Here is a 453,523-nt window from a genome sequence, read left to right on the forward strand (position 1 = left end):
CGACGGTCACCCGGATCTCGGCCTCCCGGCCGAGGACGGTCGCGACGACGCCCTGGGTGCGCAGCTCGTCGGGCACCGGGTAGCGGGGCAGCCAGGTCGCGGCCAGCCCCAGCAGGATCTGGGTCACGTCGCCCAGCAGTGTCGCCACGCCCGGGACCGCGCGGGCCCGGCGCGCGGCGACCCGGGCGACCGCCAGGTCCGAGACGTGGACGCGGACGGTGCTCACCGGCGTGCCACCTCTGGCTCCTCCCACACGTCCTCCACATGGATGTCGACGCCGGCGATCGGCACGCCGAGCGTCCGTTCTCCGGCCGAGATGATCATCTGCCGGACCCGCGCGGTGACCGAGGCGAGGTCGACACCGAACCGCGCGGACACCGTCATCCGGACCCAGACCGGCTCGGCCGGGCCGGGGCCGCGGGCCTGCTCGATCCGGCAGCGCCGGGCCCGCAGGCCGCCCATCGAGTCGACGACGTGCCGCAGCGCGGCCTCCGCGGCCGGGCGTCCCAGCCAGGCGTCCGGCCCGATCTCCAGCAGCTCGTGCGGACGCAGGTCCGCCACGACCGCGCCCATCACCTGCTCCAGGACCGACGGCGGCGGCCGCAGCGGCTCGGCCGCCATCCGGGCGACGAGCCCGCCGAGCCGGTCGTGGTCGGCCCGCGCCGCGACGCAGTGCGGACAGGACACCTCGTGCTCGTCGAGGGTGCCGCCCTCGGCGTGCTCCCAGACGTCGGCGGCGTCGCGCCCGCAGGCCAGCGGCTCCACCTGCTCTACCGCCATGCCCGCATCCTCTCCGCCAGGGCCGTCCGTGCCCGGTGGATCCTCCCGCGTACCGCCGTCTCGGAGACACCGGTGATGTGGGAGATGTCGGCGTACCCGAGCCCCTCCAGCTCGCGCAGCACCCAGCAGGTGCGCTGCTCGCCGGGCAGCTCGGCCACGGCCCGGGACAGCGCGGCCATCTCGGCGTCGACCTCGGCGGCCCGCTCCGGGGAGCCGGATCCGGTCACCAGGACGGAGGACCCGGCGCCGTCCTCCGCGGGCAGCGGCTCGGTCCGCCGGTTCCGGCGCATGAGCGCGGTGCAGCGGTGCGTGACGATGCGGTACATCCAGGTCGAGAACGCGGCCTCGCCGCGGAAGGTGCCGATCCGGCGCCACGCGTCGATCAGCGCCTCCTGCAGCGCGTCCTCGGCGTCCGCCCGCTGGCCGAGCACCCGCACCGCGACCCGGAACAGGGCGTCCTGGTGCCGGCGGGCCAGCTCCTCGAAGGCGTGCACGTCACCGTCCTGCGCCCGTGCGACGAGGGTCGGCTCGTCGAGCGCGGCGCGCGGCGTCGCCGCACCCTGCGCCTCGGGCGGTGCGGCACCGTCCACCGGTGCGCCCCCGACCGGCGTCGCGGTCGGCGACCCGTCCTGGGTCGTCCGGTGGGTGACCTGCACGTCCGTCCGTCCCGATCGGTGTGGGCGATGGTCCCGCGTCCGAGATGTCCGTCTCTCCCGCGGTTGAGACGTGATCGACGGGGTACCCGGCGCGTGTCAGCGACGGTAGCGACCGGCTCGTGCCGTCGCGCGTCGGACACGCAGAGGAAGCGGGTGAGCCCCATGGGTCTCGGAGACAAGATCGACAACAAGACCGAGGAGCTGGGCGGGAAGGCCAAGGAGGCCGTGGGCCGTGCGGCCGACGACCAGGACCTCGAGGCCGAGGGCAAGAAGGACCAGGTCACCGGGAACCTCAAGCAGGCCGGCGAGAAGCTGAAGGACACCTTCAAGAGCTCGAAGGACTGATCCACCCCCTCCGACGACGGCGGCGCCCACGACCGGGCGCCGCCGTCGTCGTGTGCGGGGCCGGGGACCGCCGGCGGGGCTAGGGTGCCCGCGTGGACGAGCACACGGGCCCCGGGCCGCAGGACGTGGCGACGGCCGTGCTGGCGCACCCGTCGGTGCTGCGGCTCGACGGCGGGCCGTTCGGCTCCATCGCCTCCTACCTCCCCGGCCACCGGGTGTGGGGCGTCCGCCTCGGCGACCCCGTGGAGATCGCCGTCGTCGTCGGCCTCGGCGTCCCGTTCGCCGAGATCGCCGACGGGATCGCGGCCCGCGTCCGTGCCGTCCTCGGCGACGACACCGTGGACGTGGAGGTCACGGTGGCCGACGTGGGCGGGGTCGATCCCGTCCCGTCGCGCTGAGGCACGCCCGGCCCGACACGCCGTGACGAGCCTCGCCTAGACTCGCGCGGGCCCCCGCCGTAGCCGGGCACGTCCGACGTGCCCGCGCCCGGCCGGGAGGGACGCCCGGGTCAGCCCGGGATCGTCCACCGACACCCGGAGGGCGGGGGAGAGACACCGACCGGGGCCGCGCGCGGCGCGGCCCGTTGCACCAGCCCGTACCGGCAAGGAGTTCCACCGTGAAGAGCACCGTCGAGCACCTCAGCCCGACGCGCGTCCGGATCAACGTCGAGGTGCCGTTCGACGAGCTCAAGCCCGACTTCGACCGCGCGTACAAGAAGATCGCCCAGCAGGTCCGGATCCCGGGCTTCCGCCCGGGCAAGGCCCCGGCCCGCATCCTCGAGGCGCGGATCGGCCGGGCCCCGGTGCTCGACGAGGTCGTGAACAACGCGATCCCGACGAAGTACCAGGAGGCCGTCGTCTCGGCCGAGGACGTCACCCCGATCGGCCGTCCGGACATCGAGGTCACCGAGATCGCCGACGGCGAGCGCATCGCGTTCACCGCCGAGGTCGACGTCCGCCCCGAGATCGCGCTGCCGGACCTCGACGGCCTGGCCGTCGAGGTCGACGAGACCGAGGTCGACGAGGAGCAGGTCACCGAGCAGCTGGACCAGCTGCGCGCCCGCTTCGGCACCCTGGCCGGTGTCGAGCGTCCCGCGACCTCGGGCGACTACGTCCAGATCGACCTCTCCGCCGCCGTCGACGGCAAGGAGATCGAGGAGGCCACCACCACCGGGTTCTCCTACGAGATCGGTCAGGGCGGCCTCATCGAGGGCATCGACGAGGCCCTCGAGGGCATGTCGGCCGACGAGGAGAAGACCTTCACCTCGAAGCTGGTCGCCGGCGAGCACGCCGACGCCGACGCCGAGATCACGGTCAAGGTGACCACCGTCAAGGAGCGTCACCTCCCCGACGCCGACGACGAGTTCGCCCAGCTCGCCTCCGAGTTCGACACGCTCGACGAGCTGACCGAGAACCTGCGCGAGCGCCTCGGCCAGTCGAAGCGGATGGAGCAGGCCGCCCAGGCCCGCGACCGCCTGCTCGACAAGCTGGTCGAGGGCACCGAGGTCCCGCTGCCGGAGAGCGTCGTCCAGGCCGAGGTCGACAACCGCCTGCACGACGCGGTGCACGCCTTCGACCACGACGAGGAGCGCTTCGCGGAGTTCCTGTCCTCCCAGGACAAGACCCGGGAGCAGTTCGACGCCGAGTCGCGCGAGGAGGCCGAGAAGGCCGTCCGCTACCGCCTCGTGCTCGACGCGCTGGCGGACTCCGAGGAGGTCTCGGTCAACGACCAGGAGATCACCGAGCGAATCCTCTACCAGGCCCAGCAGTACGGCATGGCGCCCGAGCAGTTCGTCCAGCAGATCCAGCAGGCCGGCCAGATCGGCGCGATCTACCAGGACGTCCGCCGCTCCAAGGCGCTGATCACCGCCGTGCGTGCCGCCTCGGTGACGCTGCCGAACGGTGAGGCGGTCGACCTGTCCGACCTCCTGGGCGACGACGAGGCCACCGACGAGGCCGCCGACGAGGCCGCCGAGGGGACCGTCGAGGGGACCGTGGTCGAGGGCTCGGAGGACACCACCTCCGAGGCCGCCGACGCGGCGGACGAGGCCTCCGGCGAGAAGGCGGACGCCAAGGCCTGACCTGGCCGTCCACCCGTCCGGAACGGCACGTGGTGCGCTCTCGGCGAACATCGGGCGTCGCTCCCCGCGCGGGCACCGGTGTCCGCGTAGGGTCGGCCTCGAACCGGTCCCCACGAGGGACCGTGGACGGGTTCGCAAGACCCGAATACCGGAGAACCGAGAGCGATCCAGAGGAAGACTTTCGGGACCTGGGCGGGCACGACCGACGTCGTGCCCGCCCGGCCCGACTTCGGAAAGCAGGGTGAAGTGAGCCAGCAGGACATCGGCCCGCTCGCGGGCCTCGGTAGCGGGCCGCAGATGCGGGCCGCGACCCACAGCATGTCGCTGTCCGACTCGGTGTACGAGCGGCTGCTCCAGCAGCGGATCATCGTCCTCGGCCAGCAGGTCGACGCGGAGATCTCGAACCGGATCGCCGCGCAGATGCTGCTCCTCGCAGCCGAGGACCCCGAGAAGGACATCGAGCTCTACATCAACTCGCCGGGTGGTTCGGTGACCGACGGCATGGCCGTCTTCGACACCATGAACCTCATCCCGTGCGACGTGTCGACCACGGCGATGGGCATGGCCGCCTCGATGGGCCAGTTCCTGCTCTCCGCAGGGACGCCGGGCAAGCGCTTCGCGCTGCCGCACGCGCGGATCATGATGCACCAGCCGTCCGGCGGGATCGGCGGCACCGAAGCCGACATCACCATCCTCGCCGAGCAGATGCGCAAGACGAAGCGGGAGATGGCCGAGCTGATCGCGCAGCACACCGGCCAGTCGCTCGAGACCATCGAGCGGGACTCGGACCGTGACCGCTGGTTCACCGCCGAGGAGGCCAAGGACTACGGCTTCGTCGACCACGTCGTGACCCACGCCGGCCGCGCGTCGGGTTCGCAGAACGGGAGCGCCTGATGAGCACCTTCGATCCGCGCCACCCCGAGTCCGTGGCGGACCTGCGCGGGCCCGGTGGCTACGCGCCGGACCCGATCCGGTCCCGTTACGTGCTGCCCTCCTACGTCGAGCGCACCAGCTACGGGGTCAAGGAGTCGAACCCGTACAACAAGCTCTTCGAGGAGCGCATCATCTTCCTCGGTGAGCAGATCAACGACACCTCGGCGAACGACACGATGGCCCAGCTGCTGGTGCTCGAGTCGCTCGACCCGGACCGCGAGATCTCGCTGTACATCAACTCGCCGGGCGGGTCCTTCACCTCGCTGATGGCGATCTACGACACGATGCAGTTCATCCGGCCCGACATCCAGACCGTCTGCCTCGGGCAGGCGGCGTCGGCCGCGGCGGTGCTGCTGTGCGCGGGCACCCCGGGCCGCCGGATGGCGGTCGAGAACGCCCGCATCCTGATCCACCAGCCGGCCACCGAGGGTGTCTACGGCCAGGCCTCCGACCTGGAGATCCAGGCCACCGAGATCTCCCGCATCCGCAAGCGGATGGAGGAGGTCATCGCCCGGCACTCGAACCGCACCGCCGAGCAGGTGCGCGACGACATCGACCGGGACAAGATCCTGACGGCCGAGGAGGCCAAGGAGTACGGCCTGGTCGACGAGATCGTCCAGAGCCGGAAGCTGTCCGCCACCGGCGGCCGCTGACGACATCCCGGGTCACCGGGGCCGGGCACGGCCCCGGTGACCGCCCGCCGACCCGCCGCGGAATCGGACTCTTCTTCCGGTCCCGGCGGCGGGTCCGGGCAGGTACCGTCGTCCCCGGAGGCCACGCGGTCCCGGAGGACCGGTCTCTCCGGAGACGACGGGCACGACGCGAGAACGCCGGACCAGGACTGGGGATCGACACCTATGGCACGCATCGGCGACGGCGGGGACCTGCTCAAGTGCTCCTTCTGCGGGAAGAGCCAGAAGCAGGTCAAGAAGCTCATCGCCGGCCCCGGCGTCTACATCTGCGACGAGTGCATCGATCTCTGCAACGAGATCATCGAGGAGGAGCTGGCCGAGGCCGGTGAGGTCAAGCTCGACGAGCTGCCGAAGCCCGCCGAGATCCACGACTTCCTCGACCAGTACGTCGTCGGTCAGCCCGACACCAAGCGGACGCTGTCCGTGGCCGTCTACAACCACTACAAGCGCATCCAGGCCGGCGAGCGCCTCCGCGCCAGCGGCAACGGCGACGGCGACGGCATCGAGATCGCCAAGTCGAACATCCTGATGCTCGGCCCGACCGGGTGCGGCAAGACCTACCTCGCGCAGACCCTCGCGAAGCTGCTGAACGTGCCGTTCGCCATCGCCGACGCGACCGCGCTGACGGAGGCCGGCTACGTCGGCGAGGACGTCGAGAACATCCTGCTGAAGCTGATCCAGGCCGCCGACTACGACGTGAAGCGTGCCGAGACCGGCATCATCTACATCGACGAGGTCGACAAGATCGCCCGCAAGTCGGAGAACCCGTCGATCACCCGGGACGTCTCCGGCGAGGGTGTCCAGCAGGCGCTGCTGAAGATCCTCGAGGGCACCACCGCGAGCGTGCCGCCGCAGGGCGGGCGCAAGCACCCGCACCAGGAGTTCATCCAGATCGACACGACGAACGTGCTGTTCATCGTGGCCGGCGCCTTCGCCGGGCTGGAGCGGATCATCGGGGAGCGGGTCGGCAAGTCGGGGATCGGCTTCGGCGCGGACATCCGCTCGAAGAAGGACATGGACCCGGCGGAGAGCTTCGCCGAGACCCTCCCCGAGGACCTCATCAAGTTCGGCCTCATCCCCGAGTTCATCGGCCGGCTGCCGATCGTGGCGTCGGTGACCTCGCTGGACAAGGACGCCCTGGTCAAGATCCTCACCGAGCCGCGCAACGCCCTGGTGAAGCAGTACCGCAAGCTGTTCGAGATGGACGGCGTGGAGCTCGACTTCGCCGAGGAGGCGCTGGAGGCCGTCGCCGATCTCGCGATCCTGCGCGGCACCGGCGCCCGTGGCCTGCGGGCGATCATGGAGGAGGTGCTCCTCCCGGTCATGTACGACATCCCGAGCCGCGACGACGTGGCGAAGGTCGTCGTCACCGCGCAGACGGTCAAGGAGAACGTCAACCCGACGATCGTCCCGCGGCAGCCCCCGCGCCGGGAGCGCCGCGACCGCTCGGCCTGAGCCCGGTCACCCGCCGCGACGCCGGTCCCGCCCACAGGGTGGGGCCGGCGTTGCCGCGTCGAGTGCACTACTCCGGTTGCCGTACCGTTCGTCGTTACTTAGCGTTGCGCCCGCAACGGACGACGGAGGGGCACGATGGCCGGTTTTCTGACGAGGGAGCGGATCGTCGCTCCACCCGGGTGGAGCAGGTGGCTCGTGCCACCGGCGGCGCTCTCGATCCACCTGGCGGTCGGCCAGGCGTACGCGTGGAGCGCGTTCAAGGCCCCGCTGGAGAACGGGCTCGACATCTCCGGTGTCGCGAGCGCGCTGCCCTTCACCCTGGCCATCATCATGCTGGGGCTGTCGTCGGCACTGTTCGGCACGAAGGTCGACGCCAACGGGCCCCGGTGGGCGATGGTCGTCGCCACGGCGTGCTTCGTCTCCGGCTTCCTGATCTCCGGCCTCGGCCTGCATCTCGGCTGGTTCTGGCTGGTCGTGCTCGGGTACGGCTTCGTCGGCGGCATCGGGCTGGGCGTCGGGTACATCTCGCCGGTGTCCACCCTGATCAAGTGGTTCCCGGACCGGCCGGGCCTGGCCACCGGCCTCGCGATCATGGGTTTCGGTGGCGGCGCGCTGATCGCGTCCCCGCTGACGGCGTCGCTGCTGTCGACCTTCGGTGCGAGCGGTGACTCGCCCTCGGTGCCGGGCATCGGCAACACCTTTCTCGCCATGGGGGCCATCTACCTGGTCTTCATGTCGCTGGGCTGGCTGCTGATCCGGGTCCCGGCCGAGGGCTGGGCGCCGGCAGGCTGGTCGCCCGCCGCGGCGAAGAAGTCCGGGATGATCTCGACCGGCCAGGTGTCGGCACGCAACGCGATCAGGACCCCGCAGTTCTGGCTGCTGTGGGTGGTCCTGTGCTTCAACGTCACCGCGGGCATCGGGATCCTGGAACGGGCCAACCCGATCTTCAAGGACTTCTTCGCGGACTCCTCGCCCGCGGAGACGCTGGCGGCCGCCGCGGTCGGCTTCGTCTCGATCCTCTCGCTCGCGAACTCCGCGGGCCGGATCGCCTGGTCGTCCCTGTCGGACGTGCTGGGCCGCAAGAACATGTACCGGATCTACCTGGGTGTCGGCGCGCTGCTCTACCTGCTGATCACGCTGATCCCGAACTCGAACCGGGCACTGTTCATCGTGGCCGCGGTGCTGATCCTCTCGTTCTACGGCGCTGGTTTCGCCACCGTCCCCGCCTACCTCCGGGACCTGTTCGGCACCTACCAGGTCGGCGCGATCCACGGCCGGCTGCTGACCGCCTGGTCCACCGCGGGCGTGCTCGGGCCGCTGATCGTCAACGCGATCGCCGACGCCCGCATCGAGGCCGGCGTGCAGGGCCCGGCCCGGTACACCACCGCCTTCTCGATCATGATCGGGCTGCTGGTGATCGCGTTCGTGTGCAACGAGCTGATCCGGCCGGTCGACGCGAAGCACCACGAACCCGAGCCGGAGGACACCGCCACCGGCCCGGAGACCGAGACCGCCGAGGCGAAGGGGGCACAGTCGTGAGCACGTCCGAGGTGGCGGGATCCGCCACGTGGAGCCCGCTGCAGTGGCTCGGGGCGGTCCTGGCCTGGATCTGGGTCGGGGTGCCGTTCGCCTACGGCCTCTACGAGCTGGTCCTGAAGATCCCCGCCCTGTTCGGCTGAGAGATCACCCACGGCCGGTTCACCGGCCGTTCACCCGGATGGTCCGGTTGTTGTTCACCCGTCCGGATTAGAACGGCGTCGTGGTCCTGTCACGACGTTCCCTGTTCCGCACCGCGGCCGCCGGCGGCCTCGCCGCCGGCGCCGCGCTGTCCCTTCCCACCACCGCGTCCGCGGCACCGGCACTGGTCCGCTCCGGACGCCCCGTCCTCACCCACGGCGTCCAGGCCGGGGACGTCCGCGGCGGCTCCGGTCTGGTCTGGACGCGGGCCGACCGGCCGTCCCGGATGGTCGTCGAGGTCGCGGACTCGCCGGACTTCCGGCGGGCCCTGCGCGTCCCCGGCCCGCTGCTGACCCCCGACGGCGACTTCACCGGCCGGCTGCGGGTGCCCGCCCGTCGTGGCCGGGTGCACTACCGCGTCGTCGCGGAGGCGCTCGACGGCGGCGGTGCGAGCGAGCCGCTCACCGGCAGCTTCCGGGCCGAGCCCGGACGCGGGGAGCCGGTCCGGATCCAGTGGTCCGGCGACGTCGTCGGGCAGGGCTGGGGCATCGACCGGGCGCACGGCGGGATGCGGATCTTCTCCGCGATGGCGGACCGCGAGCCGGACCTGTTCCTGCACTCCGGGGACACCGTCTACGCCGACGGCCCGCTGGAGGAGACGGTCACGCTGCCCGACGGCCGGGTCTGGCGCAACGAGATGACCGACGAGAAGGCGAAGGTCGCGGAGACGCTGGCCGAGTTCCGCGGCCAGTTCGCCTACAACCTGCGCGACGACAACATGCGCCGGTTCGCCGCGTCGGTGGGCCAGATCGTCCAGTGGGACGACCACGAGGTCACCAACAACTGGTACCCCGGCGAGATCCTGACCGGCGAGGTCGGGGAGAAGTACACCGAGAAGCGGGTCGACGTGCTCGCCGCCCGCGGGTTCCGGGCGTTCCACGAGTGGCAGCCGCTGGACCCGCGTACCGCCGTCGACGGGCGGGTGTACCGGCGGCTGACGTTCGGCCCGCAGGTCGAGGTGTTCGTGCTCGACATGCGCACCTACCGGACCCCGAACTCGGCCAACACCGCTACCGGCGAGCGGATCCTCGGTGAGGCCCAGGCGCGCTGGCTGGTGGAGTCGCTCGCCGACTCCCGGGCCACCTGGAAGATCATCCAGTCGGACATGCCGATCGGGGTGCAGGTGCCGGACGGTGACACCGCATGGGAGGCCGTCGCCAACGGGGTGCCGGGTCCGCCGAGCGGGCGCGAGTCCGAGATCGCCGGGGTGCTGGCGGGCATCCGCCGCCGCGGGATCCGCAACGTCGTCTGGGTGACCGCGGACGTGCACTACACCGCCGCCCACCACTACTCGCCCGAGCGGGCCGCGTTCGACGGGTTCGACCCGTTCTGGGAGTTCGTCTCCGGGCCGCTGCACGCCGGAGCGTTCGGGCCGAACGAGCTCGACCCGACCTTCGGGCCGAAGGTGGAGTTCGTACGCGGGCCGTCCCGCCAGGAGGCGTCGCCGTTGGAGGGGTTCCAGCACTTCGGGGAGCTCGACGTCGCGCCCGACGGGTCGACGCTGGACGTGCACCTGCGCGACCAGGACGGCGCCTCGCTCTGGAGCACGACGCTGCAGCGGGCCTGATCCCGGACCGCTCCGGGCGGGTCAGGGGACCGGGCGCGGTGCGGGACCGGCGTGCGTCGGGGTGACCCGCCCGAACCGGCCCTCGGAGGTGATCGGCAGCCGGTCCAGGGTCACCTCGCGGTGCGTCCCGTCGCCGCCGGGGATCGCGAAGCGGTGGTAGGCGTAGTACCACTCGTCGGTCCCCGGGATCCGCAGCGGCGATCCGTGCCCCGGCCCGCGGACGCCCGCGGCCTCGTCCTTCGCGAGGATCACGCCGTGGTCGGTGAAGGGCCCCGCCGGGCCGGGCCCCGTCGCGTAGCCGACCCGGTAGTCCTCGGAGCGGTAGTCGCCGATCGACCAGGTGACGTGCCAGGTCCCGGCGCGACGGTCGACGTGGATCCCCTCACCGAAGCCGTCCAGCCCGGACAGCACCCGGATCTTCTTCGGATCGAACGACACCATGTCCGGGTTCAGCGGCACCATCTGCGCCTGGCCGTTGCCCCAGTACAGGTAGCGGGTGCCGTCGGGCCCGGCGACGACGGCGGGGTCGATCGCCGCGCCCCGCCCGCCCGGGTTCGTCGTGACCAGCGGGCGGCCGCTGTCGCGGAACGGTCCCGTCGGGGAGTCGGCGACGGCGACGCCGATCTTCTCCTCGGCGGTGAAGTAGAGGTACCAGCGGCCGTCCTTCTCGGCGACCTCCGGCGCCCAGGCGAGCTTCTCCGCCCACCGGACGTCGGTGCCGAGCCGCAGGATCTCGCCCCGCGGCCGCCAGTTCACCAGGTCCGTCGACGACCAGGCGGTGAAGGACGCGTCGCTCGATCCCTCGCCGTCGGTGGTCGGGTACAGGTAGTACGTCCCGTCCGAGACGGTGATCGCGGGATCGGCGTAGTAGCCGTCGAGGGCGCGGCCGCCGACCGGGTGCGCGGGTGCCCCGGCCGCGGCCGGCGCCGGTGCGGGGTACAGGGCGACGGCGGCCAGCGCGAGGGCGGCGGCGAGCACGGCCGTGAGCGGCAGGCTGGTTCGCGACACCCCCGCACCGTGGGGGAGGGCACCGCGCCGCGGTGGGACGGCACGCCCGGGGCACCCCGGATCCACCCGTGCGTGCGACCGCCCCGCCCCGCCCGCCCGCCCGGCCACCCGGCCGCGCCGCCCGCCCCGGGCCGCGCACGCTGCGGCCCCCGTGCCGGTGCGCGGCACCCCGTCTCGGTGCGCGGCACCCCGTCACCGTGCGCCGCACCCCGCCAGCGTCCGCGGCACCCGGTCGCCATGCGCCGCACCCGTTGCGTGGGGTGCGTCGGCCCGTGACGGGGTGCCGCGCGAGGTCGTGGGGCGGGGCGGCGGGCTGGTCAGGGCTTCTGGCTGTCGTGTGGGGCAGGGGGTCCTGTGAGGTCCGCGCCGGGCGCTACCGCTGCGGGGGTCCGGGCCGCCAGGACGGGGCCTGCGGGCATCACGTCCTCGGGATCGGCGGGGGGCCGGTCGTCGGCGGGGGCCGCGAGGTAGGCGGCGGAGAGCCGCCGGTACGGGCGCGAGGCCAGGGCGGCCAGGGTGGCCACGAGTCCGAGCAACCCCGTCACCACGAAGACGAGCGCGATCGCCCGGTCGGTCCCGGTGCCGAACCAGCCGCCGATCGCCCGGGCACCGGCGCCGCCGTCGCTCATGAACGGCACCACCACCAGCTCGGTGACGGGCGCGAGCAGGAACGCCGTCAGCGGCGAGGCGGCCTGTTCCACGCTCTGCGCGAACCCGAAGACCCGCCCCTGCCTGCCGTAGGGCACCACCCGCTGCAGGACGGTCTGCTCCGCGGCCTCGGCGTAGGGCATGAGCAGCATGAACACCGTCATCCCGATCGTCAGCAGGACGATCGAGGCCTGCAGCGGGAACAGCATCGTCGCCGTCCACAGTGTCGCGTTCACCAGCAGCAGGGTCCGGACCGGTCGCGATCCGAGGCCGGTCCGCGCGACCAGCAGCCCGCCCACGATCACGCCGGTGGACAGCGCGCCCCACAGCAGACCCCACGCCTGCACCGAGATCATGGACAGGCCGTACGGGTCCATCAGCGCCATGAACACCCCGCCGAGCAGGTTGTTCACGCAGGTGAAGACGATCAGGGCCGGGAGGCCGGGCACCGAGCCGACCACCCGCAGCGTCCCGCGCAGGTCGACCCCGCCGCGGTCGTCCCCGCCCCCGGCGGCGGCGTCCACCGGCGCGGACGGCACCCGCACCCGGGACAGGTGGAGCAGCGACGCGCCCAGCACGACGAGCGCGAGCAGCAGCACCGACCGCATGCCGTCGTACGCGACGAGCAGGCCCGACAGCACCGACGTCACCAGGAACGAGACCCCGGTCGCCGTGCCGACGAGCCCGTTCGCGCGGTCCCGGACCCCGGCCGGGACCAGCAGCGTCACGAGCGTCGGCAGCGCGATCGTGCGCAGGTTGCCGGTGATCACGCCGAGCATCAGTGCGACGACGAACCCCCACAGCAGCGGGCTGGACGCGTCGCGGAAGACCTCCGCCGGCGTCGTCAGGTAGACGACCAGGCAGCCCGCGTAGATCGCCAGCGACACCGCGGCGGAGCCCTGCATCACCGCGCGCTTGCCGAACCCGTCGACGAGGCTGCCGAACCAGATCCCGGTCGACGACGTCGCCGCCAGGAAGATCCCCGCGATGATGCCGGTCGCCATCACCGACCGGGTCTCGACGAACACCCAGAACGTCACGGCGAACCACACCGTGAAGTTGACGACCGACACGGTCAGGGTGCTCGCCAGCAGGTGCGCGAAGGTCCGCTGCGTGCCGTGCCGCAGGTCCAGGCGCGTGGGGTCCATGGTCCACCGTCCTCTCGGAAGCTGGGACCGGCGGGACCGCCGGAACTCATCGGCTCCGGGACGGACGGTGCGGGACGGACCCGGGTTCGGGTCGAGCGATCAGGCGGTCATGTCCAGCGAGGCGACGACCTTCGTCGGCCGGATCCGGACGACGAGCTCGCCCGGCACCCCGTTGCGGCGCCCGAACTCCTCGGCCCGGTCCTCGCCCATGTACCGGCGGCCGAGCGCGGTGGCGGTGCGCAGCAGCTCGTCCGGGTCCTCGCTGGTCTCGGCGATCCCCTGGACCTGCACGAACGCGTACGGCGGTTCCGGCAGGTCGGCGGTCAGCACGACCCGCGGGTCGCGGACGATCGCGCGGCCCTTCGCGGTGCCGGCCCCGGTGTTGAAGACGATCGCGTCGTCCTCGGCCAGGAACCAGACGGGGGCGACGAGTGGGCGGCCGTCCCGCGCGGTCCAGCCGAGCATCCCGGTGCGGGTGCCGTGGTTCAGGAACCCGGCGACCTCGGGTGTGAGAGCGGTCATGCCGCGCAGCGTAGGGCGGGAATCCGGATGACCGCGCGGCCGTCACCGTGTTGGGCTCCCTGCGATGTCCCACGCGACCGAGACCGGAGTGGACGTACGGCAGCCCGTGCCGCGCGTCGTCACGGTGCTGGCCCTGAGCATCTTCGTGCTCGGCACCAGCGAGTTCGTGATCACCGGGCTGCTGCCCGACATGGCCGCCGACCTGGGCGTGACGATCTCCCAGGTCGGCTACCTGATCTCCGGGTTCGCCGTCGGGATGGTCGTCGGCGCGCCGCTGATGGCGGTCGCGACGCTGCGGCTGCCGCGGCACACCACGCTGGTGGCGATGCTGGTGGCCGTCGCCGCGCTGCACGTGCTCGGCGCGCTCACCTCCAGCTACCCGCTGCTGTTGGCGATCCGGGTGCTGACCGCGGTCGCGACCGGCGGGTTCTGGGCGGTCGCCGCCGTCGTCACGGTGTCGTCGGTGGGACCGCGCGACCGGGCCCGGGCGCTGTCCCGGCTGCTCGCCGGGCTGACCGTGTCCAACGTGGCCGGCATCCCGCTCGGCACGGTGATCGGGCAGCAGTTCGGCTGGCGGGCGACGTTCTGGATCATCGCGGCGCTGGCGCTCGCCGGACTGGCGGGGGTGCTCACGCTGGTCCCCCGTACCTGGGGCGCCGGTCAGGAACGACGGCTGTCGGCCGAGCTGGCGGTGTTCCGGCGTGCCCGGTTGTGGCTCGCGCTGACCACGACGGCGCTCTACCAAGCCGGCATGATCGCGATGCTGGCGTACCTGGCGCCGCTGCTGATCGAGGTCGCCGGGCTCGCCCCGGGCTGGGTGCCCGCCGTGCAGTTCGGCGCGGGCGTCGGCTCGCTGGCCGGGATCGTGCTGGGCGGCCGGTTCGCCGACCGGCACCCGTGGCGGACGCTGTTCGCCGCACTGGTCGGCGCCGGCGTCCTGCTCGGGCTGCTCGCCGGGACGGCGGCGCTCCCCGGCGCGGCCCCGGCGGTCGCCGTCGGGCTCGGGTTCGTCGCGTTCGTCGCCGCCGCTCCGCTGAACGCCCGCGTGTTCGCCCTCGCCGGGACCGCTCCGACGCTGGCCAGCGCGACGAACACCTCGGCGTTCAACGTCGGGAACTCGCTGGGCCCGGCGCTGGGTGGGCTCGCGATCGCCGCCGGCTGGGGGCTGACCGCGCCGCCGCTGATCGGGGTGCTCCTGATGGCGTGTGCACTCGTGCCGGCCTGCGCCTCGGTGCTCCTGGACCGGCGGTGGGGCGCCCCGGGGACGACCGGGGCGTGACACCGGCGTCGCAGGCCAGCAGGATCACCGTCGTGGGCGGGAGCGGGGGTCCGGAGGTCGGCAGTGTGCTCGGGCGGCAGGTCGACGGCGTCACCTGCGGGCCGTCGGTGCTGGTGATGACGGCCGCGCTCACCGGTTCCGGATGGCCGGGCCCGGCGGCGGAGCGGTTCGGCGCCGCGCAGCGGGCTGCCCACCGCCAGGCGAACCGGTTCTGGCCGCGCGCGCTCGGGACGACGCCCTGGGGGATGCGGGCGTGGCTGCACCGGCACGCGCCCGCCGCGGGCCGGTTCCGGGTCCGGCCCGCCACGGCGCGCGAGCTCGCCGCGGTCGCGTCCGCGCGTCGGCCGGTCCCGCTCCTGGTCGGGACGCGCCGGCTGCCCCGGCACTGGGTGCTGGTCCTGGGCGCCCGCGCCGACGGCACCTGGCGGGTCTACGAGCCGGGCTCCGGCACGGTCCGGGCGTTCCACCCGGCGGCCTTCGCCGACGGCACCGCCGCCCGGACCCTGGGCATGCCCCGCCCCTGGTGCGTGCTGCGCCCCGTCCCGTGAGCCGGTCGATCAGCACGTCGTGGCCCCGGCGACGGCCGGAACGTGCTGACCGGTCCGGGCCGGCGGTGCGGCGCGGTGCGGCGGGGGTGGCGGCGGCGGGGGTCCGGAGAGCTGTCGGTGCCGACTCGTAGACTTGACATGTGACCGAGACCCTGGGAGCGCGTACCGCCGACCTGCCCGCCAAGTGGAACCCGGGCGAGGTAGAGGGCGACATGTACCGCCGCTGGGTCGACCGCGGGTACTTCGAGGCCGACCCGGCGTCCGGCAGGCCGGCGTTCAGCATCGTGATCCCGCCGCCGAACGTCACCGGCAGCCTGCACCTGGGCCACGCGATGGACCACACCCTGATCGACGTCCTGACCCGGCGCCGCCGGATGCAGGGCTACGACGCGCTGTGGCTGCCCGGCATGGACCACGCCGGCATCGCGACCCAGTCGGTCGTCGAGCGGCGGATGGCCGCGGCCGGCGAGCCCGACCGGCACACGATCGGCCGCGAGCGGTTCGTCGAGAAGGTCTGGGAGTGGAAGGCCGAGTCCGGCGGCTCGATCCTTGGGCAGATGGAGCGCCTCGGCGACGGCGTCGACTGGTCCCGCGAGCGCTTCACCCTCGACGAGGGGCTGTCCCGCGCCGTCGCCACCGTCTTCAAGCGGATGTTCGACGACGGGCTGATCTACCGGGCCGAGCGCCTGGTCAACTGGTCCCCGGCGCTGCGCTCGGCGATCTCCGACATCGAGGTCGACCACATCGAGACCGAGGGCGAGCTCGTCTCCATGCGCTACGGCGACGGCGACGCCTCGGTCGTCGTCGCGACCACCCGGGTCGAGACGATGCTGGGGGACACCGCCGTCGCGGTCCACCCCGACGACGAGCGCTACGCCGCGCTGGTCGGCACCGAGATCGAGATGCCGATCACCGGCCGGCGGATCCCGGTCATCGCCGACACCTACGTCGACCCGGAGTTCGGCTCCGGCGCCGTCAAGATCACCCCAGCACACGACCCGAACGACTTCGAGGTCGGGAAGCGGCACGACCTGCCGATGCCGACGATCATGGACGAGACCGGCACGATCGCCGGGTCCGGCACCCGGTTCGACGGGATGGACCGGTTCGCCGCGCGCGAGGCGATCCGCGAGGAGCTGCGCGCCGAGGGCCGGATCGTCGCCGAGAAGCGGCCCTACGTGCACTCGGTCGGGCACTGCTCGCGGACCCAGGTCCCGATCGAGCCGCGCCTGAGCCTGCAGTGGTTCGTCAGCACCGGGCCCCTCGCCAGGGCGGCGGGCGACGCGGTCCGCGAGGGCCGCACCGTGCTGCACCCGAAGGAGCAGGAGAAGCGCTTCTTCGACTGGGTCGACAACATGCACGACTGGACGATCAGCCGTCAGCTGTGGTGGGGGCACCGGATCCCGGTCTGGTACGGCCCCGCCGGCGAGGTCGTCTGCGTCGGGCCGGACGAGGAGCCGCCGACCGGCGAGGGCTGGCGGCAGGACTCCGACGTCCTCGACACCTGGTTCTCCTCCGGGCTGTGGCCGTTCTCCACGCTCGGCTGGCCCGACGAGACGCCGGACCTCGAGCACTACTACCCGAACTCGGTGCTGGTCACCGGCTACGACATCCTCTTCTTCTGGGTCGTCCGGATGATGATGTTCGGGACCTACGCGATGGGGGAGACCCCGTTCCGCGACGTCTACCTGCACGGGCTCATCCGCGACGAGCACGGCAAGAAGATGTCGAAGTCCAAGGGCAACGTCATCGACCCGCTGGACCTGATGGAGGACTACGGCGCCGACGCGCTGCGGTTCACCATCGCCCGCGGCTCCAACCCGGGCACCGACATGTCGCTGTCGCCGGAGTGGGTCGCCGCGTCCCGGAACTTCACCACGAAGCTCTGGAACATCACCCGGTTCGCGCTCTCGAAGGGCGCCGACCCGCACCTGCCGCTGCCCGCCGAGGCGGACCGCACCGACGCCGACCGCTGGATCCTGGGCCGGCTCGCCGAGGTCCGCGGCCAGACCGACGAGCTGCTCGACGGCTACCAGTTCGCGAAGGCGACCGAGGGCCTCTACCACTTCGCGTGGGACGAGCTGGCCGACTGGTACGTCGAGCTGTGCAAGACCCAGCTCGACGACCCGGCCACCGCGCCCGGCACCCGTGCGCTGCTCGGGCACGTCCTCGACGCGCTGCTGCGGATGCTGCACCCGATCGCGCCGTTCGTCACCGAGGCGTTGTGGACCGCGCTGACCGGTCGCGAGACCGTCGTGACGGCCGCCTGGCCGACCGCGGCCGACACCGGCGCGCCCGTCGACGCCGCCGCGGCCGCCCGGGTCACCGACGCGCAGAAGGTGATCACCGAGGTCCGCCGGTTCCGCACCGAGCAGGGCCTGCCGGACCGCAAGTCCGTCGCGGCCCGCCTGGCCGGGCTCACCGACGCGGGCCTGGCCGGCCACGAGACCGCCCTGCGGTTCCTCAACCGGCTCGACGCGGCGGGCGACGACTTCGCCGCCACCGCCACCTTCGAGGTCACGACCTCCGGGGGGCCGGTCACCGTCGAGCTGGACACCTCGGGGGCGATCGACGTCGCGGCCGAGCGCGCCCGGCTCGGCAAGGACCTGGCCGCCGCCGAGAAGGAACGCGACCAGGCGGACAAGAAGCTGAACAACCCGAAGTTCACCGAGAAGGCACCGGCCGACGTCGTCGACGGCATCCGCTCCCGGCACGCCGCCGCGCTGGCGGACATCGAGCGGATCACCGCGCGGCTGGCCGCGCTGCCGGAGGCCTGAGGCACGTGGCACCACGCGACGATCGACACGGCTACGACCAGTTCGACGAGGAGGACTCGCCGACCTACGGCGGGGACCGCTGGGCCGAGGGCGGGTTCGGCGACGACGAGGAGCCGGAGGCCGGCACCGAGCGGTCCGAGGACTCCGAGCGGTCCGAGCAGTCCGAGGAGGACGGCTCCGACGAGGACCGCTCGGACACCGCGGCCGCCGACGAGGCGGCGGAGACCCCCGAGAAGGACGCCCAGGAGGCCGTGATCGCGGCCGTGCTCGACGAGATCCGCGGTGGCGACACCCCGGACGTCGTGCCGGCCCAGTCGACGGTCACCGGGTACGCCGAGTTCCTCGCGGTCGACGCCGCGCTGGACCGCCGCTGGCCCGAGTCGGTCATGGAACCGTCGCTGGAGCGGATGCAGACGCTGTGCGACGCGCTCGGCGAACCGCAGCGCGGCTACCCGGTCGTGCACCTGACCGGGACCAACGGCAAGACGTCGACCTCCCGGATGATCGACGCCCTGCTCACCGAGGTGGGCCTGCGCACCGGCCGCTACACCAGCCCGCACCTGCAGCGGGCCACCGAGCGGATCAACCTGGACAACCGCCCCGTCACCCCGGAGCACTACGTCGCGACCTACCGGGAGGTCGAGCCCGTCGTCGAGCTGGTCGACGCGAAGCGGGGCGACGCCCCGGCGCTGTCGAAGTTCGAGGTGCTCACCGCGATGGCCTTCGCGTCGTTCTCCGACGCCCCGGTCGAGGCCGCGGTGATCGAGGTCGGGCTCGGCGGCCGGTGGGACGCGACCAACGTCGCCGACGCCGACGTCGCCGTCATCCTGCCGATCGGCGTCGACCACGCCGAGTACCTCGGGAACGACGTCCTCGACATCGCCCGCGAGAAGGCCGGGATCATCAAGGAGGGCTCGGTCGCCGTCCTCGCCGCGCAGGACAAGAAGGTGGCCGAGGTCCTCATCGAGCGCTGCGCCGAGGTCGGCGCGCAGGTCGCCCGGGAGGGCGCCGAGTTCGGCGTCCGGGAGCGGGAGCTCGCGGTCGGCGGGCAGCGCCTCGAGCTGCAGGGGCTGTCCGGCCGCTACGACGAGATCTTCCTGCCGCTGCACGGCGAGCACCAGGCGTCGAACGCGGCGGTGGCACTGGCCGCCGCCGAGGCGCTGGTCGGGGCCGGCACCGCGCAGCCCCTCGACCCGGAGGCCGTCCGGGCCGCGTTCGCGTCCGTCCGCTCGCCCGGCCGGCTGGAGCCGGTGCAGGGCGGGCCGGACACCCCCACGGTGCTGCTCGACGCCGCGCACAACCCGGCCGGGGCGACGGCGCTCGCCACGGCGCTGACCGGCGAGTTCCGGTTCACCCGCCTGGTCGGCGTGCTCGCGGTGCTCCAGGGCAAGGACGCGCGCGGGATCCTCGAGGGCCTCGAACCGGTGCTGCACGAGGTCGTGGTGACCACCAACTCCTCGCCCCGGGCGATGGACGCCGACGAGCTGGGCGCGCTCGCCGCCGAGGTCTTCGGCTCCGACCGGGTCAGCGTCGAGCCGTCGCTGCAGGCCGCCGTCGAGCAGGCGGGGGAGATCGCCGAGGAGGCCGGCGGGTCCGGCGTCGGCGTGGTCGTGACCGGGTCGGTGGTGACGGCCGGCGAGGTCCGGTCGCTGTTCGGCAGGGAGCCGGAGTGAGCGGGACGGACCGGATCGACGGGGTCCCGGAGGGCGTCCGCCCGCCGCCGACCGACCCGATGAAGGGCGCCCGCGGCGTGTTCGCCGCGACGCTGATCCTCGAGGCGATCGTGGTGCTGCTCGCGCTGCTGGTGCTGCCACGCTTCGGCAGCGGCTCCACCGCACTCGGCGCCGGGGTGATCACCGCCCTGGCCGTGGCGATGATCCTGCTGTCCGGGCTGCAGCGGCGTTCCTGGGGCCTGGGCGCGACGCTCGCGCTGCAGGTGCTCCTCATCGTCGCGTCGTTCGTGTTCGTGCCCTCGCTGGCGATCGTCGCGTTCGCGTTCGTGGTGGTCTTCGCGATCCTGCTGTGGATGCGGCGCGAGGTCGCGCGGCGGATGGCGGCGGGGACGCTGCCGTCGCAGCAGGAGGAATGAGAGGCATCGCGGTATCACCGCAGGTATCATCGCTGCCGTGGCGATGACCCTGCGGCTCACCGAGTCCGAGACCGAAGCCCTGCGCGCCCGCGCCGAGACCGAGGGGCGGTCGATGCAGGAGGTCGCCCGGGCCGCGGTCAGGGAGTACGTCGACCGGCACGACCACGACGCCGAGGTCGACCGCGCCGCCGCCTGGGTCACGGAGAACTTCAGGGACACTCTCGACCGGCTCGGCCGGACCTGACGACCCGGTGACCCGGTACCTGAGCCTGTCCGATCTTCTGCGTTTCGCCGCGACCGCGCTCGGCGAGGAGCCCGTCGTCCGCGACTTCGGCCTGCTGGAGTCCGCCCTGGCCCGGCCCGCCACGACCCTGTTCGGCCAGGACGCCTACCCGACCGTCCACCTCAAGGCCGCAGCACTGTTGCAGAGCCTCTGCGGCAACGACGCGCTGGTCGACGGGAACAAGCGGCTCGCGTGGGCGGCGACCGCCGTGTTCCTCGTGCTGAACGGGCACCCGCCGCGGATCGACCAGGACGCCGCGTTCGATCTCGTCGTCGCGGTCTCGGAGGGGACCCTGCGCGATCTCGAGCAGATCGCCGCGGCGCTGGCCGATCTCACGACGGTCCCTGGTGACGGGTGACGGTGGCCCGTGCGGGCTCGTCACACACCGTCGCTACCCTGGCCCGCGTGACTGAACGCACTCTCGTCCTGGTCAAGCCCGACGGCGTCGCGCGCAAGCTCGTCGGCGAGGTCGTCTCGCGGATCGAGCGCAAGGGCCTCGACCTCGTCGCCCTCGACCTGCGCACCGTCGACCGTGAGCTGGCCACCCAGCACTACGCCGAGCACGACGGCAAGCCCTTCTTCGAGGAGCTGATCTCCTTCATCACCTCCGGCCCGGTCCTGGCCGCGGTCGTCGAGGGCCCGCGGGCCATCGCCGCCTGGCGTCAGGTCGCCGGCGGGACCGACCCGGTGGAGAAGGCCACCCCCGGCAGCATCCGCGGGGACCTCGCCCTGGAGACGGGGTCCAACCTGGTCCACGGCTCGGACTCCCCGGAGTCGGCCGACCGCGAGATCAAGCTCTGGTTCCCGAACCTGTGAGTGTCGACGCCCCGGCCGTCCACCGGGTCGTCGATCCACCCCCCGGCGCCGCCGCCGCACTCGGCGATCTCTGGATCGCCGTGACCGAGGCCGGCGGCGCCGTCGACTTCGTGCCCGGCTGGGACCCCGGTGAGATCCGTGACCTCGCCGCGGCGACGATCGACGGCGTCCGCTCCGGCGACGCCTGGATGATCGTCGCCGGGGACGGGGCCGAGCCCGACGGCACCGTCTTCCTGGCCCGCGGGGGCGGTATCGCGGCGCACCGCGCCGACGTCCAGCGCCTGATGGTCCGCCCGGACCTGCAGGGCCGTGGGGTCGGGACGGCGCTCCTCGCCGCCGCCGTCGCGCACGGCCGGGAGATGGGCGTCGAGATGCTCACGCTCGGGGCGCGCGGCGGGACGCCGCTGCCGGCGTTCTACGCCGCCCGCGGGTTCGCCGAGTACGGAAGGCTCCCCGCCGGGGTGCGGCTCGCGCCCGGCGACGCGCGCGACGTGCACCTGTTCGTGTACCCCCTCTGACCGGCCGATCGATCAGGTCGCCCGTCGGCCGGATGGCAGGGACGGGCGTTGCGCGCCACCATGAGCGGATGACGGTGCTCACCCCGCGCCCGACCACCGCGGATCTCGTCCGGAGCGTGGTCGTGGCGGTCCTGGCGATCCTGCAGGTGCTGGTCTCCACGCTGGGCGGATCCGGGGTCGGGGAGGTGGCCCGGTCCTACGACACGCCGCTGCTCGCGGCCGGGTGGGCGTTCTCGATCTGGGGCCTGATCTACCTGGGGTTCGTCGTCTACGCGGCCTACGCGCTGCTGCCCGCGCAGCGCGGGCGCGGGATCCACCGCCGGGTCGGCTGGTGGCTCGCGGCCTCGGCGGCGCTGAACCCGCTGTGGATCCTGGCGTTCTCGAACCGCTGGGTCGTCACCGCCGAGGTGGTGCTGATCGGGCTGGTCGCCGTCCTCGCGGTCGCGTACTCGCGGCTGGCGCGCGACGCCGCCGACGGCTGGGTCGAGCGGCTGGCGTTCCGGCTGCCTGTCGCCCTCTACCTGGGCTGGTCGTCGGCGGCGCTGGTGCTCGGCCTGATGGCCGCCGGTGTCGCGGTCGGCCTGCCCGCCGACGGCGCGCTGCCCCAGACCGCGGCGATCCTGCTGCTGGTGATGCTGACCGCCGCCGTGCTGTCGGTGATCGGGTCGACCGCGGGTTTCGCGGGCTTCGCCGCGGCCGTCGTCTGGGCGCTTGCCGGGGTGGCCGCGAACGACCGTCCGATCGCGGTCACCGCCGTCGCCGTCGTCGCCGCGGTGCTGGTCGCGGTGCAGGCCGGACGCCGGATCGGCCGGTCGGTCCAGCCGGCCCGGCTCGCGCTGGGCTGAGTGCCACGAACCCGGTGGCGTCGTCGGGGTCGCTTGCTACCGTCGTGCCGGCACAGCAGCGGTACCAGGGAGGACCGGAATGATCACCGGGAGCATCGTCGCGATCGTGACCCCGATGCACGACGACGGCGAGGTCGACCACAAGGCCCTCGGCGAGCTCGTCGAGCGCCAGATCGACGCGGGCACCTCCGCGATCGTCTCGGTCGGCACCACCGGTGAGTCGTCGACGCTGTCGGTCCTCGAGCACACCGAGGTCATGCGCCGCACCATCGAGGTCGCGAACGGGCGGGTCCCCGTCATCGCCGGCACCGGTGCCAACTCCACCGACGAGGCCGTGCACCTCACCCGGGCCGCCCGCGCCGCCGGTGCCGACGGCGCCCTGCTGGTCACGCCGTACTACAACAAGCCCCCGCAGGAGGGGCTGTACCAGCACTTCAAGCGGATCGCGGAGACCGTCGCCATCCCGCAGTACCTCTACAACGTGCCGGGGCGCACCGCCTGCGACCTGCTTCCGACGACGGTCGCGCGGCTGGCCGAGATCCCGAACATCGTCGGGCTCAAGGAGGCCAAGGGCGATCTCGACCGCGTCCGCGAGCTGGTCGCCCTCGGCCTCGACGACTTCGCGCTCTACTCCGGCGACGACGGCACCGCCCGCGCGTCGATGCTCGCCGGGTTCCACGGCGACATCTCGGTCACGGCCAACGTCGCCCCCGAGCCGATGGCCCGGATGTGCAAGGCCGCCGTCGCCGGCGACGCCGAGACCGCCGCCGCGCTGGACGCCGACCTCGCGGGCCTGCACGCCGCCCTGTTCTCGGAGCCGAACCCGATCCCGGTGAAGTGGGCGCTGGCCGAGCTGGGCCTCATGCCCGGCGGGATCCGGCTGCCGCTGGTGCCGCTCGACGAGTGGCACCACGAGGACGTCCGCGCCGCGCTGCGCGCCGCCGAGCTGCTCGCCTGACCCGCGGCCCCGGCTCAGTCCGGGGGATCGGCGATGCCGGCCAGGCACAGGTACATGTCCGAGACCTCGCCGGCGAGCGCGTCGAGCCTGTCCGGCTCCGCAGCGGCCAGACGTGCGAACCGGGCGATCAGGCCGGTGATCGCCACCGAGATCCGGTCCGGGGGCACCACGGGCCGGGCGACGCCGTCGTCGGCGAGCCGTTCGAGGAAGCGGGTGTTGCGGCGCTCCGCGCGGGCGAACACCTCGTCGTGCACCTCGCGCAGCGCCGGGTCGGCGAGCGCCTGGTGGGCGAGGATCGTCAGCAGCCCGTCGTGACGGGTGTAGGCGCGCAGGTAGCCGGCGACGATCTCGCGGACCATCGTCGCCGGTGACCCGCTCGGCGTGCGCTCCTGGAGGCGCAGGAACTCCGCCCGGACGCGGTCGACCAGCGCCCGGAACACGGCGTCCTTCGAGTCGAAGTAGGAGTACACCGTCGGCCGGGTCACCCCCGCCGCCGACGCCAGCGCCGCGACCGTCGTCGCCTCGTACCCGAGCCGCCGGAACACGCCCTCGGCGGTGTCGAGCAGCAGGGCGCGCCGGTCCTCCGCCGGGACGGCCCGGCCACCGAGCCCCGCGGCCTGCGACATGGGGCCACTCTCGCACGCGGCCGGCTCACTTGACACCCATGTAAAGTCAGCGTCGTCCACGCCGCCCGACGAGGGGTGCCGATGTGAGCCTTCCGCCGATCGCCGAGCGCACGCTGCGCGCCGCCTACGACCGTGCCCTCGCGGAGTCCCCGGACGCCGTCGCGCAGGTGGGGCCGGACGGCCGGTACACCGTCGCCGGGAGCCACGAGCGCTCGCTGCGCGTCGCGGCCGGGCTCTCGGCACTCGGCGCGGCCCGGCAGGACACCGTGGCGCTGCTGCTGGACAACTCGCTCGACGCCGTCCACACCTGGTCGGGGGCCGGACTCGGCGGGTTCGTCGAGGTCCCGGTCAACACCGCGTACACGGGCTCGTTCCTCACCCACGTCCTCGAGGACTCGGCCGCCGGGATCCTGGTCTGCGAGGACACCCACGTCGAACGGGTCGCCCGGGTCGCCGGCGACCTGACGGCGCTGCGGACGCTCGTCGTCCGGGGTGACCCCGCGGCCGCGGACGGCCTGCGGGACCGGTTCCGCGTCGTCGGCTTCGACGAGCTGCTCGCCCACGGGCCTGCCACACCCGTCACGCTCGATCCCGGCGAGCTCATGGCGCTGATGTACACCTCGGGCACCACCGGAAGGTCCAAGGGCGTCCGGATCCCGCACGCGCACGCCTACACGTACGCCTCCCGCGAGGACCAGGCGCGCCCGGTCCCGGGCGACCGGATCCTCGTCACGCTGCCGCTGTTCCACCTCGCGGGGCAGTGGTTCGGCGTCTACCAGGCCCTGATCCACCGGGCGCTGTGCGTGATCGAGCCCGGTTTCTCGGTCAGCCGGTTCTGGCCGACGGTCCGCGAGCACGGCATCACGGTCACCGTGATGCTCGGTGCGATGGCCGAGCTGCTCCAGCAGGCGCAGCGTCGCCCCGACGACGCGGACAACCCCCTGGAGCTGGCCGTCATGGCGCCGCTGGCCAGCGACGTCGACGGGTTCCGTGCGCGGTTCGGGATCGACCTCGCTGCCGTCTACGGCATGAGCGAGATCGGCTGTGTCCTCAACGGGCCCCCGGAGACCGTGGTCGGCGGCGAGTGCGGCTTCCCGCGGCCCGGCTACGAGCTCCGCCTCGTCGACTCCGCGGGTCACGACGTGCCGTCCGGGTCCGTCGGAGAGCTGTGGGTCCGGCCCGAGGAGCCGCTGACCGTGATGCAGGGCTACCACGGCCTGCCGGAGAAGACCGCCGAGACGCTCGTCGACGGCTGGGTGCACACCGGCGACGCCTTCCGGGCCGACTCCGAGGGCCGGTTCTTCTTCGCCGACCGGATGAAGGACGCGCTGCGCAGGCGTGGCGAGAACATCTCCAGCTTCGAGGTGGAGCGCGTGATCAACGAGCATCCCGACGTGTACGAGAGCGCCGTCGTCGCGGTGCCCTCCGAGCTGACCGAGGACGAGATCAAGGCCGTCGTCGTTCCGCGGGAGGGCCGCACCGTCGATCCCGTCGAGCTGACCCGGTTCCTGATCGAGCGGCTGCCGTACTTCATGGTGCCCCGCTACGTCGCGTTCGCCGACGAGCTGCCCAAGACCCCGACCCAGAAGGTGCACAAGCACGTGCTGCGCGAGTCCGGCGCCGGGACCGGCGTGTGGGACCGCGAGGCCGCCGGGATCGTCGTGCGGAGGCCGGGCCGGTGAGCGGGACGCTGCTGGTCGCGAACCGGGCCGAGATCGCCGTCCGGATCATGGACACGGCGTCGGCGCTCGGGATCGGGACGGTCGCCGTGCACCCCGCCGACGACGCCGCGTGCCTGCACGTCGTGCGCGCGGACCGGGCCGTCGAGCTCCCCGGCACCGGGGCCGCGGCCTACCTGGACGTCGACCGGATCGTGCGCGCGGCCGTCGACACCGGAGCCGACGCCCTGCACCCCGGCTACGGGTTCCTGTCCGAGAACCCGGCGCTCGCCCGGGCCTGTGCCGCCCACGGCGTCACCTTCGTCGGCCCGGCGCCGGAGGCGCTGGAGCTGTTCGGGGACAAGGCTTCCGCGCGCGAGCGGGCCGCCGCGCTGGGCGTCCCGGTGCTGGAGGCGGTCGCCCCCGACGACGGCGCGGCGCTGCTGTCCCGGCTCGGCCCCGGCGGCGCGGTCATGGTCAAGGCCCGCTCCGGCGGTGGCGGACGCGGGATGCGGCCGGTCACCGACGCCGCCCACCTCGACGACGCCGTCCGCCGGTGCGCCTCCGAGGCCAGGACCTCGTTCGGCGACGGCGAGGTGCTCGTCGAGCGGCTCCTCCCGCGCGCCCGGCACGTCGAGGTCCAGCTCCTCGGGGACGGGACCGACGTCGTCGTCCTCGGCGACCGGGACTGCTCGGCCCAGCGGCACCGGCAGAAGCTGGTCGAGATCGGCCCCGCGCCGGCCCTGCCCGGCGACGTCCGGGCCCGTCTGCACGACGCCGCGCTGCGCCTGCTCGCCGGGTACTCCGGCCTCGCGACCGCGGAGTTCCTGGTCGCGGGTGCCGAGATCGCGTTCCTGGAGGTCAACCCGCGGATCCAGGTCGAGCACACGGTCACCGAGGAGACGACCGGACTGGACCTGGTCGAGCTCGGCCTGCGGGTCGCCCGCGGCGCGCGGCTCGCCGACCTCGGGCTCACCGCGCCACCCGTCCCGCGCGGTACCGCGGTGCAGGCCCGGGTGAACGCCGAGGCCGTCGGACCGGACGGGTCCCGTGCCCCGGCGGCCGGGACGCTGACCCGGTTCCAGCCGCCCGCCGGGCGCGGGATCCGCGTCGACACCCACGGCTACGCCGGCTACCCGGTCGGGCCCCGGTACGACCCGTTGCTGGCCAAGGTCGTCACCCGCGGCGCGGACGCCGCCACGGCCGCCGCCGCGGCCCGGCGGGCGCTGGCCGGGTTCGACGTGGCCGGGGTCGAGGTGAACATCGGGCTGCTGCAGGCGCTGCTGGCGCTGCCGGAACTGGTCGACGGGACGCTGGACACGTCCTATGTGGACCGGAACGTCGGCGGCCTGGCGGGCGCGGAGCGCGAGTCGGTGCTGCCCCCGGCCGGGCCGGCTGACCCGTCGGGGACCGGGGCAGGCCCGGTCGCGTCCGCCGGACGGACCGCGGTGCCGGAGGACCGGACCGCCGTCCGTGCGGCGCGGCCGGGCGTCGTCGTCGCGCTCCCCGCGGGTGTCGGGGACGTGGTCGGTGCCCGCGGCGAGGTCGTCGTCCTCGAGGCGATGAAGATGGAGCACCCGGTCACCGCGGGCACGCCGGGCCGGGTCGAGTCGCTCGCCGTCGCCGTCGGTGACGCCGTCGAGGCGGGTGACCTGCTCGCCGTCCTCGCCGACGCCGAGGCGGCCGAGGACGCCGAGTGCGCCGGGGCGGACGACCCGGACCGGATCCGGCCCGATCTCGCCGAGGTGCGGGACCGTCGGCGCACCGGGCTCGACGAGGGCAGGGCCGCCGCCGTCGCCCGGCGCCGTGACGCCGGGCGGCGCACCGCCCGGGAGAACATCGCGGACCTCCTCGACCCGGACAGCTTCGTCGAGTACGGCGCGCTCACCCTCGCGGCGCAGCGCGCCCGGCGCAGCGTCGACGAGCTCGTCGCGAAGACCCCGGCGGACGGCCTGGTCACCGGGACCGGGACGGTCGGCGGGCGACCGGTCGCCGTGATGTCCTACGACTACACCGTCCTGGCCGGCACCCAGGGCGTGCACAACCACCACAAGACGGACCGGCTCTTCCGGCTGGCCGGGCGCGAGCACCTGCCGGTCGTCGTGTTCGCCGAGGGCGGCGGCGGGCGCCCGGGGGACACCGACACCTCGGCGGTCGCCCAGCTCGACGTCCCGACGTTCCGGCTGTTCGCCCGGCTCCGCGGGCGGGTGCCGACGGTCGCCGTCGTCGCCGGGTACTGCTTCGCGGGCAACGCCGCGCTCGCCGGCGCCTGCGACCTGATCGTCGCGACCGAGGGGAGCAGCCTCGGGATGGGCGGGCCCGCAATGATCTCCGGTGGTGGGCTCGGCGTCGTCGCCCCGTCCGACGTCGGGCCGATGCCGATGCAGTGGGCCAACGGCGTCGTCGACCTGCTCGTGCCGGACGAGGCCGCCGCGGTCGCCGAGGCCCGCCGCTACCTGCTGCACGTCGGCGGCGACCCGGTCCCCGGCGAGCACGCCGACCAGCGGGCGCTGCGCCACGCGGTCCCGGAGAACCGGGTCCGGGCCTACGACGTCCGGCGCGTCCTCGACGTCCTGTTCGACACCGGCAGTGTCGTGGAGCTGCGCGGCGGGTTCGGGGCCGGGATCGTCACGGCGTTCGCCCGGCTCGACGGCCTCGCCGTCGGCGTCCTCGCGAACGACCCGGAGCATCTCGGTGGGGCGATCGACGGCGACGCCGCCGACAAGGCCACCGCGTTCCTGCAGCTCTGCGAGGCCCGCGGGCTGCCCGTGGTGTCGTTGTGCGACACCCCCGGGTTCATGGTCGGTCCGGACGCCGAGCGGACGGCGACCGTGCGCCGGTTCGGCGCGATGTTCGTCGCCGGGGCGCAGCTCACGGTGCCGCTGGTGGCGGTCGTGCTGCGCAAGGGCTACGGACTCGGGGCGATGGCGATGGCCGGCGGCGACCTGCACGCCCCCGTGCTCACCGTGGCCTGGCCGACCGGCGAGTTCGGCGGGATGGGCCTGGAGGGGGCGGTCCGTCTCGGCTACCGCGACGAGCTGGCCGCGATCGACGACGCCGACGCCCGGCAGGTCCGCTACGACGAGCTGGTCGCGGGCTACTACGAGCGCGGCAAGGCGCTGAGCGTCGCGACGGTCTTCGAGATCGACGACGTGATCGACCCGGCCGACACCCGCACCCTGCTGACCCGGGCCCTGGGGAACCGGGGGCGCTGAGCTCGTCGACCGGCCGCCATGCCCTCGTCATCTGCGGGCAGGTCACCCGACAGCGGCGATTCCTAGGGTCGCGCCGTGCGACTCCGACGCCCCCTGCCCGTGCCCCTGCTCGTCGTGCTCGCGGCCGCGGCACTGCTCGCGACGACGGCTGCGGCCCCCGCCCCGCCGGACGACGACCGGGTGGTCGACCTGCAGGCGCACCGCGGCGGATCGGTGCTGTCGGTGGAGAGCTCGCTGCAGTCGTTCGGCACGGCCCTCGATCTGGGGGTGCACACCCTGGAGCTGGACGTCCAGATCACGGCCGACGGGCACGCCGTCGTCACCCACGACCGCCGGACCAGCGACGAGGTCTGCACGGACACAGCGCCGGTGGCCCCGGGCGACCCGCAGTTCCCGTACGTCGGGAAGTACGTGAAGGACCTGACCCTCGACCGGATCCGGACCATGGACTGCGGCTCGGTGCGCCGGCCCGCGTACCCCGCGCAGACCCTGTCGCCGGGCGCCCGGATGCTCGAGCTGCACGAGGTGTTCGCTCTCGCGCGGGACCGCGGGGCCGACGACGTCCGGTTCAACGTCGAGACCAAGGTCGAGGCCGCGGCCCCGGCGGAGACCGCGCCGCGGGAGCAGTTCGTGCAGGTCGTCGCGGACGAGGTGCGCCGCGCCGGAGTCGTGGAACGCACGTCGGTCCAGAGCTTCGACCTCGCCGCGCTGGACCGGATGCGGGAGGTCGCTCCCGAGCTGGACCGGGTCCTGCTGATGAACGAGAGCTTCCTGGAGCTCGGGCAGCCGGGCCGGTCGCCGTGGCTGAACGGCCTCGACGCCGACGACCTCGGTGCCGATCCGGCCACCGCCCTGGTCGCCGCGGCACGCACGGTCGACGCGTCGGCGGTCTCCCCGGTGCACGGCACGCCGCAGTCGGCGGGGACCACCGCGCCCGGCTACACGCCCTTCACCACGGCCGCGACGGTACGGGCCGCGCACGACGCCGGGCTCGCGGTGATCCCGTGGACGGTGAACGACGTCCCCACGATGGACGCGCTGCTCGACCTCGGGGTCGACGGGATCATCACCGACGCCCCGGACCGGGCGCGCTGGGTGTTCGAGCGCCGCGGGCTGCCCCTCCCGTCCCCGCGCCCGGCAGGCTGACGGCACGACCTCGCCCGGCCGCCGCGCACACCGGACCGCGTCGTGCGAACGGAGCCTGTGGGTTCGCTGGGTTCGCACGAGGTCGTGTCGTTCGCACGGGGTCCGATCCCGTGCGAGGCGCGCAATCCCGTGCGAACCCTCGGGACCTGGACCTCGTCGTGGGTTGCGGGGGGGAGCGAGGGGGCGAGGGGAGTACCGGAGCCGGGCAGGGTGCCGAGGGACTCCGGGGCGCGCTCGCCGGGCGGTGGTCGGCGGGTCCGGTGAGGAGGTTCTGCGGAATCGCTTCCTCAGGCAGCGATCTCAGCGCAGGTACGTGCCCCGTGTGTGGGAGCACTGGTCCGTGCCCCGTGCCCCGTGCCCCGTGCCCCGTGCCCCGTGCCCCGTGCCCCGTGCCCCGTGCCCCGTGCCCCGTGCCCCGTGCCCCGTGCCCCGTGCCCCGTGCCCCGTGCCCTGTGCTCCGTGGCCCGTGGCCCGTGGCCCGTGGCGTGGCTCGTGGCCGGTGGCTGTGGCCGGTGGCTCCGTGGCCCCGTGGCTGCAGGGCTGACGGTGGGTCGGATCCCGGTCCTGCGGCGACCCGGTCCGGCCGAGGACCGGGCGGCCGGCGAGAATCGCGGACACGGAGCCCTGCACGCCCCGCAGCGGGCCGGGCCGGCGAGCGCCTCGACCCGGAACGCGTTCGCACGGGTTCGCCTCGCTCGCACGGGGTCCGATCGCGTGCGAGGAACCCGATTGCGTGCGAGGAACCCGATCTCCTGCGGATCGGGCACGGACCCGACCGGGATGCGCGACACTCCGGCCGAACCCGGCCGGTGCCGATGATGAGTGGGCGCAGGGCCCGTGCGGGTCGGGCGTCCTAGGAGGTCGTGGCGGGATCCTCGGTGCCCGAGGACTCCTCGGTGCCCGAGGACTCCGCGGAGTCCGAGGGATCCGCGGAGTCCGCCGGGTCCGCGGTGCTGTCCGTGGGGCCGGTGCCGTCGGAGGAGTCGGTGCCGTCGGTGGACTCCGCCGCGGCGGTCGGGCCCGCGCTGGTGGTACGGACGTTGCGGACGATGTCCCGGCCGAAGGTGACGTCGACGCGCTCGGCGACGGCCAGCTCCAGGACCGCGATCATGACCTCGCCGGAGATCCGGCGCATCCGCTCGATCGTCTCGTAGACGCGCGGCCACTGGTCGTCGGGACGGCCGGAGGCGTCGAACGGCTGCCAGATCTCGCCGAGGAAGAGATCGACGTAGAGCTTGGCGACGGCGTCGGCGTGCTTGCGGAGCTGCTCGACGACGTCGAGGGAGCGGGTGATCGGGATGCCGAGGCCGGTCAGCTCGGCCGCGGCGTTCATCAGCCGCGGGCTGATCTCCTCGTAGGTGTCGTCGCCCAGCTCGCGCAGCAGGCCCATCTTCACGCCGCGCTTGGCCACGCCGACGTCGGTCGTCTCGTACCGCTCGGCCAGCTCGCCGAGGTGCACGATCTGCCGGTCCTCGGGTGCGAACAGCTCGCGCACGGTCCGGATGAACTGCACGACCTGCTCGGTGGAGCCGCCGGTGGTGTCGAGCAGCTTCTTGATGGTGTCGAGCTTGACGCCCTCGTCCTGCAGGTCCTGGATCAGTTCCAGGCGTGCCGAGTGACCGGGCCCGTAGTACCCGGTCCGGGCCCTGACCTGCGGCGGGGGCAACAGCCCCCGTGCCTGGTACGCGCGGATGTTGCGCACGGTGACACCGCTGGCGCGGGCCAGCTCGTCGATCGTGCGCCATCCCTCGAGGTCGGAGCCGTCGTCGGTACCGTCGACCATGACACGAACGCTATCAGGCGCTCATGTGACACAGTGAACCCTCGGACTCCACTTGCTATGTGACATCAAGTTGTGCAGAGTTGATGTCATGTTCCGATCCGCCGTCGCGGCGCCGACACTGCCCCGGCGCCTGCTGTCCGCCGCGGGAGCGCTGACCACGCCGCTGCTGCCCGAGGACTTCCTGACCCTGTTCGACCCGCTGTGGTCGACCTCGACCCTGCGCGGCCGGGTCGTCGCCCGTCGCCGGGAGACCGGACGCGCCGTCTCGGTCACCATCGAGCCGGGCCGCGGCTGGGCCGGGCACCGGGCCGGGCAGTACGTCGGCGTCGGGATCGACGTCGACGGCGTCCGGTACCGGCGGAGCTACTCGCTGACCTCGCCCGAGGACGCGGACCACCTGACGATCACCGTCCAGGAGGTCCCGGACGGCGTCGTCTCCACCCGGCTCGTCCGCGACCTGCCGATCGGCACGATCGTCGAGCTGGAGCAGGCGACCGGCGACTTCACCCTGCCCGCCGAGGCGTCCGGCCCGCTGCTGTTCGTCACCGCGGGCAGCGGCATCACCCCGGTGATGGGCATGCTCCGCAGCCTCGACCGGGCGGGGGACATGCCCGACGTCGTCCTCGTGCACAGCGCGCGGAGCCCGGAGGACACGATCTTCGGCGCCGAGCTGGCCGCCCTCGCCGCGCGGCACCCGTCGTTGCGGGTGGTGCTGCGGCACAGCGGCGTCACCGGCCGGCTCGACCCGGGGACCGTCGACGCCGCCGTCCCCGACCGGGCCGCGCGCACCGTCTACGCGTGCGGGCCCGCCGGTCTGCTCGACGCGGTCGAGGAGGCCTGGGACGGCGTCCGCGCCGAGCGCTTCACCCCGCCCGCCCGAGCGGCCGAGGGCACCGGCGGCACCGTCGACCTCGGTGGCGCCGACGTCGAGGTGGAGCCCGGCCAGAGCCTGCTGGAGGCCGGCGAGGCGGCCGGGAGGCTCATGCCGAGCGGTTGCCGGATGGGCATCTGCTTCGGCTGCGTGCTCCCGCTGCGCGAGGGCCGGGTCCGGGACCTGCGAACCGGCGAGGCGCACGGCGAGCCCGGTGACCTCGTCCAGACCTGCATCAACTCCGCGTGCGGCCCGGCCCGGATCGATCTTCCCTGAGCCGGCCACGCACCCGACCACGCACCCGGCCGACATCCGAATCCCGGGGCCGTACGGCCCCGTCCGACCCGAGGAGGTCCGCGTGACCGCAGTCGCCGACAACCCCGCCGTCAGCACCGTGACCGAACCCGGCCCCGAGGAGACCAGCCGGCTGCAGCAGCCGCAGCGCCCGCTGCTCGAGCTCGTCCCGTCGTCCCGCCGTGAGGACGTGCAGGCCACGACCGACCTGACCGCCGAGCAGATCGAGGAGCTCGGCCGACGGCTCGACGCCATCCGCGACCGGGTGCTCGCCGAGCGCGGCGCGTCGGACGCCGAGTACATCCGCGGCGTCATCCGCAAGCAGCGGGCCCTGGAGATCGGCGGCCGCGCGCTGCTGTTCGCGGGCGTCCTGCCGCCGGCCTGGATCGCCGGCACCGCCATGCTCTCGATCGCCAAGATCCTCGAGAACATGGAGATCGGGCACAACGTCATGCACGGCCAGTGGGACTGGATGCGTGACCCCAAGATCCACTCGTCGACCTGGGAGTGGGACAACGTCTCGTCCTCGGCGGAGTGGAAGCACTCGCACAACTACATGCACCACACCTACACCAACGTCGTCGGCAAGGACCGCGACGTGGGCTACGGGATCCTGCGCCTGTCCGAGGAGCAGAAGTGGAACCCGTACTACCTCGGCAACCCGCTCTACAACGCGTTGCTGAGCCTGTTCTTCGAGTACGGCGTCGCGCTGCACGACCTCGAGGTCGAGAAGCTCGTCGCCGGGCAGAAGCCCTGGTCGCGGGTGTGGCAGCAGATCAAGTCGATCGGGCGCAAGACCGGGCGGCAGGTCCTCAAGGACTACGTCGCGTTCCCGGCGCTGGCCGGCCCGTTCTTCCTGCCGGTGCTCGCCGGGAACGTCACCGCGAACCTCGTGCGCAACGTCTGGTCGCACGCGGTGATCTTCTGCGGGCACTTCCCGACCGGGGCGGTCCAGTTCTCCGAGGAGCAGCTGGAGGACGAGAGCCGCGGCGAGTGGTACGTCCGCCAGCTGCTCGGCTCCGCCAACCTCGACGGCGGCCGGTACTTCCACCTGATGACCGGTCAGCTGAGCTTCCAGATCGAGCACCACCTGTTCCCGGACCTGCCCAGCAACCGCTACGCGGAGGTCGCGCCCGAGGTCCGCGCGCTCTGCGAGGAGTACGGGCTGGAGTACACCTCCGGGCCGCTGTGGACGCAGTACCTGCAGGTCCTGCGCACGATCAATCGACTGGCCCTCCCGAACGGCAAGCGCTGATATGTTCCCTCCGACCGGTACGTCCGATTCGACGGGCGGCCGGTCGGGGGGAAGGAGCCGGCATGCGGCATCTGCAGGGTGTGGTGATCGGGCTGGTCGGCACGGTGCTGGCGCTGGCCGTCGCCGGGCGCGGGATGGGGACCGCGTTCGAGGCCTCGATGCGCATGCAGCTGGACGCGGTCCCCGCGGGCGCGGCGCTCCTGCTGCTCGGCGGGGTGCTGCTGGGCGGGGTCGCGCTCGCCGTGCGGGTCTCGCCCGCCGCGCCCCTGACCGGGGCCGTGCTGCTGATCCTGCTCTCGGCGTACTCCTGGTTCGACCCGCAGGCGCTGTTCGGTCTCGGCCGCGGGCTCGGCTACCTGCTCGGCCTGCAGTACGGCGCGCTCCTCGCCGGGATGCTCGCGGTGGTGGCGTTCCTGCGGCCGCGACGCACCCGCCCGGCCGGACCGGCGATCCCGGCCCCGGGATCGTCCGGCCCGGTCGTGCACTGACCGGTCCGGCTCAGGCCGCGGGGACGGCGTCGAGGAAGCCGTGCACCGCGGCGATGCGGCCGTCCCCGGCGACCACGACGACGTCGAACCCGATCACCGGCGGTTCCGCGCCGGCCGCCCACACCTCGGGCGGCGCGGCGGCCCAGCGGAACCGGGCCCGGTCGTGGTGGGCGTCGACGTCGCCGTAGCGGCGGAACTCGCAGCCCGCCAGCTTCTGCCGGGCCGCGTCCAGGAAGCCGGCGACGCCGTCGTGCCCGGCCACGTCGGCGAGCGGGTCGGTGTAGGTGCAGTCCGCGGTGAACAGTTCGGCGACCAGGCCCGTGCGGGTGGCCGGGTCGGATTCGTTGAAGGCGCCGACGTAGCGCTCGGCGAGGGCGGTGAAATCGGTCATCGCTGCGGTCCTCCGGATCTCGGTGTCGCTGACGGGACCGAGCGTGCGCCGCCGCGGCGGGCGGCGCGATGACCCGTGAGGTAACGCCGTCCCGTTACCTCCGGGGTAGTCGTCGCCGTTCCCGCCCGTCGCTAGCGTGGGCCCGGTGAGCAGCGCACACGCCCGTCCGTCCCGGAACGCGGGCCCGGGGGAGATGCTCCGGTTCTGGCGGGCCCGGCGGCGGCGCAGCCAGCTCGACCTCGCCCTGGCCGCGGGCGTCTCGACCCGGCACCTGAGCTTCGTCGAGACCGGACGGTCCGGAGCCAGCCGCGAGCTGCTGGGCGCGCTGGCCGAGGAGCTGGAGATCCCGCTGCGTGAGCGGAACGCGCTGCTGCTCGCCGCCGGCTACGCCCCGGCGTACACCGAGCGCCCGCTCGACGACCCGGACCTCGCTCCCGTCCGGTCCGCGCTGGAGGCGCTGGTCGCCGCGCACGACCCGTACCCGGCGCTCGTGGTGGACCGCTGGGGCGACGTGCAGCTCGCCGGGGCGGCGGTCGCACCGCTGCTGGCCGGGCTGGACCCGGCGGCGTCCGGCCCGCCGGTGAACGTCTACCGGGTCTGCCTGCACCCGGGCGGGCTCGCGCCGCGGATCCGCAACCTCGCCCAGTGGCGCGAGCACCTGCTGCACCGGCTGGAGCGCCAGGTCCGGGTCACCGGGGACCCGCGGCTGGCGGAGCTGCTCGCCGAGTGCCGCGGCTACCCGGCGCCGGCCGAGACCGCGCTGCCGTCGCCGGGGTCCGACGTGCTCCTGCCGCTGCTGCTCGACACCCCGGACGGCCCGCTGGCGTTCCACTCGACGATGACGACGTTCGGCGCCCCGCACGACGTCACCCTCGCCGAGCTGGCGCTGGAGACGTTCCTGCCCGCCGACGACGCGACCCGCTCGGCGCTGGCCGCGGGCTGAACCACCCGTCAGCCGGAGACGCCCGAGGACAACGACAGCACCGGCACCGTCCCGTTGAGCGCGTGGTCACCGATCACCTGCTGCTTGTAGACGATCGGGTTGTGCACGGCCAGCGTCCGGGCGTTGCGCCAGTGCCGGTCGAGCGCGCGGTCGACGTCGACCGTGGAGGCCCCACCCACCTCGAACAGGTCCGACGTCGCGTCCAGCACGAGCTGCGGAACGGTCGACTGAGCCCGGTAGACGTCGAGCTCGGCGGTGTCGGCGTGCTCCGGTTCGGTGAGCGCCCGGTCCAGCGAGGCGGCGGCGGCGTCGACGGTCGCGGCCACCGTGAAGGCGACCGCGTCGACCTTCCCGACGACCTGCTGCACCAGCGGGTCGTCCTTGGGCAGGTCGGCGTTGCCGTAGGGCCAGTTCCGCTTCCGGTCCCGGACGTAGGCGGCGACGTCGTCGGCCGCCCGCCGCGCGATCCCGGCGAGCGCCGCCAGCTGCACGAGCTGCAGGAACGCCTGCCGGACCGGCACGTGCCGGTCGACCGGGGCCGGGCGGACCTGGGCCGGGTCGACCTCGACACCGGTGAACCGGGTGGTGCCGCTGGCGGTGAGCTTCTGCCCGAACCCGCGCCAGTCGTCGATCCGCTCGACGCCGGGCGCGGTGGTCTCGACGAGCACGGTGACCCGGTTCCCGTCCGGGTCGAGCGCGACGACGTCGACGAGGTCGGCGTAGAGGGTCCCGGTGCAGTAGAACTTCTCGCCGTCGAGCAGCAGCCGGTCGCCGTCGCGACGCAGCACCGTGGTGGAGGAGTCGCGGACCACCCCGCCGCGCTCGGAGATCGCGTTGCCGACCAGCCTCCCGGACGCGATCTGCTCCAGCCGGCCGCGCAGCACCGCGTCGTCCGGGTCCGCCTGCCACAGCTCGGCGAACGCCAGGTGGGTGCGCAGCGCCTGCGGGATGTTCGAGTCCGCGGCCGCCAGCTCGACGAGCAGCGCGAACAGCTGCCGCAGCGTGACGCCCGAGCCACCCCGGTCGGCCGGCACGCGCAGCGCGCCGAACCCCGCGTCGCGGAGCGCGGCGATCTCCTTCTCCGGCAGGCGGCGGTGCAGCTCGCGCTCGACCGCACCGGCGGCGATCTCGTCGAACAGCGGACGGAACCGGGCGTGCAGCTCGGCGTCGGACACGGGCACGGGGGTCTCCTCGACTCGGGCGGTGGTCGGGCGGGTCACGCCGGGACGGTCCGGCGGACGTGCGCCGCGGCGGGGTGGTCGGCGAGCGCGTGGGCGTGACCCTCGCCGTAGAGGTGCTCGCGCAGCGTGGCGCCCTCCGGGCGCTCGGCGAGCATCCCCCGCCGGCGCAGCTCGGGCACCACGTGCTCGACGACGTCGGCGAAGGTCCCCGGGGTGGTGGCGTAGGCGAGGTTGAACCCGTCGACGTCGGCGACGTCGACCCAGCGGGCCATCTCGTCGGCGACCGTCTCCGGCCCGCCGACGACGACCGCGCCCATCCCGCCGATGCCGATGTGCTCGGCGATGTCGCGCGGGGTCCACTCCCGGTCCGGGTCGGCGGTGGTGAACTGCTCGACGGCGCTGCGCAGCGCCTCGGTCTCGGCGTAGCGCAGCGGCTCGTCCGGGTCCATCGTCGACAGGTCCAGGCCGGACCAGCCGCCGTAGAGGGTGAGCGCCCCCTCCAGCGAGACGTACCGGCGCAGGTCCTCGTACTTCTCCTGCGCCTCGGCGTCGGTGGCGCCGGTGACGACCGTGAGCAGCGAGAAGTACTTCAGCGACCGCGGGTCCCGGCCGAGCTCGGTGGCGGTGCGGCGGGTCGCGGCGATCCGCGGCGCCAGGGTCTCCGGGGTGGCCGCGGTGACGAAGACACCCTCGGCGTGCCGGGCGGCGAAGGCGCTGCCGCGCGGTGAGGCGCCGGCCTGGAAGATCGTCGGCGTGCGCTGCGGCGACGGCTCGGTCAGGCCGATCCCGGGGACGTCGAAGAACTCACCGTGGTGGCCGATCGGGTGGACCTTCTCCGGGTCGGTGTAGATCCCGTTCTCCCGGTCGAGCCGCACGGCGTCGGCGTCCCAGGAGGCCTCCCACAGCTGGTAGACGACGTCCATGAACTCGTCGGCGACGTCGTAGCGGCGGTCGTGCGGGACCTGCACCTCCAGCCCGAGGTTGCGTGCCGCCGAGTCCAGGTACGACGTGACGACGTTCCAGGCGACCCGGCCGCGCGTGTAGTGGTCGAGCGTGGCGAGGCGGCGGGCGAACGCGTAGGGCTTCTCGTAGGTCAGCGACACGGTGATGCCGAACCCGAGCCGCTCGGTGACCGCGGCCATGGCGGAGACGGCCAGCGTGGGGTCGCCGACCGGGACCTGGATGCCGTCGCGGATCGCCGGCTCCGGCCCGCCGCGGTAGACGTCGTAGAGCCCGAGGACGTCGGCGACGAACAGGCTGGTGAACCCGCCGCGCTCCAGCAGTTGCGCGAGGTCGGTCCAGTAGGTCAGGTCGTGGAACCGGTGCGACTCGTCGTCGGGGTGGCGCCACAGGCCGGGGGACTGGTGCCCGGCGCAGGTCATGTCGAACGCGTTCAGGTGGATCCGGCGGGTGGTCACGGGCGCTCCGGGGCTCGGCGTGCGACCGCCGCGCGGCCACGGACCGGGACGGTCCGGCGCGGGCGGTGGTGCGGGTACGGGGTGCGGGTCCTCAGGGGGCCGGACAGCCGGCGGACCCGGTGCGGCACAGGTCGACGTGCCGCCGGGACACGAGCAGCGGCGACGTCGGTCCGCGCCTGGTGCCCATCGTGTCCCTCCGTGATCGCCGGTCGGGGCCAGGGTAGGCGAGGACGCCCGCCGCGTGCCGTGAGCCGTGCCTCAGCCGGCCGCCGACCCGCCGGTCCGCCCGCGCCGGACGGGGCTACCCTGGTGCAGCGTGGCACCCACCTCCGTCTTCCCTGTCCTGGAGTCGATCCTGCCCCGGGTCTCCAAGCCGGTGCAGTACGTCGGCGGTGAGGGGAACTCGCAGATCAAGCCGTGGGAGTCCGCGACCGTCCGCTGGGCCCTGCTGTACCCCGACGCCTACGAGGTCGGGCTGCCCAACCAGGGCGTGCAGATCCTCTACGAGGTCCTCAACGAGCGCACGGACGCCCTCGCCGAACGCTGCTACTCGGTCTGGCCCGACCTCGAGGAGCTGATGCGCTCCGCGGGCGTCCCGGCCTTCACCGTCGACGCCCACCACCCGGTCGGCGCCTTCGACGTGCTCGGCGTGTCGTTCTCCACCGAGCTCGGCTACACGAACCTGCTCACCACCCTCGACCTCGCCGGCGTCCCGCTGCACGCGACGGACCGCGACGAGAGCCACCCGGTCGTCGTCGCGGGCGGGCACGCGGCGTTCAACCCGGAGCCGGTCGCCGACTTCGTCGACGTCGCCGCCCTCGGTGACGGCGAGGAGGTCGTCGGCGACATCACCGACGTCGTGAAGGGCTGGAAGGACGAGGGCCGCCCCGGCGGCCGGCACGAGCTGCTGGTCCGGCTCGCCGGCACCCCCGGCTGCTACGTCCCCTCGCTCTACGACGTGACCTACGGCGACGACGGCGCGATCACCGCCGTCGCGCCCGCCGAGGACCGGGTCCCCACGACCGTCCAGAAGCGGACGACGGTCGAGCTGGACGAGTGGCCCTACCCGAAGAAGCCGCTGGTCCCGCTGGCCGAGACGGTGCACGAGCGGGCGTCGGTGGAGATCTTCCGCGGCTGCACCCGCGGCTGCCGGTTCTGCCAGGCCGGGATGATCACCCGTCCGGTGCGGGAGCGGTCGCTGCAGGGCATCGGCGAGATGGTCGACGCCGCCGTCCGGTCGTCCGGGTTCGACGAGGTCGGCCTGCTGTCGCTGTCGAGCGCCGACCACTCCGAGATCGCCGAGGTCACCAAGGGGCTCGCCGACCGCTACGAGGGCACCAACACCTCGCTGTCGCTGCCGAGCACCCGGGTCGACGCGTTCAACATCGACCTCGCCAACGAGATCTCCCGCAACGGGCGCCGCTCCGGGCTGACGTTCGCCCCGGAGGGCGGTTCCGAGCGGATCCGCCGCGTGATCAACAAGATGGTGTCCGAGGACGACCTCATCCGGACCTGCGCGGAGGCGTTCTCGCAGGGCTGGCGGCAGGTGAAGCTGTACTTCATGTGCGGCCTCCCGACCGAGACCGACGAGGACGTCCTGGAGATCGCCGGGATGGCCTACCGGGTGATCCAGGCGGGCCGGAAGGCGTCCGGCCGCAACGACGTCCGCTGCACCATCTCGATCGGCGGGTTCGTGCCGAAGCCGCACACCCCGTTCCAGTGGGCCTCGCAGTGCCACCCGGAGGTCGTCGACTCCCGGCTGCGCAAGCTGCGCGAGGCCGTGAACGCCGACCGCAAGATCGGCCGCAACATCGGCATGCGCTACCACGACGGCGAGCCCTCGCTGATCGAGGGACTGCTCGCCCGCGGCGACCGCCGGGTCGGCGCCGTGATCGAGCGGGTCTGGCGCGACGGCGGCCGGTTCGACGGCTGGTCCGAGCACTTCTCCTACGCCCGCTGGGTCGACTCCGCCGCCGCGGTGCTGGAGCCGATGGGCGTCGACCTGGACTGGTTCACCACCCGCGAGCGGTACGAGGACGAGATCCTCCCGTGGGACCACCTCGACTCCGGTCTGGAGAAGGACTGGCTGTGGGAGGACTGGCAGGAGGCGCTGTCCGGGCGCGAGCAGGACGACTGCCGCTGGACCCCGTGCTTCGACTGCGGCGTCTGCCCCTCCACCGGCACCGACATCGAGGTCGGCCCCAGTGGCACCACGCTGCTGCCGCTCACGGTGGTCAACCCGACGGCGTCCGGTGCCGGGTCGCTCCCGGCGCGACCGGCGGACGCGACGGGGCAGGAGCCGGGGTCGGGTGGCTGAGAACGGACTGTCCTCGATCCCCGATCCCGCCGTCGACGACGCCACCGGCGGGTCCTGGGAGCACGGCGGCCGTCGGCTGCGGGTGCGCGTCGCCGACGAGCGCGACGTCGCCGCGCTGGCCCGGCTGCGCCGCCAGTGGATGGAGGAGCGGGCGGGCCGCGCGGTCGGCGACCCGTCGTTCGACGAGGCGTTCGCCGCCTGGTGGCGGGTGGAGCAGCCACGCCGGGCGTTCTGGATCGCCGAGGCCGGCAGCGACCGCGCCGGCTGGACGCCGGTCGGCTCGATCAACGCGCTGGAGACGGTGCAGATGCCCCGTCCCGGCGGGCGCGGCGCCCGCACCGGGCAGGTCGGGAACGCGTTCGTACTGGCGGCCTTCGCCGAGGCCGGGGTGCCGAGGGTGCTGCTGTCGGCGGTCGTCGCGCACGCCAGGGCCCGCGGGTACCGGCGGCTGATGCTCGCCCCCACCGCGGGCAGCGCCGCCTTCTACCGGCGGGCCGGGTTCCTGCCCGCCGGTGACGCGCTGCTCGTGCTGGAGCCGTAGCGGGCGGCCGGTGGGTGGCTCCCGGCCGTCGTCCCCGGGGCGTGGTCCGCAATGACCGCGCAGCGGGCGTCGCGCGGGTGCAGCTCGATCGGGCAGCACACGTCGGTGTCGGCGACCAGCGTCGCGCAGGCCCGGCGCAGCGTCTCCGCCGCGCCCCCCGGGTCGCCGAGCCGGGCCCGGGCCGCGGCCACGCCGCGGGTGGTGAGCGGGACCCGGCGGGCGTCGTCGAGGGCATCGGCGAGGGTGAGCGCGTCGGCCAGCACCTCCTCGGCGACCCGGACCAGCTCCCGGACCGCCCCAAGTCCGGCGGGTGCGCACGGCAGGTCCCGGCGGGCCTGCTGCATCCGCAGCCCGGAGCGGGCCAGCTCGAGCCGCCTGCCGTGCAGCCAGGCCGCGTACTCCGGGACGTCGGGTTCGGCGCCCTCCAGCAGCGGCAGCGTCGCCTCCACCACCGGCCACCGGTCCGGCGGGCGACCGGCGAGGACGTCCAGCACGTCCACCGCGACGCCGTCGGCGGGCTCGGCCCGCAGCGGGTCGCCGCCGATCCGTACCGCGCCGCCGGTGGCCCGCCGGGCCCGGCTGAGCGTCCAGCGCAGCGCCGCCGCGGGATCGTCGGTGTCCGGGAAGAGCAGCTCGACCGCCCGGCACCGCGGCACCGGGCCGGTCGAGCACAGCAGCAGGGCGAGCAGCGCCCAGGGCTTGCGGCCCCGGACGGCCGGCACACCCGAGGCCCGGGGCGGGCCGAGCAGCCGGACGACGGTCATCGTCGCGCTCCTGGGACACGCCGGTGGAGGACGTCCAGGATGGCAGCACGAGCACCTCGTACGGCGCCCGCCGTTCGGCCGCCGGGGCTCAGGTCCGCACGGCCGTGACCACCAGGTACTCGGCGTCCCAGTGGTCGCCGGTCCGGGTGCGCTCCAGATGGTCGAGGAACGCCGCGTCGAGCTCCGCGGTCCGGTCGGCGTCACCGGCGAGCCCGGCGTAGGCGGCGATGACGGGCCCGTAGTTGCGCTTCCACCAGGCCCGGAACTCCTCGGGTGAGTCGGTCACCGCCAGCCGCGCGATGCCGGTCGAGGCCTGCACGTCCCGGACGCCGTCGCCGAGCAGGCCGCGCACGTGCGCCTCGTCGCCCCAGCGCGGGCCGGGCGTGGCACCGGGCGGCGGGGCCGGTACGAACGGCCGCAGGGTCGTGAACATCCCGCCGATGAATCCGGTCGGGGTCCAGTTCAGCAGGCCGATCCGCCCGCCGGGCCGGCAGACCCGCAGCAGCTCGGCGGCGGCCCGCTCGTGGAACGGGGCGAACATCACGCCCACGCAGGAGAGCACGACGTCGAACATCGCGTCCTCGAAGGGGAGGGCGTGCGCGTCGGCCTCGACCCACTCCAGCCCGATCCCGCGGGCGTCGGCGATCCGCGCGCCCTCGGCCAGCAGCTCGGGGGTGAGGTCGGACGCGACCACCTCGGCACCGGCCAGCGCGGCCGGGATGGCGGCGTTGCCGGTGCCCGCGGCGATGTCGAGCACCTGCTCGCCGGGGCCGACGCCGGTGGCCTCGACCAGGACGGTCCCGAGCCCGGGGATGAGGTCGGCGGCGACCGTGCCGTAGTCGCCCGAGCTCCACACGGAGCGGTGCTTCGCGCCGATCGCGGACAGGTCCGGGGTGGCGGTCATGGAGGTCTCCTCGCTCTCGGCGGCAGCGTCGGTGCTGATGCGGGCTGCTGATGCGGACTGTTGCTGCGGGCGAGGTTCCGCGCGAGGCGTGTGCCGGACCGTGTGCGCGCCCCTCCTAGACTCCGGGGCATGGCACGTGTGAAGGCGGGAGCGGCGGCGAACCCGGCACCACCGACGGTGCAGCGGGTGCGGCTGCGCTTCGCCAAGCGCGGCCGGCTGCGCTTCCTGTCCCACCGTGACGTGGCCCGGAGCTTCGAGCGTGCGGTGCGCCGGGCCGGCGTCCCGGTGTCGCACTCGCACGGGTTCAGCCCGCACCCGCGGCTGTCCTGGGTCGGTGCCGCGCCGACCGGCGCGGCCAGCGAGGCCGAGTACGTCGAGATAGGCCTCACCCGCGAGCTCGATCCGGCGGTGGTGTGCGAGGCGATGGACCGCGCGCTCCCGGACGGTCTCGACGTCCTGGAGGCCGTCGTCGCCGAGCCGCCGGCGCTCGCCGAGCGGATCGACGCCGGCCGGTGGCGCCTGGAGGTGCGGGGTGTACCGCACGCCGACGTCGAGGCGGCCGTCGCGACGCTCCTGGAGCGGGAGTCGGTGGTGGTGATCCGTGTCACTCCGTCGGGCCGCAAGGAGATCGACGTGCGTGCCGCACTGGTCTCGCTGTCGGTCGATCCCCAGGTGAGTGACGACGTCCCGGACCCGGCGGCGGGTTCCCCGGGTCCGGCTACCGGCTGTGCGATACTGACGGCGGTCGTTCGGCAGACGACACCGACCGTTCGACCCGACGACGTACTGGGTGCGCTCGGTGTTGTCGCAGACCTGGCGCCACCGGTACCGGTGACGGCCACCCGATTGGCGCAGGGTCTGCTCGACGACGGGGGCGACCTGGTGGACCCGCTCGGTGCGGTACCGGCGACCCGGGGCCGACCGGTCGGATCCTGATCCGGACGGCACTCACGCCGCCGGCGGCGCCGTCGAGGCAGGACCCCCGGAGATCCGGGACAGCGACACCAGATGTGCCGCACCGCGCAACCCGCGCGAGCTGCGGAACGAGTACGCGCAAGGTCCCTGCGCGGCCGCCTCCCGAACGAGGCGCCCGGGGGCGAAGGAGCTGAATGTCCGTGAACGACGCGCCCGCCGGTGGTACCGGCGGGCCCTCCGGTGAGCCCGTCCCGACCCCGGACCTGCCGGAGAAGATGCGGGTGCACGCACTGGCCAAGCTGCTCGGCCGGGCCAGCAAGGACGTCCTCGGAGCGCTGACGACGCTCGGCCACGAGGTCCGCAGCGTCCAGTCCAACATCACCCGCGCGACGGCCGAGCAGGTCCTCGCGGCACTGGCCCCGGTGGCCGGGGAGGGTGACACCGAGCCGTCGGCCGCCGAGCCGTCCCCCACCGAGCCGTCCCTGGCTGAGTCGTCCGCCGCCGAGCCTTCCGTCGCCGAGCCGGTCGAGCCGGCCGCCGCGGACCTCGGGCAGGACGCCCCGGCGCCCGAGCGGACCGGGCGGCGGACCGGCCCGCGGGCGGCCGCACACAACCCGTTCGGACCGGCCGACTCCGGGCCGGCCGCGACCCGGGCCTCCGCACCCGCGGAGCCGGCCGCCTTCGCGCCCGCCTTCGCCGCCCCGATGTTCCAGGCCCCGACCGCGCCGGCCGCCCCCGCGGCGCCGCCCGCCTCCGCGCCGGCCGGCACGGAGGACGGCGAGGGCACCGGCGGTGGCAGGAAGGGCCGCAAGGGCCGGAAGAAGCAGCGCGACGCCGAGGCCGTGGCCGAGGACGAGCAGACCACCACCCTGGCGGGCGACACCACCGCCGAGGACCCCGCCGACTCCGAAGCCGACTCCGGTGGGACGGACTCCGCCGATACCGACGCCGACCGGTCGGAGGACGACGCCGACGGCGACGCCCGCCGGCGCCGCCGTCGTGGTCGTCGTGGCCGTGGCCGGGGCAAGGGCGGCGACGAGCAGGGCGAGAACGACCAGGACGCCGACGACTCCGACTCCGACTCCGACGACGGGTCCGCCGAGGGCTCCGGTGAGGAGACCCCGGCCGGGTCGGCGGACTCCGGTGACGGCGACGGGGACGAGCAGTCGTCGGGCGGCTCCCGCCGCCGGCGCCGCCGCCGTCGCAAGGGCGGGTCCGACGTCGAGGACCGCTCCGAGGACGACCCGCCGAACACCGTCACCAAGGTCCGTGAGGCCCGCTCCGACTCCGGCTCGTCGTCCTCCGACGACCAGGTGCAGGGCGTGCGTGGCTCGACCCGGCTCGAGGCGAAGCGCCAGCGCCGCCGCGACGGCCGGGACGCCGGCCGTCGCCGCCCGCCGATCCTGTCCGAGTCCGAGTTCCTGGCCCGCCGGGAGTCCGTCGACCGGCAGATGGTGATCCGCCAGCTGGCCGACCGCACCGAGATCGGCGTGCTGGAGGACTCGGTCCTCGTCGAGCACTTCATCACCGGTGGCGGTTCCGGCTCCTCCATGGTGGGCAACATCTACCTCGGCCGGGTGCAGAACGTGCTGCCGTCGATGGAGGCGGCCTTCGTCGACATCGGGCGCGGCCGCAACGCCGTGCTCTACGCCGGTGAGGTCAACTGGGACGCCGCCGGTCTCAACGGCAAGGCCCGCAAGATCGAGCAGGCGCTGTCGTCCGGCGACCAGGTGCTGGTGCAGGTCACCAAGGACCCGGTCGGGCACAAGGGCGCCCGGCTGACCACCCAGATCTCGCTGGCCGGCCGGTTCCTGGTCTACGTGCCCTCCGGCGGTGCCGCGGGCATCTCCCGCAAGCTGCCCGACACCGAGCGCAAGCGGCTCAAGGAGATGCTCAAGGAGATCGTCCCGTCCGAGGCCGGGGTGATCATCCGGACGGCGTCCGAGGGCGTCTCGCACGACGCCCTGGAGCGTGACGTCCGCCGGCTGCAGGCGCAGTGGGAGGTCGTCAAGGAGAAGTCCGAGAAGACCGGCCCCGGCGCACCGAAGGCCCCGACGCTCCTCTACGAGGAGCCGGACATGCTGGTCAAGGTCGTCCGGGACCAGTTCAACGAGGACTTCTCGAAGCTGATCGTGTCCGGGGCGGACGCCTGGGACACCGTCTCGGGCTACGTCGAGCACGTGGCCTCCGAGCTGACCGAGCGGATGCACCGGCACACCGGCCCGTCCGACGTCTTCACCGAGTACCGGATCGACGAGCAGCTGCTCAAGGCGCTGGACCGGAAGGTCTGGCTGCCGTCGGGCGGCACGCTGGTGATCGACCGGACCGAGGCGATGACCGTCGTCGACGTCAACACCGGCAAGTTCACCGGCTCCGGCGGCAACCTCGAGGAGACCGTCACCCGGAACAACCTGGAGGCGGCCGAGGAGGTCGTCCGCCAGCTCCGGCTCCGCGACATCGGCGGGATCATCGTCGTCGACTTCATCGACATGGTGCTGGAGGCGAACCGCGACCTCGTGCTGCGCCGCCTCACCGAGTGCCTGGCCCGCGACCGCACCCGGCACCAGGTGGCCGAGGTGACCTCGCTCGGCCTGGTGCAGATGACCCGCAAGCGGGTCGGCGGGGGGCTGCTGGAGCACTTCTCGACGCCGTGCGAGCACTGCCGTGGCCGTGGCGTGGTGATCTCCACCGATCCGGCGGAGCAGCACCAGCACCAGCACAACGGGAACGGCAACGGCAACGGCCGGGGCGGCAACGACAACGGCAACAACAACGGCAACAACGGCGGCGGCAACGGTGACGGCGGTGGCCGTCGGCGGCGTCGTCGCGGTGGCGGGGACTCCGGCAACGGGGCCCCGTCCGGCCAGTCGAACGGCTCCGACCAGGGCTCGGACGGCAACGGCTCGGACCGCAACGGCTCGGACCGCAACGGTTCCGACCACGGTTCCGACCGGAACGGCAACGGCTCGGCCGAGCGCTCCGTGGACACCACCACCGCCGTGGCCGGCGTGGCCGCGGTCGCCGCGGCCGCACAGGGCGGCGAGGGTGCGTCGGCCGGCACCACGGTCCCCGACACCCCGGAGTCCGGCACCGAGCCGGCACGGTCCACGCCGACCGGGTCCGCGCCTGCCGAGGACGCGCCGGCCGGCACCGGGCCCGCCCCGGCGGACACCACGGTCACCGACGCCGCGCCCGCCCCGCCCGTCGACCCGGACGCCGGTCCGGCCGTCGCCGAGCCGGTCGGCGAGCTGACCGGCTCCGCCGTCCCGTCCGCCGGCGCCGAGCCCGCCGGGCGGGCGCGCAAGACCGAGCCCGCCGAGCCCGTCGAGGAGGCGGTGCCGGAGGCACCCGCTCCGCGCCGTCGCAAGGTCAGCCGCTCGGCCGGGGCCCCGGTCGCGGCCGGTGAGCCGGTCGTCATCACCACCTCGTCCCCGTCCGGTGAGTCCGGCGCGGGGGAGACGGGGACGGGGGAGGCCGCCACCGGCGACGCCCCCGCCACCCCGGACCACCCGGAGGCGGCCGAGGCCGTCTCCCGGCCCCGCCGCCGTCGTCGTACGGCGTCCCGCCCCGCGGGCCCGCCCCAGGACGGGGGGTGAGTGCGACCCCGTCAGCGGGGTCGCGTACCCTTGACCGACAGAAGCCACGCCTCTGTGCTCAGCAAACGGGGGACGTGGCGTGCGCGCCGGGATCGGCGCGAGCTGTGAGAGACCCGTGCGCGCTCCAGTAGCGCCCCCGATTTTCAGGAGTCGTGCGTCAGCGATGTACGCGATCGTCAAGACCGGCGGCAAGCAGTACAAGGTGGCCGTCGACGACGTGGTCACCGTCGAGAAGATCGACGGTGAGCCCGGCGCCGAGATCAGCCTTCCCGCCGTGCTGCTCGTCGACGGCGACCAGGTGACCACCGATGCCAGCGGCCTCACCTCCGCGGTGTCCGCCACCGTCGTCGAGCACACGAAGGGTCCGAAGATCCGGATCCACAAGTTCAAGAACAAGACCGGGTACCACAAGCGTCAGGGCCACCGCCAGCCCCTGACGAAGGTCCAGGTCACCGCGATCGGCAAGTAAGGAGCCTGCGTCATGGCACACAAGAAGGGTGCATCCAGCTCCCGCAACGGTCGCGACTCCAACGCCCAGTACCTGGGCGTGAAGCGGTTCGGCGGCCAGGTCGTCAAGGCCGGCGAGATCCTCATCCGTCAGCGCGGCACCGCCACCCACCCGGGTGTCAACGTCGGGCGCGGCAAGGACGACACGCTGTTCGCCCTCGCCGCCGGTACCGTCGAGTTCGGTTCCAAGCGCGGCCGCAAGACCGTCAACATCGTGCCGGCCGAGGTCTGAGCGACCCGCCAGCACAGCGACGCCGACGGCGGGTCACCCCGGTAGCGGGGGGCCCGCCGTTCGTCGTGTCACCACCGTCGTCACAGAGGAGCACCATCATGTCCCGGTTCGTGGACCGCGTCGTGCTGCACGCGACCGCGGGTGCCGGGGGCAACGGCTGCGCCTCGGTGCACCGCGAGAAGTTCAAGCCGCTCGGCGGCCCCGACGGCGGCAACGGCGGCCGGGGCGGGTCGATCGTCCTGGTCGTCGACCCGGGCGTGCACACGCTGCTCGACTACCACCACCGCCCGCACGCCGCGGCGCGCAGCGGAACGCAGGGGCAGGGCGCGTTCAAGAACGGCGCCAACTCCCCGGACACCGAGCTGCGCGTCCCGGACGGCACCGTCGTGCTCGACGAGGACGGCGAGGTCGTGGCCGATCTCGTCGGCCCCGGCACCCGGTTCGTGGCCGCCCGTGGCGGCCGCGGCGGGCTCGGCAACGCGGCGCTCGCGAGCGCCGCGCGCAAGGCGCCCGGCTTCGCGCTGCTCGGCGAGCCCGGCGACGACGTCCACTTCACCCTGGAGCTGCGCTCGCTGGCCGACGTCGGCCTGGTCGGCTTCCCCAGCGCGGGCAAGTCCTCGCTGGTCGCGTCGCTGTCCGCGGCCCGGCCGAAGATCGCCGACTATCCCTTCACCACGCTCGTCCCGCAGCTCGGTGTGGTCAGCGCCGGCGACGAGACCTTCACCGTCGCCGACGTCCCGGGGCTCATCCCGGGCGCCGCCGACGGCCGCGGGCTGGGCCTGGAGTTCCTGCGGCACGTCGAGCGCTGCTCGGTGCTGGTGCACGTCGTCGACTGCGCGACCTTCGAGACCGAGCGCGACCCGGTGTCCGACATCGAGGCCCTGGAGACCGAGCTGGCGCACTACGCCGACCAGCTGGGCACCAGCGCCCTCGGGGAGCGGATCGACGAGCGGCCGCGGCTGATCGCACTCAACAAGATCGACGTCCCGGACGCTGCGGATCTCGTCGACATGGTCCGCGAGGACCTGACCGAGCGGTTCGGCTGGCCGGTGTTCGCGATCTCCACCGCGTCCCGGGCCGGGCTGCGGGAGCTGACCTTCGCGATGGCCGAGCGGGTCGCGGCGGCCCGGGCCGCCCGTCCGGAGGTCGAGCCGACCCGGATCGTGCTCCGCCCGAAGGCGGTCGACGACTCCGGGTTCACCATCGAGCCGGACACCGAGATCGAGGGTGGGTTCGTCGTGCGCGGCGAGCGGCCCGAGCGCTGGATCCGGCAGACCAACTTCGACAACGACGAGGCCGTCGGCTACCTCGCGGACCGGCTCGCCCGGCTCGGCGTCGAGGAGGGGCTGGCCAAGGCCGGTGCCGTGCCCGGCTGCCCGGTCACCGTCGGCGACGTCACGTTCGACTGGGAGCCGTCCACCCCGGCCGGGGTGGCGGCGCTGCTCACCGGCCGCGGCACCGACATCCGGCTGGAGAGCCACGACCGGGTCGGCTCGGCCGAGCGCAAGCAGGCCCGGGCGGCGCGGCGGGCACACCTGTCCGACGCCGAGCTCGCGGCGGGGGCGCACTACGCCTCCGACCGCGAGATCGAGGAGTGACCACCCGCGCGGCGCTCGGGGCCGCCCGCCGGGTCGTCGTCAAGGTCGGGTCGTCGTCGCTGACCAGCCTCACCGGCGGTCTCGACCCGGCGCGGCTCGACGCGCTCGTCGACGCACTGATGGCCCGCCGCGACACCGGCAGCCAGGTGGTGCTCGTGTCGTCCGGTGCGATCGCCGCGGGGCTGGCGCCGCTGCAGCTGCGCAGGCGTCCGCGTGACCTCGCCACCCAGCAGGCCGCGGCGTCGGTCGGGCAGCTGCTGCTGGCGCACGCGTACTCGGCGTCGTTCGCCCGGTACGGACAGGGCATCGGGCAGGTGCTGCTCACCGCCGACGACATGATCCGCCGCTCGAACTACCGCAACGCCCAGCGGACGCTGGAGCGGCTGCTGCAGCTCGGCTCGCTCCCGGTGGTCAACGAGAACGACACCGTCGCCACCGCCGAGATCCGGGTCGGCGACAACGACCGGCTCGCCGCGCTGGTGGCCCACATCGTCGGCGCGGACGCGCTCGTGCTGCTCTCCGACGTCGACGGCCTCTACGACGGGGATCCCCGCGACCCGGGTGCGGCGCTGGTCGGCGAGGTGGAGACCCCGTCCGAGCTCGCCGGGATCAGCGTCACCCGTCCCGGGTCCGGCCTGGGTACCGGCGGGATGGCGACGAAGGTGACGGCCGCGGCGATGGCGTCGGCGGCCGGGATCCCGGTGCTGCTGACCTCGGCCGACGAGGCGGCTCCCGCACTCGCCGCCGGCCCGGACGGCCCCAAGGTCGGGACCGCCTTCCGGGCGGCGGGCACCCGGATGAGCGCCCGCCGGTTCTGGCTGCGGCACGCGGCCGACGTCCGCGGCGCGCTGGACCTCGACGACGGTGCCGTCGAGGCGGTCCGCGCCCGGCGCCGGTCACTGCTCGCCGCCGGGGTGCACGGGGTCTCCGGGGACTTCGTGGCGGGCGACGTCGTCGAGCTGCTGGCCCCGCACGGCCGGGCGATCGCCCGCGGCGTCGTGTCCTACGACGCGACGGAGCTGCCCTCGATGATCGGGCGCCGCACCCGTGAGCTGCCCCCCGAGCAGCGCCGGGAGCTCGTGCACGCCGACGACCTGGTCACGATGTGACCCGTGAGTGGTTTTGTCGGTCCCGGCCGCGATAACCACTCACGAGGCAGAATGCCCCCCATGCCGACGCCGGAGGACGCCCGGGCCGGGCTGGTCGCCGACCTTGTCCGTGACGGCAGGCTGCGCAGCCCGCGGATCCGTGCGGCCATGGAGTCCGTCCCCCGGCACCTGTTCCTGCCCGGGCTCGCCCCGGACGCCGCGTACGCCGACGAGGCCGTGCCGATCAAGAGCGACGGCGGGGTCACGGTCAGCTCGGTCTCGCAGCCGTCCATGGTGGCGATCATGCTCGAGCAGCTCGACGTCGCCCCGGGGCACCGTGTGCTCGAGATCGGCGCCGGCGCGGGGTGGAACGCGGGCCTGCTCGCGCACGTCGTCGGCCCCGGTGGGGCGGTCACCACGGTCGACATCGACGACGACCTCGTCGCAGACACCCGCGCCCACCTCGCCGCGGCCGGACTCGACCGGGTGGAGGCCGTCACCGCCGACGGGGCGGGCGGCTACCCGCCGTCGGCGCCCTACGACCGGATCGAGCTGACGGTCGGCTCCACCGGTGTCCGCCCGGAGTGGGTCGCGCAGCTGGCCCCGGAGGGCCGTCTGCTGCTCCCGCTGACGGTGCGCGGCAGCCAGCTGTCGGTCGCGTTCGCGCACACCGGGCCCGGCCGGCTGGTCTCCACCTCGGTGCGGAGCTGCGCGTTCGTGCGGCTGCGCGGCGCCGGCGCGGACCCGGGCGCCGACGCCGAGCTGTCCGGCGGCGGCTGGACGGTCCAGCCCTCCTGCCGCTCCGGCGACGGCGCCGCCGACCCGCGGGTGCTGGAACGGGTCCTGGACGAGCCGGGGGAGGACCGACCGGCTCCCGTCCGGTGCACGGTCTCGGACCTGTGGGACGGCCTCGGGCTGTGGTGCGCGCTCGCCGACACCGCGGTCGTCCGGCTGCTGGGCCCGCCCGGTGACGGGCTCGCGTCCGCACTGTTCGGTGTGGCGGGGGCCCGGGTGGCGCTCGGGCTCGCGAGTGCGGACGGGTGCGCGCTGCTGCTCGCCGATCCGCGGGCGACGGTCCGGTCGTTCGGCCCCGGCGGGGAGGCCGCCGCCGACCGGCTCGTCGCCCTCGCCGACGGCTGGCTCCGTGCGGGCCGGCCGCACGCGGCGGACCTGCGGATCGACGCCGTCGTCCCGGAGCTCGTGCCGGCCCCCGGCGCGGGCCCACCGGGAGACGCCGAGATCGTGGACGGTGCGGGGACCCGGCTGCGCGTCGCCTGGGGGATCGGCCCCGGCTGATCCCGGCGCCGTTCGGGTCCGTCAGGCGGGTTCGAGATGCACCAGCGGGATCTCCCGCTCGGTGCTGCGCTGGTAGCCGGCGTAGTTCCGGTACCGGTCGGCGATCCGCGGCCACAGCTCCGCCCGCTCCGCGGGCTCGGCGACCCGCGCCCGCATCGGGACCCTCGGGCCACCCTGGACGGCGACCTGCACCTGCGGGTCCGCACGCAGGTTGTGGAACCAGGCCGGGTGCCGGTCGTCGCCACCTCGGGAGGCGACGACGACGTAACTCCCGTCGCCGTGCAGCGGGGCGGTCAGCAGCACCGTCCGCGGCTCGCCGGAGCGGCGCCCGGTCGTGGTCAGCTCGACGACGGGCATCCCCATCGCGGAGTGGCCGACCCGGCCACCGGACAGCCTGATCAGCAGCCGGTGGCCGGCGTTCATCGCCTTGAGCGCGAAGTCGGGTGGGTTCACGGGGCCGACCTTACCCGCGAGTAGGGTCATTGTCGCCGGTCAGCCGGTCGCCGCGACCTTCTCCAGGGCGGGGCGCAGCTGGTCGACCAGCCAGCCGGCGGAGACGACGTTCGGTGCCTGCAGCGCGACCGCCTGGTCCAGGGTCAGCGGCACGTAGGTGCCCTGCTGCACCGCCCGGACCCGTTGGACGAGCTCGTCCCCCTCGAACGTGGCGCGGTCACCCTCGCCCGCGAAGGTCATCAGCAGCAGGTCGGCCTCGGACAGCCGGCCCACCTCCTCGTAGGAGATGCCGACGGTGCCCGGTGCGAGGGCGTCCGAGGCGGGTGCGGACGCGAACGACTCCGGCACCGCCAGGCCGAGCGAGCGCATGAACGCGGTCGACTGGTTCTGCTCGCCGACGACCATCGGCAGGATCTCGCCGCGGGCCTGGCCGTAGAGGTACGTCCGCCCGGCGAGGCCGGGCAGCTCGTCGCCGACGGCGGCGATCCGGGCGTCCGCCGCCGCGATCAGCTCGTCGACCCTCTGCTCCTCGCCGAGCGCCCGGCCCACCTGGCGGGCGTCGTCCTGCATCGACGCCGAGTACAGCCCCTCGGCGGCGACGACGGTCGGCGCGATCGTGCTGAGCCGGTCGTAGGTCGCGCGGTCGGTGACCTGGAACGCGGACACGGCCAGGATCAGGTCCGGGGCGAACGCCGCGATCTGCTCGGGGGACAGCGGCGCGTTCGGGTCGATCGCCAGCACCTCGGGCGGCAGCGGGTCGAGGTAGGGCAGCACCGGACCGGAGTCGGCGACGTTCCGCGTCGCGCCGACGACCGGAGCCCCGACGGTCTGCGCGACGGCGAGGTCGTTCAGCCCCAGCGCCACCACCCGCTGCGGCTTCGCCGGGACCGTCGTCCCGCCGAACGCGTGCGGGATCGTCACCGGGAAGGCGCCGCCGGCCTCCGCCGCGGGAGTCGGTTCCGGCGCTGCCGGAGCCCCGCCGCACCCGCTGAGCAGCGAGATCGCCGCGAGCACGGCGACGAGGGCGGGGAACCGGGGGACATGAGCACGCATGGACACTCCTCGGAGTCAGGTGAGGCAAACCTAACCGTCGAGGAGTGGGACGGGAAGATCAGCCCGCGACCGCCAGCGTGAGGGGCAGCACCTCCGGTGCCCCGGCCTGCCGCAGGGCGCGCGCGGCGACCGTCATCGTCCAGCCGGAGTCGACGAGGTCGTCGACGAGCAGCACCGGGCCCCCGGCGCCCGAGAGGTCCGGCAGCGCCGCCGCGTCCAGCCCCGCCCACACCGCGGCCAGCCGCTGGGCGGAGTTCTCCCGCGCCTCCGGGTGGTCGCCGGCCGGCGGCAGCGTGCCGAGCAGCGGCAGCCGCCCGATCTCGGCGATCCGGCGGGCGAGGTGGTCGAGCTGGTGCGGGCGGGTGCGCGAGCCGATCCCGACCACACCGACGGGGCGCCGCTCCCAGCCCCACCCCGCGAGCACCCGGACGACGGCGTCGAGCACGTCCGACGGCACCGGGTCGTCGCCGCCGGAGAGCAGCTCGCGCAGCCGGGTGCCCCAGCCGATGTCGGAGAGCCGCCCGATCGCCCGGCCGGTCGCCGCCTGCTCCCCGGGCGGGATCCGCCCGGACAGCGGCACGTCCAGGTCCGCCATCCCGGACGGCCACATCTTCCGCGGCGCGAGCTCGATCCCGGGCCGGGACAGTCGCTCCTGCGCGGCCTGCTCGCCGTCGGCCGCGACGTCGTCGGACCAGACGGTGCCGGTGCAGGTGTCGCAGCGGCCGCACGGGGTCGGGTCCGGGTCGTCGAGCTGGCGGCGCAGGAACACCAGCCGGCACTCGGTGGTGGCGATGTAGTCGAGCATCGCCTGCTGCTCGGCGCGCCGCGCCTCGTTCACCCGCGCGTGCCGCTCGGTGTCGTAGACCCACTCCTCCCCGGTGGCGGTCCAGCCGCCCTTGACGCGCTTCGCCGCGCCGTCGGCGTCGAGCACCTTGAGCAGCATCTCCAGCCGGGTGCGGGACAGATCCACCTGGGTCTCGATCGACGCCGTCGACCGCGGGTGCTCCGACAGCACGCCGAGGGTCTGGCGGACCAGCGGCTCCGGCGGGAACGCGAGCGAGGCGAAGTAGGCCCAGATGTCGCGGTCCTCGCGGCCGGGCAGCAGCACCACCTCGGCCCGCTCCAGCGCGCGCCCGGCACGGCCGATCTGCTGGTAGTAGGCCACCGGCGAGGCGGGGGCGCCGAGGTGCACGACGAAGCCCAGGTCGGGCTTGTCGAAGCCCATGCCCAGCGCCGACGTCGCCACCAGGGCCTTCACCCGGTTCTCCTGCAGGTCCGACTCGGCGGCGAGCCGCTGCTCCGGATCGGTCTTCCCGGAGTAGGAGCGCACCGCGAACCCGCGCTCGCGCAGGAACTCGGCCACCTCGTCGGCGGCCTGCACGGTGAGGGTGTAGACGATCCCGGCGCCGGGCAGCTCGTCGAGCTTCGCGGCCAGCCAGGCCAGTCGCCGGGCGGGGGTCGGCAGCTGCACCACGGCCAGCCGCAGCGACTCCCGGTCCAGCGAGCCGCGCAGCACCAGCGTGTCCTGCTGGTCCCGGCCCATGCCGAGCTGCTCCGAGACGTCGGTGACGACCCGGTCGTTCGCGGTCGCGGTCGTCGCCAGCACCGGGATGCCGGACGGCAGCTCGGCGATCAGCGTGCGCAGCCTGCGGTAGTCGGGCCGGAAGTCGTGCCCCCAGTCGGACACGCAGTGCGCCTCGTCGACCACGAGCATCCCGGCGCTCGCGGCGAGCTTCGGCAGCACCCGGTCCCGGAAGTCGGGGTTGTTGAGCCGCTCCGGCGACACGAGCAGCACGTCGACGTCGCCGTTCTCGATGTCGGCGTACACCGCGTCCCACTCGTCGGCGTTGGCCGAGTTGACCGTGACCGCCACGATCCCGGAGCGGATCGCCGCGTCGATCTGGTTGCGCATCAGCGCCAGCAGCGGGGAGACGATCACCGTGGGGCCGGCGCCCTGCTCGCGGAGCAGCGCCGTCGCCACGAAGTAGACCGCCGACTTGCCCCAGCCGGTGCGCTGCACGACGAGCGCGCGGCGGTGCTGCGCGACCAGGGCCTCGATCGCGGTCCACTGGTCCTCGCGCAGCCGGGCGCCGTCGCCGGCGAGCTGGGCGAGCACCGCCTCGGCGCGCTCGCGCAGGTCGGCGCTACCCGGCAGGTCGGTCTCCGATGCGGTCGTCACGGGACCCATGGTGGCGCGGACCCCCGACAGTCCCGTCGCCGGGCGGCCGCGGGGGCGGTCCGGCGGAGCGGGCCCGCACGTACGCCTCGACGCCGTCGAGCACGAGCCCGAGCCCGAGGTCGATCTCCGCGTCCGGGTCGCGCGCACCGGTGAGGACGGGCGCCGGCATGTCGGCGAGGGCCGCCTTCAGGTGCGGGTAGTCGCCCGGGGCGGCGAGATCGTGCAGGACGGTCTCGAAGTCGTGCATCGGGTTCGCCGCGGTCACCTCGGCCGGGTCGAGCTCGCTCAGCGGGGTGTCCGCGGGCAGGCCGCGGCGGCGTCGCACGTCGTCCGCCGCGGCGAGCGTCGTCTCCAGCTGCACCCGCGCCTCGGCGAGCACGTGCTGGGCGAGCAGCCCGACGACGGCGAGCTTCTCGTCCCCCCGCAGGTCCACCTCGGCCAGTACCGCGAACGCCTCCTCCATCCAGCGCACCCGGTTCGGACCGATCCGGGCCGCGGCCAGCGGGAGCTCCAGGAACCACGGCCGGGCGAGCGCGGCGTCGATCTGGGCGCGGGTCCACGCCTCCAGCCCGGACCGCCAGTCGCCGGCGTGCTCGGGCATCGTGAGCGGCTCGGCGATGTGGTCGGCCAGCAGGGCCAGCAGCTCGTCCTTGCTCTCGACGTGCCGGTAGAGCGCCATCGCGGTGCAGCCCAGCACGTCCGCCACCCGCGCCATCGACACGGCGCCGAGTCCCTCGGCGTCGGCCAGGTCGGCGGCGGTCCGCACGATCCGGTCGGTGCTCAGCGCCGGTTTTGGCCCGCGGCGCGGCCGGCCGGCACGCCCCCACAGCCTGCGCAGGGTCGCGGGGACCTCCTCGTCGTCCATGCGTCCATCCTCTCCCGCCCGCGCGGCCGCAGGAAAACGGTGTCCGCCGTAAGCAGTTGATGCTATAAACAGTTTGTACTGTAAGCAGATGAGGGGAGTGGTCGTGGCGGAACCCGTGGTGCGGGCGGTCGGCCTGCGCAAGAGCTTCGGAGGGAGGCGCCGTCCGGTGCGGGTGCTGGACGGCGTGGACCTCCGGCTGGACGCGGGGGAGGTGCTCGCGCTGCTCGGTCCGAACGGCGCGGGCAAGACCACCACCGTGCGGGTGCTGAGCACCCTGACCAGGCCGGACGGCGGTACCGCCACCGTGGCGGGACACGACGTCGTGACCGGCGCGCGCCGGGTCCGCGAGGTCATCGGTCTCACCGGCCAGTACGCCGCCGTCGACGAGAAGCTCACCGGCCGCGAGAACCTGACGACGATGGCCCGGCTCGCCCACCTGCCGCGCCGGGCGGTCCGGACCCGGGTCGACGAGCTCCTCGAGGCGTTCGGCCTGGCGGACGCGGCCGGGCGGCAGTTGCGGACCTACTCCGGCGGGATGCGCCGCCGGCTCGATCTCGCCGCCGGCCTGGTGCTGCGCCCGACGGTGCTGTTCCTCGACGAGCCGACGAGCGGGCTGGACCCGCGCAGCAGGCGCGGGATGTGGGAGGTCATCACCCGCGTCGTCGCCGACGGCACCAGCCTGCTGCTCACGACCCAGTACCTGGAGGAGGCCGACGAGCTCGCCGACCGGGTCGCCATGATCGACGGCGGCCGGGTGGTCGCGGAGGGCACGCCCGCCCAGCTCAAGCGGGCGGTCGGGGACGCCGCCGTCGAGCTGGCCTTCGCCTCCGCCACCGACGCGGCCCGGGTCGCCGGCGCGATCGGCGGCCTCGTGCCCACCGGTCCGGTCCTCCGGGTGCCCACCGACGGTTCGGTCCGGCACGTCCGCGACCTGCTCACGATCGTCGAGGCGGCCGGTCCGCCGCCGGAGCACTGGGCGGTGCGCGCGCCCAGCCTCGACGACGCGTTCCTCGCGCTCACCGGGCACTCCACCCGGCACGCGGACGCCGCCGAGCCGGCGGGGGTGGCGGCATGACGGCCCCGGCAGCACCTGCCCGGTGGCTCCGGGCCGTCCCGGACACCGCGACGATGACCGGCCGCGCACTGCGGCTGGCCCGCCGCGACCCGGACGAGCTGCTCGTCTCGCTCCTGCTCCCGACGATGATCATGCTGATGTTCGTCTTCGTGTTCGGCGGGGCGATCGAGACCGGCACCGACTACATCACCTACGCCACGCCGGGCGTGATCCTGCTGTGCGCCGGCTACGGGGCCTCGAACACCGCGATCGCGCTGGTGCAGGACACCGGGACGGGGATCATGGACCGGTTCCGGTCCATGCCGGTCCCCGGTGCGGCGGTGCTCGCCGGGCACGTGGTGGCGAGCGTGCTCAAGAACCTCCTGACGACGGCGATCGTGCTGGCCGTCGCCGCGGCCATCGGCTTCCGTCCCGGCGCGGGCCCGCTCGAGTGGCTGGGCGCGCTCGGCGTCGTCACCTCCTACGTGCTGGCGATCACCTGCGTGGCGACGTTCGTCGGCGTCGTCGCGCGCACACCCGCGTCGGCCGGTGGGCTGGGCTTCGTCATGCTGTTCCTGCCGTACGTGTCCAGCGCGTTCGTCCCGCCCGGTTCGATGCCGGGCTGGCTGCGCGGCTTCGCCGAGGCCCAGCCGGTCACCCCGGTGATCGAGTCGGTCCGGGGGCTGCTGGTCGGGCTCGGGTCGGACGGGACGCCGGTCGTCGCACTCGGTGCGACGGCGGCGCTCGCCCTCGCCTGGTGTGCGGGCATCGCCGGGGTGTCGCTCGTCGCCGCGACCTGGGTGTTCGCCCGCCGGGGGCGCTGAGCGGCGCTCCCGTCCCGCGGGTGATCCGGCTCACCCGCAGGGCGGGGGTGTGCGGCACCGGCCCGTGGTGCAGTGCAGGATGACCGCCGTGAGCACAGCCCACCAGCCCGTGTTCGGCTCCGTCGCCGACGTCACCGACCGGCTCGGTGAGACCGGGTACCTCGCGTCCACCGCCGTGGCGACCACGGTGTTCCTCGCCGACCGGCTCGGGAAGCCGCTGCTGGTGGAGGGGCCCGCCGGCGTCGGCAAGACCGAGCTGGCGAAGGCCGTCGCCCAGGCCACCGGCTCCGGTCTGGTGCGGTTGCAGTGCTACGAGGGCATCGACGAGGCCCGCGCGCTCTACGAGTGGAACCACGCCAAGCAGCTGCTGCGGATCACCGCGGGCCGGGACTCCGAGGACTGGGACGCGACCCGCGACGACGTCTTCTCCGAGGAGTTCCTGCTCCCGCGCCCGCTGCTCACCGCGATCCGCCGCACCGACCCGACCGTCCTGCTGATCGACGAGATCGACAAGGCCGACGTCGAGGTGGAGGGTCTGCTGCTCGAGGTCCTGTCGGACTTCCAGGTCTCGATCCCCGAGCTGGGCACCGTCACCGCGGCCCGGCGCCCGTTCTCGCTGCTGACGTCGAACTCGACCCGCGAGCTGTCCGAGGCGCTCAAGCGGCGGTGCCTGTTCCTGCACCTGGATTTTCCGGACGCCGAGATGGAACGGCGGATCGTCGGCGTCCGCGTCCCCAAGCTCACCGAGCAGCTCACCGACGCGCTGGTCCGGACCGTCCGTGTGCTGCGGGCGATGGAGCTGCGCAAGGTGCCCAGCGTCGCCGAGACGATCGACTGGGGCCGCACGCTGCTCGCGCTCGGCCTGGACACCCTCGACGACGACGCCGTCCGCGCCACCCTCGGCGTCGTCCTCAAGCATCGCTCGGATGCCGAGAAGGCGGCCGCCGAGCTCCGGCTCAACTGAACGGCGGGTGACACGGGGCCGTCCGGCGGTATCGCCGGGCACCCCGATGGAGTGAAGATCGGGCCGCTGTCGGCACCTGCCGTAACCGCGGCGCTCGTGGCGAGTTGAGCCCGGTGACCGCTCCCCAGCGCACCCCGGAGGCCCGACGCCGATGACCGCCGTCCCGGAGAACCTTCGCCCCACCCCGCAGTCGTCCGTCCGGCGCCGGCTCGCCCGGGCCGGCCTCGCCGGCGCCGCCGTCGTCGCGCTCGCCCTCGCCGCGGCCGGGACGGCCGCCGCCCAGGACGGCCCGGGCTTCGCCGGCCCCGACGACGCCACGGTGACCCCCGGGGTCATGACCCGCACCGGCCCCGAGGGCGCCCAGTGCACGGCGAACTTCGTGTTCACCGACGGCGCCGAGGTCTACCTCGGGCAGGCCGCACACTGCGCGGGCACCGGTGGCTCGACCGAGGTCGACGGCTGCACCGCGGAGTCGCTCCCGCTCGGTACGCCGGTGGAGATCGAGGGCGCGGAGCGCCCGGGGGCCCTCGCGTACTCGTCGTGGCTGAGCATGCAGGAGGCCGGCGGGGCCGATCCGGACACCTGCCGCTTCAACGACTTCGCGCTCGTCCGCATCGACCCGGCCGACGTCGCACGGACCAACCCGACGATGCCGTTCTACGGCGGACCGACCGGAGTCGACACCGACGGCACCCGCGCCGGTGAGATCGTCTTCGGCTACGGGAACTCCGAGCTCCGCCAGGGCGTCGCGGCGCTGCGGCCGAAGACCGGGACCTCGCTCGGCACCACCGGCGGCGGCCGCTCGCACACCGTCACCACCGTGCTGCCCGGCATCCCGGGCGACTCCGGATCGGGCTACCTGTCCGCCGACGGCGCCGCGCTCGGCGTGCTGTCCACGCTGAACCTGGCACCCGCGCCCGGCACCAACGGTGTCTCGGACCTGCGCTCGGCGATCGATTACGCCGACGGGCCCGGCGGGTTCGGCGGGTCGCTGCGGCTCGTGGCGGGGGAGAAGCCGTTCGACCCGAACGTCGTGCCGGTCGACCTGGGCGGCTGAGAAGACCTCCGCGGTGTGGGACCGCGGTGATCGGCGACGTCCCGGCCGCAGCTCGGCGGCACGGCCGGGACGTCGCACAAACCGGGTGCGTCACGCATGATGGGCCGGTGAGCACCCTGCCCGCGTCCGCCGTCCCGGAGCACGGTCTACCGGGACACCTGGTCGACTTCGTGGCCGCGCTGCGGCGTCACCACGTCGCCGTCGGGCCGGGGGAGACGGTCGACGCCGCCCGCGTCGTCGGGGTGCTGGACCTGCTGCGGCGCGACGAGCTGCGGGAGGGTCTGGCCGCGGCGCTGCTGCGCCGCTCCGGGCAGCGGGCCACCTTCGACGCCCTGTTCGACCTCTGGTTCCCGCCGGCGCTGGGTGCCGGTGCGTCCGAGGTGGACGTCCCCCGGGTCGACGACGGCGAGCACGGCACCGGCGAGGGCCCGGTCGACGTCGACGCGCTCCGCGACGTCCTCGCCGACCTCCTGCGCGACGGCGACACCGAGACCCTGCGCGAGCTGGCGCGGGCCGCGGTCGACGCGATCGGCAACGCCGGCGCCGCCGGGCAGGGCGTGCGCGGGCAGGCCGCGCAACCCAACTGGTCCGCCTACCAGGCGCTGAACGCGCTGTCCCCGGACACGCTGCTGGCCCGGATCCTCGACGGGCTGGCGCAGGAGGGCGACACCGACTTCGTCTCCGAGGTCCGCCGCCGCGAGATCCGCGACCGGATCGCCCGGTTCCGGGACATGGTCCGCGACGAGGTCCGCCGCCGCACCGCCGAGCAGCGGGGCCGCGAGCAGGTCTCCCGGTCCACGACGCCGTCGCAGCCGGACCGCGTGGACTTCCTGACCGCGAACGCCGTCCAGCTCGCGGAGCTGCGCCGGACCGTGCAGCCCCTCGCGCGGCGGCTGGCCTCACGGTTGTCGGCGAAGCGCCGCCGCGCGCACCGCGGGCGGCTGGACCTGCGCCGGACGCTGCGCCGCTCGCTGTCCACCGGCGGTGTGCCGATGGAGCCGGCCTACCGGACCCGGCGCCCGGGGCGCCCCGAGCTCGTGATCCTCTGCGACGTCTCCGGGTCGGTCGCCGGCTTCAGCCACTTCACGTTGCTGCTGGTCCAGGCGCTGCGCGAGCAGTTCTCCAAGGTGCGGGTGTTCGCCTTCGTCGAGCGCACCGACGAGGTGACGCACCTGTTCACCCCGGGCGCGGAGCTGTCCGGGGTGATGCAGCGGGTGCTGCGCGAGGCCCGGCTGACGGCGTTCGACGGGCACTCCGACTACGGCAGCGCGTTCGGCGACTTCCTCGAGCAGTACGCCGACGCCGTCACCTCGAAGACGTCGCTGCTGGTGCTCGGCGACGGCCGCACCAACTACCGGGACCCGAACCTGCGGGCGCTCGGGCTCCTGGCCGACCGGGCCCGGCACGCGCACTGGCTCAACCCGGAACCGCAGCGCATGTGGGGTACCGGCGACTCCGACGCCCGCCGCTACGGCGAGGTGCTGCCGATGCACGAGTGCCGGACGGCGGCGCAGCTCGCCGACGTCGTGGAAGGCCTCCTGCCGGTCTGAGCGGAGCATGCCCGGTCGTGTGATCCATGTCGGCCGGTGCTGCGGTGCAACGTTTCCCGGCGAGAGGGTGTCCGCATGAGGATCATGCGCGCTCCGCTCGCGGCCGGTCTCCTCGCGGCCGGTCTCCTGCTCGCCGGCTGCGGCGGGGAGTCGTGGCCGACGGCCGCCGGCCCGGTGTCCGAGGCCCCGGCCACGCCGACCCCCGCCCCGACGTCACCGGCCACGGAGTCGGCACCCCCCACCTCACCGGCGACCGGCGACGAGGACGGCGGGAACGACGGCGGCGGGGACGGTGGCGGAGGGAACGGCGGGGGGAACGGCGGCGGGAACGGTGCCGCCGGCCGCTGCACCGGCGCCGACCTCGGTGCGAGCGTCGGCCGCACGACCGGCGAGGCCGGACAGCGGCACACCACGATCGTCTGGACCAACACCTCGGGCGAGCCGTGCACGATGACCGGGTTCGGCGGCGTCGACCTGCGCGGGCCGGACGACCCGAAGCACGGATCCAGCTACTCGCTGCCACGCGCGGAGAAGCAGGCGTCCACGGTCCGGCTGGCTCCGGGCGGCGCCGCGCACACCGTGATCACCTGGCTGCCGGGTGACTGGAAGCCGGCACAGCTCGTCGTCACCCCGCCGGACGAGCGGGCGTCGAAGACGCTGCCGTGGCCGGGCGGCGGGGTGTCCCGGCAGGACGGTGCCACGCGTCCCGGCACCTACATCGGCCCGGTCGCCCCAGGCGGGAGCGCCTGACCCGCACCGCCGCCCCGGCGCCGCCCCGCGCCCTCGTCGAGATGCAGTCCAGCGTTCCTCCGGAGGCCCCGGAGCGCGCTGATCTGCATCTCGGCGGGGATGGTCCGGACACGGGCGGCCCATGAGGAGATGGTCTTGACCGGCCGGCCAATCAAGCGTAAACCGGAGGTATCCCCACAGGGACTCGCAGAGAAGAAGGTGTATCGCGATGGCAGGGACCACTCGGCGGTCGTGGCAGCGCTGGCAGGACTGGGCAGCGCTGGTGATCGGTGTGCTCACGGCTCTCTCGCCCCTCGTGACGGCGACGAACGTCGCCGCCGCATGGACGCTGGTCGTGCTGGGCGTGGTGCTCGCCGCCACGTCGCTCTGGTCGCTCGCCGTGCCCGGCTCGGTGACGAGCGAATGGGTGCACGGCGTGCTCGGCGTCCTGCTGTTCGTGGCGCCGTGGGCCATGGGCTACAGCGCCCTGACCGGGGCGTCCTGGACGTCGTGGGTCGCCGGGGTGCTGACGGTCGCGGTGGCCGCGTCGGCGCTCCCCGCGGCGACGGCGGAGCACCGCGGGATCGTGGCCCACTGACCGGCCACGACGCACCGGACGTCGTTCCGGGACGGGGGCCGCGACCCGACGGGTCGCGGCCCCCGTCGCGTACCGGGCAGGATCGGGGCGTGCCGCCCACAACGACCCCGGAGGACGCCCCCGCCCGGGAGCGGATCCTCGACGCCGCCGAGGACCTGTTCGCCGCGCACGGCTTCGACGCGACGCCCACCTCGCGGGTCGCCGAGCGGGCCGGGGTCCCGAAGGGGCTCGTGCACTACTACTTCCGCCGCAAGCCGGACCTGCTCGAGGCCCTGGTCGACCGGCTACCGCATCCCGTACGCGGCCGGGACGTGCTCGTCCCGGGGGATCTGGCGGCCGGGTTGCGTGCGCTGGTCACGGAGCTGGACCGGGTGCTGGAGTCGTCGGCGCTGCTGTCACACCTGCTCTGGCGCGAGGCCGACACCCACCCCGCGGTGCGCGAGGCGCTGCAGCGGCGCACCACCGAACTGGAGGACGCCGTGCACGAGGTGCTCGTCCCGGCCGCCGCGGACCCGGAGCGCGTCCGCGGGGCCGCCCGGCTGCTGGCCGCCGCGATCGGGCACCGGCACGCGACGGCGCGGCACACCGGGGACCAGGACGGGATGGAGGCCGAGCTGGCCTTCGTCGCCGGCGCGCTCGGCTGATCAGGGCCAGGGCCGCCAGGGCGCGCCGGTCTCCTCGAACCGCGGCACGGTGTGCTTGCCGTCCGCGGCGCGGTGCAGCGCGTACGCCGACCAGGTCCGCAGGCCCAGGACGAGCAGCAACAGCACGGTCAGGCCAGCCGTCACCGGGCCCAGCCACGGCAGCGGCCCGCTCGCGTTCGCGACGGCGACGACGAGCGGCCCGAGGAACCCGGCCGTCGCCCCGGTGACCAGTGGGAGCTTCGCATCGGCCAGCACCTCGACGGCGATCAGGCGGCGCTGCTCGCCGTCCGGGTCGCCGCCGGAGCGCAGCAACGTGCGCGCCGCCGCCCGGTCGCGGGCGAGCCCCATCTCCGGGCCGCGGCGGGGCGCGACCCGCGCGGGCGTGCGCGCCGCGTACACCCAGAGCAGGGTGCTGCCGAGCACGCACAGGACCGCGCCGACGACGACCCCCGTGAGCAGGTACGGCGCACGGGACAGGACGTCGGTGGCGACGGTGTAGACCGCGCCGAACCACACGAGCGCGACGACGGCCGCCACCCGGGTCACGACGACGGCGCGGGTCGACGGCGGGCGCACGGTCGGCCAGGGGCCGGCCGGGGTCGTGTGCGGGGCGCGGTCCGCGCCGGGGCCGGAGGTGCCGGGCGCAGGCGTCCCGGGAGCGCCGGGGCCGGGTGTACCGGGCACCGAAGTCCCGGTCGCGCCGGGCGGGGACCACGGCCCGGGCCCGGCACCGGGGTGGACCGGGAGATCGGGGGAGCGGGGACCGGACGGGTGGGGAGCCCGGTCGCCGGTGTCCGGAGCACGCATACCGGCGACGCTACCCGCGGGTCAGGACGGCTCGGACGTGGTACGCGCCGTGGCGCGCCGGGTGCGGCTCCGGGGCCGCCGAGCGGCGGCAGTGGACCGGGCGAACGGGCCCTCAGGGCCCGGAACGGACCTCGGGCAGCGCCCCGGCGGCGCGGGCGGCGCGCCGCAGCGACAGCCCCCTGAGCAGCGTGACGACCGTCACGCCGACCACGAGCACCGTCACGACCACCACGCCGTCCAGGAAACGCCCGGAGTCCGGCCGGGTCGCCTGCAGCACCAGCTGGTAGCCGATGATCCCGCAGAGCACCGGGAGCTGGAGGACGTTCGCCGACCAGGTCGCGACCGAGGCGGCGACGTGGCGGCGCGCGTCGTCGTCGAGCGGGCGGCCGGCGACCAGGTCGCGCCGGGCGGCCCAGCGGTCGCGCCACCGGCTGGACCACACGGTGGAGGGGTTCGCGACCCGGCCGGGCCAGGAGCCCGCCAGCGGCCACACGACGGCGACGGCCAGCACCAGCACCAGCAGGCCGGCGCCGGCGAGCGCCGTCCGTCCGGGGCCGAGGCCCGGGGGCGCGACCACGATCCCGATCAGGCCGACGATCGTCAGCGCGACCAGGACGAGCCGCTGCAGCCATCGCGCCGTGCGCCCCGCCGGGGTCAGGACGGGCCAGTCCTTCCGGGCATCCGCGGTTGTGTCCACGGCCACGACCGTAGACGAATCGGACGTACCGCGCCCGGAGGAAGGTTAGGGTCGCCTTCCCTGTCGTTCCGTGGAGGGAGCTCCCCGTGCCCGTCGTCGTTCCGCCGTCCGCCCGTGCCGTGAGTCGCCGTGGGGTGCTCGCCGGCGCCGCCGGCCTGTTCCTGCTCGCCGGCTGCGGCGGGGGCGAGCAGACGTCCGGTGGGGGAGCCGCGCCGGCGGCCGAGGGCTTCCCGGTGACGGTCCGGCACGCGCTCGGCGAGACGGTGGTCCCGGACCGGCCGCGGCGGGTCGTCACGCTCAGCGCGGCCAACGCCGACGTCGCGCTGGCGATGGGGGTCGTGCCGGTCGCGATCCCGCGGACGGTCTACGGCGGCGACGCGGAGGGCGTCCTGCCCTGGGTGCGCGAGGCGATCGGGACGAGCGGAGCCGAGTTCCCGCAGGTCATCGGGTCCGACGATCTCGCGGTCGTCCCGTTCGAGGAGATCGCGGCCGTCCAGCCCGACCTGGTGCTGGCGACCTACTCCGGGCTGACCCCGCAGGAGTACCAGCAGCTCTCCGCGATCGCGCCGACGATCGCCTACCCGGACGCCGCGTACTCCACCGGCTGGCAGGACCAGACCCGGATCGCCGGCCAGGTGTTCGGTGACCCGGCGCGGGCGCAGCAGCTGATCGACGACACGACGGCGCAGCTCACCGGCGCGACGGGACGGTTCCCGCAGCTCGCCGGGAAGACGTTCCTGTACACCGGCGGGATGGATGGCGGCGCGCTCGGCGTGTTCCGGGCCGGCGACGTCCGGGTCCAGCTGGTGACGGACATGGGCCTGGAGCTCGCCCCGTACGTCGAGCAGAACGCCCCCGGCGGCGACGAGGTCTACTACACGATCAGCACCGAGCTGCTGTCCGGCGTCGACGCGGACCTGCTGATCGGGTTCTTCGGGTCGCCCGAGGAGGTGCAGGCGTTCCGTGCGACGCCGGGCGTCGAGCTGCTTCCCGCGATGGCGCGTGGTGCCTTCGCCCCGGTCGTCGGAGCGGACCGGGTCGTGGCCAGCTCGGCGCCGTCGGTGCTCTCGATCCCGTGGGTGCTCGACTCCTACCTCCCGATCCTGGGCGACGCCGCCACACGCGCCGGAGCCTGACGTAGCTCCGCCGTTCCACCCGGTCCCCTGCGTGGCGTAGCGGACCGGTCACTGCTGGTGAGAGCCGCTGGTCAGCGCGATCGGGTGAATGGTCGTTGCGTGCCGATGTGTTCCTCGTTACCCCGACAAGACCGCAAGCGACGGTCTGTCGAACAACGAGGAGGTTGTGAGATGCGGAAGTCCGTTCGCGGCGCGCTCGTCGGCGCGACCCTGCTGCCCCTGGCCGTCGCGGCCCCGGGCATGGCCTTCGCCGGTTCCACCGGCTACGACGAGGCTCCGAAGAAGGAGCACTCGAAGGACAAGGGCGACGATCACCACAAGCACAAGAAGCACCACAAGCACGACCACAAGAAGTGGGAGCACAAGGAGGAGAAGGAGAAGCCGAAGGGCCCGCTCCCCGAGCTCCCCGCGACCCCGCTCGACCCGATCCTGGACATGATCCCGGCTCCGGAGGCCCCGGCGGCGCCGGACTCCTCGATCAACTGATCGTCGGTCGTCACGACGGGCCGGTCCGGGCGCGAGGGGGTCCCGGACCGGCCCCGCCGTGTGTGCGGGGCCGGTCAGACCGCGGGCGCCGGGTCCGTCGACGGCGGGTCCCGCAGCACCGTGTCGCCCTTCACGAACCACGCGACGCCGAACGCCAGGATCGCGAGCGCCTCCAGCCAGAACAGCGTGTGGAAGCGCTCCGCGACCGCGTCCGGCACCAGCACGGCGTCCAGGAGTGCCAGCGCCAGGCACGCGACGATCGTCCACCCGCAGGTCCGGTAGACGACGTTGCGTGCCGCCCGCCGCCGGTTGCGGACCTCGCCGCGGGTGAACAGCGCGAGGCAGAACCAGGCCAGTCCCGCGAAGAACACCCCTGCCGCGACGAGGTGCAGCCACCCGACGGCGGTCCCGACCGGCGTCGCCCCGTCCTCCGGGCGCGTCGGGAGCAGCGCGACGGCGATCGCCGCCGACCCGGTGAGGTTGGCCAGCCGGTTGTCCGGCCGCTCGTAGCGGTAGCAGAACAGGAAGACCCCGACGGCGCAGAGGCTGCCGACGAAGACGTCGCGCATGGGTGAGTAGTAGTAACGGCTGATCGAGTCGCGCAGCCCGTCCCCGCCGAGCAGCAGGTCGCCGGCGACCAGGACGAAGGGCAGCAGGATGCCGATGATCCCGACCGCGCGCCGCAGGCCGAGGTAGGACAGCACGGCACCCTCGGCACGCGAACTCATGATCGAGATCGTCGCAGGGGTGCGTGCCCGCGCGGGCACCGGCCGTCTGCGGCGCCGCCGCCGAGGAGGCAGCATGTCCGCGATGACTCGTACCGCTACGTGGGCCGACCACGCGATCTGGTGGCAGCTGCAGCCGCTCGGCTTCACCGGGGCCGAGCGGGACGCGCTCCCGGCGGACGCCCCGGCCGTGCACCGGCTGGACCGGATCCTGCCCTGGCTGGACTACCTGCTCGAACTCGGCTGCAACGGGCTCGCGCTCGGCCCTGTGTTCGCCTCGCGCACCCACGGCTACGACACCACCGACCACTTCCGGATCGACTCCCGCCTGGGCGACGAGCAGGACTTCGACCGGCTCGTCGAGGCGTGCCGGGCGCGCGGGATCCGGCTGCTGCTCGACGGCGTGTTCAACCACGTCGGACGGGACTTCGACGCGTTCCGGCGGGCCGAACAGGGCGACCCCGACGCCCGCCGCTGGTTCCGCTGGGACGGCGAGCACCCGGTGACCTTCGAGGGGCACGACCGGCTGGTCGCGTTCGACCACGACGAGCCCGCCGTCGCGGACCACGTCGTCGCCGTCATGACGCACTGGCTCGACCGTGGTGCCGACGGCTGGCGGCTCGACGCGGCCTACCAGGTGCCGGACGCGTTCTGGCGCCGGGTGCTGCCGCAGGTCAGGGAGGCGCACCCCGAGGCGTGGATCGCCGGGGAGGTCATCCACGGCGACTACGCGGCCGTCGTCGCCGGGTCCGGGATGGACACCGTCACCCAGTACGAGCTCTGGAAGGCCGTCTGGAGCGCGCTCAACGACCGCAACCTCCACGAGCTCGCGCACGCCGTGGGCAGGCACTCGGCGATGCTGGACACGTTCGCCCCGCTGACCTTCGTCGGGAACCACGACGTCACCCGCCTGGCCAGCACGCTGGACCGGGCCGACCACCTCGGGCACGCGATCGCGGTGCTGATGACGCTCGGCGGGGTGCCGAGCGTCTACGCCGGCGACGAGCAGGCCTTCACCGGGGTCAAGGAGGAGCGCGAGTTCGGCGACGACGCCGTCCGCCCGGCGTTCCCCGACGACCCGTCGGGCCTCGCCCCCTTCGGGGCCCCGGTGTTCGAGCTGCACCAGCGACTGATCGCGCTGCGCCGCCGGCACCCGTGGCTCACACGGGCGCACACGACCGTCGAGCACCTGACCGACACCGCGATCGCCCTGCGCAGCACCGGCCCCGGGCAGAGCCTGGTGACGCTCCTGTCTGTCGACGACGGACCGCAGCGGTTCCCCGACGGCCTCCGCGGCGCCACGGTCACCGACTCCGAGGGCGGGGCCCCCGACGATCCGCTGCTGCTCGCCCCGCACGCCTGGCGCATCCTCGAGGGCTGAGTCCCGGTTCACGGGTGCCGGCCCGACAGCACGCAGAACTCGTTCCCCTCGGGATCGGTGAGGACGACCCAGCTCTGGTCGCCCTGGCCGACGTCGGCGCGGTGGGCGCCCAGGCCGAGCAGGCGGCCGACCTCGTCGTCCTGCCGGTCGGGGCCGGGGTCGAGATCGATGTGGAGCCGGTTCTTGACGGCCTTCGCCTCGGGGACGTGGGCGAACGTCAGCACCGGGGGCACCGGACCGGTGTGCGTACCGCCTCCCGCCGGTGGTGGGGGCCCGATCGTGACGATCCCGTCGTCCTGGTCCCGCACGTCGTAGCCGAGGACCGCGCACCAGAAGCGGGCGAGCCGGCCGGGATCGGCGCAGTCGATCGCGAGTTCGGTGAACGTGCTCGTCATCTCGGCCTCCTGGTCACGGGGTGCGTTCCGGGGCCGGACGCTAGCCGCGGGGACCGACAGTTCCGCCGACGGGGTCGAACTTCTGTTCGAACCGGGGTACCGTCTGCCGGGTGGACGCCTGCTGGCAGGGATCGCTGTTCGCCGCCACCGGCGGCGGGCTCTCCGTAGCCTTTCGGCACGAGCTGGCGCACGGTGCCTGGGTCGACGTCGTACCCGGCTGGGTCCCCGACCCCGACCCGCTGTTCGACCGGCTGCGTCGCACCGTCCCGTTCACCGGGCACCGCCGCCGGATGTACGACCGCATGGTCGAGGAGCCGCGGCTGACCCACCGCTGGCTGCTGCCGGATCCCCGTGTGCCGGACCGTCTGCTCGACATGGGGGCGGAGCTGGGGGAGCGGTACGGCGAGGACTTCACCCAGGTCGGCGTCAACCTCTACCGCGACGGAACCGACGGCGTCGCCTGGCACGGGGACCGGGTCGCGCGGGAGCGGCCCGAAGCCGTCGTCGCGCTGGTGTCGCTCGGGGCGACCCGGCCGCTCCGGCTGCGGCCGACCGGTGGCGGCGCGTCGGTGTCGTTCCCGCTCGCCTCGGGCGACCTGCTGGTGATGGGCGGCAGCTGCCAGCGGACCTGGCAGCACAGCGTGCCGAAGGTCGCCGCGTCCGGTCCGCGCATCAGCGTCCAGTTCCGGCACCTCTACCCCGGGTCACCGGGGATGCCGCGGGGCGGGGGAGACGCATAGTCTGCGGCGATGCAGCGCAAGATCGGCGTGATGGGCGGGACGTTCGATCCCGTCCACCACGGCCACCTGGTCGCGGCCAGCGAGGTGGCCGACCGGTTCGCCCTCGACGAAGTGATCTTCGTGCCGACCGGTGAGCCCTGGCAGAAGACCGGGCGCGACGTCTCGCCCGCCGAGGACCGCTACCTGATGACGGTCGTCGCGACGGCGTCGAACCCGCGGTTCTCGGTCAGCCGGGTCGACATCGACCGGACGGGACCGACCTACACCGCGGACACCCTCGCCGACCTGCACGAGGCGATGCCCGAGGCGCAGCTGTTCTTCATCACCGGCGCCGACGCGCTTCAGCAGATCCTGTCCTGGCGCAAGGTCGACGAGCTGTTCCGCTACGCCCACTTCGTCGGTGTGACCCGGCCCGGGTACGAACTCGCCGACGGGCACCTGCCCGAGGGTTCCGTCACGACGGTCGAGGTGCCGGCGATGGCGATCTCGTCCAGTGACTGCCGGACGCGCGTCGCCGCGGGGCGGCCGGTCTGGTACCTCGTGCCGGACGGGGTCGTCCAGTACATCTCCAAGCGCAGTCTGTACGTGAATCCAGACCGCTGACCTGCGGTTACTCGGAGCAGGTCCCCCACGGGTACAAATCCGGTACAAGATCACCTGACTCGGATCGTCAGCGCAGACCCGCGCCGAGCGCGGTGTCGACGAGCGTCCGGATGCGGTCCAGGGCGTCCGGCCATTCGTGCGCGCAGGTGTCCAGCGTGATCATCGGCGAGCTGTGCCCCAGCGACGATGTCCGGCAGCTCGACCGTGTAGCGGCTCGACCGTGACTCAGCTCGCCCAGGTAGGCCGGAAACTGACCATCCGTTTCATCTGACGGACGATGCGGATCTCTCCCGCGTCGAGGTCGACGTCCTCCAACTCCAAGCCGAAGGTCTCGCCGCCCCGCAGGCCGCACCCCGCCGCGACGTAGGGGACCGCGCGTTAGCGCTCCGCGATCAACGAGGCCAGGGCGTGGACCTTCTCCGGCCCGGGGATGAAGTAATCGCGTTTGTCGATCTTCGGCAGCCGGGCCCCGGAGCACGGCGACGTGGCGATGACCCGGTCGGACACCGCGGCCCCGAACAACGACCGCAGGTAGCTGAACACGAGGTGCACCGTCGACGGCGCGAGGACGGGTCGAGGTCTCCTCGACCCACGCCCGCAGATGACTGGGCTGCACGTCTGCCATTGCGTAGTGCCCGGGCACCGGCAGGATGTGCAGCCGAGGAGCTCGTTCGACCAGATCCGCGGTCGAGTCGCGGTGGAGCTGCGTCGTCTGCCAGGTCTCGGTGTACTCGCCGATGGTGACCCGACCGGCGCGCGGGCGATGTACTGGCCGCGGGAGATGCCGGCGTGCATGTTGACGTCGTGCCGGTCGGCATCGGCCTTGCGCTCGAACAGCTCGGTGCGGGGCTCCGCGGTCTGCGGGTCCACCCAGCGAACTCGCCGGCGCTCTCCGCGCCCGTGGCGCTTCGAGGGTCGTCGTTGCCCCGTCGCCGGGTCCTTCCCGCGGAGGTACAGAGGTCGTCGACGGGCATCAGGCTGCCCGCCGGTCCAGAGAATCTAGCCAGCGCTCGACGTCGGCAGATCGGAAGCGAACGTGCTTGCCGACCGTGACCCCGTTCGCGGCGCCGTGGCCGGCTACCCGGCCCCGGGCCCCCGGGAGCGCAGCGGTTGATCCTCAGACCGGTTCGACAGCGAACTCCAGCGCGATACGGCCGTCGGCGACTGAGACAGCGCCGCCTGGCTTCAGGCCGACGTCGGCGGCGAGTCGGTTCAGGTCGTCGATGCTTCGCTCTCGGCCGCCGAAGCACAGCAGCATGAACAGGTCGATCCCGGTACTGGCTCCATGTCCTTGTACTGGCTCGATCAGCACGACTGCGGCGTCGCTCCCGTCGGCGGCATCTCTACAGCGGGTGAGGATCTGACGGGCATGGTCGTCGTCCCAGTCGTGGACGATGTCCGAGAGGAGGTAGACGTCGGCGTCGGTGGGGAGCGGGTCGAAAAAGCTGCCCGAGACGGCGTGGGCGCGGCCTTCGAGTCCGGTCGTTGTGAATCTCTTCGAGGCGGCTTCAACGGTCGGCCCGAGGTCCAGCACGGTGCCTTGCACGTCGGGATGTGCTCGAAGGATTTCCTCGAGTAGTAGGCCGTCGCCGCCGCCCACATCGAGAACCTTGGGGAAGCGGCTCCAATCGAAGCGCTCGGCGATCTGCGGTGCCTGCGTCCGGTACCGCCAGTTCATCTGGGAGTCGAACGTGCGTCGTAGGTGGGGATGAGCATCGAGGTCGGCCCAGAACTCGCGGCCGTATCGGTTGACATAGCCGGAGGCGCCTGAGGTGATGGTGTCGAGGAGCTCAACGAAGGCCAGTTCGCCGCGTCCGCCAGCAGTATTGATGTCGAGCAGGATCTTGAAGCCTTCCGGTGAGTCCTCTCGTAGTTGGGCACCGAGGCTCGTGGTCCGGTAGTGGCCGGTTCCACGGTCGCGCTGGAATACCCCAGCTGTCACCAGGTGATCTAACAGCCGAGCGAGTGCAGGTAGGTACGAGCCAGTCGCGTCCGCGAGTTCCTCGGGCGTTGCCCCCTCATCGTCTGCCAACTCCGCCAGGCCCAACGTCGCGGCTACCCGTATCGACATCGGCGTGGCCAGATCAGCTAACGCCATGATCGACTGCATCGCTGGCTGCTGAGTCACTTGTGCTCCTCGGTCGCGCCCGATGCCCTGGGGAGTCGGGGAGTATGGCTGTCTGCCAATCGTGGCTTGTCACCCCTCGGCCGGAGATCATCCACGCCGCGGCGCCGGCCGCAAGGGCGCCTACGGCGTCGCTCCGCGATGGCTGCGCCACCCTTACCCGTCACCACGACGAGGAGATCGACCAGTCCGAGGGGACGGGGAGGAGCGGGCACGACCCCTGCGGTGCGGCTCACGGACGATACGCCGACGCAGACGGGTAGTCCGTGGCTGCGCCGCAGGTCAAGGCCAGTTTGGCAGCTCTCTGTAGATCCGTCGGTCGGTCCCCGAGTTCGGCGGGTCGCTCTCCCGAAACACGAGGACTACTCCGGGTGCAGAACGAAGTCGGAGGGTCCACGGAAGTCGGCTGGGATGGCGTCCTGGTGCCAGTGGGGATAGATCAGCGGCGGGCGGCTCTCCGCATCCAGGCGTGCCAGGTCCTCCACGTCGAGCACAGTGTCGGCAGCCGCGAGGTTGGTGGCCAGTTGCTCGTCGGTTCGCGCTCCGATCACCAGGCTGGACACGGCAGGACGAGTCAGCAGCCACGCCAGCGCGACCTGCGCTGGTGAGACCCCGCGCCGCTGGGCGACGTCCACGAGGACCTCGATGGTCGAGTACAGAGTGTCGACGTTCCGGACCGGTGGCTCGTTCTCGTTCCATTCCGTCAGGTGCCGCCCCTGCCCCGGACCCTTGTCACGCCGATACTTCCCCGTGAGCAGCCCCCGGACCAGCGGACTCCACACCATTACGCCGAGTCCCCGATCGACCGACAGCGGCAGCAGTTCGTACTCGGCGTCCCGACTCTCCAACGAGTAGTAGATCTGGTTCCCCGCGAAGCGCTCCCAACCGTGGGCGTCGGACAGGACCAGGGCCTTCATGACCTGCCAGCCGGAATAGTTGGACACCGCCAGGTAGCGAACCTTGCCGTCCCGAACGAGGTCATCCAGGGCACGCAAGGTCTCTTCCAGCCGAACCTGCCCGTCCCACTCGTGGACGGTGTAGATGTCGATGTGGTCAGTCCGCAGCCGGCGCAGGCTCGCCTCCACGGCCCGCTGATTCCCAACCTGACGACGTCCGGGTGACTGAGCCGAGTGGCAACCGAGCCGGACGGTGGCCGACCACCGCGGACACTGACGAACCGCCTACCTGCACAGATTCGAGTCGTAGAGGTCGGTCGACCGATGCTTGCGACTTCCTCGCAGTCACAAGATCGACTGCATGCCCTCGCCGGGCGGCCTGATCTCCGGGATCGTGGCACCGTGCCATCCCGCCGACCTCTCTCCGGGCTCCCGCGCGGTCAGCTTGCAGCAGGTCGACGGGATCGCACTGGCCGGGGATGGGGGAGTCGGCCGCTCCGGGTTGGATCTGGGCACATCCGCTCCGGAACGCACCGATACCCGCTGACACGACGTGGCAGCGGACGAGTAGGTCATCGAGGGCTCCGAGCCGGATGGGCAGGCAGCCGACGGGCCTGGTTCGCGTCAGGAGAGCCTGGCTCGACGGTCGCGGAAGGGTGCGCGTAGCTCGTGCCGGTAGCGCATGTCTCGGATCTCAACCCCGGACATCAGGTCGTACTTGCTTCGGCCATCAGGAGTCCAGCCGGTGACCCCGTAGAAGGCCCGGGCTCGTGCGTTGGTCTCCAGGACCCACAGTGTGCCGATCCGATACCGGCTACTCAGCTCTACGAGCGCGCTGTGCATGAGGTGTCGGCCCAAGCCCTGTCCCCATGAGGCGGGGTCGATGTAGAACGACGCAATCTCACCGGCCGAATCCGGGTCGTCGTCGCGATCTCGGCTCGCCACGAGGTGGGCGAAGCCTGCGACCTGGGCGTCGTGGTCCTCGATGAGCAGTGTGCCGAGGCCCGGCCATTCTGCCGTATCGATCGCAGCCTCCCACCGAGGAATGCGGTCCGCCGCGTTCAGTGAATCCAGGAGTTCGTCGGGAAGCTGGCCGCGGTACCCGGCCTGCCAGGATCGGACGTGGACCCTCGCGATGGCTCCTGCGTCCATCGGCTCAGCGCGTCTCACAACCACCCTCGACACGCTAGCTCGCCGCCGCGGTCGATGGCGGGCAATGGCGCCAGCGCTATGTGGGTACAAATCCGGTACAAACCAGCCCGACCAGCATTGCCCAACGACGATCCTCCCGATCAACGAATCGGCTGGTCGGACGTCAAATAGCGGGTGTTTATAGTGGTCGGCGTCTCCCTAGTGGCAGTACATCTCCAAGCTGAGTCTCTGCGTCGATCCGGGTCGCTGAACGTGGGATTCCAGTTCTTTTGGGGCGGCACCGCTGGTGACAGTGTCGCATCGGCCGAAGGGACCGCATGTCTCCTGTCGTAGCGTCGCTGTTCGGCGGGGTGCGTCACGGTCGGGCGCGGCTGTGGTGGTGGGTGTGCGCTGTTGCCGAGTTCACGATCGTGCCTTCGCGATGAGGCCTGCGAGCAGGAGCTCCGTGCTGAATCCGAACTGTGTGGTCCAGTCGCCGGTGCGGGGCGAGAGTTCCGCCATGGCAGGGTAGCTCTGCGCGTTGGCTCGCAGATGTTCATGGACTGCTTGCCGTGCAGCGGGTTCGCCGTCGTGCTGCCAGGATGCCTCGGCGGCCACGGAACCGATCACCAGGTTGGTCACGGACGCGGCAGCGGCGGCGAGCTCGTCGTCGGTGAAGCCCGCCCGGGTGAGCGCCGCGTAGACGTACTCCGATCGCGCCAATGCCTCAGGCCCTATGAGTGGTCGGCTGCTGGCAAGGACTCCCGACCAGGGGTGGGCAAGCAGGGCTTCGCGCAGGTTGTGCATGAACGCACGGATCTCGTCGGTCCAGTCGTCGGCGGGTCGGTCCGGCAACGGCAACTCTCCGAACACGGCGTCGACGGCCAGGTCGAGGAGATCGTCGCGTACCGCCACATGCCAGTACAGCGTGGTGGCGTGTACGTCGAGAGCGGCGGCGAGCGCGCGCAGATTCAGGCCCTCTAGCCCGACCCTGTCGAGTTGAGACACCACCTCCGCGGCGATCCGCTCGCGAGTCAGTCCGTGTTGCCCGCGCCGTGGCGGCCGCTCGCGTAGCCACACGGCTCCGGGCATGGCAGGTCCGGTGTCGGCCTTCTTGGGGCTCATGGTCCTACATCGTAGGTGCCTCGCTTGCGGTCAATGGCCGTAGTCCTGCAAAGTAGGACTAAGGCGCTCGCGATCTGTGGGTGCCAGGCCGGATGCGGTGAGAGCAGCCGCCCCTGTGGCTGGTCGTCCGTCGCGGGCGCCCTGTCCGGTCCAGGGGCGGATGAAGGAGTGGGTCTGCAGTCATGCCGAAGCTGATCGCGTTCGACGAGGAGGCCCGTCGGGGCATGGAGCGGGGGATGAACACTCTCGCCGACGCGGTGAAGGTGACGTTGGGGCCGCGCGGCCGCAACGTCGTGTTGGACCGGAAGTGGGGCGCGCCGACGATCACCAATGATGGTGTGTCGATCGCCCGGGAGATCGAGCTCGACGATCCGTGGGAGCGGATCGGCGCCGAGTTGGTGAAGGAGGTCGCCAAGAAGACCGATGACGTCGCCGGTGACGGCACCACCACGGCCACCGTGCTGGCTCAGGCGCTGGTCCGCGAAGGGCTCCGCAACGTGGTCGCCGGAGCCAATCCGATGGCGCTGAAGCGGGGCATCGAGAAGGCTGCTGCCGCGGTGGGGAACCAGTTGGTCAAGACAGCACAGCCGGTGGTGACCCGAGGCCAGATCGCGGCGTCGGCGTCGATCTCGGCGGGTGAGCGCGAGATCGGCGAGCTGATCGCCGAGGCGATGGACAAGGTCGGCAAGGAAGGCGTCATCACGGTCGAGGAGTCGCAGACCTTCGGGCTCGAGCTCGAGCTCACCGAGGGCATGCGCTTCGACAAGGGCTACATCTCGCCCTACTTCGTGACCGACGCCGAGCGGATGGAGGTCGAGCTCGAGGACCCGTACATCCTCCTCGTCTCGTCCAAGATCTCCACGGTCAAGGACCTGCTGCCGCTGCTCGAGAAGATCATGCAGTCGGGCAAGCCGCTGGCGATCATCTCGGAGGACGTCGAGGGCGAGGCCCTGGCCACCCTGGTCGTCAACAAGATCCGTGGCACCTTCAAGTCCGTCGCCGTCAAGGCCCCGGGCTTCGGTGACCGTCGTGAGGCCATGCTCGCCGACATGGCGATCCTGACCGGCGGCGAGGTCATCTCGGAGAAGGTCGGCCTCAAGCTCGACAACGCCGACGTCTCCCTGCTGGGCACCGCCCGCAAGGTCGTCGTCACCAAGGACGAGACCACCATCGTCGACGGTGCCGGTGACAACGAGCAGATCGCCGGCCGGGTCAACCAGATCCGCGCCGAGATCGAGCGCACCGACTCCGACTACGACCGCGAGAAGCTCCAGGAGCGTCTCGCCAAGCTGGCCGGCGGCGTCGCCGTCATCAAGGCCGGCGCGGCGACCGAGGTCGAGCTCAAGGAGCGCAAGCACCGCATCGAGGACGCCGTCCGCAACGCGAAGGCGGCCGTCGAGGAGGGCATCGTCGCCGGCGGTGGTGTCGCTCTCGTCCAGGCGGGAGTGTGGGACGCGATCGAAGGGCTCGGCTCAGACGATCCCGACGAGGAGACCGGTGCTGCGATCGTGCGGATCGCGCTCGAAGCACCTCTCAAGCAGATCGCGGTGAACGCCGGTCTCGAAGCCGGCGTGGTCGTCAACACCGTGCGCAATCTGCCGGCCGGTGAAGGTCTCGACGCCGCCACCGGCGAGTACAAGGACCTGGTCGCCGCGGGAATCATCGACCCGGCGAAGGTGACCCGCTCGGCGCTGCAGAACGCGGCCTCGATCGCGGCCCTGTTCCTCACCACCGAGGCGGTCATCGCCGACAAGCCGGGAGACAACGTGACTACGTCGGCTGACCCGAGCGCGGCAATGGGCGGGATGGGATTCTGACGATCGTGCCCAGCCGGTGCCTCAGGGAGTCCTGGTTCCGTGCCGGCTGGGCAGGATCGTCTACCTTGCATCTCCAGGCGGGGTCGGATCCACGAAACACGAGGGGCGGCGCCGGCCGATGGTCGGACCGCTGGGCAAGCCCAGGTGTACGAGCGACGGGGCACGGCACTGCAAGAGATCGGCCACTGGCCGACGGTGGCGTTATGGGCCGCGAGCCGACGGATCCGAATCGCCGAGGAGTCGGACCACGCAGCAGCTCTGCCGAAGGCGGGGCGTGGATGCGGTCTGCGCTACCCAGTCGTCAGGGGGTGCGCGGGCGCGAACGCACTAGCGGCTCGAACATATGTTCGGATACGGTGGGTCCATGACCGCGGTCCAGGAACCTCCACGCACCGGCATGCCTGCCGGGGATCCGGGGTTCCCTCAGGTCGACCTGGCGCTGGTGCAGCTGGCGGTGGAGCAGGCCGCGCTCGACGACCTGTCCGGTGTCTCCGAGGCGGAGTTGATCGATCAGATCCAGCAGCTGGAGTCGGTGCAGCACTCCCTCGCGGCGCTCCAGGCCACTCGGGTGCGGGCGTTCGCCCGGCTCCACGTGGAGAACGGCATCACCGCCGGACAGACCGACCCGGATCGGCTGCAACGTGGGGTGGTCGCGCAGGTCGGATTGGCCTGCCGGGTCTCGCCGACCGAGGCCCGCCGTCGGGTGAGTACGGCCCGGGACCTGCACGACGGTCTCGATCACGTCCGTGGGCTGTTCGCCGCCGGGGAGCTGTCGGCGCTGAAGGTGACGGCGGTGGTGAGCGCCTGCTCGGATCTCGACCGCGCCGAACGCGCCGCGGTGGACGCGCGCCTGGCCGCCCACGACCTGACCCGGCTCGGGATCCGGCGATTACAGGACCTCGCACGCAAGTTCGCCGCCGAGGTGGCGCCGGAGAAGTTCCGCGCCCGCGCCGAGTCCGCCCGCGCCGAGCGGCGCGTGACCCTGCGCCCGGCACCGGACGCGATGACCTTCCTGACCGCGTATCTGCCGGTGGAGCAGGGTGTGGCATGTCTGGCCGCCCTGAACAAGGCCTTCACCCAGGTGTCGGTGAACCCGGCACCCCTGACCCGGACCCGCGGTCAGGTCATGGCCGACACCCTCGTCGAGCGCCTCACCGGACAAGCCATGGCGACCGATGTGGGCGTCGAGGTCCAGGTCGTCGTCCCGATCGAGGCGCTGCTCGATCCGGGTTCGCCGTTGCCGGCGGAGATCCCCGGCCACGGCCCGGTCCCGGTCGAACTCCTGGCCACGAGCGAGGGGAGGAAGACCCTGCGTCGCCTGGTCACCTCCGACGGTGTCGTGATCGGCGGGGACTCCCGTCAGCGCACCTTCACCGGCCTGCTCGCCCGGCTGGTGCGGGCGCGCGCGGGGAATCGGTGTACCGAGCCGTACTGCGATGCCCCGGTCCGGCACATCGACCACATCCACCGGGATGCCGAGGGCGGGGCGACCGAACTCGACAACGGGCGCGGGGTGTGCGAGTTCCACAACCATGTCCGCGAGCAGGCGGGGTGGCGGGTGGCCCGCGGGCCGGACGGCAGGGTGCGGACCACGACACCGACCGGGCACACCTACCTGGCGCCCGGATGACCGATACCTGCCGTCCGCTGCACGGTGCTGTCCTGTCCGGACCTCGCCGGGGCGGGGCGCGCCGTCATGGCGACGTACTCGGGGAGTCACCCGCGACTCCAGGGACCGGCGAGCCGTCGAGGCGTCAGAAGGTGGCGATCGGGTTGACCGGGCTCCCCGACGTCCCCGCGAAGCGGACCGGCGCGACGGCGAGCTGGAAGTCCCACTGGCCGAGCTCGGCGGCCGTCGTCGCACACGTCTCGAGGTCGCAGTTGTCGAGCAGCCACAGTCCCATCGCGACGAGACCCACGGCGTGCACCGGCATCAGCACGTCGTCGTACCCCGACGGCTGGACGTCCTGGGGCGTGTCGGCCCCGATCAGGGCGACCTCCCGTTCGTGCAGCCACGGCAGGCAGGACGCGTGCCAGCCGGCCTGCGTGACACCGCCGGCCTCGCCGCCGTCGTGCCGGACGCGGCCACGGCCGGTCCGCAGGAGTACTGCGTCGCCGCGTCGCACCCGCACACCCTGGCGGTGCTCGGCCTTCTCGAGATCGTCGGGGACCACACCCTCGCCCGGTTCCAGCCACGGGACGCCGCGAGCGCCCGCGACGTCCAGCAGGACGCCCCGCGTGACGATCCCGTTCGCCGCCGCTGTGACCGCCGCCCACGCCGATCCCGTCGTGGGATCGACGAGCGAGTGGGGCCGCCCGTTGTACATGGCGCCGTCCCAGAACAGGTGGCACGGCGAGTCGACGTGGGTGACGGTGTTGCCGTGGAAGCCGATGGCGAGCCGCTCGGAGGAGAAGCCCCAGCGCCGGTCGGTGTGGAACGCGGCCGGCATCCCCTCGGCGCCCGGCATGTCGGCGGCGCACGGGCACGTCGTCGTCGACCGCTCCATCTCGCCGGGTACGGCGACCTCCCAGGCACACGAGACGCTCCTGCCGTGCCGCACGGCGCGCGCCGCCGCCAGGCGGACGTCGTCGGTGACGTGGTTCAGGGTGCCGAGCTCGTCGTCGTCACCCCACCGTCCCCAGTTCGAGAGCGTCTCGAAGTACCCGAGCACGTCGTCCTGCGTGGGCATGCGCGGGAGGGTAGCGCCGCCGCCCTCAGTCGTCCCGCGGGTCCGCGGCGTCCGCGGGCGGGCACGCGACGACGCTGCAGCCGGGCGGGGCGTACGGGCCGACACCGAGTCCGTTCCCGAGGACGGCGGGATCGAGGTAGTTGTCGGGGGAGAGGTCCGTGCTGGGCGTGTCGGGCCGATACGGGCCGGGGTCGGGGACGTCCTGGTCCTCGACGCCGCGCATGAGGATCCGGAAGAAGTTGTAGTAGAGGTCGGCGGGGCTGGCGCTGAGGAGCGCCTGCGGATCGGGCGACTTGTCGCCGAGCACGCCGTTCCAGGTGATCGTCATGTCCAGGCTGGGGACGATGAAGTTGTTCTGGTGCAGCGCCCCGACCATCGCGTACATGTCCCGGGGCGCGCTCTGCGTGCTCTCGTGGTCCAGGACCCGGCTCGCCGGGAGGTCGGGTGTCGTGCAGGTGTCGCCGCGGTTGGTCCAGAACAGCAGCCCGTAGCAGGGGTTCGGGACCGACGGTTCGCTCACCTGCCGGACGTAGTCGGCCGGGACGACCTGACGGCCGTTCCAGGCGCCGCCGTTCTGCATCAGCAGGCCGAGGCGGGCGAACTGCTCGCTGGGCATGAACAGGTGGGCGTAGCCGTAGGTGTTGCCGGAACGGTCGCGCAGCCAGACGTAGCTGTCGCGGTCGATGCCGATCGGGTCGAACAGGGTGTCCTGGACGAAGTCCTGGAAGTCCTGCCCGACGGCGCGGGCGACGACGAAGGCGAGCAGGTCCGGGGTGCGCTGGCTGTAGGCGAAGTTCGTGCCCGGTTCGTGGGTGATCGGCAGGGCGAGCGCCTGGCGGGCGACGTGGGGGTCGTTGCCGACCGTGGCCGCCTCGGAGAGGATCGCCTCGTCGAGGCCACCCGCCTCCTGCAGGAGGTTGCGGACGGTGATCGCCCGGTGGGCGTCGTCGCCCCAGCCCGGGCCGTCGGGAAGATACGCGCCGATCGGGTCGTCGAGCCCGAGCCTGCCCTGGCCGTAGGCGATGCCGGTCGCCATCGAGACGACGCTCTTGGTCGAGCTCCACACGTTCATCGGCACGTTCTCGGTCACCGGGTCCAACGGACCCGTGCCGACCAGGCAGTTGTGCCGATGGATCCGCACCGACAGGCGCATGTTCGTCTGCGCGTAGGCGATGGCGTCACGGACCGCCGCCGGGTCGAGCTGCTGGGCCTCCGGCGTCGAACGCTCGGGCCCGCCGGAACCCGAGGGGAGCGCGCAGGGTTCCGCCGCCGGCCCGGCCGGGGCGGCCGCGGCCTGCCCGACGACGACCGTCCCCACCAGCGCGGCGCACGCGGCAGCCGTCGCGACGGCTCTGGTCAGCGCTGTTCCCATGCCTCGTCCTCCTCGACCGGCTCCGACCCTCACCGGGAGAACGATCATGAGGACGTGTGGTCACTCCGTGCCGAGCGTGCCCTGCGCCGCTGCCCGTCCGGAGCGGCCGCCGCCGCGTCCCCGCAGGACGTACGCGAACCCGACGGCGACGACCGCGCCGGCCGCGGGCCCGACGAGGTAGGCCCACCACGCCGTCCAGTCGCCGAGCACGAGGGCCGGTCCGAGGGAGCGGGCCGGGTTCATCGACGCGCCGCTGACCGGCGCCCCCCACAATCCGGCCAGTGTGATGTAGCCGCCGACGCCGATCGCGGCCAGCGGCCCGATCTGCTGGGCCCCCGACGCGGTTCCCAGGATCACGCTGACCAGGCCGGTGGTGAGGACGAGCTCCCAGAGCGTCGCCGTCGTGGTCGGGATGCCTGCCCCGGGGAGGGGCAGGCCCGCGTCGCCCTGCCTGCCGATCAGCACCCAGAGCAGCAACGTCGCCAGGACGGAACCGACGAGCTGGGCCACGACGTAGGCCGGCACGCGCCGCCACGGGAAGTCCCCGCGGAGCGCGAACGCCACGCTGACCACGGGATTGAGGTGAGCGCCCGACACGGTGCCTCAGCGCCGGGGCCACCACCTGCGCCGCGGGCGGGACCGCGTCCCCGCCGAACCGGGCGTTCACCATCCCGCCGCCGACGGCGACCAGCACCAGGAAGAAGGTGCCCAGCAGCTCCGAGAACAGCCGACGCCCCTCGTAGCGGTCGTCCCAGAAGTCGAACTCGTCCGCGACCGAGTTCGGCAGGTCCTCACCCGGGGGGTCGGGCTCGGCGGGTCGATCGGTCATGGCGTAGCGCGGCCGCGTCGCAGCCGAGCTCACCCGCGGTGGGTGAGACGTGGGACGGCTACCCGGCGGCTTCGAGGGGCAGGTCGCTGCCCCGCCAGGTCGCCGCCAGCTCCTGCACCGGCAGGTCGAGGGCCTCGGCGAGGCAGATGATCGTCCCGAAGCCGGGGGAGGGCAGCCGCCCGGTCTCGATCTTGCGGAGGGTCTCCGGCGAGACCCCGGCCGCCTGCGCGACGTCCGCCAGGTCGCGGCCGGCCCGCGCGTGCCGCAGCAGTGCGCCGAGACGCCTGCCGGCTTCGATCTGCTCGGGTGTGAGCGGTTGGCGGACCATGCCCCGAGGCTACGGTTGGTATTACTGTACCGGCAAGTGCTACGGTCGCGGTATAACTATACCGGCACCCGTGACGAGGTACTCGTGATCGAACTGAAGACGCCTGCGGAGATCGACCGCATGCACGTGACCGGGCGTTTCGTCGCCGAGGCGCTCACCGAGATCGGCCGGCTCGCCGACGTCGGCGTCAACCTGATGGACCTGGAGCACCACGTGCGCGGCATGATCGAGCGCCGCGGCGCGGAGTCCTGTTACTGGGACTACGCCCCGTCCTTCGGGCGCGGCCCGTTCCGCAACGTGACCTGCCTGGCCGTCAACGACGCCGTCCTGCACGGCCTGCCCCACGACTACACCCTGCGCGACGGCGACGTCCTCACCGCGGACCTCGCGGTCGGCATCGACGGCTGGGTCGCCGACTCGGCGCGCACGGTTGTCGTCGGGACGGCCGCCGAGGAGGACCTCCGGATCGTCCGCGCCACCGAGGAGGCGCTGGAGGCGGCGATCGGCGCCGCGCAGCCCGGCAACCGGCTCGGGGACATCTCGGCGGCCATCGAGGCGGTCGCCCGTGATCACGGCTACCCGGTCAACGACGAGTTCGGCGGACACGGCCTCGGTCGCACCATGCACGAGGACCCGCACGTCTCCAACAGGGGCCGGGCGGGCCGTGGCCTGACGCTGCGGCCGGGCCTCACCCTCGCCCTCGAACCCTGGTTCGCGCGGACCACCGACCGCATCGTCTACGACCCCGACGGCTGGACCATCCGGTCGGCGGACGGCTCGCGCACGGCGCACTCCGAGCACACGGTCGCCATCACCGAGGACGGGCCGCTGGTGCTCACCCGCCGCGCGTCGGAGGGTGTCGTGACGAGCGGAGCGGGCGCGTCGGTGCGTGGTGCGGAGGGGAGGAGCTGAACCGGGGTGCCCCGGCCGGTACGGTCCGCCGTCATGACGGTCCGGTCGGAGGGGCGCGGCGTCGCGGGTCAGGCGGGCCGGTTCGTCGCCGTCGGGATCCTCGGCGCGCTGGTCGACTCGGGTGTCTACGCCCTCGCACTGCACCTCGGTGTGTGGGTGCATGCGGCCCGCGCGCTGAGCTTCGTCTGCGGCACCACCGTCGCGTACGTCCTGAACCGGCGGTGGGCCTTCCGGGTCTCCGGCGGCGCACGCCGTGCGACCGGCTACGCGGTGCTCTACGGGACGATGTTCTTCGTGATCCTCGGGGTGAACGCGCTCGCGCTCGCCCTGCTGCCCGCCGCGTGGTGGGCGGTCCCGGTCGCGTGGGTGCTGTCCCAGGGTGTCGGGACGACCTGTAACTTCGTGCTGCTCCGGACGGTCGTGTTCCGCGACCGCTGAGCCTGCTCAGTCGAGCCCGTTGGACAGTGTGATGGTCTCTCCGGACCGGCACCGCACCCGGCCCGAGACGAGTGCCAGCACGGCGTCGGCGACGTCATCGGGCTCCAGCAGGCCCGGCCGCGGCCGCCCGCGCGCGAACATCTCCTCGACGTCGGCGCGGCCGGGGTCGGCCAGGTCCGGCCGGATCATCCGGTACGTCGCCGGGTTGTGGATCATCGTGGTGTTCACACCGGCGGGCAGGACCGCGTGCGCGAGGATCCCGTCCGCGGCGACCTCGTGGGCCACCGACCGCACGAGCGCGACCACCCCGGCCTTCGCCGCCGCGTAGTGCGCGGAGTGCGACGCCCCGGTCGTCGCGACCACCGACGACGTCGCGACCAGGTGGCCCGAGCGGCGCTCGACCATGTGCGGCAGCACGGCCCGGAACGTCGTGAAGACCCCGGTGAGGTTGACGTCGATCATCGTCCGCCACTGCCGGTCGGTCATCGTCGCGACCGGGCCCCCGGTCGCGATGCCGGCGTTCGCGACCGCGACGTCGATCCGCCCGAACCGCTCGACCGCGGCGTCCACGACCTTCTCGACGGCGGCGAGGTCGCGGACGTCGGCGACCAGCCCGAGGCAACTCCGCCCGGTGGCCTCGACCAGCCGCACGGTCTCGTCGAGGTCCTCCGGCGTCGCGGGCGGATAGTCGACACCGTCGACCGGTGCGGCCAGGTCGCAGACGACGACGTCGGCGCCCTCCCGGGCCAGCGTCGTCGCGTGCGCGCGGCCCTGCCCGCGTGCCCCACCGGTGACCAGGGCGACCGTCCCGTCCAGCGTTCCCATGTCCGTCCTCCGCAGCCCCGGGCGCGGTGCCCGGTCCCGAGGTGTCGACCGCGCCCGGCGCCGCGACTCATCGGTCCGCCCGCGGGGCACCCGGATCGATCACGCTGCGTGCGATCGGCTCCGCCCGTGTGGGCCGTGAGGGTGGTGCATCTCCTTGATCGGACCACGATCGGCGACATCGATCTTGCGCAGGGACACGAGAGGCTGGACCGCAGTCGCTCCGCGGTTTCCGGCGCGTTATCCGGATATGAACGTCGACGCCGAGGGACTGACCGCCCCGATCCTCGACCGCAACCAGATCGCGGAGCTGCGGAGGGCCGACAGCGGCCGGCACGGTCACCGTGCCGAGCCGGAACCCGTCACGCCGCCGCCGGCCGGGGCCTGGCTCGCCCTCGTCGTGCTCGGCAACGTCCTCGTGCTGGCGATGCTGGTGCTCGTCGTGCTCCTGAGCTGACCCTCAGGCCAGGTAGAACTCGAGGGTCCGCCCGGCGGCCTCCTTCGCGGTCGCCGCGCCGGCGCCCGACGCCTCGTGCGCGGCCGCCCACTCGCCGGCGGCCCATCGCGTGAGGTCGTTGCCGAGCTCGGTGCCCTCCAGGACCTCGGCCGGGACGCGCGGGTCGCCCGCGAGGTGCATCGCGAGCGGGAGCAGGGAGAAGTCCCAGCCGATCCCGCCCGCGGCCGGGCCGAACCGGGCCCAGTGCTCGTCGTCGGGCACCTCGTGGCGCAGCTCGAGCTCCGTCTCGTCCCCGGCCGGGGTCAGGGTGAGCTCGACCGCGCTGATGCTGCCCTCGTACTCCCACGTCACCCGCAGTGCGCGGGGCCGCGCGCAGCGCTCGACGGTGCCGACCGTCCCGCTGTCCTCGAGCCGGTAGCGGCCGCCCTCGTGCAGATCGCCGGACACCGGCTCGAACCAGCGCGCCAGCCGCTCGGGATCGGTCCACGCGCTCCAGACCTCCTCGGGGGAGGCCGGGTAGAGCCGGTTCAGGACGATCGTGTGGGTGCGCCCCTCTCCGCCGACCGTGCGGTGCGCCTTCCGGATCTCCGCGGTCAGGTCCATCGAGCGTCTCCATTCGTCGTCACTTATATCAAGTGGGAACGATAGAGCATGCACCACGACCGCAGGAACCTTCGGCGGGGGCCCGCGGTGATCCTTGTGTGCCGGGTCACAACGGGGCAGAGTCGCCTGAGCGGCCCGCGTCGAGGAGGCACCGAGAGTCCATGGCGATCGAGAACAGCTACTACACCCACGAGTTCCACGGCGACTACGACCTGATCGGCCTCGGGGAGTTCGCGCTCGAGGAGGGCGGGGTGATCCCCGACCTGCAGCTCGCCGTCGCCACGTTCGGCACGCTGAACGCGGCGAAGGACAACGCGATCCTCGTGACCACCTGGTACTCCGGCACCCACCAGATCTTCCGGGACGTCTACATCGGTCCCGAGCACGCGCTGAACCCCGAGAAGTACTTCATCGTCGTCGTCAACCAGATCGGCAACGGCCTCTCGACGAGCCCGCACAACGCGGCCGGCCCCAACGCCTCGATCGCGATGTCGCGGTTCCCGCACGTCCGGATCGCCGACGACGTCCGCGCCCAGGAGCAGCTGCTGCGCGAGCACTACGGCATCGAGACCCTGCAGCTCGTCGTCGGTGGCTCGATGGGCGCCCAGCAGACCTACGAGTGGATGGTGCGTTTCCCCGGGCGGGTGAAGCGGGCCGCCCCGATCGCGGGCACCGCCCAGAACACCCCGCACGACTTCCTCTTCACCAAGGCGCTGGTCGAGGCGATCACCTCCGATCCCGGCTTCAAGGACGGCGAGTACTCCTCGAACGCCGACGTCGTCGACGGGCTCAAGCGGCACGCCGGCATCTGGGCGGTGATGGGTTTCTCCACCGAGTTCTGGAAGCAGGAGGTCTGGCGCGCCCTGGAGTTCGACTCCAAGGAGGCGTTCATGGAGGGGTTCCTCGAGCCCTACTTCACCGCGATGGACCCGAACGACCTGCTCTGCATGGCGTGGAAGTGGCAGCGCGGCGACGTCGCCCGGCACACCGGCGGCGATCTCGCCGAGGCCCTGGGCCGCAACGAGGCGGTCACCCGGATCGTCCCGATCAACGAGGACATGTTCTTCCCGGTCCGCGACCACGAGTACGAGCTGGAGCTGACCCCGCACGCGACGATCCGGGTGATCGACGACCTGCTCGGGCACCTGGCGCTGTTCGGTGTCGCCCCGACCTACATCGGCCAGGTCGACCGCTACCTGCAGGAGCTGCTGGGCGAGGACGCCTGACGGCCGGCCGGCTGCCCGCCGGTGCGGAGCGCCTCCGCCAGCAGCTCGCGGTGCGCGGCGAGCGCCTCGGCGGTGGCGCCCTCCGCGGCGCCCGCGGCGACCTCGTCGGTGACGACCCGGAATGCGGCGTTGACCGTGGCGGCCAGCAGCCGGACCTGGGCGGAGTCCGGGGCGAGCCCGGCCCGCGGGGCGAGCACGGCGGCGAGCGTCGGTTCGGCCTGCTCCTGCAGCACAAGCCAGACCGCGCGCAGCGCCGGCGTGTCCCGGGTCATCCGCACGACCGCGAGCACCTCCTCGGTCTCGCCGTCCGGGCCGCCGGTCGCGAAGGTGTAGGCCCCGCGCAGGTGTGCGGTCAGCTCCGTCCCCTCCGGCCAGGACCGCAGGACGTCGCGGAAGCCCTCGATGGACACCGAGAGCAGCGGCTCGACGAGGCTCTCCTTGGTCCGGAACAGTCGCCAGAGGGTCCGCTCCGACACGCCGGCCGCCCGCGCGACGTCGGCGCCGGAGGTCGCGGCCATTCCGTGCTCCCGGAAGAGCCGCACGGCGGCCCGGGAGACGGCCAGGCGCTGCGCGCGCCGGCCCTGCTCGCTCATCGGCGGCCGTCCACGGCGGGCCGTGCCCTGTTCTCCGGTCACGGCGGCCTCCCCCGGTCCGGGTGTTCGTGACGTCGCCACCGTAAACGGTCATGTTTGTGGCAGAAACTGCCATCAAATCGTAGGGTGAGGGCACCACCACCCGAGGAGGACGCCCGATGACCCTCGCCGCCGAACGCCCGCAGCTCCCGTTCGCCCGCCCCAACATCCTCGACCTGGCCCCGTTCTACGAGGTGCTCCGCCGGGAGGCGCCGGTCGCCCCGGTGACCACCCCCGCCGGTGACCCCGCCTGGCTGGTGACCCGGTTCTCCGAGGTCCGTGACCTGCTGGGGGACAAGCGGTTCGGCCGGTCCCACCCGGAGCCGGAGAAGGCGTCCCGGATCAGCACCGCGGCCGTGCAGGACGGGCCGACCGGCGACTACGCCTCCGAGGCCGACGAGCACGCCCGGATGCGCCGCCTCCTCACCCCGGCGTTCTCCGCGAAGCGGATGCGACGGCTGTCCGGGCACGTCCAGGAGCTGGTCGACGGTTACGTCGACGCCCTGCTCGCCGACCACGACACGGCTGCGGACGGCGTCGTCGACCTGCACGCGCACCTCGCCTTCCCGCTGCCGGTCGCGGTGATCTGCACCCTGCTCGGCGTCCCCGAGTCCGACGGTGAGTACTTCCGCGCGCTCTCGGACCGGATGGCCACCTTCTCCGGCCAGGACGCGCACGACGCCCGGACCGAGTTCGGCCGCTACATGGCGGGTCTCGCCGAGGGCAAGCGCGCCGCACCGGCCGAGGACGTCATCAGCGACCTCGTGCAGGCGCAGGCCGACGACGAGACGTTCGGCTACCCGGAGATGGTGCGGCTCTGCGTCGGGCTGCTGTTCGCCGGCCACGAGACGACGGTGAACCGGATCGGCCTCGGCCTGCTGTTCCTCATGAACAACCGCGACCAGTGGGACGCCCTGGTCGCCGACCCGGACGGCCGGATCGACGCCGTCATCGAGGAGATCATGCGCCTCGGGGCGCCGGGCGACCTCGGCCTGCTCCGCTACGCGCACACCGACGTCGAGATCGGCGGCGTGACCATCGAGCGCGGCGACGCGCTGATCCTGTCGATCAACGCGGCGAACCGGGACACGGGCGTCTTCGCCGACGCCGAGACCTTCGACCCGGACCGCGGCGAGCGCGGGCACATCGGGTTCGGCCACGGCCCGCATTTCTGCATCGGCGCGAGCCTCGCCCGTACCGAGCTGCGCGCCGTGTTCGTCACGCTCGCCCGCCGGGTCCCGGAGCTGCGCCTGGCGATCGGGATGGACGAGCTCGACATCCGCACCGACCACCTCACCGGCGGCGTCCGCAGCCTGCCGGTGCAGTGGTGAGAGGAGGGGCACCGATGAAGGTCGAGGTCGACCAGGACTCCTGCGTGGGGTCCGGGCAGTGCCTGCTCACCGCACCGGACGTGTTCGACCAGCGTGACTCGGACGCGATCGTCGAGCTGCTCGACGCCGAGCCGCCGGAGGGCGAGCACCAGGCGGTGCGGCACGCCGCCTCCGGCTGCCCGGCCGCGGCGATCACCGTCCACGAGGGCTGATCGCTCCCCGGGCGACGAGTCCGGACCGATGAGTCCGGGCCGCCTCCACGGTCGACCCTCGTGGACGACACAGGACGACCGTGGAGGCACACCCGTGCGCACCCTCGCCATCACCCAGAACATCACCCTCGACGGAGCCGTGGAGATGCTCGGCTCCTGGTTCGACCCGACGGCCGACGCCGGGGACCAGCAGGCCGAGATGCACCGGCAGGACGCGAGCTGTGACGCCGTCCTGCTCGGGAGGCGGACCTTCACCGACTTCCGCGGGTTCTGGCCCGAGCAGACCGACGACACCACCGGCGTCACCGCGTACCTCGACAAGGTCCAGAAGTACGTCGTGTCCTCGACCCTGACCGATCCGGAGTGGGTGAACTCGACGATCCTCGCCGGTGACCCGGTCGCCGAGGTGACGGCGCTCAAGGAGGCGTCCGGCCAGGACATCGTCGTCACCGGCAGCATCGATCTCTGCCACACGCTGATCGCGGCCGGGCTGGTCGACGAGCTGCGCCTGTTCCACTACCCGGTCGTGCAGGGCCGCGGCCGCGGCCTGTTCCCGGACGGCTGGTCGCGGGAGGGGCTGCGGCTCATCGACGCGAAGAGCTTCAGCGGCGGGGTGACCTACACCTGCCACAGCCTGCGCTGACGGCGGCCCGGGTCACGCGTCGTCGGCCGCGGCGGCGCGCTCGACCCGGTTCCGCACCGCCCGCGACACCAGCACCCCCGCGACGACGGCGACCACCAGCCCGACCCAGGAGAACCGCTTCAGCCAGGTCTCGGCGACCAGCCCCAGCAGGTAGATCGCGGTGACGGTGCCGCCGGCCCACAGGATCGCGCCGGTCGCGTTCGCGGCGAGGAAGGCCGGGTAGCGCATGCGCATGGTCCCGGCGAGCGGTCCGGCGAGGATCCGCAGGATCGCGACGAACCGTCCGAACAGGACGGCCCACACGCCGTGCCGGTCGAAGATCCGCTGCGCGACGGTGACGTGCCGCGGTCCGAGGTGCCGCGGGAACCGCCGGCCGAGCCGGTCCAGCAGCCCGGTGCCGTAGCGGCGGCCGACCGAGTAGCCGATCGAGTCGCCGACGATCGCCCCCGCCGCGGCGAACCCGGCGACCATCACCGGGTCGACGTGCGACCCCGGCCGCGCGGCCAGCAGCGCGGCCGCGACCAGCACGATCTCGCCGGGCAGCGGGATGCCGATGCTCTCGACACCGACCACGGCCGCGCAGAGCAGGTAGATCGCGAGCGGGGGGATCGCCATCAGGAGCATGTCGACGTGCACCGGTCCATCATGCCTGCGACCGGGGGCTGCGCCGGAGGCCCGGGGGAGGCATCATCCGGGTACGTGAGCACATCGCTGGAGCGGGTCTTCCTCGCCGCCCACGACGACCTCCCCCGCGAGGCACCGGGATCGGAGGAGACCACCGCGCTGCTGCTGCAGCTGGCGGGGGAGCTCCCGGACCGGCCCCGGATCGTCGACATCGGCTGCGGGACCGGGCCCGCCACCCTGCCGCTGGCCGCCGCGACCGGCGGGGACGTCGTCGCCGTCGACCTGCACGAGCCGTACCTGCGGCGGTTGCAGGCCCGCGCCGCGGTCTCCGGGCTCGGCGAGCGGGTCCGGCCCCTGGTCGCGCCGATGGACGACCTCCCGCTGCCGGACGGCGAGGCCGACCTGGTGTGGTCGGAGGGCGCCGCCTACGTCATGGGGTTCGACGCCGCACTGGCGTCCTGGCGGCGGCTGCTCGCCCCGGACGGGGTGCTGGTGCTGACCGAGGCGGAGTGGACGACGCCCGCGCCGTCACCGGGCGCCCGGGAGTTCTGGGACGCCGGCTACCCGGCGATGCGGACGACCGCGGACAACGTGGCCGCCGCGCAGCGCGCCGGGTACACGGTCCGGGCCGCCTACCTGCTGCCGGACTCCGACTGGGACGCCTACTACCGACCGCTGGCCGCGCGGATCGAGCTGCTGCGCGCCGACGGGGTGGACCCGGCAGCGCTCGACGAGGTCGGCCACGAGATCGACGTCCGCGACCGGTACGGCACCGAGTACGGCTACACCGCCTACGTGCTGCGGCCCCGCGGAGCCGGCTCAGCGGGGCAGTGACGCCCCGGCGCAGACGGTGAGCGTCTGACCGGTGATGGCTCCGCCGTCCGGGCCGACCAGCAGCTCGACCAGGGCGGCGACCTCCTCCGGTCGCACGCGGCGACCGAGCGGCGGCAACAGCGGCGGGGTGCCGGACCGGCCGGGGTCGGCCAGCATCGGCGTCTCGGTCGGGCCGGGGGCGACGACGTTCACCGTGATCCGGCGGGCGGCGAGCTCGGCCGCCCAGGAGCGGGCCATCGCCTCCAGCGCGGCCTTGGTCGCCGCGTACTGGCTCTTCCCGGGCGAGCCGCCCGCGGTGCGGCTGCCGACCAGGACGATCCGGCCGCCGTCGGGGATCCGGTCGAGCAGCGCCCCGGCGAGCTCCGCGGCCGCGGCCACGTGCACCCGCCACATGAGGTCCCCGGCCTCGGCGTCGAGCGCACCGAGCGGGGCGGTGCGCTGGAGCCCCGCCGCGTGCACGACGGCGTCGACCGGACCGGTCCCGGCGACCGCACCGGCGACCGCGGCCGGCCCGGCCAGGTCGGCGGCGACCCAGGCGAGCCCGTCGCGCGGTGCGGGGGCGCTGCGGGACAGCCCGGTGACCCTCCAGCCGGCGTCGAGCAGCCTGGCGGTGACGGCCGCCCCGATCCCGGAGCTGACCCCGGTGACGACGGCGTGCGGCGCGGTCTCAGCCACCCGTCGCCGCCGGGGTCAGGTGCACGTGCCGGATCGCCTGCCGGTAGACGGTGTAGGCGATCTCCAGGCCGCCGTCGGCCGCGGCCCGGATCGTCGGGTACGAGAACTCCCGGTTCCGCTTGCCGCGCGAGTCGTTGACGAGGCAGAACCCGTCGCCGGTCTCCAGGTCGCGGCGGACCGGCCAGGTCCGGCCGCCGTCGTCGGAGATCGCGAGGGTCATCGGGGCGCGTGAGGCTCCCCAGAACGCGCCCTCCCGGAGCGCGTCGGCAGCCGCGGCCCCGCCCGCGGTGCCGACGTCGCCGCTGTCGGAGATCTCGTCGTAGAGCGACGCCCGCCGCGCGGTCGCGTCGGCCCGGCTGCTGGGGTTCCCGACGAGTGCGAGCCGGCCGTCGGCGAGCCCGACGACCTGGACCGACGAGTTGTTGTTCGGCAGCTCGACGGGTTCGGGCGCCGACCAGGTGCCGCCGTCGTCGGTGGAGACCGAGCGGTGCACGGCGTCGGCGCGGCGGCTGCGGTAGAGCGCGACGAGCGATCCGTCCGGCCGGGCGACGACGTTCATGTGGACCTGCCCGGTGCTGTCGGGGACGGCGGTCTCGCGCCAGGTGGCGCCGTCGTCGTCGGAGACCATCACGGCGGACGTGTCGAGGTCACCGACCCAGCGGCCCTCGGGCGGGGTCACGCAGTGCCAGACCGGCAGCAGCCACCGGCCGCTCCGGGTGACGACGACCGGCTGCCGCACGAACACCCCGCCGCCGGGCCCGGCCGGGAACAGCGTGCGCCGCGCGTCCCAGGTGCGGCCGCCGTCGCCGGAGGTGCGTACGCGGACCTCGGCGGTGTCCTGGTTGCCCGCGACCTGCGCGGTCCACAGCAGCCACACCGTGCCGGACGGGGCGACGAACAGGAGCGGGTTCTGCTCGGAACGCTCCGGGTCGTCCGACAGGGCGACCGGCCCGGTCCAGCGGTCGGAGCCCGGTTCGAGGCGGGAGTACCGCACCCCGATGTCGGGCACGCCCTCCTGGGTGCCGCCGAACCACACGCACCCCAGCGCGCCGCCGGGCAGCTCCATCAGGTTCGCGGCGTGGTTCTGGACGTCCGGCGCCGGCAGCAGCGCGTCGCGCCGGTCCGGTTCGCCGGCGTGCGGGCGGAGCAGGCCGTCGGCGGGGCCGGGCAGCTCGGCCGGTGCGGTCTCGGTGACGGTCACGGGCGGGTACCTCCGGACGGTGCGGGGACGGCCCCGGCCAGCGCGGAACGCGGCTTCCGGCCCCGGACGGCCGCCGGGTCCAGCGACGCGGCCCGCAGCCGCCGGGTGACCTCGTGGGTGGGGGAGCCGAGCACCTCGGCGGTCCGGCCGGACTCGACGACCCGGCCGTGCGAGAGGACGACGACGTTCTCGGTGATCTCCCGGACGACGCCCAGGTTGTGGGCGATCACCACGAAGGTCAGGCCGGACTCGCGCTGCAGCTCCCGCAGCAGGTCGAGGACCTGGGCCTGCACCGAGACGTCGAGCGCCGAGGTGGCCTCGTCGCAGACCAGCAGCTCGGGGTCGCTGGCCAGCGCGCGGGCGATCCCGATCCGCTGGCGCTGGCCACCGGAGAACTCCGAGGGCCGCCGGGCGGCCGCGGACGCGGGCATACCGACCCGGTCGAGCAGCGCGACCGCGCGCCGCTCGCGCTCGGCCCGGCCGCGGATCCCGCGCAGGGCCAGCGGTTCCGCGACGATCCGGCCCGCGGTGAGGTGCGGGTCGAGCGAGCCGTACGGGTCCTGGAAGATCATCTGGACCTTCCGGCGGTGGGCCCGCAGCTTCCGCTCGGGCAGCGTCGCCACGTCGACGCCGTCCAGCTCGATCGCCCCCGCCGTCGGCCGGATCAGCCGCACCAGGCAGCGCGCGATCGTCGACTTGCCGCAGCCCGACCCGCCGACCACGGCCAGGGAGCCGCCGCGGTCCACGGACAGGTCGACGCCGTCGACGGCGCGGAAGTCGTCGAACGCGACGGTCAGGCCGCGGACGGCCAGGTGCGGGGTCATGACGGGGTCCCTTCGAGGGTGGGGACGGCGGCGATCAGGCGACGCGTGTACTCCTCGCGCGGGGCCCCCACGACCTGCTCCACCTCGCCGGACTCGACGAACGCCCCGGACCGCATCACGTGGATCCGGTCGGAGACGAGCCGGGCGACGCCCAGGTCGTGGGTGATCAGCAGCATCCCGACGCCGGTGCGTTCCTGCAGCTCCAGCAGCAGGTCGAGGATCCCGGCCTGCACGGTGACGTCGAGGGCCGAGGTCGGCTCGTCGGCGACGATCAGCCGCGGCTCGCCGGCCAGCGCGATCGCGATCAGGACGCGCTGCAGCATCCCGCCGGAGAGCTGGTGCGGGTAGGAGCGCCACTGCGTCTCCGGGCGGGCGACGTGCACCTGGTCGAGCAGCGCGATCCCGCGCTCGCGGACCGTGCTCCGCGACAGCTCCGGATGACGCAGCCGCAGGGCGTGCCCGAGCTGGGCCCCGATCGTGTGCACCGGGGACAGCGCCGTCATCGGGTCCTGCGGGACGAGGGACACCCCGCGGCCGCGGACCGCGGCCGGGGCGCGCGGATCGGTGAGCACGTCGACGGGGGCGGCGTCCGGGTCGAGCGCGTAGCGCACCACCCCGCTCACCACGGCGGTCCCGGCGGGCAGCAGGCCGAGCACGGCCATCGCCGTCGTCGACTTGCCCGAGCCGGACTCGCCGATGAGGGTGACGGTCTCGCCGGCGCCGACGTGCAGGTCGACGCCGTCGACCGCGCGGACCACACCGCGCTCGGTCACCAGCTCCACCTGCAGGTCCGCGACCTCCAGCAGCGGGGTCATCGGGTCGCCTCCTTCCGGCCCAGGCCGAGGAACCGGGGCCGGCCGACGCCGCCCGGCCGGTCGCGCAGACCGTCGCCGAGCAGGTTCACGCCGACCACGAGCAGCACGATGACCAGGCCCGGGAGGGTGGCGATCCACCACGACGTCGTCACGTAGTCCTGGCCGTCGGAGACGATCCGGCCCCAGGTCGCGAACGGCCGCTCCGGACCGGCCCCCAGGTACGACAGCGCGCTCTCCAGCAGCACCGCCTGGGCGAGCAGCAGGAGCACCACGAGCGACGCCGGCTTCACCACGTTCGGCACCACGTGCCGGACCAGGATCGCCGGGCGGCCGAGCCCGAGGGTGCGGGCCGCGTCGATGTAGGGCTTCCCCCGCTCGACGAGCACCAGCGACCGGGTCAGCCGGAACACCTCCGGCCACTGCGCCACCGCGATCACCGCGGTGATCACCGGGATCGACGAGCCGAACAGCGCGACGACGAGCAGCAGCATCATCAGCAGCGGCAGCGCCATCTGCGCCTCGGCGAGCCGGGACGCGACGGCGTCGGTCCACCCGCCGAGGAAGCCGGCCAGCGAGCCGAGCGTGAGCCCGATCAGCCCGGACACCAGCACGGCGAGGATCCCGACGGTCAGCGACACCTGGCCGCCCGAGAGCACCCGGGCGAGGAGGTCGCGGCCGAGCTGGTCGGTGCCGAACAGGTGGCCGTCGGTCAGCGGGGGCAGGCGGCGGGCCGAGAGCTCCTGGGCGTCCGGGTCGGGCAGCGGCAGCACCGTCGCCAGCAGCACCGGCAGCACGACCAGCGCCGTGCAGACCGTGCCGATCCAGATCTTGACCCGCGAGGCGCGGGCCCGGCGGTGTGCCGGGGACGCCGCGGCGAGCTCCGGCGTGACGGCGGAGGGGCGGCCGGTGGGTGCCGCCGTCCGCTCCGGGACGGTCGTGCTCATCGCGCGGACTCCTTTCCGAGCCGGACCCGCGGGTCGAGCAGCGGGTACGCGAGGTCGATCAGCAGCTGGACGCCGATCGCCAGCGCGGCGGTGACCAGCACCGTCGCCTGGATCAGCGGGTAGTCGCGGGTCTCCAGGGCGCGGACGACGAGCGAGCCGACGCCGGGCCAGGAGAACACCACCTCGACGACCACGACGCCGTTGAGCATCGCGGCGAACCGGGTGCCGAGCGCGGTGAGGACGGGGATGGCGGAGTTCGCCATCGCGAAGCGCCAGACGAGCGTGCGCTCACTCGCCCCGCGGGCCCGGGCGACCGTCAGGTACGGCGAGGTCAGCGCCCCCGTCATCTCCCGGCGGACCAGCCGGGAGATCAGCGCGATCTGCAGGATCGCCACCGTGAGCGTCGGCAGCACCAGCCCCGACCAGGTCGCGAACCCGGACGCCGGCAGCACCGGGACCAGCACCGAGAACAGCGTGAGCAGCATGACGCCGCTCCAGAAGTCGGGCATCGACTGCCCGGCGACCGTGACGACGTTGGCCCCGAGCTCGCGGCCGGTGTCGGCGCGCCGGGCCATCCAGATGCCCAGCGGCACGGCGACGAGCGTCGTCACCAGCACGGCGGAGACCGCGAGGGTGATCGTGTACGGCACCCGGCCGAGGACGACGTCGAGTGCGGGGGCCTGGAACGAGTAGCTGGTCCCGAGGTCACCGGACAGCAGGTTCCGCAGGAACGTCAGGTACTGGGTGAGCACCGGCTCGTCCAGGCCGAGCTGGGCGCGGATCCGCTCGAGGTCCTCGGGCGAGGCGTTCGGACCGGCGTAGGCGGCGGCCGGGTCGCCCGGGGCGAGCCGCACCAGCACGAACACGGTCGAGATCGTCAGGAAGATCGTGAGCAGGCCCTGCCCGACCCTGACCACGGCGTAGCGGGCGAGCCCGGCGGCCCGCGACGGCGCGCGGCGCGCGGCGGGAGCGGGCGCGGTCGTGACGGTCATGCCGAGGCCCCCAGCGCGACGGAGGAGAGGTCGTAGGAGTTGGTGGGCAGCAGCTCGATGCCGGAGACCCGCTGCCGGCGGGCCTGCACGACGTCGGGCACGAACGCCCAGAGGCACGGCCAGGTGTCCCAGATCTTCTTCTGGGCGCCGGCGAGGGCGGCCTCCCGGCGGGCCGGGTCGGTCTCGGCCGCCGCGGCGTCCAGCGTGCGGGCGACCTCGGGCACGACGTAGCCCTGGTAGGTGTCGCGGGTCCGCTCCTTGGCCGGGGTGCCGCCGTACATGCCCTGCAGCACGGTCGCGGCCTCGCCGGTGGGCCCGGCGAACCCGTTGCCGAGCACGTCCCAGTCCCCGCCGCGGCCCTGCCGCCAGGCGGTGATGTCCCCGCCGGGCTGGAACTGCTGCAGCCGGGTGCGGACGCCGACCCGGCCGAGCATCCCGGCGACCGACTCCATCACCGAGGTGTCGGCGGGGAACTCGCCCGACTCCCAGATGATCGTCAGCTCCAGGTCGCGCACGCCGGCCGCGTCGAGCATCTGCCGGCAGCGGGCCGGGTCGTAGCGGTAGCCGCCGGTGTCGGCGGCGCCGCTCAGCGCCGAGGCGACGACGCCGCGGGCGGGTTGCACCGAGCCGACCAGGACGTCGCGGGCCAGTGCCTCGCCGTCGACGGCGTAGGTCAGCGCCTCGCGCACCCGCGGATCGGCCAGCGGGTGCCCCGGGGGCTTGCGGAAGTTGTAGAAGAGCTGGTTGGTGCGGGTGCTGGGGGAGCGGTCCAGGATCACCGACGGCAGCCCGGCGAGCTGCTCGGCGGAGTCGGGGGTGATGCTGTCGATGACGTCGAGCTCGCCCGAGCGCATCGCGACGACCCGGCTGGACTCCTCGGGCACGAACCGGACCTGCACCGACTCCAGGTGCGCCGCGGCACCCCAGTAGTTCTCGTTGCGGACCAGCGTGTAGTCGCCGGTGCCGGTGTTCGCCTCGGCGACCCGGAAGGGGCCGGAGCCGATGCCGTCGGTGAGCTGCTCGGGGCGGTTGGCCGCGGCCGGGGTGACGAGGACGTTCGCCATCAGCAGGTCCATCACCGGCACCGGGTCCGAGGTCACCAGCCGGAAGGTGCGGTCGTCGACCGGGCGCACCGTCGGGATCTCGGGGAACAGGCTGGCGATGAACCCGCCGTTGACCTCGCCGTAGCACCGCAGTGCCACGTCGACATCGGTCACGGTGACGGGGCTGCCGTCGGAGTAGCGGACGCCGTCGCGCAGCCGGACCGTCCACTCGGTGGGCCCGGTCCGATCGAAGCGGTCGGCGAGCACCGGCTGCGCGGTCTGGCCGGGGCCGACCCGGGTCAGGGCCTGCCGGACGGCGCGCTGGACGGTGACGGCGCCGTCGAACTGGTTGAGCTTGTTGTCCAGGCTGGCGAGGGAGCGGTTGAGCCCGAGGACGATCGTCCCGGGGCCGGGTGCGCCGGTCGGGCCGGCGCAGCCGGCGAGCGGGACGGCCGCGGTCCCGGCGACGGCCAGTGCGGTCCACCGCAGGAACGCCCGGCGGTCGAGTCGCGGGCCGGCCTGTCGGTCAAGGGTCATCGTCGACCTCCGGAGGCGGGGGAGGGGCGCGGTGGGAGACCACCGGGCCCAGCAGGTCCTACGCTCGCACTGTGTGCGCGATGTGCGCAAGACCGGATTTGGAACGCGCATTGCGCGCACATGTGGGCACGCCAGGTGAGCGTGGGTGAGAGTGATCGATCGGTTCGCGCGAAACGCGCAGCAGGTCAGGCGACGCCGTCGGTCGTGTCGGCGACCGTCACCGTCACCCCGGAGCCGCGCAGCGCGGCCAGCTGGGCCGTGTCGGCGGCCGGGTCGGTGATCAGCGTCCAGCCCGGTTCGAGCCGGGCCCAGGCGTGGAACGGCCTGCGCCCCAGCTTGTCCGCGTGGGCGAGCACGTAGACCGCCGAGGCACGGCGCGCCATCAGCTCCTTGAGCCGGGTCTGGGCGAGCTCGGCTTCGCAGAGCCCGCCGTCGGTGGTCACGCCGTCGGCCCCGAGGAACGCCCGGTCGAAGCTCAGGTGCTCCAGTGCGGCCTCGGCGAGCGGGCCGACGAAGCCCTGGCTCACCGGGCGCAGCGTGCCGCCGAGACAGTGCACGGTGACGCCCTCGGCGTCGGACAGCTCCCCGAGCGCGGTCAGCCCGGTGGTCACCACGGTGATCCCGGGTACCGCACGCAGCTCGTGGGCGAGCGCCCCGACGGTGGAACCGGCGTCGAGCAGCACGGTCTCGCCGGGCCGCACCAGCGCCGCCGCCGACCGTGCGATCGCGCGCTTGGCGCCGAACGCCTCCCCGATCCGCTGCCGCAGCGACGTCTCGGGGTGCGCGGACAGCGCCATCGCGCCGCCGTAGGTGCGGGCCAGCCGGCCCTCGGCGGTCAGCTGGGCGAGGTCGCGCCGGATCGTGGACGCGGTGACGTCGAAGGCGTGCGAGAGCTCCTCGACGCTGGCGAGGCCACTCGTCGTCGCGAGCCGGACGATCTCGTCCCGGCGGGCACGTGATCCGCGGGGCGGCATGGCGTCACGCTACCGGTCGGGCGGCGAGCTCCACGGCCTGCCGCAGTGCCTCGACCATCGACCCGGCGTCGGCCTTCCCGGTGCCGGCGATGTCGAACGCGGTCCCGTGGTCGACCGAGGTCCGGATGACCGGCAGCCCGACGGTCAGGTTGACGCCGTTCTCGATGCCGAGCACCTTGACCGGGCCGTGGCCCTGGTCGTGGTACATCGCGACGATCAGGTCGTAGTCGCCCCGCCCGGCCAGGAAGAACGCGGTGTCGGCCGGCAGCGGGCCGCGGGCGTCGATCCCGTCGGCGCGCAGCACCTCCAGCGCGGGGACGATCTTCTCGGCCTCCTCGCCGTAGCCGAACAGGCCGTTCTCCCCGGCGTGCGGGTTGATCCCGCAGACGCCGATCCGGGGGGCCTCCACACCGGACCGCACCAGCGCCTCGTGTCCACGCCGGACGGTGCGCTCGACCAGGCCGGGCTCGATCCGCGCGACGGCGTCGATCAGTCCGATGTGCGTGGTCACGTGCACGACCTTCACCGTCGGCGTCGACAGCATCATCGACACCTCCTCGGTGCCGGTCAGGTGCGCGAGCAGCTCGGTGTGACCGGGGAAGCGGTGGCCGGCGGCGTGCAGCGCCTCCTTGTTCAGCGGCGCGGTGCAGATCGCCTGCACCCGCCCGGCGACGGCGAGCGCGGCCGCGGCCTCGACGTAGCGGTAGGCGCCCTCACCGGCGGCCGCGGAGACGGTGCCCCACGGCAGGTCCGCGGGCAGCTCGCCGACCTGCAGCACGCAGACCCGGTCCGGTCCGGGCGCGGCGCTCTCCACGTCGTCGACGGCGACGATCTCGGCCGGGTGGCCCAGGACGGTCGCGGCCCGGCGCAGCCGGTCCGCGTCGCCGATCACGACGGGACGGCAGCGGCCGAGGACGTCCGGGTGCACGAGGGCCGGGACGATCACCTCGGGGCCGATCCCGGCGGCGTCGCCCATGGTGACGGCGACGGTCGGGAGTGGTGCGCCGGCCCCGGCGGGGACCTGCGGGGAGACGGTGGCGGTCATGCGGCTGCCTTCCGATCGTTCGGTGCGGTGCGGAGGGTCCTGGGTCGGACCGGTGGGTGGGGCGACGGCGGTGGCCATCGCGGCCAGCGAGTCGTCGTCGCCGAAGCTGCCGGGCCGGGTGACGACCTGCCGCCCGCCCGCGGCGGCGCTGCGGACCGCGCCGTGCGCGACCTGGCCGAGCGGGACGAGCCGGTCGGTGCCCAGCGCGTCGAGCACCCGGCGGGCGGTCTCGCCGCCGGTGAGGACGAGGTGCGGGCCGTCCGGCCCGCCGGCCAGCGCCGTCGCGGCCCGCGACAGCGCGCCGGCGACGGTGGCGGGGTCGCCGCGCAGGTCCGGGTCCGGCCGCAGCACGGTGACGCCCGGTCCCGCGGGGCCGTCCGGCACCGGGTCACCGGGGCGCAGCCGGATCTCGACGGCGCCGTCGTCGAGCAGGCGGGCGACCTGCCGGGCGGCGACCGGCTCCGCCGACCCGACGACGGCCAGCACCGGCCGCGGCGCGCCGTCCGGGGCGTCCCCGGTGCCGAGCCCGGGACACCCGGTGGCACGGCCGAGTGCCGCGGCGAATCCGCCGGAGCCCGCGGTCGCGACCCCGGCCGCCGCGGCCGCGGCGGCGACGAGGTCCAGGTCGTCGTCGGTATCGGCGTCGCAGAGCACGACCGGGCCGCGCGCGAGGGCCGCCGCCAGTGCGGCGTGCGGGTCGCGGCGCAGCTCGGCGACGCCCAGCACGACGGCGTCCGGCCGGCCGGTGGCGACGTGCAGGTCGTCCGGCGCGGGGTGCGGTTCCATCCGCCAGGCGTCGGTGCGGTGCAGCGGGACCCCGTCGAGGTGGACGACCCCGCCCGAGACCGTGCGCCCGGCGCCCGGCAGGGCCGCGGCGACGACGACCGGTCCCCGCCCGGCGAGCGCCCCGATCCCCGCGGCGACGTTCCCCCGCAGCAGCGAGTCGATCTTCAGGAAGGTCCGCGTGCCGGCCGGCGCGGCGTCGAGGACGCGGCGCGTGCGGTCGGCGGCGACGGCGGGTGCGGCGGTGCGGCAGTGCAGGTCGACGACGGTCAGCCCGGTCGCGGGCAGGTCGGCGCCCGGGGCGAGCAGGATCGTGGCCGGCTCGCCGGGCACGGCGAGCACGGCGGCCGTCTCGGCGGCGCCGGAGAGGTCGTCGGCGAGCACGAGCACGGGCGTGGCGGTCATCGAGCACCTCCCTCGGGCGTCGTCGTCGCGGGGACCGGCGGTGCGCCGGTCGTGCACATCATGCAGCAAACGCGCGTTCTGCGCGAGCACTTCTGCGCAGAACAAGCAGAGATTCGCGATATGGACCGACAGTATTGCGCGAAGCGCGCAGGATGTGTCATGTTCTGCCCGGCGCAGTCGCGCCGACCGATCACCCCGGCGGCCGGTTCCCCGGCCTCACCACGGACCAGAACGGGATGTCGATGACGACGACCGACGACACGGCGGGTCGCGCCGCACGGACCGGCTCGCCCGACCCGTACGCGCTGGACCCGGCCGACGTCCGCCCCCCGCCGACCACGTTCGGCGGCCGCCTGCGCCACCTCGGCCCCGGACTGATCCTGTCCGCCGCGGTCGTCGGGTCCGGTGAGCTCATCACCACCACCGCGCTCGGCGCGAAGGCCGGGTTCGTCCTGCTGTGGCTGGTCGTCGCCAGCACCGCGGTCAAGGTCTGGGTGCAGATGGAGCTCGCCCGCTGGGCGATCCTCTCCGGCAAGCCCGCCCTGGAGGGCTACGCGCAGGTCCCGCCGCGGATCGGCCGGATCAGCTGGATCAACGTGCTGTGGATCCTGATGGACGGCGCGAAGATCCTCCAGCGCGGCGGGATCATCGGCGGCGCCGTCGCGGCGCTGAGCATCCTCTGGCCGATCGTCGGCGAGCCGCTGTCGTTCCCGTCGCTGCTCACCTGGACCGTGATCACCGTCGCGAGCGTGCTGTTCCTGCTCCGCACCAACCGCTACGGCGTGGTCGAGAAGGTCTGCTTCGTCGCGGTCCTGCTGTTCACCGTCGCCACCGTCGGGCTGGCGCTGGGCCTGCCGCTCACCCCGTTCGGGTACGGCGGCGACGACCTCGCACTCGGCTTCGAGTTCCTCATCCCGGCCGGCACGCTCGGCTTCGCGATCGCGATGTTCGGCATCACCGGCGTCGGCGCCGACGAGATGACCACCTACTCGTACTGGTGCATCGAGAAGGGCTACGCCCGCTGGACCGGCCCGGAGGACGGCACCGAGGAGCGCGCCCGCCGCGCCGAGGGCTGGCTCAAGGTCATGCGGCTCGACGTGTTCGTGTCCTGGCTGGTGTGCACGGTCTGCACGCTGTCGTTCTACCTGATCGGCGCGTCCGTGCTGCACCCCCAGGGGCTCGTCCCGTCCGGCAACGAGATGATCACGACGCTCTCCCGGATGTACACCGACACGCTCGGCGAGTGGGCGATGTACGCCTTCCTGGTCGGCGCCGTCGCGGTGCTGTTCTCGACGTTCGTCGCCTCCACCGCCAGCGTCCCGCGGCTCTGGACGCACACCCTGTCGCTGCTCGGTGTGCTGGACTGGCGGGACCGGGCCGCCCGCGAGAAGTGGATCCGCATCCTCACGATGACCATGCCCCCGGTCTGGGCGCTGGGTTACCTCGCGGTGCAGTCGCCGGTGCTGATGGTCCAGATCGGCGGGGTGGCCGGCGGGGTGTTCCTGCTCGCGGTCGTCGTCGCCGTCTGGTACCTGCGTACGACCGAGGTCGACCGGCGGTTCCGGTCGAACCCGCTGCTCACCGTCGCGCTGGCGCTGTCCAGCCTCGCGGTGACGGCGCTGGCCGTGTACTCCCTGCTCGACACGTTCGGCGTGGACTTCGGAGGATGACCGCAGTGAACCCCCGGCCCCGTGTGCTGATCACGACCCCGAGCTTCGGCGCGCGCTCCGACGCTCCCTGGACGGCGCTGAAGGACGCCGGGCTGGAGCCGGTCGTCCGCACCGACCGGCACCCGCTGCCCGCCGCCGAGCTGGCCGCGCTGATGCCCGGCGTCGACGCCGCGATCGTCGGCCTCGACGAGGTGACCGCCGAGGTGCTCGACGCCGCGGACGGGCTGCGCGTGCTGGCCAAGCACGGCGTCGGCGTCGACAACCTCGACGTCGCGGCCGCCGCCGCCCGGGGCGTGACCGTCGTCAACACCCCGGGTGCGAACACCGGGGCGGTCGCCGACCTCGCGTTCGCGCTGCTGCTCTCGCTCGCCCGCCGGATCCCGCAGGCGCACGCCTCGACCGCGGCCGGCCGCTGGGAGCGCTTCTTCGGCCCGGAGCTCGCCGGCCGCACCCTCGCGGTGGTCGGGTTCGGCCGGATCGGACGGGCGGTGGCCCGGCGCGCCTCCGGGTTCGACATGGAGGTCGTCGCGCACGACCCCTTCCTGCCCGGCACCGAGGCCGACGGCGTCCCGCTGCTCGGCCTCACCGAGTGCCTGGCCCGCGCCGACGCCGTCACCCTGCACCTGCCCGGCGGCTCCGGCACCCCGCTCATCGGTGCCCCCGAGCTCGCCGCCATGCGGCCCGGCTCCTACCTCGTCAACACCGCCCGCGGCGACCTGGTCGACGAGGCCGCCCTCGCCGCGGCCCTGCACGACGGCCACCTGGCCGGGGCGGGCGTGGACGCGTTCGCCGTCGAACCGCCGGCCGGGAGCCCCCTGCTCACCGCGCCGAACGTCGTCCTCACCCCGCACGTGGGGGCCGCGAGCGACGACGCCAACGCCGCGATGGGCTCGATGGTCGTCGCGGACATCACCCGGGTGCTCCGCGGCGAGCGGCCCGCCCACCCCGTCGGCTGAGGAGACCGAACACATGCAGACGACCGAGGTACCCGGCACCGGCCTGGCGGTGTCCCGCCTGGTGCTGGGCACGATGAACATCGGCGACACCGTCGACCGGGACGGCGCCGCCGCGATGCTGGACGCGGCCGCCGAGGCCGGCATCACCATGATCGACACGGCGAACGGCTACGCCGGGTCCCGCTGCGAGCCGATCCTCGGCGAGCTGCTGCGGTCCCGGCCCGGCCGGTTCGACGTCGCGAGCAAGGTCGGTATCCCGCACCCCGACGCCGGTGGGGCGCCGCCGCTGTCGCGCAAGGCGATCCACGCCTGCGTCGAGGGCTCGCTCACCCGGCTCGGCGTCGAGAAGCTCGACGTCTACTACCTGCACCAGCCCGACCGCGCGACGCCGATCGCGGAGACCCTGGAGACCGTCGCCGAGCTCGCCGACGCCGGCACGATCGGCGCGCTCGGCGTCTCCAACTTCGCGGCCTGGCAGATCGCCGAGCTGCGGCACGCCGCGATCGCGGCGGGTGCCCCGCAGCCGGTGTTCTCCCAGCCGCTCTACAACCTGCTCGCCCGCCGGATCGACGAGGAGTACGTCGAGTTCTCCCGGACCGCGGGCTTGTTCGACATCGTCTACAACCCGCTGGGCGGCGGCCTGCTGTCCGGGCGGCACTCGTTCGACGCGCCGCCGTCGGACGGCCGGTTCGGCTCGTCCGGGCTGGCGACGATGTACCGCGACCGCTACTGGAACGAGGGCCTGTTCCGGGCCGTCGAGGCGCTGTCCCGGGTCGCCGCCGACGCCGGTCTTCCCCTGCCCGAGCTGGCGCTGCGCTGGCTGGTCGGCCGGGAGAGCGTCGGCGCGATCCTGGTCGGCGCGTCGAAGGTCGAGCAGCTGCACGCCAACGTGGCCGCCGCCGAGCGCGGCCCGCTCCCGGACGACGTCGTCACGGCCTGCGACGCCGTCTGGGCCGACCTGCGCGGGCCGGTGCCCGCCTACAACCGCTGAGGGGACCTGTCATGACCAACGGTTTCGCCGCCCGGCTGCGCTCCGGGGAGAAGACCATCGGCTACTGGGTGGTGCTGGACAACCCGGTCGGCACCGAGCGGATCGCCCGCACCGGCTACGACTACGTCTGCATCGACGCCCAGCACGGGCTCGTCGACTCGCGCGCCGTGCTGTCGACGATCACCGCCGTCGACACGTTCGGCGTCGCGAGCATGGTGCGGGTGCAGGCCAACGACGCGTTCTGGATCGGGCAGGCGCTCGACACCGGTGCCCGCGGTGTGATCGTCCCGATGGTCGACACCGTCGCCGACGCCGAGTCCGCCGTCGCCGCCACCCGGTACCCGCCGGTCGGGCGGCGCAGCTACGGCCCGATGCGGGCGCAGCTGCGGGTCGGCCCGACGCCCGCCGTCGCCGACGACGAGGTCGCCTGCCTGGTGATGATCGAGACCCCGGACGGCCTGGCGAACGTCAAGGACATCGCCGCCGTCCCCGGGGTCGACGGGCTCTACGTCGGGCCGTCGGACCTGCGGCTCGCGCTCGGCGGGAAGACCTCCACCGACCCGGACCTGGACGAGCGGTTCGAGGAGGCCCTGACTGCGATCCTGGCCGCCGCGAACGCGGCCGGCATCGCCTGCGGCATCCACTGCCCGGACGGCGCCACCGCCGCCCGGCGGCTGGCCCAGGGCTTCTCCTACGCCAGCGTCGCCTGCGACGTGGTGCACCTCGAGCAGGCCGCGAAGGCGCACCTCGACGCGGCCCGCAACGGCGGGGGCGCCGCGTGAAGATCGAGCGGATCCGCATCGACAAGGCGAAGTTCGACATGGTCGACTTCGCCAAGCACCCGACCGGGTTCTCGCTGGTCTACGAGCCGGGCAGCCGCAAGCCCACCAGCGCCTACGCGATCCGGATCTACACCGACGACGGCGTCGTCGGCGGCTACGTCGGCGGCAACTCGGTCGCCGTCGCGCAGGTCGCGATGTTCGGCGACTACCTGATCGGCAAGGACCCGCTGCAGCGCGAGCTCATCTACAACGACGTGAAGCGTCAGCTCCGCAAGTTCGACAAGATGGGCATGGGCTTCGTCGACATCGCGCTGTGGGACCTCGCGGGCCGGGCGCACGGCGCGTCGATCCGCACGCTGCTCGGTGGCTGGAAGACCCGCGTCCCCGCGTACGCCTCGACCGCCGCCGGTGACCGCAACGGCGGCCTCGACTCGCCCGCCGCCTACGCGGACTTCGCCGTGCAGTGCAAGGAGCTGGGCTACAAGGCCTACAAGCTGCACGTCTGGGACGTCTACGAGGTCTCCGAGGTCGTCGAGACGATCGCGCGTGTGCGCGAGGCCGTCGGGCCGGACATGGACCTCATGCTCGACCCGGGCTGCAAGCTGGAGACGTTCGCGCACGCCGTCCAGGTCGGCCGGGCCTGCGACGAGGCGAACTTCCTCTGGCTCGAGGACCCGTACAAGGACACCGGGATCTCGATCTTCGGGCACAAGCGGCTGCGGGAGCTGATCCGGACGCCGCTGCTGCAGACCGAGCACGTGCGCGGGCTGGAGCAGCACGTCGACTTCGTCGTCGGCGGCGGCACCGACTTCGTGCGCGCCGACGCCGAGTACGACGGCGGCATCACCGGAGCGCTGAAGATCGCGCACGCCACCGAGGGGCTCGGCCTGGACGTCGAGCTGCACACCCCCGGGCCCGCCCAGCGCCAGCTCATGGCGTCGTTGCGGAACACGAACTACTACGAGATGTCGTTCGTGCACCCGAAGTCGAGCGAGATCGGCCGCAGCCAGCTGGTCTACGCCGACGACTACCGCGACGGCCTCGCCGCGGTCGACGCCGACGGCTGCGTCCCGGTGCCGGAGGGACACGGCCTGGGTGTCACCTACGACTGGGAGCGCATCGAGGCCCACACCGTGGAGACCGTCGAGTACCGCTGAGGCCGGAGATCAGGGGCGGGTGGCCCGCACCAGCCACGCGGCCGACCGGAAGGCGACGCCCCCGGGGCCCGCGTGCTCGGCGAGCACCCCCCGCAGCGCGTCCTCCGCGTCCTGCCGGTCGGTCGCGGCGCGTGCGGCGAGCGCGTCGGCCACCCGTCCCAGGTGGAACGCCGCGGCCTGCTCGACGTCGGCGCCGAACCACATCGGGGCCCGGACGTCGTCGAGCCGGACGCCGGTGAAGCCGGCTCCGGTCAGCAGGTCACGGCACCGGTCCGGGTCGCCGAGGGAGAGCGGGCTCGCTCCGTCCGGCGGCGGATCGGGCAGCCGCAGGGCGCCGTGCACCGCCCACAACCACTCCTGCTCGGCGAGCGGCTGCCACACCTGCAGCACGATCCGCCCGCCCGGGGCCAGCGCGCGGTGCAGGTTCGCGAAGGCGGCCTCCGGGTCGCCGAAGAACATGACGCCGTTGCGGCTGACCACGACGTCGAACGCGCCGTCGCCGAGCTCCTCGGTCTGGGCGTCGGCGACGGCGAAGGTCGCCGGCAGCCCGGACGCGGCGGCGCGGTCGCGGGCGATCGCCAGCATCGCCGCGGACATGTCGACACCGTGCGCGTGCCCGTCCGGGTCGGCGGCCGCCGCGGCGTCGAGGGTCGTGGTCCCGGCGCCGCAGCCGACGTCGAGCACCCGCTCGCCGGGCCGGACCGCGGTCGCGGACCGGAACGCGTCCCGGTAACCGGCGACGCCCGCCTCGAACAGGTCGGCGTGGGCGGCCCAGAAGTCCCCGCCGCTGCCGCTCCAGGCCCGCCACTGCTCCGCGTTCGGTTCCGGTGCCGTCACGCGCCGGGACGCTACCGCCCCGCGGACACGCATCCTTCACTCTGCGCCGAACAGGTGATCGCAGAGGGCGACGATGCACCGTCGGTCACGCCGAACTGGGCTGATCGGGCTACCGTGGAGCCGTGATCGACGTCCCGACCCCGGCGCTCGCCGGGCTGCTGCTGCGGGCGGTCCCGCAGCCGGTCCGCCGGGACGCGCACGTCGCGATGCACGCACTCGCCCCGTGGGGCGCGGTGTCCGCGCAGCTCGTGCAGGACACCGGCGGTGGTGTCGCCGACCACGACGTGCACGTCGACGGCGACCCGGTCCAGATCCCGTACCGGGTGTCCTTCCCGTGGCCCCCGCCCGGCTTCGTCGCCCGGTTCAGCCCGCGCCGGCAGGCCGTCGTCGCGGCCTGGATGTCGCGCAGCGAGAACGCGGGCGTCCGGCAGCGCGCCGTGCGGGAGCTGTTCTGCGTGCACGAGCCGTGGGTGGTGCCGTTCGTGGTGCAGCTGTGCGGGGAGTACGTGCACGAGATCGCCGCCGACGTCGACCGCTTCGTCCGTACCGAGCTCCCGCACCACGACGAGCTGCGCCACGCCTACGGCCGGTTCGTCCGCGACAACCCGCGCTACCTCGCGACGACCCGGCACCGGGCCGTCGCGTTCCGGGAGCTCGACCACCGGTGGCCGCACCGCGGCGACCCGGACCGCCGCTACCCGCAGCTCGCGGCACTCGACGCGCTCGCCGAGCTCGCCTACCGCGGCGGGAGCGACTACCCGGGCGACCCGGCGCCGGCGCGGATCGCCGCCGTCGCCTCCTGAGCCCGGATCAGCCGGTGAGCTCGGCCGACCCGCGGTCGAGCACCACCTCGCCGTCGACGGCGGTCCGGAACACCGGCCCGGCGGCCGTGCTCCAGACGGAGACCGTCAGCACCTGGCCGGGCAGCACGGGCCTGGTGAACCGCGCGTCCATGGCGGCGAGCCGGGTCGCGTCGCCGTCGCAGGCGGTCTCGACGAGCGCCCGCGCGGTGAAGCCGTACGTGCACATGCCGTGCAGGATCGGCCGGTCGAAGCCGCCCCGGGCGGCGAAGGCCGGATCGGAGTGCAGCGGGTTGCGGTCCCCGGTCAGCCGGTAGAGCAGCGCCTGGCCGGGCGAGGTCCGGTAGGTCACCCGGTGGTCGGGTGCCCGGTCCGGAATCGGGGACGGCGCGGCCGCCGCGCCGCGGGACCCGCCGAACCCGCCCTCGCCCCCGACGAACACCGACTTCACGGCCGACGCGAGCGGAGCCCCGGTCTCGGCGTCGACCGCGTCGGCGCGGGTGCGGACGAGCGCACCCGACCCCTTGTCGAGGACCTCGGTGACCGTCGCGGTGACCCGGGCCCGGCCCTCGACGGGCAGCGGGGCGGCCAGCCGGAACGTCTGCTCGGCGTGCACGAGACGGGAGTGGTCGATACCCCCGAGATCGACGACGGCGTTGCGGGTGAGGGTCTCGGCGAACGACGGCAGCACCACGGTGCGCACACCGTCGGTGTTCTCCGTGGTCAGCGACAGCTCGGCCAGCGGCTGCTCGGCGCCGGCGCCCACGGCGAGCGCGTAGAGGAGCACGTCGTCACGCGCCCACGCGACGTTGACCGGCTCGCACTGCGTGCCCTCGAGATCGGGGGCCAGGGCCATGGGGAGTCTCCTTCGACTTCTCCACCGTGATCACCGCAACCTATCCCGTGAGGTGCCCGGCGCCCAACCCCCGCGGGACCGGCTGACACACTGGGGGACCGTCGGACGAGTCCGTCCGCGACACGAACACCCGGGAGACGTGAGGCGCAGTGACGGCATCACCGGAGGCGATCGAGCTGACGAAGGTGGCGGCGGCCGCCGCGGCGGACAAGAAGGCCGTCGACATCGTCGCCCTCGACGTGTCCGACCAGCTGGTGATCACCGACTGCTTCGTGCTGGCGTCGGCGCAGAACGAGCGTCAGGTCCAGGCGATCGTGGAGGCGGTCGAGGAGAAGCTGCGGGAGCGCGGCAGCAAGCCCACCCGCCGCGAGGGCGACGCCGACAACGGCTGGATCCTCCTCGACTTCACCGACATCGTCGTGCACGTGATGCACAACGAGCAGCGCGGCTTCTACGGCCTGGACCGGCTGTGGAAGGACTGCCCGACGATCGAGGTGCCGCACGCGGTGCCGTCGGACGCGAGCAGCGGGACCGACGAGGACGGCGCCGGATGACGCTGCGCCGGATCACCCTGCTCCGGCACGGCCAGACCGAGTACAACGCCGGTGGCCGCATGCAGGGTCATCTCGACACCCGGCTCACCGACGAGGGCCGTGCCCAGGCCGCCGCGGCCGCGCCGCTGCTGGCCGGGATCCCGTTCGACCGGATCGTGACCTCGGACCTGAGCCGCGCGCACGACACCGCGACCGCCGTCGCCGGGGCGACCGGGCTGCCGCTGTCGGTGGACAAGCGGCTCCGTGAGACGCACCTGGGCGACTGGCAGGGCCGGACCGTCGCCGAGATCGAGGCCGACGACCCGGGCGCGATCGCCGCGTGGCGGTCCGATCCGCGGTGGACACCGCCCGGCGGCGAGTCCCGCGTCGACGTCGTCAACCGCTCGCTGCCGGTCGTCGCCGAGCTCGACGCCGCGTACGCCGACGACCCCGAGGAGCGGTCCGTCCTGCTCGTCGCGCACGGCGGCATGATCGCCGGGATGGTCTGCGGCCTGCTGGACCTGCCCGAGTCGGCGTGGCCGGTGATCGGCGGGATGGGCAACGCGAAGTGGTCCGTCGTCGCCCGCCGCGCCGACCACCCGCGCTGGCGGCTCTCGGGGTACAACATCGGTGCCTGACCTGCTGGTCGTCGCGGACTCGCTGGCCTTCCACGGTCCCGAGCGGCCCTACCCGGCGGACGAGCCGCGGTTGTGGCCCAACCTCGCCGCGACCCGCCTCGGCGGGCGCGCGGAGCTCGTCGCCCGTGCCGGGTGGACGGCCCGGCACGCGTGGTCGGCGGTCAGCGGCGACCCGCGGGTGTGGGCGGTGCTGCCGCACGTGGACGCCGTCGTGCTGGGGGTGTCCGGGATGGACTCGCTGCCCTCGCCACTGCCGACGGCGCTGCGGGAGCTGATCCCGGCCCTGCGCCCGGCACCGCTCCGCCGCGTGGTCCGGGACGGCTACCGGCGGGCGCAGCCGGTGCTGGCGCCGCTCCTCGCGGAGCTCCCCGGTGGCGGTCCCGCCACGCTCCCGGCCCGGCTGACCGCGTCCTACCTGGAGCGGTGCCGCTCCGCGGTGCACGCGCTGCGGCCGGGGCTGCCGGTGGTCGCGCTGCTCCCGTCGGTGCACCGCGCCGCCGACTACGGCCGGGTCCACCCGCACCGCGCCGCCACCGAGACGGCGATGCGGGCGTGGGCGGCCCGCGCACCCGGCGTCACCCTGCTGGACACGGCAGCGCTCGTCGGCGGGCACGTCCTCGGCGGGCACGGCAACCCCGACGGCATGCACTGGGGCTGGGCCGGGCACCGGGCGGTCGGTACGGCGCTGGCCGACGAGCTGGGACGACGTCTGCCGGTCCGGTCCGAGCAGCCGTGACGCTGCTCGGGATCGACCTCGGCACGACGTCGGTCAAGGCCGCGGTGTTCACCGCGGACGGTGTCCGGGTCGCCGCCGCGAGCCGTCGGCACGTCACCCGCCGCCCCGCCCCCGGGCACGCCGAGCAGGATCCGGCGGACTGGTGGGACGGCCTGACCGGTGCCGTCGCCGACCTCCGGGCGGCCGGCGCGCTGCGGGACCTCACCGCCGTCGGGCTCTGCGCGCAGGTCAACACGCACCTGTTCACCGGTGCCGACGGCATCCCCGTGCACCCGGCGATCACCTGGCAGGACGGCCGGTGCGCCGCCGTCGCCGCGGCCCTCGGCGACCGGCTCGACCCCGAGGAGCGAGCCCGGGTGCGCGGTGGCCTGGGCACCGTCGACGCCTCGCACCCCGCCGCCCGCGCGGCCTGGCTCGCCGGGCACCGCCCGGACGTGTGGTCCCGCGCCGAGCGGCTGCTGGCCCCGAAGGACTGGCTGCTGCTCCGGCTCACCGGCGCCGCGGTCGCCGACCCGCTGTCGTCGATCGGCGCGGTCGGGCCGGACGGCACCTACCCGGACCGGCTGGACCTCCTCGTCCCCGGGCTGACGGGGATGCTGCCGCCGCTCGCGGACCCGGCGTCGGTCGCCGGGGAGACCACCGGCGCCGGTGGCCTGCCGGCCGGGCTGCCCGTCGCCGTCGGGACGATGGACGCCTGGTCCGCGCTGCTCGGCGGCGGTGTCGCCGAGCCGGGTGACGCCGTCGACGTCGCGGGGACCTCCGAGGTGCTCGCGATGGCCGCGCGGCCCGGTGGCGGCGCGCCCGGCATCGTCACCTTCCCCACCTGGCGCGGGCTCCACGTGCACGCCGGACCGACGCAGGCCGGCGGCGACGCGCTGACCTGGGCGTCCGCCGCTCTCGGCACCGGGGTCCCGGAGACGCTGGAGCTCGCGGGGCAGGCGGGTCCGGGGAGCGGCGGGGTGCTGTTCCTGCCGCAGCTCGCCGGCGAGCGCGCCCCCCTGTGGGACCCGGAGCTGCGCGGCCACTGGCTCGGCGCGACCTTCGGCACCGGACGCGCCGAGCTGGCCCGCGCGGTGCTGGAGGGGGTCGCGCACGCCGCACGGCACGTCCTCGCCCCGCTGGAGGCGGCCGCCGGGCGGCCCGCCACGACGCTCGCCGCCTGCGGTGGCGGCGCCGGCAGCGACCTCTGGTGCCAGGTCAAGGCCGACGTCCTGGACCGCCCGCTGCGCCGCACCGCCGAGCGCGACGCCGGCGTCCTCGGCGCCGCGATGCTGGCGGGGCTGGCCGTCGGTGCGGCGGGGTCGGTGGGGGAGCTGGCCGGGCGGATGGTGCGCGTGGACCGCGAGTTCGTCCCCGATCCGCGCGTGCGGGGCCGGCTCGACGACGCGCACGGGCGCTACCTCGCGGCACAGGAGGCGCTGGCCCCGCTGTTCCGGTGATCAGGACCGGCCGGCCACCGGTAGGGTCCGGCCGTGCCCAGCTCCCCGGTCGCCGTGGTCACTGACTCCACCGCCTACCTGCCGCCCGGGGCGGCCGACCGGCGCGGGGTGCACGTCGTGCCGCTCGAGGTGCGGATGGGGGAGCGGACCGCGCGCGACGGCGTCGACGTCACCCCGGCCGAGCTGATCACCGCACTCGCCGACCGGAACCTCACGGTGCAGACCTCACGGCCCGCACCGGCCGCGTTCGCCGAGCTCTACCGGGAGCTCCTCGACGCCGGGGCCCGCGAGATCGTGTCGGTGCACCTGTCCCGCGAGCTGTCCGGCACCTGGGACGCCGCCCGGGTCGCGGCCGACGAGGTCGCCCCGGACCGGATCCGGGTCGTCGACTCCCGGGCGATCGCGATGGGCCTCGGGTTCGCCGTGCTCGCCGCCGCCGACGCCGCCTGCGCCGGTGCCGACGGGATCGCGGCCGAGGCCGCCGCGACGGCCGTGAGCGCCCGCTGCCGGGTGCTGTTCGGGGTGCAGGACCTCGAGCGGCTGCGCCGTGGCGGGCGGATCGGTGCGGCGTCCGCGCTGCTCGGGGCGGCACTGTCGGTCAAGCCGCTGCTGCACCTCGCCGAGGGCCGGATCGCCCCGCTGGAGAAGGTCCGGACGACGTCGCGGGCCACCGACCGGCTGGTCGCGCTCGCCGTCGGGGCGTCCGGCGGGCCCGGGGCCCGGCTGGCCGTGCACCACCTGGGCGCCGAGGAGCGGGCCGAGGACATCGCCGACCGGCTGCGCGAGCAACTGCCCGACGCGGCGGAGTTCCACGTGTCCGAGGTCGGTGCGGTGATCGGGGCGCACGCCGGTCCCGGTCTGGTCGGGGTCGTGGTGGTCCCCGCGGAGTCCTAGCACACAGCACCGACGGTCACGGCCCGCCGGGCGCCGTGCGAGCCCGGTCGTCCCCAACCGGGCCGGCCGTCCACAGCCCCGCGGATCGTGGGTGCGGCGGGTCGATCCGCTCCTAGCGTCGGAGGCGTGACCACGACGAACGCCTCCCGTGACGCATCCCGGCGGCTCGCCGGGCTGGGCGGTCGTCCGCGCGCGGTGGGACCGGTCACCGGGCGGCACCCGCTCGATCCGCCGACGGTGCCGCTGCCGCCCCCGCCCGACCCGGGCACGGGGAACCCGCCACCGGGGTGGTGGCCCGGTGAGCCGCGCGGGCTCCACCCGGATCCGCAGCGGACCGACGGCGACGGGGACCATCCGCTCGCCCGGTTCCCGGCGGGTCCCGCTGCCACCGGCCCCACCACGGAGGACGGCCCACCACACGGTGGCCGACCGTCCTGGTGGCGCCGGACGGCGCAGCGGTGGCTGCCGTCCTCGCTGGCCGGAGCCCGGGTCGATCCCGGCAGGCCCGGTGCGCTCGCCCTCCTCGCGGTCGTGCTCGTCGGAGCCGTCGTGGCCGGGATCGGCGTGTGGTCGAACCGGCCCACCGCGCAGCCGGTCACCGGGCTCCCCGAGGTGGCCGGGCCACCGGCGACAGCTGCGCCACCTGCGGCACCGGGGGACCCGGTCGCCGCCGCACCGGTGACCGCAGGGCCGCTGGTGGTCAGCGTCGTCGGGAAGGTGCTGCGCCCGGGCCTGGTCCGGGTCCCGGACGGCGCCCGTGTCGCCGACGCCGTCGACGCCGCCGGGGGAGCGCTGCCCGGCACCGATCTCGCCGCCCTGAACCTGGCCCGCCGGGTCGGCGACGGCGAGCAGATCGCGATCGGCGTCCCGCCCGCCGCCGACGGCGCCCCGGTGCTCCCCGAACCCGGCGGGGAGCCCGCCTCCGGCGGCGAGCCCGGTGGCGATCCCGGGAGCCGCACGGTGGACCTCAACACTGCCACCGCCGCCGATCTCGACGCGCTGCCCGGCGTCGGCCCGGTCACCGCGAAGAAGATCATCGACTGGCGGTCGGCGAACGGGCGGTTCAGCCGGATCGAGCAGCTCCGCGAGGTCGACGGCATCGGCGAGCGCCGGTTCTCGCAGCTCCAGGCGCTGGTGACGGTGTGAGGACCGCAGCGGACCGTTCCGCCGCCACCCACGACGACTCGGGGGAGCGTCCCGCGCCCCCGGACCTCCGGCTCGTCCCGGCGGCGCTCGCCACCTGGGGCGCCGTGCTGGCCGGTCTGCTCGGAGGCCCACCGGGCGGGATCATGGCCGCCCTCCTGGCCGCCGCCGCGGTGCTCACGGCACTCCTCCGCTCCCGGATCAGCGCCCGCGCCGCGGCGCCCGGGTCGACGGTCGTGGCGGCCGGTGGGTGCGCGCTCGTCGCCGCGGTGCTGGTGACCGGGCACGCCTCGGCCCTCGCTGCTCATCCACTGCGTGCGCACGCCGACCGGGGCGCCGCCGCGGAGGTGCGGGTCCGCCTCACCGACGATCCGCGCGTCCTGCGCAGCACCGTCGGCGGCGACGAGGCAGGGTCCGCCCGTGCCACCGCGCTGGTACCGGCCGAGCTGCTGTCCGCCACCGCGGGGGACGACACCTGGGACACCGGCGGCCGGATCCTGCTGCTGGCACCGGCCGACACCTGGAGCGACCTCCTGCCCGGGCAGGAGGCCTCCGCCGCCGGGCTGCTGGCTCCGGCACAGCGCCCCGACCTGACGACGGCGGTGCTGCGGGTGCGCGGATCGCCGGGCGACGTCACGGCTCCGCCGTGGTGGCAGACGGCGGCCGGATCGCTGCGCGACGGACTGCGCGACGCCGCAGGCCGGGCGCTGCCCGAGGCACCGGCCGGGCTCCTGCCGGGCCTGGCGGTCGGGGACGTCCGCGCCCAGCTGCCCGAGACGGAGCAGGACTTCCGCACCGCCGGTCTCGCCCACCTCACGGCGGTCTCCGGTGCGAACGTCGCGATCGTCACCGGGGCCGTGCTGCTCCTGCTGCGCCTGTTCCGGGCCGATCCCCGGTTCGCCGCGGCGGCCGCCCTGCTCGCACTCGTCGGCTTCGTGGTGCTGGCCCGGCCCTCCCCGTCGGTGCAGCGGGCGGCCGTGATGGGCGCCGTGGTCCTGGCGGCCCTCGCCACCGGTCGCGCGCGGTCGGCGGTGCCCGCCCTGGCGTCGGCCGTGCTCGGCCTGCTGCTGTACGACCCGGCGCTCGCCGTGGACGCCGGGTTCGCGCTGTCGGTGGTCGCGACCGGAGCCCTGGTACTCCTCGGCCCCGGCTGGACGGCGGCGCTGACGGCGCGCGGCCTGCCGTCCGGACCGGCCGAGGCGCTCGTCGTGCCGGTGGCGGCGGCCGTCGCCACCGCCCCGCTGATCGCCGGGCTGAACGGGCACGTCGGGCTGGTCACGATCGTCGCGAACCTGCTCGCCGCGCCCGCCGTGGCACCGGCGACGGTGCTCGGGGTGCTCGGCGCGGTGGTCTCCGCGGTCAGTCCCGGGGCGGCCTGGCTCTGTGCCTGGCTCGCCGGGCCGTTCGTGCACTGGCTGGTGCTGGTCGGGGACCGGGCCGCGGCCGTACCCGGCGCGACGGTGCCCTGGCCCGCCGGGACCGGCGGGGCGTTGCTCCTGGGCGCGCTGCTGCTGGGCCTGCTCGCGATGGGCCGGGTGCCACGGCTGCGGGCGCTGCTGGTGGCGCTGCTCGTCGGGCTGCTGATCGTGCTGGTCCCGACCCGGTTCGTCCCGCCGGGCTGGCCGCCGCCGGGCTGGCGGGTGGTCGCCTGCGACGTCGGTCAGGGCGACGCGCTCGTGCTCGCCACCGGTCCGCCCGGGCACGCGGTCCTGGTCGACACCGGTCCCACCGACGACGCGATCGGTTCCTGCCTGGACCGGCTCGGCGTCCGGGTCCTCGAGCTCGTCGTGATCACCCACCTGCACTCCGACCACGACGGCGGCCTCGCCGGGGCGCTGCGCGGCCGCGCAGCCGGCGGGATCGCCGTCGGCCCCGTCCGGGAACCGGCCTCCGGGCTGCGACAGCTCACCGCGGTCGCCGGACGCGCCGCCGTCCCGGTCGTCGAGCTGTCCCGGGGCGTGGCGCTGGGCTGGCCGGGCCTGCGGCTCGACGTGCTCGGGCCGGTGCACCCGATCGCGTCGGTCGACGGCGAGGACGGCACCGCGGTCAACGACGGCTCGCTCGTGATGCGGGCGAGCACCCCGGCCGGGTCGGTGCTGCTCACCGGTGACATCGAGCTCGCCGCGCAGGACGACCTGCTCGCCTCCGGCAGCGACCTGCGGGCCGACGTGCTCAAGCTCCCGCACCACGGCTCCCGCAAGGTCGTGCCGCGGTGGCTGGACACGGTCCGGCCACGGGCCGCGCTGATCAGCGTCGGCAACGGCAACACCTACCGGCACCCGAGCCCGGAGCTGGTGGACCGGCTCGAGCGCTCGGGGGTGTCCGTCGCGCGCACCGACCGTGCCGGTGACGTCGCGATCACCGGCGAGGACCCGGGCGGGCTGACGCTGGTGGCACGCGGCGCCCCGCGCCCCGCGCCGGGCCGGCGCGGCCGTGGCTCCCGGCCCGGCCCGGTGCGGAGGGGCTCAGGAGCGGTGCGCCAGCGCCTCGCGCACGGCGGCGCTGGTCGAGGGCACGGTGGCCGTCGGACCGACCTGGCCGGACACCGCGTCGAGCGTCTTGAGGCCGTCACCGGTGATCATCAGGACGGTCTCGGCGTCCGGGTCGAGCGCGCCTGCCTCGAGCAGCTTCTTCGTCGTGGCGACCGTGACACCGCCCGCGGTCTCGGCGAACACGCCCTCGGTCTCGGCCAGGAGCCGGATGCCGGCGACGACCTCGTCGTCGGAGACGTGGGCGACCGAGCCACCGGTGCGGCGCACCGAGTCCAGGACGTACGGACCGTCGGCCGGGTTGCCGATCGCCAGCGAGCGGGCGATCGTGTCCGGCTTCTGCGGCTGGATCCAGTCGTGGCCGGCCTCGAAGGCCGACGCGACCGGGGAGCAGCCGGTGGCCTGCGCGCCGAACACCGTGTACGGCGTCGGCTCGACCAGGCCCAGCTTGCCCAGCTCGGTGAAGCCCTTGTCGATCTTCGTGAGCTGCGAGCCGGACGCGACCGGGACGACGACCTGCTGCGGCAGCCGCCAGCCGAGCTGCTCGGCGACCTCGAAGCCCAGGGTCTTGGAGCCCTCGGCGTAGTAGGGGCGGACGTTGACGTTCACGAACGCCCAGTCCTCGTGCTCGGCGGCCAGCTCGGTGGCGAGCCGGTTGACGTCGTCGTAGTTGCCGTCGACCGCGAGCAGGGTGCCCCCGTACACCGCGGTGGTGACGATCTTCGGCTGCTCCAGCGAGGAGGGGATGAGCACGACCGAGTCCCAGCCGGCGCGCGCGGCGGCGGCCGCGACGGCGTTGGCCAGGTTGCCGGTCGAGGGGCAGCAGAGCACCGAGAAGCCGAGCTCGCGGGCGGCGGCCAGCGCCACCGCGACCACGCGGTCCTTGAAGGAGTGCGTGGGGTTGCCGGTGTCGTCCTTCACCCAGAGCTTGCGCACCCCGAGCGCCCTGGCCAGGTTGTCGGCCTCGATGAGCCGGGTCAGCCCGGGCTCGGTGTTGCGGTGCTGCTCGACGGTCGACGGGACCGGGAGGAGGTCCTTGTAGCGCCAGATCGACTTCGGGCCGGCCTCGATCGACGCGCGGGTCACCGCGGGGAAGTCGTAGGCCACCTCGAGGGGCCCGAAACACTGGGGACAGGCGAACTCCGCGGCCAGCGGCACCTCGTGCCCGCACTCCCGGCAGGAGAGGGCACGGGCGGGGCCCAGGTCGTAGGACGTCGTTTCGGGCACAGCAGTGAGAGTCACGAGATCTCCTCATCTGTCCCGCCGGGGGTGGCGGGTCGGAATTGGCACCGTGTTCGTCGACGTCCTGGCTGCGCGAGGTGCGCAGGGTCGGGCGGATCGTCGTGCGACGCCGGTTGCCGGGGCTTCTACGGGCCGTTCCCTCTGCCCCTCTGGATGAGCCATATGCGGTTGTGTCGCCCGGAGCAGGTCCGGAGCGGGGCTGACGTTACGCGAACCGGTGCCGGACCGGCCAGCCGATCCACCCGGATCGGGACGCGACTCACCGGTCGGTGGAGGCGTGGGCCACCATGGAGGGCGTGAGCCGGACCCGTGACACCGCGCCGCCCGATCCGCTGCAGCTCGTGGTCGGCGACGAGGAGTTCCTGGCGGAACGGGCCGTGTCGGACCTGGTCCGCCGCGTCCGGCAGCAGGATGCGGAGGCCGAGCTTCGCCGGTTCCGGACCTCCGAGGTGGCTCCCGGCGAGCTGGCCGGTCACCTGAGTCCCTCGCTCTTCGCCGAGGCCCGGGTGATCGTGCTCACCCACGGCCAGGACGCGACCAAGGACATGGTCGCGGCGATCGCCGACTACGTGCGGGACCCGGCCGAGGGCATCGTCCTGGTCGTCCAGCACGCGGGTGGCGCCAAGGGGAAGGCGGTGCTCGACCTCCTCCGCAAGGCCGGAGCGCACGTCACGACCTGCAACCGGATCACCCGGGCCGACGAACGCTCCGACTTCGTGCACGCCGAGGTCCGCCGCAACGGCGGGAGCATCACCAACGGTGCGCTCGCGGTACTCGTCGAGGCGGTCGGCTCGGACCTGCGCGAACTCGCGGCGGCGGCCGGTCAGCTCGTGTCCGACACCGGCGGGACGATCGACGAGGCCGGGGTGCGCCGCTACCACCGTGGCCGGGCGGAGTCCTCCGGCTTCGCGGTCGCCGACGCGGCGGTGGCCGGTGACCGCCGGGGCGCCCTGGAGGCCCTGCGGTGGGCGCTGGTGCTCGGCGTCCCGCACGTGCTGATCGCCGACGCGCTCGCCGACTCCGTGCGGACGCTGGCCAAGGTCGGGTCGGCCGGTCGTGGCGACCCGAACCGGATGGCGGGTGAGCTCGGCATGCCGCCGTGGAAGATCCGCAAGGCGCAGGGCCTGGTCCGGCAGTGGCACCCCGAGCAGCTCGCCGTCGCGATCGCGGCGACCGCCGAGGTGAACGCCGACGTCAAGGGCGTCGCGGCCGATCCCGGGTACGCCCTGGAACGGGCCGTCCTCGCCGTCGTGGATGCCCGCGGCGCCCGCTGAGCACCACCCCGACACACGACGACGGCGCCACCCCGGTGCGGGATGACGCCGTCGTGCGGTGGAACAGGAGGCTCAGGCGCCGACCTTGTTCAGGCGCTTGGCCATGGCCGACTTGCGGTTCGCGGCCTGGTTCTTGTGGATGACGCCCTTGCCGGCCGCCTTGTCCAGGGCCTTGGCCGCCTTGCGCTGCAGCTCGGCGGTGTTCTCGCTGCCCTGGTCGGCCGCCTCGCGGAAGTTGCGGATGGCGGTCTTGACCGTGGACTTCACCGACTTGTTGCGCTGACGGCGCTTCTCGTTGGTCTTGACACGCTTGATCTGCGACTTGATGTTGGCCACGTCTGCCTCTGGTCTTCCTGCCTGCTGGATTCGGCTGGTCTGCTTGCTCTGCGTCCGGTCCGCTTCGGCGGCACCGAACGGCAACGCTGGAGAGAGGGTCCAGGCCGTTCCGGGCGAGCACGCCGAGCGCTCGAAGAACAAGGTTACCAGCGGGGTCCGCCACCCCCGCCGCGGGTCACCACGCGCTCCGCGCCGGAACCCGCCCGGGCCGCCGCGAGGGCCCGGCGGCCCGGTACCACCCGCCTCTCCCGTGCGACATGGGACGATGGGGTGCGAGTGCCAGTGCCCCGACGCGACTGCGAAAGCCGAGTACAGCCGAGTGACGACGTACGCCGACCGCACGTTCACCCCGCCGGAGCGCATCCGGAACTTCTGCATCATCGCCCACATCGACCACGGCAAGTCCACCCTGGCCGACCGGATGCTGCAGGTGACGGGTGTGCTCGGGGATCGCGACTACCGGGCCCAGTACCTGGACCGGATGGACATCGAGCGCGAGCGCGGCATCACGATCAAGGCGCAGAACGTGCGTCTGCCCTGGACGGCGAAGAACGCCGACGGCGAGCCGACCGAGCACGTCCTGCACCTCATCGACACCCCCGGACACGTGGACTTCACCTACGAGGTGTCCCGCGCGCTGGAGGCGTGTGAGGGCGCGATCCTGCTGGTCGACGCCGCACAGGGGATCGAGGCGCAGACCCTGGCCAACCTCTACCTGGCCATGGAGAAGGACCTCCACATCATCCCGGTCCTCAACAAGATCGACCTGCCGGCTGCCGACCCCGAGAAGTACGCCGCGGAGATCGCGCACATCACCGGCTGCGACCCGGAGGACGTGCTGCGCTGCTCGGCGAAGACCGGGGAGGGCGTCGAGGCGGTGCTGGACGCCGTCGTCGCGCAGGTCCCGCACCCCGTCGGCGACGCGGACGGCCCGGCCCGGGCGATGATCTTCGACTCGGTCTACGACACCTACCGCGGCGTGGTGACCTACGTCCGCGTCGTGGACGGGAAGCTCTCGCCGCGCGAGCGGATCAAGATGATGTCCACCGGCGCCGAGCACGAGCTGCTGGAGATCGGCATCGTCTCCCCGGAGCCCAAGCCGTCGGACGGCCTCGGCATCGGCGAGGTCGGCTACCTCATCACCGGTGTGAAGGACGTCCGCCAGTCCAAGGTCGGCGACACCGTCACCTCCAAGCGCCGCGGCGCCGAGACGCCGCTGACCGGGTACCGCGAGCCGAAGCCGATGGTCTACTCCGGGCTCTACCCGATCGACGGCTCGCAGTACCCCGACCTGCGCGAGGCGCTGGACAAGCTGCAGCTCAACGACGCCGCGCTCACCTACGAGCCGGAGACGTCGGCGGCGCTGGGCTTCGGGTTCCGCTGCGGGTTCCTGGGCCTGCTCCACCTGGAGATCACCCGTGACCGGCTGGAGCGCGAGTACGGCCTCGACCTGATCTCGACGGCCCCGAACGTCGTCTACGACGTGACCACCGACGACGGCGTCGAGATGGAGGTCACCAACCCCAGCGACTGGCCGGTCGGCAAGGTCGCCGAGGTCCGCGAGCCGATCACCAAGATCACCATCTTGGTGCCGTCGGAGTTCGTCGGCACCGTCATGGAACTCTGCCAGAGCCGTCGCGGCCAGCTCGGCGGGATGGACTACCTGTCCGAGTCCCGCGTCGAGCTGCGCTACACGATGCCCCTCGGCGAGATCATCTTCGACTTCTTCGACGCCCTGAAGTCCCGCACCCGTGGCTACGCCAGCCTCGACTACGAGGAGGCCGGCGACCAGGTGGCCGACCTGGTGAAGGTCGACATCCTGCTGCAGGGCGAGGCGGTCGACGCGTTCTCGGCGATCGTGCACAAGGAGTCGGCGTACTCCTACGGCACCTCGATGGCGACGAAGCTGCGCGAGCTCATCCCGCGCCAGCAGTACGAGATCCCGATCCAGGCCGCCGTCGGCTCGCGGATCATCGCCCGCGAGACGATCCGCGCGATCCGCAAGGACGTCCTCGCCAAGTGCTACGGCGGTGACATCAGCCGGAAGCGCAAGCTGCTGGAGAAGCAGAAGGAGGGCAAGAAGCGGATGAAGACGATCGGCCGGGTCGACGTCCCGCAGGAGGCCTTCGTGGCGGCGCTGTCCACCGGTGGCGGCCAGGCGACCGCCGCCGAGAAGCCGAAGAAGTAGCACCGGGACGCAGGACGGGCCCGGATCCCCGAGGGGGTCCGGGCCCGTGGTGTACGTGGTGGGGGCGCGGGGAGCAGGGAGCTCTACATGACCGAGCCTGCGCGCGGGCCGGGGATCGTGCTGTCGCACGGGGCGGGGCGGGCGGGGGAGCGTCGCGGGGAGAGGATGCGCTGCACGCGCTGGCACACCGACTCGACGACGGTGCGCCCCTCCGCCGACAGGTGCACCAGCACGCGGCGCCGGTCGAGCGGGTCGGCCGACCGGTAGGCCAGCTTCTTCTCGACCAGGCGGTCCACGATGCGGGTGGCCGTCGGGGCGGGCAGCGCGGTGTGTCCGGCGACCTCGCCCATGCTGCGGCCGGTGCCGCGGGCGAGCATCAACAGGACGCGCCAGCCGTCACGGCTGACGTCGGTCGCAGAGGGGTTGGTGGACAGGGCTGTGGCCACGGCGTGGTCGACCCGGTCCAGGAACTCGACGACACCCGCGGCTCCAGGCGTCGGGGCCGCCATGGTGGCAGTCCCCGACGCCCGTCGACTGAAAGGCTCGGTCACGATGACGGACTGTACTTGCCGTTCGCCCGAAATCCGACACTGTGCTGGGAAAACCGTTCACGAGCGCCGGGCGGTCGTCACACTGCGGTGACGGACCGCCGTTCGACCAGGGGAGATTCATACCGCGCGCCGGGGTCCGTACGGATTACGAATGGATCACACCCGCATCTCGTAACGGTTCGGAGCCGCGGCGCGATGACCCCTGCCGATCAGCGCGTGAGGACGATCTTTCCGGCCGTCTGCCCGGCCGACATCGCCTCGAACGCCTTCCGCGCGTCGTCCATCGGCAGCTCGGTCCCGATCTCCGGGGCGATGCCGGCCGTCGCGACGAACTCCATGAGGTCGGCGAGCTCCTGCCGGGTCCCCATCGTCGAGCCGACGACCTCGAGCTGCAGGAAGAACAGCCGCTGCAGGTCCGCCGGCGGGTTCGGTCCCGAGGTCGAGCCGCAGATGACGATCCGCCCACCGGGGCGCAGCGCCCGCATCGAGTGCTTCCAGGTGGCCTCGCCGACCGACTCCATGACGGCGTCGACCTTGCCGGGCAGCTTGGCCCCGGACTCGAACGTGGCGTGCGCGCCGAGCCGCTCGGCCAGCGCGCGCTTCTCCTCGTCCCGGCCGGTGACCCACACCTGGAACCCGGCCGCCCGGCCGAGCTGGACCAGCGCCGTCGAGACGCCGCCGGACGCGCCCTGCACGAGCACGGTCTGCCCCGGCTTCAGGCCGGACTTGGTGAACAGCATCCGGTACGCGGTCAGCCAGGCGGTTCCGAGCACGGCGCCCTGCGAGGGGGTGAGCCCCGTCGGGGCGGGGACGGCGTTGCGCGCCGGGACGATCACCTTGTCGGCCATCGTTCCCTGGTGGCGCTCGGTGAGCAGGGTCCGCTTGGGGTCGAGGGTCTCGTCGCCGCGCCAGTCCGGGTCGCCGATGATGGGGTAGAGGACGACCTCGGTGCCGTCGTCGAGGGTCCCGGCGCCGTCGCAGCCGAGGATCATCGGGAACTGGTCGGGCTTGATGCCGACCCCGCGCAGGGTCCACAGGTCGTGCATGTTGAGGCTGGCGGCGGAGACGTTCACGGACACCCAGCCGTCCGGGACCTGGGGGTCGGGCCGCTCGCCCACGACGAGGGAGTCGAGCGGAGCGTCGGCGTTGGGCTCACTGGCGTACACGGCGAACATGGGTCCGAACCTAACGCGTGCGGGCACGTACTACCGTGTGGAGTGTGCGCACGATCATCGACGCCTGGGACGCGTTCGAGCTGTGGCTGACCCAGCTGCCGTTCGTGTTCCAGACCGTGTTCGTGACCGTCGTGGTCCTGCCGCTCTGCGCGCTCGTCGCGATCGGGATCGACCGGGCCACCCGCCGCTTCGACCGGGCGCCGGACCAGGAGTCCTGAGGGCTCTCAGACCGGCTGCGCGGCCAGGGCGCCCAGGGTCTCCGAGCAGCCCGCGTCGACCCGCAGGTCGGCGAGCTCGTCCCCGCGGGTGATCCCGCGGTTCACGATCACGACCGGCACCCCGGCCCGCCGGCACGCGCGGACGAAGCGCAGCCCGGACATCACCTGCAGCGAGGACCCGGCGACGAGCAGCGCGCCGTCGTCCGGGGTGAGCGAGCCGACCAGCGCGTAGCAGCGGGCCACCCGGTCCTTCGGGACGTTCTCGCCGAAGAACACGACGTGCGGCTTCAGCACCCCGCCGCAGGCCGCGCACGGTGCGATCCGGAACCCGTCGGTGATCTCGACGGCCGCGTCGCCGTCCGGTGCGGTCTCGACCTCCGCGCTGTGCGCCTCGGTGAACCCCGGGTTCAGCGCCGTCAGCCGCGCCTGCAGGACGTCGCGCGGGGTGATCCGGCGGCAGTCCAGGCAGACGACCTCGTCGATCCGGCCGTGCAGGTCGATGACGCCGCGGTGCCCGGCCACGCCGTGCAGCCCGTCGACGTTCTGCGTGATCAGCCCGTCGACGATCCCGGCGGCCTCCAGCGCGGCGAGCGCGACGTGCCCGGGGTTCGGGTCGGCGCGGCGCATCCGGCCCCAGCCGACGTGGCTGCGCGCCCAGTACCGGCGCTGCGCGGCCTCGCCGGAGACGAACTCCGAGTACGTCATCGGGTTCCGCGGTCGTGATCCCGGCCCCCGGTAGTCGGGGATGCCGGAGTCGGTGGACAGTCCCGCGCCGGTGAGGGCGACGAGCCGGCGTCCGGCCAGCAGGTCCAGGGCCGCATCCGGGTCGGTGGTGACGACGGGCGCCGGGACGGTCATGGTCCCAGGGTAGACACCGACCGGCGGAGAGACCCGGGTCAGTCCTCCACCCAGGACGGCGAGCGCTTCTCCCCGAAGGCCCGGATGCCCTCCTGACCCTCCTCGGAGGCGAAGTACGACGCCGACAGCGCGTTCATCGCCGCGAAGTCCTCCGCCATCGCGGGCCGCTCCCGGCGCAGCATCGCCTTCGCCCCGGCGAGGGCGCCGGGGGCACCGAGCCGGAGCATGCCGGTGTAGCGCCCGACCTCGGCGTCGAGGTCGTCGTCCGGCACCGCGCTGTTGATCAGGCCGATGCCGGCGGCGCGGCGGGCGTCGAACGTCTCGCCGGTGAGGAAGAGCTCGTGTGCGGCGCGTGCGGAGAGTCGCGGCAGCACGGTCACCGAGATCACCGCGGGGACGACGCCGATCCGGACCTCGGAGAACGCGAACGTCGCCCGCTCGGCGGCCACCGCGACGTCGCACGCCGCCACGATGCCGACGCCCCCCGCGCGGGCCGGTCCGGCGAGCCGGGCGACCACGGGCTTGGGGGAGTCCCAGAGCGTCGTCAGGATCCGCGGGACCTCGGTGACGCCCTGCTGCTCGGCGCCCGCGCCCCGGGACTCCTTCAGGTCCATCCCTGCACAGAACACGGTGCCGCTGTGCGTCAGGACGAGCACGCGGACGGCGTCGTCGGCGATCGCCGCGTCGAGGTGGGCGATCAGCTCCCGGCGCAGCTGCGCGGACAGCGCGTTGCGGTTGTGCGGGGAGTCCAGGGTGATCGTCGCGACCCCGTCGGCGACGTCGAGGTGGACCAGTTCTGCGGCGTCTTCTGCGGCGTCGGTGCCGGGTGCGTCACTCACACCCGGCACCGTAGCGCCGTCAGGCCCTGGTCCAGTTGCTGGTGATCGTCACACCGGCCAGTGCGAAGAGCTGGGACACCGGGCAGCGCCGCTCGGTCTCCTCGGCCAGCCGCTGCAGCTGGTCGTCGGTCGCGTCGGAGGCGATCCGGGCGTCGACCCGGAGGTTCTGGAAGGTGGTCTCGCCGTCGCGGTGCGTGCCGGTGGTCATCGTCGTCGGGTTGAAGTCGGCCGCGACGTCGAACCGGACGTGCTCGATCGTGATGCCGAGCTCCTGGGCGACGATCGCGCTGGTGACCTGGTTGCACGACGACAGCGACGCCAGCGTGTAGGCGAGCGGGCTGGGGTGCTCGTCCTTGCCGCCGAAGGCGGGGTAGGCGTCGGTCTCGATGGTGTAGTCGGCGCCGTCGACCGCGACGGTCTGCGCGACGCCGGTGCCCTGGCCGCTGACGGCGAAGGTGACGAGGGGCATGGGGATCTCCTGTGCTCGGGACTGCGGGGGGACGGGGCGGGTCAGGAGGCCCGACAGGTCGCGCCCTGGGTCCGTGCCAGGTCGAGGTGCAGCCGTCGCACGAGATCGGTCACCCGGCCAGTCAACCGCAGCCGATCGGTCGTGCGCGACATGAGCGACGCGACGCCCGCGACGCCGAACCGGTGAGGGGGTCCCGTACGAAGCCGGCTGGCGGCGCACACCCGGACGGGTCTACGCTTCAAACGGAGAGTCCTCCGTTTATGGGATGAGGAGTGCACGTGAAGATCGGACTGCACATCGCGGACTTCACCTGGCCGTCCGGCCCCACCGGACTCGCCGACGATCTCACACGGATCGCCGTCGCGGCCGAGGAGCAGGGCTTCGCGCGGGTGAGCGTGATGGACCACGTCTGGCAGATCCGCCCGGTCGGGCCGATCGAGAACGACATGCTCGAGGCGTACACGACGCTGGGCTACCTGGCGGCACGGACCGAGAAGGTCGATCTGCTGACCTGGGTCACCGGCGTGACCTACCGGGACCCCGGCCTGCTGGTGAAGTGCGTGACCACGCTCGACGTGCTGAGCAAGGGGCGGGCCTGGCTGGGCATCGGCGCCGCCTGGAACGACGAGGAGGCCGCCGGGCTCGGCCTGTTCTTCCCGCCCACCGCCGAGCGGTTCGAGCGGCTGGAGGAGACGCTGCGGATCGCGCTGCAGATGTGGAGCGACGACGACGGCCCCTTCGACGGCGAGCACTACACGCTGACCCGGACGATGAACGTCCCGCAGCCGGTGCGACGCCCGCGCCCCCCGATCCTGATCGGCGGCGGGGGCGAGAAGAAGACGCTGCGGATGGTCGCCCGGTACGCCGACGCCTGCAACCTGTTCGGCGGCCCCGACCTGGAGCACAAGCTGGACGTCCTGCGCACCCGCTGCGAGGAGGTCGGACGCGACTACGACGAGATCGAGAAGACGGTGATGGCACGGCTCGACCCGGCCGACCCGAAGGCCACGGTCGAGGAGCTCCGCGGTTACGCGGCGCTCGGCGTGCAGCACGTGCACACCATGGTGCCCGGTGTCTCGGAGATCGAGCCGCTGCGGGTGTTCGGCTCGGAGGTCATCCCGGCGGCCGCCGAGATGTGAGGCCGGTCAGCGGTGGTGCTGGCGCGGCACGGTGCGCAGGACGGCGATCTGCTGGTCGAGCTCGGCGGCGATGAGCTCGGCGTGCAGGTCGGCGGAGGCGCCGTCGTGGGTGGCGAGCGCGCGGTGCCGGCGGACCAGGTCGTCGAGCGAGTCCAGCAGACGGTCCACGCGCGTGCGCTCCTGCGGCGGCTCGGCGGGCTCGGGGCCGGCCGCCGGTACTGCGTCGACGGGGCGGGTCAGCTCTGCGGTCATGCGACGTTCTCCGTTGAACGTGTCGGGGAAGGGTCGGGTCGTGGGTTTCGCGATCGATCCAGTGTCTCGACTCCGTTGTACCCGTGTCAGCCGAGTTTTACGTCCCGTAGAACACGGGTGCGACGCAGGACACGGTGACCGGGTGCCACAAGTCGGTGACCGGTCGTGATCATCGCCGGTCCTGGGCCCGGATCAGCGCCCGGCGGGCGAGCGGCAGGTCGATACCGGGGCGAATGCGGAAACGCCACGTGACCGGTCGATGGCGGTTCGTCGCGAGATCTGTACCGGAACGGGTGACCGTCCTAGCGTCCGGAACATGATCGTCACCCCGTCGGCGCGCGGTCCGCGCGCCCTGGTCGTCGTCCTCCTGGCGGCGCTGCTCGGTGCGTTGGGCCTCGCCCTCCCCGCCGCCGCGTCGGCGGCCCCCGCCGTCCCCGCTGGGGTCTCGGCCGTCGCCCCTGCCGCCGTGCCGGGCGAGGAGTCGGGCCTGCCGGTGCGCGGGCTGTCGTCCCTGCCGGCCGAGGCCCGCGACACCTACGACCTGATCCGGCAGGGCGGGCCGTTCCCGTACTCGCAGGACGGGACGACCTTCCAGAACCGGGAGGGCATCCTGCCGCCGGAGTCCTCGGGCCACTACTCCGAGTACACCGTCGAGACGCCGGGCCTGAGCCATCGCGGCGCGCGCCGGATCGTCACCGGATCGGACGGCGAGTACTACTACACGTCCGACCACTACGCGTCGTTCGTCGTGGTAGACGTCTCGGCGTGACGACGCTGCCTCGTGAGCCCGCCGGAACCACCCCCGCCGTCGAGACGGCGAGGGGACGGGCGGGCCTGGTCGCCGTCGTCGACGGGGCCGCGGACCGGACCACCACCCTGTCGGCGTTCGGCCGGGCCCTGAGCTTCCCCGCCTACTACGGCCACAACCTCGACGCCCTCGAGGAGTGCGTGCGCGACCTGTCCTGGCTGCCCGCCGGGCCCGTCGAGCTCGTCTGGGAGGACGGGCCGCTGCGGGCCGCCGACCCCGGGACGCACGAGGTCGTCACCGCGATCCTCGCCGACGCGGTCGTGGCCGCCGGCGGCACCGACCGGCCGCTGCACGTCACCCTGGCCGGCCCGGCGGCCTGACCGGCGCGGTGGTGCGGAATCCACCGCCCCCCGGTGGTGTTGTCCGAGGGAGACGACAGCCGGCCGGGAGGGGAGGTGTGACCTACCGTGACAGGTGTGGACCTCCGCCTGGTGAAGCGCAGGCACCTGGACCTCTGCCGGCTGCGCCCCGGTGTGTGACGACGCGGCACCCGCCCGTCGGCCCACACCAGGAGCGTCCATGTCCCGTCCGGAGAACGAGCACCGCGCACCCGCGGTCGTCGTCGTCGGCGCCGGCCCGCGCGGCGCCGGTGTCCTCGAGCGGATGGTCGCCGGTGCCCCCGGGCTCTGCGGCGACGCGCTCGGCGGGCCCGGGCTCGACGTCCATCTCGTCGATCCCTACCCGGCCGGGGCCGGCCGGATCTGGCGGCACGCCCAGTCCCCGCTGCTGGCGATGAACTCGATGGCCGCCGACGTCACGATGTGGACCGACGACTCGGTGGTCTGCGACGGGCCGATCGCGCCCGGCCCGTCTTTCTGGGAGTGGGCCCAGGAGCTGCGCGGACACGGCGACCCGGAGACCGAGCTCGGCGCCGAGGCGGCGGCCGAGCTCGCGACGGTGACGGCGTCGACGTTCCCCACCCGCCGGCTGCAGAGCCACTACCTGTCCGCGGTGCTGCGCGAGGTGATCGCCCGCGCCCCCGCCGGGATGCGGATCCACCTCCACCGCACCACCGCCGAGTCCCTCACCGAGGACGGCGACGACCAGCTCGTCGGACTGGCGGACGGCCGCACGCTGCGGGCCGACGCCGTCGTCCTCGCCTCCGGGCACCTCGACGCCACGCCGACGGGCGAGGAGTGCGCGCTCCGCGACCGGGCCGGGGAGCTGGGGCTGCGCTACCTGCCCCCGGAACAGACGTCGGACTCGGACCTGTCGGTGATCGCGCCGGGGGAGACCGTGCTGGCCCGCGGGCTGGGGCTGGCGTTCGTCGACCTCGCGGCGCTCCTGTTCGAGGGCCGCGGCGGACGCTTCGTGCCCGACGCCGACGATCCCGACCAGCTCCGCTACGTCCCGTCCGGCCGGGAGCCGGTGCTGGTCGCCGGGTCCCCGCGCGGCGCGACCTACCACTCCAAGACGCACTACCAGCTGCGCGGCGGGCGCCCGACGGTGCCGCACTTCCTCACCCCTGAGGTCACCGACCGCCTGATCGACGGCGGCGGGCCCGTGGACATGCGCGAGCAGGTGTGGCCGCTGATGGCCAAGGAGATCGGCCGGGGCTGGTACCACGAGCTGTTCCACGGCCACCCGGACCGCGTCCGCACCGGCTGGGACGAGTTCGCCGCGCGGTTCGACGAGGTCCCGCACGGGTCGCCGGAGGAGGCCGGGCTCATCGCGACGACCGTCCCCGACCCGCTGGACCGGCTCGACCTGACCGCGCTCGACCGGCCCCTCGACGGGGTGCGGGCGCCGGATCTCGACACGCTGCAGCCACTGGTGCGCGAGCGGATCGCCGAGGACCTGCGGCAGCACGTCGACGACCGGCACACCCCGCACCTGGGTGCGTTCGTCGCGATGCTGTCGGTCTACACCGAGACGACCCGGCTCGCCGGGTCCGGCGTGCTCTCGCCGCGGTCACGCGCGCGGGACCTGCCCTGGTGGCAGAGCTTCTTCAACTCGGTCGCCTCCGGCCCGCCCGGTTTCCGGGTCCGCGAGCTGCTCGCGCTGTCCCGCGGCGGGCACCTGAAGTTCCTCGGCGCCGGAATGGACGTCACCCTCGACGACACCGGGTTCCACGCGACCAGCTCCACCCTCGACGGAGCGGAGCCGGTGACGGCGCCGGTGCTGGTCGACGCGCGGCTGCCGGACCCGAGCCTGTCCCGGACGTCCGACCCGCTGCTGGCCGGGCTGCTGGCGGCCGGCCAGGCGGTCGAGGAGGTCCTGCACGACGACGACGGCACCCCGCTGCGCAACACCGGCCTGCTGTCGGTGCGCCCGGCCGACGGCGCCCTGCACACCGCGTCCGGTGCGGTGCACGAGCGGCGGTTCGCGGTCGGGCCGCACACCACGGTCAAGGTGGCGGGCGCCTTCACGCGTCCCGGGATGAACGCGCAGAGCCTGCGCTACAACGACGCCGTCGCCCGCGCCGTCCTGGGTGCCCTGCCGGGAGCGGCCGCGCGCGCGACCCCCGCGGCCTGACCGCCGCACGCAGGCCCGAGGGGTCGCGCGCGGCGCTCCGGCGACGGGCGGAACGGCCCCGGTGCCGGGTCAGTCCCGCGAGGCGACCGGCTCGGCCTCGGCCGGCAGCGCCGCGCCCTCCTCGCGGCTGCGCCGGAGCTTCGTCACGGCCACCGAGACCGCGGTGATCCAGGCCGCGACGACCACGACGTAGGTCGCGACGGTCGTCACCGTGCCGACGTCGAGCGCCTTCAGGATGGTGCGGGCGTTGGTGAGGATGATGATCCCGCCGACCGCGGTTCCCAGCACCGGTGCCGGGATCTTCGTGACGAGCCAGGCGGCCAGCGGCGCGGCGAGGATGCCGCCGATCAGCAGCCCGCCGATGGTGTAGGGGTCGAGGACCTCGTGGCCGATGCCGATCAGGAAGCCGAGGCTCGCGGCCACCGCGACCATGAACTCCGAGGTGTCCACCGACCCGACGACGGTGCGCGGCGCGGTCTTGCCGGCGCCCAGCAGCGCGGGGGTCGAGACCGGGCCCCAGCCGCCGCCACCGGAGGCGTCGACGAACCCGGCGACCAGGCCGAGCGGCGACAGGAACTTCGCCCCGTGCGGCGACCGGCGTGCGGTGGCGACCTTCGGCGGCCGCACCGAGAACCGCAGCAGGATGTAGACGCCCAGCGCGAGCAGGATGCCGGACATGTACGGCGCCGCGTTCTCGGTGGACAGCGCCGACAGGGCCGTCGCGCCGAGGAAGGCGCCGACCGCGCCGGGCACGCCCAGCTTCAGGACGAGCTTCCAGTCCACGTTGCCGAAGCGCCAGTGCGCGGCGCCGGACGCCAGCGTCGTCCCCACCTCGGCGAGGTGGACCGAGGCACTCGCGGTGGCCGGGTTGATGCCGGCCACGAGCAGGAGGCTGGTGGAGGTGACGCCGTAGGCCATGCCCAGGGCGCCGTCGACGAGCTGGGCGAGCAGTCCGACGACGGCGAACACGATGAGGGTGCGCATGATGATGCGTGGTCTCTCTCGGGTGGTGGTGCGGGACGGAGCGGGACGGGTGCGCAGTCGCGCCGGACACGCCCGGTCGACGGCAGGTCAGGGCCTGCGGGACGGGCGGTGGTGTCCGGACAGCGGCGTGGTCAGCAGCCGCGACAGAACTCGTCGAAGGCGTCCAGTCGACGGGACGGCCAGAACCGCTCCAGGTGTGCGACGAGGTGCCGCGACGCCGCGGGGTGCGAGGCCGACGCGGGGGTCGGGTCTGCGCGGCGCTCGGTCACCCCACCATCGTGAAACGCCGACCCGGTCGGGACAACCGGTCGTCCGCGCTGCGGGACGGCGTCGAACCTGTACGGACACCTCGTGTCGCACGCCTCTGACCAGCGACGACGCGGTCGTCGGTCGGCGTGGGCCTCCCACCCGGCGGGCCGGGGTGGTCCATCCCACTCGCCCGGTGCCCCGGGCGCCCACGACGACGGCCCCCGCACCGCGAGGTACGGGGGCCGTGGACGGTCGGCGGGCGTCAGCCCGTCGCGGCGGGGACCGAGGCGAGCGGGTCCCCGACCAGGCCGGCGGCGAGCGTGTTGCCGGTCGGCGGGTCGATCAGGACGAAGCCACCGGTCGTCCGGATCCGGGCGTAGGGATCGACCGGCAGCGGGTCGGCGACCCGCAGGCTCACCCGGCCGATGTCGTTGATCTCCAGCTGTTCCGGGGCGCCGGTGTAGGACACCGTCTCGGTGTCCAGCCGGGACACCAGCCCACCGACGATCACCTGCGTGGTGCGGGTCCCGTGCTTGAGCAGCAGCCGCGCCCCCGGGACCAGCGGCTTCTCGGCGAGCCAGCACAGCGTCGCGTCGACCTCGGAGGTGACCTCCGGGGCGTCGTACGCCGCCGCGATCAGCGCGCCGCGCGGGGCGTCGATGTCGTCGGTGAGCAGGACCGTGACCGAGAGGCCGGCGCCGGCGGCGTCGAGCGGGCCGTCGGCGGTGCGCACCTCGGCGACCGTGGTGCGGTGCCCCTCCGGCAGGACGACGACGTCGTCGCCGGCCCGCACCGTGCCCGAGGCGACCTGGCCGGCGTAGCCCCGGTAGTCGTGCAGGTCGTCCGTCCGGGGACGGATCACGTACTGCACCGGCAGCCGGAACGGGGCGTCGGCGTCGGGCCCGTCGACGGGGACCGACTCCAGGTGCTCCAGCAGCGTCGGGCCCTCGTACCAGGGGGTGTTCGCGCTGTGGGAGGCGACGTTGTCACCGACCAGCGCCGAGACCGGGATGACCTCGACGGTGCTCTCGTCGAAGCCCAGCGAGCGGGTGAGCTCGGTGAACTCGGTCGCGATGTCGCGGATCTTGGCCTCGTCGTAGTCGATGAGGTCGATCTTGTTGATCGCGAGGACGAGACGCGGCACCCGCAGCAGCGACAGCACCGCGGCGTGCCGGCGGGTCTGGGAGACGACGCCGTTGCGGGCGTCGACCAGCAGCACCGCCAGCTCCGCGGTCGACGCACCGGTGACGGTGTTGCGGGTGTACTGCACGTGGCCCGGGGTGTCGGCGAGCACGAACTCCCGGGTCGGGGTGCCGAAGTACCGGTACGCGACGTCGATCGTGATGCCCTGCTCGCGCTCCGCGCGCAGGCCGTCGACGAGCAGCGACAGGTCCGGTGTGGTCATGCCCTTGTCGACCGAGGCGCGCTCGACGGCCTCGATCTGGTCGGCGAGCACCGACTTCGTGTCGTAGAGCAGGCGTCCGACGAGAGTGGACTTGCCGTCGTCGACGGAGCCCGCCGTGGCGAAGCGCAGGAGGTCCCGCGGGTTGGCCGAGTCGACCATCAGAAGTAGCCCTCCTTCTTGCGGTCCTCCATGGCGGCCTCGGAGAGCCGGTCGTCGGCCCGGGTGGCGCCGCGCTCGGTGAGTCGCGACGCGGTGACCTCGGCGATCACCTCGTCCAGGGTGGTCGCCGTCGACTCGACGGCGCCGGTGCAGGAGCCGTCACCGACGGTCCGGTAGCGGACCGTGCGCGACTCCAGGGACTCGCCGTCGCGCGGGCCGCCCCACGGCCCCTCGGCGAGCCACATGCCGTCGCGCCGGAAGACCTCGCGGTCGTGGGCGTAGTAGATCGACGGCAGCTCGATGCCCTCGCGCCGGATGTAGCGCCAGACGTCGAGCTCGGTCCAGTTCGAGATCGGGAAGACGCGGACGTGCTCGCCGGGGGCGTGCCGTCCGTTGTAGAGGTTCCACAGCTCCGGGCGCTGCTTGCGCGGGTCCCAGCGGCCGAACGCGTCGCGCAGCGACATGATCCGCTCCTTGGCGCGGGCGCGTTCCTCGTCCCGGCGGCCACCGCCGAACACGGCGTCGAAGCGGTGTTCGGTGATCGCGTCGAGCAGCGGCTGGGTCTGCAGCGGGTTGCGGGTCCCGTCGGCGCGCTCGACCAGCCGGCCGTCCGCCAGGTAGTCCTCGACCCGGGCCACCTCGAGCCGCAGGTTCAGCTGCGCGGCGATCCGGTCCCGGAACTCGATGACCTCCGGGTAGTTGTGCCCGGTGTCGACGTGCAGCAGCGGGAACGGGACGGGCGCCGGCGCGAACGCCTTCGCCGCCAGGTGCACCAGCAGCGTCGAGTCCTTGCCACCGGAGAACAGGATCACCGGCCGGTCGAACTCGCCGGCGACCTCGCGGAAGACGTGGATCGCCTCCGACTCGAGCGCGTCGAGCGCGTCCAGCTTCGGTGTCGTGACAGCGGCGGTCACGTCAGCTCCCTCGTAGAAGTGGGGGTGGTCATGCGTGCAGGCCGCACTCGGTCTTGGTCCGGCCCGCCCAGCGGCCGGAACGCGGGTCCTCGCCCGGCTTCGGCTTCACCGTGCAGGGCGCGCAGCCGATGCTCGGGTACCCGGCGTCGACCAGCGGGTTGACCAGGACGCCGTGCTCGGCCACGTAGCGGTCCATGTCCTCGTCGCTCCAGGCCGCGATCGGGTTGATCTTGACCAGGCCGAACTTGTCGTCGTAGGTGATCAGCGGGGTGTTCGCCCGGGTGGGCGCCTCCACCCGCCGGACGCCGGTGACCCACGCGTCGTACCCGGCCAGGGTGTCCTGCAGCGGGGCGACCTTGCGCATCGCACAGCAGCGGTCCGGCTCGCGGGCGAACAGGTCCTTGCCGAACTCGGCGTCCTGCTCGGCGACGGACCGCTCGGCCTGCGCGTTCACGATCGTCAGCTCCGGGTAGACGGAGTCGACGGCGTCGCGGGTGCCGATGGTCTCGGCGAAGTGGTAACCCGTCTCCAGGAAGAGGATCCGCACGTCGGGCTTGGCCCGGTACGCCAGGTCGACGAGCGTCGCGTCCTGCATGTTGGACGCGACGATCAGCCGGTCACCGAAGGTCTCCGCGGCCCACGTGAGCAGCTGCTGCGCGGTCGCGTCCGGGCCCAGCTCCTCGGCTCCGCGTTCCGCGGTCGCGCGCAGGTCGGTCTCCAGAGCAACACTCATGACTCCGCTCCTGAGGTCTCGGGCACGCCGATGCCGACGAACGTCACGACGAACGTGCGCAGGCATCCGGCACACCACCAGGCGGCACCGGGGACCTTCTCCGACCGCTCGGCCGGCCGGAGGTCCTCCTCGCCGCAGTACGGGCAGTAGAACGTGGCGGCACGCTCGGATCCGCTCACTTCAGATCAGCCTCCTCGGCCCGCAGCACCCACTGCGCGAACCGCTCGTCGCCGTCGCGCTGCGCGGCGAAGTTCCGGACGATCCGCTCGACGTAGGGGCCCAGCTCGGCGCTCGTCACCTTGAGGCCGCGGAGCTTCCGGCCGAACCCGGCGTCGAGGCCCAGCCCGCCGCCCAGGTGCACCTGGAAGCCCTCGACCTGGTTGCCGTCGGCGTCGGTGACGATCTGGCCCTTGAGCCCGATGTCGGCGACCTGGGTCCGGGCGCACGCGTTCGGGCAGCCGTTGAGGTGCAGCGAGATCGGGACGTCCGGGACGACGTCGGCGAGCCGCTTCTCCAGGTCCTCGACCAGCCGGATCGCACGCTCCTTGGTCTCGACGATCGCGAGCTTGCAGAACTCGATGCCGGTGCAGGCCATCGTGGCGCGGCGCCAGGTCGACGGCCGCGCGGGCAGCCCGAGGTGGTTGAGGTCGGCGATCAGGCCGTCGAGCTTGTCGTCGGCCACGTCCAGCACGACGATCTTCTGGTACGGCGTGAACCGGATCCGGTCCGACCCGGCCCGCTCGGCCGCCTCGGCGACCGCGACCAGCGTGGTGCCGGAGACCCGCCCGGACGGCGGGGCGACGCCGACGTAGTTGCGGCCGTCCTTCTGCTTGTACACGCCGACGTGGTCGATCGGGCGCTCCGGGATCGCCGGCGCCGGGCCGTCGGAGAGCTTCTTCCCCAGGTACTCGTCCTCCAGCACCTGGCGGAACTTCTCCGGGCCCCAGTCGGCGATGAGGAACTTGATCCGGGCGCGGTGCCGCAGCCGGCGGTAGCCGTAGTCCCGGAAGACCTGGACGACGCCGTGCCACACGTCGGGCACGTCGGCGAGCGGCACCCAGACCCCGAGCCGCTGCGCGATCTTCGGGTTGGTCGACAGTCCGCCGCCGACCCACAGGTCGAAGCCGGGTCCGTGCTCGGGGTGCTCGACGCCGACGAAGGAGATGTCGTTGACCTCGTGCGCGACGTCCTGCTGCCAGGAGATCGCGGTCTTGAACTTGCGCGGCAGGTTCGACAGCTCGCGGTCGCCGATGAAGCGCTCGACGATCTCGTCGATCGCCGGGGTCGGGTCGACCACCTCGTCGGCGGAGACACCGGCCACCGGCGACCCGAGCACGACGCGCGGGCAGTCGCCGCAGGCCTCGGTGGTCTGCATGCCGAGCGGCTCGATCGTGTTCCAGATCGCGGGGACGTCCTCGACCCGGATCCAGTGGTACTGGATGTTCTCCCGGTCGGTGACGTCGGCGGTGTCACGGCCGTAGTCCCGCGAGACCTCGCCGAGCGCACGGAGCTGCGCGACCGACACGGAACCACCGTCGAGGCGGACCCGCATCATGAAGTACTCGTCGTCCAGCTCCTCGGGCTCCAGGGCCGCGGTCCGGCCACCGTCGATGCCCGGCTTGCGCTGGGTGTAGAGACCCATCCAGCGGAAGCGGCCGCGCAGGTCGGCCGGGTCGATCGAGTCGAAGCCGCGCTTGGCGTAGATGTTCTCGATCCGGGAGCGGACGTTGAGCGGGTTGTCGTCGCGCTTGCTCCGCTCGTTGGGGTTGAGCGGCTCGCGGTGGCCGAGCTTCCACTGGCCCTGACCGCGTGCGCGGCCGGGTGCGGACGTCGTGGGCGCCATGTGGTGGGTGCTCCGGTGGTGTCGGGACCGGGCGCACTCCGGCCCGGGACAGGGCGGAACGCGGCCCGGGGAGAGAGGTGGCAGGCCGTCAGGAGGGACGGCGACAGAGCGCGCTGCGGGTCCGGTTCAGGTCCACGTGGCGGCGGGCCACGAGGCGGAGACGGAGCGCGTGCACGTCGACCAGCATCGCACGGTGTCCGGACCGCGGCCAACGACGCGTCCGCATCCTGGGAGTGGGGTCACACCCGGGGCCGGGCGGGAACGGGTGGCACACTCGTCGGACGTGACCGCCGCGCCGCCCTTCGGGATCTACGTCCACGTGCCCTTCTGCGCGACCCGCTGCGGCTACTGCGACTTCAACACCTACACCGCCTCCGAGCTGGCGGGTGACGCGTCGTCGCCGGAGGGCTGGCTGGAGGCGGCCCGGCGGGAGATCGCACTGGCCGCCCGGACCGTCGGCGACCGCACGGTGGAGACGGTGTTCGTCGGCGGCGGCACGCCCTCGCTGCTCGGCGCGGACCGGTTGTCCGCGGTCATGGCGGCGATCCGGTCGGAGTTCCGGGTGGCACCGGGCTGCGAGGTCACCACCGAGTCGAACCCCGAGTCGACGTCGCCGGAGTTCTTCGCCGGGATCCGCGACGGCGGCTACACCCGCGTCTCGCTGGGGATGCAGTCGGCGGCCCGGCACGTGCTCGCCGTCCTGGACCGCACGCACACCCCCGGCCGTGCCGTCGACGCGGCACGGGAGGCCCGGGCCGCGGGGTTCGGGCACGTCAACCTGGACCTGATCTACGCGACCCCCGGCGAGACGGACGACGACCTGCGACGCTCGGCCGACGCCGTCCTCGAGGCGGGCGTCGACCACGTCTCGGCCTACGCGCTGATCGTCGAGGACGGCACCGCGCTCGCCCGCCGGGTCCGCCGCGGCGAGCTGCCCGCCCCGGACGACGACGTCGCCGCCACCCGCTACGAGCTGCTCGACGCGCGGCTGCGGGACGCGGGCCTGCGGTGGTACGAGGTGTCGAACTGGTCACTGCCCGGCGCCGAGTGCCGGCACAACCTGGGCTACTGGCGCGACGGCGACTGGTGGGGCGTCGGCCCCGGCGCGCACTCGCACCTGGCCGGGACCCGCTGGTGGAACGTCAAGCACCCGGCACGCTGGGCCGGGCTGCTCGCCGACGGCGCGGTCCCGGAGGCCGGCCGCGAGGAGCTGACCCCTGCCGAGCGGCACACCGAGAGCGTCATGCTGCGGCTGCGGCTGGCCGAGGGCATGCCGCTCGGCCTGCTCGACGACGGCGGACGGGCCGCCGCGTCCCGCGCCGCCGGTGAGGGGCTGCTGGAACCGGCCGCGCACGACGCCGGACGGGCCGTCCTCACCGACCGGGGACGCCTGCTGGCCGACCGGGTCGTGACCGACCTGCTGCTCGCCGAGGAGGGCCCGGTCCGGGTCTGAGACCGCCCCGGCCGGTCGCGGGTCCGGCCGGGGCGTCGTGGCGGCGCCTAGACTGGACGAGGTACACCGGGTGAGCGGGATGCGCCGGGGGAGGTGCGAGGAGATGAACGCCGACGAGCGGCGGTTCGCCGTGTTGCGGGCCATCGTCGCCGACTACGTGTCGACGCAGGAACCGGTCGGTTCCAAGGCGATCGTCGACCGGCACAACCTCGGTGTGTCGAGCGCCACCGTGCGCAACGACATGGCCGTCCTCGAGGAGGACGGGCTGATCGCGCAGCCGCACACGAGCGCCGGGCGGATCCCGACGGACAAGGGCTACCGCCAGTTCGTGGACCGCATCTCGCAGGTCAAGCCGCTGTCGACGGCCGAGCGGCGGGCCGTGCAGACGTTCCTGGACGGGGCCGTCGACCTCGACGACGTCCTGCGCCGGTCGGTCCGGCTGCTCGCGCAGCTGACCCGGCAGGTCGCCGTCGTCCAGTACCCGACGCTCACCCGGTCGACGGTGCGGCACCTCGAGGTCGTCCAGCTCACCCCGGCCCGCCTGATGCTGGTGCTGATCACCGACACCGGGCGGGTCGACCAGCGGGTGGTCGACCTCGGCGACGTGCTCGCCGAGGCCGACGTCGCCCGGCTGCGGGAGATCCTGGGCAACGCGCTGGGCGGGCGGAAGCTCGCCGAGGCCTCGGCCGCCGTCGCCGAGCTGCCCGACACGGGCCCGGACGACCTGCGCATGACACTCACCCAGGTGGCGACGGTGCTCATCGAGACCCTGGTCGAGCACCCCGAGGAGCGCATGGTGCTCGGGGGAACCGCGAACCTCACCCGCAGCAACGCCGACTTCCCCGGATCGCTGCGCCAGGTGCTGGAGGCGCTGGAGGAGCAGGTCGTGGTCATGCGGCTGCTCGCTGCCTCGCAGGACTCCGGCCTGGTCACGGTGCGGATCGGCGAGGAGAACGAGGCCGAGGACCTCCGCACGGCGTCGGTCGTCACCGTCGGGTACGGGGCGGGGACACCGCTGGGGGGCATGGGCGTCGTCGGGCCGACCCGGATGGACTACCCCGGCACCATCTCGGCGGTGCATGCGGTCGCGCGGTACGTGGGTGACATCCTGACGGGGCGCTGAAGAGCTGCGCCCGCAATGACCATCGGCACCACGGCAGTGGTGCGTCGAAGAAACCCAGAGGACGAGACACCAGGTGGCACGCGACTACTACGGGATCCTGGGCGTCGAGCACGGCGCCGACGCCTCGGAGATCAAGCGGGCGTACCGGAAGCTCGCCCGCGAGCTGCACCCCGACGTCAACCCGGACGCGGCGGCGCAGGAGCGGTTCCGGGAGGTCAGCACGGCCTACGAGGTCCTGACCGACCCGGAGAAGCGACGGATCGTCGACCTCGGCGGTGACCCGCTCGACCCACGCGGTGGCGCCGGTGGCGGTGCGGGCGGGGGCGACCCGTTCGCCGGATTCGGCGGCTTCAGCGACATCATGGACGCGTTCTTCGGCGGTTCGGCCGCCGGCGGACGCGGGCGGGGACCGCGCAGCCGGGTGCAGCCCGGCGCCGACGCCCTGATCCGGATGGAGCTGACGCTCGAGGACTGCGCCGCGGGCATCCAGCGCGACCTGACCGTCGACACCGCGGTCCTGTGCACCCTGTGCCAGGGCTCCGGCTGCGCGGAGGGCACCCACCCGACCGCCTGCGACACCTGCGGCGGGTCCGGTGAGATCCAGAGCGTCCAGCGGTCGTTCCTGGGGCAGGTCGTCACGGCGCGGCCGTGCCCGACCTGCCGCGGGTTCGGCGAGGTGATCCCGGACCCCTGCCGGCAGTGCTCCGGCGACGGCCGGGTCCGCTCGCGGCGCACCGTGGCGGTCAAGATCCCGGCGGGCGTCGCCGAGGGCATGCGGGTCCGGCTCGCGGGCCAGGGCGAGATCGGTGCCGGTGGCGGCCCGGCCGGTGACCTCTACGTCGAGGTGGAGGAGGCGCCGCACGAGATCTTCACCCGCGACGGTTCGGACCTCCACTGCACGCTGCCGCTGCCGATGACGGCCGCCGCGCTCGGCACGACGCTGCCGCTGACCCTGCTCGACGGCGTCGTGCAGGAGCTCGACATCGAGGCGGGCACCCAGCACGGCACGATCCGCACGCTCCGCGGCAAGGGGATGCCCCGGCTGCGGTCCACCGGACGGGTCGACGGCCACGGCGACCTGCTCGTGCACGTCGAGGTCGCGGTCCCGGCCCGCCTGGACAAGGAGCAGACCGACCTCCTCCGCCAGCTCGCGAAGCTGCGCGGCGAGGAGCAGCCCGACCTCGTCGGGGGCGCCCGCAACGGGCACGGGCTCTTCTCCCGGCTCCGCGACACCTGGGGACGCTGACGGTGCGGGCCGGCGACCGGTGACCACGGCGCCGCTGTTCCTGGTCGACGACGTCGGCGCCCTCCCCGGCCCCGGCGGCAGGACGCTGCTGGACGGGCCGGAGGGCCGGCACGCCGCGACGGTGCGCCGGCTCCGCCCCGGCGAGGCACTGGTGCTGTCCGACGGCCGCGGGGGCCTCGCGCACGCCGAGGTCGTCGCCCCCGAGGGGAAGGACGCGCTCTCGCTGCGCGTCCTGGAGACGCTGCGGACCCCGCCGCCCGCGGTCCGGGTCGTCGTCGCGCAGGCGCTCGTGAAGGGCGACCGCGGCGAGCTGGCCGTCGAGACCGCGACCGAGGCCGGCGCCGACGGGATCCTGCCGTGGACGGCGTCGCGCTGCGTCGCACGCTGGGACGACGGCCCGCGCGGCGCGAAGGCACTGGCACGCTGGCGGTCGACGGTGCGGGAGGCCGCCAAACAGGCCCGGCGGCCCTGGCAGCCCGAGGTGGGCGACCCCGTCACGACCCGGCAGCTGGCCCGGCGGGTCGCCGACGCCGACGTGGCGCTGGTGCTGCACGAGTCCGCCGGCACCGGCCTCGCCGACGTCCCCCTGCCCGACGCGGGGGAGGTCCTGCTGGCCGTCGGCCCCGAGGGCGGGGTGGACGACCACGAGCTCGCCCTGCTCGCCGACGCCGGCGCCGTCCCGGTCCGGATGGGCCCCGAGGTGCTGCGCGCCTCGACCGCCGCCTGCGTCGCGCTAGGTGCACTGGCGGTCCGGACCGGGCGCTGGAGCGGCTGAGCGGGTGTCACCGCTCGGGGCTCCGCCGAGGGGCTCCCGGCGAGGCCCCGGGGGAGGACTTCTGCGAGATCGCTTCCCTGGGAAGCGATCTCGGAGTCCGGCTTCGGTCCTCGGGCCGTGCTCTGGGCGGTGGCGTGGGTCGAGTCCCGGGGCCGGTGTCCCGACGGGATCGGGGTGGTCCTCCCGCGAGATCGCTTCCTCAGGCAGCGATTCCGGAGAAGGGCACGGCGTTGCTCGGCGCCTCGTCGCCTGCGCTCCTGCCGACGGCTGCGCTCCTACGCCCGCCCGAGCCGCTACGCCCGGCCGAGCAGCTACGCCCGCCGTTCCACTCGTCCTCGTCCCGATCACCTGCCATGATCCGCACCGTGCGTGATGCGGACCACAGCCGACGGATCGGTCGTCGTGACTTCGGGCTCCTCGTCGGTGGCGCCCTCGCGTCCCCGCTGCTCGCCGCGTGCGGTGGTGACAGCGGCGACGGTGGCGACGGCGGGGACCGTGGCGGGGGCGGCTCCGCCGCGCCGACGACCGCCGCGCCCGCGCCCGAGCGGATCGCCTACGGCGGGCAGCCGGACCAGTTCGGGGAGCTCACCTTCCCGCGGACCCGCGGGTTGCCACGGGCGACCGTCGTCGTCGTGCACGGCGGTTTCTGGCGCACCGGGACCGACCTCTCGCTGATGCGGCCGATCGCGTCGGCGCTGGTCGCGGCCGGGTTCGTCACCTGGAACATCGAGTACCGGCGGGTCGGTGGCGGCGGTGGGTGGCCCTCCACGTTCGACGACGTCGCGCTCGCCACGGACCGGCTCGCGGAGGTCGGGAGCACCCGGATCGACCTGCGGCGGGTGTTCGTCCTGGGGCACTCCGCCGGTGGTCATCTCGCGGCCTGGCTGGCGATGCGGGCCCGGCTGGCACCGGGGGAACCGGGCGCGGCACCCGTCGTCCGGCCGGCCGGCGTGATCTCCCAGGCCGGGGTGCTGGACCTGGCGACGGCCCGGCGGAGCGGGGCCGACGGCGGCGCCGTCGCCGATCTCGTGGCGGCCACCCCGGCGAGCGACCCGGCGCGGTACCGGGCCACGAGCCCGGCGGAGGCGTTGCCGCTGGGGGTGCCGACGGTCTGCGTGCACGGCACCGCCGACGAGGTGGTGCCGATCGCGCAGAGCGAACGGTTCGTCGAGGCGGCGACGGCGGCGGGGGACCGGGCCGAGCTCGTGCGGGTCGACGGGGCCGACCACCTGCAGCTCATCGACGTCGCGCACCCGGCATGGACGGCCGCGCTGCGGGCGCTGGAGGGCCTGGCCGGATAGCCGGAATCCGCGGGTGACGGACGGTGCCCGGCGGGTACCATCGGCGGGCGCTCAGGCACACCGACTCCCGAGGCAGGCGATCGCACTCTTGACCGGCACCGAACCCGGCCCCGCATCCCGGACCGACCTGCGGTCCGACACCGATCAGGGCGGGACCGTCCGGTCGAGGATGGCCGTGCCGGACACCGCCCTGCTCGCACTCCTCGGTTCCCGCGACGAGAGCCTGCGTGCCGCGGAGGAGGAGCTGGTCGCCGACGTCCACGTGCGCGGCAACGAGCTGACCCTCTCCGGGGAACCGGCCGACGTCGCGTTCGCCGAGCGGGTCTTCGCCGAGCTCATCACGCTCGCCGAGCGTGGCCAGCTGGTCGGCGCCGACACCGTGCGGCGCACCGTGTCGATGCTGTCCGACGCGGAGGCCCCCACGCGCGACCGGATCGGCGAGTCCCCGGCCGAGGTCCTCAGTCTCGACATCCTGTCCCGGCGCGGGAAGACGATCCGGCCGAAGACGCTCAACCAGAAGCGCTACGTCGACGCCATCGACTCGCACACGATCGTCTTCGGGATCGGCCCGGCCGGTACCGGCAAGACGTACCTCGCGATGGCGAAGGCCGTCCAGGCGCTGCAGGCCAAGCAGGTCAACCGGATCATCCTGACCCGGCCGGCCGTCGAGGCGGGGGAGCGGCTCGGCTACCTGCCCGGCACGCTGTTCGAGAAGATCGACCCCTATCTGCGGCCGCTCTACGACGCGCTGCACGACATGATCGACCCGGAGTCCATCCCGAAGCTGATGGCCGCCGGGACGATCGAGGTCGCGCCGCTGGCCTACATGCGCGGCCGCACCCTGAACGACGCGTTCATCATCCTCGACGAGGCGCAGAACACGACGCCCGAGCAGATGAAGATGTTCCTCACCCGGCTCGGCTTCGGCTCGAAGATCGTGGTGACCGGCGACATCACCCAGGTCGACCTGCCCGGCAGCTCCCGCTCCGGGCTCGCCGTCGTGCAGGACATCCTCGACGGCGTCGACGACGTGCACTTCTCGCACCTCGACAGCGCCGACGTCGTCCGGCACCGGCTCGTGTCCGACATCGTCGACGCCTACGCGCGGTTCGACGCCGTCTCCGAGCGCCGGGCCGCCGTCGGCGGCGGGAACGGGGCGCCCCGCAACGGCCCGCCGACCCGGCACGGCGGCCGCCGCCGGTGACGCACGGCGACCGTCGTGTCGACGCGCGGTGGTCGCTCCGGGCCCGGTGAGCGGGCCCCGCCGGGCCCGTTCGTGCGCCCGACTACGCTGGTCGCGACCAGACGGAACGAGACAGGTGGGTTGAGGCGGCGCCGGCGTGAGCATCGAGGTCGTCAACGAGTCCGGGATCGCGATCGACGAGGCACAGATCGTGTCGGTCGCCCGGTACGCGCTGGACGCGATGAAGGTGAACCCGGCCGCTGAGCTGGCGATCACCGCAGTCGCTCTGGACGCGATGGAGGAACTGCACGTCCGCTGGATGGACGAGCCGGGCCCGACGGACGTCATGGCGTTCCCGATGGACTCGCTCGCCGACGACGGCCGCCGCCCGGACGCCCCCGATCTCGGGCCCGCGCTGCTGGGCGACGTCGTCCTCTGCCCGGCGTTCGCCCGCGACCAGGCCCGCAAGGCCGGGCACACCCTGGCCGACGAGCTGCACCTGCTCACCGTGCACGGGATCCTGCACCTGCTCGGCTACGACCACCTCGAGCCGGACGACGAGCGCGAGATGTTCGCGCTGCAGAACCGGTTGCTGGTCCGCTGGAACGACGACCGGGCGAAGGTCCGGGCCCGTGACGCCCAGCGCCGCAGCGACGACCGCCTGATGGGCGCCGCCGGCTTCGAGGACGAACAGGGCCGGTGATCCGGCCCCTCATGACGCCGCACCCCGATCACGCCGCTCCGGAGGAGAAGTGACCACCGTCTGGCTGATCGTCACGACGATCCTGCTCGTACTGCTGGCCGGGGTGTTCGCCGCCGCGGACTCGGCCCTGATGTCGATCTCGCGGGCCCGGGTGGACGCGGTCGTCCGGGCGGGGCGTGCCGGTGGCCGGGCGCTCGCCGCCGTCGTCGCCGACCGTCCGCGGCACGTCAACCTGCTGATGCTGCTGCGGGTGACCTGCGAGACGGTCGCCGTCGTCCTGCTGGCGGTCGCGCTGGCCCCGCTGTTCTCCGCGCCGTGGATCGGCCTGGTGCTCACCGGCGTGATCATGGTGCTGGCCAGCTACGTCCTGATCGGCGTGGGCCCGCGGACGCTCGGGCGCCAGCACCCGTACCGGATCGGGCTGCTGCTCGCCGCCCCGATCCGCGCGCTCGGCACGGTGCTCTCGCCGCTGGCGTCGCTGCTGATCCTCATCGGCAACGCGATCACGCCGGGCCCCGGCTTCCGGGAGGGCCCGTTCTCGACCGAGGTCGAGCTGCGCGAGCTGGTCGACATGGCCAGCAACCGCGGCGTCGTCGACGAGGGCGAGCGCAAGATGATCCACTCGGTGTTCGAGCTGGGGGAGACCCCGGTCCGGGAGATCATGGTGCCGCGCCCGGACGTGATCTGGACCGAGCGCGACACCCCGGTCGACAAGGTGCTGCGGCTCGCGCTGAAGAGCGGCTACTCCCGCATCCCGGTGCTCGGCGAGGGCATCGACGACGTCATCGGCGTCGCCTACCTCAAGGACCTGGTCCGGGCCCGCGACGACGCGCAGTTCCGCGGCGCCCCGCAGAAGTCGCTGGTCGAGATCATTCGACCGGCCGCGTTCGTGCCGGACTCCAAGCGCAGCGACGAGCTGATGCGCGAGATGCAGCGCACCCGCAACCACATGGCCGTCGTCGTCGACGAGTACGGCGGCACGGCCGGTGTCGTCACGATCGAGGACATCCTCGAGGAGATCGTCGGCGAGATCACCGACGAGTACGACACCGAGGAGGTCCCGGAGGTCTCGGAGCTCCCCGAGGGGGCGTTCCGGGTCGCCGCCCGGGTGCCGGTCGAGGACCTCGAGGAGCTCTTCTCCGGCCGGTTCCGCGGCACCCCGCGGGAGGACGAGCTGCGTGAGGCGCTGGAGGCGGCCGACGTCGACACGGTCGGTGGCCTGCTCGCCCAGCGGCTCGGCAAGGTCCCCCTGCCGGGGGCGACCGCCGAGGTGGAGGGCCTGCTGCGGCTGGAGGGCGAGGGCGGCAAGGACGCGCGCGGCCGCATCCGGATCACCTCGGTGCTGGTCAGCCCGCTGGTCCCGGCCGAGGACGACGACGCCGACGACACGGGTGGATCCGGCACCGGCGGTCCCGACGGCGACGTCCCCGACCCGGTCGCCGGCGACCCGACCGAGCACACCGGCGACGCCGCACGCCGCGCATGACACCGCTCCCCGCGCCGGGAGCACGACGAGCTGGAGACGGACCCGCGACCCGCGGGCCGGAGGAGGAACCGATGGCTGCACGCACGTCCGCCCCGACCGTGGAGCGTGCCGCGTGACGGGGCTGCCCGCGACGCCGTCGCACGACCTGGTGGTCGTCGGCGGGGGGATCGTCGGGCTGGCCACCGCCTACGCCGCGACGCGGTCCGGGCTGTCGGTCGCCGTCGTCGAGCGGGAGTCCCGCCTCGCGAACCACCAGACCGGCAACAACTCCAACGTCATCCACTCCGGGCTCTACTACGCGCCCGGCGGGTACAAGGCACGCCTCGCCGTCGCCGGGTGTGCCGAGACGGTCGCGTTCTGCCGTGAGCACGACCTGCCGCACCAGGTGTGCGGGAAGCTCGTCGTCGCCACCGAGCCCGAGGAGCTGCCGCGGCTCGACGAGCTCGCCCGCCGCGGCGCGGCCAACGGCGTCGAGAACCACCGCCTCGACGAGAACGGGATCCGGGACTACGAGCCCGACGTCCGCGGGCTCGCCGCGCTGTGGGTGCCCTCCACCGGCATCTGCGACTACCGCTCGGTCGCCGAGAAGCTCGGCGAGCTGATCGAGAAGAACGGCGGCGAGGTGCACCTGGGCCGCACGGTGACGGGGTTCGCGCGCCGGCCGTCCGACGTCGTCGTCCGCACCGACCGCGGCGACCTGCTCGGCTCCCGGGTCGTGGTCTGCGGCGGGCTGCGCTGCGACGAGCTCGCGACGCTGGCCGGGGCCGACCCGGGCGTGCGGATCGTGCCGTTCCGCGGGGAGTACTCGGGCTTCTCCGAGCAGGCGGCCTCGCTGGTCCGCGGCCTGATCTACCCGGTTCCGGACCCGGCGTTCCCGTTCCTCGGGGTGCACGCGACCCGCGGCATCGACGGCCACGTGCACGCCGGCCCGAACGCCGTGCTGGCCATGGCCCGCGAGGGCTACTCCTGGGGCACGGTCAAGCCGAAGGAGCTGCTCGGCACGCTCACCTACCCGGGCATGATCAAGGTCGCGCAGAAGCACTGGCGGTACGGGATCGGCGAGGTCCGGCGCTCGCTCTCGAAGGAGGCGATGGTCCGCCAGATCCAGCGGATGCTGCCCGACGTGCGGGCCGAGGACCTGCATCCCGCCGGCGCCGGTGTCCGCGCGCAGGCGGTGAAGGCCGACGGCACCCTGGTCGACGACTTCCTGTTCCTCGACCAGCCGGGCCCGGCCGGCACCGGCGGTGCGGGCTCGATCCTGCACGTGCTGAACGCGCCGTCCCCGGCGGCGACGGCGGCCCTGCCGATCGGGCGCGAGATCCTGGACAGGCTGGGCGCGTCATGACCGTCCCCCAGCCCGCCGGGACCTTCCGCTCCGGCTTCGCCTGCTTCGTGGGCCGGCCCAACGCCGGCAAGTCCACGCTGACCAACGCGCTGGTCGGCCAGAAGGTCGCGATCACCTCGTCGCGGCCACAGACCACCCGGCACACGATCCGCGGGATCGTGCACCGCCCGGACGCCCAGATCGTCCTGGTCGACACCCCCGGCCTGCACCGGCCGCGCACGCTGCTCGGGTCCCGGCTGAACGACCTGGTGCGCGAGACCTGGGCCGAGGTCGACGTCGTCGGGTTCTGCGTCCCGGCGAACGAGAAGGTCGGCAAGGGCGACCGGTTCATCGCCGAGGAGCTGCGGAAGATCGCGACGCACACGCCGGTGGTCGCGGTCGTCACCAAGACCGACCTGGCCCGCCCGGAGCAGGTCGCGGAGCGGCTCACCGAGGTCTCCGGGCTGATGGACTTCGCCGAGATCGTCCCGACCAGCGCGCAGTCCGGCTACCAGGTGCAGCTGCTGGCGGACCTGCTGGTCGCGCGGCTGCCGGAGGGCCCGCAGCTCTACCCGGACGGCGACCTGACCGACGAGCCGGAGGACGTGCTCGTCGCCGAGCTCGTGCGGGAGGCCGCGCTGGAGGGCGTGCGGGACGAGCTCCCGCACTCGATCGCCGTCGTCGTCGAGGAGACGATCGCGAAGAAGGACCTCCTGGAGATCTACGCGATCATCTACGTGGAGCGGTCCAGCCAGAAGGGCATCGTGATCGGCCGCGGCGGCGCCCGGCTCAAGCAGGTCGGCACCGACGCCCGCCGGCAGATCGAGAAGCTGCTGGGCACCCGGGTGCACCTGGACCTGCACGTGAAGATCGCGGAGGACTGGCAGCGGGATCCCAAGCAGCTGCGCAAGCTGGGCTTCTGAACACGCTCTAGGCTGGGTGCATGGCCCAGCTCTACCGCGACACCGGTGTGGTGCTGCGCGTGCAGAAGCTCGGCGAGGCCGACCGGATCGTCACCATGCTGACGAAGCAGCGGGGCAAGATCCGGGTCGTCGCGAAGGGCGTCCGGCGCACCCGGTCCCGGTGGGGGGCGCGGCTGGAGCCGTTCAACCACGTCGACGTGCAGTGCTACACCGGCCGCACCCTCGACGTCGTCACCCAGGCGCAGACCGTCGACGCGTTCGCGCCCGCCGTCGTCGCGGACTGGTCGGCGTACTCGTGCGGCTGCGCGATCCTGGAGACCGCGGACCGGCTGGTGTCCGAGGAGGGCGAGCCGGCGCTGCGGGTGTACCTGCTGCTGCTCGGGGCGACGCGGGCGCTGGCCGACGGCGTCCGGGAACCCGCGCTGGTGCTCGACGCGTTCCTGCTGCGCGCGATGAGCCACGCCGGATGGGCGCCGTCGCTGTCGGAGTGCGCCCGGTGCGCGACGCCCGGGCCGCACCGGGCCTTCACCGTCGCCGGGGGCGGAATGGTGTGCCCGCGCTGCCGCCCGCCCGGCTCGGTCACCCCGGCGACGGAGACCGTGTCCCTGCTCGAGGCCCTGCTGCACGGTGACTGGGCGACCGCCGACGCCTCGGCGACGCCGAACCGGCGGGAGGCGAGCGGGCTGGTGGCCGCGCACCTGCAGTGGCACCTGGAACGGCAGCTGCGATCCCTGCCGCTGGTCGACCGCCGGGCCCGTACGCGGGAGCCGGAACCGGCCGTCCCCGCCGGTCCGGAGACCCCGGATGCCGCCAGCGACTGACCCGGCAGGCGGTACGTCGTGCGTCCGTCCGGTCGGATGCGTTGTGCGGCAGGGCCGCCGAAAGGCCGGACCGGGCCGACGAACGGTCCCACCCGCCTGCACCGGTGTCCCAGTACCACCGCCGGTCGCGTTGCGTGTCGCACCCGCCGACTCCACCGGGTGAATCCCGTCGTGGGTAGGCGACCGGGCGCCGATCTCGTTACGATCCTGTGATCGACGGGACCCCAGCCCGTCGACGGAGAGGTAGTCGTGACCCGACCCCACACCCCGCGGGACGGCGACGGACGAGCCGAGAGCACGACCCGCCGGCTCCCCGCGACGACCCAGCGGATCCCCGTCCCGCCGACCCAGCAGATCCCGGTGCGCACCGAGGTGCTGCCGGAGTCCCCGCAGGACGGTCCCACCCGCGCGATGCGCCAGGTCCGCACCCGCACCGACGACGGCGCCTGGCCCGCGATCCCGATGCTGCCGGTGATCCGGCCCGACGAGTCCGACCCGCTGTCCGAGTCCGACCGCGTCCGCGGGCACCGCGGGATGCGGGACCTGCGCGAGACGGTGGAGCGCCTGGAGGACTCGGAGGTCCCCGCCTGGCCCGAGCGCGAGGAGCCCGACGAGCAGTTCCGGATCTGAGCGGCCCGGGGCCTGCCGGGCGGTCCGGCCGGGCGGCGGACGTAGGGTGAGGTCGTGCCGTTCCAGCCCCCACCGCCGCACCCGTCCGGTGCACGGCCCCCGGCGATCCCACCGGAGCTGGTGCCGCGCCACGTCGCCCTCGTGATGGACGGCAACGGCCGCTGGGCCAACGCCCGCGGCCTGCCCCGCACGGAGGGGCACAAGCGTGGCGAGGCGTCCCTGATGGACGTCGCCCGCGGCTGCATCGACATCGGGGTGACGTGGCTGTCGGCCTACGCCTTCTCCACCGAGAACTGGCGCCGCAGCCCCGACGAGGTCCGGTTCCTGATGGGGTTCAACCGCGACGTCATCCGCCGCCGGGTCGACGAGATGCACGAGATGGGTGTGCGGGTCCGCTGGGCGGGCCGCCGCCCGCGGCTCTGGCGCTCGGTCATCAAGGAGCTCGAGGTCGCGGAGGAGCGGACGAAGCACAACGACGTCCTCAACCTCACGATGTGTGTGAACTACGGCGGCCGCGCCGAGATCGTCGACTCGGTCCGGCACCTCGCGCGGCTCGCGGCCGAGGGGAAGATCAAACCGGACAAGATCGACGAGCGGATGCTCGCGCGACACCTCGACGAGCCGGACATGCCCGACGTCGACCTGTTCGTGCGGTCGTCGGGGGAACAGCGGACGTCGAACTTCCTGCTCTGGCAGTCCGCCTACGCCGAGATGGTCTTCCTGGACACGCCGTTCCCGGACTTCGACCGCAGGCACATCTGGGAGGCGATCGAGATCTACGCGCGCAGGGACCGCCGCTTCGGCGGCGCCGTCGACAGTGCGGGGGCGTCATGACCGACACCGTGATCGAGGGCATGCTCGCGACCGCCCGCGCGGCGCTGGAGCGGTTCCACGACGTCCAGGTGGACGACGACGGCGCCCTCACCTTCGCGCACGGCGGGGTGCTGTGCGTGGTCCAGGGCACCGAGCTGGAGGAGGGCCTGCCGGTCCTCAACATCACCTGTGTCGTCGCCTGGGACCTGGCCGACGACGACGTGCCCCGCCGGGTCGGGACGGGTGTCGGCGAGGGGCTCTTCGGGACCCCGCGGGTGGTGCAGGGCGAGCACGGCTGGGACGTGACCCTGCGCTACGCGTTCCCGGCCGTCGGACTCGAGGAACAGCCGATGGGGACGCTGCTGATGCTCGTCGTGTCGTCGGCGTCGAGCATGCGCGCCGAGCTCGTGGAGTCCTGAGCCGCCGCCCGGGACCGGGAGGTCACCGGACGGCGGCGTACCGGGCACTCACTTCTTGCGGTTGGTGCCCAGCTCCTCCTCGATCGGGTTGACCGGGTCGACGTCCTTGGTGGCCTCGGACAGGCCGCCGTGGGTGTGCTCGGTCCGCCGCTGCTTGCGGAGCTGCTCGGTCTCCTCCTCGGACTCGTCGGCGGTGTCGACCGCGGCGACGACGTCGGCGGCGGACCGGTAGTCCTCGGCCGGCACGGCGCGGATCGCCTCGGTCGTGCGGGCGTCGGCGCCGTTGCGCTCGGCGCCGGCGGCCAGCTCGTCCTTGCCTGCCGGGAACGTCACCCCGTCCAGGGCGGCGTGGACGGCGTCGGGGGTGGTCGTGCGGGCGGTCATCCGGTCGTTCCTCCTCGGACGGTTCGTGCGTGTCCTGAGGGGTGTTGCCGCTGCGCGCCGTTCCATGCACGTCCGGGCCGGTGGATCACCTCACCCGGCGCCGGTCCCGCCGTCCCCGTCCCCGTCGTCCCCGCCGGACAGGTGCATGATCGGGAGTGCCGAGAGCTGCGCGGGGGACATGTCCCGCGCGACGCCGAGGACGTCGTTCTGCGATCTGGTCATCCGGGCGTCGACCAGCGCGGACAGTCCGTAGGCGACCCGGCCGAGCAGCCGAACCGTCGTCTCGTCGACCTGCGGGCGGGGCGTCGAGACGATCGCGACGCCGCGCGGGCTGCCGTCGTTCGACTGGGCCACGCCGATCGTGTACGACTCGCGCGGGTTCACGTGCCGCGACGCGTAGTGGTCCCGCAGGGTGAGCACCATGTCGTGGAAGGCCGTGACGTCGCCGTCCAGCTCCAGCTCACCCAGGTCGTCCTTCGTCAGGGTCCTGGTCCGCCCGGAGAAGCACCGCACGTAGCCGGTGACGGCGCCGGTCCACAACGCCTCGACGAGTGCGGGATCGGACTCCACCCGCACCGGGCCGGACTCCGGGCCGCCGAGCGTGGTGACCAGGTGCTCGCAGCACCGCAGGACGTACTGCAGGTCGTCGAGGACGCCCGCCAGCTGGGCCAGCTCACCCGACTCCGGGACGTCGATCCGGCGTACCGATGTCGGCGCCGCGGGCGCACCGTCCTGCTGCGTGTCGGTCATCGTCGACCCACCTCCGAACGTCCGAAGCTCCGAATGCCCGACGCTAGCCGCGCGGGCGGGGGCACGGTGTCGCGTTATGAGACGTCCGGTGACGTGGCACGCACCGCGACCGGGTCCGGACGGCCCGCGTGCTAGCGTCTCGGCCCGAAGGTCACGAGTGCCAGCGCGAAGCCCCGGCTTGCTGGCCGGCAACCCTCCTCCGCGGCGGGGTGCCCCGGGTGATGACCGGGCCGTCGCGACACCCGCGCCGGCAAGCGCGGATCCGAGCTCGCCGTACCGGGCTCCGGGTCCCCGAGATCCGGAGGCCGGATCATGACTGCTGCCCTGCTGCGCGACACCGTCGCCACCACCCGTACTACGCCCGCCGGCGCGCTGCCGCGCGTCGTCGGCGCCGACCTGACCGTCCCGCTGGTCGACGGCACCCACGTCCGCTACTGCGACCTCGACTCCGCCGCGTCGGCGCCCGCGCTCGAGGCGGTCGCCGCACACGTCGCCGAGGTGCTGCCCCGCTACGGCAGCGTGCACCGCGGCGCGGGCTGGACCTCGCGGATCTGCACCTCGCTGGTGGAGCGGGCCCGCACCGACGTCGCGCGGTTCGTCCGGGCCCGCCCCGACGACGTCGTCGTGTTCACCCGGAACACCACCGACGCGCTCGGCCTGCTCGCCCGCGCCGTCCCCGGCCCGGTCGTGACCCTCGATCTCGAGCACCACGCGACGCTGCTGGCCTGGCGGCACTCCGAGCACCGCGTCGTCCGCGCCGGGCGGACCGTCGCCGCCACCCTGGACGCGCTGCGCGCCGAGCTCACCGCGCGGCCGGACGCGGCGCTGGTCGCCGTGACCGGCGCGTCCAACGTGACCGGTGAGCTGCTGCCGGTCGCCGACATCGCCGCGATCGCGCACGCGGCGGGCGCCCGGGTCTGCGTCGACGCCGCCCAGCTCGCCCCGCACCGGCGGGTCGATCTCGCGGGCTGGGGCGCGGACTACGTCGCGCTGTCCGGGCACAAGCTCTACGCCCCCTACGGCGCCGGTGTCCTGGTCGGACGCCGGGACTGGCTCGACGCCGCCGAACCGCACCTGGCCGGGGGCGGCGCGGTCCGCTCGGTCGCGGTCGACGGCGACACCACCCGTACGGAGTGGCTGCCCGCGCCGCAGCGGCACGAGGGCGGCACGCCGAACGTGCTGGGTGCGGCGGCGCTGGGCGCGGCCTGCCGGGAGCTCGAGCCGCTGATCGACGACGTCGTCCCGGCGCACGAGCGGGCGCTCGCGCAGCGGCTGCGGGCCGGTCTCGCCACGGTGCCGGGTCTGCGGACCCTGTCCGCGTTCGACGACGCCGGCGACCGGACCGCCACCGTCTCCTTCACCCTGGGCGACCTGCCGGCCGGGCTGGTCGCGGCGGCGCTCTCGGCGGAGCACGGGATCGGCGTGCGCGACGGCCGGTTCTGCGCGCACCCGCTGCTGGACAGGCTCACCGGGGGCGACGCGGTCCGCGCCTCGCTCGGGCTGCGCACGACCGCGGACGACGTCGACCGGCTGGTCGGGGCGCTGGACCGGCTGGCGCGGCGGGGGCCGTCCTGGACCTACGCGATCGTCGACGGCCGGTGGGCGCCGACGCCGGACCCGCGCCCGGAAATCCCCTGCTGAGGGACTCCTCGTGGCGGGTCAGGACTCGCGTGCGGCGGTGCAGCGCCCGCACAGCCCGAAGATCTCCAGGGTGTGCGACACCTCGGTGAAGCCGTGCTGCTCGGCGACGGACTGGGTCCAGGACTCTACGGCGGGGCCCTCGATCTCGACGGCGGCGCCGCACCGGCGGCACACCAGGTGATGGTGGTGGTGCTCGGTCTCGCACCGGCGGTAGACGGCCTCGCCGGACGCGGTCCGCAGCACGTCGACCTCGCCGCCCTCGGCGAGCGTCTGCAGGGTCCGGTAGACCGTGGTCAGGCCGATGCCCTCGCCGGTGCGGCGGAGCTCCTCGTGGATCTCCTGGGCGGACCGGAAGTCCTCGATCCGGTCGAGCAGCGCCGTCACCGCGGCGCGCTGCCGGGTCGCCCGGATGCCGCGCGGACCGGCTGTCGACCGCGTCGGCCCGTCCTGCACCGCCTGGTCCGTCACGGGCCCTCCTCCACGTGTGCCACCGCGTCCACCACGATGTGCGCGAGATGATCGTCCACCAGCGAGTAGAGCACCTCGCGTCCCTTGCGCTCACCCTCGACCACGCCCGCCGACTTGAGCACCCGCAGGTGCTGGCTGATCAGCGGCTGGGCGACACCCAGCGCGTCGACCAGGTCGTGGACGCAGCGCGAGTGTTCCAGGAGCTGCAGGACGATCGCGATCCGGACCGGCGCGGCCAGCGCGCGCAGCAGGTCGCCCGCGGCGGCCAGGGTGCGTTGGTCACGGACGGGGCCCGGCTCGGGCGCGGGGTGGTGGTCCCCGGAGTGGTCGTCGGGGGCCCGGGTCGCCTCCGTCGCGGCTGACATCAGATGACCGTCCCGTCCCCGGGGGCGGCGGTCACACCCCCGGCACCGAAAGAGCAGTGCCGACCGCACCCGACATGGTAGGCGTGTTCGTTATCGTCGCGGGGTGCTGCTGGTCTGCCGGTTCTCCGTGTCGCCCGCCGGTGCCGCCGGCTTCACCGCCCGCGCCGCCAGGGCCCTCGAGCTGCTGGCCGCCCAGCGGGGGTACCGCGGCGGTGAGGTGGGCCGGGCGATCGAGGACCCGGAACAGTGGGTGCTGACCGTCCGGTTCGACTCGGTCGACGCCTACCGCCGCGCCCTGGGCCCGTTCGCGGTCCGGGAACACGTGCACCCGCTGCTGGCCGAGGCGGACACGACCACCGAGGCGACCTACGAGACCCGCATCTCGGCACCCCCCGGCACGACGGTCACCCACCACCCGAGCCTCCTGACCGACTGACGCGCCCCTCGCCGCCCCGGCTCCGGCTCCGGCTCCGCTCCCGCCCTGGCCCCAGCCCCGGCGCCGGCCCGTTCCCGGCGCGCCGCTCCGTCGAACCCGCCTCGGCAAGTGACGGATCCCGGCACTGACGGATCCCGGCACTGACGGATCCCGGCACTGACGGATCCCGGCACTGACGGATCCCGGCACTGACGGATCCCGGCACTGACGGATCCCGGCACTGACGGATCCCGGCGCTCACGGATCCCGGCGCTCACGGATCCCGGCGCTCACGGATCCCGGCGCTCACGGATCCCGGCGCCACCGAGGGCCCCGGCGCCCACGGATCCTGGCACCCACCGATCCCGGCGCCTCCGAGGGCCCCGTTGCCGCCCAGGGACTCCAGAGCCCCGGCAACGCTCACGGGTTCCGGTGCCGCTCGCGCGATCGGGTGAGCGTCGGCGTATCTGGTGAGCGTGTGCGGATGCGGTGGATGGTGCGGCGCGCGGGATCTGGCGTCGCTCGCGGGTTCGGGCACCCTTCGCGGGTGTGGGCACCGCCCGCGGGGGTGGGCGGCGCTCACGGGTTCGGGCGGCGCTCACTTGATCGGGCGGCGCTCGCGCGATCGGGTAAGCGTCGGCGGATCTGGTGAGCGTCAGCGGATCTGGTGGGCAGTGCGCCTCGCGAGTTCTGGCAACGCTCACGGGTTCTGGCGGCGCTCACGCGATCCGAGGCCGCTCACGCGATCCGGCGGCGCTCGCGGATTCCGGCGGCGCTCGCGGGTGCGGGGGCGCTCGCGGAATGCGGGGGCGCTCACGCGATCCGGTGAGCGGCGGCGTAGTCGGTGAGCGTCTGCGGATCCGGTGAGCAGCGCGGCTCGCGGATTCTGGCGGCGCTCACGCGATCCGGTGAGCATCGGCGGAACCGGCGAGCGTGTGCGGAGACGGTGGGCCCACGGATCCGTTCCGCACCCACGGATCTGCTGAAGCCCCACGGATCCGGCGAGCACAGACGGTCCGGTGAGCACAGACGGTCCGGTGAGCGCCGGCGGGTCGGTCAGGGTCGGCCCGACCGGTGGGCGCCCGGACCCGCCGGGACCGCTGGGGGTGGTGGCGGTTGTCCACAAGTCGGTGCCGTGTCCACAGGTTCGCAGGTCGTCGGTACAGGGGCGTGTCGCGGCGGCAGGGTCGTGGCATGGGCGAACTGCACCTGAGACGCAGGCTCCTCGCGGAGGGCCGCACCGACGAGGAGGTCCGCTCCGCGATCGGGCGCGGAACGCTGTGGCGGGTACGCCCCGGCGCCTACCTCGACGCCGACGACCCTCGCCGACGCAGCGCGGTGGAGTGCCACCGGCTGCTCGTCGAGGCGACGCTGCCCCTGCTCGGGCCGGGCGCCGTCGTCAGCGGTCTGTCCGCGGCGGTCCTGCAGGACCTGCCGGTGTGGGGCGTGCCGCTGCGCCGGGTCCACGTCACCCGTGACCGTTCCGGGGGTGGCCGGAGCACGGCTCGTGTGTGCCTGAGCGCGGCCCCGCTCCCGGACGGGGACGTCACCACGGTCGGCGGGGTCCCGGTGACCTCCGCCGCGCGCACGGTCGTCGACGTGGCGCGGACCGCACCGTTCGAGACGTCGGTGCCGATCGCCGACGCCGCACTGTTCCGGGGGCTCTGCACGGAGGCCGAGGTCGCCGACGCCGTCGGGCGGGCCGCCGGCCGCCGGGGTGCGGGCCCGGCACGGGCGGTCGCCGCGTTCGCCGACGGGCGCGCCGACGGCCCGGGGGAGTCGCGGAGCAGGGTCCGCATGCAGGTACAGGGCGTGCCGGCGCCCCGCCTGCAGCACGTCGTGCGGGACCGGTGCGGGGGCTTCGTCGGGCAGGTCGATTTCTGGTGGCCGGAGCACGGCGTCGTCGGCGAGTTCGACGGCATGGAGAAGTACGGCAGGTCGCTGCGTCCGGGGGAGACCGTGGCCGACGCGGTCCTGCGGGAGAAGCGGCGGGAGGACGCGCTGCGGGCACAGCCGGCCGTCCGGACCGTGGTCCGCTGGACCTGGCACGACATCGACCACTTCGACGAGGTGACCACGAGGCTGCGCTCCCTGCTGGAGCCGCAGACGCTCACGAGTTCCGCCAACGCTCGCCCGATCGCGTGAGCGGCGGCGGAACCAGTGAGCGTCCGGCGGACGAGGGCGAGCCGGGCGCGGGCCGCGGCGCGAGCTGCGCGCGGGCCGGGCGCGAGGTGCGTGGCCGGGCGGGAGAGATGCGGTGACGGCGGGTCGGTAATCTGGGACGCCCCTCTGGCCGCCCTGCCGGTGGGAGAGTCCGAACCACGTTCCTGGAGTACCGCTGTGGCCAGCAAGCCGACCTCCGCCAAGATCGAGACCATTGTCGCGCTGACCAAGCGGCGCGGATTCGTCTTCGCCTCCGGCGAGATCTACGGCGGTACGCGGTCGGCGTGGGACTACGGACCCCTCGGCGTCGAGCTGAAGGACAACATCAAGCGCCAGTGGTGGAAGACCGTGGTGACCGGCCGCGACGACGTCGTCGGCCTGGACTCGTCGGTCATCCTGCCGCGCCAGACCTGGGTCGCGTCCGGCCATGTCGGCACGTTCTCCGACCCGCTGGTCGAGTGCGAGTCCTGCCACAAGCGCTACCGCGCCGACCAGCTCGCCGAGGAGTTCGCCGAGCGCAAGGGCCGCGACCCGGAGCAGGCCGACCAGAACGACCTCTCCGAGGTCCCCTGCCCGAACTGCGGCACCCGCGGGCAGTTCACCGCGCCCCGCGAGTTCAACATGATGCTGAAGACCTTCCTCGGCCCGGTGGAGTCCGAGGAGGGGCTGCACTACCTGCGCCCGGAGACCGCGCAGGGCATCTTCGTGAACTTCCTGAACGTGCAGACGACCTCGCGCAAGAAGCCGCCGTTCGGCATCGGCCAGATCGGCAAGAGCTTCCGCAACGAGATCACCCCGGGCAACTTCATCTTCCGCACCCGCGAGTTCGAGCAGATGGAGATGGAGTACTTCGTCGAGCCGGGCAGCGACGAGGAGCTGCACCAGTACTGGATCGACGAGCGCACCCGCTGGTACACCGACCTGGGCATCTCCCCGGACAACCTGCGGCACTACGAGCACGCCAAGGAGAAGCTCTCCCACTACTCGAAGCGCACCGTCGACATCGAGTACCGGTTCAACTTCACCGGCCAGGAGTGGGGCGAGCTCGAGGGCATCGCGAACCGCACGGACTTCGACCTGACGGCGCACTCGAACCACTCCGGCGTCGACCTGTCGTTCTACGACCAGGCCACCGACACCCGGTACAAGCCGTACGTGATCGAGCCGGCGGCCGGTGTCGGCCGGTCGATGATGGCCTTCCTCATCGAGGCCTACACCGAGGACGAGGCGCCCAACGCGAAGGGTGGCGTCGACAAGCGGGTCGTGCTGAAGCTCGACCGCCGGCTCGCCCCGGTCAAGGCCGCGGTGCTGCCCCTGTCGCGCAACGCCGACCTGTCGCCCAAGGCGAAGGACCTGGCCGCGCAGCTGCGGAAGAACTGGAACGTCGACTTCGACGACGCCGGCGCCATCGGCCGCCGCTACCGTCGTCAGGACGAGATCGGCACCCCGTTCTGCATCACGGTCGACTTCGACACCCTCACCGACCAGGCCGTCACCATCCGCGAGCGGGACTCGATGGCCCAGGAGCGCGTCGCGCTCGACCAGGTCGAGACCTGGCTGGCGACCCGCCTGCTCGGCTGCTGAGCACCCGCGCACGAGAACGCCCCGCCCGGATCCCGGGCGGGGCGTTCTCGTGTCGGGGGCCGGTCAGGCCCGGTAGGCCAGCAGCTGCACGCCGAGCTCGTTCTCGGTCCGGCGGACCTCGGCGAGGTCGTCCTCGCTGAGCGCCGCGTACGGCGACTCCGGACGGTAGGCCACCAGCGGCCCGCCGATCCGGTCCTCGAGCTGCTTCAGCCGGGTGAGCGCTGCGTCGTCCAGCTCGGCCGGACGGAGCGACGGTGCGGTCATCGGTGGGACCTCCCACGGGAAGTGGCGACGGAAGGCGGCCCAGAGTAGGACGGTCCCGTACCGGGCGCAGCGCCGGTACCCGGTCCGGGGGACGTCCTACACCGGTTCGGGTAGCAGCCGTTCCACCAGGTCGGACAGGGTGACGATGCCGACCTGCCTGCCGTCGGACTCCACCAGCGCCAGATGCGCACGCTGGTCGCGCATCGTGTTCACCGCCGTGTGGTAGAGCGTGTCACCCGGCAGGGTGAGCACCGGGCGCATCAGGTCGCGGGCCCGGGTGCCGGGATCGCGGGTCAGCGTGTCCCGGACGTGGACGTAGCCGACGGGTGTCTCGCCGTCGCGGACGATCAGCCGCAGGTGCCCGGTGCGCCGGGCGGTGTCCTGGACGGTGCTGACGTCGTCGTCGGCCGACACCCCGGACGGCTCGTGCGCCAGATCCCGCAGCGGGGTGCGCTCCAGCTCCAGCGCGGTGACCAGCTGGTCACGGTGCTCCTGGTCGAGCGCGCCGGTCTTCGCCGAGTGGTCGACGAGCTCACGCAGGTCGTCGGCGTTGCGGCCGGACGCCATCTCGTCGACCGGCTCGACACCGACGGCACGCAGGCAGCGGTTCGCCGCGCCGTTGAGCAGCAGGAGCAGCGGCCGGGCGACGACCATGAACGCCCGCATCGGGATCGCCAGCATGATCGCCGAGCGCTCCGGGTGCGAGATCGCCCAGGACTTCGGCGCCATCTCACCGACGACGAGGTGCAGGAACGTCACGACGATCAGGGAGATCACGAACGACACGACGCCCGCGACGCCGCCGGGCAGCCCCCAGCCCTCCAGGACCGGGCGCAGCGCGTAGTCGACGGCCGGCTTGGTGACCGCACCCAGACCCAGCACGCACAGCGTGATGCCGAGCTGGGACCCGGCCAGCAGCAGCGAGATGTCCTTCGCGCTGCGCAGGGCGGCACGCGCCGACGCCGAGGTCTGCGCGGCCTCCTCCAGGCGGTAGTTGCGCGCGGCGACGAGTGCGAACTCGACCGCCACGAAGAACGCGCTCGCCGCGATGAGCGCGACGGAGACGACGATCTCGACGGTGCTCATGCGCGCACCTCCTGCTCGTCGTCGGAACTGGTGGCCGGTTCGGTCCAGACCAGGTGGACCGCGGCGGGGACGCGGCGGTCCACCTCCTGCACCGTCAGGCGCAGGGCGCGGTCGTCGTCGTCCGGGTTGTCGGCGGGGATGACGACGGTGACCTCGTCACCGGTCTCCGGCAGCCTCTGCAGCTCGGCCATCACCAGGCCGCCGACGGTCTGGTAGTCGCCGTCGGGCAGCTCGGCGTCGATCAGCCTGCCGACCTCGTCGACGTGCCGGTCGCCGGGCACGACCCAGCCGTCGCCGGCCGCGGTGGCCTGGTCGGTGCCCGCCTGGTCGTGCTCGTCGGTGATCTCGCCGACGAGCTCCTCGGCCACGTCCTCGACGGTGATCACACCGGCCAGGCCGCCGTACTCGTCGAGCACGCAGGCGAGCTCCTCGTCCTCCTCGCGCAGCCGGGCCAGCACCTGCGGCAGCGGCAGCGACGAGGGCACCAGCACCGGCACCCGCATGAGCTCGGAGACCCGGACCTCGGCGAAGCTGCGCCCACCGAGGCGCTCGGACAGCGCCAGCACGTCCTTGAGGCAGACGACGCCGACGAGCTCCATCGCGTTCTCCGGATCGGCGGCGTCCGGCGGGGTGCCGAGCACCGGGTAGCGGGAGTGCTGCACCGCCATCTGCCCGATCAGGCTCTCCACCGTGGCGTCGTCGCGGACCCAGGACACCCGCGGCCGCGGGATCATCGCCGCGCGCGCCGTGCGGTCGCTGAAGTCGACCGCGCGGTCCAGCAGCGTCGCGAGCTCCGGGTCGATGTCACCGGAGTCCTTCGAGTCGTCGATGATCGCCTCGAGGTCACGCCGGGTGGCGGAGTGCTCGACGTCGTGCACCGGCTCGATCCGCAGTGCCCTGAGCAGCACGTTGGACGCGGCGTCGAAGATCTTGATGATCCAGCCGAAGATCGCCAGGTAGGTCTTGGTGGACAGCGCGAGCGCGCGGGCCACCGGCTCCGGGCGGGCGATCGCCAGGTTCTTCGGGAACAGCTCGCCGAAGACCATCTGGACGACGGTCGAGAGCAGCAGCGCGAACGCGATGCCGATCGCGGCGCCGACGCCGGCCGGCACGTTCACCACGCCGAGCAGCTCGCCGATGCCGTCGCCGATCAGCGGCTCGGCGACGTAACCGACGAGCAGACCGGTGACGGTGATGCCCAGCTGGGCGCCGGACAGCATGAACGACGTCCGGCGGGTGATGTCGAGGGCACGGGCGGCGCCGGCGTCGCCCTCGGCGGCCCTGGCCTTGAGCCGGGACCGGTCGACGGCCATGTAGCCGAACTCCTGGGCCACGAAGTAGCCGGTCAACGCGGTGATCGCGAGGACGACGAGGATGCCGAGCAGGATGCCGAGGATCGTGCCGATCACCGGAGCGTCACCACCCGGTCATCGGGGCGGGCGGGCCGGAGGGCCGTGCGCGCGGGGACGAGGGCGGTGCGGGGTCGCCGTCCGGGTGTGGGGCGGACGGCGCCGGGACTGTCGCTGGGGTCCATGACTCCTGACTCGAAATCGGATGGGCGTACGACGCGTACAACGCGTGCCGGAATCGTACGGTTCCGGGGCGGCTCCGTCGTCCCGGTCACCTCTCTCTCGCCCGAACGGCGGTACCGGACATCCGCTCACCTGCGGGAACGCCGTCCACTGCTGGATCCGACACGCTCGGCGGCGCCGCGGACGCAGCTCTCAGCGTCCTGTCAGACCCCGTCGTTACCCTGACGGCGTGACCACTCCCACGACGCAGGCCACGGCGGATCCGCGGCGCGCGCTCGGTGCCGCGCTGCTCCGCTGGGCGTCCGGGGGCGCCGGCGGGATCGGCGTCGTCCGGGTGCTCGACCGGCACGGCTTCGGCTCCGTCGAGTCCGGCCAGCTGATCGCGGGCACCCCGGCCGGCGAGGTGTCCGGCAGCCTCTACCTGGGGGCGCTCGACGACTCGGCGCACCCGCTGGCGGCCGAGGCCGCCGGGGGAGCTGCGACCGTCCGGGAGGCGCAGGTCGCCGAGGCGTCCGCGGTGGCCGCAGGGCTCGCCTGTGCGGGCGGGGCGACGCTGCTCGGCCACCCGCTGCCGCACGGTCCGGCGGCCGCGCTCGGCGAGGCGCTGGAGAACGGCCGCCCGGCAGCACTGCTGTCACGGTCCGACGGCGCCGCCGCGCTCGTGCTGACCGGCCCGGAGCTGACCGAGGAGCACGGCGACCTGGGCGCCGTCACCGCCGCCGCGGCCGGTGAGGCCCGCACCCTGCTCCGGCGCGGGGCCACGACCACCGAGCGGGTCACCGCCGACGGCGTCGACGTGCTGATCGACCTGTGGGTGCCGGTGCCGTCGATGCTGGTCGTCGGCGAGGGCGCGCTCGGTGCCGCGTTGCAGGCCCAGTCCGGGCTGCTCGGCTGGTCCGCGCGGACCGTGACCACCCTCGACGACGCCCGCGCCGCCGTCGCCGCCTTCTCCGACGCCGACGTGCTGGTCCTGCTCGACCACGACCCGGCGTTCGACGCGATCCTGCAGGACGGGCTCGCCCACGGGCGCGGCTTCCTCGGTGCGCTCGGCTCCCGCCGCACCCAGGCCGCACGCCGCGAGCGGCTGCTCGCCGCCGGTGCCGACGCCGACGCGCTCGCCGCGATCCACGGGCCGGTCGGGCTGGACCTCGGTGCCCGCACCCCGGCCGAGACGGCGGTGTCGATCGTCGCCGAGGTGATCGCGCTGCGGGCCGGGCGCTCGGCGTCCGTGCTGGCCGGGACGACGGGGCGGATCGGCGGATGAGCGCGCCCTCCTCCCGTCGCGGCCTCGGCGGGTCGCCGCCCGCCGGCCGCCCGTCCGCGCGGCCGTCCGCACCGCCGCCCGGTCCGGTCCGCACCGGGATGACCTGGGGCGCCCGGCTGGTGGTCGGCGGTCTCGTGATGCTGATCGCCGTGGTCGGCGTGACCGCGCTGCGGGTGTGGCAGGTCGCCCGGATCGACGACCAGCGCCCGGTCGACGCCGTGATCGTGCTCGGGGCGGCGCAGTACAACGGTGAGCCGAGCGCGGTGCTCGCGGCCCGGCTGCGACACGCGGAGGACCTCTACCGCGACGGTGTGGCCCCGCGGATCGTCACGGTCGGCGGCGGGCAGTCCGGTGACCGCTACACCGAGGCCGAGGCCAGTCGGGAGTGGCTCATCGAGCAGGGCCTGCCGAGCACCGCGGTCGAGGCGGTGCCGGAGGGCGTCGACACGCTCGGCAGCCTGCAGGCCGTCGCCGGGACCGCGCGCGAGCAGGGCTGGGAGTCGGCGCTGCTCGTGTCGGACCCGTGGCACAGCCTGCGCGCCCGCACGATGGCCCGCGACGCCGGGCTGGAGGCGTGGACGTCGCCGACCCGCAGCGGGCCGATGGTCCAGACCCGGGAGACCCAGTTCCACTACATCTACCGTGAGACCGGGGCGCTGCTGTTCTACGAGCTGACCCACGCCTCGGTCGACACTGCGAGCAGCGGCCAGGGATGACCTCGTCCGTGGACCCGGGCTACACCCCGGCCGACGCCGAGCGCAGGCACCCCGAGCCGCCCAAGGGGTCCGGGCTCGGTGAGCGCGGCCGGGTGGAGCGGCGCAGCCCGTTCTCCCGTGACCGGGCGCGGGTGCTGCACTCCGCGGCCCTGCGCCGGCTGGCCGGCAAGACCCAGGTCGTCGGGCCGGGGGAGGGCGCCGAGGTCACCGGCATCCCGCGGACTCGGTTGACGCACTCGCTGGAGGTCGCCCAGATCGGGCGCGGGATCGCCGAGGAGCTGGGTCTGGACCCGGACGTCGTGGACGCCGCGGGGCTCGCGCACGACATCGGTCATCCGCCGTTCGGGCACAACGGTGAACGTGCTCTCGACGAGGCCGGAGCGGCGTGCGGCGGGTTCGAGGGCAACGCGCAGACGTTGCGGATCCTGACCCGGCTGGAGCCGAAGTCCCGCTCGGTCGACGGCCGCGTGCCCGGCGGGCTCAACCTCACCCGCGCCACCCTCGACGCGTCCACCAAGTACCCGTGGCCGCGCCGCGGCGCGGAGCGGAAGTTCGGCGCCTACGCCGACGACGCCGCCGCGCTGGAATGGGTGCGGCTGGGTGCCCGCCCGGGCGTACGGAGCACGGAGGCCCAGGTCATGGACTGGGCCGACGACGTCGCGTACTCCGTGCACGACGTCGAGGACGCGGTGCTGGCCGGCCGGATGGATCTCGCCGTGCTGTCGTCGCGGGCCGAGCGGGAGGCGCTCGCGGCCGAGGCCGCGGCCGGGTTCGGGGCGGACGCGGCCGCCTGCACCGAGGCCGCGGCCCGGCTCGACGCGCTGCCGGTGGTCCGGGCCGTCCGCGGGTTCGACGTGCGCACCGCGGCCGGTGACGACCTGGTCGCCATGAAGCGGATGACGTCCGAGCTGGTCGGGCGGTTCGCGCTGGCCGCCACCGACGCGACCCTCGACGCCCACGGCGACGCACCGCTGGCCCGGCACCGTGCCGGGCTGGTCGTCCCGGCGCGGGCCGAGGCCGAGGTCGTGCTGCTCAAGGCGCTCGCGACCCGCTACGTGATGAGCGATCCGCAGCGGCTGGCGATGCAGTCCCGCCAGCGGGAGCTGCTCCACGAGCTGGTCGCGACCCTGGCCGGGCGGGGTCCGGCCGGCCTGGACCCGGTCCGGGCCGAGGACTGGGCGGCCGCCCCCGACGACCGGGCCCGCCTGCGGGTCGTCGTCGACCAGGTCGCGCTGCTCACCGACCCGCAGGCGATCGCGTGGCACCGCGAGCTGTGCGGTCGCGACCGGGGCGGGCGCGCGGTCAGCGCAGGCTGACCGCCGGCTTCGCCGCATCGGCCTCGGTCGGGACCGACCGGTCGGGGCAGGTCCGCAGCACCCGGTCGATCGCGTCCCGCTCCGCGGCGGTGACCCAGAGCCGGTACTTGGTCTTCACCGCGACCTGGCGGGCGACGTAGGCGCACCGGTACCCGCGGTCCGGCGGGAGCCAGGTGGCGGCGTCGCCGTCGCCCTTGCGGCCGTTGGTCGGGCCGTCGACGGCGACGAGGTTGAGCGGGTCGTTCCCGATCCGCTCGCGGGTGGCCTCGTCGAGCTGCTGGGCGCCCTTCTGCCAGGCGTCCGACAGGGCGACGACGTGGTCGATCTGGACCTTGTCGCTCGTGCCCTGGCCGCGGGTGAAGGAGATCGTCGTCGCGGTGTAGGAGTCGCGCAGGGAGCCGGTCAGCACGACGCAGTCGCGGGTGCCCGCCTTGAACGTCTCACGGTCCATGTCGCGGGCGAGGACCTGGTTGCGCTGGTCGCAGCCGTCTCGGTCGATGTCGGCCCAGCGGCGCCCGAACTCGTCGCGGGCGTACCCGGTCTTCGGGGCCCGGCCCTTGACCTGCAGGCCCGCGAGCGCCGCCGACGCGTTCCCCGCGGCGGGCGCCGCGGCGTGGCCGTCCGGCGACGACGGCGCCGCCACCCCCGCCTCGACCACGTCCGTCTCGACCACCCCGGTGCCGGCGGCCGCCAGGTCCGCGAAGGACCCCGGCGCTCCGCAGCCCGCCACCACCAGCACCGCCGCCAGCACCCCTGCGGCTCTCACCCGACGACCCCGATGACCCTGACGACCACGACGATCACGCACGGAGCGATGTTCACCGACGCGATCGGCGGCGGGCGGCGGACACGCCGCGCGGGTCGTCACTCTGTGTGAAAGCTCGCTCGGGGTGGTCCGGGTCGTGCTACGGCGCCACCGGTGAGGTCCCGCCCACCTCCGCTTGCCGGCATCTTTAGCAATGCGTTGAAGTGATGGGGTGACCTTCCCGCGTTGGCTCGTTCCCGTGCTGGCCGTGCTCTTCGTCCCGCTCTGGGCGTCCGGCTTCATCGCGGGCAAGATCGCGACCGGGTACATGGAGGTCCCCACGGTCCTGCTCTGGCGGTTCGTGATCGCGCTGGCGGTGATGCTCGCCGCCGCCCTGGTGCTGCGGCCCGGGCTCCCGCGCGGCCGTGCCTGGATGCACCTCGGCGTCACCGCGCTGCTGCTGCAGGTCGGGCAGTTCTCGTTCGTCTACACCGGATTGTCGTCGGGCGTGCCCGCCGGGCTGTCCAGCCTGATCCTGGGCATGGCGCCGCTGCTGGTCGGGCTGCTGACGCCGCTGCTGCTCGCGACCCGGCTCGGCGTCGCGCCGGTCCTCGGGCTGCTGATCGGCGCGGTGGGCGTCTACGTCGTGCTCGCCGACGACCTGGGCGGCGGCATCGGCGGCGACGTCGTCTTCCCCGTCCTCGGGATGCTCTCGCTGACCGCCGGCACGCTCTACCAGAAGCGGTTCAACGACCGGACGCCCGTCGTGACGAGCGTCGTCGTCCAGATGGGGACGTCGCTGGTGGCCACCCTGGTCGCCTGGCCGTTCCTCGGGGCGGGATGGCTGCCGTCGTCGGCCGGGGGGTGGCTGGCCGTCGGCTGGCTCGGGATCTTCAACTCGGCCGGGGCCTTCGTACTGATGTTCCTGCTGCTGCGCTGGCGCTCGACGGTCTTCGTGTCGTCGCTGCTCAACCTGGTCCCGGCGACGACGGCGCTGTGCGCGGTCCCGATCCTCGGCGAGCCGCTCACGGTGCAGGCCGTGCTGGGTCTGTGCATCGCGCTCGTCGGGATGTTCGTCGGTCTCGGCAGGCTCCCGGGCGCCCGCAGGCGGGCCGTCGAGGCCGCCGATCCGGCGCCGGTCGGGACCGCGCCCCGGAGCTGAACCGGCGGGCCTAGAATCGGAGCCGTGGCAGGACGGATCCGGGACGCTGACATCACCGAGGTCCGGAACCGTGTCCGGGTCGAGGAGATCGTCGAGGAGTACGTCGCGCTCCGCCGCGCCGGTGCCGGCTCGCTGAAGGGGCTCTGCCCCTTCCACGACGAGAAGACCCCTTCGTTCAACGTCCGCCCCTCGCACGGCACGTTCCACTGCTTCGGCTGCGGCGAGCACGGCAGCGTGATCGACTTCGTGATGAAGATGGAGGTCATCGGCTTCCCGGAGGCGGTCGAGCGGCTCGCCGACCGGTGCGGGGTCCGGCTGACCTACGAGGGCGGCGGGTCGTCGGTCCAGCGGGACCGCGGTACCCGCTCCCGGCTGCTGGAGATCAACCGCAAGGCCGCCGAGTTCTACGCCGAACAGCTGCGCACCCCGGCCGGCCGGGCCGCGATGCAGTTCCTGTCCGAGCGCGGGTTCGACCAGGCCGCCGCCGAGAAATTCGGGTGCGGCTACGCGCCCGCCGGCTGGGACACCGTCACCAAGCACCTGCTCGGGCAGGGCTACCAGCTCGACGAGCTGATCAAGTCCGGGATCGCGAAGGAGGGCCGCCGCGGCGCGATCGACCGGTTCCACCGGCGGCTGCTGTGGCCGATCCGCGACCTCGCCGGCGACGTCGTCGGGTTCGGTGCCCGCCGCCTGTTCGACGACGACGGCATCGAGGCCAAGTACCTCAACACCTCCGAGACGCCGGTCTACCGCAAGACGCACGTGCTGTTCGGGCTCGACCAGGCCAAGCGGGAGATCGCGAAGTCGCGCCAGGTCGTCGTCGTCGAGGGCTACACCGACGTCATGGCGATGCACCTGGCCGGGGTGCCGACGGCCGTCGCGTCCTGCGGCACGGCGTTCGGTTCCGAGCACATCTCGGTCATCCGCAGGCTGATCGGCGACGACTCGTTCGACCGCGGCGAGGTGATCTTCACCTTCGACGGCGACGACGCCGGCCAGAAGGCCGCGCAGAAGGCGTTCGAGGGCGACCAGAGCTTCGCGACGCAGACCTACGTCGCGATCGCCGCCGACGGCCAGGACCCCTGCGAGCTGCGGCACAACCACGGCGACGCCGCGGTGAAGGACCTCGTCGCCCGCCGGGAGCCGCTGTTCGAGTTCGCGATCCGCACCGAGCTGCGCAACCACCGGCTGGAGACCGCCGAGGGCCGGGTCGCGGCGCTGCAGCAGACCGTCCCGATCGTCGCCAAGATCAAGCGGGAGGACCTGCGCGACGAGTACGCCCGCCGGCTGGCCGGCTGGGTCGGGTGGGACGACATCGCCGTCGTCGTGCGGCGGGTGCGCGAGACGGCAGGGGGCCCGGCCGAGGGCCGGTCGCGCCGCCGCGCGCCGCTCCCCGCCCCGAAGCGCGACGACACGCAGCTGCACCTGCAGCGCGAGGCGCTCAAGGCCGCCCTGCAGATCCCCGGTGTCGTCGGGCCCGGGTTCGACGAGCTCCCCGAGGCCGGCTTCACCCACCCGCAGTTCGCCGCGGTGCAGCGGGCGATCCTCGGAGCGGGTGGGGTGGGAGCCGGGCTGGAGGGGCCGGAATGGCTCGACGCCGTCGTCGCCGAGATCGCGACCGACGACGTGAAACGGCTGGTCAGCGAGCTCGCCGTCGAGGGACTGGAACTCCCCAAGCGGAACACCGACGAGCTCCGCTACGTCAACGGCGTCCTCGCCGGGGTACGGCTCGGCCTGGTCGAGCGCGAGATCGCCGATCTCAAGTCGCAGCTGCAGCGGACCAACTCCGAGACCGACCACGACGAGTACATGGACCTGTTCGGCGTGCTCGTCCCGCTGGAGCAGTACAAGATCCAGCTGCGCGAGCAGGCCGCCGGGGTCGCGTCGTGAGCGGGTTCTGGGGCCGGCTGTTCGGCCGGGACCCGGTTCCCGCCGCCGTCGCCGACCGGCTGGGGAGCGAGGAGGCGGTCGTCGCCGTGGCGACGGTCGCGGGTGGCGGGACGCTCGTCGTCACGTCCTGGGGGGTCTGGCCGCCCGCGGGGGAGCGGATCGGCTGGCACGAGATCGCGAAGGCGACGTGGGACAGGACGGCGCTGGTGGTGACGCCGACGACCGCCGAGGAGATCGCCCCCGGCACGGAGCTGCTGTCCGACGCCGTGCCGCAGCGGTTCCGACTCCCGGAGCCCGGGAAGGTGCCCCAGGCGGTCCGGGACCGGGTCGACCAGTCGATCCGGTCCCGCAACCGGCGCGAGCTCCCCGGCGGCGGGGCGTGGGTGCTCCAGCGCAGGATCCCGGGACGGGACGGGCTGATCGTCCAGGTCCGGCCGGACACCGGCACCGACCCGGTGGCCGTCCGGCGGCTCGCCGAGGGCATCGCGGACCGGCTGCCCGGAGGCGACGCCGGGTGAGGGCGCCGAGGTGACGGCCGCGAGCTGGGACCCCGAGCTCTACCGGGCGTTCGACGACCACCGCTCCCGCCCGTTCGTCGACCTCCTCGCGCGGGTCGGCGCGGTCGATCCCGGGCTGCCGCGGGTCGTGGACGCGGGTTGCGGGCCGGGCCACCTCACCGGCCTGTTGTCCCGGCGCTGGCCGGACGCGACGGTCGACGCGTTCGACTCGTCGCCGGACATGGTCGAGGCCGCGCGGTCGGCGGGCGTCGACGCGGCACTGACCGACGTCCGGGACTGGACCCCGCCACGGGACACCGGCGTGCTCGTCAGCAACGCGGTGCTGCAGTGGGTGCCCGAGCACGCCGACGTCCTGCGCCGGTGGATCGCCGCGTTGGCTCCTGGGGCGTGGCTCGCGATGCAGGTGCCCGGCAACTTCGGCGCGCCCTCGCACGTCCTCACCCGCGAGGTGGCGGCGCGGCCCCGCTGGCGCGCACGGATCCTGCTGCGCGGCGACGAGACCGTCCTGGACCCGCTCGGCTACGCGGACCTGCTCGCGCACTCCGGGGCCGTGGTCGACGCGTGGGAGACGACCTACCTGCAGCGACTCGAGGGCGACGACCCGGTCCTGCGCTGGATCTCCGGCACGGCGCTGCGGCCCGTGCGCGACGCCCTCGACGACGACGCCTACGCCGCCTTCGTCGACGAGCTCGCCCCGCGGTTGCGCGCGGCCTACCCGCCGAGCGCCGACGGCAGCACCTGGTTCCCGTTCCGCCGTGTCTTCGCGGTGGCCCGGAAACACTGACCGCCCGCCGCGAGGTGCCTCAGGAGTGCCCGTCGCCGTCGGCGCGCTCGCCACGCACCTTGCCGATCGCGCCCTCCACGCCCGCCTGCGCGACTCCCGCCGCGCCCTGCACCACGGGATGGTCCACGGCCCGGTGGTAGGCACGCACCAACTGCTCGTACCGCTCGTGCCCGGCTCTGGTGCCGAGGACGTACCCGACCGCGACTCCCACGAGGAACCTGACCATTCCCCTCACCTCCGACCGCGACCGTACCCGGGTGCCGCGGGACACCGGGGTGGCACCCGGATCGGGGCCCGACCTGCGACAACAGCGGCCGAACGGGGGGTTGCGAGACGGGTCCGGAGGGTGTTGTAGAGTTTGATCCGTCGCCGGGACGAGTGTTCAGGGCGGCGACAAGCGGTCCTCCGTAGCTCAATGGCAGAGCACCCGACTGTTAATCGGGCGGTTACTGGTTCGAGTCCAGTCGGAGGAGCACATTCCCCAGTTCAGAAGCTCACAGAACAGCTTCGGCTGCGATCGGCCCCCAGTGAACCCCCACTCCTCGGGTTCCGAGGGTCGATGTGTCTCCGCGACACCCTGCCCGCCTTCTCGAGGTCGCACGCCGTCGTGGATCCGATGATCCGTCGAAAGTCGGACCACCCCCGTCCCCGGATGCGCGACCCTGGGGCGATGAGATCGTCCTCGACCGGTCGCGGATCCGGCCCGCCGGCGACTCGCGGAGGTAGCCGTGTGCGCCTCGGGCTCGTGCTGCTCGCGTCGCAGATGCTCTACCTGCCGCTGGAACTGCTCGTGGTCCGCACGGTGAGAGCGCCGTACGACCTGGTGGGAAGCACGATCAGCGAGCTGGGTGCGGTCACCTGCGCCGAGTACCCCGGTCCCGCCGCTGTGGTGGCGGTCTGCTCGCCGTGGCACGCGGTGATGAACACCGCGTTCGTCGTCTTCGGGGCACTCATGGCCGTCGGAGCGGTGCTCGCCCGACCTGCGTTCCGCCCCGGCCGGCTCGGCACCGTCGCGGCCGGGGCGTGGGTGGTCACCGGGCTGGGCTCGATCGGTACCGGGCTGGTGCCGGTCGACGTGTCGGTGGATCTCCATCTGCTCGTGTCGAATCCCGTCGCCGTCGCGCAGCCGTGCGCGCTGCTCCTCACCGCACGGGTGTTGCCGCGGCCGAGTCCGCTTCTCGCCGCGACCGGTACCGCACTCGGTCTCGTCGCGGCGGCCGCCACCGTGGTGTTCCTGGGAGCGGGTCCGCCGGAGCTGGGTGGGCTCCTGGAGCGGCTGGTCGTCTGGCCGGCCACGGCGTGGCTCGGCGCTGTCGCCGTGCGCCTCCTGCTCCGCGACGAGGAGCCATCACGCGTCCGGTAGTGCGGCCCGGCCGTCGTCGGGCTCGATCTCCCGCACGGGCGAGGTGGCCGGGCGGAGCTGATCCACGCCAGGTGGGGGTGGCGACTCCGGTCCGGTCACGGGTCGCGCGGACCGAGAACTCCGTCGACGGCGGTGTACAGGGTGTCCGTCTCGGTCTGCAGCAGTGACTCCTCGGCGGGCAGCGCCCGCTCCAGGCCGAGCCCGTTGACGACGGTGAGCAGGAACTTCGCCCGTCGTGCGGTGTCGTCGGCAGCGACGGCGCCCTCGTTCGCCAGCACGGTCAGCCAGTACTCGACCCGTCGCTGCATCTCCCGCTCCATGGCGAGGTAGGCGGCCCGGTTGTCCTCGGTCGGCTCGGGTTCGACCCACTCCCGGACGACCTTGAGCGTCGCGGCTCGGGCCTGTTCGCCCACACCGGTGCCGACGAGCACCTGGCGGAGGCAGTCGACCAGCCGGTCCCGGGCGGGCGTCGTGGTGTCGTGGATGGTGTCGTCGGAGACGACGAGGTCGTAGATGCGGGTGAGCACCTCGTCCTGCAGTTCGCGCTGGGTCGGGAAGTGGTAGCGGAGCGATCCCGTGCTCACCCCGGCCCGGGCCGCGACGGCCCGCACGGTCAGCCTCGTCCCGGGGTCATCCCCGAACATCTGCATGGCGGCGCGGAGGACCTTGTCCCGGCTGCTCGGCTCACCGTCGTCACGCTCCATCGTGCACCTCCACTCGCATCGTACTAGCACAACGTGTTAGTTTCTCGATGCAGCGGCTAACACAGTGTGTTAGCCAGGTCGGGCGAGCGTCGGGGGACGACATGTTCAAGCAGTGGCGACGGGACCGTGCCGTCCGGCGGGTGAAGCCGGGGGACGGGCGTCCGTTGAAGCGCTTCCGCTGGTGGCAGATGCTCACCGGCCGGGCACTTCTCCACCTGCGGCTGGCGGGCGACGACGGCCGTCCGGTCGAGTACAGCGTCGACGTGCGGCACAACGGCGACAAGGAGGACGGCGTCGTGCGGGCCCAGCTCTACCGCGACGGCCGCCACCACGCCGAGTCGAAGGTCCCCGCCGTCTTCCCCGTCGAGGGCGGCGCGATCGAGGTGGCGACGACGAGCTTCGGCGTCAAGCGGTGCCACTACGTGACGACGGCCGGTGCGGAGTACCAGCTCACCCCGGACCCGAGGTCGGCCGAGGGACGCCGGGCCCGGTTCGAGCGGGAGAGCCCCGGGCTGAGCCGCGTGCTCGGGTTCGTCTCGGTGATCGTCGTCGTGATCGGTCTGGGGCTCAACATCCTGCAGATCCTCGAACCGATCTCCCGGATCCCCCCGATCGCCGAGAACATCGGCGTCTTCGTGTCGCCGATCCACCTGCCGATCTGGCTCAACATCACGCTCGCCGTCGCGGCCGCGCTGGGGAGCACGGAACGGGCCCTGCGGCTCCGCTACCACTGGCTGCTCGACGCCGGTGGGAACTGACCCCGCGTCACGTCGTACACGCACCCCGGTGGGGCGTGACGCAGCGCGAGACCGCCCGGTCGTGAGACCTTCCCGGTCGGACCGCCCAGCGGCAGGGCCCGCCGGGTGACGGCTCACCCGGCGGGGGACGGAGGTCGGGATGGGCCGACGGCGCGCGATCGCCGGCGCGGTGCTGCTCGATCTCGCCGTGAGCCCCCTGTTCGCGTGGGACGTGTTCACCGCGTCGGCGCAGCGTGAGCTTGGGGCCGGGACCACCGCGCTGGCCGGCGTCTTCTCCGTCGGTCTCGCGGCGTTCACGGCCGGGGTCCTCGCAGGCGGCCGGATCGCCGACTCGGTCGCTCCCCGCCGTCTCGCACTGGTGACGGCGGCCGGCAGTGTCGCCGGTCTGCTCGGGAGCGCCGCGGCGACGTCGGTCGTCGTCCTGGTGATCGCGTTCGGCGTGGTGCTCGGTGCCACCGCCGGACTCGGCTACGCGACCGCGGTGCGGGTGGCCGGGACCGTGCGGTCCGGCCGGGGGCTCGCGCTCGGGCTGGTGGTGGCCTCCTACGCGGTCGGGACCGCGGTCCTCGCCCCGGTCGCGGCGGTCCTGCTGGTGGTGGCCGGGCGCGGCGGGACCTTCGTCGTGCTGGCCGCGGTCCTCGGCGCCGTCCTCCTCGCCGCCGCGGTGCTGCTGCCGGGCGCCGCCCCGGAAGCCCCGGAAGCCCCGGACGCCCCGGAAGCCCCGGACGCCCCGGCTGCGCCGTCCGGCACCGACGGCGGACGGGTGCCACGCCGCCCGGTCGTCGCCCTGTGGCTGGGGTTCGGTCTCGGCAGCGCACCGGCCCTGGCCGCCTTCGCACTCGCCGGCCGGCTCGCCGGACCGGCCGCGGCCGTGGCGTCGGCGGTGGTGCTGCTCAACCTCGGCAACGTCGTCGGGCGGCTGGTCGCCGGACCGGTCTCGGACCGGGTGGGCCGCCGCGCGACCCTGCACGCGAACTCGGCGCTGCTCGTGGTCGTGTGCGTCGCGCTCGCCGCCGGGGCGGGCGGCCCCCTGGCGCTGACGGCGCTGTTCCTGCTCGGGACCCAGTACGGCGCGCTGTCGACCCTCGTCCCGGCCGCGGTCTCCGACGTCGTCCCCGGTGGGCGGTTCGGCGCGACCTACGGCCGTGTCTTCACCGGCTGGGGCGTCGCCGGTCTCGTCGCCCCGGTCGCCGCGTCGGCGGGTGCGCTCGCCGCCGGGTACGGGGTCGTCTACTCCGTGTTCGTCGTCGTCGCGGTCCTCTCGTGGGTCTGCGTGGCGGTCCACGGCGGAGGATCGGGGACGGCGCCCGGGCTCACCGGCGGGCGTCCCGGTAGTCCGCGACGGTCGCGATGATCCGGCGCCTGGCATTGGGGTGCGAGTAGCCGAGATGACCGAAGGAGAAGTGGTGGAAGCGCGCCGCGGGATTGCGGTCCGCGAGCACGAGTGCGAACGGGGCCTGCGCGTCGTGGGCGCCGCAGAAGATGTCGAGTGGCACGGGGATCGAGTAGTGGTCGAATCCCCACCTCGCGCTCGCCCACCGCATCTCGGCCAGCAGTGCCTGCCGGCCGGCGCGCTCCGTCAGGACGCGCCGGTGGAACTCGCCGACGTCGTGCTCGATCCCGGGAGGCGGACCGGCCGGATCCACGCGGGGTCCCGGGCCGTCCGCGTCCGGGGCGGACGTCGACCGGCGGGTACGCGCCGGCGAGTACCGCTCCAGCGCGGCGGCGAGCCGGGGCGCGTACCGGATCAGGCGATACCCGGTCGCCGCCGACCGTGAGGACACCTGCCGCGCCACCGGATCGAACCACGGGAGCGTCGGGTTGACGGGCACGGCGCCGATGATCCGCTCCGGGATCGTGGCGGCGACCGCCATCGTGACCAGGCCCCCGTTCGACTCACCGACACACGCGAGGGTCCCGACGGCGAGGCCGTCCAGCAGCTCGGTCACGTCGTCCGAGTAGGCCCCGACGGGCCGCCCGGGGCAGAGGCTCGAGCCGGCCGCGCCGGGCCGGTTCGGCGCGATCAGACGGATCCCGTTCCGGACGGCCTCCCGGTGGAAGATGCCGCCCTCCAGGCCGGTGCTCCCGCCACCGTGGAAGTACAGGACGGGCTCGCCGTCCGGCACGCCGAACTCCTGCCAGGTCAGTCGCCTGCCGTCGGCCAGCGTCGTCGACCGCCGTGGCGGATCGATCAGGGGGACGCTCCCGGGGTACCGGCGTGTCACGTCGTCCCTGGGCCGTCCGGCGAGCCGGGCAGGCGCGTCCAGTCCAGCCCGTCGACGTCGGTCCCGAAGGCGTCGAGCGTCATGGTCGTCGCGTCCCGCCCGGCCCGGATCCGCCGGACGTGCGTGTCCAGCCACACCTCCACCGGCTCGGGCGAACCGTCCGTCGTCGCGGTGACGTGCCGGAGGCCGTCGTCGGGCCCCCGGTCCTCCACCGCCGTGACCGTCGCGAGCCTGTCGAACAGCCGGAGCGGGGTGACGAGCTCCGGGGCCGTGCCGGACGGGAGCGAGTCGAGCGTGCGTCCGGGGCGTCCGGACCACACCCGGTCCCCGAGCTGCACCGCGGCCATGTGGCCCTGGTCGAACATGGCCCGCCGGCCGGCGACGTCGAGGACCCCCTCGGCGTCGAGCTCGCGGGGGAGACGCCGGACGACCGCGCGGGCGAGTGCCGGCAGGATCCCGCGGCGCCGCGGCCCCTCCTCGACGGCCTCCCGGTTCCGGGAGAAGTCCATGTGCAGGGTGATCCGTGCGGGGCCCGCGGCGACGGTCCGGCCGACCGTCTCGTGGAACTCCGCAGGTGTGAGGGCGTCGGGCATCGTGCGGTCCTCCCGTCCAGGTGTCCGGCCACCACGAGACACCCGGACGCTGCGGCACACTCAACCCCTGGCCGGCCCAAGATCACCGATCGGGAAGCACGGCGGCCGGATGTGGCCGGGTCCCTTCCCGACTCGTGACCACCGGGCTCACTGCGGCGGGACGACGGCGCGGATCCGCGGGACGAGCTCGTCGAGCGCGTAGTCGAGGCTGAGGATCGTTCCCCAGCTGAACGCCCCGGAGACGACCGGGTCCTCGATCCACAGCACCCTGCCCTGCTGCACGACCGGCAGCGCCGCGTGGAGCGGGCTGTTCTCGATCTCCGGCCGGACCTCGGGGGACGCGCCGATGTTCCACACGAGGAGGTCCTCGGACAGCTCGGACATGAGTTCGTCGGAGACGTCGATCTCGCCGTACTCGTCGGGCGCGATCCCGCCGATCTCGCCCGGCACGGTGAAGCCGAGCCCGCCGAAGAACCGGGCGCGCACGTCGTTGCCGGACCGCACGACGCTGGCGCCGGGCTCGAACCGCTCCGCGACGACGGCGGTCCTCCCCGCGAACTGCGGGTTCTGCGCGGCGGCCTCCGCGAACCGGCCCTCGACGCGCTGCACCAGGCCGACCGCCTCCTGCTCGCGGCCGAGTGCCTCGCCGGTGGCGCGGGTGGCCTCCTGCCAGGTGATGGTGAAGTTCGTGAACTGCTGGTCGGGGACGACGGTCGGGGCGATCCGCGACAGCTGGTCGTACTGCTCCCGGGTGGTCCCGTTGTAGAGGCTGAGGATCAGGTCCGGCTGCAGGGAGGCGATCTCCTCCAGCGGGGGAGCCTCCTCGTTGCGGACGCCGCCGTTCAGTACGACCGGCGTCGCACCTCCGAGCTCGTCCTGCGCCCACGGCCAGGTCGCGCTCGGGTAGTCGCCGTACCACTGGCTCACCGCGACCGGCGTCACGCCGAGGGCCAGCAGCGGGTCCTGGTCGGACAGGCCGAGCGCGATCACCCGCGTCGGCTCGGCCGGGATCTCGGTGGTGCCGTAGGCGTGGTCGATCCGCACGGGGAACGTGCCGCCACCGTCGGTCGCCGGCCCGGGGGCAGCGGGCTCCCCGGACGACGTGCAGCCGGCCACCAGGAGGGCGGTGGCGAGGGGCAGGAGTACCGCGGTGCGCAGGCGACGCCGCAGGGCGGGGCGGAGGTACACGAGTCGACCCGTTCGTCCGAGGAGATGAGTGTCGCCTAACCTAATCCGCGCGGGACCGGATGACCATGCCGCGATCGCCGTCCGGCGGCCGGCACCGCGCGGGCGACCGCGTCCCGCGCCGCCTCCGGTGGGACGCCGAGGGTGAGGAGGTGCCCGAGCGCGACGTCGGTCTCGTCGCCGTCCCACCGCCCGCTCTCCGCCGCCCGCAGGTAGGTCGCCGAGCCGTTCTCCAGCACCTCGCCGAGGATCGCTGCGTCGACGTGACGTGCGAACACCCCGGACTGCTGGCCGTGTGCGATCAACCGGGCCATGACGGCGTGGAACGGCGTCATGGCGGCCCGCACCTCGGCGTCCATCGTCTGCCGGGCGAGGGTGATCAGGGGGCCGTTGCGCCGGGCGGTGCTCCAGGTCCGGACGACGACGGCGGCCAGCTCCGTGGCGGGGTCCGCCGCGGCGGTGTCGACCTCCCCGACCTGCTCGACGAAGTCGGCAGCCGCGGCGTGCACCAGCGCGACCAGCAGGGCCTGCCGGTTGGCGAAGTGCCCGTAGACCGTCCGCCGGACGACGCCGGCCCGGGCGGCGACGTCGTCGAGCGTCGCCTCCGGGTCCTGCCGCAGCACCTCGCTGGCGGCGTCCAGGATCGACCGCCGGTTGCGCTCGCGGGCGGAGGACCTCTTCATCACGAGTGCATTTTTGCACAAGCTGTGCAAGTCTAGAAGGGACCGAACCGCGCACCCGGACGGAGCGGACGATGACCACCACGCAGGGCACCGAGCCGCTCCGGCTCGGGGCGGACTTCTTCGACGACCCGGACGCGCTGTACCGGGAGCTGCGGGTGGACCGGCCCGTGGTGCGGGCCGTCGCGCCCAACGGCCTGACGTTCTGGATGATCACCCGTTACGACGACGCCCGGGCCGCCCTCAACGACGCCCGGCTCGCCAAGGACGCCGCGCGCATCCCGGAGATCCTCGCCCGCGAGGAGGAGGCCCCGTCGGCCCGGGCGCTCGCCGAGTCCCTGGTCCAGCACATGCTCAACGCGGACCCGCCCGACCACACCCGGCTGCGCAAGCTCGTCGGCCGGGCCTTCACGATGCGCGCGATCGCCCGGCTGCGGCCGCGGATCGAGGAGATCGCGAACGAGCTGGCCGACGCGATGGAGGCCGCCGGGCCCGACGTCGACCTGCTCGACGAGTTCGCCTTCCCGCTGCCGATGACGGTCATCTGCGAGATTCTCGGCGTCCCGCAGGGCCGCCGCGACGACTTCCGCGAGTGGTCGAACACGCTCCTCTCCGGCGCGGGCGACGACGAGCGCGGGGCGGCCGCCGGCGCCATGGCGCAGTTCCTCGCCGAGCTGGTCGCCGACAAGTCCGCGAACCCGGGCGACGACATGCTCTCCGAGATCGTGCGGGCCTCGGAGGACGGTGACTCGCTCAGCCACGCCGAGACGACGGCGATGGCGTTCCTGCTGCTCGTCGCCGGGCACGAGACGACGGTCAACCTGATCGGCAACGGGATGCTCGCGCTGCTGCGCGACCCCGCGCAGCGGGACCTGCTCCGGCGCGAGCCGGAGCGCGTGCCGAACGCCGTCGAGGAGTTCCTGCGCTACGACGGCCCGGTCAACCTCGCGACCTTCCGGTTCACCGCCGAGCCGGTCGAGTACTCCGGCACGACGATCCCCGCCGACCAGTTCGTCCTCGTCTCACTGATCGGGGCGAACCGCGACCCCGAGCGCTACGCCGACGCCGACCGGCTCGACGTCACCCGGGACACCTCGGGCCACCTGGCCTTCGGCTACGGCATCCACCACTGCGTCGGCGCGCCGCTGGCCCGGCTGGAGGGCGAGGTCGCCTTCCGCACCCTGCTCGAACGGTTCCCGGACCTGACGCTCGGCGGTGAGCCCGGCCCGCACCGGGAGAGCACGCTGATCCACGGGCTCACGAGCCTGCCGGTGCGGACCGGTCCCCGCTGAACTGCTGGCTGCCGATCACCCCGAGGAGCTCGAACCGCCGCTCGGTCTCGCTGCGCGGTGCCGCGGTGAGCACGAGCAGCGCCTGCGACCGGTCCTCGGTGAACAGCACCTGGCAGTCGACCTCCAGCGGGCCGACCTCGGGGTGCAGCAGCGTCTTGTGGTCGGCGAACCGGCGGCCGACCTCCTGGAGCTCCCAGAGGCCGTCGAACTCGGGGCTGCGGTCGCGCAGTACCCGGACCAGCTCGCCGGCCCGGGACTCCGGCCCCAGGAGTCCGAGGGCCGCGCGCAGGGTCGCGACCTGTGCGCGGCTCTGCCGGTCCCGGTCGTCGGAGGGGTAGCGCTCGCGCTCGGCGGGATCGGTGAACCAGCGGTAGACCTCGCTGCGGGCGTGCCCGGTGTGCCGGGCGTGGTCACCGAACAACGCCCGGGCCATGTCGTTCTGCACGAGCGTCTCGCCGAGCACGGACAGGACCATGGCCGGGGTGTCCTGCAGCCGGTCCAGTACACGGAGCAGTGCCGGGGCGACGTGGCCGGACAGCGGCGCCGTCGCGGGTGCGTTGCGCCCCGCGCACCGGAACAGGTAGTCGCGTTCCTCGGAGCCGAGGCGCAGCGCCCGGGCCAGCGAGGCGAGCATCTGCTCGCTCGGCTGCGGGCCGCGCTGCTGCTCCAGCCGCGTGTAGTAGTCGGTCGACATGACCGCCAGCGACGCGACCTCCTCGCGACGCAGGCCCGGTGCCCGCCGGCGCGGCCCGTCGGGCAGGCCGACGTCGGAGGGGCGCAGGTCCTCCCGGCGCCGGCGCAGGAAGTCGGCGAGTGCGGCGCGGTCCATGCCGCCGAGTATCGGCTCCCGTCCGGCCGTCGGACCAGGGACCGGTGATCCCCCGATGACGGGTCTCTGCCGGAGGCGCCGTCCCCCCGGCGACGGTGGTGCCCATGCAGATCACCGGACGCACCGTCTTCATCCCCGGCTCGACGAGCGGGATCGGCCTGGCACTGGCGCTCGCCCTGCGCGAGCGCGGGAACACCGTGATCCTCGGTGGCCGCCGCCGCGCACTGCTCGACGAGCTCACCGCGGCGCACCCCGGCCTGGACGCCGTCGAGATCGACACGGCCGACCCGGCGAGCATCCGCACGGCCGTCGCGGAGGTCCTCGACCGGCACCCGGACCTCGACGTCCTCGTCGCGATGGCCGGGATCATGCGCGTCGAGGACTGGCACACCCCCCACGGGTTCGTGGCCTCCGCCGAGGAGGTCGTGACCACGAACGTGCTCGGCCCGGTCCGGCTGATCGGCGAGCTGGTCGAGCACTTCCGGACCCGCCCCGCCGCGACGATCGTGACCGTCTCCTCCGGGCTCGCGTTCGTCCCGCTCGGCGCGACACCCAGCTACAACGCCTCCAAGGCCGCCGTGCACATGCTGACCGAGTCGCTCCGCCTCCAGCTCGCGGACACGACCGTGGAGCTGCACGAGATCGTGCCGCCGTCGGTCGCCACCGACCTGCTCCCGACCCAGCGGGAGAGCCCGATCGCGATGCCGCTGGACGAGTTCGTCGCCGAGGTGGTGCAGATCCTCGACACCCGGCCGGACGACGGCGAGGTGCTCGTCGAGCGGGTCGGGTTCCTGCGGCACGCCGAGGCCCGCGGCGACTACGACGACGTCGTCCGCAGGCTCAACGCCTCGGACCCGCACCGCGGGCACGTAGCCTGACCGACGATTCCGACGGGGGAGGGCACGTGACGGCACCGGGGCGGGCGCGGCAGGAACGGATCTACCGCGAGGGGGTCTCCGGCGCGCGTCCGCGGGTCCCCACCGGCCCCGCCGAGCTGGAGCGGCGCGCCCGGCGTGCGATGAGCCGCCGCGCCGACGCCTACGTCACCGGCGGCGCCGGTGCGGAGACGACGATGCGCGCCAACCGGGAGGCCTTCGCCCGCCGGGAGGTCGTGCCGCGGATCCTGCGCGACGTCGGCGAGCGGGACCTCTCGGTGGAGCTGTTCGGCCGCAGGCTGCCCGCTCCGCTGCTGCTCGCCCCGGTCGGCGCGCTCGATCTCGTGCGCCGCGGTGCCGACACCGCCGTCGCCCGCGGTGCCGCCGCGGCCGGCGTCCCGATGGTGATCTCGAACCAGGCCGGTGCACCGACGGAGGAGATCGTCCGGGCCGGTGGGCCCACCTGGTTCCAGCTCTACTGGTCCACCTCCGACGAGCTGGTCGACAGCTTCCTCGCCCGCGCCGAGGCCGCCGGGTGCGAGGCCGTCGTCGTCACCCTGGACACGACGATGCTCGGCTGGCGTCCGCGCGACCTCGACCTGGGGCACCTGCCGTTCGCCCGGGGCATCGGCATCGCGCAGTACACCTCCGACCCGGTCTTCCGGCGGCTGGTCGAGGAGACCCTGGCCGCGCCCCGGACCGGGCCCCCGCCGAAGGTCACCCCGCAGGCGGTGCGGACCCTCGTCGAGATCTCCCGGAACGCACCCGGCGGGTTCCTGGAGAATCTGTGCTCGCCGGTCCCGCGTGCCGCGGTGGAGACGTTCCTGCGGGTCTACTCCCGGCCGCAGCTGTCCTGGGACGATCTCGCCGGGCTCCGCGAGCGGACCCGGCTGCCGATCGTCGTCAAGGGCGTCCTGCACCCCGACGACGCCCGCCGGGCCGCCGACGCCGGGGCGGACGGCGTCGTCGTCTCCAACCACGGCGGACGGCAGGTCGACCACTCCGTCGCGTCGCTCGACGCGCTGCCCGGTGTGGCCGCGGCGGTGGGGGACCGGCTGGCGGTGCTGCTCGACAGCGGTGTCCGGACCGGCGCCGACGTGGCGACGGCCGTGCGTCTCGGTGCGCGGGCCGTGCTGCTCGGGCGGCCGTTCGTGCACGGCCTCGCGCTCGACGGCGCGCGCGGCGTCGCGCAGGTCGTGCAGAACGTCGTCGCGGAACTCGATCTCGCGTGCGGCCTGGCCGGTGCGACGACGCCCGCGGGCATCGAGCTCCGCGACCGTCCCTGACCGGCACGGACGGGCCCGCGCACGGGGCCCGGGCGCTCCGGATCCCCGGAAAGATCAGGACGAAACGGACACCTCCTCGCGACGCGCCGCACATTGTTGGGGGCGCGGCGCCCCTCTCGGGGCGAAGGAGGGCTAGGGTCCCCTCTGAAGGTACCGGCAATACGCGAGGAGACATCCGGATGCCACAGGGAACCGTGAAGTGGTTCAACGCCGAGAAGGGTTACGGGTTCATCACGCCGGACGGAGGCGGGCAGGACCTGTTCGTCCACTTCAGCGCGATCCAGAGCTCCGGATACCGCAGCCTGGACGAGGGTCAGGCCGTGACCTTCGAGGTCACCCAGGGCCAGAAGGGCCCGCAGGCGGACCAGGTCGTGCCCTCCTGACCGGCTGACGTCCGACAGACGAGAGACGCCCGGGGTGCTCAGCACCCCGGGCGTCTCCGTGTGTCGGGCCGGTCGTCGGCGGGCGCTCAGCCCGCGAGGCGGGTCTCCAGGCCGGCGACCAGCAGCTCGACCCGGCGGAGCGTCCACGCGCGGGGCGGGTCGTCGACCTGGTCGCGGTACACCGCGCAGACCTCCGGTGCGAACGGCTGCTCGGACTCGAGCACCTGGTCACGCCGTGGGACGTCGCCCACGCTGCCGCCGACGGCGCTCAGCCACGGCTGCACGCCCAGGTTCATGGCCGTCCCGGCGCCGAGGACCGCGTCGTCGGCCGGGAAGCCGGCCGCGATCAGCTGGTCGGTGCACCGCCGGAACGCCGCCAGCATCGCCTCCGGCGCGTTCGGCAGCCGCACCATCGCGGGTGCGAGACCGGGGTGCTGGGCCATCACGTCGAAGGTCGCCCCGGTGAAGGCGAGGAGCTGGTCCTGCCAGCGGCCCCCGGTGTCGGGGAACGCGTCGTCGGTGACGACGTCGTCGACGAGCGCCGCCACGAGGGACTCCAGGCTGGGGAAGTGCCGATAGAACGTCGAGTACTTGACCCCGACCCGGGCCGTCACGGCGCCGACCGTCAGGTCGGAGAAGCCGAGGTCGCGGGCAGCCGCGAGCAACGTCGCCCGGTCGGTCAGCGGCGGGCGTCCGGTACGCCTCGCCGGTTTACTCTCGGTCTCGGTCACGCCCGCATGCTACTGCTCCTGCCCGAACCGGTGGGAGGGTAGTCGCTGATCGACTGACGACTATCTGTGACCTGCATCATCGCTGGTTCTTCGAGCCGTCGGCGGTGCCGCCGGATGGCCGGACGGGCACCTCGCAAAGCGGTCTGACCGTCACTCAGGGTCATGATTCGCCCGCGCGCCCCGAAACGATCTTCCCCAAGGCGGTGAGGCTCGGCGAACCCGGGTCCCAGTACGCGCTGTGTGCGGAGGCGGGCGCGGACTCGTCGGTCGGGGTCGCGGGGTCGTCGCGCCGCGGCAGCGCCGCGCCGGGGGCGGACTCGACGATCCGGGCGCCGAACCCGGGCGCCGCCGGGTTCGCCCCGTGCGCGAGCCCGTTCGGCCCGAGACCCCGCGAGGTGGCGAACAGTTCGCCGCCGGGCACCCGCGAGATCGGGTCGTGCTGCGCCGTCGTCGCCCACACCCGGTCGGACAGGACGCCGAGCTCCCCGGCGTGGCGGACGCCGGCGCCGGGGCTGCCGACGAACACGACGTCGTCCACGGCGAACCCCGGGGCGGCGGCCCGCCCCGCGACCGTCGAGCCGTACGAGTGGCCGACGACGGTCAGGTGCACCGGCCCGTGGTGCCCGCCACGCAGCCCGTCCTGGAACCGCCGCAGGTCCCCGGCGGCGGAGCGGGCCGGCTCGTCGTAGGCGGCCGCCGCGAGGTGGGCGGGAGCGTCGTAGCCGGTCCAGAGCACGGCGGCGACGTCGGTCCCGGCCGCGGTCCGGGTCGCCTCCACGCGCCGCAGGTCCTCGGGCACCGACGCCCAGCCCGCCCCGGTGCCCGGCACGTGGGTGAGGACGTGCGCGGCGCGCTCCGGATCGCCCACGGCGAGCACCACCCGCCCCGGCCCCGCGCCGGCGCCCACGTCGAGCAGCGCCGCGTCGCCGCGGGCGAGCCGCTGCGCGACGGCGTCGAGCCCCGCCAGCGCGGCCCCTGTGCGGGCGGCGGCCGCCGGGTCTCCCGCCTGCCGCTGCCGGGCCGCGAGCGAGCGCAGCCGTGCGCGTTCGGCATCGAGGCGGATCCGGTTGGCGCGGTCCCGGTCGGCCACCGGCACCCCGTCGGTGCCACCGACCAGGTCGGGACGGGTGCGCGTCAGCCGGTCCCGCTCGTCGCCGGACAGCCCCGCCCACCAGGCGCGGGCCGCGCCTGGCCCGGCCGGGACCGCCGCGGGCGACGCCACGACCGGCCCGTCGCCGCCGGCCGACGCGGCCCGCAGCGCGGCGGTCGCCGCCGCGTCGGACCGGGCGGCGTCGGAGACGGCCTCGTGGACCGCCCTGCTCCACCGGAGGAGGTCCAGCGCGAGCCTGCCGCCGGTCAGCGCCATCGCCGGCACCTGCAGGACCTGCGGGAACCCGACGGCCCCCGGTGCGAGCCGCACCCCGCCGGTGACCAGGTCGACCTCCAGCACCGGGTGCACGTCGAGCGCGGCCAGCACCACGCGGCGCTGGGCGGCGAGCACCTCGCCGGCGTGCCTGCCGAGCACCCCGGCGGCGTGCCCGGCGGTGCCGGCACCGGCGCGCAGCCGGCGGCAGAGCGCGTCGCGGGCGGCGCGGGCCCGGTCGGCGTCGGCGCCGCTCCAGTCGGCCGGCGGGGCCGCGGACCCGGGACGGTCGAGGTCGTCGGCCTCCGCCGCCAGCGTCGCCGCCAGCCGGTCCCAGGCCCCGGCCCGGCGCAGCCAGGACCCGGGATCGGCGGCGAGGAGCTCCGCGAGCGACGGCACGGTGCTCTCACCCGCCGAGGGAGGTCGCGGCGGCGTCGTCCGCGTAACGCCAGGCCGTCGCCGTCGCCCGCAGTGCCCCGGCGGTCCGGGCGGCGCGACCGGCGTCCGCTCGGACCGCGGCGACCAGGCCGGCGTCCAGCGCCGCCGCCGCGCCGGCGGAGGCGAACCCGGCGTCGGGCACCGTCACCGGGACGGCCGCGGCGGCCGCGGTCAGCGTCGCGGCGAGCGCGTCGTACCGCGCGGCGGCCGCGACCAGCCGCTCCGGTTCGACCCGGGCGGTCCCCGTCCCGTCGGCGTCGTGCACCCGGCACTCCTCCCGTCCACCGGCGGGTGCTCGGCACGCCCCGCCGGAGAGCCGGAGTCTGCGCCGGGCGGCACGGGCGGCGCGGCGGAACGCCGGAAGCCGATCGCGGTCGCGATCAGCGGTCACAACCCGGCGTCGCTCTCGATCTTGCTCGGGCGGCGTGAGACCATCTCCGCCGACCGGGTCGGGGTGAGAGGAGCGTCGTGGTCGGCGTCCAGCGGGTGATGACGGTGTCCACCCCTCCCGAGACCGTTCTCGGCTACCTGGCCGACTTCGGGCACAGCGAGGTCTGGGACCCGGGCACGAAGTCGTGCACGCGGTCCGACGACGGCGGCCCGATCGGGGTCGGTGCGACCTGGCACACCGTGTCGGTGTTCAACGGCAGGGAGACCGAGCTCGACGTGACGCTGGTCGACGCCGCCGGTGCGCGGCTGGTCTTCGTCGGGGAGAGCGCGACCGTCACGGCGACCGACGACCTCGTCGTCGAGCCGACCGACGACGGCGGGAGCACCGTGACCTACCGCGCCGACCTGCGGTTCAAGGGCCTGCTCAAGCTCGCCGCCCCGTTCCTGCGGCGCGAGTTCGAGCGGATCGGCGACGAGGTCGAGCGCACCCTCCCGCCGGTGCTGGAACGCCTCTGACGCAAGCCGTCAGTCGTGCTGCCAGAACCCCATCCGGTGGCTGATCTCCCGGCCCGCCGCGACGACGTCGGTGGTGATCTCCTCGATGCGCTCGGCAGGCAGCCGGTAGGCGGGCCCGGACACCGACAGCGCCGCGACGACGGTGCCGGAGTGGTCCCGCACCGGGGAGGCGACGGCGTTGAGCCCGGTCTCGAACTCCTCGATCGACCACGCGTAGCCGAGCTCGTGGACCCGTGAGAGCTCGGTCGTGAGCTTCTTGCGGCCGCGGGCCGGCACGTCGTCCGGCATCGCGTCGGGATCCTCGGTCAGGGCTGCGGCCAGCAGGACCTTCCCGCTGGAGGTGTTGTGCATCGGGGTGATGCGTCCGAGCCAGTTGTAGGTGGTGACCATCGCGGGGCCGCGGGCCTGGTCGACGTTCACCGCGTAGCCACGGTCGGGGATGGCGATGTTGACGGTCTCGCCGAGCCGGGACGCCAGCTCCTCGCAGACCGGACGCCCCTGGGTCGTGACCTCGAGGCGTTCGGCGACCCGGCCGGCCAGCGGGATCAGCCCGAAGCCGAGCCGGTACTTGCCGCGGTCGCCGATCTGTTCCACGAGCCCGTGCTCCTCGAGCGCGCCGAGCAGCCGGAACGCCGTCGACTTGTGCACGTCGAGCGCCGCGGCCAGCTCGCTCACCCCCGCCTCGCCCCGGAGCGCCATGAGTTCCAGGAGCGTGATGGCGCGGTCGACCGACTGCACCCCGGACTCACGGGTACGCACCGGGTTGCCCATGGCGCAACCGTACCCCCGGGCCCGCCGGAGCGTGCGGTGCCCGCCCGCGCGTGAGCATGATCATCCGGCGCGACACCGGGTTGCGCTCTTCCCGCCGCAGGTGAACGCTGCCCCGGTGCCGAGCCTCTACATCGACGGAACCTGGACCACCGGCTCCGCGGGAACCGCGCCGGTGATCAACCCCTACGACGCCTCCACCGTCACCGAGGTGGACCAGGCCGGGCCCGACGACGTCGACCGGGCGGTGGCCGCCGCCCGTCGCGCGTTCGACGACGGGCCGTGGCGGGCCACCTCCGCCGGGGAGCGCGGGGCGCTCCTCGGGCGGATCGCGGACCTGCTGGTGCGTGACCGGGAGCAGATCGCCCGTTCGGAGACCCTGGACACGGGCAAGACGATCGCGGAGGGACGGCAGGACGTCGACGACGTCACCGCGGTCTTCCGCTACTACGCCGGTCTCGCCGACAAGGACGCGGGCCGGATCGTCGACACCGGCAGCGACACCGTCGTCTCGCGGATCGTGCACGAGCCGGTCGGGGTCTGCGCCCTCATCACGCCGTGGAACTACCCGCTCCTGCAGCTGTCCTGGAAGGTCGCCCCGGCGATCGCCGCGGGCAACACCATGGTGATCAAGCCGAGCGAGGTCACGCCGCTGACGTCGATCGCGCTGGTCGAGCTGTGCGAGGAGGTCGGGATCCCGGCGGGCGTCGTCAACATCGTGCTCGGGGACGGGCCGTCGGTCGGTGCGCCGCTGACCGAGCACGCGGACGTCGACATGGTGTCCTTCACCGGCGGGCTCAGCACCGGTCAGAAGATCATCAGGGCCTCCGCGGAGACCGTGAAGCGCACCGCCGTCGAGCTCGGCGGGAAGAACCCGAACATCGTCTTCGCCGACACCGACGTCGAGCTCGCGGTGGACTACGCGATGCTCGCGGTGTTCCTGCACTCCGGGCAGGTCTGCTCGGCCGGCGCCCGGCTGATCATCGAGGACTCGGTCGCGGACACCGTCGTCGACGAGATCGTGCGGCGCGCGCAGCTGATCCGGCTGGGCGACGGCCTGGCCGACGGCGTCGAGGTCGGCCCGCTGGTCTCGGCCGCGCACCTCGCGAAGATCGAGGACTTCGTGGCCGCGGCGCGCGCGGAGGGCGCGACGATCCGCTGCGGCGGCGCCCGTCCGGACGCCCCCGAGCTGAAGAACGGCTACTTCTACCTGCCGACGGTCATCACCGACCTGGCGCCGGGCTCGCGGCTGATCAAGGAGGAGACGTTCGGCCCGCTCCTGACGGTCGAGCGCTTCACCACCGAGGACGAGGCGATCCGGCTCGGCAACGACACCGAGTACGGCCTCGCCGGCGCGGTCTTCACCCAGGACATGGGGCGGGCCAACCGGGTCGCGAACGCGCTGCGGCACGGGACCGTCTGGATCAACGACTTCCACCCGTACTTCCCGGGTGCGGAGTGGGGCGGCATGGGCCGCTCCGGCAACGGTCGCGAGCTCGGGCCGACCGGGCTCGCGGAGTACCAGGAGATCAAGCACATCTGGCAGAACACGGCACCCGAGCCGCAGAGGTGGTTCTCGGGTCAGGAGTGAGGTGCAGTTGTGAGCAGCCCGGAGCCGGTCAAGCCGGCAGCGACGCACGGTGGTGACGGGGACGGGGGAGGGCTGGCCGAGTTCGGCTACAGCCAGACCCTGGACCGCAGTATCGGCAAGTTCTCGAGCTTCGCGGCGGGGATCAGCTACATCTCGATCCTGACCGGGACGTTCCAGCTGTTCTACTTCGGCTTCGGCACCGTCGGTGCCGCGTACTGGTGGTCGTGGCCGATGGTGTTCGCCGGCCAGTTCATGGTGGCGCTGTCGTTCGCCGAGCTCGCCGGGCGCTACCCGGTGGCCGGGTCGGTCTACAACTGGTCGAAGCGCCTCGCCGGCCCGACGACGTCGTGGATGGCCGGCTGGATGATGTTCACGGCGTCGGTGGTGTCGCTGTCGGCGGTCGCGCTGGCCGCCCAGCTGACGTTCCCGCAGATCTGGTCGGGCTTCCAGCTGATCGGCGACGCCGCCGACCCGGGCTCCGCGGCCGTCAACGGCGTGCTGCTCGGCGCGATCCTCATCGTGTTCACCACGGTGATCAACGCGATCGGCGTGAAGCTGATGGCCCGGATCAACTCGACCGGCGTGTTCATCGAGCTCATCGCCGCCGTCGTGATCGTGGTCGCGCTGCTGCTGAGCATCCACAACCCGGTCTCGGTGCTGTTCGAGACGCCACCGACGACCGGGGGCGGCGGCTACTTCGGCACGTTCCTGGTGGCGGCGCTGGCGTCGGCCTACGTGATGTACGGATTCGACACCGCCAGCTCGCTCGGGGAGGAGACCGTCGACCCGCGGCGGACCGCGCCGGCGGCGATCCTGCGTGCCGTCGTGGCGTCGTTCGTCCTCGGCGGGCTGATCCTGCTCGGGATCATCCTGGCCGCGCCGGACCTCTCCGACCCGCGGCTGGGCAGCAAGGACGGCGGCGGCCAGCTGGTGCTGCTCCAGGTCGCCGGCGGCACGATCGGCCGGATCTTCCTGATCACGATCAGCATCGCGGTGATCGTGTGCCTGCTCGCCGTGCACACCGCGGCGATCCGGCTCATGTTCGCGATGGCCCGGGACAACGGGCTGCCCGCGGGCTCGGTGCTCGCCCGGATCGACCCGAAGCACAAGACGCCGGTCGTCCCGGCGATCGTCATCGGGGCCGTGGCGATCCTGATCCTGCTCGCCAACGTCGGGGTGCCGGAGGTCTTCACCGCGGTCACCAGCGTGGCGATCATCATGATCTACATCGCGTACCTGCTGGTCACGGTGCCGATGCTGATCCGGCGGCTGCGCGGGCAGTGGCCCGACGAGGGGCAGAAGGGGTACTTCACCCTCGGCCGTCTCGGGCTGCCGGTGAACATCCTGGCGGTGTGCTGGGGTGCGGCGATGGCGCTGAACCTGGCGTGGCCGCGCGAGGAGGTCTACGGCACCGGATGGCTGCGGTTCATCGCGTTCATCTTCATCGGGGTGGTGGCGTCGGCCGGGCTCGTCTGGTTCCGCCTGAAGGGCCGTCACCAGCTGGGCTGCCTGCCCGAACACAGAGCGAAGGAGATTTCCGAAGGCATGGGGGAGAAGGCATGACGGACCGGTTCGACTACGTCGTCGTCGGCGGGGGGTCGGCGGGCTGTGCGCTCGCCGCGCGGCTGTCGGAGGACCCGTCGACGCGGGTGCTGCTGCTGGAGGCCGGCCCGTCCGACGTGGGCGACGACAACATCCTGAAGCTCACCGACTGGATGAACCTGCTCGACTCCGGCTACGACTGGGACTACCCGATCGAGCCGCAGGAGCGCGGCAACTCGCACATGCGGCACGCCCGCGCGAAGGTGCTCGGCGGGTGCTCGTCGCACAACTCGTGCATCGCGTTCTGGACCCCGCGCGAGGACCTGGACGAGTGGGCGTCGCTGGGCCTGACCGGCTGGTCGGCCGACGAGTGCTGGCCGCTGATCACCCGGCTGGAGACCAACGACGGCGAGTGGTCCGGGCACGGTCGCTCCGGCCCGGTCAACCTCATGCAGGTGCCCTCGAAGGACCCGTGCGGGAACGCCGTGCTGGCGGCGGCCGCCGAGGTCGGGATGCCGACGGTGCGGTTCAACGAGGGCCACACCGTCACCGACGGCGCCGGGTACTTCCAGATCAACTCGTTCCCGGACGGGACGCGGGCGTCGTCGTCGGCGTCGTACCTGCACCCGGTCCTGGGGTCGCGCCCGAACCTCGAGGTACGGACCGACTGCTGGGCGTCGCGGGTGCTGTTCGAGGGCACCAGGGCGACCGGGATCGAGTACCAGCGCGGGATCGGCCCGGGCCGGGAGACCGTCCTCGCCGACCGCGAGGTGATCCTCTCGGCGGGTGCGATCGACACCCCGAAGCTGCTGATGCTGTCCGGCATCGGCCCGGGCGACCACCTGCGCGAGTTCGGCATCGACGTGCTCTCGGACCTGCCCGGGGTCGGGTCGAACCTCGACGACCACGTCGAGGGCCTGGTGTTCTGGGACGCCGCGAAGCCGATGGTCACCGAGTCGACGCAGTGGTGGGAGATCGGGCTGTTCCACCGCACCGACCCGGGCCTGGACCGGCCGGACCTGATGATGCACTACGGCTCGGTGCCGTTCGACATGAACACGCTGCGCTGGGGCTACCCGACCACCGACAACGGGTTCTGCCTCACACCGAACGTCACCCGCGGGCGGTCGCGCGGCACCGTCCGGCTGCGCACCCGGGACTTCCGCGACCGGGCCCGCGTCGACCCGCGCTACTTCACCGACCCCGAGGGTCACGACATGCGCGTGATGACGGAGGGGATCCGGCTGGCGCGGCGGATCGCCGAGCAGCCGGCGCTGAAGGAGTGGGTCGCCGCGGAGCTGGCACCCGGCCCGGACGCCGTCACCGACGACGAGCTGGCCGACTACATCATGAAGACCCACAACACCGTCTACCACCCGGCCTGCACGGCGAAGATGGGCACCGACGACGACCGGACCGCGGTCCTGGACCCCCAGCTGCGGGTGCGGGGGGTGCAGAACCTCCGCGTCGCGGACGGGTCGGCGATGCCGTTCCTGCCGGCGATCAACCCGAACATCACGACGATGATGATCGGGGAGAAGTGCTCGGACCTGCTGAAGGCCGCGCACGCCTGACCCGCGCACCGGCCGCGGGGGTCACGTCGTGGTGACCTCCGCGGCCAGCGGGGTGTCGGTCACCGAGAAGCCGAGGTGCAGCGTCCAGGTGCCCGGCTCGGTGGCCCAGCCGGTCCCCGTCCGGTGCCGGAACGCGCGGCGGGACACCGGGACGGTCACCGTCGTCGTCCCCGGGGCGGCGTCGACGACGGCCCATCCGGCGAGCCACCGTGCCGGGCGCTCGACGTCGCTGCGGTCCCGGGACAGGTAGGCCTGCACGACCTGGCGCCCGGGGCGGTCGCCGATGTTGGTGAGGGTCACGGTCACGTCGATCCCGTCCGCCGACCAGCGGCCGACCGACATGCCGTCGAGGGTCCAGGTCGTGTAGCCGAGACCGTGCCCGAAGGGGTACGCCGGTGTCTCGCCGTGGCGCAGCCAGTTCCGGTGCCCGGCGTGCACGCCCTCGTCGTAGCGCAGCACCCCGTCCGACGGGACCCCGGACAGCACCGACCGCTCCCGGCCGGTGCCCGGCCAGGTCGTGGGCAGCCGCCCGCCGGGCTCGGCGGCGCCCAGCAGGACGTCGGCGACGGCCTCCCCGAACTGCTCCCCGCCGAACCAGCCGAGCAGGATCGCGGCGACCTCGTCACGCCACGGCAGGAGCACCGGCGCGCCGGAGTTCACGACGACGACGGTGCGCGGGTTCGCCGCGGCGACCGCGCGGACGAGGTCGTCCTGCCGTCCGGGCAGCGCCAGCGTGGAGCGGTCGAAGCCCTCGCTCTCGATCCGGTCGTTCGTCCCCACCACGACGACGGCGACGTCGGTCCCCGCGGCCAGCGCCGCCGCTGCGGCGATCTCGGCGTCCGGGTCGTCGACGACGGTCTCCTCACCGACCGTGACCGCGACCAGCGGCATCCCGGCCTCCTGACCGGACGGGCGGAAGCGCAGCACCAGGTCGACCGGGCCGTCGGTGGTGACACCGGCCGTCACCGACGGTGCCTCGAAGATGGCCGCCCCGGGCCCCTCGTCGCCGGTCAGGACGCCGTCGGCGTCGAGCACGGTCGTGCCGCCCGCAACGAGGACGACGTGCCCCACCGCGGCGGCCCCGAGCCGGTGGGCGCCGGCCGGGGCGTCCCAGCGGAGCGCGATCTCGACGTGGTCGGTGCCCTCGGGGATCTCGGCGCCCATCCAGATGAGCGAGGAGCTCAGCCGGTCCTCGGTCCGCAACGCGGCCCCGCCGACGTCGCGGAACACCGCGCGCAGCCCCGAGCCCCCGGTCACGGGATTCGTGATCGACGCCGGATCGAACGGCTGCACCCCCTCCGCGACCTGCGCGCCCAGCCGGTACCGCACCCGGTCCGCGCCGAGCGCGGCCCGCAGCCCGTCGAGCGGGGAGACGACGGCGGCGGGCCGCACCGTCGCGCTCCCACCGCCCTGGGTGCGGGCGAGGGCCGCGTTGTGCCCGAGCACCGCGACCGACCCCGGCACGGCGTGGTCCCACGGCAGCTCGGCGGCGCCGTCCGCCCGGGTGTTGCGGACCAGCACCGATCCGGCGGCGGCCAGCTCCCGGGCGACGGCGGCGCCGTCCTCGGCGGGCGGTGGCTCCGTGACCTGCGGTGGGACGCCGTCGAGGGCGCCGACCCGGGCCGCGAGACGCAGCAGTCGCCGCACCTTCCCGTCGATCACGTCCTCACCGACGCGGCCGTCGCGGACCGCCTCGACGAGCCGCGCACCCCAGGCCGAGACCGGGCCGGGCATCACGAGGTGCTGCTCGGCGCGTGCCGACGCCTCGGTGCTGCGCGCCCCGCCCCAGTCCGACATCACCAGGCCGTCGAACCCCCACTCGCCGGTCAGCGGCTCGGCGAGCAGCGGGTTCTCGCTCATCGTCGTGCCGTTGACCGCGTTGTAGGCCGACATGACCGCCCACGCACCGGCCCGGGTCACCACCGGCTCGAACGCGGCCAGGTACAGCTCGCGCAGCGCCCGGTCGCCGACCCGGTTGTCGACCGAGAAGCGCTCGGTCTCGGCGTCGTTGGCGACGTAGTGCTTCGGGGTCGCCGCGACACCGTGCGCCTGCAGTCCCTCGACGTACGCCGCGGCCAGCTCTGCGGTGAGCAGCGGGTCCTCGGACAACGCCTCGAAGTGCCGGCCGCCGTACGGGGTGCGGTGCAGGTTGATCGTCGGGCCGAGGACGGCGTCGGCGTGCTGCCGCCGGGCCTCCGCGCCGAGCGCGGAGCCGTACCGCCGGGCCGCCGCCGGGTCCCAGGTGGCACCGAGCGCCGACGACGACGGCAGCGACAGCGACGGCTCCCGCTCGTCGAAGCTCTCCCCGCGGACGCCGGACGGCCCGTCCGACAGCACCATCCGCCGCAGCCCGATCGCCGGTTCGGCGGGTGTCGACCAGAAGTCGGCGCCGGTGAGCAGCCGGACCTTCCGCTCGAGGTCGAGCGTCGCGATCAGGGTGCCGAGCAGTTCCTCGTCGACGTGTGCCATGCCCGCGACCGTACCGTCGAATCCCGAGTGACACTCGGGATCGGGCCGGGCTAGCGTGACCGGTGTGACGACGCCACCGGGGGACGAGCGAGGACGGGCCCGCGGGCGGTACGCCAAGGGGGAACGGCGACGCGCGCAGATCCTCGCGACCGCCCTCGAGGTGTTCACCGAGGGCGGGTTCCACGCGTCGTCGACGAAGGAGATCGCCCGCCGGGTCGGCGTCACCGAGCCGACGCTGTTCCACTACTTCGGCTCGAAGCAGGCCCTGCTGGCCGCGGTCCTCGCCGCCCGCGACGAGCGCGCCGGCACGGGGACCGGCACGGAACGGCTGCTCGACGCCGTGGCGGCGAACGCGGCCGAGCCCGATCTCGTCCGGCTGCACGCCGTCACCTCGGCCGAGGCCACCGACCCCGACCACGCCGCCCACGACTGGTTCGCGCGCCGCTACGAGCGTCTGCGGGCAGGGCTGGCCGAGGAGCTGGCCGCAGCTCCGACTGCAGGACCGGCCGCAGGACCGGCCGCAGGACCGGCCGCAGGACCGGTGGCAGAGCCGGCCGCAGAGCCGGTGGCTGGGACGGCCGCGGGACGCGCCACGGAGCGCGCCGCCGGACTCGGCCCGGAGCGGCTCGCGCGGCTGCTGGTCGCCGCCGCCGACGGGTTGCAGATCCAGTGGCTGCTCGACCGGGAGTCCGGGGACCCGGCCGGCATCGACATGGCCGACGACCTGCGCGCCCTGCTCGACGCACTGGCCGGCCCGCCCAGCCGACGGTGACGGCCCCGGACCGCCGTCCGGTGGCGGGCCCGGCGGCGGGGTCCGCGACGCCCCGGCTCGCGGACCGGTGGCCGGCGGCCGGCGGCCGGTGCTCCGGTCGCGGCGGGTAGGGGGGGGTTCCGTGGAATCGCTGCGTGAGGCAGCGATCTCTCGGGGGTGGGCCGGGTCGGTCCCGGCCGGATCGGTGCTCGGAGGTGCGATCCCGAGGGACCGGGGGTGTGCTCGTGCAGAATCGCTGCCTGGGGAAGCGATTCTGTCCGGTACCCGGCGCCGGGTCGCGCCGGGCCGGACGGCGCCGCACCCGAGCCGTGCCGCGCCGGGTTGGGCCGAGCCGTACCGGGCTGGGCCGCGCCGCACCGCACCGAGCTGGGCCGCACCGCACCGAGCTGGGCCGCGCCGCACCGAGCTGGGCCGCGCCGCACCGAGCTGGGCTGCGCCGGACCGGGCTGAGCCGCGCCGCACAGGGCGTCGCCGGACCGGGCCGCACCGGGCGTCACAGCGCCGCGCCGGGCGTCACAGCTCCCCGGCGAGCACCTCACCGTCGGTCAGCAGCGCCGGGACCGGCAGGGTCAGCACGACGGTGGGGAGGTCGTCGTCGACGGGGGAGGCGCAGTGCGGGCAGTGCACCCCCGGGAGGTCGTCGCGGCGGACCGCCCGGCAGAGCGGCACGACGTCGGTGAGCTGCTCGGACATCGGCCACCTCCGGTACACGGCGTCGTGTTACGACCACGTTACCGGACCGGGCAAGGCACCCCCGCGCCGAGGAAGTCCTCGTACAGGCGCAGGTGCCGGTCCGCGGCCGTCGCCCACGAGTGGGCCGCGGCGAGCTCCCGGCCGGCCCGTTCCCGGTGCGGGTCCGGCTCGGCGACCGCCGCCCGCAGCGCCGCGGCGAACCCGGCCGGCTCGGCCGCGAACCGGGCCGCGCCGTCGAAGACCTCCCGCAGCACCGGCAGGTCCCGGGTCACGAGCGGGACCCCGGCGGCGAGCGCCTCCATCGCGGCGAGGCCGAAGCCCTCCTTCACCGACGGGAACGCGAACGCGGCGGCACCGGCCATCAGGCCGGGGAGCTCGTCGTCGTCGACGGGGCCGAGGATCTCGGGCCGCACGCCGAGCGCGTCGGCGCGGGCGAGCACGCCGGCCCGGTAGCCGCGGTAGTCGAACAGGGTCTCGCCGCCCCCGACGACCAGCCGCAGGTCCGGGAGCAGCGCCATCGCCTCGACGAGGTCGCCGGTGCCCTTGCGCGGCTCGATCCCGCCGACCGAGAGGACGTAGCTCCCGAACCGCGCGCGCCAGGCCGTCCCGGCGCCGGAGTCCGCGGCCCGGGCGAACCGGGCGGCGTCCACGCCGTTGCCGATCACGGTGGCGTCGCGGCCCCAGCCGTCCCGCACCTCCGTGGCGACCGCGCGGGACACGCACACCAGCGCGGCGGGGGAGACGATCGCCCGCTCGTGGCAGGCGGCCAGCTCGGGGGTCGTGAACTCGTCGAGGTGATGCACCGTGCGCAGCAGCGAGCCGTCGCCGTGCGCGCGGCCCTCGGCGTTGGCGGACAGGCAGTCCTGGGCGTGCCGGACGTCCACCTCCGGCGCGGACCCCAGCGCGTCGGCCAGCAGGTCGATCGAGCGGAGGATCCGGGCGCCGACGGACTCGCCGTCGACGTCCGGGACCGGCACGAGCCGCACCCCGACGTCCGGGGCCACCCGCCGGAAGAACCCGGTGTCCCCGCCGCGGGCGAGCGACCAGACCTCGACGTCGTGCCCGGCCGCCGCCAGCGCCTCGGCCAGCGCGAGGGTGTGCACCACGCCGCCGCGCGGCTTCGTCGAGTAGGTGGACAGCCGGATACGGAGCCGGTCGGTACGCATCAGCCGCCCCTCAGTCGCGGTAGAGGTCGGGGCGGCGTTCCTTCAGGTGGTGCAGCACGGCCCTGGCCGCGCCGATCACGGCGTCCGGGTCGACGTCGGCGACCGCGAGACCGCCCTTCGACCAGGTCCGGGCGAGGACGTCCCCACCCGGCCCGACGACCTTCGCCCGGCCCAGGAAGTGCAGCGACCCGTTTCGCCCGCTCTGGTTCGCCGACAGCCACAGCACCTGGTTCTCGGCGGCCCTGGCCTGGTCGTAGAGATCGAAGAGCCGGGCCTGCCGGTCCTGCGCCATCCGCGGCGCCCGGTTGGTCAGCGACGTCGGCCACGCCGACGGGCAGGCGATGAGCTGGGCGCCGTCGAGGGCCAGCGAGCGGGCCGACTCCGGGAACGTCTTGTCGTGGTCGATCAGCATCCCCATCCGGCCGGCCGGGGTGTCGAACGCGGTGAACCCGTCACCGGCGGCGAACAGCGCGGCGACCCCCGCGGGCTGGTGCACCTTCCGGTGCCGGCCCAGCACACCGTCGCCGGTGAGGCAGACCGCCGCGTTGTAGCGCTCGCCCTCCACCGCGCCCGCCTCGCAGAAGCCGAGGCAGACGACCATCTCCCGGGCCATCTCCGCCACGGCCCGCACCTCGGGGCCGTCCGGGTCCAGCTCCGGGGGCAGCACCGACCGGTCGGTCGGGTCGGGATTGCGCAGGTCGTGGACGTAGCCGCCGAGCGCGCCGTCGGGCAGCGCGAGCACCGACACCCCGGCGTCGCGGGCGTGCGCGATGATCACGCCGATCCGCTCCAGGTCGAACGCGACGTCGCGGGTGAAGTTGGCGGCTGCCGCGGCGACCCGCACCCCGCTCACGCCCCCGCGGCGACGGGTTCGGGGCCGTACGCGGCCGGACGCCGGTCGCGCAGGTGTCCCATGAACCGGCGGGCGGCCTCCACGGCGGCGTCGACGTCGACGGACGCGACGGCGAGCCCCGCCTCGCTCCCGGTCGTCGCGAGCACCTCACCGCCCGGGTCGACGACCTTCGCGCTCGCGACGAGCTGCAGGTCGCCGAACGTCCCGGCCTGGTTCGCCGACACCCACACGATCTGGTTCTCCAGCGCGCGGGCGCGGTCGTGCAGGTCGAACCGCCGCGCCCAGCGGTCGTCGGCGAGGACCGGGGCCCGGTCCGTCCGTGACGCGGGCCATGCCGACATGCACACCACCGTCCTCGCACCGTCCATCGCCAGGGCGCGGGCCGCCTCCGGGAACGCCTTGTCGTAGCAGATCATCATGCCGATCCGCCCGACCGGAGTGTCGAACGCGGCGAACCGGTCCCCGGCGGCGTACGAGTGGTTCTCGTCCAGCGGCTGGTGCACCTTCCGGTGCCTGCCGAGCACCCCGTCGCCGGTCACGGCGACGCAGCTGTTGTACGGCAGCCCGGCGGACGCGGCGTCCCCGGCCTCGCAGAACCCCGCGGTGACGACCATGTCCCTGGCCAGGCCGACGAGCCTGCGGATCTCCGGCCCGTCCGGGTCGAGCTGCGGCGGGACGTCGTCGACGGCGCCGTGCAACGACGACAGGTACCCGCCCAGGGCGGCCTCGGGCAGCGCCAGCAGGTCCGCGCCCCGGGAGCGGGCCTGGGCGATCGTCGCCGCGACCCGGGCGAAGTCCTCGTCCAGGTCGCGCACGAAGCCCTGCGCGGCGGCGGCGAACGTCGTCGTGGTCATGCGATCTCCTCTCCGGCGGCCGGGCCCATCCCGGTGACGCCGCCGGGCACGGCCTCGGTCTCCTCGCCGTCCGGCCAGCGCAGCCGGACCCCGGTCCCCGCGACGAGCTCGCCGCACGCGGCCGACACGGCCGGCCCGGCGTCGATCGCGGGGGCGCCCGGGTCGTCCGCCGTGAGCAGGCCGAACCCGGGGAAGCAGGTGAACCAGTCGCCGACGCTCGCGCCGCCGGGGCGGGGGACGGCGGCGACGTCGAGCACGGCACCGGTGCCGGACGCCTCGGCGAGCATGCCGAGCGTCCCGGCGATGCCGGCCATCGAGACGTCCTTCGCGGCGGCGGGGCGGTGCCTCGCGGCGGGACCGATCGCCCCGACCGTCGCCGCCAGCTCGGCCCGGGTCCGCGACGTCGTCGAGTCCCACTGGCGGCCGTGGTAGCCGGGCCGCCAGCCGCCGCCCAGATCGGTGGTCAGCCGCACCGTGTGCCCGGTCCGGCCACCGCCGGCCGGGACCGGGTGGTCCGTGCGGCCCAGCGCGGTCAGCGACAGCGCGGCCGGGACGTCGAGCTGGGTGTGCCCGCCGAGCAGCGGGACGCCGTAGGCGTCGGCGGCCGCCCGCACCCCGGACAGCACGCGGTGCGCGAACGACGCGTCCCGCGCACCGACCGCGTCGAGCAGCCCGACCGGGGCGGCGCCCATCGCGGCGAGATCGTTGACGTTGACCAGGACACCGGCCCAGCCCGCCCACTCCGGGTCGCGCTCCACCATCGCCGGGACGATCGCGTCGCAGCAGGCCACGACGTCGGTGCCCGGGACGGGAGCGCCGTCGTCGCCGACGAACCCGGCCGGGCCGAGCCCGCCGAGCAGCGCCCCGAGCGGGGCCTTCGTCGCCGTCGCGAGGGCGCGGACCCGGGTGATCGGCCACCGCATCCGCACGTGCGGCGCTCCGGCGGTCACGGTGTCGCCGACCCGCTCCCAGCCCAGCCGGGTGAACATCGCGGCGTTCGGGAGCTGCACGTCGGCGTCGAACCGGAGCACCCCCGCGGACTCGGCGCGGGCGCACGCCGCGCGGACCAGCGCCGCACCGAGCCGGGCACCGGCGATCCGCCGCGCCGACGGTGCGACGACGAGCCGGCTGCCGGTCCACCACCCGACGTCCGGTGCCGCCGGGTCGGCCGGTCCCAGCCGGACGCCGCCGAGCAGCGTCCCCGCCGCGTCGTGCGCCAGGAGCACGACGGTGCGCGGGTCGGCGTCGTGGTCGTCGAGGTCGCCGGTCCCGGTGTCGGGGAACAGGCCCTGCTCCCGGCCGAACACCTCGCGGCGCAGCGCCCGGTGGGCGGCGACGCCGGGATCGCCCGCGTCGGCGGCGCGCGCCTCGGAGATCGTCGTGGCGGTGCGGCCGGCGCCGCTGCGCGGGCGGCCACCGAGCAGCTCGTCGGCGACCCACCGGGACACCGGGGTGAGCCGGCGGGGCGAGCCGGTGACGAATCCCGCGGCGCCGCGGGCCACCGGGCGCCGCGGGCCGTGGTCCTGGACGGTCACGGCTCAGCCCCCCGCCGCCGACAGCGCGCTGCACGCCCCGCACGCCGCGCAGCCGGCGGCCTGGTCGGCGCCGCGCATGCCGGACGCCCGCAGCTCGGCCGCGACCCGGGAGGTCACGTCGGCGAGCAGTGCAGGATCCGGGCCGGGCACGCCGTCGCCGAACGCGAGGGTTCCCGGGATCGGGCGGTAGGGGACGACGAACGGGTAGACCCCGCGGGCGATCAGATCGGCGGCCCCGGCGACGAGCTCGTCCGGGTCCTCGCCGAGCCCGACGATGAGGTACGTCGACACCGCGTCCGGGCCGAACACCCGGACCGCCTCGTCCCACGCGGCCCGGTACTGGGAGAGCGGCACGGTGGCCTTGCCGGGCATCCAGCGGCGGCGGACGTCGTCGTCGAGCGACTCGACGTGGATGCCGATCGCGTCCGCGCCGGCCTCCTTCAGCGACGTGATCACGGCGATGTCGCCGGGCGCGGGCGGCTCGCACTGCACCTGGACGGGCAGTCCCGGCACCGCGGCCCGGATCGCGCGCACGCAGCGGACCAGGTGCCGGGCGCCGCGGTCGCGGCCGTTCGACGTGCCCGTGGTCAGCACCATCTGCCGGACCCCGTCCAGCCGGACGGCGGCCTCGGCGACCTCGGCGAGCTGCTCGGGCGTCTTCACGGCGGTGGTGGCGCCGGAGCGCAGCGACTGCTCGATCGCGCAGAACCGGCAGCGGTCCGACTCGCCGTAGCGCACGCAGGTCTGGACGACGGTGGAGGCGAGCACGTCGTTCCCGTGCAGCCGGGCGATCTTCTCGTAGGGCACGCCGTCGGCGGTGGTGAGGTCGTAGAACGCCGGTCGCGCGACCGTGTCGACGGCGACGCCCATGTCGGTCACGCCGCCGCCCGGCTCGCTGCGGACCAGACGGCCGTCGCGGAGCCGGTACGGGGAGTCCGCGACGATCGGCACGGTGGTCTTCAGCCCGTCGACGAGCACGTGGCCGTCGGCCGACGGGCCGGCGCCACCGGGGCGGCGCAGCGGGATCACGGAGCCGAGCTCGGTGACGGAGCCGGAGCCGGAGCCGGAGGCCGGCGGGGTGTCGGGGTCGATCGCCACGCCGCGAACGGCCATCTCGGCGCGGACCTGCAGGGCCGGCACGAGGGAGTCGGTGGTGTCGGGGGACGGAGCGGACATGCGGCGGACCTCCTGGGGTCGTGAGTGGTTACCGCGGTCCTGACCGCGATAACCACTCACGGGCTCTCAGAGCTGGTAGGTCGAGTTGATGATCGCGCCCTTGCGGGCGTAGTGGATGAGCGCGTCCTGGACGTCGAGCGGGTGCGTCGGGATGACGCCCTCGATGAGGTCCTCCTCGCGGGCACCGTGCAGCGACAGCCCGAAGCGGCAGCAGTAGACCTTGCCGCCCTCACCGATGAACGTCTTGAGCTGGTCGTTGATGTTGTGCTCGCCGGGGAAGGCGGACGTCCCGGTCGTCGGGAACCCGCGGGTCGCCAGGCAGTTCAGCGAGCCGGGGCCGTAGAAGTACATCGCCGACTCGAATCCCTTGCGCAGCGCGCGGGTCGCCTGCAGGACGGCCACGAAGCTCACCGAGGACTCGTGGGCGATGCCGTGCACCAGGGTGAAGTAGGTCTCGCCGTCCTCGGCCTGCAGGTCGGGGAAGACCTTGGTGCCGCCGTAGATGCTGGAACCCTCGGGCAGCGAGGGGTGCGGGATCTCCTCGAGGCTCTTCTTCTCGATGTCGGACAGCTCGGCGCTGGTCATGGTTCGGCTCCTCGTGGGGGTGACGGGTACGGTGCGCGTGGGAGCGCCGGGGAGAGGTCCCGATGGTTCGTCCCACCGGGTCCGGCGAGTCACAACGACACCAGCGCCGCGTTTCGGAAACGTTGTGTGCTGACTACGGGAACAATTCCGGATCAGTCATTTGTGAAGGAATTGTTGCGTAACATCGGGCAACATTCCGGTCGTCCGATCGACACCATCCGGAAATACGACGGGTCGACCGTGGATCACCTCAGCCGAATCGAGGAGGTCCGATGACCGCGGTGGCACAGCGCGACGGGCGACGCACACCGCCGTCCGACCTGGACGGCGAGCACCGGCCGGTGGTCGTCGTCGGCGGCGGGCAGGCCGGGCTGTCGATGAGCCGGTGCCTGGACGTCCGGGGGATCGACCACCTCGTCCTGGAGCGCGACGTCGTCGCCTCGTCCTGGAAGTCCCACCGGTGGGACACGTTCAGCCTGGTCACGCCGAACTGGCAGTGCGACCTGCCGGACTTCCCCTACGCCGGCGACGACCCGCACGGGTTCATGGTCCGCAGCGAGGTCGTCGACTACCTGGAGGCCTATCGGGCCTTCGTCGACCCGCCGCTGTGCGAGGGTGTCACCGTCACCCGGCTGACCCGTGACGAGCGCGGCACCTTCCGGATCGAGACCTCGGCCGGGACCTGCACGGCCGACCAGGTCGTCGTCGCCACCGGTGGGTACCACACACCGATCACTCCGCCGCTGTCCGAGCCGCTGCCGCCGTCGATCACCCAGGTGCAGTCGCACGAGTACCGCAACGGTGGGCAGCTGCCACCGGGCGAGGTGCTGGTCGTGGGGTCCGGGCAGTCCGGGGCCCAGATCGCCGAGGACCTGCACCTGGAGGGCAGGACGGTGCACCTCGTCGTCGGGCACGCGCCCCGGGTGGCGCGGTTCTACCGGGGCCGTGACGTCACCGACTGGCTCGACGAGATGGGCTACTACCGGATGCCCGTCACCCGGCACCCGCGCCGGGAGGCCGTCCGCGCGCAGGCCAACCACTACGTGACCGGCCGCGACGGCGGCCGCGACGTCGACCTGCGCCGGTTCGCCGCCGAGGGCATGCGGCTCTACGGCGTGCTCACCGACCACACTGCGGGCACCCTGCGGTTCCGGCCCGACCTGGAGTCGTCCCTGGACCACGCCGACGAGGTCAGCGAGTCCATCAAGGACACCATCGACGGATTCGTGGAGTCCCAGGGGATCGATGCGCCGGTGGAGGAGCGCTACACCCCGGTGTGGCGCCCGGAGTCCGAGACGACCGAGCTGGACCTGGCCTCGACCGGGATCACGTCGGTCGTCTGGTGCATCGGTTTCCGGCAGGACTACTCCTGGGTCGACGTGCCCGTGTTCACCGGCCGCGGCGCGCCGGTGCACCAGCGCGGCACCACCGGCACCCCCGGGCTGTTCTTCCTCGGCCTGCCCTGGCAGTGGACGTGGGGGTCCGGCCGGTTCTCCGGTGTGGGTGCCGACGCCGACTTCCTCGCCGAACGCATCCGCTCGCAGCGCGGGCTCACCTCCACCGGCGGCCGCGGCGACGTCTGCAACGTCCTGGCCCTGGGCTCCTGAGTGGACACCGCCGACCTCGGCGGGACGGACGGGTGGGGACCGGTCGTCCGGCCGTCCGAGGTCGAGCCGGAGCCGCCGTTCCCGCACCCGTGGGAGGGCCGGGCGTTCGCGCTGACGGTCCTGACCATGGGACGGATCTCCGGGCGCAACCTCGACGCGTTCCGGTACGCGCTCTCCCGCCTCGACCGGGCGTCCTACCTCGACGACGGCTACTACGGCCGCTGGCTGAACGCCGCCGAGCTCATGCTCACCGACTCCGCGATCCTGGCACCGGGAGCCGTCGAGGCCAGGGCCCGGGCGCGGCGTGGCGAGGACGTCTCCGAACCGGCCGCCCCGGAGCCCGCCCGGCCGGACTACGCGCCGACCGCGCCCGGTTCGCTGCGCGAGATCGGGTCGCCGCCGCGGTTCGCGCCGGGCGACCCGGTGCGGCCCCTGGCAGAGGCACCGGCCCCGGCGGCGAAGCTGCCCCGCTACGTGCGCGGGCGGGCCGGTGTCGTCACCGCCGTCCGGCCGCCGCACGTCCTGCCCGACACCCATGCTGTCCTCGCCGGCGAGCACCCGCAGCACGTCTACACGGTCGCCTTCACCGCCCGTGAGTTGTGGGGCGACGGCGCGGAGGACGCGACCGTGCATGCCGACCTGTCCGAGTCCCACCTGGAGCCGCGATGACCCCCGACGACCCCGCGCCACGCCCCGGCCCGGCGCTGCGCACCGAGGCGCTCGAGGAGCTGCTGGTCGAGCGCGGGCTGGTCGACCGGGCCGTGATGGACGGGTTCGTCCGGACCTACGAGCAGGACGTCGGCCCGCTGAACGGGGCGACGGTCGTCGCCCGTGCCTGGACCGACCCGGACTACCGGGAGTGGCTGCTGCGCGACGGCACCGCCGCGATCGCCTCGCTCGGGTTCACCGGGCCGCAGGGCGAGCACATGGTCGTGCTGGAGCAGACGGCCGAGGTGCATCACGTCGTCGTCTGCACGCTGTGCTCGTGCTACCCGTGGCCGGTGCTCGGCCTGCCGCCGAGCTGGTACAAGGACCCGGCCTACCGGGCGCGGGTGGTGCGCGAGCCGCGCACCGTGCTCGGCGAGATGGGACTCGACCTGCCGCCGGAACGACGGATCGAGGTGTGGGACTCCTCGGCCGAGGTCCGCTACCTGACCCTGCCGCGCCGTCCCGCCGGGACCGGCGGCCTCATGCCGGACGAGCTCGCGGCGCTGGTCACCCGGGACGCGATGGTGGGCGTCGCCGAGGTGGGGGCGCCGTGAACGTCGCGACGGAGACGTCCGGGCCGGCCGCGCCGCCCCGCGCGAACGGCGAGCTGGTCTTCGCCGAACCCTGGGAGGGCCGCGCGTTCGGGATGGCGGTGGCCCTCGCCGAGAGCGGCCGGATCACCTGGGACGCGTTCCGGGACCGGCTGGTCGCGCGGATCGCCGCCGACCCCGCGGCGCCGTACTACGTGTGCTGGCTCGACGCGTGCGAGGACCTCCTCGTCGGCGCGGGCCGGATCGGCGGCGGCGAGGTGCGCGGCCGCGCGGAACGGCTCGCCGGCCGGCCCGCGGGTCACGATCACGACCACGGGGCTCCCGTCCTGTGAGAACGGAGCGGAACCGTTCCTTACATCATGATCGAACTGCGGGACAGCCCCGTCCGGGAACGAAGTGAACGATCATCCGGATGAGGACACCGATCCGGTTCTCGTCCGGACCGGAACGGGAAACCGGTCTACCGTCGACGACATGAGCGGATCCGGGTCCCTGGTCCTGCGGACCGTGGCCTGGTGTGTGGGGGTCGTCCTGGTCGGCGCGGCGGTGCTGACCGCCGTCGTCGTCGGGGCCGGGATGCTCGTCGGTCCGGCCCAGGCCGAGGCCGGCAAGGAGATCGACGGCGCGGTGACGGCCGCGCAGGACTTCGCCCGCCTCGCCGCGACCGACCCGGCCGCCGCGCTCGCCTCGTGCACGCCCGCCCGGGACACCGACGCCGACGCCCTCGCCGGCGCGCTGCCGGACGGTGCGCGGATGGCCGCGCAGCGCTACACCGTCCCCGGCGGCGACGTCGAGTTCCTGGCCGCCCGGGTGAGCGGCGCCGACGTCGGCGAGACCGGCGGCGACCGCGCGGTGTGGGCCTACGGGCGGCAGGGCTTCGCCGCCGTCACCGACGACGCCCGCGCGCTCTCGCCGGACCTGCCCGGGCCGCAGCTCTACGGCCTGACGGCGGAGTCGCCCGGCGCCGTCCGTGCCGCGAGCTGCGTCGACGCCGCCGTGCGGGTCGCGGGGCCCGGCGGCGGGTGACGCCGCCGGAGTGGTCCGGCTCACAGATCACTTGAGTGTGCCGCTACGGCACCTCGTCTCCTGTCGTCACCACCGGCGAAGGAGGCGAGACCCCCCATGATCACTCGAGACCACCCGGCCGCTCCGGCAGCGACACGGCCCGGCCTGACGGCCGAGGTGCCGTCGTGAGGAGGATCGTGACCGCGGGGGTCCTGACCCTGTCCGTGGCACTGCTCGCGGGCTGCAGCGACGTCGCCACCACGCAGTCCGCGTCCGTCGCGCGGTCCGCCGCCGTCGCCACCGACACCGACGCCGTCACGCACGCGCAGAACGACCGCGTCCCCGAGGGGGCGCGCTGGACCCAGCACTACTTCCCGACGGCCGACGGCGTCGAGCTGCACGCGGACGTCCTGCTGCCCGAGGACCTCCCCGAGGGCGCGAAGGTCCCGCTCGTGATGTCCGCCGGCGGCTACTTCGGACACTCCGGGCAGCTGAGCGTGGAGGGGTTCGCCCACACCGGCCCGTCGGCCCGCTTCGAGGACCTGATCGCCGAGGGCGGCCTGCTCGAGCGGGGCTACGGGCTCGTCATGGTCGACTCCCGGGGCTTCGGCGGCTCGACCGGCTGCACCGAGGCGATCGGCGGTCCCGCCGACCAGGCCGACATCCGGGCCGCGCTCGACTGGGCCGCCGCGCAGCCGTGGTCCACCGGGTCGGTCGGGATGTACGGCAAGTCGCTCGACGGCGTCACCGCGCTGGTCGGCAACAACCTGGAGCACCCGGCGCTCAAGGCCGTCATCGCGCAGGAGCCGATCTGGGACATCCAGCGGAACATGCGCTCCGGCGGCGTGCCCCGGTCGACGATCACCTCCGTGCCCACCGTCTACAACGAGGTCGCCACGCAGCCGCAGATGCCGGACGACGACCCCCGCTACCTCGCCAACGCCGCGTGGGACACCCCCACGGGGCCGCACCCGGAGTGCCCGCTCCTCAACACGGCGTCGTACATGGAGCCGAACCCGGAGTCGGAGACCTGGACGGTCCGGGACCTGGCCGAGCGGGCGAAGGGCACCACGACGCCGTTGTTCCTCACCCAGGGTTTCCTGGAGTGGAACACCGAGGCCGAGGGCATGGCCGAGTTCCTGGCGAACCACGAAGGCCCGCAGCGGGCCTGGCTGGGGCAGTGGGACCACAAGCGGGGCGGTGAGCGCACCGCGGACGGACGCCTGGAGCTCGGCCGCGAGGGCTGGTTCGACGAGGTCTTCTCGTTCTACGACCAGTACCTGAAGGGCGTCCAGCCGGCCGTGCAGTACCCGGCCGTCGCCGTCGAGGACAGCACCGGCGCCTGGCGCGCCGAGTACAGCTGGCCGCGGGCGGACCGCACGGCGACCGTGCGGCTCGGCGGCGGGACCTACACCGACGACGGGGCCACCTCCGCGTTCGTCCAGCGGTCCGAGCCCGTGGCCGCGGCCACCCGGCTGACCGGCACACCGACCGCGACGGTGACGGCGCGGGGGACCGGCAACGTCACCGGCAACGTCATGGTCCGGCTGCACGACGTCGCCCCCGACGGCAGCGGGACGATGATCAACCAGCAGGTGTCGGTGCTGCGTGCCGGCGAGACCCGGCTGCAGCTGAAGTCCATGGACTGGACGCTGCCCGCGGGGCACTCGCTCGCCGTCGACATCGGGACGGTCCAGCCCGGGATCCCGCTCACCAACGACTGGCTGCCCTCGGTCTCGAACCAGGAGGTGACGGTGCAGGGTGCGCGGCTCGACCTCGCGCTCGACGACCCGGCGAAGGACTCCGGGCTCCCCGGGTCCCCGGCGCCGTGGTCGGACCTCTACCGGCAGAGCCACGTCAGCGCGCCGGCCGCCGGGGCGCCGAGCTTCCGGCTCCCCTGAGCGGGGGCGGGGGCGGCGCGGGCCGCCCCCGCCGGTTCAGCCGCCGGGCAGGATCATGCAGCTCGACGTGGCCTCGCCGAGCAGCCTGCCGTCGCCGTCGGTCAGCTCGGCCCTGGCCAGCGCGGTGCGGCGGCCGGCGTGCACGACGCGCCCGGTGCAGGTGACCGTGCCGGTGTCGGCGGTGATCCGGCGCAGGAACCGGACGGACAGGTCGAGGCTGGTGTAGCCGGTCCCGGCCGGCAGCGTCGAGTGCACGGCGCAGCCGCAGGCCGAGTCGAGCAGCGTCGCGTAGACGCCGCCGTGCACCGAGCCGATCGGGTTGTACTGGTGCTCGGCGGGCTCGAACGCGAACACGACCGTCCCGCGGTCGGCCGAGACGGCCCGGAAACCGACGAGGCTCGCGATCGGCGCCCCCGGGAGCCGCCCGTCGACGATCTGCCGCAGGAACTCCAGCCCGTCGAGCCCGCCGGCCGCGGCGGCGAGCGCCTGCGGGTCGGACCACTCGTGCTCGCGACGACGGGTGCTGGTCTCGGCGGTCATGCGTCCTCCTGCTGGGGTGGGTGGTCGGGGGCTCCGGGGCCCGGTTCGAGCAGCACACGGTCCCCGCCGGCGAGCCGGTGGCCCTCGGCGCAGACGCTCACCAGCCGCACCGGGGCGCCGCAGCCGTCGTGCACCCGGACGACCGGCGGTCCGGCCTCCCCGGCGAGGTGCCGGTCGCCGAAGTCCATGAGCGCGGCGAGCACGACCCCGAGGTCCTGCCCGCGCCGGGTCAGCCGGTACTCGGCACGCGTCCGGGAGCCGGGGTCGCGGTACTCCACCCGCTCGGCGAGCCCGTCGCCGACCAGCGTCGCCAGCCGCCGGCTCAGCACCGTGCGGGCGACGCCCAGCCCGCGGGCCAGGTCGTCGAACCGGTGGACGCCGCGTCCCAGGTCCCGGACCACGAGCACCGTCCACGGGTCGGACAGCAGGGCCGCGGTGCGCGCGACCGAGCACACCTGCGCGCCTGCGGCCTGCCTCGCGTCCATGCTCCGCTCCTGGGTATCGCTGCGCTACTCAGATGGGACGGTAGCCGACCGTGCGGGTGACCGGAAGGCGGCCCGGGTGATTGGACGGCACGTGAGCGGGAACGCACCGGTCAGGCACCGCACCCGAGCGAGCGATGGAGGAACCACGGTGGCGAACGAACTCGAGGGCCGGACGGTCGCGATCCTGGCTGCGGACGGCGTCGAGCAGGTGGAGCTGACCCGGCCCCGCGAGGAGCTGAGGAAGGCGGGCGCCCGGGTCGACCTGGTGTCGCTGTCCACCGGCTCGATCCAGGCGATGAACGGCGACATCGACAAGGCGGACACGTTCGAGGTCGACAAGGCCGTGGCCGACGTCTCGGCCGACGACTACGACGCGCTCGTGCTGCCCGGCGGCACCATGAACCCCGACAACCTGCGGGTCGACGGGACCGCGGTCGCCTTCGTGCAGGCGTTCTTCCGGGCGGGCAAGCCGGTCGGCGCGATCTGTCACGGACCGTGGACGCTGATCGAGGCCGACGTCGTGAAGGGACGCACGCTGACGTCGTTCCCGAGCATCCGCACCGACCTGCGCAACGCCGGCGCGACCGTCGTCGACGAGCAGGTGGTCTGCGACGAGGGGCTGGTCACCAGCCGCAACCCGGACGACCTCGACGCCTTCTGCGCGAAGCTCGTGGAGGAGTTCGAGGAGGGCAGGCACCCGGTGCTGCGCCAGGGCGCGACCGCCTGAGGTGCCCGCACGACAGAAAGGGGATGACGGGCGGCCTGCCCGTCACCCCTTTTCACCCATGAGGGGGTCAATCAGGAGTCGGCTTCGACGACCTCCGCGCCGTCCGCCGCGCGCTGCACCGACTCGCAGCCCTTCTTGGCGGCCGACCTGCTCTCGTAGGCCTCGCCGACGGCGACGACCTGCCCGTTGGTGGCCTTCAGCCGGAAGCGGAACTTCCCGGCGCGGTCCTCGTACACCTCGAACTTGCCTGCCATGACGGCCTCCTCGGCTCGTGCTGGTCGGTGTCGTGGCGACCCGATTGACGGGGCACTCGATACCCCATTTGCCGTAACGATGCGCGCTGAAACATCGGGCCGGGCCGTCCCGCCGATCGGGGACGGTGCCGACGGGTACTCAGCGGGGTCTCAGCGGGGCGCGCCGTTCTCAGTGACCACACAGCGACCGGTTCCTACCGTCAGGGACATGCCGACAGCACTGGTCTCCGAGGTACGCAGCGGGCTCGGGGCGGCCTACGCCCGTGAGCTGGCCGAACGCGGGTACGCGGTCGTCCTCGTCGAGCGCGACGCCGCCCACCTCGCCGACCTCGCCGAGCGGATCGGCCGGGCGACCGGCGCGATCGTCGAGACCCTCGCCGCGGACCTCACCGACCCGGCCGGGATGGCCGCCGTCGAGCGGCGGATCGCCCAGCCGGGCCTGCCGGTCGAGCTGCTGGTGAACACCGGCGAGGTGACCGGTGCGACGACGCCCGACGCGGTCGGCGCGGCATCCGCACGGCTCACGCGTGCGGCCGTCACCGCCATGGGCGTCCGCGGCCGCGGCGGGATCCTGGTCGTCGCCGACGCCGGTGCCGACGCCGCGGGGACCCGTGGCCGGGTCGTCCCGGACGAGGTCGCCGTCCCGCTGCGCGGGTCGGGCGTGACGCTCACCGTCGTCGCGATGGGCAGCGGGGTCTTCCCTTCGATCGGGACCGTCGTGCTCCGCTCGCTGGGCGACCTCGCCCGTGGCCGCGAGCTCTGCCGGCCGGACCGCAGCGCGCTCGCCGGGTACCTCGACCCGACCCGCGACGCGGTGCGCCGGGCGGCACGGGCCGCGGTGCGCGGCCGTCGTACCGCCTCCGCCTCCGCCTCCGCCGACGACGCCGTGGCGGCCCGGACCGGGAACACGCGCCCGTCGCCGGTCCCGACCCCCTTCCGGGACGTGTCCCACCCGCACCTCGCCGCGGCGACCGGTGCGGGGTCGCCGGTGCTCCCGGAGCTGCCGGTCCGGCCGGCCCACGTGGCCGCCGCGTTCCCGGAGCCGCGGGTGTCGGGCACCCGGCCGCTGCCGCGGGTGACCCCACGGCGTCCGGTCACCCCGGTCGTCCCGGCCCGTGTCGCGGCCGCCGGCCGGACCGCCGTCACCCGGCTGCCCGAGGTGCCACGTCCGGCCGTGCGTCCCGTGCAGGGGCCCGCGCACGACCCGGCGACCGTCCGCACCGCCGGCTGACCCGGGCCCGCGGTCCTCGACACCGGCCGACCCGCCTGTTCACCTGAAGTTCGCAATACGGACAGATGTGACGAGCGTCGCGGACGGCGCGGGTGTCGGGAACCGGACGCCATGGCCTAGCGTTCGCCGGGAAGAAGGGGAGTACTCCCGAACACGGCGTCGCCGTCATCACGGATCCAGGACGAGCTGGACCCGGTGGCGCCGGTCCGAGCGCATCACGGTCGCCCGGGCGGAGGAGACCTTCAGCGCCCGATCCTGCGCTGGAGGCCCCTGCACATGAACGTCCCTCTCTGGGTGTGGCTGGCGACGCTCGCCGCCGTCATCGGCATGCTCGTGTTCGACTTCGTCGGGCACGCCCGCGACCCGCACGAGCCCACACTGCGCGAGTCGGCCGTCTGGTCCGCCGGCTACATCGCGATCGCCCTGCTGTTCGGCGTCGGCGTCGGCGTCTTCTCCGGCTGGCAGTACGGCGGCGAGTACATGGCCGGCTGGCTGACCGAGAAGGCACTCTCGGTCGACAACCTGTTCGTCTTCCTGCTGATCATGACCAGCTTCGCCGTGCCGAAGATCCACCAGCAGAAGGTGCTGCTGATCGGCATCGCGATAGCGATCGTCATGCGCGGCGCGTTCATCGCGGTCGGCGCGGTGATCATCGAGCAGTTCGTCGCCGTGTTCTACCTGTTCGCGATCATCCTGTTCTGGCTGGCGTACTCCCAGATCAAGGAGGCCCTGTCCGCCGACGACGAGGACGAGAAGGACGCCGGCGACTCCCGGCTGATCCGCATGGTGCGCAAGGTCCTCCCGACCTCCACCGAGTACGACGGCGCCAAGCTCGTCACCCGGATCGACGGCAAGCGGCTGCTGACCCCGATGGCCCTGGTCATCGTCGCGATCGGTCTCACCGACCTGCTGTTCGCGTTCGACTCGATCCCGGCGATCTTCGGCCTGACCCAGGAGCCGTTCCTGGTGTTCACTGCGAACGCCTTCGCCCTGCTCGGGCTGCGCCAGCTGTACTTCCTGATCGGCGGGCTGCTGGAGCGCCTGATCTACCTGGCACACGGGCTGTCGGTGATCCTCGCCTTCATCGGCGTGAAGCTCACCCTGCACGCGCTGCACGAGAACAACGTGCCCTTCATCAACGGCGGGCAGCCGGTGCCGGTGCCCGAGGTGCCGATCTGGCTGTCGCTGCTGGTCATCACGGGCACCATCGCGGTCGCGGCGATCGCCAGCCTCGTGGTGTCGAGGCGCCGGGCCGCGGAGGGCGGGGGCGCGGACGACGCCTCGGTCGCATCCGGCTCCTCGGGCGCCGAGGCCTCCGCCGGCGCACAGCCGGGTACCGGGTCCGCCGGTGCCGATCGGTCCGCCGGTGCCGATCGGTCCGCCGGTGCCGACCGGTCGGCCGGTGCCGACGCCGCCGGGTCCGGTGCCGACCGCTCCGGCGAGCGCGCCGACGAGCCGGTCGACAGCACCTCCGGCGGCCGCCCCGCCGACGACGGCCGCTAGCCCCACGAGCCCGGGGCGGCCCCGGCACGACCCGGGTCCGCCGCGGTCCGGAACCGCGCCGCCGCGGCCGGCCGCACCACGCACCCGCCGGCCGCACCACGCACCCGCCGGCCGCACCACGCACCCGCCGGCCGCCCCACGCACCCCTCGAACGGTCCGCGCACCTGCTGCAACGGGTGCGCGGACCGGCGACGAGGTGCGTCTGCCCGCCCACCGCATCCCCCGCGCGGAGATTTGTCCGTTTGGCTACGATGGGTGGGGTCCGTCGCAATCTCGGACCGCCGGTCCTGGCCGGCCCCGGGGAGGAGCCATGTCCGCCACACTGCCGCCCCCACCGCCGTCGCAGCCGGCCGGTGGGATGCCGGAACCCGACCCGCGCCACGGCGCACGGCCGCTCGACCGCGACGAGGAACGCGCGCTCGCCGGCCTCGAGGGTGAGCTGCGCAGGTCGGACCCCGACCTCGACACCGGGATGACCGCGCTCGAGACCACCGAGACACAGCCCGCCGCCGGCCACGGCTCGGCGGACCGGGTGCTCCAGGCGGTCGCGATCGGCGTCATCGTGCTCGTGCTGGTGCCCGGTGAGTGGCTGGCCGGCATCCTGTCGTTCGGGTTGCTCCTGGGTGTCCCGTTCGCCATGGCGATGATCGCCGCGCGGGCTCGGCGGGACAGCGCACGGCGCTCCGAGGAGACCGACGAGACCGGCGACGAGCGCCGGGACTGAACTCCGGGTCCCGGCGGTTCGGACGGCGCCGGGACCCGGAGCCTCGGTAACCCCGGAACCCGAAGCCTCGGCAGCCGCGGAACCCACGCTCCGGAGGGTCGGATCGGGAGCCGGACCCCGAGGGCCGGATCGGGAACCGGGAGCCCCCGGCCATGCCCCGGACGACCGCGATCGGGCGCCGCGACCGGGCCCGCTCCGGACGCAACCGCGTCAGGCGTCGGGCGCTGCGGTGGCGGCCTCGGTCGGGTCGGTCGTCGTCGCGACGGCCGGGAGCCCGAGGTGCTCGCGCAGCGTCGTCCCCGTGTAGTCGGTGCGGAACGAGCCGCGCTCCTGGAGCAGCGGGACCACCCGGTCGGCGAACTCGTCGAGCCCGCCCGGGGTGACGTGCGGGACGAGGACGTAGCCGTCGGCGGCGTCGGTCTGCACCGCGTCGTCGATCGCGCCGGCCACCGTCGCCGGGCTCCCGACGAAGGTGTGCCGCCCGGTCACCTCGATGACCGTCTCGCGGAGTGAGAGGCCCTTCTCGGCGGCGAGCGCCCGCCACTGGTCGGCGACGGCCTTCGGGTCCCGGTACTGCCGCACGCTCGCCCTGCCCTGCGAGACCAGCTCGCCCTCGACCGGGTCGAACTCGGGCAGCGGACCGTCCGGGTCGCGGTCCGACAGATCGGTGTTCCACAGCTGCTCGGCGAACACGATCGCCGTCTGCGGGCTGACCTGCTGGTAGCGGATCACCTCGGCGCGCTCGGCGGCCTCGGCGTCGGTGTCGCCCAGCACGTAGGTCGCGGCGGGCAGGATCTTCAGGTCGTCCCACCCGCGGCCGTACCGGGCCAGGCGGCCCTTCACGTCGGCGAGGAAGGCGCGCCCGGCCCCGGGCTCGGCGTGCCGGGAGAAGATCGCGTCCGCCGACGCCGCGGCGAACTCGCGTCCCTCCTCCGAGTCACCGGCCTGCAGGATCACCGGGCGGCCCTGCGGGCTGCGGGGGAGCGCGAACCGGCCGTGCACGTCGAACTGGTCGGAGGTGTAGTCGAACCTGCCGCGGTCCTCGGGACCGGTGCGGGAGTCCCAGATCGCGGCCGTCGCGGCGAGCTGCTCCTTCGCCCGCGAGTACCGCTTCTCCTTCGGGAGGAAGCCGCCGCGCCGGAAGTTCTCGCCGGTGAAGGCGTCCCACGACGTCACCACGTTCCACGCGGCCCGGCCGCCGGAGAGGTGGTCCAGCGACGCGAACTGGCGGGCGACGTCGTACGGCTCCGTGAACGTCGAGTTGATCGTCCCGGCCAGGCCCAGCCGGTCCGTGACGGCCGCGAGCGCGTTCAGGATGGTGAAGGTGTCCGGCCGGCCCATGACATCGAGGTCGTAGATCTCCCCGCGGTGCTCGCGCAGCCGCAGTCCCTCGGCGAGGAACAGGAAGTCGAACCTCGCCCGTTCCGCGGTCCGTGCGAAGTGCGCGAACGAGTCGAAGTCGATGTGGCTGCCGGACGCCGGGTCGCTCCAGACCGTCGTGTTGTTGACGCCCGGGAAGTGCGCGGCGAGATGGATCTGCTTGCGCGGCATACGGTGGCCTCCCGACTCCTCGAACGGTGTCCTACCGGTGCAACACCCGGCGCGCGAGCGTGTTCCCGGCCAGCTGCGCCAGCTGGACGACGACGACGATGATCGCCACCGTCAGCAGCGTCACCGGCCAGTCGAACTGCTGGTAGCCGTAGGAGATCGCGAAGTCGCCGAGCCCGCCACCGCCGACGTACCCGGCCATCGCCGACATGTCGACGACCGCGACGAAGATGAAGGTGTAGCCGAGCACCAGCGGGGCCAGCGCCTCGGGCACCAGCACGCTCCACACGATCCGGGACCGGCTCGCCCCCATCGCCCGGGCCGCCTCGACGACGGCGGGATCGACCGACACCAGGTTCTGCTCGACGATCCGGCCGATCACGAACGTCGCCATCGCGATCATCGGGAACAGCACCGACCGGGTGCCGATCGTCGTGCCCATGACCAGCAGCGTCACCGGCCCGACGGCCGTGATGAAGATGATGAAGGGGATCGGCCGGACCAGGTTCACCAGCACGTTGAGCACGGTGAACACGAACCGGTTCGCGAACAGCCCGCCCGCGCGGGTGGTGTGCAGGGCGACGCCGAGCAGCAGGCCGAGCACGCCCGCGATCAGCATCGTCCAGAACACCATGTAGGCGGTCTGCAGGATCGACAGCAGCAGCACCGGCTGCAGGCCGGCCCAGTCGGTGTTCATGCGGACGGCTCCTGGGAGTTCACGGACAGCTCCGTCACCCGGGCGGCCCGGGACAGCTCGTCGACGCAGGCCTGCACGGCCGCGTCGGCACCGGTCAGTTCGAGGGTCAGGCTGCCCACCGGACGCCCGGCGAGCTCGCGGATGCCGCCGTGCACGACCGTGCTGCGCACACCGTGCGCGGCGGGGATCCGGGCGACGGCGTCCTGGGCGTCGGCGGCGCCGGTACCGGTCCCGCCGACGGCGACCGTCACCAGCCGTCCGGGGTGGCGTTCCCGCAGCCGCTGCACCGTGTCCTCGGACGGCACGTCCTGCAGCACGCCGTGCACGAACCGCTTCGTCGCCGGGTGCGAGGGCACGGCGAACACGTCGTACACGTCGCCGTGCTCGATGACCGCACCGTCCTCCATGACGACGACGCGGTCGCAGATCGCTGCGGCCACCTCCATCTCGTGAGTGATCACGACGACGGTGGTGCCGAGCTCGGCGTTGACCCTGCGCAGCAGCGCGAGCACCTCACGGGTGGTCTCCGGGTCCAGCGCGCTGGTCGCCTCGTCGGCGAGCAGGATCGACGGCGAGGTCGCGAGCGCCCGCGCGATCCCGACCCGCTGCTTCTGCCCGCCGGAGAGCCGGGCCGGGTAGCGCCCGGCGAGATCGGACAGGCCGACGAACTCGAGCAGCTCCGCGACCCGTTCCCGGCGGGCCTCCCGGGACCAGCCGGCGACCCGGAGCGGGTAGCCGACGTTGCCGGCCACGGTGCGGGACTGCAGCAGCGCGAACTGCTGGAAGATCATCCCGACCTCGCCGCGCAGCTCGCGCAGGCCACGCTCGGACAGCTCCGAGGTGACCCGGCCGCGCACCGTGACGGTGCCCGACGTCGGCAGCTCCAGCGCGTTGATCATCCGGACGAGGGTCGACTTGCCCGCCCCGGACCAGCCGATCACGCCGGTGATCCCGCCCTCGGCGACGTCGAGATCGACGCCGTCGACGGCGGTGACCCCGGGGCCCCGGCGGGCCGGGAACGTGCGGGTCGCCCCCGAGAAGGAGATGACCGCCGGCGGTGCCGGCGTGCCCATCAGCCCGCCCGCAGCTGCTGCTCGATGCCGGACAGGGTCTGCTGCAGGTCCTCGGGCGTGTTGTCCCGGAAGACACCGTCCTCGCCGAGGTCCTTGCGGGCCGCGTCGAGCACCTGCTGGTCGTGGTAGATCCGGACCAGCGTCGCGAAGTCCGGGTCCTGCGCCTGGTCGGCGCGGGCGACGAAGAGGTTGATGTAGGGCTTCGCCGCGTCCGAGTCCGGGTCCTCGCCGTAGAGCACCTGGTCGGCGGTGAGGTTCGCCGAGGTCGCGTAGTTGTTGTTGACGACCGCGCCGTCGGCGCTGGGCAGGTTCGCCGCGGTCTGGGCGGCGTCGACCGGCGTGACGGTGACCGTCGAGGCGGCCCGGTCGATGTCGGCGGGCGTCGACGTCGTCGTGCCGCCGTCGGTGAGGCGCAGCAGCCCGGCGGACTGCAGGACGTTGAGCGCGCGGGCCTGGTTGACGGCGTCGTTCGGGATGACGATCTGGCCGCCCTGCGGGATCTGTGCCAGGTCGGTGTGCTTCGCCGAGTACAGCGGCAGCGGGTAGACCGCGGTCGCGCCGACCGGCACCAGGTCGTCGTCGTTCTGGACGTTGTAGTTCGCGAGGTACTGCAGGTGCTGGAACTGGTTGAGGTCCAGCTGGCCCTGGGACAGCGCCGGGTTCGGCTGGTTGTAGTCGGTGAAGTTGACCAGCTCGACGGTGATGCCCTCGGCGGCCGCCTTCTCCGTGAAGACGTTCCAGTAGGGCTCGGCGCCGTCGGAGACGCCGATCCGGACGGTCCGGTCCTCCCCGTCACCGGCTCCGGAGCCCGACTCGCCGGGCGCGGCGCAGCCCGCGGCGAGAACGGCGGCGGGGATCAGCAACGTCAGTGCGCGCAGCAGGCGCATCGGGGTTCCTCTCGGCACCGGCCGCGGGCGGATCGCGCCCGCGGGGGACGGCGCGGCGGTGTGTCGGGTGGTGTGCGCCGGTGATGCCGGTGCTCGGCGCACGGGACGTGCGCCGGGGCTGCGGCGCCCGGACGCCGGCCGCGAGCGGGTGCTCCGGGGGACGTACGGGGAGGACCGGGCCGCCGGTGACGGGCCGCCCCGGGGTGGGGAGCGGCCGCCGCGGCGGGGCGGTCGGCACGGACATCGAACCTACAGGGGACGAACCTCCCGGACCGCGACTCCGCGACAAAGCTCACGACGGAAGCTCACCGCGCAGTCGCGGCCCGCGGCGGGTCACCGGGGCGGCGCGGCCAGCAGCCCGCGGCGCCGGAGCTCGGGGAGCACGCCCTCGCCCACCCGGTACGCCTCCTCGAGGTGCGGGTAGCCGGACAGCACGAACTCGTCGACGCCGATCTCGTGGTACTCGGCGATCCGGTCCGCCACCTCGGTGTGCGACCCCACCAGCGCGGTCCCGGCGCCCCCGCGGACGAGTCCGACGCCGGCCCACAGGTTCGGTGAGACCGTCAGCGCGTCCCGGGACCCGCCGTGCAGGGCGAGCATCCGCTGCTGGCCGACCGACTGGCTCGACCGCAGGGTCGCCTGTGCCCGTTCGATCTCGGCCGGGTCGAGTGCGTCGAGCAGCCGGCCGGCCTCCGCCCACGCCTCCTCCGCGGTGTCCCTGGTGATCACGTGCAGCCGGATCCCGAACCGCGGGCTGCGCCCGAGCTCGTCGGCGAGCTTGCGCACCCGCCCGATCTTCTCGGCGACGGCCGCGGGCGGCTCGCCCCAGGTCAGGTAGACGTCGGCGTGCCGGGCCGCGACCGGGAGCGCGGCGTCCGACGACCCCCCGAAGTAGACCGGCGGCACCGGGTCCGGCGGGGCGAGCGTGGTCGCACCGGTGACGTCGTAGTGCCGGCCGGCGAAGTCGAACGGCTCGGGGGCCCACGCGCCCCGCAGCACGGACAGGAACTCGTCGGTGCGGGCGTAGCGCTCGTCGTGGCCGGCGTGGTCGCCGAACCGCTGCTGCTCGACGGCGTCGCCGCCGGTGACGATGTTGAGCATCAACCGGCCGCCGGAGACCCGCTGGTAGGTCGAGGCCTGCTGGGCGGCCAGGGTGGGGGAGACGACGCCCGGCCGGAACGCCACCAGGTAGCGCAGCGTGCGGGTCTCCCGCAGCAGCGCCGCGGTGGTCAGCCAGGCGTCCTCGCAGAACGTGCCCGTCGGGGTCAGCACGCCGTGGAACCCCTGCGACTCGGCGGCCCGGGCGATCTGGGCGAGGTAGTCGATGCCCGCCTCGCGTGCGGTGCTGCCGGCCTCGCCGCGGTCGGCGTGCCGCCGGGCGACGATCGTGCGGCCGTCGCCGGACGTCGGCAGGAACCAGTGGGGGACGATCGCGCCACTCATCGTGCGCCTCCTCGGGTGTCGGTGGGGGTGCCGGGGATGCCGTTCCGGGCGGCCTCCAGCGTGGTCGCCTCGAAGCGTCGGTCGACGAACGCGGCGAAGTCGGCCCGGCCCGGGACGACGCCGGCCTCGGTGAACGCGTCGGCCAGCTGCTGCTGGGAGGCGACGACGCCGTCGTCGAGCGGGACGGGCAGGTCCGGGCCGCGCTCGGCGGCGCGCCGGGTCACCGCGATCGGGAGCTTCGTCTCCTGGCTCCACACCGCGGCCCGCTCCTCGCGGTGGGTGTCGGAGTAGGTCTGCGCGGCCGCGATCCGGGCGAGCAGGTCGCCGACGGCGGCGCTCCTCGCCGGTTCGGCGAGCGCCGCGTTGGACGCGACCTGGAAGCCGAACCCGTTCGCGGTGCCCTCGCCGTCGGCGAGGACCCGGGCGCCGTCGTCGAGCTCGGCCTGCGCGGTGTAGGGGTCCCAGACGGCCCAGGCGTCGACGTCGCCCTGGCGGAACGCCCCGTAGGCGTCCGCGGGGGCGAGATAGGTGAGGTCGACGTCGTCGAGGGTCATGCCGGCGGCGCGCAACGAGTAGAGCAGCTGCCCGTGCGCCGAGGTGCCCTTCCCGACGGCGATCCGCTTGCCGCGCAGCTCCTCGACGGAGCGCAGCGGCGAGTCGCCGCGCACCAGCACCGCGTCGCTCGCGACGTTGCCGCGGTTGGCCGAGACGATCTGCACCCGGGCCTTCGCAGCCGTCGCGAAGATCGCCGGGGTGTTGCCGGTGCCGCCGAGGTCGATCGCCCCCGCGCGGGCCGCCTCGATCAGCGGCGGCCCGGAGGTGAAGGTCCGCCACTCCACCCGGTACGGCAGGTCGTCGAGCAGCCCGGCCGCGCGCAGCAGTGACTGCGACCCGCCCTTCTGGTCGCCGACGACGAGCGTCACGCCGCCGAGCGCGGAGTCCTCCACCGGCGGCTGGATCGGCGGCCGGGTCACCGGGACTCCCGAGCACCCGGCGAGCGTGAGCACTGCGGCCAGCACCGATGCGAGGAGTGCGGCGGGCCGGAGCTCACGCCGCATCGTCGACCACCCCGAGCTCGTCGAGCACGGTGCGGCGCAACGCGGACAGCCGGTCCGGGTCACGCGGGCGCCCGCCGGGCCGGTGCTCGCGGCCGATCCGGCCGTCGGACAGCACGAGCACGCGGTCGGCGAGCAGCAATGCCTCGTCGACGTCGTGGGTCACCAGCAGCACGCCGGGCCGGTGCCGGTGCCACAGGTCCAGGACGAGCCGGTGCATGGTGATCCGGGTCAGCGCGTCGAGCGCCCCGAACGGCTCGTCGAGCAGCAGGAGGTCCGGCTCGCGGACCAGCGCCCTGGCGAGCGACGCGCGCTGGGCCTCGCCGCCGGACAGCGTCAGCGGCCAGGCGTCGGCCCGCTCGGTGAGCCCGACCTCGGCGAGTGCCCGGTCGGCCACATCGGCCGGGGTGTCGCCGTGCAGGTCGCGGTGCAGGCCGAGCGACAGGTTGTCGCGGACCGGGCGCCAGGGCAGCAGGCGCGGCTCCTGGAAGGCCACGGCGACCGACCCCGGGACCTCGACGGTGCCGCTCACGCCGGGATCGGCGGCGCCGTCGAGCCCGGCGAGCAGCCGCAGCAGGGTGGACTTGCCCGAGCCGGAGCGGCCGAGCAGGGCGACGAACTCGCCGTCGCCGATCGTCAGGTCGAGACCGTCGAGGACCCGGCGGCCCCCGAACTCGCGGACGAGACCGTGGACGCGGGCGCTCACCGGTCGCCCCCCGCCGGGCCGGCCGGGCGCCAGGCCAGCACGGTCCGTTCCAGCCTCCGCACCAGCAGGTCGGTGCCGAGCCCCAGCAGGGCGTAGACGGCGAGCCCGACGACGATCACGTCGGTGCGCAGGAACTCCCGGGCGTTCATGATCATGTAGCCGAGCCCGGCGTCGGCCGACGTCGTCTCCGCGACGATGATCGACAGCCAGGCGATCCCGAGCGCGAGGCGCAGCCCGGTCAGCGTCGAGGGCATCGCGCCGGGCAGCACCACGTGCCGCAGCCGCTCGGCCCGCGTGAACCCGGAGACCGACGCGGCCTCCAGCAGCTTCGGATCCACCCCGCGGACACCGGCGTGCACGTTGAGGTACATCGGGAACAGCACCCCGAGCGCGACGAGCAGCACCTTCGGCAGCTCACCGATGCCGAACCAGAGGATGAACAGCGGCACCAGACCGAGGTGCGGCAGGGTGCGCAGCATCTGCACCGGCGGGTCCACCAGGTGGTCGCCCCACCGCGACAGCCCGGACAGCAGACCCAGCCCGACCCCGACGGCCAGGCCCAGGACGAGCCCGGTCGCGACCCGTCCGAGCGAGACGAGCAGTCCCTCGGGCAGCTCGCCGCTCGCCGTCACGTCGACGGCGGCGGTCACGACCCGCAGCGGCGAGGCGAGCTCGTCCTCGGCGAGCAGGCCGGTGGTGGACGCGAGCTGCCAGACCAGCAGGATCGCGACGGGTGAGATCCACCGCCGGAGGTCGGGCAGGCGGCGGGTCGTCGACGCCGGGTGGGCGGCGACGCGCCGGTCGCCCGCGGTGCGGGCGAGGGTGGTCGATGACACGGGTGTCTCCCGGGACGCGGTGGGTGGGGACCCCGCCGGTGGGTGACGCGCGGCGGGGCGGTCCGGAGCGGCGCGGACGGAACGGCACGGTCGCCGTGGCGACGGCGGCGCGGAGGCCCGGACGCGTCGGTGTGGACGCGGTGCGTGAACGGGTCGTCAGCGACAGGTGCAGCCGGCGAGCCGGAGCAGGTCGACGTGCCGGCGCCGGGTGAGCAGGTGCCCGGGACCGGACACCGGTCCCCACCACTGCTCGCGCTCGGTCACTCCCGCAGGTGAACACGGGCGTCCGGATCCCGACAACCGGACGTCCGGCCGTCGGGATCCGGGCCCGGGTGTCCGGACAGTGCCCGGCGCCTGCGCCGTCCCGGGCTCCCGCATGGCGGGAGCCCGGCCGCCCGGGTGCCGACTACGGTGGGCCGGTGGGTGAGAACGGTGCCGAGGGCCGCCCGACGACGGGCCGCGCACGCGACTCCGGTGCCGCACCGCGCGGCTCGGAGATCCAGTCGGTCGCCCGCGCGTCGACCGTCCTCGGCCTCGTGGTGGACAGCGGCGAGGGACTCACCACCACCGAGATCGCCAAGATCACCGGGATGACGGGGTCCACCGTGCACCGGCTCGCGCACACCCTCGTCTCGGGCAACCTGCTCTGCCGCGACGCCGCCTCCGACCGGTTCCTGCCCGGTCCGCTGCTGTTGCGCCTGGCCCGCAAGTCGCTGGGCGCCTCCGGCGTGCCCGAGGCCGCCGACGTGCTCAAGGAGCTCGCCGACCGCACCGGCGAGACGGCGAGCATCGGCCTGCGCCGCGGCGACGACGTCCTCGTCGTGCTGTCGGTGCCCTCGACCCGCCCGCTGCGCTACACCGGGCGGCCGGGGGAGCGGGTCCCGCTGCTGGAGTCCGCGATCGGCGCCGCGATCGTCGCGTTCGGCGCCGACCCGCTCGACGAGGCCGCCGCCGTGCTCACCCGGTCCGGACACGGCAGCCCCGAGGCGTGGCTGGCCGAGACCGACCTGCTCGCCACCCAGTTCCGTGGCTACGCGGTACTCGACGACCCGCACGACGAGGCGCTGCGCGCGGTGGCGGCCCCGGTCGTCGCCGCCGGTGACGTGGTGCGGATGGCCGTCGAGATCCAGGGCCCGGCCAGCCGGCTGCCCGAGAGCGCCCTCGACGGGCTCGGTGCGCTCGTCCGGTCCGCGGCGGACGCGCTGGAGGGCCTGCCGGTGTCGATGGCGTTCGGGGAGTTCTGACCCGGTCGGGGAACCGGTCGTTTCTGGACACGTGTCCGTACATTGCGCACTGCGGAAGTGTGTCCCGCATCCCGCAAAACCGCTGTTGACGGGCCTGTTCGTTGCTCCTTACGGTGGCGTCACCGGATCGGGGAAGGAGGACGGATCGTGGCTGCCGAGCGTGACGAGATCGTGGTGTCGCCGAACCACGTCGTCTTCGACCTGCCCGAGCTCGTCGCGGTCTCCGAGGGCCTGTTCGCCGAGGCGGGCCTGACGGTCCGCTTCGAGGACGCGGCCGACCGGTCCGCCGACGCCCTGCGCAACCCGGCCGTCCGGCACAAGGAGTCGCAGTTCTCCGCGTCCCGCGCGGACGTCTACAACGTCTGCGAGTGGGGCGGCATCGACCGGCTGGAGCGCGACGCCCGCGGCGGCCGGATCGGGCACCTGCGCGCGGCCGTCGTCGCCCAGGCGCTGGTCAGCCTCGATCCCGGCCTCAACGAGCCGCACGACGTCGCCGGCGTGCCGGTGTCGATCAACGAGTACACCGGGTCGCACTACACCGCGCTGCACCTGCTGGAGGGCACCGTGCCCCGGCAGCGGATCACCCTGGTGCACGGCGGCCGCCCGGTCGACCGGCTCGACGCCCTGCTCGCCGGCGACTCCCGCGCGACGATGCTGATGGAGCCGTTCCTGTCCGCCGCGCTGGTGCGCGGCGCGCACGTCCTCGGCACCTACGCCTACCGGGGCTCGCAGGTCGTGGCCCCGCACCTGACCGCGGAGCAGCAGGAGGCCTACCGCGGTGCGGTGAACCGGGCCGTCGACCTGATCAACGCCGACCGGGACCGCTGGGCGCCGCTGGTCGCCGCCGAGGCCGGTGACCGGCTCGACCCGGCCGACCTGCGCCGGGACCACTACCGCTACACGCACATCGTTCCCTTCACCGAGCGGCGCTTCACCGAGACCTACGCCTGGATGCGCTCCTGGCGGCTCACCGACGGGCGCTCCGGCTACGAGACCCTGAAGGCGCTCCGGTGACGGGCGCCCGGCCCCGGCTGCTCACCAGCCGTCGCCACATCGACCTCTGCCTGATCAACGGCGGGACCTGTCCGGGCCTGCTGCCCTCCTGACACCCGGGCCACCAGCGCCCACCCCCACCCGGCCGCGTGGTGCGCGTCGCCGGCCCTCGCCGCGCGCCCGCGCGGACCCCACCCCTCCCACGGAGCCCCCGCATGCCCGCACGCCCCCTGACCACCGACCGGCGCACCGTCCTGCGCGCCGCCCTGTTCGGCGCAGCCGGCCTGGCCGCCGGCCCGCTGCTCGCCGCCTGCGGTGGCGGCGGGGCCACCGGGCGGGTGAGCGCCCGGGTCGAGGACTCCGGCGGCGGCACCGCCAGCTCGGTGATCCGCCCGATCGCCGAGCAGAACGGCTTCCTCGCCGACCTCGACTTCTCCTACGTCGCGGGGACCGGCCCGGGCGACGTCCAGAACAAGCTGCTCTCCGGCGCGCTCGACGCCGCCAGCTTCGGCCCGCTCGGCGCGGTCGTCGCCGCCGAGGCCGGCTCCGACGTCGTGCTGTTCTCGCCGAACCTCAACAACCACGTCCGCTGGCTGGTGCCGGAGAACAGCCCCTACCGCACCCCGGCGGACCTGCGGGGCAAGCGGATCGCGATCCCGCCGAACAACAGCGACGCGTTCCGGTCCACCCAGCTCGCCGCCGCCGTCGCCGGCACCGACCTGAACGCCGAGTACGAGCTGTTCCCGGGCGCCGTGCTGGCCGGTCTCGCCCTGTTCGACCGCGGTGACGTCGACGCCATCGTCACCATCGAGCCGAACGCGACCCGGCTGGTCGGCCGCGGCGCGCGGCAGATCGCCACCGTCGGTGAGCTGTGGGCGCAGGGCACCGGCGAGGACCCGAACTCCCTGATCCTCAACGGCCAGGGCGCGCTGCGGGAGTTCGTCGACGGGAACGCGCCCGCCGCCCGCGCCGTCGCCGACGTGCGGCTCCGGGTGCACGAGGTCATCCGGGAGCGGCCCGCCGTCCTCGCCGAGCTGCACGAGGCGTACGGCATCCCGGCCGAGGAGCGCGCGGCGATCGCGTTGCTGCCCGAGCGGCTCCGCGACGTCTACCCGGTCGAATGGGGTGCGACGGCGTTCGCGAACCTGCAGCGCCAGGTCGAGATCGCCCAGCGGGTGGGACTGGTGGAGGCCGTGCCCGCGCAGCAGCCGTGGACCGAGCTGGGGGCGGCATGACCACCGGGACCGAACGGACCGGAACCGACCGGACCGGCGCCGAACCGACCGGAACCGAACCGACCGGAACCGAACCGACCGGAACCGAACCGACCGGAACCGAACGGCCCGGAACCGAACAGCCCGGAACCGGATCGATCGTTGCCGATCCGCCCGGCACCGCGTCCGATGGGCCGACCGGAACCGCACCCCGGGTGCGGCGGAGTCGTCGTCTGCTGCGGGCCGTGGGCCCGGCCGTGCTGTTCGTCGTCCTCGCGGCGGCGGGCTGGCAGCTCATGGCGGTCGTGGTCGACTCGGTCCTGGTCCCGGGTGTCGGTGACATCGCGGGCGAGCTCGCCGGGATCGTCGTCGACGGCTCGTTCGCCCAGGAGCTCGGCATCACCGTGCTGCGGGTCGCGCTCGGCTTCGCGCTGGCCTTCGTCGTCGCCGTCGCGGCCGGGATCGCCATGGGGCGCAACGAGTTCGTGCAGCGGTTCGGGGAACCTGCGGTGCTGCTGGGGCTGACCATCCCCGGCCTGGTGTGGGCGCTGCTGTGCGTCATCTGGTTCGGCGTCGGGCTGGCCAACCCGGTGATCGCGGTCGCGCTGTCGTCGGCGCCGGCCCTGGCGCTGACGATCTACCAGGGCGTGCGCTCGGTCGACCCGGACCTGCTGGAGATGGCGCACGTCTACCGGTTCTCCCGCACCACCCGGCTGCGCAGGCTGTGGCTGCCCGCGCTGGCGCCGTCGCTGTTCGCCGGGGCCCGCCTCGGCCTGTCCCTGGGCTGGAAGGTGATCGTGCTCGTGGAGGTCTTCGGCATGTCGTCGGGTGTGGGGTACCAGCTCAACAACGCCTTCGCCGAGCAGAACGTCGCCGCCGTCCTCGCCTGGACGCTGCTGTTCGCCGTCGTCATGGCGGTGCTGGAGTACGGCGTCCTGCAGGGGCTCGAACGGCGCGCCGGCCGCTGGCGGAAGGCGGTGATCGTGTGAGCGAGCTCGCGAGCGCACCATCGGTGCCGGGCGCACCCGCCACGACCGCGATCCGGCTCGACGGGGTCGGCAAGACCTTCGTCGACTCCCGCACCGGTGCCCCGCAGACCGTCCTCGACGACTTCTCCCTCACCGTGTCCTCCGGCGAGCTGGTCGCGCTCGTCGGCGCCTCCGGGACCGGCAAGACGACCCTGCTGCACGTCGTCGCCGGTCTGACCACACCCGACCGCGGCACCGTCGAGGTCGGACACCCCCGGCTCGGTGTCGTGTTCCAGCAGCCCCGGCTGCTGGACTGGCTGCCGGTCCGGCAGAACGTCGTCCTGGCACTGGAGGCGGCCGGGCTGGACCCGGACGCCGCCGACGCCGTGCTCGAGGCCGTCGGGCTCACCGCGTACGCCGGGTCGTACCCGAGCGTGCTCTCCGGCGGGCAGCGGCAACGGGTCGCGGTGGCCAGGGCGTTCGCCGTCGAGCCCGATCTCGTGCTGCTCGACGAGCCGTTCAGCGCCCTCGACGAGCTCACCGCCCGCAAGCTGCGGCTGCTGCTGCAGGAGCTGTGGATGAGCCGTCCGCGCACCGGGCTGCTCGTCACCCACAACCCCCTCGAGGCGGCGTTGCTCGCCGACCGCGTGATCGTCCTGGCCGGACGCCCGGCCCGGATCGCCGCGGAGCACCGGATCGAGCGGGACCGGCCGCGCTCGGCCGAGGACCCGTACCTGTTCGACCTGCACACCCGCATCGTCGCCGCGCTCGCGTGAGCGGCGCGAATCAGCACCGCGCTCGCGTGAGCGGCGGCCCCCACCGGAAGGAACGTGACATGACCGAGCGTCCGAAGGTCACCATGGAGCTGCTCTCCCTGGTGTTCTCACTGCCCCAGCTCGTCGCCCAGGACGAGGGCTACTTCGCCGACGAGGGCGTCGACGTCGAGTTCGTCACCAAGGCCTACGCCGACGCCGGGGTCTCCCCGCTGGAGGACCACCAGCTGCTCAGCGCGTTCGGGCAGACGAAGTCGCACTTCGAGAGCGGCGAGGCGTCGCTGTACCGGGCCTGCGAGTGGGGGCAGGTCCGGCGGGCCCAGGACACCACGGTCGGCGGCCGGGTCGTGTCCAAGCGGGCCGCCGTGAACGGCCAGGCGATCATGGTCCGCGGCGACCACCCGGCGACCCATCCGCAGGACCTCGCCGGCGTCACCGTGGCGGTGAACTTCCACCACGGCTCGCACTACGTCGCCCTGCAGACCCTGGAGGGCTTCCTGCCCCGCGAGGAGATCACCGTCGCGCACTACGGCGGCCCGCAGGTCCGGTTCGAGGCGCTGCGCGACGGCACCGTCGAGGCCGCCGCCCTGATGGAGCCGTGGATCACCCTCGCCGAGAAGCAGGGGTACAAGGTCCTCGCCGAGGCGTTCTACGTCGGCGCCGAGATCGCGAGCCCGCAGGTCGACGAGGACACCTACGCCCGGATCAACCGCGCGGTCGTCCGGGCCGTCGCGACGATCAACGAGGATCCGCGGCCCTACCTGCACCACCTCACCGCGGAGATCCCCGCGGAGCTCGGCTCCGTCGAGCCGCACGAGATCCCGCTGGGCCGGCTGCGCTACGTCGACCCGGCGCCGTACCCGGAGGCGCAGTTCCAGCGCACCTACGACTGGATGGTGTCCTGGGGACTCATCGAGGACGACCGGACCTTCGACGCGCTCGTGAAGAACCTCGTGGATGTCTGACGGGGCGACCGCCGTCGCGCGGCCACGCCCGGGTGTCCGGGCGTGGCCGCTCTACGTCGGCGGCTTCCTCGGCCCGTACGCCAGCACCATGGTCACGCCGATGGTGCACGAGGTGGCGGTGGGGCTGCGGACGACACCGGAGGTCGCGGCCGCTGCCGTGACCACCTACATGCTCCCGTTCGCCGCGGTGATGCTGGTGTCCGGCACGCTCGCCGAGCGCTGGGGGCGGGCCCGCACCATGCAGCTGTCGCTGATCGCGTTCGTCGTCGCCTGCGCGTGCTGCGTGCTGGCCCCGACGATCGAGTGGTTCCTCGCCGCACGGGCGCTGCAGGGCGTCACCAACGCCTTCACGACCCCGCTGCTCGTCGCCGCGATCACCGACCTGGTGCCGCGGGCCGGCCTGGGGCGGGCGCTCGGGTTCTTCGCCGGCATGCAGGCCGCCGGGCAGGCGGCGAGCCCGCTGGTGTCCGGGCCGTCGGCGGTGCTGGACTGGCGGCTGGCGTTCGCGTTCCCCGCGCTGGTCGCGGTCGTGCTGGCGGTGCTGCCCCCGACGATGACGGCGGGCCCGCGCCCCACCGGCCCGCCACCGGTACGGGCTCTGCTGAACCGGAACCTGGCGCTGGCCTGCGCGTTGTCGTTCCTGTGCTACTTCGCGGCGGTGGGCCTCACCGTGCTGGCGATCCTGCGGGCGGAGGAGGACTTCGGGCTCGGCCCGTGGCAGCGCGGGCTGCTGGCGGCGGCGTTCGGCGTCGCCGGGCTGCTCACGGCGCCGTTGCTGGGCAGGCGGCTCGACGCGCTCGGCCCGTGGCGCACCGGGGTGCTGACGAACCTGCTGCTCGCCGTCGGCCTCGTGGTTGCGGCGCTGGGGCCGTCGGTGCCGCTGCTCGGGCTCGGGGTCGCCGCGGTCGGCGTCGCCGTCACCGGGCTGCGGACCACGGTCAACGCGATCGCCGCGACCAGCACGGACGGGAACCGTGCGGGGGCGGCGTCGCTGGCGCTGTCGTTCCAGTTCTTCGGCGGCGCGCTGGCGCCCCTGGTGTGGGTGCCGCTGCACGCCGCGGCCGGCGGCCTCGGCTTCGCCGCGACGGCCCTGGCGCCGCTGGTGGGTGTGGGCCTCGCGGCCCGTGAGTGGTTGTCGCGGTCCTGACCGCGATAACCACTCACGAGCCGGAGGCCCTCGCCGCCGGTGTGCTCCACCGCGGCGGGCGGCGTTCCGTGTCCGGATCATGCTCGCCGAGATGCGGCTCAGCGTCGGATGTCGATCACCACGGAACGCTGGGCCGCATCTCGGCGGGGTCCGGGCGTGCGGGCGGTGCGGTCAGGACCCGGCGGGGGCGCCGAGGTCCTCGATCGCGGAGCCGACGTCGACCCGGTTGCGGAGCACGCCGTAGTCGGAGTACCGGTCGGCCACCCCCTGCAGCTCGGCCGTCAGGTCCGGGGTCAGCGGCTCGGTGCTGCGCAGTGCCCGCTGCGCCATCAGATCCGCGACGGCAGCCGGACGGTCGGTCAGCTTCGCGTAGATCGCCGCGTTCTCCTGCGGGTTCTCCCGGGCCCACTGCAGGGCCCGGGCGTAGCGCTGGGTGAAGTCCGTCAGCGCGGCTCGGGTGCCGGGGTCCTCCAGCGCCTCGGTGTTGGCGTCGAGGAACGTGAGCCCGGTGCCGAGGCCCTTCGCGTCGCGCAGGACGCGGGCGCCGGACTCCTGCTGGGCGACCGCGGTGTACGGGTCCCAGGTGGACCACGCGTCGATCGCGCCGGAGTTCATCGCGGCGGCCGCGTCGACCGGCTGCAGGAACGAGATGTCCACCTGGTCCGCGGGCACCCCGGCCTCCTCCAGGGCGCGCAGCAGCAGGTAGTGCCCGATGCTGCCCTGGGTGGTCGGCGAGACCGTCTTCCCGCGCAGGTCGGCGACCGAGCGCACGGGCGAGTCCTTCGGCACGAGCAGCGCCAGGCCGCCCTGGCTGGGCGAGCGGGTCGCCGTGACGATCTTGATCCGGTCGGTGGAGGAGAGCGCGGTCAGGGTGGGTGCGTCGCCGGCGATGCCGACGTCGACCGCCTCGCTGCGCAGCGCCTCCAGCAGCGGGGCGGCGGCCGGGAACTGGGCCCACTCGACCGTGTAGGGGGTGCCCTCGAGCGCGCCGGACGCCTCGACGAGCGCCTGCTGGATCCCGGCCTGGTCACCGACCCGCAGCGTCACCTGCGAGAGGTCGGTGGGGCCGTCGTCCGCGGCACCGCCGGAGCAGCCGGCGAGCACCAGGGCGAGCGCGGCGAGCAGGGCGGGGAGGGTGAGTCGGCGGGTCACGGGGTGGTCTCCGGATCGGTGAGCGGGGTGAGCGAGGGGAGGTTCACGACGATCCCCTCCTGGGTGCTGCGCGAGATCACGACGACGGCCGGGTGCTCCGGGTCGGGGTTCTCCTCGCGGTGCGGGACGAAGGGCGGGACGAACACGTGGTCGCCCGGCTCGGTCTGCAGTACGACCTCGCCGGTGCCGTCGTGGAAGACGAACCGGGGCCGTCCGCTGACCACGTAGATCGAGGTCTCCGCCTCGCCGTGGTGGTGGTCGCCGGAGTTCGTGTCCGGGGCGACGTGCGTCTCGCCGGTCCACAGCGTCGACGAGCCGACGGTGCGGCCGCTGATCGCCTCGCGGCGGCTCATCCCGCTGGTCTGGGCGGTGTCGACGGACAGGTCGGCGCCGCGGACCAGGTGCACCCGGGCGTGGTCGGGCACGGTGGTGCCGAGGTCGGGGTGGAAGGAGCCGGTGCTCATCGGGCGGAACGCTCCAGGTCGGTGAGGGTGCGTGAGGTGAGGAACTCGGCGACCGTGCGCTCCAGGTCGGCCCAGAGCACCGAGGCAGGGCCGGTGCCGCGCAGGACGGCGACCGCGCCCTCGGTCGCGCGCACGACGTCGGCGACGGTGATCTCGTCGGCCCGGCGGGCGAGCCGGTAGCCGCCCTCGCAGCCCCGCCTGCTCGTGACGAGCCCGGCGCGGCGCAGCTGCAGCATCACGTTGACCAGCGAGTTCAGCGGGACGCCGCGGGCACGTGACATCGCGTCGCAGGTGACGGTGTCGCCGTCGGCGTCGACGAGCTCGGCGAGCGCGGCCAGTGCGTGGTCGAGCCGGGCCGAGACGGTCAGCGGCGCGGCGCGGCGGGTCCGGGACCCGCCGGACGCCGGTGCGGGCGGTTCGGCGAACCGGGCGCCCTTGGCCAGCCGCTCCAGGAAGAGCACGAGCCGGGCCGCGACGATCCGGTGGAACTGGTCGTTCAGCACGTCGTGCACCCCGTCGGCGACGACGGCGACGTCGTCGGCGGGGCGGGCCAGCTCCCGGATCCCGGCGGCCGGGGCGATCGGATCGGCGTCGCCGTGCAGCCACAGCACCGGCAGGTCGGGCAGCGCCGCGGCGGGCACCGGCGGCGGGGCCTCGGCGAGCGCGCCCCACCCGAAGTCCGGGTCGGCCTCGAGCACACCGCGGTGCACCGGGCAGGCGGTGCGGGCGTCGAGCTCGCCGTCGTGGTCCAGCGCCGGGGACGTGGCGGTGGGCAGCCCGGCGAGTACCAGACCGTCCGGCCGGACGGTGCCCGACGCGGCGAGCCCCCACGCCCGCAGCGCGCCGGTGTCGGAGCCGAGCAGCACCCGGGCACCGGTCGCGCCGGTGAGGGCGTCGGCGACGGAGTCGTCGCCGGCACCCGGACCGGGGACGGCGACGGTCCAGCCGTCGGACGCGAGGCGGCGGCCGAGCCGGGCGTAGATCCCGGGATGCTCACCGCGCCCGGTCAGGACGGCGACGGTGCCGCGCGAGGTGCCCTCGGGCGCCCACGCGGTCGCCGCGGCGGGTGCGGTGCGGCGGGGCGCGGTGGCGGGCCCGCTCACGCCGGGACCCCCTGCACGGCGGCGTCGCGGTCGAGCCCGCGGCGGGACAGCTCGGCACGGACGGCGGGCAGCAGCTCGCGGCCGTAGCGGCGGGCGTCGTCGATCGGGTCGTAGCCGCGGATCAGCAGGGTCGTGACGCCGATGCCGACGTAGTCGGCGAGCGCGGCGGCGACGGTGTCCGGGGTGCCGACCAGCGCCGTCGAGTTGCCCGCGGCGCCGGACGCGGCGGCGGTCGCCGTCCACAGGCAGCGGTCGTGCAGCTCGCCGGCCTCCGCGGCGGCGAGCAGCCGTTGCGAGCCGACGTTGGGCGGCGCACCGGCCTCGCGCATCCGGCTGCCGGTGAAGGAGCCGTGCCCGCCCTTCGCGGCGACGATCCCGTCCCGGACCGCGTGGGCGCGCGCCCACGCCTCCTCCTCGGTGTCGCCGAGGATCGGCCGGAACGACACGCTGATCCGCGGCAGCTCGGTGCGCCCGGCCGCGCGGGCGGCGTCGTGCACGCGGGTGATCTGTTCGGCCGTGCCCGCGAGGGGCTCGCCCCAGAGCGCGAAGACGTCGGCGTGCCGCCCGCCGACCCGGTAGGCGGCGTCGGAGGACCCTCCGAAGTAGAGGGGGATCGGGGCGAGCGGGCGGATCTCCTGCCGCACGCCGGCGGCCCGGTAGTGCTCCCCGGTGTGGTCGAACGCGTCCGGCTCGGACCAGGCGCGGCGGAGGACGGACAGGTACTCGTCGGTGCGGGCGTAGCGCTGCTCCTTGTCGAGCCAGTCGCCGTCGCGCCGCTGGTCGGTGTCGCTGCCGCCGGAGATGACGTGCATCGCGACCCGGCCACCGCCCGAGAAGTGGTCGAGGGTGGCGTACTGCCGGGCGGCGAGGGTGGGCGCGGTGAACCCGGGCCGGTGCGCGACGAGGAAGCCGAGCCGGTCGGAGTGGGCGGCGCCGTACGCTGCGACCTGCAGACCGTCCGGTGTGGACGACGAGTGGCCGACCAGCACTTTGTCGAAGCCGCCGTTCTCGTGGGCGGCGACGAACCGGCGGACGGTGTCGCGGTCGACGACCGGCCCTGCGGCGGGGTGGATCTCCGAGACCTCCTGGGTCCCGATCATGCCGATGAACTCGACGGACATGGTGTCCCTCCGGTGGTCAGTGCACGCCCAGGCGGCCGAGCAGGTCGGCGCGCAGGTGCTGGAAGTCGGGGTGGGTGACGTCGCGGGGCCGGTCGAGGTCGACGGGCGCGTCGTGCGCGATCCGCCCGCCGTCCATGACGAGCACGCGGTCGGCGAGCACGAGCGCCTCCTCGACGTCGTGGGTCACCAGCAGCACCGCGCAGCGGTGCCGCTGCCAGACCTCGTCGACGAGGCCGCGGGCGGTGATCCGGGTGAGCGCGTCGAGCGCGGAGAACGGCTCGTCGAGCAGCAGGAGGTCGGGGTCGCGGACCAGGGACCGGGCGAGCGCGGCCCGCTGGGCCTCGCCGCCGGAGAGGACCTTCGGCCAGACGTCGATGCGGTGCCCGAGCCCCACCTCGGTGAGCGCCGCCTCGGCGCGGGACCGGTCCGGGCGTCCGGGCAGGCCCATGACGACGTTGCGCCACACCTTCTTCCACGGCAGCAGCCGCGGGTTCTGGAACCCGACGGCCCGCTTCCGTGCGACGGTGACCTCACCGGTCACGTCGTGGTCGAGGTCGGCGAGGATCCGCAGCAGGGTGGACTTGCCGCAGCCCGAGGCGCCGAGCAGCGCGACGAACTGGCCGGGCGGGATGTCGAGGTCGAGGTCGTCGAGGACCGCCCGGTCGTCGAAACGCCGGGTCAGGCCCCGCACCGAGACGGGGTTCACCGCCCGCTGAACGCCGGTCGCCATGACAGGAGCCCCCTCTCGAGGAGTCGGACGATGCCGTCGCCGACCAGGCCGAGCAGCGCGTAGAGGACCAGGCAGACGACGATGACGTCGGTCTCGAAGAACTCCCGGGCCCGGTTCATCTCGTAGCCGATGCCGGAGGTGGCGTTGATCGTCTCGCCGAACACCAGCGCCAGCCAGGCCGTGCCGAGCGAGTAGCGCAGGCCGACCAGGAACTGTGGCATCGCCGACGGCAGGATCACGTGGCGGACCTGGCCGAACCAGCCGAGCCCGAGGGTCCGGGCGGCCTCGACGAGGGTGGCGTCGACGTTGCGGATGCCGCCGAAGAGGTTCATGTAGAGCGGGAAGGTCACGGCCAGCCCGATCAGCACGATCTTCGGCTCCTCGCCGATGCCGAACCAGATGATCAGCAGCGGGATCAGCCCGATCACCGGGACCGTGCGCAGCATCTGGACGGGTGCGTCGATGACGTCCTCCCCGCGCCGGAAGAGCCCGGACAGCGTCGCGAGGACGACGGCGGTGACCACGCCGATCGCGATCCCGGCGACGACCCGCGCCCCGGACACGACGACGGCGCTCTGCACGGCCCCGTCGGCCCACATCCCGGCCGCGGTCTCCACCACGGTGACGGGTGAGGCGAGCACGTCGCGCGGCAGCAGGCCGGTGCTGGACAGCACCTGCCACAGGGCGACGAGCAGGACCGGGGACGCGGTCTTCACCACCCAGCGCGGCACCCGGGCGGGGCCCCGGGTCTGCCGGGTGCGGAGGGTCTCGACGTCGGGCGGCGCCTGGGCGCGCGCCCGTTCGGACGTGGTCGTCATACAAGCTCCTGGAGAAGGGCGCGCCGGAACCACACCCCCACGAGCCGTGGAGGTGCGATGGCGGGCGCTCACCGGTTCCGCCGGCGCTCGCACGATCGGGCGAGCGTGGCCGGGTCACGTGAGCGCGGGGAGGGCGTGCTGCGGGGCGTGCGGCGGGATGTGCCGCGGGGCGGCGCGGGGCAGGGGGTGACGGGTGGGGTCGGCCTCAGGGCCGACAGAGCGCCGACGCGACGCGGGCGAGGTCGATGTGCTCGCGCGTCGTCAGCAGCAGGGAACCGGTCACGACGTCGACGGTAACCGGCCCGGGCCCGAAACCCAACCCTTGGTGTTGGGATTGCCGTCACCTGTTTCGCCTGGTGGGAGCGGGTGTGGAACCGGTCCGGACACGTCGTCCGCCCACCGGCGCCGGATCGACGGCGCCGGCCCGCGGGCGCGGTGTCCGGACATCCTCGGCCCGGTGGCCGCGGTGCTCCCGCCGGTCGGGAGGATGCGGGCGTCGCGGATCACGTGCCGGGCGCGCGGGTTGACACGGAGGTGCCCACGCTCCCTACAGTCGGGGGACACACCATCCGGAGCGGCCGAGAGACCCGGCTCGACGACGCCGCAGCAACCCCCCGCCGCACGCGGGTGAGGGTGCTCCCGCCGGGACGCGATGGAGGAACCATGCGGTCGACGGCGGAGCGGGCCCACCCGGGCGTCACCCGCGCGACGACCGCACCCCGGGAGCTTCTCGCTGCGATCGCCGGTAGACGGGCGGGGGTGGTGACATGACCCGCACCGTCCTGTCCCGGCGGCGAGTCATCGACTACGTGCGGGTGTGCACCACGCGCTGTCCGCCGAGGTGATCGACCCCCGATCCCCGAGGCACCCTGAGACCACAGGAGACAGACACGATGAGTGCACCGACCCTGCCCCCGCCGGGGGCGACGACCGATCCCGGGACCCGGCTGCTCGACAGCCTGGAGGCCCTCGTCCGGCGGCACCGCGCGCTACGCACCGCAGGCCCCGACGGGGTCTCCGACCGCGCCGACGTGCTGCACGCCGAGCTGATCACCGCCGAGGTCGCGCAGCAGCTGGCGGTGGCGCGCAACGCGCTGCGCCGCCGTCCCCGGACGGCCTGATCCCGCACACCGGACGGCCCGGCCCCGCACGCTCGCGGGGCCGGGCCGTCCGGGCGTCGCGGGGCCTCAGACGACCTCGTTCAGCTTCCCGGTCGCGACGTCGAAGACGAAGCCGCGGACCGAGTCCTTCCGCGGGACGAACGGGTTGGCCGTGATCCGGGCGATCGACTGGCGGACGTCGCCGTCGAGATCGGGAAAGGCCTCGGCGGCCCACTCCGGCTTGATCCCGGTGTCGTCCTGGACGGACTTCTTGAAGTCGTCGTCGGTGAAGGTCAGCATCCCGCAGTCGGTGTGGTGGATGAGGATGATCTCCTCGGTCCCCAGCAGCCGCTGGCTGATGGCCAGCGAGCGGATCTCGTCGTCGGTGACGACACCGCCTGCGTTGCGGATGACGTGCGCCTCGCCCTCGTTCAGGCCGAGGATGCGGTAGACGTCCAGCCGGGCGTCCATGCAGGCGACGACGGCGACCTTCTTCGCCGGCGGGAGGGGCAGCGGGCCGGAGAAGCTCTCGGCGTAGCGGGCGTTGTTCGCGAGCAGATCGTCGGTGACGGACACGGTGGCTCCCTGACGGTGGGTCGGTGATCGCGGGCGTCGTGCCCGCGGACCTGGGCACGGGGACGGCCGCGCCGCGACCCGGGAGTCGGTGCCGGGGTCGCTACGCGGCCCACCGACAGAGCTCGTCGAACGCGGTGATGCGACGGCTGGGCCAGAACGGTTCGAGCCGGGTGCGCATCACCGCATGATTCGATCGCGGACCGCCGCCGCCGGGCAAGCGCGCGTCCGCACGGTGGTACGGCGGCGGCCGTGTCCGGACACGGCCGCCGTCGCACCGGGGTCCCGGTCCGGGTCAGCCCTCCGGGAACGCGAAGAACTCGAGCGCGATGTTGTCCGGGTCGCGGAACGAGAGCCCGCTGCCGTAGTGCCCCTTCTTGACGCCGCCGTGCGCGATGCCCAGGTCGGTCAGCTTCTGCGCCCACTGTTCCAGCTCGGCCTGCGAGCCGACGGCGAACCCGACGTGGTCCAGGCCGGTGCGCTCCTCGTCGAAGGAGTCCTTCGACTCGCGCCCCTGGTGGGTGTGCAGGCCGAACAGCATGCCGCCGTCCAGCGCGAAGACGGTGTGGTGGAAGCGGCCGCCCTCCTCGTCCTCGACCAGTACCGGATCGGCGCCGAACAGGGCCGAGTACCACTTCGTGCTGCGCTCGATGTCGCCCACGGTCAGCGCGACGTGCTGCAGTCCGGGGAAAGCCACGATGAAGCTCCCTTGCTCCTTGCGTGCAGGTATCCGCACCTGTCTATCAGTGGTGTCCCGGCACCGGCCCCTCCGAGCGGACGGGCTCAGGGCGGCGGGAGCTCCGGACGGCCCAGGGGCGAACGGTCGCCCTCCCAGCCCCAGCGCGACACCCTGTCGGACCGGACGTCGTAGGCGTCGACGGCGAGGTCCGTGTCGATCCGGGTGACCCGCCCCCAGTCGTCCTGCTCGGGGTCGTCGGCGGTGTCGACCCGGGTGCCGATCACCGACTCGGTGGTGGTCCGGCGCATCGCGGCGAAGCTGCCCCCGGCGGCGCCGGTGAAGGAGACGTCGAGGGCGAACCCGAGCGACGACGGCCCCAGCACCAGATAGCGGGGCGTCTGCACCAGCCCGGCCCGCACCGCCGGCAGGTCCCGCAGGCAGGGTGCCGACCAGAGGATGGACCAGTCGACGTAGACGGGGCCGTCGGCGTCGCGCAGCATCGGCACCACCGGTGCCGGCTCGACCAGCCGCGGCGCCGCGACGGCGACCCAGCCGCCGGCGTCGGTGGTGTCGTCGACCGCGTGCACGCGGACCCGGTCGGTCCCCTCCGGCAGCTCGCCGACGGTGACGCGCACCCCGCGCCACCCCGGCCGGTCCAGCGGGGTGGCCTCCTCGACCCGTTCGGACGGGTAGTCGGCGCGGGCGTCGTCGGACGTCGCGGTGTCGTCGAGCGGCAGCGCGCCGTCCGGCTCCGCGGACCCGGCCCGGGCGTACTCGAGCTCGACGACGTTGCCCTGACCGGTCCGCCCGGCCACGTCGACCGTCAGCTCCCGGTCCGGTGGCCCCGCCGGGACGGAGTACCAGCGGCTGGTGAGCTCGCCGGTCGTCCCCGGGCCGCCGTCGCGGCTGCCCCAGCCGGTGCCGCCGTCCGGCGGGGGCTGCGGCCACCCGCCGCCCTCGGTGAACCCCGTCAGGGTGTCCTCGCCGCCCGCGGCCGCGAGCGCGCCGCCGTCCCGCGGGACGGTCACGTGGTCGAGGATCCCGCAGCCGCCGCGGCCGGTGAGCTCGTCCCACATCTGGGCGCCGACCGAGTAGCCGCCGTCCTGCCGCAGGGGTGCGACGGCGAGCGAGCCGACCACCACGGCGACCCCGGTGACCAGCGCGGTCACCACGACACCGGCGGGCAGCATCGCCGCCGCCCGCGGCACGGGCCGGACCGCGAGGAGCGTGCCGGCGAGCACGAGCACCGCCACGAGCAGCCAGACGGCGGGGGAGTCCAGCGGCTCGAACGGCCCGTCGAGCCGCGGGACGCCCCACCCCGACCACAGGAACCAGTCGTTGCGCCCGGCGAACACCAGCGCCGTCAGCACGACCGCCGCGACGGTGCCGGCCGCCGCGGCGCCCCGCACCGTCGCGTCGGCGGGCCTGCGCGCGGCCGCGACGACCAGCGCCACCCCCGCGACGACGGCGAGCGCCCCGACCCCGGCGAGCGTGCCGAAGTAGTGCGTCCACTTCGACGGCGACGGCGTGAGCAGCACGAACCCCAGCGCGACGCCGACCAGCGGCACCGGCGTCCGGCGCAGTCCCGCGGTCCACCGGTGCGCGCCGCGCGCGACCAGGGGCAGCGCGGCCACGAGCAGCGCGATCGTCAGCAGCACCGGGAGTCGGCGGCCCAGCCCGCCCTGCTCGTTGTCGAACCCGAGCAGGTACTCCCACCGGCGGATCTCGGAGAACCAGGCGACAGCGGGCCCGTAGAACGCGTGCATCTCCGTCGCTCGTGCCACCGTGTAGAAGCTCTGCCCGGTGAACACGACGACCGCGCCCGCCGCCGCGATCCCGGCCGCCGCGACCGTCGCGGCGGCCCCGGTGAGGGTCGCGGCGCGCGGGCCGGGCCCGCCGCGCCCGGCGAACCGCCGCCACAGGGCCGGGACCAGCAGCAACAGTGGCCCGGCGAGGGTCAGCGCCGACGGCGTCACCGCCAGCGCCAGCCCGGACGCCAGCGCCGCGCCCGACGTCCAGAGCCCGGCCCGGCCACCCGGCCGCGCGACCGCCCGCAGTGCGCAGCACAGGGCGGCCGTGACGGCCAGCGCCGCGAACGGCTCCGGACGGACCCCCAGGTTCAGCGGGAGCCACCACGCCAGCAACGCGACGCCGAGCGTGCCGCGCACCCACGCCCGGCGGTGCAGGCGGGGCAGCACGGCGGGCAGCGCCACCCGGGACAGCAGCAGCCACACCGCGATCCCGGCCAGCACCGACGGGACCCGCAGCCCGAGCGGGCCCGCCCCGGCGCCGGCCAGCGCCTGGACCATCCGGATCACCAGCGTGTACGGCGCCTCGGACGCGTTGCCCCAGCGGTAGACGTTCCCGAAGTCGTCGCCCGTGGTGTTGCGGGCGATGGCCTCGGTGAACCCGTCGTCGGTGCTCAGCGGGCCGATCACGGTCCAGACCGCGAGCGTGCCCACGACCAGGGCGTCGGCGACGGTCCGCCCCGCCCCGGACGGAGTCCGCAGCGCCGCGAGCCGGGCCCGCCACAACCGCCATGCACCCCGGCGCCGGCGGAGACGGTCCCCGGCGAGCCGGGCGAGCAGGACCAGCGCGGTGGCCGCGGACGCCCACTGCAGGCCGAGCAGGACCAGCTTCGTCCCGGTCGGGGCGGCCTCGAACCAGTCGGCGGTGCGGGCGGTGACCTGCAGGCCCTCGGCGTCCGCCGGGGCCAGGTCGGTGGTGAAGGCCGCGACGGTCCGGACGACGTCGCCGGGGAACGACCGCGGTGCGGCGTCGCCGAGGGTGACCCGGGCGCCGCCGGCGTCGGCGGTGAGCAGCACGCCACAGGCGTCGCCGCCGGGTATCGGCTCGCGCACCAGTTCCCGGCCCCCGGCCTGCACCCGGACGTCACCGCCGTCGGTCAGCACGGTGAACCCGGTCCCGGGTGTGCCCGGCCGCTCGGTGGACACCACGGTCGTCGCCCCGCCCCGGTCCTGCGCGGCACGCAGCACCGGGCAGGGCACCGTCACCCGCACCGACTCGGGCGCGGTGGGCTGGAACGCCGCCGTCGTCGACGACGGCAGCTCGCCGGCCTGCGGCCAGGTGACCGTCGTGTCCCGGGTCTCGACCGGCGCGAACGGCACGAGGGCGGCGAGCACCACGGCCAGGACGCCGGACAGGAGGGTGGCCAGGACGAGCGCGCGCGACGGCGGCCGGCCGTGGCCGGGGCGGTCGGTGGGGGACGGGCTGGTCATCGTCTTCCGGGTCGGCGTCGTCGGTGTCCGCGGGCGGGGCGGCATGATCCACCGTGCCCGGGCGGGGCCGGGGCCGCACGACGGCGCGGGCCCGGGACGTCACGCCCCGGACCCGCGCCGTCGCCGGACCGGTGGATCAGCCCGCCTTCGGCATCAGGACCTTGTCGATCACGAACACGGTGGCGTTCGCGGTGGGGATGTTGCCGCACAGGACGTTGGCGGTGTTGCCCTGCCCGTCGGTGACCGTCGGGGCCTCCGCCGTGCCGCCGATGGTGAGGTCACCACCCGCCAGCTCGGTCAGGGTCTTCTTCTGCACCAGGCCCGCGGCGTCCAGGCGCTCCGGGGTGACGTGGTAGCTGAGCAGGCCCTGCAGCTGGTCGGTGTCGGCCAGCAGCGCGTTGAACTTCTCCTCGCCCAGCTGCTGCTGGACGGCGGTGAAGGCGTCGTTCGCCGGGGCGAAGACGGTGATCGCCTGCTGCTGGTTCAGCGTGTCGGCCAGGCCCGGGACCTTCCCGACCGCGGTGACCAGGGTGGTGAGCAGCGGGTTGGTGCTCGCCGCGGTCGCGACGGGCTGCGGGCCCATCGAGTCGAGCGAGCCGGGCTCGTCGCCCTGCGGCAGCTGGCCGCAGGCCGGGCCGACGACGTCGTCGTTGGTGGTGACGCCGTCCGCCGCCGGTGCGGCCGCGGCCGACGAGGACGGTGCGGGGGCAGCCGGGGCGGCCGGCTCCGCGCCACCACCGCACGCGGCGAGACCGAGGGACAGGGTGGCGAGCAGGCCGACGGTGGCCAGGGTGCGGGTGGCGCGCATCTGTCGATTCCTTTCGAATGCCGACGGCGTGGCCGCCGTCGATGGTCGGTGAGTTGTTCGGTGTCCCGTGGTGCTCCGGTTCGGTTTCCCCGGACAATCTTCCGAAGATTTCCCGGAGGAATTCCGGCGGTTCCGGAAAAGGGCACGGCGGAGCCGGGAAACGGCGGGAACGAATTTCCTGTCGCGGTTCAGCCGACGGAGACGATCACCATCGGCCTGCCGGTCGCGCCGTCCGGGATCGGGTCGGCGCGGACCTCGGTCTGGGTGCGGCCGTCGCGGTCGGTGGCGCGCGCGGTGAGGGTGTGGCTGCCGGGGGCGAGATCGAGCTCGGCCCGCCACATCCGCCAGGTGGCGGGTCCGACGTCGGTGGCGAGCTCGGCCGGGACCCACGGCCCGTCGTCGGCCCGGACCTCGACGCCCGCGATCCCGACCGGCTGCGCCCAGGCGACGCCCGCGACCTGCACCCGGCCCGGCGCGAGCCGGGCGAACCCGGCGGGCGCGTCGATCCGGCACTGGGTCTTGATCGGGGCGCGCTCGGCCCAGCCGCGGTCGCGCCAGTAGACGCTGCGCTCGGCGAACGTGGTGAGCTCGATGTCGGCGAGCCACTTGGTGGCCGAGACGTAGCCGTAGAGGCCGGGCACCACCATCCGCACCGGGAACCCGTGCTCGACGGGCAGCGCCTCCCCGTTCATGCCCAGTGCCAGCAGCGCGCCGCGGCCGGGCTCGAGGACGGTGCCGGTCGGGGTGCCCGCGGTCCAGCCGTCGCGGCTGGTGGACACGATCTGGTCTGCGCCGGGCTCGACCCCCGCCTCGCGCAGCAGCGGGGCCAGCTCGACGCCGACGAAGTTCGCCGTGGAGACGAGGTTCCCGCCGACGGTGTTGGAGACGCAGGTCATCGTGATCGTGCGCTCGACCAGCGGCCGGGAGAGCAGGTCCTCGACGGTCAGGGTGAGCTCACGCCGCACCCGGCCGTGGATCCGCAGTGTCCAGTCCTCGGCGCGGACCGCGGGGATCTGCAGCGACACGTCGATCCGGTAGAAGTCGGCGTTCGGGGTGAGGAAGGGGCCCGTGCCGAGCTCCGGGAACGCCGCGGACGCGGGGATCGCCGGCGCCCGCTCCGCGAACCGGGCCGCGGCGAGCCTGCGCGTCAGCGCCTCGCGGGAGCCGGCGATGCCGCGTCCGGTCGACGCGAGGACCGCCCCCGCGCCGCCGGCCGCGAGAGAACCGGCGAGCACGGCCGCGGACGCACCGGCCAGCACCGTACGACGGCCGACCCGGTGACCGGGACCGCCGGGGGCCGTCGTCGCGGCCGCGGCGCGGGCGAGGCGGTGCAGGCCGCGCTGCACGACGACGCCGGCGACCAGCGCGGCCACCGGGGCGGCGACATCGGCGGGCCGCAGCGCCGGGGCGGTCAGCACGGCCGCGAGCGCGAGGACGCCGAGCGCGGTGACCGCCACCGTCCCGGCGGCGGGACGCCGGCGGGCGGCGAGCCCGGCGACCGCGCCGGCGACCACCAGCAGGACCCCGACACCGGCGAGGAGGACGGGCTTGTCGGCCGTGCCGAAGACGGACTTCCCGAACTCGACGACCGGCTGCGGGGACAGCCGGACGACGGCGTCACCGACCGAGACGAACGGGGACGACGACGGTGACAGAATGCCGGCCGTGAGATGCCCGGCCGCGACGGCCGCGACGATCCCGAGCAGTTCCACCGCGATCGCGACGGACCGGCCGAGAACGGGTGTGTCCCCGTTCACCCGCTCCAGTTCTCCGGTCTGCACGCCGGTTGTTCGGAATTCCCCGCCCGATCGGTTCGGGTGTTCTTCCGGGTGACCCCGTTCTCAGCCGAGGCCGAGCTGTGCGCCCTCCGTGCCGAGCTCCGCGGGGGCGGGCTCCTCCGGTGCCGGGGCCGGTGCCGGGACGGGCAGCGTGGTGTCGGCGCCGAGTCCCTTCTCCGCCGCCGAAGTGCGGACGGCGTCGACGACCAGCATCAGCGCCGCGCGGCGCGCCGAGCCGGTCCGGTAGGCGAGGGACACCGTGCGGGTGAGCGTGTCCCCGAGCGCGACGACGTCGACCCCCGGGGGACGCAGCGCGAGCCCGAGGTCGGTCACCAGCGTCACGCCCAGGCCGGCGGCGACCATCGCCATCGCGGTCGCCTGTTCCTCGACCTCGTGGTCGATCCGCGGCCGGAAACCGGCGGCCTGGAAGGCGAGCCGTACCGCGTGCCCGAAGTGCGATCGTGCCGGGGACACGATCCACGGGTGCTCGGCGAGCTCGGCGAGCGTCACGCTGGCCGTCGGCACCGCACCGGCGGGGACCGCCGCGTAGAGCCGCTCGACCGCGATCACCGCCCGCTCCAGGCCCTTGTCCCAGGTCATCGGGTAGTTCGAGTAGTCGATGACGAACGACAGGTCGAGCTCGCCGTCGCGGACCGCGGCCGCCGTCTCCTCCGGGGCGAGCTCGCGGGTGCGTACCTCGACTCCCGGATGGGTCCGGGCCAGCGCGGTGAGTGCGTCGGGGAGCAGGCCGGACGCCACCGACGCCCACACCCCGGCTGTGAGCTTCGCCGCGACGGACTCGCCGGCCTCCTCCAGGGCCTGGGTCGCGCGCTCGACCGAGGCGAGGATCTCCTCGGCGTGCTCGGCGAGCAGCACCCCGAGGTCGGTGAGCTGGACCCGGCGCCCGCGGCGCTCGAACAGCCTGGTCCCGACGTCGCGTTCGAGCTGCGCGAGCTGCTGGGACACCGCGGACGCGGTGTAGTGCAGGGCCGTCGCGGCGGCGGTGATCGTCCCCCGCCGGTGCAGCTCACGCAGCATCCGCAGGCGCGGCAGCGACAGGTCCATGGCGGCGAGCCTAGGCGTTGTGCAGGAACGGTGAACACCGCCGTGAATGATCCGTAAATGGACGCCGGGCGGGATCCGGCCCCAGGCTGGCCCCACCGGCACGGCAGGCCGCCGACCGGGTGGACGACGAGGTCCGGACAGGCGATGACGTGGCCGGCGTCCACCCCTCGGTGGCGGCGGTGACCGGTAGAGCACGACGAGGAGGTGGGTCGCCATGACGACGATGCAGAACCCGGCCGGAGGCACCCCGCAGGTTGCCGCGCAGACCGTTCCGGCCGCCGGTGTCCCGGCTCCGGCCGTCGCCCCCGCGATCCGCCGTTCCGAGCCCTACATGCGGCTGCAGTGGAACGACTCGGTCACCGGCGCCGTCGGCTACCTCGTGGTGCACACCCTGCGGGCGGGGCTCGCCACCGGCGGGACCCGGATGCGCGCCGGCTGCACGCTGAGCGAGGTCGAGGACCTGGCCCGCGGCATGGCCAACAAGACCGCCACCTTCGACCTGCCGATCGGCGGGGCCAAGGGCGGCATCGACTTCGACCCCAAGGACCCGCGGGCCGTCGAGGTGCTCGAGCGCTTCTGCGAGGCCATGCGCCCGTGGATCGACGCGCACTGGGTCACCGCGGAGGACCTGGGCGTCCCGCAGCACCTGATCGACGAGGTCTTCGAGCGGCTCGGCCTGGGCCAGAGCTACCACGCCGCGATCAGCCGGGCGGCCGACCCGGCCGCCACCCTGGAGCGTGTCCGCACCGGTCTGACCGCGAAGGTCGAGGGCGGCTTCGAGCTCGGTGACGTGATCGGCGGCTACGGCGTCGCGCACGCCTGTCTCGCCGCCGCCGTGTCCTGGGGCCAGATCCCCGCCGAGACCACCGTCGCGATCCAGGGCGTCGGCACGATGGGCGGCGCGGCCGCCTACTACCTGCACGAGGCCGGGGTGAAGGTCACCACGGTGGCCGACGCCGCGGGCACCCTGCACTGCGCGGACGGCCTGGACGTCCCGGCGCTGCTGGACCTGCGCGACGGCTACGGCGAGATCGACCGGACCCGGCTGCCCGCCGGCGTCGAGCAGCTGCCGCGCCCCGCGATCCTGGCCGCCGACGCCGACATCCTCGTCCCGGCCGCGATCTCCTACGCGATCACGCCGGACAACTCGTTCGACGTCCGGGCGCGGGTGGTCGTCGAGGCCGCGAACGCCGCCACCACGCCGGAGGCCGAGGCCATGCTGGCCGCCCGGGGCGTGCCGGTGCTGCCGGACTTCGTCGCCAACGCCGGTGCGGTCGCCTGGGCCTGGTGGCTGCTGCTGGGCGAGGTCGACGACGTTCCGGAGAACTCGTTCGACCGGCTCCGCACGGTGATGCACAGCAAGGTCGCGCAGCTGCTCACGGCCTGGGCCGACGAGGGCGTCACCCCCCGCGAGTCCGGGCACCGCTGGGCCGACGACCCGGCGCCGACCACCGGGCCGGTCGTCGTCCCCTGAGCCACGACCGCTCCACGACGGCCCGGACCCCACGGTCCGGGCCGTCGTGCGTGCGGGATCCGGCGGGTCAGCGCAGACCTTCCCGGGCGACCCGGGCGAGGAAGGACCGCGTGGTCTGCTCGACGACGGGGCGGAACCTCGACCCAGCGCATCCGGGCGTCGACCTCGAACCGGACCCGGACGGCGTCGTCGGCGCTGTACAGCAGGCGGCCGGCCTCGGCGACCCGCCCCTGCAGCTCCAGACCCGCACGGGCGAGGTCGACGACGTCGACCCGGGTACCGAGCACCGCCGCGAGATCCGCCGCGAGCCGCTCGGTGGCGTCGAGGGGGAGGTCGTCGCGTCCGAACAACACCGCGACGTCGTGATCGCTGTCGGGCCGGGCACGCCCCTCGGCGCGCGACCCGAACAGGTAGGCCACCGTCACGTCGTGCGCGGCGAGGACCGCGTCGAGGCCGGTGGGGTCAGCCCGCGCGGTCCTGCCGGCTGCGCTCGTCGCGGTGCAGCTCGTCGTGCCGCAGGCGCTCGGTGACGTGCTGCTCGGAGCGCCGCGCCTCCCGCGTCGCGGCGGCCGCACCGACCGGGTAGCCGGCCTTCATCACCCGCGTCTCGCACGCCTCGACGGTGTAGACGGCCGAGTAGAAGTAGCCGATCAGGGCACCCGACACGATCGCGCCCAGCCGCACCCAGGGCGGGCCGGGGACGACCAGGTACAGCACGACCAGCAGCGGGAGCAGCTGGACGGTCGTGCGGGCGAGGTGGCGCAGCACCCAGGTGCGGCAGGTGACGTCGTGCAGGACCCACCGGTGGTGCCGCTCGGGCAGGCGGGCACCGAAGGCGTAGGCCAGCCAGCGGAGGGGATTCGGACGTCGCATCTCGGAGTCCATGTTAGGTGACCCTCACTTCCATGGCCACGTGACCTGTCACGCCCCCGGGTGGCGGACGAGGTGGGCGACGAGGTCGGTCGCCGCGCGGGGACTCCCCGCCGGGGCGACGGTCACCCCGTCCGGTCCCGGCACCGGCTCCGGCAGCGGGTGGCCGCTCCGGGCCCCGGCGAGCAGGTCCCGGACCCGCTGTCCCGCCCGATGGTAGAACTCCAGCTGCACCGCGCGCCCGAACAGCCCGAAACCCAGGCGGTAGAACGGGTTCGGGATCCGGGCGGGCCGGGAGAAGGCGCGGATGACGAACTCCACCTCGCCGTCCGCCAGGTCCTTCACCACCTCGTAGGTGAGCCGGCCGCGTTCGAGGTGCCCGTCGAGCGTCTCGTAGGTCCAGCCCCAGATCCGCTTCCCGTCGCGGGTGGTGTCGACGACGTCCGTCACCCGGACGCCCAGGTGGAACCGCAGCGGCCCGAACCGGCCCTCCAGCAGCATGTCCCGGCCGAGCAGCGGGTCGGCCGGGCGGAACACGCCGCGCAGCCGGTGGTGGTCGGTGAACTGGTAGCCGCGCACCACGGCGCACGCCCGTTCCCAGTCGCCGTCGGGAACGGGGTCGCCGGGCGGCTCGGAGCCGACGAGGGCGCGGCCGTGGTCGACGTGCCAGCGCCGGTCCGACGCGGTGACCGGCGCGTCGGCCGCGTCGAAGTTCACCGCGCGGGCGGCGAGGCCGTCGAGGTCGGCGCGGCGGCGCTCGGGATCGGGACGGTTCCTGCGCACGCCGCTCAGGACCGCTGCTCCTCGCGCCGCATCGAGTCGCCGATCATCCACAGCATCGACGGCCACAACCCCACGAACACCGCCCGCCGCTCGGCGTTGCCGCGCTCGTCCTGGTCGACCGTCTTGGCGCGCAACCACAACCCGATGGACAGCCCCACCGACCCGAGCGAGATCCACTGCAGGTGCGCGCCGCGCAACCCGCTCCGGCGCACCACCGATCCGACCGTCATGTCCGGAAGGTTCCCCGCCCGCGGGCCGGGTACACCCCGGTGCGATGACGAACCCGACGCACACCCGCACCCCACCGGTGACCGGCGACCGGCGCTCCCGGCGGGTCGCCGCGCTCGCCCGGTGGCCGGTGGCACTCGTCCTGGTGTCCTGGCGGTACTTCTGGCGGACCACGCCGATCCACCGCAGCGACGTCGTGGGGGACCGGTCCGACCTGCCACCGCCGGCTCCCCACGGCGCCGGCGACGAGCGTGTCCAGCGCCCCGAGGACGGGCGCGGCACGTTGCTGCACCGTCGCTACTCGGTCCGGATCCGGGGCTCGTCGCTGGGCCCGGAACAGCTGATGGAGCGGCTCGCGGCGAACCACGACCGGTGGTCGCCGGAGTTCGCGGTGTTCCGCCGCACCCGCGGCACGCCCGGCCGGACGGCCGTCGGTGACGAGTTCCTCATCCGGATGCCCGGCCCCTGGGACGGACCGGTCCGGGTGTGCGCCGCCGACCCGACGAGCTTCACGTTCGTCACCCTGCGCGGGCACCTCGAGGCCGGCCGGATCACGTTCGCCGTGCGGAGCGACGGCGACCGGCTGGTCTTCTCGATCGAGTCCTGGGCGCGGCCCGGGGACCGGCTCTCGCACCTGCTCTACAACCACCTCCGGGTGGCGAAGGAGGTGCAGCTCAACATGTGGACGCACGCCTGCATCCGCGCCGCGGCGCTGGCCGGGGGACGCCCGGACGGCGGCGTGACCGTGCGGACGCGGCGGTTCGGGGCTCGTCGTGGGTGATCACGCACGGCAGACTCGGCGGGCATGAGCACCGTCGCTTCCGAGTTCACCGAGATCGCCTACGACGTCGAGGACCGGGTCGCCACGATCACCCTGGACCGCCCGGACCGGCTCAACGCCTTCACCGCGACGATGGCCCGCGAGCTGATCGCCGCCTACGACCTCGCCGACGCCGACGACGGGGTCCGCGCGATCGTCCTGACCGGCCGCGGCCGCGGGTTCTGTGCCGGTGCCGACCTGGGCCGCGGCGGGGCGTCGTTCGACGCGAACGACCCGCAGCGCGCCGCGGACCGGGCCCGGGTCGGCCGGATCGGCGACGTGCCGCGCGACGGCGGCGGCACCGTCACGATGCGGATGGCCTCGCTGCGGACACCGGTGATCGCCGCCGTCAACGGCCCGGCCGTCGGGATCGGGGCGACGATGACGCTGCCCGCCGACATCCGGCTGGCCGCGTCGTCGGCGCGGTTCGGGTTCGTCTTCGCCCGCCGCGGCCTGGTGCCGGAGGCGGCGTCGAGCTGGTTCCTGCCCAGGATCGTCGGGATCTCGCAGGCGATGGAGTGGGCCGCGACCGGCCGGGTGTTCGACGCCGCCGAGGCGCACGCCGGCGGGCTGGTGTCCCGCGTCGTCGACGACGGCGAGCTCCTGGCCACGGCACGGGCCATCGCCACCGAGATCGCGGAGAACACGTCCGCGGTGTCGGTCGCGCTGACCCGCCAGCTGCTGTGGGGGATGCTCGGCGCGCCGAGCCCGTGGGACGCGCACCGCGCCGACTCCGCGGCCATCCACCACCTCGGCCAGGGCCGCGACGCCGCCGAGGGGGTCGTGTCGTTCCTGGAGAAGCGGCCGCCGGAGTTCCCGGCGACCGTGACGGAGGACTACCCGGACCACGTCGTCGAGCCCTGGCCCGGCCGGCCCGGCGACCTGACGGACTGAAACCCCGGTGCGTGGCCGCCACGGCCCGGCTAACGTCCGGGCCGTGGCAGCCTTCATGCGCCTGCGCGTCGCCTGACGGCGGCGCCCAGCACCTCTCCGCGGCACCGCCGTCCCCGCAGCCGGTCCTGTACCCCTGCCGGGCGGCGCCCTCTCGCGCGCGTCCGGCTCCCCACCCGGGAGCCCCCGTTGACGACCCGTCGCACCCGTCCCACCCCGCTCGGCCGGCACGAGCACGGCCAGAACTTCCTCGCCGATCCCGCCGTCCCGGCCGCGCTGGCCGCCGTAGCCGCCGGCTGGCCGCCCCGCCCGCTCCTCGAGCTCGGCGCCGGTGACGGCGCCCTCACCGCCGCCCTGCTCGACCTCGGCCGGCCGGTCACCGCGGTCGAGCTGGACCCGTACCGTGCGTCCCGGCTGGGGGAGCGGTTCGGCACCGCCGTCGACGTCCGCCACGGCGATCTCGTCCGGGAGCCGCTGGGCCGCGCGGTCGACGTCGTCTCCAACGTCCCGTACGCGCTCACCACCCCGCTGCTGCGCCGGCTCCTCGCGGCGCCGCGGTGGGGGCATGCGCTGCTCCTGCTGCAGTGGGAGGTCGCCCGCAAGCGGGCCGCGGTCGGGGGCACGACGGCGCTGACCGCGCGCTGGTGGCCCTGGTACGAGTTCCGGCTGCACGGGCGGGTGCCCGCGCGGTCGTTCCGGCCCGTCCCGTCGGTGGACGGCGGGATCCTGGAGATCGCCCGCCGGGACCGGCCGCTGGTGGACGGTCCGGCGGGGGGATACCAGCGTCTCGTCGACGCGGTGTTCGGCGGGCGCGGCCGCGGGGTCGTCGACGTCGTCGGGCGGCGGTACGGGCGGCGGGTCGCCCGCGACTGGGCCGCCACGTGCGGGATCGGCGCCCGCGCGCTGCCCCGCGACCTGGGCGTCGCCGCCTGGGCCGACCTGCACGCCCGTACCCGCGACGGGGCCCCGCCGTCACGCCACACCCGGTGAGCCGCACGCGGTGCTGCTCACTCTCCGTTGCGCCGGAGGTGTCCGGTCTGTTCGGCTGGGCCCTGTGGAGCGCACGGAGCTGACCCGCAGGCGGTGGCTGGACCACGGCCGCCTGTCGTCGCACGCCTGTCGCTGACGCCGCGTCGTCACCATCCAGCCCCCGGGCCGTCTCCCGGCCGGGGCCCTCCCACCTCCCGGCAGGTCACCCGTGTCCAGCACGTCCGCACGTCCCGGTGCGTCCCCGCGCCGCGCCGCCGTCGCCAGCCTCATCGGCACCACCATCGAGTGGTACGACTTCTACCTCTACGCCACCGCCGCCGCGCTGGTCTTCGCGCCGCTGTTCTTCACCGACGTCGACCCGGCGGCCGGCGTGCTCGCGTCGTTCGCGACCTACGCCGCCGGGTTCGGTGCGCGGCCGATCGGTGCCGTCGTCGCGGGGCACCTCGGGGACCGGGTCGGACGCCGGTCGGTGCTGGTGGGGTCGCTGGTCCTGATGGGCGCGGCGACCACGCTGATCGGGCTGCTGCCCACCTACCCGACGGCGGGGCTGCTCGCCCCGGTCCTGCTCGTCGTGCTGCGGCTGGTCCAGGGGCTCGCCGTCGGTGCCGAGTGGGCCGGTGCGGTGCTGATGGCCGTCGAGCACGCCGACGGCGAGCAGCACGCCCGCCGCCGCGGCTTCTACGGCAGCTTCCCGCAGATCGGGTCGTCGGCGGGGATGCTGCTCGCGTCCGGTGTGTACGCGTCGGTGCTCGCGATCGCCGGGAAGGAGGCGTTCCTCGCCGGTGCCTGGCGGATCCCGTTCCTGCTCAGCTTCGTGCTGGTGATCGTCGGCCTCGCGATCCGGCTGACCCTGGCCGACCCGGCCGTGTTCACCGCCGCCCGCGACTCCGGCACGCTGTCCCGCCGCCCGGTGCTGGAGGTGCTGCGCACCGACTGGCGGACCGTGCTGCTGACGATCGGCAGCCGGATCGCGCAGAACTCCGTCTACATCCTGGCGACGACGTTCGCGCTGACCTACCTCGCGCAGGGCACCGACGCCGCCGAGAGCGCCGGGCTGACCGCCGTGATCATCGCGTCGGCGATCGGGCTGTTCTCGACTCCGCTCTGGGCGATGCTCTCCGACCGGGTCGGCCGCAAGCCCGTCTACCTGATCGGCGCGATCGGCGCGCCGCTGTTCCTCGGCGGGTTCTTCCTGCTGCTCGACACCGGGTCCACCGTGATGGTCGTGGTCGGCATGGTCGTGCTGGTGAACCTGTTCCACGACGCGATGTACGGCCCGCAGGCCGCCTGGTACGGCGAGCTGTTCGACACCCGGCTCCGCTACAGCGGCGCCTCGCTCGGCTACCAGATCGGGTCGGTGATCGGCGGGACGACGCCGCTGGTCGCGACCGCGCTGCTGCTGGCGGGCGACGGGCGCCCGTGGCTGATCTGGGGGTACTTCGGGCTGCTGTTCGCGCTCTGCATCGGCTCGACGGTCCTGCTGCCCGAGACCCACCGGGCCGGTCTGCGCCGTGATGAGAGGGTCGCCGCATGACCGGCCGCATCCTGCTGAACGCCTTCGACATGGCCTGTGTGGGCCACCAGTCCGCCGGACTCTGGCGGCACCCGTCCGACGAGGGGTACCGCTACACCGACCTGGAGCACTGGACGTCGCTGGCGACGATGCTGGAGGAGGGCGGGTTCGACGCACTGTTCCTCGCCGACGTCCTCGGCGTGTACGACGTCTACGGCGGGTCCCGGGACGCCGCCGTCCGTGCGGCCGCGCAGGTCCCGCTCGCCGACCCGCTGCTGCTGGTCCCGGCGATGGCGGGGGTGACGTCGCGGCTCGGGTTCGGGGTGACGGTCTCGGTCGCCTACGAGCACCCGTACGCGCTGGCCCGCCGGTTCGCCACCCTCGACCACCTCACCCGCGGCCGGGTCGCGTGGAACGTCGTGACGTCCTACCTGGACTCCGCGGCACGCAACCTCGGCCGGTCCGGGCAGATCCCGCACGACGAGCGCTACGAGCTCGCGGAGGAGTTCCTGGAGGTCTGCTACAAGCTGTGGGAGGGCTCCTGGGCCGACGACGCGGTCGTCCGGGACGCGGAGCGGGGCGTGTTCACCGAGCCGGACCGGGTGCACGACATCGCGCACCACGGCCGCTGGTTCGACGTGCCCGGCGCGTTCCTGACCGAGCCGTCGCCGCAGCGCACCCCGGTCATCTTCCAGGCAGGCGCCTCGCCACGGGGTGCCCGCTTCGCCGGGACGCACGCCGAGGCCGTGTTCGTGTCCGGGCCATCGCCCGCCGTGGTGCGCCGCTCGGTGGACGCCGTCCGCGCCGAGGCCGAGCGGGCGGGCCGGGACCCGCGCTCGGTGAAGGTCTTCGGGATGCTCACGGCGATCGCGGGGGAGACCGACGACGCGGCGCACGCCACCCTGCGCGAGTACCTGGAGCTGACCGACCCGCAGGCCGCGCTGGCGCTGTTCGGCGGCTGGTCCGGTGTGGACCTGTCCGGCGCGGGGCCGGGCCAGAAGCTGGAGTACGTGCAGACCGAGTCGACCCGGTCCGCGCTGGCGTCCTTCACCGGCCCGGACCGGGACTGGACGGTCTCCGAGCTCGCGGAGTTCATCACCGTCGGCGGGCGCGGACCGGTCGTCGTCGGGTCCGGGGCGACGGTGGCCGACGAGCTGGAGCGGTGGGCGGACGAGGCCGACCTCGACGGCTTCAACCTCGCCTACGCGGTCACCCCGGGCACCATGCGCGACATCGTCACGCACGTCGTGCCGGAGCTGCGCCGCCGCGGCCGGATGCCCGCCGCGGCCGACGCCGGCGGCCCGACCCTGCGCGAGCGCTACGGCACCGGCGACGGCGCCCGGCTCGCGGGGGACCACCCGGGGGCGGGGTACCGCAAGCTCTGAACCCGTGCCCCGGTGAGCGCGGTCGCAGCCGGCCACGGACGGACTACCCACGGCCGGGTGAAATGCGGACACGGCTCCACCGTTCCCCGCACCCGGCATGATCATCTCGACCCCGTCGGAACGGCGATCGGGGGGAGCGGTCATGTCGGGTCGGGTGGGTCACCGGAGCTCCGGGCCACTGACGGCGGTCGCGCTCGCCGCGCTGGTCCCCGTCCTCGCCGCCCCGGTCGCGCCGGCCCCGGCACCCGCGGGTGCCGCGCTCGCCGCCGCCCCGGCCGCGGTCCCCGGGCAGACCCACGGCACCCACCGGGCCGCCGGATCCGCCGGATCCGCTGGCACTGACGGCAGCACCGTGCGCCCCGCCGCCGCACCCGTGCCCGCACCCTTCGCGCCCGCGCCGGTGCCGGGCCCGGAGGCGGCGCCCGCGCCGCGCCCCGCAGCCCCCGCCGTCACCCACCGCGAGGAGCGGATCGACACCCCGGCCGGCCCGGTGACCACCGACGTCGTCGTCGCCGACCTGCGGCGCGACGGCGTGCGGGCCACCCTCCTGACCGGTGCGACCGTCGGTGACCGTTCCGACGTGCCCGCACACGCCGCGCGCGGTGGCGCCCTCGCCGCCGTCAACGGGGACTTCTTCGACCTCTCGCGCAGCAACGCCCCGGCCGGGCCGTCGGTGCGTGACGGCACGCTCCTGACCTCGGCCGTCCCGCCCGGCCGCCGGCTCGCTCCGGCCGTGCCGGGCAGCGAGCCGGGCGACGTGCTCGCCGTCGACGCGGGCGGGACCCCGCGGATCGACCGCGTCACCCTCGCCGCCTCGGTCACCGGCCCGGACGGGCCGCTGACGATCCGCACCCTGAACGCCTACGCCGTCCCCGTCGGCGGCATCGGCCTGTTCACCTCCGACTGGAACGGCGACCGCAACGCGGCCCTGTGCGGCAGCGACACCGACCGCGACGCGCCGTGCGCCCCGGACCGGATCGAGGTGGTGGTCCGCGACGGCGCCGTCGCCGAGGTCCGCCCGCCCGGCGCCGGGCCGGTCCCGCCCGGCGACCGGATCCTCGCCGGTCGCGACGAGGGCGCGGCCGCGCTGCGCGGCCTCGCCGTCGGCGACCGGGTCACGGTCCGTTCGCGCGCCGTCGCCGAGTCGGGTGCGGCGCCCGAGACCGCCGTCGGGGGCAGCCCGATCCTGCGCGACGGCGCCCCCGTCCCCGGCCTCGACACGGCCTCCCGGGACCCGCGCAGCGCCGCCGGGATCACCGGCGACGGCCGGCTCGTGCTCGTCACCACCGACGGGCGTGAGTCCACCAGCGTCGGCACGACCCTCAGCGAGACCGCGGAGCAGCTGCGCCGGGCGGGCGCGGTCGACGGCGTCAACCTCGACGGCGGCGGGTCCTCGACGATGGTGTTCGGCGGGCAGGTCGTGAACCGGCCCTCGGAGGACGCCTACCGGCTGGTGCCGAACGCGCTGGGCATCGTCGCGCCCTCCTGAGCGCCGGGCCCGTCGTCGCAGCGGACCGTCACCGCGAGCATCGCGAACAGCTGCTCGACCAGCCAGCCCCGCAGCCGGTCGCGGTCGGGCTCGCGGTCCGCCTCCAGCCAGGACAGGGCCGATCCCTCGACGAGTGCCACCCAGCCGCGCAGCGTCATCAGCTGCAGCCGGGACGGTCCCGGGACCCCGCCGCGCACGCACAGCAGGTCGACGATGTGGTCCCGGACGCCGTCGACCAGCGCGTCGGTCGCGCCGGTCGAGATCACCGACCCGCTGCGCAGCAGCGCCACGTAGGCGCTGCCGTGACGCTGCACGACGTCGAGGAACACGTCCAGCGCCTCACCGAGCTGCTCGGCGAGCGGCCCGTCGGCGGGCAGCGCGACCCGCTCGATCAGCTCGTCGGCGACGCTGCCCAGCGCCGCGACGTGCAGCTCCTCCATGCTCGAGAAGTAGCGGTAGAACAACGCCCGGGAGACGTCCGCGGCCCGGGTGACGTCCTCGATCGCGACCTCCTCGGGCGACCGGCGGCCGTAGAGGTCCAGCGCGGCGGACACGAGCTGTGCACGCCGGGCCTCGGGCGTCATGCGCCGGGGTGAACGGGTCGGGGTCGTCGCCATCACCCCAGAGGGTACGGACCGGCCGGGTCTAGCGACCGAGGTCGACGACGACACGGTCGCCCTCCGCCCGGCCGACGCACAGCGCGGTCCGGCCGGGACCGGCCGGGTCACCGGTCGTCGTGCCCGCCAGCAGCGGGACGTGGCAGGTGCCGCAGAAGCCCTGCCGGCACGAGTACGGGACGTCCGGGCGCACCTCGCGCACCGCGTCCAGCGCCGTCCGGTCCGCGGGCACCGCGATCTCCGGACCGCCCGCGACCTGCACGGTGAAGGGCCTGCCGTCCCGGATCGGGGGCGGGGAGAACCGCTCGGAGTGGAACCGGCGCACCGCGGGCAGCGCGCGGCGCACCGTCTCGATCATCGCGGGCGGGCCGCAGCAGTAGACGGCGGTGACGTCGTCGGCGGTGCCCGCCGAGAGCAGCTCGTCCGCGCCGGGCGCGCCGCGGTCGTCGTCCGGGCGGCGGACCACCCGCCGCGGGTCGAGCGCGGCGAGCTCGGCGGACAGCGGCATCGACCCGAGGTCGCGTCCGGTGTGGACCAGCCGCCACGGCAGGCCCGCGGCGTGCACGGCACGCACCATCGGCGCGATCGGTGTGATCCCGATGCCACCGGCCAGGAACAGGTACCCGGGAGCGGCGGCCAGCGGGAACGCGTTGCGCGGCCCGTGCAGCCGCAGCCGGGCCCCGGGCACGAGCCCGTGCACCTCGGCGGAACCCGTCCCGCCGGGGACCGCGCGCACCGCGATCCGGTACACCGACCGGTCGGCAGGGTCCCCGCACAGCGAGTACTGGCGCAGCCGCCCGGACGGCAGCTCGACGTCGACGTGTGCGCCGGGCCGCCAGCCGGGCAGCGGCGCGGGGCCGGCCGGCACCAGTTCGAGCGACGCGACGTCAGGGCACGGCCGGTGCACCGACCGGACCTCGACGAGCAGCGTCCGGTCCACCGGGTCCGACGGGCGGCGGCGCCGGGCGCCGCGGGCCGAGAGCCGCTGCGCGAGCGTCGTCACCGCCGACAGCGTGGTCGCGGCCCGGTTCGGGTACGGCGGCGGGGCGACGCTCATGCCGTGCCGCCGGTCTCCGGGTGCTCCCCGCCCTCGGCGCGGCGCGCTGCGGGGGAGAGCGCCAGGTAGGCCACCGCGGCGTCGGTGTCACCGTGCCGGGCGGGATGGAAGCGCGGGCTCAGGTAGGTCAGCACGGCGCGGGTGAACATCCACGGTCCCGGGACCAGGCCGCGCCGCGACGCCCGCAGGTAGTCCCGCAGCCGCACCCGCCGCTGCGGGGTGCCGCGCAGCTGCGGGTCGCGCGCGCAGAGCTGGCGGGTGCCGTCGGCCCAGAGCTTCGCCAGCGCCGGGCCGCTGACGACCATCGACCGGATGCGGCGCAGGTACCGGCCGTCGAGATGGACGTAGAGGTCGTGCGCGACGCTGCGGTGCTCGACCTCCTCGGCGCCGTGCCAGCGCAGCATGTCGAGCATCTGCGGGTCCGCACCGGCGGCGTCGAGCTCGGGGGAGTGCAGCACCCACTCCCCGAGCACCGCCGTGAAGTGCTCGATCGCCGCGATCAGCCCGACCCGCTCGACCAGCCACTCGCGGGCGTCGTCGCCGGTCAGCCCGCGGTCGCCCAGCAGGTCGTTGAAGATCCATTCGACCTGCTCGACGTACCGCGAGACGTCCACACCGGCGTCGAGCAGGTGGTCCAGTGCCCCCTGGTGCGACGTCGCGTGCATCGCCTCCTGCCCGATGAACCCGCGGACGTCCTCGGCGAGTGCCTCGTCGTGCACGTGCGGCAGCGCCTGCGAGAAGACCTCGACGAACCACCGCTCGCCCTCGGGCAGCAGCAGGTGCAGCACGTCGATGAGGTGCGAGGCGAACGGCTCGCCGGGGATCCAGTCGGTGCGGAGGGTGGAGAAGTCGAACCGGACGTCGCGGGCGTGCAGGGCGATCCGGTCGTCGTCGGCAGTGCTCATCGGCGGTGCTCCTCCCGGGCGGGGGTCGGTGACGGACGGCCGGTGCCGCCGTCGACGCGGGCGACGGCGCGCAGCAGGCCCGGGGCCAGGCGTGAGGCCAGCAACCCGGCGTGTGCCTCGGCGGTGACCGGGGCGAGCGGCAGGTCGCCCTCGACGGCCCGGACGAGCCGCCGGGCGACCCGCTCGGGGGTGTAGCCGCGCCGTGCGTAGGCGGCGCCGGCCGCGCGGCGGCGGGCGTCCTGCTCGTCGTCGCCGGTCCCGGCGAACCGGGTGTGAGCGGTGATCGGGGTGTCGACGAAGCCCGGGCACAGTGCCGTGACGCCGACGCCGGCGTCCGCCAGCTCGGCGCGCAGGCACTCGGACAGCATCAGCACGGCCGCCTTGGTGGTCGCGTAGGCGGGCAGCGCGCGGGACGGGAGGAAGGCGGCGGCCGACGCCGTGTTGACGATGTGGCCGCCCTCGCCGTGCTCGGTCAGCAGCGCCCCGAAGTGCCGGCAGCCGTGCACGACGCCCCACAGGTTCACGTCGACGATGCGCTGCCACTCGGCGAGCGTCGTCTCGGCGAACGGCCCGGCGACGGCGATCCCCGCGTTGTTGACGACGACGTCGGGCACCCCGTGCTCGGCGGCGACCCGGCCGGCGAGCTCGGCGACGGCGGCGTCGTCGGCCACGTCGACGGTGTGCGCGACCGCTCGGCCCCCGGCCCGCTCGACCTGCGCCACGGTCTCCGCGGCGCCGTCGGCGGACAGGTCCGCGACGACGACGCGGGAGCCCCGGGCGGCGAACGCGAGCGCGGTCGCGCGGCCGATCCCGCTGCCCGCCCCGGTGACGACGGCGAGCCCGCCGTCCCAGCGCACGGCCCGGTCCCGGCGCCCGCCGGAGGCGACCAGTGCGGTGCCCCGGGAGCGTGCGCGGGCGAGGGCGGGCCCGCCCTCCCCGGTGGTGCCGGTCGCGGTGGCGCCGGCGACCATCTCCGCGGTGCACCGGGCGATCACCTCCGGTCGCTGCCGGACCACCCAGTGCCCGCCGGGCAGATAGCGCACCCGCAGGTCGGGGGCGAACTCCGCCGCGCTCGTCGCCAGTGCGGGCGTCACGTACGCGTCGCCGCGCGGGGCGAGGAGCTGCACCGGGACGTCGGTCCGGCGCGGCTCGGGACGCCCGAGGCGGCGCGGGAGGTTGTGCCGGTACAGCTCCAGCCCGTTGACGGCGTCGCGCACCGCGGGCCGCGGGATCCGCTCGCGGCGGGTCAGCAGCCCCCCGAGGAACCCGCTGCGCACGGCCATCTCCGGCACCACCGGCAGCCGGAAGAACAGCGTGTACCAGGAGTGCGCGGCCTGCTTGAGGACCGCCCGCAGGTCGCGCGGGGACCGGCGGCGCAGGAACAGCGCGACGTGGTCCAGGCACGGCCCGGAGATCGAGGTGAAGGACGCGACCCGCCCGGCCAGGACGGTCCCGGTGACCGCGTGCCAGGTCTGGATGGCGCCCCAGTCGTGGGCGAGCAGGTGCACCGGCTCGCCGGGGGAAACGGCGTCGCACACCGCGCGCAGGTCGGCTCCGAGCAGTTCCAGGTCGTACCCGGCCGGGCCGGCGGGGGCCTCCGAGTCGCCGTGGCCCCGCACGTCGTAGGTGACGACGTGGTGGTCGGCCGCCAGGAGCTCGGCGACACCGTCCCAGACGTGCCGGTCGTCGGGGTAGCCGTGCACCGCGACGACGGTCGGCCGGGACGGGTCACCACGCTCCTCGACGGCCAGCCGGAGTCCGTCGGAGCTCGTCACCGCACTGTGAGACACCGCGTCATCGTAGAAAATCTGTCAACAAGACGCCAGGGGGTGCTACTTCATGGTGGCGAGCTGGATCAGGTTCCCGCAGGTGTCGTCGAGGACGGCGACCACGACGGGGCCCAGGTCGGTGGCCTCCTGGGTGAACTCGACACCCAGTCCCTTGAGGCGCTCGACCTCGGCGTACACGTCGTCGACGGCGAACTGGGTGAAGGGGATGCCGCCGGCGGTCAGGGCCTTCTTGAACGGGCCGGCGGCGGGGTGCCCGTCCGGCTCCAGCAGCAGCTCGACGCCGTCCGGGTCGGCGGGGGAGACCACGGTGAGCCACCGCGCGTCGCCCGCGGGCACGTCGGTCTTCGGGACGAAGCCGAGCTTGTCGGTGTAGAAGGCGAGCGCCTTGGCCTGGTCGTCGACCAGCACGCTGGTGACGTTGATGCGGATCATGGGAGGGGTCCTTCGCGGTCGACGGGCCACCGTTCGGCGATCGCGCGCAGCGGGCGCGCGTCGATGTGGTGGAACTTGTACCGGCCCTGGCGGCGGGTGCGCACCAGGCCGGCCTGTTCCAGCACCGCGAGGTGCTGGGAGACGGCCTGGCGGGTCGAGCCCAGGCCGTGCTTCATGGAGAGCCGGCCGCAGATCTCGAACAGGGTCTGCCCGTCCCGCTCGGTCAGCTCGTCCAGGATGATGCGCCGCGTCGCGTCCCCGATCGCCTTGAACAGGCCCGGGTCCGCGTCCACGGACCCTTTATAGGCAAGTATGTACTTGCCTGTCAAGAACGGCCGGCGCGCTCACCCGCCGACCACATCGTCGCGACCCGGCCGGTGACCCGGTCGTGCGCCGCGCGCACCGCGGGCCCGGCCGCCCGGATGCCCGCGAGGGCGTAGAGCAGCTCGCCGTCGGGCCCGTGGTCGAGGTCGAGCAGGCCGTGCGCGCGGGCCAGCCCGACGACGAGGTCCCCGGCCGTCGTGCGGGCGCACCCGGCCGCCCGGTCGAGCGCGGCCACCGGGCCGGGCTCCGCGCCCGGGAGCAGCAGCCGTCCCAGCGCGCGGGCCAGCCGTCCCAGGGCGTCGCAGTCGGCGGGGGAGACGGCGACCAGGCACAGGTCCGGGCACGGCCCGGGCCGGTAGCCCGGGCGGGCCTGGGCCGCGCGCAACGGTCCGGACAGCTGCCGCCATGCCCGCAGGGCGCCGCCGGCCGCGGCGGGCGCGTGCACGTCGGTCGCGAGCGCGGTGAGTGCGGCGGACAGCGTCCGGTCCACCCGGGACCAGGCGACCCGGTCCCGGGGCAGGGCGCGCAGGACGGTCCCGGTCGTCGTATCGCCCATGGCTCCTCCGCCCTGCCGCGACTGTTGCGGACCGGTTCGCCCGGGTCCGCCGCATCGTTACGGGGCGTGGCCAGAAGTGGGGAGGAGGTAGGTTCGGCGGATCCGTACCCGTCGATCGGAGGCGCGTGTGTCCGACCAGCCGCCCGCATGGTTCACCTCGGCGGTCGCCACGCCGGCCGGCACCGGGCAGGTCGAGGTGGACGGCGTCCCGATCGTCTACCGCACCTGGGGTGAGCCGGGCGGTCCCGGCGTCCTGCTGGTACACGGCGGGGCCGCGCACGCGCGCTGGTGGGACCACGTGGCGCCGTTGCTGGTGGAGGGCTCCCGGCGGGTCGTCGCCGTGGACCTGTCCGGGCACGGTGACTCCGGGCGCGCCCCGTCCTACGACCTGGACCGGTGGGCGGCCGAGCTGCGCGGGGTGATCGGCGCGGCCGGTCTGGGCGAGCGTCCGACGCTGATCGGGCACAGCATGGGCGGCTTCGTCACGCTCACCGCGGCCCTGCGCCACGGCGAGGAGCTCGCGGGTGCGGTCGCGGTGGACTCCCCGGTGCGGGAGCGCTCCCCCGAGGAGCGGGCCGCCCGGCAGCGGCGGGCGTTCGGCCCGGCCCGCGTGCACACCGACCGCGACGCGCTGCTCGCCCGTTTCCGCACCGTCCCCGAGCAGGACGGCGACCTGCCGTGGGTGCACCGCCACATCGCGGAGCACAGCATCCGTGCCGTCGACGGCGGCTGGAGCTGGAAGTTCGACCCGAAGATCTTCGGCGGGATCGGGCTGACGCCCGGCGAGCTCGGGCGGCCCGGGTGCCGGATCGCGCTGTTCCGCGCCGAGTACGGGCTCGTCCCGGCGGACATGGGGGAGATGGTCGTCGACCGGATGGGCCGCGCGGCCCCGGTCGTCGAGATCCCCGGAGCCGGGCACCACGTCATGATCGACCAGCCGCTGGCGCTGGTGACCGCGCTGCGCACGCTGCTCGCCGACTGGGAGCACTCGGTGCCCGTGGTGGCCCCGGCGTTCTAGAGTGGCGCCATGACCGAGCAGTCAGAGCTGACCGTTTCCGAGTCCGAGGTCCTGGTGGAGCGCCGCGACGGCGTCCAGGTGATCACCATCAACCGGCCCCGCGCGAAGAACGCCCTCAACGAGAACGTCGCGACGGCGGTGGCCGCGGCCGTCGACGAGCTCGACGCCGACGGCGACCTGCGCGCCGGGGTCCTCACCGGCGCGGGCGGGGTGTTCTCCGCCGGGATGGACCTCAAGGCGTTCCTGAAGGGCGAGCGGCCCTCGCTGCCCGGCCGCGGGCTGTGCGGGATCACCCAGCGGCCGCCGCGCAAGCCGATGATCGCCGCCGTCGAGGGCTGGGCGCTGGCAGGCGGCTTCGAGCTGATGCTGGCGTGCGACCTCGTCGTCGCCGCCCGTGGCGCCCGCTTCGGGGTGCCGGAGGTGAAGCGGTCGCTGGTCGCCGCGGCCGGTGGCGCGCTGGAGCTGGCGAACCGGGTGCCGCGGGCGCTGGCCCTGGAGATGCTGCTGACCGGCGACCCGATCGACGCCGCCCGCGCCGAGGCCGCGGGCCTGGTCAACCGGGTCGTCGACGACGGCGGCGCGCTCGACGCCGCCCTGGAGCTGGCCGCGCGGATCGCGGTGAACGGGCCGCTCGGCGTCGCGGCGTCGAAGCGGGTGGTGCTGGAGAGCCCGGACTGGGGCGACGACCGCTGGGCCCGGCACGACGACGTCGTCGGCCCGGTCCTGACCTCCGAGGACGCCCGCGAGGGCGCCGCCGCGTTCGCCGAGAAGCGCGACCCCGTGTGGCGGGGCCGCTGACCCCGGGCGTCACCCCGTGCTGGTCGGCGCCGCCGGAGCCGGTGCTTCGTCGAGCTGGTAGACCTGCCGGGCGACCTCCAGCAGCAGGGTGTTCGCGGTCTGCCGGCCGTCGAGCCCGACGGTCAGGTTGCTCCAGATCACCAGTGTCACGTCGTTGACCGGGTCGTGGCCGGCGAAGGCGTTGTAGCCCGGCATCTCGCCGAAGTGGAAGTACATGGTGGCGCCGGGGGCGAGTGTCTGGCGTTCGATGCCGTACCCGTACTGGGATGCGTCCGGCTCGGCCGGGTCCGCGGGACGCGGGCTGCCGGCCCACCGCTCCTGGGCCGCGGCGTCGAAGACCCGGCCCCCGGCCAGCGCCCGGATCCAGGCGGCGAGGTCGTCGGCGGTGGACACCGCGCCGCCCGCCGCCCAGGCGTAGGACGGGTTCTGGTGGGTGTGGTCGACGGGCGCCAGCGTCCCCGCCCGCGCCGCGGCCTGCACCTCCGGCGGGTACGGCACGTCCACCAGCGCGTACGCCGACCCGCCGTACATGTAGCCGTGCGAGTACGGGTCGGGCAGCGACGCGTCCGCGGCCGCCGGGAGGTACGTCGCCCGCAGGCCGAGCGGATCGAGCAGCCGGTCCCGGTACACCTGGCCCAGCGGCCTGCCCTCGACCTGCTCGACGACCAGGCCGAGCAGGGTGTAGTTCGTGTTGCTGTAGTCGTAGGCGGTGCCGGGCGGGAACAGCGGCGGGTGCCGGTACGCGATCGCCAGCGTCTTCTGCGGCGTCCAGACCTTCCCGGGATCGGCGTCGAGGGTCGCCGCGAACCCGGGGTCGCCGGTGAACCCGTACAGCCCGCTGCGCATCGTCAGCAGGTCGGCGACCGTGATGTCCCCGCCGCCGGGGACGCCCGGGACGTGGGCCGAGACCGGGTCGTCGAGCCGCAGCCTGCCCTCCTGCGCGAGCTGGACGACCACCGCGGCGGTCAGGGTCTTGGTGATGGAGGCGATCCGGACCCGGGTGGCGCCGTCCGGCCGGTCCGTGGCGCCGCGCCGGGTCGTGCCGGTGGTGGCGGTGAAGGCTCCCTGCGGGGTGCGGACCTCCACCACGGCGCCGGGGATCATCAGCTGTGCGGCGGTCCGGTCGACGGCGTCCTGCAGCGCTGCGGGGTCGATCGTCCGCAGCACCGGCGGGCCGCCCGGGACGGCCGGTGACGGGGTCGGTGTCGGTGCGGCCGGCGGGGCGCCGGCCGTCGACGGGGGTGCGGCACCCGCCGCGCACCCGCTCACCAGGAGGAGGACGGCCACGAGCACGCCCACGGGCCCACGCCCGGGCGGGTTCCGGCACCACTCGGCACGAGGACGCATCCGCTGCTCCGACGCTTCACGGGGCCCGCACCGGGCCGGTCCCACCCATGCTGGGGCAGGGCCCGTGGCGTCACAGCCACCGTCCGGACCAGCGGGGATGCGGGCGCCCGGGGTAGGCGAGACGGTGTCAGCCCGTCCCGGAGAACGTCTGCCAGAGCAGCACGCCGTTCAGCGCCACCACGATCGCGGTGACGACGACTGCCGCGGCCGTCGTGGCCCGGTGGTTCACCAGGTCGCCCATCACCGACCGCTTCGCCGTCAGCCACACCAGCGGGGCCAGCGCGAACGGGATCCCGAACGAGAGGACCACCTGCGACAGGACGAGCGCCTGCGTCGGGTCGATGTCGAAGCCGAGCACGACGAGTGCCGGGGCGAGCGTGAGCAGCCGGCGCAGCAGCAGCGGGATCCGCCGGCGCAGGAACCCGGCCATGATCACCTGCCCGGCGTAGGTCCCCACCCCGGACGAGGCGAACCCGGACGCCAGCAGCGCGATCGCGAACCCGTAGGCCGCGACGGCGTCGAGCTCGGTCCCGAGCCCGGCGAAGATCCCCTCCAGGGTGTCGGTGCCGGGCACGTCGGTGCCGAAGAACAGCGCGGCCGCGACGACCAGCATCGACAGGTTGACCAGCCCGGCCAGGCCCATCCCGAGCACGATGTCGGTCCGGCCGGTGCGCAGCAGGAAGCGGGTGTCCTCCGGGGAGCGCGCCACCAGCCGCTTCTGGGTCAGTGCCGAGTGCAGGTAGATCACGTGCGGCATGACGGTCGCGCCGAGGATGCCGGTGGCGAGCACCAGCGAGTCCAGACCCGCGAAGCCCGGGACGAGACCGGCGGCGACCCCGCCGGGATCGACGTCGGTGCGGAACAGCGTCGACGTCAGCCCGACCAGGATGATCGCGAGCAGGAACACGATCGCCCGCTCGAACGGCCGGTGCCCGCGCGACTGCAGGCCCAGCAGCGCGAACGCGATCACACCGGTGATCAGGCCGCCGGTGAACAGCGGGATCCCGAACAGCAGGTGCAGGGCGACCGCGCCGCCGATCACCTCGGCGAGGTCGGTGGCGATCGCGACCAGCTCGGCCTGCGCCCACATGAACCGGGTCCCCCACCGGGACAGGTGCTCCCGGCACAGCTCGGGCAGGTTCTTGCCGGTGGCGAGGCCGAGCTTCGCCGACAGCGACTGGATCAGCATCGCCATCAGGTTGGCGACGACGATCACCCAGACCAGCAGGTAGCCGTAGCCGGCGCCGGCCGAGAAGTTGGTGGCGAAGTTGCCGGGATCGACATAGGCGACCGCGGCGACGAACGCCGGGCCGAGCACGACCAGGCGGCCGCGCCAGCCGCGGCGGCGCAGCTGCTCGACCGTGACGGTCCCGGAGTCGGTCCCGGGGCCGTCGGTACGCACCGTCGCCATGGTCGCCCCCCGTGGTGTGAAGGTCCGGCGAAGACGGAGTGTAGGTGCGGCTAACTCTGCACGGAAGTGGGGTCCAGCCTGCGGTGCATCACGTGCAGGCCGGTCGTCGACCCGTCGGGGAGCCGGAACGCGTCCGGCACGATCCCGACCGTCGCGAACCCGAGCGAGTGCCACAGCGCGACGGCCCGGGTGTTGGTCGCGACGACCGCGTTGAACTGCATCGCCGTGTACCCGAGGGAGCCGGCCAGCGCGACGACGTGCTCACCCAGTGCGCGCCCGGTACCGCGCCCGGCCCGCTCCGGGTCGACGGCGAAGCTCGCGGTGGCCACGTGCGAGCCGGGGCCGGGCTGGTTCGGGCCGGTCTTGGCGGTGCCGACCACCACGCCGTCGTCGACGGCCACGACGACCCGCCCGGGCGGCGGGAGCATCCACATGCCGCGTGCCCACGTCTCGCCGGCGTCGACCGGCACGGTGTAGGTCCGGCCCTCGGCGAAGATCGGGCGCAGGACCGCCCAGATCGCCGGCCAGTCGTCGTCGGTCGCGTCCCTGATCTCCACCGGCTCAGGGTAGGTAGAGCTCGCGCGGGCCGGCGTCGAGGGCCTCGACCGAGCCGGCCGTGTGCTCGGCGAGCCAGTCGCCGAACCCGTCGACGTCGTCCTCGGCGACGGCCACGGTCAGCGTGACGTCCGCGCCGTGCTCGACGTCGCAGAGCCGGTAGGCGGAGTGGCGCAGGTCGTGCTCGAGGCGCCCGGCCCGGTCGTGCGGCACGGCGAGCAGCAGCTCGCGGTGCCGGACCCGGCGCAGCTCCCCGACGGTGTCGAGGGTCTCGGCCAGCGCGCCGGAGTAGGCCCGGACCAGGCCGCCCGCGCCGAGCTTGGTGCCGCCGAACCAGCGGGACACGACGGCGACGACGTCGGTGAGCCCGCGCCGGGCCAGCACCTCCAGCATCGGGACGCCTGCGGTGCCCGAGGGTTCGCCGTCGTCGTTCGAGCGGGCGGTGAGGTCCCCGGTGGCCGGGTCGCCGATCCGCAGGGCGGTGCAGTGGTGGGTGGCGTCCGGTCCGGCCCGCCGGACCCGCTCGATCACGGCGGTCGCGGCCTCGACCGTGCCGGTGCGGGCCACGGTGCACACGAAGCGGGAGCGCTGGATCTCGATCTCGTGCACCCCGTCGCGGGCGATCACCCGCACGACGCGCTCCGGGTCACACCGTGACGGCGCTCGCCATCGGCGGCGCCACGGGATCGATTCAGTGCAGACTGGTCGTGTCCGGTGAGGGGCTCCGCCCCACCCGGCGGTGCCGCCCCTCCCGGCACGAGAGCGGTCCCGGAGATCCGGGACCTCCGGGAGAAGAAGGGACCCACACCCATGAGCGACACCCTCCGCGTCCTCCGTAGCGGCCTCGGCACGATCGCCCGCCGGATCGACGCCTACACCCTGCAGGCGTTCAACCCGGTCTACCCGACGCCGGCGGGCCGGGGTCGCTGACCCTCGGCCCACCGGCCGCCGTCACGGGCGCCCGAGGGCGGAGCGGCGCTCAGTCCTCGCCGTCGTCCCGCGAGGGGATCTTCAGCGGCCGCAGCCGCACCCACAGCACGAACAGCGCGCCGACGACCAGCATCGCGATGCCGGTGTCGAGGTTGAGGTTCGTCCCGCCGGTCTTCGCCAGGTTCTCCGGATCGTTCCCGGAGACCAGCCCGACGATCAGCAGGACGAGGCCGTAGACCCCGAACAGCAGCGCGATCACCGAGCGCAGGTCGAACAGGTTGGTCGCGGTGGTCGAGATCGGGGCGTCGGTCCCGGCCCGGTCGCCGGTCCCGGGGTCGACGCCGCCGGAGTTGTCCTCGGTCATCTCTGGTCTCCCTCCGGTCAGCCGACGATGATGTAGAGAACCACGGTCAGGGCGAGCACCAAGGCTCCCAGGACCATGGGCGACCGGTACCAGCCCGCGTCGTCGCCCTCCGAGGAGTGCGTGCGGGCCTCCTTGGACGTCAGGCTCCAGACCAGACCGACCAGCTCGGCGTCCGGCTTCGGGGTGCTCACCATCGACACCCCGGTGGCGACGCCGACACCGACGACGAACGCGGCGATCGCACCGACGAAGCTGCCGGCCTGGCTGGACATCTGCCACACCTCGGTGCGCACCAGGACGTCGACGAGCACCGCGGCCGTGGTGCCGGACAGCAGGCCGATCCAGGCCGACGGACCGGTCATCCGCTTCCAGAACAGGCCCAGGATGAAGATCGCGAACAGCGGTGCGTTGAAGAAGCTGAACAGCGACTGGATGTAGTCCATCAGGTTCTCGGAGCCCGAGGCGATGAACGCCGTACCGATCGCCAGCACGCAGCCGATGATCGTCACCATCCGGCCCACCTGCAGGTAGTACCGGTCCGGGCGGTCCGGCCGGAGCCAGTCCTGCCAGATGTCGTAGGTGAACACGGTGTTGAACGAGCTGATGTTCGCCGCCATGCCCGCCATGAACGCGGCCAGCAGGCCGGCGATCGCGACGCCGAGGATGCCGTTCGGCAGGACCTCCTTCATCAGCAGCGACAGCGCGTTGTTGTAGGTGATGCCGTCGACGGCCTCACCGCCGCCCTCCTTCACCGCGCTGATCTGCGGGACCAGGATCGCGGCGATCATGCCGGGGGTCACGATGACCAGCACGACCAGCGCCTTCGGGAACGCGCCGATGATCGGGGTGCGCCGGGCCGCGGACATGCTCTTGGCCGACAGCGCGCGCTGGACCTCGGCGAAGTTCGTCGTCCAGTAGCCGAAGGAGAGCACGAAGCCGAGACCGAACACGATGCCCAGCACGGACAGGAACGGGTTCGCGATCTCGGTCAGCGGCGTGCCCGGCCAGGCGTTGAGGTCGGCGCCCCCGCTGGGGCCCTCGGTCACCGCCCTGGTCAGGCCGTCCCAGCCGCCGACCCGGTTCAGCCCGGCGACGGTCAGCGGGATCAGCAGCGCGAGGATCACGAAGAACTGCAGGACCTCGGTGTAGATCGCGGCGGAGAGGCCGCCCAGGCTGATGTACCCGAGGACGACGACGGCCGCGACCGGGATGGCCAGGTACAGCGACCAGCCGAGCAGCGCCTCGAGCACCAGGCCGAGCGAGAACAGGTTGACGCCCGCGATCAGGATCGAGGCCACCGCGAAGATCACGGCCTGCACCCGCTGGGTGGTCCGGTTGAACCGCTTGAGCAGGAACTCCGGGACGCTGCGGGCCTGGGAGCCGTAGTAGAACGGCATCATCACGATGCCGAGGAACACCATCGCCGGGATGGCGCCGAGCCAGTAGTAGTGCACCGTCGGCACGCCGTACTGCGCGCCGTTGGCCACCATGCCGATGAGCTCGATCGCGCCCAGGTTGGCCGAGATGAAGGCCAGACCGGTGATCCAGGCCGGCATCGACCGGCCGGACAGCAGGAAGTCGAGGCTCGACGACACCGAGCGCCGGGCCGCGTAGCCGATGCCGAGCACCAGCACGAAGTAGAAGGCGACCAGCAGGTAGTCGACGAGGTTCGGGTTGAGGCGCAGGACGTCCTGAGCGGTCATGCCGCGACCTCCCGCAACGCCTCCGGGGCCCGCCCGGGGGCCGTCTCGCGGTGATCCATCTCGGAAGCTCCTCGCCGTCGAGTGCGTACGTCCAACCGGCCCGGGCGACGACACGGTGCGCGAGCCACCGCACAAGCTAGACCGCACTCGGACAGAAGTGAACACTTTCGCGCGAAGTTGAGACCCTTGCGTGATGATCGGAGTCCACATGATCGGGTCCCGCATTCTCTGCGCCCGCTTGCTGGCCGTTCGTATTTGTTGCATTGTGTGCGGGTGACGTCGATTCCCGCCGGGAGCCCCGGACGATGAGCCTGCTCGCCGAACAGCGGCGCGAGGTCATCGTCGACGAGGTCCGCACCCGCGGTGCGGTCCGCGTCTCCGAGCTCGCCGAGCACCTCGGGGTCTCCGAGATGACGGTGCGGCGTGACCTCGACGTCCTGGCGCGTCGCCGGCTGGTGGACAAGGTGCACGGCGGTGCGACGGCGATCGGCGAGCACACCACCGAGGAACCCGGGTTCTCCGCGAAGTCGGTCCGGGAGCTGGAGGAGAAGGACGCGATCGCCGCCGAGGCCGCGGAGCTCGTGACGCCCGGCTCGGCGGTCGGCCTGTCCGCCGGGACGACGACGTGGCGGCTCGCGCACCGGCTGGCGAGGATCCCGCGCCTGACCGTGGTCACCAACTCGCTCGCCGTCGCCGAGGCGCTGCACACCGGCGGCGCCGAGTCCCGCGGCACCACGGTGATCCTCACCGGCGGGGTGCGGACGCCGTCGGAGGCCCTGGTCGGACCGGTCGCGATCGCCGCGCTCCGCTCGCTGAACCTGGAGATCGTGTTCCTCGGCGTGCACGGGATGAGCGCGGCGGCCGGGTTCTCGACCCCGAACCTGACCGAGCGCGACACCAACCGCGCGCTCGTCGACGCCGGTCAGCAGCTCGTCGTCGTCGCCGACCACACCAAGTGGGGCACGGTCGGCATCTCCACCATCGCCGACCTCGACGAGGCCGACGTGCTGGTCACCGACGCCGGCCTGGCCGACACCGACCGTGCGGTCCTCGAGGGCGAGGTGGACCGCCTGATCATCGCTGACCCCGGGAAGTAGGCATGACGGTGCAGAAGCTCTCGACACGGATGGCCGACGGCCGGGAGATCCTCTGGTTCGACGGCCCCGGTCACCCGCCCCGCGATCCCGCCGATCTCGTCGACCGGCGGGACCTGCCGCGGGTCACCCCGGCCTCGCAGCTGCGCTACGACGCGCTGGCGGGGGAGTGGGTGGCGATCGCCGCGCACCGGCAGGACCGCACGTACAAGCCGCCGGCCGACCAGTGCCCGCTCTGCCCGAGCCGCGACGGTCGGCTGACCGAGGTCCCGTCGCCCGAGTACGGCGTGGTCGCCTTCGAGAACCGGTTCCCGTCGTTCGGGTCCGCCCCGGGGGCGCCGCTCCCGGTGCCGGGCGAGGTGCCCGAGGCGGCGTCGGGGCGGTGCGAGGTCGTCTGCTTCACCGACGACCACTCGGTCCCGTTCTCCCGTCTCCCCCCGGAACGGGTGCGGCTGGTGCTGGAGGCGTGGGCGGACCGGACCGCGGAGCTCGGCGCGCGTCCCGGGGTCCGCTACGTGTTCCCGTTCGAGAACCGCGGCGCCGAGATCGGCGTGACGCTGTCGCACCCGCACGGCCAGATCTACGCCTATCCCTACGTCCCGCCGTTCCCGCAGCGGATGCTCGCCCACGTCGCCGCGCACCGGGAGGCGACCGGGGAGAACCTGTTCGACTCGCTGCTCGCCGAGGAGCGCGCGGGGGAGCGGGTCGTCGTCTCCGGGGAGCACTGGACGGCGTTCGTGCCGGCGGCCGCGCGCTGGCCGGTCGAGGTGCACCTGTACCCGCACCGGCCGACGCCCGACCTGCCCGCGCTCGACGAGGCGCAGCGGGCCGAGTTCCCGCACGTCTACCTGGACCTGCTGCGCCGGCTCGACGCGCTCTACGACGACGAGCTGCCCTACGTCGCGGGCTGGAACCAGGCCCCCGTACGGGAGTCCGACGGCCGCGCCGACGCCCGGCTGCACCTGCGCGTGCACTCGATCCGCCGGGCCCCTGGCAAGATCAAGTATCTGGCCGGGTCGGAGTCCGGTGCGGGCGCCTTCATCTCGGACGTGCTGCCCGAGGCGGTCGCGGAGCGGCTGCGCGAGCTCTGACCGCGACGGCCCCCGGACATGCGTCGAGGCCGGTACCCCTCCCCAGGGGCACCGGCCTCGGACGTCTCGGGGGTGGGTCGGTCAGACCCGGACCGCGCTGTTGAACGGCATCGCGTCGATGTCGGAGTACTTCACCGGCTCGCCGCTCGTGGACGCGTGCAGGATCTTGCCGTTGCCCGCGTAGATGCCCACGTGGCTCACCGGCGAGTAGAAGAACACCACGTCGCCGGGCTTGAGGTCGCTCTTCGAGACGGACTCGCCGTCCATGTCGGCCTGCGCGCTCGACGTGCGCGGGAGGTCGACGCCGACCTTCTCGAACGCCCACACCATCAGGCCGGAGCAGTCGAACGCGCTCGGGCCGGTGGCGCCCCACTGGTACGGGGTGCCGAGCTTGGTCTTGGCGGCGGCCAGCGCCTGCAGGCCGTTCGCGGAGCCGGTGAGGTCGGTGACGGGGTCGCCCGACACCTCGCCGGAGCCCGCGCCGTCGCGGGCGCTCGACCGGGCCTTCTCCTCGGCCTCGGCGGCCTTCTCCTCGGCGTCCTTCTTCGCGACCGCGGCGATCCGGGCGGCGTCGGCCTGCTCGAAGGCCTGCGGGACGGCGGAGGTGACGTGCTCCAGGCCGGTGCTCAGCGAGGACGCGGCCTCGCTCGTCCCCGGGCCGCCCTGCTCGGAACCGGCGGCCGGCACGGAGAGCTGCATCGTGGACTGGTTGTCGGCCTGGGCGAGGTCCATGTTCGCCGCGGGGTCGACCGGGGTGTCGTCCGGCGCGCCGAGCGAGGTCACCACGCCCATCACGGCGGTGGCGCCGACGAGGGTGGCCGACATCGTCGCGGCGACGGCGCGGGGACGGGTGCCGAACGGCCCGGTCTCCGAGGTGCCGCGGACGAGGCCGACGGCGGAGCGGGAGGTGACGCCGGCGGGGACGTCGCGGGTGACGACGGTGTCGTCGCTCCCGCCGGTCCCGACGGTGTCGCCGGGCACGGCCGGCAGGCCGGTCGGCGGGGTGTCGATCCGCTCGATCGCCGGGCCGAAGGCGCCGGTGCCGTTCTCGCGGGCCGCGCGGCGGCCGCCGGAGGTCGGGGCGTCGAAGCCGGCGTCGGAGTACCGGGCGAGCAGCTCGGAAGCGGAGATGCCGGCGGTCGCGTCACGGTCGCGCCGGCGACGGGGGGTCTCGGTTCCGGCGACGTCGGGGGTGTCGCCGGGGCGCAGTGCAGTGGTCATTCGTGTCCTCGCCGCCACGCGGACACCGGCTCTCGGGGGTCGAGCCGGACATCGTGTCCGCCCCCGCCGCATGCTGGGGTGGGCGCCAGGGGGAGTGTCGGCGGGCGGGGGAGCAGGCGGCCGACCGGGCGCACCAGCCGACATCTCGTCGACCAGCACCCAGGACCGTAACCGGTCCGTGACTCACATGCCTGCCCGGCTCGCGTGCGTGCGACGAACGGCGTCTCCCGCGCGATCCGCGTGCGGATCGACCGCCGAACGGCGGGCGTACTGGTCCGTCGGGGCGATCGCAGCGACCGTCCACGACGAGCGGTCGGTGCGATCGGGTGACGGGACGGGGCCGGGGGTCACCCGGCGGCACCCGGCCGGACGGGTGCCGCCGGGCCCGGTCAGTTCCCGGTCCAGGTGGGTGGACGGCGGTCCCCGAACGCGGCGACGGCCGCCCGGAAGTCGGCCGAGCCGTAGACCCGCTCGACGACCGCGGAGTCGTCCCGGTCCGGCCCGTCGGCCCTGTCGCGGAGGAGCTCCTTGGTCGCCCAGATCGTCAGCGGCGCGCCGCCGGTCAGCCGGGGGGTCAGCTCCGCGAGCCCGGCGTCGAGGTCGTCGACGACCGCGTGCAGGAAGCCCGGGACCCGCCTTGCCTCGTCGGTCTCCAGGAACCGCGCGGTGAGCAGCAGGTCCGCGGTCAGCGCGCGGCCCAGCGACTCGACGAGGAGGTCGAGCGTGCGGGCCGAGAGGCAGTTCCCCAGCGTCCGCGCGATGGGCACGCCGAACCGGGAGCCCGGCGTCGCGATCCGCAGGTCGGTGGCGCAGGCGATGCCCAGGCCGCCGCCGACGCAGTACCCCTCGACCGCCGACACCGTCGGCACCTGCACCGCCCGGATCCGGTCCAGGACCTCGGTGACCCGCTTCTCGTAGGCGACGCCGTCGGCCCCGGAGGTGAAGGCGGCGAACTGCCCGATGTCGGTGCCGGCGACGAAGGCCCGGCCGCCGTCGCCGCGCACGACGAGAGCGCGGACCTCGTCGTCGGCGTCGGCGCGCTCGCAGGCATCGACCAGCGCCGCGTACATGTCCCAGGTCAGGGCGTTGTGCTGGGCCGCGCGGCGGAACGTCAGGGTGAGCACCCCGGCGTCGAGCGCGGTGGTCGCGTCGCTCATCGTCGTCCTCCCTGCGCCGGCTGGGGCAGCTCGGCGAGCACGTCGTCGGTCGCCGACCCGAGCGACGGGCCGGCGTTGCCGCGGCGTGCCGGGGTGCGGGAGAACCGCATCGGCGAGCCGAGCTGGCGCACCTCGCCCAGCTCCGGGTGCTCGGCGTCCCAGAAGAAGCCGCGCTCGGTCAGGACGTGGTCGGTGAACACCTCGTCGTAGCCGGCGATGGCGGCGCAGGGGACCCCGGCGTCGTCGAGCGCCGCGAGGACCTCCGCCGAGGTCATCGTGGTGGTGACCGCCTCGATCCGGGCGATCAGCGCGTCCTTCGCGGCGAGCCGGCCCGGGGTGTCGGCGAAGCGCGGGTCGGACTCCAGCTCCTGCAGCCCGAGCGCCGTGCACAGCGCCGACCAGAGGCGCTCGGTGTTCGCGCCGACCGTCACGTGCCCGTCGCCGGTCCGCACCGCCTGGTAGGGCGCGTAGCGCTGGTGCGCCGACCCCTGCCGGACGGGGACCTCGCCGTCGCCGAAGTACATCCCGGCCTCCCAGACCGCCAGCGACGCACCGGACTCCAGCAGTGAGACGTCGACGTGCTGCCCGGAGCCCGACCGGTCCCGCTCGCGCAGCGCGGCGGTGACGGCCAGCGCGACGTACAGCGCGGTGACCAGGTCGCAGACCGGTACGCCGACCTTGACGGGGTCGCCGCCCTCGGTGCCCGTCACGCTCATCAGGCCGCTGGCCGCCTGGGCCATGATGTCGAGGCCCGGCCGCCCGGCCGCGGGACCGTCCTGGCCCCAGCCGGACGCGGAGGCGTACACGAGCTCGGGGCGCCGTGCGCTCAGCGCCGCGTACCCGAGACCGAGCCGGTCCATCGCGCCCGGCCGCAGGTTCTCGGCGACGACGTCGGCCCGGTCCACCAGTGCGAGGAAGGCGTCGCGGCCGGCCTCGTCCTTGAGGTCGAGGACGACCGACTCCTTGTTCCTGTTGAGCCGCAGGAACGGCGAGCTCTCACCGTCGAGGAACGGGCCCGCCGACCGGGTCGGGTCGCCGATGCCCGGCGGCTCGATCTTGACGACGCGCGCGCCGAGGTCGGCCAGCTGCATCGTGGCGAACGGCGCCGCCATGAACGCGCCGATCTCGAGTACGAGCACTCCCTGCAGGGGTGGTGCGGTGGACATCTGCGACCTCCTCGGAGCCGACGGTCCGGCTCGATATACGGTATACAGAACAGTGGCGAAGGGGGCGATGCCGATGACGGCGGTGGAGCCGGAGGACCGGCGGCGGATCGTCGCGCCGCCGAGCATGGCCGTGCTGGCCACCGACGCCCTGCGCGGGATGATCTTCTCCGGCGAGCTCGCGCTGGGCGAGCGCCTGGTCGAGGCCCGCCTCACCGAGCGGCTGGGGGTGTCCCGGCCGCCGCTGCGTGAGGCGTTGCAGACCCTCGCGCACGAGGGGCTCGTCGTGACCCACCCGCGGCGCGGCGCCACCGTCCGCACCCTGACCAGGCACGACGTCTTCGAGATCGTGACGCTGCGCGAGGAGCTGGAGTCGTTCGCCGTCCAGCTCGCGCTGCCGGTGCGGTCGGAGGCCCGGCTGGAGCGCTGCCGGGAGGCCCTGCGGGTGTTCGAGGCAGCGGGACGGGCCGGCGACGAGACCCGTTTCATGCAGCGGAAGTTCGACTTCCACCTGGAGATCGTGGCCCTCGCGGGGCACTCGCGGATCACCGAGACCTACCGGTCGCTGTCGTTCCAGATGCTGCTGTGCTTCGCGCTGAACCGGGCCGCCCGCCGCGACGTGGAGACCCTGCTGGACAACGTGGAGCGGCACCGCGAGCTGCTCGAGGTGATCGAGGCCGGCGACCCGGAGGACGCCCGCCGGGCGCTGGCCGAGCACGGTCACGGCTCGTTCCTGCTCGACGTGGTCGACCAGCTCGACGGCGGCACCCCCGAGTCGGAGGAGTGGCTCGCCGCGCGGCGCGCCCTGCGGTGACCCGCCGCCGGGACGGCTCACCCGAACAGACCGCCGATCCGTTCGGCGGCCCGGCGCAGCAGCGTGTCCGCCTCCGCGGCGCGGTCGTGCGTGAACCGCTGCACCGGTCCCGACACCGACACCGCCGTCGGGACCGGAGCGCCGGGCACGGGGACGGCGACGCAGAAGACACCCAGCTCCTGCTCCTCGTCGTCGATGGCCCGGCCGGCCCGCCGGATCCCGGCGAGCTCGGCCAGCAGGAGATCGGTGTCGACGATCGTGCGGCCGGTCATCACCGGCGTCCCCGCGCTGCGGAGCAGGCGGCGCACCTCGTCGTCGTCGAGCTGGGCGAGCAGGGCCTTGCCCACCCCGGTGCTGTGCAGGTGCACCCGTCGCCCGACCTCGGTGAACATCCGCATGGAGTGCCGGGACGGGACCTGCGCGGTGTAGACGGCGCGTTCGCCGTCCAGCACCGCCATGTTCGCCGTCTCGCCGATCTCCTCGGCGAGCGACCGCAGGTCCGCGCCCGCCCGCACCCCGAGCACCCGTGACGCCCGGTCCCCGAGCCCGATCAACCGGGGGCCGAGGGTGTAGCGCCGGTTGGTCAGCTGGTGGGCGTAGCCGAGATCGAGCATGGTCCGCACGATCCGGTGGATGGTCGGGAGCGGGAGGCCCGACGCCTCGGCGAGCTCGCTGATCGTGAGCTCGCCGTCGGCGTCGGCCATCACGCCGAGCACCTGGAAGGCACGGGCGATCGACTGGACACCGGCCGTCCCGCTCCCGGTGCTGGGCGCCGTCGTCATCGGGTGCCTCAGCCCCAGCCCGGGACGACGAAGATCAGCCAGGTGGCGAGCGGGGCGATCGCGCACATGCTGAAGCCCCAGATCATCAGCCCGCGGAAGACCTTGTCGGTCTCCTCGCCCGGCGCGTTCGCCACCACCAGTGCGCCGCTGGTGGAGAACGGCGACGAGTCGACGACCGACGACGAGATCGCGAGGGCGATGATCAGCCCGACCGCGCCGACCTCACCGGCCAGCAGGAACGGCACCGCGAGCGGGATCAGGGCGCCGAGGATGCCGGTGGTGGAGGCGAAGGCGGAGACGATCGCGCCGATCAGGCAGATGATGATCGCCGCGAGCAGCGGCCAGCCGATCTGGGTCACCAGGTTGCCGAGCCAGTCGATCGTCCCCACCCGCTCCATGAGCGACACGAACGTCACGATGCCGCAGATCAGCAGCACGGTCGGCCAGGCGACCTGCCCGACGGCGGCCTTCGCCGACGACGGCGAGATCAGCGAGAGCACGGCGGCGACGGTGAGGGCGGTGAAGCCGACGTCGAGGCCGAACGCCAGCGCGCCGACGGCGAGGGCCACCAGGCCGATGATGGTGAAGATGTGGTCGCGGGTCAGCGGGCCGTGGTCCGGCTCGCCGATCGGTCCGTCCGTGCCGCCGGGGCCGCCGGGCCCGCCGGGGCCGCTCCGTCCGTCCGGGCCGTCGGAGCTGCCGGTGTCGCCCGGGTCGCCGCCACCGGTCGCGGGGGCGTCGCCGGAGCCGCCGGTGGAGTGGTGCCGGTGCGTGCCCGACCCGCCGCCGCCGAGCGCCACCGACGTGGCCGGCTCCGCGGCGAGCGCGATCCGGTCCTCCGACGCGGTCGCGGCGGCCGCGTTGGAACGGCGGATCAGCTCGCGCCCGCCGAACAGGAAGAACACCACCACGCTGAGCAGCAGGTTGAACAGGAACGACGACACGAACAGCAGGACCGGGCTGCTCGGGAGCGCATTCCGGTCGACGACGCCGTTCACGATGCTGCCGAAGATGCTCATCGGCGAGAACCCGCCCGCACTCGCACCGTTGATGATGAGCAGACCCATCATCATCGGATTGATGCGGTAGCGGAGCGCGAATCCCATGCCGATCGGCGCGATGATCGCGACCGCGGCGGGGACGACCGCACCGACCGCCGTCAGCACCGCGGTGACCAGGAACATCACCCACGGGATCAGGGCGATCCGGCCACCCACGGCACGGACGGCCAGCTGTACCAGGCGATCGACGGTGCCGTTGCCCTTCGCGATCGCGAACAGCAGCGTGACGCCGACCAGGATGACGAAGAGGTCACCCGGGAATCCGGAGACGATGTCGTCGGTGTCCTCGCCGACGAACGCGGTGCCGACGATGAATGCGGCGACGAAGGCGAGCGCACCCATGTGGACCGGGAGAACGGTGGCGATCAGGAACACCAGGGCTAGCGCCACGACGGTGATGAGTTGTATGGACATCGCGATCCTCTGTGGTCGGCACTGACTCAGGCAGGGACGTGCGAACGGTCGCCTCGGTGCGGCCGCACAGTTTTCCGCATCGCGGAAAATCAATTTCTTTTGGAGTATCAGCCGGATCACACTCGGGCGTCAACCCTGTGCTGCAGGCCGGCGGTGGCGGGTCGTTCGGGCTCGGACGGGGCTCAGTTCTGACCTCTCGACGGAAGACAGTAGACGGTATACCGTCTACTGGCGAGACCGAGATTTCGTGATGCGGAAGCACTCGGCACCGAGCGTGGAGGACGCACAATGACGTACGCAGCAGGCCGCCACTTCCTGCAGATCCCCGGTCCCACGAACGTCCCGGACAGCGTGCTGCGGGCGATGTCGGCGCCGACGATCGACCACCGCGGGCCCGACTTCCAGGCACTCGGCCAGGAGCTGCTCCGCGACATCCGGCCGGTGTTCGGCACCACGAACCCCGTGGTCATCTACCCGGCGACCGGCACGGGTGCCTGGGAGGCGGCGCTGGTCAACACGCTGAGCCCCGGCGACGCCGTGCTGACGTTCGAGACCGGTCACTTCGCCACGCTCTGGCAGGAGATGGCCCGCGGGCTGGGCCTGGAGGTCGACTTCGTGCCGGGCGACTGGCGGCACGGCGCGGACCCCGCCGTCGTCGCCGAGCGGCTCGCCGCCGACACCGCGCACCGCATCAAGGCGGTCTGCGTGGTGCACAACGAGACCTCCACCGGCGTCACCAGCCGGGTGCCGGAGATCCGGGCGGCCATCGACGCCGCCGAGCACCCCGCCCTGCTGCTGGTCGACACCATCTCCTCGCTGGGGTCGATCGACTACCGGCACGACGAGTGGGGCGTCGACGTGACGGTGTCCGGCTCCCAGAAGGGCCTGATGCTGCCGCCGGGCATGAGCTTCAACGCGGTCAGCGACAAGGCCCTCGAGGCCTCCCGCACCGCGCGGCTGCCCCGGACGTTCTGGGACTGGGCCCCGATGCTGGCCGCCAACGAGCGCGGCTTCTTCCCCTACACGCCCAACACCAACCTCATGTACGGGCTGCGCGAGGCGCTGCGCCTGCTCTACGACGAGGGCCTGGAGAACGTCTTCGCCCGGCACACCCGGCACGCCGAGGCGACCCGCGCCGCCGTCCGCGGCTGGGGCCTGGAGGTCCTCTGCCTCGACGAGCGGGAACACTCCGGCGCGCTCACCGCGGTGCTGGTCCCCGCCGACGTCGACGCCGACAAGGTCCGAGCGATCATCCTCGACCGCTACGACATGTCGCTCGGCGCCGGGCTGGGCAAGCTCGCCGGGAAGGTCTTCCGGATCGGGCACCTCGGCTCGTTCAACGACCTCACGCTGGCCGGGACCCTGGCCGGCGTCCAGATGGGGCTGAACCTGGCCGGCGTGAAGATCGACCCGGGCGGCCTCGACGCCGCGCTGGAGCGCCTGCAGTCCGGCTGAGCCCCCGCCGGCCCGCGTCGCAGGAGCACCACCCGTCGCATCGTCGCGAGAGGACCCACCACCGATGACCGCCGAGCTGACCCGTCCCGCCCGCCCGGCCCCCGCCTCCACCGGACTCGAGGACGCCCTGCGCGCCCGCGTGACCGGTGAGGTCGCCTTCGACGACTACTCCCGGCACCTGTTCTCACGGGACGCCAGCATGTACTCGATCATGCCGCTCGGTGTGGTCTTCCCCCGCACGCACGACGACGTCGCCGCGGCCGTCCGTATCGCGGGCGAGTTCGGCGTCCCGGTGGTCCCGCGCGGGGCAGGCACCAGCCTCGCGGGGCAGACCGTCGGCCCCGGCCTGGTGCTGGACATGTCCCGGCACCTCAACCGGATCGTCGAGATCGACCCGGAGGCGCGCACCGCCGTCGTCGAGGTGGGGGTGGTGCAGGACCAGCTCAACGCGCGCGCCGCCGAGCACGGGCTGATGTTCGGCCCGGACACCTCCACCAGCAACCGGGCGACGATCGGCGGGATGCTCGGCAACAACTCGGCGGGCAGCGGGTCGCTCACCTTCGGGATGACGATCGACCACATCCGGGCGCTGGACGTCGTGCTGTCCGACGGCTCGACCGCCCGGCTCGAACCGGTCGACGAGGCCGAGCGGCTGCGGCGTGCGGAGGCCGACACCCTCGAGGGCCGGATCTACCGGGAGCTGCCGGAGCTGGTCACCGCGCACGAGAAGGCCATCGCGGAGGGCATGCCGCTGTTCTGGCGGCGGGCCTGCGGGTACCGGCTGGACCGGCTCGCCGGCTACGGCGAGGCCAACCCGTTCGACCTGGCGAAGTTCGTCGTCGGGGCGGAGGGGACGCTGGTGCTGGCCACCCGCGCCGTCGTCGACCTGGTGCCGAAGCCGAAGCGCACCGTGTACGCGGTCGGGCACTTCGACACCACGCACGGCGCGATCTCGGCGACCCTGGACGCGCTGAGCTGCGCGCCGCACCAGGTCGAGATGATGGACAAGACGATCCTCGACCTGTCCCGGAAGAAGATCGAGTACGCCGACCTGGGCAACCACCTCGTCGGCGACCCGGCGGCGCTGCTGTTCGTGTCCTTCTCCGGCGACGAGATCGACGAGCTGTCCGCGAAGGTCGACGCCGTCGCCGCCCTGTGGGCCGAGCACGGGCACGGGTACCACACGCTCAAGCTGGTCACCCCGGCCGAGCAGGCGGCGCTGCTGAAGGTCCGCAAGTCCAGCCTCGGCCTGCTGATGGCCGCCGGTGAGGGGACGAAGCGCCCGCTGGCGTTCATCGAGGACACCGCGGTCGCGCCCGAGCACCTGGCCGAGTACACGGAGCGGTTCGCCGCGATCCTCGACGCCCACGGGCTGGAAGCCGGGTTCTACGGCCACTGCTCGGTCGGCTGCCTGCACATCCGGCCCTTCGTCGACCTCACCGACCCGGAGCAGGTCGAGACGATGCGGGTGGTCGCCGAGAAGGTCAAGGACCTGGTCGCCGAGTACGGCGGCGTCAACTCCAGCGAGCACGGCGACGGCCTCGCCCGCTCGGAGTTCAACCGGGAGATCTTCGGCGACGAGCTCTACGAGGCGATGCAGCGGGTCAAGCGGATCTTCGACCCGGCCGGTGTCATGAACCCCGGCAAGATCGTCGACGCGCCGCCGATGACCGACAACCTGCGCGACCGCGACGCCCTGCCGCCCGCACCGCCGCTGACCACGGCGCTGTCGTTCGAGGTGATCGGCGGGCCGGGCGCGGGGATGCGGGACGTGGCGGACCGGTGCATGAACATCGGCCTGTGCCGCAAGACGACGGCCGGGGTGATGTGCCCGTCCTACCAGGTCACGCTGCAGGAGGAGCACTCCACGCGGGGCCGGGCGAACGCGCTGGTCAAGGCGCTGTCCGAGCCGGACCCGGCCGCCGCGCTCGGCGACGAGCGGCTGCACGAGATCCTCGACCTCTGCCTGGGCTGCAAGGCGTGCAAGAGCGAGTGCCCGATGAGCGTCGACATGGCGTCGCTGAAGTCGGAGGCGCTGCACCACCACCACGAGCAGCACGGCACGCCGCTGCGCTCGCGGATCTTCGGCGGGATCCGGGCACTGAACCGGCTCGGGTCGGCGACGGCGCCGCTGTCGAACCTGCCCGACCGGGTCCGCCCGCTGCGGGCGCTCATGGAGCGCACCGTCGGGATCACCGCGGCCCGGCCGATGCCCCGGTTCGTCCGGGACAACCTGGTGCGCTGGAACCGGCGCCGGGACCGGCCCGCGCCGGGCAGCGCCGGCACCGTGAACTGGCTCGCCGACTCCTTCACCACCTACACCGAGCCGCACATCGGGCGCGCCGCGATCGAGCTCCTCGAACGTGCCGGATGGACCGTCGAGCTCGCCGGTGGCGGCTGCTGCGGGCGGTCCAGCCTGTCCAAGGGCATGCTCGACGACGCCCGTCGCAAGGCGTCCGGGCTGGTCACCTCGCTGGCCCGGGACACCGCGCCCGGATCACCGATCGTCGGCTGCGAGCCGTCGTGTGTGTTCACCCTGCGGGACGAGACGCTGTCGCTGCTCGGGAACACCCCCGATGCGGAGCAGGTCGCCGGCCGGGTGCAGCAGGTCGAGGAGCTGCTGGTCGCCGCGATCGACGACGGCCGCCTCGTGCTGCCCGAGCGGTCCGGGCTGAGTGGGCGGCGGGTGGTCTTCCACGGGCACTGCCACCAGAAGGCCGAGGTCGGCACCGCCGCAACCCTGGCCCTGCTGCGCCGGATCCCCGGCCTGGAGGTGTCCGAGATCGACTCCGGGTGCTGCGGGATGGCCGGGTCGTTCGGGTTCGAGGCCGAGCACTACGAGACGTCGATGGCGGTCGGCCGGGACCGGCTGTTCCCGGCGATCGAGGCCGAGCCCGCCGACACCCTCGTCGCCGCCACCGGGGTCTCCTGCCGGCAGCAGATCTTCCACGGCGTCGGGCGGACCGCCTGGCACCCGCTGGAGCTCGTCCGCACCGCGCTGGAGGGCTGACGCGTGCGCGTCGTGCGGTACCGGGACGCCGGCGGCGCGGCCCGGCGGGGGAGCGTGGAGTCCTCGGCGGACGGCGACCTGGTGCGCGAGCTCGGCCCGGCCGGGCCGGGCGAGGTCGCGGGCAGGCTGGACGACGTGGCACTGCTCGCTCCGTGCGACCCGCGCACCATCGTGTGCGTCGGCAGCAACTATGCCTGCCAGGTCGAGGAGAAGGGGCGCGCCTGGCCGGAGCAGCCCGCGCTGTTCCTGAAGGCACCGAACGCCCTCGCCGCGCCGGGGCAGACGGTCCTGCGCCCGGCCGAGGTGGAGCGGCTGGAGTACGAGGGCGAGCTCGCGGTCGTGATCGGGCGGACCGCCCGGAGGGTCATCGAGCGCGATGCGATGGCCCACGTCTACGGCCTGACCTGCGCCAACGATGTCACCGCACACGACTGGCGGTCCGACGGCCAGTGGACCAGGGCGAAGAGCGCCGACACCTTCCTCCCGCTCGGCCCGTGGATCGAGACCGGTGACGACGACGGCCCCGCCGACCGGCCGCGTGCCGTGCGGACCCGGCTCGGAGACCGGGTGGTGCAGGAGTCCGACACCGGAAAGATGATCTTCTCGGTGCCCGAGATCCTGGCCTGGGTGACGCGGTGGATCACGCTGCAGCCCGGCGACGTCGTGCTCACCGGCAGCCCGGCCGGGGTGGGCCCGATGGCGCCGGGGGACCTCGTGACCGTCGAGATCGAGGGGCTCGGGGCGTTGAGCAATCCTGTGGGGGCCTCCGGCTCGTGAGCGGAGAAGTCGGCCGGAACCGACTTCTCCACTCACGAGCCGGCGGGCCCGACCGGTTCCGGGGTGTCCAGCTCGGCGGGCGCCGGGGCGTCGGCGTGCCCGAGGGCGCTGCGGTAGACGTCGCCGAGCTGCGCGGCCCAGCCGGACGCCTCGAAGCGGTCGAGGAACCGCTGCCGGGCCGCCGCCCCGTACCGGGCGCGCAGCTCCGGGTCGCGGGTCAGACGCACCAGCTCGTCGGCGATCCGCGACGACACCACCGGGGCCAGCGCACCGGTGTGCCGGGTGACGATCTCCGGGATCCCGCCGACCCGGGTCGCGACGGCGGGCGTACCGGTGCCGTGCCCGAGCACCAGCATCCGCGGCATCGTGTCGTGCCGGGTGGTGTGCAGCTGCACGTCGGCCGCCCGCAGCAGCTCGACCGGGTCGGTGCTGCGGCGGAAGGCGACCCGGCCGGACAGGGCGTCGTCGCCCGCCACCCGGGACTCCAGCCACGGACGCAGCGGTCCGTCACCGCCCAGGACGACGGTGAGCGGCTCGTCCGGCGGGATCTCGGCGACGGCGTCGAGCAGCATGTCCTGGCCCTGTCCGCGCCGCATCGGCGCGACCGACACGGCGACGACCTCGTTCTCGTCGACCCCGAGCCCGCGGCGCAGCCGGGCGGCGGCGTCGGGGGTCCCCACGCCGGGGTCGGCCGCACCGTCCGGGATCACCGACAGCCCGGCGGTGGAGCCTGCGACCCGCCGGTACCAGTCCCGCTGCAGCACCGAGGTCGCGATCGTGCGTGTCATGAACCGGCGCCGGGCCAGCGTCTTCGCCGTCCGGCGGAGCTGGTCGCCGCGGTCGGCAGGCTGCTCGTGGATGTGGTGCAGCGTCGAGACCGCGGGGACCCGGAGCCGGGCCGCGGCGGCCGAGCCGACGACGTCGGGCCGCAGGCCGTGGGTGTGCACGAGATCGACCCCGCGCTCGCGGAAGGCGGCGACGACCCGCAGGACCCCGCGCGGGTCCCACGGCGCCACGTTCAGCTCGACCGGCGGCGTGCCGGCCCGGGCGAGACGGGTCGCGATCCCGGTCGTGTCGGACGGGGCGAGTGCGACCACGACGATCTCGTAGCCGGCGCCGGGTGCGGCCTCGGCCAGGTCTGCCAGCGCGGCCGCGCAGCCACGAGGGTCGAGGGACTCGACGACATGTCCGATCTTCACGGTCTTCTTCCCTCCCGGGGCGGTAGGGACATCGGTCGGCAGTCCGGACGACACTACCGAGTGACGACGGTCGGTGACGGATCGGAACGCTGCGCGCATCGGGCGACGGTCGCTCCACGCTGCGGCCGGTCGGGGGAGCGCGGCGGGCCGTCGTGCGTCCATTACGGTCACGTCGTGCGTACGGTGCTGGTGATCGGAATCGGGGCGGGTGACCCGGAGCACCTCACCCTCCAGGCGGTGTCCGCCCTGCGGCGGGCCGACGTCGTCTTCGTCATCGACAAGGGCGACGTCAAGGACGACCTACGGGCACTGCGCACCGGGATCCTCGACCGGCACCGGCCCGAGGGCGGGTACCGGCTCGTCACCGCGCCCGAGGTGGACCGCGACCGCGGCACCGAGGTCGAGCACGACGACGGGCGGTACCGCGACGTCGTCGTCGACTGGCAGGACCGGCGTGCCGAACTCTACCGGCGGATGCTGACGACCGAGCTCGCCGACGGTGAGATCGGCGCCTTCCTGGTCTGGGGCGACCCGTCGCTCTACGACGGCACCCTGCGCCTGCTCGACCGGGTGCTCGACGGCATCGACGGCGAGTGGTCGGTCGAGTCCGTCGCCGGGATCTCCAGCGTGGCCGCGCTCGCCGCGGCGCACCGGCTGATCCTCAACCGGGTCGGCCGCTCCGTCCTGATCACGACCGGGCGCCGGATCGCCGAGGGGATGCCCGACGACGTCGACGACGTCGTCGTCATGCTCGACGGCCGCACCGCCTTCGCCGGCCTCCCGCCCGAGCAGCGCGCCGACCTGCACATCTACTGGGGCGCCTACCTCGGCACCCCGGACGAGCTGCTGGTCGAGGGCCCGCTGGACGAGGTCGCCGGCGAGATCGCGGAGGTCCGTGCCGCCGCCCGCGAGCGCAAGGGATGGATCATGGACACCTACCTGCTGCGGCGGGGCGCCGACGAGCGCTGAGCACCGCGCAGCCCGACGAGGAGGTCGTAATGCGCTACGCCGACGGGCCCACCACCGAGGCCGAGACCCGGGTCGACGCCGATCCGGTGGCGGTGTGGGAGCTGGTGACCGATCTCGGCTTCCTCAGCGGGGTCTCCACCGAGATGCAGCGCGCCGCGTGGGTCGGCGACGCCGCGCCAGGCCCCGGCGCCCGGATCCGTGGCGAGCACCGGCACGATGCCCGCGGTGAGTGGACGACCGTCTCCACGGTGACCGGCTGGGAGCCGGGCCGGGTCTTCGAGTGGACGGTCGAGCCCGACCAGGACGGCGGGGCCGCCGCCGTCTGGCGCTTCGAGCTGACCCCCGACGACGGCGGCACCCGGCTGCGCCAGTGGGCGCGGATGGGGCCGGGGCCGTCCGGGCTGACCGAGGTGATCGCGACCCGTCCCGAGCTGGAGGAGCGCATCGTCGCCGGCCGGCTGCGGGAGTGGCAGGCCGGCATGGAGCGCAACCTCGAGGCGGTACGCGAGCAGGTCCGCTGACGCTCGCCGTCACCCGTCCGGGACGTGAGCGCAGGAATTCCTGCGACGAACCGTCACCATGAGCGGGTCCGGTCGTTGATCCATGGGGACATCCGGCGAACCTGAGAACACTCAGCGTGTTCGTCGTAGATCGTTGCGCTGTTCGGCGTAATGTCCCGTGCGTTCGTCGTGCCGCGCTGTCGGATGATCGCTCCGGTCGTCGTCACCCTCTCAGGAACGCAACCTGTGGCCCGCGGGTTACCTAACGTCGCCGACCGGACGAGCCGGGCGAACCGGCACGCTCCGGCCGCTCCCACGGGTGCTCCCGCACCCGGCCGCGCCGGTCGCCCGCGCCGTCCTCCGATGCTCCCCAGCGCGTCGCCCCCCGGCGACCGGAAGGACTGCTCGAGATGGGTAAGCACACCCGAGTCGGCAAGCGCCTCGTCGCGGCCGCGCGGCCGGAGGTCCGGCGCCGCCACGCCGCACCCTCGTCCGGCGTGGGCCGGCGGATCGCCGCGCCCGCGGCGCTGACCGCGGTCCTTCTGACCTCCGGCGGAACGGCCGGCACGGCCTTCGCGGGGGAGGGCTCCGGATCCGGCGACGACAGCGGCTCGTCCTCCGCCGACTGCCCGGACGGGAGCACGCCGGAGGACGGCGAGTGCGAGACCGGGTCGTCCGGCTCGTCCTCCTCGCTCGGCGGGCTGTCGGACGCGGTGACCGGTGACGACGTCGTCGGGTCGGTCATGGGGGCCGGCGGTGGGTCGTCCTCGGGATCGGGCGACTCCGGTTCGGACGGTTCTGGTTCGAAGGACTCGGGCTCGAAGGATTCGGGTTCGAAGGACTCGGGCTCGAAGGATTCGGGTTCGAAGGACTCGGACTCGGAGGACTCGGGCTCGGGTGGTTCCGGCTCCACGGAGTCGGCATCGAGCAGCTCGGGGTCGGGCGGCAAGGACTCCGGCGGAAGCGGCTCGTCCGGCAAGGACTCCGGTGCTGAGGGCTCGGGCAGCGCGGGCTCGTCAGGGAAGGACTCCGGTGCGTCCGGTTCCGGTGCGTCGTCGGACGGCTCGGGGTCGGGCGACCAGTCCGGCTCCGGCGCAACCGACGGGCTGACCGGCGCGCTCGGCGGGCTGACCGGGGGAGCGGCCCCCGGTCTCGGCGGGTCGGGCTCGTCGGACGGTGCAGGTTCCGGCGGCTCGGCGTCCGGCACGGAAGCGAGCTCGGGCTCCGGGAAGGACTCGGGCCCCGGCGCGGACCCGAGCGGCTCCGATTCCGGGAAGGACGCGAGCAGCTCGGGCACGACCGGTTCGGACGCGGGGAGCTCCGGCGCACCGTCGTCCGGTTCCACCGGGGGCTCCGGCGGTGGCCTGCTGGACGGCCTCCCCGGCACCGACGTCCTGTCCGGCGTCACCGGCGGCGGATCCCCGACCGATGCGCTCCCCGGCGTCGGCGGCGGCACGGCCAGCGGTGCGGCCGGCGGCAAGGACAGCGGCGGCAGCAGCACCGGGGACAGCAGCGGCGAGGACAGCTCCGGCGGTGGCAGCGGCGGCACGGACGGCGGGGCGAGCGGCGGCAGCACGGACTCCGCGGGCGGCAGCGGAGGCCCCGGCGGTGCAGCCCCGACGGACGCGCTCGGCGGCGTCACCGGCGCGCTCGGCGGGCAGGGCGGCTCCCCGCTCGACGCGCTCTCCGGCGTGACCGGCGGCGGCCCGACCGGCGGCAGCCCGACCGGCGGTGCGCCCGACTCCGGGCCCGCCGAGGGCGCCTCCACCGAGGACGGCGCCGCCGAGGGCGCCGGGGCTGCGACGGGCGTGCAGCAGTCCGGCGACGCGCCGTCCACCCCGGACGCCGCGGCTCCGGACGCGGGCCCGCTCGGCGCCGTCCCCGGCCTGAACGACCTCACCACCGGGCTCGGGAAGGCCCCCGACCTGGACACCGCGACGTCCCCGCTCACGTCGCTGCCCGACCCGGCCGAGACCCTCTCCGGCGCGAGCGGGCAGGTCCCCGGCGCGCAGCAGGCCGGCGGCCTGGTCGACACCGCGATGGGACTGACCGGCAGTGCCATCGGCACCGACACCGGTACCGACGTCGGTGGGCTCCCCGACGGCATCGCGGGGCTCGCGGATCTGCCGTCGCTGCCCGAGCTGCCGTCGGTCCCCGGGGTCACGGACGGCAGCACCGACGAGCTCCCCGACGTCCCCGGCGTCACCACCAGCGGTGCGCTCGACGGCCTCAACGAGATCGCGGGACTGCCCGACACGTCCCCGCTGACCGGCGCGGACGGACCGCTGCCGGACCTGTCCGGTGTCGCCGAGGCCGCCGGGCTGCCGGACTACTCCGGGCTGGGCGGGCTGCCGGACGTCGCGGGCGTCGTCGGCGGTCCGGGCACCGGGCCGACCGAGTTCAGCCTCGACTCGAAGAACACCGACGGTGTCAGCGGGCAGGCGTCCGTCGACGACGACACCGTCACCGCGACCGCCACCGGCATGGACCCGGACGCGGAGTACGTCAGCTTCTTCTACGGCGCCACCTCCAGCGCCACCAACAACAACCCGTGCATCCTCGACGGCACGAACCCGGTGCCCGGCGGCCAGACCGTGGGCGAGTGGGAGGTCGACGAGAACGGCAACGGCACCCTGGACGCGCCGAACCCGTCCGGGAACATGTACAAGCTCACCGGCGGCACGATGTCGATCCGGAAGGTCGAGCACGGCTTCGACAAGGCGACCGCCCCGCCGGTGAACCCGCTGTCGTACTCGCTGTCGAGCTGCGGCGAGATGGAGCGGATCTCCACCGCGGACCCGGTGACGAACGCGGTGCCGAAGCTGCCGACGGCGAACGTGCCGAGCGTCCCGTACGTCTCCGGTCCCGGCCTGGCGGGCTAGATCATCGGGCGGGCCCGGGACCGCTGTGGTCGGATCGGTGGTGTGCTGAGCGTGCTGGACACCGTCCTCGACCGCACCCTGGTCCCGGGCTACTCGAGGATCGGCCACCTGATCCGCCGACGGACCTGGTCCGGGGGCCGGGCCGACCCCCCGCGCGGGGCGCTGGCCGGCCGCACGGCGCTGGTCACCGGCGCCGGTGGCGGGCTTGGGGAGGCCATGGCGACCGGGCTGGTCCGGCTCGGCGCCACCGTGCACCTGCTGGTCCGGTCACCGGACAAGGGGCGGGCGGCGCAGGACCGCATCGTCGCCGCCGTCCCCGGCCTGTCCCGGGACCGGCTCCCGGTGCAGGTCTGTGACCTCGGCGAGCTGGCCGACGTCCGCGCCTTCGCCACCCGTTTCGCCACCGAGGTCGAGGCGCTGGACCTGCTCGTGCACAACGCGGGCCTGCTGCCGAAGGAGCGCTCCGAGACCTCCGAGGGCAACGAGCTGACGCTCGCCGTGCACGTCCTCGGGCCGCTGCTGCTGACCCGGCTCCTCGCGGACACGCTCGCCACGGGTGCGGAGCGCTCGGGCACCGACTCGCGGGTGGTCGTCGTGTCGTCGGGCGGGATGTACGCGCAGCCGCTGCGCGACGACGACCTCCAGTTCACCCGCGGCGACTACGGCGGCACCGCCGCCTACGCGCGCACCAAGCGGATGCAGGTCGTCCTCACCGGGCAGCTCGCCGACGAGCTGGGGCCGCGCGGGATCACGGTGCACGCGATGCATCCGGGCTGGGCCCGGACACCGGGCGTCACCGGATCGCTGCCGCTGTTCGACGCGGTCGTCGGGCCGGTGCTGCGGACCCCTGCCCAGGGCGCGGACACGGTCGTCTGGCTGGCCGCGGCGCCGTCGTCGGAGATCGGGACGGGCCGGTTCTGGCACGATCGGGCCGCCCGCCCCGTGCACTACCTCGGACGGACCCGGGAGACCGCGGAGCAGCGGGACCGGTTCCGCGCCGAGGTCGACCGCCTCACCGGGTGACGGAGCCGGTCAGCAGCGCCGACGCGGTCCGGGTGACGTGGTCCATGACGGCGTCCGGGTCGGCGGTCCCGATCGCGCCGTCGGGCAGCAGCGGGTGCGCGAGGCTCAGGCCGAGCAGCCAGGTCAGCAGCAGCTCGGCCCGCAGCGCCGCCTCCCGCTCGTCGGCGGCGCCGGTGGCCTGCGCGGCGAACGCCGCGGTGAAGGCGCCCGCGAGCTCGACCCGGACCGCGGCCGCGGCCTCCGAGGTTCCGGCGGACCTGACCAGGGAACCGAAGACGTCGTGCTCGGGCCCGGAGCCGCGGTCGAGGATCGAGCGCAGGGTCCGTTCGAGCAGCTCCTCGGGCGGTCCGTCGCTCAGGACGGCCAGGGCGCGTTCGGCGGCGACCCGGGCGTAGAGCGCGTCCTTGCTGCCGAAGTGGCGGAACAGCAGCGCCTGGTTCACCCCGGCCCGCTCGGCGATCGCCCGCACCGACGTCCGGTCGTAGCCGTGCTCGGTGAACAGGTCCGCGGCCGCGGCGAGCAACGCGCGCCGGGTGGCCTCGCCGGAGCGGGCGGAGGGGGCGGCGGTCACGGGTGGTGCTCCTCTCGGCGGGACGCCGTGCGGTGGTGATCCGGTGGACGGACGGTAGCGCCCGGCGGGCGGCGCATGACGCGGCACGCCCCCGGGTACCTGCTGACGACGACGAGAACAACACCCGAGGAGACGCACTTCTGATGGCCGCAGGCGACGAGAACGAGTTCCAGCCCGAGGCGCCCGACATGGCGTCGGCGATGCAGCTGGACACCGACGAGGCGCTGACCGGCCCCTCGGGGGCCGACCCGCTCGACTCCGGTTACATCCCGCCGGACCGGCCGTACGGCGTCGACGACAACGCCGTGACCCCGGCGGGCGAGCGCGAGGGTGAGACCCTCGACGAGCGGCTGGCCAAGGAGATCCCCGACGAGCTGCCCGCCGACGCGGGCGACCGGTCCGGGCGGCTGGTGAACGCCACCGACTCGCCGGCCGGGGAACCCGCCGTCGACGGGGCGGCGTCCGAGGTCGGGATCGACGGCGGCGCGGCCAGCGCCGAGGAGGCGGCCGTGCACGACGCCGATGTGGGCATCGAGCCGGTCACCGACGACAGCCCGGCCGAGGATCCCGAGGTCAGCGCCCAGCTGGACGAGGACGCCGACCGGGCCGACGAGGCCGCCGCGGACGCCGAGTGGGACGCCGACACCGACCCCGAGTGGGCCGAGCAGCGCTGATGCCGTAGCGGCGCCGGGCACGAGGGCCCCGGACCGGTCAGCCGGTCCGGGGCCCTCGTGCGATCCCCCGGGGCGCGCTCCGCGGAGCGCTCGTCCGTGATCGTCAGGCCGCGCTGCCGGTGAGGCGCGCGATGGCCGTGTCGATGTCCAGGTGGTCGTTCTCCTCGCCGAGATCGACGATCTCCAGCGTCGCGTCGACGAACTGGGCCAGCAGGTCACGGTCGACCTCGAGGACCGCGGAGCCGCCGTCGGACCGGATCTCGATCTCCACGACGTCGTAGCCGTCGACCCGGCGCGGTGCCATCCGGATGTCGCCGATACCGGTGGGCGTGGTCAGGCCCTCGATCACGAGGTCGCGGGCGACCAGCCACTCGATCCACCGGTCGGTCGAACGGCGCACCGAGAACGAGATCGCGAACGGGTCCGACGCGCGGTACGCCCAGCGGCTCACGATCGGCGACGCCTGACCGTGCAACACGGTGAAGACGTCCTGCTGGATCGAGTCGCTGGTCATCGTGCCCACCCCTCCTGGAACCCCGCCGGACCGGGACGTCGTGCGCCGGTCTCACCAGGAACATCGCCGGGGGCCGCCCCGGCGCTGCAACTTTCGCGCTGATTCACCCGTTCGCGCCACCTGTCGTTCACCTCACGGTACTGATGTGGCGCAATGGGTGTAACGAGCGACCGCACCCGGAGCGACTCCTCCGGATGGTCATCGGATCCGGTGACGCCGAGTGCGTGACCGGATCCCGGCGGTGAGTGCCGGTCGGTGCCGGACCGGTACCGGATCAGTACCGGTCGACGCGGGTGACCAGCCAGATCCCGCCGGGGCCCTTCCGGACGGTCTGCTCCAGCGACACCGTGGACTTCGCCGCGGACCGGCCGTCGGTGACGGCGAACCGTCCCGGCGCGAGCTCCGTCATCGACGGGTCGCGGTAGCCCAGCTCCGCACCGACGTAGGAGATCGCGACCTCCTCCGGGTCCAGCAGCCACGGGTCGCCGCCGTCGTCGGCCTGCTGCTGCATCCGCTTCGCGGTGGCCGCGTCGCCCGCCGGCCACAGCAGCGGGGCCGCGCCGGGCTGCGGGGCACTTCCGCCGGTGCCGCCCTCACCACCCGTGCCGCCCGTGCCGCCCGTTCCACCGCTCCGGTCGCTCGGCGGTGCCTCGGTCGTCGGACGGGTCGTCTCCGGGGCGGGGGTGGTGCGGGTCGGTGACGGCGACGGTGAGGGGGTCGGGCCCACCGTCGGTGACGGCGTCGCCGGGGCCGTGGTCCCGGCAGGCAGCTCGCCGTTCCCGCAGCCGCTCAGCAGCAGGACGAGGACGAGCAGCGCGACGCCGACGAACGCGGTGCGCAGCAGCAACCGTGGTCCGAGGTTCCCGACCCGGACGCGCGACAACCCGGCCCGCGACGGCCCCCGGACGGATCGGGCGGACGTGGCGGACGGCGTCACCCTCGGCAGGTCCGGCGCGGTCACAGGGGCACCTTACGATCTTCGACCTGACCGTTGCGGCAGGCAGCGTGGTCTCGTTCCGGTGATCGGTGTCGGTCGGGCGTCGCGGTCCCCACGGCCGGGCCGCAGTGATTAGGGTCGCCGGGGACGGCCGGGGACCGGTCCCCGCGCGCACGACCCACGAGCCCGACGAGGTGCACACCCATGGCGTCTGCCACCGGTACCGCGGCGACGGAGAAGTTCCTCGCCGCCCGCGACTTCCTGCTGACCCACCGCGAGGACTACGAGACCGCCTACCGGGACTTCCGCTGGCCGGAGCTCGACGAGTTCAACTTCGCGCTGGACCACTTCGACGTGGTCGCCGCCGACCCGGAGCGGGGCGCCCGGCGGGCACTGTGGATCGTCGAGCAGGACGGCTCGCAGGCGTACTGGACCTACGCGGAGCTGGCCGAGCGCTCGAACCGGGTCGCGAACTGGCTGCGCGCCCAGGGCGTCGCCCGCGGCGACCGGATCATCCTGATGCTCGGCAACCAGCTGGAGCTGTGGGAGACGCTGCTGGCGGCGATGAAGCTCGGCGCGGTCGTCATCCCCGCCACGACCCTGCTCACCCCCGCCGACCTGCAGGACCGGGTGGACCGCGGCGGGGCGCGGCACGTCGTCGTCGGGGCGGGTGACGCCGCGAAGTTCGACGCCGTCGACGGTGACTACACCCGCATCGCGGTGCGCGGGGTGGTGAACGGCTGGCGCGACTACTCCGCCGAGGCGTACGACGCGTCGGCGGTGTTCGAGGCGGACGGTGTCACGAAGGCGTCCGACACGCTGCTCCTCTACTTCACCTCCGGCACGACGGCGAAGCCGAAGCTGGTGGAGCACACGCACACGTCCTACCCGGTCGGGCACCTGTCCACGATGTACTGGATCGGGCTGGAGCCCGGCGACGTCCACCTGAACATCTCCTCGCCGGGCTGGGCCAAGCACGCCTGGTCGAACGTGTTCGCACCGTGGATCGCCGAGGCGACGGTGCTGGTCATGAACTACGCGAAGTTCGACGCCGAGTCCGTCCTGTCGGTGCTCGACTCCTGCGGCGTCGACAGCTTCTGCGCTCCGCCGACGGTGTGGCGGATGCTGATCCAGGCCGACCTGTCCGGGCTGGCGACGCCGCCGTCGAAGGTGGTCGGTGCCGGGGAGCCGCTCAACCCCGAGGTGATCGAGCAGGTCGAGCGGTCCTGGGGGCTGCGGATCCGGGACGGGTTCGGGCAGACCGAGTCGAGCGTGCAGATCGGCAACCCGCCCGGGCAGCCGGTGAAGCCGGGCTCGATGGGGCGGCCGATCCCGGGCTTCGTCGTCGCGCTGGTCGACCCGGCCACCGGCGCGAGGGCCGACGAGGGCGAGATCTGCCTGGACCTCGACCACCGGCCGACCGGGCTGATGGTCGGCTACGCCGACGACCCCGAGCGCAACGCCGAGGCGATGGCCGGCGGCTTCTACCACACCGGCGACGTCGGCTCCCGCGACGAGAACGGCTACATCACCTACGTCGGCCGCGCCGACGACGTGTTCAAGGCCAGCGACTACCGGATCAGCCCGTTCGAGCTGGAGAGCGTGCTGATCGAGCACCCGGCCGTCGCGGAGGCCGCGGTCGTGCCGTCGCCGGACCCGGTGCGTCTCGCCGTCCCGAAGGCCTACGTCGTGCCCGCGAAGGGGTACGAGGCGAACGAGGAGACCGCGAAGGCGATCCTGCAGTTCGCCTACGACAACCTCGCGCCGTACAAGCGCGTCCGGCGGCTGGAGTTCTTCGAGCTCCCGAAGACGATCTCCGGCAAGATCCGCCGGGTCGAGCTGCGCGGCCGCGAGGGCGAGATCCACGCCGACCCGGCCGCGCAGCCGCCGAAGGAGTACACGCTGTAGGCGCCGCGCGGCGGGCCCGGCGTCAGCTCTCGTAGTGGCCCGGCCACTCCCGGTACGGGATGCGGGTGATCTCGATGATCTCCCCGAGCCGGGACCACTCGTTGCGCCCCAGGCGGGCCAGCGGGGCGAGCCGGCGGACGTCGGGCAGGCTGTTGCCGCGCTCGTCGGTCACGAACACGCTCTCGTCGATCGCGGCGTGGGTGACCCGGCCGATCACGACCGTCGAGTTGCCGAGCTCGATGTTGGCGTGCAGCTCGCACTCCAGCGCGACCGGTGACTCGGCGACCCGGTACGGCGCGACGGTCGCGCTCGGCTCCGGGGTCAGGCCCACCGAGGAGAACTCGCTGATGTCGGAGGGGAAGTCGGTGGCCGTCGCGTTGATCTTCTCGAACATCGGCTCGCCGGCCAGGCAGACCACGAACTCCCGGGTCTCCGACACGTTCCGCAGCGAGTCCTTCTTCCCGACCGAGGTGAACTGGACCATCGGCGGGTCGACGCAGGACACCGTGAAGAACGAGTGCGGGGCCAGGTTGTCGACACCGTCCGCGGAGCGGGTCGACACCCAGGCGATCGGCCGGGGGACGACGACGCTGGTCAGCAGCTTGTAGAACGGGCCGGCGCCCACCTCGGCCGGCTTCAGGTCCGTGCGCATGCCGCTGATCCTGCCTGCTGTGCCTCCGGCGTGCCGATCTACGGTCGTCGTCGTGCGCGCACGAGGCCGGGCGGCCGGACTGATGATCGGGATCCTCGCCGACGCGGTGCTGAGTGATCCCCGGCGCGGGCATCCGGTGGCCGGTTTCGGGACGCTCGCCGCGGGTCTGGAGCGGCGCCTGTACCGCGACTCCCGCGCCGCCGGGGCCGCCTACACGACGGTCCTGGTCGGCGGGACGGTCGCGGCCGGTGCGCTGGCCGAGCACGCTCTCCGGCGCGGTTTCCGGCGGGGTCCCCGGCACGGCCTGTGGCGCGGCGCGGCCCGCTCGCCGGCCCCGACGGTGCTCGTGACGGCGGCCGCGACCTGGGCGGTGCTCGGCGGCAGCTCGCTGGTCCGGGAGGGATCGGCGCTCGCCACCGCGCTGGACGCGGATGACCTCGCCGCGGCCCGCGCCCGGATCCCGAGCCTCTGCGCCCGCGACCCGGAGCTGCTCGACGCCGACGGGATGGCCCGCGCCGGCGTCGAGTCGCTGGCGGAGAACACCTCGGACGCGGTCGTCGGCCCGCTGGTCTGGGGCGCCGTCGCCGGGGTGCCCGGGCTCCTCGGCTACCGCGCCGTGAACACCCTGGACGCGATGGTCGGCTACCGGTCGGCGAGGTACGAGCGCTTCGGATGGGCCGCGGCGCGCCTCGACGACCTGGTCAACCTGGTCCCGTCGCGCGTGACAGCGGTCCTGACGGTCGCGCTGGCGCCGCTGGTCGGCGGCAGCCCGCGGGACGCCGCCCGGACCTGGCGCCGGGACGCCGCGGGCCACCCCAGCCCGAACGCCGGCCCGGTCGAGGCGACCGCCGCCGGCGCCCTGGGCCTGCGGCTGGGCGGGACGACGACCTACGCCTACGGCGTCGAGGAGCGCCCCGCCCTGGGCGACGGCGACCCGCCCCGCGTCCCGGACCTCCACCGCGCGGCCCGCCTCTCCCGCCTGGTCGCCGCGGCGGCGGGGGTGGTGGCGGTCGGCGTGGCGTGGGTGCGGGCGGGGTGACCGTCCGTCGAGCGCGCGTCCCGGCCGAGGTGAGGGGGTTCCGTGGAATCGCTTCCTCAGGCAGCGATCTCGGAACAGGTCCTCGTGCCGTCGGTCCCGTGCCTGAGCGGTGGGGTGTCGTCCGGGCCCTCGGGAGCGACCGGGCTCGTGCCCGGCAGACCGGCGGCGGAGCAGTCCGGACGTGGCGTCCCGCCCTCGTGGAGGGACGCACTCGGGGGAGATCGCTTCCTGAGGAAGCGATTCTCGGTGAAGTGGTCCTGGCCCCCGACCGGGTTCCGGCCCTGGCCCTGGCCCGCCCGGCCCGGCCCGGCCCGCCTGCCTCCGGCGCGCCCGACATTCGACGTCGGCTCCTGGCCCGCGCGCCCGCGCGGCGCACGGCCGAGCGCCGGGGAAAGCCGGGTCAGGTCCCGCTGGGCGTGTGCTCGTCCCGGTCGGCGCGGGGTTCGTCGGCGGAGTAGCCGTCGCGGCCGGAGAGCTGGTCGCGCAGGCTGCCCCGGCTCTCGCGCCTCCCGCGTCGCTGCAGCATCTCCAGCCGGATGAAGATCCCCAGTGCGACGAGCGCGACCACGCCGAAGGTCAGCCACTGCAGGGCGTAGGAGAAGTTGCTGAACGGCGCGCCGCCGCCGGGCGGGGCGATCGGGATCGGGGTCAGCACCCCGGCCTGCCCCTCCTCCAGCGAGACGACGCCCTCCAGCGGGGACGCGCCGGTCGCACCGGCGAGCGCGCGGGAGTCCGCCGCGTAGATCTGGTGGGTGCCGCCCTCGAGCAACGGCGGGCGGCCCTGCGGGTCGTTCTCGTTCAGGCGCAGCCGTCCCTCGACGGTGACCTGACCGGACGGGGCCGGCGCGTACCCGGGGACGACGCCGCCGTCGCCGGCCGCGACCGACCCCCGGTTGACGACGACGAGACGGCCGTCGGCGAGCCGCAGCGGTGTCAGCACCTCGTAGGCCGGGGCGCCGTCGACGACGCGGAGCCGGACCAGCGTCTCGGCGTCGCGCTCGTAGGTGCCGGTCAGGTCGACGCGGCGCCAGATGTCGTCGCCGGACACGCCCTGGCCCGGCGGGACCAGCTCGGCGAAGGGGACCGCCGGCGTCGCGTCGGCGGCGGCGATGGCGCGGTTCTGCGCGTCCCGCTCGGCCTCCCGGTCGAACTGCCACGGTGCGAGCAACGTGTAGCAGAGCACCACGAAGGCGCAGACGACGCCGATGAAGGCGAGCCAGCCGGGCCGCAGCAGGAAACGCACGCCGTCCAGGGTAGTCGTGGGGTGCGGGGATACTGATCGCCGTGGCTGCTGATCCTCCGGGCACCGACCTCACGGGTGCCGTGCTCGTCGCCGGTACGACCTCGGACGCGGGCAAGAGCGCGCTCGTCGCGGGGATCTGCCGGTTCCTGCACCGGCGCGGCGTCCGGGTCGCGCCGTTCAAGGCGCAGAACATGAGCAACAACTCCGTCGTCACCCCGGACGGTGGCGAGATCGGGCGGGCCCAGGCCATGCAGGCGTTCGCCTGCGGGATCGCCCCGGGCGTCGACCTGAACCCGGTCCTGCTCAAGCCGGGCAGCGACCGGACGTCGCAGGTCGTGGTGCGGGGGCGCGCCGACGGGCAGGTCTCGGCGCTGTCCTACCGGCACCGGACGGCCGCGCTGTCGGACGTCGTCGCCGCGTCGCTGGCGGAACTGCGCAGCCGCTACGACGTCGTCGTCTGCGAGGGCGCCGGCTCACCCGCGGAGATCAACCTGCGGGCCACCGACCTCGCGAACATGGGCCTGGCGCGCCGCAACGACCTGCCGGTGCTCGTCGTGGGGGACATCGACCGGGGCGGCGTCCTCGCGCACCTGTTCGGCACGCTCGCCGTCCTCGACCCGGCCGACCAGGCGCTCGTCGCCGGGTTCGTGATCAACAAGTTCCGCGGGGACCCGCGCCTCCTCGAACCGGGCCTGGAGCAGCTGCGGGTGCTCACCGGGCGGCCGACGCTCGGGGTGCTCCCGTTCGCCGAGGGGCTCTGGCTCGATGCCGAGGACTCGCTGTCCGCGGTCGCCGACGGCGTGCTCGGGAGCCCGGCGCCCCCGCGGGGCGAGCAGTGGCTGCGGGTCTCGGTGGTCCGGTTCCCGCGGATCTCCAACGCCACCGACGCCGAGGCGCTGGCCTGCGAGCCGGGCGTCGCCGTCCGGTACGTGTCCGAGCCGTCCCGGATCGCGGACACCGACGTCGTCGTCCTGCCGGGGTCGAAGTCCACCGTGTCCGACCTGGCGTGGCTGCACGCGTCCGGGATGGCGGACGCGGTGCGCGCGCACGCCGCCGCCGGGCGTCCGGTGCTGGGGATCTGCGGCGGGTACCAGATGCTGGGCCGCACGATCGCCGATCCGGACGGCGCCGAGGCGGAGGCGGGCACCGTCGTCGACGGGCTCGGGCTGCTCGATCTCGACATCGCGTTCGACCCGGTCAAGCACCTCGGCACGCCCACCGCGACCGCCTGGGGTGAGCCGGTGACCGGCTACGAGATCCATCACGGCCGTGTCGTGCGCTCCGGTGACCCCGCGCTGGTCGACGGCGGCGGGGAGGGCTCCGACCGCGGCGGCGTGCTCGGCACGCACTGGCACGGCCTCGCCGAGAACGACGGGTTCCGCAGGCTGCTGCTCACCCGGCTCGCCGCCGAGGCCGGGCGGGACGGCTTCCGGGTGGCCGACGACACGTCGTTCCACGCCGAGCGGACCCGGCAGGTCGATCTGCTCGCCGACCTGGTCGAACATCATCTCGATACGTCCACACTTGAACATGTGATCGGACACGGAGCGCCGCCGGACCTCCCGGTGCTGGCGTCCGGTCTGGCAGCCTCACGCGGGTGAGTTCGACGAGCACGGCCGGCACCACCCCCCGCTTCCCGTTCTCCGCCGTCGTCGGGCACGACGACCTGCGGCTGGCGTTGCTGCTCAACGCCGTCCACCCGGGCGTCGGCGGGGTGCTGGTGCGCGGGGAGAAGGGCACCGCCAAGTCGACCGCGGTGCGCGCACTGGCCGCCTTGCTGCCGGAGCACGACGTCGTCGACGGCTGCCGGTTCGGCTGCGACCCCGCCGCCCCCGACCCGGGGTGCCCGGACGGTCCGCACGCCGCGGAGCCCGCCGCGTCCACCCGGCCCGCACGGCTCGTGGAGCTGCCGGTCGGAGCCACCGAGGACCGTCTCGTCGGTTCCCTGGACCTGGAGCGGGCGCTGTCCGAGGGCCGCCGCGCCTACCAGCCCGGCCTGCTCGCCGACGCCCACCGCGGGGTGCTCTACGTCGACGAGGTCAACCTCCTGCACGACCACCTCGTCGACCTGCTGCTGGACGCGGCCGCGATGGGCCGTGCGCACGTCGAGCGCGACGGCGTCTCCGTCTCGCACGCGGCCCGGTTCCTGCTGGTCGGGACGATGAACCCGGAGGAGGGCGAGCTGCGTCCGCAGCTGCTCGACCGGTTCGGGCTGACGGTGGAGGTGCGGGCGTCGCGCGACGTCGCGACCCGGGTCGAGGTGACCCGGCGGCGGATGGCGTTCGAGGACGACCCCGCCGGGTTCACGGCCCGCTACGCCGGCGACGAGGCCGCGACCGCCGGGCGGCTGCGCGCCGCCCAGGAGCGCGTCGGGTCCGTCCGCGTCTCCGACCGGGAGCTGGAGCGGATCGCGTTCGTCTGCGCCCGGTTCGACGTCGACGGCATGCGCGCCGATCTCGTCATCACCCGCGCCGCCGCCGCACACGCCGCCTGGGAGGGCCGGACGGCGGTGACGGAGGACGACGTCCGCGTCGCCGCCCGGCTCGCGCTGCCGCACCGCCGCCGCCGCGATCCGTTCGACGAGCCCGGCCTCGACGAGAAGGACCTCGACGAGGCCCTGCGGGACGCCGAGGACCACCTGGGCCCGGACGACGACCCCGACGACCCGGACGACGACCCGGACGGCGGCCCGGACGACGGGGGGCCCGGCGGCGACCAGGACCCGGGCGACGGCGGCCCCGACGGTCCGGGTGGCTCCGACGGCGGCGCCCCGGACGCACCCGGGACCGATCCCGGTGGGGCGGACGGATCGGGGACCGGTGGCGACCCGGCGGCGCCCCGCGACGACGCCAGCGGCGGCCAGGAGGGCGAGGAGGGCCCGCAGGGATCCGACGCCCCCGCACCGGACCCGGCCGACGGCACCCCGCAGGGCGGCGACGACGGCGAGGGCCGCGCCGTCGTCCTCGGGGACACCGCACGGCTGCGCCGGGCCACCGTCCGCAAGTTCACCGTCCCGGGCCTGGGCGCCGGCGCGCCCGGCCGCCGGTCGCGGGCCCGGACCGACACCGGCCGCGTCGTCCGCCCGACCGGTTCCGGCACGACCCGCGCCGCCGACCTGCACCTGCCCGCCACGGTTCTCGCCGCGGCGCCGCACCAGGCCACGCGCGGGCGCAGCGGGCCGGGCCTGCTCGTCCACCGCACCGACCTGCGCCGCGCCCAGCGCGAGGGGCGGGAGGGCAACCTCGTGCTGTTCGTCGTCGACGCGTCGGGCTCGATGGCCGCGCGGAAGCGGATGACGGCGGTCTCCGGTGCGGTGCTCGGCCTGCTCCGTGACGCCTACCAGCGCCGGGACAAGGTCGGGCTGGTGACGTTCCGGGGCCGCGCGGCGGAGCTCGCGCTGCCGCCGACGTCGTCGGTCCCGACCGCGCAGCAGCGCCTCGCGAAGCTGCGTACCGGCGGGCGCACCCCGCTCGCCGGAGGGCTGCTGAAGGCGCGCGCCGTGCTCGACGCCGAGCGCCGCCGGGACCCGCGCCGCCGCCCGCTGGTCGTGCTGCTCACCGACGGTCGTGCCACCGTGCCCGCCCGCGACGGCGGCGACCCGGTGTCGGACGCCCGCCGCGCCGCCGGTCTGCTGGCCGCCGACGGGGTGCACACCGTCGTCGTCGACTGCGAGGGCGGGCACGTCCGGCTCGGGCTGGCCGCGCCGCTGGCCGCCGCGGCCGGTGGCGAGCTGGTGACCCTCGACGAGCTGACCGCCGACAGCGTGGGCGACCTCGTGCGCTCCGCCCGCACCGCTCAGGCCGCGTGAAGGGAGAACGACCGTGCCGCAGGGACAGGTGAGCGTCACCCCCGCCGACGGGCTGACCACCCGCCAGCGCCGCAACCGCCCGCTGCTGGTGGTGCACACCGGCGTCATGAAGGGCAAGTCGACCGCCGCGTTCGGGATGGCGCTGCGCGGCTGGAACCAGGGCTGGCCGATCGGCGTGTTCCAGTTCGTGAAGTCGGCGAAGTGGAAGGTCGGCGAGGAGGAGGCGTTCCGCGCCCTCGGGAAGCTGCACGACGACACCGGCCAGGGCGGGCCCGTCGAGTGGCACAAGATGGGCTCGGGCTGGTCCTGGACGCGCAAGCAGGGGACCGAGACCGACCACGCCGACGACGCCCGCGAGGGCTGGGCCGAGATCCGCCGCCGGATCGCCGACGAGCGGCACCGGGTCTACGTGCTCGACGAGTTCACCTACCCGCTGAAGTGGGGCTGGATCGACACCGACGAGGTCGTCGAGGTGCTGGCGAACCGGCCCGGGCAGCAGCACGTGATCATCACCGGGCGGGACGCGCCGCAGGCCCTGGTCGACGCCGCCGACCTGGTCATGGAGACGACGAAGGTCAAGCACCCGATGGACGCCGGTCAGAAGGGGCAGCGGGGGATCGAGTGGTGAACCCGGCCCGGGCGGTCGTGGTCGCGGCGCCGTCGTCGGGCAGCGGCAAGACGACCGTCTCCACCGGTCTGATGGCGGCGCTGAGCCGGCGCGGGACCCGCGTCGCCCCGTTCAAGGTCGGGCCGGACTACATCGACCCGGGCTACCACACCCTGGCCGCCGGGCGTCCGGGCCGGAACCTCGACGTCGTGCTGCAGGGCACCCACCGGCTCGCGCCGCTGGCCCGGCACGGGGCGGCCGGGGCCGACGTCGCCGTCGTCGAGGGCGTGATGGGCCTGTTCGACGGGCGGATCGCCGACGGCGCCGGATCGACCGCGCAGGTCGCGTCCGCGCTGGGAGCGCCGGTGGTTCTCGTCGTCGACGTGCGCGGGCAGTCCCGCTCGCTCGCCGCGCTGCTGCACGGGTTCCGGTCGTTCGACCCGTCCGTGCAGGTCGCGGGCGTGATCCTGAACCGGGTCGGCTCCGACCGGCACACCGAGGTGTGCCGGGCCGCGGCCGACGAGGTCGGCCTGCCGGTGCTGGGCGCCGTGCCGCGGCGCGCTGAGCTGGCCGTGCCCTCCCGGCACCTCGGGCTGGTCACTGCCGCCGAGCACGGGTCCGCCGCGACCGCTGCGGTGGACGCGATGGCGGAGCTGGTGGCGGCGCACGTCGACCTCGACGCGGTGCTCGCACTCGCCCGGCCGCTGCCGGACGGCCCGGCGTGGGACCCGGCGGCCGAGACCGCCGCGGCGGGCCCCGTACCGGATGCGGGGGAGCGGCCCGTCGTCGCACTGGCCGGTGGGCCCGCGTTCGGGTTCGGGTACGCGGAGCACGCCGAGCTGCTGGCCGCGGCCGGGGCCGAGGTGGCGGTCGTCGACCCGCTGCGGGATCCGTCGCTGCCGGATCGGACGGCGGCGCTCGTCCTGCCCGGCGGGTTCCCCGAGGAGCACGTCGGTGCGCTCGGGGAGAACGCGTCGCTGCGGTCCGGGGTGGCGCGGCTCGCGGCCTCCGGGGCGCCGGTGCACGCCGAGTGCGGTGGGCTCCTCTACCTGTGCCGGGACCTCGACGGGACCCCGATGTGCGGGGTGCTCGACGCGTCCGCCGCGATGACCCCACGACTCACCCTGGGCTACCGGGACGCCGTCGCCGTCTCCGGGTCCGCGCCGTTCCCGGCGGGTGCCCGGGTCGGGGCGCACGAGTTCCACCGCTGCGCCGTCACCCCGCGGGCCGGGGCGGCACCGGCCTGGGTGTGGCGCGGCGGCGAGCCCGAGGGGTACGTCGTGGACGGGGTGCACGCCTCGTTCCTGCACACCCACCCGGCGGGCGTCCCGGAGGCGGTGGCCCGGTTCGTCGCCGCCGCACGCGGGGCGACGACGGCGCCCGCGTCACCGTGAGCAGCGCCCGCGTCGCTGTGACCGGTGCCTGCATCGCCGTGACCGGTGCCCGCGTCGCCGTGCCGGGGGCCGCGTCGCCGTGCCCGGGGGCTGCGGGGCCCCGGCCGCGGATCGGTGCGGTCCTGCCCCGGCGGTGCGTGCCGGGCCGGCCGTGACCACGGGGAGTCCGGACGGGCTCGTCGTCGGGATCGGGGCGCGGCCGGGATGCTCCGAGGACGCGGTGCGCCGGCTCCTGGACCGGGTCGCGGTCGCGCACGGGCTGGACCTGGCCTCCGCGGACGTCGCCACCCTGGACCGGCGGGTCGGCGAGCCCGGCCTGCGCGCGGCCGTCGCACCCCGGGTGCCGCGGGGGTTCACCGCGACCGAGCTGGCCGGGGTCGCGGTGCCGCACCCCAGCGAGCGGGTCGCCGCCACCACCGGGACGCCCGGGGTCGCCGAGGCGGCGGCACTCCTGGCCGCGGGCCCCGGCGCGGAGCTCGTGGTGCCCAAGACCACCGGCACCGGCGTGACCGCCGCCGTCGCCCGCCGCCCCTGACCCGCCCCTCGCCCCTCGGTTTCCCGCCCCTGTTCGCACGGAGTTCCTCCGCTCGCACGGGATCCGATCCCGTGCGAGGCGAGCGATCCCGTGCGAACCCGGGACGGAGCGGGCGGAGCCGGATCCGACCTGGCCGATGGTGTGGGGTTGGCCTCCGTGGGGCGGACACGCATGCGTCGGTCGTTATCCTCGATCGTCGCCGTCGAGCGGGAACCCGGTGCGAGTCCGGGGCGGTCCCGCCGCCGTGACCGGGTCCGCGGGCCCGGGAGCCGGACCTCGCCGTCGGCGCGGAACCCACGTCCGGGCGCGGACCACCCGGGAGAGGAACGTCGTTGAGCGCGCAGCACGAGCAGTATCTGGTCGGCCTGGACCTGTCCGGGCGACGGGTCGTCGTCGTCGGCGGGGGGCAGGTCGCGCAGCGCCGCACCGCCCGTCTGATCGCCGCCGGGGCCGTGGTCGAGGTCGTCTCGCCCGAGGTCACGCCGGCGGTCGAGGGCATGGTGTCGGCCGGTGAGATCACCTGGTCCGCCCGCGGGTACGCCGACGGCGACCTCGACGGCGCCTGGTACGCCATCGCCGCCACCGACGACGCGTCCGTCAACACCGCGGTCACCGCCGAGGCCGAGCGGCGACGGGTCTTCTGCGTCCGGGCCGACGACGGCAGCCGCGGCACCGCCGTCACCCCGGCCACCGGCCTGCACGACGGGCTGACCGTCGGCGTCCTGGCCCGGGGTGCGCACCGCCGTTCCGCGGCCGTGCGCACCGCGCTGGTGGAGGCGCTGCAGTCCGGCGTCGTCGACGAGGACGCCGAGCTCCCGCAGGCGGGCGTCGCGCTCGTCGGCGGCGGGCCCGGCGATCCCGAGCTGATCACGGTCCGCGGACGGCGGCTGCTGTCCCGGGCACAGGTCGTCGTCGCCGACCGGCTCGGCCCGCGCGACCTCATGGACGAGCTCCCGCCCGACGTCGAGGTGATCGACGCCTCCAAGATCCCCTACGGCCGCGCCATGGCCCAGGAGAAGATCAACGAGCTGCTGGTCGAGAACGCGCGGGCCGGCCGGTTCGTCGTCCGGCTGAAGGGCGGCGACCCGTTCGTCTACGGACGCGGGTTCGAGGAGGTCCAGGCCTGCGCCGCGGCCGGGGTGCCGGTCACCGTCGTCCCCGGCATCACCAGCGCGTTCGCGGCACCCGCCGTCGCCGGGACGCCCGTGACCCACCGCGGGGTGGCGCACGAGATCGTCGTGGTCTCCGGGCACGTCGCGCCGGACGACCCGCGCAGCCTCACCGACTGGACCGCGCTGGGCCGGATGACCGGCACGATCGTGCTGATGATGGCCGTCGAGCGGCTCGGGCGGTTCGCCGACGCGCTGATCACGCACGGCCGCGCCGCGGACACCCCGGTGCTGATCGTGCAGGACGGCACCACCCGCATCCAGCGCACCGTGCGCGCCACCCTGGAGACGGCCGAGAAGGTCGCCGCCGAGGCCGAGGTGAGCCCGCCCGCGATCATCGTCATCGGGCCCGTGGCGGGCCTGGAGGCACCCGTCGCCGACTGATCCGTGCACACTGCAACTTTGCAGTGTGCAACGATGAGGGCGTGACGGACGAGATCGACGACGTCGTGGACGCGGTCATGACCGCGAGCCGCGCGATGCTCTCGGTGGTGGCCCGGTCCCTGGCCGCCGCCGGTGAGCACGCGGGCGAGGACGTGACCGTGCCCCAGTACCGGGCGCTGGTCGTCCTGGCCCAGCACGGCACCCGGCGCCCGGCGGACCTGGCCGTGGCGCTGGCGGTGTCGGCGTCCACCGCGACCCGGATGTGCGACCGCCTGGTGGCCCGCGGGCTGGCGGAGCGCACCCGGACCGGTGCGGACCGCCGGGAGGTCGCCGTCGCGCTCAGCGGCGCCGGCCGGGACCTGGTCCGGGAGGTGACCCGGCGCCGTCGTGCGGAGATGCACCGGCTGCTCGCGACGCTGCCTGCGGGGGAACGGACCGCCGTGCGCGACGCGCTGCGGACGTTCGCCGCCGCGGCGGGCGAGGTGCCCGAGACGGACTGGGCCGTCGCCCCGCTGTCCGTGGGCGAGCAGGACGACCAGGGCGGGGCAGCCCGGTGAGCGCCGTCGCCGCAGCCCCCCGCCCGGCCCTCCGTGCGCTGCACCGGGCGCTCGTCGGTACCCGGCCCGGCCTGGTCGGCCTCGCCGTGATCATCGGCGTCGGAGCTGGGGTGGGCTCGGTGCTGTTCCACGAGCTGATCCTCGGTGTGACCTGGCTGGTCACCGGACGGGAGGACTACTCCGGCGCAGGGCGCGTCCCGACGGAGCACCTGCCCGCGCTGGGGGTCTGGTTCCTGCTGGTCGCGCCGGTGCTCGGCGGGCTCGTGTACGGGCCGCTGGTCCAGCGGTTCGCGCCGGAGGCCCGCGGGCACGGCGTCCCCGAGGTGATGGTCGCGGTCGCGCGCCGCGGCGGCCGGATCCCGGCGACGGTGGCCGGGGTGAAGGCGCTCGCGTCCGGGATCTGCATCGGCACCGGCGGCTCGGTCGGCAGGGAGGGGCCGATCGTGCAGATCGGGTCCGCGCTCGGCTCGGCGATCGGGCAGTGGCTGCGGGTGCCGTCGACCCGGCTGGTGCTGATGGTCGCCTGCGGGGCGGCGGGCGGGATCTCCGCGACGTTCGACGCGCCGATCTCCGGTGTCGTCTTCGGGCTGGAGCTGATCCTCCGGTCGTTCGGCGCGGAGGCCTTCGGTGTGCTGGTGATCAGCTCGGTGACCGCGAACGTCACCGCCGAGCTGATCGCCGGGGACCGCGCGATCCTCACGCTGCCGCACTTCGAGCTGGGCAGCGCCGCGCAGCTGCCGCTCTACGCCCTGCTCGGGCTGCTCGCCGGGCTGCTCGGCTGGGCGTTCGCGCGGATCCTCTACCGGATCGAGGACGTGTGCGACGCGGTCTGGCGCGGCCCGGAGTGGCTGCGCCCCGCGGTCGGAGGGTTGTTGCTGGGGGCGTTGCTGCTGGCCCTGCCGCAGATGTACGGCGTCGGCTACCCGGTGCTGGAGGGGGCGATCGAGGGCCGGTACGTGTTCGGGTTCCTGCTCCTGCTGGTGATCGGCAAGATCGTCGCGGCGAGCCTGACCATCGGGATCGGCGGGTCCGGCGGCGTGTTCGCGCCCTCGCTGTTCATCGGCGGGACGGCCGGGACCGCGTTCGGGGTCGCCGCCGCGGCCGCGTTCCCCGCGCTGCACCTCGACCCCGGGGCGTTCGGGCTGGTCGGGATGGCGGCGGTGTTCGCCGGGGCCGCGCACGCCCCGATCACCGCGGTGCTCATCGTGTTCGAGCTGACCGGCGACTACGCCCTGATCCTGCCGCTGATGGCGGCCGTCGTGCTCGCCACCGGGCTCTCGCACCTGGTCTCGCGGGACGACATCTACACGCTCAAGCTGCTCCGGCGCGGCATCGACCTCGCCGCCGACACCCCCACCGACGAGGCGTTGCGATGGGTGACGGTCGGCGAGGTGATGCGTCCCCTCGACCCCGCCGACGACGGCGGGGCCTCCCCGGCGGACGGGCGTCCGCAGCCGGGGGCCGGTGGGCCGCTCACCCCGGACACCCCGGTGCACGACGTCCTGGACCTGCTCGCGGCGCACCGCGGGGCCGGGCTCCCGGTGCGGGAGACACCGGACGGCCCGCTGCTGGGCACGCTCGCCGAGCACGACGTCCTCGATCATCTGCGGGGTGTGGGCTCCACCGGCCGTGGTTGACCCTCGCCCGTCCGCGTGATGGGCTCGGTGACGACGACGGTGCAGGAAGCCGGTGCGAGTCCGGCGCGGTCCCGCCACTGTCATCGGGGAGCGCGTCCCCACCCACGGTCACGGCCCACCACGGGCGGGAAGGCCGGGGGCGCGTGACGATCCGCGAGCCAGGAGACTGGCCGTCGTCGCAGGAGATCCACTGGTGAGGGCGAGGACCCTCGAGGAGGTCATGCGATGAGCGACGACGCGCGCCCGGTCCTGGTCGTGCTCGGCACCGAGCCCGACGCCGGGTCCGGCCCGGCCGGTTCCGGGGTCGACGACCTGCTCGCCGAGGCGGACACCGTCTTCACGTTCCCCCGCTGGCCCGAGTCGGTCGCGCTGTTCTACGCCGAGGCGTGGCGGGTCGAGGGGGTGTCCCCGCGCGACGCGGTGGCGCGACTCACCACCTGGGCCGGCGCCGCCCCGTCCGGCACCGCGGTGCTGCTCGTGGCGGGGGAGCCGAGCTCCGACGTCGCGCTCGGCGCCGTGCTGGACGGCCTCGAACGCTGCTGCCCGGGCCTCGACGTCCGCGTCCCCGCCGGGACCCGGGTCGCGCCCCCGCACCGGAGCCCGCTGATCGGCTGACCGGGGCTCAGGCGGGTGCCTGCCAGCTGCTGAGCGGATCGGCGCGGGTCAGGACGGGGTCGGACGCGTCGAGGGTGCGGGTGCGGCCCGGGCCGGTCAGCGCGGTCTCGAACCGGACGGTCACGCGGCCGTGCCCCGCTCCCTGGACCCAGCCGTGCCCGTGCTCGGGATGGTGGACGTCGTCGCCCGCGGCCCACGGCCGGTCCGGGTCGGGCACCCGGTCCGGACGGGTGGGGCCCGGGCCGACCGTCGGCGGTGCCGGCTCGTCGGTCGCCGTCGGCGGTGCCGGCTCGTCGGTCACCGCCGGTAGCGCCGGCTCGTCGGCCGCCGCCGGCACGGTGGTGACGACGGCGTGGCCGGCGATCGTCGCGGTACCGCCCGGGGCGCCGGGCTCCGCGGCGACCGCTCCGGCGGTGCCGCGCTCCGATCCGGCGGGGCCCGGCAGCGGGGCATCGGGGCCGGGCGGCTCCACGGTGTCGCTGCTCGTCGCCGCCCGCCAGCCCTGCTCCGACGGGACCGCCTCGAACAGCGCGAGCGGCGGCTCGTCGCCGAACCCGGACACCGACACCCCGAGCAGCCGGACCCCGCCCTCGCCGACCGCGGTGTCGGCCAGCCGGCGGGCCACCGCGGTCAGTGTGGCGAGGTCCCGGCTGGGGAACGGGGTCGTCTCCGACCGGGTGTGGGTCGTGAAGTCCCCGGTCCGCGCCTTGACGGTGACGGTGCGCGCGGCGCGCCCGTCGGCGACGAGCCGCCGGTGCACCGCGACGCAGATCGACGCGACGGCGTCGTGCACCGCCGTCATCGCGGTGAGGTCGGTGTCGAACGTGGTCTCCGCGGAGATCTGCTTGGCGGCGCCGCGCGGCGCGACCGGGCGGTCGTCGATCCCGCGGGCGAGCCGGTGCAGCTCGGTGCCCATCGCGGTGCCGAGCACCCCGGCGACCTCGCGCCCGTCCATGGCGGCGAGCTGGCCGATCGTCTCGATCCCGATCTTCCGCAGTGCCTCACCGGAGACGGGCCCGATGCCCCACAACGACCGCACCGGCAGTGCGGCGAGCACGGTCTCCTGCTCGGCGTGGGCGATCACCCGCAGCCCGTCCGGCTTCGCCAGCTCGGAGGCGATCTTCGCGATCTGCTTGCCGGACCCGGCCCCGACCGACGCCGGCAGCCCGGTCCGCTCCCGCACCGCCGCGCGCAGCCGGGTGCCGAACTCGTCGACCGCCGCCGGATCCGCCCCGGCCAGCACCGGCGGTTCGATGAACGCCTCGTCCACCGACACCGGCTCCAGCACCGGGGAGAACTCCGCGAGCACCCCCATCACCTGGTCGGAGATCGCCTTGTACAGCGCGAACCGGGGCGGCAGCACGGTCGCGTGCGGGCAGCGGCGCCGGGCCTGGCCCATCGGCATCGCCGAGCGTGCCCCGAACACACGCGCCTGGTAGCTCGCCCCGGCGACGACGCCGCGCGGACCGGCCCCGCCGACCAGCACCGGCCGGTCGGCCAGCGTCGGCCGGGTGAGCTGCTCGACGGAGGCGAAGAACGCGTCCATGTCGAGGTGCAGCACCCATCGGGCGGACGCGGTCCGCGGGGCGCCCGGGCTCCTCCCGTCCGGTGTCGTCACCGCCCCATGGTGCCCCGGACCACCGACAGGACCGCGTCGCCGTCGGCGACCTCGATCCGGGGCGCGGCGTGCCCGGCACCGGCGACCGCGCCGGGGTGGTCGGGGTGCGGGGTGGCGACGTCGGCGACCCACCACGGCCCGCCCGCCTCCGGCCAGTCGAGGACGCGGGCCTCGGTGTCCGGCGCGGACAGCGTGATCGCCTCCATCGGGCTGCTCAGGCCCTCGCCGGTGGCCTTGAGCAGGGCCTCCTTCCGGGCCCACGTGACGAGGAACCCGTCGGCCGCGAGCACGCCCGCGTCGCGCTCGGCGGGGGAGAGGGCGTGCCGGGCGAGGCCGTCCAGGTCGGGGAGGGGCCTGTGCTGCTCGACGTCGACGCCGACCGGCCCGGCCCCCAGCGCCACGCCGACGAGCGCGCCGGAGTGGGTGAGGGAGAAGCCGGGGTCGTCGTGCCGGCCGGTGAGCCGGGGCTTGCCGTGCGGCCGGCCGCAGCGACAGGTGCGGTCGAGATCGAGCCCGGCCGGATCGGCGTCGAGATGCGTGCCCAGGACGAGGCGGGTCAGCGCGTGCGCGGCGAGGTAGCGGGCGCGGTCGTCGTCGCGGCGCAGCGCGGCCATCCGGTCGCGCTCGTGGTCGTCGAGCAGCGCGACGAGATCGGGCCGGGAGGAGGGCTCGACCGGCGCGGCCCACCAGACGGAGACGGTCACGGCGGACAGCGTCGCACGGGCCACCGACAGCGGGGGTGGTGCTCGGGTGTGATCACGGTCCGTGGCCCGTGCCCGGTGACGGGCACGGGCCCCGGAGACCGGTCAGCCGGACCGGCGGGCGGCGAAGTCCGTGCGGACGTGCGCGGGCTTCACGTGCGGCGTCGGTCCCGCGGTGCGGGGCGCGGCCGGGCCGGACGCCCCGCCGGAGCCCTTCCCGCGCTTCGCGGCACGGCGTTCGGCACGGTTGGCCGGACGGTCGGGCGCGCCGGTGCCGGGCACGGTCGCGGCACCCGTGCCGGCGCTACCGGTGTCCGGGCCCGCCGCGGACGGTCCGGGCAGGAGGGCCGGGGACGGCACGGTGGTGCCGCCGGACGTGGTGGTGTCGCCGGGCGTGGCGGTGGAGCGGGATCGGGTGGTGCGCATACGGGCCTCCAGGTGATGACGGGTCGGACGTTGACCGAGGAGGGCCGGTGACGTGCCGGAACGCCGGACGGCGGGATGCGGCGGAGCGCGCGGCATCGGTTCCGGGCCCGGGGACGGACGTCACGGGCCGGCGGGCGCGGGGACTCGCGGGAGGAGCCCCGGCGGGCCGCTCAGAGGAACCGGATCAGCATGGCGGGAACGGTAGGAGACCACCGCCACGGCGTGCCACCGGTTTTCCGCGGCTACCGTCGCGCCGGTGGACGCGCACCTGACGGACCTGGTCGTGATCGGCGGCGGGATCGCCGGTGTGTCGGTGGCCTACGAGCTGGCCGCGCACGCGCGCGTCGTGCTGCTGGAGGCCGAGACCGACATGCCGGTGCACTCGACCGCACGGTCCGCGGCGACCTACATCCCCGGACACGGGTCGGGGCCGTTCCGGGCGCTGATCGCGGCGTCCGGGCCGCGCTTCGCCGCGCTGCCCGACGAGCTCGGCACCCCGCCGCTGCTGACGCCGCGCCCGGTGCTGCACGTGGGCACCGACGACGACGGCGCCGCTGCCCTGGCCGCGATGCTCGCCGACCAGGCCGGCGAGCCGGGCGCCCCGGTCGCGCTGGACCCGGACGAGGCGCACCGCCGGGCACCCGTCCTGCGCCGCCCGCCCCGGGCCGCCGCCTGGACCGCCGGCGCGGCGGACGTCGACACCGCGGCCCTGCACGACGGCTACCGGCGCGGCCTGCGCGCCCGCGGCGGCACCGTCCTGCGCGACGCCCGGGTGAGCGCGCTGGCCCGCGACGGCGACGGCTGGACCGCGCGGACGGTCGCCGGGCACGTCGTGCGGGCCGGCGCCGTCGTCGACGCCGCCGGGGCCTGGGCCGACGAGGTGGCCGGACTGGCCGGCGTCCCCGGCGCCGGGCTGGTGCCGCACCGCCGCACGATCGCCGCCTGCCCGGTCGCCGATCCGTCGGTGCTGCGCCCGGGCGGCGCGCCGCTCCCGCTGATCGCGGACGCGGCCGAGCGCTGGTACCTCAAGCCCGAGGCCGACGCCGTCCTGGTCTCACCCGCCGACGAGACCCCGCAACCGCCCGGCGACGCCCGTCCCGACGAGCTCGACGTCGCACTCGCGCTGGACCGGGTCGGCGAGGCGACCACCCTGGGCCTGCGGTCGGTGCGGACCGCCTGGGCCGGGCTGCGGACGTTCGCCCCGGACCGGGCCCCGGTGCTGGGTGCCCGCCCCGGTCACCCCGGCTTCCACCTCGTCGCGGGGCAGGGCGGTTCCGGGATCGAGTCCGCCCCGGCGCTGGCCGCCCTGGCCGCGTCGGTGATCCTCGGGCGGCCGGCCCCGGCGGACGTCGCACTGGACCCGGATGTGTGCTCCGTCACTCGTCTCGGCTGATGTAAGCGTTCGCTTACATGGTGCTGGCACCATGGGGACATGGCGCTGACCACCACCGGCACCGAGCCGCACGCCCTGTTCTCCGGCGACTTCTGGACCGACCCGCACCCCGCCTACGCGGCGCTGCGCGACGACGAGCCGGTGCGCGAGCTGGCGCTGCCGGACGGGAAGGCGTGGCTGATCACCCGCTACGCCGACGTCCGGGAGGCGTTCGTCGACCCGCGGCTGTCGAAGGACTGGCGCTACACGCTGCCGGCGGACCAGCGGGCCGAGCACGCCGCGGCGCCGACGCCGATGATGATCCTGATGGACCCGCCGGACCACACCCGGCTGCGGAAGCTGGTCAGCCGCTCGTTCACCGTCCGGCGCATGAACGAGCTGCAGCCGCGGGTCGAGGAGATCACCCAGGAACTGCTGGACCGGCTGCCCGCCGACCGGCCGGTCGACCTCATGCGTGAGTACGCGTTCCTCGTCCCGGTGCTCGTGATCTGCGAGCTGCTCGGCGTGCCTGCGGAGGACCGGGACCAGTTCTCCGCGTGGTCGTCGGTGATGGTCGACGACTCGCCGCAGGAGGAGAAGTTCGCCGCGATGGGCAGCCTGCACGGCTACCTGAGCGAGCTCATCGAGCGCAAGCGCACCGAGCCCGACGACGCGCTGCTCTCGTCGCTGCTCGCGGTCAGCGAGGCCGACGGCGACACGCTGTCCCACGAGGAGCTCGTCGCCATGGCGATGCTGCTGCTCATCGCCGGGCACGAGACGACGGTCAACCTGATCGGCAACGGCGTCCTGGCCCTCCTGACCCATCCCGGGGAGCGAGCGAGGCTGCAGGACGACCCGTCACTGATCACGTCGGCGGTGGAGGAGTTCCTGCGCTTCGAGTCGCCGGTGACGAACACGCCGATGCGGTTCGCGAGCGAGGACGTCACCTACTCCGGGGTGACCATCCCCGCCGGGTCGACGGTCATGCTCGGCCTGGCCGCGGCCAACCGGGACCCCGCGTGGACCGAGCGGGCCGAGGAACTCGACATCACCCGGGACGCGTCCGGCGGGGTGTTCTTCGGGCACGGCATCCACTTCTGCCTGGGGGCCCAGCTGGCACGCACCGAGGGACGGGTGGCGATCGGGAAGCTGGTCGCGCAGCGCCCGGACCTCGCGCTCGCCGTCGATCCGTCGGAGCTGACCTACCGCGAGTCGACCCTGGTCCGCGGGCTGACTGGGATGCCCGTGACTGTGGGCGCTGCGCGCTCGTGAGTGGTTGACGCGGTCAGGACCGCGACAACCACTCACGAGCCGTCAGGCCAGTGGGGCGCCGGTCTTCTCCCGCACCTCGTCGGCGGAGACGCCCGGGGCGGTCTCGACCAGCGCGAGACCGTCGGGTGTCACGTCGATGACGGCGAGGTCGGTGACGATCCGGGTGACGCAGCCCAGGCCGGTGATCGGCAGCGAGCAGCGCTCGACGATCTTCGGCGACCCGTCCTTCGAGACGTGGTCCATCATCACGACGACGCGCCGGGCGCCGTGCACGAGGTCCATCGCGCCGCCCATCCCCTTGATCATCTTGCCGGGGACGGCCCAGTTCGCGAGATCGCCGTTCGCCGCGACCTCCATGCCGCCGAGGACGGCGACGTCGAGCTTCCCGGCCCGGATCTGGCCGAAGCTCTCCGCGGACCCGAAGTAGGCGGCGCCGTCGGCGACGGTGACGGTCTCCTTGCCGGCGTTGATCAGGTCGGGGTCGATCTCGTCGTCGGTGGGGTAGGGACCGACGCCGAGGATCCCGTTCTCCGAGTGCAGGACCACCGTGCGGCCGTCGGGGATGTGCCCGGGGACCAGGGTGGGCATGCCGATGCCGAGGTTCACGTACGACCCGTCCGGGAGCTCCTCGGCGACCCGGGCGGCCATCTCGTCGCGTGTCAGGGCCATCAGCCGCTCACCGTCCTGAACTCGACCGGCTTCTCCACGCCGGGCACGTGCAGGACGCGCTGGACGTGGATGCCGGGGGTGTGCACGTGGTCCGGGTCGATCTCGCCCGGCTCGACCAGGTGCTCGACCTGCGCGATCGTGACCCGGCCCGCGGCGGCCGCGTCCGGGTTGAAGTTCCGCGCCGAACGCCGGAACACGAGGTTGCCGTGCCGGTCGCCCTTCCAGGCGTGGACCAGCCCGAAGTCGGGGGTCAGCGCGCGCTCGAGGACGTAGGACACGCCGTCGAACTCGCGGACCTCCTTCTCGGGCGACATGACCGCGACGGAGCCGTCGGGTGCGTAGCGCCAGGGGAGGCCGCCGTCGGCGACGAGCGTGCCGACGCCGGCCGGGGTGTAGAACGCCGGGATCCCCGCGCCCCCGGCGCGCAGCCGCTCGGCGAGCGTGCCCTGCGGGGTCAGCTCCAGCTCCAGCTCGCCGCCCAGGTACTGGCGGGCGAACTCCTTGTTGTTACCGACGTAGGAGCCGATCGTGCGCCGGATCCGGCCGGCGGACAGCAGGGTGCCGAGGCCGAAGCCGTCGACGCCGAGGTTGTTCGAGATCGTCTCCAGATCGGTCGCGCCCTGCTCCAGCAGGGCGGCGATCAGCACCGTCGGGACGCCCGACATGCCGAACCCGCCGACCGCGAGCGACGCGCCGTCGCCGATGTCGGCGACCGCGTCCGCGGCGGATGCCACCACCTTGTCCATCACGCACCTCCGTCGGACGCGACGGTACCGCAGTGTGCGATCTGCGGACAAGCGTTCGCTGTGCGAACGCCATCGGTGCCGACGGAGCGCGGGCGTGCGCCGTCGCGTAGCCAGGCCCGCTCCGTCCGGCGGCCGTCTCGAGCCGGAGCACCCCGTCGTCTGTCCGTGCGCCCCGGCGCCGGCTCACGCACCCGTCGCGTGGGGTGCGCCCCCACGTGACGGGGTGCGCCGCCACGTGACGGGTGCGCCGACGGCGACGGGGTGCGCCGACCGGGTGCCGGGCGCGGGGTCAGGCCGCGGTGGGGGCCTCGTGCTCGTCGCCGACCGCGATCTCCCCGTCGGTGACGACGTCGGCGTACACCCCGGCGCACGCCCAGACCCCGCCGATCTGCGGGATCTCGATCCGGTTGTGCTTGGCGATGGTCCGCAGGGTGCCGGGGTCGCGGGGCAGGTCGCCCTGCGCCAGCGTCGTCATCACGCACCGCATGGTGGCGAACGAGTACCGCACGGCGACGCCGCCGATGGTGCCGTCCGATCCCGGCCAGTCGTTCTCGAGGAAGCCGGCGTCCTCGCCGCGCAGGACGACGTTCGGGCGGTAGCGGCGCGGGTCGAAGGTCGCGTCCGGGGCGAGCTCGCGCAGCCGGTCCAGTGTGGACTCGGTGAGCACGTGCAGTGTGGACAGGTCGAAGAAGGTGCCCGGCGCGCCGAACGCGGAGACGTCGAACCGGCTGACCCGCTCGCCGGTGTCCTCGTGCCGGGCGGTGGTGCCCTCGATCAGCTGCCCGGGGGCGAGCTGGTCGATCGGGAGGTCGTCGAACTCCGGCCAGACCTCCTCGAACTGGCTGCCCTCCGGTGGCTCGGCGATGAGCCGGACCTCGCGGTCGAGGATCGCGGAGAGCGCCGTGTCGATCCCCGGGTCGTCGGAGCGCAGCATCGAGCCGTCCGGGAAGCGGATCTCCACCTCGGGCAGCGGGCGGCCCGGTTCCGGCTCGGCGGCGAACCGCGCGGAGAAGTCGAGCAGGCCCGACCACAGGCGCGGGACCTTGGCGCTCGCGACGGTGCCCGACTCGACGTCGTACACCGCCAGTGCCCGGTCGCCCAGCAGCCCGCGGCCGGTCACCACCGACCGTTCCACGGACTCGCCGAGCATGGATTTCACCGGGTACCGGTGCAGTGAGACGACCGTCATACCTCGGTGTCTACCGGTCGCGAACGGGCCGGCGAAAGGAAGTCCTCAGCCGAGGAGCGCGACCCGGAGATCGTCCGCGGATGCGTACACGATCTCGGCACCCGCGGCTTCCAGCTCGCCCGGCTCGGCGTAGCCCCAGCCCGCGCCGGCGCAGCGGAGGCCGTGCTCGGCCGACCCCTCGACGTCGTGCAGCCGGTCGCCGACCATCAGCGGCTCGTCCACACCGGACGGGTTCCCCAGCCGGCGCAGCGCCTCGGCGACCACGGCGCCCTTGGTCGGGCGGTCGGCGGTGCGGGTGTCGCCGACGATCTCGGTGAACAGGTCGGTCCAGCCGTGGTGAGCGAGGATCTTGCGCGCCGACGGCTCGGCCTTGCTGGTGGCGAGCGCCATCGTCACGCCGGCGTCGTCGAGCGCCCGCAGCAGCTCCTCGACGCCGGGGTAGGGCCTGCTCCCCATCCAGCCGTCCTCGTCGCCGTAGATCCGGCGGTAGACCGGCAGTACCGCCGCCGTGCCCTCCTCGCCGAGGATCGGCGGGAGCGAGCGGTAGAGCGGCGGCCCGAGCAGGTGGGTGCCCAGCGCGGACTCGGGCACGTCGAGGCCGACCTCGTCGATGGCGCGGCGCATCGAGCCGAGGATGCCGGGGGCGGAGTCGACGAGGGTGCCGTCGAGATCGAGGAGGATGTGGGTCAGCACGGCTCCATCCTCCCTGTTCTCTCTGCGTACACTCGTCCGCATGGCGAACGCCCTCTTCGGCCCGCTGTCCGGCACGGACCGGGTCGACGTGCTGCTCGACGACGGCGCCTGGATCGCGGCGCTGCTCGAGGTCGAGCTGGCGCTCTCGGCGGTCGCGGCCGAACAGGACGCGGTCTCCACCGACGACGCCGACGGGGTCGAGCGGGCCGTCGCGGCCGTCGCCGGGGTGGACCCGGCCGCGCTCGCCGCGGAGTCCGTCGAGGGCGGCAACCCGGTGATCCCGCTGGTCAAGCGCTTGAAGGCGGCCGCTGCCCGGATCCAGCCGGGCGCCGAGCGGGCGGTGCACCCGGGCGCGACCAGCCAGGACGTCCTGGACACCGCGCTCGTGCTGCTCACCCGCCGGGCCGGGCACCGGATCACCGAGGACCTGGCCGCCTGCGCGGACGCCGCGGCCGCGCTCGCCCGCGACCACCGCGGAACCCCGTGTGCCGCCCGGACCCTGGGTCAGCAGGCGCTCCCCACGACGTTCGGCCTGGTCGCCGCGAACTGGTGCGCCGGCCTGGACCGCGCCCGGGTGCGGCTCGCGGCGGTGCTCGACGAGCTCCCCGTCCAGTACGGCGGCGCCGCCGGCACCCTCGCCGCGACCCACCCGCACGGCCCGGCCGTCGCCGACGCGCTCGCCGCCCGGCTCGGGCTCGCCCCGCAGGGCGTCCCGTGGCACACCGAGCGCACCCGGATCGGCGAGCTCGCCGGGGCACTCGGCGTCGCGGCGGGGGCGTGCGCGAAGCCGGCGGGCGACGTCGTCCTGCTGTCGGCGACCGAGCTGGCCGAGGTGTCCGAGGCCGCGCCGGGGGACTCGTCGTCGATGCCGCACAAGCGCAACCCCGCCGCGGCCGTGACCGCCCGCGGCGCCGCGACGCGGGCCCCCGGCCTCGTCGCGACCCTGCTCGCGGCGCAGGAGCAAGAGTTCCAGCGCGCGGCCGGCGCCTGGCACGCCGAGTGGGAGACGCTCACCGGGCTGCTCCGGGTCGCCGCCGGCGCCGCCTCCCGGCTGCGGACGTGTCTCGAGGGACTGCAGGTGCACCCGGACGCGATGGGCCGGAACCTGGCGCTCGCCGCGGGCGCGCAGGGCAGCGGGGCGGGCCACGCAGCGGAGCTGGCCGACCGGGTGCTGGCGGGGCGACCGCGGTGAGCGAGGAGCCGGGGGAGCGCCGCGAGCAGGTCCGGTCGCTGGCGCGCGGGCTCGCCGTCATCCGCTCGTTCGACGCCGGCCGCCCGCAGCAGACCCTCGCCGACGTCGCCCGCTCCACCGGCCTCACCCGCGCCGCCGCGCGCCGGTTCCTGCTCACCCTCGCCGACGAGGGCTACGTCCGCACCGACGGCAGGCTGTTCGCCCTCACCCCGCGGGTGCTGGAACTGGGCTGGTCCTACCTGTCCGCGATGGGCCTGCCCGAGGTCGCCGCCCCGCACCTGGAGCGGCTGGTCGCGACGGTGCGCGAGTCGGCGTCGGTCTCGGTGCTCGACGGCGACCCGGCCACCGGCTACGACGTCGTCTACGTCGCCCGGGTGCCCACGTCGCGGATCATGACCGTCGCGATCACCATCGGGACCCGGTTCCCCGCCTACGCGACGTCGATGGGTCGTGTCCTGCTCGCCGCGCTGCCGCCCGCCACCCTCGACACCTACCTCGCGGGGCTGCGTCCGGAGACCCTGACCGAGCACACCGTCGCCGCCCCGGAGGCGTTGCGGGCCGAGCTCGGCCGGGTCCGGGCCGACGGGCACTGCGTCGTCGACCAGGAGCTCGAGGAAGGGCTGCGTTCGATCGCGGTTCCCGTGCACGACCGGGCCGGGCGGGTCACGGCCGCGGCGAACGTGTCGACCCACGCGTCCCGGCTGGACGCCGCGACCCTGCGCACGGACGTGCTCCCGGAGCTGCGGGCGTGCGTGTCCGCGATCGAGGCGGACCTGCGGGCCGCCGGATAGGGCACCATCGGCGGCATGACTTCTGTGATGCAGATCACCATGACGGCCGGGGGCCCGCGATGACGGCCGCGCTGCTCGACCGCGGTGCGCCCGGGCACGCCCACGTCGCGGCCCGGCTCGCGGCCGAACCGGTCATCTGGCTGACCACCGTCGGCGACGACGCCCGCCCGCACTCGGTTCCCGTCTGGTTCCTGTTCGCCGACCCCGAGATCCTGATCTTCAGCAGGCCGGACACCGCGAAGGTCGCCCGGCTCCGCGACCGGCCCGGGGTGTGCCTGTCGCTGGACACCGCGGCGTCGGGCACCGACGTCGTGCTCGCCGAGGGCGACGCCGCACCGGCCGTCGAACCGCCGGAGCCGGAGCTGCGCGAGTTCGGGGAGAAGTACCGGGAGATGCTCGGTGACCAGGAACTCGACGGCTGGCGGCAGGTGTTCGCCCGCCCGCTGCGGGTCCGGCTGCGCCGCATCGTCGCCTGGCGGGTCGGCCCGGGTGGGCTCGAACGGGTGGCGGTCCGGGCCGGCTGAGGTCCCCGGCGGGAACATCGGCCCGCACGGCCCGGTTGCGCCGGAGGGACGGTCACGACGAGGGAGGCACGGTGAGCGGACGCTTGCACCTGGCGGTCGAGCTCGGAGCGGCCGGGCGGCATCCCGGCGCCTGGCGGTCGACCGGCGCCGATCCGGACCGGCTGCTCACCGCCGAGCACCACGTCGACGTCGTCCGGACCGCGGCGCGCGGTGGTCTCGACCTGGTCGCGCTGCCCGACTCGCTGCTGCCCCCGTCGGACGACCCCGCCGCGGTGCCCGGCACCCTCGACGCCGTCGCGATCGCCGCGCGGGTCGCCCCCGCGGTGCCCGGCATCGGCGTCGTCCCGACCGCGACGGTCACCCACACCGAGCCGTTCCACCTGTCCAAGGCGGTCGCCACCCTCGACTTCGTCGCGACCGGGCGTGCCGGCTGGCAGCCCGACGTGTCGCGGACCCGCGCCGAGGCGGACCTCTTCGGGCGCACCGGACCCGAGGAGCCGGCGACGCTGTGGCGCGAGGCCGGCGAGGTGATCGACGTCGTCGCCCGGCTCTGGGACTCCTGGGAGGACGACGCCGAGATCCGCGACGCCCCGACCGGCCGGTTCGTCGACCGCGACAGGCTCCACCACATCGACTTCGCCGGCGAGTTCTTCTCGGTGAAGGGCCCGTCGATCACGCCCCGGCCGCCGCAGGGGCAGCCGCTGACCGTGCTGCGCGGCGACGAGACCGCGGCGCTGCCGGTCGTGGGCCGCCACGCCGACGTCGTCCGGGTCGCCGCGACCTCGGTCGCCGCGGCGGCCGAGGCCCGGGACCGGGTGCGGGCCGCCGTCGCCGTCGCCGGCCGGGACCCCGGGACCGTCCCGGTGCTGCTCGACGTCGAGACCCTGCTCGGCCCGGATGCGGCGGACCGGCTCCGGGAGCTCGACGCGCTCGCCCCGGCCGGGGCGGACCTCGGACCGGCGACACTGCGCCACGTCGGGGACCCGGCCGGGCTCGCAGCGCTGCTGCGTGACGCCGCCGAGGAACGGGCCGCCGACGGGTTCGTCCTCGCGCCGCTGGCCCTGCCGAGCGGTGCCGGGGAGATCGTCGACGGGCTGCTGCCCGCGCTCGGCGACGTCTGGTCACCCGCGCCCTACGACGGGTCGCTGCGTGAGCGGTTCGGCCTGTCCCGCCCGGCGAACCGGTACGCCACGCGCTGAGGCGCACCGACCGGCGCGGACCGGGCAGGATCGCGGCATGCGCCTGCTCACCGCGGACGACTCGCTCCGGGCCCTGCTCGCCCGCCAGCTGCTGCTGGAGCGGGCCGACCTGGGCGTGCCCCGGGCCCTGGAACGGCTGGGCGGGCTGCAGACCCAGCACGCGCCGTCGGGCTATCTCGGGCTGGCCGCACGGCTCCGCGGGTTCGACCGGGCCGCGCTCACCGCGATGCTGCACGACGGGCGGGTCGTGCAGACCTGGGCGATGCGCTCGACGATCCACATGCTGAGCCGGCACGACCACCCGACGTTCACCGCGGCCGTCCGCGACGAGCAGCGGGCGGAGTGGCTACGGCTCCGCCGGGACGTCACCGGCGACGACATGACCGCCGCGGCGGCGGTCGTCGCGGATCTCCTCGCCGGCGGACCACGCCGCCATGCGGAGATCACCGCGGAGCTCGCGGCGCGCGGACTTCCCGCCGGGACCTTCCCCGGCGTCCAGCACTGGGTCCCGCTGGTCCGGGTGCCGCCGGCCGGGACGTGGACGACGCCCCGCGCGCACGTCTACGGCCTGGCCGCCCGGCGCGGCCGGGACACCGGCGACCCCGGCGAGGACGCCGTGCAGCAGGCCAGGGTCGAACTCGCCCGCCGGTACCTGCGTGCGTTCGGCCCGGCCTCCGCGCCGGACGTCGCCCGCTTCGCCGGCTGGCCGGTCCGCGTCGCCCGGACCGCGCTCGGGGAGCTGGACCTGCGCCGGTTCCGCGACGAGGACGGGACCGAGCTCGTCGACGTCCCGCGGGCACCGCTCCCGGACCCGCGGACCCCGGCACCGGTGCGGTTCCTGGGCCCGTTCGACGCCGTGCTGCTGCTCGCCCACGCCGCCCGCGGACGGATCCTGCCCGCTGCGCACCGGCACCTCGTCTTCGCGACGAGCAGGCCCCGCTCGGCCCCGACGTTCCTGGTCGACGGCCGGGTCGCCGGCACCTGGACCCACGACGACGGCCGGGTCGTCACCTCGCCGTTCGCCGACCTCCCGGCCGCGTCCGCCCGCGCCGTCGCCGACGCGGCCGAGCGCCTCACCGCCTGGTACGCGGGCTGACCACGGCGGGATCCCGACGGCGCGTGGCAGGAACGACCGTGGACGGCCGGTTCCTGCCGCTCTACCGTCGGTCCATGCTGCGCAGCGTCTCCGTGCTGGTGCTCGACGAGCTGGCGGTCTTCGAGTTCGGCGTGCTCTGCGAGGTCTTCGGCCTGGACCGCTCGGACGACGGGCTGCCCGTGCTCGACTGGTCGGTCTGCGGGATCGAGGCCGGACGGCCGGTGACGACGAAGAGCGGCGTCACGATCACCCCCGAGCACGGTCTCGACGCGCTGGCGGGCGCCGACCTGGTGTGCGTCGCCGCGACCGCGCTGCGCGAGTTCCCGCCGGCCGCGCTCGACGCGGTGCGGGCCGCGCACGCCCGCGGCGCGACCGTGCTCTCGGTCTGCTCCGGGGTGTTCGTGCTCGGCGCCGCCGGGCTGCTCGCCGGCCGCCGCTGCACCGTGCACTGGAAGCACGCCGACGAGCTGCGTGCGGCCCACCCCGAGGCCCGCGTCGAGGAGGACGCCCTCTACGTCGACGACGGCGACCTCGTCACCGGTGCGGGCACCGCCGCCGGGATCGACGCCTGCCTGCATCTCGTCCGCCGCGAGCTCGGCGGCGCGGTCGCCAACGGCATCGCCCGCCGGATGGTCGTCCCTCCGCAGCGCGAGGGCGGGCAGCGCCAGTTCGTGGAGCTGCCGGTCCCGGAGTGCACCGCCGACTCGCTCGCGCCGGTGCTGGCCTGGCTGCTGGAGAACCTCGACCGCGAGCACACCGTCGCCGGGCTGGCCCGGCGGGCCGCCATGTCGGAGCGGACGTTCGCCCGCCGCTTCGTGGAGGAGACCGGCACCACGCCGCACCGGTGGATCTCCGCGCAGCGGGTGCTGCACGCACGCACCCTGCTGGAGGAGACCGACCTCGGGATGGACGCCGTCGCCACCCGCACCGGGTTCGGCACGGCCGCGCTCCTGCGCCACCACTTCCGGCGTGCCCTCGGCGTCTCCCCGGCCGACTACCGCAGCACGTTCCGCTGCCACCGCGACGAGCGCCGCCCCGCGTGAGGGACGGCACACCCGCCCGCCCGCCTGCGAAACGTTCCCGTATCGCACGATGACGGGTATGCCCACCACGTCGTCGACCTCCGGCCCGTCCACCCGCGAGCGGATGCGGCGCGCGCCGGTCGAGACCGGCCTGGGCATGGTGCCCGACCCGGCGTCGACCGCCGAGCGGATCCGGCTGCGCGCCCCGATCACCGACGGTGTCCGCACCGACGGTGGACGGCTCCTGCCCGTGCTGCCCGCGCTGCTCGCCGACTCCGGCATCGGCTACCTCGTCTACTCCACCGCCAAGCTCGTCGCCGGTGCCCCGACCGTGGACCTGCGCCTGGACCTGACCGGCGTCCCTGCACCCGGCGCCCGGTGGCTGACCGCCGACCTGACCCTGCTGCACCTCGACGACGAGATCGGGATCGGCCGCGCCGAGATGTACGACGACACCGGTGTGCCGGTCGCGCACGCCGTCGTCACCATGGCGCTGACCGGCGTCCCGGACCGGCCGGGCGGGCTGGCATCGGGCGGCGCCGCGGTCGACGCCGGATCCGGCGGCGGTCCCGACGACGACACCGACTTCCGCTCCGAGCTCCCGCCGTTCGACCCCGCCCGGCTGGTACCGGACAACCTGGAGTCCGACGGCGACGACGCCCTGTTCACCCCCGGCCCGTCGACGGTGAACCTCAACGGCACCACCCACGGCGCCGTCCTGACCGGCATCGGCGCCGCCGCGCAGGCCCGCCACCTCGCGGACCCGACCGCGCGTCCGCTCGCGCTGACCGTGGACTTCCTACGGCCCGTCCAGGTCGACGCGCCGCTGCGGGTCCGCACCGAGACGGTCCGCGACGGCCGCCGGTTCTGGACGCTGCGCACCGAGCTGCTGCTGCCCGACGGCCGTCCCGCGGTGCGCGTGACGGGCGGGGGCATCCGGCGCGCCGCGTGATCGCCGGGGGCGACGGGGACTGTTAGCGTCGTCACCGACCGACGGCCGGAGGTGCGATCATGACGTCCCCGCAGGTGCCCGTCCCGCGGCCGTACCGGGTGGCGGTGATCGGCTCCGGCCCCTCCGGCCTGTACACGGCAGAGGCCCTGCTGGAGGGCGACCCCGATGTGCAGGTCGACGTGTTCGACCGGCTCCCCGCCCCGTACGGACTGGTCCGTTACGGCGTCGCCCCGGACCACCTGAAGATGAAGTCGGTGATCAGGGCGCTGGTGTCCACCTTCGACGACGCCGACCGGGTCCGGTTCCTGGGCAACGTGCACGTCGGGGACGCGGCCGGCGGCGGCGCCGTGCCGCCGGAGGTGCTGCGCGAGCACTACCACGCCGTCGTGCACGCCACCGGCAGTGCGATCGACCGCGACCTCGGGATCCCGGGGGAGAGGCTGGCCGGATCGGTCGGCTCGGGAGCGTTCGTGTCCTGGTACTGCGGCCATCCTGACGCGGCGGGGCCGGGACCCGCGCTGGACCGGGCCGGTGCGGTCGTCGTCGGTGCCGGGAACGTCGCGATCGACGTCGCCCGCATCCTGGCCCGCCCCGCCGACGACCTCGCCGCCACCGACCTGCACGACGCGGTCCTCGACCGGCTGCGTGACAGCGCCGTCACCGACGTGCACGTCCTGGTCCGGCGCGGGCCGCAGCACGTCCGGTTCACCCCGGCGGAGCTGCGTGCGCTGGGGAAGCTGGACGACGTCGAGATCCGGGTGCACGACGACGGGATCCTCGCCGCCGGGGTCGAGGAGCCCGCGGAACGCCGGATGCGGCAGGTCCTGGAGACGCTCACCGAGTGGGCGGCCGACCCGCCCGGCGCCGGCGGCAGGCGACGGATCCACCTGCGTTTCCTGCGCAGCCCGGTCCGGCTCGTCGGGGACGTCGGGGACGGCGACGGTTCCGGACGGGTTCGCGCGATCGAGATCGAGCGCAACGAGATCGCGCCGGACGGCTCGGTACGGGGGACCGGGGAGACGTCCCTGCTGGAGACGGGGCTCGTGGTGCGCGCCATCGGCTACGCCGGCGAGCCCGTCCCGGGCCTGCCGTTCGACGGTGCCGGCGGCACGGTCCCGCACGAGGCCGGACGGGTGGTGCTCGGCGGGGAGCCGCTGCGCGGCAGCTACGTCACCGGCTGGATCAAGCGGGGACCGACCGGCGTCATCGGGACCAACAAGGGCGACGGCGCGGAGACCGCGGCCTCGCTGCTGGCGGACCTGCCCGGCCTCGCGACCCCGCCGCGGCCCGGCGGCGACGCCGTGCTCGACCGGTTGCGGGAGTTCGGCGTCGACCCGGTGCTGTGGGAGGACTGGCAGCGCCTGGACGCCGCGGAGATCGCGCTCGGGCAGCGGCGCGGCGGAACCGACCGGGTCAAGATCGCTGAGCGCACGGCGATGCTGGACGCCGCCCGGGGCACCCGGACCGGAGGCCGGTGACCCGGTCCACCGGTGCGGGCCGACCGGTCGGTACGCGTCGACCGGTCAGTACGGGTCGACGGCGAGGACGAACGGCATCGCGAGCATCCGGGTCTCGAACTCGTCGGCCTCGGACGGCGTCATCGACATCGTGCAGGTGACGGAGCTGTAGGCGACGCCCTCGCGGACGTCGACGCAGAACTCCCGCAGCGTGCGGCCGCAGGTCTGGAGTGCCGTCGCGACCTGCATGACACCCTCCATCCCGTCGCCGGTGACGACGGTGTGCCGCCGCGGCATCCGGGACGCGATGTCCGCGGCGCCGCCGGAGGAGGCGGGGAAGGCGAAGGTGGTCGGGCGGTCAGCGGTGATGCTCATGATGAGAAGGCTCCGTGCGTCACGAGGGAGAACGTGCTGTGTGAACGCGAGCCAGGTCTCGGCGTACGAGAGGGGTGCGCCTGGATGGGGCGCGGCGCGTCGGCGGCCTGGATCAGCCGACGCGCAGTGCTACTACCGCGAGACGTCGTGCGGGCAGCGCTGCGGCCGGAGCAAGGGTGAGCTCGACGGAACGCATGCGATCACCGTAGCAACCAGGTGCGGCCTGCGCCACACGGGATCCGCGCACTAGCCTGTGCGGCGACCGTCAGACCCTGACCCGAGGGGGAGTCCCGTCGTGATCACCGCGATCGTCCTGGTGCACACCGCAGCCGACCGGATCCCCGAGACCGCGCAGACGATCGCGAACCTCGACGGTGTCGCGGAGGTCTACTCCTGCGCCGGCGACGTCGACCTGATCGCGGTGGTGAAGGTGCGCGAGCACGAGGAGCTCGCCGACATCATCGCCGGGAAGCTGAGCAAGGTCGACGGCGTCGTCGGGACCGACACCCACATCGCGTTCCGCTCGTACTCGAAGGCCGACACCGACGCGGCCTACTCCATCGGCCTCGACTGAGGGCGGATTCCGGGCTCTCCACCGCCCGGACGGCCAGGGTCGGCCACCCCTCTGTGTGGAATCGCTGCCTCAAGCAGCGATTCCACACAGAGGGGTGGCCGTCGCCGGATGCGGTCACACCGGTGGGGACCGCGCAGCTTGCCCGCGGACCGCACTGGAAGACTGCAGACCGCGCCGGATGCCCGTGGGCGGCGCCGGACGACTGCGGACCGCGCCGGATGTCCGTGGTCCGCGGACTGCGCCGGACGACCGCGGACCCGGTGCGCCGATGACCGGGCCGGGAGCCCGGCCCGGTCCCCGCTGCCGGTCGGCCGGCAGCGCGCTCAGCCCGCGGCGAGCTCGGTGGACAGCGCGGCCCAGCGGGCCAGCAGGTCCGCGGCGGCGCCCGAGTCGATCGCCCGCGCCACGGTCTCCATCGCGTCGGCGACGGCGGGAGCCAGCGCGCCGTCCACCCCGCGGTGTGCGGCCAGGGCACCGGCGGCGTTGAGCAGCACGGTGTCCCGCACCGGACCGCCCTTGCCCGCGACCAGGTCCCGCACGACGGCGGCGTTGACCTCCGGCGGACCGCCGCGCAGCTCCTCGGCGGTCACCGGCCGGACCCCGAGCGCGGCCGGGTCCAGCGTCTCCCGGCGCACCGCTCCGCCGGAGGTGATCCAGACCGAGCTGGTCGTGGTCGTGGTCAGCTCGTCCAGGCCGTCGTCGCCGCGGACCAGCAGCACGGACTTGCCGCGCCGGGCGAAGACCTCGGCCATCACCGGGGCCAGCCGGGGGTCGGCGCAGCCGATCAGCCCGGTCTCGGGCTGGGCCGGGTTGGACAGCGGCCCCAGGACGTTCATCGCGGTCGGGACGCCCAGCTCGCGCCGCACCCCGCCCGCGTAGCGCATCGCCGGGTGGAACGCCTGCGCGAAGCAGAAGCCGATGCCGAGCTCGGCGACGCAGCGCTCCACCGCCGCCGGGCTCAGCTCGATCGCGACGCCGAGCGCCTCCAGCACGTCGGCGGTGCCGGACTGCGACGACGCGGCCCGGCCGCCGTGCTTGACCACCGGCGCGCCGGCGGCCGCCACGACGATCGCCGACATCGTCGAGATGTTGACCGTCTGCGCCTGGTCACCACCGGTCCCGACGACGTCGACCGCCCGGCCGGGGACCTCCACCCGCAGCGCGTGCGCGAGCATCGCGTCGGCCATCCCGGAGATCTCGGCGGCGGTCTCGCCCTTCGCGCGGAGCGCCACGAGGAAGCCCGCGAGCTGCGCGGGCGTCGCCTCGCCGGCGAAGACCCGGCCCATCGCCCAGGTGGACTCCTCGGCGCTCACGTCCTCGCCACGCATGAGGCGGCCGATGACGGACGGCCAGGTCGGTGCAGTCACGCGGTGCGGTCCCTACTCGGTCTCGGTGAGCGTGCCGGCCCGGTGGTCGCGCAGCACCTGCGCGATCACCTCGGCCGCCTCGATCGGGTCCAGCGGGTGCACGAGCACCGCGTCGGCCTCCGACCAGGTGGCCAGCCAGCGGTCGTCGCGGCGGCGGACGGTGAGCACGATCGGGGGACAGTCGGTGACCTCGTGGTGCAGCTGCTTCGCCACACCCATCCCGCCGGTGGGCTGGGCCTCACCGTCCAGGACCAGCAGGTCGGCCGTGCCCGCATCGCACGCCGCGAGGACCTCGGCGATGCCGGAGGCCTCCACGTAGCGCACGCGCCCGACGTCCGGCGCCGGGCGCCGCCCGACCGCCTGGATGATGCTCTCGCGGACCTCGGGGCGGTGGCTGTAGACGAGCACGGTGCTGGTGCCCGCACTCGTCCCCGCCGCGCCACCGGCCGCGCTGCCGATCCCTGCCGCTGTTCCGCTCGCCACGGTGGCCGATACTAGGGGAACTCCCCGACACTCCCGAACGTCGATCGGTCGGGCGCCGGCGACGGCGGCGCCCCGGCCTCCCGACCAGGCGAAGACCTGCTGATCATCGGCACCGTTCGCCGATCGTGATGCGGGAAGGGGTATCCCGACAAGCCGTAGAAGTTCGCGTCGGGTCATAATGCCGGGCGTGACGACAGCGGCACCCAACATCAGCGCGCGGATCCACTCGTTGAACCGCCCCAACCTGGTCAGCATCGGCACCATCGTCTGGCTCTCCAGCGAGCTGATGTTCTTCGCCGGGCTGTTCGCGATGTACTTCACCGCGCGGGCGCAGAACGACGGGCCCTGGCCGCCCCCGCCCACGCACCTGAACGTCCCCTACGCGCTCGCGATCACGATCGTCCTGGTGGCGTCGTCGTTCACCTGCCAGTTCGGGGTGTTCGCGGCGGAGCGCGGCGACGTGTTCGGGCTGCGGCGGTGGTACCTGCTGACGCTGGCGATGGGCACGTTCTTCGTCGTCGGCCAGGCCTACGAGTACTACGAGCTGGTCGAGACCGGCACGACGATGGCCGCCAGCTCGTACGGCACGGTCTTCTACATGGCGACCGGGTTCCACGGCCTGCACGTCATCGGCGGTCTGGTGGCGTTCGTCTACCTGATCATCCGCACCAGGCTCAGCAAGTTCACCCCGGCGCAGGCCACCGCAGCGATCGTCGTGTCCTACTACTGGCACTTCGTCGACGTGGTGTGGATCGGACTGTTCGCCGTCATCTACTTCATCCGATAACGGGCCGAGCCCCACTTACGTCCCGAGACTCCCCACCCGCCACGACGTCGAGGTTGGAAGACCCCCAGCGATGACCGAGAACCCCGAGGGCGCTGACCACGCAGCCCAGAACCCACCACCGGGCAACCGGCCGGACGAGAAGGCCGGCGCCCGGCGCCGCCCGCACGGCAAGCTGCGCCGCCGGATCGCGGGCGCCCTCGCCATCGGTCTCGGCCTGCTGTCCGTCGGCTTCCTCTACGCCGCCTTCGCGCCGCAGCCGCAGCTGGCCGAGGCGCAGCCGGACGCCGCGCTGATCGCCAAGGGTGAGCAGCTCTACAACAACACCTGCATCACCTGCCACGGTGCGAACCTGCAGGGTGAGCAGGACCGCGGGCCGAGCCTGATCGGCGTCGGCGACGCGGCGGTCTACTTCCAGGTCTCCTCGGGCCGCATGCCGATGGCCCGCCAGGAGGCGCAGGCCATGCGCAAGCACCCGCTGCCGATCTTCGACCCGGAGTCCGCCGAGGGCCGCGCGAACCTGGAGGCGCTGGGCGCCTACATCCAGGCGAACGGCGGCGGACCGGTCACGCCGGTCGAGCGCGGGGAGGCGCTGCGCGGTGAGGACCCGGGGCGCGGCGGCACGCTGTACCGCCTGAACTGCGCGTCCTGCCACAACTTCACCGGTGTGGGCGGCGCGCTGTCGTCCGGCAAGTTCGCCCCGGCGCTGGCCCCGGCCAGCGAGGAGCAGATCTACACCGCGATGCAGACCGGCCCGCAGAACATGCCGCGCTTCTCCGACCAGCAGCTCACGTCGGAGGAGAAGCAGGACATCATCGCGTACATCAAGTCGGTCAACAACACGAACGACCCGGGTGGCAACGCGCTCCTGGGTCTCGGCCCGACGGCGGAGGGGATCTTCATCTTCACCGTCGTCATGTCCGGGCTCGTCGGGTTCGCGATCTGGTTGGGGGCGAAGTCTTGAGCAGCGACGTCAGCACCGGGCCGGGCGGGCGCCCGACCCAGGAGGAGCTCGACGCGATGTCGCCGGAGCAGCTGGCCCGCCTGGCCGGCGAGCTCGACGAGGTCGAGGTCGTGCACAACGCGCCCGCCTTCCCGATCCCGGGGACGCGGGCGGAGAAGCGGGCCGAGCGCGCGGTCGCGCTGTGGTTCCTGATCTCGGCGATCTCCGGGATCGCGTTCGTCGTCGCCTTCATCTGGTGGCCGTGGGAGTACGTCAACGCCGGCGAGCCCGGCGTCGGCCTGTACTCGCTCTACACCCCGGTCATCGGCCTCACGTTCGGGATGTCGATCCTGGCGCTCGGCATCGCGGTGATCCAGGCCGTGAAGAAGCTCTTCCCGGCCGAGGTCGCGGTCCAGCAGCGGCACGACGGCCCGTCGGACGAGATCGACCGCCGGACGATCATGGCCCAGCTGGCCGACGCCGGTAACGGGACCACGCTCGGCCGCCGGAAGCTGATCATCCGCTCGGCCGGGCTGTCGGCGGCGGTGCTCGGCATCGGTACCGGCGTGATCGCGCTCGGCGGCATCGTCCGCAACCCGTGGGCCGAGGGCGAGGAAGCCCCGCTCTGGCACACCGGATGGCGCCCCGAGGGCGGCGAGACCGTGTACCTCCGCACCGACACGGGTATCCTCGGGGAGATCGCACGAGTGCGTCCCGAGGACATGGAGCCCGGTTCGATGATGACCGTCTTCCCCTACCGGGAGAGCGAGCGCGGGAACGAGGAGGAGCTGCTGCACGCGCAGCGCGCCTCCGACGCGCCGGTCATGCTGATCCGGCTGCGCCCGGGTACGCCGGTCACGGCGCGTCCCGGCCAGGAGAACTTCAGCTACGGCGACTACTACGCATGGTCGAAGGTCTGCACCCACCTCGGGTGCCCGACGTCGCTGTACCAGGCACAGGACAACCGCATCCTGTGCCCCTGTCACCAGTCGCAGTTCCTCGCGACGGAGGACGCCGAGCCGGTCTTCGGGCCGGCCGCGCGGCCGCTGCCGCAGCTGCCGATCACGGTGAACGAGGAGGGCTACTTCGTCGCGGAGAGCGACTTCGTCGAGCCCGTCGGACCCGCGTTCTGGGAGAGGCCGAAGACGACATGAGTTCGATCACCACGCCGACGTCCTCCTCCGGAGGGCTGAACGAGAAGGGCGCCGAGGCGCTCGACCAGCTCGACCAGCGGTTCCACCCGGCGGCCGGACTGCGCAAGCAGTTCAACAAGGTCTTCCCGACCCACTGGTCGTTCATGCTGGGCGAGATCGCGCTCTACAGCTTCATCATCGTGATCCTGTCGGGCATCTACCTGGCGCTGTTCTTCGATCCCTCCATGGAGGAGATCGTCTACAACGGCCCGTACGACCCGCTGCGCGGTGTCCACATGTCGCGGGCGTACGAGTCCGCGCTGGAGATCTCGTTCGAGGTCCGCGGCGGCCTGTTCATGCGCCAGCTGCACCACTGGGCCGCGCTGCTGTTCGTCGCCTCGATGATCATCCACATGTTCCGGGTGTTCTTCACGGGAGCGTTCCGCAAGCCGCGTGAGGCCAACTGGACGATCGGCATCGTGCTGATCCTGCTGGGCACCTTCGCCGGCTTCACCGGCTACTCGCTGCCGGACGACCTGCTCTCGGGCGTCGGCCTGCGGATCGCCTCGGGCATCACGCTGACCGTGCCGATCATGGGCACCTGGGTGCACTGGGCGCTGTTCGGCGGGGAGTTCCCGGGCACGGAGATCATCCCCAGGCTCTACATCCTGCACGTCCTGGTGCTGCCGGGGATCATCCTCGCGCTGATCGCGGTGCACCTCGGGCTGGTCTGGTACCAGAAGCACACCCAGTTCCCCGGCCCGGGACGGACCGAGAAGAACGTCGTCGGCGTGCGGATCCTGCCGCAGTTCGCGGCGAAGGGCGGCGCGTTCTTCGCCGTCGTCGCCGGTGTGCTCGCGCTGATCGCCGGCCTGTTCCAGATCAACGGCATCTGGCACCTCGGCCCGTACGACGCCTCGCACATCTCCGCGGGGTCCCAGCCGGACTTCTACATGCTCTGGTCCGAGGGCATGGGCCGGATCTTCCCGCCGTGGGAGTTCTACCTGTTCGGCGAGTACACGATCCCGGCCGCGTTCATCCCGACCGCGGGCTTCCTGCCGGTGCTGTTCGTGGTGGCCGGGATGTACCCGGCGCTCGAGCGCCGGTTCACCGGCGACGACGCGCTGCACAACCTGCTGCAGCGTCCGCGCGACGTGCCGGTCCGCACGGCGCTCGGCGCGATGGCGATCTCGTTCTACCTGTGGCTCGTGATGTGCGGGTTCAACGACTGGATCTCGTACTTCTTCCACATCTCGCTGAACGCGACGACGTGGGCGGGCCGCCTCGGGCTGATGATCGTTCCGCCGATCGTCTACTGGGTCACCTACCGCTGGTGCCTGGGCCTGCAGAAGTCGGACCGCGCGGTGCTGGAGCACGGCATCGAGACCGGCATCATCAAGCGGCTCCCGCACGGCGAGTTCATCGAGGTGCACCAGCCGCTGGCCGGTGTCGACTCGCACGGTCACGCGATCGAGCTGGACTACCAGGGCACGTCCGTGCCGAAGCGGATGAACCAGCTGGGTTCGGCCGGCGAGCCGGTCCCGGGTTCGCTGATGAAGCCGGACCCGGCCGAGGAGTCGCGGGAGCTGGCGCACGCCCGGCACGAGGCCCACGAGCGGGAGCTGACCGAGCGCGACGAGCGCGCGGCCGCCCGCCGGGAGCTCGAGTCCCGCCGCGAGGAGCTCGCCGGCCGGCCGGACGACGGTGGTCGTCCGCAGCAGCCGACCGAGTGATCTCCTAGGAACGCACGACGACGGGCCCCGCCGGACACCTCCGGCGGGGCCCGTCCGCGTTCCGGGCCGGCGCGGTCAGGTCCGGTGCGGTCAGGTGCGGTGCGACGGCTCGTCGGGGGACTGCTCGCCCGTACGGTGCGCGGCGTCGCGGGCCCGGTCCGCCCACTCGCGCCACGGCCCGCCACCCCGGGCCGGCTCCGCCCACGACGGCGTGCTGTACACCAGGCGGGTGCCGCCCTCGGTCAGCCAGCGGTAGAGCAGCCGCACCTCCTCGGCGGGAGCGCCGCGCAGCGGTCCGGGCTCGGGCAGGACGGTCTGTGCCCCGTCGCGCAGTGCCTCGACGACCGGCATCGGCCGGACCCCGCGCGGGGCGTTCCCGGCTGCGGCGAGCCTGCCGTGCCGCAGCACGGCGAGCTGCCAGCCGCCGCTGCCGTCCGGCCGGGCACCGACGACCTCGTCGAGCCCGGCGAGCCCGGCGAGCGTGCCCGCCCGGTCGACGCCCGACGCCAGCGCCGCGAGCCGATCCCGGGCCAGGGCGGCGGCCTCGTACCGGCCGTCGGCGGCACGGGCGTCCACCCCGTCGGCCAGCGCGCGCAGCGGGGCGTCGCTGCGGCCCTCGACCAGCTCGCGCCACGACTCGACGGCGGGCGCGTAGTCCTCCGGGGACTGCAGCCCGGCGCACGGCGCGGCACACCGCCCGAGCTCGTGCAGCGCGCACGGCGTCCCGGACGGGTTGCGAGCCGGGATCCGGATGGTGCACCGGCGCAGCGGGACCGCGTCGAGCGCGGCGTCGAGGACGGCGGTGGCCGCCCGCTGCGAGGAGAACGGCCCGAGTGCGCCCTCCCGCGGCGAGGCGACGACCGAGAGCCGCGGGAAGGTCTCCGCCGTCGGCGCCACCCACCAGGCGCGGCCGGGGTTGCGGGAACGCCGGTTGTACCGGGGCCGGTGCGCTGCGATCAGGCGCAGCTCCCGCACCGACGCCTCCAGCGCGTGCGCGCACACGACGGTGTCGACCCGCTCGGCCTGCGCGACCATGTCGCGGACCCGGCGGCGCCGCTCGCCCGCGGTGAAGTAGGAGCGGACCCGGCGGTGCAGGTCCCCGCTCGTGCCGACGTAGAGCACCTCGTCGCCCGCGCCGCGGAACAGGTAGACCCCGGGCTCGGACGGCACCCGCTTCGCGAGGTGACGACGTTGCCGCTGCGCGGTGGTCGGGCGGTGCGGTGCCCGGTCCTTCACCAGCTGCAGCAGTTCCTCCAGGCTCTGCACCCCGAGGTTCCCGATGCGTTCGAGGAGGTGGTGCAGCACCTCGACGGTGGCCCTGGCGTCGGTCAGCGCCCGGTGGTCCGGCGTGGTGCGACAGCCGAAGTGCGCCGCGAGCGCCCCGAGTCGCACGCTCGGGCACTCGCTGCGGGGGAGCACCGCGCGGGCCAGCCGGGCCGTGCAGAGCACCGGTGGTGACGGCCAGGGACGCTCGTGCCGCTCGCACGCGGCCCGGAGGAACCCGGTGTCGAACGGGGCGTTGTGGGCGACCAGCACCGACCCCCGGAGCAGGTCGAGCACCGGGGGCAGCACCGCACCGAGCGGCGGGGCACCGGCGAGCATCCCGTTCGTGATCCCGGTCAGCCGGGTCACGTCGGCCGGCACCCGCGTGCCCGGGTCGACGAGCGTGGACAGCTCGCCGATCGACTCCCCGCCCCGTACCGAGACCGCGCCGACCTCGGTGATCGCGTCGGCCCGGTGGCTGCCGCCGGTGGTCTCCAGGTCGACGACGCAGAACGTGACGTCGCGCAGCGGGGTGCCGAGCTCGTCGAACGTGAGCTGCGGGGAGCAGGGGGTCACGTCCCGCACCGTAGCGCCGGGGTCCGACAGTATGTTCGAACCGGGTCGGTGACGGGCCGGTTCCGATCGGGCTCCGTGCCCGGCCGGTCGGCGGCACGGGGCGGCGGTCGGGGATAGCCTGGACCGATGGCGCACGACGACACGGATGCACCGGGCCCCACGGCCTCCGGCGTCCCGTCGTGTCCCGGCGCCGGGGCGTCCGAGGACCCCTCGGACCGTTCCGGCGGCCCGTCCGGCCCAGCACGCGGCCCGTCCGGCCCCGCACGCGACCCGTCCGGCTCCGACGACCCCGGTCCGGGCTCCGACTGCACCGGTCCCGGGTCCGGCACTCCCTGGCCGCCGCTGTCGGCGCCGTTGCGGGCCCGGCTCGCCGAGATCGCGAGCGCGGCCCTGGGCGGCCTGCGGCCGGTCGAGGTGCCCGCCCCGCTGCGGCGTTTCGCGACGTTCACCCCGGCGAAGCGGGCCCGGCTCGCCGGGCAGGTCCTGGTCGCCCAGCTGGAGTCCGACGCGGCGTTCCGCGCGGCCGTCGTCGCGTGGTGGGCCGAGCACCGGCCGGGCGAGCTGGAGCTGCCGGACCGGACGGAGCAGGGGAGCGGCGACGACGCCTCGGCAGCCGCCTCCGCGGCCGGCCCGGCGGCCGGTACTGCCGGGTCCGACACCGACGGGGACCTCCCCGCCCCGGTCGACAAGCTCGACGCGGCCGCCGTCGCCCTGCTCACGGGCGACCCGCGGGCCGGGCGACGGGTGACCGAGGCCGAGCAGTCCGGGGACCTGACCGCGATGCGGGCCGAGCGGGACGAGGCGCTCGCCAAGGTCGACAAGCTCACCGCCGAGCTGGAACGGGTGCGGGCCGAGGTCGCGGAGGAACGGGACCAGGCGCGCACGGTCGTCGGGAGCCGGGACGCGGAGTTCCAGCAGATGCGACGCCGGATCAGCGACCAGGGCGGGAAGCTGCGCGCCGCGCTCGACGCCCGCGCGGAGCTGGAGGCCGAGGTCGCCGGGCTGCGTGCCGGGGCCGACGAGCGGCTGACCGCCGCGCGCACCGAGTGCGCGCACGAACGGGAGCGCGCCGAACAGGAGCGGCGCCGGGCCGAGGCGGCGACCCGGGAGGTCGCCGCCGCACGGGCGGCGGCCCGGGAGGCGCGCCGCGGCGACGAGGTGCGGCTGGAGCTGCTGCTGGACACGGTCGGCGGGGCGATCGCGGGTCTGCGCCGCGAGCTCGACGTGGGCGCCGGGGGACCGCGCCCGGCGGACCTCCTCGCCGGGACGGGCGGGGACGCGGCGACCGCGGCCCGCGGGCGGGCCGGGGTGCCCGTCGACGGGCTCGCCGCGCTCGACACGTTGCTCGCCATGCCCGCGGTGCACCTGATCGTCGACGGCTACAACGTCAGCAAGACCGGCTACCCGGACCTGCCACTGGCCGACCAGCGCTCGCGCCTGGTGGGGCAGCTCGGCGTGCTCGGCGCCCGTACCGGGGTGGAGATCACCGTCGTGTTCGACGGTGCCGCGGTCAGCGCTGCGCCGCTGCGGGGCGGGCGCGGCGTCCGGGTGCTGTTCAGCGAGGCCGGCGTGATCGCCGACGACGTCGTGCGCGATCTCGTGGCCGCCGAGCCCCGCGGGCGCCCCCTGCTGGTGGCGACCACCGACCAGGAGGTCGTCCGCTCGGTGCGTCGCAGCGGTGCCCACACGGTGCCCTCGGCCGTCCTGCTGCGCCGCCTGGGCGGCTGAACGGGCCCGGACTCAGCCCGCGTCGCGGTGGCGCCGGTCGCGGACCGGAACCACGGGGACCGGCATCAGGGGCCGCTCCGCCGCGGGAGCACGCCGCTCGGACGGCTCCACCAGCTGCAGGTGCGGGATCAGGCCGTGGTCGGCCAGCACCTGCAGGGCCCGGCGCTCCGGCTCGGCGAACTCGACCGGGCCGCTCCCCGGACCGCCGGCCACCGGGCGCAGCCCGCCGGGTACGGCCGCGGCACCGCTCCGGCCGGTCTGCTCGCCGGGCAGGTCGACCGGCAGGTAGGGGATCGGACGGTCGATCTCGGGCACGTCCATGAGGACGCCGATCACGCAGTCACCGCAGGCGGTGCCACGGACCTCGCAGCGGTCGCAGTCGACGATCATCGGGGCCTCCCTCGTCGTGTGGTCGTGCGATCACCGCCGAAGCTAGGGGAGGGGTCCGACAGAAACCGGCCGCGGAGGTCCGTACCCCCGGATCCGGGAAATCCGTTGCCGATCCGTAACCCGGGCCCGCCCGCGCTCGTTCACCTGAACAGCACCACCTCCTCACCGGACGTCCTGCCGGGTGGTCCCCCGCCACCCGGTCGGAGCATCCCGGGAGCTCCCGGCCCCGACGGGAACCTCCGGGGCACCGCGGGACGACGGGGAGGAGAGCGGATCGTCCGCTCCCCAGAAGGCCGGTCGGCGGCCCGCGACCCCGGCGCGTCCCCCGACGCGTGCGGCGCCGCCGGACCGGCCCTTCGAACCGTCGTGACCCGGAGCGCCGACACCGCTCTGCCCCGGTCCGCCGACACTGCCGTGGCCCGGCGCTCCGACACCGCCGTGGCCCGGTCCGCCCAGACCGCCGTGACCCGGCCCGCCCACACCGCGGTGGCAGTGCCCGCCGACACCGCGGTGGCCCGGCCCCGGACCGCCGTGACCGGCCCGGCTACCGTCGGTCGCCGTGGCGCGCACGTTGCTGGTGACCAACGACTTCCCGCCCCGGCCCGGCGGCATCCAGAGCTACCTGCACGACCTGGCGCGCGCGCTGCCGGTCGGCGAGCTCGCCGTCTACGCCCCGGCCTGGCGGGGAGACCACGAGTTCGACGCGACGCTCCCGTTCCCGGTGCACCGCCACCGGTCCTCGCTGATGCTCCCGGTGCCCGAGGTCGCCCGGCGTGCCGCGGGGATCGCCCGTGAACACGGAGCCGGCACCGTCTGGTTCGGTGCCGCGGCCCCGCTGGGCCTGCTGGGCCCGTCGCTGCGCCGGCGGGCCGGGATCGGCCGGGTCGTTGCCACCACCCACGGGCACGAGGTCGGCTGGTCGATGCTGCCCGGGGCGCGCGCGGCACTGCGCAGGATCGGGGCGGACGCCGACGTCGTCACCACCGTCTCGCGCTGGACCCGGGACCGGTTCGCGGCCGCGTTCGGCCCGGACGCCGCGCTCGAGCCGCTGCCGCCGCCGGTCGACACCACCCGGTTCGCGCCCGATCCCGCGGCCCGCGCCGCGGTCCGGGCCCGCTACGGCCTCGGCGGGGCACCGGTCGTCGCCTGCGTGTCCCGTCTGGTGCCGCGCAAGGGGCAGGATGTGCTCGTCGCGGCCCTGCCGGCGATCCGCGAGCGGGTGCCCGGTGCCCGCCTGCTGCTCGTCGGTGGCGGGCCGTACCGGGACCGGCTGCGGAGGCTGGCCGTCTCGCACGGGGTGGCCGACGCCGTCGTCCTGACGGGGGGTGTGCCGGCCGCGGAGCTCGCCGCGCACCACGCGGCCGGGGACGTGTTCGCGCTGCCGTGCCGCACCCACCTGGGCGGGCTGGACGTCGAGGGGCTGGGGATCGCGCTGCTCGAGGCGGCCGCGTCCGGGCTGCCGGTCGTCGCGGGAGACTCCGGCGGAACCCCGGAGACGGTGGAGGAGGGCGTCACGGGGCACGTCGTCGGAGGGCGCGACGTGAGCGCCGTCGCCGACCGGGTGGCGGGTCTGCTGGCCGACCCGGCCCGGGCGTCGGCGATGGGCCGCGCCGGGCGGGACCGGGTGCGGCGGATCTGGGGTGGGACCGCCTCCGCCGACCGGCTGCGGACGTTCCTGCACCCCCACGCCTGACGAGGTCGGAGGACCAGGCCGCCCGGTGTCCGGGAGCGGAGCTCAGCGGCGGCGCACGGCGCGCTGGACGCTCCGCATCTTCGCGCCCTGGGGCATCGGCCCCTTCGGCATCGCCGCGGCCCGGCTGCCGAGCGCGTTGAGGCGGTTCTCCAGCGAGTCCATCTCGGCGGCGGAGATGTTGCGCGGAAGCTTCATCAGGTACCGCTGCAGGCCCTTGAGCGGGACCTGGCCCTCGTCGTTCCCGACGATCACGTCGTAGATCGGGGTGGTGCCGGCGACCCGCGCGGTCCGCTTCTTCTCCTGCGCCAGGAGGTTCTTCACCCGGTGGGGCGCGCCCTCGGCGACGAAGACGATGCCGGGCCGCCCGATGACCCGGTGCACCGCGTCGAGCTGGGTGGTGCCGGCGATGCTCTGGGTGATCCGCCACTGCCCGCGCATGTTGTCCAGCGCCCAGCCCGCGGCGCCCGGCTGCCCGTCGGCCTTGACGTAGACCGAGCGCTGCACCCGCCGGCCGAAGATGCTGAACGCCCCCAGCGCACCGATGAGCACGCCGAACGGCACGAAGAACCAGGTCAGCCCGAAGAGCCAGCCGACCAGGGTGAGCAGCGCGATCGCACCGACGAAGACGCCGATCATGATCGGGAGGAGCTTCTTGTCCTCCTTGCGCTGCGTCTGGAACGCCTGCCAGATCTGCTGGCGGCGCTGCTTCGACGCGGCCTTCTTCTGGGCCTTGAGCGCCTTCTTCTCTTCGGGCGAGGGCTTGCGGGGCTTGCCGGGCATGTGACCAGCGTACGTGCCCGCGGTGATCAACGGTCCGTGTGGTCCACGGGCCGTCTCACGCGCCCCGCCCGCCCCGCCCGGTGCGGGTCAGCCCCGGGCCAGGAGGGAGCTCGCCTCCTGGGCGGCGGGGCCCGACTCGGTCAGGTGCGCCAGGTCGGGGTGCAGCTCCTCGCCGCGGTGGGCGACGGTCTGCGCGTACAGCCGGCCCGCCCGGTACGACGACCGCACCAGCGGTCCGGCCATGACCCCGGCGAACCCGATCTCCTCGGCGGCCTTCGAGTGCGCGACGAACTCCTCGGGCTTGACCCAGCGCTCGACCGGGTGGTGGCGCTTGGTCGGGCGCAGGTACTGGGTGATCGTGATGATCTCGCAGCCGGCCTCGTGCAGGTCCCGGAGCGCCGAGGTGACCTCGTCGGGGGTCTCGCCCATCCCCAGGATCAGGTTGGACTTGGTGACCAGGCCCTTCTCGCGGGCCTTGGTGATCACCTCGAGGGAGCGCTCGTAGCGGAACGCGGGGCGGATCCGCTTGAAGATCCGCGGGACGGTCTCGAGGTTGTGCGCGAGGACCTCGGGGCGGGCGTCGAAGACGGGGCCGAGCTGGTCGTCACGGGAGTTGAAGTCCGGGATCAGCAGCTCGACGCCGGTGCCCGGGTTCATCTCGTGGATCAGGCGGACGGTCTCGGCGTAGAGCCAGGACCCGCCGTCGTCGAGGTCGTCACGGGCGACGCCGGTGACGGTGGAGTAGCGCAGGCCCATCTGCTGCACGGACTCCGCGACCCGGCGGGGCTCGTCGACGTCGAGGTCGGACGGCTTGCCGGTGTCGATCTGGCAGAAGTCACAGCGGCGGGTGCACTGCTCACCACCGATCAGGAACGTCGCCTCCCGGTCCTCCCAGCATTCGTAGATGTTGGGGCAACCGGCCTCCTCGCACACCGTGTGGAGCCCGCCCGAACGGACGAGTCCCTTGAGCTCGGTGTACTGCGGACCGGTCCGGGCGCGGGTGCGGATCCAGGACGGTTTGCGCTCGATCGGGGTCTCGCTGTTGCGGACCTCGAGGCGGAGCAGCTTGCGGCCTTCGGGTGCGACGGTCACACCTGCACCCTACGCCCGGGGTCCGGTGTGATGCCGGTCGCGGCTGCGGTGACCTGCCACAACCTGCCCGCGAGCACCGGGTCCTGCGCAGCAGCCGTCCGGCGGGCCGGAGCGGGCGGTCCGTGCACCTCACCCCACCCGGACGGTCCGATGTAGTCACCGCCGTGCACCGGCCCGGTCGCGGCCGCCAGCTGCGGTGCGATGCCGTCCTCCACCGGCTGGACGATCAGCCGGTCCAGCACGCCGTAGACGCGGTCCTTCCACGGGCCGCTGCCCGCCCGCCGGAACGAGTTCGCCAGCAGCGACGACTCCGTCATCCCCGGGTGCGCGGCCACCGAGAGGACCGGGTCACCCGCCAGCCGCAGGCGACGGTCCAGCTCGGCGGCGAAGAGCAGGTTCGCCAGCTTCGACGCGCAGTAGGCCGCGTTCGGCCCGTAGCGGCGCCGGGTCCAGTGCAGGTCGTCGGGGTCGATCCGGCCGCTGCGGTGCCCGAGGCTCGACGTCGTGACCACCCGCGACGGCTGCTCCGCGTCGCCCGCTCCGCGCAGGGCCGGCATCAGCAGCCAGGTCAGCGCCGCCGGACCGAGGTGGTTGGTCCCGATCTGGAGCTCGAAGCCGTCCGCGGTCTCCGCGCGCGGCCCCATCGCGACGCCGGCGTTGTTCACCAGCACGTCGAGCCGGTCGCCGGTGTGCTCGCGGATCCGGGTCGCCGCGGCCCGCACCGAGGCGAGGTCGGCGAGGTCGAGCAGGACCAGCTCCGCGCTGCCCGCGCCCGGTGACGACGGGGTGAGCCCGGCCCGGACCTGTTCGACCGCCGCCGTCCCGCGTCCGGCGTCCCGCGCCGTCATCAGGACCCGGGCACCGGCCCCGGCCAGCGCGGCGGACAGGGACTTGCCGAGCCCGGACGTCGTCCCGGTGACGACGACGGTGCGGCCGGAGAGGTCGGGGAGCGGGTGCACGCGGCGACGGTAGCGGTCCGCGGCTAGCGTCTCCCGACGTGGACTTCCGGATCTTCACCGAACCCCAGCAGGGTGCGACCTACACCGACCTGCTGCGCGTCGCGCGTACCACGCAGGACGCCGGGTACGACGCCTTCTTCCGCTCCGACCACGTCCTCGCGATGGGCGACGGCGGCGGCCTCCCCGGCCCGACCGACGCCTGGGTGACCCTCGCCGCGCTCGGCCGGGAGACCGAACGCATCCGGCTGGGGACGCTCGTCACCAGCGCGACGTTCCGGCTGCCCGGCCCGCTCGCCGTCGCCGTCGCCCAGGCCGACGAGATGTCCGGCGGCCGGATCGAGCTCGGTCTCGGCTCCGGCTGGTTCGAGGCCGAGCACACCGCCTACGGCATCCCGTTCCCGCCGCTGGCCGAGCGCTTCGAGATCCTCACCGAGCAGCTGGAGATCCTCACCGGGATGTGGGCGACCCCACCGGGCGAGCGGTTCTCGCACCGGGGCGCCCACTACACGGTCGCCGACTCGCCGGCCCTGCCGCGGCCCGTCCAGGACGCGCCCCCGGTGATCGTCGGGGGTATGGGGAAGCGCAAGACCCCGGCGCTGGCCGCCCGGTTCGCGTCCGAGTTCAACGTCCCGTTCCAGGACCCGGACACCGTCGCCGCGCAGTTCGGCCGGGTCCGCGAGGCCTGCGCGACCGCCGGTCGCGACCCGGGGGAGCTGACGTACTCGGTGGCGCAGATGCTGTGCCTGGGCCGGGACGACGCCGAGGTCGCGCGCCGCGCGGCCGCGGTCGGTCGCGACGTGGACGAGGTCCGTCGCAACTGTCTCGCCGGCACCCCCGGCGAGATCGTCGACCAGCTCGGCGTGTGGTCGGAGAAGACCGGGACCACCCGCATCTACCTGCAGATCCTCGATCTCGCCGATCTCGGCCACATCGAGGAGTTCGCGTCGTCGGTGGTGCCTCAGCTGGCCTGACCGAACAGGCCCGCGACGTCGGCCGACGCCGTGAGCAGGACGAGCGCGGGTACGACGGCCCGCGGTGCCATCCGGTAGGTACCGCGGCCGTCCTGCTCGACGAAGCCGGCGTGGGTGAGCGCCTTGAGGTGGTGGTAGAGCTGCCCGGTGGAGGCGAGCTCGGCGGCCTCGGTGAGCTCGGTGGTCCCGCGCGGGCCGTGCAGCAGGCTGCGGACGATGCGCACCCGGACCGGGTGGCCGAGCGCGGCGAGCACGGCGGTCCGGGGCTCGTCCGCCAGGTCGAGCGCGGCGCCGGCGTCGTACTCGATCGCCCACCCGATGTCCCCGTGCAGCGCGACCTCGCCGGAGTAGCGGACGGTCCCGGCGCCGGTGGCCGCGGGACCCCGCGACCCGCGGCCACCGGGATCCCCGTCGACGATCCGCCGTTCGAGCTGGGCGACCCGGTCCTCCAGGTCGGTCAGGCGGCGGTCGGCGTCGTCGGTCACGGCTCCGATACTACGGAACTACGGAAGTCCGTGCATCAGCCCAGGCCGGACATCAGGTCGACCATCCGGGCGACCCGGTGCTCGGAGACGGGCAGCCGCCCCTCGAGCGCGTCCAGCACCGCGGTGGTGACGGCACCGGTGACCTCGTCGATCGTGACGTCGCGGCCCAGCTCGGCGCTCAGCGTGGTCACGCCGGCGTCGGCGATCCCACAGGGCACGATCCGGCCGAAGTCGCCCAGGTCGGCGTCGCAGTTGAGGGCGAACCCGTGCTGGGTGATCCCGCCCTGGATGCGCACACCGATCGCGGCGATCTTGCGCTCGGGGGTGAAGCCCTCGGCGGGCAGCCACACCCCGGACCGCCCCTCGATCCGGCCGGCCTTCTCCAGGCCCAGCTCGTGGCAGACCCGGATCAGGGCCTCCTCGAGCCGGCGCACGTAGTCGACGACGTCCATCGGCTCGGCGAGCTTCATGATCGGGTATCCGACCAGCTGGCCCGGGCCGTGCCAGGTGATCCGGCCGCCGCGGTCCACGTCGATCACGGGGGTGCCGTCGGTGGGCCGGTCCTCGGGCTGCGTGCGCCGCCCCGCCGTGTAGACGGGCGGGTGCTCCAGCAGCATCAGCACGTCCGGGCCGGCGCCGTCCTTGCGGGCGGCGGCGTGCGCGCGCTGGGTGTCCCAGGCGGCGAGGTACTCGACACGCCCCAGCCGGTCCACACGGACGGGGTCGGTTCCGGCACGGCAGCTCAGGTGCGGGGCGGGCATGGGGCCGAGGTTACTCCCGGCCGCGGGTCACCCCCCGGACCGCACACCCAGCCGGGCGAGCACCGCCTGCGCCGCCCGGCGCCCCGAGACCAGCGCCCCCTGCGTCGACGGGGTGTCCCGGTGGTCCCCGGCGACGAACAGGTTGCGGCCGAGGTCGACGTCGCGCCGCACCGGCTGCCCGGCAGGCAGCAGCGGCAGCGCCTCCTCGACGCGGGCGGTGTGCAGGTGCGCCCAGTCGTCGGCCGGCTCGCCCCAGATCCGGGTCAGCTCGCGGCGCACCGCGGGCTCGTCGATCCCGGTGCCCTCCGGCGTCCCGACGATCGTCGAGGCGACCAGCGGCCGTCCGTCGGCGGAGTAGCCGGGCGCGGCGGCCGTGAGCACGACCGTGTTGACCACCGGGCCGCCGGTGCCGTCGAGGTGCAGCAACGGCGACGACGACGGCGCGTGCGGCGGCACGTGGAAGAACGTGGTCAGCGCGTGCATCGCCGGATCGGCCACGCCCGGGAGCAGCGCGGCGGCCGTCCGCGGGTCCGCGGCGACGAGCACGGCGCGGGCGGAGACCGTGCCGTCGTCGGTGTCGACGGCGGGCGCGGGTCCGCCGTGGACGGCCCGGACCCGGGTCCCCAGCGAGACCGTTCCCTCCGGCAGGGCCGCGGCGAGCCGCCGGGGGAGTGCCTCCATGCCGTCCCCCGGCACGACGACCGTGCCGAGTGCGAAGCTGCGCCAGACCAGCCGGACGAAGGCCGCCGACGTCTCCAGTGCCGTCTCACCGAGCACACCGGACAGGAACGGGCGCAGGAACCGGTCGGTGACGGCGCCGCCGAGCCCGGCGGCGTCGAGATCGTCGGCGGCGGAACGGTCGATCAGGGTGGCGGTCCGCGACGGCGGCGACGCCAGCACCCGGGCCGTCCAGGCGACCAGCCGGGCCTTGTCGATCGGTCCGAACAGGTCGTCGGTGACGAGATCGGGGCCGGAGGCGGGGCGGCGCAACGGGTTGACGAAGCGGTGCAGCTCGCCGTCGCCCGCGCGGATCGCGGCCCCGGGCTCGAACGGCCGGGCGTCGAGCGAGTCGAGCCCGTGCGGGGCGAGCGCGGCCCGCAGCGCCGGGTAGGAGGTGTTGAGGACCTGGAAGCCGCGGTCGCAGCGGAAGCCGTCGACGACGTCGGTGGCGACCCGGCCGCCGACCCGGTCGGACGCCTCCAGCACCCGCACCGAGAGCCCGTGCCGGTGCAGGACGGCGGCGGCGCGCAGGCCCGCGAGCCCGGCGCCGACGACCAGGACGTCGGTCACGTGCCGACCGCGGCCGAGAGCGCGTCGCCGACGGTGTGGTGGCGGAACTGGAACCCGGCGTCGAGCAGTGCCCTCGGCACCGCCCGCTGCCCGCCGAGCAGCATCTCCCGGCCCATCTCGCCGAGCACGCCCGCGACCACCGGCCCGGGCACCGGGAACGGGGTGGGCCGGCCGACGGCCTCGCCCATCTCCTTCGTGAACTCGGCGTTGGTGACGGGGACCGGCCCGGTCAGGTTCGCCGGCCCGGACAGCGTGCCGGTCTCGACCGCGAAGCGGACGGCGGACACGTGGTCGTCCAGCGAGATCCACGGCCAGTACTGCGCACCGGACCCGATCCGGCCGCCGAGGAAGCCCTTGAACAGCGGTCGCACCCGGGCGAGGATCCCGCCGGAGGGGGAGAGGACCAGGCCGGTGCGGACCAGCACGACGCGGGCACCGGCGTCGGAGGCGGGCGCGGCGGCGGCCTCCCAGTCCCGGCAGACGTCGGCGAGGAAGCCGCTGCCGGACGGCGCGGACTCGTCCACCTCGACGTCGGCGGTGTCGCCGTAGTACCCGACCGCCGAGCCGCTGACGAACACCGGCACCTTGTGCCGCGCGACCGCCGTGGCCAGCACGTCGGTGGGGACGTTGCGGGAGTCGCGGAGCAGCTGCTTGCGGGCCCCGCTCCACGGCCGGTCCGCGATCCCGGCGCCGTTGAGGTTCACGACGGCGTCGACGCCGTCGAGCGTGCCGTCCTCGATGGTCCCCGCGGGTGGGTCCCAGCTGCGCTCGTCGGGCGCGGCGGCCGAGCGCCGCACCAGGCGCAGCACCTCGTGCCCCGCGCCCCGCAGGTGGGCGACCAGGGCGGTTCCGATCAGTCCGGACGAACCGGCGACGACGACTCGCACGGCGGCGATCCTTCCGGTTCCGGGCGGTCCGCGCGACCCGGACATGCCGCGACGGTGATCACCGCATCACACGGCCGGGTGAACGACGGCGGCCCGTCCCGGTGGAACCGGGACGGGCCGCGACATCGTGTTCCGCGTGTCCGGGAAGGACTACAGGCCGAGCTCGGCCTCGAACGCGCCCTCCTCCAGGCGGGCCCGGACGGCCGAGAGGAACCGGCCGGCGTCCGCGCCGTCGACCAGACGGTGGTCGTAGGTCAGCGGCAGGTAGCACACCGAACGGATGGCGATGACGTCCTCGCCCTCCGGGCCGGCGACGACCTTCGGCTCCTTCGCGATCGCGCCGGTGCCGAGGATGCCCACCTGCGGCTGGTTGATGATCGGCGTGTCGAACAGCGCCCCGGCGGAGCCGATGTTCGTGATCGTGAAGGTGCCGCCGGACAGCTCGTCCGGGCCGATCTTCCCGTCGCGGGTGCGGGCCGCGACGTCGGCGATCTTCTTGGCGATGCCGGCCAGCGACAGGTCGTCGGCGTCCTTGATGACGGGCACGAGCAGGCCGCGCGGCGTGTCGACCGCGATGCCCATGTGCACCGGCCCGTGGTAGGTGACCTGCTTGGCGTCCTCGGAGATCGAGGCGTTCAGCGACGGGAAGGCCTTGAGCGCCTCGATGGTCGCCTTGGCGATGAAGGCCAGGAAGGTGAGGTTGGCGCCCTCACGCTTCTTGAAGTCCTCCTTGACCCGGTTCCGCAGCTTGACGATGCGGGTCAGGTCGATCTCCTGGACCGTGGTCAGCTGCGCCGAGGTCGACAGGGACTCGGTCATGCGCTGGGCGATGACCTGGCGCAGGCGCGGCAGCTTGACCGTGGTGCCCGGCTCCGGGGCGTCGCCGGAGCGGGTCGGGACGGCCTGCGGCTGCTTCGGCGCGCCACCGGCGGCCGGTGCCGACGGGGCGGCCGGGGCCGCGGGGGCCGGTGCCGACTTCTGCTCGGCCGCGGCCAGCACGTCCTGCTTGCGGATGCGCCCGCCGACACCGGAACCGGTGACCGACTCGAGGTCGACGCCGTTCTCCTGGGCGAGCTTGCGGACCAGCGGCGTGACGTAGGGCTTCTCGCCCGACCCGTTCGACGACGACGCGCCGCCCTGGGTGTCGGTCGAGCCCTTCGGCGCGGCCGCCTGCTCCTTCGGGGCCTCGGCCTTCGGCTGCGCGGGCGTCGGCTCCGGCTTCGGCTCCGGCTGCTTCGGGGCCTCCTGCTCCGGCTCCTCCTTGGGGGCCGGGGCCTCCTGCTGCGCCGGGGCGGCCGAGCCGTCGCCGACCAGCGCGAGCTGCGCGCCGACCTCGACGGTCTCGTCCTCGCCGACGGTGTGCTCGAGCACGGTGCCGGCGACCGGCGACGGGATCTCGGTGTCGACCTTGTCGGTGGAGACCTCGAGCAGCGGCTCGTCGACCTCGACCGACTCGCCGACCTGCTTGAGCCAGCGGGTCACGGTGCCCTCGGTGACCGACTCGCCCAGCTCGGGCATGGTCACCGGGGAGCCGGAACCGCCGCCGGAGGAGCCGCCCGGCTCCTGCTTCGGCGCCGGGGCCTCCTCCTGCGCGGGCTCGGGCTCCGGCTCGGCCTCCTGGGCCGCCTGCTCGGAACCGCCGGAACCGCCGCCGGAGGTGTCGGCCTCGCCGGCGTCGCCGATCACGGCCAGCTCGCCGCCGACCTCGACGGTCTCGTCCTCGCCCGCGATGATGCGCTTCAGCACGCCTGCCGCCGGCGACGGGATCTCGGTGTCGACCTTGTCGGTGGAGACCTCGAGCAACGGCTCGTCGACCTCGACGGTGTCGCCCTCGGCCTTGAGCCAGCGGGTGACGGTGCCCTCGGTGACACTCTCGCCCAGGGCGGGCATCTCAACGGTGACGGCCATGTGGGGTGGAGCTCCTCTTGTTCCGCGTGGGTGTTCGGGTCTGTGGTGGCCGGGGGATCAGCCGTGGGTGTGCAGCGGTTTCCCGGCCAGCGCGAGGTGGGCCTCGCCGAGGGCCTCGCTCTGCGTGGGGTGGGCGTGGATCAGTGCGGCGACGTCGGCGGGGAGTGCCTCCCAGTTGTAGATCAGTTGCGCTTCCCCGACGAGCTCCCCGACCCGCGACCCGACCATGTGCACGCCCACCACGGGCCCGTCCGCGCCGGACGGCCCCGCCTGGACGAGCTTGATCGCGCCGGAGGTCTGCAGGATCTGGGACTTCCCGTTCCCGGCCAGGTCGTAGGTGAGGGTGTGCACCTCGCCGTACCGGTCGCGGGCGTCCGCCTCGGTCAGCCCGACCGAGGCGATCTCCGGATCGCAGTAGGTCACGCGCGGGATGCCGTCGTCGGTCACCGGGACCGGGGAGAGCCCGGCGACCTCCTCGGCGACGAAGATCCCGTGCGCGAATCCGCGGTGGGCGAGCTGCAGGCCGGGCGTGACGTCCCCGACGGCGAAGACGCCGTCCAGGTTCGTGCGCAGCCGCTCGTCGACGGTGACGAATCCGCCGTCCATCGCGACGCCGGCCTCGGCGAAGCCGTGACCGGTGGTGTTGGGGCCGCGGCCGACCGCGACCAGCAGGAGGTCCGCCTCGATCTCCTCGCCGGACTCCAGGGACACCGTGACGGTGTCGCCCTGCCGGGTGGCCTTCGAGAAGCGCACTCCCGTCCGGGCGGTGATCCGGCGCCGGCGGAAGGCGCGGGCGAGCTGGGTGGAGGCGAACTCGTCCTCGGCCGGGACCAGCCGGGGCAGCGCCTCGACGACGGTGACCTCGGCCCCGAACGAGCGCCACACGCTGGCGAACTCGACGCCGATCACGCCGCCGCCGAGCACGACGACCCGCTGCGGGACGTCGTCGAGCGAGATCGCGGCGTCGGAGGTGACGATGCGGTCGTCGAGCTCCAGGCCGGGCAGCGAGCGTGCGTAGGAACCGGTCGCCAGCACGACGTTGCGGCCGGTCCAGCGCTCGTCACCGACCCGGACGACGCCGGGGCCCTCCAGGGTGCCGGCGCCCTCGACCACGGTGATGCCGCGGGAGGCGACCAGGCCCTGCAGTCCCTTGTGCAGGCGGGAGACGACGCCGTCCTTGTAGGAGTTGACCCCGGCCATGTCGACACCGTCGAACGTGGACCGGATGCCGACCTTGCCGCCGTCGCGGGCGTGGTCGGCGACCTCGGCGGCGTGCAGCAGCGCCTTGGTCGGGACGCAGCCCCGGTGCAGGCAGGTACCGCCGAGCTTGTCCTTCTCGACGAGCACGACCGACAGCCCGAGCTCCGCCGCACGCAACGCGCAGGCGTAGCCGCCGGAACCGCCCCCCAGGATCACCAGGTCGGCGGTGTCCGTGCTCCGCAGGCCCTCCTCGGACACCGATCAACTCCCTCCCGGTCGCGCCCGGCTGCTCCGTCAGCGGTACGCGACACCGCACTGCGGCGCCCATCTTGTCACTACCCGGCCGTCGCGCCACCGGGGTGTCGGGAGCAGATCACGCGTCCCGTGCGTTGGGGTACAGGAGACGCTGTGTCCGTTTCGCCGCACCCGGGCGACGGACGCGCCACGAGCGGACGAGAGGGGTGACGCGCATGGGCCTGCTGGACAGGTTCCGTCCCCGCAGGTCCTCCGGTGGGGGACGGCCACGGGACGACGAGGCCTACCTGCGGGAATGGGCGGACGCGCGGATCGGGGTGGAGGCCTTCGTGGAGCCGCGCACGACCGTGACCGAGACGACGGTGGTCTTCGTCGCCCACGACGGCGAGTGGACCCGGCGACGGGTCGGGAACCCGAACCGGGCGAAGAAGCTCGCCCGGTCGATGCGCATCCCGATCTACGACGTCCAGCTGGTGGGATACCCGAACCGGATGCGCGAGCACGACGCCCGCGGGCGTGCGCTGCGCAAGCGGGAGCGGCAGGAGGAGATGCTGCGCCAGCTGCGGGACAAGGACCGGTAGGGATCGGTAGGGATCGGCAGGTCCCGGCTCAGCGCCGCAGCGACCGCGCCTTGCGTGCGCCGACGGCCCGCATGGCGGGCTCCATCCGGAGAGCGGGCCCCGGCAGCAGCGCCGTGAGCCGCAGGACGGCGCCGCGCCAGGCCGGGATCGTCCGGTAGACGCGGGCGGTGCCGAACATCCCGACGAGCCCGGTCGCGACCTGCGTGGGGGTGACGAGCGTCCCGGAACGGACGAGCGCCTGCGCCTGCCCGCCCGGCTCCATCCCGCGCAGCAGGGCGGTGTCCACCCCGTCCGGGCAGATCGCGTGCACCCGGATGCCCTCCCGCCGGACCTCGGAGGCGAGCCCCGACACCAGCGACAGGGCGCCCGCCTTCGACGCCGCGTACACCGACAACCCGGGCACCGGGCCGAGCCCGGACAGCGACACGGTCACGCCGATCTCGCCGCCGTGCGCGGTGCCGGCCGCGGCCTGCTCGCGGAACGCGGCGATCGCGGCGCGGGCGCCCCAGGCGGGACCCAGCGTGTTCACCTCGACGAGGGCGCGGACCCGCGCCTCGGACAGTGCCGTCAGGGTGCCGTCGAAGCCCACCCCGGCGTTGGCGACCCAGGCGCCCAGCGGGGCCAGCTCGCGGGCAGCCGCCGTCACGTCGTGGGCGGCCGCGGGGTCGGTGACGTCGTGGGCGAGTGCGCCCGCCGCGCCGATCCGGGTGGCGGTGGCGGCGGCCGCGTCGCCGTCGAGGTCGGTGACGAGCACCCGGTAGCCGCGCTCGACGAGCTCGGTCGCGACGGCCTCCCCGATGCCGCGGGCGGCGCCGGTCACGACGGCCGACCGGGGGGCGTGTGCGGGGATCTCGTGCCGGCCCGCCGGGCGACGTCGTCCGAACATCCCCGGAGTATGCCGCCCGGGGTTACCGGCCGGTAGCCCCGGGTGCCGGTCCGGGTGAATCCCGGGGCGGCCCGCCGGCCGGTGGGACAGACTCGGCGCCGTGTCCGCCCCGATGCACCTGCCCCGGTTCCTGGTCCGCCAGCGGATCACGCTCGGCGTGAACCGCTACGACGTGCACGCCGCGAACCCCGACGGCAGCGAGGGCCCGCTGATGGCCTTCGCCCAGCAGAAGCGGTTCGCGTTCAAGGAGGAGGTCGTCTTCTGGGCCGACGACTCCCGTCGCCGCCGGGTCTTCTCCTTCAAGGCCCGGCAGGCGATGGACGTGCGCGCCCAGCACGACGTCCACGACGAGCACGGCCAGCTCCTCGGCACGTTCGGCAAGAAGTTCGGCGCGAGCCTGTTCCGCTCGACGTGGCGGCTCGAGAGCCCCGGGCTGGCCGCGACCGGGCAGGAGCGCAGCCTGCCGGTCGCGCTCCTGCGCCGGGTGTTCGACGACGTCCCGTTCCCGTTCCATTTCGACTTCACCGAGGACGGCGGCGGGCCGCTCGTCATGACCAGCGACCGGAAGCGGTCGATCCGGGACCGGTACGACGTCGCCGTCCCCGACCCGCGGATCGACTTCCGGCTCGCCGCCTCGGTCGCCGTCGCGCTGGACGCCCTGCAGTCCCGCTGACCCGCGGGCGCCGGGCGGGTCAGCCGTTCGCGGCCACGTCCTCCAGGAACGCGACCAGCGTCCGCACCGGCACGCCCGTCCCGCCCTTGGTCGTGTAGCCGCGCGGCCCGCCGGTGTTGTACGAGGGACCCGCGATGTCGATGTGGGCCCACGGCAGCCCGTCCGGCACGAACTCCTTGAGGAACATCCCGGCGAGCAGCATCCCGGCGAACCGCTGGCCGCTGACGTTGGCGATGTCCGCCACCCGGGAGTCGAGGTCGGAGCGCAGGTACTCCGGCAGCGGCATCGCCCACGCGTCCTCGCCGGTCGCGACCGCGTGCCCGGTCACCCGGTCCCGCAGGTCGTCGGAGCCCATGATCCCGGCGGTGCGCAGGCCGAGCGCGACCTGCTGGGCCCCGGTCAGCGTCGAGGTCTCGACGAGGTAGTCGGGGGCGTCCTCCCCGGCCCGGACGATCGCGTCGGCCAGGACGAGGCGGCCCTCGGCGTCGGTGTTGAGGACCTCGACGGTGCGTCCGCCGTACATGGTCAGCACGTCGCCGGGCTTGTACGCGGTCGACGACGGCATGTTCTCCGCCATCGGCACCGTCGCCGTCACCGTGACCGGCAGCTCCAGCTTCGCGGCGAGCACGACCGTCGCGACGACGGCCGCGGCGCCGCCCATGTCGGAGGTCATGTCGGCCATGCCCGGGTTGGGCTTGAGCGAGATGCCGCCGGTGTCGAACGTGATGCCCTTGCCCACGAGCGCGACCCGCTTCGAGGCACCGGCGCCGCCGTTCCAGGTGAGCCGGACCAGGCGGGGCGGGTTCGCCGAGCCCTTCCCGACGCCGACGACGCCGCCGTAGCCGTTCTCCCGCAGCTGCGCGTCGTCGAGGACCTCGGTGACCAGGCCGGCCTGCTCGCCGAGCGCCACCGCGCGGGCCGCGAAGGTCTGCGGGAACAGCACGTTCGGTGCGGTGTTCACCAGGTTCCGGGTGGTCGCGACCGCCTCGGCGATCAGCGTGGCCCGGCGGACCGTGTCGGCGGTCGCGCCGGTGAACGACCAGGACGCGACCGGTGCCGACGCGGCGTCGGCCGAGGAGCGGTGGACGTCGAACCGGTAGCCGCCGAGCAGCGCCCCGACGACGGCCGCCTCGCCGTCGACGGCGGCGAGCGTGCTGACCGCGGACGCGGTCCCGGCGAGCGTGCGGGCGGCGGCACCGGCGGCCCGGCGGACCGCCTCGGCCCGCTCCGCGCCCTCGGCGGGCCTGCCGAGGCCGACGGCGACGACGCGCGGGGCCGTCACCGCGCCGCGCGACGGCAGCGACACGACCTGCTCGACCCGGCCGGTCGCGCCGACGACCTGCAGGAGGGCGGCGAGCTCGCCGCCGAACGCGGCGTCGACCTCCTCGGCGCCGGGGGCGAGGACGGGTGCCTCGCCGGCACCGGCGCCGGCGCCGTCCGGCCCGTCCTCCCGGGTCTCGGCCGGGTACAGGCCGATCACCAGGGCGCCGGTGTCGGCGGTCGCGGGGGAGCCGGTGAGCGCGGCGGTGTCCGGGATGGTCGGGTCGGTCGGCACGGTCGGAGCTCCTCGGTCGGGGATCGGTCGGTGATCGCTGGTTGCTCGATCAGGTGGCGTCGCGGGGCCACTGCTGCACGCACGGTGACCAGCGCACGTGTCGCGTGCGCCGGGCGGGCGGGGAGCGGCCCGGCGAGACCGGACCGAGATGCTAATGACACCCCCGCGGCGCCGCGCGGTACAGGGTCGGATGGGATGGTGAGCAACGTGCCCCGCCCCCCGTACCGGATCCCGTCGACGACCGCGGTCGTCGTCGCGCTCGCGGCGACGTTCGGGACCGGGCTCTACGCGGCACTGGCCCCCGCCGCGGCGTCGGCCGGGGCCTGGTTCCCGCTCGGTGTCGTGCTCGCCGGGCTCCTCGCCCTCGGCGTGGTCGCCTCGACGGCGCACCTCGCGACCGCCCGCCCCGCGGGGCCGGAGCTGGTCCGCGGGGACCTGCCAGGGCCCGCGCTGCGGCTCGGTGCCGTCTCGCGGCTGGTGTCGCGGACCGCTGCCGCCGCCGCTGCCGCCGGGGTGTTCGGTGCCTACGTGCTGCCGTCCCGGCCGGAGCCGGTGGCGGTGATCGCGGTGCTCGCCGTGATCGGGGTGAACGCGGCGGGTGTGCGCGTGTCCCCGGGCGCGTCCCGCGGGCTGGTCGTGGGGACGCTGCTGGTGCTGGCGCTGGTCATCGGCGTCGGGCTGCTCACGAACGCGCCGGACGGCAGCGACCCGTCGTCGGCGATGCCGGCCGCGACGGCCGGGACCGCCGTGGCGGAGGCCGACGGGACGCCGGACGACCCGGTCGTCGGGACCCTGCAGGCGGCCGTCGAACCCGGGCCGCTGGGCGTGCTGACCGCGGCCGCCTTCGTGTTCTTCGCCTTCACCGGGTTGTCCCGGGTCGCCGAGCTCGGCGGGAGCCTGCGTGACCCGATGCGGGCGATCCGCCGGGCCCCGGCGGTCGCCGTGCTCGTCACGACCACGCTGCTGCTCCTGCTGTCGGCCGCGTTGCTGCACGGCCTCGGCCCCGCACGGCTGGCGGAGTCCGCGACCCCGCTCGCCTCGCTCATGGACACCGGGGGCAGCCCCGCGCTCGGGGTCCTCGTCCGGATCGCCGCCGCCGCGGCCACCGCGGCCGCGCTGCTGGGTGCACTGTCCCGCGCCGCGTCCGGCGCGGCCCGGCTGGCGCGCGACGGCGAGCTGCCCGCCTTCCTCGGACGGGGTGGGTCCCGCGGCACGCCGTGGGTCGCCGACCTGGTCCTGGGTGGGCTGACCGTCGCCGTGACGCTGGCGTTCGGCCCGGTCGTCGCGATCGCCGTCTCGGTCGGGGCGGCGCTGGTGCACCACACGCTGCTGCACGCCGCGGTGCTGCGGCTGCCCGGGCGTCCCGGTACCGCGGCGTTCGTCGCCGGTGCCGGCGGGACGGGCTGCGTGCTGCTCGCCGCCGTGCTGCCGCCCTGGCCGCTCCTGGCGACCGCGGCGCTGCTGGTCGCGGCCTGGGGGCTGAGCACGGTCTGCTCGCGTTCCGCGGCCGCACGGGAGCCCCGTGCTGAGAGCGGGCCGTCCGATCCCGAGGAGCGCGCGGCCTGAGGCACTAGGGTCGGTACGCGTGACCGACGATCTTCTGCCCAGCCCGCTGCACGACCGTCACGTCGCCCTCGACGCCACCCTCGGCGAGTTCGGCGGATGGTCGATGCCGATCTCCTACCCGGGTGGCACCGTCGCCGAGCACACGTCGGTGCGCGAGGCCGCGGGACTGTTCGACGTCAGCCACCTCGGCACCGTCCCGATCGCCGGGCCCGGCGCGGCCGCCCACGTGAACACCTGCCTGACCAACGACCTCGGCCGGATCGGGCCGGGACGGGCGCAGTACACGCTGGCCTGCAACGAGGCCGGCGGCGTGCTCGACGACATGATCATCTACATGGCGTCCGACGACGACCTGCTGCTCGTCCCGAACGCCGCGAACTCGACCCGGATCGTGACGATGCTCCAGGACGGCGCCCCCGCGGGCGTCACCGTCACCGACCGGCACCGCGAGCTCGCCGTGCTGGCCCTGCAGGGGCCGCGCTCGGGCGAGGCGCTGGCCGCGGCGCTCGGCGAGGCCGGCGCCGGCGTCGCCGACCTGGACTACATGGCGTTCACCGACATCGAGGGCGGCCTCGCCGGCGGCGGCGTCCGCGTCTGCCGCACCGGCTACACCGGTGAGCACGGCTACGAGGTGGTCCTCGACGCCGAGGCCGCACCCGCGATGTGGGACGCGCTGCTCGACGCCGTCCGGGCCGTCGGTGGCGGGCCGTGCGGGCTGGCCGCGCGGGACACCCTGCGCACCGAGATGGGGTACCCGCTGCACGGCCACGAGCTCTCCGAGGAGATCAGCCCGGTGCAGGCCGGGAGTGCCTGGGCGGTCGGCTGGGACAAGCCGTCGTTCTGGGGGCGCGAGGCGCTGACCGCCGAGCGGGCGGCCGGACCCGCCCGGCGCCTGCGGGCGCTGCGGGCGACCGGCCGCGGCGTCCCGCGGGCCGGTATGACCGTGCTCGACGGCGAGGGCGGCTCCCCGGTCGGCACCGTCACCTCGGGCACGTTCTCGCCGACCCTGAAGACCGGCGTCGCGCTCGCGCTGATCGCCACCGACCCGAAGGTGACGCCCGGCGACCAGCTGGTGGTCGACGTCCGCGGCCGCGTCCTGCCGGTCGAGGTCGTCAAGCCGCCGATGGTCCCGTCGCGGGTGCGGTAGCCCCCGTGAGTGGTTGCGTGGGCCAGGACCCACTGTCTGTTCTCAGGACATCCGACACAGTTGATGTCTCGGCACATCGAGGACACTGAGTAGCCCGCTGGCCGGGTTGGTCGATCCTGGTGATCGACCAGCCTGGTCCAGGTGGGTGGAACAGGGTTCGAGATGGATCCCGACCTCGTCGCGGCGGTCGCCCGGGCCGCCGCCGGGCAAGAGATCAACATCGCTCGGGTGTGCCGAGAGCTCGGCGTGTCCCGGTCGGTGTTCTATCGCAAGCTGTCCCGTTTCCGAGACCAGGGCAGCACCGGTCTGGCACCGCGTTCACGTGCTCCGCACACCCGTCCCAGCGCGGTGGCCGAACACGTGGCCGAGGCGGTGGTGCGGGCCCGCAAAGAACTCGCCGACCAGGGCTGGGACCACGGAGCCCAGACCATCCGCTGGCGGCTGCTCGACGCGGCCCGCACCGGCCGCAGCCCCGGCAGCAGCCCTGGCAGTAGCGCCGGCAGCGGCCCTGGCAGTAGCGGCGGCAGCGGCCCGGCACTCGAGCAGGCCGAGGTCCCGTCGCGGGCCACGATCCACCGGCTGCTGGCCGACCGCGGCCAGATCACCCCGCAACCACGTAAACGACCCCGCCGCAGCACGCACCGGTTCGTCCACCCGGCCCCGAACGCGGTCTGGCAGATCGACGGCGCCCGGACCGTCCTGGCCGATGGCCGGCGCGCCACGGTGGTGCAGGTCATCGACGACCACTCCCGGCTCGACATCGCCTGCCACGCCGCGAGCAGCGAGAACGGCGAGGCCGCCTGGGCCGCGCTCAGCGCCGGCTTCGCCCGCTACGGCCACCCGGCCTGCGTGCTCTCCGACAACGGCACCGCCTTCTCCGGCCGGCGCCGCCAGTGGCCCCTGGTCGACCTCGAACGCCGCCTGGCCGCGCTGGGCATCACCACCATCGTGTCCTCGATCGGACACCCACAGACCTGCGGGAAGAACGAACGCGCCCACCAGACCCTGCAACGCTGGCTCGCCGCCCGACCCACCCCGGCCACCCTGACCGAACTCCAGAACCTGCTCGAGACCTACCGGCAGGGCTACAACCACCGCCGCCACCAAAGCCTCGACGGCGACACCCCGCACCAGCGTTTCCACACCCGCGAACCCGCCCGACCGGCCGGACCCGCACCCCGCATCGCCGGACACCTCACCCGCACCGTCTCCGAGACCGGAGTCATCAGCTTCTCCGGAACCTCGATCGGTCTGGGCCGCCGCCACGCAGGCACCACCGCGGAGGTGTTCTGGCAAGGCGACCGCGTCACCATCCTCATCGACGACGCGGTCGCCGCCAGCCTTACCCTCGATCGCAGCGTCCGCTACCAGCGGACCACCAGCAAACCGTCCACGATGTGCTGAGACAGATCTGTCTCAGATGTGCTGAGACACGACAGTGGGCCAGGACCCACGCAACCACTCACGACCAGCGGTTGGGAATCCGACTGTCTGACACCGGTCGGACGGAGCTACCGTCTCCTCCATGAGCGCGCCGCAGTTCACCGTGACCCGCAACCCCGCCCCGGCGTCCCCCCAGCGGCGCGCCGACGTACTGGCCGACCCCGGTTTCGGCCGGTACTTCACCGACCACATGGTCACCGTCCGCTGGACCGAGGGGACCGGATGGCACGACCCGAAGGTCGAGCCGTACGGGCCGCTGACCTTCGACCCGTCGTCGATGGTCCTGCACTACGGGCAGGAGATCTTCGAGGGGCTCAAGGCCTACCGGCACCCCGACGGGTCGATCGCGTCGTTCCGGCCGGAGGCCAACGCCGCGCGGTTCGCCGGTTCCGCCCGCCGGATGGCGATGGCGGAGCTTCCCGAGGACCTGTTCCTCGAGTCGCTGTCCGCGCTGCTCTCGGTCGACTCGGAGTGGGTGCCCGCCGCGGGCGGTGAGGACTCGCTGTACCTGCGTCCGTTCATGGTCGCGACCGAGGTCGGGCTCGGGGTGCGACCGTCGGCGGAGTACCTCTACGCGGTGATCGCCTCGCCGGCCGGGCCGTACTTCGCGGGTGGCGTGAAGCCGATGGACGTGTGGCTGGAGACCGAGTACACCCGCGCCGCGCTCGGCGGCACCGGCACGGCCAAGTGCGGCGGCAACTACGCCGCCTCCCTGCTGCCGCAGGCGGTCGGCGCGAAGCACGGCTGCGCCCAGGTCGCCTATCTCGACGCCGAGGAGCGGACCTGGATCGACGAGATGGGTTCGAACAACCTGTTCTTCGTCTTCCGCGACGCCGACGGCCGGGCCGAGCTCGCCACCCCGGACCTGCGCGGATCGGTTCTGCCGGGCATCACCCGCGACTCGCTGATCGCCGTCGCGAAGGACCTGGGCATCGACGTGGTCGAGCGCCGGATCTCCGGCCAGGAGTGGCTCGGCGGCGCCGCGAACGGCGTGCTGACCGAGGTGTTCGGCTGCGGCACCGCCGCGGTGATCACACCGATCGGCACCGTGAAGCACAGTGGCGGCGAGGTGACCGTCGGCGACGGCGAGCCGGGCCCGATCACGCTGCAGCTGCGCGAGGCGCTCACCGCGATCCAGCGCGGTGCGGCGGCGGACCCGCACGGGTGGATGCGCACGCTGGTGCCGGCGCCCGCGTCGGTCTGATCACCCGCTGAGCGCGGCCGCCAGGACGACGAGCACGGCGGTGCTCCCCAGCTCCGCGGCCGCGCCCAGGACGTCACCGCTCATCCCGCCGAACCGGCGCCGGGTGTGCCGGGCCAGGCCCGCCACCCCCAGCGCCGCGAGGAGCACGGCACCGGCGGCGGAGAGGGCGGTCCCGGCGCCACCGGGCGGGACGGTCGCGAGCGCTGCCGCACCCGCGCCGGCGATGCCGGTCCACCAGAGCGGCGCCACCCAGGCCGGCTGGCTCCCGGCGACCGTCGCACCCAGCCCCCCGGGCCGGGCCGCGGGCGTCCCGCGCCGGGCGACCCAGCAGAACCCGGCCCGTCCGGTCGCGGCGGCCACCGTGCACGCGACGAGCACCGCGACCGGGGGAGCGGTGCCGAGCTGGGCCAGCGCCGCCGCGCGGCCGCCCAGCACGACCAGCAGCGTGACGACGGCGAACGGCCCCGCTCCGCCGTCCGCCATGACCCGCAGCGCCCGCTCGGGCGGGCCGTAGCTGCCGAGCCCGTCGGCGGTGTCGGCGAGCCCGTCGACGTGCATCCCGCGGGTCGCGAGCGCCCCGGCGCCCACCACGAGCAGCCCCGCGACCAGTGGGGACACCCCGGCCAGGATCAGGGCGAGCAGCAGCCCGCCACCGCACAGCCCGAGCCCGGCCCCGACGACCGGGGCCCACCGCAACGCCGACGCGGGCACCCCGTCGGGGAGCGCGCCGCCGGGTTCGGTGCGGACGCGGGCCGGGAGCACCGTCAGCCAGCTGACCGCCAGCGCGAGCCCGGCGAACGGGCCGGGTCGGCCCGCGCTCACCGCCCGGCGCCGGCCGTGGTCCCGCCCGGCGTCACGGTGGCCGCCGGCTCGCCCGGCACCACGGCGGTGGCCTCGGCGCTCCCGGTCTCGGCGAGCAGCCGCGCCGCGGTGACGAGCAGCGGCAGCACGGTCACCGCCGCCGTGCCGTCCTCGGTCCGCACCGCCAGGTCCAGCACGGGTGTCAGCGACAGGTGTTCCAGCACGAGGGTGCCCGCCGGGTCGGTGGACGGCTGCGCGGCGACCCACCAGTCCTTCGCGCCCGGGGCGAGCTCCTCGGCCAGCAGCGCCGCGGCACCGACGGCGACGCCGTCCAGCACCGCGGGCACCTTCCGCTCGGCGGCGCGCGCGAGGAACCCGGCGAGCACGACCAGGTCGGTCCCGCCGACGGTCCGCAGCAGCGCGAGCGGGTCGCGCACGTGCGGCCGGGCGCGGCGCAGCGCGTCCCGGATCGCGACGGCCTTCCGCATCCAGGCGCGGTCGTCGATCCCGGAGGCCCGCCCGACGACGGCGACCGGCTCGGCCCCGGTCAGCGCGGCCACGAGGGTGGCGGCCGGGGTGGTGACGCCGACGGCGAGGGTCGCCGGGACCAGCACGTCCGCACCGGCGTCGATCTCGGAGTCGGCGAGCCGCCGCCCCGTCCGCCAGGCGGCCTCGGTCTGCTCCGCGGTGAGCGCGTCCTCGCGGTCGATGCGTCCCGTCCCGCGGGTGACGACGTAGCCGGACTCGGTGCCGTCCGCGCCGGCGGCGAGGCCGACGTCGACGGTGCGGACGGCCGCGCCCGCCGCGCGTGCGGCGACGGCGACCGGCAGGCGTCCGGCCGCGGCGGCCGTCGCCCGGGTCGCCGAGACCTCCGGCGGGTAGGCGGACACGCCGAGCGCGGCGATCCCGTGATCGGCCGCGAGGAGCACGACGCGGGCGTCGAGCGGGGGGCGCGGCGGGCACTCGGTCTGGTAGGACGCCAGCCACACGCCGAGCTCGCCGAGCCGCCCGAGGCCCCCGGTGGGGGCCGCGAGGCCCTCGACGAGCGCGACGGCCTCCCGCCGGGTCCGCAGGTCGGGGCGCCCGACGGCGGCGGGGACGATCGGCTCGTCGCCCTCGGCCGGGTCCGGAGCCGGAGTGGGCGCCGGGGTCGGAGAGGGCGCCGGGGTCGGGGCGGGTGCCCCGGAGACGGCGGCCGGTGCGGCCGATGCCGGGGCGCCGGTGGGCGGCTGCGCCGGGATCGGCCCGGTACCGGCGGACCCGGGCCCGCCGGTACCGGGCGTACCGGGAGCGGAGGTGCCGGTTCCGGAGGTGCGGGGGGCGGAGGTGCCGGGGTCGGGCGTTCCAGGACCGGGCGTGCCGGGATCGACGGTTCCCGGGACCCCGGCCGGGGTCCCGGCGACGTCGCCGCCCGGACCGGCGATGCCGTCGTCCGGCCCGACGATGCCGCTCGCGGCGCCGTCCTGCTCCTCCGCGGGCGCGTCGGCCCGGACCGGGACACCCATCACCGGCCGCCCCGCCCGGGACACCGGCGTCGTGGCGGCCGGAGCGACGGGGCTCGCCGGGCCGTCCGCAGCCACCGCACCCGGGGCCGGCTCGGAGGTGCCCGTGGCCGGGGCCGGGGCCGCGGACGGGGCCGCCGGTGCGGTCGCGGGCGACGCCGGTCCCGCGGTCCCGGGGAGCCCGGACGCCGGGAGCCGCAGCGGCCGCCCGGCCACCACCAGCACCGTCTCCTCGCACACCGCCGCGAGCGTCGCGTTCAGCTCGCCCAGGCGGTCCCGGAACAGCCGCCCGGACCGGGTCTCGGGCACCACACCCAGGCCGGTCTCGGCGGACACCAGGACGAGCGGTCCCGGCGCCGCGGCGACGGCCGCCACCAGACCGTCGACGGCGTCGTCCACCTCGGGCAGCGGGCCGGTCCGCTCCCAGGCGGCGGCGTCGTCGAGGACGCCGGTCAGCCAGGTCGCGAGGTCGTCGACGAGCACCGGGCCACCGGTCGCCAGCGCGGCGGCGAGACCGGGCCCCGAGGTGATCTCCTCGGTCGTCCATTCCGGCGGCCTGCGGCCGGTGTGCGCGGCGATCCGCGCGTCCCACTCGGCGTCGCCGGGGATCCGCCGCCCGGTCGCGAGGTAGCGGACCGCCGTCCCGTCACCGAGGAGCCCCTCGGCGTACCGGGACTTGCCGGACCGGGTGCCACCGAGGACGAGTGTCGCGTTCACGCCGCTCATGGTGGCGCACGCGGTCCGGCCGGCTTCCGGAAGGTGCGCGATCATCGTCGTCGCGCCGTGACCGCCGCCGGACGGACCGCCGCTGACCTGGCCGGACGGCCCCGGCACGACGACGGCCCGGCCCCCGTGGGGACCGGGCCGTGCGTCACGGGCGGAGCTCAGACGGTGTCGCCGCGCTTGACGCGGGGCTTGGGCACCCGCATCCGGCGTGGCTGGGTGGCGCGGGAGAAGGCGTACCAGCCGGTCGGCAGGCCCTTGATCTCCTCGTCCGGGAACTTCGCGCGGGCCTTCTTCAGGACCTGCATGCCCAGCAGCGTCCCCTCGACGATCATCACGGCCAGCATCAGGAACGTGAACAGCGTGACGTACTGCTGGATGAACGGGTTCTGGATCAGCGCCGCCACCAGGACGAGCGCCGCCAGCGGCAGGAACAGGCCGATGACGTGCGGGCGCGAGTCGACGATGTCTCGGACGTGGGCGCGCACCTTGCCGCGGTCGCGGGGGAGGAGCACGCGGTCGTCGCCGGCGTCCATCCGGCGGCGGCGCTCGAGGGACTGCGCGCGGCGCTGGTCCTTCGAGGGACGGTTGGCCTTGGCCAGCTTCGCGGCCTCCCGCTGGGTACGCGGCGGGGGCGGAGCAGGACCGCGGCGCTTGCCCTCGGCGTCACGGCGCTTCGGCGTCGCCCGGCCCTTGCCGGCGGTGGTGTGCGGGCGCGTGGTGTCCGCGCCGTCGTCCTCCGTGCCCGTCGCGTCCGTGCCCGCCGAGGAGTCGACGGCTGTCTGACCAGCCGGGTCGGAACTCTCGGAACGGCGCAGGAACCTCACAGCTCTCACAATACGGGCCGCGGCTAGCCTCGCCCGCATGCGGATCGTGGTGGCTCCCGACTCCTTCGGCGGAACGCTCAGCGCGCGGGAGGCCGCGGACGCGATCGCGGCGGGCTGGCGGCGCGCCGCGCCCGGCGACGACGTCCGGATCGTCCCCCTCGCCGACGGGGGCACCGGGTTCGCCGAGGTGCTCCACACCGCGCTCGGCGGGACCGTGCACACCCGCGAGGTGACGGGCCCGCTGGGTGACCCCGTCACCGGCTCGTGGCTGCAGGTCGGCGACACCGCCTACCTGGAGTGCGCGTCGGCCTGCGGGCTGCACCACGTCGCCCGCGAGGACCGGCTGCCCGGGGTGGCGCGCACCGCGACGACGTACGGCGTCGGTGAGCTGGTGGCCGACGCACGGGACGCCGGGGTGACCCGGATCGTCGTCGGGCTGGGCGGGTCGGCCACCACCGACGGCGGCGCCGGGATGCTCGCCGCGCTCGGTGCCGCCCCGGTGGACGAGGACGGCCTCCCGCTGCCGCTCGGCGGGGCGGCGCTGGCCACCTGCGACCGGCTCGCGGGCACGCCCGGGCTCGGCGGCATCGAGCTCGTCGCCGCCTCGGACGTCGACAACCCGCTGCTCGGCCAGCACGGCGCCGCCGCCGTGTTCGGCCCGCAGAAGGGCGCCGACGACGCCGCGGTCGCCGAGCTGGACGCGGCGCTCGGCGTGTTCGCCGGGGTGCTGGCGACGCTCGCGGGCCGCGACGTCCGGGACGAGGCCGCGGCCGGCGCCGCCGGTGGGCTCGGCGCCGCGCTGCTCGCGCTGGGCGCCCGGGTCGAGTCCGGGGCGGGTCTGGTCCGCGAGCTGGTCGGCCTGGACGCCGAGCTGGACGCCGCGGCCGCAACCGGCGGCCTCGCCGTCACGGGGGAGGGGAGCTTCGACTGGCAGTCGCTGCGGGGGAAGCTGATCACCGCCGTCGCCCGGGGTGCGGCCGACCGCGGGATGCCGTGCGTGGTGCTGGCCGGTCAGGTGAGCGTCGGGCGCCGCGAGGCCGGCGCCGCCGGGGTGGACTCCGCGCACGGCGTCGCCGAGGAGTTCGGGCTGGACGCGTCGATGGCCGACCCCGCCGGGACCCTCGCCGAGCTGGCCGCCCGGGTCGCCCCCCGCTGGAGCCGGTGACGCCCGCCACGCCCTCGTTCGGCGAACGGGGGATCGCCGGAACGCTGGACCCGCCCGGGACGTCGTAGTATGGACACCGGTACGAACGCCGCCTGTCCCGGGATTACGGCGGACCCGCACGTTGTTGGGAGAGCCATGACCGTCGATAACGCCACCGACACCCAGACCCACGGCGTGGAGCTGTCCGACGCCGCGGCCGTCAAGGCCCGCACCCTGCTCGAGCAGGAGGGGCGCGACGACATGCACCTGCGCATCGCGGTGCAGCCGGGTGGCTGCGCCGGTCTGCGCTACCAGCTGTTCTTCGACGACCGCTCGCTCGACGGCGACCTGTTCCGCGACTTCCACGGCCTCAAGGTCGGTGTCGACCGGATGAGCGCGCCGTACCTGCAGGGCGCGACCATCGACTTCGTCGACACCATCGAGAAGCAGGGCTTCACGATCGACAACCCGAACGCCGGGGGCTCCTGCGCCTGCGGTGACTCGTTCAACTGATCCTGGGCTGAGCCGCAGGTCAGACGCTCGGACGGGCCTCGTCCTGATCATCATGATCGGGACGGGGCCCGTTTCCGTGTCGTAGGGTGCCCGTCGTGCCTATTGCCGTGACGGGATCCATCGCTTCTGACAACCTGATGCACTTCCCCGGGAAGTTCTCCGAGCAGATCCTCGCCGAGCAGCTCGACCGGATCTCGGTCAGCTTCCTCGTCGACGACCTGACGGTCCGCCGGGGCGGGGTGGCCGGGAACATCGCGTTCGCGCTCGGTGTGCTCGGCCAGAACCCGGTGCTCATCGGGGCGGTGGGTGCCGACTTCGCCGAGTACAGGAAGGTGCTGGACGACCTGGGCGTCGACACCTCCGGCGTGCACACCCACGACGACGTGCACACCGCCCGCTTCGTCTGCACCACCGACGACGACATGCGCCAGATCGCGTCCTTCTACACCGGCGCGATGGCCAAGTCCTCCGAGATCGAGCTGGCCCCGATCGCCGAGCGCGTCGGCGGCTTCGAGCTGGTGCTCATCGGCGCCAGCGACCCGGACGCCATGGTCCGCCACACCGACGAGTGCCGCGAGAAGGGCTACCCGTTCCTCGCGGACCCGTCCCAGCAGCTGGCCCGGATGGAGGGCCCCGAGGTGAAGCGCCTGATCGAGGGCGCGAAGTTCCTCGTGACGAACGACTACGAGTACGAGCTGCTGCTCAAGAAGACCGGCTGGTCCGAGGCCGAGATCGCCTCGAAGGTCGGCACCCGGATCACCACCTTCGGCGAGAAGGGTGCGGTGATCGTCGAGTCCGACGGCACCGAGACCCGGGTCGACGTCGTCCCGCCGACCCAGCAGGTCGACCCGACCGGCGTCGGCGACGCCTGGCGCGCCGGCTTCCTCACCGCGCTGAACGGCGGCCTGTCCGTGGAGCGCTCCGCGCAGCTGGGCGCGCTCATCGCGACCTACGTGCTGGAGTCCGACGGGCCGCAGGAGTGGACCCTGGACCGCACCGCCGCCCTGGCCCGCCTGCGCGACGCCTTCGGTGACGCCGCCGCGGACGAGATCGGCGCCGTCCTCCCGGCCTGACGCCGGCCCCGGAACGACGAACGGCCGGTACCCGATCACTCGGGTACCGGCCGTTCGGCCGTTCGGGACGGGTCAGATCTTGACCGGGTAGCTCGGCGTCGGGACGTCCGGCACGATCCGCTTCTCGACGAAGATGCCGTGCCAGATCAGGAAGACCAGCACCGCCCAGATCCGCCGGGAGTGGTCGACCGGGCCCTCGCGGTGCGCGTCGAGCATGCGGTGCACGGCCTGCAGGTCGATCAGGTGCCCGGCACCGGAGTTCTGCAGGATGTCCCGCGCCCACGCGTACATCTCGTCGCGCAGCCAGTGCCGGATCGGCACCGGGAAGCCCAGCTTCGGCCGGTTCAGCACGTGCGGCGGGATGATCCCCTCGCAGGCCCGGCGCAGCGCGTACTTGGTGGTGCCGTTCGCGCCGTGGGTGATCTTCTGCGACTGCGGCAGCGACGAGGCGATGTCGAAGACCTCGGGGTCGAGGAACGGCACCCGCAGCTCCAGCGAGTGCGCCATCGTCATCTTGTCCGCCTTGACCAGGATGTCGCCGCGCAGCCAGGTGAACAGGTCCACGTGCTGCATCCGGGCGACCGGGTCCCAGTCGTGGCTGGCGAAGTAGTGCGGCGCCGTCACGTCCTGGTGCGAGACGCGCGGGTCGTAGCCGCGCAGGACCTCGTGCAGCTGGTCGTCGCGGAAGATCCGGGCGTTGCCGTAGTAGCGCTGCTCCAGGCTGAGCGACCCGCGGCGCAGCAGGTCCTTGCCGCGCATCCCCTCGGGCATCTTGCGCGACGCCCGCCGCATGATCGGCCGCAGCGTGCCGGGCACCTTCTCGAACGGCGCCAGCGACAGCGGCTCGCGGTAGATCGAGTAGCCGCCGAACAGCTCGTCGGCGCCCTCGCCGGAGAGCACCACCTTGACGTGCTCGCGGGCCTCGCGGGCGATGAACCACAGCGGGACCAGCGCCGGGTCGGCGACCGGGTCGTCGAGGTACCAGATGATGAGCGGCAGGGCCTCCATCATCTCGTCCGGCTTGACCGTGCGGACCACGTGGCGCACGCCGATCGCGGCCGCGGACTCGGCGGCCACGTCGACCTCGGAGTAGCCCTCGCGCTCGAAGCCGGTGGTGAAGGTGATCAGGTTCGGGTTGTGCTCCTTGGCGAGCGCCGCGATCGCGGTCGAGTCGATCCCGCCGGAGAGGAACGCACCGACGGTGACGTCCGCGCGCATGTGCTTGGCGACCGAGTCGCGCAGCACGTCGGCGATCTCGCCGTGCACGATCGCCTCGGCCTCGGCGCTGGCCGGGGCGTGGCTGGGCAGCGAGACGAACTTCGGCGCGAAGTAGCGCTGGTGCAGCGGCTCCTCGCCGGGCCGCACGGTCACGTGGGTGCCCGACTCGACGCGCGAGATCATGCGGTTCAGCGACATCGGCTCCGGGACGTACTGCAGCGTCAGGTAGTGCTGCAGCGCCGCCGGCTCCAGGTCCAGCCCGATGCCGAGCTCGCCGGCGAGCGCGAGGAGCGACTTCTTCTCACTGGCGAACGCGGTGCCCGCCGCGGTGGTGGCGAGGAACATCGGCTTGATGCCGAACGGGTCGCGGGCGACGAACAGCTCGCGCTCCACCGCGTCCCAGATGGCGAACGCGAACATGCCGCGCAGCCGCTGGACGGCGTCGGGGCCCCAGTAGTGGAAGGCCGCGACGATGACCTCGCCGTCGCCCTCGGTGGCGAAGGCGGCGTCGTAGTTCTCGATGAGCTCCTCGCGGAGCTCGGGGTAGTTGTAGATCTCCCCGTTGAAGACGATCGTGTACCGGGTGTCCTCACCGGGCACCGGTCCCCAGTGCAGGGGCTGGTGCGAGTGATCGACGTCGATGATGGAGAGCCGGTTGAACCCGAGGACGAGATCGTGGTCGTTCCACGTAGCGCTCTCGTCGGGTCCCCGGTGCCGCGCACAGCGCAGCGCGTCGGCGATCGGCTCGACCCGGGTCGCGGCGTCCGCCCCGGCGGTCAGCAGTCCCAGCAGTCCGCACACACGAATCAGTATGACGAGTCATCCGGACGGGTCTCGCGCGCCCCGGTGGCGAACGGCCTTCCTCCTGCGAGACTGCCGGTTTCCGCCGTCGCCGGGTGGCGTGGGACACGAACCCGCGGGCACCCCGGAGGGGGCGTCGGCCGGGGTGTTCGTCTAGTCTCTACGCGAGGTCGAAGACGGTGCTCCGAACGGGTGAGCGATGATCGCCTTCGGCCGCCCCGTGGTGACAGTGCCGGAATCAGAGCAAGGAAGAACGTGCTGGCAGTGCGGCTGACGCAGGAGACGACAGGAAGGCGGCACGCAGTGGCCCGAACCGAAGGCCGCTCCCGGATAGCCCGGGCGGCGAAGCTCGGCGTGCTGGGCGTGCCGGCTCTGCTGGCACTGTCCGGTTGCTCGGTCGAGGAGGTCATCCGCTTCGGCTGGCCGGTCGGGGTCACCCCCGAGGCCGAGTCCATGCGGAACCTCTGGACCTGGTCCGCGATCGCCGCGCTCGTCGTCGGCGTCATCACCTGGGGCGTCATGTTCTGGGCGATGATCTTCCACCGGAAGCGCAAGGACGACGACGGCTCGCTGCCGCGCCAGACGCAGTACAACCTGCCGGTCGAGATCGTCTTCACCGCGATCCCCACGGTGATCGTCGCCGTGCTCTTCGGCTTCACCGTCAACGTGCAGAACTACGTCGACAAGGAGGAGGCCACCGCGGGTGGACCGGCCGACCTCCGCGTCGACATCGTCGGCTTCCAGTGGAACTGGGAGTTCTCGTACCCGGACGAGACCGGTGCGAACGGCCAGGCCGTGAACACCCTCGGCACCAGCGACGTCATCCCGATCATGGTGCTGCCGACCGACCGGTCGATCGAGTTCACCCAGCGCTCGCCCGACGTGATCCACTCGTTCTACGTGCCGGAGTTCCTCTTCAAGCGTGACGTCTTCCCGTTCCCCGAGCGGAACGAGCAGGACAACACCTACGTGATCGACCGGATCGAGCGCGAGGGCGCCTTCGTCGGCCGGTGCGCCGAGCTCTGCGGCACGTACCACTCGCAGATGAACTTCGAGGTGCGCGCGATCGAGCCCGCGCTGTTCGACCGCTACATCCAGCTCCGCAAGGAGACGAACCCGCAGACCGGGCAGCCCTACACCACCGGGGAGGCGCTGCAGGCGCTGAACTGCGGGGAGTGGTGCGCGCCGGAGGCGATCAGCACGAAGCCGTTCTCGACCGACCGTGGCCAGCTGGCCGCGCAGGTCACGGGCTGAGGGAGGGCGACACCATGAAGATCGAGTCCCGGATCTTCGAGATCTGCACCGGGTTCTTCATCCTCTGCGCGATCGTCTACATGTTCGTGGCGGGCGAGGTCGTCGGCGTCACCGCGCTGTGGCTCACCGCGGGCCTGTCGCTGATCGTCGGCACCTACTTCCGGTTCGTCTCGCGGCGGCTGGAGGAGCGTCCGGAGGACAACCCGGAGGCCGAGGTCTCCGACGGCGCCGGCGAGGTCGGCTTCTTCTCCCCGGGCAGCTACTGGCCGCTCGGTCTGGCCGCCGCGGCCGCGTTCACCGGCCTCGGCCTGGCGTTCTTCTACGTCTGGATGATCGTGGTCGGCGGCACGCTCGTGCTGATCGCCGTGGGCGGCCTGGTCTTCGAGTACCACCGGGGCCCCGCCCACCACTGAGCAGCGCGCGACACGGCCACGGCCCCGCTCCCGGACATCCGGGAGCGGGGCCGTCCGTCGTTCCGGGACCGGTCAGTGGTGGGCGTGCCCGGCGGCGGCGTGGACGTAGTGCCGCTCGAGGTCCTCGGTCAGGGTGGGACCGGCCGGGTGCCAGTCCAGCAGCGCCCGCGTCCGGTCGCTCCGGGCGACGACGTCGAGCCCGGCGAAGGTGCCCAGCCCGCCGAAGTGCTCCGGGGGCACCTGCCGCACCGGCAGGTCGAGGCCGCGGCCGATCGTCCCGGCGATCTCCCGCATCGGCACGCCCGGCTCGGCGGCGGCGTGCAGCACCGACCCGGCCGGCGCGGACTCGCAGGCCAGCCGGAACAGCCGGGCGGCGTCGCCGACGTGCACGGCGGGCCAGTGCTGCGTCCCGTCGCCGACGTGACCGCTCACCCCGGTCCGCCGCGCCACGTCGACGAACGTGGCCATGAACCCGGGGTCGCCCGCGCCGTGCACGGTCGGGGCGAGCCGGACGCTCGCCGAGCGCACCCCCGACGACGCGAGTTGCAGGACGTCCTGCTCGGTGGCCATCCGGCCGGCCGTCGGGTCGCCGGGGTCCGCCGTGTCGTCCTCGGTGACGGCCGCTCCGGACGCGTGCCCGGCCAGCCCGGAGGCGATGACGAGCGGGCGCCCGGTGCCCTTCAGCGGGTCGGCGAGCGCGGCGACCGCCGCCCGGTCCGCCGCGACGGCGGTGGGGAAGTCGCCGCCGAACGCCACGTCGTGCTTGAAGGCGAGGTGGACGACGCCGTCGGAGTCCGCGGCCGCGGCGGACAACAGGCCGAGATCGTCCAGATCGCCTCGGACGACGTCCGCGCCGGCGTCCGTGAGTGCGGCCGCGCCGGTGTCGGAGCGGGCCAGGCCGACGACCCGGTGACCCGCTCCGAGGAGCTCGGGGACGAGGGCGGAGCCGACCCAGCCGGTCGCTCCGGTGACCAGGATGCGCATGAGGTGTCCTCCGGTGACGCGATGACCAGTGATGTCATCTGGTGTCATCACCGTACATCGTGATGACACGTGGTGTCGTCGCGTAGGCTCGGTCCATGGGTCGATGGGAGCCGGACGCCGCGGGACGGCTGCGCGCCGCGGCGCTGGACCTGTTCGAGGAGCACGGCTACGACGGCACGACGGTGGAGGACATCGCCTCCCGGGCCGGGGTCACCAAGCGGACCTTCTTCCGGCACTACGCCGACAAGCGCGAGGTGCTCTTCGGCGGTGACTCCGGGCAGGCGTTCGTGGGTCTCTTCGCCGAGGGACTGGCCGCGGCGGGCCCGGACCTGCCGCCGGAGCCGGCGCTGGCCGCGGCGATCGAGCACGTGGCGGGCTCGTTCGGCGGGCGGTGGGCGTTCGCGCGACGCCGGCAGCGGGTGCTCGCGGCGAACGCGTCGCTGCGCGAGCGGGAGCTGGTGAAGATGGCGACCGTCGCGCAGGTGCTCGCCGGCGGACTGCGCGACCGCGGTGTGGCGGAGCCCGCGGCGACCGTGGCGGCGGAGGCGGCGGTCGCCGTGTTCCGCACCGCGTTCGAGCGCTGGGTCGAGGCGCCCGCGGAGCAGGACCTGGTGGACGAGGTCCGGACGGTGTCCGCGGCGCTGCGCGGCGTGCTCGCCGGGGGATGACCGGCGGTCCGGCCGGGCCGGACCGCCGGTGTGCGGTCAGCCGCGGGCGGCCTTGCCGAGCGCGTCCCGGGCGATGATGACCTGCTGGATCTGGCTGGTGCCCTCGTAGATCCGGAACAGCCGGGCGTCGCGGAAGAAGCGCTCCACGGCCACGCCCCGCATGTACCCCGCCCCGCCGTGCACCTGGACGGCCCGGTCGGCGACCCGGCCGACCATCTCCGAGCAGAAGTACTTCGCGGCGGCGGGGCCGGACACCATGTCGGTGCCGTCGTCGAAGCTGCGGGCGGCGTCGAGGACGAGGCCGCGGCCGGCGCGGGCGTCGGTCACCGAGTCCGCGACGAGGCCCTGGACCAGCTGGAACCGGGCGATCGGCTTCCCGCCCTGCTCCCGTGTCCGCGCGTACTCGACGGTCTCGTGCACCAGCCGGTCGGCCATCCCGACGCAGACGGCGCCGATGTGCAGCCGCCCGTGCGCGAGGCACTTCGCCGCGGTGAGGAAGCCGTTGTCGATCCCCTCCTCGCCGCCGACGACGTTCTCGAACGGGACCCGGACGTCGTCGAGGTGCACGTCGGCGGTCCACGCCCCGAACTGGCCCATCTTCAGGTCCTTCGGGCCGACCGACAGGCCGGGCGTGTCCCGAGGCACGAGGAAGGTGGAGATGCCGCGGTTGCCCGGGGCGTCCGGGTCGGTCCGGGCGAACACCATGATCACGTCGGCGACCGGGGAGTTCGTGATGTAGCGCTTCGACCCGTTGATCACCCAGCTGTCGCCGTCCCGGACCGCGCGGGTGGCGAGCGACGACGGGTCGGACCCCGCGTCGGCCTCGGTGAGCCCGAACGATGCCGTGACCCGGCCGGAGGCGAGCTGCGGCAGCCAGTGGGCCTTCTGCTCGTCGGTGCCGCCCTCCAGCAGGACGTGCCCGGCGATGCCGTTGTTGGTGCCGAACAGCGACCGCAGCGCCGGGGTGGTCCACCCCAGCTCGAACGCCAGCCGGACCTCCTCCGACGCGGTCAGGCCCAGGCCGCCGTACTGCTCGGGGATGGTGAACCCGTACAGGCCCATCTCCTTGCACTGGGCGACGATCCGCTCCGGGACGGCGTCCTCGGCGTCGATCGTCTCCTCCAGCGGCACCACCTCGGTGCGGATGAAGTCACGGACGGAATCCAGGACGTCGGTCAGGTCGGAGGGATCCACGCGTCAGGCTCCTCGCGTCGTCGCGGTTGCTACCGCCCGGTAGCTCACCACGACAGCCGGGGGACGCGCGAGTGCGGCGCGGGGGTGAGCAGGACCACCGGTCCGGTCACGGCGGGCGGCACACGCGACCCGCTCACCGGAGGGACCACCCGCCTATCCTCGGATCACGACCCGACCGGAGGGACCGAGCGCCATGCCGGAGCAGACGCGGACCACCGGGGACCCGGAGGCCCGCCGGGAGCCGCATCCCGACGAGCCGGGCGGCAACCCCCTCGATCCGCACCTGGTGCGCGTGCTCGAGGGCTGGGGCAACGGCGCACTGCGCGAGTACCTGCTGCGCGACGGCGGTCGCCACCTGCCGCAGTCGGTGAGCTGGCCGTCGGGCTGGCCCGGCCGCACCCGGCTGGGCGCGCAGATGGCGTACCTGCTGACGGGCCTGCCGCTCGCGATCATCAGCGGCGTCGTCGTGCTCGTCGGGCTGGGTCTCGGGGCCGGGACCTTCGTGGTCTGGATCGGGCTGCCGATCACCGTCGGGACGCTGGTCGCGGCGCGCGGCCTGGCCGAGCTGGAGCGCCGCGCGACGGAGGCGGCGACCGGGCGGCCGCTGCCTCCGCACCACTACCGCCCCAACCGCGGACGACGGCTGATGAGCCGGTTGTTCCGCGCGCTGGCCGATCCGCAGAGCTGGCGCGACGTCGCGCACGCCGTGGCCGCGCTGCCGCTGCGGGCGATCACCGCCGCCGTCGCGCTGGTCTGGTCGGTGACCGGCCTCGGCGGGCTGTTCTACGTGTTCTGGCAGTGGTCGCTGCCGCGCGGGGAGGACGTCTGGACGCTGTTCGAGTCGGTCACCGGGATCCACTCGACGGCCGGCGACATCGCGCTGAACACCGGGCTCGGCGTCCTGCTGCTGGTGACGCTCCCGACGGTGGTGCGGTGGCTGACCGACGTCCGCGCGCTGCTGGCCCGGGGTCTGCTCACGAACCAGACCGCCGCTCTGCGTGCCCGGGCCCAGGCACTCGCCGCCGGGCGCCGCGCCGCCGTCGCCGCGGAGGCGCAGACGCTGCGCCGGCTGGAGCGCGACATCCACGACGGCCCGCAGCAGCGCCTGGTCCGCCTCGGGATGGACCTGGAGGCGGCCGTGCGCCGCCTCGACGACGCCCCCGAGCGCGCCCGCCCCCTGCTGCACGAGGCGCTCGAGCAGAGCCGCGAGGCGCTGTCCGAGCTGCGGGCGCTGTCCCGGGGCATCGCCCCGCCGATCCTCGCCGACCGCGGCCTCGGGCCCGCGCTGGCCGCGGCGGCAGGCCGCAGCCCCGTCCCCGTCGATCTCGACGTGGACCTCGATCCCGGCGCCCGGATGCCGGCGCTGGTCGAGAACACCGCGTACTTCGTCGTGTCGGAGGCGCTGACCAACGTGGCGAAGCACGCCGGGGCCTCGTCCGCGACGGTCGTCGTCACCGTCGACGAGACCCTGCTGCGCATCGTGGTCCGCGACGACGGCCGCGGTGGCGCCCACCTCGGCAAGGGGCACGGCCTGGCCGGGCTCGCGGACCGGCTGGAGATCGTCGAGGGCCGGCTGGACGTGCGCAGCCCCGCGGGCGGTCCGACGGTCCTCACGGCGGAGGTACCGGTCGCCGGGCTGGGGGAGGCGTGACCCAGGATGGGTCCATGACGATGCGCGTGGTCCTCGCCGAGGACTCGATGCTGCTGCGCGAGGGCCTGGTCCGGCTGCTGGAGGAGGCGGGTGCGACGGTCCTGGCAGCGGTCGGCGACGGCACCACGCTCGTCGAGGCGGTGGCCGAGCACGGGCCGGAGGTGGCGGTCGTCGACGTGCGGATGCCGCCGTCGTTCACCGACGAGGGCCTGCGCGCCGCGCTGGAGATCCGCAGGCAGCACCCGGCCGTCGGGATCCTGGTGCTGTCCCAGTACGTCGAGGAGTCCTACGCGACCGACCTCCTGGAGGCGGGTGGGGGAGTCGGCTACCTGCTCAAGGACCGGGTCTCGAAGCTCGCCGACCTCGCCGACGCGCTGAGCCGGGTGGCCGCGGGCGGCACCGTCCTCGACCCGGAGGTCGTGTCCGCGCTGCTGACCAAGCGGCGCCGCCGGGACCCGCTCGAGGAGCTGTCGCCCCGCGAGCGGGAGGTGCTCGAGCTCATGGCCCAGGGCCGCACGAACACCGCGATCGGCCGGATCATGGTGATCACCCAGGGGGCCGTCGAGAAGCACATCTCGTCGATCTTCACCAAGCTCGGGCTGCCGCCGTCGTCGGACGACCACCGCCGCGTGATGGCCGTGCTCGCCTGGGTGGAGAGCTGAGCCGCGCCTACACCGAGCGCAGGTCCAGGTCGAGCACCGCAGGGCCGGTCCCGGTGACGGTGACGGGGATGCCCCAGTCCTGCTGGTAGCGGTGGCAGGCGGCGAACGTGTCGGGCCCGCCGTCGGCGGCGTCGCAGGCCGCAGCGGCGACGGCGACCTGCAGCACCCCGGACCCGACGGCCGGGTCGAGCTCCAGCTCGCGGGTCAGCCCCGTCGCGGTGCCGGCCCCCGCCCGCAGCAGCGACGGCGGGTCCGCGGCGACGGTGAGCGACGTCGGGTCGCCGAACCGGTCGTCGAGGTGCTGGCCCGCGGGCGGGGTGAACCCGATCCGCAGCGCGACGCCGGCGCCCAGCTCGGTGGGCGTGCGCCGGACGGTGTGCCGGCCGCCCTCGACCAGCGACCCGGCCGGGATCGGCAGCCGCACCAGGCGGTGCGCCGCGGACTCCACGACGACCAGCGTCTCGCCGTCCACCAGCAGGTCCGAGGGCTCGGCGAGCCCCTCGGCCAGCGTCGACACGCTGCCCGCGGCCGGATCGAACCGGCGGACGGCGCCGTTGTAGGTGTCGGCGACGGCGACGGAGCCGTCGGGCAGCACGGCGACGCCCAGCGGGTGCTGCAGCAGCGCCTCGGCCGCCGGCCCGTCGCGGTGCCCGAACTCGAACAGGCCCTGCCCGACGGCGGTGCTCACCGCGGGCCCGGCCCCCGGGTCGACGTCCACCCGGCGCAGTGCCGAGATCTCGGAGTCGGCGACCCAGAGGGTGCCGTCCGGGCCGGTGGCGAGCCCCGACGGCTGCGCGAGGAACGCCTCGGCGAACGAGCCGTCCCGCAGGCCCTCGTTGGTCGTCCCGGCCAGCACCCGGGCCTGCCCGGACACCGGGTCGACCGTCCAGAGCTGGTGCGACCCGGCCATCGCGACGACGACGTGGCCGTCCCACGGCGCGAGGTCCCACGGTGACGACAGCTCGGCCGCGGTCCCGCCCGGGTCGACGCGCTCGCGCAGCTGCGATCCCGTCCCCGCCACGGTGGAGACGGTGCCGTCGTCGAGCGACACCCGGCGGACCGCGTGGTTCACCGTGTCCGCGACGAGCACCGTGGACGGGTCGAGCACGAGCAGCCCCTGCGGCTCGGAGAACCGGGCGCTCCCGGCCGGGCCGTCGGTGTACCCGCGCCCGCCGTCACCGATCCGCCTGCGCTCGGTGACGAGATCGGGTTCGAGCTCGACGAGCTGGTGGTGCGCGGTGTCGGACACCAGGAACGTGCCGCCGGGCAGCGCCGCGACCTTGCCCGGGAACCGCAGCGCGGTCTCCGGTGCGGGCGGCGGGACGTACGGCCCGTCGCCGCGGCGCAGCCGGTCGCCGTGGGTGTCGACGAGTTCCCGCACCAGGGCGGCGAGCCCCGGCCCGTGACCCTCGCCCGCCATCCGGGCGACGACCGTGCCGTCCGGGTCGATCACCGCGAGCGTCGGCCAGGCGCGTGCGGCGTAGGCGTCCCAGGTGGTCAGCTCGGGATCGTCGAGCACCGGGTGCTCCACGCCGTAGCGCTCCACCGCGGCCTCGACCGCGTCCGGATCGGCCTCGTGCACGAACTTCGGCGAGTGCACCCCGACGATCGTCAGGACGTCGCCGAACTCCTCCTCCAGCGGCCGGAGCTCGTCGAGCGCGTGCAAACAGTTCACGCAGCAGAACGTCCAGAAGTCGAGGACGACGATCCGGCCGCGCAGGTCGGCCAGGGTGATCTCCCGGCCGCCGGTGTTGAGCCAGCGCCGCCCGCGCAGCTCGGGGGCCCGTACCTTCATCCGCTCGGCGCCCGGGCTCGTCCCGGCCGCACCGCTCTCGCCAGCGCTCACGATCATGTGCAACGCCGGACCGGCGCGCGGGTGTTCCGTGACCGCGCGAGACTGACCGGCATGCCTGAGCTGCCCGAGGTCGAGAACGCGCGTGCGGTGCTGGCGCAGGCGACCGGCCGCACGATCACCGACGTCGACGACCGCGACGACTGGGTGTGCCGCCCGCACCGGCCCGGCGACATCGCGTCGGCCCTGAAGGGCGGGCGGTTGACCGCGGCCCACCGGATCGGCAAGACGATGTGGTGCGACACCGAGACCTCCGACGGTGACGCCGGTCCGGCGCTGGGCGTGCACCTCGGGATGGGCGGGCGGATCGTCGTCACGAACTCCGGCGGCGAGCGGATCGGCGGCGGCCCGGCGCGCCCCGACCGGCAGGCGCGCAAACGCGAGTGGGACCGCTTCACCGTCACGTTCGACGACGGCGGGCAGTTCCGGCTGTTCGACAAGCGCCGGCTGGGCCGGGTCCGGCTCGATCCCGACCTGTCCGGTCTCGGGCCCGACGCCGAGGGGCTGCGGCCCGCGGTGTTCCGGGAACGGCTGCTGCGCGGGAGGTCGGCGGTGAAGGCCCGGCTGCTGGACCAGTCGGTGCTCGCGGGTGTCGGGAACCTGCTGGCCGACGAGACGCTCTGGCAGGCCCGGATCGCCCCGGCGACCCCGGTGCGGGACCTGACGCGCACCGATCTCGACCGGCTGCACCGCAACCTGGACCGGGCGCTGGAGCGGGCGATCGCGAACGGCGGCGTGCACACCGGTGAGGTGATCGAGCACCGGCACCCGGGTGGGCACTGTCCCCGCTGCGGGGCGGAGATGGTGCACGGGACCGTCGGCGGCCGGTCGACGTGGTGGTGCCCGCAGGAACAGGGCTGAGCCGCGGCGCCGCCCGCGGGTCGTGCACAATCGCCGGGTGCCGGACGAATCGGACACCGCCCTGCTCTACGTCGACCGTGGTCTCGTGCGCGCCGACCAGAGCCCGCCCGACCTGCAGGCCCAGCGCCGGGCGCACTCCCGGTCACGGGCCGCCCGGTGGTCGCGGCGGGCGTTCCCGGTCGTCCTGGTCCTGGTGACGGTCGTCCTGTTGGTGCCGGGCACCTCCGGTCTGCTCTGGACACCGGTCCTGCTGGTGGCCGCCGGGATCGCCGTGGTGCTCCTGACGCGTGCCGCCCGGGGTGCGCACGCCGTCGCCGGCCTGCCGGTACCGATCGAGATCACCGGGAAGGTCGCGACGGCGATGCGCGCGATGCTGGCGATGAGCCGCGGGATCGCGGCGCAGCGGGCGATGCGGCGCTCCCGTCCGGCCGCCGAGGGCGCGGTGCTCCTGCGCCGCTGGTCCGCCGCGGCCGACGAGCTGCGCGCGGCCTGGCTCCGCGGGGACGTCGCGGCCTGGCACGAGCACGCCCGCACCCTGGCCGCGGCGGGGGAGCGGGCCGAGCAGGTGCGGGCCGACATCGAGGGCGGCACCTGACCCGGACCCGCTCAGGTGACCCCGGTGGGACGGCGGCCCGCGAGCACGACGCTCAGCACCGTCACCCCGGCGAACGCCAGCCCGGCCCCCAGCGCCCATCCGGCGAGCACGTCGGAGAGCCAGTGCACGCCCAGGTAGATCCGGGTGAACCCGACCGCGCCCGCCCACAGCGCCGCGAACACGGCGAGGAGCGTGCGCACCCGCCGGGTCAGCGACGGCCACAGCACCAGCACGAGCGCCGTCCACGCGGCCGCGACCATCGTCGCGTGCCCGGACGGCAGCGACTCGTTCGCCACCGACAGCACCTGCAGCTGCTCCGGCGGCCGGGACCGGTCCAGGAACCGCTTGAGCCCGGACATCACCAGGCTCGCGACCAGCGGCACGGCGGCCAGGCAGACGCCCTCGGCGCGGCGCCCGCGCCAGAACAGGACGCCGCCGGCGACGAGCGCGACCAGCGCGCTGCCCACCGTGTTGCCGATCTCCGTCACGAGCAGCGCGAACGCCACCGGGGTGGGTTCCCGTTCGGCGGCGAGCCCGGTCGCCGTCGTCACGTCCCGCTGGAGCCCGCCGCTCACGCCGATCAGCAGCAGCGACACCGCCGTGACCAGGAGCAGGGCGGCGACGATCCCGGTCGTGCGCGGTTCGGGCCGGTGCCCGGGCGCCCCGCCGGTCCGCCCGGCGGGGGCCCGCCCCGCCGGGCCGCTGCTCACCGTCCGCGCCAGGAGCGGTAGCGGTCGATCAGCGCGGCCGTCGAGGTGTCGAGGCCGGCCTCCTTCGCGTCCGGCGGGTCCGCCGCGTAGAGCGCCGGGCCGAACTGCTTGGCCATCACCTTGCCGAGCTCCACGCCCCACTGGTCGAACGAGTCGATCCCCCAGATCACGCCCTCGACGAACGTGACGTGCTCGTAGAACGCGATGAGCTGGCCCAGCACCGACGGCGTCAGCTTCTCGGCGAGGATCGTCGACGACGGCCGGTTGCCCGGCATCACCTTGTGCGGCACGACGTCGGCGGGGGTGCCCTCGGCCGCGATCTCCTCGGCGGACTTGCCGAACGCCAGCGCCGCGGACTGCGCGAACAGGTTCGCCATGAAGAGGTCGTGCATGTCCGCCTCCCCCTCGCCCGCGAGGTCGTGGTGCGGGCGGGCGAATCCGATGAAGTCGGCAGGCACGAGCCGGGTGCCCTGGTGCAGCAGCTGGTAGAAGGCGTGCTGGCCGTTGGTGCCCGGCTCGCCCCAGAAGATCTCCCCGGTCGTCGTCGTGACGGGGGTGCCGTCGCCGCGGACGGACTTGCCGTTCGACTCCATCGTCAGCTGCTGCAGGTAGGCGGGCAGCCGGTGCAGGTACTGGGAGTAGGGGAGCACCGCGCGGGTCTCGGAGCCGAAGAAGTTCGAGTACCAGATGCCGAGCATCCCGGCGATGACCGGGAGGTTCCGCTCCAGCGGCGTCTCCCGGAAGTGGACGTCCATGGCGTGCATCCCGGCGAGGAACTCCGCGAAGTTCTCCCTGCCGATGGCGCACATCAGCGACAGCCCGATCGCCGAGTCGACCGAGTAGCGTCCGCCCACCCAGTCCCAGAAGCCGAACATGTTCTCGGTGGAGATGCCGAACTCGGCGACCTTCTCCGCGTTCGTCGAGACCGCGGCGAAGTGCTTCGCGACCGCGTCGGTGGAGTCGGTGCCGAGCCCGGCGAGCAGCCACGACCGCGCGTTGCGGGCGTTCGTCAGCGTCTCCTGGGTGGTGAAGGTCTTGGAGGAGACGAGGAACAGGGTCGTCGCCGGGTCCAAGTCGGACACCGTCTCGGACAGGTCGGTGGGGTCGATGTTGGACACGAACCGGCACTCGAGGTCGCGCTGCGCGTAGTCCCGCAGGGCCTCGTAGGCCATCACCGGGCCGAGGTCCGAACCGCCGATCCCGATGTTGACGACCGTGCGGATCCGCTCGCCGGTGAAGCCGGTCCACCGCCCGGACCGGACGGCGTCGGTGAAGTCGCCCATCCGGTCGAGGACCGCGTGGACGTCGGCGACGACATCCTGCCCGTCGACGACGAGCGACGCGTCCCGGGGCAGCCGCAGCGCGGTGTGCAGGACCGCGCGGTCCTCCGAGGTGTTGACGTGCTCGCCGGTGAACATCGCCTCGGTCCGCGCGGGGAGCCCGGCCGCGCGGGCGAGCGCGGTGAGCAGGCCGATCGTGTCCCGGGTGATGCGGTGCTTCGAGTGGTCGAGGACCAGGTCGGCGCCGGACGCCGTGAGCGCGGTGGCCCGGTCCGGGTCCTCGTCGAACAGCGCCCGCAGGTGGCGGGGCTCCACCTCCGCCGCGTGCTCGGTCAGCGCGGTCCACTCGGGGGTCGCTGTGATGTCTCTGCCGATGACGTCGTTCGTGTCGGACACCCGGCCATCATTCCGCAGCGTCAAGCCCCGGGCGCGCGGGCCGGGGCCACGGTGGACGGTCTCCGGCCCGCTGCGCCGCACGGGGGTACCGCCCGTCGCGGACGGCCCCGGGTGGGACGAGCGGTACGTCCGGAACGACGGACCGCCCATCGCTGCGAACCGTCCGTGACACCCGGTCGAGTTACCGGATGGTACTGCTGCACCCGGGTGACGGCCGCCACGATCCCTGCACGCAGCGTGTCGTCTACCTGCGCGAACGCACCACGGAAGAGACCGCTCGACCGGTCGTGCCGCCGAATCGTCCGGTCACGGCGCGCTCCGGAGGTGCGACACACGGTGAGGTGTGAGCCGAGCGACTTTCGTCGCGGCATGCGGTCGATTCGTCGCGCAGAGTCGCTCAACCGGGTGGAGCAGAGCGATTCCACTCATAAGCTCTTGTGCATTACGTGGTGACCAGTTCACCCGATGTGATCATGCTCGTACTGGAGGAACCGTGTACCGCTCCCTGACCGGAACCCCGCGGGACGTCGTCCTGCTCGTCGGCCGTGTGCTGCTCGCCTACATCCTGATCATGCACGCCTGGAAGAAGATCGACGCGGGGCTCTTCGACACCGCCACGGTGTTCTCCAAGTTCGGCATCCCGCTGGCGATCGCCGCGGCGTCCTTCACGATCGTCGTCGAGATCGTGGTGTCGGTGTCGCTGCTGCTCGGCCTGCGGATGGTCGTCCCCGCCGGACTGATGATCTTCGTGATGGCGGGTGCCATCTGGTTCGTGCACGGCCAGAACGGCCTGTTCATGGAGAACAGCGGCTGGGCGCTGGTCGGCACGATCATCTGCGCGCTGGCCGCCTTCATGGTCGCCGGTGCCGGCCGGTTCAGCCTGGACACGGTGCTGTCCCGCCAGGCCGAGCGCCGGATGGAGCAGACCCAGACCATCCCGCGCCAGACCATCTCGGTGTGAGACCTCCCGGCCCGTCCGTGCGCCCCCGACGCCGGACGGGCCGGTGAGCCCGGCCCCGCCCCACCTCTGCCCCGCCCGGCCCCGCCCGGCCCCGCAGGACCGCTCCGGCGCGATCACGGCCCGCATCCCGACGCCACGGGGTGCGGGCCGTTCGCATCTCGATCGCGGGTGCGGGTGGGCGCCGGATAGCCTCCGCGCGTGCTGTCCCGACCGGACCCGCGCGGGCAGGGCCTGCGCCACGTCACCGCGATCCGCTACGTCACCCCGCTGCGCGAGGGCGGCTCGCTGCCCGGCCTGATGGAGGCCGACGACCTGGGCAGCTACGCGGTGAAGTTCACCGGTGCGGGCCAGGGCCGGTCGGTGCTGGTGAACGAGATCGTCGCCGGTGAGCTGGCCCGGGCGCTCGGCCTGCCGGTCCCCGAGATCGTCACCGTCGACGTCGACGGCGAGCTCGGCCGCACCGAACCCGACCAGGAGGTCCAGGAGCTGCTCCGCTCCTCGGCCGGGCTGAACCTGGGGATCGACTTCCTGCCCGGGGCGCTCGACCTGGACCCGCTGGCGTTCGACGTCGGCCCGGAGTTCGCCGGGCGGGTGCTGTGGTTCGACGCGCTCGTCGGCAACGTCGACCGCTCCTGGCGCAACTCGAACATGCTGCTCTGGCACCGGCGTCCGTACCTGATCGACCACGGCGCGACACTCACCTTCGCGCACAGCTGGGAGTCGGCGTCGCGGTTCCCGGCGAAGCCGTTCGACGCCGGCGACCACGTCCTGCTCGGCTGCCGGCCCGACCTCGACGCCGCCGACACCGCGCTCGCGCCGCTGGTCACCCGCGCGCTGCTGGACGACGTGCTCGCCCTCGTCCCCGGCGGGTGGCTGGACGGGGAGCCGGGCTTCGACTCGGCGGAGGCCGTCCGCGACGCCTACGTCACGGCGCTGTCCGGCCGCGTGCAGCGGCGCGCGGAGTGGCTGCCGGGGGTGCGGGAGACCGTGCGCGCCGGCCGGCCACGCCCGGTGGACCGCGAGCCGCGCCGCCCGCCGTGGCTGCGGATCGGCGGGGTGGACGGCGGTGCGGGCCGGTGAGCGACCTCGTCACCTACGAGTACGCCCTGCTGCAGGTGGTCCCGCGGGTCGAGCGCGGGGAGTCGGTCAACGCCGGGGTGCTGCTGCACTGCCGGCGGCGGGACGTCCTCGCCGTCCGGGTGCACCTGGACCGGGAGCGGCTGGCCGCGCTCGACCCGCACTGCGACGCCGACGCCGTCGCCGACGTGCTGGAGACGATCGCGGCGGTGGCCGCGGTGCCGGAGCCGCCCCGCTCGGACCGGCACGCCACGGGCGCGCTGGCCGCCCGCGGCCCGGGGGCGGGCGAGGACATCGGACGCCGGTTCCGCAGGCTGACGACGGCACGCAGCACGATCGTCCGGCCCGGGCCCGTCCACACCGGACTGACCGCGGACCCGCACGCCGAGGCGGACCGGCTGCTGGAGCGCCTCGTGCTGCCCCTCGGCGGGTGACCGGTCCGGACGCCTGGCCCGTCCGGCGACGATCATGTTGGATCGGGGGATGGCCGACACGCACGACGGAGTGGACCCGGTCGCCCTGACCCGCTGGCTCGCCGCCGAGGCCCCGCGGGTGGTGACGGGTGACGGGCCGGTGGCCGTGCAGCGGATCTCCGGCGGGCACTCCAACCTCACCTTCCGGGTGGTCGACGCCGAGGGCACGCCGTTCGCGCTGCGCCGCCCCCCGACCGGCGGGGTGCTCGCCACCGCGCACGACATGAGCCGGGAGTGGCGGTTCCTCACCGCGCTGTCCGGGACCGGCGTCCCCGTCGCGGAGCCGGTCGCGCACTGCGAGGACACTGCCGTGATCGGCGCCGGTTTCTACCTGATGAGCTGGGTGGACGGCGTCGTCCCCGGCGACCGGGCGTCCGGCGACCCGATCCCGGAGCCGGAGCGCGAGGCCTGCGGGCTGGACACCGCCGACGTCCTCGCCGCGCTGCACGCCGTCGATCCCGGCGCCGTCGGACTGGACGACCTGCGGCGGCCCGGCCGCTACCTCGAACGCCAGCTGCGGCGCTGGCACCGGCAGGCGCACTCGGGCGCCTTCACCGATCTCGCCGCGATCGACGCCGCGCACGAGCAGCTCCTCGCCCGGATGCCCGCCGACCCGGCGGAGGGGCCGCGGATCGCGCACGGCGACTACCGGCCGGGGAACCTGTCCTACCGCGACGGCCGGGTGGCGGCCGTCTTCGACTGGGAGCTCGCGACGCTCGGCGAGCCGCTGGCCGACCTCGGCTGGCTCGTCGCGTCCTGGGAGCGCCCCGGCGACACCCGGCACACGATCACGAGCGGCCCGACCGCGGCGCCGGGCTGGCCGGAACGCGACGGCATCGCCGGCCGCTACGCCGCGCGGTCCGGCCGCCCGGTGGACGACCTGCCGTACTGGGTGGCGTTCGCGTACTGGCGGTGCGCCTGCATCGGCACCGGCGTCTGGACCCGCTACGCGCAGGGGAACATGGGTGCCGGCGCGGAGTCGGGCGCGACGCTGGAACGGCGCAGGCTCGGGGTGCTCGCCGACGCCGAGGCCGCGCTGGCCGAGCTCGCGGGCTGACGGCCCGGCGGGCTCAGCCGAGGTCCGGGTCGTCGACGAAGGTCACCCGGTCCGCCCGGTAGTTGTCGAAGACGACCTGCACCGGCCGGTCGTCCTCGTCGTGGAACAGCTGCTCGCGCAGCAGCACCGGGGCACCCGGGGCGACGCCCAGCAGCCGCCCGGTCCGGTCGTCGGCGCCCGCGGCGCCGATCTCGGTCTGCACCCGGCCCAGGCCCACCCCGAAGAAGTCGGCGAACACGACGTCGAGGGCGGCCGGCCCGGCGTACGACGGCGTGGTGAAGGAGCTCGGGAAGTAGGCCGTCCGGACGCCGATCACCTCGCCGTCGGCGCGGAAGATGTTCTCGTTCATCCGCAGCGCCGCGTCGGGGACGCCGAGCCGGTGCCGCAGCAGCGGCGTCGAGGGCACGACGCCCTGCTCGGTCATCTGCAGCGTCACCTCGGTGGCACCGAGGGCGGTCACGGTGTCCCGCAGCCGGACCGCGACACCCCGCCGGACGACGACGGTGCCGCGGCGCTGCTGGCGGTCGACGAACCCCTCGTCGGCGAGCTGCTGCAGGGCGGCCCGCACCGCGGAGCGGCTCGCGTTGAGCGACTCCATCAGCTGGTCCTCGACGAGCTTCTCGTCGACGACGAGGTAGCCGCCCCGCACGGAGGCGCGCAGCATCTCCCGCACCCGGCGCGGGAACGTGTGCCGCCCGCGGGCGGTCCCGCCGGACGCGCGGGGGTGCGGGACGGTGGTGAGCCGGCCGGGACGGGACATGGGCGGGGCCTTCCTGCGAGGGATTCCTGCTGGGGTGACCGTCGCCCGGGAACCGTCCCTCCCGGGTTACCGGCCGGGAACGATGCTGTGACCCGTGCCCGGCGCCGGTGGCGGGCACGGGCCGGGGCGTCAGAACTCCTGGAGGTTCTCGGCCAGGGTGGAGTGGGCGTAGCCGTCTCGGATCGCGCCGCGCCGCCGCAGCGCCGGTGCGAGCCCGTCGGTGATCTCGGCGATCTGCACCCGGGTCGGCGGGACGTACAGCAGGAACCCGTCCCCGCCGGCATCCTGCATGATCTCGTCCATCTGCGCGGCGACCGTCTCTGGCGAGCCGACCAGCCCGAGGTCGGTGATCTGGAACGAGGTGGCGGCGAGCTCGCGCAGCGTCTTGCCCTCCTGCCCCTGGAACAGGTTGGCGATCGAGGAGCGCTCGCCGTTGCCGCGGGAGGTGTCGATGTCCTCGACGCGGGTGTCCGGGTCGATCCCGCCGAAGTCGATCCGGCCGCCCGAGGTGTAGGAGAGGTTCCACAGGTTGTACTCGACGGCGAGGTCGGAGCGGCGGGCGAGCTTCAGCTGCTCGGCCTTGGCCCGGGCCTCGGCGTCGCTCGCGGCGACGACCGGGCTGGCCAGGAACAGCAGCTTGACCTCGTCGGGACGGCGGCCGTGGGCGGCCATCCGGCGGTGCAGGTCCTCCCGGTAGGCCTTGATGTCGTCGACGCTCTTGCACATCGCCATCTGGGTGTCGACGTGCTTCGCGGCGAGCTCGCGGCCGGGCGCCGATCCGCCGGCCGACGCGATCGGGGGCTGCCGCTGCGGGCCGGGGATCGTGTTGAGCGGTCCACGGCTGGAGAACCAGCGGCCCTGGAAGTCGATCGGCTCGACCAGGGTGTGGTCGGCGTAGACGCCCTTGACCGGGTCGGCCAGGACCGCCCCGTCCTTCCAGCTGTTCTGCAGTGCCTTCACGACCTCGACCCACTCCTGCGCCATCTCGTAGCGCTGGTCGTGGTCGAAGTGCTTCTCGAACCCGAAGTTCTGGGCGACGCGGTCGGTCACCGAGGTGACGACGTTCATGCCGACCCGGCCCTCGGTGAGGTGGTCGAGCGTCGTGAACAGCCGCGCCGCGAGGTACGGGTGGTACTGGATCGTCGAGACGGTCGGGACGATGCCGAGGTGCTTCGTCCGCTGCGTCATCAGCGGGACCAGCGGCATCGGGTCGTTCTTCGGCGCCATGAACCCGCGGCGCAGCGACGTCTCGGCCGAGCCCTGGTAGGTGTCCTCGACCATCGCCGTGTCCTCGATGAGGACGTAGGTGAAGCCGGCCCGCTCCAGCGAGGCGGCGAGATCGACGTAGAGGTCCGGCTTCATCCAGTCGAGGTGGTTGCTGCCGGTCCAGGGGCCGTCGGCGGCCGGGTTCCAGGGCTGGATGCCGAAGCCGTTACCGAGGAACCATCCGAGGTGGAACATGCGAGGTGTCCTTCCGGGGTGCGGGTGTCAGGCGTGGGCGGCCACGAGGGCCGCCGTGTGGTCGTGGACGGGGGAGGAGAGGACCGCGCCGGTGCGGCCGTGCTCGACGACGTGGCCGTGCAGCATCACCAGCAGGTCGTCGGTGGCGAAGGCGGTGGCGGGCAGGCCGTGCGAGACGAACAGGAGCCCGGCGCCGTGCTCGCGGCAGTACCGGACGATCCGGTTGAGCACCGCGCCCTGCACCGACACGTCGAGCGCGGAGACCGCCTCGTCGCAGACGAGCAGCCCGGGGCGCACGACCATGGCCCGCGCGATCGCCATCCGCTGCCGCTGACCGCCGGACAGCTCGTGCGGGTGGCGGTCGAGCATCGCCGGCGGCAGGCCCATGTCGGCGACGGCCTCCTCCGCGACGGCGTCCGCCCGGGCCCCGGAGTGCCCACCGAGCAGCCGGGCCGGGGTGCGGAGCGCGTCGCGCACCGTGCGCCGCGGGTCGAAGGTCGACGTCGTGTCCTGGGCGACGAGCTGGATGCGTCGCCGCAGGTCGCGGCGGCCCGCCGTGGTGGACATCCAGGCGGTCTGGGTGCGGCCGTCGATCGTGATCGTCCCGCCGGACGGCCGGTCCAGGCCCGCGATCATCCGGGCGAGCGTGGACTTGCCGGACCCGGACTCGCCGACGATGCCGATCCGGTCCCCGGCGTCGACGGTCATCGACAGCGGTGCGACGGCGGTGCGGTCGCCGAACCGCCGGGTCACCCCCTCCAGGACGACCTGCGGCGCGCTCACGCGGCGATCCCGAGCTCGTCGTCGGTCATCGTCGGCAGCTCGTCGAGACCGGCCGAGGCGAGCGTCGGGATGCAGCGCAGCAGGCCCCGCGTGTACGGGTGCGTGGCGGCGCCGAGGTCGTCCGAGCGGAGCTCCTCGACCAGCACGCCGCGGTGCATCACCAGGGTCCGGTCGGTGTAGCGCCGGCACAGCCCGATGTCGTGGCTGATCATCAGGACCGACGCGCCCTGCGTCTCGCAGAGCTCGACGAGCAGCTCCACGGCCCCCCTCGCGAGCGAGGCGTCGAGCGCGCTGGTCGGCTCGTCGGCGACGAGCAGCCGGGGACGCCCGGCGAGCGCGATCGCGGTCATGACCCGCTGGCGCATCCCGCCGGAGAGCTCGTGCGGGCGGGCGGCCATCACCCGCCGGGTGTCGGTCAGCCCGACCCGGGTCAGCCACTCCCGGGCGGCGTCGGCGGCCTCGGCGCGGCCGTCCACCCCGCCCGCGCCGCGCAGCACGGCGACGAGCTGGCTCCCGACCGTCCACAACGGGTCGAGGGAGGTCATGGCGTCCTGGAAGACCATCGACATCCCCGGGGTGCGCTGCGGCAGCCGGGTCAGCTCGCGGCGCAGCGGGACGCCGGCGAACTCCATCCGCCGCGCCTCGACGGTCGCGACCCGCTGGTCGATGAACCCGGCGACCGCGAGCCCCAGGGTCGACTTGCCCGACCCGGACTCGCCGACCAGGGCGATCCGCTCACCGGGGCGCACCGTGAGGTCCACCCCGCGCACCGCGTGCGACGCGCCGTACCGGACGTCGAGTCCCTCGACCGCCAGCACCGGGTCCGCGGGCACGGGACCCGCCGGTGCCGCCGGTGCCGCCTGCGCGGTGTCCATCTGCGCGGTGTCCATCTGCGCGGTCATGAGCCCTCCAGGGTCAGCTGCGAGTAGTCGATGGTGTTGTCGGTGCGGAACACGTAGCCGCAGACGTCGCCGCGGAAGGCGTTGAGCGGCTGGACGTAGGCCATCCAGATGGTCGGGACGTCGCTCTGGATCCGGCGCTGCGCGGCGTTCCAGGAGCGCCCCGCCGTGACCGAGAGCGGGTCGCCCGCCGCGTTACCCGCGGCCAGCGCCGTGTCGAACCGGGAGTCCTCCCAGTCCGGCCAGTTGATCGGCGAGTCGGCGGTGTAGAACAACGCCAGCTCGTAGGGCGGGGACTGGACGACGGCGTAGTCGCGGCCCATCGACGCCTGGAAGGTCTTGGCGGCGAGCCCCTCGTTGAACGCGGCCGACGGGACCGGCTCGATGGTGATCGCGAACCCGGCGTCGCGGGCCGCGGTCTGGATCTGGACCGCCGCCTCCTGCAGGTCCGGGACGCTGGCGTTCACGGTCAGGGTGAAGGCGACCGGCTCGGTGTGGCCGGCCTCGGCGAGGATCCGGCGCGACTCGGCCGGGTCGTAGCGGAACGGCACGAGGCCGTCGCCGTCGTAGCCGGGTGCGCCGGGGGACAGCATCCCGGCCAGCTGCTCCGCGCGTCCCTTGTAGACGTCGGAGACGATCTGCTCGTAGGGCACCGCGCGGGCCAGCGCCCGGCGGACCGCGACGTCGTCGAAGGGGGCCATGGTCGTGGTCAGCGGCATGTAGACCATCGCGTTGGTGGGGGCGCTGAACACCTGCGCCCCGGTCTCCGCGATCCCGGCCTGGTCGGCGGGCCGCAGCTGCGCCGCGACGTGCGTGTCGCCCTGGGCGAGCAGGTTCGCCCGGATCCCGGCGTCGGCGACGACCCGCTGGATGATCCGCCGCACCGGCGGTGCGCCGCCGGCGTAGTCCTCGTTGCGGACGTAGGTCGTCTGCTGGCCGGGGGTGAAGCTCTCCAGGCCGTAGGCGCCGTAGCCCCAGTTCCCGTTGCTCGCCGACCACTCCACCGCGTACGGGTCGTCGGGCGTGACGTGCGCCTTCAGGACCGTCGTGTCGTAGATCGCCGCGGTCGTGTTGGACAGCAGCGACAGCAGGGTGAACCCGTAGCCCGGCTCGTCGACGGTGAAGGACACCGTCATCGGGTCGAGCACCCGGATCTGGCGTTCCGGGTCGACGATCACCGGCGCGTTCACGAACGGGACGATCGAGGTGGCGGTGGCGAACTTGCGCTCGTAGGACCAGCGGACGTCCTCGGCGGTGACCGGGTTCCCGGCGGTGGAACGGGCGTCCGGGTCCAGGTGGAAGGTGTAGGTGAGCCGGTCCGGGCTGACCTCGTAGCGCTCGGCGAGCAGCGGCTCGAAGCGGTAGAGGTCCTGGTGTCGGGCCTGCCCGCCGCTGCCGTCGACGTAGGGGTTGCGCAGCAGCGTGGCGTTGGTGTTGGCGAGGTACTCGGCGCTCTCGTAGCCGGTGCCGTTGGAGTCCTGGGCGAAGGACTGAGCCTGCGCCCCCGTCACGATGACGACGGTGTCCCGCTCCGCCTCCACCGCGCCGGCACCGCAGCCGGTGACCAGCACGGCGAGCGCGGCGACGAGACCGGCCAGCGGCGCGCGGCGGCCGGCGCTCACCGGGCACCCCCGGCGAACAGCGCGCGGGCGGCACCGGCGGCCGAGGCCACCGCGAGACCCAGCGCCAGTGCGGGGAACAGCGCCCCCCACCAGCGGCCGACGGCGGCGTCGGTCGCCCCGAGCGCCAGCATCGAGCCCCACTCCGGGATCGGCGGCACGATGCCGACCCCGAGGAAGCCGAGCCCGGCGCAGAAGATGACGGCGATCCCGAAGATCGCCGAGGTGTTCTCCAGCGCCGCGTGCGAGGCGTTCGGCAGGACGTGCCGGACGATCAGGGCGGGCTCGCTCTCCCCGGACATCCGGGCGGCGTCGACGTAGCCCTCCGACCGGACCCGGAGGACCTCGACCCGGACGAGTCGGGCCTGCACCGGCAGGAGCAGCAGCGCCAGCGCCAGGACCATGACGAGCGGCTCGCGGCCGAAGAACGACAGCAGCACGAGACCACCGATCACGGTGGGCACGGCCTGGACGAGGTCGATGCCCCGGGCGGTGGCACGGGCGGCGATCCCGGCCGGGCCGCGACGGGCCTCGTTCATGCCGGTGACCAGGCCGACGACGAGCGCGGCGAGGGTGCTGAGCACCGTGACCGACAGCGCGATCAGCACGTCGAGCCGGGTGGCGGTGAGGACGCGGGAGAACACGTCCATCCCGTTGGTGTCGGTGCCGAACCAGTGCGCCGACGACGGCGGCGACGACGGCGTCGCGACCACGCTCTGCGGGTCCCACGGCGCCAGCAGCGGACCGACGACGGCGAGCACCAGCAGCAGCGCGAAGGGGAGCGCGAGGAGCGGGCGGGCGAGCCGGGGCCGGGCCGCGGGGCGTGGCCCCGTGACCTCCCCCGGGGTGAGGACGGCGGCAGTCATGTTCACTCCCCGGTGACCGCGCCGGGACGTCGCCGGACGTCCAGGGTCATGGTCACGAGATCGACGACGAGGTAGATCACCAGGCAGGACGCCGCGGTGACCACGAGGAACGAGCGGAGCGCGACCACGTCGGCGGTGGTGACGGCGTCGACGGCGTACTGACCGAGCCCGCCGAGCGCGAACATCGACTCGAGCACCACCGCGCCACCCATGAGGTAGCCGAACAGCATCCCGATCGTCGCCACCATCGCCGGCGCGGCGCGGCGGTAGACCGAGAGCACCACGACGCGGCGGGGTGCGCCGGTCGCGATCCGGAAGCGGGTCGCGGGTGCGTCGATCGCCTCGTCGAGACCGACCAGCAGCATCTTGATCAGGATCGCCGAGTGGGCGGCGATCATGACCAGCACCGGGAGCAGGAGGTGCCCGGCGAGCGAGGCGAACGCCTCCCCGTTGCCGGTGAGCAGGGCGTCGAGCAGGGTGAACCCGGTGACGGTGTCCGGTGCGGGCACCATCGGCGACGTCCGGCCCGACGGGGCGGGCGCCCAGCTCAGCGCCGCGTAGAACACGAAGACCGCGGCGATGGCCAGCACGAACTCGGGGATCGCACCAGCGGAGCGGGCATAGCCGACGACGACCCGGGAGAACCAGGACCCGCGGCGGGTGACCGCGAACCACGACACCACCAGGGTGGCGACGGTCGAGCCGACCAGGCCCAGGAGTGCCAGCTCGAGGGTGGCGGGGAGCCGGGTCGCGAGCTCACCGGCGACGTCGCGGCCGGTCGCCAGCGAGGTGCCGAGATCGAGGGAGACGAGATCGCCCAGGAAGCGGCCGAGCCGCTCCCACCAGGGCCCGTCCAACCCGAGGTCGGCCCGGGCCGCCGCGTAGTCCTCGGCGGAGAGCCGGCCGCCGGTGAGCGCGACGACGGGGTCGCCGGGGATCAGGGAGACCAGGAAGAACGCGACGACGGCGAACACGAGCACGTGGACCGGCAGCATCGCCGTCCTGGTGACCCACCAGCGGTGCCGGTCGAACCACCGGCCCGTTCCGGGGGACGTGTCGGGGACCGGCGCCACGGCCTGGTCGGTGTCCGGGAACCGCACGGTGACCTCCTCTGAAGTCGGATCGGGGGTCGGGCGGCACCCCGGTGTGCCCGTCCGGTCCGCCCGGGAGCCCGGGCGGGGGAGTGCTGGGGAGAAGCCTCGACGGCGGGTGTTGCGTCCGGTGTCCGTCACCGTCACGGTCGATTTGCGCGACCGGTGCCGGGACGGTCGTCGCAGGTCAGCGCCGTCGGGGCGGGGAAATACGCGGGTGTCAGGCCCGCACGCCGGTCAGCGCACCGATGACGGGGGCCCACCGCTCGACGTAGCCGGCCAGGGCCGCCCCGCCGGTGGGGTCGTCGTCGAGCAGGTAGAGGCCCGGCACGGCGCACGTGCCGCCCAGCTCCGTCAGCACCGGCCGCAGCAGCAGGTCCGGTGCCATCGCGTGCGCCGGCCCGGCACCGAGCATGAGCGGGACGGCCACCACGCCCTCGAGCCCGGTCCCGCCCGCGAACTGGTCGAGGAACAGCTTCAGCAGCCCGGTGTAGGTGGCCTTGAAGGTGGGGCTCGCCATCACGACGAGATCCGACCCGCGGACGGTGTCGACGGCCGCGGTGACCGCCGGGTCGCCCCAGCCCAGCAGCCCGGGGCCGAGCTCCGCGAGCTCGACGACGTGGTCGGGCTCCCGCCCGGTGAGCGAGCGGGCCAGCAGCTCGCCGGCCGCCCGGGTGCGGGAGCCGGGCTTCGGGTTGCCGACGACGACGGTGACGGTCACAGGTGCTCCAGGTGCCGGGCGGTGGGGTGGGTGGTCGCGAGCGGTGCCGCGGGGTGGCGCCGGGTGCGGGCGAGCACGCCGGCGGGGTCGTGCACGCCGACGGGGTCGCGCGGCTCGGCGGGGTCGCGCGGGTCGGCGGGATCCCGTGTGAGGTGGGTGAGCACCTCGGCGGGATCGGCGACGACCAGGCCGTGCCGGTGCGCGATCCGCACCGCCGTCGCTGGGTCGGCCAGCCCGGTGCCCGCGCCGACCAGGCCGGCGGCCAGCGCGACCGCGGGGAGCCCGGCCGCGCGGCACAGCGCCACCGCGGCCTCGTCGGCCCCGGCGCCACCGGGCCCGCCGCCCTCCGCGACGCGGACCGGGAGCAGGTGCCCCGGCCGGCGCAGGTCGTCGGGCCGGGAGGCCGGATCGGCCAGCACGCGGGCGGTGAGCGCGCGGTCGACGGCGCTGATGCCGGTGCCGACCCCCTCGGCGTCGACCGAGACGGTGACGGCGCCGCAGCGGGTGCCCGGATCGGCCCGCAGGGCGGGCAACCGCAGCTCGTCGGCGCGGCCGGGTTCCATCGGGACCCGCAGCAGCCCGGAGGTGTGCCGGATCAGCCACGCGGTCCAGGCGGTCCCGGCGAGCGCGGCGGGCAGCACGGCGTCGCACGGCCGGTCGCCGTGCCGCGGGGCGAGCACGACCGGCCGCCCCGCCCGGAACGCCGCGACTGCGGCGGCGACGGACCCGGGCGGTGTCGCCGGGATCACGCGGCGTCCTCGACCAGCCGGTGGAACCGGCTGGCCTGGAACACGATGGGGGCGACGCCGTCGTGGGTCTGGAGCGCCTCGACGCGCAGCAGCGCGAGGACGTGGTCACCGGCGTCGACGACGTCGTGCAGCGAGCAGTCCAGCCAGGCCGCGGCCCCGGTGAGCAGGACCGCCCCCTCCGGTGTCGCGTGGTGGACGAGCCCGGCGAACCGGCCGGCCGCGGGCCCGGCGAGCTGCCGGCAGGCCGACGCCTGGTCGGCCCCCAGCACCGAGACCCCGAGCCGGTCGCGGTCGGCGAGCAGCGGCCAGGTCGTCGACGACCGTTGCACGCAGATCGAGACCAGTGGCGGGTCCATCGAGACGGAGACGAAGGAGCTCGCGGCGATGCCGACGGGGACGCCGTCGCGCAGCGCGCACAGCGCCGTCACACCGCTCGGGAACGCCCCGTAGGCACGCCGCAGGTCGGCGGTCTCCCGGATGTCGGGCACGATCATGGTGGCCTCCTCGAATGTGCCGATGGAGGACACCGAACCGGGGCGCGGTTGCCGATCCGTTACGCCGGACGATCCGCCGATTTGCGCGACCGGGGACGGCGGGGCCCGGGGCCGTGACCTGCCCGGACCGGGCACGCCGGCGGGAAAACGCCCGGCACGCGACGGCGACGGTTCCCGGCCGCGGGCCCGCGGCGTAACCTCGCCGGCACGCCGGGTGATCACCGTGGAGCGCGGGCGGCCGGCGTGCGTCACACTGTCGACACCGGCGACGCCGCCGACGCCGTCGCCCACCGCACGACCACGCGCACGAGACCGGGGAGACCGACGATGTCCGAGGCCGACGACCGGACCCGTGAGATGAGCCGCTCCACCCGGCGGGCCCCGCACGGGCCGGCGGTGCAGGGGAGCCGGCTGTGGGCCGGCGGCGTCGCGACCGCGGTGATCGCCGCGCTGATCGCGGTCGTCGGGTTCCTGATCGTGCGGGTACTGCTGCAGATCCCCTACCTGGCGCCGATCGAGACGGACGCCGTGGGCGGCTGGGACGGCGCCGTGCAGCTCGCGATCGTCGCGGCGCTGGCCGCGCTGGCCGCCACCGGGCTGGCCCAGATCCTGCTCATGGCCGTGCCCAGCCCGATGGCGTACTTCGGGTGGATCGCGGGCCTGCTCACCGCCGTCGCGACGGTCTACCCGCTGGCGCTGTCGACCGAGCCGCTGACCGTCCGTATCGCGACCGCGGCGATCCACCTGGTGATCGGCATGGCGATCATCAGCCTGGTGACCACGACGGTCACCAGCGCCTCCACCCGCGCCTGAGGCGCCCCGGTCAGGTCCCGACCGGGACGCGGGCGTCGCCGAGGCGGACCGGCAGGCTCCGGTAGCCGCGCAGCACGCGGGTGCCCCGCAGCTCGGCGGGACCGGCGGAGCGCAGGTCCGGGTAGCGGTCGAACAGCGCCCGCAGCCCGACCTCGCCCTCCATCTTCGCCAGCGCCGCACCGAGGCAGTAGTGGATGCCCTGGCTGAACGCGACGTGCTTGTCGGCGCCGACGCGGCCGACGTCGAAGCGGTCCGGCTCCGGGAACACCTCCGGGTCCCGGTTGGCGCCGCCGAGGTGGGTGAGCACCAGCGCGCCCCGGCGGACCGGGAACCCGCACACCTCGGTGTCGCGCGCGGCGACCCGCCCGGTGCGCTGCACGGGGGAGTCCAGCCGCAGGATCTCGTCGACGGCGTTCGGCCACAGCGACGGGTCCGCGGCCAGGCGCTCCCGCTGGTCCGGGTGCGCGAGCAGCAGCTTGGTGCCGTTGCCGATGAGGTTGACCGTCGTCTCGAACCCGGCGGCGAGCAGCAGCAGGGCGAGCGAGAGCAGCTCGTCGGAGGTGAGGCGGCCCTCCTCGGAGTCGTAGGCGTGCACCAGGGAGGACAGGATGCTGTCGTTCGGGTGCGCGCGCAGGTGGTCGAAGTGCCCGGACATCCATTCCGCGAGCGCGTCGATGTCCTTCTCCGACCGGCGGAACATGGCGTAGCTCAAGCCCATGTCCAGCGAGTACGCGCCGCCCTCGCCCCACTGGAGGAACTGCTCGCGCATCTCGACCGGTGCGCCGAGCATCTCGGCGATCACCGTCGCCGGGAGCAGCGAGGCGTACTCGGCGATCACGTCGGCCCGCCGGTCGGCACCGGTACGGGCCTCCATCTCGTCGAGCAGGTCGGCCGCCACCTCCTCGGTGCGGGTGCGCAGCCGGGCGATCGCCTTGGCGCTGAACGACCGCGTGACGAGCTTACGGATCCGGTTGTGGTCGGGCGGGTCGATCGACAGCAGCGACGGCGGCTCGGCCGGCCCGAGCGGCCACGTCCCGCCCGCGCTCATCAGGGCCTTGAGCAGGCCGGGGGCGTTCTCCGGCATCCGCATCCCGACGCAGAAGTCGGGGCTGCGCAGCACCGCCGTGGTGATCTCGTGGTCGACGGTGGTCCAGCTCAGCGCCGAGCGCACCATCCGGCCCTGCGCGCGGATCTCCTCGTAGGCCGGGTACGGGTCCCGCACCGCGTCCGGGTGGACGATCATCCGTGCGCCGAGGTCGCCCTTGTCGGACTGCCGGGTCACCTCGCGCCGCACGGCCCCGTGCCGCATCACCCATCGGATCCAGCGTCGCGCACCGCGCGATCCCGCCATGTCGACCTCCCGCGTCGTCAGCTCGTCCGCGAACCTACTCCCGGTAACCTACTCCCGGTAACCATCTTTCGGCCATCCCTGCCGCACCCCGTCCCCCGGGCGGCGGGTAGTACTGGAGGCATGTCCGCTCCCGACGGCCCGCGCCTGCTCGCGGTCAGTGACCTGCACGTGCGTCACGCGGAGAACCGGGAGATCGCCGAGGCGATCACCCCCGGCCATCCCGGGGACTGGCTGATCGTCGCCGGCGACGTGGACGAGCGGATCGAGAGCGTCGCCGGGACGCTGGAGATGCTCCGCGCCCGGTTCGGCACCGTGCTGTGGGTCCCGGGCAACCACGAGCTGTGGACCCGCGGGAAGAACGCCGACGCCGACGACGGCGAGCAGCTCGCCGGCGTCGCGCGCTACGACGAGCTCGTCCGCCGCTGCCGGGGGATCGGCGTGCTCACCCCGGAGGACGAGTACCCGGTGTGGGACGGGCCGGGCGGACCGGCCGTCGTCGCGCCGCTGTTCGTGCCCTACGACTACTCGTTCCTGCCGCCGGGGACCGCGTCGTCCGACGAGGGGCTGGCCGCCGCGCGCGCGGCCGGGGTCGTCTGCACCGACGAGTACCTGATGCACCCCGATCCGCACCCGAGCCGGCAGGCCTGGAGCGCGGACCGGGTGGCGACGACGGCGGCCCGTCTCGACACGCTCGACCCCGGGCTGCCGACGGTGCTGGTCAACCACTGGCCGCTGGTGCGCGAGCCCTGCGACGTACTCTGGTACCCGGAGTTCGCGCTGTGGTGCGGTACGACGGCGACCGCGGACTGGCACCGCCGCTACCGCGCGCGGGCGGTCGTGCACGGCCACCTGCACATTCCGCGGACCGTCGTGGTCGACGACGTCCCGTTCGTCGAGGTCTCGCTGGGCTACCCGCGCGAGTGGCGCCGGCACTCCGAGCGCGTCGGCAGCCACTTCCCGGACCTGCTGCCGCGCACGGTGTTACCCATGTAACAGTAAGGTAAGGCTTACCTTGCTATACCCTCGGGGGTCGTCGACCCGAGGAGAACGATGACTGCGCTGCGCGTGGCGGTGGTGGGTTCCGGACCGGCCGGGATCTACGCCGCCGACACCCTGCTGAAGTCCGACGCCGACGTCGCCGTCGACCTGTTCGAGAAGCTCCCCGCGCCGTTCGGCCTGGTGCGCTACGGCGTCGCGCCCGACCACCCGCGGATCAAGCAGATCGTGAACGCGCTGCACCGGGTGCTCGACAACCCGGCCGTGCGGCTGTTCGGCAACGTCCACTACGGCACCGACGTCACCCTCGCCGACCTGCGCGAGCACTACGACGGCGTGATCGTCGCGACCGGCTGCGAGCGGGACCGCGACCTGGAGATCCCGGGGATCGAGCTGCCGGGCAGCCACGGCGCCGCCGAGTTCGTGCAGTGGTACGACGGCCACCCCGACGTCGGTCGCGAGTGGACGCTCGACTCGTCGTCGGTCGCCGTGATCGGGGCGGGCAACGTCGCTCTCGACGTCGCGCGGGTGCTCGCGAAGTCCGCCGAGGACATGCTGAGCACGGAGGTCCCCGACTCGGTGCACGCCGGCCTGGCCGTCAACCCGGCCACCGACGTGCACGTGTTCGCCCGGCGCGGGCTCGCCCAGGCGAAGTTCAGCCCGATGGAGCTGCGGGAGCTCGACCACGTGCCCGGCCTCGAGGTGATCGTCGACCCCGAGGACGTCGAGTTCGACGACGGCTCGATGGAGCAGATCCGCGCCACCAAGCACGTCCAGATGGTCGTCAAGATCATGCAGGACTGGGCGCTGCGCGACCACCGCGGCGACCCGCGCCGCATCCACCTGCACTTCTTCGCGAAGCCGGACCGCGTGCTGGGCACCGACCGGGTCGAGGGCCTGCGGGTCGAACGCACCGAGTACACCGGCGACGGCAGCGTCCGCGGGACCGGCGTCTTCACCGAGTACCCGGTCGGCGCCGTCTACCGGGCCGTCGGCTACACCGGGTCCGAGCTCGCCGAGCTGCCGTTCGACGCGGCCCGCGGCGTGATCCCGCACGAGGCGGGCCGGGTGTCCGGCGTGCCGGGTGTCTACACCGTCGGCTGGATCAAGCGCGGTCCGGTCGGCCTGATCGGGCACACGAAGGGCTGCGCGCTCGAGACCGTCGGCAGCCTGCTCGCCGACGCCCCCGGCCTCCCGAAGGCGCCGCAGCGCGACCCGGAGGCCGTGCCCGCCCTGCTGGACGGCCGCGGCGTCCCCTTCACGACGTGGGACGGCTGGCTCGCCCTGGACAAGCACGAGCGCGGCCTCGGCGAGGAGCGCGGGCGCGAGCGGATGAAGGTCATCCCGCGCGAGGACATGGTGGGGATCAGCCGGGCCGGCTGAGTCCCCGTACGGCCACCCGACGAGGCCGGGACCACCCGGCTGCGCCGGTCGCCGGGGTGGGCGGTCGCGGATCCCCGCGGCCGCCCACCCGATCGGCCCGCCGGCAGTCGCGCGTTCAGTCCGCCGGTCCGCCGCCCCCGTCCGCGGGCCCGGGCAGCCGACGGGGCTCCCGCGCCCGCACCGGCTCGCGCCGCCCGTGCCCGGGCCGCGGCACGAACAGCCACCACAGGATCCAGACGCCGGGGCCGCTCGTCAGCAGGATCGCCGTCGCCAGCCAGCCGTCCCGCCAGAACACGCCGGCGACGATCCACCCGGCGATCCAGACGGCCATCGCCACGAGCCGGATCCGGATCCGCCGCCCGTGCTCGACCGCGAGCGGCTCGCGCAGGTCGGTGACGACCTGCACCGGCTCGCGGCGGCGTCGGCGCACGCGGCCGACGCTACGCCGCCCTCTCCGTCGCGGCCCGGTCCCCGCCGCGGTCCGGTTCCCCGCTGCGGTCCGGTTCCCCGCTGCGGTCCGGTTCCCCGCTGCGGTCCGGTTCCCCGCTGCGGTCCGGTTCCCCGCTGCGGCCCGGTTCAGCGCCGCGGTCGGGTTCAGCGCCGCCGGCCGCCGAAGCGGCGGTGGAACTTCTCGACCTGCCCCGCCGAGTCCAGGACCCGGGCGTTGCCCGTCCAGAACGGGTGCGACGCCGCGGTCATGTCGACCTTGACCAGCGGATAGGTCTTCCCGTCCGACCACTCGACCGTCTCCCGCGAGGTCTCGGTGGACCGGGTCAGGAACTGGTCGCCGGTGGACATGTCCCGGTAGACGACCGGGCCGTAGTCGGGGTGGATACCTGGTTTCACGGATTCCTCCTGCGCGTTCGACTGCTACCGTGATCCTAAACGACAACGGTTCCGATTTGCAGGAAGGTGCGACATGGACGGGTTCACGGCGGTCCGGTGCGCGGCCTGCGCACAGATGCCCAGCGGTTTCGACGAGGACGAGCACGGCACCGTCGCCGCGCTGCCCGGGGTCGACGAGGTGCTGGTCGAGGGACTGCGCGGGGTCGTGCAGGACAGCGCGCACGGGATGCTCGTGACGTCGGGCTGCCGGTTCGGCCCTGGCGTCTGCGCGGGCCGTCGCCCCGGGATGATGGTGCTGGTCCAGGCGTGCGACGCCGGCCGCCGTCACCCGGAGTCGCCGGTCGTGGCGGTCGGCCCGGTACGCAGCACCGACGACGTGCGGGCGGTGACCCGCTGGCTCCAGGACGGCGGGGCACCGGACCCACAGGCGCTGCCCGCCCGGCTGCGCTGCGCGATCGCACCGGAGGCGGCGCGCGGCTAGCTAGTGCTTGCGGACCGTCTCCTCGACGCCACCGGCCCGCCAGATCGTGATGTCGAGGTGTCCGCCGGTCCGCTGGACGCACGACCCGCCCTCGATCCGGGCGACGGGGAAGAAGCCGAACTCCCGGCCGCGGACGTCGAGCCCGACCCGCTCGAACAGCATCTGCGCGTAGCGCTCGTGCAACGCCGGGTCCTGCACGTCGTCGGCGCGGCCCCACAGCTTCGCGTCGCCCTCGGTGACCTGGGTGTCGACGGTGGCGGTGTGCAGGGTGAACCGGGGGTCGCGCTGCAGGTCGTCGAACTTGCGGGTGCCGGGCATGCCGCCGATCCAGAGCTCACCCTCGAACAACCGCGGCTCCAGCGGGGAGATCCGCGGGAAGCCGTCGGCGCGGAGCGTGCCGAGCAGGCAGAGGTCGTCGGTGGCGTCGTGGCGGCGCCGGAAGACCTCGGAGACCACCGGGGCCGCTGCCGCGAACTCCGTCCAGGACGTCATGGCGGAACGGTAGGGCAGGAACCCGTTCGCGTCCCGCCGGAACCTGCGCGAGGGTCGCGGCATGACCTCGCTGCGACGGGACCCGATGCCCCTGCGCGGGCGGACCGCGGTCGTCACCGGTGGCGGGCGGCGGGGCGGGATCGGGCACGCGACGGCGTGCCGGCTCGCCGCGTACGGGGCGAGCGTCGTCGTCCACCACTTCGCCCCGCACGACGCGACCCAGGACTGGGGTGCCGACGACGTCGAGGCCGCCGTCGACGAGGTCCGCGGGCATCTCGTGGCCGAGGGCGCGGTCGTCGCCGGCCTGCACGCCGATCTGGGGGACCCGAGCGAGCCGCAGCGGGTCGTGGAGGCGGCCCGGCGGATCGCCGGCCCGCTGGACCTGCTCGTCGCGAACCAGGCGCTGTCCGGGTCGGACGGCCCGCTGGGCGACCTGGCCGACGAGCTCGACCGGCACTGGGCGGTCGACGCCCGCGCGTCGATCCTGCTGGCCCAGGCGTGGGCGAACGCGCACGACGACGCCCGGCCCGGCGGCGCGATCGTGCTGCTCACCTCCGGCCAGGAACGCGGCCCGATGCCCGGCGAGGTCGCGTACGCGGCCGCGAAGGCCGCCGTCGCCGGGATCACGCCGACCCTCGCCGACCAGCTCGCCGACCGACGGATCCGGGTCAACACCGTGAACCCCGGCCCGGTGGACACCGGCTACCTGGGTGCGGACGCGTTCCGGGCGATGGCGGAGATGTTCCCGTTCGGCCGGTTCGGCGAGCCCGACGACCCGGCCCGGCTGATCGCCTGGCTGTGCACCGACGAGGCGTACTGGATCACCGGGCAGGTGATCGACTCCGAGGGCGGGTTCGCCCGGCACCGCCACGGATGGCGCCCCTGACGCCGCTACACCAGGTCGTGCCCGTCGTGCGCGCGCGACGCCGGCGGTCCCGCCGCCAGCGCGTCCGCCACCCGGGCGGCGAACACCGGCGGCATCCGGCGCGCGGCCTCGTCGGGGGAGACCCACTCGACGGCGCTGGTCTCGGCGCGCGGCCCGGGCGTCCCGGCGACGGGGGAGCAGCGGTAGGCGAGGACGACGACGTCCCGCCGCACGTTCTTGTAGACGCCGGTGAGGCGCTCGACCCGCACGGCCCCCTCATACGAGAGAGCCCCGGCCTGGTCGGGCCGGGGCTCTCGGTGGTCGCGGAGCGGACGACGGGACTCGAACCCGCGACCCTCACCTTGGCAAGGTGATGCGCTACCAGCTGCGCTACGTCCGCAGTCGCACCGTCTCCGGTGCGTGCGGGGCGACGCTATCGCACGCCGCGACGGGCTCCGGCGGCAGGGCGGACGATGATCGTTACGGCCGGGCCGTGCCGGGTAGCCGGTGGGCAGGAACCGCACACCGGCGACGGGAGGCAGGCACATGACGGGACGGCTGGACGGCGTGACGGCGATCGTGACCGGCGCCTCGAGCGGGATCGGCGAGGCGACCGCGCGGGCGCTCTCGGCAGAGGGGGCCACGGTCGCGCTCCTGGCCCGCCGGGAGGACCGGTTGACCGGGCTCGCGGCCGAGCTGGGGCGGGCGTCGGTGCACCCGGTCGACGTGACCGACGACGACGCGCTGCACGCTGCGGTCGACGCCGTCGCCGAGCAGCACGGCGCCGTCGACGTGCTCGTGAACAACGCCGGCTTCGGCGTCTGGGGCCCGGCCGCCGACGCCGACGTCGCGGACTGGCGCAAGGTCGTCGACATCAACCTCACCGGGGTGCTGTCGACGACGCACGCCGCGTTGCCGCACCTCGCCCGGGCGGCGGTGGGCCCGCGTGGCGTGGCCGACGTCGTCACGATCAGCTCGGTGGCGGGGCGGACGGTGCCCACGCCCGCGAGCAACGTCTACGCGGCCACCAAGCACGGCGTCGGGGCGTTCTCCGAGGCGCTGCGCCAGGAGTACGCCGAGCAGCACGTCCGCGTCGGGCTGGTCGAGCCCGGCCTGGTGACTTCGGAGATGACGACCTCGGGCCACGGGCACGCCCCCGACGCGACGGCGGCCTCCGACCGGCAGGTGCTGGACCCGGCCGACATCGCCGACGCCGTCGTGTACATGGTCGTGCGGCCGCGGCACGCGGCGGTGAACGAGATGCTGGTCCGTCCGGTGGAGCAAGTCCGCTGACGCCTGCCCCCATCGGAGTCAGCGCATCGACCAGTTGCCGTCGGCCTCGACGACGACGAGCATCCGGCCACCGTCGTCGGGCAAAATGACCGTGCCCGAGTAGCTGCCGATCTCGTTCACCACGAGGTCGCTGTCGGTGCCGCTGACGGCCCACACCGCGAAGTTGCTCTCGCCGTCGTGCGTCAGCGTCGCGACGTCCTCCGGGTTCTCGATCATCACGACCTCGTCGCCGGAACCCTCGACAGGCGCGGTGGCGACCTGGCGGGCCGTGTCGAGCCCGCCGATCGTCATCGTCCACGCGGCGTCGGCGTTGACCTGCAGCCGGGTGAGCGGGGCCGTGGTCGATGCGCCGGACACGCCGTACATGGTGGTGCCGGAGTAACGGCCGATCTCGTTGACCAGCAGGTCCTCGTCAGCCTTCACGACGACGTTGCTGGAGCACTGCCTGCACTCGAAAGTGATCACGGCGATGTCGCGTGGGGAGTCGAGCCGTACCACCTCGTCTCCTGTTCCGCTGACGGTCTGCGGCGCGGGCTCAGGCGCCGGCGCCGCGGTGGTCGGCGGGGCCGAGTAGGTCGGAGCGGAATAGGACGGAGCCGGATAGGCAGGTGCCGCCGCCTGCGAGCTGGGGTCGGCTCCCTGGGCCTCGGTCGACGTCGACGTGGCTCCGACAGTCGCAGCGACGACGACACCGAAGAGACCGAGCAACAACACGCAGACACCGACGAGCACGAAGGGCCATCTCGGACGCGGGACCTGTCGGAGCGGGACGGCGTCCGACGGCTGGCGCTGCTGCGGAATCGTCCACCACGGCGTCTCGTTCGTACCGGCCGGACCGTGCGCTGGGTGAGCAGGCTGCGCCGACTGGCGCGAGTTCTGCTGCGGCGGAATGGTCATGCGAATACCCCCGATTGTCGGAATCAACCGGACGATCGGGATGGTGAGGGGGAGTCGTTACCCGACGCTCGTCGGCATCGCCAGAACTGATGATCGAGCGCCGGGCCGGCTGTGCAGGTGCTCAGCCGTCGACGACCGCGGTGGCCTCGATCTCGATCAGCAGGTCGGGCTCGGCCAGCGCGGCGACGCCGATCCCGGTGAGCGGCGGGCCGCTCAGCGTCTCCAGCCCCAGTCGCCTCGCGGCCCGCTCGGCGCCCTCGACGAACGCGCCCATCTTCTCCGGTGTCCAGCCGACCAGGTAGACGGTGTACTTCGCGACGTCGTCGAAGGTCGCCCCGGCCTCCGCCAGTGCGGCCGCGATGTTGACGTAGCACTGCTCGGTCTGGGCGGCGAGGTCTCCATCGCCGATCCGGGTGCCCGCGGCGTCCCGCGCGACCTGCCCGGCACCCTGAAGAGCCCGTCCGCTCTCCCGAACAATAACACTGCAATGTTATAGAATTCGAGCGTGGCGAGGACGAAGGATCCGGCGGTCCGCACGGCCCTGATCGAGCGCGCGGCACACATGCTGCGTGCCCGCGAGCCGATCACCACCCGGTCGCTGGTCACGGGCGCCGGGGTCTCGACGATGGCCGTCTACACGCACTTCGGCGGGATGGACGGACTGTGGCGGGCGCTGCGGCAGGAGGGCTTCGTCCGGCTCGGTGCGACGTTCGGCCGGCTGCGGACCACCGACGACCCGGTGCACGACCTGGCGGCTCTGGTCGCGGCCTACGCGGACAACGCGCTCGAGCACCCCGATCTGTACCGGGTGATGTTCGACGACAGCGTCGAGCTGGAGGACCTGCGCGCGGCCGACGCGACCCTGGAGTACCTCGTCCAGGCCGCCCTCCGCGCGCGGACGGCCGGACGGGTCCGCGCCGACGTCGTCCCGCTGGATCTCGCGACCCGGAGCTGGGCCGTGGGCCACGGGATCGTCTCGCTGGTCGCGAACGGGCCACTGCCACCCGCTGCGCTGGACCACGTCCCGCCGATGCTCGCGGGCGTCGTCGCGGAGGTCGGTGACGACCCGGAGCGCGCGCGCCGGTCGGTCGACTCCGCGTGGGTCGGACGGGGGCGCTGAACGACGGAATCCCCGGGCCGACGGCCCGGGGATTCCGGTGATGGTGCGCGATACTGGGATTGAACCAGTGACCCCTACCGTGTCAAGGTAGTGCTCTCCCGCTGAGCTAATCGCGCGAGGCGGCGGCGGGAATCGAACCCGCGTACAGGGCTTTGCAGGCCCTTGCCTAAGCCACTCGGCCACGCCGCCGGACACCCGGCCCGTGTACGAGACCCGGCTGAGCGGACGACGGGACTCGAACCCGCGACCCTCACCTTGGCAAGGTGATGCGCTACCAGCTGCGCTACGTCCGCATTCGTACCGTTCCCGTGGCGTTTCCGCTCGTTCCCGGTGCGTTGGGAGAACAGTAGCGCACGGTCCGTGGCGGTCCACGAGGGGGGTGGGGTAGCGGAGCGCCCTCGTCGCAGGGGTGCGGCGGGGCGCCGGCGGGGCCGGGAACGACAAAATCCCCGGGCCGACGGCCCGGGGATTCCGGTGATGGTGCGCGATACTGGGATTGAACCAGTGACCCCTACCGTGTCAAGGTAGTGCTCTCCCGCTGAGCTAATCGCGCGAGGCGGAGGCGGGAATCGAACCCGCGTACAGGGCTTTGCAGGCCCTTGCCTAAGCCACTCGGCCACTCCGCCAGAGTCTGGCTGACTCTGCAGGAAGGTCCCGGCTCAGGGCCGATCCTCCGAGCGGACGACGGGACTCGAACCCGCGACCCTCACCTTGGCAAGGTGATGCGCTACCAGCTGCGCTACGTCCGCATGAGCACCGTTCTCGGGGCCTCGGCCCGTCCTCGGTGCGATGAGAGAACACTAGCACCCGCCCCGGAGGGGAGTCGTCCACCCCCCTCGCCACCACCGGATGTCCTCTCACGTGCGGAGATCGACTCCGCCCGGTGGTGGTGCGTCGGGTCAGTCCCGGGCGGTCGTGTCGAGCAGGTCCGCGAGCGCGGCGTCGAAGTCGAGCCAGGAGTACTCCGACGCGGCGGGGACGGCGTCGTAGGTCGCCTGCAGGAACTCCGACAGGGTCTGCGCCGAGGTGGTGAACAGTGCGTGGCCCGACGGGGAGGTCAGCTCGAGCTCGATCCGCGACGGGTCGTCGCTCATGGGCTGCACCCGGACGTCGCCGGTGCCGGCCGAGTCGACCAGGCCGTCGGCGAGCAGGTCGCGGGCGAAGACCCAGTCGACGGTGGAGTCGTGGCCGGTCCGGAACGAGGCCTGGACGGCGTAGGGGTCGCGGCTCGAGTAGGACAGTTCGACCTTCACGGGCACGACAGGCGCGTCCGGAGCGATGAGCTCGAACATGGCCGTCGCCCGGATCGTCTTGGACTCGTCGCGCATCGGTCATCCTCTTTCTGGGGGCGTTGCGTGGGGCGTCAGTCGGAAGAACGAGCAAGCGGCCCTCGGGGTGACGGGTCCGATGCGCATCAACGTGGATCACCACGGGATGACGCCCGATCGAGTCACACGGGTGTAACTCCGCGCTGCGGTGATGCGGCTGAACGGGCGCGCCGCCGTCCTTGCGTGTGAGGTGGGCGACGGGACACGACTACTCTCGCCGGGGTCCGAACCGATCGGGCCAGGACATCGAACACTTCAACTGTGAGGACATCGCTGGTGGCAGGCATCGCCGATCCACCGGACCGTCCGGAGCGCGGGCGGCCCGGTGAGGGTGTCGCACGCCGCGAACCTCCTCGCCGGGACGGCGCCGAGGACGTGCGGCTCGTGCAACGGATCGTGTCCGGAGACTCCACCGCCCTGGGTGAGTTGTACGACCGGTTCGGGCGGCAGGCGTACTCGCTCGCGCGACGGATCTGTGCCGACGAGGGGCTCGCCGAGGACGTCGTCCAGGAGGTGTTCCTGGCGTTCTGGCGGGACCCCTCGCGGTTCGACCCGGAGCGCGGCCGGTTCGGCACCTGGCTGCTGACGCTCGTGCACCACAAGTCGGTGGACGCCGTCCGGCGCGAGAGCGCCATCCGGCGCCGCACCGTGCCGGCGAGCGAGGACGGCGCGGAGTGGAACGCCCCGCCCGGCCCGGGTGCCGACGAGGACGCGATCGGATCGGTCGTGGCCGGCCAGGTGCGGGACGCGCTGGGACGGCTGCCCGCCGAACAGCGGCGTGTGCTCGCGCTCGCCTACTACGGCGGCTACACGCAGCGCGAGGTCGCCGCGATGACAGGGGTGCCGCTGGGCACCGTGAAGTCCCGGATGTTCACCGGGGTCGCGAGACTCCGGAACCTGCTGGGCCCCGTGATCGGGGACTCCGGCGCCGAGTGGCCCGGGGGTGTGACGTGAACGGGAACGAGAGGAGGCCCTGCCCGATGAGTGAACAGACGGTCGGCTGGGCGCTGCACGCTCTCGAGCCCGACGAGGAGCTCGAGGTGATCGAGCACCTGGCCGGATGCGCGGAGTGCCGGCGGGTCGCCGCCGATGTGGCGGGTGTCACGACGGGTCTCGCCACCGCGCTCCCGCAGTACGAGCCCCCGCGCGGCCTCCGTGACGCGATCATGGAGGAGGCACGACGCACCCCCCAGGCGGGGCGCGGCCACGGCGAGCGTGTGGTGCCGGGGGACCGGATCGGCAGCGGGCCCGCCGGACCCGAGTACGTCGTGCCGTCCCCCGGGCGCCGACCGGCACCCGCACCCGTGCCGCCGAGGCAGTCGCCGTCGTCGCGCCCGGAGCCGGCGCGTGGGGGAGCGGAGCGTCCCGCGGCCGGCCCCGGCCGCCGTCGCGCGCGTCGTGGACCGTCCGGTCGTACGGGACGGGCACTGCTCGCCACCGCCGCGATCGTCGCCGTCCTCGTCGGGGGCGGGGTGCTCGCCGGGCAGATCCAGGCGCTGCGCTCCGAGAGGGACGCGAGCATCGCCCAGGCCCAGCAGATGGAGGACGTCCTCGGGGCGCTCGCCAAGCCGGGCACGACGCACGCGTTCCTCGCGTCCCCGACCGACCCGTCCGCGGCGCCGATGGCCGCGGTGATCGTGCAGGACGGCAGGCCCGAGGTCATGCCGATGGCACTGGCGCCGAACCAGGTCGACGACCAGACGTACGTCCTCTGGGGTCTGAACGGTGACGCGAACCCGCAGGCCGTCGGAACGTTCGACGTCCGTACGGGAATCAACAGCCCGATGTCAGTAGCATCGCCCGGGAGCGGGACGTACGAGCAGTACGCGGTCTCGCTCGAGCGCGGGCGGGTCGCTCCGCCCGCGCCGTCGGCAGTAGTCGCGGCTGGGCGGGTGGAGACCTGAGTACGACGGAGCAGAACGACACCGGGACGACGGTGACGGGGCAGCGACCCCGCCGCCGTCGCTACACCGGGCTCCGGACGTGGTTCCGGAAGACCAAGGTCCGCTACCGGATCTTCCGGGCCGGTGTGGCGCGGAACCCGGTCCTGGACATGACCTACCGGATCACGGCGGGCGTGCTCGGCACGGCGATCGTCGTGATCGGGATCATCGCGCTCCCGGCCCCCGGGCCGGGCTGGGCGATCATCTTCCTCGGGCTGGGGGTGCTGGCCGCCGAGTTCCACTGGGCCAAGCGGCTGCTGCACTGGGTCCGGGTCCGGTACGACGCCTGGGTGGCCTGGATGGGCCGTCAGACCCGGGTGGTCCAGGTGCTGGTGATGACGGCGATCCTGGGCGTCGTCGCGCTGTGCGCCTGGGCGGTGGGGGTCTTCGAGACCGTCGGCGGGTGGGTCGGGATCGAGTGGGCCTGGCTGAAGTCCCCGCTCATGCCGCTGCTCCAGCCGCCGCCCCCGCCGGTCGAGATCCCGGGGTCGACGATGGTCACGCCGTCGCAGTGATCGGGATCGACCCCCGTGAACGGCGGTGGGACGGGCTGTGTAGAGTACGTACTACCGCTGAGGGCGATTAGCTCAGGGGGAGAGCGCTTCGTTCACACCGAAGAGGTCACTGGTTCGATCCCAGTATCGCCCACAGTCAAAACCCCTGGTCACAGGCTCGGAAGTCCGAGAGTGGCCAGGGGTTTCGTCGTTCCCGGGGTGTTCCCGGAGCATTTCCGGAGCATCGCTCATTCTGGAGCGACGGACGCTCCGCAGCCGTCCGGATCGTCGTCGAGGGCCTGGAGGATGCGATCGCTGCTGTCGGTCCGCCGGGTGTAGAGGTCCAGCGTCGTCGAGGACCGCTCGTGGCCCAGGACTCGTTGCACCATGTTCGGCGGGACGCCGTCGTCGACGAGCCAGGTGGCGTACGAATGGCGCAGGTCGTGGAACCGCAGTCCGCCGGACTGGTGTCGTGCGACGTAGTGCACGGCGGGGGGCTCGGTGCGGACGTCCTCCGTGTGCTCCTGGCTCGCTGCGTCGGTCCACCGCGCCGGTACCGATCACCAATAGGCGTGACTCCGCCGAGCAGGCCCGCCCTGGCGAGCGAGGGGCGCCAGATCCGCGATCGGAGCAGGGTCCGCCGCAGCGGTACCCCAACCTCGTTGGCGAAGACCGGTGCGTTCGGCTCGTCGGCCACCCCTCCAGGTGCTCGCGGATGATCGGTAGGAGCCAGCTCGGCAGCGGCACCGTGCGGCGTCCGGCGCGGCTCTTCGGGAACGGCTTGAACGAGGTGGTCCCGGCGACCTCGACCACGGTGCGGATCACGACCAGCCGGGCGGCGTCGAGGCCCAGCGCGTCGGTCCGCAGCCCCACGACCTCACCCCAGCGAAGACCAGCCCCGGCCGCCGTCGGGACGACGCCTCGATACTGCTCGGGAACCACAGCCTGCGTATCCGGCCCTCTGGCCAAAGTCCAGGCGGCGGACGGCGAATCAGCGGTCTTCTCGTAGCGAGGCCCGAACCCCTTGCCCGATTCGAGTGAATCTTCCTCGCTTCGGTGACAGTGCTGTCCTCGCCTTCGATGAGGAACAGGGCGCCTAAATCGGGCAGCTCGGGGGAGGAAGTCGATGACGCACGAGCACGACCCGTCGACCAGGGATCGCGTGACACGGTTGATGGGCGTGCTTCGGCAGATGGCGGCCGCCCGCTTCGCACCGGTGCGAAGCGTCGGCCGCTACCACCGGACCTTATGGCTGCACGACGCGCAGCAGGCGACCACGATCCAGAGCCCGGACGGACCGGGGGCCGAGGTGCTCCGTGTCTCCCGCGTGCACCGCGATCCCGAACCGGCAGCGTCCCGCGAGCTCAAGCGGTGGCTGGACCGCTCCGGCACCGACGACCTCAGCGAGCCGCGGCTCAAGGAGCGCGTGGTCGTCCGCGGGCAGGGCGAGGTCCCGCTCGACGAGTACCCCCACATCCGCGGGCAGTTCGACGCGTGGCTCGTCGACTGGAGGGCGTGGGCGGAGCAGGAGCGGCTGCGGAGGCCTCGTCGGCGGGTCTTCGAAGCGCTGTTCGACATGCACCGGATCGCCCAGGACCAGCCGGAGTCCGTCGAGCTCGTGCTCGCCTCCGGGCTGTTGCAGACCCCCGGTGTGCGGGTCCACATGATCAGCCAGGCCGTGCGGATCGACCAGGACCTCGAGTCCGGCGACATGATCTGCGTCCTCGCCGACGAGTCCAGCCTCCGCCTCGAGGACGACGAGCTCCTGGGCGGGCTGGACTCCTTCGACCTATCCGGTAGCGCGATCCTGCGGGACAAGCTCCTCGAGCGGGCCGTGAGCCCGATCGAACCCGCTCTGCCCGAGTTCCTGAAGGAGTGGGCGGCCCGGGTTCTGCAGGTCGCGCACAAGGTGAGTGACGGCTGGGAGCCTGAGCGGACCGAGCACTCCCTGGTGTCGATGAGTCCGGCACTCGTCGCCCGGCCGCGCGGCGCCTACGCGATCAGGGCCTACTACGACGCGATCACCACGTCCCTCGCGGATGAGTCCTCGCCCGTGCCGCTGGGGCTCGCGCAGCTTGTCGAGGCAATCGAGCCTGAGCAGCGCCTCGCCTGGCTGGAGCGCACCGGCTTCGGCACTGCCACGGCGGGGGAGGACCCGCTCTTCCCACTGGCCGCGAACGAGGAACAGTCTCAGATCATCCATCGGCTCGATGCGGACAGCGGCGTCGTGGTCGAGGGTCCGCCCGGCACCGGAAAGACCCACACCATCGCCAACTTGGTCAGCGCGCTGCTCGCCCAGGGCAAGCGGGTCCTGGTCACCGCGGAGAAGGCGCAGGCCCTCCGGGTGCTGCGGGACAAGCTGCCGCCGGAGATGCAGGAGCTGTGCGTCTCACTCACCGACGCCTCCGCGAAGGGCAACTCCGACCTCTCGCGCAGCGTGGCGACCCTCGCCGGGCGCAAGACCGACTTCAACCCCGTCCGGGCCGACCGCGAGATCGCCGACCTCACCGAGAAGCGCGAGGCCGTTCGTCGGGACCGCGCGCGGCTCCTCGAGGAGATCCGCGCCGTCCGCGAGGCGGAGACCTTCGAACACCCCGAGGTGGCCGCCGGCTACCGGGGCACGCTCGCCCGGATCGCAGCCGAGCTCGGTCGCACGCAGGAACGGGACGGCTGGCTGGGCGAGGGCGTCGCGGGGGAGCTCCCGCTGTCGGCCATCGAGCTCGGCGAGCTGGTGCGGCTGATCGGGGAAGAGACCGACGAACGCCGTACCCGTCGTGACCAGCGGATCCCTACCGATCTGCTCGACCAGCGCCGCTTCGGTGAGCTGGCGGAGGCGGTCGCGCTGGGTGAGTCGGTCCGCCGGGGCGACACGTCGGTGTTGGTGGGCACTCTCGAAGCTCTCGACGCTGAGCAGCTCGTCCGGCTGGGTCCCGCCTGCACCGAAGCCGACGAGAGCCTCCTGGCGCTGCGGGACCTGCGCGCGCACCGGGACTGGGCGCGGGACATGACGTCCGCGCTGCTGGACGGAACGGGGCCGCACGCCTGGCAGCGCGCAGTGGAGCGTCTGGGGCTGGTGGACGCCGCGGTGCGGCACGACCAGGCGGCCGGGTTCGCGGACGTCTCCGTCCACGCCCAGCTCGACCTGGACACCGCCGCGCACGCGTTCGCCGCGCTCGGCACCCACCTCGACGGTGGTGGCTCCCTCCGCAGGATGTTCAAGAGCCCAGAGCAGAAGGCCGTCGCACCGTTCGAGGCTGCCGTGCTCGTGGGCGGACGGCCGGTGGACTCCGCGGCCGCGGCGCACGCGGCTGCCCATCACCTGGCGGTCCTCGCGATCGGGCAGCAGATCAACGTGGCCTTCGGGCCCCTGCGCATCGGTGTCGGCCTCGGTGAGCCGCGCGTGGTGCTGATCGACCTGCTCCAGCAGCTCCGGACGGCGTGCGGGGTGATCGCGCGGGTCCTGGCCGCCACGGACGCCCTCCGCGCGGTGCTCGCTACGTTGCCGCCCGCCGCGAGGCCCGCGCTGTACGACATCGGGGCCGTCGAGCAGGTCACGGCTGTCGCGGTCCAGGCGACCCACGCCCGGTCGGCCGTGATCGCCCGTGCCGAGCTCGACGCCGCTCGCGACGACCTCGTAGCCGCGGTGCCGCCAGAGGTGCGCCCGCACGAGCTGGCGCATGTCCTGCGGGCGTTCGAGGCGGCGGACCGGGGTGCCTACGCAGAGGCCCTCGCCTCGCTGGCCCGGGCCGCGGACCAGCAGGCGGCCCAGCTGCGTTGCGACGAGCTGCTCGACCGCGTCCACGTCGCGGCGCCGCACCTCGCCGCGGACCTGCGCGAGCACCCGCTCGACGACTGGACGGAGCGTCTCCGCCGCTGGCCGGAGGCGTGGGCGCGGGCGTGCGCGGCGACCTGGCTGCGGGTCCAGATCGATCCGGGCCGGGAGCAGCGCCTTGAGGCGGACCTGACGATTGCGACCAAGGATCTGGCCCGGCTGACGGGGCGGCTGGCCGCCGCCCGCTCCTGGAGCGCCTGCCTGAGCCGGATGAACGCGACCCAGGTGCAGGCCCTGCAGTCGTACAAGAACAACATGGCGAACGTCGGCAAGGGCACCGGCAAGTACGCCGAGCGCTACCGGCAGGCCGCGCGGGACGCCATGCGCGTGGCGCAGGACGCGGTCCCCGCCTGGGTCATGCCGATCCAGCAGGTCCTGGCCTCGGTCCCGCCGCGGGCGAACGCCTTCGACGTCGTGATCGTCGACGAGGCGAGCCAGGCTGAACTGACGAGCGCGTTCCTGCTGTGGCTCGCGCCGCGGGTGATCGTCGTCGGCGACGACAAGCAGTGCACACCGTCCGAGGTCACGAGTGGCTCCTTGCAGCCCATCTTCGACCGCATCGACTCGGAGCTGCACGACATTCCCCAGTACCTGCGCACGAGCTTCACGCCACGCGACAGCATCTTCTCGCTGCTGCGCAGCCGGTTCGGCCAGGTCATCCGGCTGCGGGAGCACTTCCGGTGCATGCCGGAGATCATCAGCTGGTGCTCGAACTCGTTCTACCGGGACGCGCCGCTCGTCCCACTCCGGCAGTTCGGGGCCGACCGGCTCCCGCCGCTGCGCGCTACCTACGTCGAGGGCGGGTTCACCGAGGGCACGGGCAGCCGGACGGCCAACGTCGCCGAGGCGGAGGAGATCGCGGCGGTACTGGCCGCATGCCTGGAGGACGAGGCGTACGACGGGCTGTCGTTCGGGGTCGTGGTCCTCCAGGGACAGGCGCAGGTAGAGATCATCGCCTCCGCGCTGAAGCGGGTGATCGCCCCGGAGGAGTGGGACCGGAGGCGGATCCGAGTCGGCACCCCGCCCGAGTTCCAGGGCGACGAGCGCAACGTCGTGTTCCTGTCCATGGTCGTGGCCCCGAAGGAGCGGGCCGCGTTCCCCTTCACCAAGCGGGACGCGGAGCAGCGTTTCAACGTGGCCGTCTCCCGTGCCCAGGACCAGCTATGGCTGTTCCACTCGGTGACCGCTGATCTGCTGCGCCCGACGGACTTGCGGCGGTCGCTGCTGGACCACATGACGTCCGGCGCCGGCGCGGAGCTCCCCCCGGTGCTCGCCGACGTGACCCGGAACCGCCGCCACGACGCCTTCGACTCGCTCTTCGAGCAGCGGGTCTTCCTCGACCTCCTCGGTCGCGGCTTCCACGTGACCCCGCAGGTGGAGGCCAACGGGCGCTTCATCGACCTGGTCGTCACCGGGGCGGCGGGCAAGCTCGCCGTGGAGTGCGACGGGGACGCGTTCCACACCACGCCGGAACAGCAGCTCGCGGACCTCCACCGTGAGCAGGAGCTCAAGCGGTGCGGGTGGACGTTCCAGCGGATCCGACAGTCCGAGTACGTCCTGAACGCCGAGCGCGCCCTGGCTCCGGTGTGGGCCGAGCTCGACACCCTGGGGATCGGACCGTTGGTGGCGAGCGAGGCACCGGCCGAGAGCCCCGAGATGCCCGAGATCGCCGAGACGGTCAGGGCGACGGTGGCGCTGGAGCCTGTGGAGGACGAGCCTCCCACGCCCGTCCTCGGCGTCCCGGTGGTCCCTCCACCCGTCGTCGAACAGCCGGACGAGGACCCCGACGCGGACCGCTCCGGCCTCGTCCTCATGCTGGCCGGCCGAGGCGCGCTGTCGACGAACCAGGTCGCGGACCTCTTGGCCGTGAGCCTGCCGGAGGCACGCTCGATGCTCGCCGCTCTCGTGGAAGACGGCCGTCTCGAGAAGGTGGGGCGGACGAAGGGCACCCGCTACGTCTTGCCCGGCATGGAGGATTGAGTCGCTTACACGATCGGGGTGTCCGGTAGGGGCGAAGACGGCAACACGATCACGTTCGGTACATCATCAACGGGGCGCCCCGGTGTCGGGACGGCGCAGCACGGCGGCAATGGGGGGACCGACATGGCGCGGCTCAGCACCATCCTGGATCAGATCGACTCGGGGTCGATGCTGCTCCCGGAGTTCCAGCGCGGCTACGTGTGGAACAAGGACCAGATCCGCGGCCTCATGCGGTCGCTCTACAAGGGCTTCCCCGTCGGCGCGCTGCTCGTCTGGGAGGCGGAGGGGCAGCGGCAGGCAGTCCGTGGCGCGGAGGCCGGCAGCGGCACCAAGCAACTCCTCCTCGACGGTCAGCAGCGGATCACCACGCTCTACGGCATCATCCGCGGCCGCCCACCCGCGTTCTTCGAGGGTGACCCGGCGATCTTCACCCGGCTCTACTTCAACGTGGAGACCGAGGCCTTCCAGTTCCTCGCTCCGTCCACCGCGCGGGCCGATCTGCTGTGGGTGGACGTCACCGGCCTCTTCAACGCCGACCAGGCCAAGAAGTACGACCAGCTGATCGACCAGCAGTGGATGCGCCCGAACCTCGGCGTGTACCTGTCCCGGCTGCTGCAGCTCGAGAGCATCCTCGAGCGAGACTTCTTCGTCGACCGGATCACCGGTGCGGACAAGACGGTGGACGTCGTCGTCGACATCTTCAACCGGGTCAACTCGGGTGGCACCCGGCTGTCCAAGGGCGACCTGGCGCTCGCGCGGATCTGCTCGGAGTGGGGCGATGCCCGCCCGTCGATGCGCCGAGCGCTGGAGGGCTGGCGGGCGCGGCAGTTCACGTTCTCGCTGGACTGGCTGCTGCGAAACGTCAACGCGGTGGCCACCGGAAGGGCGCCGTTCGCCGCCTTGGAAGGGGTTTCCGCGGATGAGTTCCGGACGGCGCTCGACCACGCGTCGCAGAACATCGAGCACTTCCTCGGCCTCGTCGGTGGGCGGCTGGGCATCGACCACGACCGCGTGATCAGCAGTGGCCGCTACGCGTTCCCGATCGTCACCCGGCTGTTGCACAACGGACAGGGCCGGTTCGCGGACGGTGCGGAGGCGGACAAGGCTCTCTACTGGTTCGTCCATGCCGCCCTGCGCGGCCGGTTCGCGGGCTCCGCCGAGACCGCGCTGGCGAAGGACCTCGACATCGTCGACAGGTCCGGTGTGGATGGACTGATCACCGCGCTCGAACGCTCCCGTCGGGGCGGCCTGACCGTCGAGCCGCAGGATCTCGAGGGGGTCGGCCGCGGGGCGCGCGCCTACGCGTTGCTCTACATGCTCACCCGGGTCAGCGGTGGGCGGGACCTCGGAACCGGCGGCCTGCTCGACGGCGAGAGCGGCGAGCTGCGGGTGCACGAGATTTTCCCGAAGGACGCTCTCTACCGGCACGGCTACTCCCGGTCCGAGGCGAACGCCGTCGGGAACCTCGCCTTCGCGGTGCCCGGCACCGCGACCACCTTGAACCGCCGCAGCCCCCACGAGTACCTGATGTTCTGCTCGGCGGAGGCGTTGGCGAGCCAGTGGATCCCGGCCGATCCCGAGCTGTGGCGCGTCGAGAACTATCGCGCCTTCCTCGACGCCCGTCGCAGGCTGGTTGCGGCGGATGCGAACGCGTTCCTTGGGCGCCTCGTCGGCGCCGAGGTCGCGTGGACAGAGGGCTTGCCGCAGGTACGGGTCGCCGAGGACACCGACGAGCGGGACGCCCGCGCGGTGCAGATCCGCGACCTGCTCACCGAGCTGGAGGCGGCCGGGTACGCGAACCCGGCGTTGGATGCGGAGATCGCCGACCCCGAGACGAGCCGGGCGCTGGCCGTGGCGGAGGCGTACTGGCCCGAGGGACTGCAGGCCGGGCAGGGCTCGCCCGTGGTGCTGGAGCTGGACCCGGACGAGGCGGACCTGCCCCGGCTCGCCGAGCTGGGCTTCGAGGTCTTCACCTCGGTCGACGCTCTGCGCGGCTTCGTCCAGCGCCGCAACGAGATCGCGGCGGGGGATCGGGACGACGAGGGCACGGGCGCCCCCGGCGTCGCACTCGTGGAACCCGCACCCGAGGCCGAGCCCGTCGTAGGCCCGGCTCGGCAGTTGGAGCTCATCGAACCCGAGGTCGCGCAGCTCGAGCTCCCGGAGGTCGAGCAACAGGCCCCCGCGGAGACGCCCACAGCGCCGGCTGCGGCCACACCGGAGCCCGCTGTTCCGGTGCACGTCCCCGCGCCGAGTGGCGAGCCGGAGCCCGTCGTCGCGCCGGAGACCACGCAGGCCGAGGCTCTTCTGGAAGCCCGCCTCGTCGAGGTGCTCGACGTCTGCAAGGGCGAGCTGAAGCACAACCCGCGACCGTTCGTGGGGCTGCTCGTCGAGTACGGCCCGGTCGAGGCGGTGCGTCGGTCGTTGCGCAAGCCCGCCAACGACACCTTCTCGTTTCTCTGGGAGCGCAGACGGCTCGACCTCAGCGTCGAGGCCCTCGTGCTGGACGAGCGCTTCTACGATCTGTTCACCGACGAGGAGCGTGCCACGGCGCGTGCGCGGCTCGGCGAGTTCGACTACGAGGCCGCCCGGGCCTGACGACGGCGGGCGGCGCGCAGCTCGGTCTCCAGCCTGCCGAGCGCCTTGCTCTGGATCTGTCGGATGCGCTCGCGGGTCACCCCGAGTTCACCGCCGATCACGTCTAGGGTCGCGGCGTCCCCGACGAACCCGAACCTGCGGTCGACGATCGTGCGCTCGCGCTCCGACAGGATGGAGAGGGCGGCGGCGACATCCTCGACGGTGAAGCCCCGCAGGTCCGGGGCCGGCGGGTCGAGGTAGCGGTCGGCGACATCTTGGAGGACCTCCTCGCCTAGGACGTCCCGAGCGCTCTCGAACGGGACCGTCGTCGGAAGCGTCGCGACCAGCTCGGCGGTGGCGGAATCGTCGTCCGGGAGGGCACGGCGGCTGAAGGCGTTCAGGCGCTCGACCAGGTGTACCGGGTAACGGATGGTGCGCGACTGGTCGGCGATGGCACGGGTGATGGCCTGCCGGATCCACCAGGTCGCGTACGTGGAGAACTTCGTGCCCTGGGCGATGTCGAACTTCTGCACGGCCCTGATCAGGCCTAGAGTGCCCTCCTGTACGAGGTCGAGGGCGTCCAGACCCGGGGCCCCGTATCCGCTCGCGATGGAGAGCACGAGTCGGAGGTTGGCCGTGACGAAACGCTCGTACGCGCCCTCGCCGGCCGCGATCAGCAACCGCAGTGGGAGGGCGGCCGGTGTCGTCTCATCGCCATTCTCGAGGCGCTCGGCGGCGAGGAGCCCGACCTCGATCGCCCGCGCCAGCACGACCTCCTCGCCCGCGTCGATCAGCCCTGCGCGGCCGGTCTCCTGCCGGTACCGCCAGAACGAGTCCGTGGCCTCCGCGTCCTCGTCGAGGTCCGGGACGGACTCGTCCGGCTCCTCGGTGGCCTCGACCACCGGGGGCGCCGGCAGCCGCTCGACGGTCGGATCCCACACCGCTTCTCGGGGGAGGGGGACCCCGTCCCGTGTGGCAACCAGCCCGAGGTCGGCCAGCGAGATCGAGTCGAGATCGAGGGTCGTGTGCCCCGAGAACGCCTCAGTCAAAGCCGCCGGGACCGGGACCGGGACCGGGGCTACCAACGGACGGAGCGGCCTCGGTACCTGGGCGCCGTCGTCGACGAGCCGCCGGAGCAGGACGGCCAGGTCGGCCTCGCTCAGCCCGTGATCGCGCGCCATCGTCGAAATCGCCACGACCGTGAGTTCACGGGCTCGGAGCGCGCTGAGCGCGAGGTCGACCGCGCTCGGGACGAGGGTGGATCGGGCGTCGGGCATCCCTCAGACCTCGAGGACCGAGACGAACCTGCCCAGCAGGCTGAGGGCACCCGCTCGGCTGAGCTGCTCGTGATAGCGCTCGTTGCGGAAGGCGCGCAAACAGCCATAGCAGCTGGTCTCCGGCCCGCACTCGCACGAGGCCACCCGCCGGACGGCTGCCTCCAGCACGGTGGCCAGCTGCCGCGCGATCCGAGGGGTGTTCCCCGCCCCGCCCGGCGTCGTGTCGAAGAGGATTAACGACGGGAACCCGTCACCGCCGTGGTGCACGGTGCCGTCGATGTCGTCCCGGCTGATCTCGAGCTCGGCGGCGGCACCCTCCAGGAGGGCGTACACGGTGGACCGCAGCGCCGACTCGGGGACAACGGTCGCCGTGCCGGGCGGCAGCTCCAGCTCCACGAAGTCCGTCTGGTACTGGTGCGCCAGACTCTGCGACCGCATCGGGCCGGCGCACTCGGTCCCCTTGAGCAGGTGCTTGTGGCTCTTCGCCTTCTTGCGCCCGGCGACCATCGAGGTGCCGAACCCGCACCAGTCGCACAGCTGGTAGCCGCCCCGGTTCGGGCCCTCGTTGACCACGACGAACTCACCGCGAGCACCGGAGCGCCAGCGCAGCTCCGCTCCGGTGGGAAACCGGACGACGTCCTCCTCGACGTCGGCGTGGGAGTCGATGATGTAGGTGGCCCCGGACCAGGAACGACGAGGTGCCTGCCCCGATCCTTGACGGACGCTCTCCGAGGCGACGAACCCGAACTCCGGCACCACGTACGCCTTTGCGGCCTTGGTCTGGATGGTCTCGCAGGCGGGACACTCGGCTGCGGGCGGTGAAGCGTCCTGCCGGTAGTGCCCGCAGGTCTCGCAGACGGTGTAGTACTGCCGGAAGAGGTCCTTCCCAGGAAGCCGGTAGACCCCGCCCGAGGTCCATCGGTACCCGCCCGCGATCACCTGGGCACCCGGGGCGTACTCGTTGATCGCCATGGTGAGGTCCCGGGTCAGCTCCAGCGGCTTGTCGATGCCACCCTGCAGCCGGTCGGTGCGCAGCTCCACCGTGTCGACCGGGAAGCCGTATTTGGGCAGCACGTTCCGGTTGGCCAGGTATCCGATCAGCTGGCGGCTGCGCAGGGTGGCGATGACCCGCTTGCACTGGCCCGCGAGGGCGTAGTTCGCCTCGGCCGCGGCGGTGCGTTCGCGTTCGGTGAAGTCCTCGACATCCTGCGCGAGCTGTTGCCCCGCCTGTTCGACGAGGTCCAGGAGGACCTCGGCCCAGGCGCCGGACTCGACGTCGATCTCAGCGGCGACGTCCGCGGGCAGGACCTCCAGCAGGCTGTCCCGGACCCGGCGGGGGACGGGGGTGAGGAACCGCCGCAGTTGGGCGACCGGGCCGACCCAGTCGGGCGGTGTGGGAACAGGCGGCAGGAAGAACTCGCCCGCGGTGGTCCACTCGCGGGCCAACTGCCGTTTCATCGTGCCGAAGAACGCGGCGATTGCCACGGAGTGGGAGTGCCTCCGGTCGATGCGCACGTTCGCCAGCGGCACGATCGGCGGACGCATCTCACCCGCGATCATCTTCTCCGGTTCGGCGAACCGGGTGAGGTCGTGCGACCGACGCTGAGCGTAGGTCAGCACGAGAGCGGCGGAGTCGGAGCGTCGGCCCGCCCGACCGGCGCGCTGGACATAGTTGGCGGTCGACGGCGGCATGTTGCGCAGCACCACCGCCTGCAGCTCGCCGACGTCCACGCCGAGCTCGAAGGTCGTCGAGCAGGAGAGCGCGTTGACCTCGCCCCGGACGAACTGCCCCTGGATCTCGGCGGCCTTCTGGCTCGTCCATTGGGCGGTGTGCTCCATGACCTTCATGGGCACCGGCTTGGCGTCGAGGTAGAGGTGCCGGTAGTGGTCGCGCTCCTCCGCGGCGCGGGGCCGGACCCACGGCTCGAGCATGCCGTCGCAGCGCAGCGTGGGGCAGACCCCGCGCACGGACACCCCGGCCATCCGACGGCACCGTTCGCACCGGAAGAGCTGCTCCCGTTCCTCGACCGGTCGGATTCGGAACCGTAGGTGATTGAGCCTGCGCACGGGGCCGAGGTCCTTGGGCGAGACGACCAAGAACCAGCTGTGCGGGCCCTCCTTACCGGGTGTCCCGGTGGGGTCGAGCGCCATCCAGACCGCGTCGAGCAGCGCGCGCGGCGCCGCCGTCGATCCCACGGACTCGAGCACACGGGTGAGGTAGTCGATCCGCCGGTTGGTCCCCGTCGTCGGGAGCCAGCTCAGCACCTTCCGCTTGGCGTCGGAGCCGTCGCCGCGGACGTAGATGGGGCCGGTGCGCGGTTCGAAGATCGGCGAGTTGGGCGGTACCTCCTCGGGCATGTCGATGGCGCCCTGGAACCGTAGGGTGCGGACGAGCTCCTGCAGGAGGTCCCAGCCCTCCTCGTCGGTCAGGCCGAGGTCGGCCAGGCAGCCCGGCAGCGCCCAAGAGGCCTTGCGGACCATCTCGACGCGCATCAGCCCGACGCCTTCGAGCGACTGGCGGTCGTCGAAGCTGATCACCTCGTGGACCGTCCACTCGAGGGCCTCGCGGCGGGCGACGACGGAGGAGGCGTCCTCGTCGAAGACCCCCTCCCGCTTGGCGGCCAGGTAGGCGTAGTGGGCGAGGCCGTCGAGCTTCGCCGGTTCTCGCTCCATCCGCTGGTGGTCGGCTAGCGCCATCGTAAGGATCCGGCGCTGTGCGAGTTTGCGGTGGGTGTCCTCCAGGTAGGGCGCGAAGTACGCGGCCGTCTGCCTGCTGTCGCTGAAAAACAGGAGCTTCCGACCGTTGCCGGGCAGATCCGACGAGGGCCCGTCCGCGGCGGGGAGTGCCTGATAGAGCGCGGAGCCGAGTACTGACGCCGAGGCCTCGCCGCCGCTCTCCAGGAGCCGGATCAACCGGGTGCCCCGCGCCCCGCACGCAGCACAGGAGCCGAGGGCTGCGGACTCGGACGACAGCAGCTGGACCGTCCGGAAGTCGGCGGCGGTGCAGTCGCCCGCACCGCAGTTCAGCGGCTGGTCGAGGTGCACGGCTCCGCAACCGGTGCAGAGGTAACGCCGGTCGCCCTCGGTGGCCTTCTCCTCCTCGAGTGCGGCGTCGTCCTCGTCGTGGGGCGTGCGATCGGTGCTGTCGCCGTCCTCCAGCAGCAGCCAGGCGTGGCGTCGGTGCCCGCCCGCCTTCCACGGGACGTGGCGGGGGACCGGGCCGCTGTCGTCGAGCGCGCCGTGCAGGTGGGCGGCACCGCAGCGCTGGCAGCCACCGAGCTCGAAGACGACCCGCTCGCACGTCTCGCAGCGTTCCCGACGGCTCAACCCGAGGTGGGGGCCGTCCGGGCCGAGGCAGCTGAATGCGCCCTCGGTGGCGCGCACGAAGAGGTGGAACCGCGACGAGAGCGCCGGGGACCGGTCGGGGGCCCGTAGCGCCCCTGCCAGGCGGACGAGGTCGGTCAGGTGCCGCTCCTGCTCGACGTCCTCACCGAAGACCGTGCGGGCGACGTCGGCGAACGGGCGTGGTCCCGTGGACAGCGCGGTGCGGAACGCGGTCAGCCGGGACTCCGAGCGGAGGGCGGCGACCGCGTCATCGGGCCCGTCCCAGCCGTGGTCGCGGGCGGCCTTCAGCACGTCGGTGTGATCGACGTGCGCACCCAGCCGGGCGTAGTCGCCGGCGGGGAGCGGCCCCCACGTCGGTCGGTCCGGGGCCGCGACGACGGTCGAGGTCACCAGGTCCTGCCTGCCCGGTGTGTCGTCGTTCCACTCGAAGGGCAGGTCGAAGAGGTCGGTCGCGAAGCGGGTCACCGCGGCCGGGGAGTCCTTGGCCCCCACTGTCGCGCTCGTCGCGATCGCCTGCAGGTCCCGGCCCGACGACACCCGGTCGCGGAGCCTGCGCAGGAGCATCGCGAGCTCCGCCCCCTTGGCTCCGTCGTAGACGTGGGCCTCGTCGACGACGACGAACCGCCACTGCCCGGCGTGGTCGCCCTCGAAGAGATCGAGGTCCTTCGGCCGGAGCAGGAGGTACTCGAGCATCGCGTAGTTGGTCAGCAGGATGTGCGGCGGCGTGGCGCGCATCTCGGCGCGGCTGAGCAGCTCGTTGGGCAGCCGGCGTTCGTGTGGATGGAGCTGGGCGAAGGTCGCCTCCGCGTCCCGCACGGAGTCCCGGGTCTCGCCGGTGTAGCGGCCGAAGGTGATCTCCGGCGAGTCCGCGAGCAGGTGCCGGAGCCGCTTCATCTGGTCGTTGGCCAGCGCGTTCATGGGGTAGAGCAGCAGCGCTCGCACACCCGGCCCGAGCCGACCGGCGGCGGACTCCTCGGCGAGGTGGCCGAGGATCGGCAGCAGGAAGCTCTCGGTCTTGCCCGAGCCCGTGCCGGTGGCGACCACGACATTGCGCCCGGCCCGGACCTTGCGGATCGCCTGCTCCTGGTGCCGGTAGAGCGGGCGGTCCGCGGGGAGCTCAGGGCCGGTGAGGGACAGGAACCGCTCCGGGAGCACCCCCTCGGCCACGAGCTCCGCCAGGGTCGTGCCGGGCGCGTAGGCGGGCGTCGCCTCCAGCAGCGGCCCCTTGGCCAGCAGCGGGCTCGTGTCGATCACGTGCTCCAGCGCCGAGGCCAGGGAGGCGTCGCGCAGGGGAAGCAGGGAACGCAGGTACCGGCGGTAGCCGAGGGTGATCTCCCGGCTGGACTCCAGCGGATCGAACGTCACCGTTGCTCCTTCGCGGTGTCAGGCACGGTGGGCGTGCCAGTGGGAGACGAGGTACTCGGCAAGGGCGAGGTCGGAAGCGGCGGTGCCGGGGTCTATGGCGACGACGGCGAGCCAGGCGGCACGCAGGCCGGGCTCGACTTCCGCCGCGTCCGGGTTCCCGTGCGCGGCGAGCCGGGCGACGATCGCGAACCCGAGCGAGGCCTCCCGTGGGGAGGAGGCGCCGGGTGCGCGCACGTGCGTGAGCACCGAGAACAGCTCGCCGAAGGCCGAGGCGTGCGCGAACGCGCGCAGCTCGTCCAGCCCGGTGAGCGCGGCCGTGACGACAGGACGCGGAGCGTCCGCCACGTCGAGAAGCGGCTGCGCGGGCACGGGACCGTCCCACCGTCGCTCACCGGTGAGGATCTCCAACCCCGCGGGATTGACATACCGGTCCGCGGCGTCGAGGAGCAGGGCCTCCTCCGTGCTCAGCTCGGCGGGAGACCAGTCCACGGCTCCGCTGCGGTAGGGCAGCAGCGGTGAGGTGAGCAGCAGCGACAGCAGCGGGCTGCTCTCCCAGAGCGGCGTGATCGCCTCGGGCCGGTCGACCCGGGCGAACCGGTGGGCGGCGAGCCCGGAGCGGATCAGGATAGGCACGGTTCGGTGCGCGGGCATCGCCGTACGGGCCCCGGCGACCAGCGCGGCGTACGGATGCTCGCCGAGGACCGCGGCGCACTCCTGCGTGACGAGCGCTCGGCTGCCCGCGTCGGTCGCGGGTCCGCCTGCGTCCGCGGCTGCCCAGAGCAGGCGGTAGGCGGCGACTCCGGTGGGCGGGGGCGCCTGGCCGGCCAGGTAGGAAGCCGCCTGGAACTCCACTCCGGACAGCGCGGTCGGCACCCGGTTCGGGTCGCCGATGCGGAAGGACCGGTCTGTCCGGCTGGCGAGGTGGGGTGCGCCGACCCGGACGTCCAGGAGCCCACCGTGGACATAACCCGGGCCGAGCGGGACGGCGGACTCGCCGGGCGCGACAGTGACCTCCCACGGCCGGAGCCATGGCGTGAGCGGCGATGTCACCCGCACTACGAGCTCCGGTGCGGGGTCCCGGTCGACCAGGCGCAGCTCGTCGCCGCGGCGGAGCACCGCCTCGGCCACGGCGGAACCGCGGATCCTGGCGACCTGCGCGGTGAAGTCGTCGCCGAGTACGAGCGAGAGCGCCAGGCTGCCGCCGGAGCGCACGGAGTCGAGCAGCTCGGCAAGCCGGTACCGGTACACGCCGTCGGCCACTCGCGCCCCGCGGATCCGCTGCTCACGGCCGCCCGCGGGATCGGTGGCGACCAGTGCGGGGACGTGACCGAGCGCCTCGCGGAGGCGGGCGGGCAGCTGCACGTCGAGGCACGCGCCGTGGGCAAGGTCGTCGAGGGTGAAGGCCTCGGGCCGGACGCCCCAGCCTCCGTTCTCTCCCGCCACCCGGCGCCGCAGCGCGCAGTGGGGGAGTTCGACCACGGCGTCCAGGCGGTGCGTCGAGTCCGCGGCACGGATCGTCACCGACGTCCGCATCTCGATGGACTTCAGCGACACGACGGAGGGGACCAGCACCCCGGCGGGAGCGCTGAGCCTGACGTCGGCGGAGGTGAGTCCGCCGTTCTCGCGAAGCAGCCGCAGTCGGCGCTTCGTCGTCAGCGTGACGCCCTGGGCGAGGGTTACCGATGCCCGCACCGGCGACTGCCCCGGCGCCGAGGCGGCGACGCGGAACCGCCCCACCAACGGCCCCGTCGACCCGTCCGCGAGGGAGACGACGGCACCACCGAAGGCGGTCCACCGCCGGGGGAGCGCCGCGCCGTCGCGGAGCAGCTCGATGGTCCAGGTCTGGCTCACGCCCCCGGGCAGACGGAGCCGCGGGGGGTCCCCGTGGACCGGCTCGCCGTCCGGCCCCAGGAGCCCCTCGATGGGTTCGCCGAGCAACAGGTCGGCTCGTGCGGTGCTCTGCACCGGACGCCAGGAACCCGGTGGCGGGCCGAAGTCCACCGCCGAGCGAACGGCCGCCGCACCGGCGAGCGACACCCGCGCGATCCACCACCGGGACCACCCGACGGGCGGCGTCGCGTGCTCGAGGACCTGCCAGGTCCCGTCGACCGCGTCCGCCGTGGGGGTGCCGAGGTGGAGAACCCACACCTCGCCTGCGGGCAGGGCGGCACCGGCGGGCAGCTGGGCTCCGGTGTCGTCGAAGACGACGAGCGGGTCTATGACGTCGACGACGTCGACGACGTGGACGCCACCGAGCACGTCCGTGCAGGTCGCGATCCGCGACGGCCGCGCCAGCAGGAACCCTCCACCGGCGCGAGGACACTCGCCCCCGCCCACCATGACGGAAGCCCCGTGGCGTTCGTCGGGGAAGGCGACGACGAGTGCACCTCGTTCGAGATCAAGCCGCAGGAGTGGAGCACCGACCACCGACCCGACGGCGCCGCTGGCCATCACCGCAGCGGTCAGGCCCGGCGAGTGAACGTGGTCTCGCAGTTCCGGGTGCATGCGCCATGCGTGAGCCCATCCCGCAAGCCAATCGGTTGCTGGACCGCCGAGCACCGCCTCCAGGGAGGTCGCGAGATTCTCAGTGCGCCGGGCCAGCCACGCCGTCGCGACGAGGGTGCAGGCGGGCCATCTGGCGAAGACCGTGCCGGGATCGGAATCGGGCGCCTCGCGGAGACGGAGCCGCTCATACGCCGCGAGCGCTTGGAGAAGGAGCTCACGGCGGTGGGCTTCGCCCGGGCCGGGGTCCGCGCCGATCGCACCGACGAGATCCCCGTCGTACAGACGCTCGGAGTCGTCGAGCAGGTCACGAGGCCCAACGGACTCGGGCGTGGGCGAGGGCGCTTCGCAATCACGAAGCGTCGGCAGCCCCATGCCCGTCCCCCTCGACTTCATCTCTACCTCTCCCCGCATGATCGACTCAGTACGGATGCGGCAGATTGCGATCGTTTCACCCCTATGGGTGACAGTCGTGCGCAGGGGTCACACGGGAACGGCGAGCCCTCGACGGACCTCGTCCCACTGTTTCGCGCTGAGTCAAACTGGCATCCGTCCGCGAGCCTCGACTCGATCCGCGGCCGCTCCCCACCCTGGTAGGCGGAAGCCGGAAGCGATCCAGAGCCAGCGGGCGGTCATCAGCCGACCTGCACGATGGTGCCGGGACGGCTGAACGAGGTCGGATCGGCTGCGTCGGCGAAGGACCACGAGGTGATCGTGGCCGACGACGGAACGCGGTAGACGTAGGTCATGTCGGCCTCGAAGCCGGGCTGCACGGCGTCGTTGCAGTAGGGGTTGCCCTGGATCTTGTAGAGGCCATCGAACGCGTCGAACTTCCTTCCACGGTCGTCGATGAGCGCATTCGTGATCGGCGAGCTGCAGGTGAGGTCGATGCTCTTCTGTCCGTCATTGACGACGTGAGTCCGGACGGCGAAGTAGCGGGCGTCGTCACCCGGTCCCTGAGGTGCGTAGGTCGCCGAGGCCGACCCTGCATTGTCGGACACCATGACGTTCGGCACGAACTCCGCGGAGGTCACGGTCAACGTGATGCCCACATCGGTCAGCTGGTCACCCACCTCACCCTGCGCCGCGGGGGCGGACGCGACCGGAGTTCCTCCTCCGCCGGTCGGGGACGAGGCCGACACCGTCGGGGCGGACGCCGTGGGACCTGCTGCTGGTGTGCCGGTTGGCGCCAGAGCCAGCGCGACGATCACCGCCGGCACGGTAGCGATCACCCCGCCGAGCGCCATGCCGCCGAACAGCAGGGGCCATCGACGCGGCCGAACAGGTGCGGCGGGCGCCACCGGCTCGTCGGGCCATGAGTTCTGCGGCGGGATCGTCGGCGCGACGTACCCCGTGACGAACGACTCGGTGGAAGGCGGCTGGGTGGTCTCGGACATCCCGTGCTCCTTGGGTCTGACGGCCGGACGTGTTGCGGCCGAACGGCCGATCCACCCTCGTGTCGCGCGATACCGTTTGCCCGTTTCTGACTTCATCACTTTCGATGACTGTCGCGCTCCTCTTCGGGCGAAGCCACCGCAGCGCCGCGTCCGGTATGAGGGTGATCCGCTCTGAACATGCGCGTCGCCGGTCGCGATGTAGTCGACCAGGTCGACGACGATCTCCGCACCGGCGGGCGGCAGAGGCTCGCCTTCTGTCGGCGGCATGAACGTCCGCCACGAGAATCGGCGTGGCGGGGCCGCTCGTGGCAGAGCGGTGCTGCTAGACCCCGCGCTGGATCACCGATAGCTCGTCGCGGGCTCGGGTGGCGGCGACGTAGGTCAGGGAGCGGGTGCGGAGTTCTGCATCGTGGCGGCCGGACGCGTCGAGGACGGCGAGGCGGGCGGTCTCGGCAGTGGAGCGTTGCCCGACGTCCGCGAGGACGACCTTGGTGAACTCCATGCCCTTGGCTCGGTGCATGGTCATCACCAGTGGTTTTCCCGCGGTGGGCTGCTCGCGGTCCACGGCGCGGACCGGGACGCCGCGTTCGGTCAGGCCGGTGACCACGCGTTCGCGCTGGAAGCGGTCCTGGACCAGGACCGCGATGGTCTCGGGGGCCTCGCCGGCCTCGAGCCAGCCTGTCAACCGGGCGGCGATCGTGTCGAGCTCGCCGGTCAGTGAGGTGACCGGCTCGATCCGCGGGTTCGGGCCGGAGCGGGCCGACCGGTAGCCCGTCGCCTCAGGTTCCTCTTCTAGGTCCACATAGGAACCGCCGTCGAGGATCGAGAGCGCGTAGTGCAGGTTCTGGGCGGTCGTGCGGTAGTTGAGTGTGAGCCGCCGGGAGCGGCCGACGATCTTGATGCCGTAGCGGCTCAGCACAGTCCGCGGGCCGTAGATGCGCTGGTGGGAGTCCTCCGCGATGAACAGGTCGTCCGTGCCGTCGGCCGCGAGGGCGCGGAGCAGCTGCCAGTGGGCGGGGGAGAGGTCCTGGCCCTCGTCGACCAGGACGTGGTCGGCGAGCGGGCCGGTCTCTCGCAACCGCGCGGCGGCGACGGCGGCGGCCTCGCCGAAGTCCAGCGTCCCGTCGATGCGGTTCTGGGCTCGGTAGGCGGAGATCAACGCCCACACGGCGGCGCGCTTGCCCCGGTCGAGTGCGACGCCGCGGCCGGGGCGCCGGACGCGGAGGTACTCGGCCTCGGTACGCACGGCGTGCGGCAGGACGATCAGCGCGTACTCGGTGGCCAGGAAGCTCTCGTTGGCGATCTCGGGGGGCAGGTCGGTGTTCGCCGTGTCCAGCACGGCTCGCCACCGGGTGCCGGGGACCCGACCGTTCGGGCTGGACCGCTCCTCGCCCAGCACCGACTGCACGGCCTTCGCCACGTCGCCGCCGCGGATCACTGCGGCGGCGAGAGCATCGACGCCCGCGATGAACACACCGGGATCGCCGAGCTTCGCGGCCTGTGGCACCCGCGGGTCGAGCTGCGCCAGGCTCTCGCGGAGGGCGTCGGCCAGGTTCGTGGTGAACGTCGTGAGAACGATGCGGGCCTGCGGGTTCTGCCGGGCCAGCCGCCGCGCGCGGTGGACGAGCACGACCGTCTTGCCGGTCCCCGCGCCGCCGGACAGCCGGAACGGACCGTTGTAGTCCTTCGTGACGTAGGTGCGCTGCTCGGGATGCAGGAACACCCGCCACGCGCCGAAGTCCCCGTCCTCGATGACCCGACGCAGCTCGTCCTGGTCGTCGATGAAGGCGAACTGTGCGGCGGCGGCCGGCTTGCGGAGCGAGACGAGGAGCTGGTCGTCCTCGGTGCCGATCGTCGGCGCCGGGCCGTCCAACTGGAGCTTGTCGTGGATCTCGTCGATCGAGTCCGTGCTGGTCAGATCAACGAGTAGGAGCCCAATCCAGCCCTCGTGCCGCTGCGCGAGGGTGAGGACGGCGTCCTCGTCCGGCGCGGCGAGGGCCGCGTCGGCGATCTCCTCGGGCAGGCCGAGCCGGTCGACGAGCGCGGTCCGCGTCCGCCCGCGCCGGACCAGCAGCGGCTTATCGACGACCGGTTCGTCCGCCTGCACGACGGCGTCCGGTTCCGCGACGACCGTGGCGCCCGGCTCCGGCACCGTCGGTTCGGGCACAGCGGGTGCGTCCGGCCCCGCGGGCGTCTCCTCGATCTGGGGCAGCCCGTTGATCGGGTTGACCTTCAGCCGGACGCGTTCGGCGACCTTGTTTGCCTCGTCATGCGGCCAGACCCCGTGAATGACGTAGTGCCGCTCCCCGTCGCCGTCGAGGCGGAACATGACCGCGCGCCAGAAGTCGTCGACCCGGCCGGTGCGCACCCGCGGGTCCGCGGCCCCCTGGATCGGCTCGACGTGCAGCCCCGGGACGGTGTCGTCCGCCGACAGCTTCTGCAGGAAGGCCATCGCCTTCGATCGCACCGAGCCGTCGAGCTTCTTCGGCCATTTAGTCATGATGAGCGTGGGCACTTACGCCTCCCCGGCCTTGCTGAGCTGCGCGATGATCTCCGCCGGATCGGGCGGGACGACGACCCAACCGGCTGCCGCCAGGTCCGTGCGGTCCTCGGCGGGCATGTCCTGGGTCTCGACGACGATGTTCAGGCTCGGCCAGGCGACGTCGATCATGATCCCCTCAGGGCTCTCCCCGCCGATCGCGGGCGCCAGCGGGGCGCCCGCCGCGGCGAGGGCGAGCACGAGCTCACGCTCGGACCCTGGGCGCGCCTGATCGACCACCTGCGCCCAGTCTTCGGGAAGCTCCGGAGGATCGGCCACCGCTGAAATCGCGGGCGCAGTCACCGGGACGGCAACGGGCGTGGCTCCGAGCGTCGTCGTCGAGACGGCCGTCGGCCAGTCGCGCAGGGCGAGCGCGTTCGAGAGCTGCAGCCACTCCCGCCACGAGTCGCCGTGCGCGGAGTCCAGCACCTCGGGGCGGTCGTCGAGGACGAGTGCGGTGCCGACGAGCGGGCCGTCCAGCTCGATGGCGACCGCACAGGACCCGGAACGCCAGACCATCGCCTTGCGTGGACCTGAGGACGCCGCGTCCGTGCCCAACAGCACCCTCCGGGCCGCCTCGGAGAGCTCGGCCTCCGCCGGGAGCAGGACGACCGTGGTCTGGGCCAGCAGAAACATCGGCACCGCCCGCGCCACCGACCGGACGTGCACCGGCTCGGGGGAGGACACCCAGCCGAGCAGCCAGTCGACCGGGCCCGAGCGCAGCGCCTGGTAGGCGGCGGGCGAGGCCATGAACTGCACGTTCGCCATGAGCTGTCCGACGGTGGCGTCCGAGTACCAGGCCGGTGCGGTCACAGAGCCCTCTTCCGCCGCGACCACGTCCCGCGCCGACACCGAGACCACCACCCGCCCGGTGTCCCGCAGAATCTGCCGCTTGGCGGCGTCGTCGGCGAGCCGGTTGTGCGTCACCGTCGCGTGGAACGTGAGCCCGTCGGTGAAGATCGCGACCGCGGGCACCGAGGCGTCGTTGGTCTCCAGCACGAAGTCCGGGCGCGAGTTTTCGACGTTCACCTGCGGCGTCAGCGTCCACTGCCGCGGCTGCCCCGGGATCGTGAACCGCACGGAGTTGCCGAACGGGCCGGGCACCTCCTGCGTGGCGGCGCCGATCTTCTTCAGCCGCTCCACGAACACCTTCCGGAAGCGCTGTTCCAGGTGGGATTCGGGGTCCTCGGCGGGCGGGACCTCCGTGATCGTCCAAGCCGGCACGTCGTCGAGGCTGGAATCGTCAGGCCGGAACCCGAGCAGCGTGCGCAGGTGTCGTTCCGCCGACGCCCGGGACGCCCGTCGGACCTGGCCGGGCGCGACGAACGGGAGCAGGCAGCGGTGGCAGGCCAGCCGGGGCTCGGTGCGGCACTCGCAGTCCCCTACCCGCTCCCACGCCACACCCAACAACTCACGCAGCGTCGCAGCATCCGCGAGCCCCGCCAGGTAGCCCGTCCCACCGGGCACGGCGTCGTGCAGCAGGATCGCCTCGTGGTTGTCCGAGCCGTCGCTGAGCGTCGGGTCGACGACGTGCTCCACCCGGATGTGGTCCGGGTGGCCGCCGAGCTGCTCCCGCAGCCCGAGCAGCAGCGCGGCGGCCAGACTGGGCGCGGCGAAGTCGTCTCCGATCGTCACCGCGCTCGGCAGCCGCAGCAGCAGCCCCTGGGTCCGTAGCGTCCGGGACAGCGCGACGGTCGTGGTGTGCTCGTCCGTCGACGTCCGGAACCGGCACCACGGCCGGTGCTCGTGGGCCTTGTTCCGGCCCGCGTCGGTGTCCAGCTTCCCGCAGCCCTCGCACACCCGGAACAGGGCGCCGGAGATGTCCTCCCCGGCGATCGTGCGGGTGGCGCCGTGCCCGGCGGTGCCGAGGTTGACCCAGCGGATCGTGAGCGCCTTCAGGTACGTGCAGCCGAGCCCGACGCCCTCGGCGAACCACCGCTTCTCGATGTCCGCCGGGTCCACGTCCGCCGCCGTGACGACCTGGAAGTAGCGGTTGTCCCGCTGGTCGCGCCGGTCGGTGATCGTCGCCTCGTCGCGGCGGATCTCCGCGGTGACGTGCGCCAGCTCGACGACCCCGAGCCGCTGCCCCATGTCCCCGACCCCGCTACTCCCGCACCGCGGGCAGCTCGGGACGGCCTTCGCCTTCCCTTCGAGGGCCACGTCGACGGCGTAGCCGCAGGCCGGGCAGAACACCCACGGCCGGATCGCCACCCCGTCCACCCCGAGGTCGACGGCGTCGATGGTGATCTCCAGCCCGCGCGCGTAGAAGCGGGCGCCGGGCGCGAACTCCCGGATGGCCTGCGCGGAGCCGCGCTGGATCCGGGCGTGGTCGGTCTGGAACTCCTTCGAGTCGGGGTTCATCCAGCTCAGCCCGACGTCGAGGGTGACGTTGTCGTCGAGCAACGTGTAGTTGGGCAGCAGCCCGTACTCCTCGAGCACCCCGATCCAGTACTCGCCCTGCAGGTGCGCGAGCTGCCCGGAGGTGAGCTTCCGCGCGGTCTCGGCCGAGCGCTGGGCGCGCCGGTCGTCCTCGGTGGCGGCGCTGGACTGCGCCTGCGCGATGAGGGCGGGCAGGGCGTCGTCGATCGCCTGCTGCCGGTGCTTCAGCTCCTCGACGGTGCCCTGCCAGCGGCCGCTCGCCGCGTGCACCTGGGCGGCGAACGCGCTGGTCCCGGGCCCGCCGGGCGCGGCCAGCCATGCCCGTAGTGCCCCGACGACGTCGTCCGGCAACGCGCCGAACGCGCCGAGGAAGCGGTCGAGGTGCGCCGACGCGTGGGTCTCGGCGTGGCCGATCAGGTCGCCGAGGAACGTGCCGGGCTGACTGGAGCCGATGGCGCTGCGGGCCCGACGGGGGTGGGGCCGGGTCTCGTCGCGGGCGAACTCGTCCGCGAGGTGCGCGGTGTACTGGCGGCGCAGGATCTCCTCGGCGCGCAGGTAGGTCGCAGGAGGCCGGACCTCGCCGTTGATCACCGAGAGCGGGTCGCCGAGCTTGGGCAGCTGCTCGCCGCGCCCGGTGATGAACGCGAGGTTGAGCGCGTTGCCGGTGAGCCGGCCCGCGCGGCCGACGCGCTGCAGGTAGGAGGCGACGGTACGGGGGAGCGAGGCCAGGACGACGGCGGAGAGGTCGCCGATGTCGATGCCCATCTCCAGGGTCGGCGTGGCGACCAGGACGTTCGGCGCCGCCGGGCTGTCCTGCGCGCCCTTGAACCCGTTCTCGTAGGCCAGCCGGACCTCGTCCTCCAGCAGGCTCGTGTGCTCCCGCGCGACGACCCGCCGCATGTCCGGCGAGGCGTAGAGCCGCTGGTAGAAGTTTTCCGCCAGCGGGCTCGCCTGCAGCCGTCCGGTGCAGGTCACCAGCATGCAGGGGGCGCCGGTCAGCTGCTCCACCGTGGTCGTCGACCCGGTGACCGGCGCCCGGCAGGTGCCGCAGACCAGCAGGTTCCGCCCCGCCGCGAGATCCTCGGCCGACGTCGGGCTGACGACGACGCCGCCCGCCGGAATGGCGAAGACTGCGGCCCCGGACGTGCTGGTGATGGAGTTGAGCACCTGGTCGCGGGCGAGCTGTTCGAGCAGCAGCCGGGCGAGCCTGCCGCCGTCGGTGGGGCTCACGTCGAGCACCCGGGAGGTCCACTGCGCGTACCAGGACTTCGGCGGGGTGACCGGCTCCAGCCCCTCGCCCGCGGGGTCTCCGCTCCCGCCGATCCGGGGGTAGCCGGGCGCCGGGCGGCCCTTGGGGAAGGCGGGCATCCCGTCGCCGCGCGGGCGGCCGCCGGAGACCCACCAGCGGTTGCCGTCCTCCTGGCGGTAGCGCTCGAACCACGGGTGCTCGACGGCGCCGAGCGACCGCATCCGGTCCAGCAGCCCGCGCACCCACTGCAGCAGTTCGCGGTCCGGCTGCTCACCGTCCACAGTGTCCGATCGGGTCTGCACCGAGACCCCGGCCAGCACCTTCCGCGCCGCCGCGATCATCTTCGGCGGCTGCCCGGCCTCGACGCCGACGGCCGCGGAGCCGGTCAGCTCCAGGGTGCGGCCGGTGCGGGAGTTGAGCCCGAACTCCAGCATCGCGTCGAGCGCGAGCCGCTTCTGCACCCGCGACCGCACGCTGATCGGGATCTGGCGGTACTTCTCCGCCGTCCAGAATGGAGTGAACGACTCGCGGTCCGCGCAGTCCGGCGCGAGGAGGCGGTAGCGGTCCGAGGCATCGTCCCCTGCGCTGCGCATCACCTCGTCGACCAGGCCGTCGAGCGTGAGCGGCCCGTCCGCGACGGCCTCGCGCAGCACCGCACGCAGGGTCAACGTGTGCGAGCGGGCCTGCACGAACCCGGCGCGGTGCGCGGCGTCCTGCACGGAGTCGGTGAAGACCAGCGCCTTCTTCTCCCCGGGCGCCACCTGCGCCGACCCGAACAGCGTCGACAGGGACACCGACAGCAGCGTCGCGATCGCGCTGCCCAGGAACCGGATCCCGTCCTCCTGCCCGCAGGCGGGGCAGGTGTCCTTGCGGGAGTCCTCGTCCGCCTCCTGCCCGGCGTGGGTGAGCACGGGCAGCACCCAGCCGTCGCGCAGGTCGGGATCATCCTCGGCCGGGGTGGCGGTGAGCAGCTCGCGGGTGCGGACCGAGAACCAGGCCAGGCCGGACGCGGGGGGCTCACCGCCGAACACCGCGTCGGCCTCGGTGGCCGCGGACATGAGCGGCCGGAAGCGGCCTTCGCGGCTGGCGTGGTCGCGGCGGATGGAGTCGTCGTTCGCGGCGAGGCTGCCGCCGACCGGTGCCAATCCGACGCCCCAGCCGGACCTCCCGCACCGCCGGCAGTACAGCGCGGGGAACGACGGCCGGACGTCCTCGGCGTCGTGCACCCCGGTCGGTGGGCCGTCGTCTCCCCACCGGAACACGGCGGTCGAGTCTGCGGCGCGGTCGATGCGGGTCAGCTCGCGCACCCACAGGTGCGCCTCGACGGACAGCGCGTCGCGCCCTATCGCGGCCCGGACGTGCCCGAACGCGGCGACGACGCGGGACAACAGGCTCTCCCAGGCCGGATCGCGCCCGGTCGCGGCCAGGCTCGGCGTCGCCGTCGGACCCACGACCCGCTCGACGAGTGCGCTCAGACTGAGTGCGTCCCCGGACTCCCGTGCCATGGCCGCGACGAGCGGATGCGCCTGACTCAGCCGCAGCAACAGGTCCGCGCCCGCGGTGGCGAACTCGCCGGGCTCCTTGCCGTAGAGCAGCGCGAATACGGCCCGTGCGAGCTCGGCACCGTCGGGATCCTCGCCGAGCCGGTCCAGCGCGGTGTTGATCTCGGCGACACGCAGCTCGGAGATCGGGGTGGGGGCGTAGCCCATCGCGGTGAGCACCGCCGCCGAGCCCTCGGCCCACTCGTCCTGGGTGAGCCGCGACTCCGTGACCACCGCGTCCGGCCCGAACGGCTCCCCGAACACGGTCTCGGCGAAGTCCAGCATGACGCCGGGATCGCCCTTGTCGCCCAACGTCGCCGAGGTGGCGACGGGGGTGATCCGGCCGAGCGGCCGCGCCCGGTCCTCATCGGACAGCCGGGGGTCGGTGTCGCTCCAGTAGCTCTTGAGCGTCATCCCGAGCCGCCGCAGCAGCATCGCGACGTCCGTGCCCTGCGCGCCGTCGTAGGTGTGGAACTCGTCGAGGACGAGGTAGCGCAGGCTCGTCGCGGACGCGCGCCAGATGTTGCGGTCCGCGTGCCGCAGCAGGAGTTGGTCGAGCATCTTGTAGTTGGTGAGCAGGATGTCCGGCGGCTCGTCCTGGATGATCCCGCGGTCGGTGATCAGCCCGTCCTCGGTGACCATCGTGCGCGGGGTGTCGTTCTGCCCGGTGTAGAGCGCGGCGGTGACCGAGCGCAGCGCCGACTTCTGGGTGAGAAGCTTCGTGAGGCGGCCGGCCTGGTCGTTGGCCAGGGCGTTCATCGGGTAGAGGATCAACGCCTTCGTCCCGGTCACGCCCTCGCGCTTGGCTCGCAGCACGTGGTCGAGGAGCGGGTAGAGGAACGCCTCGGTCTTGCCGGACCCGGTTCCGGTGGTGACGAGCGTGGGCAGCGGCCTGGGATTCGTGAGCGAGGAGAGCCGCGCGAACGCCGCCGCCTGATGCCCGTACGGCGTGTGCCCCTCGTACCACTCCAGGCTCTGCCGCCAACCCTCCTCGGCCGGCCGGAACGGCAGCCGCAGCCGCACGTACGGCCCCTTGAACATCCCGGACTCGGGATCGCCGAGGAACCGGTCCAGGGCATCGCGGGCGCCGGGATCGGTGAGGCCGAACGTCGTGGTCAGGTAGTCGACCAGGCTGTGCTGGATGCTCCCGGCCTGGATCGTGGGGAGGAGCTCACTCATGAACGCTCCGCAAGCCGCCGCTCGAACTCCGCATACGCGACCCGCATGTCGTGCTCACGGTCGAGAGTCTGGAACGGCAGCTCGTAGACGTAGGTGTTGCCCGCCTGGTTGGTGGCGGTGCGCTCCTCCTCGGAGATCCGCTCGCCCTTCTTACGCCAGACGGTGAGCACGGAATTGGGTACGAGGCGGCCGTTCGCGTCGTAGAAGTAGGTGTTGCGGTCGTAGCCGTAGAGGACCGGGAACTGGGTACGGTAGATGGTGCAGAGTTCGTCGGCGGTGAGGCCGAGCGTGAGCGCGACTATTGCGTCAATCTCCACAAGCGCGTGTCGACGGTCCGCAGCGATCCTGAGCGGGGTGTCCACAGTCCAGGTGTGGTCGACGGTACCCAGGGCGGGACGGCGGGCGTAATCGAAACCGCCCGTCCAGGTGTCGTGGCCAAAGTCTGAGTTCCAGCATCCGCGCCATATCTCCGAGTAACTATCCACGACCGCATTGAGACGTAGGGTGCGCAAAAGAACTTCGTTGCGCATCGGTCCATCTGCATAGGGAAGGCGATTGGCGGTACTGGCGCGAATATGTTTCTTCGGTGCAACGCGGACGGCGAAGTCGCTGAGCAGTGAACCCATGCTTCCGCACGCTGCAACTAGATCGGATAGTGGGGAATCCGGCATGCCGGCCGAGAAGATTCCGTCGACATGGGCAGCCCCGGGTGGAATCAAGGCAGTCATTAACGTGCGCTCGCCTGTATTGGCTGCCATGCAGCGCCATGCAACTCGGTAGTAGTCTCTCGCTGGCCGCGGATCTTGATCATCGCCCCACTCTGTGTATCCGCAGTCATATCGGTATCGATCTCCGGCGGGTGCGTATGCGGTGGTCGGAATCGATGAAGGAGCGAGCTTTTCGAGGTCGTTGCCCGACCAGTCGCGGTTGTGGAGCATCGACTTGTTGGGGATCTTGTAGGCGGGGTTATTTACGTGCAGATGTGGGCCTTGAAGGATTACATCATCCCACGATTCAGGGGTGCCCCACTCGGTATCGAAGTATCCGGTGTCGTGATCGGTTGTCTCGTTCCAACCTGGGCAGAACTTTAGGTTCAGGCTGGCAATGCGCCGAGATCGTGTCAGGTTTTCGAGGACTGATGCTGCGGCTCGATTGACGGTATAAAGCATTCGCGTACGACGACGCGAGCCTGCGGCATTCTCAAGGATTGAATGCCACACGCCGAGAGTTTCATCGTCCACGAGAGTGATTCTGCTTTTGTGTGGACGAACGTCCCACTTGCCGTCGAGGTCCTTATACCCTGGCTCTGGTCCAGAGTTGTCGTGTACGAGCGACCTGACCACGGTATCGGGGTGGTAGATTGAGACGGCATTCTTGAATAGGACTGCCTGGCGTCGCTCGCCGTAGACGTTCACGCTATAGCTGTTGTGGTTGTCAATTTCGAACAGCTTGAGTTCGTTGATGAACTCCCAGTGGCGCCGGAGGCGGAGGTACGTTTCTGTACGTAGTGTGCCCGCCTTGTCGTCTGTCATGTGGGTGTCGAAGTGGATTAAACCAATTCTTCCGTCCGCACTTCTCAAGCGCCAAGTCTGCTCCATGAAACAGCGGTATAGATCGGGTCGAAGTTTCGCCAGACTTGGAAACTGCGGTTCCGAGCTGAGGAATCGAGCTATACATGAAACATCTGCCGAGCCGTCGACGACTAAGTCGAACAGGCCGCTGAGAGCGAGTGTTGCTTGGCGTTTCTGCGCGGCGACTGAAGGGCTCGGCTTCGCTGACAGCTTCCACCACGGATCGCCCTCAGCAAGGAGTGCATCTACATCGAGATCGGGGCGCACCCACGGCGGATTTCCGACCTGCAGGTCAAAGCCGCTACCAGCGGCGAACACGGTGGCGAAGTCGAGGTTCCAGTGGAAGAAGCCTTGCTGCTTCGCGACTCGCTCGCACACCACCAACCACGGGTGCTCGACCAACAGCGCCTTGATCGGGCGGGCGCCGGCGAAGTCGAGGGCCAGCTCTTCGGCTTCGCCCAACTCCTCCCAATTCGTCGCCTCACCGAGCGAGATCTGGCCAGCCGTCTTCGCGGCCCTCTTCGTGTGCTCCTTGCCGAACTCCGGGTTGCGGCCGAGCAGCGCTTGGAGCCCCGCGATCCATTGGTCCACAGTGGGCGGTTCGACTCGCACTCCGTCGACTGTCACCGCAGCGTCGGTGAGGGGCCAGAACCATAGCGCGGTCCAGGCGTCCATCACGCGACGCAGCCGCCGGTAGGCACCGGACTCGTCGGCGAGGGATGCTTCGATCTCCTCCCGCGTCACCTCACCCCCGGCGGGGAGCGACCCCGCGCCCCACACCGGGATGGACCGCCGGATCTGCTGCTCCGCGATGTGCAGGCGTCGATAGCTGATCTGCCACAACGCCTCTACGCGGTTCGCCAGCTCGGCCAGGGCCGCGACCTGCGCTTTCGAGGGCTTGGTCTTGGTGGATCCGCGCCAGGTCTTGAGCTTCTTCACCGCGTCCGGGACCAGGCTCGCGGCCTCCTTGGCGTCGGCAGCCGCGCCCCAGCCGTCGGCAGGCAGGAGGAAGTGGTGGATGCCGTCGCCGAGGTCGGAGGCGATCCGGCCGGCCTCGATGTCCGCGGGCAGCGAGGTGAGCGGGAGGTCGACAGGCACCGCGGAGAGCCAGCTCCTGTCCGCGACCTGGCTGCGGCGGTACACCGCGCGGCGGGCACCGATCAGGGAGTTGCCGCGCTTGAGGTGCAGGCCGAACCACGGGGCGGAGAGTCCGGAGACCATGGTGTCCAGCCAGAGCGAGATCTCGGCGAGCTCGACCGCGGTGGCGTTGAGGTCCACGCCGTAGACGTTGTGCAGCGCCAGGTAGCCCTTGACCTCCTGCAACCGGCGCGGGTACTCGTCCGGGTCGATGCGCTCGCCGAGCTCCTCCTGCCGGCGCTTGAGGTACTGCTCTGCGAGCTGCCGCACCGCCTCAATGGCGAACGCGCCCGAGCCCAGCGCGGGCTCGCAGACCGTGAGGCCGAGGATCTCCTCGGCGCTGGTGCGTGTGCCGTCCTGGTCGAGCAGTTCTTCGAGGGCCTGCCCGACGGTGAACCGGGTCAGCACCTCGGGGGTGTAGTAGGAGGCGGACTGCTGGCGCTCCCGGCCCGCGAGCCGGAACACGAAAGACCCGGCCTGGTGCAGGACCGGCTTCTTCTCGCCCGTCCGCGGGTCCTCGGCCTTCACGAAGTCCGCCGCGGCGATGCCCTCGGACCGGCTGACCGGCACGACCCACGAGCCCTTGCTACTGTCCCCGCCCTTCGCGACCTCGTAGAGATCGGTCTCGGCGAAGAAGCCGGTGTAGGACATCAGGCCCTCGTACACCGCGCCGAGCTGGTTGATGCCGAGCTCGGCGTAGGAGATGAAGCCGCGGTCCTTCCCGCTGCGCTCCTTGCTGAGCAGGAGATGCGCGAGCACCTTCTGCAGCGCCGCGTTCCCCAGCCCGACGGCGTCGATGAACTTCGTGGCCCTGGGCAGGAAGAGGTCCGCGCGCAGGGCGTTGAAGTGGAGCCCGTCGGAGGGGCCGGCCCCGTCCTCGTCGTCGGACTCGGACGTGACCACCGCGGGCGCGTGCCCGGTGTCGACCAGCCCGAACAGCACCGCCAGCGACTCGTAGAGGTGGGTGCCCGCCTGCGCCCGCGGGGTGGCGAGCTCGACCTGCACCAGCTCGCGGAGGCGGTCGAGGCTGTAGCCGGCGTCGTACTCCGCGGCACCGGCGGGTAGCACGCCCAGCTCGGGGGAAGCCTCGGCGTAGAGCAGGAACAGCACGCGGTAGAGGAACCGCAGGGACTGCTTGGCCAGCTCGTTCGCATCCGCACCCGGCAGCGGGTCGAGACCCTGCGTCTTGCGCCGGGCCACCACCTCGTTCGCGATGATCTCGATGGACAGCCGCACACCCTCGCGGAGGTCCTTGGACACCCCGACGGTGTGCTTGACCGACTTCTCGAGGGTCTCCAGCCACCAGAGCTTGCCGGCGGCGTCCGGCGCGACGGACTCGGCGGACAGGCAGGTCAGCGCACGGTCGATCTCCCCGCCGCGCTTGGTCTCGTTGCGCTCGCAGATCAGCTGCAGGTCCACGGCGAGGTAGCGGCCCTCGGCCCAGCGCTCCTGCTCGGCGAGGATGATCCACCGCCCGGCCAGGATCAGGGCGAGGTCCGGGGCGGCGGACTCGTCGACGAACAGCGCCGACACCAGCCGCGCGGCGGAGGTGAACTCTGGCCCGTCCTCCTCCAGCGCGAGCGGTTCCAGCAACGTGGGCTGGTCCTTCGCCAGGGCGTCCTCGTGCGTGACGGCGGGGCGGGCGAGCACTACGGCCAGCGGCGCCCGCTCGGTGATGCCCGCCGCGGAGATCCGCCACAGCGGCCCGGTCTCGGCGACCTGCAGGCCGTGTTGGCGCAGCTCCAGGACCTGCACGATCTCGGTGTAGACCTCGCGGGCGGCCTTGGCGACGGTCTCGTCGTCCTGCACCACGGCGGACTCGCGGTCGGCGAGCTCGGCCAGCGCGGCGAGGTCGACCTCCAGCTTCTGCCGGACCTTCGTGAACCGGGTGCGCGGGGTGGGTCGGTCGGCCTTCTCTTCGGCGTCCCACGCCTTGCGCCGGGCCAGGACCTCGGCGTGGAACGACTGCGCGGTGGCCTCGGAGCCGAAGTAGTGCTCGGAGATCCAGCTCTCGCCGACGAGGATCGCGTCCGACCCGCTCACTGGGCTTCCCCCTCCGGGACCACGACGAGCAGCGGCCGCACGAGCTGCCGGTCCGGTCGCATCGCCTCCACCAGCTCCTTCTCCTGCGCCACCGTGACCCGGCGCTGCTTCAAGCCCGCGTTCTGGGTGGCCTTCTCCGCCTCGGCGTCCCACCGATCGAGGCGCTGGGACCAGGAGTCCACCCGACGGGCGACGTCCGCTTCATTGGCGGCGACCAGCGACCCCATCTGCGCCTGCGCCTTCTCGACGGCGGGAGGCACGAGCCGCTGCAGGTCCGCGACGTTCTGGACACCCCCGGGGTTGTCGCGCCTGCGGTCCCAGCCGACCGAGGCGAGCATCGCCGCCGCGGACTCGTGCGGGGTGAGCAGCGCGAAGTCCGGCACCGGGAACGCCGCGCTCAACCAGGTCGCGGCCACGATCTCGCCGCCCCGGTTGGTGAGCGTGCCGAGCAGCAGCACCGTCGGGTCCTCGACCTCACCGCGGACGGCGAAGATCTCGTTGCGGCCCAACGACGACAGCGCCCGGTCCGCGGCCCACCCGAGGACGGGGTGCAGCGGGCTGAGGTAGTGGGCGTCCGGCCAGTTCGATCCGGTCTCGTCCTTGAGCGCCTCGGCGAGCCGATGCTTGCCGCGGGCGACCGTCGTGGCCAACGTGAGCGTCTTCGTCACCCTGCGCTCGCTGATGTAGGTCTGGGGGAGGACGTCGAGGCGCTGGGCGAGGTCCTCTGGCGGCGTCAGCGAGGCCGTACCGAAGCCCGTGTTCGGCCGCCAGTCCACGCCGTCGTTCGAGACGGGGTTAGTGGGATCGGTGAACGCGGCGGCGAGGGCGGTGTCGAGGTAGGCGAAGTCGTCCTCGAAGAGGCCGGTGCCCGCGGTGGGCACGACCGTCGGGACCGGCTCGGGCGTCGGGGCGGCATTGCTGAGCTGGGCGAACAGGCTGGAGAGGTCGCTTCCGGCCTGGACCTGCGCGGGGGTACGCACGACGTCGTCGAGAGACTTCTCCCGCGCCAGCACGCTGCGGATCTGCTCCTCCTCGGCCTTCACGTCGTAGGAGCCCATGAGTGAGGCCGCGTCCCCGAGGGCGGTGTGCGCCTCACTCTCCTTCTCCATGAGGCTGCGCAGGATGCGGACGTCCCCGGCGAAGCGCTCGCTCGCCGGGTCGAGGAGCAGGGCGGTGATGCGCGGCGGGTGCTTCTGGCCGTAGCGGTCGATGCGGCCGTTGCGCTGCTCGATGCGGATCAGGCTCCACGGGATGTCGTAGTGCACCAGCTCGTGGCACTGGGCGTGCAGGTTCACACCCTCCGAGGCGACGTCCCCGGTCACCAGGATCCGGACCTTCGCGCTCTCCTGCTTGAACTCCCGGACCACGCGCTGCTGCTCGTCGTCCGCCAGGCCGCCGTGCATGCTCTCGACGGCGTCCGCGGGCAGGCCGAGATCCCTCGGGAGCTTCTCGGCGAGCCAGCGCAGGGTCTTGACGCGCTCGGCGAACACCACGGCCCGCTTCGGGGAGTTCTTGCCGACGCCGGTGCTCTTCAGGTGCTCGACGAGTGCCGTGTACTTGGCCGAGGGCTGCGCGAGAGCCTCCTCGGTGAGGTCCATGAGGCGCTGCAGGGCTGCGCGTTCGACATCGGCTTTGGAGTCCGGACCCAGGCGATTCGTGCGCTCCTTGATCGACTCCTGCAGTGCCGCGGGGGAGGAGAGGAATGCCTTCGCCAGGGTCCAGGGGAACAGCGCGGAGTTCTTGCCGGAGTAGGGGCTCGCGCCCTTCTCGGGCCAGAGCCACACGTCCTCGAGCTCGCGGGCGATCGCGTTCTCGGCGGGGTTCGCCGGCACCAGGACGTTGTGCGGGGGCTGCCGCTCGGCCCAGTCCGCCCCGACGACCGACTCCACCTCGGGGCTGTGCCGGTGGCGTCGGATGACGAGGTGCTCGATCTCCTTGGCGTTCAGCTCGCCGGACGGCGGCACCGCGGACGGGTCCAGCAGGCGGATGAGCTCGGCGAACGACTCCTTCTTCCCATTGTGCGGCGTGGCGGACGCCAGGATCAGCGCCTCGGCGTTGCGGGCGAGGATGCGGGCGAGCCGGTTGTTCTGCGTGGCGTTGTTGGCGAGGTTGTGGGACTCGTCGATCACGACGGCGTCCCAGCGCTGCTTCTTGAGGCTCGCGAGGTAGCGGTCCGACTTGAGCGTGTCGATGGAGATGATCACGCGCTTGAAGTAGGTGAACGGGTTGCGCGTGGCGGGCAGCTTCTGGCGCACCCGCTGGATGCCCGCGGAGTCGAGGCGGACGAAGGGCAGCGCGAACCGCGTCCACATCTCGTGCTGCATCTGCTCCAGCACGTGCCGCGGGGTGACGATCAGGATCCGCTCGCCCCGCCCGCGCCTGACCAGCTCGGAGAGGATCATGCCGATCTCGAGGGTCTTGCCGAGCCCGACGGCGTCCGCCAGCAGGATGCGGGGCCGGAGGTTTTCGGGGTCGAGGGCCCGCCTGACCGCCGACTGCTGGTAGCTCAGCGCATCCGCGAGGCCCTGCGTCGCGACGGTGAGGGAGCGGTCGCCGAGCGGGATCGGGGTCTTGCGGAAGGTGGACTCCACCCACAACCGCGCGGTGCGGTAGTGCGGGCTCGCGTCCGCCACGACGGTCGCCTGCGCGGGATCCAGCGGCTCGATGCCGTCGAGGCTCGCGTAGAAGCTGGCGGTGGTGTCCCGCACCAGCTCGGTGAGCCCGCGGACGTGGACCAGGAGCCCGTCCGCCGTCTGCTCGGTGGACTGGACGAACCAGTCCTCGTCCCGCACCACGACCACCGAACCGGGCGCGAGCGCCTGCCGGACCTGGGACTCACTGGTCGCTGTGATGGCGGCTCCCCCTTCGTGCGGAGAGACTCCTGGCGGGATGCACCACCGAATCCCTCCTGGATCGTGCGTGTCCAACTTAGTGGGGTCGTCACGTGATGCTCACGTGGGCTCACGATCGGGTGAACTCCACTCGTCGAGCGGAGTGACTTCCCCAGCTACGGCCCGAATTCTCGATGGATGGGGGGAAGCGGACATCATTGTGGGGCGAAAAACAAAACCACCCGGGGGTACTGCAGTAGGCCGGTGGTGGAGTCCTGGGATCGGTGCTACCAGCACCAGAACGCATGGTCGTGGGGAGTCGGCCGGTACCGGACGTGGCAGGCCGCTCGGCGGCGTGAGCGAGCGGCCGTCGCTCGCATTCCTCGACCGCGGGAGCCCGCGCCGACCGGTCGGCTGACGGAGCGGCAGAAGGCCGAGATCGCGCGGTCCGTGCTCACTGTCGGCTGGCGGCGGACGGTCGCGGATCAGCTCGCAACGGCGCTGAACGACGACGTGTGGCGGTCCGCCCCGCGGTGGCGGGTCGGCCGAGTCGACTGCTCGTCCCTCGCCGACCTCGCGGAGCAGGTGGACGAGGCGAAGCAGGCCGTGCACGACGCCGTCGGCACTGTGGCGGCACGAGCGGCGAAGCGCCTGGACCGTGGCTCGCTCGAACAGGAGATCCTGGCGGCGTTCGCCCGCAGGATCCCGCTTCCCGGGGACGAGCAGGCGGACACGGTCGTCCACGGGCTGCGTGTGACGGGCGTCTTCGTGTGCCTCGTCGGGAAGGGTGACGTCCTCTCGTGCCCGTGCTTCCGGGCGTTGGCGAAGGACCGGACGAAGGAGGAACTCACCGAGCTGCTGGAACGGCGGCTCGACGAGATCGTGGCCGAGTACCGGCCCCGATGGCAGCAGCCATGATCCGAGCTCTGCGAAGATCGAAGAATCGGTGATTGTCTGGGGGGAGAGGAGCTGATGGCGGACGCTCAGGCCACGGTGGCCGCCGCTCGCGACTTGGCCGCGCGCGGCACCGCCCTGCTCGGCCGGGCCGAAGAACTTCGCGCTCGCGCCTCACACCAGTTGGACGCCCTGAAGGCGGACGAGGTGCACCGGCGGCTGCAGGCCATGCCGGTGTCCGCGCTGAAGGAGGCGGCCTGCGGGGGCGTCCGATGGGCCGCGATCGAGCAGGCCGGCCTGCGCAGCGTCGCCGACGTGCAGAACACGCGCCGGCTCGTCGGGGTGCCCGGCGTGGGGGAGCGGTCCGCGGAACAGGTGACGCGCGCCGCGTGGGCCGCGGCGATCGCGGTCCGGGCCGAGACCCGGTTCCGGTTCGATCCCGACCGGGCCACGCGCGCGCAGGCCGAGCTCCTCGCCACCCTCGCCGCGTTGAGGGCCGCCGAGGAGGCGGAGGCCCTCCGGCCGCACCTGGGTCGGCTGCCGAAGGCCTGGTCCCGCGCAGCGAGTGCTGAAGCGGCCCGGTGACCCAGCCGTCGACCTCCCACTGTGACCGGAGCCGAACCGCGGTCAGCGCCGGATGCTCTCGGGCGACCGCGGGCACCAGCTCCCGGTACTCGTGCCTGGTCGAGACGGCCCAGCGCAGGATGTTCTCCCGGTCGACGAAGAGCCGCCGCTGCAGCGGTTCGACGTTGCCGTTCTACAGCACCTCGCGGGCGCGGCTGCGGCGCCACGCGCGGCGCAGCGCCTTCGGCAAGGTGACGGTCCAGAACGGCAGGTCGAGCCACACGAGCAGGTCCGTGCGTGCGGAGAGCCGCGGGCGTGCCGTGCCGTACTGCCACTCGGTGACCCAGGCGTCGGCCGCGGTGAGGTGCTCGACGTCGTCCAGGAACGACGGGCGCGGCACTCAGCCCGGCCCGTGGAACAGCACATCGCTGTCGGTGTGCGGCGCTAGGCCGGGCCCGGTCCTGCCTCGCGGATGGGTACACCGCCGCGACCCTGGAGCTGCCCGGCAGCGGCGGTTGACCCCGCCTGCCCGGCGTCAACGCCGCCCGCACCGGCCTGCGCCGTGCGCTGCAGGCGGGCGAACCCGTCTCCGACGCCGTCGTCGAACCGGCTGGTCATGCCGCTGGTCGACGCGTCGGTCCCGGAGTGGCGGGCGGTGCTCGCCGCCCTGCCCGGGCACGGCCCGGTTGCTTGGTCGGGCGTGATCACCGCGATCGGCGTCCGGATGGCGCGGGGACCGCGGATCGTGGCGGCGCTGCTGTTCGCCGGGAGCCACCTGCCACGGCGAACGTCGAGGAGGCCCGGCGGGTCACCGTGCCGGCGCTGATGCTGTCGCAGTGGGACGGCGAGGGCCACCCGGGCCCGCCAGGTCACCTCGACCGGTCCTGGCCGCTCGGGCCGAACCTCTGCGTCCCCTAGCCCCACGCAGAACCGTCGCTCCGCGACCGCCTGCCGGCGGCCCTGGACACCACCCGAACCATGCTCGTGCGGCCTCGTATCGGTGCAGGGAGGGGAGTGGGCAGGGGAAGGGCCGTGCCGTCAGGCTCGATGATCACGAGGAACATCGAGGGAACATCCCTCCCAGGTCCCTCGGGCACAGGCCGCACCGAGCCGGTAGAAGACCGGCAGGTCAGTGCGTTGAACAAGCCTCACCAGCAGCAGGAACGCAAGCCGGGCCGCATTCACACCGACGAGGTCACTGGTTCGATCCCAGTATCGCCCACGCCGGTCAGAGGCCCAATCCGACCAATTCGAGTTGGGCCTCAGTCGTTCCCGGAGTACTTTTCCGGATCACCGCAGCCCCGCCATTCCCGCGGCCGGCCAGTGATCGCGGGCCCGGGCCTCCCCCTGGCGACCGGCGCGCGCACGACCGCCACCGCGGCCGGCTCGAGATGTAAGGAAGTCGCACTCCGGATTGCCCGCAGGCGCGACGACGGTGACGAGCATGTCCCGTTCACGATCCCGGGGTGCGCCTCCGGGATCGACCTGAAGCGAGTCGGCAGCCTCCGGGGCGACGATGCGGACATGGCTCCTGACGCGCTGTTCGTCGTTGTCCTCCTGTTCGACTCGACATCGTCGGCGCCGAGCTATCGACCGCTCTACCGCGAGGACGTCCTCATGCTGCGCGCGCCGTCACTGGACGGCGCCCAGAGGCTTGCCGAACGACACGGGCACGACGCCGAGACCACCTTCACGAACCACGCCGGGGAGACGGTCAGTGATCGCCTGGTGCGCGTCGTCGATGTCGCTCCGGCTCTGAGCGACGACTTCACGACGACAGTCGTCGACGTGTACAGCCGTCACTTCCGCGACATCGCGGCGTACCGGCGGTTCGACCCCTTGTGCGACGGCGAGCAGCTCTGACCATGAGCAGCAGGGCGGGCCCTGACCCCGGCTTTCGAGACATCCGTACCGGGCCAGGTGAAACCCTGATGTCGTTTTCTTTCCCCGTCGTCACAGTCACCGACATGAACGCGGTACTGGAGCCGGCGGACCAGGAGCACGCAGGCGTGTGGGAACTCAGGATCGGTGTGTTCTGCACGGCTGAGCAAGCCAGAGACCTGACCGACAAGATCCAACTGATGCTCTGCCCCGACCCGATGCATCGATCTCCATGTCCGATCCCCTGGTCGACGGCACACTGGAAACTGGATGACGATGAGGCCGTCGAGAACTACCCGGAGTTGATCGAGCAGGCGCGGATCGAGCAGCACGGTGGTGGGCCCGTCGCGGGACCAGCCGAGTGAGGGCAGCTCCACGCCGATGCCAGCCCAGTGTCGCCAGTGTCAGAACCTCTGGTCACGTCATCGAAGAGCCGGATCTGACCAGGGATTTCGTTGTGTCCGGGGATGTACCCGGAGCTCATTTCCGGAGCCTGCTTTCCAGGCCGGCTCCGGAACGACCGGTCAGATCCGCAGTGCAGGCGGGGGCGCCGCCGGCAACCCTCGACCGGCCCCGCGGTGACGGCCTGAGGTGGATCCGCGCGAACTCACATCAGCTCGATGGTTGTGGGGTGAGCAGGCCGAGGGGGTCGGCGCTGTAGGCGACCATCCAGGTGGGGTCGATGCGATACCAGACGCTCTCGTCCCAGAACGGGTTGTCGCCGTCGTCGTCGTAGTGGTCGACGAGGTAGTCGCGGACGTCCGGCCAAGTCGGGTCGCTGTTAGTCCCCTCGGGGTTCAACGGAATGGCGTGTCCGTGCGTGAAGATGCCGAGCTGCTCGCCGCGCATGAAGGTCGCGCTGATGCCGGGCCGCGCTGCGAGATGGCGGGCTTTCGCGGCCTGGCGGTGGGTACCCATGATCCAGCGGCCGTGCAGGAAATGCCCGTCGGCGCCGCTGATGCGTGGCTCGCCGCGCCGGGTGACTGTGGCGATGGCCAGTGTGCACATGCCCTGGCAGGCGTGGACGACCTGCTCGGCGTCCACGGTGCTCTCACCTGGCCGAACGATCGACTTCAGGTGGTCGCTGGACGCGGCAAGCGACTTGTCGAGCAGGACCTGGAGGCTGCGAAGCTCGTCGGGAGTTTCGAACATTCGGGCAGGTAATCAGCTCCCACCGACAGCGAGGCTGTCGAGCTGCGTACTGAGGGAAGAACGCGCTCGGGACCGGAACTCTCGCTGCGCGGATCCGCTACGGCCTGGCGGCGTACCGGCCGCTACTGAACGCCCCGGGCATCGAGCTCCGGCTCCACATCGAACTGCCTGGCCATCGCTGTTCCTCCAGGAAGAGGCCGTCGCCGGGTGTCGATCACCGACCGGACCACCGATGGGTCGGGTCCCGCGCGCACCGGTTCCACCGGCCGTCATGCCCCAGGCCTCCCGGCGGCCAGGTCGGCGGCGGTCCAGACCATCGCGATGGCGCCGTCGAGGACCGCGCGGTCGGCCGCCGGGCTGATGGCTGCCGCGGTGAACTCGGGCTGATGGTTCACCGCGGGCGCGCAGTCCAGCCCGAGCATCGGGTGGATCGTCGGCACGACGTGCGAGACGTTGCCCATGTCGGTGGCCGCGCCCACGACACCTCCCGCGGGCAGGTCGGGGAACGTGCGGCCGAGCGCTTCGGCGTTGGCCCGGTAGCGGGCCAGCAGCCCGGGGTCGGGGCGCAGGTCGGCGTAGTCGGGGCAGGCCGGGACGAGTTCGAGATCGCAGCCGGTGGCCAGGGCGCCGGCCTCGAAGCAGCGTTGCACTCGCCGGGTCAGCGGTCCCAGCTCGTCGACGGTCCCGGTCCGGACGATCCACCGGCCGCGGCCGAGGTCGGGGATCACGTTGGCGGCGGTCCCGGCCTCGGTGACCACGCCCTGGATCCGGTCGGTGCCGGTGGTCTGCTGGCGGAGCAGCCCGATCGCGACCTGGGCGACGGTCATCGCGTCCGCGGCGTTGATCCCGCGCTCCGGATAGGCACCCGCGTGCGCGGGGACGCCCCGGTAGGTCACGTCGAACACGGAGACCGCCGAGCCGGGCATCGCCGCCATCTCGACGGCTGCGGGGTGCACCATCATGGCGGCGTCGAGGCCGTCGAAGGCCCCGCGCTCCAGCATCAGCACCTTGCCGCCGCCGCCCTCCTCGGCGGGTGTGCCGAGCACGGTCACCGTCAGCCCGAGGTCGTCGGCGACCCGCGCCAGCCCGAGCCCGGCGCCGACGGCCGCGGCGGCGATGACGTTGTGCCCGCAGGCGTGCCCGATGCCGGGCAGCGCGTCGTACTCCGCGCAGATCCCGACGTGCACCGGGCCCGTCCCGATCGTCGCGCGCACCGCGGTCGGCAGGCCGTGGCACCCGTGCTCGACGGCGAAATCGGCCCCGGCCAGCGCTTCGGCCACCCACGTGCTGGCGCGGATCTCGGAGAACGCGAGTTCGGGGTGCGCGTGGATCCGGTGTGACAGAGCGACCAGGTCGGTGCCGGCAGCCCGGATCCGCCCCTCGACGTCGCGCCGCAGCCGGTCGGGGGCGGTCGGCGGCGCGGTCACGGCGCCGCCACGTGCACCGTCGCCGGGCGGGTCGCGGCGTCGAAGGCGGCGTGCGATCCGGTCGCGCCCATCCCGCTGTCCCCGGACGGCTCGTAGACCCGGCCCGGTCCGCCGCCCTGCCACTGGTTCACCCAGGTCACCGCGGCCGGCACGGACCCGGCCGACGCGATGTGGGCGGGATCTGAGGTGTAGACGGTGCACGCCAGGCCGAACGGCGAGTCGCCGGCCCGTGCGATGCCCTCCTCCCAGGAGTCGACGATCCGGACCGGCGCGACCGGGCCGAACGTCTCCTCGGTCATGACGAGCATCGACTCGTCGACGCCGGTGAGCACCGTGGCGGGGTAGAAGCTGCCCGGCCCGGGCGGGACGGCCCCGCCGACGAGCACGGTCGCCCCGCGGTCGACGGCGTCGGTGACGTGGCGGTGCACGATCTCCCGCTGACGCCGGTCGACGAGCGGGCCGAGCACCGTCTTCTCGTCGCGGCCGTCGCCGGTGGTGTAGCCGGCCGCGGCCTCGCAGAGTGCGGTCACGAACGCCGTCGCGACGTCGCGGTGCACGTAGATGCGTTCCATCGACGTGCAGATCTGTCCGGTGTTGACGAACGCCCCGAACGCGACGGCCTGCGCGGTCGCGACCGGGTCGACGCCGGCGTCGACGATCACCGGGTCCTTGCCGCCGAGCTCCAGCACGGACCGGTGCAGGCTGTGCCCGGAGCTCGCGCCGACGGCGCGCCCGGCCGCGACCGAGCCGGTGAACCGGACCAGTCCGACCCCCGGGTGCCCGGCGAGCGGGCCGCCCGCGCGGACGTCGCCGTGCACCAGGCCGAGCACGCCGTCGGGCAGGTCGAGCAGCTCGACCAGGCGCGTGCTGGACAGCGGGGAGCGCTCGGACGGCTTGAGGACGACCGTGTTGCCCGCCGCCAGCAGCGGTCCGATCGCGATCAGCACGTTGAGCACCGGGAAGTTCCACGGCGTGATCACCGCGGCGACGCCCAGCGGGTGGCGCAGGACGCGGGTGGAGCTCCCGTCCGGATGCGTGGTCGTGGTGTCGAACGTGTAGCTGCGGGCGTCGGCCAGCGAGCCGCGCAGCGCGGCGACGCCGTTCGCGATGAAGGTCGCGCCCAGCCCGACCGGCTTGCCCATCTCCCGGCACTGCAGCTCGGCGAGCTCGTCCGCGTGCGCGGCAACGGTGTCGGCGACCCGCTCCAGGTGTGCGAGGCGCTCGTCGAGCGACAGCGTGGACCACGCCGGCCGGGCCGCGGCGGCGGCCGTCACCGCGCGGTCGACGTCCTCCGCGCAGCCCACCGGCCACCGGGCCACGAGCTCGTCGGTGGCCGGGTCGACCAGGTCACCGGTCTCGTCTGCGGCCGATGTCGTCCAGTGGCCCCCGATGTGGTTCTGCAGCGTGCGCACGGCTGGGATCGCGCTCCTCGGGTCGTGGGCGGGGGCGGTCACGAGCGGCCGAGCCGGTCGGCCATCAGCTCGCCGGCCATGATCGCGGCGAGGTTCGTGTTCGCCCGCGGGACGGACGGGAAGATCGAGGCGTCGACGACGTGCAGCCCGTCGACGCCGAGCACCCGGCAGCCCGGGTCGACGACGGTGTCCCCGCTCGCCGGGTCGCCCATCCGGCAGGTGCTGGTGGCGTGCTGGGCGTCGGCGGCCGTGGCCAGGAGGTGGTCGTCGAGCTGCGCGTCGTCGTCCAGGATCGAGAGCAGCCGCCCGTTCACCCGGTCGACCGGTCCGTCCGAGATGGCGGCGACGTCGTCGCCGCGGGCCATCGTGACCAGCGCGCGCAACCCGGAGCGCAGCCGGGCGAGGTCGCGCTCGTCGGAGAGCATCGCCTCCCGCACCTCGGGATGTGCGGTGGGATCCGACGAGGTCAGGGTGACCGAGCCGCGGGAGTGGGCCTGGTTGACCCAGACCCCGAAACCGCCCGCACCGAACCGGACGTCGGCGCTCTCCATCGACAGGACGTTCTGGTTGAGCGACACGAACATCATGTCCAGCGGCAGCGCGTTCGGCGCGTCGCTCGTGTAGCGCACGCAGACGTTGGTGTGCCGGTCGTCGGCGGTGCGGATCGCCGAGGCCTCGTTCAGCGGGATGGCGACCCCGACCATCGGGTGGTCCTGCAGACCGGCGCCGACCGGGAGGTCGGCGACGACGTCGATCCCGAGTCCGCGCAGCGCACCGGCCGGGCCGACGCCGGAGCGCATCAGCACCGCGGGAGAGTGCACCGCGCCGGCGCTCAGCACGACGAGATCCGCCCGCTCTTCGACCGGGACGCCGTCGGCGAGGTACCGGACACCCCGCGCACGGCCGTTCTCGATCAGCACGCGGTCGACGAGGGCGTCGCCGCGGACGGTGAGGGCACCGGACCCGCGCACCGGCTCCAGGTAGCCGTCGTTGACGGTGACGCGTCGACCGTGCCGGGAGTTGATCGGGTAGGGCGAGACACCGCTCGCGCCCGGCGCGTTGACGTCCTCGGCCGGGGCGTGGCCCGCCGCCAGCGCGGCCGCGTGCAGCGCGGTGTCGACCGACCCCCAGTCCGCGCGGGCCATCCGGTGGATCGGGGTCGGCCCACCGAGGCCGTGGTACGGCTCGGCGCCGAACTGCTCGTCGTCCTCGGACCGGGCGAAGTAGGGCAGCACGTCGTCCGGGGACCAGCCGGTGCACCCCTGCCGGACCCAGTCCGTGAAGTCCTCCATCGGCGGCCGGATGGCGATCTGCCCGTTGATCGAGGAGCTGCCGCCGGTGCCGCGGCCCCGCCAGTAGAGAGCGGGCTCCTGCTTGTCGGTCCGGGTCGCCAGCAGGCCCGGCCACACCAGCGGCGCGCTCGCCGCCGGGTCGATCAGTGCGCGCACCGGGTTCGGGGAGCGCCAGACCTCCGCCATCTCCGCCGAGCGGAAGTCGGGGCCGGCCTCGAGGAGCAGGACGTGTCGTCCCTGCTCGGAGAGGCGGCTCGCGAGGACGGCGCCGGACGAGCCGGCCCCCACCACGATGACGTCCCAGCCGTTCCTGGTCACGGACGAACCTCCGCCGGACGGGGCAGCATCCCGGACGGGGCCGCCGATGGCCGGTACTATCAGCGTTTCCTGAACTCTCAGTCAATAGCGAAAATTCAGAGCTGATCGAAATGAGGTCGGTATGGTCGCCTCGGGCACCCGTTCGGCGGACGCGGAGGTCCTGATCGACGACTTCGCGTCGGTCCTCGGCCGGACCATGGGCTGGCCGCCGATGGCCGGACGCACGGCCGGGGTGCTGATGCTCGCCGAGGGGGCGATGACCGCCCAGCAGCTCCAGGCCGACGTCGGTGCCAGCGCGGGGTCGATGTCGGAGATCACCCGCCTGCTGATCACCAACGGCGTCGTGCAGCGGGTGAAGGCGCCGGGTGCGCGGCACTTCGTCTACGAGTGGCGTGCGGACGCCTGGGTCGGCTGCCTGGAACACCAGCTCCGGCAGACCCGGGACCTGCGCGACCTCGCCCACCGGACCGAGGCGAACGGGGCCGCCCTGCCGGACACCCAACGCCGCAGGCTGCGCGACATGGCCGGGTACTACGACTTCATGGTCGCCCGCCTGACGGCGTTGCTCGAGGAGTACCGGGCCGGTCTCTAGCGGTCGGCGATCCCGGACAGCGTCGGCGCCGTCCGCAGCGGGACCACCTCCACCATCGAGATCACCGTGCTGGAGCGCACGACCCCGGTGCAGCCGAGCAGCCTGCCGGTGATCCGGTGCAGGTCGGCGTTGTCCGCGGCGACGACGCGGACGTGCAGGTCGCCGTCCCCGGTGATCGCGTGCATCTCGCACACCTCGGGCACCGCGGCGATCTCGGCGATCGTCGCGTCGGCGTCCCCCTGGCTGATCGCCAGTGTCAGGAACGCGAGCACCGGGAGCCCGGCGTGCGCGGGCCGGACGCGCACGCTCGGCGGGGCGAGGGCGCCGTCGGCCTCGAGACTGCGCAGCCGTGCGTGGACCGTGTTGCGGGCCAGGCCCAGGCGCTCGGCGAGGGCCACGACCGTCGCGCCGGGGTCGTCGTCGAGCGCCAGGAGGATCCTGGCGTCGGTCCCGTCCAGAGGGCGCACGATGACCACCTCCTGTTCGCGTCTCGCCGTAGGATGACGCATCCTGCGCAATCGATCGGTCGAGTATTGCGCAGGGCGATGCATCGTCGTCAGCTGGGGCCATGCAGACCGTGACCGTTGCGCAGTACCTCGCTCGCCGGCTGGGCGAGCTGGGCGTCGAGCACCTGTTCGGTGTCCCCGGCGACTTCAGCCTCACCCTGCTCGATCACATGCTCGCCGAGGGACGCCAGGAGTGGGTCGGGTCCCCGAACGAGCTGGGCGCGGGATACGCCGCGGACGGCTACGCCCGCACCCGGGGCATGGCCGCGATGGTCACGACGTTCGGCGTCGGCGAGCTCAGCGCGATCGACGCGGTCGCGGGCGCCTACGCCGAGAACGTGCCGCTGGTCCAGATCACCGGCGCTCCGCCCACGACGTCCGCCGCCGCGGGACGGCTGCTGCACCACACGCTCGGCGACGGCGACTTCGGCCGTTTCGCCCGTGCCTACGCCGAGGTCACCGCCGCCGGTGCCGTCCTGACCGCCCGGGACGCCGCGGCGCGGATCGACGACGTCCTGGCCACCGCGGTCCGCGAGCTGCGTCCGGTCTACCTGGCCGTACCGGTCGACGTCGCCACCGCACTGGTGCCCGCAGCGGCGGCCCCGCTCCCGCTCACCGCGGCGGACGAGCGCGCGGTCGGCCGGTTCCGGTCCGCCGCCGCCGACCTGCTCGGCGGGGCCCGCAGCGCCGTCCTGGTGGCCGGCCACCTCGTGGAACGCTCCGGCGCCGTCGACAGGTTCGCCCGGCTGGTCGACGCGGCCGCCTCCCCGGTCGTCACCCTGGTCTCCGCCCGCGGCGCCGTCGACCCCGACTCGCCGCACTTCGCGGGGGTCTACTGCGGAACGATCGGTGCCAAGCGGGCGATCCTCGCCGTCGACACCGCGGACGTCGTGATCGAGGCCGGGACGCTGATGGCCGACGCCGTGACCGGGATGTTCTCGCACCGCGACGATCCCGCCCACACCATCCACCTGGGACTGCACCGTGCGACGGTGGCCGGGGCGCGGATCGACGGCGTGCCGTTCGCGACCGCGCTGGACGTGCTGACCGAACTGGTCGACGGCGCTGCGCTGCGCCGCGACCTGCCCGACACCGCTCCGGAGGGGCCCGAGGCCGGTCCGGAGCTCGACCAGGCGACGCTATGGGCGCACCTGGAGAGCTGGTTCCCGCACGGGCACCGGCTGGTCACCGACATCGGCACCACGTTCTGGGGGCGCGGCCGGGATCACGCTGCCGGCAGGCACCGACGTCGTCGCGCAGCCGGTGTGGTCGTCGATCGGCTACGCGCTGCCCGCCACCCTGGGCTGCGCCGTCGCCGACCCGGCACGACGACCGGTGCTGGTGATCGGTGACGGTGCCGCCCAGATGACGGTGCAGGAGCTCAGCACGCTCGCGCGGCTGCCGCAGCCGCCGGTCGTGATCGTCGTCGACAACTCCGGCTACACGATCGAACGCGCCCTGCAGAGCCCGTCGGCGGTCTACAACGACGTCGCCCCGTGGGACTGGTGTGCGCTCGCCCGTGCGTTCGCGCCCGGTGTGCCGATGGTGACGGCCGAGCCGGCGACGCCCGGCGAGCTGGACGAGGCCCTGGCCGCGGTGTCCTGTGCACCGGACAGCCTGGCCGTGCTGCACGTGCGGACCGATCCGCTCGACCTGCCCGCCGGACTGCTGGGTCTGGCCGACAGCTACCACGGGCGCTGAGACGCCGAGGAGGGTCGGCGCAGTGCCCCCGGCGCGCGGTCACGCACCTGCGCCGCGTCCCCGGCGGGCTGGTGCGAGAGCGCCTCATGCACTCGTTCGAGGAGGTCCGGGAGTGAGCCGGCCTCGTGCGAGGTGACCGTGCGCCATGCTCACCCGATGGGCCGTATCGACTACTTCCAGGACCCTGATGCCCCGCAGGCGAACAGCGTCGTCCCGTCCACCACCGCCGCGGTGCGGGACGACCGTGGGCACCTGCTCTTGATCCTCAAGGTCGACAACGACAAGTGGGCCCTTCCGGGCGGCGGCATGGATCTGGGTGAGTCGATCTCCGAGGCCGCCGTCCGCGAGGTTGCCGAGGAGACCGGCCTGACCGTCGAGATCACCGGGCTCGTCGGTATCTACACCGACCCTCGCCACGTCATGGCCTACGACGACGGGGAGGTCCGCCAGGAGTTCTCGGTATGCTTCCATGCCCGGCCCACCGGCGGCAGGCTGCGCGAGGACGGCACCGAGACGAAGGCGGCGAAGTGGGTGGATCCTGCCGACATCGCCGATCTGACCATCCACCCGTCGATGCGTCGGCGGATCGACGACGCGCTACGGGGCGACCGCGCGCCGCGGATCAGCTGAGCCGCGCTCGTTCGAGTCGCCGTGTGGTCCGGTCGATCGCGGCCTCGATCGAGGTTCGCGCCGCCGTCATCGCCCGGGCGACCGCGGAGTCCGGCTCGTAGCGCTCCAGGATCTCGTCGAGCCGTTCCGGGTAGCTCATCCGCTGACCTGCCGGCCCGGTGGTCATGTCCGCCGTCCAGAGTGCATCGGCCACTGGCGAGCGTTCGCGCTCCCAGCGGGCGAGGCGGTCGCCGAGGCCGCGCTCTGCCACTTCGTAGGACGCTGCCGAGTGGTGGGCGACCAACGCGCACAGGCGCTCCGGGTAGCCCTCGCGCTCCAGGTGCGCCGCGCCGTCGATCTGGTGGCTTCCGGTGTCCCGGACGGCGGGGGAGTAGCCGATGTCGTGCAGCCACGCCGCGACCACCAGCAGCTCGCGATCGTCTTCGGTGACGGCCGGGGTCAGTTCCCGT

General features: G+C 73.9%; 428 protein-coding genes, 9 tRNA genes, 3 pseudogenes and 3 riboswitches (2 of these 443 cut by a window edge). Of the genes and pseudogenes, 226 read left to right on the plus strand and 214 right to left on the minus strand.

Annotated elements, in window-relative coordinates; genetic code table 11:
- The 3 genes in view from PP1_RS25255 to PP1_RS25265 are tightly spaced (each overlapping or abutting the next) and all read right to left on the minus strand, a layout consistent with a single transcriptional unit that may run on beyond the window.
- Positions 1–226 carry the 5' portion of an Asp23/Gls24 family envelope stress response protein gene (locus PP1_RS25255; RefSeq protein WP_010232513.1) on the minus strand. 134 nt of this gene lie to the left of the window's left edge, so the window shows 226 of its 360 coding nt (coding positions 1–226); it begins with the start codon at positions 224–226; its stop codon lies beyond the left edge, outside the window.
- On the minus strand, positions 223–780 hold the full coding sequence (locus tag PP1_RS25260) for an Asp23/Gls24 family envelope stress response protein (RefSeq protein ID WP_010232512.1): 558 nt from the start codon (positions 778–780) through the stop codon (positions 223–225). The genes PP1_RS25255 and PP1_RS25260 overlap by 4 nt, the downstream gene beginning before the upstream one ends.
- Positions 771–1,436, minus strand: coding sequence for an RNA polymerase sigma factor (locus PP1_RS25265; protein ID WP_010232511.1), 666 nt, complete (start codon positions 1,434–1,436; stop codon positions 771–773). The genes PP1_RS25260 and PP1_RS25265 overlap by 10 nt, the downstream gene beginning before the upstream one ends.
- A gap of 162 nt (positions 1,437–1,598) precedes the next feature.
- Between PP1_RS25265 and PP1_RS25270 the strand changes: the two genes are divergently transcribed.
- The 9 genes from PP1_RS25270 to PP1_RS25310 all read left to right on the plus strand — a co-directional run bounded on the left by PP1_RS25270 (position 1,599) and on the right by PP1_RS25310 (position 10,245).
- Positions 1,599–1,781 carry a CsbD family protein gene (locus PP1_RS25270; RefSeq protein ID WP_010232510.1) on the plus strand — a complete coding sequence of 61 codons (183 nt, stop codon included), beginning with the start codon at positions 1,599–1,601 and terminating at the stop codon, positions 1,779–1,781.
- 92 nt (positions 1,782–1,873) lie between these two features.
- Complete coding sequence (locus PP1_RS25275; RefSeq protein ID WP_010232509.1) at positions 1,874–2,179, plus strand: hypothetical protein; 306 nt, start codon at positions 1,874–1,876, stop codon at positions 2,177–2,179.
- A gap of 218 nt (positions 2,180–2,397) precedes the next feature.
- The gene (gene tig, locus PP1_RS25280; RefSeq protein ID WP_010232508.1) at positions 2,398–3,861 is read left to right on the plus strand and encodes a trigger factor; all 1,464 of its coding nucleotides are present in this window, start codon (positions 2,398–2,400) and stop codon (positions 3,859–3,861) included.
- A 297-nt stretch (positions 3,862–4,158) separates the two neighbouring features.
- Positions 4,159–4,755 (plus strand): ATP-dependent Clp protease proteolytic subunit, encoded by a 597-nt coding sequence (locus PP1_RS25285; protein ID WP_029239652.1) that lies wholly within the window; start codon positions 4,159–4,161, stop codon positions 4,753–4,755.
- Positions 4,755–5,447: an ATP-dependent Clp protease proteolytic subunit gene (locus tag PP1_RS25290; RefSeq protein ID WP_010232505.1), complete on the plus strand. Its 693-nt coding sequence runs from the start codon at positions 4,755–4,757 to the stop codon at positions 5,445–5,447. Before PP1_RS25285 ends, PP1_RS25290 begins: the two co-directional genes overlap by 1 nt.
- Before the next feature lie 204 nt (positions 5,448–5,651).
- Positions 5,652–6,941, plus strand: a complete 1,290-nt coding sequence (gene clpX / locus PP1_RS25295) for an ATP-dependent Clp protease ATP-binding subunit ClpX (RefSeq protein WP_010232504.1) — start codon at positions 5,652–5,654, stop codon at positions 6,939–6,941.
- Between the two features lie 135 nt (positions 6,942–7,076).
- On the plus strand, positions 7,077–8,480 hold the full coding sequence (locus tag PP1_RS25300; protein ID WP_029239650.1) for an OFA family MFS transporter: 1,404 nt from the start codon (positions 7,077–7,079) through the stop codon (positions 8,478–8,480).
- Complete coding sequence (locus PP1_RS25305; RefSeq protein WP_010232502.1) at positions 8,477–8,620, plus strand: MFS transporter small subunit; 144 nt, start codon at positions 8,477–8,479, stop codon at positions 8,618–8,620. The genes PP1_RS25300 and PP1_RS25305 overlap by 4 nt, the downstream gene beginning before the upstream one ends.
- Positions 8,621–8,700: 80 nt before the next feature.
- Complete coding sequence (locus tag PP1_RS25310) at positions 8,701–10,245, plus strand: alkaline phosphatase D family protein (RefSeq protein ID WP_010232501.1); 1,545 nt, start codon at positions 8,701–8,703, stop codon at positions 10,243–10,245.
- Positions 10,246–10,266: 21 nt separating this feature from the next.
- Here the strand turns inward: PP1_RS25310 and PP1_RS25315 are convergent, their stop codons facing one another.
- From PP1_RS25315 to PP1_RS25325, 3 genes are all read right to left on the minus strand, one after another.
- On the minus strand, positions 10,267–11,253 hold the full coding sequence (locus PP1_RS25315; protein WP_249266028.1) for a family 43 glycosylhydrolase: 987 nt from the start codon (positions 11,251–11,253) through the stop codon (positions 10,267–10,269).
- A gap of 317 nt (positions 11,254–11,570) precedes the next feature.
- Positions 11,571–13,049, minus strand: coding sequence for an MFS transporter (locus PP1_RS25320; protein WP_075314550.1), 1,479 nt, complete (start codon positions 13,047–13,049; stop codon positions 11,571–11,573).
- A gap of 99 nt (positions 13,050–13,148) precedes the next feature.
- Positions 13,149–13,571 (minus strand): PPOX class F420-dependent oxidoreductase, encoded by a 423-nt coding sequence (locus tag PP1_RS25325; protein WP_010232638.1) that lies wholly within the window; start codon positions 13,569–13,571, stop codon positions 13,149–13,151.
- Positions 13,572–13,635: 64 nt separating this feature from the next.
- On the opposite strand from PP1_RS25325, the gene PP1_RS25330 reads away from it, so the two are divergent.
- The 11 genes from PP1_RS25330 to dapA all read left to right on the plus strand — a co-directional run bounded on the left by PP1_RS25330 (position 13,636) and on the right by dapA (position 23,684).
- The gene (locus tag PP1_RS25330; protein WP_010232640.1) at positions 13,636–14,850 is read left to right on the plus strand and encodes an MFS transporter; all 1,215 of its coding nucleotides are present in this window, start codon (positions 13,636–13,638) and stop codon (positions 14,848–14,850) included.
- 32 nt (positions 14,851–14,882) lie between these two features.
- Positions 14,883–15,398, plus strand: a complete 516-nt coding sequence (locus tag PP1_RS25335; protein ID WP_075315175.1) for a hypothetical protein — start codon at positions 14,883–14,885, stop codon at positions 15,396–15,398.
- Between the two features lie 140 nt (positions 15,399–15,538).
- On the plus strand, positions 15,539–18,175 hold the full coding sequence (locus PP1_RS25340; protein ID WP_010232583.1) for a valine--tRNA ligase: 2,637 nt from the start codon (positions 15,539–15,541) through the stop codon (positions 18,173–18,175).
- Between the two features lie 251 nt (positions 18,176–18,426).
- The gene (locus PP1_RS25345; protein ID WP_443217608.1) at positions 18,427–19,848 is read left to right on the plus strand and encodes a bifunctional folylpolyglutamate synthase/dihydrofolate synthase; all 1,422 of its coding nucleotides are present in this window, start codon (positions 18,427–18,429) and stop codon (positions 19,846–19,848) included.
- Positions 19,845–20,264 carry a DUF4233 domain-containing protein gene (locus tag PP1_RS25350; protein ID WP_010232585.1) on the plus strand — a complete coding sequence of 140 codons (420 nt, stop codon included), beginning with the start codon at positions 19,845–19,847 and terminating at the stop codon, positions 20,262–20,264. The genes PP1_RS25345 and PP1_RS25350 overlap by 4 nt, the downstream gene beginning before the upstream one ends.
- Positions 20,265–20,307: 43 nt before the next feature.
- A complete protein-coding gene (locus PP1_RS25355; protein ID WP_083697369.1) occupies positions 20,308–20,508 on the plus strand; it encodes a ribbon-helix-helix protein, CopG family in 201 nt (66 codons plus the stop codon).
- A 7-nt stretch (positions 20,509–20,515) separates the two neighbouring features.
- Positions 20,516–20,905: a type II toxin-antitoxin system death-on-curing family toxin gene (locus tag PP1_RS25360; protein WP_010232590.1), complete on the plus strand. Its 390-nt coding sequence runs from the start codon at positions 20,516–20,518 to the stop codon at positions 20,903–20,905.
- Between the two features lie 47 nt (positions 20,906–20,952).
- On the plus strand, positions 20,953–21,363 hold the full coding sequence (ndk, locus tag PP1_RS25365) for a nucleoside-diphosphate kinase (protein WP_010232591.1): 411 nt from the start codon (positions 20,953–20,955) through the stop codon (positions 21,361–21,363).
- The gene (locus PP1_RS25370) at positions 21,360–21,881 is read left to right on the plus strand and encodes a GNAT family N-acetyltransferase (protein ID WP_010232592.1); all 522 of its coding nucleotides are present in this window, start codon (positions 21,360–21,362) and stop codon (positions 21,879–21,881) included. Before ndk ends, PP1_RS25370 begins: the two co-directional genes overlap by 4 nt.
- Before the next feature lie 68 nt (positions 21,882–21,949).
- Positions 21,950–22,726, plus strand: a complete 777-nt coding sequence (locus PP1_RS25375; RefSeq protein WP_010232593.1) for a hypothetical protein — start codon at positions 21,950–21,952, stop codon at positions 22,724–22,726.
- A gap of 79 nt (positions 22,727–22,805) precedes the next feature.
- Positions 22,806–23,684 carry a 4-hydroxy-tetrahydrodipicolinate synthase gene (gene dapA, locus PP1_RS25380; protein ID WP_010232594.1) on the plus strand — a complete coding sequence of 293 codons (879 nt, stop codon included), beginning with the start codon at positions 22,806–22,808 and terminating at the stop codon, positions 23,682–23,684.
- A 14-nt stretch (positions 23,685–23,698) separates the two neighbouring features.
- On the opposite strand, the gene PP1_RS25385 is transcribed toward dapA, so the two are convergent.
- The gene (locus PP1_RS25385; protein WP_010232595.1) at positions 23,699–24,310 is read right to left on the minus strand and encodes a TetR/AcrR family transcriptional regulator; all 612 of its coding nucleotides are present in this window, start codon (positions 24,308–24,310) and stop codon (positions 23,699–23,701) included.
- A gap of 83 nt (positions 24,311–24,393) precedes the next feature.
- Between PP1_RS25385 and PP1_RS25390 the strand changes: the two genes are divergently transcribed.
- The 3 genes from PP1_RS25390 to PP1_RS25400 all read left to right on the plus strand — a co-directional run bounded on the left by PP1_RS25390 (position 24,394) and on the right by PP1_RS25400 (position 30,329).
- Positions 24,394–25,992 carry an AMP-binding protein gene (locus tag PP1_RS25390; RefSeq protein WP_010232596.1) on the plus strand — a complete coding sequence of 533 codons (1,599 nt, stop codon included), beginning with the start codon at positions 24,394–24,396 and terminating at the stop codon, positions 25,990–25,992.
- Entirely contained in the window at positions 25,989–29,183 is a 3,195-nt protein-coding gene (locus tag PP1_RS25395) for an acetyl-CoA carboxylase family protein (protein ID WP_283161935.1), read from the plus strand. Before PP1_RS25390 ends, PP1_RS25395 begins: the two co-directional genes overlap by 4 nt.
- Before the next feature lie 75 nt (positions 29,184–29,258).
- A complete protein-coding gene (locus PP1_RS25400) occupies positions 29,259–30,329 on the plus strand; it encodes a glycerophosphodiester phosphodiesterase family protein (RefSeq protein WP_249266027.1) in 1,071 nt (356 codons plus the stop codon).
- Positions 30,330–31,182: 853 nt separating this feature from the next.
- Here PP1_RS25400 and PP1_RS25405 read toward each other — a convergent pair.
- Complete coding sequence (locus PP1_RS25405) at positions 31,183–32,112, minus strand: MerR family transcriptional regulator (protein WP_010231657.1); 930 nt, start codon at positions 32,110–32,112, stop codon at positions 31,183–31,185.
- Between the two features lie 88 nt (positions 32,113–32,200).
- Here PP1_RS25405 and PP1_RS25410 point away from each other — a divergent pair, with 88 nt between their 5' ends.
- The 3 genes from PP1_RS25410 (at position 32,201) to PP1_RS25420 (ending at position 35,020) form a co-directional block, all read left to right on the plus strand.
- Entirely contained in the window at positions 32,201–33,259 is a 1,059-nt protein-coding gene (locus PP1_RS25410; protein WP_010231659.1) for a ferredoxin reductase, read from the plus strand.
- 208 nt (positions 33,260–33,467) lie between these two features.
- Positions 33,468–34,532 (plus strand): fatty acid desaturase family protein, encoded by a 1,065-nt coding sequence (locus PP1_RS25415; RefSeq protein WP_029239612.1) that lies wholly within the window; start codon positions 33,468–33,470, stop codon positions 34,530–34,532.
- A gap of 62 nt (positions 34,533–34,594) precedes the next feature.
- The gene (locus tag PP1_RS25420) at positions 34,595–35,020 is read left to right on the plus strand and encodes a hypothetical protein (protein ID WP_010231665.1); all 426 of its coding nucleotides are present in this window, start codon (positions 34,595–34,597) and stop codon (positions 35,018–35,020) included.
- 10 nt (positions 35,021–35,030) lie between these two features.
- Here PP1_RS25420 and PP1_RS25425 read toward each other — a convergent pair whose 3' ends face one another.
- Positions 35,031–35,411, minus strand: coding sequence for a nuclear transport factor 2 family protein (locus PP1_RS25425; protein WP_010231668.1), 381 nt, complete (start codon positions 35,409–35,411; stop codon positions 35,031–35,033).
- Between the two features lie 145 nt (positions 35,412–35,556).
- Between PP1_RS25425 and PP1_RS25430 the strand changes: the two genes are divergently transcribed.
- The gene (locus tag PP1_RS25430; protein WP_227012804.1) at positions 35,557–36,354 is read left to right on the plus strand and encodes a helix-turn-helix domain-containing protein; all 798 of its coding nucleotides are present in this window, start codon (positions 35,557–35,559) and stop codon (positions 36,352–36,354) included.
- Positions 36,355–36,362: 8 nt separating this feature from the next.
- Here the strand turns inward: PP1_RS25430 and PP1_RS25435 are convergent, their stop codons facing one another.
- From PP1_RS25435 to PP1_RS31630, 3 genes are all read right to left on the minus strand, one after another.
- Entirely contained in the window at positions 36,363–37,535 is a 1,173-nt protein-coding gene (locus PP1_RS25435; RefSeq protein WP_029239613.1) for an acyl-CoA dehydrogenase family protein, read from the minus strand.
- 35 nt (positions 37,536–37,570) lie between these two features.
- The gene (locus PP1_RS25440) at positions 37,571–38,953 is read right to left on the minus strand and encodes an LLM class flavin-dependent oxidoreductase (RefSeq protein WP_010231678.1); all 1,383 of its coding nucleotides are present in this window, start codon (positions 38,951–38,953) and stop codon (positions 37,571–37,573) included.
- A 91-nt stretch (positions 38,954–39,044) separates the two neighbouring features.
- Positions 39,045–39,140, minus strand: a complete 96-nt coding sequence (locus PP1_RS31630; protein ID WP_369821682.1) for a putative leader peptide — start codon at positions 39,138–39,140, stop codon at positions 39,045–39,047.
- A 129-nt stretch (positions 39,141–39,269) separates the two neighbouring features.
- On the opposite strand from PP1_RS31630, the gene PP1_RS25445 reads away from it, so the two are divergent.
- Both PP1_RS25445 and PP1_RS25450 read left to right on the plus strand, forming a co-directional pair.
- On the plus strand, positions 39,270–41,270 hold the full coding sequence (locus PP1_RS25445; RefSeq protein WP_010231681.1) for a TIGR03960 family B12-binding radical SAM protein: 2,001 nt from the start codon (positions 39,270–39,272) through the stop codon (positions 41,268–41,270).
- Entirely contained in the window at positions 41,263–41,811 is a 549-nt protein-coding gene (locus PP1_RS25450; RefSeq protein WP_010231684.1) for a GNAT family N-acetyltransferase, read from the plus strand. Before PP1_RS25445 ends, PP1_RS25450 begins: the two co-directional genes overlap by 8 nt.
- Here PP1_RS25450 and PP1_RS25455 read toward each other — a convergent pair.
- Positions 41,754–42,575, minus strand: coding sequence for an AfsR/SARP family transcriptional regulator (locus tag PP1_RS25455; RefSeq protein ID WP_075314548.1), 822 nt, complete (start codon positions 42,573–42,575; stop codon positions 41,754–41,756). The genes PP1_RS25450 and PP1_RS25455 overlap by 58 nt on opposite strands.
- Positions 42,576–42,663: 88 nt before the next feature.
- The gene (locus PP1_RS25460; RefSeq protein ID WP_010235705.1) at positions 42,664–43,479 is read right to left on the minus strand and encodes a class I SAM-dependent methyltransferase; all 816 of its coding nucleotides are present in this window, start codon (positions 43,477–43,479) and stop codon (positions 42,664–42,666) included.
- Between the two features lie 129 nt (positions 43,480–43,608).
- On the opposite strand from PP1_RS25460, the gene PP1_RS25465 reads away from it, so the two are divergent.
- The 7 genes from PP1_RS25465 (at position 43,609) to PP1_RS25495 (ending at position 52,711) form a co-directional block, all read left to right on the plus strand.
- Entirely contained in the window at positions 43,609–44,415 is an 807-nt protein-coding gene (locus tag PP1_RS25465; protein ID WP_170918911.1) for a TIGR03936 family radical SAM-associated protein, read from the plus strand.
- 173 nt (positions 44,416–44,588) lie between these two features.
- Positions 44,589–47,990 carry a translation initiation factor IF-2 N-terminal domain-containing protein gene (locus PP1_RS25470; protein ID WP_075314546.1) on the plus strand — a complete coding sequence of 1,134 codons (3,402 nt, stop codon included), beginning with the start codon at positions 44,589–44,591 and terminating at the stop codon, positions 47,988–47,990.
- Between the two features lie 163 nt (positions 47,991–48,153).
- On the plus strand, positions 48,154–48,459 hold the full coding sequence (gene rplU, locus PP1_RS25475; protein WP_010235601.1) for a 50S ribosomal protein L21: 306 nt from the start codon (positions 48,154–48,156) through the stop codon (positions 48,457–48,459).
- Positions 48,460–48,471: 12 nt separating this feature from the next.
- On the plus strand, positions 48,472–48,729 hold the full coding sequence (gene rpmA / locus PP1_RS25480) for a 50S ribosomal protein L27 (RefSeq protein WP_010235598.1): 258 nt from the start codon (positions 48,472–48,474) through the stop codon (positions 48,727–48,729).
- A gap of 98 nt (positions 48,730–48,827) precedes the next feature.
- Positions 48,828–50,327, plus strand: coding sequence for a GTPase ObgE (gene obgE / locus PP1_RS25485; RefSeq protein WP_060575234.1), 1,500 nt, complete (start codon positions 48,828–48,830; stop codon positions 50,325–50,327).
- Positions 50,324–51,436, plus strand: a complete 1,113-nt coding sequence (gene proB, locus PP1_RS25490) for a glutamate 5-kinase (RefSeq protein WP_010240124.1) — start codon at positions 50,324–50,326, stop codon at positions 51,434–51,436. Before obgE ends, proB begins: the two co-directional genes overlap by 4 nt.
- 60 nt (positions 51,437–51,496) lie before the next feature.
- Entirely contained in the window at positions 51,497–52,711 is a 1,215-nt protein-coding gene (locus PP1_RS25495) for a methyltransferase domain-containing protein (RefSeq protein ID WP_249266026.1), read from the plus strand.
- A gap of 21 nt (positions 52,712–52,732) precedes the next feature.
- Here the strand turns inward: PP1_RS25495 and PP1_RS25500 are convergent, their stop codons facing one another.
- The 4 genes from PP1_RS25500 to PP1_RS25515 all read right to left on the minus strand — a co-directional run bounded on the left by PP1_RS25500 (position 52,733) and on the right by PP1_RS25515 (position 57,261).
- Positions 52,733–53,134, minus strand: a complete 402-nt coding sequence (locus PP1_RS25500; RefSeq protein ID WP_033200394.1) for a nitroreductase/quinone reductase family protein — start codon at positions 53,132–53,134, stop codon at positions 52,733–52,735.
- Positions 53,135–53,203: 69 nt separating this feature from the next.
- Positions 53,204–54,217, minus strand: coding sequence for an ABC transporter substrate-binding protein (locus tag PP1_RS25505; RefSeq protein ID WP_033200390.1), 1,014 nt, complete (start codon positions 54,215–54,217; stop codon positions 53,204–53,206).
- 58 nt (positions 54,218–54,275) lie between these two features.
- Complete coding sequence (locus PP1_RS25510; RefSeq protein ID WP_010240133.1) at positions 54,276–56,396, minus strand: RecQ family ATP-dependent DNA helicase; 2,121 nt, start codon at positions 56,394–56,396, stop codon at positions 54,276–54,278.
- Positions 56,362–57,261 (minus strand): TetR/AcrR family transcriptional regulator, encoded by a 900-nt coding sequence (locus PP1_RS25515; protein WP_010240136.1) that lies wholly within the window; start codon positions 57,259–57,261, stop codon positions 56,362–56,364. The genes PP1_RS25510 and PP1_RS25515 overlap by 35 nt, the downstream gene beginning before the upstream one ends.
- Before the next feature lie 88 nt (positions 57,262–57,349).
- Between PP1_RS25515 and PP1_RS25520 the strand changes: the two genes are divergently transcribed.
- From PP1_RS25520 to PP1_RS25555, 8 genes are all read left to right on the plus strand, one after another.
- Positions 57,350–58,336: an ATP-binding cassette domain-containing protein gene (locus PP1_RS25520; protein ID WP_033200391.1), complete on the plus strand. Its 987-nt coding sequence runs from the start codon at positions 57,350–57,352 to the stop codon at positions 58,334–58,336.
- Positions 58,333–59,139 (plus strand): ABC transporter permease, encoded by an 807-nt coding sequence (locus PP1_RS25525; protein ID WP_010240140.1) that lies wholly within the window; start codon positions 58,333–58,335, stop codon positions 59,137–59,139. The genes PP1_RS25520 and PP1_RS25525 overlap by 4 nt, the downstream gene beginning before the upstream one ends.
- Positions 59,140–59,218: 79 nt before the next feature.
- Complete coding sequence (locus tag PP1_RS25530) at positions 59,219–60,103, plus strand: AAA family ATPase (protein ID WP_029239879.1); 885 nt, start codon at positions 59,219–59,221, stop codon at positions 60,101–60,103.
- Positions 60,104–60,254: 151 nt separating this feature from the next.
- Positions 60,255–61,160, plus strand: coding sequence for a serine protease (locus PP1_RS25535; protein WP_075314542.1), 906 nt, complete (start codon positions 60,255–60,257; stop codon positions 61,158–61,160).
- A gap of 107 nt (positions 61,161–61,267) precedes the next feature.
- The gene (locus PP1_RS25540; RefSeq protein ID WP_010227488.1) at positions 61,268–62,710 is read left to right on the plus strand and encodes a vWA domain-containing protein; all 1,443 of its coding nucleotides are present in this window, start codon (positions 61,268–61,270) and stop codon (positions 62,708–62,710) included.
- A gap of 75 nt (positions 62,711–62,785) precedes the next feature.
- Positions 62,786–63,460, plus strand: a complete 675-nt coding sequence (locus PP1_RS25545; RefSeq protein ID WP_249266025.1) for a DUF4232 domain-containing protein — start codon at positions 62,786–62,788, stop codon at positions 63,458–63,460.
- Positions 63,461–63,668: 208 nt separating this feature from the next.
- A complete protein-coding gene (locus PP1_RS25550) occupies positions 63,669–64,037 on the plus strand; it encodes an SPW repeat domain-containing protein (protein WP_029239382.1) in 369 nt (122 codons plus the stop codon).
- Between the two features lie 89 nt (positions 64,038–64,126).
- Positions 64,127–64,681, plus strand: a complete 555-nt coding sequence (locus tag PP1_RS25555) for a TetR/AcrR family transcriptional regulator (protein ID WP_010227494.1) — start codon at positions 64,127–64,129, stop codon at positions 64,679–64,681.
- Here the strand turns inward: PP1_RS25555 and PP1_RS25560 are convergent, their stop codons facing one another.
- Both PP1_RS25560 and PP1_RS25565 read right to left on the minus strand, forming a co-directional pair.
- Complete coding sequence (locus PP1_RS25560; protein ID WP_139323915.1) at positions 64,682–65,488, minus strand: hypothetical protein; 807 nt, start codon at positions 65,486–65,488, stop codon at positions 64,682–64,684.
- A gap of 112 nt (positions 65,489–65,600) precedes the next feature.
- Positions 65,601–66,185 carry a hypothetical protein gene (locus PP1_RS25565; RefSeq protein WP_075314538.1) on the minus strand — a complete coding sequence of 195 codons (585 nt, stop codon included), beginning with the start codon at positions 66,183–66,185 and terminating at the stop codon, positions 65,601–65,603.
- Positions 66,186–66,271: 86 nt separating this feature from the next.
- Here PP1_RS25565 and PP1_RS25570 point away from each other — a divergent pair, with 86 nt between their 5' ends.
- A complete protein-coding gene (locus PP1_RS25570) occupies positions 66,272–67,321 on the plus strand; it encodes an ABC transporter substrate-binding protein (protein ID WP_075314536.1) in 1,050 nt (349 codons plus the stop codon).
- A gap of 171 nt (positions 67,322–67,492) precedes the next feature.
- Entirely contained in the window at positions 67,493–67,807 is a 315-nt protein-coding gene (locus PP1_RS25575) for a hypothetical protein (protein WP_010226814.1), read from the plus strand.
- A gap of 74 nt (positions 67,808–67,881) precedes the next feature.
- Here the strand turns inward: PP1_RS25575 and PP1_RS25580 are convergent, their stop codons facing one another.
- Entirely contained in the window at positions 67,882–68,535 is a 654-nt protein-coding gene (locus PP1_RS25580) for a hypothetical protein (RefSeq protein ID WP_010226816.1), read from the minus strand.
- A gap of 73 nt (positions 68,536–68,608) precedes the next feature.
- Between PP1_RS25580 and PP1_RS25585 the strand changes: the two genes are divergently transcribed.
- On the plus strand, positions 68,609–69,913 hold the full coding sequence (locus PP1_RS25585; protein ID WP_249266024.1) for an alpha-amylase family glycosyl hydrolase: 1,305 nt from the start codon (positions 68,609–68,611) through the stop codon (positions 69,911–69,913).
- 8 nt (positions 69,914–69,921) lie between these two features.
- On the opposite strand, the gene PP1_RS25590 is transcribed toward PP1_RS25585, so the two are convergent.
- Complete coding sequence (locus PP1_RS25590) at positions 69,922–70,308, minus strand: VOC family protein (protein ID WP_010226820.1); 387 nt, start codon at positions 70,306–70,308, stop codon at positions 69,922–69,924.
- A gap of 110 nt (positions 70,309–70,418) precedes the next feature.
- Between PP1_RS25590 and PP1_RS25595 the strand changes: the two genes are divergently transcribed.
- The gene (locus tag PP1_RS25595) at positions 70,419–71,048 is read left to right on the plus strand and encodes an alpha-ketoglutarate-dependent dioxygenase AlkB (RefSeq protein WP_010226821.1); all 630 of its coding nucleotides are present in this window, start codon (positions 70,419–70,421) and stop codon (positions 71,046–71,048) included.
- 9 nt (positions 71,049–71,057) lie between these two features.
- On the plus strand, positions 71,058–71,651 hold the full coding sequence (gene nadD, locus PP1_RS25600; protein WP_010226823.1) for a nicotinate-nucleotide adenylyltransferase: 594 nt from the start codon (positions 71,058–71,060) through the stop codon (positions 71,649–71,651).
- 378 nt (positions 71,652–72,029) lie between these two features.
- On the opposite strand, the gene PP1_RS25605 is transcribed toward nadD, so the two are convergent.
- From PP1_RS25605 to PP1_RS25625, 5 genes and pseudogenes are all read right to left on the minus strand, one after another.
- Positions 72,030–72,194 carry a hypothetical protein gene (locus PP1_RS25605; protein WP_249266023.1) on the minus strand — a complete coding sequence of 55 codons (165 nt, stop codon included), beginning with the start codon at positions 72,192–72,194 and terminating at the stop codon, positions 72,030–72,032.
- A gap of 574 nt (positions 72,195–72,768) precedes the next feature.
- A complete protein-coding gene (locus PP1_RS25610) occupies positions 72,769–73,779 on the minus strand; it encodes an acetylserotonin O-methyltransferase (protein ID WP_249266022.1) in 1,011 nt (336 codons plus the stop codon).
- A gap of 359 nt (positions 73,780–74,138) precedes the next feature.
- A pseudogene (locus PP1_RS25615) lies at positions 74,139–74,864 on the minus strand (aldo/keto reductase); the annotation flags it as partial.
- A gap of 432 nt (positions 74,865–75,296) precedes the next feature.
- A complete protein-coding gene (locus PP1_RS25620; RefSeq protein ID WP_010226833.1) occupies positions 75,297–75,824 on the minus strand; it encodes a GNAT family N-acetyltransferase in 528 nt (175 codons plus the stop codon).
- 402 nt (positions 75,825–76,226) lie between these two features.
- Positions 76,227–76,928, minus strand: a complete 702-nt coding sequence (locus PP1_RS25625) for a TetR/AcrR family transcriptional regulator C-terminal domain-containing protein (RefSeq protein ID WP_029239340.1) — start codon at positions 76,926–76,928, stop codon at positions 76,227–76,229.
- Positions 76,929–77,110: 182 nt separating this feature from the next.
- On the opposite strand from PP1_RS25625, the gene groL reads away from it, so the two are divergent.
- Both groL and PP1_RS25635 read left to right on the plus strand, forming a co-directional pair.
- On the plus strand, positions 77,111–78,745 hold the full coding sequence (gene groL, locus PP1_RS25630; protein ID WP_075314534.1) for a chaperonin GroEL: 1,635 nt from the start codon (positions 77,111–77,113) through the stop codon (positions 78,743–78,745).
- Positions 78,746–79,109: 364 nt separating this feature from the next.
- Positions 79,110–80,375, plus strand: coding sequence for an HNH endonuclease (locus tag PP1_RS25635; protein WP_010227935.1), 1,266 nt, complete (start codon positions 79,110–79,112; stop codon positions 80,373–80,375).
- Positions 80,376–80,499: 124 nt separating this feature from the next.
- On the opposite strand, the gene PP1_RS25640 is transcribed toward PP1_RS25635, so the two are convergent.
- The 4 genes from PP1_RS25640 to PP1_RS25655 form a co-directional block, all read right to left on the minus strand.
- Positions 80,500–81,435 (minus strand): cyclase family protein, encoded by a 936-nt coding sequence (locus tag PP1_RS25640; protein WP_010227934.1) that lies wholly within the window; start codon positions 81,433–81,435, stop codon positions 80,500–80,502.
- Between the two features lie 25 nt (positions 81,436–81,460).
- Positions 81,461–82,807: a serine hydrolase domain-containing protein gene (locus PP1_RS25645; RefSeq protein WP_010227932.1), complete on the minus strand. Its 1,347-nt coding sequence runs from the start codon at positions 82,805–82,807 to the stop codon at positions 81,461–81,463.
- A gap of 60 nt (positions 82,808–82,867) precedes the next feature.
- Positions 82,868–83,371 (minus strand): MIP/aquaporin family protein, encoded by a 504-nt coding sequence (locus PP1_RS25650; protein ID WP_202796351.1) that lies wholly within the window; start codon positions 83,369–83,371, stop codon positions 82,868–82,870.
- 323 nt (positions 83,372–83,694) lie between these two features.
- The gene (locus PP1_RS25655) at positions 83,695–83,964 is read right to left on the minus strand and encodes a helix-turn-helix domain-containing protein (RefSeq protein ID WP_010227928.1); all 270 of its coding nucleotides are present in this window, start codon (positions 83,962–83,964) and stop codon (positions 83,695–83,697) included.
- Positions 83,965–84,048: 84 nt separating this feature from the next.
- Between PP1_RS25655 and map the strand changes: the two genes are divergently transcribed.
- Both map and PP1_RS25665 read left to right on the plus strand, forming a co-directional pair.
- Positions 84,049–84,876 carry a type I methionyl aminopeptidase gene (gene map, locus PP1_RS25660; RefSeq protein WP_010227926.1) on the plus strand — a complete coding sequence of 276 codons (828 nt, stop codon included), beginning with the start codon at positions 84,049–84,051 and terminating at the stop codon, positions 84,874–84,876.
- Between the two features lie 33 nt (positions 84,877–84,909).
- Positions 84,910–85,314 (plus strand): GtrA family protein, encoded by a 405-nt coding sequence (locus PP1_RS25665; protein ID WP_010227923.1) that lies wholly within the window; start codon positions 84,910–84,912, stop codon positions 85,312–85,314.
- A 6-nt stretch (positions 85,315–85,320) separates the two neighbouring features.
- Here PP1_RS25665 and PP1_RS25670 read toward each other — a convergent pair whose 3' ends face one another.
- Complete coding sequence (locus PP1_RS25670; RefSeq protein ID WP_010227921.1) at positions 85,321–86,139, minus strand: mycofactocin-coupled SDR family oxidoreductase; 819 nt, start codon at positions 86,137–86,139, stop codon at positions 85,321–85,323.
- A 247-nt stretch (positions 86,140–86,386) separates the two neighbouring features.
- Here PP1_RS25670 and PP1_RS25675 point away from each other — a divergent pair, with 247 nt between their 5' ends.
- Positions 86,387–86,593: a hypothetical protein gene (locus tag PP1_RS25675; protein ID WP_010227918.1), complete on the plus strand. Its 207-nt coding sequence runs from the start codon at positions 86,387–86,389 to the stop codon at positions 86,591–86,593.
- A 3-nt stretch (positions 86,594–86,596) separates the two neighbouring features.
- On the opposite strand, the gene PP1_RS25680 is transcribed toward PP1_RS25675, so the two are convergent.
- Entirely contained in the window at positions 86,597–87,196 is a 600-nt protein-coding gene (locus PP1_RS25680; RefSeq protein WP_010227917.1) for an SRPBCC family protein, read from the minus strand.
- Positions 87,197–87,357: 161 nt separating this feature from the next.
- On the opposite strand from PP1_RS25680, the gene PP1_RS25685 reads away from it, so the two are divergent.
- On the plus strand, positions 87,358–88,422 hold the full coding sequence (locus PP1_RS25685) for an alpha/beta fold hydrolase (RefSeq protein WP_010227915.1): 1,065 nt from the start codon (positions 87,358–87,360) through the stop codon (positions 88,420–88,422).
- Here PP1_RS25685 and PP1_RS25690 read toward each other — a convergent pair.
- Positions 88,389–89,057: a TetR/AcrR family transcriptional regulator gene (locus PP1_RS25690; RefSeq protein WP_249266021.1), complete on the minus strand. Its 669-nt coding sequence runs from the start codon at positions 89,055–89,057 to the stop codon at positions 88,389–88,391. The genes PP1_RS25685 and PP1_RS25690 overlap by 34 nt on opposite strands.
- Before the next feature lie 116 nt (positions 89,058–89,173).
- Here PP1_RS25690 and PP1_RS25695 point away from each other — a divergent pair, with 116 nt between their 5' ends.
- The 3 genes from PP1_RS25695 (at position 89,174) to PP1_RS25705 (ending at position 91,240) form a co-directional block, all read left to right on the plus strand.
- On the plus strand, positions 89,174–90,385 hold the full coding sequence (locus tag PP1_RS25695) for a cytochrome P450 (RefSeq protein WP_010227912.1): 1,212 nt from the start codon (positions 89,174–89,176) through the stop codon (positions 90,383–90,385).
- 14 nt (positions 90,386–90,399) lie between these two features.
- Positions 90,400–90,597 carry a ferredoxin gene (locus PP1_RS25700; protein ID WP_010227910.1) on the plus strand — a complete coding sequence of 66 codons (198 nt, stop codon included), beginning with the start codon at positions 90,400–90,402 and terminating at the stop codon, positions 90,595–90,597.
- Positions 90,598–90,691: 94 nt separating this feature from the next.
- Positions 90,692–91,240 (plus strand): dihydrofolate reductase family protein, encoded by a 549-nt coding sequence (locus tag PP1_RS25705; protein ID WP_010227908.1) that lies wholly within the window; start codon positions 90,692–90,694, stop codon positions 91,238–91,240.
- A 12-nt stretch (positions 91,241–91,252) separates the two neighbouring features.
- Here the strand turns inward: PP1_RS25705 and PP1_RS25710 are convergent, their stop codons facing one another.
- A complete protein-coding gene (locus PP1_RS25710; RefSeq protein ID WP_010227905.1) occupies positions 91,253–91,876 on the minus strand; it encodes a DedA family protein in 624 nt (207 codons plus the stop codon).
- A 63-nt stretch (positions 91,877–91,939) separates the two neighbouring features.
- On the opposite strand from PP1_RS25710, the gene PP1_RS25715 reads away from it, so the two are divergent.
- On the plus strand, positions 91,940–92,698 hold the full coding sequence (locus PP1_RS25715) for a class I SAM-dependent methyltransferase (RefSeq protein WP_010227903.1): 759 nt from the start codon (positions 91,940–91,942) through the stop codon (positions 92,696–92,698).
- Here the strand turns inward: PP1_RS25715 and PP1_RS25720 are convergent.
- From PP1_RS25720 to pdxA, 9 genes are all read right to left on the minus strand, one after another.
- Complete coding sequence (locus PP1_RS25720; RefSeq protein WP_060575258.1) at positions 92,684–93,373, minus strand: SDR family NAD(P)-dependent oxidoreductase; 690 nt, start codon at positions 93,371–93,373, stop codon at positions 92,684–92,686. The two genes, PP1_RS25715 and PP1_RS25720, sit on opposite strands and share 15 nt — an antisense overlap.
- Entirely contained in the window at positions 93,366–94,574 is a 1,209-nt protein-coding gene (locus PP1_RS25725) for a sialidase family protein (RefSeq protein ID WP_010243053.1), read from the minus strand. Before PP1_RS25725 ends, PP1_RS25720 begins: the two co-directional genes overlap by 8 nt.
- A complete protein-coding gene (locus PP1_RS25730) occupies positions 94,571–95,398 on the minus strand; it encodes an ATP-binding cassette domain-containing protein (protein WP_010243050.1) in 828 nt (275 codons plus the stop codon). Before PP1_RS25730 ends, PP1_RS25725 begins: the two co-directional genes overlap by 4 nt.
- Positions 95,395–96,213: an ABC transporter ATP-binding protein gene (locus tag PP1_RS25735; protein WP_010243047.1), complete on the minus strand. Its 819-nt coding sequence runs from the start codon at positions 96,211–96,213 to the stop codon at positions 95,395–95,397. Before PP1_RS25735 ends, PP1_RS25730 begins: the two co-directional genes overlap by 4 nt.
- The gene (locus PP1_RS25740) at positions 96,210–97,157 is read right to left on the minus strand and encodes an ABC transporter permease (protein WP_010243044.1); all 948 of its coding nucleotides are present in this window, start codon (positions 97,155–97,157) and stop codon (positions 96,210–96,212) included. Before PP1_RS25740 ends, PP1_RS25735 begins: the two co-directional genes overlap by 4 nt.
- A complete protein-coding gene (locus PP1_RS25745) occupies positions 97,154–98,149 on the minus strand; it encodes an ABC transporter permease (RefSeq protein ID WP_010243042.1) in 996 nt (331 codons plus the stop codon). The genes PP1_RS25740 and PP1_RS25745 overlap by 4 nt, the downstream gene beginning before the upstream one ends.
- Positions 98,146–99,729 (minus strand): ABC transporter substrate-binding protein, encoded by a 1,584-nt coding sequence (locus PP1_RS25750; RefSeq protein WP_010243040.1) that lies wholly within the window; start codon positions 99,727–99,729, stop codon positions 98,146–98,148. Before PP1_RS25750 ends, PP1_RS25745 begins: the two co-directional genes overlap by 4 nt.
- A 185-nt stretch (positions 99,730–99,914) precedes the next feature.
- Complete coding sequence (locus PP1_RS25755) at positions 99,915–100,703, minus strand: DeoR/GlpR family DNA-binding transcription regulator (RefSeq protein ID WP_010243038.1); 789 nt, start codon at positions 100,701–100,703, stop codon at positions 99,915–99,917.
- A gap of 4 nt (positions 100,704–100,707) precedes the next feature.
- Positions 100,708–102,936, minus strand: coding sequence for a 4-hydroxythreonine-4-phosphate dehydrogenase PdxA (gene pdxA, locus PP1_RS25760; RefSeq protein WP_075314532.1), 2,229 nt, complete (start codon positions 102,934–102,936; stop codon positions 100,708–100,710).
- 242 nt (positions 102,937–103,178) lie between these two features.
- Here pdxA and PP1_RS25765 point away from each other — a divergent pair, with 242 nt between their 5' ends.
- Genes PP1_RS25765 through PP1_RS25785 form a run of 5 tightly spaced genes read left to right on the plus strand, consistent with a single transcriptional unit; the run spans position 103,179 to position 108,492 of the window.
- Complete coding sequence (locus PP1_RS25765) at positions 103,179–104,606, plus strand: Nramp family divalent metal transporter (protein WP_139323912.1); 1,428 nt, start codon at positions 103,179–103,181, stop codon at positions 104,604–104,606.
- Complete coding sequence (locus PP1_RS25770) at positions 104,603–105,562, plus strand: phosphoglycerate dehydrogenase (RefSeq protein WP_033199700.1); 960 nt, start codon at positions 104,603–104,605, stop codon at positions 105,560–105,562. The genes PP1_RS25765 and PP1_RS25770 overlap by 4 nt, the downstream gene beginning before the upstream one ends.
- Positions 105,563–105,575: 13 nt before the next feature.
- The gene (locus PP1_RS25775; RefSeq protein WP_010231457.1) at positions 105,576–106,553 is read left to right on the plus strand and encodes an aldo/keto reductase; all 978 of its coding nucleotides are present in this window, start codon (positions 105,576–105,578) and stop codon (positions 106,551–106,553) included.
- 11 nt (positions 106,554–106,564) lie between these two features.
- Positions 106,565–107,335: an HpcH/HpaI aldolase family protein gene (locus PP1_RS25780; RefSeq protein WP_010231460.1), complete on the plus strand. Its 771-nt coding sequence runs from the start codon at positions 106,565–106,567 to the stop codon at positions 107,333–107,335.
- Complete coding sequence (locus tag PP1_RS25785) at positions 107,332–108,492, plus strand: enolase C-terminal domain-like protein (protein ID WP_010231462.1); 1,161 nt, start codon at positions 107,332–107,334, stop codon at positions 108,490–108,492. The genes PP1_RS25780 and PP1_RS25785 overlap by 4 nt, the downstream gene beginning before the upstream one ends.
- Positions 108,493–108,501: 9 nt before the next feature.
- On the opposite strand, the gene PP1_RS25790 is transcribed toward PP1_RS25785, so the two are convergent.
- A complete protein-coding gene (locus PP1_RS25790; protein WP_010231463.1) occupies positions 108,502–109,329 on the minus strand; it encodes a class I SAM-dependent methyltransferase in 828 nt (275 codons plus the stop codon).
- A gap of 122 nt (positions 109,330–109,451) precedes the next feature.
- Here PP1_RS25790 and PP1_RS25795 point away from each other — a divergent pair, with 122 nt between their 5' ends.
- On the plus strand, positions 109,452–110,132 hold the full coding sequence (locus PP1_RS25795) for a hypothetical protein (RefSeq protein ID WP_010231465.1): 681 nt from the start codon (positions 109,452–109,454) through the stop codon (positions 110,130–110,132).
- Positions 110,133–110,139: 7 nt separating this feature from the next.
- Here the strand turns inward: PP1_RS25795 and PP1_RS25800 are convergent, their stop codons facing one another.
- Entirely contained in the window at positions 110,140–110,985 is an 846-nt protein-coding gene (locus PP1_RS25800; RefSeq protein WP_010231468.1) for a MaoC family dehydratase, read from the minus strand.
- Positions 110,986–111,134: 149 nt separating this feature from the next.
- Between PP1_RS25800 and rsfS the strand changes: the two genes are divergently transcribed.
- The 7 genes and pseudogenes from rsfS to PP1_RS25835 all read left to right on the plus strand — a co-directional run.
- Positions 111,135–111,539, plus strand: a complete 405-nt coding sequence (rsfS, locus tag PP1_RS25805) for a ribosome silencing factor (protein ID WP_010231471.1) — start codon at positions 111,135–111,137, stop codon at positions 111,537–111,539.
- Positions 111,536–112,156, plus strand: a complete 621-nt coding sequence (locus PP1_RS25810) for a histidine phosphatase family protein (protein ID WP_010231474.1) — start codon at positions 111,536–111,538, stop codon at positions 112,154–112,156. Before rsfS ends, PP1_RS25810 begins: the two co-directional genes overlap by 4 nt.
- Positions 112,149–112,892 (plus strand): diglucosylglycerate octanoyltransferase, encoded by a 744-nt coding sequence (gene octT / locus PP1_RS25815; RefSeq protein WP_075314530.1) that lies wholly within the window; start codon positions 112,149–112,151, stop codon positions 112,890–112,892. Before PP1_RS25810 ends, octT begins: the two co-directional genes overlap by 8 nt.
- On the plus strand, positions 112,889–114,331 hold the full coding sequence (locus PP1_RS25820) for a xylulokinase (protein ID WP_075314528.1): 1,443 nt from the start codon (positions 112,889–112,891) through the stop codon (positions 114,329–114,331). Before octT ends, PP1_RS25820 begins: the two co-directional genes overlap by 4 nt.
- A 33-nt stretch (positions 114,332–114,364) precedes the next feature.
- On the plus strand, positions 114,365–115,225 hold the full coding sequence (locus PP1_RS25825; RefSeq protein WP_010232818.1) for a DegV family protein: 861 nt from the start codon (positions 114,365–114,367) through the stop codon (positions 115,223–115,225).
- A 126-nt stretch (positions 115,226–115,351) separates the two neighbouring features.
- The gene (locus PP1_RS25830) at positions 115,352–116,371 is read left to right on the plus strand and encodes a ComEA family DNA-binding protein (RefSeq protein WP_010232820.1); all 1,020 of its coding nucleotides are present in this window, start codon (positions 115,352–115,354) and stop codon (positions 116,369–116,371) included.
- A 143-nt stretch (positions 116,372–116,514) separates the two neighbouring features.
- Positions 116,515–118,536 (plus strand): annotated as a pseudogene (locus PP1_RS25835) (ComEC/Rec2 family competence protein); the annotation flags it as partial.
- 297 nt (positions 118,537–118,833) lie between these two features.
- Here the strand turns inward: PP1_RS25835 and thrC are convergent.
- Entirely contained in the window at positions 118,834–120,099 is a 1,266-nt protein-coding gene (thrC, locus tag PP1_RS25840) for a threonine synthase (RefSeq protein WP_060633681.1), read from the minus strand.
- Positions 120,100–120,105: 6 nt separating this feature from the next.
- A riboswitch (SAM riboswitch) is annotated at positions 120,106–120,259 on the minus strand.
- A 127-nt stretch (positions 120,260–120,386) separates the two neighbouring features.
- On the opposite strand from thrC, the gene holA reads away from it, so the two are divergent.
- The gene (holA, locus tag PP1_RS25845; RefSeq protein ID WP_050802436.1) at positions 120,387–121,373 is read left to right on the plus strand and encodes a DNA polymerase III subunit delta; all 987 of its coding nucleotides are present in this window, start codon (positions 120,387–120,389) and stop codon (positions 121,371–121,373) included.
- A gap of 72 nt (positions 121,374–121,445) precedes the next feature.
- Here holA and rpsT read toward each other — a convergent pair whose 3' ends face one another.
- A complete protein-coding gene (rpsT, locus tag PP1_RS25850; RefSeq protein WP_010233820.1) occupies positions 121,446–121,709 on the minus strand; it encodes a 30S ribosomal protein S20 in 264 nt (87 codons plus the stop codon).
- A gap of 319 nt (positions 121,710–122,028) precedes the next feature.
- On the opposite strand from rpsT, the gene lepA reads away from it, so the two are divergent.
- Positions 122,029–123,897 (plus strand): translation elongation factor 4, encoded by a 1,869-nt coding sequence (gene lepA / locus PP1_RS25855; RefSeq protein WP_010233824.1) that lies wholly within the window; start codon positions 122,029–122,031, stop codon positions 123,895–123,897.
- An 83-nt stretch (positions 123,898–123,980) separates the two neighbouring features.
- On the opposite strand, the gene PP1_RS25860 is transcribed toward lepA, so the two are convergent.
- Together PP1_RS25860 and PP1_RS25865 are read right to left on the minus strand one after the other, a co-directional pair.
- Positions 123,981–124,406, minus strand: coding sequence for a MarR family winged helix-turn-helix transcriptional regulator (locus tag PP1_RS25860; RefSeq protein ID WP_010233827.1), 426 nt, complete (start codon positions 124,404–124,406; stop codon positions 123,981–123,983).
- Positions 124,407–124,657: 251 nt separating this feature from the next.
- Positions 124,658–125,623, minus strand: a complete 966-nt coding sequence (locus tag PP1_RS25865; RefSeq protein WP_010233829.1) for a zinc-binding dehydrogenase — start codon at positions 125,621–125,623, stop codon at positions 124,658–124,660.
- 44 nt (positions 125,624–125,667) lie between these two features.
- Here PP1_RS25865 and PP1_RS25870 point away from each other — a divergent pair, with 44 nt between their 5' ends.
- On the plus strand, positions 125,668–125,841 hold the full coding sequence (locus PP1_RS25870; RefSeq protein WP_010233832.1) for a hypothetical protein: 174 nt from the start codon (positions 125,668–125,670) through the stop codon (positions 125,839–125,841).
- Positions 125,842–125,847: 6 nt separating this feature from the next.
- Here the strand turns inward: PP1_RS25870 and PP1_RS25875 are convergent, their stop codons facing one another.
- From PP1_RS25875 to PP1_RS25885, 3 genes are read right to left on the minus strand one after another with little or no spacing between them, the layout of a single operon-like run.
- Positions 125,848–126,699 carry an NAD-dependent protein deacetylase gene (locus PP1_RS25875; protein WP_010233835.1) on the minus strand — a complete coding sequence of 284 codons (852 nt, stop codon included), beginning with the start codon at positions 126,697–126,699 and terminating at the stop codon, positions 125,848–125,850.
- A 38-nt stretch (positions 126,700–126,737) separates the two neighbouring features.
- The gene (locus PP1_RS25880) at positions 126,738–127,547 is read right to left on the minus strand and encodes an enoyl-CoA hydratase-related protein (protein ID WP_010233838.1); all 810 of its coding nucleotides are present in this window, start codon (positions 127,545–127,547) and stop codon (positions 126,738–126,740) included.
- A gap of 10 nt (positions 127,548–127,557) precedes the next feature.
- Positions 127,558–128,007, minus strand: coding sequence for an OsmC family protein (locus tag PP1_RS25885; protein WP_010233841.1), 450 nt, complete (start codon positions 128,005–128,007; stop codon positions 127,558–127,560).
- 278 nt (positions 128,008–128,285) lie between these two features.
- Here PP1_RS25885 and PP1_RS25890 point away from each other — a divergent pair, with 278 nt between their 5' ends.
- Positions 128,286–129,146: an LLM class F420-dependent oxidoreductase gene (locus PP1_RS25890; RefSeq protein ID WP_029239705.1), complete on the plus strand. Its 861-nt coding sequence runs from the start codon at positions 128,286–128,288 to the stop codon at positions 129,144–129,146.
- A 6-nt stretch (positions 129,147–129,152) separates the two neighbouring features.
- On the opposite strand, the gene PP1_RS25895 is transcribed toward PP1_RS25890, so the two are convergent.
- The gene (locus tag PP1_RS25895; RefSeq protein WP_010233846.1) at positions 129,153–129,398 is read right to left on the minus strand and encodes a hypothetical protein; all 246 of its coding nucleotides are present in this window, start codon (positions 129,396–129,398) and stop codon (positions 129,153–129,155) included.
- Positions 129,399–129,714: 316 nt separating this feature from the next.
- Here PP1_RS25895 and PP1_RS25900 point away from each other — a divergent pair, with 316 nt between their 5' ends.
- The 3 genes from PP1_RS25900 to PP1_RS25910 all read left to right on the plus strand — a co-directional run bounded on the left by PP1_RS25900 (position 129,715) and on the right by PP1_RS25910 (position 132,681).
- Positions 129,715–130,167, plus strand: coding sequence for a ribonuclease domain-containing protein (locus PP1_RS25900; RefSeq protein WP_010233850.1), 453 nt, complete (start codon positions 129,715–129,717; stop codon positions 130,165–130,167).
- A complete protein-coding gene (locus PP1_RS25905; protein ID WP_010233853.1) occupies positions 130,164–130,526 on the plus strand; it encodes a barstar family protein in 363 nt (120 codons plus the stop codon). The genes PP1_RS25900 and PP1_RS25905 overlap by 4 nt, the downstream gene beginning before the upstream one ends.
- 199 nt (positions 130,527–130,725) lie before the next feature.
- On the plus strand, positions 130,726–132,681 hold the full coding sequence (locus PP1_RS25910; protein WP_075314526.1) for an FAD/NAD(P)-binding protein: 1,956 nt from the start codon (positions 130,726–130,728) through the stop codon (positions 132,679–132,681).
- Between the two features lie 69 nt (positions 132,682–132,750).
- Here the strand turns inward: PP1_RS25910 and PP1_RS25915 are convergent, their stop codons facing one another.
- The 7 genes from PP1_RS25915 to PP1_RS25945 all read right to left on the minus strand — a co-directional run bounded on the left by PP1_RS25915 (position 132,751) and on the right by PP1_RS25945 (position 138,968).
- The gene (locus PP1_RS25915) at positions 132,751–133,665 is read right to left on the minus strand and encodes a sulfite exporter TauE/SafE family protein (protein WP_010226155.1); all 915 of its coding nucleotides are present in this window, start codon (positions 133,663–133,665) and stop codon (positions 132,751–132,753) included.
- 131 nt (positions 133,666–133,796) lie between these two features.
- Complete coding sequence (locus tag PP1_RS25920) at positions 133,797–133,934, minus strand: hypothetical protein (protein WP_010226157.1); 138 nt, start codon at positions 133,932–133,934, stop codon at positions 133,797–133,799.
- Between the two features lie 242 nt (positions 133,935–134,176).
- The gene (locus PP1_RS25925) at positions 134,177–135,478 is read right to left on the minus strand and encodes a sulfate adenylyltransferase subunit 1 (protein WP_010226159.1); all 1,302 of its coding nucleotides are present in this window, start codon (positions 135,476–135,478) and stop codon (positions 134,177–134,179) included.
- On the minus strand, positions 135,478–136,392 hold the full coding sequence (cysD, locus tag PP1_RS25930; RefSeq protein WP_010226161.1) for a sulfate adenylyltransferase subunit CysD: 915 nt from the start codon (positions 136,390–136,392) through the stop codon (positions 135,478–135,480). Before cysD ends, PP1_RS25925 begins: the two co-directional genes overlap by 1 nt.
- Positions 136,393–136,420: 28 nt before the next feature.
- Positions 136,421–137,125, minus strand: a complete 705-nt coding sequence (locus PP1_RS25935; RefSeq protein WP_010226163.1) for a phosphoadenylyl-sulfate reductase — start codon at positions 137,123–137,125, stop codon at positions 136,421–136,423.
- Positions 137,122–137,304: a hypothetical protein gene (locus tag PP1_RS25940; RefSeq protein ID WP_010226165.1), complete on the minus strand. Its 183-nt coding sequence runs from the start codon at positions 137,302–137,304 to the stop codon at positions 137,122–137,124. Before PP1_RS25940 ends, PP1_RS25935 begins: the two co-directional genes overlap by 4 nt.
- Positions 137,301–138,968, minus strand: coding sequence for a nitrite/sulfite reductase (locus PP1_RS25945; protein ID WP_010226166.1), 1,668 nt, complete (start codon positions 138,966–138,968; stop codon positions 137,301–137,303). Before PP1_RS25945 ends, PP1_RS25940 begins: the two co-directional genes overlap by 4 nt.
- A gap of 265 nt (positions 138,969–139,233) precedes the next feature.
- On the opposite strand from PP1_RS25945, the gene hemW reads away from it, so the two are divergent.
- The 14 genes from hemW (at position 139,234) to PP1_RS26015 (ending at position 153,168) form a co-directional block, all read left to right on the plus strand.
- A complete protein-coding gene (hemW, locus tag PP1_RS25950; RefSeq protein ID WP_010226170.1) occupies positions 139,234–140,421 on the plus strand; it encodes a radical SAM family heme chaperone HemW in 1,188 nt (395 codons plus the stop codon).
- 103 nt (positions 140,422–140,524) lie between these two features.
- The gene (gene hrcA, locus PP1_RS25955) at positions 140,525–141,544 is read left to right on the plus strand and encodes a heat-inducible transcriptional repressor HrcA (protein WP_010226172.1); all 1,020 of its coding nucleotides are present in this window, start codon (positions 140,525–140,527) and stop codon (positions 141,542–141,544) included.
- A 73-nt stretch (positions 141,545–141,617) separates the two neighbouring features.
- A complete protein-coding gene (dnaJ, locus tag PP1_RS25960; RefSeq protein ID WP_010226174.1) occupies positions 141,618–142,790 on the plus strand; it encodes a molecular chaperone DnaJ in 1,173 nt (390 codons plus the stop codon).
- A 19-nt stretch (positions 142,791–142,809) separates the two neighbouring features.
- A complete protein-coding gene (locus PP1_RS25965) occupies positions 142,810–143,565 on the plus strand; it encodes a 16S rRNA (uracil(1498)-N(3))-methyltransferase (RefSeq protein ID WP_075314524.1) in 756 nt (251 codons plus the stop codon).
- Between the two features lie 365 nt (positions 143,566–143,930).
- The gene (locus tag PP1_RS25970; protein ID WP_249266019.1) at positions 143,931–144,866 is read left to right on the plus strand and encodes an alpha/beta hydrolase family protein; all 936 of its coding nucleotides are present in this window, start codon (positions 143,931–143,933) and stop codon (positions 144,864–144,866) included.
- Positions 144,867–144,954: 88 nt separating this feature from the next.
- Positions 144,955–146,070, plus strand: coding sequence for a PhoH family protein (locus PP1_RS25975; RefSeq protein ID WP_010226182.1), 1,116 nt, complete (start codon positions 144,955–144,957; stop codon positions 146,068–146,070).
- A 136-nt stretch (positions 146,071–146,206) separates the two neighbouring features.
- A complete protein-coding gene (gene ybeY / locus PP1_RS25980) occupies positions 146,207–146,752 on the plus strand; it encodes an rRNA maturation RNase YbeY (protein ID WP_010226183.1) in 546 nt (181 codons plus the stop codon).
- Between the two features lie 49 nt (positions 146,753–146,801).
- Positions 146,802–148,238, plus strand: coding sequence for a hemolysin family protein (locus PP1_RS25985; RefSeq protein ID WP_010226185.1), 1,437 nt, complete (start codon positions 146,802–146,804; stop codon positions 148,236–148,238).
- 112 nt (positions 148,239–148,350) lie between these two features.
- Complete coding sequence (lhgO, locus tag PP1_RS25990) at positions 148,351–149,583, plus strand: L-2-hydroxyglutarate oxidase (RefSeq protein ID WP_010226187.1); 1,233 nt, start codon at positions 148,351–148,353, stop codon at positions 149,581–149,583.
- Positions 149,580–150,485 carry a GTPase Era gene (gene era, locus PP1_RS25995; RefSeq protein ID WP_010226189.1) on the plus strand — a complete coding sequence of 302 codons (906 nt, stop codon included), beginning with the start codon at positions 149,580–149,582 and terminating at the stop codon, positions 150,483–150,485. Before lhgO ends, era begins: the two co-directional genes overlap by 4 nt.
- A 20-nt stretch (positions 150,486–150,505) precedes the next feature.
- Entirely contained in the window at positions 150,506–151,306 is an 801-nt protein-coding gene (gene recO / locus PP1_RS26000; RefSeq protein WP_010226191.1) for a DNA repair protein RecO, read from the plus strand.
- Between the two features lie 249 nt (positions 151,307–151,555).
- Positions 151,556–151,936, plus strand: a complete 381-nt coding sequence (locus PP1_RS26005) for a hypothetical protein (protein WP_010226193.1) — start codon at positions 151,556–151,558, stop codon at positions 151,934–151,936.
- Between the two features lie 54 nt (positions 151,937–151,990).
- A complete protein-coding gene (locus PP1_RS26010) occupies positions 151,991–152,770 on the plus strand; it encodes an isoprenyl transferase (RefSeq protein WP_010226195.1) in 780 nt (259 codons plus the stop codon).
- Positions 152,767–153,168 carry a hypothetical protein gene (locus tag PP1_RS26015; protein WP_010226197.1) on the plus strand — a complete coding sequence of 134 codons (402 nt, stop codon included), beginning with the start codon at positions 152,767–152,769 and terminating at the stop codon, positions 153,166–153,168. The genes PP1_RS26010 and PP1_RS26015 overlap by 4 nt, the downstream gene beginning before the upstream one ends.
- A 48-nt stretch (positions 153,169–153,216) precedes the next feature.
- Here the strand turns inward: PP1_RS26015 and PP1_RS26020 are convergent, their stop codons facing one another.
- Together PP1_RS26020 and PP1_RS26025 are read right to left on the minus strand one after the other, a co-directional pair.
- Positions 153,217–153,552, minus strand: coding sequence for a DUF2795 domain-containing protein (locus tag PP1_RS26020; RefSeq protein WP_010226198.1), 336 nt, complete (start codon positions 153,550–153,552; stop codon positions 153,217–153,219).
- Between the two features lie 90 nt (positions 153,553–153,642).
- On the minus strand, positions 153,643–154,302 hold the full coding sequence (locus PP1_RS26025) for a hypothetical protein (protein WP_010226200.1): 660 nt from the start codon (positions 154,300–154,302) through the stop codon (positions 153,643–153,645).
- A gap of 149 nt (positions 154,303–154,451) precedes the next feature.
- Positions 154,452–154,565: riboswitch (SAM riboswitch) on the plus strand.
- Between the two features lie 49 nt (positions 154,566–154,614).
- Between PP1_RS26025 and PP1_RS26030 the strand changes: the two genes are divergently transcribed.
- Positions 154,615–155,943: an aminotransferase class V-fold PLP-dependent enzyme gene (locus PP1_RS26030; RefSeq protein WP_010226202.1), complete on the plus strand. Its 1,329-nt coding sequence runs from the start codon at positions 154,615–154,617 to the stop codon at positions 155,941–155,943.
- Positions 155,944–155,961: 18 nt separating this feature from the next.
- Here the strand turns inward: PP1_RS26030 and PP1_RS26035 are convergent, their stop codons facing one another.
- Together PP1_RS26035 and PP1_RS26040 are read right to left on the minus strand one after the other, a co-directional pair.
- Positions 155,962–156,411 carry a Fur family transcriptional regulator gene (locus PP1_RS26035; protein ID WP_010226204.1) on the minus strand — a complete coding sequence of 150 codons (450 nt, stop codon included), beginning with the start codon at positions 156,409–156,411 and terminating at the stop codon, positions 155,962–155,964.
- Positions 156,408–156,776 (minus strand): ArsR/SmtB family transcription factor, encoded by a 369-nt coding sequence (locus tag PP1_RS26040; protein ID WP_010226206.1) that lies wholly within the window; start codon positions 156,774–156,776, stop codon positions 156,408–156,410. Before PP1_RS26040 ends, PP1_RS26035 begins: the two co-directional genes overlap by 4 nt.
- Positions 156,777–156,879: 103 nt before the next feature.
- Here PP1_RS26040 and PP1_RS26045 point away from each other — a divergent pair, with 103 nt between their 5' ends.
- From PP1_RS26045 to PP1_RS26055, 3 genes are all read left to right on the plus strand, one after another.
- On the plus strand, positions 156,880–157,212 hold the full coding sequence (locus PP1_RS26045; RefSeq protein WP_010226208.1) for an antibiotic biosynthesis monooxygenase family protein: 333 nt from the start codon (positions 156,880–156,882) through the stop codon (positions 157,210–157,212).
- A 1,173-nt stretch (positions 157,213–158,385) separates the two neighbouring features.
- A complete protein-coding gene (locus PP1_RS26050; RefSeq protein WP_075314522.1) occupies positions 158,386–159,336 on the plus strand; it encodes a hypothetical protein in 951 nt (316 codons plus the stop codon).
- A 195-nt stretch (positions 159,337–159,531) separates the two neighbouring features.
- Positions 159,532–160,938 (plus strand): glycine--tRNA ligase, encoded by a 1,407-nt coding sequence (locus PP1_RS26055; protein ID WP_010227455.1) that lies wholly within the window; start codon positions 159,532–159,534, stop codon positions 160,936–160,938.
- Between the two features lie 63 nt (positions 160,939–161,001).
- Here the strand turns inward: PP1_RS26055 and PP1_RS26060 are convergent, their stop codons facing one another.
- From PP1_RS26060 to PP1_RS26070, 3 genes are all read right to left on the minus strand, one after another.
- Positions 161,002–161,202: a hypothetical protein gene (locus PP1_RS26060; protein ID WP_010227453.1), complete on the minus strand. Its 201-nt coding sequence runs from the start codon at positions 161,200–161,202 to the stop codon at positions 161,002–161,004.
- A 96-nt stretch (positions 161,203–161,298) separates the two neighbouring features.
- On the minus strand, positions 161,299–162,288 hold the full coding sequence (locus tag PP1_RS26065) for a hemolysin family protein (RefSeq protein WP_010227451.1): 990 nt from the start codon (positions 162,286–162,288) through the stop codon (positions 161,299–161,301).
- Positions 162,285–163,697 carry a hemolysin family protein gene (locus PP1_RS26070; RefSeq protein ID WP_010227449.1) on the minus strand — a complete coding sequence of 471 codons (1,413 nt, stop codon included), beginning with the start codon at positions 163,695–163,697 and terminating at the stop codon, positions 162,285–162,287. The genes PP1_RS26065 and PP1_RS26070 overlap by 4 nt, the downstream gene beginning before the upstream one ends.
- A gap of 352 nt (positions 163,698–164,049) precedes the next feature.
- Here PP1_RS26070 and PP1_RS26075 point away from each other — a divergent pair, with 352 nt between their 5' ends.
- The 3 genes from PP1_RS26075 to PP1_RS26085 all read left to right on the plus strand — a co-directional run bounded on the left by PP1_RS26075 (position 164,050) and on the right by PP1_RS26085 (position 167,116).
- Complete coding sequence (locus PP1_RS26075; RefSeq protein WP_249266018.1) at positions 164,050–165,084, plus strand: XdhC family protein; 1,035 nt, start codon at positions 164,050–164,052, stop codon at positions 165,082–165,084.
- A 98-nt stretch (positions 165,085–165,182) separates the two neighbouring features.
- Entirely contained in the window at positions 165,183–165,800 is a 618-nt protein-coding gene (locus PP1_RS26080; protein WP_029239822.1) for a YdcF family protein, read from the plus strand.
- Entirely contained in the window at positions 165,797–167,116 is a 1,320-nt protein-coding gene (locus tag PP1_RS26085) for a deoxyguanosinetriphosphate triphosphohydrolase (RefSeq protein WP_060575295.1), read from the plus strand. Before PP1_RS26080 ends, PP1_RS26085 begins: the two co-directional genes overlap by 4 nt.
- On the opposite strand, the gene PP1_RS26090 is transcribed toward PP1_RS26085, so the two are convergent.
- On the minus strand, positions 167,103–167,882 hold the full coding sequence (locus PP1_RS26090; RefSeq protein WP_227012814.1) for an HNH endonuclease family protein: 780 nt from the start codon (positions 167,880–167,882) through the stop codon (positions 167,103–167,105). The genes PP1_RS26085 and PP1_RS26090 overlap by 14 nt on opposite strands.
- A gap of 211 nt (positions 167,883–168,093) precedes the next feature.
- Between PP1_RS26090 and PP1_RS26095 the strand changes: the two genes are divergently transcribed.
- From PP1_RS26095 to PP1_RS26110, 4 genes are read left to right on the plus strand one after another with little or no spacing between them, the layout of a single operon-like run.
- Complete coding sequence (locus PP1_RS26095) at positions 168,094–169,023, plus strand: DMT family transporter (protein ID WP_083697189.1); 930 nt, start codon at positions 168,094–168,096, stop codon at positions 169,021–169,023.
- 24 nt (positions 169,024–169,047) lie between these two features.
- Complete coding sequence (gene dnaG / locus PP1_RS26100; RefSeq protein ID WP_010224233.1) at positions 169,048–170,913, plus strand: DNA primase; 1,866 nt, start codon at positions 169,048–169,050, stop codon at positions 170,911–170,913.
- Positions 170,910–171,431: a hypothetical protein gene (locus PP1_RS26105; protein WP_010224235.1), complete on the plus strand. Its 522-nt coding sequence runs from the start codon at positions 170,910–170,912 to the stop codon at positions 171,429–171,431. The genes dnaG and PP1_RS26105 overlap by 4 nt, the downstream gene beginning before the upstream one ends.
- A gap of 10 nt (positions 171,432–171,441) precedes the next feature.
- Positions 171,442–172,215: a trans-aconitate 2-methyltransferase gene (locus PP1_RS26110; protein WP_010224237.1), complete on the plus strand. Its 774-nt coding sequence runs from the start codon at positions 171,442–171,444 to the stop codon at positions 172,213–172,215.
- A gap of 19 nt (positions 172,216–172,234) precedes the next feature.
- On the opposite strand, the gene PP1_RS26115 is transcribed toward PP1_RS26110, so the two are convergent.
- On the minus strand, positions 172,235–172,441 hold the full coding sequence (locus PP1_RS26115) for a hypothetical protein (RefSeq protein WP_010224239.1): 207 nt from the start codon (positions 172,439–172,441) through the stop codon (positions 172,235–172,237).
- A gap of 175 nt (positions 172,442–172,616) precedes the next feature.
- On the opposite strand from PP1_RS26115, the gene PP1_RS26120 reads away from it, so the two are divergent.
- Positions 172,617–172,688: transfer RNA gene (locus PP1_RS26120), tRNA-Asn, on the plus strand.
- Between the two features lie 257 nt (positions 172,689–172,945).
- A complete protein-coding gene (locus PP1_RS26125; protein ID WP_010224241.1) occupies positions 172,946–173,578 on the plus strand; it encodes a DUF998 domain-containing protein in 633 nt (210 codons plus the stop codon).
- Positions 173,579–173,673: 95 nt separating this feature from the next.
- Here PP1_RS26125 and PP1_RS26130 read toward each other — a convergent pair whose 3' ends face one another.
- Positions 173,674–174,282, minus strand: coding sequence for a TetR/AcrR family transcriptional regulator (locus tag PP1_RS26130; protein WP_010224242.1), 609 nt, complete (start codon positions 174,280–174,282; stop codon positions 173,674–173,676).
- Positions 174,283–174,422: 140 nt separating this feature from the next.
- Between PP1_RS26130 and PP1_RS26135 the strand changes: the two genes are divergently transcribed.
- Positions 174,423–175,040, plus strand: coding sequence for a hypothetical protein (locus PP1_RS26135; RefSeq protein ID WP_337819682.1), 618 nt, complete (start codon positions 174,423–174,425; stop codon positions 175,038–175,040).
- Between the two features lie 139 nt (positions 175,041–175,179).
- On the plus strand, positions 175,180–176,394 hold the full coding sequence (locus PP1_RS26140) for an MFS transporter (protein ID WP_010224246.1): 1,215 nt from the start codon (positions 175,180–175,182) through the stop codon (positions 176,392–176,394).
- Here PP1_RS26140 and PP1_RS26145 read toward each other — a convergent pair.
- The 4 genes from PP1_RS26145 to PP1_RS26160 form a co-directional block, all read right to left on the minus strand.
- Positions 176,354–177,265, minus strand: a complete 912-nt coding sequence (locus PP1_RS26145) for an alpha/beta fold hydrolase (RefSeq protein ID WP_010224248.1) — start codon at positions 177,263–177,265, stop codon at positions 176,354–176,356. The two genes, PP1_RS26140 and PP1_RS26145, sit on opposite strands and share 41 nt — an antisense overlap.
- On the minus strand, positions 177,262–177,858 hold the full coding sequence (locus PP1_RS26150) for a hypothetical protein (protein WP_010224250.1): 597 nt from the start codon (positions 177,856–177,858) through the stop codon (positions 177,262–177,264). The genes PP1_RS26145 and PP1_RS26150 overlap by 4 nt, the downstream gene beginning before the upstream one ends.
- Before the next feature lie 147 nt (positions 177,859–178,005).
- On the minus strand, positions 178,006–179,046 hold the full coding sequence (locus PP1_RS26155) for an ABC transporter substrate-binding protein (RefSeq protein ID WP_010224253.1): 1,041 nt from the start codon (positions 179,044–179,046) through the stop codon (positions 178,006–178,008).
- 35 nt (positions 179,047–179,081) lie between these two features.
- Positions 179,082–179,726, minus strand: a complete 645-nt coding sequence (locus PP1_RS26160; protein ID WP_010224255.1) for a TetR/AcrR family transcriptional regulator — start codon at positions 179,724–179,726, stop codon at positions 179,082–179,084.
- Between the two features lie 71 nt (positions 179,727–179,797).
- Between PP1_RS26160 and PP1_RS26165 the strand changes: the two genes are divergently transcribed.
- The gene (locus tag PP1_RS26165) at positions 179,798–181,015 is read left to right on the plus strand and encodes a cytochrome P450 family protein (RefSeq protein WP_010224258.1); all 1,218 of its coding nucleotides are present in this window, start codon (positions 179,798–179,800) and stop codon (positions 181,013–181,015) included.
- Here the strand turns inward: PP1_RS26165 and PP1_RS26170 are convergent.
- A complete protein-coding gene (locus PP1_RS26170; RefSeq protein WP_010224260.1) occupies positions 180,981–181,844 on the minus strand; it encodes a helix-turn-helix transcriptional regulator in 864 nt (287 codons plus the stop codon). The two genes, PP1_RS26165 and PP1_RS26170, sit on opposite strands and share 35 nt — an antisense overlap.
- 104 nt (positions 181,845–181,948) lie before the next feature.
- On the opposite strand from PP1_RS26170, the gene PP1_RS26175 reads away from it, so the two are divergent.
- The 3 genes from PP1_RS26175 (at position 181,949) to PP1_RS26185 (ending at position 184,388) form a co-directional block, all read left to right on the plus strand.
- Positions 181,949–182,722, plus strand: a complete 774-nt coding sequence (locus PP1_RS26175) for an SDR family oxidoreductase (protein ID WP_010224262.1) — start codon at positions 181,949–181,951, stop codon at positions 182,720–182,722.
- Positions 182,723–182,748: 26 nt separating this feature from the next.
- Positions 182,749–184,005: an alpha-hydroxy-acid oxidizing protein gene (locus PP1_RS26180; protein ID WP_010224264.1), complete on the plus strand. Its 1,257-nt coding sequence runs from the start codon at positions 182,749–182,751 to the stop codon at positions 184,003–184,005.
- A gap of 179 nt (positions 184,006–184,184) precedes the next feature.
- Positions 184,185–184,388 carry a cold-shock protein gene (locus PP1_RS26185; RefSeq protein ID WP_010224265.1) on the plus strand — a complete coding sequence of 68 codons (204 nt, stop codon included), beginning with the start codon at positions 184,185–184,187 and terminating at the stop codon, positions 184,386–184,388.
- An 86-nt stretch (positions 184,389–184,474) separates the two neighbouring features.
- Here the strand turns inward: PP1_RS26185 and PP1_RS26190 are convergent, their stop codons facing one another.
- The 3 genes from PP1_RS26190 to PP1_RS26200 form a co-directional block, all read right to left on the minus strand.
- The gene (locus PP1_RS26190; RefSeq protein ID WP_010224267.1) at positions 184,475–185,119 is read right to left on the minus strand and encodes a TetR/AcrR family transcriptional regulator; all 645 of its coding nucleotides are present in this window, start codon (positions 185,117–185,119) and stop codon (positions 184,475–184,477) included.
- Positions 185,120–185,279: 160 nt separating this feature from the next.
- Entirely contained in the window at positions 185,280–186,881 is a 1,602-nt protein-coding gene (locus PP1_RS26195; RefSeq protein ID WP_075314520.1) for an alpha/beta hydrolase, read from the minus strand.
- A 7-nt stretch (positions 186,882–186,888) separates the two neighbouring features.
- Positions 186,889–187,185, minus strand: a complete 297-nt coding sequence (locus tag PP1_RS26200; protein WP_075314518.1) for a hypothetical protein — start codon at positions 187,183–187,185, stop codon at positions 186,889–186,891.
- A gap of 203 nt (positions 187,186–187,388) precedes the next feature.
- On the opposite strand from PP1_RS26200, the gene PP1_RS26205 reads away from it, so the two are divergent.
- Positions 187,389–187,826 carry an SRPBCC family protein gene (locus tag PP1_RS26205; RefSeq protein WP_010225502.1) on the plus strand — a complete coding sequence of 146 codons (438 nt, stop codon included), beginning with the start codon at positions 187,389–187,391 and terminating at the stop codon, positions 187,824–187,826.
- A 9-nt stretch (positions 187,827–187,835) separates the two neighbouring features.
- Here PP1_RS26205 and PP1_RS26210 read toward each other — a convergent pair whose 3' ends face one another.
- Positions 187,836–188,597: an IclR family transcriptional regulator gene (locus PP1_RS26210; protein ID WP_010225505.1), complete on the minus strand. Its 762-nt coding sequence runs from the start codon at positions 188,595–188,597 to the stop codon at positions 187,836–187,838.
- Positions 188,598–188,712: 115 nt separating this feature from the next.
- Here PP1_RS26210 and PP1_RS26215 point away from each other — a divergent pair, with 115 nt between their 5' ends.
- From PP1_RS26215 to PP1_RS26225, 3 genes are read left to right on the plus strand one after another with little or no spacing between them, the layout of a single operon-like run.
- A complete protein-coding gene (locus PP1_RS26215) occupies positions 188,713–190,185 on the plus strand; it encodes an aldehyde dehydrogenase family protein (protein WP_033198836.1) in 1,473 nt (490 codons plus the stop codon).
- 9 nt (positions 190,186–190,194) lie between these two features.
- A complete protein-coding gene (locus PP1_RS26220; protein WP_010225509.1) occupies positions 190,195–191,748 on the plus strand; it encodes an APC family permease in 1,554 nt (517 codons plus the stop codon).
- Positions 191,745–193,301 carry a GMC family oxidoreductase gene (locus tag PP1_RS26225; RefSeq protein WP_010225511.1) on the plus strand — a complete coding sequence of 519 codons (1,557 nt, stop codon included), beginning with the start codon at positions 191,745–191,747 and terminating at the stop codon, positions 193,299–193,301. The genes PP1_RS26220 and PP1_RS26225 overlap by 4 nt, the downstream gene beginning before the upstream one ends.
- A gap of 21 nt (positions 193,302–193,322) precedes the next feature.
- Here the strand turns inward: PP1_RS26225 and PP1_RS26230 are convergent, their stop codons facing one another.
- Entirely contained in the window at positions 193,323–195,770 is a 2,448-nt protein-coding gene (locus PP1_RS26230) for a glycoside hydrolase family 3 C-terminal domain-containing protein (RefSeq protein ID WP_075314516.1), read from the minus strand.
- A gap of 64 nt (positions 195,771–195,834) precedes the next feature.
- Here PP1_RS26230 and PP1_RS26235 point away from each other — a divergent pair, with 64 nt between their 5' ends.
- Positions 195,835–196,542, plus strand: coding sequence for a TetR/AcrR family transcriptional regulator (locus PP1_RS26235; protein ID WP_075315167.1), 708 nt, complete (start codon positions 195,835–195,837; stop codon positions 196,540–196,542).
- A gap of 513 nt (positions 196,543–197,055) precedes the next feature.
- Here the strand turns inward: PP1_RS26235 and PP1_RS26240 are convergent.
- The 7 genes from PP1_RS26240 to PP1_RS26270 form a co-directional block, all read right to left on the minus strand.
- Positions 197,056–197,235 carry a hypothetical protein gene (locus tag PP1_RS26240; RefSeq protein WP_075314514.1) on the minus strand — a complete coding sequence of 60 codons (180 nt, stop codon included), beginning with the start codon at positions 197,233–197,235 and terminating at the stop codon, positions 197,056–197,058.
- A 38-nt stretch (positions 197,236–197,273) separates the two neighbouring features.
- On the minus strand, positions 197,274–198,401 hold the full coding sequence (locus PP1_RS26245; protein ID WP_075314512.1) for an MSMEG_0565 family glycosyltransferase: 1,128 nt from the start codon (positions 198,399–198,401) through the stop codon (positions 197,274–197,276).
- Between the two features lie 10 nt (positions 198,402–198,411).
- Positions 198,412–199,254: a carbon-nitrogen hydrolase family protein gene (locus PP1_RS26250; RefSeq protein WP_010234496.1), complete on the minus strand. Its 843-nt coding sequence runs from the start codon at positions 199,252–199,254 to the stop codon at positions 198,412–198,414.
- Entirely contained in the window at positions 199,251–200,108 is an 858-nt protein-coding gene (locus PP1_RS26255) for a carbon-nitrogen hydrolase family protein (protein ID WP_010234493.1), read from the minus strand. Before PP1_RS26255 ends, PP1_RS26250 begins: the two co-directional genes overlap by 4 nt.
- Complete coding sequence (locus tag PP1_RS26260; RefSeq protein WP_249266017.1) at positions 200,105–201,643, minus strand: MSMEG_0567/sll0787 family protein; 1,539 nt, start codon at positions 201,641–201,643, stop codon at positions 200,105–200,107. Before PP1_RS26260 ends, PP1_RS26255 begins: the two co-directional genes overlap by 4 nt.
- Before the next feature lie 3 nt (positions 201,644–201,646).
- Positions 201,647–202,819, minus strand: a complete 1,173-nt coding sequence (locus tag PP1_RS26265; protein ID WP_249266016.1) for an MSMEG_0568 family radical SAM protein — start codon at positions 202,817–202,819, stop codon at positions 201,647–201,649.
- A gap of 66 nt (positions 202,820–202,885) precedes the next feature.
- Entirely contained in the window at positions 202,886–203,404 is a 519-nt protein-coding gene (locus tag PP1_RS26270; protein WP_010241441.1) for an MSMEG_0572/Sll0783 family nitrogen starvation response protein, read from the minus strand.
- A gap of 272 nt (positions 203,405–203,676) precedes the next feature.
- Here PP1_RS26270 and PP1_RS26275 point away from each other — a divergent pair, with 272 nt between their 5' ends.
- The 6 genes from PP1_RS26275 (at position 203,677) to PP1_RS26300 (ending at position 209,176) form a co-directional block, all read left to right on the plus strand.
- A complete protein-coding gene (locus PP1_RS26275) occupies positions 203,677–205,011 on the plus strand; it encodes an MSMEG_0569 family flavin-dependent oxidoreductase (protein ID WP_010241442.1) in 1,335 nt (444 codons plus the stop codon).
- Complete coding sequence (locus PP1_RS26280) at positions 205,012–205,680, plus strand: SH3-like domain-containing protein (protein WP_010241443.1); 669 nt, start codon at positions 205,012–205,014, stop codon at positions 205,678–205,680.
- Entirely contained in the window at positions 205,677–206,273 is a 597-nt protein-coding gene (gene nthA, locus PP1_RS26285; protein WP_010241444.1) for a nitrile hydratase subunit alpha, read from the plus strand. The genes PP1_RS26280 and nthA overlap by 4 nt, the downstream gene beginning before the upstream one ends.
- Entirely contained in the window at positions 206,270–206,602 is a 333-nt protein-coding gene (locus tag PP1_RS26290; protein ID WP_010241445.1) for a nitrile hydratase accessory protein, read from the plus strand. The genes nthA and PP1_RS26290 overlap by 4 nt, the downstream gene beginning before the upstream one ends.
- 142 nt (positions 206,603–206,744) lie before the next feature.
- A complete protein-coding gene (locus PP1_RS26295) occupies positions 206,745–207,296 on the plus strand; it encodes a hypothetical protein (protein ID WP_075314510.1) in 552 nt (183 codons plus the stop codon).
- A 164-nt stretch (positions 207,297–207,460) separates the two neighbouring features.
- Positions 207,461–209,176, plus strand: a complete 1,716-nt coding sequence (locus PP1_RS26300; RefSeq protein WP_075314508.1) for a CocE/NonD family hydrolase — start codon at positions 207,461–207,463, stop codon at positions 209,174–209,176.
- 36 nt (positions 209,177–209,212) lie between these two features.
- Here PP1_RS26300 and PP1_RS26305 read toward each other — a convergent pair whose 3' ends face one another.
- Both PP1_RS26305 and PP1_RS26310 read right to left on the minus strand, forming a co-directional pair.
- Positions 209,213–209,716, minus strand: a complete 504-nt coding sequence (locus PP1_RS26305) for a PaaI family thioesterase (protein ID WP_010241451.1) — start codon at positions 209,714–209,716, stop codon at positions 209,213–209,215.
- Positions 209,713–210,201 (minus strand): winged helix-turn-helix transcriptional regulator, encoded by a 489-nt coding sequence (locus tag PP1_RS26310; protein ID WP_010241453.1) that lies wholly within the window; start codon positions 210,199–210,201, stop codon positions 209,713–209,715. Before PP1_RS26310 ends, PP1_RS26305 begins: the two co-directional genes overlap by 4 nt.
- A 148-nt stretch (positions 210,202–210,349) precedes the next feature.
- On the opposite strand from PP1_RS26310, the gene PP1_RS26315 reads away from it, so the two are divergent.
- Positions 210,350–210,928 (plus strand): type 1 glutamine amidotransferase domain-containing protein, encoded by a 579-nt coding sequence (locus PP1_RS26315; protein WP_010241456.1) that lies wholly within the window; start codon positions 210,350–210,352, stop codon positions 210,926–210,928.
- A gap of 71 nt (positions 210,929–210,999) precedes the next feature.
- On the opposite strand, the gene PP1_RS26320 is transcribed toward PP1_RS26315, so the two are convergent.
- Positions 211,000–211,182, minus strand: a complete 183-nt coding sequence (locus tag PP1_RS26320) for a YegP family protein (protein WP_010241459.1) — start codon at positions 211,180–211,182, stop codon at positions 211,000–211,002.
- Positions 211,183–211,390: 208 nt separating this feature from the next.
- Here PP1_RS26320 and PP1_RS26325 point away from each other — a divergent pair, with 208 nt between their 5' ends.
- The 3 genes from PP1_RS26325 to PP1_RS26335 all read left to right on the plus strand — a co-directional run bounded on the left by PP1_RS26325 (position 211,391) and on the right by PP1_RS26335 (position 214,640).
- Positions 211,391–212,413, plus strand: a complete 1,023-nt coding sequence (locus PP1_RS26325; protein ID WP_075314506.1) for an SDR family NAD(P)-dependent oxidoreductase — start codon at positions 211,391–211,393, stop codon at positions 212,411–212,413.
- Between the two features lie 276 nt (positions 212,414–212,689).
- The gene (locus PP1_RS26330; RefSeq protein ID WP_075314504.1) at positions 212,690–213,916 is read left to right on the plus strand and encodes a TerC family protein; all 1,227 of its coding nucleotides are present in this window, start codon (positions 212,690–212,692) and stop codon (positions 213,914–213,916) included.
- A 310-nt stretch (positions 213,917–214,226) separates the two neighbouring features.
- Positions 214,227–214,640 (plus strand): DUF3040 domain-containing protein, encoded by a 414-nt coding sequence (locus PP1_RS26335; RefSeq protein WP_010243128.1) that lies wholly within the window; start codon positions 214,227–214,229, stop codon positions 214,638–214,640.
- Between the two features lie 210 nt (positions 214,641–214,850).
- Here the strand turns inward: PP1_RS26335 and PP1_RS26340 are convergent, their stop codons facing one another.
- From PP1_RS26340 to PP1_RS26380, 9 genes are all read right to left on the minus strand, one after another.
- Entirely contained in the window at positions 214,851–216,191 is a 1,341-nt protein-coding gene (locus PP1_RS26340; protein ID WP_010243126.1) for an NtaA/DmoA family FMN-dependent monooxygenase, read from the minus strand.
- A gap of 31 nt (positions 216,192–216,222) precedes the next feature.
- The gene (locus PP1_RS26345; protein WP_010243124.1) at positions 216,223–216,885 is read right to left on the minus strand and encodes a methionine ABC transporter permease; all 663 of its coding nucleotides are present in this window, start codon (positions 216,883–216,885) and stop codon (positions 216,223–216,225) included.
- Positions 216,882–217,958 (minus strand): methionine ABC transporter ATP-binding protein, encoded by a 1,077-nt coding sequence (locus PP1_RS26350; RefSeq protein WP_010243122.1) that lies wholly within the window; start codon positions 217,956–217,958, stop codon positions 216,882–216,884. The genes PP1_RS26345 and PP1_RS26350 overlap by 4 nt, the downstream gene beginning before the upstream one ends.
- Entirely contained in the window at positions 217,958–218,845 is an 888-nt protein-coding gene (locus PP1_RS26355) for a MetQ/NlpA family ABC transporter substrate-binding protein (RefSeq protein ID WP_010243120.1), read from the minus strand. Before PP1_RS26355 ends, PP1_RS26350 begins: the two co-directional genes overlap by 1 nt.
- A 333-nt stretch (positions 218,846–219,178) precedes the next feature.
- Positions 219,179–220,288 carry an LLM class flavin-dependent oxidoreductase gene (locus PP1_RS26360; RefSeq protein ID WP_010243118.1) on the minus strand — a complete coding sequence of 370 codons (1,110 nt, stop codon included), beginning with the start codon at positions 220,286–220,288 and terminating at the stop codon, positions 219,179–219,181.
- Entirely contained in the window at positions 220,285–221,346 is a 1,062-nt protein-coding gene (locus tag PP1_RS26365) for an ABC transporter substrate-binding protein (protein WP_010243116.1), read from the minus strand. The genes PP1_RS26360 and PP1_RS26365 overlap by 4 nt, the downstream gene beginning before the upstream one ends.
- The gene (locus PP1_RS26370; RefSeq protein ID WP_010243114.1) at positions 221,336–222,049 is read right to left on the minus strand and encodes an ABC transporter ATP-binding protein; all 714 of its coding nucleotides are present in this window, start codon (positions 222,047–222,049) and stop codon (positions 221,336–221,338) included. Before PP1_RS26370 ends, PP1_RS26365 begins: the two co-directional genes overlap by 11 nt.
- Complete coding sequence (locus tag PP1_RS26375; protein WP_010243112.1) at positions 222,046–222,885, minus strand: ABC transporter permease; 840 nt, start codon at positions 222,883–222,885, stop codon at positions 222,046–222,048. The genes PP1_RS26370 and PP1_RS26375 overlap by 4 nt, the downstream gene beginning before the upstream one ends.
- A 156-nt stretch (positions 222,886–223,041) precedes the next feature.
- Complete coding sequence (locus tag PP1_RS26380; RefSeq protein WP_010243110.1) at positions 223,042–223,149, minus strand: putative leader peptide; 108 nt, start codon at positions 223,147–223,149, stop codon at positions 223,042–223,044.
- Between the two features lie 155 nt (positions 223,150–223,304).
- Here PP1_RS26380 and PP1_RS26385 point away from each other — a divergent pair, with 155 nt between their 5' ends.
- From PP1_RS26385 to PP1_RS26415, 7 genes are all read left to right on the plus strand, one after another.
- Positions 223,305–224,129, plus strand: coding sequence for an IclR family transcriptional regulator (locus tag PP1_RS26385; RefSeq protein WP_010243108.1), 825 nt, complete (start codon positions 223,305–223,307; stop codon positions 224,127–224,129).
- Positions 224,130–224,276: 147 nt separating this feature from the next.
- Entirely contained in the window at positions 224,277–225,143 is an 867-nt protein-coding gene (locus PP1_RS26390; protein WP_010243106.1) for an ABC transporter substrate-binding protein, read from the plus strand.
- A gap of 194 nt (positions 225,144–225,337) precedes the next feature.
- Complete coding sequence (locus PP1_RS26395) at positions 225,338–226,357, plus strand: ABC transporter substrate-binding protein (RefSeq protein ID WP_075314502.1); 1,020 nt, start codon at positions 225,338–225,340, stop codon at positions 226,355–226,357.
- 224 nt (positions 226,358–226,581) lie between these two features.
- Positions 226,582–227,325 (plus strand): ABC transporter permease, encoded by a 744-nt coding sequence (locus tag PP1_RS26400; RefSeq protein WP_202796319.1) that lies wholly within the window; start codon positions 226,582–226,584, stop codon positions 227,323–227,325.
- A complete protein-coding gene (locus tag PP1_RS26405) occupies positions 227,322–228,080 on the plus strand; it encodes an ABC transporter ATP-binding protein (RefSeq protein ID WP_010225950.1) in 759 nt (252 codons plus the stop codon). Before PP1_RS26400 ends, PP1_RS26405 begins: the two co-directional genes overlap by 4 nt.
- Before the next feature lie 59 nt (positions 228,081–228,139).
- Positions 228,140–229,042 carry an ABC transporter substrate-binding protein gene (locus PP1_RS26410; protein WP_010225951.1) on the plus strand — a complete coding sequence of 301 codons (903 nt, stop codon included), beginning with the start codon at positions 228,140–228,142 and terminating at the stop codon, positions 229,040–229,042.
- Complete coding sequence (locus PP1_RS26415) at positions 229,035–230,189, plus strand: MFS transporter (RefSeq protein WP_010225953.1); 1,155 nt, start codon at positions 229,035–229,037, stop codon at positions 230,187–230,189. The genes PP1_RS26410 and PP1_RS26415 overlap by 8 nt, the downstream gene beginning before the upstream one ends.
- A gap of 171 nt (positions 230,190–230,360) precedes the next feature.
- On the opposite strand, the gene PP1_RS26420 is transcribed toward PP1_RS26415, so the two are convergent.
- From PP1_RS26420 to PP1_RS31635, 7 genes are all read right to left on the minus strand, one after another.
- Positions 230,361–231,341, minus strand: coding sequence for an ABC transporter substrate-binding protein (locus PP1_RS26420; protein ID WP_010225954.1), 981 nt, complete (start codon positions 231,339–231,341; stop codon positions 230,361–230,363).
- Positions 231,338–231,805, minus strand: coding sequence for a cupin domain-containing protein (locus PP1_RS26425; protein ID WP_010225955.1), 468 nt, complete (start codon positions 231,803–231,805; stop codon positions 231,338–231,340). The genes PP1_RS26420 and PP1_RS26425 overlap by 4 nt, the downstream gene beginning before the upstream one ends.
- Positions 231,802–232,908, minus strand: coding sequence for an Rrf2 family transcriptional regulator (locus PP1_RS26430; RefSeq protein ID WP_170918908.1), 1,107 nt, complete (start codon positions 232,906–232,908; stop codon positions 231,802–231,804). Before PP1_RS26430 ends, PP1_RS26425 begins: the two co-directional genes overlap by 4 nt.
- Positions 232,905–234,029, minus strand: coding sequence for an LLM class flavin-dependent oxidoreductase (locus PP1_RS26435; RefSeq protein ID WP_075314500.1), 1,125 nt, complete (start codon positions 234,027–234,029; stop codon positions 232,905–232,907). Before PP1_RS26435 ends, PP1_RS26430 begins: the two co-directional genes overlap by 4 nt.
- 16 nt (positions 234,030–234,045) lie before the next feature.
- Positions 234,046–234,759: an ABC transporter ATP-binding protein gene (locus tag PP1_RS26440; RefSeq protein WP_010232030.1), complete on the minus strand. Its 714-nt coding sequence runs from the start codon at positions 234,757–234,759 to the stop codon at positions 234,046–234,048.
- The gene (locus PP1_RS26445) at positions 234,732–235,577 is read right to left on the minus strand and encodes an ABC transporter permease (protein ID WP_010232032.1); all 846 of its coding nucleotides are present in this window, start codon (positions 235,575–235,577) and stop codon (positions 234,732–234,734) included. Before PP1_RS26445 ends, PP1_RS26440 begins: the two co-directional genes overlap by 28 nt.
- Before the next feature lie 205 nt (positions 235,578–235,782).
- Positions 235,783–235,860, minus strand: a complete 78-nt coding sequence (locus PP1_RS31635; protein WP_369821698.1) for a putative leader peptide — start codon at positions 235,858–235,860, stop codon at positions 235,783–235,785.
- Between the two features lie 610 nt (positions 235,861–236,470).
- Between PP1_RS31635 and PP1_RS26450 the strand changes: the two genes are divergently transcribed.
- Positions 236,471–236,698 carry a hypothetical protein gene (locus PP1_RS26450; protein ID WP_010232034.1) on the plus strand — a complete coding sequence of 76 codons (228 nt, stop codon included), beginning with the start codon at positions 236,471–236,473 and terminating at the stop codon, positions 236,696–236,698.
- Between the two features lie 66 nt (positions 236,699–236,764).
- Here PP1_RS26450 and PP1_RS26455 read toward each other — a convergent pair whose 3' ends face one another.
- From PP1_RS26455 to PP1_RS26480, 6 genes are all read right to left on the minus strand, one after another.
- The gene (locus PP1_RS26455; protein ID WP_010232036.1) at positions 236,765–237,253 is read right to left on the minus strand and encodes a beta-class carbonic anhydrase; all 489 of its coding nucleotides are present in this window, start codon (positions 237,251–237,253) and stop codon (positions 236,765–236,767) included.
- Between the two features lie 292 nt (positions 237,254–237,545).
- Positions 237,546–237,947 (minus strand): VOC family protein, encoded by a 402-nt coding sequence (locus PP1_RS26460; protein WP_010232037.1) that lies wholly within the window; start codon positions 237,945–237,947, stop codon positions 237,546–237,548.
- Positions 237,948–238,033: 86 nt separating this feature from the next.
- Complete coding sequence (locus PP1_RS26465) at positions 238,034–241,168, minus strand: arabinosyltransferase domain-containing protein (protein WP_075314498.1); 3,135 nt, start codon at positions 241,166–241,168, stop codon at positions 238,034–238,036.
- A gap of 136 nt (positions 241,169–241,304) precedes the next feature.
- Positions 241,305–241,976 carry a fasciclin domain-containing protein gene (locus PP1_RS26470; protein WP_010238688.1) on the minus strand — a complete coding sequence of 224 codons (672 nt, stop codon included), beginning with the start codon at positions 241,974–241,976 and terminating at the stop codon, positions 241,305–241,307.
- Positions 241,977–242,164: 188 nt separating this feature from the next.
- Positions 242,165–243,757 (minus strand): molybdopterin-dependent oxidoreductase, encoded by a 1,593-nt coding sequence (locus PP1_RS26475; protein ID WP_249266015.1) that lies wholly within the window; start codon positions 243,755–243,757, stop codon positions 242,165–242,167.
- Positions 243,758–243,817: 60 nt separating this feature from the next.
- A complete protein-coding gene (locus tag PP1_RS26480; protein WP_010226282.1) occupies positions 243,818–244,819 on the minus strand; it encodes a LysR family transcriptional regulator in 1,002 nt (333 codons plus the stop codon).
- Between the two features lie 214 nt (positions 244,820–245,033).
- On the opposite strand from PP1_RS26480, the gene PP1_RS26485 reads away from it, so the two are divergent.
- On the plus strand, positions 245,034–246,293 hold the full coding sequence (locus PP1_RS26485) for a Glu/Leu/Phe/Val family dehydrogenase (RefSeq protein WP_010226280.1): 1,260 nt from the start codon (positions 245,034–245,036) through the stop codon (positions 246,291–246,293).
- A gap of 146 nt (positions 246,294–246,439) precedes the next feature.
- Here the strand turns inward: PP1_RS26485 and mntA are convergent.
- The 4 genes and pseudogenes from mntA to PP1_RS26500 form a co-directional block, all read right to left on the minus strand.
- Positions 246,440–246,868, minus strand: a pseudogene (gene mntA / locus PP1_RS31640) (type VII toxin-antitoxin system MntA family adenylyltransferase antitoxin); the annotation flags it as partial.
- Entirely contained in the window at positions 246,756–247,166 is a 411-nt protein-coding gene (locus tag PP1_RS26490) for a DUF5313 family protein (protein ID WP_139316820.1), read from the minus strand. The pseudogene mntA and the gene PP1_RS26490, both read right to left, overlap by 113 nt.
- A 48-nt stretch (positions 247,167–247,214) precedes the next feature.
- Entirely contained in the window at positions 247,215–247,946 is a 732-nt protein-coding gene (locus tag PP1_RS26495; protein WP_010226277.1) for a DUF1990 family protein, read from the minus strand.
- A gap of 5 nt (positions 247,947–247,951) precedes the next feature.
- A complete protein-coding gene (locus PP1_RS26500; RefSeq protein ID WP_010226276.1) occupies positions 247,952–248,176 on the minus strand; it encodes a hypothetical protein in 225 nt (74 codons plus the stop codon).
- 44 nt (positions 248,177–248,220) lie between these two features.
- Between PP1_RS26500 and PP1_RS26505 the strand changes: the two genes are divergently transcribed.
- The 6 genes from PP1_RS26505 to PP1_RS26530 all read left to right on the plus strand — a co-directional run bounded on the left by PP1_RS26505 (position 248,221) and on the right by PP1_RS26530 (position 255,262).
- The gene (locus PP1_RS26505) at positions 248,221–248,955 is read left to right on the plus strand and encodes a DUF1990 family protein (protein WP_010226275.1); all 735 of its coding nucleotides are present in this window, start codon (positions 248,221–248,223) and stop codon (positions 248,953–248,955) included.
- 24 nt (positions 248,956–248,979) lie between these two features.
- Positions 248,980–249,888, plus strand: a complete 909-nt coding sequence (locus PP1_RS26510) for an enoyl-CoA hydratase-related protein (protein WP_010226274.1) — start codon at positions 248,980–248,982, stop codon at positions 249,886–249,888.
- Between the two features lie 186 nt (positions 249,889–250,074).
- Complete coding sequence (locus tag PP1_RS26515; RefSeq protein WP_060575418.1) at positions 250,075–250,875, plus strand: ribosomal RNA small subunit methyltransferase A; 801 nt, start codon at positions 250,075–250,077, stop codon at positions 250,873–250,875.
- A gap of 208 nt (positions 250,876–251,083) precedes the next feature.
- Entirely contained in the window at positions 251,084–252,409 is a 1,326-nt protein-coding gene (locus PP1_RS26520; RefSeq protein ID WP_010226272.1) for an MFS transporter, read from the plus strand.
- Positions 252,406–253,773, plus strand: a complete 1,368-nt coding sequence (locus PP1_RS26525) for an LLM class flavin-dependent oxidoreductase (RefSeq protein ID WP_075314496.1) — start codon at positions 252,406–252,408, stop codon at positions 253,771–253,773. Before PP1_RS26520 ends, PP1_RS26525 begins: the two co-directional genes overlap by 4 nt.
- 142 nt (positions 253,774–253,915) lie before the next feature.
- Positions 253,916–255,262, plus strand: a complete 1,347-nt coding sequence (locus tag PP1_RS26530; protein WP_083697182.1) for a phosphodiester glycosidase family protein — start codon at positions 253,916–253,918, stop codon at positions 255,260–255,262.
- Here PP1_RS26530 and PP1_RS26535 read toward each other — a convergent pair.
- Genes PP1_RS26535 through PP1_RS26565 form a run of 7 tightly spaced genes read right to left on the minus strand, consistent with a single transcriptional unit; the run spans position 255,217 to position 260,943 of the window.
- Complete coding sequence (locus PP1_RS26535; RefSeq protein ID WP_227012824.1) at positions 255,217–255,879, minus strand: TetR/AcrR family transcriptional regulator; 663 nt, start codon at positions 255,877–255,879, stop codon at positions 255,217–255,219. The two genes, PP1_RS26530 and PP1_RS26535, sit on opposite strands and share 46 nt — an antisense overlap.
- 28 nt (positions 255,880–255,907) lie before the next feature.
- Positions 255,908–256,936, minus strand: a complete 1,029-nt coding sequence (locus PP1_RS26540; RefSeq protein ID WP_010237344.1) for a PDR/VanB family oxidoreductase — start codon at positions 256,934–256,936, stop codon at positions 255,908–255,910.
- Complete coding sequence (locus PP1_RS26545) at positions 256,933–257,841, minus strand: metal-dependent hydrolase (RefSeq protein WP_010237342.1); 909 nt, start codon at positions 257,839–257,841, stop codon at positions 256,933–256,935. The genes PP1_RS26540 and PP1_RS26545 overlap by 4 nt, the downstream gene beginning before the upstream one ends.
- Positions 257,838–259,631: an SDR family oxidoreductase gene (locus PP1_RS26550; RefSeq protein WP_249266014.1), complete on the minus strand. Its 1,794-nt coding sequence runs from the start codon at positions 259,629–259,631 to the stop codon at positions 257,838–257,840. Before PP1_RS26550 ends, PP1_RS26545 begins: the two co-directional genes overlap by 4 nt.
- A gap of 42 nt (positions 259,632–259,673) precedes the next feature.
- Positions 259,674–260,063, minus strand: coding sequence for a VOC family protein (locus tag PP1_RS26555; RefSeq protein WP_010239043.1), 390 nt, complete (start codon positions 260,061–260,063; stop codon positions 259,674–259,676).
- Entirely contained in the window at positions 260,060–260,356 is a 297-nt protein-coding gene (locus PP1_RS26560; protein WP_010239041.1) for an ArsR/SmtB family transcription factor, read from the minus strand. The genes PP1_RS26555 and PP1_RS26560 overlap by 4 nt, the downstream gene beginning before the upstream one ends.
- A gap of 32 nt (positions 260,357–260,388) precedes the next feature.
- Positions 260,389–260,943, minus strand: a complete 555-nt coding sequence (locus PP1_RS26565; RefSeq protein WP_075314492.1) for a hypothetical protein — start codon at positions 260,941–260,943, stop codon at positions 260,389–260,391.
- Positions 260,944–261,070: 127 nt separating this feature from the next.
- Here PP1_RS26565 and PP1_RS26570 point away from each other — a divergent pair, with 127 nt between their 5' ends.
- Together PP1_RS26570 and PP1_RS26575 are read left to right on the plus strand one after the other, a co-directional pair.
- The gene (locus PP1_RS26570; protein ID WP_010239947.1) at positions 261,071–261,961 is read left to right on the plus strand and encodes an alpha/beta fold hydrolase; all 891 of its coding nucleotides are present in this window, start codon (positions 261,071–261,073) and stop codon (positions 261,959–261,961) included.
- A 9-nt stretch (positions 261,962–261,970) separates the two neighbouring features.
- Complete coding sequence (locus PP1_RS26575; protein ID WP_010239949.1) at positions 261,971–262,759, plus strand: crotonase/enoyl-CoA hydratase family protein; 789 nt, start codon at positions 261,971–261,973, stop codon at positions 262,757–262,759.
- 9 nt (positions 262,760–262,768) lie between these two features.
- Here PP1_RS26575 and PP1_RS26580 read toward each other — a convergent pair whose 3' ends face one another.
- From PP1_RS26580 to PP1_RS26605, 6 genes are all read right to left on the minus strand, one after another.
- The gene (locus tag PP1_RS26580) at positions 262,769–264,058 is read right to left on the minus strand and encodes a serine hydrolase domain-containing protein (RefSeq protein ID WP_010239951.1); all 1,290 of its coding nucleotides are present in this window, start codon (positions 264,056–264,058) and stop codon (positions 262,769–262,771) included.
- 175 nt (positions 264,059–264,233) lie between these two features.
- A complete protein-coding gene (locus PP1_RS26585; protein WP_010239955.1) occupies positions 264,234–265,517 on the minus strand; it encodes an Nramp family divalent metal transporter in 1,284 nt (427 codons plus the stop codon).
- A gap of 50 nt (positions 265,518–265,567) precedes the next feature.
- Positions 265,568–266,074, minus strand: a complete 507-nt coding sequence (locus PP1_RS26590) for a GNAT family N-acetyltransferase (RefSeq protein ID WP_010239958.1) — start codon at positions 266,072–266,074, stop codon at positions 265,568–265,570.
- 4 nt (positions 266,075–266,078) lie between these two features.
- The gene (locus PP1_RS26595) at positions 266,079–266,705 is read right to left on the minus strand and encodes an IMPACT family protein (protein ID WP_010239960.1); all 627 of its coding nucleotides are present in this window, start codon (positions 266,703–266,705) and stop codon (positions 266,079–266,081) included.
- A 346-nt stretch (positions 266,706–267,051) separates the two neighbouring features.
- A complete protein-coding gene (locus tag PP1_RS26600) occupies positions 267,052–267,366 on the minus strand; it encodes a hypothetical protein (protein ID WP_010239966.1) in 315 nt (104 codons plus the stop codon).
- Positions 267,367–267,383: 17 nt separating this feature from the next.
- On the minus strand, positions 267,384–269,069 hold the full coding sequence (locus PP1_RS26605; RefSeq protein WP_010239969.1) for a sodium:solute symporter family protein: 1,686 nt from the start codon (positions 269,067–269,069) through the stop codon (positions 267,384–267,386).
- A 305-nt stretch (positions 269,070–269,374) separates the two neighbouring features.
- Here PP1_RS26605 and PP1_RS26610 point away from each other — a divergent pair, with 305 nt between their 5' ends.
- Together PP1_RS26610 and galT are read left to right on the plus strand one after the other, a co-directional pair.
- Entirely contained in the window at positions 269,375–270,166 is a 792-nt protein-coding gene (locus PP1_RS26610; protein WP_010239972.1) for a DeoR/GlpR family DNA-binding transcription regulator, read from the plus strand.
- An 8-nt stretch (positions 270,167–270,174) separates the two neighbouring features.
- Entirely contained in the window at positions 270,175–271,254 is a 1,080-nt protein-coding gene (galT, locus tag PP1_RS26615; RefSeq protein WP_029239869.1) for a galactose-1-phosphate uridylyltransferase, read from the plus strand.
- An 81-nt stretch (positions 271,255–271,335) separates the two neighbouring features.
- Here galT and PP1_RS26620 read toward each other — a convergent pair whose 3' ends face one another.
- The 3 genes from PP1_RS26620 to PP1_RS26630 form a co-directional block, all read right to left on the minus strand.
- A complete protein-coding gene (locus PP1_RS26620) occupies positions 271,336–272,475 on the minus strand; it encodes a C40 family peptidase (RefSeq protein WP_010239978.1) in 1,140 nt (379 codons plus the stop codon).
- Between the two features lie 389 nt (positions 272,476–272,864).
- The gene (locus tag PP1_RS26625; protein ID WP_010239981.1) at positions 272,865–273,632 is read right to left on the minus strand and encodes an enoyl-CoA hydratase; all 768 of its coding nucleotides are present in this window, start codon (positions 273,630–273,632) and stop codon (positions 272,865–272,867) included.
- Entirely contained in the window at positions 273,629–274,798 is a 1,170-nt protein-coding gene (locus PP1_RS26630; RefSeq protein WP_010239985.1) for a CaiB/BaiF CoA transferase family protein, read from the minus strand. Before PP1_RS26630 ends, PP1_RS26625 begins: the two co-directional genes overlap by 4 nt.
- 67 nt (positions 274,799–274,865) lie before the next feature.
- Here PP1_RS26630 and PP1_RS26635 point away from each other — a divergent pair, with 67 nt between their 5' ends.
- Positions 274,866–275,609: a GntR family transcriptional regulator gene (locus PP1_RS26635; RefSeq protein ID WP_010239987.1), complete on the plus strand. Its 744-nt coding sequence runs from the start codon at positions 274,866–274,868 to the stop codon at positions 275,607–275,609.
- A 17-nt stretch (positions 275,610–275,626) separates the two neighbouring features.
- Here the strand turns inward: PP1_RS26635 and PP1_RS26640 are convergent, their stop codons facing one another.
- Together PP1_RS26640 and PP1_RS26645 are read right to left on the minus strand one after the other, a co-directional pair.
- Complete coding sequence (locus PP1_RS26640; protein ID WP_010239990.1) at positions 275,627–276,391, minus strand: IclR family transcriptional regulator; 765 nt, start codon at positions 276,389–276,391, stop codon at positions 275,627–275,629.
- An 8-nt stretch (positions 276,392–276,399) separates the two neighbouring features.
- Complete coding sequence (locus PP1_RS26645; protein ID WP_010239994.1) at positions 276,400–277,866, minus strand: SLC13 family permease; 1,467 nt, start codon at positions 277,864–277,866, stop codon at positions 276,400–276,402.
- 288 nt (positions 277,867–278,154) lie between these two features.
- On the opposite strand from PP1_RS26645, the gene PP1_RS26650 reads away from it, so the two are divergent.
- The 3 genes from PP1_RS26650 to PP1_RS26660 all read left to right on the plus strand — a co-directional run bounded on the left by PP1_RS26650 (position 278,155) and on the right by PP1_RS26660 (position 283,108).
- Positions 278,155–279,321: a pyridoxal-phosphate-dependent aminotransferase family protein gene (locus PP1_RS26650; RefSeq protein ID WP_010239996.1), complete on the plus strand. Its 1,167-nt coding sequence runs from the start codon at positions 278,155–278,157 to the stop codon at positions 279,319–279,321.
- Between the two features lie 64 nt (positions 279,322–279,385).
- A complete protein-coding gene (locus PP1_RS26655; RefSeq protein ID WP_010239997.1) occupies positions 279,386–282,331 on the plus strand; it encodes an FAD-binding and (Fe-S)-binding domain-containing protein in 2,946 nt (981 codons plus the stop codon).
- Between the two features lie 3 nt (positions 282,332–282,334).
- Positions 282,335–283,108, plus strand: coding sequence for a fumarylacetoacetate hydrolase family protein (locus tag PP1_RS26660; protein WP_010239999.1), 774 nt, complete (start codon positions 282,335–282,337; stop codon positions 283,106–283,108).
- Between the two features lie 32 nt (positions 283,109–283,140).
- Here the strand turns inward: PP1_RS26660 and PP1_RS26665 are convergent, their stop codons facing one another.
- A complete protein-coding gene (locus PP1_RS26665) occupies positions 283,141–284,307 on the minus strand; it encodes a glycosyltransferase family 4 protein (RefSeq protein WP_010240001.1) in 1,167 nt (388 codons plus the stop codon).
- A gap of 174 nt (positions 284,308–284,481) precedes the next feature.
- Here PP1_RS26665 and cobF point away from each other — a divergent pair, with 174 nt between their 5' ends.
- The 4 genes from cobF (at position 284,482) to PP1_RS26685 (ending at position 289,681) form a co-directional block, all read left to right on the plus strand.
- Positions 284,482–285,276: a precorrin-6A synthase (deacetylating) gene (gene cobF / locus PP1_RS26670; protein ID WP_029239871.1), complete on the plus strand. Its 795-nt coding sequence runs from the start codon at positions 284,482–284,484 to the stop codon at positions 285,274–285,276.
- Positions 285,277–285,305: 29 nt separating this feature from the next.
- The gene (locus tag PP1_RS26675) at positions 285,306–285,797 is read left to right on the plus strand and encodes an SRPBCC family protein (protein WP_010240005.1); all 492 of its coding nucleotides are present in this window, start codon (positions 285,306–285,308) and stop codon (positions 285,795–285,797) included.
- 389 nt (positions 285,798–286,186) lie between these two features.
- Positions 286,187–288,658 (plus strand): hypothetical protein, encoded by a 2,472-nt coding sequence (locus tag PP1_RS26680; RefSeq protein ID WP_075314490.1) that lies wholly within the window; start codon positions 286,187–286,189, stop codon positions 288,656–288,658.
- Positions 288,659–288,691: 33 nt separating this feature from the next.
- Positions 288,692–289,681 (plus strand): SDR family NAD(P)-dependent oxidoreductase, encoded by a 990-nt coding sequence (locus PP1_RS26685; protein ID WP_033199624.1) that lies wholly within the window; start codon positions 288,692–288,694, stop codon positions 289,679–289,681.
- Here the strand turns inward: PP1_RS26685 and PP1_RS26690 are convergent.
- Positions 289,671–290,252 (minus strand): TetR/AcrR family transcriptional regulator, encoded by a 582-nt coding sequence (locus PP1_RS26690; protein WP_010230930.1) that lies wholly within the window; start codon positions 290,250–290,252, stop codon positions 289,671–289,673. The two genes, PP1_RS26685 and PP1_RS26690, sit on opposite strands and share 11 nt — an antisense overlap.
- Before the next feature lie 143 nt (positions 290,253–290,395).
- Here PP1_RS26690 and PP1_RS26695 point away from each other — a divergent pair, with 143 nt between their 5' ends.
- On the plus strand, positions 290,396–290,926 hold the full coding sequence (locus PP1_RS26695; protein WP_010230927.1) for a DUF5709 domain-containing protein: 531 nt from the start codon (positions 290,396–290,398) through the stop codon (positions 290,924–290,926).
- Between the two features lie 103 nt (positions 290,927–291,029).
- On the opposite strand, the gene PP1_RS26700 is transcribed toward PP1_RS26695, so the two are convergent.
- Positions 291,030–291,440, minus strand: coding sequence for an SsgA family sporulation/cell division regulator (locus PP1_RS26700; protein WP_033199627.1), 411 nt, complete (start codon positions 291,438–291,440; stop codon positions 291,030–291,032).
- A 274-nt stretch (positions 291,441–291,714) separates the two neighbouring features.
- Positions 291,715–292,401, minus strand: a complete 687-nt coding sequence (locus PP1_RS26705; protein WP_010230922.1) for a hypothetical protein — start codon at positions 292,399–292,401, stop codon at positions 291,715–291,717.
- Positions 292,402–292,581: 180 nt separating this feature from the next.
- Here PP1_RS26705 and PP1_RS26710 point away from each other — a divergent pair, with 180 nt between their 5' ends.
- Complete coding sequence (locus PP1_RS26710) at positions 292,582–294,285, plus strand: AMP-binding protein (protein WP_010230921.1); 1,704 nt, start codon at positions 292,582–292,584, stop codon at positions 294,283–294,285.
- 22 nt (positions 294,286–294,307) lie between these two features.
- On the opposite strand, the gene PP1_RS26715 is transcribed toward PP1_RS26710, so the two are convergent.
- On the minus strand, positions 294,308–294,937 hold the full coding sequence (locus PP1_RS26715; RefSeq protein ID WP_010230920.1) for a flavin reductase family protein: 630 nt from the start codon (positions 294,935–294,937) through the stop codon (positions 294,308–294,310).
- On the opposite strand from PP1_RS26715, the gene PP1_RS26720 reads away from it, so the two are divergent.
- On the plus strand, positions 294,936–295,976 hold the full coding sequence (locus tag PP1_RS26720) for a cobalamin biosynthesis protein (RefSeq protein ID WP_075314488.1): 1,041 nt from the start codon (positions 294,936–294,938) through the stop codon (positions 295,974–295,976). The genes PP1_RS26715 and PP1_RS26720 overlap by 2 nt on opposite strands.
- A 400-nt stretch (positions 295,977–296,376) precedes the next feature.
- Here the strand turns inward: PP1_RS26720 and PP1_RS26725 are convergent, their stop codons facing one another.
- Positions 296,377–297,219, minus strand: coding sequence for an SURF1 family cytochrome oxidase biogenesis protein (locus PP1_RS26725; protein ID WP_010241710.1), 843 nt, complete (start codon positions 297,217–297,219; stop codon positions 296,377–296,379).
- 41 nt (positions 297,220–297,260) lie between these two features.
- Between PP1_RS26725 and PP1_RS26730 the strand changes: the two genes are divergently transcribed.
- The 9 genes from PP1_RS26730 to PP1_RS26770 all read left to right on the plus strand — a co-directional run bounded on the left by PP1_RS26730 (position 297,261) and on the right by PP1_RS26770 (position 307,925).
- A complete protein-coding gene (locus PP1_RS26730; RefSeq protein ID WP_050802550.1) occupies positions 297,261–298,820 on the plus strand; it encodes a cobyric acid synthase in 1,560 nt (519 codons plus the stop codon).
- Positions 298,817–301,027, plus strand: a complete 2,211-nt coding sequence (locus PP1_RS26735; protein WP_075314486.1) for a putative cobaltochelatase — start codon at positions 298,817–298,819, stop codon at positions 301,025–301,027. The genes PP1_RS26730 and PP1_RS26735 overlap by 4 nt, the downstream gene beginning before the upstream one ends.
- A 13-nt stretch (positions 301,028–301,040) precedes the next feature.
- Entirely contained in the window at positions 301,041–301,655 is a 615-nt protein-coding gene (gene cobO / locus PP1_RS26740) for a cob(I)yrinic acid a,c-diamide adenosyltransferase (RefSeq protein ID WP_029239795.1), read from the plus strand.
- The gene (locus PP1_RS26745) at positions 301,649–303,028 is read left to right on the plus strand and encodes a cobyrinate a,c-diamide synthase (protein WP_075314484.1); all 1,380 of its coding nucleotides are present in this window, start codon (positions 301,649–301,651) and stop codon (positions 303,026–303,028) included. Before cobO ends, PP1_RS26745 begins: the two co-directional genes overlap by 7 nt.
- 151 nt (positions 303,029–303,179) lie before the next feature.
- Positions 303,180–303,563, plus strand: a complete 384-nt coding sequence (locus tag PP1_RS26750) for a cobalamin biosynthesis protein (protein WP_075315157.1) — start codon at positions 303,180–303,182, stop codon at positions 303,561–303,563.
- A 332-nt stretch (positions 303,564–303,895) separates the two neighbouring features.
- Complete coding sequence (cobA, locus tag PP1_RS26755; protein ID WP_010230290.1) at positions 303,896–305,116, plus strand: uroporphyrinogen-III C-methyltransferase; 1,221 nt, start codon at positions 303,896–303,898, stop codon at positions 305,114–305,116.
- A gap of 41 nt (positions 305,117–305,157) precedes the next feature.
- The gene (locus PP1_RS26760) at positions 305,158–305,673 is read left to right on the plus strand and encodes a MarR family winged helix-turn-helix transcriptional regulator (RefSeq protein ID WP_010230287.1); all 516 of its coding nucleotides are present in this window, start codon (positions 305,158–305,160) and stop codon (positions 305,671–305,673) included.
- Positions 305,670–307,310, plus strand: coding sequence for a chloride channel protein (locus PP1_RS26765; RefSeq protein WP_010230285.1), 1,641 nt, complete (start codon positions 305,670–305,672; stop codon positions 307,308–307,310). Before PP1_RS26760 ends, PP1_RS26765 begins: the two co-directional genes overlap by 4 nt.
- 20 nt (positions 307,311–307,330) lie before the next feature.
- A riboswitch (cobalamin riboswitch) is annotated at positions 307,331–307,499 on the plus strand.
- 36 nt (positions 307,500–307,535) lie between these two features.
- Positions 307,536–307,925, plus strand: a complete 390-nt coding sequence (locus PP1_RS26770) for a hypothetical protein (protein ID WP_010230283.1) — start codon at positions 307,536–307,538, stop codon at positions 307,923–307,925.
- 7 nt (positions 307,926–307,932) lie between these two features.
- Here the strand turns inward: PP1_RS26770 and PP1_RS26775 are convergent, their stop codons facing one another.
- From PP1_RS26775 to PP1_RS26785, 3 genes are all read right to left on the minus strand, one after another.
- Positions 307,933–309,543 carry a DNA polymerase IV gene (locus PP1_RS26775; protein ID WP_075314482.1) on the minus strand — a complete coding sequence of 537 codons (1,611 nt, stop codon included), beginning with the start codon at positions 309,541–309,543 and terminating at the stop codon, positions 307,933–307,935.
- Positions 309,540–310,247: a 4'-phosphopantetheinyl transferase family protein gene (locus PP1_RS26780; protein WP_033200262.1), complete on the minus strand. Its 708-nt coding sequence runs from the start codon at positions 310,245–310,247 to the stop codon at positions 309,540–309,542. The genes PP1_RS26775 and PP1_RS26780 overlap by 4 nt, the downstream gene beginning before the upstream one ends.
- Positions 310,248–310,349: 102 nt before the next feature.
- Entirely contained in the window at positions 310,350–310,670 is a 321-nt protein-coding gene (locus PP1_RS26785) for a hypothetical protein (protein WP_010237694.1), read from the minus strand.
- A gap of 256 nt (positions 310,671–310,926) precedes the next feature.
- Here PP1_RS26785 and PP1_RS26790 point away from each other — a divergent pair, with 256 nt between their 5' ends.
- Positions 310,927–312,063, plus strand: a complete 1,137-nt coding sequence (locus PP1_RS26790) for an NAD(P)/FAD-dependent oxidoreductase (protein WP_083697179.1) — start codon at positions 310,927–310,929, stop codon at positions 312,061–312,063.
- A gap of 39 nt (positions 312,064–312,102) precedes the next feature.
- Positions 312,103–313,314: a cytochrome P450 family protein gene (locus PP1_RS26795; protein ID WP_010227281.1), complete on the plus strand. Its 1,212-nt coding sequence runs from the start codon at positions 312,103–312,105 to the stop codon at positions 313,312–313,314.
- Between the two features lie 42 nt (positions 313,315–313,356).
- Here PP1_RS26795 and PP1_RS26800 read toward each other — a convergent pair whose 3' ends face one another.
- The 4 genes from PP1_RS26800 to PP1_RS26815 all read right to left on the minus strand — a co-directional run bounded on the left by PP1_RS26800 (position 313,357) and on the right by PP1_RS26815 (position 316,611).
- Complete coding sequence (locus PP1_RS26800; protein WP_010227283.1) at positions 313,357–313,983, minus strand: 3-oxoacid CoA-transferase subunit B; 627 nt, start codon at positions 313,981–313,983, stop codon at positions 313,357–313,359.
- A complete protein-coding gene (locus PP1_RS26805; RefSeq protein ID WP_010227284.1) occupies positions 313,983–314,729 on the minus strand; it encodes a CoA transferase subunit A in 747 nt (248 codons plus the stop codon). The genes PP1_RS26800 and PP1_RS26805 overlap by 1 nt, the downstream gene beginning before the upstream one ends.
- A gap of 289 nt (positions 314,730–315,018) precedes the next feature.
- Positions 315,019–315,918 carry an MOSC domain-containing protein gene (locus PP1_RS26810; protein ID WP_010227286.1) on the minus strand — a complete coding sequence of 300 codons (900 nt, stop codon included), beginning with the start codon at positions 315,916–315,918 and terminating at the stop codon, positions 315,019–315,021.
- A gap of 45 nt (positions 315,919–315,963) precedes the next feature.
- Positions 315,964–316,611 (minus strand): HAD hydrolase-like protein, encoded by a 648-nt coding sequence (locus PP1_RS26815; protein WP_010227288.1) that lies wholly within the window; start codon positions 316,609–316,611, stop codon positions 315,964–315,966.
- Positions 316,612–316,651: 40 nt separating this feature from the next.
- Here PP1_RS26815 and PP1_RS26820 point away from each other — a divergent pair, with 40 nt between their 5' ends.
- The 8 genes from PP1_RS26820 to PP1_RS26855 all read left to right on the plus strand — a co-directional run bounded on the left by PP1_RS26820 (position 316,652) and on the right by PP1_RS26855 (position 324,865).
- A complete protein-coding gene (locus PP1_RS26820) occupies positions 316,652–317,803 on the plus strand; it encodes a lyase family protein (RefSeq protein ID WP_075314480.1) in 1,152 nt (383 codons plus the stop codon).
- Positions 317,800–318,594: an IclR family transcriptional regulator domain-containing protein gene (locus tag PP1_RS26825; protein WP_010235103.1), complete on the plus strand. Its 795-nt coding sequence runs from the start codon at positions 317,800–317,802 to the stop codon at positions 318,592–318,594. Before PP1_RS26820 ends, PP1_RS26825 begins: the two co-directional genes overlap by 4 nt.
- 59 nt (positions 318,595–318,653) lie before the next feature.
- A complete protein-coding gene (locus PP1_RS26830) occupies positions 318,654–319,118 on the plus strand; it encodes a pyridoxamine 5'-phosphate oxidase family protein (protein WP_010235102.1) in 465 nt (154 codons plus the stop codon).
- A 71-nt stretch (positions 319,119–319,189) separates the two neighbouring features.
- Positions 319,190–320,317 carry an LLM class flavin-dependent oxidoreductase gene (locus PP1_RS26835; RefSeq protein ID WP_075314478.1) on the plus strand — a complete coding sequence of 376 codons (1,128 nt, stop codon included), beginning with the start codon at positions 319,190–319,192 and terminating at the stop codon, positions 320,315–320,317.
- A gap of 37 nt (positions 320,318–320,354) precedes the next feature.
- Positions 320,355–321,413: a winged helix DNA-binding domain-containing protein gene (locus PP1_RS26840; RefSeq protein ID WP_010232537.1), complete on the plus strand. Its 1,059-nt coding sequence runs from the start codon at positions 320,355–320,357 to the stop codon at positions 321,411–321,413.
- 74 nt (positions 321,414–321,487) lie between these two features.
- Positions 321,488–322,456: a helix-turn-helix domain-containing protein gene (locus PP1_RS26845; RefSeq protein WP_029239653.1), complete on the plus strand. Its 969-nt coding sequence runs from the start codon at positions 321,488–321,490 to the stop codon at positions 322,454–322,456.
- Between the two features lie 58 nt (positions 322,457–322,514).
- Positions 322,515–323,387 carry a PaaI family thioesterase gene (locus tag PP1_RS26850; RefSeq protein ID WP_010232541.1) on the plus strand — a complete coding sequence of 291 codons (873 nt, stop codon included), beginning with the start codon at positions 322,515–322,517 and terminating at the stop codon, positions 323,385–323,387.
- 59 nt (positions 323,388–323,446) lie between these two features.
- Entirely contained in the window at positions 323,447–324,865 is a 1,419-nt protein-coding gene (locus PP1_RS26855; protein WP_010232542.1) for an FAD-dependent oxidoreductase, read from the plus strand.
- Between the two features lie 45 nt (positions 324,866–324,910).
- Here PP1_RS26855 and PP1_RS26860 read toward each other — a convergent pair whose 3' ends face one another.
- Positions 324,911–325,219, minus strand: coding sequence for a hypothetical protein (locus PP1_RS26860; protein WP_010232543.1), 309 nt, complete (start codon positions 325,217–325,219; stop codon positions 324,911–324,913).
- A 295-nt stretch (positions 325,220–325,514) separates the two neighbouring features.
- Between PP1_RS26860 and PP1_RS26865 the strand changes: the two genes are divergently transcribed.
- The gene (locus tag PP1_RS26865) at positions 325,515–325,793 is read left to right on the plus strand and encodes an Lrp/AsnC family transcriptional regulator (RefSeq protein WP_010232544.1); all 279 of its coding nucleotides are present in this window, start codon (positions 325,515–325,517) and stop codon (positions 325,791–325,793) included.
- Between the two features lie 323 nt (positions 325,794–326,116).
- On the opposite strand, the gene trpD is transcribed toward PP1_RS26865, so the two are convergent.
- Positions 326,117–327,160, minus strand: a complete 1,044-nt coding sequence (gene trpD, locus PP1_RS26870) for an anthranilate phosphoribosyltransferase (RefSeq protein ID WP_139323907.1) — start codon at positions 327,158–327,160, stop codon at positions 326,117–326,119.
- A gap of 12 nt (positions 327,161–327,172) precedes the next feature.
- Positions 327,173–327,568 (minus strand): response regulator, encoded by a 396-nt coding sequence (locus PP1_RS26875; RefSeq protein WP_010225600.1) that lies wholly within the window; start codon positions 327,566–327,568, stop codon positions 327,173–327,175.
- A gap of 253 nt (positions 327,569–327,821) precedes the next feature.
- Between PP1_RS26875 and ctaE the strand changes: the two genes are divergently transcribed.
- From ctaE to qcrB, 4 genes are all read left to right on the plus strand, one after another.
- Positions 327,822–328,430: an aa3-type cytochrome oxidase subunit III gene (gene ctaE, locus PP1_RS26880; RefSeq protein WP_010225598.1), complete on the plus strand. Its 609-nt coding sequence runs from the start codon at positions 327,822–327,824 to the stop codon at positions 328,428–328,430.
- A 70-nt stretch (positions 328,431–328,500) separates the two neighbouring features.
- A complete protein-coding gene (gene qcrC, locus PP1_RS26885; protein ID WP_010225596.1) occupies positions 328,501–329,391 on the plus strand; it encodes a cytochrome bc1 complex diheme cytochrome c subunit in 891 nt (296 codons plus the stop codon).
- Complete coding sequence (qcrA, locus tag PP1_RS26890; RefSeq protein WP_010225594.1) at positions 329,388–330,524, plus strand: cytochrome bc1 complex Rieske iron-sulfur subunit; 1,137 nt, start codon at positions 329,388–329,390, stop codon at positions 330,522–330,524. The genes qcrC and qcrA overlap by 4 nt, the downstream gene beginning before the upstream one ends.
- Positions 330,521–332,236 (plus strand): cytochrome bc1 complex cytochrome b subunit, encoded by a 1,716-nt coding sequence (gene qcrB, locus PP1_RS26895; protein ID WP_010225591.1) that lies wholly within the window; start codon positions 330,521–330,523, stop codon positions 332,234–332,236. The genes qcrA and qcrB overlap by 4 nt, the downstream gene beginning before the upstream one ends.
- Before the next feature lie 90 nt (positions 332,237–332,326).
- Here the strand turns inward: qcrB and PP1_RS26900 are convergent, their stop codons facing one another.
- Positions 332,327–334,075, minus strand: a complete 1,749-nt coding sequence (locus PP1_RS26900; protein ID WP_249266013.1) for a DEDD exonuclease domain-containing protein — start codon at positions 334,073–334,075, stop codon at positions 332,327–332,329.
- A 126-nt stretch (positions 334,076–334,201) separates the two neighbouring features.
- Here PP1_RS26900 and PP1_RS26905 point away from each other — a divergent pair, with 126 nt between their 5' ends.
- Positions 334,202–335,803 (plus strand): NYN domain-containing protein, encoded by a 1,602-nt coding sequence (locus PP1_RS26905; RefSeq protein WP_083697176.1) that lies wholly within the window; start codon positions 334,202–334,204, stop codon positions 335,801–335,803.
- Positions 335,804–335,815: 12 nt separating this feature from the next.
- Here PP1_RS26905 and PP1_RS26910 read toward each other — a convergent pair whose 3' ends face one another.
- Positions 335,816–336,193 carry a hypothetical protein gene (locus PP1_RS26910; protein ID WP_010224480.1) on the minus strand — a complete coding sequence of 126 codons (378 nt, stop codon included), beginning with the start codon at positions 336,191–336,193 and terminating at the stop codon, positions 335,816–335,818.
- Between the two features lie 559 nt (positions 336,194–336,752).
- On the opposite strand from PP1_RS26910, the gene PP1_RS26915 reads away from it, so the two are divergent.
- Positions 336,753–337,886 (plus strand): glycosyltransferase family 4 protein, encoded by a 1,134-nt coding sequence (locus tag PP1_RS26915; RefSeq protein WP_075314474.1) that lies wholly within the window; start codon positions 336,753–336,755, stop codon positions 337,884–337,886.
- A gap of 42 nt (positions 337,887–337,928) precedes the next feature.
- Here PP1_RS26915 and PP1_RS26920 read toward each other — a convergent pair whose 3' ends face one another.
- The 3 genes from PP1_RS26920 to PP1_RS26930 all read right to left on the minus strand — a co-directional run bounded on the left by PP1_RS26920 (position 337,929) and on the right by PP1_RS26930 (position 340,717).
- On the minus strand, positions 337,929–338,666 hold the full coding sequence (locus tag PP1_RS26920) for a DUF4191 domain-containing protein (protein WP_010224477.1): 738 nt from the start codon (positions 338,664–338,666) through the stop codon (positions 337,929–337,931).
- An 87-nt stretch (positions 338,667–338,753) separates the two neighbouring features.
- Positions 338,754–339,758, minus strand: coding sequence for a lipoyl synthase (lipA, locus tag PP1_RS26925; protein WP_010224476.1), 1,005 nt, complete (start codon positions 339,756–339,758; stop codon positions 338,754–338,756).
- A complete protein-coding gene (locus PP1_RS26930; RefSeq protein WP_010224475.1) occupies positions 339,755–340,717 on the minus strand; it encodes an SDR family NAD(P)-dependent oxidoreductase in 963 nt (320 codons plus the stop codon). The genes lipA and PP1_RS26930 overlap by 4 nt, the downstream gene beginning before the upstream one ends.
- A 38-nt stretch (positions 340,718–340,755) precedes the next feature.
- On the opposite strand from PP1_RS26930, the gene PP1_RS26935 reads away from it, so the two are divergent.
- Positions 340,756–341,688 carry an LLM class F420-dependent oxidoreductase gene (locus PP1_RS26935; protein WP_010224474.1) on the plus strand — a complete coding sequence of 311 codons (933 nt, stop codon included), beginning with the start codon at positions 340,756–340,758 and terminating at the stop codon, positions 341,686–341,688.
- Here the strand turns inward: PP1_RS26935 and PP1_RS26940 are convergent.
- From PP1_RS26940 to lpdA, 6 genes are all read right to left on the minus strand, one after another.
- Entirely contained in the window at positions 341,676–342,173 is a 498-nt protein-coding gene (locus tag PP1_RS26940) for an ArsR/SmtB family transcription factor (protein ID WP_010224473.1), read from the minus strand. The genes PP1_RS26935 and PP1_RS26940 overlap by 13 nt on opposite strands.
- Positions 342,174–342,208: 35 nt before the next feature.
- Positions 342,209–342,934, minus strand: coding sequence for a lipoyl(octanoyl) transferase LipB (gene lipB / locus PP1_RS26945; protein ID WP_029239165.1), 726 nt, complete (start codon positions 342,932–342,934; stop codon positions 342,209–342,211).
- Between the two features lie 27 nt (positions 342,935–342,961).
- Entirely contained in the window at positions 342,962–344,224 is a 1,263-nt protein-coding gene (locus tag PP1_RS26950; protein WP_010224471.1) for an NAD(P)/FAD-dependent oxidoreductase, read from the minus strand.
- Positions 344,221–345,111: a TIGR01777 family oxidoreductase gene (locus PP1_RS26955; protein ID WP_010224470.1), complete on the minus strand. Its 891-nt coding sequence runs from the start codon at positions 345,109–345,111 to the stop codon at positions 344,221–344,223. Before PP1_RS26955 ends, PP1_RS26950 begins: the two co-directional genes overlap by 4 nt.
- Positions 345,112–345,261: 150 nt before the next feature.
- A complete protein-coding gene (gene sucB / locus PP1_RS26960) occupies positions 345,262–347,019 on the minus strand; it encodes a 2-oxoglutarate dehydrogenase, E2 component, dihydrolipoamide succinyltransferase (protein WP_010224469.1) in 1,758 nt (585 codons plus the stop codon).
- Between the two features lie 57 nt (positions 347,020–347,076).
- A complete protein-coding gene (gene lpdA / locus PP1_RS26965; RefSeq protein ID WP_010224468.1) occupies positions 347,077–348,477 on the minus strand; it encodes a dihydrolipoyl dehydrogenase in 1,401 nt (466 codons plus the stop codon).
- 212 nt (positions 348,478–348,689) lie between these two features.
- Here lpdA and PP1_RS26970 point away from each other — a divergent pair, with 212 nt between their 5' ends.
- The gene (locus PP1_RS26970) at positions 348,690–349,055 is read left to right on the plus strand and encodes a hypothetical protein (RefSeq protein WP_010224467.1); all 366 of its coding nucleotides are present in this window, start codon (positions 348,690–348,692) and stop codon (positions 349,053–349,055) included.
- Positions 349,056–349,083: 28 nt separating this feature from the next.
- Here PP1_RS26970 and PP1_RS26975 read toward each other — a convergent pair whose 3' ends face one another.
- Entirely contained in the window at positions 349,084–349,941 is an 858-nt protein-coding gene (locus PP1_RS26975) for an SDR family NAD(P)-dependent oxidoreductase (protein ID WP_082398874.1), read from the minus strand.
- A 100-nt stretch (positions 349,942–350,041) separates the two neighbouring features.
- Between PP1_RS26975 and PP1_RS26980 the strand changes: the two genes are divergently transcribed.
- On the plus strand, positions 350,042–350,614 hold the full coding sequence (locus PP1_RS26980) for a hypothetical protein (protein WP_010224465.1): 573 nt from the start codon (positions 350,042–350,044) through the stop codon (positions 350,612–350,614).
- 19 nt (positions 350,615–350,633) lie between these two features.
- On the opposite strand, the gene PP1_RS26985 is transcribed toward PP1_RS26980, so the two are convergent.
- A complete protein-coding gene (locus PP1_RS26985) occupies positions 350,634–352,169 on the minus strand; it encodes a leucyl aminopeptidase (protein ID WP_443217602.1) in 1,536 nt (511 codons plus the stop codon).
- 207 nt (positions 352,170–352,376) lie between these two features.
- Here PP1_RS26985 and PP1_RS26990 point away from each other — a divergent pair, with 207 nt between their 5' ends.
- From PP1_RS26990 to PP1_RS27005, 4 genes are all read left to right on the plus strand, one after another.
- Positions 352,377–353,735, plus strand: a complete 1,359-nt coding sequence (locus tag PP1_RS26990) for an amino acid permease (RefSeq protein WP_168172287.1) — start codon at positions 352,377–352,379, stop codon at positions 353,733–353,735.
- Between the two features lie 19 nt (positions 353,736–353,754).
- Positions 353,755–354,882: a glycine cleavage system aminomethyltransferase GcvT gene (gene gcvT / locus PP1_RS26995; protein ID WP_060575497.1), complete on the plus strand. Its 1,128-nt coding sequence runs from the start codon at positions 353,755–353,757 to the stop codon at positions 354,880–354,882.
- A gap of 141 nt (positions 354,883–355,023) precedes the next feature.
- Positions 355,024–356,286: a DDE-type integrase/transposase/recombinase gene (locus PP1_RS27000; RefSeq protein ID WP_249265967.1), complete on the plus strand. Its 1,263-nt coding sequence runs from the start codon at positions 355,024–355,026 to the stop codon at positions 356,284–356,286.
- 121 nt (positions 356,287–356,407) lie between these two features.
- Entirely contained in the window at positions 356,408–357,529 is a 1,122-nt protein-coding gene (locus tag PP1_RS27005) for a branched-chain amino acid aminotransferase (protein ID WP_010226147.1), read from the plus strand.
- Here the strand turns inward: PP1_RS27005 and PP1_RS27010 are convergent, their stop codons facing one another.
- The 3 genes from PP1_RS27010 to PP1_RS27020 form a co-directional block, all read right to left on the minus strand.
- A complete protein-coding gene (locus tag PP1_RS27010; RefSeq protein WP_075314472.1) occupies positions 357,530–358,351 on the minus strand; it encodes an adenosylcobinamide-GDP ribazoletransferase in 822 nt (273 codons plus the stop codon).
- The gene (locus PP1_RS27015; RefSeq protein ID WP_249266012.1) at positions 358,348–360,549 is read right to left on the minus strand and encodes a bifunctional adenosylcobinamide kinase/adenosylcobinamide-phosphate guanylyltransferase; all 2,202 of its coding nucleotides are present in this window, start codon (positions 360,547–360,549) and stop codon (positions 358,348–358,350) included. Before PP1_RS27015 ends, PP1_RS27010 begins: the two co-directional genes overlap by 4 nt.
- Positions 360,550–360,716: 167 nt before the next feature.
- Positions 360,717–361,382, minus strand: a complete 666-nt coding sequence (locus tag PP1_RS27020; RefSeq protein WP_010236880.1) for a DUF3043 domain-containing protein — start codon at positions 361,380–361,382, stop codon at positions 360,717–360,719.
- Between the two features lie 37 nt (positions 361,383–361,419).
- Between PP1_RS27020 and PP1_RS27025 the strand changes: the two genes are divergently transcribed.
- The 3 genes from PP1_RS27025 (at position 361,420) to PP1_RS27035 (ending at position 364,112) form a co-directional block, all read left to right on the plus strand.
- Positions 361,420–362,547 (plus strand): glycerate kinase family protein, encoded by a 1,128-nt coding sequence (locus tag PP1_RS27025; RefSeq protein WP_075314470.1) that lies wholly within the window; start codon positions 361,420–361,422, stop codon positions 362,545–362,547.
- 135 nt (positions 362,548–362,682) lie between these two features.
- On the plus strand, positions 362,683–363,039 hold the full coding sequence (locus PP1_RS27030; RefSeq protein WP_010225492.1) for a HesB/IscA family protein: 357 nt from the start codon (positions 362,683–362,685) through the stop codon (positions 363,037–363,039).
- Positions 363,040–363,146: 107 nt separating this feature from the next.
- Positions 363,147–364,112, plus strand: a complete 966-nt coding sequence (locus PP1_RS27035) for a carbohydrate kinase family protein (RefSeq protein WP_029239246.1) — start codon at positions 363,147–363,149, stop codon at positions 364,110–364,112.
- Between the two features lie 72 nt (positions 364,113–364,184).
- Here the strand turns inward: PP1_RS27035 and asnB are convergent, their stop codons facing one another.
- The gene (gene asnB, locus PP1_RS27040; RefSeq protein ID WP_010225489.1) at positions 364,185–366,131 is read right to left on the minus strand and encodes an asparagine synthase (glutamine-hydrolyzing); all 1,947 of its coding nucleotides are present in this window, start codon (positions 366,129–366,131) and stop codon (positions 364,185–364,187) included.
- A gap of 303 nt (positions 366,132–366,434) precedes the next feature.
- On the opposite strand from asnB, the gene ctaC reads away from it, so the two are divergent.
- Together ctaC and PP1_RS27050 are read left to right on the plus strand one after the other, a co-directional pair.
- On the plus strand, positions 366,435–367,385 hold the full coding sequence (gene ctaC / locus PP1_RS27045; protein WP_075296391.1) for an aa3-type cytochrome oxidase subunit II: 951 nt from the start codon (positions 366,435–366,437) through the stop codon (positions 367,383–367,385).
- Between the two features lie 14 nt (positions 367,386–367,399).
- The gene (locus PP1_RS27050; protein WP_010225485.1) at positions 367,400–367,798 is read left to right on the plus strand and encodes a cytochrome c oxidase subunit 4; all 399 of its coding nucleotides are present in this window, start codon (positions 367,400–367,402) and stop codon (positions 367,796–367,798) included.
- A gap of 72 nt (positions 367,799–367,870) precedes the next feature.
- On the opposite strand, the gene PP1_RS27055 is transcribed toward PP1_RS27050, so the two are convergent.
- Positions 367,871–368,782: an SDR family oxidoreductase gene (locus PP1_RS27055; RefSeq protein WP_010225483.1), complete on the minus strand. Its 912-nt coding sequence runs from the start codon at positions 368,780–368,782 to the stop codon at positions 367,871–367,873.
- A gap of 95 nt (positions 368,783–368,877) precedes the next feature.
- Between PP1_RS27055 and PP1_RS27060 the strand changes: the two genes are divergently transcribed.
- Positions 368,878–369,450, plus strand: a complete 573-nt coding sequence (locus PP1_RS27060) for a TetR/AcrR family transcriptional regulator (RefSeq protein ID WP_010225481.1) — start codon at positions 368,878–368,880, stop codon at positions 369,448–369,450.
- Positions 369,451–369,486: 36 nt separating this feature from the next.
- Here the strand turns inward: PP1_RS27060 and PP1_RS27065 are convergent, their stop codons facing one another.
- Complete coding sequence (locus PP1_RS27065; protein WP_010225479.1) at positions 369,487–370,644, minus strand: acyl-CoA dehydrogenase family protein; 1,158 nt, start codon at positions 370,642–370,644, stop codon at positions 369,487–369,489.
- A 193-nt stretch (positions 370,645–370,837) separates the two neighbouring features.
- On the opposite strand from PP1_RS27065, the gene PP1_RS27070 reads away from it, so the two are divergent.
- Positions 370,838–372,295 (plus strand): sensor histidine kinase, encoded by a 1,458-nt coding sequence (locus PP1_RS27070; RefSeq protein ID WP_010225476.1) that lies wholly within the window; start codon positions 370,838–370,840, stop codon positions 372,293–372,295.
- Between the two features lie 20 nt (positions 372,296–372,315).
- On the plus strand, positions 372,316–372,957 hold the full coding sequence (locus PP1_RS27075) for a response regulator transcription factor (protein WP_029239243.1): 642 nt from the start codon (positions 372,316–372,318) through the stop codon (positions 372,955–372,957).
- A 7-nt stretch (positions 372,958–372,964) separates the two neighbouring features.
- On the opposite strand, the gene PP1_RS27080 is transcribed toward PP1_RS27075, so the two are convergent.
- Entirely contained in the window at positions 372,965–374,809 is a 1,845-nt protein-coding gene (locus tag PP1_RS27080; RefSeq protein ID WP_010225472.1) for an NHL domain-containing thioredoxin family protein, read from the minus strand.
- Positions 374,810–374,863: 54 nt separating this feature from the next.
- Here PP1_RS27080 and PP1_RS27085 point away from each other — a divergent pair, with 54 nt between their 5' ends.
- Positions 374,864–375,670 (plus strand): Fpg/Nei family DNA glycosylase, encoded by an 807-nt coding sequence (locus tag PP1_RS27085; RefSeq protein ID WP_029239242.1) that lies wholly within the window; start codon positions 374,864–374,866, stop codon positions 375,668–375,670.
- A 37-nt stretch (positions 375,671–375,707) separates the two neighbouring features.
- Positions 375,708–376,265, plus strand: a complete 558-nt coding sequence (locus PP1_RS27090) for a hypothetical protein (RefSeq protein WP_010225468.1) — start codon at positions 375,708–375,710, stop codon at positions 376,263–376,265.
- An 11-nt stretch (positions 376,266–376,276) separates the two neighbouring features.
- On the opposite strand, the gene PP1_RS27095 is transcribed toward PP1_RS27090, so the two are convergent.
- Together PP1_RS27095 and pgi are read right to left on the minus strand one after the other, a co-directional pair.
- Positions 376,277–376,975, minus strand: a complete 699-nt coding sequence (locus tag PP1_RS27095) for a phosphatase PAP2 family protein (RefSeq protein ID WP_075314466.1) — start codon at positions 376,973–376,975, stop codon at positions 376,277–376,279.
- Positions 376,972–378,651 carry a glucose-6-phosphate isomerase gene (gene pgi / locus PP1_RS27100; protein ID WP_010225464.1) on the minus strand — a complete coding sequence of 560 codons (1,680 nt, stop codon included), beginning with the start codon at positions 378,649–378,651 and terminating at the stop codon, positions 376,972–376,974. Before pgi ends, PP1_RS27095 begins: the two co-directional genes overlap by 4 nt.
- A 493-nt stretch (positions 378,652–379,144) precedes the next feature.
- On the opposite strand from pgi, the gene PP1_RS27105 reads away from it, so the two are divergent.
- From PP1_RS27105 to PP1_RS27120, 4 genes are all read left to right on the plus strand, one after another.
- Positions 379,145–379,612 carry a DoxX family protein gene (locus tag PP1_RS27105; protein WP_010225463.1) on the plus strand — a complete coding sequence of 156 codons (468 nt, stop codon included), beginning with the start codon at positions 379,145–379,147 and terminating at the stop codon, positions 379,610–379,612.
- 198 nt (positions 379,613–379,810) lie between these two features.
- Positions 379,811–380,692 carry a HipA family kinase gene (locus tag PP1_RS27110; protein WP_010225461.1) on the plus strand — a complete coding sequence of 294 codons (882 nt, stop codon included), beginning with the start codon at positions 379,811–379,813 and terminating at the stop codon, positions 380,690–380,692.
- Positions 380,689–381,123, plus strand: a complete 435-nt coding sequence (locus tag PP1_RS27115) for a DUF3037 domain-containing protein (RefSeq protein WP_010225459.1) — start codon at positions 380,689–380,691, stop codon at positions 381,121–381,123. The genes PP1_RS27110 and PP1_RS27115 overlap by 4 nt, the downstream gene beginning before the upstream one ends.
- A 49-nt stretch (positions 381,124–381,172) precedes the next feature.
- A complete protein-coding gene (locus tag PP1_RS27120; protein WP_010225457.1) occupies positions 381,173–382,219 on the plus strand; it encodes a phosphotransferase family protein in 1,047 nt (348 codons plus the stop codon).
- A gap of 13 nt (positions 382,220–382,232) precedes the next feature.
- Here PP1_RS27120 and PP1_RS27125 read toward each other — a convergent pair whose 3' ends face one another.
- The 10 genes from PP1_RS27125 to PP1_RS27170 all read right to left on the minus strand — a co-directional run bounded on the left by PP1_RS27125 (position 382,233) and on the right by PP1_RS27170 (position 391,662).
- Positions 382,233–382,979, minus strand: coding sequence for a GntR family transcriptional regulator (locus PP1_RS27125; RefSeq protein WP_010225455.1), 747 nt, complete (start codon positions 382,977–382,979; stop codon positions 382,233–382,235).
- 129 nt (positions 382,980–383,108) lie between these two features.
- Positions 383,109–384,440, minus strand: coding sequence for an NtaA/DmoA family FMN-dependent monooxygenase (locus PP1_RS27130; RefSeq protein ID WP_010225453.1), 1,332 nt, complete (start codon positions 384,438–384,440; stop codon positions 383,109–383,111).
- A gap of 27 nt (positions 384,441–384,467) precedes the next feature.
- The gene (locus tag PP1_RS27135; protein ID WP_010225451.1) at positions 384,468–385,223 is read right to left on the minus strand and encodes an ABC transporter ATP-binding protein; all 756 of its coding nucleotides are present in this window, start codon (positions 385,221–385,223) and stop codon (positions 384,468–384,470) included.
- Positions 385,220–386,125, minus strand: coding sequence for an ATP-binding cassette domain-containing protein (locus tag PP1_RS27140; RefSeq protein WP_010225449.1), 906 nt, complete (start codon positions 386,123–386,125; stop codon positions 385,220–385,222). The genes PP1_RS27135 and PP1_RS27140 overlap by 4 nt, the downstream gene beginning before the upstream one ends.
- Positions 386,122–387,744 carry an ABC transporter substrate-binding protein gene (locus tag PP1_RS27145; protein WP_075314464.1) on the minus strand — a complete coding sequence of 541 codons (1,623 nt, stop codon included), beginning with the start codon at positions 387,742–387,744 and terminating at the stop codon, positions 386,122–386,124. Before PP1_RS27145 ends, PP1_RS27140 begins: the two co-directional genes overlap by 4 nt.
- Entirely contained in the window at positions 387,741–388,607 is an 867-nt protein-coding gene (locus PP1_RS27150) for an ABC transporter permease (protein ID WP_060721933.1), read from the minus strand. Before PP1_RS27150 ends, PP1_RS27145 begins: the two co-directional genes overlap by 4 nt.
- 2 nt (positions 388,608–388,609) lie before the next feature.
- Positions 388,610–389,707 (minus strand): ABC transporter permease, encoded by a 1,098-nt coding sequence (locus PP1_RS27155; RefSeq protein WP_010237084.1) that lies wholly within the window; start codon positions 389,705–389,707, stop codon positions 388,610–388,612.
- Positions 389,708–389,918: 211 nt separating this feature from the next.
- Positions 389,919–390,419: an NADPH-dependent FMN reductase gene (locus tag PP1_RS27160; RefSeq protein WP_075314462.1), complete on the minus strand. Its 501-nt coding sequence runs from the start codon at positions 390,417–390,419 to the stop codon at positions 389,919–389,921.
- Entirely contained in the window at positions 390,416–391,168 is a 753-nt protein-coding gene (locus tag PP1_RS27165; RefSeq protein ID WP_075314460.1) for a 3,4-dihydroxy-2-butanone-4-phosphate synthase, read from the minus strand. The genes PP1_RS27160 and PP1_RS27165 overlap by 4 nt, the downstream gene beginning before the upstream one ends.
- Positions 391,165–391,662 carry a flavin reductase family protein gene (locus tag PP1_RS27170; protein WP_029239126.1) on the minus strand — a complete coding sequence of 166 codons (498 nt, stop codon included), beginning with the start codon at positions 391,660–391,662 and terminating at the stop codon, positions 391,165–391,167. Before PP1_RS27170 ends, PP1_RS27165 begins: the two co-directional genes overlap by 4 nt.
- Before the next feature lie 327 nt (positions 391,663–391,989).
- Here PP1_RS27170 and PP1_RS27175 point away from each other — a divergent pair, with 327 nt between their 5' ends.
- Positions 391,990–392,475 (plus strand): DUF6069 family protein, encoded by a 486-nt coding sequence (locus PP1_RS27175; protein ID WP_060575512.1) that lies wholly within the window; start codon positions 391,990–391,992, stop codon positions 392,473–392,475.
- Positions 392,476–392,485: 10 nt separating this feature from the next.
- Here PP1_RS27175 and PP1_RS27180 read toward each other — a convergent pair whose 3' ends face one another.
- A complete protein-coding gene (locus PP1_RS27180; RefSeq protein ID WP_029239127.1) occupies positions 392,486–393,826 on the minus strand; it encodes a cytochrome P450 in 1,341 nt (446 codons plus the stop codon).
- 120 nt (positions 393,827–393,946) lie between these two features.
- Between PP1_RS27180 and PP1_RS27185 the strand changes: the two genes are divergently transcribed.
- Together PP1_RS27185 and PP1_RS27190 are read left to right on the plus strand one after the other, a co-directional pair.
- Positions 393,947–394,819 (plus strand): metallophosphoesterase family protein, encoded by an 873-nt coding sequence (locus PP1_RS27185; RefSeq protein WP_010223961.1) that lies wholly within the window; start codon positions 393,947–393,949, stop codon positions 394,817–394,819.
- Between the two features lie 57 nt (positions 394,820–394,876).
- Positions 394,877–396,205, plus strand: coding sequence for an FAD-dependent oxidoreductase (locus PP1_RS27190; RefSeq protein WP_170918905.1), 1,329 nt, complete (start codon positions 394,877–394,879; stop codon positions 396,203–396,205).
- A 115-nt stretch (positions 396,206–396,320) separates the two neighbouring features.
- Here PP1_RS27190 and PP1_RS27195 read toward each other — a convergent pair whose 3' ends face one another.
- Positions 396,321–396,635: a hypothetical protein gene (locus tag PP1_RS27195; protein WP_060575515.1), complete on the minus strand. Its 315-nt coding sequence runs from the start codon at positions 396,633–396,635 to the stop codon at positions 396,321–396,323.
- Positions 396,636–396,799: 164 nt separating this feature from the next.
- A complete protein-coding gene (locus PP1_RS27200) occupies positions 396,800–397,051 on the minus strand; it encodes a type B 50S ribosomal protein L31 (protein WP_010231297.1) in 252 nt (83 codons plus the stop codon).
- Between the two features lie 73 nt (positions 397,052–397,124).
- Here PP1_RS27200 and PP1_RS27205 point away from each other — a divergent pair, with 73 nt between their 5' ends.
- The gene (locus tag PP1_RS27205; protein ID WP_010231295.1) at positions 397,125–397,532 is read left to right on the plus strand and encodes a hypothetical protein; all 408 of its coding nucleotides are present in this window, start codon (positions 397,125–397,127) and stop codon (positions 397,530–397,532) included.
- Here PP1_RS27205 and PP1_RS27210 read toward each other — a convergent pair whose 3' ends face one another.
- Positions 397,533–398,024, minus strand: a complete 492-nt coding sequence (locus PP1_RS27210; RefSeq protein WP_029239592.1) for a pyridoxamine 5'-phosphate oxidase family protein — start codon at positions 398,022–398,024, stop codon at positions 397,533–397,535. It lies immediately after the preceding gene.
- 61 nt (positions 398,025–398,085) lie between these two features.
- Between PP1_RS27210 and PP1_RS27215 the strand changes: the two genes are divergently transcribed.
- Positions 398,086–398,910, plus strand: coding sequence for an SDR family oxidoreductase (locus PP1_RS27215; protein WP_010231291.1), 825 nt, complete (start codon positions 398,086–398,088; stop codon positions 398,908–398,910).
- A gap of 5 nt (positions 398,911–398,915) precedes the next feature.
- Here PP1_RS27215 and PP1_RS27220 read toward each other — a convergent pair whose 3' ends face one another.
- Complete coding sequence (locus PP1_RS27220) at positions 398,916–399,158, minus strand: NUDIX hydrolase (RefSeq protein WP_010231289.1); 243 nt, start codon at positions 399,156–399,158, stop codon at positions 398,916–398,918.
- A gap of 58 nt (positions 399,159–399,216) precedes the next feature.
- Positions 399,217–399,289 (minus strand) — tRNA-Gly (locus PP1_RS27225).
- A gap of 146 nt (positions 399,290–399,435) precedes the next feature.
- Between PP1_RS27225 and PP1_RS27230 the strand changes: the two genes are divergently transcribed.
- Positions 399,436–400,182 carry an SDR family oxidoreductase gene (locus PP1_RS27230; protein WP_010231287.1) on the plus strand — a complete coding sequence of 249 codons (747 nt, stop codon included), beginning with the start codon at positions 399,436–399,438 and terminating at the stop codon, positions 400,180–400,182.
- A gap of 18 nt (positions 400,183–400,200) precedes the next feature.
- Here PP1_RS27230 and PP1_RS27235 read toward each other — a convergent pair whose 3' ends face one another.
- Together PP1_RS27235 and PP1_RS27240 are read right to left on the minus strand one after the other, a co-directional pair.
- On the minus strand, positions 400,201–401,106 hold the full coding sequence (locus PP1_RS27235) for a hypothetical protein (protein WP_139323906.1): 906 nt from the start codon (positions 401,104–401,106) through the stop codon (positions 400,201–400,203).
- A 94-nt stretch (positions 401,107–401,200) separates the two neighbouring features.
- Positions 401,201–401,557 carry a RidA family protein gene (locus tag PP1_RS27240; RefSeq protein ID WP_050802374.1) on the minus strand — a complete coding sequence of 119 codons (357 nt, stop codon included), beginning with the start codon at positions 401,555–401,557 and terminating at the stop codon, positions 401,201–401,203.
- 27 nt (positions 401,558–401,584) lie between these two features.
- Here PP1_RS27240 and PP1_RS27245 point away from each other — a divergent pair, with 27 nt between their 5' ends.
- Positions 401,585–402,199 carry a TetR/AcrR family transcriptional regulator gene (locus PP1_RS27245; protein ID WP_010231281.1) on the plus strand — a complete coding sequence of 205 codons (615 nt, stop codon included), beginning with the start codon at positions 401,585–401,587 and terminating at the stop codon, positions 402,197–402,199.
- Between the two features lie 41 nt (positions 402,200–402,240).
- Here the strand turns inward: PP1_RS27245 and PP1_RS27250 are convergent.
- The 7 genes from PP1_RS27250 to PP1_RS27280 all read right to left on the minus strand — a co-directional run bounded on the left by PP1_RS27250 (position 402,241) and on the right by PP1_RS27280 (position 403,527).
- Positions 402,241–402,315 (minus strand) — tRNA-Val (locus PP1_RS27250).
- Between the two features lies 1 nt (position 402,316).
- Positions 402,317–402,388 (minus strand) — tRNA-Cys (locus PP1_RS27255).
- Between the two features lie 31 nt (positions 402,389–402,419).
- A tRNA-Gly gene (locus PP1_RS27260) sits at positions 402,420–402,492 on the minus strand.
- 185 nt (positions 402,493–402,677) lie between these two features.
- A tRNA-Val gene (locus tag PP1_RS27265) sits at positions 402,678–402,752 on the minus strand.
- Position 402,753: 1 nt separating this feature from the next.
- Positions 402,754–402,825 (minus strand) — tRNA-Cys (locus PP1_RS27270).
- 50 nt (positions 402,826–402,875) lie between these two features.
- Positions 402,876–402,948, minus strand: a tRNA-Gly gene (locus tag PP1_RS27275).
- 150 nt (positions 402,949–403,098) lie between these two features.
- Positions 403,099–403,527 carry an SsgA family sporulation/cell division regulator gene (locus tag PP1_RS27280; RefSeq protein ID WP_010244145.1) on the minus strand — a complete coding sequence of 143 codons (429 nt, stop codon included), beginning with the start codon at positions 403,525–403,527 and terminating at the stop codon, positions 403,099–403,101.
- Positions 403,528–403,803: 276 nt separating this feature from the next.
- On the opposite strand from PP1_RS27280, the gene PP1_RS27285 reads away from it, so the two are divergent.
- The 4 genes from PP1_RS27285 (at position 403,804) to PP1_RS27300 (ending at position 406,118) form a co-directional block, all read left to right on the plus strand.
- Positions 403,804–404,481, plus strand: a complete 678-nt coding sequence (locus PP1_RS27285) for an RNA polymerase sigma factor (RefSeq protein ID WP_010244147.1) — start codon at positions 403,804–403,806, stop codon at positions 404,479–404,481.
- Between the two features lie 26 nt (positions 404,482–404,507).
- Positions 404,508–405,431, plus strand: coding sequence for an anti-sigma factor (locus PP1_RS27290; RefSeq protein ID WP_075314458.1), 924 nt, complete (start codon positions 404,508–404,510; stop codon positions 405,429–405,431).
- A gap of 32 nt (positions 405,432–405,463) precedes the next feature.
- Positions 405,464–405,985 carry a TIGR02611 family protein gene (locus tag PP1_RS27295; protein ID WP_010241056.1) on the plus strand — a complete coding sequence of 174 codons (522 nt, stop codon included), beginning with the start codon at positions 405,464–405,466 and terminating at the stop codon, positions 405,983–405,985.
- 61 nt (positions 405,986–406,046) lie between these two features.
- Positions 406,047–406,118: transfer RNA gene (locus PP1_RS27300), tRNA-Val, on the plus strand.
- Between the two features lie 94 nt (positions 406,119–406,212).
- On the opposite strand, the gene PP1_RS27305 is transcribed toward PP1_RS27300, so the two are convergent.
- Positions 406,213–406,452, minus strand: coding sequence for a tyrosine-type recombinase/integrase (locus PP1_RS27305; protein ID WP_010241054.1), 240 nt, complete (start codon positions 406,450–406,452; stop codon positions 406,213–406,215).
- Positions 406,453–407,144: 692 nt separating this feature from the next.
- Here PP1_RS27305 and PP1_RS27310 point away from each other — a divergent pair.
- Both PP1_RS27310 and PP1_RS27315 read left to right on the plus strand, forming a co-directional pair.
- A complete protein-coding gene (locus tag PP1_RS27310) occupies positions 407,145–411,776 on the plus strand; it encodes an AAA domain-containing protein (RefSeq protein ID WP_139323905.1) in 4,632 nt (1,543 codons plus the stop codon).
- A 123-nt stretch (positions 411,777–411,899) separates the two neighbouring features.
- Positions 411,900–414,371, plus strand: a complete 2,472-nt coding sequence (locus PP1_RS27315) for a GmrSD restriction endonuclease domain-containing protein (protein WP_010241052.1) — start codon at positions 411,900–411,902, stop codon at positions 414,369–414,371.
- Here PP1_RS27315 and PP1_RS27320 read toward each other — a convergent pair.
- The 8 genes from PP1_RS27320 to PP1_RS27355 form a co-directional block, all read right to left on the minus strand.
- A complete protein-coding gene (locus PP1_RS27320; RefSeq protein WP_010241051.1) occupies positions 414,350–415,627 on the minus strand; it encodes a sigma-70 family RNA polymerase sigma factor in 1,278 nt (425 codons plus the stop codon). The genes PP1_RS27315 and PP1_RS27320 overlap by 22 nt on opposite strands.
- A 3-nt stretch (positions 415,628–415,630) precedes the next feature.
- Positions 415,631–420,337 carry a DEAD/DEAH box helicase gene (locus PP1_RS27325; protein WP_010241050.1) on the minus strand — a complete coding sequence of 1,569 codons (4,707 nt, stop codon included), beginning with the start codon at positions 420,335–420,337 and terminating at the stop codon, positions 415,631–415,633.
- Between the two features lie 18 nt (positions 420,338–420,355).
- Complete coding sequence (locus PP1_RS27330; protein ID WP_029239941.1) at positions 420,356–422,788, minus strand: hypothetical protein; 2,433 nt, start codon at positions 422,786–422,788, stop codon at positions 420,356–420,358.
- Positions 422,789–423,474: 686 nt separating this feature from the next.
- Entirely contained in the window at positions 423,475–424,236 is a 762-nt protein-coding gene (locus tag PP1_RS27335; protein ID WP_010241045.1) for a hypothetical protein, read from the minus strand.
- A gap of 322 nt (positions 424,237–424,558) precedes the next feature.
- A complete protein-coding gene (locus PP1_RS27340) occupies positions 424,559–426,751 on the minus strand; it encodes a UvrD-helicase domain-containing protein (RefSeq protein WP_029239940.1) in 2,193 nt (730 codons plus the stop codon).
- On the minus strand, positions 426,752–433,123 hold the full coding sequence (locus tag PP1_RS27345; RefSeq protein ID WP_010241041.1) for a DEAD/DEAH box helicase: 6,372 nt from the start codon (positions 433,121–433,123) through the stop codon (positions 426,752–426,754).
- Positions 433,120–437,874 (minus strand): restriction endonuclease subunit M, encoded by a 4,755-nt coding sequence (locus PP1_RS27350; RefSeq protein ID WP_010241039.1) that lies wholly within the window; start codon positions 437,872–437,874, stop codon positions 433,120–433,122. The genes PP1_RS27345 and PP1_RS27350 overlap by 4 nt, the downstream gene beginning before the upstream one ends.
- Entirely contained in the window at positions 437,871–440,666 is a 2,796-nt protein-coding gene (locus PP1_RS27355; RefSeq protein WP_202796456.1) for a helicase-related protein, read from the minus strand. Before PP1_RS27355 ends, PP1_RS27350 begins: the two co-directional genes overlap by 4 nt.
- A 489-nt stretch (positions 440,667–441,155) precedes the next feature.
- On the opposite strand from PP1_RS27355, the gene PP1_RS27360 reads away from it, so the two are divergent.
- Both PP1_RS27360 and PP1_RS27365 read left to right on the plus strand, forming a co-directional pair.
- Positions 441,156–441,623, plus strand: a complete 468-nt coding sequence (locus PP1_RS27360) for a hypothetical protein (protein ID WP_010241035.1) — start codon at positions 441,156–441,158, stop codon at positions 441,621–441,623.
- 54 nt (positions 441,624–441,677) lie between these two features.
- Entirely contained in the window at positions 441,678–442,184 is a 507-nt protein-coding gene (locus tag PP1_RS27365) for a hypothetical protein (protein ID WP_010241032.1), read from the plus strand.
- A 172-nt stretch (positions 442,185–442,356) separates the two neighbouring features.
- Here PP1_RS27365 and PP1_RS27370 read toward each other — a convergent pair whose 3' ends face one another.
- Positions 442,357–442,563 carry a hypothetical protein gene (locus PP1_RS27370; protein WP_010241030.1) on the minus strand — a complete coding sequence of 69 codons (207 nt, stop codon included), beginning with the start codon at positions 442,561–442,563 and terminating at the stop codon, positions 442,357–442,359.
- A gap of 216 nt (positions 442,564–442,779) precedes the next feature.
- Here PP1_RS27370 and PP1_RS27375 point away from each other — a divergent pair, with 216 nt between their 5' ends.
- The 3 genes from PP1_RS27375 to PP1_RS27385 all read left to right on the plus strand — a co-directional run bounded on the left by PP1_RS27375 (position 442,780) and on the right by PP1_RS27385 (position 444,409).
- The gene (locus PP1_RS27375) at positions 442,780–442,989 is read left to right on the plus strand and encodes a hypothetical protein (RefSeq protein ID WP_010241027.1); all 210 of its coding nucleotides are present in this window, start codon (positions 442,780–442,782) and stop codon (positions 442,987–442,989) included.
- Between the two features lie 497 nt (positions 442,990–443,486).
- The gene (locus tag PP1_RS27380; protein WP_010241025.1) at positions 443,487–444,026 is read left to right on the plus strand and encodes a DUF4288 domain-containing protein; all 540 of its coding nucleotides are present in this window, start codon (positions 443,487–443,489) and stop codon (positions 444,024–444,026) included.
- Positions 444,027–444,130: 104 nt separating this feature from the next.
- Entirely contained in the window at positions 444,131–444,409 is a 279-nt protein-coding gene (locus PP1_RS27385) for a hypothetical protein (protein ID WP_050802527.1), read from the plus strand.
- A 247-nt stretch (positions 444,410–444,656) separates the two neighbouring features.
- Here PP1_RS27385 and PP1_RS27390 read toward each other — a convergent pair whose 3' ends face one another.
- The 4 genes from PP1_RS27390 to PP1_RS27405 all read right to left on the minus strand — a co-directional run bounded on the left by PP1_RS27390 (position 444,657) and on the right by PP1_RS27405 (position 449,645).
- Entirely contained in the window at positions 444,657–445,196 is a 540-nt protein-coding gene (locus tag PP1_RS27390; protein ID WP_010241023.1) for a pyridoxamine 5'-phosphate oxidase family protein, read from the minus strand.
- 269 nt (positions 445,197–445,465) lie between these two features.
- Entirely contained in the window at positions 445,466–446,623 is a 1,158-nt protein-coding gene (locus tag PP1_RS27395; RefSeq protein WP_010241022.1) for a M20 family metallopeptidase, read from the minus strand.
- Positions 446,620–448,035, minus strand: a complete 1,416-nt coding sequence (locus PP1_RS27400; RefSeq protein ID WP_010241021.1) for an aldehyde dehydrogenase family protein — start codon at positions 448,033–448,035, stop codon at positions 446,620–446,622. The genes PP1_RS27395 and PP1_RS27400 overlap by 4 nt, the downstream gene beginning before the upstream one ends.
- 38 nt (positions 448,036–448,073) lie before the next feature.
- Positions 448,074–449,645 carry a GMC family oxidoreductase gene (locus PP1_RS27405; RefSeq protein ID WP_010241020.1) on the minus strand — a complete coding sequence of 524 codons (1,572 nt, stop codon included), beginning with the start codon at positions 449,643–449,645 and terminating at the stop codon, positions 448,074–448,076.
- Between the two features lie 121 nt (positions 449,646–449,766).
- On the opposite strand from PP1_RS27405, the gene PP1_RS27410 reads away from it, so the two are divergent.
- On the plus strand, positions 449,767–450,237 hold the full coding sequence (locus PP1_RS27410) for a GbsR/MarR family transcriptional regulator (RefSeq protein ID WP_010241019.1): 471 nt from the start codon (positions 449,767–449,769) through the stop codon (positions 450,235–450,237).
- On the opposite strand, the gene PP1_RS27415 is transcribed toward PP1_RS27410, so the two are convergent.
- Positions 450,234–450,704 (minus strand): Lrp/AsnC family transcriptional regulator, encoded by a 471-nt coding sequence (locus PP1_RS27415; protein WP_202796455.1) that lies wholly within the window; start codon positions 450,702–450,704, stop codon positions 450,234–450,236. The genes PP1_RS27410 and PP1_RS27415 overlap by 4 nt on opposite strands.
- Positions 450,705–450,805: 101 nt before the next feature.
- Here PP1_RS27415 and PP1_RS27420 point away from each other — a divergent pair, with 101 nt between their 5' ends.
- From PP1_RS27420 to PP1_RS27430, 3 genes are all read left to right on the plus strand, one after another.
- A complete protein-coding gene (locus tag PP1_RS27420) occupies positions 450,806–452,095 on the plus strand; it encodes a thiamine pyrophosphate-binding protein (RefSeq protein ID WP_010241016.1) in 1,290 nt (429 codons plus the stop codon).
- Entirely contained in the window at positions 452,007–452,444 is a 438-nt protein-coding gene (locus PP1_RS27425) for a thiamine pyrophosphate-dependent enzyme (protein WP_010241013.1), read from the plus strand. The genes PP1_RS27420 and PP1_RS27425 overlap by 89 nt, the downstream gene beginning before the upstream one ends.
- A gap of 156 nt (positions 452,445–452,600) precedes the next feature.
- Positions 452,601–453,074 carry an NUDIX hydrolase gene (locus PP1_RS27430; RefSeq protein ID WP_010241011.1) on the plus strand — a complete coding sequence of 158 codons (474 nt, stop codon included), beginning with the start codon at positions 452,601–452,603 and terminating at the stop codon, positions 453,072–453,074.
- Here the strand turns inward: PP1_RS27430 and PP1_RS27435 are convergent.
- Positions 453,067–453,523, minus strand: the 3' portion of a protein-coding gene (locus tag PP1_RS27435; protein ID WP_010241008.1) for an HD domain-containing protein. It continues 104 nt past the right edge of the window; only the last 457 of its 561 coding nucleotides appear in the window; its start codon lies beyond the right edge, outside the window; the stop codon is at positions 453,067–453,069. The two genes, PP1_RS27430 and PP1_RS27435, sit on opposite strands and share 8 nt — an antisense overlap.

This window comes from Pseudonocardia sp. P1 (assembly GCF_000178675.2).
Taxonomy (GTDB): Bacteria; Actinomycetota; Actinomycetes; order Mycobacteriales; family Pseudonocardiaceae; genus Pseudonocardia.

Coding starts and splice junctions, on each gene's coding strand:
- PP1_RS25910 (WP_075314526.1), top strand. CDS start 130,726: ATGTCCCGTCCGGAGAACGAGCACCGCGCACCCGCGGTCGTCGTCGTC.
- hrcA (WP_010226172.1), top strand. CDS start 140,525: ATGAACGCCGACGAGCGGCGGTTCGCCGTGTTGCGGGCCATCGTCGCC.
- PP1_RS27050 (WP_010225485.1), top strand. CDS start 367,400: ATGAAGATCGAGTCCCGGATCTTCGAGATCTGCACCGGGTTCTTCATC.
- PP1_RS26630 (WP_010239985.1), bottom strand. CDS start 274,798: ATGTCCACCGCACCACCCCTGCAGGGAGTGCTCGTACTCGAGATCGGC.
- PP1_RS25560 (WP_139323915.1), bottom strand. CDS start 65,488: ATGCGTGCTCCGGACACCGGCGACCGGGCTCCCCACCCGTCCGGTCCC.
- PP1_RS27170 (WP_029239126.1), bottom strand. CDS start 391,662: ATGATCGTGCCCGACATCCGGGAGACCGCCGACCTGCGGCGTGCCTAC.
- PP1_RS26675 (WP_010240005.1), top strand. CDS start 285,306: ATGCGCTACGCCGACGGGCCCACCACCGAGGCCGAGACCCGGGTCGAC.
- PP1_RS26210 (WP_010225505.1), bottom strand. CDS start 188,597: ATGGGCAACCCGGTGCGTACCCGTGAGTCCGGGGTGCAGTCGGTCGAC.
- PP1_RS25810 (WP_010231474.1), top strand. CDS start 111,536: ATGACGCTGCGCCGGATCACCCTGCTCCGGCACGGCCAGACCGAGTAC.
- PP1_RS26435 (WP_075314500.1), bottom strand. CDS start 234,029: ATGTCCGTCGAGTTCATCGGCATGATCGGGACCCAGGAGGTCTCGGAG.
- PP1_RS26080 (WP_029239822.1), top strand. CDS start 165,183: ATGACCTGGGGCGCCCGGCTGGTGGTCGGCGGTCTCGTGATGCTGATC.
- PP1_RS25925 (WP_010226159.1), bottom strand. CDS start 135,478: ATGGTCGACTCGGCCAACCCGCGGGACCTCCTGCGCTTCGCCACGGCG.
- PP1_RS26025 (WP_010226200.1), bottom strand. CDS start 154,302: ATGACCGACACGCAGCAGGACGGTGCGCCCGCGGCGCCGACATCGGTA.
- PP1_RS25935 (WP_010226163.1), bottom strand. CDS start 137,125: ATGAGTGTTGCTCTGGAGACCGACCTGCGCGCGACCGCGGAACGCGGA.
- PP1_RS26655 (WP_010239997.1), top strand. CDS start 279,386: ATGACCGCCGAGCTGACCCGTCCCGCCCGCCCGGCCCCCGCCTCCACC.
- PP1_RS25580 (WP_010226816.1), bottom strand. CDS start 68,535: ATGAGTTCGCGTGCCGAGGGTGCCGTGCTGTCCTACCTCGGCCTGCGG.
- PP1_RS25675 (WP_010227918.1), top strand. CDS start 86,387: ATGAACGTCGACGCCGAGGGACTGACCGCCCCGATCCTCGACCGCAAC.
- PP1_RS25550 (WP_029239382.1), top strand. CDS start 63,669: ATGGCAGGGACCACTCGGCGGTCGTGGCAGCGCTGGCAGGACTGGGCA.
- PP1_RS25780 (WP_010231460.1), top strand. CDS start 106,565: ATGACCAACGGTTTCGCCGCCCGGCTGCGCTCCGGGGAGAAGACCATC.
- PP1_RS26510 (WP_010226274.1), top strand. CDS start 248,980: ATGAGCACCGTCGCTTCCGAGTTCACCGAGATCGCCTACGACGTCGAG.
- PP1_RS27430 (WP_010241011.1), top strand. CDS start 452,601: ATGGGCCGTATCGACTACTTCCAGGACCCTGATGCCCCGCAGGCGAAC.
- PP1_RS25575 (WP_010226814.1), top strand. CDS start 67,493: ATGCGGAAGTCCGTTCGCGGCGCGCTCGTCGGCGCGACCCTGCTGCCC.
- PP1_RS26545 (WP_010237342.1), bottom strand. CDS start 257,841: ATGAGCACTGCCGACGACGACCGGATCGCCCTGCACGCCCGCGACGTC.
- PP1_RS25585 (WP_249266024.1), top strand. CDS start 68,609: ATGTCCGCGATGACTCGTACCGCTACGTGGGCCGACCACGCGATCTGG.
- PP1_RS26575 (WP_010239949.1), top strand. CDS start 261,971: ATGACCGAGCAGTCAGAGCTGACCGTTTCCGAGTCCGAGGTCCTGGTG.
- PP1_RS25410 (WP_010231659.1), top strand. CDS start 32,201: ATGTTCCGATCCGCCGTCGCGGCGCCGACACTGCCCCGGCGCCTGCTG.
- PP1_RS26845 (WP_029239653.1), top strand. CDS start 321,488: ATGCTGCGCAGCGTCTCCGTGCTGGTGCTCGACGAGCTGGCGGTCTTC.
- PP1_RS25750 (WP_010243040.1), bottom strand. CDS start 99,729: ATGACCCTTGACCGACAGGCCGGCCCGCGACTCGACCGCCGGGCGTTC.
- PP1_RS25290 (WP_010232505.1), top strand. CDS start 4,755: ATGAGCACCTTCGATCCGCGCCACCCCGAGTCCGTGGCGGACCTGCGC.
- PP1_RS25590 (WP_010226820.1), bottom strand. CDS start 70,308: ATGACGAGCACGTTCACCGAACTCGCGATCGACTGCGCCGATCCCGGC.
- groL (WP_075314534.1), top strand. CDS start 77,111: ATGCCGAAGCTGATCGCGTTCGACGAGGAGGCCCGTCGGGGCATGGAG.
- PP1_RS27385 (WP_050802527.1), top strand. CDS start 444,131: ATGAACGCGGTACTGGAGCCGGCGGACCAGGAGCACGCAGGCGTGTGG.
- PP1_RS26410 (WP_010225951.1), top strand. CDS start 228,140: ATGACCGAGCGTCCGAAGGTCACCATGGAGCTGCTCTCCCTGGTGTTC.
- PP1_RS26785 (WP_010237694.1), bottom strand. CDS start 310,670: ATGCGCACCACCCGATCCCGCTCCACCGCCACGCCCGGCGACACCACC.
- clpX (WP_010232504.1), top strand. CDS start 5,652: ATGGCACGCATCGGCGACGGCGGGGACCTGCTCAAGTGCTCCTTCTGC.
- PP1_RS27175 (WP_060575512.1), top strand. CDS start 391,990: ATGTCCGAGGCCGACGACCGGACCCGTGAGATGAGCCGCTCCACCCGG.
- PP1_RS27365 (WP_010241032.1), top strand. CDS start 441,678: ATGGCGGACGCTCAGGCCACGGTGGCCGCCGCTCGCGACTTGGCCGCG.
- PP1_RS25740 (WP_010243044.1), bottom strand. CDS start 97,157: ATGAGCACGACCGTCCCGGAGCGGACGGCGGCACCCACCGGCCGCCCC.
- PP1_RS26465 (WP_075314498.1), bottom strand. CDS start 241,168: ATGACCAGCCCGTCCCCCACCGACCGCCCCGGCCACGGCCGGCCGCCG.
- PP1_RS26415 (WP_010225953.1), top strand. CDS start 229,035: ATGTCTGACGGGGCGACCGCCGTCGCGCGGCCACGCCCGGGTGTCCGG.
- PP1_RS26130 (WP_010224242.1), bottom strand. CDS start 174,282: ATGGAGCGTGACGACGGTGAGCCGAGCAGCCGGGACAAGGTCCTCCGC.
- PP1_RS27140 (WP_010225449.1), bottom strand. CDS start 386,125: ATGACCGCGCAGATGGACACCGCGCAGATGGACACCGCGCAGGCGGCA.
- PP1_RS27205 (WP_010231295.1), top strand. CDS start 397,125: ATGGACGGGTTCACGGCGGTCCGGTGCGCGGCCTGCGCACAGATGCCC.
- PP1_RS26255 (WP_010234493.1), bottom strand. CDS start 200,108: ATGACCACGACGACGTTCGCCGCCGCCGCGCAGGGCTTCGTGCGCGAC.
- PP1_RS26505 (WP_010226275.1), top strand. CDS start 248,221: ATGACGAACCCGACGCACACCCGCACCCCACCGGTGACCGGCGACCGG.
- PP1_RS25460 (WP_010235705.1), bottom strand. CDS start 43,479: ATGACCGCCACCCCGGACCTGTCCGCGATCGGCGCGAAGCACCGCTCC.
- PP1_RS27055 (WP_010225483.1), bottom strand. CDS start 368,782: ATGCGCATCCTGGTCACCGGAGCGACCGGCTGGGTCGGCTCCGCCCTC.
- PP1_RS25775 (WP_010231457.1), top strand. CDS start 105,576: ATGCAGACGACCGAGGTACCCGGCACCGGCCTGGCGGTGTCCCGCCTG.
- PP1_RS27060 (WP_010225481.1), top strand. CDS start 368,878: ATGGGTCGATGGGAGCCGGACGCCGCGGGACGGCTGCGCGCCGCGGCG.
- PP1_RS26265 (WP_249266016.1), bottom strand. CDS start 202,819: ATGTCCGCTCCGTCCCCCGACACCACCGACTCCCTCGTGCCGGCCCTG.
- obgE (WP_060575234.1), top strand. CDS start 48,828: ATGTCCCGGTTCGTGGACCGCGTCGTGCTGCACGCGACCGCGGGTGCC.
- PP1_RS26800 (WP_010227283.1), bottom strand. CDS start 313,983: ATGGCCCTGACACGCGACGAGATGGCCGCCCGGGTCGCCGAGGAGCTC.
- PP1_RS26030 (WP_010226202.1), top strand. CDS start 154,615: ATGACTGCTGCCCTGCTGCGCGACACCGTCGCCACCACCCGTACTACG.
- PP1_RS26165 (WP_010224258.1), top strand. CDS start 179,798: ATGACCACCACGCAGGGCACCGAGCCGCTCCGGCTCGGGGCGGACTTC.
- PP1_RS25535 (WP_075314542.1), top strand. CDS start 60,255: ATGACCGCCGTCCCGGAGAACCTTCGCCCCACCCCGCAGTCGTCCGTC.
- PP1_RS27085 (WP_029239242.1), top strand. CDS start 374,864: ATGCCTGAGCTGCCCGAGGTCGAGAACGCGCGTGCGGTGCTGGCGCAG.
- PP1_RS26625 (WP_010239981.1), bottom strand. CDS start 273,632: ATGAGCGACGCGACCACCGCGCTCGACGCCGGGGTGCTCACCCTGACG.
- PP1_RS26650 (WP_010239996.1), top strand. CDS start 278,155: ATGACGTACGCAGCAGGCCGCCACTTCCTGCAGATCCCCGGTCCCACG.
- qcrB (WP_010225591.1), top strand. CDS start 330,521: ATGAGTTCGATCACCACGCCGACGTCCTCCTCCGGAGGGCTGAACGAG.
- PP1_RS25915 (WP_010226155.1), bottom strand. CDS start 133,665: ATGCGCACCCTCATCGTGTTCGCCGTCGTCGGACTGCTCGCCCAGCTC.
- PP1_RS25860 (WP_010233827.1), bottom strand. CDS start 124,406: ATGGCGGCCCCGACGCCTGGAGCCGCGGGTGTCGTCGAGTTCCTGGAC.
- PP1_RS26850 (WP_010232541.1), top strand. CDS start 322,515: ATGCCCACCACGTCGTCGACCTCCGGCCCGTCCACCCGCGAGCGGATG.
- PP1_RS26860 (WP_010232543.1), bottom strand. CDS start 325,219: ATGAGCATCACCGCTGACCGCCCGACCACCTTCGCCTTCCCCGCCTCC.
- PP1_RS25455 (WP_075314548.1), bottom strand. CDS start 42,575: ATGACCGTCGTCCGGCTGCTCGGCCCGCCCCGGGCCTCGGGTGTGCCG.
- PP1_RS26350 (WP_010243122.1), bottom strand. CDS start 217,958: ATGGGCACGCCGGCACCGCCGGCGGTCATCTCCTTCTCGGGGGCGACC.
- PP1_RS26555 (WP_010239043.1), bottom strand. CDS start 260,063: ATGATCCGCATCAACGTCACCAGCGTGCTGGTCGACGACCAGGCCAAG.
- ctaE (WP_010225598.1), top strand. CDS start 327,822: ATGCCGGGCGTGACGACAGCGGCACCCAACATCAGCGCGCGGATCCAC.
- PP1_RS26450 (WP_010232034.1), top strand. CDS start 236,471: ATGAGTGCACCGACCCTGCCCCCGCCGGGGGCGACGACCGATCCCGGG.
- PP1_RS25645 (WP_010227932.1), bottom strand. CDS start 82,807: ATGGGAACAGCGCTGACCAGAGCCGTCGCGACGGCTGCCGCGTGCGCC.
- PP1_RS25895 (WP_010233846.1), bottom strand. CDS start 129,398: ATGACCGCAGAGCTGACCCGCCCCGTCGACGCAGTACCGGCGGCCGGC.
- PP1_RS26240 (WP_075314514.1), bottom strand. CDS start 197,235: ATGTCCGAGCAGCTCACCGACGTCGTGCCGCTCTGCCGGGCGGTCCGC.
- PP1_RS26335 (WP_010243128.1), top strand. CDS start 214,227: ATGTCCGCCACACTGCCGCCCCCACCGCCGTCGCAGCCGGCCGGTGGG.
- lipB (WP_029239165.1), bottom strand. CDS start 342,934: ATGCCCGCCCCGCACCTGAGCTGCCGTGCCGGAACCGACCCCGTCCGT.
- PP1_RS26770 (WP_010230283.1), top strand. CDS start 307,536: ATGAGCGACGACGCGCGCCCGGTCCTGGTCGTGCTCGGCACCGAGCCC.
- PP1_RS27150 (WP_060721933.1), bottom strand. CDS start 388,607: ATGACTGCCGCCGTCCTCACCCCGGGGGAGGTCACGGGGCCACGCCCC.
- PP1_RS26610 (WP_010239972.1), top strand. CDS start 269,375: ATGAGCCTGCTCGCCGAACAGCGGCGCGAGGTCATCGTCGACGAGGTC.
- PP1_RS25330 (WP_010232640.1), top strand. CDS start 13,636: ATGTCCCACGCGACCGAGACCGGAGTGGACGTACGGCAGCCCGTGCCG.
- rplU (WP_010235601.1), top strand. CDS start 48,154: ATGTACGCGATCGTCAAGACCGGCGGCAAGCAGTACAAGGTGGCCGTC.
- PP1_RS27215 (WP_010231291.1), top strand. CDS start 398,086: ATGACCTCGCTGCGACGGGACCCGATGCCCCTGCGCGGGCGGACCGCG.
- PP1_RS27420 (WP_010241016.1), top strand. CDS start 450,806: ATGCAGACCGTGACCGTTGCGCAGTACCTCGCTCGCCGGCTGGGCGAG.
- PP1_RS26620 (WP_010239978.1), bottom strand. CDS start 272,475: ATGACCACTGCACTGCGCCCCGGCGACACCCCCGACGTCGCCGGAACC.
- PP1_RS26470 (WP_010238688.1), bottom strand. CDS start 241,976: ATGCGCGCCACCCGCACCCTGGCCACCGTCGGCCTGCTCGCCACCCTG.
- PP1_RS27375 (WP_010241027.1), top strand. CDS start 442,780: ATGCCGCTGGTCGACGCGTCGGTCCCGGAGTGGCGGGCGGTGCTCGCC.
- PP1_RS27390 (WP_010241023.1), bottom strand. CDS start 445,196: ATGTTCGAAACTCCCGACGAGCTTCGCAGCCTCCAGGTCCTGCTCGAC.
- PP1_RS26230 (WP_075314516.1), bottom strand. CDS start 195,770: ATGGCACACGTCGACGAGGAACTGCTCGGCACCCTGATCGCGACGCTC.
- PP1_RS26175 (WP_010224262.1), top strand. CDS start 181,949: ATGCAGATCACCGGACGCACCGTCTTCATCCCCGGCTCGACGAGCGGG.
- PP1_RS27320 (WP_010241051.1), bottom strand. CDS start 415,627: ATGCCCGACGCCCGATCCACCCTCGTCCCGAGCGCGGTCGACCTCGCG.
- PP1_RS26445 (WP_010232032.1), bottom strand. CDS start 235,577: ATGACGACCACGTCCGAACGGGCGCGCGCCCAGGCGCCGCCCGACGTC.
- PP1_RS25800 (WP_010231468.1), bottom strand. CDS start 110,985: ATGGCCCTGGCCCCCGATCTCGAGGGCACGCAGTGCGAGCCGGTCAAC.
- PP1_RS25465 (WP_170918911.1), top strand. CDS start 43,609: ATGGCACGTGTGAAGGCGGGAGCGGCGGCGAACCCGGCACCACCGACG.
- PP1_RS25325 (WP_010232638.1), bottom strand. CDS start 13,571: ATGACCGCTCTCACACCCGAGGTCGCCGGGTTCCTGAACCACGGCACC.
- PP1_RS26855 (WP_010232542.1), top strand. CDS start 323,447: ATGACGTCCCCGCAGGTGCCCGTCCCGCGGCCGTACCGGGTGGCGGTG.
- holA (WP_050802436.1), top strand. CDS start 120,387: ATGGAGGGCGTGAGCCGGACCCGTGACACCGCGCCGCCCGATCCGCTG.
- PP1_RS26600 (WP_010239966.1), bottom strand. CDS start 267,366: ATGACCGAGGACAACTCCGGCGGCGTCGACCCCGGGACCGGCGACCGG.
- PP1_RS27330 (WP_029239941.1), bottom strand. CDS start 422,788: ATGGCCAGCGGCGCCGTCGGGTCGGTGGTCGGTGCTCCACTCCTGCGG.
- PP1_RS26395 (WP_075314502.1), top strand. CDS start 225,338: ATGCCCGCACGCCCCCTGACCACCGACCGGCGCACCGTCCTGCGCGCC.
- PP1_RS26585 (WP_010239955.1), bottom strand. CDS start 265,517: ATGGCGACGGTGCGTACCGACGGCCCCGGGACCGACTCCGGGACCGTC.
- PP1_RS27125 (WP_010225455.1), bottom strand. CDS start 382,979: ATGTCCCGTCCCGGCCGGCTCACCACCGTCCCGCACCCCCGCGCGTCC.
- PP1_RS25695 (WP_010227912.1), top strand. CDS start 89,174: ATGACCCTCGCCGCCGAACGCCCGCAGCTCCCGTTCGCCCGCCCCAAC.
- rpmA (WP_010235598.1), top strand. CDS start 48,472: ATGGCACACAAGAAGGGTGCATCCAGCTCCCGCAACGGTCGCGACTCC.
- PP1_RS26805 (WP_010227284.1), bottom strand. CDS start 314,729: ATGGACAAGGTGGTGGCATCCGCCGCGGACGCGGTCGCCGACATCGGC.
- PP1_RS26425 (WP_010225955.1), bottom strand. CDS start 231,805: ATGAGCACCGGCTCCTTCCACCCCGACCTCGGCACCACCGTGCCCGAC.
- PP1_RS25375 (WP_010232593.1), top strand. CDS start 21,950: ATGACGGTGCTCACCCCGCGCCCGACCACCGCGGATCTCGTCCGGAGC.
- PP1_RS26270 (WP_010241441.1), bottom strand. CDS start 203,404: ATGACCAGCGCCGAGCTGTCCGACATCGAGAAGAAGAGCCTCGAGGAG.
- PP1_RS26605 (WP_010239969.1), bottom strand. CDS start 269,069: ATGACCGCTCAGGACGTCCTGCGCCTCAACCCGAACCTCGTCGACTAC.
- PP1_RS25745 (WP_010243042.1), bottom strand. CDS start 98,149: ATGACCGTCACGACCGCGCCCGCTCCCGCCGCGCGCCGCGCGCCGTCG.
- PP1_RS27120 (WP_010225457.1), top strand. CDS start 381,173: ATGGCCGACACGCACGACGGAGTGGACCCGGTCGCCCTGACCCGCTGG.
- era (WP_010226189.1), top strand. CDS start 149,580: ATGACCGTCCCCCAGCCCGCCGGGACCTTCCGCTCCGGCTTCGCCTGC.
- PP1_RS26485 (WP_010226280.1), top strand. CDS start 245,034: ATGACGACGATGCAGAACCCGGCCGGAGGCACCCCGCAGGTTGCCGCG.
- PP1_RS27070 (WP_010225476.1), top strand. CDS start 370,838: ATGCCGGAGCAGACGCGGACCACCGGGGACCCGGAGGCCCGCCGGGAG.
- PP1_RS25945 (WP_010226166.1), bottom strand. CDS start 138,968: ATGGCGCCCACGACGTCCGCACCCGGCCGCGCACGCGGTCAGGGCCAG.
- PP1_RS25735 (WP_010243047.1), bottom strand. CDS start 96,213: ATGACCCCGCTGCTGGAGGTCGCGGACCTGCAGGTGGAGCTGGTGACC.
- PP1_RS25420 (WP_010231665.1), top strand. CDS start 34,595: ATGCGGCATCTGCAGGGTGTGGTGATCGGGCTGGTCGGCACGGTGCTG.
- PP1_RS25730 (WP_010243050.1), bottom strand. CDS start 95,398: ATGACCCCGCACCTGGCCGTCCGCGGCCTGACCGTCGCGTTCGACGAC.
- PP1_RS26020 (WP_010226198.1), bottom strand. CDS start 153,552: ATGACCGCCCGCACGACCACCCCCGACGCCGTCCACGCCGCCCTGGAC.
- PP1_RS27280 (WP_010244145.1), bottom strand. CDS start 403,527: ATGCGCGACGAGTCCAAGACGATCCGGGCGACGGCCATGTTCGAGCTC.
- PP1_RS26695 (WP_010230927.1), top strand. CDS start 290,396: ATGGCCGCAGGCGACGAGAACGAGTTCCAGCCCGAGGCGCCCGACATG.
- PP1_RS26535 (WP_227012824.1), bottom strand. CDS start 255,879: ATGGCGACGACCCCGACCCGTTCACCCCGGCGCATGACGCCCGAGGCC.
- PP1_RS26015 (WP_010226197.1), top strand. CDS start 152,767: ATGACCGACACCGTGATCGAGGGCATGCTCGCGACCGCCCGCGCGGCG.
- PP1_RS26710 (WP_010230921.1), top strand. CDS start 292,582: ATGGCGTCTGCCACCGGTACCGCGGCGACGGAGAAGTTCCTCGCCGCC.
- PP1_RS26330 (WP_075314504.1), top strand. CDS start 212,690: ATGAACGTCCCTCTCTGGGTGTGGCTGGCGACGCTCGCCGCCGTCATC.
- PP1_RS26050 (WP_075314522.1), top strand. CDS start 158,386: ATGGGCGAACTGCACCTGAGACGCAGGCTCCTCGCGGAGGGCCGCACC.
- PP1_RS26305 (WP_010241451.1), bottom strand. CDS start 209,716: ATGACCGCCGAGACCAGCACCCGTCGTCGCGAGCACGAGTGGTCCGAC.
- PP1_RS26970 (WP_010224467.1), top strand. CDS start 348,690: ATGGGCCTGCTGGACAGGTTCCGTCCCCGCAGGTCCTCCGGTGGGGGA.
- PP1_RS27345 (WP_010241041.1), bottom strand. CDS start 433,123: ATGAGTGAGCTCCTCCCCACGATCCAGGCCGGGAGCATCCAGCACAGC.
- PP1_RS27130 (WP_010225453.1), bottom strand. CDS start 384,440: ATGTTCCACCTCGGATGGTTCCTCGGTAACGGCTTCGGCATCCAGCCC.
- PP1_RS25635 (WP_010227935.1), top strand. CDS start 79,110: ATGACCGCGGTCCAGGAACCTCCACGCACCGGCATGCCTGCCGGGGAT.
- PP1_RS26565 (WP_075314492.1), bottom strand. CDS start 260,943: ATGGGCGATACGACGACCGGGACCGTCCTGCGCGCCCTGCCCCGGGAC.
- pdxA (WP_075314532.1), bottom strand. CDS start 102,936: ATGACCGCCACGCCCGTGCTCGTGCTCGCCGACGACCTCTCCGGCGCC.
- PP1_RS26480 (WP_010226282.1), bottom strand. CDS start 244,819: ATGGACCTGTCGCTGCCGCGCCTGCGGATGCTGCGTGAGCTGCACCGG.
- PP1_RS25900 (WP_010233850.1), top strand. CDS start 129,715: ATGATCGTCACCCCGTCGGCGCGCGGTCCGCGCGCCCTGGTCGTCGTC.
- PP1_RS27180 (WP_029239127.1), bottom strand. CDS start 393,826: ATGGCGGGATCGCGCGGTGCGCGACGCTGGATCCGATGGGTGATGCGG.
- PP1_RS26320 (WP_010241459.1), bottom strand. CDS start 211,182: ATGGCAGGCAAGTTCGAGGTGTACGAGGACCGCGCCGGGAAGTTCCGC.
- PP1_RS25515 (WP_010240136.1), bottom strand. CDS start 57,261: ATGGACGACGAGGAGGTCCCCGCGACCCTGCGCAGGCTGTGGGGGCGT.
- PP1_RS26225 (WP_010225511.1), top strand. CDS start 191,745: ATGACGGACCGGTTCGACTACGTCGTCGTCGGCGGGGGGTCGGCGGGC.
- PP1_RS26345 (WP_010243124.1), bottom strand. CDS start 216,885: ATGAACACCGACTGGGCCGGCCTGCAGCCGGTGCTGCTGCTGTCGATC.
- PP1_RS26295 (WP_075314510.1), top strand. CDS start 206,745: ATGAGCGGATCCGGGTCCCTGGTCCTGCGGACCGTGGCCTGGTGTGTG.
- PP1_RS26525 (WP_075314496.1), top strand. CDS start 252,406: ATGACCGGCCGCATCCTGCTGAACGCCTTCGACATGGCCTGTGTGGGC.
- PP1_RS26715 (WP_010230920.1), bottom strand. CDS start 294,937: ATGCGCACGGACCTGAAGCCGGCCGAGGTGGGCGCCGGCCCGTTCTAC.
- PP1_RS26140 (WP_010224246.1), top strand. CDS start 175,180: ATGGGCCGACGGCGCGCGATCGCCGGCGCGGTGCTGCTCGATCTCGCC.
- PP1_RS25495 (WP_249266026.1), top strand. CDS start 51,497: ATGCCGACGCCGGAGGACGCCCGGGCCGGGCTGGTCGCCGACCTTGTC.
- PP1_RS25620 (WP_010226833.1), bottom strand. CDS start 75,824: ATGGACGCAGGAGCCATCGCGAGGGTCCACGTCCGATCCTGGCAGGCC.
- PP1_RS26540 (WP_010237344.1), bottom strand. CDS start 256,936: ATGAGCGTCGCCCCGCCGCCGTACCCGAACCGGGCCGCGACCACGCTG.
- PP1_RS26160 (WP_010224255.1), bottom strand. CDS start 179,726: ATGAAGAGGTCCTCCGCCCGCGAGCGCAACCGGCGGTCGATCCTGGAC.
- PP1_RS25700 (WP_010227910.1), top strand. CDS start 90,400: ATGAAGGTCGAGGTCGACCAGGACTCCTGCGTGGGGTCCGGGCAGTGC.
- PP1_RS26355 (WP_010243120.1), bottom strand. CDS start 218,845: ATGCGCCTGCTGCGCGCACTGACGTTGCTGATCCCCGCCGCCGTTCTC.
- PP1_RS26360 (WP_010243118.1), bottom strand. CDS start 220,288: ATGAGTGGCGCGATCGTCCCCCACTGGTTCCTGCCGACGTCCGGCGAC.
- PP1_RS26245 (WP_075314512.1), bottom strand. CDS start 198,401: ATGCGTACCGACCGGCTCCGTATCCGGCTGTCCACCTACTCGACGAAG.
- PP1_RS26840 (WP_010232537.1), top strand. CDS start 320,355: ATGCGCCTGCTCACCGCGGACGACTCGCTCCGGGCCCTGCTCGCCCGC.
- PP1_RS27210 (WP_029239592.1), bottom strand. CDS start 398,024: ATGACGTCCTGGACGGAGTTCGCGGCAGCGGCCCCGGTGGTCTCCGAG.
- PP1_RS25525 (WP_010240140.1), top strand. CDS start 58,333: ATGACGGCCCCGGCAGCACCTGCCCGGTGGCTCCGGGCCGTCCCGGAC.
- PP1_RS25520 (WP_033200391.1), top strand. CDS start 57,350: ATGAGGGGAGTGGTCGTGGCGGAACCCGTGGTGCGGGCGGTCGGCCTG.
- PP1_RS26085 (WP_060575295.1), top strand. CDS start 165,797: ATGACCTCGTCCGTGGACCCGGGCTACACCCCGGCCGACGCCGAGCGC.
- PP1_RS26810 (WP_010227286.1), bottom strand. CDS start 315,918: ATGACGGTCGTCTCACTGCACCGGTACCCGGTGAAATCCATGCTCGGC.
- nthA (WP_010241444.1), top strand. CDS start 205,677: ATGACCCCCGACGACCCCGCGCCACGCCCCGGCCCGGCGCTGCGCACC.
- PP1_RS25625 (WP_029239340.1), bottom strand. CDS start 76,928: ATGAGCCCCAAGAAGGCCGACACCGGACCTGCCATGCCCGGAGCCGTG.
- PP1_RS27075 (WP_029239243.1), top strand. CDS start 372,316: ATGCGCGTGGTCCTCGCCGAGGACTCGATGCTGCTGCGCGAGGGCCTG.
- PP1_RS26910 (WP_010224480.1), bottom strand. CDS start 336,193: ATGATCGTCGACTGCGACCGCTGCGAGGTCCGTGGCACCGCCTGCGGT.
- PP1_RS26065 (WP_010227451.1), bottom strand. CDS start 162,288: ATGAGCACCGTCGAGATCGTCGTCTCCGTCGCGCTCATCGCGGCGAGC.
- PP1_RS25665 (WP_010227923.1), top strand. CDS start 84,910: ATGACGGTCCGGTCGGAGGGGCGCGGCGTCGCGGGTCAGGCGGGCCGG.
- PP1_RS25270 (WP_010232510.1), top strand. CDS start 1,599: ATGGGTCTCGGAGACAAGATCGACAACAAGACCGAGGAGCTGGGCGGG.
- PP1_RS26340 (WP_010243126.1), bottom strand. CDS start 216,191: ATGCCGCGCAAGCAGATCCATCTCGCCGCGCACTTCCCGGGCGTCAAC.
- PP1_RS27190 (WP_170918905.1), top strand. CDS start 394,877: ATGACTGCGCTGCGCGTGGCGGTGGTGGGTTCCGGACCGGCCGGGATC.
- PP1_RS25770 (WP_033199700.1), top strand. CDS start 104,603: ATGACCGCAGTGAACCCCCGGCCCCGTGTGCTGATCACGACCCCGAGC.
- PP1_RS25865 (WP_010233829.1), bottom strand. CDS start 125,623: ATGTTCGCCGTGTACGCCAGTGAGCCCAACGCCGACGCTCCGCTCGAC.
- PP1_RS25385 (WP_010232595.1), bottom strand. CDS start 24,310: ATGTCGCAGGCCGCGGGGCTCGGTGGCCGGGCCGTCCCGGCGGAGGAC.
- PP1_RS27290 (WP_075314458.1), top strand. CDS start 404,508: ATGAGTGAACAGACGGTCGGCTGGGCGCTGCACGCTCTCGAGCCCGAC.
- PP1_RS25260 (WP_010232512.1), bottom strand. CDS start 780: ATGGCGGTAGAGCAGGTGGAGCCGCTGGCCTGCGGGCGCGACGCCGCC.
- PP1_RS26310 (WP_010241453.1), bottom strand. CDS start 210,201: ATGGACGCGAGGCAGGCCGCAGGCGCGCAGGTGTGCTCGGTCGCGCGC.
- sucB (WP_010224469.1), bottom strand. CDS start 347,019: ATGGCCGTCACCGTTGAGATGCCCGCCCTGGGCGAGAGTGTCACCGAG.
- PP1_RS25655 (WP_010227928.1), bottom strand. CDS start 83,964: ATGGTCCGCCAACCGCTCACACCCGAGCAGATCGAAGCCGGCAGGCGT.
- PP1_RS26150 (WP_010224250.1), bottom strand. CDS start 177,858: ATGCCCGACGCCCTCACACCTGCGGAGTTCCACGAGACGGTCGGCCGG.
- PP1_RS26275 (WP_010241442.1), top strand. CDS start 203,677: ATGACCGCGGTGGCACAGCGCGACGGGCGACGCACACCGCCGTCCGAC.
- PP1_RS26040 (WP_010226206.1), bottom strand. CDS start 156,776: ATGTCAGCCGCGACGGAGGCGACCCGGGCCCCCGACGACCACTCCGGG.
- PP1_RS26115 (WP_010224239.1), bottom strand. CDS start 172,441: ATGGTCAGGTTCCTCGTGGGAGTCGCGGTCGGGTACGTCCTCGGCACC.
- PP1_RS26720 (WP_075314488.1), top strand. CDS start 294,936: ATGCCGCTGATCCTGCCTGCTGTGCCTCCGGCGTGCCGATCTACGGTC.
- PP1_RS26170 (WP_010224260.1), bottom strand. CDS start 181,844: ATGGACCGCGCCGCACTCGCCGACTTCCTGCGCCGGCGCCGGGAGGAC.
- PP1_RS25285 (WP_029239652.1), top strand. CDS start 4,159: ATGCGGGCCGCGACCCACAGCATGTCGCTGTCCGACTCGGTGTACGAG.
- PP1_RS26820 (WP_075314480.1), top strand. CDS start 316,652: ATGGCGAACGCCCTCTTCGGCCCGCTGTCCGGCACGGACCGGGTCGAC.
- PP1_RS25685 (WP_010227915.1), top strand. CDS start 87,358: ATGGCGATCGAGAACAGCTACTACACCCACGAGTTCCACGGCGACTAC.
- PP1_RS27080 (WP_010225472.1), bottom strand. CDS start 374,809: ATGATCGTGAGCGCTGGCGAGAGCGGTGCGGCCGGGACGAGCCCGGGC.
- PP1_RS26365 (WP_010243116.1), bottom strand. CDS start 221,346: ATGCGGCGTGAGCTCCGGCCCGCCGCACTCCTCGCATCGGTGCTGGCC.
- PP1_RS25505 (WP_033200390.1), bottom strand. CDS start 54,217: ATGCGTGCTCATGTCCCCCGGTTCCCCGCCCTCGTCGCCGTGCTCGCG.
- PP1_RS25640 (WP_010227934.1), bottom strand. CDS start 81,435: ATGCCCACGCAGGACGACGTGCTCGGGTACTTCGAGACGCTCTCGAAC.
- PP1_RS27030 (WP_010225492.1), top strand. CDS start 362,683: ATGACCGTCGATAACGCCACCGACACCCAGACCCACGGCGTGGAGCTG.
- PP1_RS25755 (WP_010243038.1), bottom strand. CDS start 100,703: ATGCCGCCCCGCGGATCACGTGCCCGCCGGGACGAGATCGTCCGGCTC.
- PP1_RS25875 (WP_010233835.1), bottom strand. CDS start 126,699: ATGACCGTCCCGGCGCCCGTCGTCACCACCGACCCGGATGCGGCCCTG.
- PP1_RS26185 (WP_010224265.1), top strand. CDS start 184,185: ATGCCACAGGGAACCGTGAAGTGGTTCAACGCCGAGAAGGGTTACGGG.
- PP1_RS26795 (WP_010227281.1), top strand. CDS start 312,103: ATGGCGCTGACCACCACCGGCACCGAGCCGCACGCCCTGTTCTCCGGC.
- PP1_RS27315 (WP_010241052.1), top strand. CDS start 411,900: ATGGCGCGGCTCAGCACCATCCTGGATCAGATCGACTCGGGGTCGATG.
- PP1_RS25470 (WP_075314546.1), top strand. CDS start 44,589: ATGTCCGTGAACGACGCGCCCGCCGGTGGTACCGGCGGGCCCTCCGGT.
- PP1_RS25425 (WP_010231668.1), bottom strand. CDS start 35,411: ATGACCGATTTCACCGCCCTCGCCGAGCGCTACGTCGGCGCCTTCAAC.
- PP1_RS25670 (WP_010227921.1), bottom strand. CDS start 86,139: ATGGGAACGCTGGACGGGACGGTCGCCCTGGTCACCGGTGGGGCACGC.
- PP1_RS26490 (WP_139316820.1), bottom strand. CDS start 247,166: ATGCGACGTCCGAATCCCCTCCGCTGGCTGGCCTACGCCTTCGGTGCC.
- dapA (WP_010232594.1), top strand. CDS start 22,806: ATGATCACCGGGAGCATCGTCGCGATCGTGACCCCGATGCACGACGAC.
- PP1_RS25765 (WP_139323912.1), top strand. CDS start 103,179: ATGACGACGACCGACGACACGGCGGGTCGCGCCGCACGGACCGGCTCG.
- PP1_RS27410 (WP_010241019.1), top strand. CDS start 449,767: ATGGTCGCCTCGGGCACCCGTTCGGCGGACGCGGAGGTCCTGATCGAC.
- PP1_RS26975 (WP_082398874.1), bottom strand. CDS start 349,941: ATGTTCGGACGACGTCGCCCGGCGGGCCGGCACGAGATCCCCGCACAC.
- PP1_RS31630 (WP_369821682.1), bottom strand. CDS start 39,140: ATGGGCACCAGGCGCGGACCGACGTCGCCGCTGCTCGTGTCCCGGCGG.
- PP1_RS26680 (WP_075314490.1), top strand. CDS start 286,187: ATGGGTAAGCACACCCGAGTCGGCAAGCGCCTCGTCGCGGCCGCGCGG.
- PP1_RS25680 (WP_010227917.1), bottom strand. CDS start 87,196: ATGGACCTGACCGCGGAGATCCGGAAGGCGCACCGCACGGTCGGCGGA.
- nadD (WP_010226823.1), top strand. CDS start 71,058: ATGCAGCGCAAGATCGGCGTGATGGGCGGGACGTTCGATCCCGTCCAC.
- PP1_RS26325 (WP_075314506.1), top strand. CDS start 211,391: ATGCCGACAGCACTGGTCTCCGAGGTACGCAGCGGGCTCGGGGCGGCC.
- PP1_RS25545 (WP_249266025.1), top strand. CDS start 62,786: ATGAGGATCATGCGCGCTCCGCTCGCGGCCGGTCTCCTCGCGGCCGGT.
- PP1_RS26920 (WP_010224477.1), bottom strand. CDS start 338,666: ATGCCCGGCAAGCCCCGCAAGCCCTCGCCCGAAGAGAAGAAGGCGCTC.
- PP1_RS25355 (WP_083697369.1), top strand. CDS start 20,308: ATGACCCTGCGGCTCACCGAGTCCGAGACCGAAGCCCTGCGCGCCCGC.
- recO (WP_010226191.1), top strand. CDS start 150,506: ATGGCCCAGCTCTACCGCGACACCGGTGTGGTGCTGCGCGTGCAGAAG.
- PP1_RS25320 (WP_075314550.1), bottom strand. CDS start 13,049: ATGGACCCCACGCGCCTGGACCTGCGGCACGGCACGCAGCGGACCTTC.
- PP1_RS25405 (WP_010231657.1), bottom strand. CDS start 32,112: ATGGTCGACGGTACCGACGACGGCTCCGACCTCGAGGGATGGCGCACG.
- PP1_RS26635 (WP_010239987.1), top strand. CDS start 274,866: ATGCCGATGACGGCGGTGGAGCCGGAGGACCGGCGGCGGATCGTCGCG.
- PP1_RS26440 (WP_010232030.1), bottom strand. CDS start 234,759: ATGGCGACCGGCGTTCAGCGGGCGGTGAACCCCGTCTCGGTGCGGGGC.
- PP1_RS27335 (WP_010241045.1), bottom strand. CDS start 424,236: ATGTCCGAGACCACCCAGCCGCCTTCCACCGAGTCGTTCGTCACGGGG.
- PP1_RS27230 (WP_010231287.1), top strand. CDS start 399,436: ATGACGGGACGGCTGGACGGCGTGACGGCGATCGTGACCGGCGCCTCG.
- PP1_RS26060 (WP_010227453.1), bottom strand. CDS start 161,202: ATGACCGCACCGTCGCTCCGTCCGGCCGAGCTGGACGACGCAGCGCTC.
- PP1_RS26530 (WP_083697182.1), top strand. CDS start 253,916: ATGTCGGGTCGGGTGGGTCACCGGAGCTCCGGGCCACTGACGGCGGTC.
- PP1_RS27025 (WP_075314470.1), top strand. CDS start 361,420: ATGCGGATCGTGGTGGCTCCCGACTCCTTCGGCGGAACGCTCAGCGCG.
- PP1_RS25500 (WP_033200394.1), bottom strand. CDS start 53,134: ATGAACGCCGGCCACCGGCTGCTGATCAGGCTGTCCGGTGGCCGGGTC.
- PP1_RS26640 (WP_010239990.1), bottom strand. CDS start 276,391: ATGACGACGGCGCCCAGCACCGGGAGCGGGACGGCCGGTGTCCAGTCG.
- PP1_RS25530 (WP_029239879.1), top strand. CDS start 59,219: ATGACCGCCGTGAGCACAGCCCACCAGCCCGTGTTCGGCTCCGTCGCC.
- PP1_RS26905 (WP_083697176.1), top strand. CDS start 334,202: ATGGCGCACGACGACACGGATGCACCGGGCCCCACGGCCTCCGGCGTC.
- PP1_RS26700 (WP_033199627.1), bottom strand. CDS start 291,440: ATGACCAGCGACTCGATCCAGCAGGACGTCTTCACCGTGTTGCACGGT.
- PP1_RS27185 (WP_010223961.1), top strand. CDS start 393,947: ATGTCCGCTCCCGACGGCCCGCGCCTGCTCGCGGTCAGTGACCTGCAC.
- PP1_RS25885 (WP_010233841.1), bottom strand. CDS start 128,007: ATGCCCCTCGTCACCTTCGCCGTCAGCGGCCAGGGCACCGGCGTCGCG.
- PP1_RS26830 (WP_010235102.1), top strand. CDS start 318,654: ATGACGGCCGCGCTGCTCGACCGCGGTGCGCCCGGGCACGCCCACGTC.
- PP1_RS26645 (WP_010239994.1), bottom strand. CDS start 277,866: ATGTCCATACAACTCATCACCGTCGTGGCGCTAGCCCTGGTGTTCCTG.
- qcrC (WP_010225596.1), top strand. CDS start 328,501: ATGACCGAGAACCCCGAGGGCGCTGACCACGCAGCCCAGAACCCACCA.
- PP1_RS25300 (WP_029239650.1), top strand. CDS start 7,077: ATGGCCGGTTTTCTGACGAGGGAGCGGATCGTCGCTCCACCCGGGTGG.
- PP1_RS26500 (WP_010226276.1), bottom strand. CDS start 248,176: ATGACGGTCGGATCGGTGGTGCGCCGGAGCGGGTTGCGCGGCGCGCAC.
- PP1_RS27005 (WP_010226147.1), top strand. CDS start 356,408: ATGAGCGCGCCGCAGTTCACCGTGACCCGCAACCCCGCCCCGGCGTCC.